The organism is Spirosoma sp. KCTC 42546 (genome assembly GCF_006965485.1).
Lineage (GTDB): Bacteria > Bacteroidota > Bacteroidia > Cytophagales > Spirosomataceae > Spirosoma.
On the sequence record NZ_CP041360.1, the window covers coordinates 4,685,242 to 5,146,614 of the forward strand.

Annotated in this window: 401 protein-coding genes, 3 tRNA genes and 2 pseudogenes (2 of these 406 cut by a window edge); 171 read left to right on the forward strand and 235 right to left on the reverse strand. The window is 47.1% G+C overall.

Features of this window, described 5'->3' with window-relative positions; translation table 11 throughout:
* The 9 genes from EXU85_RS19195 to EXU85_RS19235 all read left to right on the forward strand — a co-directional run.
* A protein-coding gene (locus tag EXU85_RS19195) for a RagB/SusD family nutrient uptake outer membrane protein (protein WP_142773636.1) crosses the window boundary here: on the forward strand, window positions 1-891 show its 3' portion. The gene continues 525 nt to the left of window position 1, outside the view; the window shows 891 of its 1,416 coding nt (coding positions 526-1,416); its start codon lies off the left edge, out of view; it ends in the stop codon at window positions 889-891.
* 183 nt (window positions 892-1,074) lie between these two features.
* Complete coding sequence (locus tag EXU85_RS19200; RefSeq protein ID WP_142773637.1) at window positions 1,075-2,481, forward strand: glycoside hydrolase family 140 protein; 1,407 nt, start codon at window positions 1,075-1,077, stop codon at window positions 2,479-2,481.
* On the forward strand, window positions 2,478-3,380 hold the full coding sequence (locus EXU85_RS19205; protein ID WP_142773638.1) for a glycoside hydrolase family 43 protein: 903 nt from the start codon (window positions 2,478-2,480) through the stop codon (window positions 3,378-3,380). Before EXU85_RS19200 ends, EXU85_RS19205 begins: the two co-directional genes overlap by 4 nt.
* A gap of 54 nt (window positions 3,381-3,434) precedes the next feature.
* The gene (locus tag EXU85_RS19210) at window positions 3,435-6,227 is read left to right on the forward strand and encodes a glycoside hydrolase family 2 TIM barrel-domain containing protein (RefSeq protein WP_142773639.1); all 2,793 of its coding nucleotides are present in this window, start codon (window positions 3,435-3,437) and stop codon (window positions 6,225-6,227) included.
* A gap of 164 nt (window positions 6,228-6,391) precedes the next feature.
* A complete protein-coding gene (locus EXU85_RS19215; protein WP_142773640.1) occupies window positions 6,392-8,902 on the forward strand; it encodes an L-rhamnose mutarotase in 2,511 nt (836 codons plus the stop codon).
* Between the two features lie 96 nt (window positions 8,903-8,998).
* Complete coding sequence (locus tag EXU85_RS19220) at window positions 8,999-10,090, forward strand: Gfo/Idh/MocA family protein (RefSeq protein ID WP_246859156.1); 1,092 nt, start codon at window positions 8,999-9,001, stop codon at window positions 10,088-10,090.
* A gap of 99 nt (window positions 10,091-10,189) precedes the next feature.
* Window positions 10,190-11,773: a sodium/solute symporter gene (locus tag EXU85_RS19225; RefSeq protein WP_142773642.1), complete on the forward strand. Its 1,584-nt coding sequence runs from the start codon at window positions 10,190-10,192 to the stop codon at window positions 11,771-11,773.
* Between the two features lie 88 nt (window positions 11,774-11,861).
* Complete coding sequence (locus tag EXU85_RS19230; protein WP_142773643.1) at window positions 11,862-14,702, forward strand: glycoside hydrolase N-terminal domain-containing protein; 2,841 nt, start codon at window positions 11,862-11,864, stop codon at window positions 14,700-14,702.
* Window positions 14,699-15,757 carry a DNA glycosylase AlkZ-like family protein gene (locus EXU85_RS19235; protein WP_142773644.1) on the forward strand — a complete coding sequence of 353 codons (1,059 nt, stop codon included), beginning with the start codon at window positions 14,699-14,701 and terminating at the stop codon, window positions 15,755-15,757. The genes EXU85_RS19230 and EXU85_RS19235 overlap by 4 nt, the downstream gene beginning before the upstream one ends.
* Window positions 15,758-15,813: 56 nt before the next feature.
* On the opposite strand, the gene EXU85_RS19240 is transcribed toward EXU85_RS19235, so the two are convergent.
* The 3 genes from EXU85_RS19240 to EXU85_RS19250 all read right to left on the reverse strand — a co-directional run bounded on the left by EXU85_RS19240 (window position 15,814) and on the right by EXU85_RS19250 (window position 17,431).
* Entirely contained in the window at window positions 15,814-16,158 is a 345-nt protein-coding gene (locus EXU85_RS19240) for a hypothetical protein (RefSeq protein ID WP_142773645.1), read from the reverse strand.
* Window positions 16,159-16,191: 33 nt separating this feature from the next.
* Entirely contained in the window at window positions 16,192-16,560 is a 369-nt protein-coding gene (locus tag EXU85_RS19245; RefSeq protein ID WP_142773646.1) for a hypothetical protein, read from the reverse strand.
* Window positions 16,561-16,636: 76 nt separating this feature from the next.
* Window positions 16,637-17,431 carry an NIPSNAP family protein gene (locus tag EXU85_RS19250; protein WP_142773647.1) on the reverse strand — a complete coding sequence of 265 codons (795 nt, stop codon included), beginning with the start codon at window positions 17,429-17,431 and terminating at the stop codon, window positions 16,637-16,639.
* Window positions 17,432-17,620: 189 nt separating this feature from the next.
* On the opposite strand from EXU85_RS19250, the gene EXU85_RS19255 reads away from it, so the two are divergent.
* From EXU85_RS19255 to EXU85_RS19285, 7 genes are all read left to right on the forward strand, one after another.
* Window positions 17,621-18,064 (forward strand): MarR family winged helix-turn-helix transcriptional regulator, encoded by a 444-nt coding sequence (locus tag EXU85_RS19255; protein ID WP_142773648.1) that lies wholly within the window; start codon window positions 17,621-17,623, stop codon window positions 18,062-18,064.
* Between the two features lie 53 nt (window positions 18,065-18,117).
* Window positions 18,118-18,426 (forward strand): hypothetical protein, encoded by a 309-nt coding sequence (locus tag EXU85_RS19260; protein ID WP_142773649.1) that lies wholly within the window; start codon window positions 18,118-18,120, stop codon window positions 18,424-18,426.
* 41 nt (window positions 18,427-18,467) lie between these two features.
* On the forward strand, window positions 18,468-19,733 hold the full coding sequence (locus tag EXU85_RS19265) for an MFS transporter (protein ID WP_142773650.1): 1,266 nt from the start codon (window positions 18,468-18,470) through the stop codon (window positions 19,731-19,733).
* A 266-nt stretch (window positions 19,734-19,999) separates the two neighbouring features.
* On the forward strand, window positions 20,000-20,209 hold the full coding sequence (locus tag EXU85_RS19270) for a YtxH domain-containing protein (protein ID WP_142773651.1): 210 nt from the start codon (window positions 20,000-20,002) through the stop codon (window positions 20,207-20,209).
* Between the two features lie 352 nt (window positions 20,210-20,561).
* Window positions 20,562-20,975 (forward strand): DoxX family protein, encoded by a 414-nt coding sequence (locus tag EXU85_RS19275; RefSeq protein ID WP_142773652.1) that lies wholly within the window; start codon window positions 20,562-20,564, stop codon window positions 20,973-20,975.
* Window positions 20,976-21,146: 171 nt separating this feature from the next.
* Window positions 21,147-22,049: an AraC family transcriptional regulator gene (locus EXU85_RS19280; RefSeq protein ID WP_142773653.1), complete on the forward strand. Its 903-nt coding sequence runs from the start codon at window positions 21,147-21,149 to the stop codon at window positions 22,047-22,049.
* 82 nt (window positions 22,050-22,131) lie between these two features.
* On the forward strand, window positions 22,132-22,992 hold the full coding sequence (locus EXU85_RS19285; protein ID WP_142773654.1) for an oxidoreductase: 861 nt from the start codon (window positions 22,132-22,134) through the stop codon (window positions 22,990-22,992).
* 153 nt (window positions 22,993-23,145) lie between these two features.
* Here EXU85_RS19285 and EXU85_RS19290 read toward each other — a convergent pair whose 3' ends face one another.
* The 3 genes from EXU85_RS19290 to EXU85_RS19300 all read right to left on the reverse strand — a co-directional run bounded on the left by EXU85_RS19290 (window position 23,146) and on the right by EXU85_RS19300 (window position 28,929).
* Entirely contained in the window at window positions 23,146-24,921 is a 1,776-nt protein-coding gene (locus tag EXU85_RS19290) for a RagB/SusD family nutrient uptake outer membrane protein (RefSeq protein ID WP_142773655.1), read from the reverse strand.
* 16 nt (window positions 24,922-24,937) lie between these two features.
* A complete protein-coding gene (locus EXU85_RS19295) occupies window positions 24,938-28,153 on the reverse strand; it encodes a TonB-dependent receptor (protein WP_168207824.1) in 3,216 nt (1,071 codons plus the stop codon).
* Window positions 28,154-28,260: 107 nt separating this feature from the next.
* Complete coding sequence (locus tag EXU85_RS19300) at window positions 28,261-28,929, reverse strand: DUF3826 domain-containing protein (protein WP_142773657.1); 669 nt, start codon at window positions 28,927-28,929, stop codon at window positions 28,261-28,263.
* A 408-nt stretch (window positions 28,930-29,337) separates the two neighbouring features.
* Between EXU85_RS19300 and EXU85_RS19305 the strand changes: the two genes are divergently transcribed.
* Window positions 29,338-30,225, forward strand: coding sequence for an AraC family transcriptional regulator (locus EXU85_RS19305; protein ID WP_142773658.1), 888 nt, complete (start codon window positions 29,338-29,340; stop codon window positions 30,223-30,225).
* An 85-nt stretch (window positions 30,226-30,310) separates the two neighbouring features.
* On the opposite strand, the gene EXU85_RS19310 is transcribed toward EXU85_RS19305, so the two are convergent.
* The 17 genes and pseudogenes from EXU85_RS19310 to EXU85_RS19390 all read right to left on the reverse strand — a co-directional run bounded on the left by EXU85_RS19310 (window position 30,311) and on the right by EXU85_RS19390 (window position 55,416).
* Entirely contained in the window at window positions 30,311-31,240 is a 930-nt protein-coding gene (locus EXU85_RS19310) for a dihydrodipicolinate synthase family protein (protein ID WP_142773659.1), read from the reverse strand.
* Between the two features lie 87 nt (window positions 31,241-31,327).
* Window positions 31,328-32,917, reverse strand: a complete 1,590-nt coding sequence (locus EXU85_RS19315) for a sodium:solute symporter (protein WP_142773660.1) — start codon at window positions 32,915-32,917, stop codon at window positions 31,328-31,330.
* A gap of 36 nt (window positions 32,918-32,953) precedes the next feature.
* The gene (locus tag EXU85_RS19320; protein WP_142773661.1) at window positions 32,954-34,507 is read right to left on the reverse strand and encodes a glycosyl hydrolase family 65 protein; all 1,554 of its coding nucleotides are present in this window, start codon (window positions 34,505-34,507) and stop codon (window positions 32,954-32,956) included.
* A 91-nt stretch (window positions 34,508-34,598) separates the two neighbouring features.
* Window positions 34,599-37,094: a beta-galactosidase GalB gene (gene galB / locus EXU85_RS19325; protein ID WP_246859157.1), complete on the reverse strand. Its 2,496-nt coding sequence runs from the start codon at window positions 37,092-37,094 to the stop codon at window positions 34,599-34,601.
* Between the two features lie 176 nt (window positions 37,095-37,270).
* Entirely contained in the window at window positions 37,271-38,386 is a 1,116-nt protein-coding gene (locus EXU85_RS19330) for a glycosylase (RefSeq protein WP_142773663.1), read from the reverse strand.
* A gap of 199 nt (window positions 38,387-38,585) precedes the next feature.
* Window positions 38,586-38,762, reverse strand: a pseudogene (locus tag EXU85_RS36200) (AAA family ATPase); the annotation flags it as partial.
* A gap of 60 nt (window positions 38,763-38,822) precedes the next feature.
* The gene (locus tag EXU85_RS19340; protein WP_142773664.1) at window positions 38,823-40,412 is read right to left on the reverse strand and encodes a sodium:solute symporter; all 1,590 of its coding nucleotides are present in this window, start codon (window positions 40,410-40,412) and stop codon (window positions 38,823-38,825) included.
* Window positions 40,413-40,511: 99 nt separating this feature from the next.
* Entirely contained in the window at window positions 40,512-41,699 is a 1,188-nt protein-coding gene (locus EXU85_RS19345; protein ID WP_142773665.1) for a four-carbon acid sugar kinase family protein, read from the reverse strand.
* 53 nt (window positions 41,700-41,752) lie between these two features.
* Window positions 41,753-42,811, reverse strand: a complete 1,059-nt coding sequence (gene pdxA / locus EXU85_RS19350) for a 4-hydroxythreonine-4-phosphate dehydrogenase PdxA (protein WP_142773666.1) — start codon at window positions 42,809-42,811, stop codon at window positions 41,753-41,755.
* A gap of 30 nt (window positions 42,812-42,841) precedes the next feature.
* Window positions 42,842-43,756 (reverse strand): dihydrodipicolinate synthase family protein, encoded by a 915-nt coding sequence (locus EXU85_RS19355; protein WP_210422386.1) that lies wholly within the window; start codon window positions 43,754-43,756, stop codon window positions 42,842-42,844.
* A gap of 8 nt (window positions 43,757-43,764) precedes the next feature.
* Window positions 43,765-44,913, reverse strand: a complete 1,149-nt coding sequence (locus EXU85_RS19360; RefSeq protein ID WP_142773668.1) for an iron-containing alcohol dehydrogenase — start codon at window positions 44,911-44,913, stop codon at window positions 43,765-43,767.
* Between the two features lie 95 nt (window positions 44,914-45,008).
* Window positions 45,009-46,139, reverse strand: a complete 1,131-nt coding sequence (locus tag EXU85_RS19365) for an exo-alpha-sialidase (protein WP_142773669.1) — start codon at window positions 46,137-46,139, stop codon at window positions 45,009-45,011.
* A 75-nt stretch (window positions 46,140-46,214) separates the two neighbouring features.
* Window positions 46,215-46,919 (reverse strand): DUF3826 domain-containing protein, encoded by a 705-nt coding sequence (locus EXU85_RS19370; protein ID WP_142773670.1) that lies wholly within the window; start codon window positions 46,917-46,919, stop codon window positions 46,215-46,217.
* The gene (locus EXU85_RS19375) at window positions 46,916-48,433 is read right to left on the reverse strand and encodes a sialate O-acetylesterase (RefSeq protein WP_142773671.1); all 1,518 of its coding nucleotides are present in this window, start codon (window positions 48,431-48,433) and stop codon (window positions 46,916-46,918) included. The genes EXU85_RS19370 and EXU85_RS19375 overlap by 4 nt, the downstream gene beginning before the upstream one ends.
* 231 nt (window positions 48,434-48,664) lie before the next feature.
* The gene (locus EXU85_RS19380; RefSeq protein WP_246859159.1) at window positions 48,665-50,605 is read right to left on the reverse strand and encodes an exo-alpha-sialidase; all 1,941 of its coding nucleotides are present in this window, start codon (window positions 50,603-50,605) and stop codon (window positions 48,665-48,667) included.
* Window positions 50,602-53,748, reverse strand: a complete 3,147-nt coding sequence (locus tag EXU85_RS19385; RefSeq protein ID WP_142773672.1) for a DUF6298 domain-containing protein — start codon at window positions 53,746-53,748, stop codon at window positions 50,602-50,604. The genes EXU85_RS19380 and EXU85_RS19385 overlap by 4 nt, the downstream gene beginning before the upstream one ends.
* A 24-nt stretch (window positions 53,749-53,772) precedes the next feature.
* Complete coding sequence (locus tag EXU85_RS19390; protein ID WP_142773673.1) at window positions 53,773-55,416, reverse strand: polysaccharide lyase family 1 protein; 1,644 nt, start codon at window positions 55,414-55,416, stop codon at window positions 53,773-53,775.
* A gap of 412 nt (window positions 55,417-55,828) precedes the next feature.
* Between EXU85_RS19390 and EXU85_RS19395 the strand changes: the two genes are divergently transcribed.
* Entirely contained in the window at window positions 55,829-56,977 is a 1,149-nt protein-coding gene (locus EXU85_RS19395; RefSeq protein ID WP_142773674.1) for an aldose epimerase family protein, read from the forward strand.
* A gap of 99 nt (window positions 56,978-57,076) precedes the next feature.
* Here EXU85_RS19395 and mtgA read toward each other — a convergent pair whose 3' ends face one another.
* The 3 genes from mtgA to EXU85_RS19410 form a co-directional block, all read right to left on the reverse strand.
* The gene (mtgA, locus tag EXU85_RS19400) at window positions 57,077-57,940 is read right to left on the reverse strand and encodes a monofunctional biosynthetic peptidoglycan transglycosylase (protein ID WP_210422387.1); all 864 of its coding nucleotides are present in this window, start codon (window positions 57,938-57,940) and stop codon (window positions 57,077-57,079) included.
* 106 nt (window positions 57,941-58,046) lie between these two features.
* Window positions 58,047-59,183, reverse strand: a complete 1,137-nt coding sequence (hemW, locus tag EXU85_RS19405; protein WP_142773675.1) for a radical SAM family heme chaperone HemW — start codon at window positions 59,181-59,183, stop codon at window positions 58,047-58,049.
* Window positions 59,184-59,338: 155 nt separating this feature from the next.
* Window positions 59,339-59,791 carry a GNAT family N-acetyltransferase gene (locus EXU85_RS19410; protein WP_142773676.1) on the reverse strand — a complete coding sequence of 151 codons (453 nt, stop codon included), beginning with the start codon at window positions 59,789-59,791 and terminating at the stop codon, window positions 59,339-59,341.
* A 52-nt stretch (window positions 59,792-59,843) separates the two neighbouring features.
* Here EXU85_RS19410 and EXU85_RS19415 point away from each other — a divergent pair, with 52 nt between their 5' ends.
* On the forward strand, window positions 59,844-61,205 hold the full coding sequence (locus tag EXU85_RS19415) for a hypothetical protein (protein ID WP_142773677.1): 1,362 nt from the start codon (window positions 59,844-59,846) through the stop codon (window positions 61,203-61,205).
* A gap of 335 nt (window positions 61,206-61,540) precedes the next feature.
* Here the strand turns inward: EXU85_RS19415 and EXU85_RS19420 are convergent, their stop codons facing one another.
* The 4 genes from EXU85_RS19420 to EXU85_RS19435 are packed head-to-tail and all read right to left on the reverse strand — an operon-like array spanning window position 61,541 to window position 63,643.
* Window positions 61,541-62,386: a PhzF family phenazine biosynthesis protein gene (locus EXU85_RS19420; RefSeq protein ID WP_142773678.1), complete on the reverse strand. Its 846-nt coding sequence runs from the start codon at window positions 62,384-62,386 to the stop codon at window positions 61,541-61,543.
* A 35-nt stretch (window positions 62,387-62,421) separates the two neighbouring features.
* Entirely contained in the window at window positions 62,422-63,087 is a 666-nt protein-coding gene (locus EXU85_RS19425) for an HAD-IA family hydrolase (RefSeq protein ID WP_246859162.1), read from the reverse strand.
* Between the two features lie 56 nt (window positions 63,088-63,143).
* On the reverse strand, window positions 63,144-63,338 hold the full coding sequence (locus tag EXU85_RS19430; RefSeq protein WP_142773680.1) for a hypothetical protein: 195 nt from the start codon (window positions 63,336-63,338) through the stop codon (window positions 63,144-63,146).
* A 17-nt stretch (window positions 63,339-63,355) separates the two neighbouring features.
* Complete coding sequence (locus tag EXU85_RS19435; RefSeq protein WP_142773681.1) at window positions 63,356-63,643, reverse strand: YciI family protein; 288 nt, start codon at window positions 63,641-63,643, stop codon at window positions 63,356-63,358.
* Window positions 63,644-63,748: 105 nt separating this feature from the next.
* Here EXU85_RS19435 and EXU85_RS19440 point away from each other — a divergent pair, with 105 nt between their 5' ends.
* Window positions 63,749-66,232: a prolyl oligopeptidase family serine peptidase gene (locus EXU85_RS19440; protein ID WP_142773682.1), complete on the forward strand. Its 2,484-nt coding sequence runs from the start codon at window positions 63,749-63,751 to the stop codon at window positions 66,230-66,232.
* Between the two features lie 44 nt (window positions 66,233-66,276).
* Here EXU85_RS19440 and EXU85_RS19445 read toward each other — a convergent pair whose 3' ends face one another.
* Window positions 66,277-68,625, reverse strand: a complete 2,349-nt coding sequence (locus tag EXU85_RS19445; protein ID WP_142773683.1) for a T9SS type A sorting domain-containing protein — start codon at window positions 68,623-68,625, stop codon at window positions 66,277-66,279.
* A gap of 175 nt (window positions 68,626-68,800) precedes the next feature.
* A complete protein-coding gene (locus EXU85_RS19450; protein ID WP_246859163.1) occupies window positions 68,801-69,331 on the reverse strand; it encodes a hypothetical protein in 531 nt (176 codons plus the stop codon).
* A 406-nt stretch (window positions 69,332-69,737) separates the two neighbouring features.
* On the opposite strand from EXU85_RS19450, the gene EXU85_RS19455 reads away from it, so the two are divergent.
* The 6 genes from EXU85_RS19455 (at window position 69,738) to EXU85_RS19480 (ending at window position 75,794) form a co-directional block, all read left to right on the forward strand.
* Complete coding sequence (locus EXU85_RS19455; protein ID WP_142773684.1) at window positions 69,738-70,472, forward strand: peptidase; 735 nt, start codon at window positions 69,738-69,740, stop codon at window positions 70,470-70,472.
* Between the two features lie 88 nt (window positions 70,473-70,560).
* The gene (locus tag EXU85_RS19460; protein WP_142773685.1) at window positions 70,561-71,391 is read left to right on the forward strand and encodes a transglutaminase family protein; all 831 of its coding nucleotides are present in this window, start codon (window positions 70,561-70,563) and stop codon (window positions 71,389-71,391) included.
* 130 nt (window positions 71,392-71,521) lie between these two features.
* Window positions 71,522-72,934, forward strand: a complete 1,413-nt coding sequence (glmM, locus tag EXU85_RS19465; RefSeq protein ID WP_142776769.1) for a phosphoglucosamine mutase — start codon at window positions 71,522-71,524, stop codon at window positions 72,932-72,934.
* 250 nt (window positions 72,935-73,184) lie between these two features.
* Window positions 73,185-73,547, forward strand: coding sequence for a YtxH domain-containing protein (locus tag EXU85_RS19470; RefSeq protein WP_142773686.1), 363 nt, complete (start codon window positions 73,185-73,187; stop codon window positions 73,545-73,547).
* Window positions 73,548-73,780: 233 nt separating this feature from the next.
* Entirely contained in the window at window positions 73,781-74,146 is a 366-nt protein-coding gene (locus EXU85_RS19475; protein WP_142773687.1) for a hypothetical protein, read from the forward strand.
* Between the two features lie 28 nt (window positions 74,147-74,174).
* Window positions 74,175-75,794, forward strand: a complete 1,620-nt coding sequence (locus tag EXU85_RS19480; protein ID WP_142773688.1) for an FAD-binding protein — start codon at window positions 74,175-74,177, stop codon at window positions 75,792-75,794.
* Window positions 75,795-75,907: 113 nt separating this feature from the next.
* On the opposite strand, the gene EXU85_RS19485 is transcribed toward EXU85_RS19480, so the two are convergent.
* Both EXU85_RS19485 and guaA read right to left on the reverse strand, forming a co-directional pair.
* Window positions 75,908-76,456 (reverse strand): DUF2911 domain-containing protein, encoded by a 549-nt coding sequence (locus tag EXU85_RS19485; protein WP_210422388.1) that lies wholly within the window; start codon window positions 76,454-76,456, stop codon window positions 75,908-75,910.
* 210 nt (window positions 76,457-76,666) lie between these two features.
* Window positions 76,667-78,199 (reverse strand): glutamine-hydrolyzing GMP synthase, encoded by a 1,533-nt coding sequence (gene guaA, locus EXU85_RS19490; RefSeq protein WP_142773689.1) that lies wholly within the window; start codon window positions 78,197-78,199, stop codon window positions 76,667-76,669.
* A gap of 347 nt (window positions 78,200-78,546) precedes the next feature.
* Between guaA and EXU85_RS19495 the strand changes: the two genes are divergently transcribed.
* The 3 genes from EXU85_RS19495 (at window position 78,547) to EXU85_RS19505 (ending at window position 80,990) form a co-directional block, all read left to right on the forward strand.
* Window positions 78,547-79,533 carry a hypothetical protein gene (locus tag EXU85_RS19495; protein ID WP_168207825.1) on the forward strand — a complete coding sequence of 329 codons (987 nt, stop codon included), beginning with the start codon at window positions 78,547-78,549 and terminating at the stop codon, window positions 79,531-79,533.
* A gap of 148 nt (window positions 79,534-79,681) precedes the next feature.
* Window positions 79,682-80,215, forward strand: coding sequence for a hypothetical protein (locus EXU85_RS19500; protein ID WP_142773691.1), 534 nt, complete (start codon window positions 79,682-79,684; stop codon window positions 80,213-80,215).
* Window positions 80,216-80,618: 403 nt separating this feature from the next.
* A complete protein-coding gene (locus tag EXU85_RS19505) occupies window positions 80,619-80,990 on the forward strand; it encodes a hypothetical protein (protein WP_142773692.1) in 372 nt (123 codons plus the stop codon).
* A 63-nt stretch (window positions 80,991-81,053) separates the two neighbouring features.
* Here EXU85_RS19505 and EXU85_RS19510 read toward each other — a convergent pair whose 3' ends face one another.
* Window positions 81,054-82,220 carry an exo-beta-N-acetylmuramidase NamZ domain-containing protein gene (locus EXU85_RS19510; RefSeq protein WP_142773693.1) on the reverse strand — a complete coding sequence of 389 codons (1,167 nt, stop codon included), beginning with the start codon at window positions 82,218-82,220 and terminating at the stop codon, window positions 81,054-81,056.
* Between the two features lie 17 nt (window positions 82,221-82,237).
* Window positions 82,238-84,457, reverse strand: coding sequence for an ATP-binding protein (locus EXU85_RS19515; RefSeq protein WP_246859164.1), 2,220 nt, complete (start codon window positions 84,455-84,457; stop codon window positions 82,238-82,240).
* A gap of 162 nt (window positions 84,458-84,619) precedes the next feature.
* Here EXU85_RS19515 and EXU85_RS19520 point away from each other — a divergent pair, with 162 nt between their 5' ends.
* Window positions 84,620-85,846 carry an FtsX-like permease family protein gene (locus tag EXU85_RS19520; protein WP_142773694.1) on the forward strand — a complete coding sequence of 409 codons (1,227 nt, stop codon included), beginning with the start codon at window positions 84,620-84,622 and terminating at the stop codon, window positions 85,844-85,846.
* 22 nt (window positions 85,847-85,868) lie between these two features.
* Here EXU85_RS19520 and EXU85_RS19525 read toward each other — a convergent pair whose 3' ends face one another.
* Window positions 85,869-86,702, reverse strand: a complete 834-nt coding sequence (locus tag EXU85_RS19525; protein ID WP_142773695.1) for an SdiA-regulated domain-containing protein — start codon at window positions 86,700-86,702, stop codon at window positions 85,869-85,871.
* A 233-nt stretch (window positions 86,703-86,935) separates the two neighbouring features.
* Between EXU85_RS19525 and EXU85_RS19530 the strand changes: the two genes are divergently transcribed.
* The gene (locus tag EXU85_RS19530) at window positions 86,936-87,697 is read left to right on the forward strand and encodes a TssN family type VI secretion system protein (protein WP_142773696.1); all 762 of its coding nucleotides are present in this window, start codon (window positions 86,936-86,938) and stop codon (window positions 87,695-87,697) included.
* A gap of 302 nt (window positions 87,698-87,999) precedes the next feature.
* Here EXU85_RS19530 and EXU85_RS19535 read toward each other — a convergent pair whose 3' ends face one another.
* From EXU85_RS19535 to EXU85_RS19625, 19 genes are all read right to left on the reverse strand, one after another.
* Window positions 88,000-89,796: a type VI secretion system Vgr family protein gene (locus EXU85_RS19535; RefSeq protein ID WP_142773697.1), complete on the reverse strand. Its 1,797-nt coding sequence runs from the start codon at window positions 89,794-89,796 to the stop codon at window positions 88,000-88,002.
* A 3-nt stretch (window positions 89,797-89,799) separates the two neighbouring features.
* Complete coding sequence (gene tssD, locus EXU85_RS19540) at window positions 89,800-90,306, reverse strand: type VI secretion system tube protein TssD (RefSeq protein ID WP_142773698.1); 507 nt, start codon at window positions 90,304-90,306, stop codon at window positions 89,800-89,802.
* An 18-nt stretch (window positions 90,307-90,324) separates the two neighbouring features.
* Window positions 90,325-90,696 (reverse strand): type VI secretion system tube protein TssD, encoded by a 372-nt coding sequence (gene tssD, locus EXU85_RS19545; protein WP_142773699.1) that lies wholly within the window; start codon window positions 90,694-90,696, stop codon window positions 90,325-90,327.
* 3 nt (window positions 90,697-90,699) lie between these two features.
* Window positions 90,700-91,203 carry a type VI secretion system tube protein TssD gene (gene tssD, locus EXU85_RS19550; protein WP_142773700.1) on the reverse strand — a complete coding sequence of 168 codons (504 nt, stop codon included), beginning with the start codon at window positions 91,201-91,203 and terminating at the stop codon, window positions 90,700-90,702.
* 25 nt (window positions 91,204-91,228) lie between these two features.
* Complete coding sequence (gene tssD / locus EXU85_RS19555) at window positions 91,229-91,600, reverse strand: type VI secretion system tube protein TssD (protein ID WP_142773701.1); 372 nt, start codon at window positions 91,598-91,600, stop codon at window positions 91,229-91,231.
* A gap of 18 nt (window positions 91,601-91,618) precedes the next feature.
* Window positions 91,619-92,170 carry a type VI secretion system tube protein TssD gene (gene tssD / locus EXU85_RS19560; RefSeq protein ID WP_142773702.1) on the reverse strand — a complete coding sequence of 184 codons (552 nt, stop codon included), beginning with the start codon at window positions 92,168-92,170 and terminating at the stop codon, window positions 91,619-91,621.
* 32 nt (window positions 92,171-92,202) lie between these two features.
* Entirely contained in the window at window positions 92,203-92,604 is a 402-nt protein-coding gene (gene tssD / locus EXU85_RS19565) for a type VI secretion system tube protein TssD (RefSeq protein ID WP_142773703.1), read from the reverse strand.
* A gap of 57 nt (window positions 92,605-92,661) precedes the next feature.
* The gene (tssD, locus tag EXU85_RS19570) at window positions 92,662-93,219 is read right to left on the reverse strand and encodes a type VI secretion system tube protein TssD (protein WP_142773704.1); all 558 of its coding nucleotides are present in this window, start codon (window positions 93,217-93,219) and stop codon (window positions 92,662-92,664) included.
* A gap of 29 nt (window positions 93,220-93,248) precedes the next feature.
* Window positions 93,249-93,623, reverse strand: coding sequence for a type VI secretion system tube protein TssD (gene tssD, locus EXU85_RS19575; protein WP_142773705.1), 375 nt, complete (start codon window positions 93,621-93,623; stop codon window positions 93,249-93,251).
* A gap of 40 nt (window positions 93,624-93,663) precedes the next feature.
* A complete protein-coding gene (locus EXU85_RS19580; RefSeq protein WP_142773706.1) occupies window positions 93,664-95,025 on the reverse strand; it encodes a DUF5458 family protein in 1,362 nt (453 codons plus the stop codon).
* A 108-nt stretch (window positions 95,026-95,133) separates the two neighbouring features.
* The gene (locus EXU85_RS19585; protein WP_142773707.1) at window positions 95,134-95,580 is read right to left on the reverse strand and encodes a hypothetical protein; all 447 of its coding nucleotides are present in this window, start codon (window positions 95,578-95,580) and stop codon (window positions 95,134-95,136) included.
* Between the two features lie 35 nt (window positions 95,581-95,615).
* Window positions 95,616-95,918, reverse strand: a complete 303-nt coding sequence (locus tag EXU85_RS19590) for a PAAR domain-containing protein (RefSeq protein ID WP_142773708.1) — start codon at window positions 95,916-95,918, stop codon at window positions 95,616-95,618.
* Between the two features lie 81 nt (window positions 95,919-95,999).
* The gene (locus EXU85_RS19595) at window positions 96,000-98,549 is read right to left on the reverse strand and encodes an ATP-dependent Clp protease ATP-binding subunit (protein WP_142773709.1); all 2,550 of its coding nucleotides are present in this window, start codon (window positions 98,547-98,549) and stop codon (window positions 96,000-96,002) included.
* 149 nt (window positions 98,550-98,698) lie between these two features.
* Complete coding sequence (locus EXU85_RS19600; protein ID WP_142773710.1) at window positions 98,699-99,619, reverse strand: hypothetical protein; 921 nt, start codon at window positions 99,617-99,619, stop codon at window positions 98,699-98,701.
* 103 nt (window positions 99,620-99,722) lie between these two features.
* Window positions 99,723-100,880, reverse strand: coding sequence for a hypothetical protein (locus EXU85_RS19605; protein ID WP_142773711.1), 1,158 nt, complete (start codon window positions 100,878-100,880; stop codon window positions 99,723-99,725).
* Window positions 100,881-100,980: 100 nt separating this feature from the next.
* On the reverse strand, window positions 100,981-101,916 hold the full coding sequence (locus tag EXU85_RS19610) for a hypothetical protein (protein WP_142773712.1): 936 nt from the start codon (window positions 101,914-101,916) through the stop codon (window positions 100,981-100,983).
* Window positions 101,917-101,953: 37 nt separating this feature from the next.
* Window positions 101,954-103,807, reverse strand: coding sequence for a type VI secretion system baseplate subunit TssF (locus EXU85_RS19615; protein ID WP_142773713.1), 1,854 nt, complete (start codon window positions 103,805-103,807; stop codon window positions 101,954-101,956).
* Window positions 103,808-103,877: 70 nt separating this feature from the next.
* The gene (locus EXU85_RS19620) at window positions 103,878-104,309 is read right to left on the reverse strand and encodes a GPW/gp25 family protein (RefSeq protein ID WP_142773714.1); all 432 of its coding nucleotides are present in this window, start codon (window positions 104,307-104,309) and stop codon (window positions 103,878-103,880) included.
* 11 nt (window positions 104,310-104,320) lie between these two features.
* Window positions 104,321-105,229, reverse strand: a complete 909-nt coding sequence (locus EXU85_RS19625) for a hypothetical protein (protein ID WP_142773715.1) — start codon at window positions 105,227-105,229, stop codon at window positions 104,321-104,323.
* Between the two features lie 464 nt (window positions 105,230-105,693).
* On the opposite strand from EXU85_RS19625, the gene EXU85_RS19630 reads away from it, so the two are divergent.
* Window positions 105,694-106,638, forward strand: coding sequence for a hypothetical protein (locus tag EXU85_RS19630; RefSeq protein ID WP_142773716.1), 945 nt, complete (start codon window positions 105,694-105,696; stop codon window positions 106,636-106,638).
* A gap of 84 nt (window positions 106,639-106,722) precedes the next feature.
* On the opposite strand, the gene EXU85_RS19635 is transcribed toward EXU85_RS19630, so the two are convergent.
* From EXU85_RS19635 to EXU85_RS19650, 4 genes are all read right to left on the reverse strand, one after another.
* A complete protein-coding gene (locus EXU85_RS19635) occupies window positions 106,723-108,057 on the reverse strand; it encodes an MFS transporter (protein WP_142773717.1) in 1,335 nt (444 codons plus the stop codon).
* Window positions 108,058-108,157: 100 nt separating this feature from the next.
* Window positions 108,158-108,943: an SDR family NAD(P)-dependent oxidoreductase gene (locus EXU85_RS19640; RefSeq protein WP_142773718.1), complete on the reverse strand. Its 786-nt coding sequence runs from the start codon at window positions 108,941-108,943 to the stop codon at window positions 108,158-108,160.
* Window positions 108,944-109,005: 62 nt separating this feature from the next.
* Window positions 109,006-110,064 carry a sugar phosphate isomerase/epimerase gene (locus EXU85_RS19645; RefSeq protein ID WP_142773719.1) on the reverse strand — a complete coding sequence of 353 codons (1,059 nt, stop codon included), beginning with the start codon at window positions 110,062-110,064 and terminating at the stop codon, window positions 109,006-109,008.
* Window positions 110,065-110,227: 163 nt separating this feature from the next.
* A complete protein-coding gene (locus EXU85_RS19650; RefSeq protein ID WP_142773720.1) occupies window positions 110,228-112,798 on the reverse strand; it encodes a c-type cytochrome in 2,571 nt (856 codons plus the stop codon).
* 276 nt (window positions 112,799-113,074) lie between these two features.
* Between EXU85_RS19650 and EXU85_RS19655 the strand changes: the two genes are divergently transcribed.
* Window positions 113,075-114,574 (forward strand): DUF952 domain-containing protein, encoded by a 1,500-nt coding sequence (locus EXU85_RS19655; RefSeq protein ID WP_142773721.1) that lies wholly within the window; start codon window positions 113,075-113,077, stop codon window positions 114,572-114,574.
* 109 nt (window positions 114,575-114,683) lie between these two features.
* On the forward strand, window positions 114,684-115,265 hold the full coding sequence (locus EXU85_RS19660; protein ID WP_142773722.1) for a Uma2 family endonuclease: 582 nt from the start codon (window positions 114,684-114,686) through the stop codon (window positions 115,263-115,265).
* Window position 115,266: 1 nt separating this feature from the next.
* On the opposite strand, the gene EXU85_RS19665 is transcribed toward EXU85_RS19660, so the two are convergent.
* The 3 genes from EXU85_RS19665 to EXU85_RS19675 form a co-directional block, all read right to left on the reverse strand.
* On the reverse strand, window positions 115,267-115,650 hold the full coding sequence (locus tag EXU85_RS19665; RefSeq protein ID WP_142773723.1) for a VOC family protein: 384 nt from the start codon (window positions 115,648-115,650) through the stop codon (window positions 115,267-115,269).
* A 111-nt stretch (window positions 115,651-115,761) separates the two neighbouring features.
* Window positions 115,762-116,169, reverse strand: coding sequence for an AraC family transcriptional regulator (locus tag EXU85_RS19670; RefSeq protein WP_142773724.1), 408 nt, complete (start codon window positions 116,167-116,169; stop codon window positions 115,762-115,764).
* 184 nt (window positions 116,170-116,353) lie between these two features.
* Window positions 116,354-118,126, reverse strand: coding sequence for an ABC transporter ATP-binding protein (locus EXU85_RS19675; RefSeq protein WP_142773725.1), 1,773 nt, complete (start codon window positions 118,124-118,126; stop codon window positions 116,354-116,356).
* Between the two features lie 216 nt (window positions 118,127-118,342).
* On the opposite strand from EXU85_RS19675, the gene EXU85_RS19680 reads away from it, so the two are divergent.
* Entirely contained in the window at window positions 118,343-118,882 is a 540-nt protein-coding gene (locus EXU85_RS19680) for a hypothetical protein (RefSeq protein WP_142773726.1), read from the forward strand.
* Window positions 118,883-118,954: 72 nt separating this feature from the next.
* On the opposite strand, the gene EXU85_RS19685 is transcribed toward EXU85_RS19680, so the two are convergent.
* From EXU85_RS19685 to pdxH, 5 genes are all read right to left on the reverse strand, one after another.
* The gene (locus EXU85_RS19685; protein WP_142773727.1) at window positions 118,955-119,536 is read right to left on the reverse strand and encodes a Uma2 family endonuclease; all 582 of its coding nucleotides are present in this window, start codon (window positions 119,534-119,536) and stop codon (window positions 118,955-118,957) included.
* 90 nt (window positions 119,537-119,626) lie between these two features.
* Window positions 119,627-121,522 carry an acetate--CoA ligase gene (gene acs / locus EXU85_RS19690; protein WP_142773728.1) on the reverse strand — a complete coding sequence of 632 codons (1,896 nt, stop codon included), beginning with the start codon at window positions 121,520-121,522 and terminating at the stop codon, window positions 119,627-119,629.
* Window positions 121,523-121,647: 125 nt separating this feature from the next.
* Window positions 121,648-121,869 carry a DUF6814 family protein gene (locus EXU85_RS19695; protein ID WP_142773729.1) on the reverse strand — a complete coding sequence of 74 codons (222 nt, stop codon included), beginning with the start codon at window positions 121,867-121,869 and terminating at the stop codon, window positions 121,648-121,650.
* 91 nt (window positions 121,870-121,960) lie between these two features.
* Window positions 121,961-123,529 (reverse strand): MFS transporter, encoded by a 1,569-nt coding sequence (locus tag EXU85_RS19700; RefSeq protein WP_142773730.1) that lies wholly within the window; start codon window positions 123,527-123,529, stop codon window positions 121,961-121,963.
* 165 nt (window positions 123,530-123,694) lie between these two features.
* Window positions 123,695-124,336, reverse strand: a complete 642-nt coding sequence (gene pdxH / locus EXU85_RS19705; RefSeq protein ID WP_142773731.1) for a pyridoxamine 5'-phosphate oxidase — start codon at window positions 124,334-124,336, stop codon at window positions 123,695-123,697.
* An 83-nt stretch (window positions 124,337-124,419) separates the two neighbouring features.
* Between pdxH and EXU85_RS19710 the strand changes: the two genes are divergently transcribed.
* From EXU85_RS19710 to EXU85_RS19725, 4 genes are all read left to right on the forward strand, one after another.
* The gene (locus EXU85_RS19710; RefSeq protein ID WP_142773732.1) at window positions 124,420-126,813 is read left to right on the forward strand and encodes a DUF349 domain-containing protein; all 2,394 of its coding nucleotides are present in this window, start codon (window positions 124,420-124,422) and stop codon (window positions 126,811-126,813) included.
* 144 nt (window positions 126,814-126,957) lie between these two features.
* A tRNA-Thr gene (locus EXU85_RS19715) sits at window positions 126,958-127,041 on the forward strand.
* Window positions 127,042-127,202: 161 nt separating this feature from the next.
* Window positions 127,203-127,556, forward strand: a complete 354-nt coding sequence (locus tag EXU85_RS19720; RefSeq protein ID WP_142770642.1) for a transposase family protein — start codon at window positions 127,203-127,205, stop codon at window positions 127,554-127,556.
* A 19-nt stretch (window positions 127,557-127,575) separates the two neighbouring features.
* Window positions 127,576-128,529: a transposase gene (locus EXU85_RS19725; protein ID WP_142773733.1), complete on the forward strand. Its 954-nt coding sequence runs from the start codon at window positions 127,576-127,578 to the stop codon at window positions 128,527-128,529.
* Window positions 128,530-129,128: 599 nt separating this feature from the next.
* Here EXU85_RS19725 and EXU85_RS35400 read toward each other — a convergent pair.
* The 8 genes and pseudogenes from EXU85_RS35400 to EXU85_RS19760 all read right to left on the reverse strand — a co-directional run bounded on the left by EXU85_RS35400 (window position 129,129) and on the right by EXU85_RS19760 (window position 137,880).
* Window positions 129,129-129,458 carry a phage antirepressor KilAC domain-containing protein gene (locus tag EXU85_RS35400; RefSeq protein ID WP_168207826.1) on the reverse strand — a complete coding sequence of 110 codons (330 nt, stop codon included), beginning with the start codon at window positions 129,456-129,458 and terminating at the stop codon, window positions 129,129-129,131.
* Window positions 129,459-129,644: 186 nt separating this feature from the next.
* Window positions 129,645-129,782: pseudogene (locus EXU85_RS36205) on the reverse strand (hypothetical protein); the annotation flags it as partial.
* Window positions 129,783-129,985: 203 nt separating this feature from the next.
* Window positions 129,986-131,440, reverse strand: a complete 1,455-nt coding sequence (locus EXU85_RS19735; RefSeq protein ID WP_142773734.1) for a class I SAM-dependent DNA methyltransferase — start codon at window positions 131,438-131,440, stop codon at window positions 129,986-129,988.
* Window positions 131,441-131,461: 21 nt separating this feature from the next.
* Window positions 131,462-132,208: a zeta toxin family protein gene (locus tag EXU85_RS19740; RefSeq protein WP_142773735.1), complete on the reverse strand. Its 747-nt coding sequence runs from the start codon at window positions 132,206-132,208 to the stop codon at window positions 131,462-131,464.
* Window positions 132,205-132,438, reverse strand: coding sequence for a hypothetical protein (locus EXU85_RS19745; RefSeq protein WP_142773736.1), 234 nt, complete (start codon window positions 132,436-132,438; stop codon window positions 132,205-132,207). The genes EXU85_RS19740 and EXU85_RS19745 overlap by 4 nt, the downstream gene beginning before the upstream one ends.
* A 14-nt stretch (window positions 132,439-132,452) precedes the next feature.
* Window positions 132,453-133,811, reverse strand: a complete 1,359-nt coding sequence (locus EXU85_RS19750; protein WP_142773737.1) for an McrC family protein — start codon at window positions 133,809-133,811, stop codon at window positions 132,453-132,455.
* 2 nt (window positions 133,812-133,813) lie between these two features.
* The gene (locus tag EXU85_RS36065) at window positions 133,814-136,507 is read right to left on the reverse strand and encodes an AAA family ATPase (RefSeq protein ID WP_142773738.1); all 2,694 of its coding nucleotides are present in this window, start codon (window positions 136,505-136,507) and stop codon (window positions 133,814-133,816) included.
* 26 nt (window positions 136,508-136,533) lie between these two features.
* The gene (locus EXU85_RS19760) at window positions 136,534-137,880 is read right to left on the reverse strand and encodes a restriction endonuclease subunit S (protein WP_142773739.1); all 1,347 of its coding nucleotides are present in this window, start codon (window positions 137,878-137,880) and stop codon (window positions 136,534-136,536) included.
* Window positions 137,881-138,079: 199 nt separating this feature from the next.
* Here EXU85_RS19760 and EXU85_RS19765 point away from each other — a divergent pair, with 199 nt between their 5' ends.
* Both EXU85_RS19765 and EXU85_RS19770 read left to right on the forward strand, forming a co-directional pair.
* The gene (locus tag EXU85_RS19765; protein WP_142773740.1) at window positions 138,080-138,676 is read left to right on the forward strand and encodes a Panacea domain-containing protein; all 597 of its coding nucleotides are present in this window, start codon (window positions 138,080-138,082) and stop codon (window positions 138,674-138,676) included.
* Window positions 138,677-139,186 (forward strand): hypothetical protein, encoded by a 510-nt coding sequence (locus tag EXU85_RS19770; protein WP_210422389.1) that lies wholly within the window; start codon window positions 138,677-138,679, stop codon window positions 139,184-139,186.
* Here EXU85_RS19770 and EXU85_RS19775 read toward each other — a convergent pair.
* Together EXU85_RS19775 and EXU85_RS19780 are read right to left on the reverse strand one after the other, a co-directional pair.
* The gene (locus tag EXU85_RS19775) at window positions 139,175-141,931 is read right to left on the reverse strand and encodes a DEAD/DEAH box helicase family protein (RefSeq protein WP_142773742.1); all 2,757 of its coding nucleotides are present in this window, start codon (window positions 141,929-141,931) and stop codon (window positions 139,175-139,177) included. The genes EXU85_RS19770 and EXU85_RS19775 overlap by 12 nt on opposite strands.
* A gap of 773 nt (window positions 141,932-142,704) precedes the next feature.
* The gene (locus tag EXU85_RS19780) at window positions 142,705-143,337 is read right to left on the reverse strand and encodes a hypothetical protein (protein ID WP_142773743.1); all 633 of its coding nucleotides are present in this window, start codon (window positions 143,335-143,337) and stop codon (window positions 142,705-142,707) included.
* Between the two features lie 264 nt (window positions 143,338-143,601).
* On the opposite strand from EXU85_RS19780, the gene EXU85_RS19785 reads away from it, so the two are divergent.
* Window positions 143,602-144,243, forward strand: coding sequence for a DUF4291 domain-containing protein (locus EXU85_RS19785; protein WP_142773744.1), 642 nt, complete (start codon window positions 143,602-143,604; stop codon window positions 144,241-144,243).
* 14 nt (window positions 144,244-144,257) lie between these two features.
* Here EXU85_RS19785 and EXU85_RS19790 read toward each other — a convergent pair whose 3' ends face one another.
* Window positions 144,258-145,001, reverse strand: coding sequence for an IS982 family transposase (locus EXU85_RS19790; RefSeq protein ID WP_142770562.1), 744 nt, complete (start codon window positions 144,999-145,001; stop codon window positions 144,258-144,260).
* Between the two features lie 320 nt (window positions 145,002-145,321).
* Window positions 145,322-145,489 carry a hypothetical protein gene (locus tag EXU85_RS19795; protein WP_246859165.1) on the reverse strand — a complete coding sequence of 56 codons (168 nt, stop codon included), beginning with the start codon at window positions 145,487-145,489 and terminating at the stop codon, window positions 145,322-145,324.
* A gap of 946 nt (window positions 145,490-146,435) precedes the next feature.
* Between EXU85_RS19795 and EXU85_RS19800 the strand changes: the two genes are divergently transcribed.
* The 3 genes from EXU85_RS19800 (at window position 146,436) to EXU85_RS19810 (ending at window position 149,921) form a co-directional block, all read left to right on the forward strand.
* The gene (locus EXU85_RS19800) at window positions 146,436-146,627 is read left to right on the forward strand and encodes a Kazal-type serine protease inhibitor domain-containing protein (RefSeq protein WP_246859640.1); all 192 of its coding nucleotides are present in this window, start codon (window positions 146,436-146,438) and stop codon (window positions 146,625-146,627) included.
* A 450-nt stretch (window positions 146,628-147,077) separates the two neighbouring features.
* Window positions 147,078-149,168 (forward strand): tetratricopeptide repeat protein, encoded by a 2,091-nt coding sequence (locus EXU85_RS19805; protein ID WP_142773746.1) that lies wholly within the window; start codon window positions 147,078-147,080, stop codon window positions 149,166-149,168.
* 396 nt (window positions 149,169-149,564) lie between these two features.
* The gene (locus tag EXU85_RS19810) at window positions 149,565-149,921 is read left to right on the forward strand and encodes a LytTR family DNA-binding domain-containing protein (RefSeq protein WP_142773747.1); all 357 of its coding nucleotides are present in this window, start codon (window positions 149,565-149,567) and stop codon (window positions 149,919-149,921) included.
* 55 nt (window positions 149,922-149,976) lie between these two features.
* Here the strand turns inward: EXU85_RS19810 and EXU85_RS19815 are convergent, their stop codons facing one another.
* The 3 genes from EXU85_RS19815 to EXU85_RS19825 form a co-directional block, all read right to left on the reverse strand.
* Window positions 149,977-150,810 (reverse strand): SPFH domain-containing protein, encoded by an 834-nt coding sequence (locus tag EXU85_RS19815; RefSeq protein ID WP_142773748.1) that lies wholly within the window; start codon window positions 150,808-150,810, stop codon window positions 149,977-149,979.
* Window positions 150,807-150,998 carry a hypothetical protein gene (locus tag EXU85_RS19820; RefSeq protein WP_142773749.1) on the reverse strand — a complete coding sequence of 64 codons (192 nt, stop codon included), beginning with the start codon at window positions 150,996-150,998 and terminating at the stop codon, window positions 150,807-150,809. Before EXU85_RS19820 ends, EXU85_RS19815 begins: the two co-directional genes overlap by 4 nt.
* Window positions 150,999-151,205: 207 nt before the next feature.
* Complete coding sequence (locus EXU85_RS19825; RefSeq protein WP_142773750.1) at window positions 151,206-151,430, reverse strand: hypothetical protein; 225 nt, start codon at window positions 151,428-151,430, stop codon at window positions 151,206-151,208.
* A 660-nt stretch (window positions 151,431-152,090) separates the two neighbouring features.
* Between EXU85_RS19825 and EXU85_RS19835 the strand changes: the two genes are divergently transcribed.
* Window positions 152,091-152,534 carry a response regulator gene (locus tag EXU85_RS19835; protein ID WP_168207827.1) on the forward strand — a complete coding sequence of 148 codons (444 nt, stop codon included), beginning with the start codon at window positions 152,091-152,093 and terminating at the stop codon, window positions 152,532-152,534.
* Here the strand turns inward: EXU85_RS19835 and EXU85_RS19840 are convergent.
* From EXU85_RS19840 to EXU85_RS19855, 4 genes are all read right to left on the reverse strand, one after another.
* The gene (locus EXU85_RS19840; protein ID WP_142773752.1) at window positions 152,503-152,907 is read right to left on the reverse strand and encodes a hypothetical protein; all 405 of its coding nucleotides are present in this window, start codon (window positions 152,905-152,907) and stop codon (window positions 152,503-152,505) included. The two genes, EXU85_RS19835 and EXU85_RS19840, sit on opposite strands and share 32 nt — an antisense overlap.
* A gap of 812 nt (window positions 152,908-153,719) precedes the next feature.
* Window positions 153,720-154,079 (reverse strand): hypothetical protein, encoded by a 360-nt coding sequence (locus tag EXU85_RS19845; protein WP_142773753.1) that lies wholly within the window; start codon window positions 154,077-154,079, stop codon window positions 153,720-153,722.
* Window positions 154,080-154,413: 334 nt separating this feature from the next.
* Window positions 154,414-154,584 carry a hypothetical protein gene (locus tag EXU85_RS36210; protein WP_142773754.1) on the reverse strand — a complete coding sequence of 57 codons (171 nt, stop codon included), beginning with the start codon at window positions 154,582-154,584 and terminating at the stop codon, window positions 154,414-154,416.
* A 524-nt stretch (window positions 154,585-155,108) separates the two neighbouring features.
* Entirely contained in the window at window positions 155,109-155,357 is a 249-nt protein-coding gene (locus EXU85_RS19855) for a hypothetical protein (RefSeq protein WP_168207828.1), read from the reverse strand.
* 505 nt (window positions 155,358-155,862) lie between these two features.
* On the opposite strand from EXU85_RS19855, the gene EXU85_RS36000 reads away from it, so the two are divergent.
* From EXU85_RS36000 to EXU85_RS19865, 3 genes are all read left to right on the forward strand, one after another.
* Window positions 155,863-155,994 carry a hypothetical protein gene (locus EXU85_RS36000; protein WP_256365991.1) on the forward strand — a complete coding sequence of 44 codons (132 nt, stop codon included), beginning with the start codon at window positions 155,863-155,865 and terminating at the stop codon, window positions 155,992-155,994.
* Between the two features lie 297 nt (window positions 155,995-156,291).
* Window positions 156,292-156,672, forward strand: a complete 381-nt coding sequence (locus EXU85_RS19860; protein WP_210422390.1) for a hypothetical protein — start codon at window positions 156,292-156,294, stop codon at window positions 156,670-156,672.
* A gap of 773 nt (window positions 156,673-157,445) precedes the next feature.
* Entirely contained in the window at window positions 157,446-161,372 is a 3,927-nt protein-coding gene (locus tag EXU85_RS19865; protein WP_142773756.1) for a PAS domain S-box protein, read from the forward strand.
* A gap of 109 nt (window positions 161,373-161,481) precedes the next feature.
* Here the strand turns inward: EXU85_RS19865 and EXU85_RS19870 are convergent, their stop codons facing one another.
* The 3 genes from EXU85_RS19870 to EXU85_RS19880 form a co-directional block, all read right to left on the reverse strand.
* Window positions 161,482-161,970: a DsrE family protein gene (locus EXU85_RS19870; RefSeq protein ID WP_246859166.1), complete on the reverse strand. Its 489-nt coding sequence runs from the start codon at window positions 161,968-161,970 to the stop codon at window positions 161,482-161,484.
* Entirely contained in the window at window positions 161,957-162,130 is a 174-nt protein-coding gene (locus tag EXU85_RS19875; RefSeq protein WP_142773757.1) for a DUF1059 domain-containing protein, read from the reverse strand. The genes EXU85_RS19870 and EXU85_RS19875 overlap by 14 nt, the downstream gene beginning before the upstream one ends.
* 136 nt (window positions 162,131-162,266) lie before the next feature.
* Window positions 162,267-163,754 (reverse strand): capsule assembly Wzi family protein, encoded by a 1,488-nt coding sequence (locus EXU85_RS19880; protein ID WP_142773758.1) that lies wholly within the window; start codon window positions 163,752-163,754, stop codon window positions 162,267-162,269.
* Window positions 163,755-164,146: 392 nt separating this feature from the next.
* Between EXU85_RS19880 and EXU85_RS19885 the strand changes: the two genes are divergently transcribed.
* Entirely contained in the window at window positions 164,147-167,122 is a 2,976-nt protein-coding gene (locus tag EXU85_RS19885; protein ID WP_142773759.1) for a DUF2723 domain-containing protein, read from the forward strand.
* A 189-nt stretch (window positions 167,123-167,311) separates the two neighbouring features.
* Here the strand turns inward: EXU85_RS19885 and EXU85_RS19890 are convergent, their stop codons facing one another.
* Window positions 167,312-169,552 (reverse strand): hypothetical protein, encoded by a 2,241-nt coding sequence (locus tag EXU85_RS19890; protein WP_246859167.1) that lies wholly within the window; start codon window positions 169,550-169,552, stop codon window positions 167,312-167,314.
* Window positions 169,553-170,043: 491 nt separating this feature from the next.
* Between EXU85_RS19890 and EXU85_RS19895 the strand changes: the two genes are divergently transcribed.
* The 4 genes from EXU85_RS19895 (at window position 170,044) to EXU85_RS19910 (ending at window position 175,889) form a co-directional block, all read left to right on the forward strand.
* Entirely contained in the window at window positions 170,044-171,981 is a 1,938-nt protein-coding gene (locus EXU85_RS19895) for a hypothetical protein (protein WP_142773760.1), read from the forward strand.
* Between the two features lie 290 nt (window positions 171,982-172,271).
* A complete protein-coding gene (locus EXU85_RS19900; protein WP_142773761.1) occupies window positions 172,272-172,883 on the forward strand; it encodes a CBM35 domain-containing protein in 612 nt (203 codons plus the stop codon).
* 252 nt (window positions 172,884-173,135) lie between these two features.
* The gene (locus EXU85_RS19905; protein WP_142773762.1) at window positions 173,136-175,460 is read left to right on the forward strand and encodes an ATP-binding protein; all 2,325 of its coding nucleotides are present in this window, start codon (window positions 173,136-173,138) and stop codon (window positions 175,458-175,460) included.
* A gap of 210 nt (window positions 175,461-175,670) precedes the next feature.
* Window positions 175,671-175,889, forward strand: a complete 219-nt coding sequence (locus EXU85_RS19910) for a hypothetical protein (protein ID WP_142773763.1) — start codon at window positions 175,671-175,673, stop codon at window positions 175,887-175,889.
* Between the two features lie 143 nt (window positions 175,890-176,032).
* On the opposite strand, the gene EXU85_RS19915 is transcribed toward EXU85_RS19910, so the two are convergent.
* Window positions 176,033-176,911 (reverse strand): N-acetylmuramoyl-L-alanine amidase-like domain-containing protein, encoded by an 879-nt coding sequence (locus tag EXU85_RS19915; RefSeq protein ID WP_142773764.1) that lies wholly within the window; start codon window positions 176,909-176,911, stop codon window positions 176,033-176,035.
* Window positions 176,912-176,974: 63 nt separating this feature from the next.
* Window positions 176,975-178,696 (reverse strand): alpha-amylase family glycosyl hydrolase, encoded by a 1,722-nt coding sequence (locus EXU85_RS19920; RefSeq protein ID WP_142773765.1) that lies wholly within the window; start codon window positions 178,694-178,696, stop codon window positions 176,975-176,977.
* Between the two features lie 130 nt (window positions 178,697-178,826).
* On the opposite strand from EXU85_RS19920, the gene EXU85_RS19925 reads away from it, so the two are divergent.
* The 6 genes from EXU85_RS19925 to EXU85_RS19950 all read left to right on the forward strand — a co-directional run bounded on the left by EXU85_RS19925 (window position 178,827) and on the right by EXU85_RS19950 (window position 185,189).
* Window positions 178,827-180,701, forward strand: coding sequence for a glycoside hydrolase family 13 protein (locus tag EXU85_RS19925; protein WP_142773766.1), 1,875 nt, complete (start codon window positions 178,827-178,829; stop codon window positions 180,699-180,701).
* Between the two features lie 82 nt (window positions 180,702-180,783).
* The gene (locus tag EXU85_RS19930) at window positions 180,784-182,382 is read left to right on the forward strand and encodes an ATP-binding protein (RefSeq protein WP_142773767.1); all 1,599 of its coding nucleotides are present in this window, start codon (window positions 180,784-180,786) and stop codon (window positions 182,380-182,382) included.
* Window positions 182,383-182,674: 292 nt separating this feature from the next.
* Window positions 182,675-183,406: a DUF4386 domain-containing protein gene (locus tag EXU85_RS19935; RefSeq protein WP_142773768.1), complete on the forward strand. Its 732-nt coding sequence runs from the start codon at window positions 182,675-182,677 to the stop codon at window positions 183,404-183,406.
* 48 nt (window positions 183,407-183,454) lie between these two features.
* Complete coding sequence (locus tag EXU85_RS19940) at window positions 183,455-183,862, forward strand: hypothetical protein (RefSeq protein WP_142773769.1); 408 nt, start codon at window positions 183,455-183,457, stop codon at window positions 183,860-183,862.
* 95 nt (window positions 183,863-183,957) lie between these two features.
* Window positions 183,958-184,614 (forward strand): beta-phosphoglucomutase, encoded by a 657-nt coding sequence (gene pgmB, locus EXU85_RS19945; RefSeq protein WP_142773770.1) that lies wholly within the window; start codon window positions 183,958-183,960, stop codon window positions 184,612-184,614.
* A 92-nt stretch (window positions 184,615-184,706) separates the two neighbouring features.
* A complete protein-coding gene (locus EXU85_RS19950; RefSeq protein WP_142773771.1) occupies window positions 184,707-185,189 on the forward strand; it encodes an OmpA family protein in 483 nt (160 codons plus the stop codon).
* Between the two features lie 27 nt (window positions 185,190-185,216).
* On the opposite strand, the gene EXU85_RS19955 is transcribed toward EXU85_RS19950, so the two are convergent.
* From EXU85_RS19955 to EXU85_RS19970, 4 genes are all read right to left on the reverse strand, one after another.
* Window positions 185,217-185,993: a DUF2490 domain-containing protein gene (locus EXU85_RS19955; RefSeq protein ID WP_142773772.1), complete on the reverse strand. Its 777-nt coding sequence runs from the start codon at window positions 185,991-185,993 to the stop codon at window positions 185,217-185,219.
* An 80-nt stretch (window positions 185,994-186,073) separates the two neighbouring features.
* Entirely contained in the window at window positions 186,074-188,608 is a 2,535-nt protein-coding gene (locus tag EXU85_RS19960; RefSeq protein WP_142773773.1) for a DUF5686 and carboxypeptidase-like regulatory domain-containing protein, read from the reverse strand.
* A gap of 298 nt (window positions 188,609-188,906) precedes the next feature.
* Complete coding sequence (locus EXU85_RS19965) at window positions 188,907-189,623, reverse strand: DUF4405 domain-containing protein (protein ID WP_142773774.1); 717 nt, start codon at window positions 189,621-189,623, stop codon at window positions 188,907-188,909.
* Between the two features lie 190 nt (window positions 189,624-189,813).
* Window positions 189,814-192,630, reverse strand: a complete 2,817-nt coding sequence (locus EXU85_RS19970) for a TonB-dependent receptor domain-containing protein (protein ID WP_142773775.1) — start codon at window positions 192,628-192,630, stop codon at window positions 189,814-189,816.
* A gap of 404 nt (window positions 192,631-193,034) precedes the next feature.
* On the opposite strand from EXU85_RS19970, the gene EXU85_RS19975 reads away from it, so the two are divergent.
* Window positions 193,035-194,498, forward strand: coding sequence for a glycosyltransferase family 39 protein (locus EXU85_RS19975; RefSeq protein ID WP_142773776.1), 1,464 nt, complete (start codon window positions 193,035-193,037; stop codon window positions 194,496-194,498).
* Window positions 194,499-194,526: 28 nt separating this feature from the next.
* The gene (locus EXU85_RS19980; protein WP_142773777.1) at window positions 194,527-195,210 is read left to right on the forward strand and encodes a glycosyltransferase family 2 protein; all 684 of its coding nucleotides are present in this window, start codon (window positions 194,527-194,529) and stop codon (window positions 195,208-195,210) included.
* 142 nt (window positions 195,211-195,352) lie between these two features.
* Here the strand turns inward: EXU85_RS19980 and EXU85_RS19985 are convergent, their stop codons facing one another.
* Window positions 195,353-196,276 (reverse strand): RluA family pseudouridine synthase, encoded by a 924-nt coding sequence (locus EXU85_RS19985; RefSeq protein WP_142773778.1) that lies wholly within the window; start codon window positions 196,274-196,276, stop codon window positions 195,353-195,355.
* A gap of 191 nt (window positions 196,277-196,467) precedes the next feature.
* Here EXU85_RS19985 and EXU85_RS19990 point away from each other — a divergent pair, with 191 nt between their 5' ends.
* Both EXU85_RS19990 and EXU85_RS35415 read left to right on the forward strand, forming a co-directional pair.
* Entirely contained in the window at window positions 196,468-196,899 is a 432-nt protein-coding gene (locus EXU85_RS19990) for a hypothetical protein (RefSeq protein ID WP_142773779.1), read from the forward strand.
* Between the two features lie 167 nt (window positions 196,900-197,066).
* Complete coding sequence (locus EXU85_RS35415; protein WP_168207829.1) at window positions 197,067-197,243, forward strand: hypothetical protein; 177 nt, start codon at window positions 197,067-197,069, stop codon at window positions 197,241-197,243.
* 215 nt (window positions 197,244-197,458) lie between these two features.
* On the opposite strand, the gene EXU85_RS19995 is transcribed toward EXU85_RS35415, so the two are convergent.
* From EXU85_RS19995 to EXU85_RS20060, 14 genes are all read right to left on the reverse strand, one after another.
* On the reverse strand, window positions 197,459-197,803 hold the full coding sequence (locus EXU85_RS19995) for a carboxymuconolactone decarboxylase family protein (protein WP_142773780.1): 345 nt from the start codon (window positions 197,801-197,803) through the stop codon (window positions 197,459-197,461).
* A 224-nt stretch (window positions 197,804-198,027) separates the two neighbouring features.
* Entirely contained in the window at window positions 198,028-198,258 is a 231-nt protein-coding gene (locus EXU85_RS20000) for a hypothetical protein (protein ID WP_371731927.1), read from the reverse strand.
* 111 nt (window positions 198,259-198,369) lie between these two features.
* Window positions 198,370-199,701: a lipopolysaccharide assembly protein LapB gene (locus tag EXU85_RS20005; RefSeq protein ID WP_142773782.1), complete on the reverse strand. Its 1,332-nt coding sequence runs from the start codon at window positions 199,699-199,701 to the stop codon at window positions 198,370-198,372.
* 402 nt (window positions 199,702-200,103) lie between these two features.
* Complete coding sequence (locus tag EXU85_RS20010) at window positions 200,104-200,451, reverse strand: PIN domain-containing protein (RefSeq protein ID WP_246859169.1); 348 nt, start codon at window positions 200,449-200,451, stop codon at window positions 200,104-200,106.
* Window positions 200,452-200,516: 65 nt separating this feature from the next.
* Entirely contained in the window at window positions 200,517-200,723 is a 207-nt protein-coding gene (locus tag EXU85_RS20015; RefSeq protein WP_246859171.1) for a hypothetical protein, read from the reverse strand.
* Between the two features lie 504 nt (window positions 200,724-201,227).
* Complete coding sequence (locus EXU85_RS20020; protein WP_142773785.1) at window positions 201,228-202,004, reverse strand: LytTR family DNA-binding domain-containing protein; 777 nt, start codon at window positions 202,002-202,004, stop codon at window positions 201,228-201,230.
* Between the two features lie 98 nt (window positions 202,005-202,102).
* A complete protein-coding gene (locus tag EXU85_RS20025; RefSeq protein WP_142773786.1) occupies window positions 202,103-203,239 on the reverse strand; it encodes a sensor histidine kinase in 1,137 nt (378 codons plus the stop codon).
* A gap of 129 nt (window positions 203,240-203,368) precedes the next feature.
* Window positions 203,369-204,124: an SDR family NAD(P)-dependent oxidoreductase gene (locus tag EXU85_RS20030; RefSeq protein ID WP_142773787.1), complete on the reverse strand. Its 756-nt coding sequence runs from the start codon at window positions 204,122-204,124 to the stop codon at window positions 203,369-203,371.
* A gap of 47 nt (window positions 204,125-204,171) precedes the next feature.
* Window positions 204,172-205,329, reverse strand: coding sequence for a DUF1624 domain-containing protein (locus tag EXU85_RS20035; protein ID WP_142773788.1), 1,158 nt, complete (start codon window positions 205,327-205,329; stop codon window positions 204,172-204,174).
* 51 nt (window positions 205,330-205,380) lie between these two features.
* On the reverse strand, window positions 205,381-206,283 hold the full coding sequence (locus EXU85_RS20040) for a DUF1080 domain-containing protein (protein ID WP_142773789.1): 903 nt from the start codon (window positions 206,281-206,283) through the stop codon (window positions 205,381-205,383).
* Window positions 206,284-206,392: 109 nt separating this feature from the next.
* On the reverse strand, window positions 206,393-207,358 hold the full coding sequence (locus EXU85_RS20045; RefSeq protein WP_142773790.1) for a kelch-like protein: 966 nt from the start codon (window positions 207,356-207,358) through the stop codon (window positions 206,393-206,395).
* A gap of 60 nt (window positions 207,359-207,418) precedes the next feature.
* Entirely contained in the window at window positions 207,419-207,571 is a 153-nt protein-coding gene (locus EXU85_RS20050) for a hypothetical protein (RefSeq protein ID WP_210422391.1), read from the reverse strand.
* 110 nt (window positions 207,572-207,681) lie between these two features.
* Complete coding sequence (locus tag EXU85_RS20055; RefSeq protein ID WP_142773791.1) at window positions 207,682-208,095, reverse strand: EamA family transporter; 414 nt, start codon at window positions 208,093-208,095, stop codon at window positions 207,682-207,684.
* Window positions 208,096-208,169: 74 nt separating this feature from the next.
* On the reverse strand, window positions 208,170-208,631 hold the full coding sequence (locus EXU85_RS20060; RefSeq protein ID WP_142773792.1) for an Lrp/AsnC family transcriptional regulator: 462 nt from the start codon (window positions 208,629-208,631) through the stop codon (window positions 208,170-208,172).
* Window positions 208,632-208,805: 174 nt separating this feature from the next.
* Here EXU85_RS20060 and ald point away from each other — a divergent pair, with 174 nt between their 5' ends.
* Together ald and EXU85_RS20070 are read left to right on the forward strand one after the other, a co-directional pair.
* The gene (ald, locus tag EXU85_RS20065) at window positions 208,806-209,939 is read left to right on the forward strand and encodes an alanine dehydrogenase (protein WP_142773793.1); all 1,134 of its coding nucleotides are present in this window, start codon (window positions 208,806-208,808) and stop codon (window positions 209,937-209,939) included.
* A gap of 110 nt (window positions 209,940-210,049) precedes the next feature.
* Entirely contained in the window at window positions 210,050-210,532 is a 483-nt protein-coding gene (locus EXU85_RS20070; protein ID WP_142773794.1) for a group II truncated hemoglobin, read from the forward strand.
* Between the two features lie 11 nt (window positions 210,533-210,543).
* Here EXU85_RS20070 and EXU85_RS20075 read toward each other — a convergent pair whose 3' ends face one another.
* The gene (locus EXU85_RS20075) at window positions 210,544-212,043 is read right to left on the reverse strand and encodes a hypothetical protein (RefSeq protein WP_142773795.1); all 1,500 of its coding nucleotides are present in this window, start codon (window positions 212,041-212,043) and stop codon (window positions 210,544-210,546) included.
* Window positions 212,044-212,208: 165 nt separating this feature from the next.
* Here EXU85_RS20075 and EXU85_RS20080 point away from each other — a divergent pair, with 165 nt between their 5' ends.
* Entirely contained in the window at window positions 212,209-213,591 is a 1,383-nt protein-coding gene (locus EXU85_RS20080; protein ID WP_142773796.1) for a glycosyltransferase, read from the forward strand.
* A gap of 21 nt (window positions 213,592-213,612) precedes the next feature.
* Here EXU85_RS20080 and EXU85_RS20085 read toward each other — a convergent pair whose 3' ends face one another.
* From EXU85_RS20085 to EXU85_RS20105, 5 genes are all read right to left on the reverse strand, one after another.
* Window positions 213,613-213,900 (reverse strand): hypothetical protein, encoded by a 288-nt coding sequence (locus EXU85_RS20085; RefSeq protein ID WP_142773797.1) that lies wholly within the window; start codon window positions 213,898-213,900, stop codon window positions 213,613-213,615.
* An 88-nt stretch (window positions 213,901-213,988) separates the two neighbouring features.
* Window positions 213,989-214,786, reverse strand: a complete 798-nt coding sequence (locus EXU85_RS20090; RefSeq protein WP_142773798.1) for a DUF3298 and DUF4163 domain-containing protein — start codon at window positions 214,784-214,786, stop codon at window positions 213,989-213,991.
* A gap of 85 nt (window positions 214,787-214,871) precedes the next feature.
* On the reverse strand, window positions 214,872-215,606 hold the full coding sequence (locus EXU85_RS20095) for a LytTR family DNA-binding domain-containing protein (RefSeq protein ID WP_142773799.1): 735 nt from the start codon (window positions 215,604-215,606) through the stop codon (window positions 214,872-214,874).
* A gap of 70 nt (window positions 215,607-215,676) precedes the next feature.
* A complete protein-coding gene (locus tag EXU85_RS20100; RefSeq protein WP_142773800.1) occupies window positions 215,677-216,798 on the reverse strand; it encodes a sensor histidine kinase in 1,122 nt (373 codons plus the stop codon).
* A 145-nt stretch (window positions 216,799-216,943) separates the two neighbouring features.
* Window positions 216,944-217,582: a histidine phosphatase family protein gene (locus tag EXU85_RS20105; protein WP_142773801.1), complete on the reverse strand. Its 639-nt coding sequence runs from the start codon at window positions 217,580-217,582 to the stop codon at window positions 216,944-216,946.
* Between the two features lie 155 nt (window positions 217,583-217,737).
* On the opposite strand from EXU85_RS20105, the gene EXU85_RS20110 reads away from it, so the two are divergent.
* The 4 genes from EXU85_RS20110 (at window position 217,738) to EXU85_RS20125 (ending at window position 222,106) form a co-directional block, all read left to right on the forward strand.
* Window positions 217,738-218,154, forward strand: coding sequence for a hotdog fold thioesterase (locus tag EXU85_RS20110; protein ID WP_142773802.1), 417 nt, complete (start codon window positions 217,738-217,740; stop codon window positions 218,152-218,154).
* 262 nt (window positions 218,155-218,416) lie between these two features.
* A complete protein-coding gene (locus tag EXU85_RS20115; protein WP_142773803.1) occupies window positions 218,417-220,684 on the forward strand; it encodes an NADP-dependent malic enzyme in 2,268 nt (755 codons plus the stop codon).
* A 95-nt stretch (window positions 220,685-220,779) separates the two neighbouring features.
* Window positions 220,780-221,760, forward strand: coding sequence for a tryptophan--tRNA ligase (gene trpS, locus EXU85_RS20120; protein ID WP_142773804.1), 981 nt, complete (start codon window positions 220,780-220,782; stop codon window positions 221,758-221,760).
* Between the two features lie 112 nt (window positions 221,761-221,872).
* Window positions 221,873-222,106, forward strand: a complete 234-nt coding sequence (locus tag EXU85_RS20125) for a response regulator transcription factor (RefSeq protein ID WP_142773805.1) — start codon at window positions 221,873-221,875, stop codon at window positions 222,104-222,106.
* A gap of 40 nt (window positions 222,107-222,146) precedes the next feature.
* Here the strand turns inward: EXU85_RS20125 and EXU85_RS20130 are convergent, their stop codons facing one another.
* From EXU85_RS20130 to EXU85_RS20145, 4 genes are all read right to left on the reverse strand, one after another.
* Complete coding sequence (locus EXU85_RS20130; RefSeq protein WP_142773806.1) at window positions 222,147-223,232, reverse strand: hypothetical protein; 1,086 nt, start codon at window positions 223,230-223,232, stop codon at window positions 222,147-222,149.
* Complete coding sequence (locus EXU85_RS20135; RefSeq protein WP_210422392.1) at window positions 223,229-224,893, reverse strand: heme peroxidase family protein; 1,665 nt, start codon at window positions 224,891-224,893, stop codon at window positions 223,229-223,231. Before EXU85_RS20135 ends, EXU85_RS20130 begins: the two co-directional genes overlap by 4 nt.
* A 294-nt stretch (window positions 224,894-225,187) precedes the next feature.
* Window positions 225,188-225,460 (reverse strand): hypothetical protein, encoded by a 273-nt coding sequence (locus tag EXU85_RS20140; RefSeq protein WP_142773807.1) that lies wholly within the window; start codon window positions 225,458-225,460, stop codon window positions 225,188-225,190.
* 1 nt (window position 225,461) lies between these two features.
* Complete coding sequence (locus tag EXU85_RS20145) at window positions 225,462-226,094, reverse strand: hypothetical protein (protein ID WP_142773808.1); 633 nt, start codon at window positions 226,092-226,094, stop codon at window positions 225,462-225,464.
* A gap of 216 nt (window positions 226,095-226,310) precedes the next feature.
* Between EXU85_RS20145 and deoC the strand changes: the two genes are divergently transcribed.
* The 4 genes from deoC (at window position 226,311) to EXU85_RS20165 (ending at window position 229,748) form a co-directional block, all read left to right on the forward strand.
* Complete coding sequence (deoC, locus tag EXU85_RS20150) at window positions 226,311-227,078, forward strand: deoxyribose-phosphate aldolase (RefSeq protein WP_142773809.1); 768 nt, start codon at window positions 226,311-226,313, stop codon at window positions 227,076-227,078.
* 81 nt (window positions 227,079-227,159) lie between these two features.
* On the forward strand, window positions 227,160-228,074 hold the full coding sequence (locus EXU85_RS20155; RefSeq protein WP_142773810.1) for a sugar phosphate isomerase/epimerase: 915 nt from the start codon (window positions 227,160-227,162) through the stop codon (window positions 228,072-228,074).
* A 1-nt stretch (window position 228,075) separates the two neighbouring features.
* The gene (locus EXU85_RS20160; RefSeq protein WP_142773811.1) at window positions 228,076-228,669 is read left to right on the forward strand and encodes a phosphatase PAP2 family protein; all 594 of its coding nucleotides are present in this window, start codon (window positions 228,076-228,078) and stop codon (window positions 228,667-228,669) included.
* An 80-nt stretch (window positions 228,670-228,749) separates the two neighbouring features.
* On the forward strand, window positions 228,750-229,748 hold the full coding sequence (locus EXU85_RS20165; RefSeq protein ID WP_142773812.1) for a helix-hairpin-helix domain-containing protein: 999 nt from the start codon (window positions 228,750-228,752) through the stop codon (window positions 229,746-229,748).
* A 125-nt stretch (window positions 229,749-229,873) separates the two neighbouring features.
* Here EXU85_RS20165 and rlmD read toward each other — a convergent pair whose 3' ends face one another.
* The gene (rlmD, locus tag EXU85_RS20170) at window positions 229,874-231,322 is read right to left on the reverse strand and encodes a 23S rRNA (uracil(1939)-C(5))-methyltransferase RlmD (protein WP_142773813.1); all 1,449 of its coding nucleotides are present in this window, start codon (window positions 231,320-231,322) and stop codon (window positions 229,874-229,876) included.
* 72 nt (window positions 231,323-231,394) lie between these two features.
* Between rlmD and EXU85_RS20175 the strand changes: the two genes are divergently transcribed.
* Together EXU85_RS20175 and EXU85_RS20180 are read left to right on the forward strand one after the other, a co-directional pair.
* Window positions 231,395-233,641, forward strand: a complete 2,247-nt coding sequence (locus EXU85_RS20175) for a gliding motility-associated C-terminal domain-containing protein (protein WP_142773814.1) — start codon at window positions 231,395-231,397, stop codon at window positions 233,639-233,641.
* 142 nt (window positions 233,642-233,783) lie between these two features.
* A complete protein-coding gene (locus EXU85_RS20180) occupies window positions 233,784-234,593 on the forward strand; it encodes an SDR family oxidoreductase (RefSeq protein WP_142773815.1) in 810 nt (269 codons plus the stop codon).
* A gap of 85 nt (window positions 234,594-234,678) precedes the next feature.
* On the opposite strand, the gene EXU85_RS20185 is transcribed toward EXU85_RS20180, so the two are convergent.
* Window positions 234,679-235,422, reverse strand: a complete 744-nt coding sequence (locus EXU85_RS20185) for a hypothetical protein (protein WP_142773816.1) — start codon at window positions 235,420-235,422, stop codon at window positions 234,679-234,681.
* Window positions 235,423-235,476: 54 nt separating this feature from the next.
* On the opposite strand from EXU85_RS20185, the gene EXU85_RS20190 reads away from it, so the two are divergent.
* A tRNA-Lys gene (locus EXU85_RS20190) sits at window positions 235,477-235,549 on the forward strand.
* A gap of 78 nt (window positions 235,550-235,627) precedes the next feature.
* Here the strand turns inward: EXU85_RS20190 and EXU85_RS20195 are convergent.
* The gene (locus tag EXU85_RS20195; protein ID WP_142773817.1) at window positions 235,628-236,038 is read right to left on the reverse strand and encodes a DUF3127 domain-containing protein; all 411 of its coding nucleotides are present in this window, start codon (window positions 236,036-236,038) and stop codon (window positions 235,628-235,630) included.
* Window positions 236,039-236,189: 151 nt separating this feature from the next.
* Between EXU85_RS20195 and EXU85_RS20200 the strand changes: the two genes are divergently transcribed.
* Together EXU85_RS20200 and EXU85_RS20205 are read left to right on the forward strand one after the other, a co-directional pair.
* Window positions 236,190-236,271, forward strand: a tRNA-Leu gene (locus EXU85_RS20200).
* Between the two features lie 94 nt (window positions 236,272-236,365).
* Window positions 236,366-236,629 carry a hypothetical protein gene (locus tag EXU85_RS20205; protein WP_142773818.1) on the forward strand — a complete coding sequence of 88 codons (264 nt, stop codon included), beginning with the start codon at window positions 236,366-236,368 and terminating at the stop codon, window positions 236,627-236,629.
* A 79-nt stretch (window positions 236,630-236,708) separates the two neighbouring features.
* Here the strand turns inward: EXU85_RS20205 and EXU85_RS20210 are convergent, their stop codons facing one another.
* From EXU85_RS20210 to EXU85_RS20245, 8 genes are all read right to left on the reverse strand, one after another.
* Window positions 236,709-237,353: a hypothetical protein gene (locus EXU85_RS20210; RefSeq protein ID WP_142773819.1), complete on the reverse strand. Its 645-nt coding sequence runs from the start codon at window positions 237,351-237,353 to the stop codon at window positions 236,709-236,711.
* Window positions 237,325-241,434 (reverse strand): hypothetical protein, encoded by a 4,110-nt coding sequence (locus tag EXU85_RS20215; RefSeq protein ID WP_142773820.1) that lies wholly within the window; start codon window positions 241,432-241,434, stop codon window positions 237,325-237,327. Before EXU85_RS20215 ends, EXU85_RS20210 begins: the two co-directional genes overlap by 29 nt.
* Window positions 241,431-241,736, reverse strand: a complete 306-nt coding sequence (locus EXU85_RS20220) for a hypothetical protein (RefSeq protein WP_142773821.1) — start codon at window positions 241,734-241,736, stop codon at window positions 241,431-241,433. Before EXU85_RS20220 ends, EXU85_RS20215 begins: the two co-directional genes overlap by 4 nt.
* A 5-nt stretch (window positions 241,737-241,741) precedes the next feature.
* Window positions 241,742-243,301: a hypothetical protein gene (locus EXU85_RS20225; protein ID WP_142773822.1), complete on the reverse strand. Its 1,560-nt coding sequence runs from the start codon at window positions 243,299-243,301 to the stop codon at window positions 241,742-241,744.
* Window positions 243,298-245,184 carry a phage tail protein gene (locus EXU85_RS20230; RefSeq protein WP_142773823.1) on the reverse strand — a complete coding sequence of 629 codons (1,887 nt, stop codon included), beginning with the start codon at window positions 245,182-245,184 and terminating at the stop codon, window positions 243,298-243,300. Before EXU85_RS20230 ends, EXU85_RS20225 begins: the two co-directional genes overlap by 4 nt.
* Entirely contained in the window at window positions 245,166-245,819 is a 654-nt protein-coding gene (locus EXU85_RS20235) for a hypothetical protein (protein WP_142773824.1), read from the reverse strand. Before EXU85_RS20235 ends, EXU85_RS20230 begins: the two co-directional genes overlap by 19 nt.
* Window positions 245,820-245,890: 71 nt before the next feature.
* Window positions 245,891-250,081 carry a tape measure protein gene (locus EXU85_RS20240; RefSeq protein WP_168207830.1) on the reverse strand — a complete coding sequence of 1,397 codons (4,191 nt, stop codon included), beginning with the start codon at window positions 250,079-250,081 and terminating at the stop codon, window positions 245,891-245,893.
* A gap of 288 nt (window positions 250,082-250,369) precedes the next feature.
* Complete coding sequence (locus tag EXU85_RS20245; protein ID WP_142773826.1) at window positions 250,370-250,963, reverse strand: hypothetical protein; 594 nt, start codon at window positions 250,961-250,963, stop codon at window positions 250,370-250,372.
* A 157-nt stretch (window positions 250,964-251,120) separates the two neighbouring features.
* On the opposite strand from EXU85_RS20245, the gene EXU85_RS35420 reads away from it, so the two are divergent.
* From EXU85_RS35420 to EXU85_RS20265, 4 genes are all read left to right on the forward strand, one after another.
* Window positions 251,121-251,297: a hypothetical protein gene (locus EXU85_RS35420; protein WP_168207831.1), complete on the forward strand. Its 177-nt coding sequence runs from the start codon at window positions 251,121-251,123 to the stop codon at window positions 251,295-251,297.
* Window positions 251,298-251,433: 136 nt separating this feature from the next.
* The gene (locus EXU85_RS20250; protein WP_142773827.1) at window positions 251,434-252,147 is read left to right on the forward strand and encodes a response regulator; all 714 of its coding nucleotides are present in this window, start codon (window positions 251,434-251,436) and stop codon (window positions 252,145-252,147) included.
* A gap of 37 nt (window positions 252,148-252,184) precedes the next feature.
* Window positions 252,185-252,694: a hypothetical protein gene (locus EXU85_RS20255; RefSeq protein WP_142773828.1), complete on the forward strand. Its 510-nt coding sequence runs from the start codon at window positions 252,185-252,187 to the stop codon at window positions 252,692-252,694.
* A gap of 299 nt (window positions 252,695-252,993) precedes the next feature.
* Window positions 252,994-253,260: a hypothetical protein gene (locus EXU85_RS20265; RefSeq protein WP_142773830.1), complete on the forward strand. Its 267-nt coding sequence runs from the start codon at window positions 252,994-252,996 to the stop codon at window positions 253,258-253,260.
* Between the two features lie 486 nt (window positions 253,261-253,746).
* On the opposite strand, the gene EXU85_RS20270 is transcribed toward EXU85_RS20265, so the two are convergent.
* The 6 genes from EXU85_RS20270 to EXU85_RS36215 all read right to left on the reverse strand — a co-directional run bounded on the left by EXU85_RS20270 (window position 253,747) and on the right by EXU85_RS36215 (window position 257,398).
* Window positions 253,747-255,147, reverse strand: a complete 1,401-nt coding sequence (locus EXU85_RS20270; RefSeq protein ID WP_142773831.1) for a helix-turn-helix domain-containing protein — start codon at window positions 255,145-255,147, stop codon at window positions 253,747-253,749.
* Window positions 255,140-255,469, reverse strand: coding sequence for an HNH endonuclease (locus EXU85_RS20275; RefSeq protein WP_142773832.1), 330 nt, complete (start codon window positions 255,467-255,469; stop codon window positions 255,140-255,142). The genes EXU85_RS20270 and EXU85_RS20275 overlap by 8 nt, the downstream gene beginning before the upstream one ends.
* A gap of 26 nt (window positions 255,470-255,495) precedes the next feature.
* Window positions 255,496-256,245 carry an antA/AntB antirepressor family protein gene (locus EXU85_RS20280; protein ID WP_142773833.1) on the reverse strand — a complete coding sequence of 250 codons (750 nt, stop codon included), beginning with the start codon at window positions 256,243-256,245 and terminating at the stop codon, window positions 255,496-255,498.
* Window positions 256,245-256,592 carry a hypothetical protein gene (locus EXU85_RS20285; RefSeq protein WP_142773834.1) on the reverse strand — a complete coding sequence of 116 codons (348 nt, stop codon included), beginning with the start codon at window positions 256,590-256,592 and terminating at the stop codon, window positions 256,245-256,247. The genes EXU85_RS20280 and EXU85_RS20285 overlap by 1 nt, the downstream gene beginning before the upstream one ends.
* Entirely contained in the window at window positions 256,585-256,929 is a 345-nt protein-coding gene (locus tag EXU85_RS20290) for a hypothetical protein (RefSeq protein ID WP_142773835.1), read from the reverse strand. The genes EXU85_RS20285 and EXU85_RS20290 overlap by 8 nt, the downstream gene beginning before the upstream one ends.
* Before the next feature lie 262 nt (window positions 256,930-257,191).
* Window positions 257,192-257,398 (reverse strand): helix-turn-helix domain-containing protein, encoded by a 207-nt coding sequence (locus EXU85_RS36215; RefSeq protein WP_142773836.1) that lies wholly within the window; start codon window positions 257,396-257,398, stop codon window positions 257,192-257,194.
* A 633-nt stretch (window positions 257,399-258,031) separates the two neighbouring features.
* Between EXU85_RS36215 and EXU85_RS20300 the strand changes: the two genes are divergently transcribed.
* On the forward strand, window positions 258,032-259,279 hold the full coding sequence (locus EXU85_RS20300) for a putative phage abortive infection protein (protein ID WP_142773837.1): 1,248 nt from the start codon (window positions 258,032-258,034) through the stop codon (window positions 259,277-259,279).
* An 18-nt stretch (window positions 259,280-259,297) separates the two neighbouring features.
* On the opposite strand, the gene EXU85_RS20305 is transcribed toward EXU85_RS20300, so the two are convergent.
* On the reverse strand, window positions 259,298-260,122 hold the full coding sequence (locus tag EXU85_RS20305; RefSeq protein ID WP_142773838.1) for a hypothetical protein: 825 nt from the start codon (window positions 260,120-260,122) through the stop codon (window positions 259,298-259,300).
* A 414-nt stretch (window positions 260,123-260,536) separates the two neighbouring features.
* Here EXU85_RS20305 and EXU85_RS20310 point away from each other — a divergent pair, with 414 nt between their 5' ends.
* The 5 genes from EXU85_RS20310 (at window position 260,537) to EXU85_RS20330 (ending at window position 268,925) form a co-directional block, all read left to right on the forward strand.
* The gene (locus tag EXU85_RS20310; RefSeq protein ID WP_142773839.1) at window positions 260,537-260,791 is read left to right on the forward strand and encodes a hypothetical protein; all 255 of its coding nucleotides are present in this window, start codon (window positions 260,537-260,539) and stop codon (window positions 260,789-260,791) included.
* Between the two features lie 333 nt (window positions 260,792-261,124).
* A complete protein-coding gene (locus EXU85_RS20315; RefSeq protein ID WP_142773840.1) occupies window positions 261,125-261,991 on the forward strand; it encodes an ABC transporter substrate-binding protein in 867 nt (288 codons plus the stop codon).
* Window positions 261,992-262,378: 387 nt separating this feature from the next.
* The gene (locus tag EXU85_RS20320) at window positions 262,379-264,883 is read left to right on the forward strand and encodes a triacylglycerol lipase (protein ID WP_142773841.1); all 2,505 of its coding nucleotides are present in this window, start codon (window positions 262,379-262,381) and stop codon (window positions 264,881-264,883) included.
* Between the two features lie 722 nt (window positions 264,884-265,605).
* Complete coding sequence (locus tag EXU85_RS20325) at window positions 265,606-266,571, forward strand: hypothetical protein (RefSeq protein ID WP_142773842.1); 966 nt, start codon at window positions 265,606-265,608, stop codon at window positions 266,569-266,571.
* Between the two features lie 47 nt (window positions 266,572-266,618).
* Window positions 266,619-268,925: a hypothetical protein gene (locus tag EXU85_RS20330; RefSeq protein ID WP_142773843.1), complete on the forward strand. Its 2,307-nt coding sequence runs from the start codon at window positions 266,619-266,621 to the stop codon at window positions 268,923-268,925.
* Window positions 268,926-269,144: 219 nt separating this feature from the next.
* Here the strand turns inward: EXU85_RS20330 and EXU85_RS20335 are convergent, their stop codons facing one another.
* From EXU85_RS20335 to EXU85_RS20390, 13 genes are all read right to left on the reverse strand, one after another.
* Entirely contained in the window at window positions 269,145-269,429 is a 285-nt protein-coding gene (locus EXU85_RS20335) for a hypothetical protein (RefSeq protein ID WP_142773844.1), read from the reverse strand.
* Window positions 269,426-269,557: a hypothetical protein gene (locus EXU85_RS36005; RefSeq protein ID WP_256365993.1), complete on the reverse strand. Its 132-nt coding sequence runs from the start codon at window positions 269,555-269,557 to the stop codon at window positions 269,426-269,428. Before EXU85_RS36005 ends, EXU85_RS20335 begins: the two co-directional genes overlap by 4 nt.
* An 86-nt stretch (window positions 269,558-269,643) precedes the next feature.
* On the reverse strand, window positions 269,644-270,171 hold the full coding sequence (locus tag EXU85_RS20340; RefSeq protein ID WP_142773845.1) for a hypothetical protein: 528 nt from the start codon (window positions 270,169-270,171) through the stop codon (window positions 269,644-269,646).
* 34 nt (window positions 270,172-270,205) lie between these two features.
* A complete protein-coding gene (locus tag EXU85_RS20345) occupies window positions 270,206-272,563 on the reverse strand; it encodes an SGNH/GDSL hydrolase family protein (protein WP_142773846.1) in 2,358 nt (785 codons plus the stop codon).
* A gap of 86 nt (window positions 272,564-272,649) precedes the next feature.
* Entirely contained in the window at window positions 272,650-273,150 is a 501-nt protein-coding gene (locus EXU85_RS20350; RefSeq protein WP_142773847.1) for a hypothetical protein, read from the reverse strand.
* 23 nt (window positions 273,151-273,173) lie between these two features.
* Window positions 273,174-273,581: a hypothetical protein gene (locus EXU85_RS20355; RefSeq protein ID WP_142773848.1), complete on the reverse strand. Its 408-nt coding sequence runs from the start codon at window positions 273,579-273,581 to the stop codon at window positions 273,174-273,176.
* On the reverse strand, window positions 273,578-274,060 hold the full coding sequence (locus tag EXU85_RS20360; protein WP_142773849.1) for a hypothetical protein: 483 nt from the start codon (window positions 274,058-274,060) through the stop codon (window positions 273,578-273,580). Before EXU85_RS20360 ends, EXU85_RS20355 begins: the two co-directional genes overlap by 4 nt.
* On the reverse strand, window positions 274,060-274,392 hold the full coding sequence (locus EXU85_RS20365; RefSeq protein ID WP_142773850.1) for a hypothetical protein: 333 nt from the start codon (window positions 274,390-274,392) through the stop codon (window positions 274,060-274,062). The genes EXU85_RS20360 and EXU85_RS20365 overlap by 1 nt, the downstream gene beginning before the upstream one ends.
* Complete coding sequence (locus tag EXU85_RS20370; protein WP_142773851.1) at window positions 274,386-274,715, reverse strand: DUF6706 family protein; 330 nt, start codon at window positions 274,713-274,715, stop codon at window positions 274,386-274,388. The genes EXU85_RS20365 and EXU85_RS20370 overlap by 7 nt, the downstream gene beginning before the upstream one ends.
* 15 nt (window positions 274,716-274,730) lie before the next feature.
* Window positions 274,731-275,039 (reverse strand): hypothetical protein, encoded by a 309-nt coding sequence (locus EXU85_RS20375; RefSeq protein WP_142773852.1) that lies wholly within the window; start codon window positions 275,037-275,039, stop codon window positions 274,731-274,733.
* Window positions 275,040-275,045: 6 nt separating this feature from the next.
* On the reverse strand, window positions 275,046-276,128 hold the full coding sequence (locus EXU85_RS20380; RefSeq protein WP_142773853.1) for a major capsid protein: 1,083 nt from the start codon (window positions 276,126-276,128) through the stop codon (window positions 275,046-275,048).
* A gap of 3 nt (window positions 276,129-276,131) precedes the next feature.
* Window positions 276,132-276,527, reverse strand: a complete 396-nt coding sequence (locus EXU85_RS20385) for a hypothetical protein (protein WP_142773854.1) — start codon at window positions 276,525-276,527, stop codon at window positions 276,132-276,134.
* A 4-nt stretch (window positions 276,528-276,531) separates the two neighbouring features.
* Window positions 276,532-277,158, reverse strand: a complete 627-nt coding sequence (locus tag EXU85_RS20390) for a hypothetical protein (RefSeq protein ID WP_142773855.1) — start codon at window positions 277,156-277,158, stop codon at window positions 276,532-276,534.
* A gap of 291 nt (window positions 277,159-277,449) precedes the next feature.
* On the opposite strand from EXU85_RS20390, the gene EXU85_RS20395 reads away from it, so the two are divergent.
* The 9 genes from EXU85_RS20395 to EXU85_RS20435 all read left to right on the forward strand — a co-directional run bounded on the left by EXU85_RS20395 (window position 277,450) and on the right by EXU85_RS20435 (window position 285,553).
* Window positions 277,450-277,734 (forward strand): hypothetical protein, encoded by a 285-nt coding sequence (locus EXU85_RS20395; protein WP_142773856.1) that lies wholly within the window; start codon window positions 277,450-277,452, stop codon window positions 277,732-277,734.
* Window positions 277,731-278,336: a hypothetical protein gene (locus EXU85_RS20400; protein ID WP_142773857.1), complete on the forward strand. Its 606-nt coding sequence runs from the start codon at window positions 277,731-277,733 to the stop codon at window positions 278,334-278,336. The genes EXU85_RS20395 and EXU85_RS20400 overlap by 4 nt, the downstream gene beginning before the upstream one ends.
* A gap of 66 nt (window positions 278,337-278,402) precedes the next feature.
* Entirely contained in the window at window positions 278,403-278,783 is a 381-nt protein-coding gene (locus EXU85_RS20405) for a hypothetical protein (protein WP_142773858.1), read from the forward strand.
* Window positions 278,780-279,538, forward strand: a complete 759-nt coding sequence (locus EXU85_RS20410) for a DUF3450 domain-containing protein (protein ID WP_142773859.1) — start codon at window positions 278,780-278,782, stop codon at window positions 279,536-279,538. Before EXU85_RS20405 ends, EXU85_RS20410 begins: the two co-directional genes overlap by 4 nt.
* 12 nt (window positions 279,539-279,550) lie before the next feature.
* Window positions 279,551-280,033, forward strand: coding sequence for a D-Ala-D-Ala carboxypeptidase family metallohydrolase (locus EXU85_RS20415; RefSeq protein ID WP_168207832.1), 483 nt, complete (start codon window positions 279,551-279,553; stop codon window positions 280,031-280,033).
* Window positions 280,034-280,057: 24 nt separating this feature from the next.
* Window positions 280,058-280,750 (forward strand): terminase small subunit, encoded by a 693-nt coding sequence (locus EXU85_RS20420; protein ID WP_142773861.1) that lies wholly within the window; start codon window positions 280,058-280,060, stop codon window positions 280,748-280,750.
* Window positions 280,747-282,303, forward strand: coding sequence for a hypothetical protein (locus tag EXU85_RS20425; RefSeq protein ID WP_142773862.1), 1,557 nt, complete (start codon window positions 280,747-280,749; stop codon window positions 282,301-282,303). The genes EXU85_RS20420 and EXU85_RS20425 overlap by 4 nt, the downstream gene beginning before the upstream one ends.
* Before the next feature lie 11 nt (window positions 282,304-282,314).
* On the forward strand, window positions 282,315-283,763 hold the full coding sequence (locus tag EXU85_RS20430; protein ID WP_142773863.1) for a phage portal protein: 1,449 nt from the start codon (window positions 282,315-282,317) through the stop codon (window positions 283,761-283,763).
* Window positions 283,763-285,553 (forward strand): hypothetical protein, encoded by a 1,791-nt coding sequence (locus EXU85_RS20435; RefSeq protein ID WP_142773864.1) that lies wholly within the window; start codon window positions 283,763-283,765, stop codon window positions 285,551-285,553. The genes EXU85_RS20430 and EXU85_RS20435 overlap by 1 nt, the downstream gene beginning before the upstream one ends.
* Here the strand turns inward: EXU85_RS20435 and EXU85_RS20440 are convergent.
* The 10 genes from EXU85_RS20440 to EXU85_RS20485 all read right to left on the reverse strand — a co-directional run bounded on the left by EXU85_RS20440 (window position 285,531) and on the right by EXU85_RS20485 (window position 290,808).
* Entirely contained in the window at window positions 285,531-285,818 is a 288-nt protein-coding gene (locus EXU85_RS20440; RefSeq protein WP_142773865.1) for a hypothetical protein, read from the reverse strand. The genes EXU85_RS20435 and EXU85_RS20440 overlap by 23 nt on opposite strands.
* Window positions 285,802-286,158, reverse strand: coding sequence for a hypothetical protein (locus tag EXU85_RS20445; RefSeq protein WP_142773866.1), 357 nt, complete (start codon window positions 286,156-286,158; stop codon window positions 285,802-285,804). Before EXU85_RS20445 ends, EXU85_RS20440 begins: the two co-directional genes overlap by 17 nt.
* A 4-nt stretch (window positions 286,159-286,162) precedes the next feature.
* A complete protein-coding gene (locus EXU85_RS20450) occupies window positions 286,163-286,360 on the reverse strand; it encodes a hypothetical protein (RefSeq protein ID WP_142773867.1) in 198 nt (65 codons plus the stop codon).
* Window positions 286,353-286,709 (reverse strand): hypothetical protein, encoded by a 357-nt coding sequence (locus EXU85_RS20455; RefSeq protein WP_142773868.1) that lies wholly within the window; start codon window positions 286,707-286,709, stop codon window positions 286,353-286,355. The genes EXU85_RS20450 and EXU85_RS20455 overlap by 8 nt, the downstream gene beginning before the upstream one ends.
* Window positions 286,710-286,722: 13 nt before the next feature.
* The gene (locus EXU85_RS20460) at window positions 286,723-286,956 is read right to left on the reverse strand and encodes a hypothetical protein (RefSeq protein ID WP_142773869.1); all 234 of its coding nucleotides are present in this window, start codon (window positions 286,954-286,956) and stop codon (window positions 286,723-286,725) included.
* A complete protein-coding gene (locus EXU85_RS20465; protein WP_142773870.1) occupies window positions 286,956-287,147 on the reverse strand; it encodes a hypothetical protein in 192 nt (63 codons plus the stop codon). Before EXU85_RS20465 ends, EXU85_RS20460 begins: the two co-directional genes overlap by 1 nt.
* A 93-nt stretch (window positions 287,148-287,240) precedes the next feature.
* Window positions 287,241-287,429 (reverse strand): hypothetical protein, encoded by a 189-nt coding sequence (locus EXU85_RS20470; RefSeq protein WP_142773871.1) that lies wholly within the window; start codon window positions 287,427-287,429, stop codon window positions 287,241-287,243.
* A complete protein-coding gene (locus EXU85_RS20475) occupies window positions 287,426-288,709 on the reverse strand; it encodes a Y-family DNA polymerase (protein WP_142773872.1) in 1,284 nt (427 codons plus the stop codon). Before EXU85_RS20475 ends, EXU85_RS20470 begins: the two co-directional genes overlap by 4 nt.
* A 2-nt stretch (window positions 288,710-288,711) precedes the next feature.
* Window positions 288,712-289,158, reverse strand: a complete 447-nt coding sequence (locus EXU85_RS20480) for a LexA family transcriptional regulator (RefSeq protein WP_142773873.1) — start codon at window positions 289,156-289,158, stop codon at window positions 288,712-288,714.
* 294 nt (window positions 289,159-289,452) lie between these two features.
* Complete coding sequence (locus tag EXU85_RS20485; RefSeq protein ID WP_142773874.1) at window positions 289,453-290,808, reverse strand: tyrosine-type recombinase/integrase; 1,356 nt, start codon at window positions 290,806-290,808, stop codon at window positions 289,453-289,455.
* Between the two features lie 444 nt (window positions 290,809-291,252).
* Here EXU85_RS20485 and EXU85_RS20490 point away from each other — a divergent pair, with 444 nt between their 5' ends.
* The gene (locus tag EXU85_RS20490; protein WP_142773875.1) at window positions 291,253-291,552 is read left to right on the forward strand and encodes a hypothetical protein; all 300 of its coding nucleotides are present in this window, start codon (window positions 291,253-291,255) and stop codon (window positions 291,550-291,552) included.
* A 143-nt stretch (window positions 291,553-291,695) separates the two neighbouring features.
* Here the strand turns inward: EXU85_RS20490 and EXU85_RS20495 are convergent, their stop codons facing one another.
* Window positions 291,696-291,881 carry a hypothetical protein gene (locus EXU85_RS20495; RefSeq protein WP_142773876.1) on the reverse strand — a complete coding sequence of 62 codons (186 nt, stop codon included), beginning with the start codon at window positions 291,879-291,881 and terminating at the stop codon, window positions 291,696-291,698.
* 139 nt (window positions 291,882-292,020) lie between these two features.
* On the opposite strand from EXU85_RS20495, the gene EXU85_RS36070 reads away from it, so the two are divergent.
* Window positions 292,021-292,338, forward strand: coding sequence for a PKD domain-containing protein (locus tag EXU85_RS36070; protein ID WP_142773877.1), 318 nt, complete (start codon window positions 292,021-292,023; stop codon window positions 292,336-292,338).
* Between the two features lie 68 nt (window positions 292,339-292,406).
* Here EXU85_RS36070 and EXU85_RS35425 read toward each other — a convergent pair whose 3' ends face one another.
* Genes EXU85_RS35425 through EXU85_RS20510 form a run of 4 tightly spaced genes read right to left on the reverse strand, consistent with a single transcriptional unit; the run spans window position 292,407 to window position 293,361 of the window.
* A complete protein-coding gene (locus EXU85_RS35425) occupies window positions 292,407-292,583 on the reverse strand; it encodes a hypothetical protein (protein WP_168207833.1) in 177 nt (58 codons plus the stop codon).
* Window positions 292,584-292,973 (reverse strand): hypothetical protein, encoded by a 390-nt coding sequence (locus tag EXU85_RS20505; protein WP_142773878.1) that lies wholly within the window; start codon window positions 292,971-292,973, stop codon window positions 292,584-292,586.
* Window positions 292,970-293,146 carry a hypothetical protein gene (locus tag EXU85_RS35430; RefSeq protein WP_168207834.1) on the reverse strand — a complete coding sequence of 59 codons (177 nt, stop codon included), beginning with the start codon at window positions 293,144-293,146 and terminating at the stop codon, window positions 292,970-292,972. The genes EXU85_RS20505 and EXU85_RS35430 overlap by 4 nt, the downstream gene beginning before the upstream one ends.
* Window positions 293,143-293,361 carry a hypothetical protein gene (locus EXU85_RS20510; protein WP_142773879.1) on the reverse strand — a complete coding sequence of 73 codons (219 nt, stop codon included), beginning with the start codon at window positions 293,359-293,361 and terminating at the stop codon, window positions 293,143-293,145. Before EXU85_RS20510 ends, EXU85_RS35430 begins: the two co-directional genes overlap by 4 nt.
* A gap of 95 nt (window positions 293,362-293,456) precedes the next feature.
* On the opposite strand from EXU85_RS20510, the gene EXU85_RS20515 reads away from it, so the two are divergent.
* Window positions 293,457-293,840: a hypothetical protein gene (locus EXU85_RS20515; protein ID WP_142773880.1), complete on the forward strand. Its 384-nt coding sequence runs from the start codon at window positions 293,457-293,459 to the stop codon at window positions 293,838-293,840.
* Window positions 293,841-293,890: 50 nt separating this feature from the next.
* Here the strand turns inward: EXU85_RS20515 and EXU85_RS20520 are convergent, their stop codons facing one another.
* From EXU85_RS20520 to EXU85_RS20590, 16 genes are all read right to left on the reverse strand, one after another.
* Window positions 293,891-295,768, reverse strand: coding sequence for a DNA cytosine methyltransferase (locus tag EXU85_RS20520; RefSeq protein WP_142773881.1), 1,878 nt, complete (start codon window positions 295,766-295,768; stop codon window positions 293,891-293,893).
* Window positions 295,696-296,163 carry a hypothetical protein gene (locus EXU85_RS20525; RefSeq protein WP_142773882.1) on the reverse strand — a complete coding sequence of 156 codons (468 nt, stop codon included), beginning with the start codon at window positions 296,161-296,163 and terminating at the stop codon, window positions 295,696-295,698. The genes EXU85_RS20520 and EXU85_RS20525 overlap by 73 nt, the downstream gene beginning before the upstream one ends.
* Entirely contained in the window at window positions 296,160-298,688 is a 2,529-nt protein-coding gene (locus EXU85_RS20530) for a DNA methyltransferase (protein WP_142773883.1), read from the reverse strand. The genes EXU85_RS20525 and EXU85_RS20530 overlap by 4 nt, the downstream gene beginning before the upstream one ends.
* A gap of 77 nt (window positions 298,689-298,765) precedes the next feature.
* Window positions 298,766-299,572 carry a hypothetical protein gene (locus tag EXU85_RS20535; RefSeq protein ID WP_168207835.1) on the reverse strand — a complete coding sequence of 269 codons (807 nt, stop codon included), beginning with the start codon at window positions 299,570-299,572 and terminating at the stop codon, window positions 298,766-298,768.
* Window positions 299,538-300,515: a hypothetical protein gene (locus EXU85_RS20540; protein WP_142773885.1), complete on the reverse strand. Its 978-nt coding sequence runs from the start codon at window positions 300,513-300,515 to the stop codon at window positions 299,538-299,540. The genes EXU85_RS20535 and EXU85_RS20540 overlap by 35 nt, the downstream gene beginning before the upstream one ends.
* Before the next feature lie 88 nt (window positions 300,516-300,603).
* Window positions 300,604-301,311 carry a hypothetical protein gene (locus EXU85_RS20545; protein WP_142773886.1) on the reverse strand — a complete coding sequence of 236 codons (708 nt, stop codon included), beginning with the start codon at window positions 301,309-301,311 and terminating at the stop codon, window positions 300,604-300,606.
* Between the two features lie 28 nt (window positions 301,312-301,339).
* Complete coding sequence (locus tag EXU85_RS20550; RefSeq protein WP_142773887.1) at window positions 301,340-301,780, reverse strand: hypothetical protein; 441 nt, start codon at window positions 301,778-301,780, stop codon at window positions 301,340-301,342.
* A 33-nt stretch (window positions 301,781-301,813) separates the two neighbouring features.
* A complete protein-coding gene (locus tag EXU85_RS20555) occupies window positions 301,814-302,614 on the reverse strand; it encodes a hypothetical protein (protein WP_142773888.1) in 801 nt (266 codons plus the stop codon).
* Window positions 302,580-302,732 (reverse strand): hypothetical protein, encoded by a 153-nt coding sequence (locus EXU85_RS35435; RefSeq protein WP_168207836.1) that lies wholly within the window; start codon window positions 302,730-302,732, stop codon window positions 302,580-302,582. Before EXU85_RS35435 ends, EXU85_RS20555 begins: the two co-directional genes overlap by 35 nt.
* Window positions 302,729-302,944, reverse strand: a complete 216-nt coding sequence (locus tag EXU85_RS20560) for a hypothetical protein (protein WP_142773889.1) — start codon at window positions 302,942-302,944, stop codon at window positions 302,729-302,731. The genes EXU85_RS35435 and EXU85_RS20560 overlap by 4 nt, the downstream gene beginning before the upstream one ends.
* Window positions 302,941-303,195, reverse strand: coding sequence for a hypothetical protein (locus tag EXU85_RS20565; protein WP_142773890.1), 255 nt, complete (start codon window positions 303,193-303,195; stop codon window positions 302,941-302,943). Before EXU85_RS20565 ends, EXU85_RS20560 begins: the two co-directional genes overlap by 4 nt.
* A complete protein-coding gene (locus tag EXU85_RS20570) occupies window positions 303,180-303,416 on the reverse strand; it encodes a hypothetical protein (RefSeq protein WP_142773891.1) in 237 nt (78 codons plus the stop codon). The genes EXU85_RS20565 and EXU85_RS20570 overlap by 16 nt, the downstream gene beginning before the upstream one ends.
* A 211-nt stretch (window positions 303,417-303,627) precedes the next feature.
* On the reverse strand, window positions 303,628-303,903 hold the full coding sequence (locus EXU85_RS20575; protein WP_142773892.1) for a helix-turn-helix domain-containing protein: 276 nt from the start codon (window positions 303,901-303,903) through the stop codon (window positions 303,628-303,630).
* Window positions 303,900-304,091, reverse strand: coding sequence for a hypothetical protein (locus tag EXU85_RS20580; RefSeq protein WP_142773893.1), 192 nt, complete (start codon window positions 304,089-304,091; stop codon window positions 303,900-303,902). The genes EXU85_RS20575 and EXU85_RS20580 overlap by 4 nt, the downstream gene beginning before the upstream one ends.
* Window positions 304,092-304,107: 16 nt before the next feature.
* On the reverse strand, window positions 304,108-304,890 hold the full coding sequence (locus EXU85_RS20585) for a phage antirepressor KilAC domain-containing protein (protein WP_142773894.1): 783 nt from the start codon (window positions 304,888-304,890) through the stop codon (window positions 304,108-304,110).
* Window positions 304,891-304,893: 3 nt separating this feature from the next.
* Entirely contained in the window at window positions 304,894-305,136 is a 243-nt protein-coding gene (locus EXU85_RS20590; protein WP_142773895.1) for a hypothetical protein, read from the reverse strand.
* 121 nt (window positions 305,137-305,257) lie between these two features.
* On the opposite strand from EXU85_RS20590, the gene EXU85_RS20595 reads away from it, so the two are divergent.
* The 9 genes from EXU85_RS20595 to EXU85_RS20635 all read left to right on the forward strand — a co-directional run bounded on the left by EXU85_RS20595 (window position 305,258) and on the right by EXU85_RS20635 (window position 311,645).
* A complete protein-coding gene (locus tag EXU85_RS20595; protein WP_142773896.1) occupies window positions 305,258-305,953 on the forward strand; it encodes a S24 family peptidase in 696 nt (231 codons plus the stop codon).
* Window positions 305,954-306,028: 75 nt separating this feature from the next.
* On the forward strand, window positions 306,029-306,778 hold the full coding sequence (locus tag EXU85_RS20600) for a hypothetical protein (RefSeq protein ID WP_142773897.1): 750 nt from the start codon (window positions 306,029-306,031) through the stop codon (window positions 306,776-306,778).
* A gap of 98 nt (window positions 306,779-306,876) precedes the next feature.
* Complete coding sequence (locus tag EXU85_RS20605; protein ID WP_142773898.1) at window positions 306,877-307,632, forward strand: hypothetical protein; 756 nt, start codon at window positions 306,877-306,879, stop codon at window positions 307,630-307,632.
* Between the two features lie 47 nt (window positions 307,633-307,679).
* Complete coding sequence (locus tag EXU85_RS20610; RefSeq protein ID WP_142773899.1) at window positions 307,680-308,468, forward strand: hypothetical protein; 789 nt, start codon at window positions 307,680-307,682, stop codon at window positions 308,466-308,468.
* 278 nt (window positions 308,469-308,746) lie between these two features.
* Window positions 308,747-308,995 (forward strand): hypothetical protein, encoded by a 249-nt coding sequence (locus tag EXU85_RS20615; protein WP_142773900.1) that lies wholly within the window; start codon window positions 308,747-308,749, stop codon window positions 308,993-308,995.
* 214 nt (window positions 308,996-309,209) lie between these two features.
* The gene (locus tag EXU85_RS20620) at window positions 309,210-309,434 is read left to right on the forward strand and encodes a hypothetical protein (RefSeq protein ID WP_142773901.1); all 225 of its coding nucleotides are present in this window, start codon (window positions 309,210-309,212) and stop codon (window positions 309,432-309,434) included.
* 134 nt (window positions 309,435-309,568) lie between these two features.
* A complete protein-coding gene (locus EXU85_RS20625) occupies window positions 309,569-309,760 on the forward strand; it encodes a hypothetical protein (RefSeq protein ID WP_142773902.1) in 192 nt (63 codons plus the stop codon).
* 281 nt (window positions 309,761-310,041) lie between these two features.
* Window positions 310,042-311,082 carry a hypothetical protein gene (locus EXU85_RS20630; protein WP_142773903.1) on the forward strand — a complete coding sequence of 347 codons (1,041 nt, stop codon included), beginning with the start codon at window positions 310,042-310,044 and terminating at the stop codon, window positions 311,080-311,082.
* 44 nt (window positions 311,083-311,126) lie between these two features.
* Complete coding sequence (locus tag EXU85_RS20635) at window positions 311,127-311,645, forward strand: hypothetical protein (RefSeq protein WP_142773904.1); 519 nt, start codon at window positions 311,127-311,129, stop codon at window positions 311,643-311,645.
* 96 nt (window positions 311,646-311,741) lie between these two features.
* On the opposite strand, the gene EXU85_RS20640 is transcribed toward EXU85_RS20635, so the two are convergent.
* From EXU85_RS20640 to EXU85_RS20660, 4 genes are all read right to left on the reverse strand, one after another.
* Window positions 311,742-312,299 (reverse strand): hypothetical protein, encoded by a 558-nt coding sequence (locus EXU85_RS20640; RefSeq protein ID WP_142773905.1) that lies wholly within the window; start codon window positions 312,297-312,299, stop codon window positions 311,742-311,744.
* A gap of 91 nt (window positions 312,300-312,390) precedes the next feature.
* Entirely contained in the window at window positions 312,391-313,716 is a 1,326-nt protein-coding gene (locus tag EXU85_RS20645) for a site-specific integrase (RefSeq protein WP_142773906.1), read from the reverse strand.
* 318 nt (window positions 313,717-314,034) lie between these two features.
* A complete protein-coding gene (locus EXU85_RS20650) occupies window positions 314,035-314,430 on the reverse strand; it encodes a VOC family protein (protein ID WP_142773907.1) in 396 nt (131 codons plus the stop codon).
* Window positions 314,431-317,061: 2,631 nt separating this feature from the next.
* On the reverse strand, window positions 317,062-317,349 hold the full coding sequence (locus EXU85_RS20660; protein WP_168207838.1) for a hypothetical protein: 288 nt from the start codon (window positions 317,347-317,349) through the stop codon (window positions 317,062-317,064).
* Window positions 317,350-318,056: 707 nt separating this feature from the next.
* Between EXU85_RS20660 and EXU85_RS20665 the strand changes: the two genes are divergently transcribed.
* Together EXU85_RS20665 and EXU85_RS20670 are read left to right on the forward strand one after the other, a co-directional pair.
* Window positions 318,057-320,939, forward strand: coding sequence for a PAS domain S-box protein (locus EXU85_RS20665; RefSeq protein ID WP_142773910.1), 2,883 nt, complete (start codon window positions 318,057-318,059; stop codon window positions 320,937-320,939).
* A 154-nt stretch (window positions 320,940-321,093) separates the two neighbouring features.
* Window positions 321,094-321,501, forward strand: coding sequence for a VanZ family protein (locus EXU85_RS20670; protein WP_142773911.1), 408 nt, complete (start codon window positions 321,094-321,096; stop codon window positions 321,499-321,501).
* 187 nt (window positions 321,502-321,688) lie between these two features.
* Here the strand turns inward: EXU85_RS20670 and EXU85_RS20675 are convergent, their stop codons facing one another.
* Entirely contained in the window at window positions 321,689-322,048 is a 360-nt protein-coding gene (locus tag EXU85_RS20675) for a hypothetical protein (RefSeq protein ID WP_142773912.1), read from the reverse strand.
* A 529-nt stretch (window positions 322,049-322,577) separates the two neighbouring features.
* Here EXU85_RS20675 and EXU85_RS20680 point away from each other — a divergent pair.
* Window positions 322,578-326,561 (forward strand): ATP-binding protein, encoded by a 3,984-nt coding sequence (locus EXU85_RS20680; protein ID WP_142773913.1) that lies wholly within the window; start codon window positions 322,578-322,580, stop codon window positions 326,559-326,561.
* 100 nt (window positions 326,562-326,661) lie between these two features.
* Here EXU85_RS20680 and solA read toward each other — a convergent pair whose 3' ends face one another.
* Window positions 326,662-327,822: an N-methyl-L-tryptophan oxidase gene (gene solA, locus EXU85_RS20685; RefSeq protein WP_142773914.1), complete on the reverse strand. Its 1,161-nt coding sequence runs from the start codon at window positions 327,820-327,822 to the stop codon at window positions 326,662-326,664.
* Window positions 327,823-328,071: 249 nt separating this feature from the next.
* Here solA and EXU85_RS20690 point away from each other — a divergent pair, with 249 nt between their 5' ends.
* Window positions 328,072-330,510 carry a PAS domain-containing sensor histidine kinase gene (locus EXU85_RS20690; RefSeq protein ID WP_142773915.1) on the forward strand — a complete coding sequence of 813 codons (2,439 nt, stop codon included), beginning with the start codon at window positions 328,072-328,074 and terminating at the stop codon, window positions 330,508-330,510.
* A 133-nt stretch (window positions 330,511-330,643) separates the two neighbouring features.
* Window positions 330,644-331,081, forward strand: coding sequence for a response regulator (locus EXU85_RS20695; RefSeq protein ID WP_142773916.1), 438 nt, complete (start codon window positions 330,644-330,646; stop codon window positions 331,079-331,081).
* A 62-nt stretch (window positions 331,082-331,143) separates the two neighbouring features.
* Here EXU85_RS20695 and EXU85_RS20700 read toward each other — a convergent pair whose 3' ends face one another.
* Window positions 331,144-331,353 carry a hypothetical protein gene (locus tag EXU85_RS20700; RefSeq protein WP_168207839.1) on the reverse strand — a complete coding sequence of 70 codons (210 nt, stop codon included), beginning with the start codon at window positions 331,351-331,353 and terminating at the stop codon, window positions 331,144-331,146.
* Window positions 331,354-331,685: 332 nt separating this feature from the next.
* On the opposite strand from EXU85_RS20700, the gene EXU85_RS20705 reads away from it, so the two are divergent.
* From EXU85_RS20705 to EXU85_RS20715, 3 genes are all read left to right on the forward strand, one after another.
* Window positions 331,686-332,288: a TetR/AcrR family transcriptional regulator gene (locus tag EXU85_RS20705; protein ID WP_142773918.1), complete on the forward strand. Its 603-nt coding sequence runs from the start codon at window positions 331,686-331,688 to the stop codon at window positions 332,286-332,288.
* A 141-nt stretch (window positions 332,289-332,429) separates the two neighbouring features.
* Window positions 332,430-332,963, forward strand: coding sequence for a YceI family protein (locus EXU85_RS20710; RefSeq protein WP_142773919.1), 534 nt, complete (start codon window positions 332,430-332,432; stop codon window positions 332,961-332,963).
* A gap of 12 nt (window positions 332,964-332,975) precedes the next feature.
* Entirely contained in the window at window positions 332,976-333,680 is a 705-nt protein-coding gene (locus EXU85_RS20715) for a DsbA family protein (RefSeq protein WP_142773920.1), read from the forward strand.
* A gap of 86 nt (window positions 333,681-333,766) precedes the next feature.
* Here EXU85_RS20715 and EXU85_RS20720 read toward each other — a convergent pair whose 3' ends face one another.
* Window positions 333,767-334,444: an outer membrane beta-barrel protein gene (locus tag EXU85_RS20720; protein WP_142773921.1), complete on the reverse strand. Its 678-nt coding sequence runs from the start codon at window positions 334,442-334,444 to the stop codon at window positions 333,767-333,769.
* 280 nt (window positions 334,445-334,724) lie between these two features.
* On the opposite strand from EXU85_RS20720, the gene EXU85_RS20725 reads away from it, so the two are divergent.
* The 7 genes from EXU85_RS20725 to EXU85_RS20755 all read left to right on the forward strand — a co-directional run bounded on the left by EXU85_RS20725 (window position 334,725) and on the right by EXU85_RS20755 (window position 347,729).
* On the forward strand, window positions 334,725-337,907 hold the full coding sequence (locus EXU85_RS20725; protein ID WP_142773922.1) for a SusC/RagA family TonB-linked outer membrane protein: 3,183 nt from the start codon (window positions 334,725-334,727) through the stop codon (window positions 337,905-337,907).
* 23 nt (window positions 337,908-337,930) lie between these two features.
* A complete protein-coding gene (locus EXU85_RS20730; RefSeq protein WP_142773923.1) occupies window positions 337,931-339,394 on the forward strand; it encodes a SusD/RagB family nutrient-binding outer membrane lipoprotein in 1,464 nt (487 codons plus the stop codon).
* A gap of 28 nt (window positions 339,395-339,422) precedes the next feature.
* Window positions 339,423-339,938: a hypothetical protein gene (locus tag EXU85_RS20735; RefSeq protein WP_142773924.1), complete on the forward strand. Its 516-nt coding sequence runs from the start codon at window positions 339,423-339,425 to the stop codon at window positions 339,936-339,938.
* A gap of 943 nt (window positions 339,939-340,881) precedes the next feature.
* A complete protein-coding gene (locus EXU85_RS20740; RefSeq protein WP_142773925.1) occupies window positions 340,882-341,286 on the forward strand; it encodes a hypothetical protein in 405 nt (134 codons plus the stop codon).
* A gap of 85 nt (window positions 341,287-341,371) precedes the next feature.
* Window positions 341,372-342,601, forward strand: coding sequence for a helix-turn-helix transcriptional regulator (locus tag EXU85_RS20745; RefSeq protein ID WP_142773926.1), 1,230 nt, complete (start codon window positions 341,372-341,374; stop codon window positions 342,599-342,601).
* 377 nt (window positions 342,602-342,978) lie between these two features.
* On the forward strand, window positions 342,979-346,032 hold the full coding sequence (locus EXU85_RS20750; protein WP_142773927.1) for a TonB-dependent receptor: 3,054 nt from the start codon (window positions 342,979-342,981) through the stop codon (window positions 346,030-346,032).
* Between the two features lie 11 nt (window positions 346,033-346,043).
* Complete coding sequence (locus EXU85_RS20755; protein WP_142773928.1) at window positions 346,044-347,729, forward strand: RagB/SusD family nutrient uptake outer membrane protein; 1,686 nt, start codon at window positions 346,044-346,046, stop codon at window positions 347,727-347,729.
* Window positions 347,730-347,746: 17 nt separating this feature from the next.
* Here the strand turns inward: EXU85_RS20755 and EXU85_RS20760 are convergent, their stop codons facing one another.
* From EXU85_RS20760 to EXU85_RS20770, 3 genes are all read right to left on the reverse strand, one after another.
* Window positions 347,747-348,580 carry an IS982 family transposase gene (locus tag EXU85_RS20760; RefSeq protein WP_142773929.1) on the reverse strand — a complete coding sequence of 278 codons (834 nt, stop codon included), beginning with the start codon at window positions 348,578-348,580 and terminating at the stop codon, window positions 347,747-347,749.
* A gap of 220 nt (window positions 348,581-348,800) precedes the next feature.
* Entirely contained in the window at window positions 348,801-349,163 is a 363-nt protein-coding gene (locus tag EXU85_RS20765) for a hypothetical protein (RefSeq protein WP_142773930.1), read from the reverse strand.
* Between the two features lie 649 nt (window positions 349,164-349,812).
* Window positions 349,813-350,451 carry a deoxynucleoside kinase gene (locus tag EXU85_RS20770; protein WP_142773931.1) on the reverse strand — a complete coding sequence of 213 codons (639 nt, stop codon included), beginning with the start codon at window positions 350,449-350,451 and terminating at the stop codon, window positions 349,813-349,815.
* 178 nt (window positions 350,452-350,629) lie between these two features.
* Between EXU85_RS20770 and EXU85_RS20775 the strand changes: the two genes are divergently transcribed.
* A complete protein-coding gene (locus EXU85_RS20775) occupies window positions 350,630-351,607 on the forward strand; it encodes a rhodanese-related sulfurtransferase (protein WP_142773932.1) in 978 nt (325 codons plus the stop codon).
* A gap of 86 nt (window positions 351,608-351,693) precedes the next feature.
* On the opposite strand, the gene EXU85_RS20780 is transcribed toward EXU85_RS20775, so the two are convergent.
* From EXU85_RS20780 to EXU85_RS20835, 12 genes are all read right to left on the reverse strand, one after another.
* Complete coding sequence (locus EXU85_RS20780; RefSeq protein WP_142773933.1) at window positions 351,694-352,653, reverse strand: D-2-hydroxyacid dehydrogenase; 960 nt, start codon at window positions 352,651-352,653, stop codon at window positions 351,694-351,696.
* A 203-nt stretch (window positions 352,654-352,856) separates the two neighbouring features.
* Window positions 352,857-353,768 carry a sugar phosphate isomerase/epimerase gene (locus tag EXU85_RS20785; protein WP_142773934.1) on the reverse strand — a complete coding sequence of 304 codons (912 nt, stop codon included), beginning with the start codon at window positions 353,766-353,768 and terminating at the stop codon, window positions 352,857-352,859.
* A 19-nt stretch (window positions 353,769-353,787) separates the two neighbouring features.
* Window positions 353,788-355,557 (reverse strand): L-lactate permease, encoded by a 1,770-nt coding sequence (locus EXU85_RS20790; protein WP_142773935.1) that lies wholly within the window; start codon window positions 355,555-355,557, stop codon window positions 353,788-353,790.
* A gap of 60 nt (window positions 355,558-355,617) precedes the next feature.
* Complete coding sequence (locus EXU85_RS20795) at window positions 355,618-356,832, reverse strand: IS4 family transposase (protein ID WP_142773936.1); 1,215 nt, start codon at window positions 356,830-356,832, stop codon at window positions 355,618-355,620.
* Between the two features lie 159 nt (window positions 356,833-356,991).
* Window positions 356,992-359,169, reverse strand: coding sequence for an alpha-amylase family protein (locus EXU85_RS20800; protein ID WP_142773937.1), 2,178 nt, complete (start codon window positions 359,167-359,169; stop codon window positions 356,992-356,994).
* Window positions 359,170-359,280: 111 nt separating this feature from the next.
* Window positions 359,281-361,464 carry a hypothetical protein gene (locus tag EXU85_RS20805; RefSeq protein WP_142773938.1) on the reverse strand — a complete coding sequence of 728 codons (2,184 nt, stop codon included), beginning with the start codon at window positions 361,462-361,464 and terminating at the stop codon, window positions 359,281-359,283.
* 215 nt (window positions 361,465-361,679) lie between these two features.
* Entirely contained in the window at window positions 361,680-363,389 is a 1,710-nt protein-coding gene (locus EXU85_RS20810; RefSeq protein WP_142773939.1) for a GMC oxidoreductase, read from the reverse strand.
* Between the two features lie 148 nt (window positions 363,390-363,537).
* Entirely contained in the window at window positions 363,538-364,098 is a 561-nt protein-coding gene (locus EXU85_RS20815) for a gluconate 2-dehydrogenase subunit 3 family protein (protein WP_142773940.1), read from the reverse strand.
* Between the two features lie 142 nt (window positions 364,099-364,240).
* Window positions 364,241-365,692 carry a RagB/SusD family nutrient uptake outer membrane protein gene (locus EXU85_RS20820; protein ID WP_142773941.1) on the reverse strand — a complete coding sequence of 484 codons (1,452 nt, stop codon included), beginning with the start codon at window positions 365,690-365,692 and terminating at the stop codon, window positions 364,241-364,243.
* A gap of 154 nt (window positions 365,693-365,846) precedes the next feature.
* The gene (locus EXU85_RS20825) at window positions 365,847-369,305 is read right to left on the reverse strand and encodes a TonB-dependent receptor (protein ID WP_142773942.1); all 3,459 of its coding nucleotides are present in this window, start codon (window positions 369,303-369,305) and stop codon (window positions 365,847-365,849) included.
* Window positions 369,306-369,552: 247 nt separating this feature from the next.
* The gene (locus EXU85_RS20830; protein ID WP_142773943.1) at window positions 369,553-370,683 is read right to left on the reverse strand and encodes a FecR family protein; all 1,131 of its coding nucleotides are present in this window, start codon (window positions 370,681-370,683) and stop codon (window positions 369,553-369,555) included.
* Between the two features lie 115 nt (window positions 370,684-370,798).
* Window positions 370,799-371,416, reverse strand: coding sequence for an RNA polymerase sigma factor (locus EXU85_RS20835; RefSeq protein WP_142773944.1), 618 nt, complete (start codon window positions 371,414-371,416; stop codon window positions 370,799-370,801).
* 373 nt (window positions 371,417-371,789) lie between these two features.
* Here EXU85_RS20835 and EXU85_RS36220 point away from each other — a divergent pair, with 373 nt between their 5' ends.
* Window positions 371,790-372,050: a DUF2442 domain-containing protein gene (locus EXU85_RS36220; RefSeq protein WP_142773945.1), complete on the forward strand. Its 261-nt coding sequence runs from the start codon at window positions 371,790-371,792 to the stop codon at window positions 372,048-372,050.
* A 94-nt stretch (window positions 372,051-372,144) separates the two neighbouring features.
* Here EXU85_RS36220 and EXU85_RS20845 read toward each other — a convergent pair whose 3' ends face one another.
* The 4 genes from EXU85_RS20845 to EXU85_RS20860 form a co-directional block, all read right to left on the reverse strand.
* Complete coding sequence (locus tag EXU85_RS20845) at window positions 372,145-373,404, reverse strand: threonine synthase (protein ID WP_246859173.1); 1,260 nt, start codon at window positions 373,402-373,404, stop codon at window positions 372,145-372,147.
* A 3-nt stretch (window positions 373,405-373,407) separates the two neighbouring features.
* The gene (locus EXU85_RS20850) at window positions 373,408-374,313 is read right to left on the reverse strand and encodes a LysR family transcriptional regulator (RefSeq protein ID WP_142773946.1); all 906 of its coding nucleotides are present in this window, start codon (window positions 374,311-374,313) and stop codon (window positions 373,408-373,410) included.
* 136 nt (window positions 374,314-374,449) lie between these two features.
* Complete coding sequence (locus EXU85_RS20855; RefSeq protein ID WP_142773947.1) at window positions 374,450-375,592, reverse strand: esterase; 1,143 nt, start codon at window positions 375,590-375,592, stop codon at window positions 374,450-374,452.
* A gap of 270 nt (window positions 375,593-375,862) precedes the next feature.
* Window positions 375,863-376,822: a phytanoyl-CoA dioxygenase family protein gene (locus EXU85_RS20860; protein ID WP_210422498.1), complete on the reverse strand. Its 960-nt coding sequence runs from the start codon at window positions 376,820-376,822 to the stop codon at window positions 375,863-375,865.
* Window positions 376,823-377,105: 283 nt separating this feature from the next.
* Between EXU85_RS20860 and EXU85_RS20865 the strand changes: the two genes are divergently transcribed.
* The 3 genes from EXU85_RS20865 (at window position 377,106) to EXU85_RS20875 (ending at window position 380,472) form a co-directional block, all read left to right on the forward strand.
* Window positions 377,106-377,951, forward strand: a complete 846-nt coding sequence (locus tag EXU85_RS20865; protein WP_142773949.1) for an AraC family transcriptional regulator — start codon at window positions 377,106-377,108, stop codon at window positions 377,949-377,951.
* 102 nt (window positions 377,952-378,053) lie between these two features.
* Window positions 378,054-378,830: a 5'/3'-nucleotidase SurE gene (gene surE, locus EXU85_RS20870; RefSeq protein ID WP_142773950.1), complete on the forward strand. Its 777-nt coding sequence runs from the start codon at window positions 378,054-378,056 to the stop codon at window positions 378,828-378,830.
* A gap of 100 nt (window positions 378,831-378,930) precedes the next feature.
* Window positions 378,931-380,472 carry a GH3 auxin-responsive promoter family protein gene (locus tag EXU85_RS20875; protein WP_142773951.1) on the forward strand — a complete coding sequence of 514 codons (1,542 nt, stop codon included), beginning with the start codon at window positions 378,931-378,933 and terminating at the stop codon, window positions 380,470-380,472.
* A gap of 84 nt (window positions 380,473-380,556) precedes the next feature.
* On the opposite strand, the gene EXU85_RS20880 is transcribed toward EXU85_RS20875, so the two are convergent.
* A complete protein-coding gene (locus EXU85_RS20880) occupies window positions 380,557-381,195 on the reverse strand; it encodes a LysE family translocator (protein WP_142773952.1) in 639 nt (212 codons plus the stop codon).
* 110 nt (window positions 381,196-381,305) lie between these two features.
* Window positions 381,306-381,854, reverse strand: coding sequence for an NUDIX hydrolase (locus EXU85_RS20885; protein WP_142773953.1), 549 nt, complete (start codon window positions 381,852-381,854; stop codon window positions 381,306-381,308).
* A 130-nt stretch (window positions 381,855-381,984) separates the two neighbouring features.
* Between EXU85_RS20885 and EXU85_RS20890 the strand changes: the two genes are divergently transcribed.
* Together EXU85_RS20890 and EXU85_RS20895 are read left to right on the forward strand one after the other, a co-directional pair.
* A complete protein-coding gene (locus EXU85_RS20890) occupies window positions 381,985-383,547 on the forward strand; it encodes a M20/M25/M40 family metallo-hydrolase (RefSeq protein WP_142773954.1) in 1,563 nt (520 codons plus the stop codon).
* Window positions 383,548-383,732: 185 nt separating this feature from the next.
* On the forward strand, window positions 383,733-384,563 hold the full coding sequence (locus tag EXU85_RS20895) for an alpha/beta hydrolase (RefSeq protein WP_142773955.1): 831 nt from the start codon (window positions 383,733-383,735) through the stop codon (window positions 384,561-384,563).
* A gap of 158 nt (window positions 384,564-384,721) precedes the next feature.
* Here the strand turns inward: EXU85_RS20895 and EXU85_RS20900 are convergent, their stop codons facing one another.
* Entirely contained in the window at window positions 384,722-385,711 is a 990-nt protein-coding gene (locus EXU85_RS20900) for an amidohydrolase family protein (RefSeq protein WP_142773956.1), read from the reverse strand.
* Between the two features lie 382 nt (window positions 385,712-386,093).
* On the opposite strand from EXU85_RS20900, the gene EXU85_RS20905 reads away from it, so the two are divergent.
* Genes EXU85_RS20905 through EXU85_RS20920 form a run of 4 tightly spaced genes read left to right on the forward strand, consistent with a single transcriptional unit; the run spans window position 386,094 to window position 388,330 of the window.
* Window positions 386,094-386,372 (forward strand): type II toxin-antitoxin system RelE/ParE family toxin, encoded by a 279-nt coding sequence (locus EXU85_RS20905; RefSeq protein ID WP_142773957.1) that lies wholly within the window; start codon window positions 386,094-386,096, stop codon window positions 386,370-386,372.
* Between the two features lie 13 nt (window positions 386,373-386,385).
* Window positions 386,386-386,715: a HigA family addiction module antitoxin gene (locus EXU85_RS20910; RefSeq protein WP_142773958.1), complete on the forward strand. Its 330-nt coding sequence runs from the start codon at window positions 386,386-386,388 to the stop codon at window positions 386,713-386,715.
* Window positions 386,716-386,732: 17 nt separating this feature from the next.
* Window positions 386,733-387,857 (forward strand): DUF262 domain-containing protein, encoded by a 1,125-nt coding sequence (locus tag EXU85_RS20915; RefSeq protein WP_142773959.1) that lies wholly within the window; start codon window positions 386,733-386,735, stop codon window positions 387,855-387,857.
* The gene (locus EXU85_RS20920) at window positions 387,851-388,330 is read left to right on the forward strand and encodes a HEPN domain-containing protein (protein ID WP_142773960.1); all 480 of its coding nucleotides are present in this window, start codon (window positions 387,851-387,853) and stop codon (window positions 388,328-388,330) included. Before EXU85_RS20915 ends, EXU85_RS20920 begins: the two co-directional genes overlap by 7 nt.
* Before the next feature lie 180 nt (window positions 388,331-388,510).
* Here EXU85_RS20920 and EXU85_RS20925 read toward each other — a convergent pair whose 3' ends face one another.
* A complete protein-coding gene (locus EXU85_RS20925) occupies window positions 388,511-392,362 on the reverse strand; it encodes a PVC-type heme-binding CxxCH protein (RefSeq protein ID WP_142773961.1) in 3,852 nt (1,283 codons plus the stop codon).
* 183 nt (window positions 392,363-392,545) lie between these two features.
* Here EXU85_RS20925 and EXU85_RS20930 point away from each other — a divergent pair, with 183 nt between their 5' ends.
* Window positions 392,546-393,553: a cation diffusion facilitator family transporter gene (locus EXU85_RS20930; RefSeq protein ID WP_142773962.1), complete on the forward strand. Its 1,008-nt coding sequence runs from the start codon at window positions 392,546-392,548 to the stop codon at window positions 393,551-393,553.
* On the opposite strand, the gene EXU85_RS20935 is transcribed toward EXU85_RS20930, so the two are convergent.
* The 5 genes from EXU85_RS20935 to EXU85_RS20955 form a co-directional block, all read right to left on the reverse strand.
* Entirely contained in the window at window positions 393,550-394,221 is a 672-nt protein-coding gene (locus EXU85_RS20935) for a Uma2 family endonuclease (protein ID WP_142773963.1), read from the reverse strand. The two genes, EXU85_RS20930 and EXU85_RS20935, sit on opposite strands and share 4 nt — an antisense overlap.
* A gap of 69 nt (window positions 394,222-394,290) precedes the next feature.
* Entirely contained in the window at window positions 394,291-396,666 is a 2,376-nt protein-coding gene (locus EXU85_RS20940; RefSeq protein WP_142773964.1) for a TonB-dependent receptor, read from the reverse strand.
* Between the two features lie 24 nt (window positions 396,667-396,690).
* Complete coding sequence (locus EXU85_RS20945) at window positions 396,691-397,719, reverse strand: DUF4249 domain-containing protein (RefSeq protein ID WP_142773965.1); 1,029 nt, start codon at window positions 397,717-397,719, stop codon at window positions 396,691-396,693.
* Window positions 397,720-397,836: 117 nt separating this feature from the next.
* Window positions 397,837-398,901 carry a DUF4249 domain-containing protein gene (locus tag EXU85_RS20950; RefSeq protein ID WP_246859174.1) on the reverse strand — a complete coding sequence of 355 codons (1,065 nt, stop codon included), beginning with the start codon at window positions 398,899-398,901 and terminating at the stop codon, window positions 397,837-397,839.
* Window positions 398,898-400,208 carry a hypothetical protein gene (locus tag EXU85_RS20955; RefSeq protein WP_142773966.1) on the reverse strand — a complete coding sequence of 437 codons (1,311 nt, stop codon included), beginning with the start codon at window positions 400,206-400,208 and terminating at the stop codon, window positions 398,898-398,900. The genes EXU85_RS20950 and EXU85_RS20955 overlap by 4 nt, the downstream gene beginning before the upstream one ends.
* A 481-nt stretch (window positions 400,209-400,689) precedes the next feature.
* Between EXU85_RS20955 and EXU85_RS20960 the strand changes: the two genes are divergently transcribed.
* The 4 genes from EXU85_RS20960 (at window position 400,690) to EXU85_RS20975 (ending at window position 405,715) form a co-directional block, all read left to right on the forward strand.
* Entirely contained in the window at window positions 400,690-401,736 is a 1,047-nt protein-coding gene (locus tag EXU85_RS20960; protein ID WP_142773967.1) for a YheT family hydrolase, read from the forward strand.
* Between the two features lie 38 nt (window positions 401,737-401,774).
* Window positions 401,775-403,694 (forward strand): phosphoglycerate dehydrogenase, encoded by a 1,920-nt coding sequence (gene serA / locus EXU85_RS20965; RefSeq protein ID WP_142773968.1) that lies wholly within the window; start codon window positions 401,775-401,777, stop codon window positions 403,692-403,694.
* A 97-nt stretch (window positions 403,695-403,791) separates the two neighbouring features.
* Window positions 403,792-404,865 carry an aminotransferase class V-fold PLP-dependent enzyme gene (locus EXU85_RS20970; protein ID WP_142773969.1) on the forward strand — a complete coding sequence of 358 codons (1,074 nt, stop codon included), beginning with the start codon at window positions 403,792-403,794 and terminating at the stop codon, window positions 404,863-404,865.
* Window positions 404,866-405,019: 154 nt separating this feature from the next.
* Window positions 405,020-405,715 (forward strand): hypothetical protein, encoded by a 696-nt coding sequence (locus EXU85_RS20975; RefSeq protein ID WP_142773970.1) that lies wholly within the window; start codon window positions 405,020-405,022, stop codon window positions 405,713-405,715.
* A 46-nt stretch (window positions 405,716-405,761) separates the two neighbouring features.
* Here the strand turns inward: EXU85_RS20975 and EXU85_RS20980 are convergent, their stop codons facing one another.
* A complete protein-coding gene (locus EXU85_RS20980; RefSeq protein ID WP_142773971.1) occupies window positions 405,762-406,268 on the reverse strand; it encodes a DinB family protein in 507 nt (168 codons plus the stop codon).
* Window positions 406,269-406,369: 101 nt separating this feature from the next.
* On the opposite strand from EXU85_RS20980, the gene EXU85_RS20985 reads away from it, so the two are divergent.
* From EXU85_RS20985 to EXU85_RS20995, 3 genes are all read left to right on the forward strand, one after another.
* The gene (locus EXU85_RS20985; protein WP_142773972.1) at window positions 406,370-406,825 is read left to right on the forward strand and encodes a DUF4920 domain-containing protein; all 456 of its coding nucleotides are present in this window, start codon (window positions 406,370-406,372) and stop codon (window positions 406,823-406,825) included.
* A 74-nt stretch (window positions 406,826-406,899) separates the two neighbouring features.
* Window positions 406,900-407,319, forward strand: coding sequence for a hypothetical protein (locus EXU85_RS20990; protein ID WP_246859175.1), 420 nt, complete (start codon window positions 406,900-406,902; stop codon window positions 407,317-407,319).
* Between the two features lie 79 nt (window positions 407,320-407,398).
* Window positions 407,399-408,676, forward strand: a complete 1,278-nt coding sequence (locus tag EXU85_RS20995) for an amidohydrolase family protein (RefSeq protein WP_142773974.1) — start codon at window positions 407,399-407,401, stop codon at window positions 408,674-408,676.
* A 65-nt stretch (window positions 408,677-408,741) separates the two neighbouring features.
* On the opposite strand, the gene EXU85_RS21000 is transcribed toward EXU85_RS20995, so the two are convergent.
* On the reverse strand, window positions 408,742-409,653 hold the full coding sequence (locus EXU85_RS21000; protein ID WP_142773975.1) for an alpha/beta fold hydrolase: 912 nt from the start codon (window positions 409,651-409,653) through the stop codon (window positions 408,742-408,744).
* A gap of 9 nt (window positions 409,654-409,662) precedes the next feature.
* Window positions 409,663-411,075, reverse strand: coding sequence for a glucuronate isomerase (gene uxaC / locus EXU85_RS21005; RefSeq protein ID WP_142773976.1), 1,413 nt, complete (start codon window positions 411,073-411,075; stop codon window positions 409,663-409,665).
* Window positions 411,076-411,295: 220 nt separating this feature from the next.
* Between uxaC (EXU85_RS21005) and EXU85_RS21010 the strand changes: the two genes are divergently transcribed.
* The 4 genes from EXU85_RS21010 (at window position 411,296) to EXU85_RS21025 (ending at window position 416,307) form a co-directional block, all read left to right on the forward strand.
* Window positions 411,296-412,657 (forward strand): MFS transporter, encoded by a 1,362-nt coding sequence (locus EXU85_RS21010; RefSeq protein ID WP_142773977.1) that lies wholly within the window; start codon window positions 411,296-411,298, stop codon window positions 412,655-412,657.
* A 24-nt stretch (window positions 412,658-412,681) separates the two neighbouring features.
* A complete protein-coding gene (locus EXU85_RS21015; protein WP_142773978.1) occupies window positions 412,682-413,674 on the forward strand; it encodes a sugar kinase in 993 nt (330 codons plus the stop codon).
* Between the two features lie 179 nt (window positions 413,675-413,853).
* Window positions 413,854-415,392 (forward strand): tagaturonate reductase, encoded by a 1,539-nt coding sequence (locus EXU85_RS21020; protein WP_246859176.1) that lies wholly within the window; start codon window positions 413,854-413,856, stop codon window positions 415,390-415,392.
* A 168-nt stretch (window positions 415,393-415,560) separates the two neighbouring features.
* Window positions 415,561-416,307 carry a hypothetical protein gene (locus tag EXU85_RS21025; protein WP_142773979.1) on the forward strand — a complete coding sequence of 249 codons (747 nt, stop codon included), beginning with the start codon at window positions 415,561-415,563 and terminating at the stop codon, window positions 416,305-416,307.
* Window positions 416,308-416,372: 65 nt separating this feature from the next.
* On the opposite strand, the gene EXU85_RS21030 is transcribed toward EXU85_RS21025, so the two are convergent.
* The gene (locus EXU85_RS21030) at window positions 416,373-416,762 is read right to left on the reverse strand and encodes an HIT family protein (RefSeq protein WP_142773980.1); all 390 of its coding nucleotides are present in this window, start codon (window positions 416,760-416,762) and stop codon (window positions 416,373-416,375) included.
* Window positions 416,763-416,843: 81 nt separating this feature from the next.
* Window positions 416,844-417,317, reverse strand: coding sequence for a transcription elongation factor GreA (greA, locus tag EXU85_RS21035; RefSeq protein ID WP_142773981.1), 474 nt, complete (start codon window positions 417,315-417,317; stop codon window positions 416,844-416,846).
* Between the two features lie 311 nt (window positions 417,318-417,628).
* Here greA and fmt point away from each other — a divergent pair, with 311 nt between their 5' ends.
* The 5 genes from fmt (at window position 417,629) to EXU85_RS21060 (ending at window position 422,806) form a co-directional block, all read left to right on the forward strand.
* Window positions 417,629-418,552, forward strand: coding sequence for a methionyl-tRNA formyltransferase (fmt, locus tag EXU85_RS21040; RefSeq protein WP_246859177.1), 924 nt, complete (start codon window positions 417,629-417,631; stop codon window positions 418,550-418,552).
* Window positions 418,553-418,580: 28 nt separating this feature from the next.
* A complete protein-coding gene (locus tag EXU85_RS21045; protein WP_142773983.1) occupies window positions 418,581-420,281 on the forward strand; it encodes an AAA family ATPase in 1,701 nt (566 codons plus the stop codon).
* Between the two features lie 5 nt (window positions 420,282-420,286).
* The gene (locus EXU85_RS21050) at window positions 420,287-421,165 is read left to right on the forward strand and encodes an HNH endonuclease (protein ID WP_142773984.1); all 879 of its coding nucleotides are present in this window, start codon (window positions 420,287-420,289) and stop codon (window positions 421,163-421,165) included.
* A gap of 44 nt (window positions 421,166-421,209) precedes the next feature.
* Window positions 421,210-422,205 (forward strand): polysaccharide deacetylase family protein, encoded by a 996-nt coding sequence (locus EXU85_RS21055; protein ID WP_142773985.1) that lies wholly within the window; start codon window positions 421,210-421,212, stop codon window positions 422,203-422,205.
* Between the two features lie 100 nt (window positions 422,206-422,305).
* Window positions 422,306-422,806 (forward strand): dihydrofolate reductase, encoded by a 501-nt coding sequence (locus EXU85_RS21060; RefSeq protein WP_142773986.1) that lies wholly within the window; start codon window positions 422,306-422,308, stop codon window positions 422,804-422,806.
* Between the two features lie 114 nt (window positions 422,807-422,920).
* On the opposite strand, the gene EXU85_RS21065 is transcribed toward EXU85_RS21060, so the two are convergent.
* The 7 genes from EXU85_RS21065 to EXU85_RS21095 form a co-directional block, all read right to left on the reverse strand.
* Window positions 422,921-425,020, reverse strand: coding sequence for a beta-galactosidase (locus tag EXU85_RS21065; RefSeq protein ID WP_210422393.1), 2,100 nt, complete (start codon window positions 425,018-425,020; stop codon window positions 422,921-422,923).
* A 12-nt stretch (window positions 425,021-425,032) separates the two neighbouring features.
* On the reverse strand, window positions 425,033-425,962 hold the full coding sequence (locus EXU85_RS21070) for a sugar phosphate isomerase/epimerase (protein WP_142773987.1): 930 nt from the start codon (window positions 425,960-425,962) through the stop codon (window positions 425,033-425,035).
* A gap of 183 nt (window positions 425,963-426,145) precedes the next feature.
* Window positions 426,146-428,485, reverse strand: a complete 2,340-nt coding sequence (locus tag EXU85_RS21075; protein ID WP_142773988.1) for a glycoside hydrolase family 3 N-terminal domain-containing protein — start codon at window positions 428,483-428,485, stop codon at window positions 426,146-426,148.
* Window positions 428,486-428,721: 236 nt separating this feature from the next.
* Window positions 428,722-430,263 (reverse strand): carboxylesterase/lipase family protein, encoded by a 1,542-nt coding sequence (locus EXU85_RS21080; protein WP_142773989.1) that lies wholly within the window; start codon window positions 430,261-430,263, stop codon window positions 428,722-428,724.
* 141 nt (window positions 430,264-430,404) lie between these two features.
* Complete coding sequence (locus EXU85_RS21085; protein ID WP_142773990.1) at window positions 430,405-431,280, reverse strand: alpha/beta hydrolase family protein; 876 nt, start codon at window positions 431,278-431,280, stop codon at window positions 430,405-430,407.
* A 96-nt stretch (window positions 431,281-431,376) separates the two neighbouring features.
* Entirely contained in the window at window positions 431,377-432,477 is a 1,101-nt protein-coding gene (locus EXU85_RS21090) for an esterase (RefSeq protein ID WP_371732051.1), read from the reverse strand.
* Between the two features lie 205 nt (window positions 432,478-432,682).
* Complete coding sequence (locus EXU85_RS21095) at window positions 432,683-433,867, reverse strand: esterase (RefSeq protein WP_142773992.1); 1,185 nt, start codon at window positions 433,865-433,867, stop codon at window positions 432,683-432,685.
* Window positions 433,868-434,402: 535 nt separating this feature from the next.
* On the opposite strand from EXU85_RS21095, the gene EXU85_RS21100 reads away from it, so the two are divergent.
* The 3 genes from EXU85_RS21100 to EXU85_RS21110 all read left to right on the forward strand — a co-directional run bounded on the left by EXU85_RS21100 (window position 434,403) and on the right by EXU85_RS21110 (window position 438,179).
* Window positions 434,403-436,082, forward strand: coding sequence for a glycoside hydrolase family 28 protein (locus EXU85_RS21100; RefSeq protein WP_142773993.1), 1,680 nt, complete (start codon window positions 434,403-434,405; stop codon window positions 436,080-436,082).
* 1,034 nt (window positions 436,083-437,116) lie between these two features.
* Window positions 437,117-437,680, forward strand: coding sequence for a M23 family metallopeptidase (locus EXU85_RS21105; RefSeq protein WP_246859178.1), 564 nt, complete (start codon window positions 437,117-437,119; stop codon window positions 437,678-437,680).
* A gap of 196 nt (window positions 437,681-437,876) precedes the next feature.
* Window positions 437,877-438,179 (forward strand): DUF1330 domain-containing protein, encoded by a 303-nt coding sequence (locus EXU85_RS21110; protein WP_142773994.1) that lies wholly within the window; start codon window positions 437,877-437,879, stop codon window positions 438,177-438,179.
* Window positions 438,180-438,197: 18 nt separating this feature from the next.
* On the opposite strand, the gene EXU85_RS21115 is transcribed toward EXU85_RS21110, so the two are convergent.
* Window positions 438,198-439,226 (reverse strand): LacI family DNA-binding transcriptional regulator, encoded by a 1,029-nt coding sequence (locus EXU85_RS21115; RefSeq protein WP_142773995.1) that lies wholly within the window; start codon window positions 439,224-439,226, stop codon window positions 438,198-438,200.
* 279 nt (window positions 439,227-439,505) lie between these two features.
* On the opposite strand from EXU85_RS21115, the gene EXU85_RS21120 reads away from it, so the two are divergent.
* From EXU85_RS21120 to fbp, 7 genes are all read left to right on the forward strand, one after another.
* Window positions 439,506-441,035 (forward strand): tagaturonate reductase, encoded by a 1,530-nt coding sequence (locus EXU85_RS21120; protein WP_142773996.1) that lies wholly within the window; start codon window positions 439,506-439,508, stop codon window positions 441,033-441,035.
* A 131-nt stretch (window positions 441,036-441,166) separates the two neighbouring features.
* A complete protein-coding gene (locus EXU85_RS21125) occupies window positions 441,167-442,822 on the forward strand; it encodes a UxaA family hydrolase (protein WP_142773997.1) in 1,656 nt (551 codons plus the stop codon).
* 86 nt (window positions 442,823-442,908) lie between these two features.
* A complete protein-coding gene (gene uxaC / locus EXU85_RS21130; protein ID WP_142773998.1) occupies window positions 442,909-444,339 on the forward strand; it encodes a glucuronate isomerase in 1,431 nt (476 codons plus the stop codon).
* Between the two features lie 334 nt (window positions 444,340-444,673).
* Entirely contained in the window at window positions 444,674-445,705 is a 1,032-nt protein-coding gene (locus EXU85_RS21135; protein WP_142776782.1) for a sugar kinase, read from the forward strand.
* 91 nt (window positions 445,706-445,796) lie between these two features.
* Entirely contained in the window at window positions 445,797-446,465 is a 669-nt protein-coding gene (locus tag EXU85_RS21140; RefSeq protein WP_142773999.1) for a bifunctional 4-hydroxy-2-oxoglutarate aldolase/2-dehydro-3-deoxy-phosphogluconate aldolase, read from the forward strand.
* A complete protein-coding gene (locus tag EXU85_RS21145; RefSeq protein WP_142774000.1) occupies window positions 446,462-447,781 on the forward strand; it encodes an MFS transporter in 1,320 nt (439 codons plus the stop codon). Before EXU85_RS21140 ends, EXU85_RS21145 begins: the two co-directional genes overlap by 4 nt.
* Window positions 447,782-447,957: 176 nt before the next feature.
* A complete protein-coding gene (gene fbp / locus EXU85_RS21150; protein WP_142774001.1) occupies window positions 447,958-448,974 on the forward strand; it encodes a class 1 fructose-bisphosphatase in 1,017 nt (338 codons plus the stop codon).
* Between the two features lie 88 nt (window positions 448,975-449,062).
* Here fbp and EXU85_RS21155 read toward each other — a convergent pair whose 3' ends face one another.
* Window positions 449,063-449,617: a hypothetical protein gene (locus EXU85_RS21155; RefSeq protein ID WP_142774002.1), complete on the reverse strand. Its 555-nt coding sequence runs from the start codon at window positions 449,615-449,617 to the stop codon at window positions 449,063-449,065.
* Window positions 449,614-449,820, reverse strand: a complete 207-nt coding sequence (locus tag EXU85_RS21160; protein WP_142774003.1) for a hypothetical protein — start codon at window positions 449,818-449,820, stop codon at window positions 449,614-449,616. Before EXU85_RS21160 ends, EXU85_RS21155 begins: the two co-directional genes overlap by 4 nt.
* 205 nt (window positions 449,821-450,025) lie before the next feature.
* Here EXU85_RS21160 and EXU85_RS21165 point away from each other — a divergent pair, with 205 nt between their 5' ends.
* From EXU85_RS21165 to EXU85_RS21195, 7 genes are all read left to right on the forward strand, one after another.
* A complete protein-coding gene (locus EXU85_RS21165; RefSeq protein ID WP_210422394.1) occupies window positions 450,026-452,107 on the forward strand; it encodes a glycoside hydrolase family 97 protein in 2,082 nt (693 codons plus the stop codon).
* 71 nt (window positions 452,108-452,178) lie between these two features.
* Entirely contained in the window at window positions 452,179-452,763 is a 585-nt protein-coding gene (locus tag EXU85_RS21170) for a hypothetical protein (protein WP_142774004.1), read from the forward strand.
* A gap of 187 nt (window positions 452,764-452,950) precedes the next feature.
* Window positions 452,951-454,324 carry a polysaccharide lyase family 1 protein gene (locus tag EXU85_RS21175; RefSeq protein WP_168207840.1) on the forward strand — a complete coding sequence of 458 codons (1,374 nt, stop codon included), beginning with the start codon at window positions 452,951-452,953 and terminating at the stop codon, window positions 454,322-454,324.
* Between the two features lie 535 nt (window positions 454,325-454,859).
* The gene (locus tag EXU85_RS21180) at window positions 454,860-455,438 is read left to right on the forward strand and encodes an RNA polymerase sigma factor (protein WP_142774005.1); all 579 of its coding nucleotides are present in this window, start codon (window positions 454,860-454,862) and stop codon (window positions 455,436-455,438) included.
* Window positions 455,439-455,802: 364 nt separating this feature from the next.
* Window positions 455,803-456,825, forward strand: coding sequence for a FecR family protein (locus tag EXU85_RS21185; RefSeq protein WP_142774006.1), 1,023 nt, complete (start codon window positions 455,803-455,805; stop codon window positions 456,823-456,825).
* A 305-nt stretch (window positions 456,826-457,130) separates the two neighbouring features.
* Window positions 457,131-460,448 carry a TonB-dependent receptor gene (locus EXU85_RS21190; RefSeq protein WP_246859179.1) on the forward strand — a complete coding sequence of 1,106 codons (3,318 nt, stop codon included), beginning with the start codon at window positions 457,131-457,133 and terminating at the stop codon, window positions 460,446-460,448.
* 21 nt (window positions 460,449-460,469) lie between these two features.
* Window positions 460,470-461,373: the 5' portion of a RagB/SusD family nutrient uptake outer membrane protein gene (locus EXU85_RS21195; RefSeq protein WP_142774007.1), read on the forward strand. Its footprint extends 740 nt past the window's final position; 904 of the gene's 1,644 nt are visible here — the first part of the coding sequence; the start codon lies at window positions 460,470-460,472; the stop codon falls past the right edge of the window.

Here is a 461,373-nt window from a genome sequence, read left to right on the forward strand (position 1 = left end):
CGCTCTCCCCAGTCTGCGGTTTATGATCAGATCAAAAAAGACCTCACCGCAGCTATTGATAAACTTCCGCTGGCATCAGCCGTGACGATTCCAGGCCGGGTATCGAAAGGAGCGGCCCAAACACTACTTGGCAAAGTATACCTAGCCCTCGGCGATAAAACGTCGGCGGCTACGGTCTTGAAGGAAGTGGTGAACAGCAATCAGTATTCGTTGATCCCGACCTTTGCCGGTTTATGGGGGCCAACGGTTAAAAACACGAAAGAGTCCATTTTCGAGATTCAGTACCTAGGTGGTAGCGCTTCAGCACCGTTCAGCCGGTATTACCAGACCTACTATCCCGTTACGGCTGGCTTAGGCTTCATCGGTACGGGCATGAATCAGATCACCGACGATCTATACAACGAATACGAAGCGGGCGATCCGCGTCGGGATATAACGATTGCCCTTGGCTACACGAGCGGCACGACCTTCACTCCCCAGAAATTCCCTACCAAATGGACGAATACGGGAGCTACGATTGTCAATGGCGTTTCGCTGGCCAACAACAACTTCATGGTCCTGCGCTATGCCGATGTGTTGCTGATGCTCTCAGAAGTCACCGGCGATGCCAGTTACCTGAACCAGGTACGGACACGGGCGGGTTTACCGAAGTTCGGCGATGCGACCTACCCATCAGCCAAATATGCAACGCTCGACCTGGCCATCGAACACGAACGACGTATGGAATTGGCCATTGAGTTTCAGCGCTGGTTCGATTTGAAACGGACGAATCGGGCCGTCCCTGTCCTGGGCGCAAAAGGAAAAGCCATTACCCAAACCAAGCTGCTGCTGCCCATCCCGCAAATTGTACGCTTGCAGAACGAAGCGATTGTCCAGAATCCGGGGTATTGATTGGTTGCAGGTTTACGGTTTTAGGTATATGGTTTACGGTAGGCTGGCGCGTCAATAATTTCGTGCGTCAGCCTACCGTAAACCATATACCTAAAACCATAAACTATTTATGATTGCTAAAATCATACAGAGCGCCGAAAAAATCATACACATTCTCAGCACAGAAAAATTCATTCTTTGTACATGCTAAACCTGATACGTAAACGACTACTTCTCTTCGCTTTTTTATCTAGTGCCATCATTGCTTGTAAAACGAATGAAAACGTATCAGATCCCAACAAGCTTGCGGTATCGGAGAACAGTCGATTTCTGGCCATTGGCGACAACAAACCGTTTTTCTGGCTGGGCGATACGGGTTGGTTGCTTTTCGGGAAGTTGACGCGGGAAGAAGCTGAAACCTATCTGGAGAACCGGAAGCAAAAAGGCTTTAACGTCATTCAGGTGATGGTGTTGCACACACTCGATGTCACAAATGCTTATGGTGATTCGGCCCTGATTTCTAAAAATGTAGCCACTCCCCTGCTCACAAAAGGGACCTCGTTCAGCGATTCAACTGAATACGATTTCTGGGATCACGTTGATTTTGTGGTTGACAAAGCAGCCGAAAAAGGAATCTACATGGCGCTGGTTCCGGTTTGGGGTAACAATGTAAAAAAGGGAGGAGTCAATCAGCAGCAGGGAAAAACATACGCGGAATTCCTGGCCAATCGCTACAAAAACCGGCCGAATATTATCTGGCTCGATGGCGGAGACATTAAAGGCAGTGACTCGCTGGAGGTCTGGAAAACCATTGGCAGCACGATCAATAAGATCGATTCAACGCATTTAATTACGTTTCACCCGCGCGGCCGATCATCGTCATCGGAGTGGTTTCACAACGAAAACTGGCTGGATTTCAACATGGTGCAGTCGGGCCATAAGACCTATGCTCAGGATACGGCGGCCAAAGAAACCCTGCATTATGGCGAAGATAACTGGCGGTATATCCAAGCTGATTTAGCGCTTAAGCCCACCAAGCCAACCATCGACGGCGAACCGTCATACGAGGGCATTCCGCACGGATTACACGATGTGAATCTGCCCCGCTGGACGGCCGACGATGTGCGCAGATACGGATACTGGTCGGTGCTGGCGGGTGCATTTGGGTATACCTACGGGCATAATTCAGTGATGCAGATGTACAAAAAGGGCGACAAAAAAACGTCCTTCGGCCCGATTGAAACCTGGGACAAAGCCATCGACGCCCCTGGTGCCGGACAGATGATTCACCTGAAAAATCTACTATTAGCCTATTCCTTTTTCGACCGCGTCCCCGACCAGTCGCTGATTGCGAATCAGGACAAACAGTATGATTATTTAGTAGCCAGCCGGGGAGCCGATTACGCGCTCATTTACACCTACACCGGCCGGAACATAAAGCTGAACATGGGCAAACTTCCGGGTGATAGCGTAACTGCATCCTGGTTCAACCCGCGTGATGGCAAAACGACCGCTATTGGGGATGTTGCCAATAAAGGCATTCAGGAATTCAACCCACCCGCCGAACCGAAAGCCGGTAATGACTGGGTACTAGTCCTTCAGAAAAAATGAACCGACTTATCTGCGCCTTTATCGTTTTACTCGCTTTCAGTTCCTGCTCGAAGTCGGTGTATCTATTCAGCTCGTTCCATGAACCCGCTAACGAGGGGCTTCGGCTGTTGTATAGCTACGACGGTTACAACTGGACAGACCTGAATCGCACCTTTTTGAAACCCGAAATCGGCAATCAGAAGGTGATGCGCGATCCGTCTATTGCACAAGGAAAAGATGGTACATTTCATCTGGTCTGGACAAGCAGTTGGAAGGACGACAAAGGCTTCGGCTACGCCAGTTCCAACGATCTGATTCACTGGTCGGAGGAACGGTTTTTACCGGTGATGGAACACGAACCCACAACTGTAAATGTCTGGGCTCCCGAGCTGTTTTACGACAACGAAGCTGACCAGTTTGTGATCATCTGGGCCTCCACCATTCCGGGCCGATTCGAGCGGGGAATCGAGGATGAAAAGAACAACCATCGGATGTACTACACGACCACCAAAGACTTCAAAACCTTCTCCCCCACTAAACTCTTTCTCGACCCCAAATTCAGTGTCATCGACACCGTAATTGTAAAGCGTAAATCCGCTGATTATGTGCTGGTTCTGAAAGACAACACGCGTCCGGAGCGGAATCTAAAAGTAGCCTTTGGAACTAACGCAACCGGCCCTTACACCAATGTGTCGGAACCCTTCACAACGAAATTCACCGAAGGCCCGTCGGTCGCCAAGGTAGGCAACGATTGGCTGATCTATTTCGACTCGTACCAGGACAAAAAATACGGTGCCGTAAAGACCCACGATTTCAAAACCTTCACCGATGTTTCGGCCCAAACGGCAATCCCGGAAGGCCATAAACATGGGACGATTTTTAAGGTGAAGAAGAGGGTTTTGAAGGGGTTGTTGAAATAGTACTAAGTTGTTGTCATTCCGACCGTAGGGAGGAATCTCAAGCCTGACTTAAAAATGAAATACGGTCTTTTAATAGCTCTCCTTCTTTCCCTAACTCAGCTCACGTTAGCCCAGCAAACGGAAAAACGCTACCTGTCGGGCACGGGGAACTCCACTACTGAAAACTGGCAATTCTATTGCACGGCTGGGCAGAATTCGGGGAAGTGGACAACCATTCCAGTACCGTCGAACTGGGAGTTGCAGGGGTTTGGCAAATACAATTACGGTTTCGCCAAAGATAGCTCGCGGGGGAAAGAGCAGGGATTATACAAATATGAATTTCAGGTACCAGCATCCTGGAAAGGCAAACACATCAACCTTGTGTTTGAAGGAGCCATGACCGACACCGAAGTCAAGATAAACGGCAAGTCGGCGGGGCAAATCCACCAGGGTTCATACTACGCATTCAAGTACGACATTTCGAATTTATTGACCTATGGATCAGGCAATTTACTGGAAGCTACGGTATCGAAACACTCGTCAAATCAGTCCGTAAATGAAGCCGAACGAAAAGGTGATTTCTGGATTTTTGGTGGCATTTTCCGGCCCGTTTATCTGGAAGCCCTCCCCGCCGAACACATCGCCAACGTAGCGATCGATGCTAAAGCGAACGGCACGTTTACCGCCCAACTTCAGCTCAACACAAGCGGTAAAACAACAGATATTTCGGCTCAGATCTATACAATTTCAGGCCACAAAGTAGGTACGCCGTTTCGGGTAAAAACTGGCACCGGAAGCCAATTAGCAACACTTACAAAATCCATATCAAATCCACTTCTGTGGACCTCCGAAACGCCGAATCGGTACAAAGTAACATTCAGCCTAACCCAGAACGGGAAGCTGATTCACACGCTGACGAAGTCATTTGGTTTCCGAACGGTGGAGGTAAAGCAACGGGATGGCATTTACGTGAACGGCACGAAAATCAAGCTCAAGGGTGTCAACCGGCATTCATTCTGGCCATCGTCGGGTCGGGCGTTAAGTAAGAAGCTGAGTATCCTGGATGTGAACCTGATGAAGGACATGAACATGAACGCCGTTCGGATGTCTCACTATCCCCCCGACGATCATTTTCTGGACGTTTGCGATTCACTGGGCCTGTTCGTGTTCGATGAATTAGCGGGTTGGCACGGTCACTACGATACGCCAACCGGCACCAAATTACTCAAAGAGCTTATTACGCACGATGTCAATCACCCATCGGTTATTTTCTGGATCAACGGGAATGAAGGTGGTCACAATTACGAACTCGACCCGTTGTTCGCCCAACTGGATATTCAGAAACGGCACGTGATCCATGCCTGGGAAGATTTCGGCGGCTTCGATACCCAACATTATCGGGAGTACAACTACGGCATTGGCAACTACAACCACGGCCATTCCATAACCCTACCGACTGAATTTCTGCATGGCATGTACGATGGCGGCCACGGGGCAGGCCTGGACGATTATTGGGAAGCTATGTGGCACGATCCACTGGCGGCTGGTGGTTTCCTCTGGGATTTTGCGGATCAGGGCGTGGTTCGTACCGACCGAAATGAGGGCAAAGGCCCCCTTGATACAGACGGCAATCGGGGTGCTGATGGCATTGTCGGTCCGTATCGGGAAAAAGAAGGCAGTTTTTTTACGATTAAAGAAGTATGGTCGCCCATCAAACTGGCGCACCGGGAAATCACCCCGGCCTTCGACGGTAGTTTCCCGATTGAGAATCGCCATTACTTCACGAACGTAAACCAGTGTTCGTTTAGCGGAAAGTTGGTCAAGGTCTCCGGTCCGTACGATGCATCGAAACCACTAGAAAAGGCATTTTCGATTGTGGCACCCAATCTGAAGCCCTTCGAAAAAGGGGCCCTAAAAGCCAATCTGCCTACCGATTGGGCGAACTACGATTTCCTATACATCACCGCCATCGACCCACACAAACGCGAGCTGTTTACCTGGAGTTTCCCCATTTCTCTACCGAACAAAGTAGCAGCCTCGCTCATCAGCAAGGAAGGTACCGGCACCGTCACGATGACTGAAACCGATTCACTCTATACCGTTTCGGCAAACGGCATTCAACTGACATTCAGCAGACGAACCGGGTTATTGAAACAAGTGGCCAACAGCGCTGGAAAAATCCCGTTCACCAACGGCCCCATTTTGCAGGAAGGCGTGAATAACTTCAAAAACTTCACCGAACATAGCGACGGCAAAAGCGTCATCATCGAATCGACCTTCGACCGAAAATCAAGCTACAACACCTTGCAATGGACCATTTACCCGTCGGGCTGGGTCAAAATGCGGGTGCGGTATTTCCCGGATGGCTATTTCACGATGATGGACGGGGTCAATTTTTCGTTCCCGGAATCGGAGATGAAAGCGGTGAACTGGATGGGGAAAGGCCCGTATCGCGTCTGGAAAAACCGGATGAAAGGAGGAGCGTTAGGCGTCTGGAACAAAGCGTATAACAACTCAGAAACAGGCGAAGCGCCGTTTATTTACCCCGAATTCAAAGGCTATCACGCCAATATGTACTGGTGCCGATTTGAAACATCGGGTCAACCTTTTACCGTAGCCACGGAAAACGAAGACGTCTTCTTCCGGCTATTCACCCCCGCCTGGAAAACCGACCAATGGCACAATTACGAACCAACGTTCCCATCGGGCGATATTTCGTTCATGCAGGGAATCAGCAGTATCGGCACAAAAACACAACGCAACGAAACCACAGGACCAATGGGCATGAAACACATTTTTTACGACTACGAAAAAGAACCCGCCCGCGCCAAAGAATTGACGTTGTACTTTGATTTTTCGGGTAAATGAACTTCGTTTTTGCAGTAGTGATGTCAGGTTCTAAACCTGACATTGTGCGGTTTCTCAAAACCGCGTGAACAAGCCAAAGTCGGTTTTGAGAAACCTCCCAGTATCGGGTTGAAGAACCGCTCGGGCGGCCCCGCCGACACCACGCTCCAACTTTAGAAATTAACATGAACCGACTCCTAGCCATCTTACTCCTGACCCTCCTACCCTCGCTCCTCTTCGCGCAGCAGGCCGAAATCTGGGTGGCACCAGATGGGTCGGATATGAATGCGGGGTCGAAGGAAAAACCGGTGGCTAGTTTGCAGATGGCGCTGCGTAAGGTCCGCGAACTGCGTCGGCTAGCCGATCCGAGTATAGCTACAGGCGCTCATATCTATCTAAAAAATGGGCTTTATGCGTTAAATGAGCCTGTTTTTATTCGCCCGGAAGATTCAGGAACACCAGCAGCCCCAACGGTAATCGAAGCCGCTCCGACGGAAAAACCCATTTTAAGTGGGGGTATTTCTATTTCTGGCTGGCAAAAAGTAAAAGGCACCATTCCTGGTTTACCCAAAGAAGCCGTCGGAAACGTCTGGATGGCCGATGCGCCGAACGTGGGCGGGCGGCTTCTGGAATTTCGGCAATTATGGGTGAATGGCACTAAAGCAACGCGCGCTAAAGACACGCCTTATCCGTTGATGAATCGCATTTTATCGTGGAATAAACAGGAACAAATCTGCTGGATTCCAGCGCCTAAAGTCGGTGATTTATCGAAAGCAGTTGGTTTGGAAATGCTCATCCATCAATGGTGGGCGATTGCCAATCTTCGCATTAAACGCATTGAGGTGCAAGGAGATAGCGCCAAATTGTGGTTCCATCAACCCGAAAGTCGCATTCAATCCGAGCATCCGTGGCCTTCGCCCTGGCTTTCGAAAGAAACCGGCAACTCTGCCTTCTACCTGACAAACGCCATTCAACTCCTGAACCAGCCCGGCGAATGGTTTCTGGATACCAAAGCGAAAAAAATCTACTACATCCCCCGTCCGAACGAGAATCTGGCAACGGCTCAGGTGATTGCCCCAAACCTCGAAACGCTGGTACGCATGACAGGAACGGTTGATCATCTGGTAGCAAACGTGATGTTCAAAGGCATATCATTCCAGCATTCGGGCTGGTTGCGGCCGTCGCAGCAGGGGCATGTGCCGCATCAGGCGGGCCTGTATATGCTGGATGCGTATAAGTTGAAAATTCCGGGTACGCCCGATAAAAAGTCACTGGAAAATCAGGCCTGGGTCGGTCGTCCGGCAGCGGCTGTGGACGTTTCCTTTGCCAATCATACGGGCTTCGAAAACTGCCGGTTTGAGCACCTGGCAGCAACCGGACTCGATTATCACAAAGGCGTTCACGACAATGTCATCCGGGGCAATCTGTTCACCGACATTGGTGGCACGGGCATTCAGGCAGGTGTTTTTGCCGACGAAGCCACTGAAATTCACTTACCCTACAACCCAACCGATGAACGGGAAGTCTGCAGCAACCTGACCATCAGCAACAACCTGATTACCAACGTAACCAACGAAGACTGGGGCTGCGTGGCCATTGGAGCGGGGTATGTTAGAGGCATTACCATCGAGCATAATGAGATAAACGAGGTAGGCTATAGCGGTATCAGTATGGGCTGGGGATGGACCAAAACCATCAACGCGATGCGGAACAATAAAGTGGTGGCGAACAAGATTCACCACTTCGCCAAACACATGTACGATGCAGCCGCCATCTATACCCTGTCGGCGCAACCGGGTTCAATTATTGCAGAGAATTATATCGATAGTGTCTACAAAGCACCTTATGCGCATCTGCCTGCCCACTGGTTTTATCTGTATACCGATGAAGGCTCGTCGTATTTCACGATCAAAGACAACTGGACGCCCTCCGAAAAATTCCTCCAAAACGCCAACGGCCCGAACAACGTCTGGTCGCATAACGGCCCTCAGGTAGCGGATAGCATTAAAGCAAAAGCAGGTCTCCAGACACCGTATCAATACCTGCTGAACAACAAAGTCAGACCCGACGCACGCTGGGGCATTAATAAAGAAAATCCGGTTATTGTCGAGCTGGTTGCCGATGCGAAACAACCTATTGATATACAGCGAATAAAGGAGGTAATGATTCGCTCTAAAGTCAATCCAGAAGCGCTCTATCAATGGGAAAATCATTATGTCATTTTCGATAGAGTACAGGACGTGTTCGTGCTGAGTGAGCGCTTGAAAGGAGCTTTCCCAACGGCGAAAGTCAAGACCTATTACGATTTATTCTACGAATTCAACCGGAACAACTGCGCCACCGGGCCGGTAGCTGGGGAATGGGATCACACGATACTCACCGCCAATCTGGTGGCTGACCCGAAGTTACAAAATGAATATCTGGCCTACCATGCCACGCAGTTCGAGAAATGGCCGGAAGTGGCGAAAGGATTCTGTAATGCCAATTTCCAGCAGCTGCTTCTATTCCGAAACGGGCGGCAACTCATGCTGGTCATTAGCGTTCCCAAAGGCGAAAGCCTAGACAAACTCAATCCCAAAACCACCGAAAACAATCCCCGCGTCGATGAGTGGAATACCCGAATGAAAACGTATCAGGAAGGGATTCCGGGGACGAATCCGGGGGAAGTGTGGAGTGACTTTCAAAGAGTTAGATGATTTTTTAAACACAGAGGAACAGAAAACACAGAGATGTTAATTGGCACCTTTCTATCTTTTGTTTTTCTGTGTTCTCTGTGCCTCTGTGTTTAAAAAATGTTAATCCTCAAATTCAAGTATACCATGTTACGATTAGGCATTCTAGGATTAGGCGAAGGGCGCAGTACGATGTCAGCGGCACTGTCGAGCCCGAATTATGAGTTGGTGAAAGTTTGCGATCAGAAAATCGAACTGTGCCAACAACGAGCCAAAGAGTTTGATTTTCAACACTATACGGCCAACTACCAGGATTTGCTCGATGATCCAACCCTTGACGTCATCGCGATTTATACGCCCGATAAATTCCACGCGGAGCATACCAAACAGGCCATGCTTCACGGCAAGCATGTGGTGTGTACAAAGCCATTTATCGATGATTTATCGAAGGCAAAAGAACTCATCGACATCAGCGAACAAACTGGTAAAAAGGTATTTGTTGGGCAGAGTTCGCGCTTTTTTGAGCCGATGAAAAAGCAACGCGCCGATTTTAACGCGGGGCTAATCGGTGAACTGATCACCATTGAAGGCTATTATCACGCCGACCATCGCTGGTTCCTGGACAAAGGCTGGTCGTTGGAAAATGCGTTCAAATGGTTGTACGGTGGACTCAGTCACCCGGTCGATTTTATTCGCTGGTATCTGCCCAACATTGAGGAGGTGATGGGCTACGGCATGCTCAGCGCCAACGGTCGGAAGGGCGGCCTGAAAAACGTGGATACCATGCACTTCATTTTCAAAGCCACCGACGGACGGATCGCCCGGGTGAGTGGTGCCTACACTGGCCCCGTTCAACCCAACGTTCGCGACTCCGAAATGAGCTGTATTCTGCGCGGCACCGAAGGATGCAGCCAGGCCGATTACATGGATTTACGCTACGCCATCACGACCAGCACGGGCGAGGAAATCGTACAAACCTGGGAGCACAAACTGAAGCATTACTTCCGGTTTGAAGGCAAAAGCCATCATGCGGGCGAGTACCAGAACTACCTCGACTATTTCGCCACCTGCCTCGAATCCGGCCAAACGGCGTACCCGGATATACGAGAAGGCATCGGCACCGTGGCCCTGCTTCAGTCGATGGACAAGTCTCTGCAAACCGGCCAGCCCGTGAAGGTGCAGGATGTGCTGAGAGAGTATGGGTTGTCATAAATTAATGAATAATGGATAATGAACAATGTAAAATGGAAATGCAAGCCCCTCATTATCAATCATACATTATCCATTATCCATTATCCATTCACCTAGTATATGAACAACATCACTGATCGCTTAACCGCCTTAGACTACGGTATCGTTTTAGCTTACCTGGTCATTCTAGCCATCATCGGCTATAGGGCGAGTAAGCCGCAAAAAGGCCACACTGATGAAACCCTGTTTCTGGCAAATAAATCGCTGGGCTGGGCGAGCATTGGGTTCAATATGTGGGGGACTAACGTAGGGCCATCCATGTTGCTGGCGTTTGCGAGCATCGGGTATAGCACGGGTATTGTGGCCATCAATTTCGATTGGTACGCGTTCGTATTTCTGTTCCTGCTGGCCATTGTTTTCGCGCCCAAGTACTTAGCCGCCAACGTATCAACTATGCCCGAGTTCATGGGGCAACGTTATGGTGAATCTACCCAAACTATTCTGGCGTGGTACGCGCTGATTAAAATCCTGATTTCATGGTTATCGCTGGGGTTGTTTGCGGGTGGCTTTCTGGTTCGGCAGATTTTGGGCATTCCCATGTGGCAATCGGTTATTGTACTGGTGCTATTTGCGGGCCTGTTTGCGTACACGGGCGGATTGAAAGCCATTGCCCGCGTGAATGTGTTCCAGATGATTCTGCTGATCGGCGTCTCACTAACACTCACGATTTTAGGCATCAATAAAGTGGGTGGCCTGGAAGCCGTTTATCAGAAAGCGCCCGCTGGCTACTGGAATCTGATTCACTCCGCCAGCGATACCAAGTACCCCTGGCCCGCTATTCTGCTAGGGTATCCCGTGGCCGCTATTGCCTTTTTCTGTACGGATCAAAGTATGGTACAATCGGTGCTGGGCGCTCGAAATCTGGAACAGGGCCAATTGGGCGTCAATTTCATCGGCTGGCTCAAGATCCTGTCGCTGCCGCTCTTTATTCTGCCGGGCATTCTTTGCTTTATTCTGTTTCCGAACCTCAACGACCCCGCCGAAGCCTATATGACGATGGTTACGAACCTGTTTCCGCCGGGTATGAATGGGCTGGTGATTGTGGTACTGATTGCGGTTTTGGTGGGTACGATTGGCTCGTCGTTAAACTCGTTGAGTACGGTATTCACGATGGATGTCTACGCCCGAAAAATCAACCCAAACGCCAGCAATCAGCAACTGATTAAAGTAGGTCGAATGACAGTTGTGGTAGGCTGTTTATTCGCGATTTTGATGGCGTTGGCCATTGACAGCATCAAAGGACTCAACCTGTTCGATGTATTCCAGTCAGTGCTGGGGTTCATTGCCCCGCCGTTGTCTGTTGTTTTTCTACTGACTGTTTTCTGGAAACGTACTACCCGAACAGCCGTAAATACCGTTTTGTCAGCAGGCTCGGCATTCAGTCTGGGCGTGGGCATTCTATATTTATGGGTTCTACCTCCCGACGAATATCCTTTTTGGCCGCACTATCTGTTGTTATCATTCGCCATTTTTGCGGTATTGTTGATCAAGGCGATTCTTATTTCAGTACTCGATAAAAATCCGTCTATTTACACACCCGTTACGTCTACAACTACCGCCATTCTGAAACCTACCCAACGGGTCTGGATAGCCTGGATTGCGCTGATTGTCATAATGGTGGGATTGTATCTTGTATTTTATTAAGTAGCCTGGACGGCCACGTCCGGGTGTAATCGAACTTGATTTTACCCGGACGTGGCCGTCCAGGCTACAGTGGCTTATGAAAAACAGTATGCGCCTACACCTTTCTCTTTTAATAAGCTGTCTAACCCTGTCAACGCAAGCGCAACCTCCTGTTCCGCCGTCGCTTGTTCTGTGGTACAAACAACCTGCGAATCAGTGGGTAGAAGCGCTCCCCATTGGCAATGGCCGATTGGGCGGCATGGTATTCGGAGGTATTCTGGAGGATCATATTCAGTTCAACGAAGCAACCCTCTGGACAGGTGGGCCGCGTGAATATCAGCGGGAAGGTGCAGCCCAATTCTTGCCCCAGATTCGGCAATTATTGGCTGATGGCAAACAGGCAGAAGCCGAAAAGCTAGCTCAGGAGCAATTCATGGGCAAGCAGAGCCATGAATCAGATTATACCCAGAAAAAAGATGCCTGGTTTGCCAGCGTTCGCGATGTAATAAACAAAAAACCGAGCCCTGCATCGGCTGAATTTGATGATCAGGCCTGGAAAACAATGTCGGTTCCAACGGCTGATGGCTGGGAAAAATCTGGCCTTGAAGGCCTGGATGGGGCCGTCTGGTTTCGTACCTCGTTTGAATTACCCGCAGCCTGGGCGGGCAAGGACGTTATACTGGATATGGGTAGAATCCGCGACCAGGATTTTACGTACCTGAACGGCGAACTTATTGGTACAGCCGAAGGCATCGCCAAAAACCGACGTTATACCATTCCGGCGGCAAAACTGCGCGTCGGCAAGAATCAACTGGCCATTCAGGTCATTAACCTCTTCGATAAAGGCGGATTTATCGGCGTCAAAACCAACCCGCCAACCTTTGTCGTTTATCCGGTAGGCCAGCAACCAACGGACGGCGTTCCACTAACCAACCCATTCAAGTATTGGATTCAGGACGATGCGCCCCCTGCCGTCCCCCGCTATCAGGCTGATTATCAACCCTTCGGTGATCTCTGGCTACGATTTAAAGAACACGGGCTAGCCATGAACTATCGCTTCGAACTGGATCTAACAAAGGCACTCTCCCGCGTTTCGTACACGGCCGATGGGGTACGATTTACCCGCGAATACCTCGCCAGCTCACCCGACCAGGCGATTGCCGTTCACCTGACGGCCAGTAAGCCAGGTCAAATCAGTTTCGAGACAACCCTGACCAGCCTGCATAAAGGCAGCTCCGTTCGGCGCATTGATAATCAGACGATTGCCTTGTCGGTGCAAGTACGAAACGGCGCATTAAAAGGCGAAAGTCTGCTGCATATTCAGACGCAGAAAGGCCAGATAAGCGTGTCGGACGGGAAGCTCATTGTTTCGGGAGCGGATGAAGCGACGCTCTATCTAACCGCAGGCACCAATTTCAAAAACTACAAAGACGTTTCCGGTGATCCGGCCATGATAAGCCAGCGACCCTTGCAAGCCCTACGCACAAAACGCTTCGAAACCGTTAAAGCGGCTCATATACGGGAATACCAGGCTTATTTCAATACCTTGACAATCGATCTGGGCGGCTCGCCCAATGAGGGACTTCCTAGCGATGAACGACTGCAACAATTTGAGAAATCGTACGATCCATCGTTAGCGGCCTTATACCTCCAGTATGGTCGGTATTTATTGATCTCGAGTTCAAGGCCAGGCAATCAACCGGCCAATTTACAAGGTATCTGGAACGATCTGCTCACGCCCCCCTGGGGCAGTAAGTACACGACCAATATCAATCTGGAAATGAACTACTGGCCCGCCGAAATGCTGAATCTGTCGGCCTGCCACGAACCGTTGTTAGCCGCCATCGAAGAAATGGCCGAATCAGGCCGGAAGACGGCCAAAGCGCACTATAATACCCGAGGCTGGGTGCTGCACCACAACACCGATCTCTGGCGGGGAACGGCACCTATCAACGCATCGAATCATGGTATCTGGGTGAGTGGGGGTGCCTGGGTATCGCATCACCTCTGGGAGCATTACCGGTATACGCAGGATCGGACTTTCCTCCAAAAACGGGGGTATCCGCTGATGAAAGATGCCGCCCGCTTCTTCGTCGATTTTCTCATTAAAGACCCAAAAACCGGCTGGCTCATCAGTACGCCCTCCAATTCGCCTGAACACGGTGGTCTGGTGGCTGGTCCGACGATGGATCACCAGATTATCCGCGATCTGTTCAAAAACTGCATTGCTGCCAGTGAAATCCTGGGTACCGATGCCGCTTTCCGGGATACGCTGAAGACCATGTACACCCAGATTGCACCGAATCAGATTGGCAAACGTGGCCAGTTACAGGAATGGTTACAGGATGTTGACGATCCAAAGGATACCCACCGGCACGTATCGCACCTCTGGGGCGTTCATCCCGGCACCGACATTACCTGGGACAGCACGCCCGATCTGATGAAAGCCGCCCGCCAATCGCTGCTGGAGCGTGGCGATGAAGGAACCGGCTGGAGTCTGGCCTGGAAAATCAATTTCTGGGCGCGATTCCACGATGGTAATCATGCTTATAACATGCTCAAACTCCTCTTCCGGCCCGCTATTTCGCCGGAAGGCATTACGGGTGGCGGCTCCTACCCCAACCTCTTCGATGCGCACCCACCCTTTCAAATCGACGGCAATTTTGGTGGGGCCAGTGGTATAGCCGAAATGTTGGTACAAAGTCAGGGTAAAACCATTGACCTACTCCCCGCGCTTCCCTCCTCCTTACCAACGGGCTACATCAACGGCATCTGTGCTCAGGGTGGTTTCGTACTTAACATCCGCTGGCAAAATGGCCATTTGAGTGGCATTGACATTACCTCCAAAGCCGGTCAACCCTGCATTCTCCGCTATGGCGATAAACAAGTAAGTCTGACAACTGAATCGGGAAAAACTTATAAGCTAAATGGGGAGTTGAAAGTAATATGAACTTGACGAGAATAGACTTACGGCATCAGGCCATCTCAGCATCGCTATTCAAACCTACTTCATTAAGTCAGGCAGTTGAGCAGCTTGGATTTGTTCAGGCTGACCCGATCCGGTCACCGGCACGGGCTCAGGATCTTATCCTACGTCATCGGGTGGAAAATTATCGGGTAGGCGATCTTGAACAAAATTATTCGTCTATTCTGTTAGAAGAGGATTTTCTGTACGCCTATGGCTTTATGCCACTCTCAACCTGGCAGTTGCTCCATCCGAGGCACGAACGTGAGCTCAGTTCAGATGAACAACGCGTACTCGCTATTGTCGCTAGTCAAAAACGTATTCACCCGCGCGAACTGGAAGCGCACCTCGGTGCAGGACGTGAGCGTAATGATTGGGGCGGTTTCTCAAAAACAACGACCCGAACCCTGCAATCGCTCCACTATCACGGGGCCTTGCGGGTGGCAGAACGGGCCAATGGTATTCGGTTATATGCGTTGGCCAACCGGCAGCATGAGCCGATGGAGCCATCGGAACGCTTGCGTCAGCTCGTCTTGTTGATTGCAAACCTACTGGGTCCGCTATCGGATCGTAGTCTGCGCGCTGTTGTGCAGCATCTGTCCCGTGGCGCACCAACCCTGGAAGGAAGGCAGTCCAGTGTAAAAAAGCTGATCGAATCTGGCGAGCTTGCCTATGCTGTTGTTGATTCTATTCGGTATGTCTGGCCTGGTTGGTGGGCAATTGACAACCGACCCAATGAAACCGTTCGCTTTCTGGCTCCTTTCGATCCACTGAGTTGGGATCGCGCACGATTTGAGCATTTCTGGGACTGGTTGTACCGGTTTGAGGCTTATACCCCTCCTGCCAAACGGCAACTTGGGTATTATGCCATGCCGATGCTCTGGCGAGACGACATCATCGGGTGGGTTAACATCTCGAATCAGAACGGAAACTTTTTCGTTGAGCCTGGGTTCAAAAAAGACGTATCAAATGACCAGGACTTTGACCGGGAGTACGAAGCGGAAGTGGAGCGATTTCGCCTTTTTCTTCAAAAGCGATAGATCCTAACAGATTGATTCTAAGTGGTACAACTAGTGTAAAAGCAAGCCCCGGTGGCTTATTTGATAACCTGGCCTTCGCATTCAAAAGGGAACGTTAGCACTGTGTCTTTTTTGTGAATATAAAACACCAGCTCGTTCTTCCGTTTAACAACCGTATCCCCAATATCAATGTGATCCTCAAATAAAGGATACCAACTCCCCAGGTCAGCATATTTGACTTGACCACCCTTGTTTACATTCCTGCCCGTTATACTAAACCACTTACCGGTAAAGTCTCGTGCTTCTACTTTGATAGCACATTCTCTGGCCCGGTAGTTTTCTGCATCCAGTTCACAACGACTTCCTCCGCAGCCTGAATTCAATCCGATAAGTACAAAGGCGAAGACGATTTGCTTCATCATTCTTATTGATTAGTGGCAATCAGGAGAAAGTAGCTAGTTAATTGATGACAGATAAAGATAATAGATCTCCTCTCCGCCAAAAAGAGGTTTAATGTTTCCTAAGGTACTTCGGTATTCTCCGCTAAACTGCACCTGTTTCCCAACAACCTGATAGTCAGACGGAAGATTACAGACCAGTCCTGTCCATTGACTATCTATAGTCCCGGGAAGATGATAATTGACGGTGTACATAGCTACATCCTGCCGATACCCGACCATACCTTTGAGGCTTTTGGCCTGATGGGTAACGGGGTTAGACTCAAAACAAGCTGGGTTAGCCGATGGTGGTATAGGCAAGTTATCTTTTTGGCAAGATACCCCTACTCCTATCAGTAGTAAAATCAGAAGCACACTTCGTTCCATAATGCCCGTTGTTCATATTGATAAGTAGAGCTTTACTCGTGTTCGAAGGTTGCAATCGCTAAAAAATTAGTCTGTACTATACCTGGGAGAAAGCCGCGGGAATCAGGAACATTCGGGTGATATTGGACACAATTCGGGCATCGGTAAACTCGGGCACGGAGCTGATCTTTTTCCATTCCGGATCACTGCCAAAGGTTTTCCAGTTCTGGTCGTGCTCCTCCATGTTGTCGAAGGTTAACATATAGGTCAGATTGGGGCGCATGGGGCCAATCAGCGTTTCACCGAAAAATACAGGAGTCAGGCCTACCCGTTTGAAAATAGCGATTTCGCCCCCCTGATTAAACATCTCGATTTTCTTCTTTCCTGCCGTCTCGTTATGGCTTTCATAGCGACGTAACTCAAAAATGCGCGACTTTTTTTCGGGCACTTCCAACCTGGGCATTAAGGCAAAGGCTTTTAGTAAGGAACTTTCAATACGTTCGTAGGCAGGCGCGGTGGCTTCGGCTGTTAAATAATCGGTTCCGGCTTGCTGGTAAGCGGTATCGTTGGCCAGTTTATCGGGCATTGAAAAATAATCGTCCAGCGCGTTGAAGGGGATAACGGCAACCAGTTTCGTAAATCCCTGCGGAAGATATTCGGTGAATACACCAATGTTTTTGCTACCTAACCGATTAAGCGCCGGAATGAGGGCATTCTGAAAATAGGTTTCGACCGCTTTTCGCTGTCTGGCATTTTTCAGGCTATAAATCCGCAATTCATAAAACTCCGGGCTTGCATTTTGCTGAGCATCGGAAGCAGCTATAGCCGCGCTTACTGGAGAAATAACGGCACTTGTGAGTAAGGATGCCTTTACGAACTTACGTCTTTTCATCAGGAGTATTTTTGGCAATTGCAGTGCCGACCGTCCCGGTCGGGTGTCTTATAAGCGTTTCTTTCCCGACCGTCCCGGTCGGCACTACAATAAAAGCAGGAACACCCTCTATTCTATCTTACTTTTTTCTAACAAACCCTGAACTAGTTCTATATTTGTAAAGTTACTTAACAAGTTTACTTTATAAATATGCCCTCGCCACCCCAACATGATCAGGAGCTATCAACCGAGCTACGAACGGTTGTGACCCGGCTTATTAAAAAGCTACGCACCCAGTCGCCGACTCATGCAAAACTTTCGCTTACCGAACGGTCTGTTATTAAGCTGCTCGATAAGCAGAAAGAAATGCTGCCCAACGAAATTGCTAAAATGGAAAAGGTGACGACACAGTCGATGTCGCAGATTCTGAATCATCTGTTGGCGCTTGGCTACATTACCCGGAACCCCTCAAAAATCGATAAGCGAAAAGTTCTAATCTCACTATCGGAAACAGGTGAGGCCATTTTACATGCTGTCAGAAATGAGGTAGATGAGTGGTTGACTAAAGCCATACAGGAAACTTGCTCTACCGAAGACAAAGCAATCCTTCGTCAGGCACTGGTCCCCTTAAGCAAGCTATTGGAAGTCGACTGAATCGCGTAAGTATCTGACGTTAAAATTCTTACACACAACTTACTCATCGAATCATGAAATGGTATCAGTATGTAGCTGCATTTTTTGCCGGTGCTTTCCTGGCTAATGTAGTGCCTCATTATGTGAACGGCGTTTCTGGCGATCCGTTTCCGAGTCCGTTTGCCAATCCCCCCGGCAAGGGTCTGTCTTCGCCAATGATCAATGTTTTGTGGGCCTGTTTCAACCTGTTTATCGGCTATATACTGCTTCGGGTAAGTAAGGCTTCTCCTCAGCACAAGCTGTTGATGTTCCTGCTGTTTTTAGGCTTTACAGCTCTCTCACTAATGGCAAGTAGTTCATTCATGGACAAGATGAAGCCCTGATTTTCAGTCAATTTCAAAGAACAGTATTCAACACTCGCGTTATGACCGTAACTACATTCAATGCGTTTAAAAGTCGCAATTACAGGCTGTTCTTTGCCGGGCAATCCATTTCCCTGCTCGGCACCTGGATGCAAAAAACGGCGGTAAGCTGGGTGATCTATTCGCAGACCCATTCCAAGCTCATGCTGGGCGTTAGTGTGTTTGCCACCCTATTTCCGTCGGCTTTATTGACACCCGTTGGCGGTGTTTTTTCAGACCGATATAATCGGTATCGGGTTCTGTTGCTCACGCAGGTTTTATCCATGGTACAGGCAATCCTGCTTACCACGGTTGTGTTCTTCAAGAACTATGCGGTTTGGGAGATCATTCTACTAAGCGTCATCTTAGGCTTGATCAATGCGTTCGATGTACCCGCCCGTCAGTCGCTGGTGTATGAGCTGGTCGACGACAAAAAAGACTTACCCAATGCAGTGGCGTTGAATTCTTCGATGGTCAATTTATCCAAGTTGATTGGCCCAGCCATTGCCGGTATTGCCATCGAAAAATTAGGCGAAGTGGTCTGTTTCGGTTTGAATGCCATCAGCTTTATTGCGGTAATTAGCTCGCTCCTGCTCATGAAACTGCCAACCTACGTCCCCAGGCTACATACAAAGAATATTCTGGGGGAGTTGGCCGAGGGGTTCGCCTATGTAAAAGAAACATCATCCATACGGTTTATTATTATCATGCTGGCACTGGTTAGCTTACTGGTCTTGCCCTTCACCAGCCTGATGCCTGTTTATGCAAAGGATGTGTTTCGTGGTACAGCGTCAACCTTTGGTCTGCTCGACAGTGCCATTGGACTTGGGGCATTTATCGGAGCCATTTTTCTGGCTTCCCTAAAACCCGGGGGCAACCTGAGCAAAATACTGGCCATTAATACCTTTGTTTTTGGGGCAGGGCTCATCTTATTTTCGTACACGCCCTGGTATCCACTGGCACTGTTCTTTCTCGTGATTGGCGCGTTCGGGATGATGTCGCAGATTACGATCAGCAATACCTTGCTTCAAACCCAGGCGGCTCCTGCCATGCGGGGTCGGGTCATTAGCATGTTCGTTATGGTGTATGCCAGTGCCTTACCGATTGGTAGTCTGATTGTTGGAACCCTATCAGAACACATTGGCGTACAGGCTACTGTACTGGGAGAAGGCATTCTGGCACTTGGGATTGGTGTGCTACACCTTCGCCATCTGCACACAAACAAACCCAGGCAAACAGTATCCACTTTGCCTGAACAACTGGCTCCCGAAGTGGCTCCACCTGTCTGACACAGTGGCCAGCACTCACGAAAATAGCATCGGCATTTTAGGGCACTGAACGGTATTTTCAGGCTAACTGACCGAATCTGTTTTTAGTCTTCCAGAGAAATTCCCATTTTTGGGTACTAAATCCTCTTTCAGGGTTTACTAATTTCTAAACTGTAGGCACAACTAATGCTTTAGCTGCGTTTAAACCGTCTGGAGTTCTTTTTTCCATGGCTGGTAGTAGGTTTCAAAAACCAGTCAGTAACCATTCATCATTAATTTAGCTAACTATGAAAAATTACATCAAAGGAGTTCTGTCCGGCATTGCGGCAGGGTTACTAATTGGCTACATGACGGCCCCTAATTCCGGCAAGAAAACGCGTAAAAAAATTGTCAAAGCACTTGATAAACAGGCCAAAGAATTGACCAGCAGCCTAAGTGAGCAGTGGGATAAGACAATTGCAAAGGCCGAGGAAGTTGTTGGCAGCGTAAAAGGATAAGCCCCAACTTACAAACGCCCAGTTTATGTAGAAATCACGATAACGATGAAGCCCTGACCTGCGATCAGGGCTTCATCGTTATCGTGATTTCTACATACAACCTCCCCTACCAATTCTCAGCTAAATCCAATTTAGCAAGATTTTTTTAGTCAGGAATTGATCAGGGAATGGGTTAAGTCCAGCCGAAAATTCGGGAGAGAAGTAAGCCCGGAAAAATGTCGCAATTCACCCCAAAAATGCCGTTTACCCCCCCTATCGAAGTGGTTGATGGGCAGTAAATTTGTCAAGTAAGTCAGCCAAACAACAACTACACATGACACAACTCAAATCTAAAAATTCAACTTCTCCAGCCATGAAAAAGACAAAAATCACGTATTGGGTACTAACGGGTCTGTTCGCATTTGTTATGGCGGGTTCGGCTATTCCCAATATTATGGTCAACCCAATGTCGGTGCAAGGTTTTACTGAGATGGGGTACCCTACGTACATCATTCCATTTCTGGGCTGGGCCAAGCTATTGGGTGCAATTGCCATTCTGGTTCCGGGTTTTCCTCGCCTTAAAGAGTGGGCCTATGCCGGGCTTATATTCGATCTGCTGGGTGCTACGTATTCCGTCGCAAATAGTGGTAAAGCTGTCAGCCAGTGGGCGCCTATCTTTATTTTTGTGGCGCTGGGCTTTAGCTCGTATATTTTCTATCATAAGAAATTGAAAGCAACAGCTACAGCCTCATCAGAAACTGCTCCGATACAAGAAGTGCTCTCCTAGTTTTGTGTTAAAATATAGTAACCACAGAGGCACAGAGAACACAGAGAAATAAGTCATACTATAGTTATTTCTCTGTGTTCTCTGTGCCTCTGTGGTTACTAATACCTTTCGTCTGTAAGACAGATTATAGTTCTGCGCCAAACAATGATTTGAATTCCGTAATTTTGCCACATGAAAAAGACGGAATCTCTCGAAGAGTTTTATAAGAAGAAGTTCAACTGGCTGCCCGATAACCTGCAACGGGGTATTGGCCACTTTAATGTATTTCGACTCGAGGATTGCCTGGGTTTAGGCGTTCCCGGCGTGCAATACAGCCGTCGGGACTTTTATAAGATCAGCCTGATCCGGGGAGAAAACGTATACCACTATGCCGATAAAAGTATTCAGATCAACGGCACGACTCTCATGTTTTTCAACCCACAGGTACCCTATACCTGGGAGTCATTATCTGACGATAAAACCGGCTTCTTCTGCATTTTTACCGAAGCGTTCTTCACCGAAAAAATCAGGGGGAGCCTGAGTGAGTTGCCAATGTTCATGGCAGGGAGCAAACCAGCCTATATTCTAAATGCTACTCAGGATGAACACGTTAGCACGTTATTTCTGAAAATGATCGACGAAATTGGCTCTGATTATCAATATAAGTATGACTTGCTTCGCAATTATGTAACGGAATTGATTCATTACGCACTGAAGATGCAACCTTCGGAAACACTGCACCAGCATCTGGACGCCAAATCACGGATCACAGCCGTTTTTACCGAGTTACTGGAACGTCAGTTCCCAATCGAATCGCCTGCACAACGGTTTAAGATGCGTTCAGCCAGTGATTTTGCCAATCAGTTATCCATCCACGTCAACCACCTGAACCGATCTATTCGGGAAACGACCGGCAAAACGACCACGGATTACATTGCCGAACGACTGGCCAGCGAAGCGAAAGCGTTATTGAAACATACTGACTGGACTATAGCCGAAATCAGCTACAGTCTTGGTTTTGACGAGCCAGCTCATTTCAATCACTTTTTCAAGAAACAGATCCACCTGACACCCTCCGCTTATCGAAATGTTTGAATTTGGCAAGTATTGGTTTGGATGCCGCAATGTACTGTCCTGGTAAGCCCACTACTTTTGTTCCCGTTAAACGAGCAAAATTATGGATACCAAAAACGTATGGTTTATAACAGGAGCGTCAAAAGGATTAGGGCTTTCACTGGTCAAACAACTACTACAACAGGGTTACAACGTTGCGGCAACCTCCCGAAACATCGAAGATCTGAGTCGGGCTGTCGGTCAGGCAGACAACCACTTCCTGCCACTATCGGTTGATCTGAAAACTGAAGCAAGTGTTGAAGCAGCCATAAACGCTACTATTGCACAGTTCGGGCGTATTGATGTGGTGGTGAATAATGCGGGCTATGGCTTACTAGGCAGTATTGAAGAGTTAACCGATCAGGAAGCCCGCGAAAATTTCGATGTCAATGTATTTGGCTCCCTGAACGTGGTCCGTTCTGCGATGCCCCATCTGAGAGAACAACAGTCGGGACATATCATTAATATATCGTCCATCGGCGGCTTCACAGGTAACTTTCCGGGATTTGGGATCTACTGTGCAACCAAGTTTGCCGTAGAAGGCTTTTCGGAATCGCTGGCGGCCGAAGCCAAAGCGTTTGGCATCAATGTGACAATTGTTTCACCCGGTTATTTCCGAACGGACTTTTTGGCCGCCAGTTCCCTCGGCGTTCCCAGTCGCCAGATTGACGCATACGAAGCGGTACGGGCAAGCCAGCAGGCGCACCAAACTCAGATCAACGGCAACCAACCCGGCGATCCTGAAAAGGCAGTTGCAGCGCTGATCCGGATTGCATCAGAACAAAACCCTCCGCTGCACTTATTCCTTGGCCAGGATGCGTATGACATGGCGTACACGAAAATAAATGCCGTTAAGAATGAGCTGGAAAATTGGAAAGCTATGACCGTTTCGACTGGTTTTGACGCAGAAAGTGTCATCGCTTAAACGCTGATGGCAACTTTCAGCATGGTAATTTGTCTCACCCTGGCATGATCCTGTTTAGAGACGAATAAAGTTTAACCACAGAGGCACAGAGTACACAGAGTTTAAAAGGATAAATTATCTCTGTGTCTCTGTGGTTAAACTTTATCCAATTTCTTATTTCAATGGGTCAAAGGCACCACCCCAGGTATTGTTCTGTATTAGTTTGGGGTTGTTGTCAATTGCCGTTTGCGGAATAGCAAAGAAATAATACTCTGGTTTCCAGGCAATATCATACTTCGTATCCAATTGCTTGAAGGCAAGGGTGAAGTAGTCCGTATACGCCTTATCCAGACTAACATTGTCGCGGGTGGTGGCAAAATCGGCGGGAACACCCGTCGTTTTCAGATTGATCGTTACACCGGTTCTGCGTTTACCATTCAATGTTTTTTCGATCAGTTTCCAACGACGCAGATCCCAGAACCGTTTACCTTCAAAGGCGAATTCCAGTTGACGTTCGTACAGAATCGCATCAAATAGTTCAGCCCGGCTCATGTTGGCCTGTAGTCCGTAGAGTCCATCTGTACCAGCTTCAATACCTGCCCGTTTACGAATGGCTTTCAGTTGCGTGTAGGCTTCGTCCAGTTGGTTAATACCAACGGCACTTTCAGCCAGATTCAGCAGTACTTCGGCAAACCGAATTTCAATCCAATCGGTACCCGAATACTGGACATCCCCTGCCGAAACAGATGGATTTATCGCTTTGCGCGTATAAAAGCCCGTGTTGCTCGCTTTCGATTCAACGGTTTTTCCGCCTACGAAATACGTCCATACTTTATTGGCAGTGTTTCCATTGAGCGGCCAGGTTGCGCCATTATAAGCAATAGTTTTGTCGAAACGAGGATCACGGTTTTTATAGAACAACTGATCGGTATAGGTGTATTTGGTCGACTCACCTACTTTTTTTCCGTCCAGCATCGGGAAGGCTTTCACCATTTCCCACGATGGCTGATTTGAACCACCGGCTGTTCCGGCATACGACGGGCGGGTGCTATTGTCATAGCCGTTGTTTTTCCTCAACTGATCGCCTGTTGCCGTGTTATACCCGGTGATGAAAACCGCTTCGGGGTTATTGACTTCCTGGAACCATAGTTGATCGAACGACGCGTGCAGTCCAAATCCATTGGCCGTCAATACATCATAAGCCTGTTTATTGGCGTTATAAGATGCCTGCCATTTTGCCTGATCGTCGGATGGATTAAACTGAGGACTTGCCGCATACAACAGGACTCGTCCCTTCAACGCAGCCGCAGTCCCTTTCGTAATCCGTCCCCAATCACTGGAAGCAGCCCAACGGCCTGGTACCGATGCAATCGTTGAATCAAGATCACTGACAATCTGGGCAAAACATTCGGCGGTCGTATTTCGTGGCAGAAAGTCAAGTTGTTTGGCTTCGACACCAACAGCTGCCAGGGGCGACAAAACCAGCGGTACCCCTCCGTATAAACGTACCAGATCGAAATACCGCCAGGCCCGGAAAAACTGCGCCTGAGCCCGAAGTTTGTTCTTGGTAAACTGAGGTAAGGTTCCAGCGTTTACATCGCTCAAAAACGTGTTGATGACCCGAATCTTGCCATAGTTGTTGGTTGCATCGAGTTTAGTACCGAAATCACCAATTTCATTGATCAGCAAGGAGCCCTGTAACAACTTACTATCGGCATACGACTCATCAGACAGGCCGCTTAAACCCGTTGGTTCCGGTCCTAACGAGCCAATGGGAACTGGCAGGTTCTGATCGTAAATGTAATCGAGGTTCATCTGGGTCAGCGTCGAATCTTTAAAGATCAGCGCCCCGCTGGTTGAACTCAGATCGGTTTTATCGAGCACCTCCATGCAGCCCGTCAGGGCAAGCGATGAGCAGAAGGCGACAAGGAATTTATAGGAGAGTTTCATAGTATCTGAGGGAATTTTACAAACCAAGGTTTAAGCCCAGCGAGAATGAACGAAGTACAGGATAGGTGTTGTAATTACCCGAATAGGATTTGTAATTGTACGGATTGTACAGGTTCAGGGGGTTGGTGGCAACCAGATAAACGCGTACCGTACTTAACCCTGCTTTCCCTGCCAAACGAGCGGGCAATCCGTAGGAAATATTGAGGTTACGAACCGATGCCTGTGTCGCGCTTCTATACCAGAATTCGGAATCGACGGTGTAGGTATCTTTGTAATAAGGACTTGGGTAAGCAGCATTCGGGTTTTCGGGCGTCCAGTGATCCGACCAGAATACAGGCCGGTTTGCTGTGGGGGTGGCCTGTGAACGAGCATCCCCTTCCACCAGCGCCTGCCCGCCGAACGCACCACCAATCACAGCGGCAACTGAGAAACTTCGGTAAGACGCACTGAAATTGAACCCAAATCCGAAGTGATTGCTGGCCTTTTTGTTCAGATAATCCAGATCGTCGGTCGTAATTTTCCCATCAGGACCGGTATATTGTCCCGATGCATCTTTAGGTCCTCTTACATCCTGGTAAAACAGCATACCTGGTTTTGGGGCAGCCCCGAAGAGCGTATAGCCGGGATTTTTCTCCAGATAAGTATCTACATCCTGCTGCGTTCTGAACATACCCAGATAATGGTAACCCAGTACGCCAACGTCCGTTGATCGCCCGGTTGGGTCTAAATAGGTTCCAAGAACACCCTTGTTCACGTCCACCAGAATTTGTTTGTTATCGCTCCAGCTCAGGAACGTGTTAACTTTATAGGACCAGTCGCTACCAATTTTATCGTTCCATCCGAGGGAGATCTCTGTTCCAAATCCATCTACACTGGCAAAGTTTTCCGAAGGCAGCGTAGCACCAACCAGCAGCGGAACGGACGATGTCAGGGACGTCAGCATGTTGTACCGATGATCGTAGAACGCATCCATCGTGAACGACAGTCGGCTTTTCAGGAATTGCGCATCCAGCCCGATGTTGTACTTCGTGTTGTTGTCCCAGCGAGCCTGACGGTTAGCCATAGCATTGTTAGGTGATACGATCAATGGACGGTCTGAGTTACCACCGAACACCGCTCCTTTACCCGTCTGGATCGAATAGCTGGTCAGCCAGTTATAGGGTTTGGTAGCATCTCCTCCCATAAAGCCCAGCGAACCGCGCAGTTTCAGGTAGTCAATTCCGCGAACATTGTTTTTAAAGAATGGCTCCTCAGAAATCACCCAACCCGCCGAGAACGAGGGGAACAGACCCCAGCGATATTCAGGAGCGAAGTTGGTAGAGGCATCGTAGCGTATCGCACTCTCGAACAGATACTTACCCGCATAATTGTAATTGATACGACCTGCGTACGACAGAAAACCCGTTTCCGACTCAGTCTCAGATGTGGTCTGGGTGCCAATGGCGTAGCGCATATTATCCAGGCCACCAATAATTACCCCTTCGGCCATGGCCGCTACGTTGTCGGTATGCGTTTCGGCCTGCTCGAAGAAGGCGATGGCTGAAATCTGGTGTTTCCCGAACTGACGATCATAATTCAGGTAGCCGTTAAACTGGTACGTATCAATGTAACCTGGATTGATCCTGACCCGATCCCCATTGTTCAGGGACGTTGTTTTGATCACATCGCCACCGTAAATATGCTTGTGGTCGCCCAGCATCGAGAAGCTGTACACGTTGTATTTCGTACCGTACTGTTTCCCAAAGCTGTTATCGAAGGTGCGGCTGTACAGGACTCTGGCTTTCAGCCCTTTGATACCCGGAATAGTATACTCCACATTGGCCGTTACGTTCAGGCCCGTTGTTTTGGTCTGGGTGTAGTTATTGGAATTCTGAACCTCGAAAAAGTTAAAGGCATCAATTGTATTCGTGTTGCTGGAATTCGAGAGCAGAACCGGCAGCCCGTTCACGTAAGGCGGATTGAACTGAGAGGTGTAGAGCAGACTTTTCATGTCGTTCTCTGCATTTTCGCCCCCTTGCTTCAGGTAGTACATGCGTTTGTTGCCAATGTAGCTGCTCAAGGACAAAGCGGCTTTTAGTCCCCGGGTCACCTGCATATCGGCACTGGCGCGGAATGTCCACTTCCCAGTATTGATGTTATCGAAGTTGGCATTCTGAGCATTGTACGAAGCCCCCGCGAAATACGTAGCCTTATCGTTACCACCACTCACATTCAGGGCATGCCGTTGAACGGTTGACGGCTGCCAGGCCTGACGTAGCCAGTTGGTATTATGATCGTTAAAATAAGCCAGTTCATCGGGGGTGTAAATGAGCGGGTCAGTTGGCAGTTTACCAGCCGCATAGTTCATGTCGTTCAGGTACGTAGCCTGTTGAACACCGTTCATCATGGTCGGCAGCGTAGCATCGGAAACACCCGTCGAGCCGCTGTAGCTGAATTTAGGCGCTCCCGCTTTCCCACGTTTTGTTTGCACCACCACTACGCCCTGATTAGAGCGAGCCCCATAAATGGCAGCGGCAGCATCTTTCAAAACCGAAATAGCGTCTACTTCCGATACGTCGAGCGCATTGAAATCGTCGGCTGACCGAACCACGTTGTCAATAACATACAACGGTTGCAGGGTTCCGCCATCTTTCGATAAAATGATCGGATTACGAATGGTAATGGTTGCATTTTCGCCAGGTCGGCTGGTACCTCCCGAAACACCGACACCAGGCAATTGACCCGCCAACACCGCCGACAGGTTATTAACGGGCAGGTCCTGAACGGCTTTCATATCAACCGTGGCGACAGCGCCGGTCAGGCTTGCTTTTTTCTGGGTACCGTAGCCAACGACGACCACTTCGCCCAGGGCAGCGGCATCCTCTTCCAGTTGAACGGTGAGGGCAGTTCGTCCACCAACCGGAACTTCCTGCGTTTTAAACCCGATGTAGCTGAAGATCAAGGTCTCACCTCCGGTTGGCAGATTAAGCCGAAACATTCCTTTTATGTCCGTAACCGTTCCGGTTTTCGTTCCTTTTAATAAGACGTTTACCCCTGGTAGCGGCTCGCCTTTGGCATCCTTAACCGTGCCGGTAATATTTTCCAGCGGGGCTTTCCGGGCAGAAGCCGTTCCAGAAAAAGGAGTTCCCTTCTCTGCGTAACAGACCTCCTCCGTAACCCCGCCCAGGAGAAGCGCGCAGACCAGCTTTATAGCACTGGTGAGCAGTTTTTGTGTTCGTAAAGGCGATACCATGCGTGTGTGATTAAGGATACGTTGTTTTAAAATGATGTTTATTGCAGGTAGGATTCTGTGGGTTCTTCTTGTGATGTCAGATGAAAGTATCCGACACCACGAATGCTTCATTCCTTTGATTTTCCGGCTTCTTTCTCCCGGGCAATCCGTTCTTCCCATTCTTTGCTCGCCTTTTTCATGTCGATTCCGGCAGCCGACAGGTAGTTATTGATCCGTCCTTTATACTTGCCAAATTGGGCATGTTTTTTCTCCGATGTGCCTTCGTCCATGGCCCGCTCACGCGCTTCTGTCAGATAGGCGAGAATCTGTGCTTTTTGGGTGTCCGTTAAATCCGGCAACATAGCCTGATACCCTTTGTATGTAATGGGCAATACCCCGTACGTCATCCCATCTTTTACCATGTCTACTTGCTGAGCCGTTAAATCATGGGAAAGCACCGCTAGATACTCACGATGTAAAGCCGTCAATTTCTGGCTGGCATCCGCTTCAATAGCTTCTTTCCGGGTTTGCTCTGTGATACCTGCCAGGGCTTCTTTCCGGCTTTCATGGATGGTATTCAGGCTTCGATACTGTTGTGCAATTTCTGTTTTTACACGCTCGGCAACTTGCGGATCTGTAAGGCCAAGGGTAGCTACAATCCTGGCCGCGCGCTCGTTGATCACTCGTGTATAAGCCGCTTCTTTACTTTCTATTGTCTGATCTTGCCCTAATGCAGTAAGCGCAACTAGCAGGGTCAGGAGACTGCTTACTAAGAGATTTTTTAGCCTATAGATCATCTCTAAAATTGATTAAAAACGTTCATTTCTACGGTAAGGGGGCAGGTTTTGGCGTAACGTTCAGGGTAGGCAAAAACCGTCATTAAGTGGGCATTAAAAGCAGACAAAAGCAGGAATAAACAATACTTTTCTATAACATGATACAAAAATATAGTACATTTTAGGGCAATAACTGCATTTTTTTGTCAATTTATTATAGGAAATTATCATAGAATAAATATGACTTATCTACGATATTTCGTTTAGGTTTGTAGTGTGATTACCTGAGCACATTTCTGGCTCTAACCGGAGAAGATATACTTGACCTGAAGCAGACAATTAGTCAGTAGGCTAGCTACCAGTCATGCTTATATAGTACAAGACCTTCGGCGTACCTGCTGACTCTATTGGATACATTTGCCAATTGCCATGAAACCACTATTTCGAAAAGTAACTGCCAATCTGGAGAGTTCATATACGGTTCGACACAACGTCTTACCTCATTTTAAGAACATCTGGCATTACCATCCTGAACTTGAGTTGCACTATATTCTCAAAGGTGAAGGGGTTCGGTTTATTGGGGATAAGATCAGTAATTTCTCGCCCGGCGAAATCGTGTTGGTCGGCGAAAATTTACCGCATACCTGGCGTAGTAATGAGGAATATTTCCACAATGATCCAGACCTCAATATTGAAGTCATAGTTATTCAATTTCTGCCCGACTGTCTGGGTGAGTATCTATTGAAATTGCCCGAAGCTTATTTAATTCCAAAGCTGTATGAACGGGCAAAGAGTGGTATGGTCATAACGGGCCAAACAAACGAGAAACTAGCCGAACTCATGCATCGGGCCGTTGATGCCACAAACCTCGACAAGCTGATTATTCTATTGTCTATACTGAAGATACTCTCCGAAACGAATGAGTACGAGATGATTGTGAACGGGCGGGCGGTATTTTACCAATCCAACGAAACCGATACGCTCCGCCTGAACAACGTGTGCAGTTATACACTGGAGAATTACAAGAAGGATATTACCCTGGAAGAAATATCGGCCATCAGCAATCTGAGCGTTACCTCGTTTTGCCGGTATTTTAAATTAATGACAAATAAGACGTACTACGATTTCCTGATCGAAATCCGTATTAGTCATGCCTGCCGGGCACTCATAGAAGATAAAACACCCACCGAAATTATCTGTTTCGACTGCGGGTTCAATAACGTATCGAACTTTTACCGTCACTTCAAAAAAGTAACAGGCTTAACTCCGCTTGAGTACAAACGGCAATATTTGAAAAAGGGGAAGGTGCTGGCCTAGTTTTTTGAACACAGAGGCACAGAAAACACAGAGAAAAATAATAAATAAGCCTCTCTGTGCTCTCTGTGCCTCTGTGTTCAACCCATCAAACCACACTCAACTCCAGCTCATTCTGCAATTGGGTGTAGTCTTCATACAATCCCTCTACCTGTTTGGCAATGTCTGGCGTAAACGTACCTACACTCCGACGCGTAAAGGTGGTCATGTCGAAGCCGCGTAGCTGTAGGAAGTATTTTGAAACGATGGGATAGACGTTATGCATCACATCCATTTTGTCGATCAGGAACTGCTGTACTTTAGCCACTTCTTCCTGTAAATCGGCGTTGTCGTAATTCCGGCAAAGCCAGACGATCAACTCAGGAAAGTAATTCCCCTGAATACAGGAAAGTCCTGCCGATCCTGCTTTTAGTGACTCAACCGCGTGAGCCATGTAGGCATCATATAAGCCAAATCCTGGGCGGGAAGCCAGTCGCAGTTTCTCTTTAATCTGCTGAAGATCAAGGCAGGTATCTTTATGATAAATAACCCGGCCTGTATCGACAAATAACTTTAGCTGATCGGGTGAAATCAGACGTTTATAGGGAACAGGACATTCGTAAAACCCAACCGGAATTGTTTCGGTCTGATCCAGCAAGTGTAAAACCCGCTCGTTGAAGACCGCATCCGAATCGGCTTCATCGGCCAGCAAGCCCGTAATCAGAATGACGGCCTGGGTACCTGTGTTGTTTACCTTTTTAACAAATTCAGCCTGCTGCTCAATTGGCCCACCAAATGTGCCTGTAGCCACCACGGGAACCGCGCCATTTACCACCTTGATAACGTGCTCGATGATCTGAAGCCGTTCCTGTTCGCTCAATTCGAACATTTCGCTCGACAGACAATTGGCAAACATACCCGCGGCACCAGCCTGGAGGTAAAACTCGGTGAGCCGGGTCAGGGCATCAAAATCAATGGCACCCGTTGTGGTAAACGGCGTAAGCATCACCGGAATAAATCCCTTTTCTACTGTTTTCATATTGACTAAGTAATGGGTAATGTAAAATGCATAATGACTACTAATCAGATCATTACACATTTTACATTATTCATTATCCATTTTACATTATTCATTTACAATTACTTCTTTTCTGACTTGCTCCAACGAGCGGCCTTTCAATTTTGTCAGGATCAATCCCACCAGAAAAATGGTGAGCGTACCGATCACAATAATCATGTTGCTATGCAGCGGATTGCGTAGATAACTGAATTGATCGGGGAGATTACTGGAGAATGTCATCCAGACAATGACCAGCACACCAATGCAGGTGGCGGTTAGCGCTTCATGGCTGTTGGTACGTCGGCTGATCAGGCCAAGCAAAAATAATCCGAGCATACCAGCCGCAAAAATACCGGAGAGTGTCCACCAGGTATCCAGAATACTTTTCACCCCAATCATAGCCAGTCCGGTTCCTAATCCTAATAAACCAACCACTACGGTAGTCAGGTGAAGAAGGCGCAATAACTTTTTGTCCGATATATCGGCGTTGATATACCGTTTGTAGATGTCTTCCGTAAATACGGTAGCCGATGCATTCATACCCGAACTGATGGTGCTCATAGCTGCCGACAGTATGGCCGAAATGATCAATCCCATCAGCCCTGCCGGTACTTTAGTCACCATAAAATGAGGCATCACTTTATCGCCGTAATCAGCGGGTTGAAGCGTGGCCATGAGTTGGGTCACTTCGGCCGCCGAAGCCGTTGTGGGCAAACGATCCATCGCTACTTTTTGCTTGATGGCTTCAATAAACTCAGGATGGACCTGATAATACGCGAACAGGCATGAGCCGATCACAAAGAACATGAGTGAAGCAGGAACATAGAGCCAAACGCACAACCAGAGCGATTTCGAGGCCTCTTTTGCCGATGAAGTCGTATGATACCGCTGAATGTAATTCTGGTCCATCCCAAAATTATTTAGGTTGATAAAGAACCCATACAACAGCACCACCCAAAACGACGATTGCGTAAAATCGGGTGCGTAACTCCCCAGGCTAAACTTATCGTGGCTAACACCAATGTCGACAATTTTAGAAACGCCACCCGGCATCGACTGAACAATCAGGTACAGAATCAGCAGAGCCCCAAAGGTTTTGATAACAGCCTGCACCACTTCGGTCCAGATCACGGCCTCCATCCCACCCATAACGGTATAGATGATGATACAAACACCCATTACGATCATGATCATCTGCATAGAATAACCCGTAAGTGCCTGTAAACTAATGGCTATCCCCAAAAAAATTGACCCCATTCGGGCTAACTGCGTCAGTAGAAAACAAACAACGGCGTAGGTTCTGGCCCAGGGACCAAAGCGGTGTTCGAGGTGGGTATAGGCGGAGATTTCGCCGGTTTGCCGGTAGAAGGGCACAAAAAAACGCGATGCCATATAAGCCGCTAGCGGCATAGACAGGCTAAATACAAAGGAATTCCAGTTGCCGCCAAACGCTTTCCCCGGCACACCCAGAAAGGTGTTGCTGCTCAGGAAGGTAGCATAGATCGACATTCCTAACGCCCAACCCGGAATCTGGCCGGACGCTTTAGTGAACTGGTCGGTATTCTTGTTTTTTCGGGAAAAGTAAACGCCAACCAGCACCATCGCCACGAGGTAAGCAGCAATGACAGCCAGGTCGAATAAGGGTAGGTTCTTCATGTAGCAGGAATAGGGTAAAGGGTCAATCGGGGAAGTTTATAGCCGAGTTGTCAATGGGCCAAGCGTCTTCCCTTTACTTACTTGTTTTCCATCAGAAAAGACTATGAAGCCCTTGCCTTTGCCGTAATGTTTTCCGGTTTTATCGTATAAAATGGTCAGTATCTTTCCATGGTACAGCACATTATCGAGGCAAAACCACTCCCATTTGGTTTCGGGTATCAACGGATGAATTTCCAGTACGTTATCGGCACGCGGCTTCAGGCCTACTAAATCGCTGATGATTAAGTCAGCAAAGCCCGAATGGTTGTAAAATTTACTTCTTGGATTATCCCCCTTCAGCCATTCGCCCGTTTTTTCATCCTGATATTCCCCCAGGTAAATTTTGCCGTTCATGGTGTGCGACCGGGCGTATTTCAGCAACTCATCATAAAATACCGACTTCGTCATCTGCCCCTGATTCCTGTAGTTCGTGAGCAGATTCGACAGTCCTTTCAGGGTTTGTGTGGTGGCAAATGGCCAGACGGGACCATCCCATTCACACCCGTGCCCCGACCCATGAGTGCGGAAAAGCGGATGCCGACGTTCGGCGGTGGTAATGCCCCAGGGAGCCTTGAATCCGGTAGTGTCGGTAAGCTGATTCCACTGACGGGCATAGGCTGGCTTATCGTCGGGCAGGTTAAAATACCAGGGAATAAATCCGATGGCTTCGCGGGCATTTGAGAAACCGCCTTTTTCCAGCTTCACTTCAAAAAAGTTGGCGGATTCATCCCATAAGCTATCCAGCGTTAGCTTTTTTAGTTCGGCCGCCTGCTGTTGGTATCGGCGCTGGAGGGTGTCATTTTGGGCAAGTTCGGCCATGGTGGCCAGAGCTTTGGCATTGCCGTACATGTAGCTATTGATGGAAGGACGTCGGTTTTTCTCTTTTCGCGATCCACTGATCGACTCTTCCATGGCGTCTTTCACATCAAATTGCCAAAACAAGCCGCTGGGTAGCTGCTTTTCCTGCTGCCATTTCCGGTAATCAGCATCTAAAGCCTGGAGGTTCTTTTGGATAAACGGCTTATCCAGATTGACCAGGTATCGATTATACACCGCATCGTCGACCCAGCTACTGAACCCATGAAACCGCTGCGCTACATGCTTTGGGTCGATGTACAGCCAGAACGAAATATAGTCGTTAATGTACTGCGGATTATGCAGCCATCGGCCTTCGTAAATATGATGTCCCAGGGCACTGCTGATGGCATTGTACTTCCCGGCATGATTTACGTTGGTGATGAACTCGGTGAAGACGTAACCTTCCGGCGTTTCTTTTAAATGCTTCCGAAACGCCCACCAGCGGTAATAGTACACCTCCTGTACTACCGAATCTGGACAATCGAATAGCGGAATATTCTTTGCAAGCCAGTCAAACGACTGGTCATTTGGCACATAGTTTTTTACGGCTTCTTCGTCAATGGAATTAAAGTACGAAACGTAATTTTTGAGCTTATCCGTTGTCAGTACCTTACCCGACTGCCCGACACAAACCGTCGTTTGTAACAAACAGATAATCAGAAGTATGCCGGATGGTTTCTTTATACCATTCATGATTCATTATCTTTTAGTGAGGCCAGGTTCTAAAATCCGACACCACATGCAGTGCAAAAGGTGGCGTTAACGTCATAAAAAACTACCCCTATTATTTACTAACCAACTCAACTTCTGCTTCCTGCAACCCTTCTGCCCTAGCCTTTACAGTTACCTTTCCTGCTTTTTCGGTTGACTGAATAATAGCCAGACACTTTCCGTTGTAGGCTTTTCGGTAGCTAGCTTTGAACGGTTCAAGACTGGCCTGGTAACCATTATCAACACCAGCAATCGTGCCCTCTCCTACTATAGCAAACGTAATTAGATGGTTAGCATCTGGCACGAGATTCCCTTGCTCATCCACTATGTTAACCGTAATGAACGACAGGTCTTTGCCATCGGCTTTGAGTGTATTCCGATCCGCAATCACTTGGATTTTAGCAGCTTTGCCAGCCGTCGAAATCGTTCGAGTTAATACGGGTTTACCGTCTTTTCGGGAGACGGCTTTCAGGGTACCGGGTTCGTACGGAACGCGCCACATGACATGCAAGTCATCCCCGTTTTTTTTTCGAATACCTAATGAGTTGTCATTGAGAAAAAGCTCGACCTCATCGGCCTGATTATAGTAGGCCCATACATCAACCGTTTTCCCTTTTTGCCAATTCCAGTGCGGGAAAATATGCAGGACCGGCTTGTCTGTCCACTCGGTCTGGTACAGATAATAACTATCTTTAGGGAAACCAGCCAGGTCAAGAATGCCGAAATAGGAACTGCGTGCAGGCCAGGGATAGGGATGCGGCTCACCTAAATAATCGAAGCCAGTCCAGACGAAAAGTCCCGCCATGTGCGGCAGTTTTTTGATGGCTTTCCAGGTTTGTTCATGTGTGGAACCCCAGTAAGCAGCTTCGTTATCATAGGCCGAAGCAGTCCAGTCGGGGTTACCATCCGTGAATTTGGCGGGACCGCCTTTGCCCCACATGCGTATGGAGTCGGAAGGCATATCATAGTGCCCGCGTGTTTGCAGGGACGAACCTGTTTCGGAGGCAAGAACGGCCTGATTCGGGAACGTTTTGGGGAATTCGGCGTAGGCTTCGTGTTTATAATTGAACCCTAAAAGATCTAAGGCACCTGAGCGATAAATAAAGTTTTTATCGGGTATATTCTCCGTCAGCGCCGACGTAACAGGCCGGGTTGTATCCAGTTTTTTAACAATTCCGGCTAGCTCTTTCGTGATCGTAAGCCCTGTTGAATCAAACTGTTCCCGAATTTCGTTACCAATACTCCACATGAAAATAGACGGGTGATTTCGGTCGCGACGGACCATATCTTCGAGGTCGGTCTTATGCCAGGCATCCCAGTTAAGGCCATAATCCTGCTTCGATTTCTTTTTCTTCCACATATCGAAGGCTTCGTCCATAACAATGAAGCCCATCTCGTCGCACAAGTCCAGGAATTCGGGGGCGGGTGGATTATGCGCAGTGCGGATGGCATTGCAGCCCATGGCCTTCAGGAGTTCAAGCTGCCGCTGTATGGCCCGTCGGTTTACAGCAGCACCTAAGGCACCCAGATCGTGGTGAAGGCAAACGCCCAGAATTTTTGTGGGTTGCCCATTCACTGAAAAACCGGTTGCCGGATCAAATCTGAAGTAACGAATACCCAGGGGTGTTTGGTAGCTATCCACCAGTCTATTTTGCTGATAAACCCGGGTGATAACGGTGTATAAATAGGGCTTGTTGACTGACCAAAGCGTTGGATTCAGGAGATCAATCTGTTGGGCAACCGTAGTGAGTGTATCAATGAGTTGAACAGACGTTCTCGTTTGCGTAGCTACCTCTTTCCCCGAAGCATCCAGAATAACGCTGGTGATGTTAACTGATTGTGGCGTTCCACCTGAGTTCCAGCCACTGGAATGCCGGCCAACCACGTTACGGATGCTAACCTGCACTAAAACCTGCGCTTTTTGGTTTGTGACAGTGGGCGTCGAAACAAACGTACCCCACTGATCTACGGCTATGGTTGAGGTCGTTACCAGTCGCACATTCCGATAAATGCCTGAGCCTGTGTACCAGCGAGAATTGGGTTGCGCTGCGTTATCGACCCGGACAGCCAGAACGTTTTTCTCACTACCGAATTTCAAATACGTACTTAGTTCGTACCGAAACGAGCTGTAGCCATAGGGCCGAATGCCCAGTGAGTGTCCGTTTATCCAGACTTCGCTATTCCGATAAACCCCATCGAATTCAATAAAGATAACCTTGTTTTTTGATGAAGCAGGTACAGCAAACGTTTTTCGGTACCAGCCAATCCCCGTAGGCAGGGCACCTTCCTGGGTTGTACTCAGGTGATGTTCGCTGAACTGCCCTTCAATACTCCAGTCGTGCGGTAAGGTTAGATCTCGCCAGTTTGAGTCGTCAAACGCTACATCTTTCGCCTTAGCATTATCGCCCAGATAAAACTGCCAGCCCTTGTTGAAATCCAGGATAGTCCGTGGCTCGTTTTGGGCAAAAACTGGGTAGGTTAACAGGGTTAATAGTAAATATAGAAGGCTGACGTGATGTTGGTTACTTATAATCGACAGGTGAGGTTTCTTAAAACCTCGTGTCGTCAAAACCTGGTTAAACACCCCTAAATCCCCTGAAGGGGACTTTATCAAAGAGTAAGCACAGTCCCCTTCAGGGGATTTAGGGGTATTTAACCAGGTTATAAGCGATAGGTTTTGAGAAACCTCTCGCGTAAGATGTAAGCATCTGACTTCACGCCCATCCCTAAGTAGCCCTGCGTTCCTCATGGTTTCTTTGTGGCAGGTGCGGCTACAAAACGCTTCGTACTCTTCCCTAAATCGACCGATGTGGCCACGGCGATACCGCGCTGATCGGCTTTGTTAACTGCGCAATAAAAGTGATATACAACGCCTTTATGCTTCAGAACGAACGATTTATGAGCGTATAAATCGTCATACGATTCTGAGGGCTCAATCAGGTTGGCTCCCGTCCAGTCGGTCCAGTTGACTAAATCTGTTGAAGCAGCAAAGCGGTTAAAGGCCCCTTTCCGATCTTCCCAGAAGGCCCCGAAATAGAACATTACATACAGATCGTCTATTTTCTGAATCACGGCGTCGCCAGTAATACCTGCCGAGTGCATCAAAACGGGCGCTTTCCGGTACCGCTGCCAATGCAGCATATCGTCCGACACGGCCATGCCTATCCGTTCGAACCAGCGCGTTTTATTCACGCCCGTTGTATCGCCGTTGGCGTTGTAATACATCACAAAAGGATGGCCCGTCAGTAGGTTGAGGTCCTGAATGACTGAGCTTTTAAACAGTTTACGATTTTCCCACCAGCGCACGTCGGCGTCTTTGGCGGTCAGCACGGGCGTTGATGCACGCTTCCATTCGTGCACGATTGTCGGATCTTTTGCGGTATAGGCAATCCCGATTGACAAATCACCTGCTTCGTACCCTTGGGCTGCTCCACCGATATAGGACATCCAGTAGTTCCCCTTGTACTTGTTCAGGCCGTAGCGCCCATCCCACTCGTAATCCTGTAAGGCATTATAGGCCGCTTTTTGATTCCCATCCCACTGAGTAGTATCCGAGAATGACATGATCCGGCCCATCGTTTTCCAGTTGAGCAGATCGTTACTCGTAGCCAGCCAGGTCTCGTACCCCCTTCCGCCATAAATCAGGTACGTCATGTACCACTTTTTTCCCTTCCGAAAGACCGTTGGGCAGTCCATCTTCAACGAGTTATCGGCGGGTGTCATAATCAACCCATACTTAAAAGGCGTTTTGACTTCCTCATAAATTCGCTGCATCTGTGCATCCGAAATGCGGGATGATTGGGCAAACCCGGATAGTGGTAACAGGCAAACGAGTACAATTCGGGAAAAGTGGCAGGTCATTACGCAAGTCAATTTGGGCAACAGGCGACTAAGAGTACAAATCTATCCAAGATAAAGCCTATGCTTATCTATTATTTTCACTAAAGATTGTATGATGTTAGCGTGCTATCAAACTCCCAATAAGACACAAAATACCCAACAAGGCTATATATCAACTTTCACTGATGTGAAAGGACTAAAGACAAATCCATTTAGGCACTCAAAAGAGGGTTTTAGCATCTGTTTTCAGAAAATCGGGCCAGGGAATGCCTCTATTCCCAACGAGAAGGACCTTGTCTGCTCCAACTTTTCGCTGAAAAGCCTCCATACCTTTGGCGCTCTGGGTACGTCCACTTTTCACGTCAAGACCAATCAGTTTCCCTTTGCGCTCAATGACAAAATCGACCTCATCATTTCCATCCCGCCAGTAGTAAAGGTTTAGATCACCTAAGCGAGCTTAAACTGGAAGCTTTGGGGAAGATGACGATTCTAAGGATACTTCTTTCGACGTGTTTCGCCAGCCACTATACAGAAGATTCGTATCCAGTTTAGGCTTGGGGAAAAACAGGCTCGCTACGTAACCAACGCCAATAACGACCAGATGGCTATAGACGCCCAGCATCAGTTTATGATGCGTGAAGTTGTAATCCCCCATATCCAGCAATAGTTTCTTGTTGGCCCCATATCCAATCTGGGTCGAGGTTAGAAAGGCGTAGGCGGTAAACAGAATGCACACGAGAATGGCAATATTGACCCCCTGTCTGTTGGCGCGTGCACTGAAAATGCCCAGCAAAAAAATACCGACAATCCCCCCCGAAAAAATGGCGTACAGGGTAAATACAATACCTAAAACGCCCTCATTACCCGCCTGCAAATAGATGGCCCCAATCAGAATAGCGATAAGGCCCGAAATCACAACAATCGCTTTACTCACCGTCAGGTATTCTTTATCCGTACGGGCAGGGCGAGCTTTTTTATAGAAATCTTCCAGACCAACTGCTGCCAGCGAATTCAGGTCGGCACTAAGGCTACAGATAGCCGCCGAAATCATAGCTGCCAGAATAAATCCCACTACGCCCGTCGGGAATTTCGTCATGATGAAATACGGAAAAACGGCATCGGGCCGCATCCCCTGGGGCAAGGGCTGTTGCTTGTAATAGACGTATAGGGCGGTGCCGATAAACATAAACAGCGCCCAAACGGGCACCGTTAGTGAGATACCCAAAATAGAGGCTTTGATGGCTGCTTTGTCGGTTTTAGCGGTCAGGTAACGCTGGACAACCGTTTGGTCAGTGCCATATTTTTGAATGGCATAGAACATGCCGTTGATGACCATTACAACGAAAGTAAGCTTTGTAAAATCGAGGTCGTAGGGTCCAAAACCCGTCCGCCCATTCGCCGAGGCAATGGTAATAACTTCCGAAAATCCACCCCGAACGGAGTAAAGAATAACCACTACACAGAGAATACCACTGGCAAACAGCATAAATCCCTGAAAAACATCCAGCCAGATAACCGCTTCAATCCCACCCAGTAAATTCACCGCAATGATGATGAGACCGACCAGAACAATGATATAAAACGTATCGCCCCCTGTCATGTTGGTGAGCGCCACCGACAGTAGAAAAAAGACCGTACCCATGGAGGAAAACTGCCGGAGAACGAAGGCCGTAGAACTGTAATAGCGGGCAAATGAACCAAAGCGTTTTTCGAAATATTCGTAGGTACTCAGCCCGATCACTTTGCGATACAGAGGCACGATAAACCAGATGGTTCCGAGCAACACGATAGGGACCATTAGCCCCTGTACCAGTAAGATCCAGTTCGACGAATAGCCTTCGCTTGGGTAGCCCAGAAACGTGACGCTACTAATCAGCGTAGCCAGCAAAGACATACCAATTGCCCAGGCGGGTACTCGCCCCCTGGCCGCGAAATACGTTTCTGTTGTCCGTTGGTTTTTGGCGTACCGTAACCCAAAGTACAAATTGATAATCAGCACCAGGCCGATGATCAGGTAGTCGAGGATGCTTAAGGTTGGGATTGACATTAGATTACCATTAAGTAGTCATTTTATTGTCATTGGTAGTCATTTCATTGGCATTGATTGTCATTGGTGATAGCAACTATCAATGACCACTAATGACAGTCAATGACTACCTAATGACCACAATGCCGGTGGCCAGTGATAGCTTCCCGGTTTTACAGTAATATATAATTCTTCTGGGCGGCATCCCGCTGGGCGGAATTCCGCTGTTTTAATAGCTCTGGTTCGAACGACTCCAGGGGCCAGCTCCTGAACAGGCTCAAGCCGCGTGATACCGATTTCCCGAAGGACAGACGCAGCCGTTGAGCCTCCTTCAATGATCAGTTCGTGAACTGTAACCTGATTCAACACCTCCTTCACTACCATTGCCATTACGGTTCGCAAGTGAAGTGCCATACCCGTTTTACCCTCCGTGGAATCAGGATCAATAGCGAGGATCACCTGCTTTTTTCGTTGCAAATAACCTGCAATTTCGGTTGCCCAATTGGCAAGTGCAACAGACATTAAACCACCCACATTCGTTAGCTGGCTCGGCATATAACTCACGGCATGTCCAGCTTCTTTCGCACTTTTCACTAACTCAACCCGATCGCCAAAACTGCTTCCGCAGACGTAAAGGCGGCATTCATTCAGGATAACTAGCTCATCAATAGGTTTTTTTGGCAATTGTAGTGAATCCAGAATCGCGGTAAAGAACCCTGACCCGCCAATCGGTAAAGTCTGTTTATCAAGGTGATTTACCCAGTTGTGCAAATCAGCCTGTTTTTCAACTTCACCAATGATAATACCCTCATTTGGCAATGTAGACAGAGCCGCCAGTACCTGTAAACCAGTAGCCCCACTAAACCGTTTTTGTATAGCTGACTCCGTTATTGGAAACTCTGGGTCTTCGGCAAAATGAGTTGTATGAATTCGTTCGCCATGAATGTAGTAATGCCCGTCAACAAGAGTTCTGCCCAGTGCCGGATTTGCCGGAACGATCAGGGCTTTTGTCAAACCAAGAACCACCAATTGCGCGTGTACTTCCGCAATAATATGCCCACGTAGTACCGAATCGACCTTTTTGTAAATCAGGTCCGGCTGCATGGCACCTAAAGCCTCACTAACGTCGGTCATTTCCTGTACAGCTTCTGATTCAGAAACTGACCGGGCATCGGTAGCAATAACGATTAATTCGGCACGTGACTGCGAATTGACAGACATCGCAAGTTCAACGGTAAGTCCGTAGGTTAGGCCAATGCCCGCTAATTCGGCCGCTCCCGTTAAATCGTCTGCAATGACAGCTATCATAGGTTAATGAGCGAAAGAGTGAATGAGTGAATAACTCGCGTCATCTCGCTCTTTCACTCATTCACTCTTTCGCTCATTACAGAATTTTTCGCCAATCGCACCGCCGATTCAATGGCCAGTACCATTGCATCGGGACTGGCAACGCCCTTTCCAGCAATTTCAAAGGCCGTTCCATGATCGACGGACGTGCGGATAATGGGCAGGCCCATAGTGATATTTACCCCCTTGACACTATCCATCTGCTTTTTATCGGCATTCCATTTGAAACCGGTCAGCTTGAATGGAATATGGCCCTGATCGTGATACATAGCCACTACGCCCCCATAGTAGCCTGTAGCCGCCTTGGAAAACAGCGTATCGGCAGGAACGGGACCTTCCACATCATAGCCCCGACGTCTGGCTTCTTCAACGGCGGGTAAGATTTCCTCGTCGTCTTCTGTGCCAAACAGGCCCGAATCGCCAGCGTGGGGATTCAGGCCAGCTATTCCAATTTTCAGATTGGTTTCACCCAGCGAAATCAGGCCGTTGTAGAGTAGTTCGGTTACGTCAAGAATCCGATCTTTTTTTACCAGATCGCAGGCTTGCCGAAGCGATACGTGCGTGGATACGTGAATCACTTTCATCTGATCCTCCACCAGAAGCATGCCGTATTTCTTTGTATTCGTATACTGCGCATAAATTTCGGTATGCCCCGCAAAATGGTGGCCCGCTTCATTAATAGATTTTTTGTTGATCGGCCCTGTAACGGTTGCATCCACCTCATCGGCCAGAGCCAGATCAATAACGGTTTTCACCGAAGCAAAAGCAGCTTCTCCGGCCATTGCCGATATTTCGCCGAATTGCAGCGTAGCCAGGTCAACGTTGGCCAGATCGTACACGTCAATCGTACCCAACTGGAAGTTCGCATCCTGAACCGCTTTGATCGGGTGAATGACTGCGCGCAGACCCAATCGGGTTGCAATGTCCTGAAATACACCGGCATCGCCAACTAATAACGGATTACAAATCTCGTAAATGGCTGGATTCAACAGTGCCTTAACGGCTATTTCGGGGCCAATACTCGCGGGATCACCCATGGTGATTCCTACGATTGGTTTGTGTTCAGTGTTCATATTGTTACGCGGACAGTCTGCTTTACTAACTCAAAGCTGTATTTCTTCTTTTTCCACCAACTCAGCCAGGGCAATTTTCAAGTCGGTTTCTTCACTGGTCGATAGTGCCTGCAGAGGTGGCATCATGGTCGTTCCGCAGAGGTTGTATTCCTGCATCAGCACTTTAAGCGCCCAGAGGGACTCGCCCAACGTACGGCCGGCCTGATACAGATGCCCAAAGACATCCGATTGACTTTGATAACCGTAGGCTTTGTCTTCATCGCCTTCCTGAACCGCTTTCAGCATGTCGCGGTAAATAGCTGGCAGCAGATTCCCGGTACTCGGTACCAGCCCATCGCTACCCCGCAACAACGCATCGGCCGAGCGGGCTGCCCACCCCATAAAATGGCTGAAATCAGGTCGGTTGGCCCACAGGGCAAGGGCTTCGTGCAATCGTTCGGTGCTGCGCTCTGAGTCTTTAATTCCCACAATGTTAGGGTGAAAGCTCAGCTCATCGACAATCGGCAACGGAATCGACATTCGGGTGGTGGCGAAAATGTTGTAGATAATCAGCGGGCCATTCAGTTGATCGGCCAACTGCTCGAAATACTGCTTCATCTGGCTCTCCGACAGTGCATAGTACGAGGGAAGCGTTGCCGCTACGGCATCGACACCTACATCAAAGCAGTAATTGGCAAACTCAACCGACTCTTCCAGGCAGTTCGACGAAATCCCGGCGTATAATATTGTATCCGCCGATTTTAATCGGACGGCTTCCAGCACATATGCCTTTTTCAATGAAGTGGGCAAGGAAGACGATTCGCCCGTTGTTCCCAGTACAAAGGGCATAGCGTTACTGGCCTGTAAATTGGCAATCATCTTCTCGACAGCCGCTCTATCTAATTGATACCCTTCGGTGAGGGGTGTAACCAGCGGAACCACAACACCCTGGTATTTCTTTTTCATACTCATAGCTAATAAGCGGCTGTATAAATAGCGATAGCATCTTCGCGGGTTATTTCCCGCGAGTTATTTTTCAATAAACGGGTTATTTTCAGGGCATCATCAGCCATCTGAGGAATCACATCTTTGGGAATATTCACGTCTCGTAAACGGGCTGGAATACCACATTCCCGAATCAGGTATTTTAGTTTCCGGACACCCTTTGCCGCCGTTTCGGCATCATCCTTACCTCGTTCACAACCGAGTGCAATGGCTACCTGCGCATACCGACTAACAGCTGCGGGGATGTTAAACTCCATGACATACGGTAGCAGTAACGCATTAGACAGTCCATGCGCCAGATGAAACAGGCTACCCAACGGATACGAAAGTGCGTGTACGCCAGCCGTATTCACTGGACCCAGGCAAAAACCGCCCAGCAAACTCCCCATCGCAACGTGCGTTCGAGCTTCTTCGTTGGTACCATCCTGAACAGCCTGAACAATGTTGGCAGCAATGAGTCGCATACCCTCAACCGCATACATGTCGATGAAGGGTTGCGCAAATTTGTTGGTGTAGGCTTCCAGACAGTGCGTCAGCGCATCAATCCCGGTAGCTGCCGTAATCGCTGCCGGTACACTGATGGTCAGTAACGGGTCGACATACACGATGTCGGGCACCAAAAATGGACTGATAATACCTTTCTTCTGATGATCAGCCCCATCCACCAAGATGGCGTTTGGCGATACCTCGCTGCCGGTTCCAGATGTGGCTGGTACACAGATTAGTTTTCTGCGTCGGCTGGTTAGATTGCCAATGCCGAGCATGTCGCTCAGGGTTTGGTCATTTTCCAGTTGAGCGGCCACTAATTTGGCGATATCCAGTACGCTTCCTCCACCAATACCCAGCACCACATCAGGATTGAAGGGCGAAACGGTTTGCATCAGCTTGTCAAAATCCGCAAACGAGGGTTCCTGGACAATACTAGTGTCAACCTGAACGGCTATGCGGTTCGATTCCAGCGTATCCAGCAGGCTTTTAAGCTGTTCCAAAAGAGGGCTTATCGTTACGATCAGCACCTTTTGTGGGGCTATCTGTATGATTTCATTGGCCAAATTTCCAAGGGAGCCTTTGCCAAAAACCAGTTTGCCGGGAAAGTGTATTGTTAATTCCTGTGTCATTGTTTTCCGGGTTTTTGTCATTCCGACTTTAGGAGGAATTTCAAGCTTAATAAATAGAGACTTGAGATTCCCCCTAAGGTCGGAATGACAAAAAATCAATCCTTCGTAATTTCCTTTGCAACAGGTGCCGAATAACCAGCCAATGCAGGCCATACCCCATTTTCAATTGGCTTTAATTTCAATTTTTGGGGATCAATAACCGCGTGCTTGATCTTCTGCCGACGCCAGGTATAGATCACATGTATCAGTCCATCACTCGTTTGAATTATGGATGGATACGAGTACTGACTGATGGGAGAATCTTCCAGAATCATGGCTGCCGACCAGTTTTTGCCGTCTGTTGAAACGGCTAAATTCAGGGGTGTCCTTGGCCCTTTTGCCAATTCACCCGGTGGCAGTACATGGTTGTATACCAGTACCTGCCGACCGTCTTTCAGCGTTACCGCATCGGTTCCAGAGTTGTTATTGGGCAAGGTTGTTTTGGTCAATGGCGACCAAGTTTCTCCGTTGTCCGTTGACCAGGATTCCTCAATAGCGCGGTCTCTGCTGCGGGCCAGAATCTGAAGTTTGCCGTTTCCATACGTCAGCACACTGGGTTGAATGGCATTCAGCGTTCGGCCATCATTGATGGGACCGATTTTACGCCATGTTTTCCCAAAGTCGGGTGTTAGTTCAAAATGCAGTTTCCAGCCATCTCCTTCAGTACTGGAGGGGCAAATTAGATTGCCATTCGACAGCAATACTGGCTTGTTTTTTACCGGGCCAATATAACCTTCGGGTAATGCCTTCGCGGCCGACCAGCTACGCCCGCCATCCGGCGATGTTTTCAACCAGCCTTTCCACTTAGACGGGCTGGGGCCAATCTTGTAGAACAGCATCAGATCCCCTTTTGGAATCTGGTACAGAACCGGGTTCCAGCAGGCGTACCGAAGGGTATCGTTGATGATCCCATCCGCTACATTCTGCGGAGCCAGCCACTTCCCATTCTCCTGCCGACTCACCCAAATACAGACATCCGGATTCCGTTCCTTCGTGCCCCCAAACCAGGCCGATACCAGGCCTTTCGGTGTTTCTGCAATGGTGGCTGCGTGGCTTTCGGGAAAGGGCGGATTCTCAACCACAAATTCATCCACTACCAACCCGGATTGCCATTTAGCCAATTGGGCATAGGTCGTGTTGATTAGGGTCAGGCTTGCGAAAAGGGTTATGTATAAAAGCTTTATCATCGTTGGGTTAGTCGTTTCTTTTTGAATCCTACTTGCTTCGTTTTCGCTTGACTTTGCCAAGCGAAAACGGCATGATCAATTTGTTGCCTGCTTCTTATCAGCTGCTTTTTTGGCTTTGATGGCTGCGGTGTAGGCATTGTACATTTCCCGCCAGTTTCGGCCGTTGGCATTCAGATACTGCTCCGATTTGGTTTTGTATATCTCAAAAATGACCGAGATCTCTTTCATGCTTTTGTAGTCGATGGCCTGTTCACGAGCCTGTTCCAGAAAACCCAGAATGGTTTCTTCCTCCTGAGCAGTTAGGTTCGGTACAATGGCTTTATAACCCGCCATCGTGAATGCCACTTTCCCAATTGTGTATTTGTCGAGCACGGCATCGACCTGTTTCTTATCGAGGTCTTTCTGTAGCCCAGTCATCAGATCCTGGTGAACGGTTTTAGGAATGGCCGAATCAGCAATAACTTGCCGATCAAGGTCAGACAATGGTTTCCCCGTTACAGGGTTTATGCCCGCCGGAACCGTACTGGCTGGATGCTCATTGTGCCAATCACGGGTAGTTTTCAGATGGGTAGCCACAACGTCGGTCAGGCGTTTTTCTTTGGCAGGATCGTTCAGATTCAGTGATGCAATCCAGTCCGCTGCTTTCTTTTCCAGCTCGGCATCAGCTTTGGCTTTTTCGTCAACTTCGGTGGTCTGTTTAGCAGGCTGTTCCTGACAGAAAGCAGGAGATGCAAACAGGACAGCGGCCACAACTATACAGCGGTTAATGGTCTTTTTCATAGCGATTTTGAGGTTGAACTTCGTATAGCTGAGCGGCCAAACGGCGTTGATTCGCCAGCTTTGCCAGTTTCGGCGAGTTGCTTTTTTAATGGGTTATCCGTCCGGAAGGGCCGGGCGGGCAAGCCTTCCTGATTGACCAGATTCGGTTGGGCCGCTTCGTCCCAGGCAAAACGAACCGCCACCGGACGTTGTACACCAGGCGCTGATACGAGTATGTGTTTTCCATCAATGCTGGCCTGGGCCGGTACAAAAACCCTATCAGCACCGGCAATTGTAAAGTCGGTGAGTAGCTGCCCATCTTTGCTGACTAAACCCGTTCCGATTTGTGAGAAGTGCAATTCAATGGCCCGCCCTCTGACCTTCATTTTTTCGTAAACCGGCCCTTCAGAAACAACTGGTTTTTCATAATCAGCGGCCAAGGCGAGTAGTGCCAGCCGACGGCCAATTTCCCATTTGAACGGCGGGTGAATGTCAGACAAGTCGTCGGCCAGATCAGTCGTTGTAATCATGCCCGTTCGGGGGAGGCTCAAAACGGCCTCCTGAGCTTCCCGAAATGCAGGCAGTGTTTCTTTCGTCAGCGCAACTTTCCCTTTCGATTCTGAATACCGGAACGGCACTAGCTGAGTGTAATAAACCGACAGTTTCGGGTCATTCCAGGCGCTTCGCCAGCTTGTAATGAGCGTTTTGAGTTTGTGCGAATACGTTATCGTTTCGTTCAAAAAACAGTTCGACTCACCCTGATACCATAGAAAGCCTTTCAGCGCAAACGGTGCCAGCGGTCGAATCATGGGTTCATAGAATTTTCCCGGCTCACCATCAACTTTTTGATTACTATAATACGCATCCTCCCGAAAAGCTGCTTCCGAAATCCAGGGTTCAATCCGACTCCCTGGTATGGCCGATGAGATGACACCGATCGGTACATTCAAGCTTTTATAGAGTTCTTTCGCGAAAAAATAAGCTGGAGCCGAAAATGAGCGCAAGGCCGAATCCTGCGCCACGTTCCATCCCCGATGCAGCGAATCCGGCTTACTCAATTCCTTTCGGTTGACCAAAAAGATGCGTATCTGCGGATTGTTGGCATACTCCAATTCATCGACCGGACTATGATCATTAATGAATTGAGTGGCCAGCGACCGCTTCACTTTGCTGTTCTTCCGCATCGTGTATTCCATATTCGACTGGCCTGAACACAACCAGACTTCGCCCACCAGAATGTTTTGCAGTCGAATAGTATTGGTGCCCGAAATAACCAGTTCCAAGGGGATTGCTGAGGCTTTGAACGGCTTTAGAGTTACACTCCACTTGCCTGTTCCATCAGCGTATGTCGTCTGATTTTGTCCAGCAAACTGAACGCTCACTGTTTCCCCTACCGACGCTTTACCCCAGATAACCACTGGTTTACCCTGTTGCAGAACCATGTTATGCCCTAAAATTCGGGGCAACACAATCTCTGCTTTCAATTGGAGTGAAAGCAGAAGTAAGGTGATAGCGAACAGGTTATGCTTATTCATTAACTGTTATAGTTTCGCGTTTAACTACCCCAACCCGCTTCAGGGCAGGGCTGTTAAGTGCTGGTCTATTTACCCCCCAACCCCCTGAAGGGGGAGCAAATCCACTTCGAAGTACTCCCCCTTCAGGGGGTTGGGGGGTAAATAGACCAAGCGTTTAAAAAGTTAGTTTCACTAGCCTAAATTAAGAACTTAACAGCCCTGCCCTGAAGCGGGTTGGGGGTAGTTTAACTATTACTCCACTCGACTTGGTACGCTACTCGTTTTAAATGACTTGATCACAAAAACGGCTTCATCATCCTGCTCGCCCGGTTTTGGCAAATCGTAGCTCTGATCCGTAGGGGTATCGGCATCTGGAAAGCGACGGACACCACCCGTGCGGAAAACCACCCGACGGAACGATGCCACAGGCGCAAAAAAGAGTCGATTACCTTTGGATTGTCCGTTCACATAAGTAACGAACATTCGCTTGTCGCGGTCCAGCTCAATCCGAATGTCGTATTGTTTACCAGCCTCGTATTTCTGGATACCCGAATCCCGATAGCCCACTTTGGCTTTCAGCAGACTGTCGGCATCGAACAACAGTCGAACAGCCGGGCTGCCCTTTGCATCCTGAAATTCAATTTGCAAAACGCCCTTATTGGCCTGCTGTGGTACGATTGAGAACTCGACGGTTAGCTTCTTCGAATCGGGAATTACCCGCTCTGCTTTGGCAAAATCGAATTTGTCTTTGTCGCGGAGCACCAATGCTTTGGCACCGGAAATCGTTTCTAGTTGAGCCGTAGCCTGAATTGGACTGTATATATTCCAGTAGTTTAGTTCTTCACCCGCCGGGAGTTGGGCAAATACCTCGTTCGGATGTGTTTTCACCTCGTCGGTTATTGGAACCGGAATACTAGCTACCCAAATGTCTTCCTTGTTCACGCTGTAGGTGACCCACAGGTTGCCATCGGGTGGTGTACCGTTACCCTCTTCAATACCCCGGACGTATTGCGGTCCATAAGATTTGTAGGCACCCCCGTAGCGCATGGAGGTGATTTCCCCATTAACCAGTAATAGATTAGTGTAATTGAGTCCGTCTTTGCCGGTTGAAACAGCTAGCGGCCAGCGAAACTCGGAGGGATTATACACCGTAGCGTATTGCCCATCCGAGGTTTTTTGTCCCCAGATTTTAGCATTGCTATTAACAAAACCCAGTGCCCGAAGCGGATTGTACAACCAGGTTTTCCCCTCGTCTTTACTGATCGTAGTAAGGGCATGTTTCCACAAACCGACCACTCGGTTATCGGGAAGATGGTAATAGCTGAATGCTTTCACATCCTTTTTGAGTGAAATTAGCGGGTCGTTCCGGTCCGCTTCTTCCACCCATTGCTGCATCATGAGCGGATTGGCCAGCAATTCATCGCAAGCCTCTACGAAGCCTTTATCTTTCGAACTGGTGTAGAAGGGGTACGTCGACTTCGATCTATCCCAAGTTGCGTTATTCCGGATAAAGTAAATCGGCCCATACTTGCCATCTGGATAGATTTCGCGCACCACGCGCCCAATGCCGTTCCCATCGTTTGGGTCGTCTTTGGGGCCCATCACGATGCCGTAAAAAGCTAGTGTCAGGAGCCGCTTGTTCTTTGCCACGAAAAAGCCCATTCGCTGGTGCATAACCGCGTACAGGTCCTTCGCCACTTCCGGCCTACCTACTTTCTTCCAGCCATCAGGAATTTTGTAGGGGGGGAAAATGATGGTTGGCTTGGACCAAGTGCAACCATCTTTCGAAGTTGCCAGCAAGGTTTGGCCGGGTGGCACATGTTCGCCAACGGGATTACTCAGGTATTGCAGGTAGAACGTATTATTCCAGTACGCCAGCATGGGCGCGTGGTTGTACGTCCAGCTAGAACCGCCCGCCAGTTCGGGATGCTCGCGGTTTGCCCGAACGACCTGGATGTTATGCACACCCACCGCCAGACTTAACTGTCCGTGATGATAATCGACATTGGAGAGTGTCTGGCCGCTATAACGGACGGTATCCTGCGCGTAGGTTTGGGTGAAGCAGTTGAAGAGTAGTAGTATGAAAACCCCTAAATCCCCTAAAGGGGACTTTGTCCACATGCGAGCTAAGTCCCCTTTAGGGGATTTAGGGGTAAAGCCACTAATGAGAAATTGCTTTATGTCCACGCTCATAATCCTTTATTCTTTTTCACCCAGATCACTTCCGTACTTTCTGGCTGCTTGTTGAGGCTAACTACGTTTCCTCCTTTCACCACCTCGTTCGATTTTATAATCTGCCCCGTTTTCGGGTTTACGTAACTAACCGAATAGGAACCCGTTACTTTGCTTAAATCAAGTTGAACGGGTGCCGTTGATTCGCTGTAAATAATATAGCCTGTCTTTTCATCGCCCATGGCCCATTGACGGGTAGGTTTCTGAGGCAAATCCAGCGGTTGCATCTGGCCAGCATCGGCCAAAAATTGAGGGTCTCTAACCGCTGGAATACTGGGCATTGATCCACCCGCCATCAGCACTGCCCAACCCATTGAGTCGAAACTGTCGGCGGCATAGAGTACGGCTTTATCTGAATACTTTTGGCGGTATTCGCTCACCGCCCGATAGACCTGCTCAAACGATGTCTTCTTAGGTGCAACCAGCCGGGCATGTTGGCGGGGAGCCAGATTTTGTCCACCAGCAGGCGCATAGGCCGAACCATTAGCCTGATAATGCCAGAACCGAATGTCGATCAGATTAATAACCGAAGCCCGTTTGGCATCGGCCAGAATCGCATCCTGAACATCTTTGGTCGTACTTAAGCCAATAAGCACCTTTTTGCCGGTTTCCTTTTCCCATTCGCTTATGGTGTCAATCCAGAACTGGACAAAATGCAAGGGCCCGGTAAACTCCGCGCCAATGAGTTGAATGACGCCCGTGTTAGTTGTGAAATTCGTTAGGCACTTGCGGATGTAGGCCCGATGCAAGGCCCGTCGGATCGGGTGCGACACATCGTAAAACTGCTCCGCCATGAAAATCCGTTTATCACCAGCGTAGGGTACAGGCTCAGGAAAGCCTGTATTGTTGATGTTGTTGACAGGACGCCAGGGAAAATCGGCATAGTGGGCACCCGCTTCGATGATGTTGTGCTGGAAATAATTCTCGTGAATGAGGGTCAATCCTTTCTGGTCGGCGAGGTCAGCAAATTGCTTCAACCGATTCCAGTACCAGTTGTTGTATTTTGTCAGATCGTATTTGCTGAGGCCGTCCCAGGCTGTTTCTTTGCCGCTTCGGGCGAAGGGGAGTTCATAAAAGGGTGGCCATACTTCGCCATCCATCCGACGAATCCGTTCATGGTCATCCCGCCGACGCTCGTACCAGAGTCCGTAGTTATGGTCAATGGCCTGTATATTCCTGACGGTCAACGAATCGGTTAGTTCGTCCAGATTATCGGTCAGCCCTTGCCCCGTCATGCCCGGCACAAAACGGGTGATGTGCGGCTTGACATTGTTCAACCCATAGGGCCGGGCGCTGCCGTTCCACCAGGGCACTTCCTGGCGACGACCGCTCACAAGCGTACTACCCCGAACCAGCTTGCCGTGCTGAATCTGCATCGGCGCAGATTTTGGTAGGGTTAGTTCTTTCGGCAAGCCAATTGTCTCAATCGACTTTGCCGTTGTGGTTGTTGGAATGGCTTGGCGTGATGAAGCCGCCGTGATAAAATCGTATAATGTTGGCGCTGGATGAACGGATTGCCTGGTTAAGGCTGCGGCTACCTCAACTTTCGGGCTACTTGACGCTTCGGATTCAACGGGTAATAGAATAGTTCTACCTGTGATGTTGTCACCTAATCGGTCCTTTAGTTGGGCGTAATACAAGCTTCGAGGCTGAATATGCTCGTTGGACATATCCCAATACCCATCCCCGGCAAACTGTGCCCAGGTACCAAACGCCCAGTTTTGTGCGGTTGGTGGCCGATAATTTTCAACACGGGCAGCGGTACATTGCCAGAAAACACTGTTGGCAGCGCTCCAGCCAGCCCCTTGCCCATCCTGGCCGAGATTGGTAAAACGTAACGCATTCCCGTCAATATTGACGATATCAAACAATATGCCCGACGCCCAGCTATCAATGGCACCACTAAAACTAAAGGGTAGATGCGATTCGCACTGCACAAAGGCATTCGGACCGGCACTGCAATAGCCAACGGCAAAATCATGGTAGCCAAATTCAGCATACAATCGTTGACAAAGCACCTGCTGCCCCCGAACCAGGAACGTAGTACGGCGCTCCCCACCAATTTCGGAGATCGGCTCCAGTGATTGGCAATCCTCAATCGTAACACGTTTTGCCGTTTCCTGGACATTTACCGCCGAACCCGCAAAATGGGTAAAAACCACTTGTCGCACCCAGGCATCCTGAACGTTTTCGAGGACAATGGCCATCCAGCGATGATCTTCATCTTTCGGATTGGCTTTATCGTACGACGATTCCAGTTTCAGATTTTCAACCCCAGATTGAGTAATTCGCCCAGACCAGGTATACTTAGCAATGGTGCCCCCACCGTAAGTAGAATCCAGAGCGGTTGTCAACGGGGCATCCAGCGTGAGTTCGGTGCCGTTCACGGCTGTAACCTGCCGATCCCACATAATGTCGCGTTGGCCGGGTTTCCAACCCAGTGACGAGACACCTCCACCAAACTGGTCGGTTCCCAGTTTCTGAATCCATTCTTTGGTCGACGGCCTGCGTATCTGAACAAAATCACCAGCTTTTAAGTCTGTTGATTTCGCCACATGAATCTTCAGAGCATTGACAGGTATGTACCCATCGGCAATCGAACTACCAGAAGCCAGATGTCGGTCGTTTTTCCCAGAGATTGTAATCAGATTGTCGCGACTAAAACCCGTTCCGAGAAGGGTTGTTGCCTGTATTCCACTGCCCCGTAGTACAACGCCCGAAGCGTCTAGTTTCAAACTTCCCGCTACTTCATACACGCCCTTTTCGAGCAGAACGGCTCCCCGAAACCCATCATTATTGATCGGCAACGAGGCCACATAGTCAATGGCCGCCTGAATTCGACGGGTAGCATCCCCCTTCCGAGCGGGTACAACAATCTTGATGGCCACGTTCGGAATGGCTTGTTCGCCCGCTTTATAACCGCAATATGAAAAATCAGGAATACGGTTACCCAATTCGTCTGGGGTGTAGATTAAATGCCCCTCCTGACCAAGCGCTACGGGTTGCTTTTTAATCGGCTTATTCCCCTGCGCGCATACCGCACCAATACGTCCAATGGCGATCAGCAGACAAAGCAGGAGAATAAACCGGTTGGGTTTGAGCATGGTTTCAGGCAGAATTTTTGACTACTACGTTCTCGGTCTTACCTGTTGAACGGGAACAACACTGTTCAGGTACTCCTCAATATTGGTATACCCATCCTTATTTTTATCCTGACTGGCATCCGAGGCATCCTTGGGGTTGAGGCCATTTTTCGCTTCCCAGGCGTCCGGCATACCATCTTTATCGGAATCAACGTAAGGGGTGCCTTTGTAGTCAGGATAACCACCAACCTGGCTAGGATCGGTAATGATGCCATTTTTATACGAATCAATGGGTAGCCGACGATGCTTAAACTGGGTTTCAGGTAATTTCACACCTTCTTTGTAAGCAATCTTTCCGGTACGTACCTGCTCTACGACGCGTGCATCGACAGGATCACGCTTAGGCAAGGTAGCGCCTGCGTTGGCCAATACATAGTCATACGCCTGTTGCGCCGACAGTATAGTGAGTTTAGGCATTGGAAGCGGCTCTTTCCATTTAATGCTGGCCGTATATTGACCCGCATTGGGCATCTCTTCCACCTGAACACCCCCATCCCAGTTATCTTTCGTCACCTTGTCATGTCCTTCCACAATGTTGCCATTGACGTAAGCACGCCCATACTCCCGATGATCCAATTTACTACGTCCCGATTCAGGTTTTAGAATCCGGTAGCCAATTGGTGAATCTTTTGGCGTTTGAGGACCCGGCTTATAATAGTTATTGATGATGTTGTACATCGCGGTGTAGTCGCCACCATCCGTTGACCGATGCACCCAGTTGAAGATTACGTTGTTCGTGAAATTGAAGATTCCGTTCCAGCCGATTGATGGGTTCCGGCCCGCGTTATCGGCCCAGAGGTTGCGCATGAACGTACAATTTTCGCCCCCTAGTGTGCTACCAAAGGCGTGATTCCAGGTATCCAGGGCTTCGGAGAAAATCGAATTCTGAATCGTGATATTGACCGTTGGGAGCTTCTCTTCCAGCGGTTTGCCCGTGCTATCGTTATACATATGGCGGTACATCGACATATTTTCGTCCAGCCCCCAGCTTGCCGACACGTGGTCGATCATAATATTACCAATCGGGTTACCCCCAATGGAATCGTCGCGACGGCCTACGTTGGTTTCGCCCCGACGGAAACGCATATAGCGAACAATCACATCGTGCGTATTGATCCAGACCGATTCACCCGCTACACAAACACCATCGCCCGGTGCTGTCTGACCGGCAATCGTAATATAAGGCGCTCGGATAATCAAGGGCGTTTTCAGGCGAATAATTCCGGCAACATTAAAAACAATGGTACGGGCTCCTCCCTGCTCACAAGCATCACGCAAGGTGCCGGGCCCGCGATCGTCCAGACTGGTTACAACAATCACCTTACCACCCCGACCACCAAATGTATAGGCACCGCCCCCCTCAGCACCGGGGAAAGCCGGGATATGAGCTTGTGGCAGATCAACGGGGCGAGCAGCCCAGGGTACATAGGGTTTTCCTTCCTGTGCTTCTTTTTTAATGATTGGTAAGGCTTTTAACCATGCAATGTCCGACTGTCGTCGGGATTCGTTCAGTAGGTCATCACTTTCCTTCTGTACATCCGCCGGAATAGTCGGGTACTGGGCAAAAACAGTCTGCTGACCTAGTACTAGGGCCGCAAAAAGTAAAATGGAACTACTAAGTTTTTTCATTGGACAGGGTTTCTGTTGAGTGAATGCTGTATCGACTCATTTAAGGCAGTTTGATCTTCCGCTGGCAGCTTCTGCTCAGATCGTATATTAACATCAAAATAAGGCTAAAAAATAGGGCAATATCTATATCATTTTTTCGGCAATGTATAGGATATTATCATCGGCTATTAAAACAAGTGCCCACAGTTGGAAAAGGACATAGAATTGACTGCTCAACGACTTAAACGAAGCCACTTATCAAAAATCAGTAACCACAAACAGGGAGAATAATGAGTCAACTACTCTGTGTACTCTGTGCCTCTGTGGTTAATAACGTAAGATTCATGATTGCCAGTTGGGGTAAAATAGGAGCTTCATGGCCTTATTGGAGTTTATAGGGCCATTATCTCCCTTATCTAAATTGGTTCACCGTATGAAACTCCTTATCATTACCTTATCTGGACTGTTTTTTTTAACTAGTATGATGCATAAATCTGATACCGACGAATCAGCCACTGAGCCCAAAGCAGGTATTGAAAAAACACACTATGGAACATTCCCCGATGGCCGCGTAGCCGATCTGTTTACGCTTCGGAATGCCAAAGGGATGGTCGTAAAAATCACGAACTACGGTGGCTATATCGTTTCCTTTACGGCTCCAGACAAGGCTGGTAAACAGGAAGATATAGTACTGAACGTGCCTACCTTCGACGATTATGTAAAAGGAACACCCAGTTTAGGCCCCATTATCGGGCGTTTTGGCAACCGGATTGCCAACGGAAAATTTACGATCGATGGGAAAGAATACACGCTGGCGCAGAATAATAATGGTAACCACATTCACGGCGGCCCAATAGGTTTCGACAAGCAACTATGGACAGCCACGCCCAAAGACGGTAATGAACCGGCAGTCGTGTTAACGTATTTATCGAAAGATGGTGACCAGGGCTTTCCCGGCAATTTAACCGTAGAGGTAACCTACACACTTCAAAAAGATAACGCGCTTCGCATCGACTACAAAGCCACAACCGATAAGCCGACCATAATCAACCTGACCAATCATACCTATTTCAATTTGAGTGGGATGAAGCAGGACGTCATGAACCATGTTTTGATGGTAAATGCCAATAAGTACCTGGCAACCGATCCCAAACAGATTCCAACCGGCGAACTAGTCTCCGTTGCTGGCACTCCATTCGATTTTACGAAACCAACGGCCATCGGTACCCACATTAACGACACTACCGATACGCAAATTCGGTATGGCAAAGGCTACGACCACTGTTGGGTATTTACCAATCCGGCGAAGACACTGAAATTAGGCGCTACAGTGTATGAACCGACCACTGGCCGTTTTATGGAAATGTACACGACCGAACCAGCTGTACAGGTTTACACGGCCAATAACCTGAATGGCAAGCTGATGAATAAGGATGGCGTGGCGCTGAGTAAGCGGTTTGGCGTTTGCCTGGAAACCCAGCACTTCCCGGATTCGCCGAACCACCCGGATTTTCCGACTACCGTACTACGCCCCAATGAGACGTATAAAAGCACAACGGTGTATAAGCTTTCAGTGAAGTAAATAGAACGCTGATTCGTATGATTAGTATGATTTACGCGGATAAAATCTCCCATAAATCCGCGTAAATCTTAACAATCATAAAAATCAGCGTTCTATTGTTCACAAATTCCGAATGTATTTCTGTCCGCCCAGGTAGCGCATTTGCCGGGCAATTTGAGTAGTTCGGCGTTGTATGTAATTCGATGGGTTTTTAATTGAAAACTGGCGTGGGTTTGGGAGTACTGCCGCTATCCGGGCAGCCTCATTCCGTGAGAGGGAAGCCGCCGAATGCCCATAATAGCGCTGTGCAGCCGCTTCGACCCCAAAGGTCATTGGGCCGGTTTCAGCAACGTTCAGGTATACTTCCAGGATGCGCTTTTTGCCCCAGATCAACTCAATCAGCATGGTGAAGTAGACTTCCAACCCCTTACGGACGTAACTGTGTCCACTCCAGAGAAAGACGTTTTTAGCTACCTGCTGCGAAATAGTGCTGGCCCCCCGTGATCGTTTACCAATCTGATTTTCTTTGATGGCATCCTGAATTTCGTCGAAATCAAACCCCCAGTGCGTTGGAAATGCCTGATCTTCTGAAGCTACAACAGCAAGGGCTGCTTCTTTGCTGATGTTATCGTAAGAGCGCCATTTTTTGTATACGTGACCGCTCTCCTCCGTCCCGATGGTATCGACCCATCGCGAGACTACTAAAGGCGTTACTAAAACGGGGACGTATTTCAGCACGATTACATATACGAGAGAACCAAAAAATAGCCAGAGGAAGGCTTTCACACAAAAGCCATAAACGCTTTCCAGCAAAGGTTGCTCACGCATAAACCGCCGAACTTTTTGAAAGCGCGACGGCTCTGGTCGGCTGGAAGTGCGGCCTCCAACCTTAGATTCCCGCTGGGTAAACGCCTGTGGTGCTTTTGGGCGTGGTTGCTGAGGGGGACTCGTACGAAATGTGTTGACTGGGCGCTGCGGATTCATAGGTGTAGGAGCATTCCGCGAAAATAATAGTAAGGTCGATGTAAACCCGCTTTTTAGCTAAAATCCCCGAAAAAAGCGGGGCCCTACGGTACAACACGCTCGTTTCCTACTCCACAAACAAGGTTGCAGCGACACGATCGGCAAACAGTTTACCTGCATTGGTCAAACGCAGACGGTCGCCTTCGCGGATGAGCCAGCCCGATGCGTACATCGCTGCGAGGTCTGAGGCCTGCTGGTTCTCAAAATCAGTTCTCAGCAACCCGTTCAGTTCGGTCAGTGAACATCCCCACTGTGTCCGTAACCCCGTCAGCAAATAGTCGTTTACCTGGTCAGCAATCGTTAATTCCTCTACTTCAGCGGGTAGTTTCCCCTGCCGAATATCTGCGATATAACGTACATTATTGGCAATATTGTATTGCCGCGAATGACCATTATACGAGTGGGCACTTGGGCCAATCCCGAGGTAGGGTTTTCGTTGCCAGTACGCGGTGTTATGACGGGCGTATTGAACTGTTTGATCCTGTCCGCTTCGGGCAAAATTCGAGATTTCGTAATGGGCATAGCCCGCTTGTGTTAACGCCTGCGTTAGCTCCTCAAACTGCTCGGCGGCTATCGCTTCATCGGCGGGCGGTAGCTTTCCTTTCTGCTGCCACCGGCCAAAAGCGGTGTCGGGTTCAATGGTCAGTGCGTAAGCGGAGAGGTGCGGTACGTCCAGCGCACGGATTTTCTGCAAATCGAGTTGCCAGCGAGATTGGTCACGGTTGGGGATCCCGTAAATCAGATCGACGCTCAAATTCTCAAAACCTGCCTCCCGTGCCAGCCTGACACAGTTTTCGGCTTCGGTTGCCGTATGCGCCCGGTTCATCCAGTGGAGCGTCGCTTCATCGAAAGTTTGGATTCCGATACTCAGGCGGTTCACGTACTGGCGCAGCATCCGCAATTTCTCGGCACTCAGATCATCCGGATTGGCTTCGAGGGTAATTTCAGCCGAAGGAGATACCGTAAAATAGGTATGAATGGTCTCAAAAATCTGCGCTAACTCAGCCTCGGTTAACAGGGAGGGTGTCCCCCCACCGAAGTAAATTGTCTCCAGATTTGGCGTAGGTAGGTATAAATGCTGCATCCGTATTTCGGTACAGAGCGCATCCACCAAAGCCGATTTCTGCCCCATGTTCGTACTAAAATGGAAGTCGCAGTAATGGCAGGCCTGCTTGCAGAATGGTATATGTATATAAAGGTGCATTTGCCCTATTGACAACAAAGTGGGGAGATAGGTTTAATGGGGAGAAGAAAAGGGAGGAAGGAGGAGAGGGAGGAAAGGGAAAAAGTAAGTGTTTCGGAAACGCGTCTATCACCTATTCCCTTTCGTCCCTCTCCTCCTTCCTCCCTTTCCTCCCTCTATAACTTTTTCTCCAGAACAATCATGAGTCCATACGTACCCTGCACAGTACCAATAATATCGAAACCAAAGCGGAGGTTGAGGATCAGCATGGAACGCCACTGGTTGTAGGTCTGTGTTCGAATAGTATGATACTTATTCTGACGACACCAGTCATGCTGTTGGCGCATCAGTTCAGATGCGATGCCCTGCCCTCTGTAGTCTGGATGAACGCCACCCAGCCAACTGTAAAAATGACCTGGCTTTCGTTCATAGCCAAGTTTACAGCCCACAACGTGTTCGTTTTCAACAGCCAGTACCAGTTGTAACTCCATACGCTCTTGTTGATAGGTAAGATCGGCAAGTAAGGAATCGCGGGATTGATTGCCGAATAGCATGACCAGTTGATCAATTAGAGCAGTAAATTTAGGTTCGGGGGGCAATCCGTCAATCATTTCATAGCGAACATCCATGCAGTAAAAATACAGGGAAAACCACTATTTTGCAGTTCAACCTTCCTATAGCATGGACCTCCCTGAACCATTTTTACCAGAAACGCCACCCACTGAGACAGCAAATGAGCCCCATCAACTTAGCGATCTCACCAGTCAAAGCTGGAATCTGGAGTTGCTTATTTCGGGCGCAGCCTTATTTGCAACGCTGAGTCTGCCCGATTTCCTGGATAGTCTGCTCGCCTATTATCGCTATAACCTCATGACGGATACAGATTTTATTCATGAAGCCTTACCGACGCAGACGATGGCATTAATAAAGGGGGGATCTTACTTTTTATTTGGTGCATTTCTGGCCCATTTTATCATGCGGGCCTTTTGGGCCGGACTCGTAGGCCTGCTGGCGGTTTATCCAGATGGTATACGATACGATCAGATCTATAACCTAAGTCAGTACGCCCGGAAACGGTTTGCCCAGGAGATGGGCTCACTACAGGATTATATCATTCGACTAGATCGTCGGTGTAATATAATTTTCGCCCTGGCATTTAGCCTGGTTCTGTTCTTGCTAGTCATAGCTACTTCTTATATTCTATTTATTCTTCTGGAAACTATTCTACAGGTTCTCCTGCCTCCCTCCCTATATAACACGGTCCGAGAACTGGTGGCCTGGATTTTGGGTATTGTACTCACTGTAATTAGCCTTACAGCTACCATATTGAATTTGCCCAAGTTTCGTGATAACCCAAGGTTTGCGCCAATAACGTTCCAGTATACAAAGGCATTTTCATTGAAGCCCATCCAGTATATTGCCTACACATTCTTTAGTCAAATTCCGAAACAGGTAATAAAACGGCGATTGATTGGGATTTTAACGATCTTTTTTCTTGCTGAATTTTCATTTATGGTAATAGATCTGGTGCAAGGCCTGGGGGCATCTGATGTACTGGACAGCCGCTCCTTTATGATCCTGCGTGCACCCACTAAAACCGCAAATGCCAATTCATTCGACAATTTACGTAACCCCGGCGAATTGGTGGATAAAGTGAGTATTCAGGCCGATGTAATCCGGGAACCCTATCTGCGGCTGTTTGTGAGCTATCCAAAATTATTGGATGCAGAATTAAGCAAGCGATTTCAGGAGCCCAACTGGCCAGTGAGTCTTTCCCGACAAGAACGACGCGAAAAACGGGCCAGTTGGTACCTGAGCGTATTTGAAACGTATTTCGGGGTATACCTGAATGACTCACTCTACAAAGCGCCGGGCTTTCTGTTTACCCAACACGTTGATACCGGCCAGCGCGGGCTGACAACCGTGTTAATAACGGCAAATCTTAAAACAGGCCGAAATATGCTTAAGCTAACCGTTCCCGATTCAACCAATAAGCCAACGCCTTACTGCCAGATACCCTTCTGGTATGTTCCCGAAAATTAATCGATCAATCAGGGCATTTCTTGCAGCGTTTACCCTTCTTATATTTTTTGCAGCACTTCTTCAACACACACTCATTGCCCAAAAACGGACTAGATTGATGAAGTGGTCTACTGTCATTAGTTGACACAAAGCCGTCTGAAACGAGAAAATCAGAATTCATTGATACCTGTTGTTTTGTATAACAAAGGTAGCTTGTTTAGATTAATTACAAATTATTGAATCAACTAATTCTCATCTATAAATTCAAAGTCTTTTCCTTAAAACCATTCTGTAATAGTTCCCGTGGCATCAGATGCTTACATCTGATGCCACGGCAGGCAGCTATTTCTGTCAAGTTAAAGTCTCACCTCCCCAATTAAATACAGTTGTACTTGGCCCGAAATATCAACGCGGGGCGGATTGGTGCCGTCGTCGTTGAGCTTGCAGCGAAGGTAGCCACCCCGTTTAGAAAGTTGCCGGGCAGTTAATTCCGTTTTGCCCAGTTTCTCAGCCCAGTAGGGAATGAGCGTTGTATGAGCCGACCCCGTAACCGGATCTTCATCAATGCCTGTTTGTGGCCCAAAAAATCGGGACACAAAGTCAACCGACTCCTGGTCCCCTGTATTATTACCCGGTGCGGTAACGATAATACCCCGTGCCGGTACAGTGCTCATTTCCCGGAAATCTGGATCTAAGGCTTCAATCTGCGCCTGCGTTTCATACACGAGCATGAAATCTGTTTTTCCTTTATAAATAGCCAGGGGTTTTTCGCCCACACTAGCCACTAAAGCAGGAGGTTGCAAATTGGATTTGTGTACTGTGTCGGCGGGAAAATCGAGGGTCAACCAACCGTTTTCGCCCCGGCAAACTTTTAATAAACCACTGCGTGAATTAAAAAAAATCTCGTCGTTAGGAATAGCCGTCTCTTCACCCTCCGGCTTATTTTCCAGATAAAACACCACATGACCAGTAGCTAAGGTCGCATGGCCACATAAGTCAACTTCAATAGTTGGCGTAAACCAGCGAATGTGATAGGTAGCATCTCCCTCGGTTTTTACATAGAAAGCTGTTTCAGCCAGGTTATTTTCTGAGGCTATCAGCTGCATCTGTTCGTCCGGTAGCCATTCTGTTAGGGGAACAACAGCAGCTGGATTTCCGGCAAACAATCGATCGGTAAACGCATCGAGTTGATAAATACGCATGAGAGTTAAGGGTGTGCCAAGGCACTGTTAGGAAGTTAGGACTCGTATTCTGTTGCTTGTAAAGTATCAATCAGGGCCGCTGAGAATTCGGAAAGAGAAGGCAGGATGCAATCGGCAATCGAAAATTTAGGATCATTGTACTCAAAAGCGCCAGGTACAGCCACCGTTCGCATACCGGCGTCATAGGCTGATCGGAGCCCGCTACCTGAATCCTCAAATGCCAGACAATTAGCAGGCAGTACGCCTAGTTTACGAGCCGTACCCAGGTACACATCCGGGGCTGGCTTATTCCGGGCTTCCAGCGTTGCCGAATGCCAGAGTGTCAGCGACTTGCGGATACCGAGTCGATCAATAACGACCTCAATTAAGCTCATGGGCGAAGCGGAGGCAATGGCCGTTGGGATACCCCGATCACCAAAAAAGGCAATAGCCTCCAGCGCGCCCGGCATTGGTTCGGCCAAATGGGCAATTCGCTCGTGAACCCCGTGCGTAATAGCATCGGCAAGTTCCTGGACAGTACGACCCGGCGACTCCGGATCGATCCAGGGAGCGCGCGCGAACCAATAACGAACTACATCCAGAATTGGCATTCCGGTGGTTTGTTTACATTCATCATCGGTCAGAAATAGGCCAACCGTTGCAAATACCTCCCGCTCCATAGCCCGCCAATGGGGTTCTGAGTCCACAAGGAGGCCATCCATATCAAATATTGCTGCGTGTATCAAGTTTGTATTCAATTGGTTTTTGAATTCCCGACTCAACGGGCATGCTCAGTCTGTTTCACGGTGGGCACGTCATTGACTTCAAGGGTGTCATCGTCGACAACAGTTGTATCGACGGTAGCTGTGGCTGTTTTCGTTTTATTAGCGTCTCCGCATGAGGAAAGTGAAACCAGAAAAATCAGTAAGCAAGCACCTGCGAGATACCTGAAGCGTACAGTAGTATCACTCATTTCTGTATGGTTCAATGTCATACACTGGCCTGGCGGAAAGGTTTCACGTCAATAGTATTCCATACGCCCTGCACAATATACGGGTCGTTTTTGAGATACTCATTTAATTGATCTTCGGTTTCCATCGTCAACAGGAGCATGGACCCAATCATTTTCCCATCCGGATCAAGCAAGGCTCCTCCCAGCACAAACTGGCCTTTGGCTTTTAACTCACTTACATAGGCAAAGTGCGCAGGCCGGGCAGCCATGCGTCGGTCAAGAGCATCAGAGTCGGTATGGTCGTATGCGTGGATGATATACTGCATGAATCTGGTCAATGATTTAATTAGTGTTTCTATTCCGAAAAGTAAGCGTTTCGGCCTTTTCTTCCTAATTTAAGGCTTTTCCTGTATACAACCACTTCTTCCTCTATGAACTACATTTCCTGCTGGCCGCTGGCTTTGCTTGCCACCTCGGCGTTTGCCCAGCCTGCTCCGAAACCCACTGGCACAACCACTCGGTCCCAACTCACCGTCGAAACTATTATGCAGGACCAAAAAGTATGGGTCGGCACATCGCCATCTAACCCGTTTTGGTCCGACGATTCTCAAACCCTTTATTTTAGCTGGAACCCCGAAAAAGCAAAGGGGGATTCACTCTATAAGGTAAGCTTTTCAGTACCGGCAAAAGGAAAAGTAGCGGCCCCTTCGAAGCCGGTAAAAGTGACACCCCTAGAGCGTAGAGCACTGCCCACGGCTCCCATTGCGGCCTACAACAAAACGTATACCAAACGGCTCTTTGATCGGCAGGGTGACTTATTCCTGATTGATGTAAAATCCGGTAAAATCCGACAACTCACGAATACAGTGGAGGTTGAGGCTGACCCTGTTTTTTCGGGCGATGAACAACAGGTTGTATTCCGGCGAAGTGGCGCTGGGGCTAATCTATTCAGTATTGATCTTCAATCGGGCGAACTTACCCAACTGACCGACTTTCGGGCGGGTGCCAAGAAACCTGATCCGAAACTGAGTGACGAAGAAAAATTTCTGAAGCAGGATCAGTTACGCTTGTCCATAATACTGAAAGAACGGAAGGATAAGAAGGATGAAGGCGAGCGTATTAGCAAAGCCGATCGACCTAAACGCCCAAAGGAGATTTATCTTGATGACAAGCAACTGCTCAATCCACAAGTCAGCCCCGATGGCCGCTTCATCACCTATCGGCTGAGTAAAAGTGCGCCCAATTCCAAAACCACGCAGGTACCAAATTATGTGACGGAGTCGGGTTATACCGAAGAGATTGCGGCTCGTACCAAAGTTGGCTCACCAGCAGCTGCACAGGAGTTTTTTGTGTACGATACCGTTAAAGACACCGTCCGGGCTGTGAGTACCAAAAGTATTCCGGGCATTTCTGATCAACCGGCCTATCTAAAATCGGTGGCCAGTGCAAAGCCGGATACATCAAAAAAAACGCGTCCGGTTGTTATCAATGGTCCCATCTGGTCTGACGATGGTAAGTTGTGCGTTGTTGTGGTGCGATCACTCGACAATAAGGATCGCTGGATTATGCGCTTTGAGCCTGAAACCCTGAAGCTTTCCTCCCTCGATCGGCAACACGATGATGCCTGGGTTGGCGGACCCGGTATTAACTGGCAGGGTATGGGTACAGCCTCGGGCAATATGAATTTTCTGGCCGATAATCAGACACTCTGGTTCCAGTCGGAAGCCGATGGCTACTCGCACATCTATACCGTTAATGTACTGACTGGCGAAAAGAAACAACTGACTTCGGGGAAATTTGAGGTACAACAGGTGCAACTGTCAAGAGATAAAACCCATTTTTTCATTCAAACGAATGAAGTCCATCCTGGCGAGCAGCATTTTTACCGGATGGCCGTTACAGGTGGAGAACGCGTTCGCCTGACGAATATGACCGGTGCTAACGATGTGACCCTAGCGCCCAACGAAACGCGAATGGCCATTCGTTACTCGTCCAGCAATCAGCCGTGGGAACTGTATGTGGCAGACATTAACCAACCATTCTTAGTTGCCAGCAAGAAGTCTTCTCCTCAGTCTGTATCCTCACAGACCGCCAGCCTGACCCCACTTAAACTCACCGATTCTCAAACCGAAAACTTCAGGAGTTACCCCTGGCGAGAGCCCACGATGGTCACGATTCCGGCCCGCGACGGTCAACTAATTTATGCCCGCCTGTACAAGCCGGAACGACCTTCGGGTAAATCCGTCGTGTTTGTACATGGTGCGGGCTATTTGCAGAATGCTCACAAATGGTGGAGTTCATATACCCGTGAGTACATGTTCAATAACCTGTTGGTCGATAAAGGGTATACGGTACTTGACATCGACTACCGCGCCAGTGCAGGGTATGGTCGAGATTGGCGTACGGGGATCTATCGCTACATGGGCGGCAAGGATTTAGAGGATCATGTGGATGCGGCTAAGTGGCTTGTGCAAACCCAGGGTGTCGATGAAAAACGGATTGGTATTTACGGTGGCTCTTACGGCGGATTCATTACGTTGATGGCATTATTCACCACGCCTGATGTCTTCAAAGCCGGCGCTGCCCTTCGCCCCGTTACCGACTGGGCTGCCTATAACCACCCCTACACGGCCAACATTCTGAACGAACCTCAACTGGACTCATTATCTTACCGTCGTTCATCGCCGATCTACTTTGCGGAAGGGTTAAAGAATTATCTGCTCATCTGCCACGGTATGGTCGATGTAAACGTTCATTTCCAGGACACCGTCCGGTTGATTCAACGCCTTATCGAACTTAAGAAAGACAATTGGGAGCTTGCCGCCTATCCAATGGAAGATCACGGTTTTGTGGAACCATCCAGTTGGACGGATGAATACAAGCGAATCTTGAAACTGTTTGAGGAACGGTTGTAAGATGTAAGATGTATTGCTGTTGCGCCAGCCACATCTTACATCCCTCATTCCACTGCCACCCGCAACACGGACTGGCGCGATTCGGCGGTTAATTTTAGCAGGTAGGTTCCTGTTGAAATGCCTTCTATTGGCCATTCTGCCTGTTTTTTACCGATGAATGCGGGTAGTTGATAGGTTCTTACGACTCGGCCCGATGCATCCAGTAAGTAAAGCTGCACAGCAGACCGTTCAGGTTGTTCGATCTCCACCCGTAATCGGTCTACGATCGGGTTCGGTACAACCCGCGCCGACAATAATGCAATAGGTTCGGAAAGGGCAGTAAGGATAAAATTTATCGCGTCCGACGGAGGAGACGGACAACCATTTATGGTTACTATCGCATAATATTGGCCGCTGGCAAACGGTACTAACGTAGCCCCCGTTGCATTCGGAACCGCCGTTGCAGAACTGGTACCTGTGCTAACATACCATTGAATTCCAGCCGTTTGATTAACCGTTAAAGTGCTATTGGCAACCTGACTAACAGTCGGTTTGGGTGGTGTAGGATTGGTAGCAGTCAGCGATACAAACACGGTAGATGTAGTGCACCGATTGCTATCCCGAACACTCACAGTGTAAGTACCTTCACTAAGAGCAGCCTGGGAAGCGACAAAGGGTTTAAGCGTATCCTTGCGTTCAGTTTGCCAGAAATAGGTGAATGGTTTGGCCCCGCCAGCTACCTGAACTGTTGCCTGACCATCCTTGCCACCTGCGCAGGAAACATTTTTGATGGCACCAACGGATAGTGTAAGTGCATTCTTATCCGTCACGATAGCTACCGTAGAGTCAGCACATCCCCCATCATCCAGTACACGCAGGCGATATGTATTGGGGGTTAATTTGGTAATCTGATTCGTTGTCTGGGCCGCTTGCCCGATAACCTGGAATTGCAGCCCTGTGCCTGTACCACCTGTAGTTGTCAAACTGACTGCTCCTGTCGGGCATGAACAGCAGGTAGCCGGAATAGCTGTTGCCTGGGCTTTTATTGGATCAACTTTCCCGATTGTTACAGAAGCAAGGCTTGTGCACCCGTTGGCATCCATTCCGATCACAGTATAATTACCAACACCTAGTCCACTAAGTAGGCTGCTACTTTGGGGTGTTGCCCCAGCCGTAATCTGATAGGTTACAGCTCCCGTGCCACCCGTAGGGGTCATGATGATAGCTCCACTGGTCGGACTAAGGCAACCAACGGGCTTTGAGGTTGCTGTTAGCGTAAGAGCAGCCGGTTGCCCAACCGTTGTGGTTTGTTTACCTGTACAGCCTAGCCCATCCTTCACTGTAATCTCGTAGGTGTTGGCAGCCAGGCCAGTAAACTGAGCTCCTGTCTGAAATGGCCCAGTCCCAAGTTGGTATTGATAAGTTCCCGTTCCACCCGTAGCGCTAACCGATACGCTTCCATCTGACGTACCGACGCACCGGGTTGGTGCGGGCGTTAATTTAATGGCAAAGGGAGCTGGTTGCCCAATATTTACCGATTGAAAAACGACACAATTATTTTTGTCTGACACCATGACGGTGTACGTGGTGTTGGCAACCAGATTAATAAATGTACCGCTGGTCTGAGGGCTTGCCAGATTAAGGATTGAGTAACGAAAATCACCTACACCACCTATAGCCGAAGCAATCAACGCACCATCGCCCCCTCCAACACATTTGGTACCAATAACCGTTGTACTAACTATGATCTCCGGCGGCTGTTTTAGCTCGACATTCGTTTGAACAGTACACCCTTTTGTATCTTTTACAGTCATTAAATAAGTCCCCGCCTTCAGATTGCCAAAAACATTAAGCGCTTTAAACGGCTCATTCCCAATCTGGTACTGCAATGCCCCCACCCCTCCAGTGCTATTCATGTATATTACGCCATCGTTTCCAGCATTACATAACGGAGATTGCGTGTCGGGTGTGACTAATATAGGACTATAAACCTGAACCGTAGCCGCGGCAGTTGTTGTCGTTATGGTTGTAACGATACCTGTAGAGCTGGTAGTCGTGGAGCTGGTAGCCGTGGAACTGACAGCAGAAGTACTGGTTACTTCGCAGATTGCGGTGTAAGTTGTGGTTTGTTTTGGTGTAACGGCAATTACATTTCCCGTCTGCGTTGTAGACCACCGAAGAGCCCCTGTAGTTGGGCAACCAGAAGCGGTAAGCGTTACACTTGTTCCTGAACAAACAGTTGCAGTAGTGGCTGCCGAACTCACCGTTAGCGTTAGATCGGCAGGTGCAGCAAGAGTACCAGGATCAGCAGCCCAGGTGGTCACTAGAAAACCCATCAACCCGACTAACGTAAAGCCAAGCTTCTTACCAGTATTTACTAAAAACCAGTACTGAAAATGTAAATAATTGTTCATACTTAGGTGGTCATAGCTAACAAACAAAGATAGTCTGATCAAGTACGAAACCTAAGCCGCTAGCCAAGTATTATAGCTTGGCAGCACACAATTTATCGTGTGGAACGTTAAATAGAAGTAGCGGGCTGAACGGGTTATTTAGCAACAAATAAGTCCAATTAAGCGGGCGGGCGTATTAGTAGAAAAGGCCCCAATCGTCCGGAGCATCGTTATCTTTATCAAAGCCATTAACCCATTCAACAAACAGTAGTCGAAATTGCTCGATCTCCTCACGAAGTACGTTCAAATAGGCCGTAGCGGCTAGCTTCTCCGCTTTACAATACGAGGTTTGAGCAAGCAGTTCACGGGCGTGCATTTTTATAATCACGGCATTTTCCATCCGCAGGGTATATAAATCTCCCCCTTCTGCCCCAACAATCTTGGGAGCTAACATCATGGCATTCGCCAGCATCTGCTCATGCATCATGAGCACATCTTCTTCCTTATTGATGGTTTCGACAATAGCCTGTGTCAGCTCCATCAATTCATTCGCTTTCCGCAGGATGGGCAAATTTTTGATGCGTCGATTTTCTGCCTCCATTTCGGCACGGGCTTCTTCGGGGTCATAGTCCTCGTCAAAGCCATCCCAATCCAGAAAGCTATCGTCGTCGTCTTCGTCGTCAAAGTTCATCGCAAAACGGGCAGAGGGAATGATCACCTTCTGCATGCCAAAGTAACACAAACCTTTCCCAAAAACAAACCTTTCGTACCCAAAAAGCCATTCATGGTATCCAAAATAGTTCTACGATTTCAAACGCGGGACTCAACCTGTTCAATGGGGTTTGCTAACGAAGTCGGCAGTAGGGATTCACCTTCATCAAGCCTCCACTAACAGCAATAACTAGGAACGATCCAGCTAAAATTAAACGACCATACGATCACGCAATACGTACAGTTGAGGCCATTATCTTACAAAAAACAAGTATAGCCACACAGCATTTTTAGAGAAAAGAGTTTGGCAAAACGAACAAAAACGGGGGTAACCTGTATATTTGTCTGGTTTAGTACCCAGAGTAGATACTCCCGGAGTGGATACTCCCAGAGTGGACACTTCGGATTTCCCACTGTATCGAATGACATATTGTTTAGGCGTTAAAGTTGCATCGGGCCTGGTTGCCATCGCCGACAGACGGTTGACTTCCGGCTCAGAAGTATCGTCGAATCGGAAAATTTCGGTTCATGAAGTCGAGAATCACTCGCTGTTTATCATGACCTCGGGCCTTCGCTCAGTTCGCGATAAAGCCATCACGTATTTCAGTGAAGTGCTTACCGAACAGGATCGATCCTTTAATAAGCTCTACAAAGCGGTCAACGCGTTTGGGGAACAGGTAAAACGGGTCGCTCAGGAAGATAAGTCGTCGATCATTGCCAATGGGTTAAATTTTAACCTGAATGCCATTGTTGGCGGTCAGTTAGAAGACGATGACGAACATAAGTTATACATGCTCTACCCGGAGGGCAATTGGGTTGAAGTAGATCAGGGATCTCCGTTCAAAATCATCGGCAACTCTGGCTACGGAAAGCCGCTGTTATTCAGAAACTTATCGTACGAATCCAGCTTACAGGATGCGCTCAAAATTGGCTTCCTTGCCTTTGATGCTACGCGCGTCAGTGCCAACGATGTCGATTATCCGTTAGATGTGGTCATCTACCCGAAAAACAGTTTTCACATGACCGAATATCGTCTTGAAAAAGAAGATATGGATGAAGTATCGCACCAGTGGAGTGCTCTATTGAGCAACTCCGTCCGAAAACTACCCTCCTACTGGATGGACCCTATTTTCGAGAAAGTCCGTTCGGCTAAGTAATTAGTGGGATAGGTGAAGTAGGTGAAATGAGTGGCCTAACCTCTGCACCTACTTCACCTATTCCACTTACCTCACTTTACCTACTACCATGCATCTCCATGTTCGGCACGCATCTGAATACACGTACGATCTGCCGGTGGCACTAGGGCCGCAAACGCTCTACCTTTACCCGCGAATGTATCCCTATCAGCGGTTGCTGACCTACGATTTGGTGATCGATCCAACACCAGCTCGGATTGTACGGAATATTGATGTGGAAGGTAATGTACAACAGCTGGTTTACTTTAGCCATCCTACGTCGTATCTGAAGGTGCAGGTAGAAATGGAGCTGGCTTCGGATGAGTTTAACTCCTTTGATTTCGTTCTGTTTCCCTTCGAAACCCAGCAGGTTCCTTTCCGGTATCCGAAAGCGGTAGAAGAATTGCTCTACCCCTATTTAGAGCGGGTGGGAATTTCAGAACGTGTTGAACGATGGGCACGCCAGTTAGCCACAGAAGCCGGTTGGCAAACTACAGCCTTTCTGATGGCCTTAAACCAAACGATTCGAAAATTTACCTACGAAATCCGTGAGCATGGCGCACCGTTCCCACCTGAACAAACGTTAACGTTACAAAAGGGATCCTGTCGGGACTATACAACTCTGTTTATGGCAGCCTGCCGGAGTTTAGGCATTGCTGCCCGTTTTGTAAGTGGTTATTTATTTGGTAATCCACAACAGGAACATCAATTGCATGCCTGGGCTGAAGTGTATTTACCCGGAGCAGGTTGGCGAGGTTTTGACCCGACAGAAGGATCAGTTGTCGTGAACCGGCATATTTTTTTGACCTCAACGGCTAAGCCTGAGTTGGCTGCACCTATCAGTGGTACGTTTACGGGTCAGGCTAATTCCAGCTTACGCTCAGAATTGGTGTTTGTGTGAACTAAGTGAATAAGTAAGTAATTGCCGTACGTGTATGGCTGACGTACCGGCTACGTATCGACTTACTCTAACTTACCCACTTACTGATTATATTTACAGCTTTAACCAAAAACATTATCCAACCCATCAAGTGGCATTAATTAAGTCTATTTCCGGGATTCGAGGAACGATTGGGGGGCGCAGCGGAGACGGGCTGACGCCTTTAGATGTAGTCAAGTTTACCGCTGCCTTTGGGCAATGGCTTCGAAAACGCAGCCCAGAACGACAAACGGTTGTTATTGGACGCGACGGACGCCTGTCAGGCGAAATGGTATCCAAACTAGTAGCCGCAACTTTACAGGGCCTTGGTTTAACCGTGGTTGATCTGGGCTTGTCGACCACACCAACCGTTGAACTGGCAGTACCGGGAGAAGGAGCCGCAGGGGGAATTATCCTGACCGCCAGTCATAACCCAATTCAATGGAATGCCCTCAAACTACTCAATGAAACGGGCGAGTTTATTTCAGCACAGGACGGAGCCGATGTACTGGCGATTGCCGAAGACGAATCGTTCGACTTTGCCGAAGTACGCAAATTAGGTCAGTACCGCACTGATTCAACCTGGTTACAGAAACATATCGACCTGATTCTGGCCTTGCCTTTGGTGGATCGGGAAGCCATTGCCGGACGAAATTTCCGGCTTGTTGTCGATGCGGTTAACTCAACCGGTGGTATAGCCGTACCTATGTTGCTTGAAGCCCTTGGTGTAGAACGCATTACGAAACTTCATTGCGAGCCAACCGGTAATTTTGCGCACAACCCCGAGCCGCTACCCGAAAACCTCCGTGACATTATTAAAGAGATGAACAAAGGCAACGCCGATCTTGGTATTGTCGTAGATCCGGATGTAGATCGGCTGGCACTGATCTGTGAAGATGGGTCTCCTTTCGGGGAAGAATATACGCTGGTAGCTGTGGCCGATTACGTTCTGAAAAATAACCCTGCCGGAAGCGCCAAAACGAATAATACGGTATCGAACATGTCGAGTACGGTTGCCTTACGGGATGTGACCCAGAAATATGGTGGTCAGCATTCCGCATCTGCCGTGGGCGAAGTTCATGTGGTTGAGATGATGAAAGCCAAAGATGCTGTTATTGGTGGCGAAGGCAACGGGGGTATTATTTATCCAGAACTGCACTACGGCCGCGATGCATTGGTTGGTATTGCCTTATTTCTGACGCACCTGGCTAAGTCGGGCAAGTCGGCCTCTATGCTGCGTCGGACCTACCCCAACTATTATATTTCGAAAAATAAGATCGAACTCACAGCGAATATCAATGTCGATGCGGTGCTGGATCGGATACAGGCCAAATACGCCCGTAATCCAATCAATACCATTGATGGGGTAAAAATCGAGTTCGACAAAGAGTGGGTACACTTACGGAAGTCAAATACGGAGCCAATTATCCGGATCTATTCGGAATCGGATACGCTGGCAACAGCCGATTACCTAGCCGGAAAAATCATCGACGATATTCGTGAAGTGATTGCCGAGAACCGATAAACGTTCTTATAGCTATAATTTCCTAATCAAGCCACTACTGATGTAGTGGCTTTTTTGTTAAACTACGCCCACCCACAGCCCCTAATTTGTAGAATAATATCCTCAGAAATTACTGATCGACTTATTTGATTAGCATTCAAACTACCAACAAATTACTGATAATCAGCATCATGATTACTTTCCTTACGATATGGCATGTTTTTTAAGCTAGTATTGGCAATCCCAGAACGAATTCAAAACAGACACGATCATGAGCTTTTTAAGAGGAGTACTAGCAGGTTTGGCCATTGGTTATTTAACAGCACCCCGTAGTGGTAAAGATACCCGTGATAAATTGACAAAGGGTGCCAATGATTTACAGAATCAGTGGGAAGAGGGGGTTAACCAGGTAAAATCGCAGATTGACCGGCTAACTGGAAAGGCTGAAGACAAGGCTGATCAATATGCTGGAAAAGCTGAGCAGATATTCGATAAATATAAGAATGACACGCAGGCTGCTGTTAGCGAGAAACAGGATCGCGCGAAAACCGCGTATAACAGTACCGTTAATAATGCAGCAGATGCGGCCAAGTCTGGCATCAACCATGCCGAAGACGCACTGAAGCTGAACTAAGCACGGATCAGTAAGCGGGGACGTACAGAAATTCCATTTCTATTCGCCCATTAATTGTGTGAGCCAGGCTTCTGGCAGGGGTTTTATACGCCATATCTCTAAGATATGGCGTATAAAACCCCTGCCAGAAGCCTGGCTCTTTTTATTGTATATACCGTTCCCTCAATGAGTTAGCTTTCCTATTAATTATTAATATACATTTCTTGCGATTATTCATCCTACCCATTTCAATTATGAACCTACACGTACCCACCTCCAGGCTAATAGGCCACCCTCGCCCATGGGCAACTCTATTTTTGGTCGTTATTACGTACGCATTGGCTGGCTGCATTACAACCCGTGTGGCAACCGAACCAGATTGTGACACCCCTGAAGGGGTAACATATTCCCAGAAAACGGTAACGGCTTACTTCTGGGGATTCAAACAGCCAACCGATCTCAAGCCCCCCTGCGATCCACGCTTTAATCACCTGAATGGGGTTACGGTAAAATCCACATTCGCACATTATTTGCTGTCGACCGTTACCCTCGGTATCGTTAATAAACAGCAGGTGCGGTGGTGTTGTGCTCCATACGTACCCCGACGTGACTCACTCTGACCATCTTCCCACCTAAACACAAATTCCCATGAATCTGCCTAATGGACTAGAGCTTTTAGCAGTCAATGAACTGACGAACAAGCATCAAAACTTTACCCAGCCGCTAACGCCTAATGCGTCGTTCAAGCTGAGGATTCCAACCGTACCCGCTGATTTGCGGGGGGCCTATCGCCAGACTACAGCTAATTTTCAGTGGTTAATCCGTCATGCGATCGACAATGGGCAACGCATGCGGGCTATTGGAAAAAACTGGTCGTTCGCAAAAGTAGGGGTTACAAACGGCGGTATGGTTGATGCCAATGCGCTGACAACAACATTCGGGCTTCGTGCAGCCTCTGTCGATCCTGCTTATCTAGCCAGTGGAAAATCGGCCAGTAATCTGTTTTTTACAGAATGCGGCCTAACAATCCATATTATTGAGCAGATGCTCGAAGAAAGTAAGAAATCTGTACGAGCCTCTGGGGCCAGTAATGGGCAAACCATTGCCGGAGCCGTTTCTACCGGTACGCATGGAGCTGCCTTTACCTTTGGAGCCGTGCAGGATACCGTTGTTGGCATTCACCTGATCTGCGGGCCTGATCGACATGTCTGGCTTGAACGAGCGTCTAATCCAATCACTAAATCTAATTTTACCGATAACCTGGGTATTTCGGAAGTTATACGCGACGATGACCTGTTCAATGCTACGCTGGTTAGTTTTGGGTCGTTCGGATTTATTCACGGCCTGCTTCTGGAAGTTGAGAATCTATTCTGGCTGAAATCCTACAGCGTCGATACAACTCCGTATAACGACGCTCTGAAAAAAGCCATGACCGATTGCGATTTCTCGGGGATTGCCAATCAGTTTACGCCCCCACTGCCAGCCAGCTCCTCAACCGCCGAGCCCTACCATTTCCAACTAATGGTTAATCCACATCAGATTGACTTAACTGGCGCGGATACGACTAAGGGAGCATTTGTCAGGATACTTGTCAAACACACGACTAAACCAGATCAGGCAGTAGCCCCTCCACCTAAACCTGAGTTTATTTACGGAGACGATACACTAGGCCTGATGCAAACTGTATTAGATGCCCTTCGACCAAGTGTGCTGGTACCCTTCCTGGTCAATAAACTTTATCCGGCAGCTAAAGAACAAACCAATGGCTGGGTAGGTACGATGATGGAGTTTTTCGCACCAACGGATATTCGGGGCAAGGCTTCCAGTGCGGCTATTGGCATGGATTCCAGAGATAGCCCACGGGTTCTCGAAAAAATAATCGAACTAAACGCCCAGTCAGCCTTTCCGGGAGTTTTAGGGCTTCGATGGGTAAAAAAGACGTCGGCAATTTTAGGGTTTACGCGCTTTCCAATAACCTGTGTGCTGGAGCTTGATGGGATTGACTCCGCATTGACAAATCAGTTTCTAGAGCGTGTCTGGAACGCGCTGGATGTAGCCGGTATTCCGTACACCATGCACTGGGGTAAAGTCAACTTTGGCCTGAACCCCAGCCGTCTCCGGCAAATGTACTCCGACGCAGCTGTTGACACCTGGCTCAAGGCTCGTCATCAACTTTTAGATGCACAGACGCGTGCTGTTTTTACAAATGAATTCATGGAAAAATGCGGGCTGGATAAGGAGGTAATTCTGGAGAGTCCGATTGTGTAGATAAGGTTTTAACACAGAGATCACGGAGTAAAAAAAGAGACACACAGAGAAAAATATAGCTCCGTGTGTCTCTTTTCTTGCTCCGTGATCTCTGTGTTAAAACCTTAAAGCGCCTACTTAATGGCAATAGGCACTTCAACGTTCTCCCATTTCAAGACAACAGCCTTGCCGGTTACATCATAGACAAGCTTCTCATTCATCGAAGACGATTTAGACGGCTTTGCAGAGACGGTCAGTACATCGTTCGCTGGGTCGCGATTGGCTTCTCCCCCCCGCTTGATACCCCACTGACCGGTTTGTGAATTAAAGATGAATTTCCACTCCTTCTGATCAGGGATGGCAAATAGGCTATACTTTCCGGCAGGTAATGCTTTGCCTTCTACTTTAATTTCTTTATCAGTCTCAAAAATAGTCGCTTCATTAGCGCCCGCCCGCCATACTTTTCCATAGGGGGCCAGCGTACCACTTGGGTCCCAAACCTGCCGTCCTTTTACCGATGGGCTACTGTAATTAATGGTAATCGTTGCCCCATTGATTTTCCCGCTGGCCATAGCTGGCGGGCTAGGTCGGCTTGCTTTGTCACCCTGTGCCATGCTCATCATCGTCATGAATACACCGGCCAGTGTCAGCGCAACGGTCCGGTTCATTTGTGTAGTTTTCATAGTAATCAAAAAAAGTTAGGCATTAGTGGCTAAAAATAGACATTTGATTTTAAAACCTTGACTATCATTTGAGTTTATTTACTCAGTGTTCTTCACCTGTTCAGGAGCGTATAAAAACAAAACGCCCGGCACAGAAATCAGCACCGGGCATTTTGCAAAAATCGTACCGCACCAGCGGCCTGAATCGTAATTCGAAAACCAACAATCTGTTTACTCCCACTCAATCGTAGCGGGTGGTTTCGAGGAGATATCATACACAACCCGGTTAACCCCCTTCACCCGATTAATAATCTCGTTAGAAACATCGGCCAGGAACTCATAGGGCAAATGCGCCCAGTCGGCAGTCATACCATCCACACTTGTTACGGCACGGAGCGCCACTACCCGCTCATAAGTACGTTCATCGCCCATGACACCAACCGACTGAACGGGCAACAGCATAGCGCCCGCCTGCCAGACTTTATCGTATAAGCCTTCGCGTTTCAGACCGTCAATAAACAAGGCGTCGACCTGTTGCAGAATATCCACTTTTTCGGGCGTGATGTCGCCCAGAATACGAATGGCCAATCCTGGTCCAGGGAACGGATGGCGACCCAAAATAGCCTCGGGCAGCCCTAAACTCCGACCGACCAGCCGGACTTCGTCTTTGAAAAGGGTATTCAGTGGCTCTACGATTTTCAACTTCATGAAATCAGGTAAGCCACCCACGTTATGGTGCGATTTGATGGTGGCAGATGGGCCTTTTACCGACACCGACTCGATAACGTCGGGATAGATAGTTCCCTGTCCGAGCCACGATACGCCCTCAATCAAGTGCGCTTCATGATCGAACACATCGATGAAGGTTTTACCGATGGCTTTTCGCTTAGCTTCAGGATCGGTCAGGCCAGCGAGCGCGGTATAGAATTGCTCCTTGGCATCAACGCCTTTCACATTCAGTCCCAGCGTTTTGTAGGACTCCAGTACGCCCGAAAACTCATCTTTCCGAAGGACACCGTTATCCACAAAAATGCAGTACAGGTTTTTGCCAATAGCGTGGTGAATGAGTACAGCCGCTACCGATGAATCGACACCACCCGATAACCCAAGTACCACTTTATCGTTGCCAATTTTCTGCTTTAGCTGTGCCACAGTCGTTTCCACGAACGACTCGGCGGTCCAGTCTTGGGCACAGCCGCAAATATCAACAACGAAATTATGGAGCACGGTTTTCCCTTGTAGCGAGTGCGTTACTTCGGGGTGAAACTGTATCCCGTACGTTTGCTCCCCTTCAATCTGAAAAGCAGCTACCCGAACGGTATCCGTCGAGGCAATAATCCTGAAATTCTCGGGAACGCTCGTAATGGTATCGGCATGCGACATCCAGACTTGCGAATGCTGATCGATATCTTTCAAGAGCGGATTTTCGCTGTTAACGGTGCCCAGTTTAGCCCGGCCATATTCGCGTATGGACGATGCTTTCACTTCGCCCCCGCTGGTATATGCCAGCAGTTGCGCCCCGTAGCATACGCCCAGAATAGGTAGTTTATGCCGAAAAGCAGCCAAATGCACATCAGGAGCATCCGCATCACGAACGGACGATGGGCTACCCGAAAGAATGATGCCTTTTATATCGGGCGTAATTGTAGGGAGGTGATTATACGGATGGATTTCGCAATAAACGTTTAGTTCGCGTACCCGGCGGGCTATGAGTTGGGTATACTGCGAACCGAAATCCAGAATCAGAATTTGTTCGGTGGCCATGTATAGGTCTCTAAAATGCAAAGTTAGGGCATTTTTCGATACGCAAAAGCTGCAACGCAGAGATACACGGAGAAGTGGCCCGTTAGTTTTATAGAAAAGTGAAGAATAGGCACTAGCACATACGACACGTAACCGTATATTTTCAGGTAATATAAACCTGGTTATTTGTGCGCAAAGCTAGACAAAACGAGTATCAGCGGGCAATGTAAAGGGCTTTTATTCACTAAAGCCATCAACACACAATCCCAACAAAACACAAATAAATAGCGGCAATGTTCAACTAAACACAAAAATACGACAAAACTTTCGTATATTTATGTGTTACCTGTAATGTAATGTGACACACTATGCCTGAATTTCAAATACCACCACCCTTAAATTCAAAAGATCTGGAAAATCTCCTCGTCGACATGTTTAATGAAATCCATTCCACCTCTTCATTCAAAAGTTTTGGCAAAAACGGACATAAACAAAAAGGCCTTGACATCATTTCTTTAGAAAAGAACATAGTAATCCAAAGCAAGCTAAAAGACTTGACAAGAAAAGCAATACTAATAAAAAGAGAACTGCTAAACGATATAGAGGAAACTGTAAACCTTATTTTGAAGGAGCAACCAAAAATAAACTTTGACGTTTTATACATTGCAACAACATATAGCGAACATCCAGACTTTGACGAATATTGTGAAACCATAAAAGAAGACACAAAACTTGATTTTGATATTATCTTTTGGGGTTGGGAAACTATACAACGAAAATTAATTGCATTGCCGAAGACATTATCCTCACATTTTTCAAATTTTATCATACATCCACAATCTTCGAAGGAAATTAAAATTCTTTCTAGATTAGACATGAAACGAAAAATTGAAAATGATTTTGGTGACTGGCTTAATTATTCGTTTGAAAACCGTAAAAGAAATTCAAAAATGATTATTCATTCAATAGACGACACAAAATATCCAGAACATGAACTTAATCAGGAAGGAAAATACCAATGGTTTGGAGCTGAAATTAGAAGTCGCAGTCATAAAGGATTAGAGTTTACTACTGCGATAGAAGAAATATATGTTGACAAGGATTATTTTTGGACTGACGAATTGCAAAAAAATTACGAAGATTTTTTAAAGATTAAAGTAGCAAGAGTAAGTGTTATAGATTATGAAGATATAGTCGATTATGATTTAAGAGGAGATGAACATTATATTAAGCCTCACTTCTTTTGCAAGTTTAAACATAATGGTACTCCCTTTATTGAACAGTATTATATGACATTGAACAATAAAGACGTTCCATATTATTTTGACATCACCACGAAGAAACGCTACAGCTAACATGGGTTTTATGCAATTTGAACTTGACAAACTAAACTTCATCAAAATATTTTCAATCAGCAGCGGCCCGGGTAGACGGAATACTAATTACCAACCTGTATAAAGCCCTGTTCGTTGTGTGCTATTTTGGGACGACCATAAGCTGACAATGATAAACAACAATTTAGACATAAAAATATTAGATATTCATTGGATAAAAGATATTGACGACCCGACAGACCTTTGTGCTCACGGGCACGTTTTTGTGAAAATTGGTAACGAAGTGGTTGCAGATAAAGATAGTCTAGATGTAACTCTAAGTTCAACCGCTTTGTATTTAATGCGGACACTTAAAGACAACTACAAAAAGGACGACTACGCAAGTCAGTTGCTGCCTTGTTGTGGGCATTTTTTTATGGCAGACGAAGAAAATGACTTTGTTGCAATATGTGGTTGTCCAAGTGGTATTGATTGGACAATTATTCACACGGACGACAATAAAATCAAACACATTTCTGACAATGGACAAGAAGCAATTGTTGACAAAGAAGCATACAAAAAAATAGTTTTGGACTTCGCAGACCAAGTTGAGAATTTTTATAAGACAAGTTTGCCAAAGACAATTCCAACAGACGATTTTGATAAAAAAGGTTACTTAAAATTCTGGAAAGAATGGCGGCAATTACGAGAAGAATGGGAATAAAAACAGCACATGACATTGCATTGGCGTTATATACCGTTTTAAACCAGCAATCTAAAGATTCATAATCGTCTTAAGCGCTCTAGCATAAGAGTAAAATCAATTTACTTATCAGCCAAAAACTAAAGAATAAACAGCTTCGTCTGTTAAATTCCATAGACATATCGAAAAGGGAGGTAGCTAATTTAATTAGATCCCGTAGAACTTGTTGAAACTTTCTAAAACTAGTTGAAACTGGCTAGATTTTTTATCATTTCAACGCAGGAGAAATCATAAGCTCGACTTAGTAGGAAATTTGAGATTTCTCCTGCGTCGAAATGATAAAAAGCAAACGATTAGGGCCTATATAACGTTTAAACAGGTTCAAAGATTTATAGCCCATCACCGTAAAAAAGACTTACTCAAAATGGAAAAATCAAAATCAATTGCGGGGATTGTTGGGCCAACATTATTGGTTATGGTCTTGTCGGAGTTGAAACTATGGAACCCAACTCTTTACGATACACAAATTGTTCCGCTAGTTTATCTTTCAGGGGTGCTGCTTTTCATAGCAGGAGTGGCCATTGTTCGTAGTCATAACAGTTGGGTGTTAGGGTGGCAAATGAGCCTAACGATTATTGGCTGGTTAGCTATAGCTCTTGGCCTTGTACGAATGTTTTTCCCTCAACAGTATAGGGCACAGTTCAAAAATGATAACTCTGCGCTTTTCGTAGAACTAGTCCTAATTCTTACCGGAATTGTATTGACCTACAAGGCCTATTTCCCAGCAAAAAAATAGGCTCTGAAAAGGAAACTCCAGTTGCAATCAGTACAACACAGTATTGAACGCACTAAAAGAAAACTACGGATATAGCAGATACTTCTTTCGCATGAGTTTATACGCATCCAGCGCGGGTTGCCAGCTTTGCCGAATCTTGGCCTCCGAAACACCCGCCAGTAATTGAAGCCGCAGTTGATCGGTACCCGCCAGCCGGTCGATGCCGTTGTTGGCCAGGAAAAACTTGCTCTTATCGGAAGCCCGATTGAAGAAATCAAAGAAGTAATCCAGCATTAACCCCTGTTTCTGGATAGGTGCCGCTGTCAGATCCAGGCCATAACAAAGCTGCCCTTCCAGGGGAGGATTCACGGCACCGGGTTTATCAACGGGCGTAAATGTATAAGGCCCGTACTTTGTATACGGCGAGCCAATGACCTGAAACTGTTTGTCGGTACCACGGCCAACACTCACGACGGTTCCTTCAAAGAAACAAAGGGATGGGTATAACAAAACGGCCTGCTGATTCGGTAAGTTGGGCGACGGTGGTATCGGCAAGGTATAGGGTGTTTGGTGTGTATAATTCTTGAGCGGCACCACCGTTAACGGGCAGGTTTTCGACCCAGCCAGCCACTTTTCGCCGTTAATCATCCGGGCTAATTCGCCAATGGTTAGTCCATAGACAACCGGAATTGGGTTCAGGCCTACAAACGATTTAAACTTTGTCTCCAGAACCGGACCATCCACGTAATGGCCGTTGGGGTTCGGTCGGTCGAGTACGATCATGGGTTTATTGGCTTCAGCACAGGCTTCCATCACATACTGCATGGTGCTGGTATAGGTATAGAATCGGGCACCCACATCCTGAATATCAAAGACGATTACATCCAGGGAGTCCATCTGTTTCGGACTTGGTTTGTAGTCTTTGCCGTACAGCGACGTGATCATAATGCCGGTGCGCGGGTCTCGTACACTGCTGATTTTTTCGCCATCAGTCGCCTGCCCCCGGAATCCATGTTCAGGAGCAAAAATGGTTTTGATGGTAATGCCCCGTGTGAGCAGGCTGTCGACCAGATGGGAGCGCCCCACCCGCGATGTATGATTGACGACCATGCCAACCCGTTTTCCCTGTAGGGCGGGCAGATAAAGATTCATCTGGTCGGCACCGGTCTGTATAGGCTGGCTAAAGGCATTAGGTAGCAGACTATAGATTGAAATCAGTACAATGACAAGGACCTGCTTGAGATGGTTCATAGTTGATACGTGAAGGTTCACTCGGATTTCTGAGAAATTGGTAGTCGAATCAGGAACGTTGCACCTTCGCCAGCTGTGCTTTCAAGGATAAATTCTCCCCCGTGCCCTTTCGTAATACTATCATAGCTGAGCGAAAGCCCAAGACCCGTGCCCTGCCCGGTTGGTTTGGTGGTAAAAAACGGCTGAAAAACCTTTCGTTGAATCGATTCAGGAATACCCATTCCGTTATCACTCACCCGTATTTCTACAAACTTCCCCATAGTTCGTGTGCTGACTGTAACAGTAGGCTGATACGACTCCCCCAGTTCTCTGCTCCTGCTCTCCCGTTCATTAACCGCATAGAATGCATTATTGAATAGATTGAGCAGCACCCGACCAATATCCTGCGCTACCAGGGTTACTTTAGTAACGGTCGGATCGAACTGGGTAATCAGGTGAGCATTGAAATTTTTATCCTTTGCTCGTACTCCATGATACGATAATCGAAGGTACTCGTCGGCCAATGCGTTCAGATCAGTAGGTTCTCGCTGGCCGGTGCTCACTCGGCTATGATCCAGCATAGACCGAACAATGGAGGATGCCCGGCCGCCGTGGTGGCTGATTTTTTGCAGATTTTGCTCCAGGTCATCTAATAGTTCAGCTTCCAGTTCCACATCCCGACTGGCCTGCGCTCGCTCCTGCTTTAGCTCCTGAACCAATTCTCCGGACACATCGGCAAAGTTATTCACGAAGTTAAGCGGGTTTTGAATTTCATGAGCAATACCAGCCGTCAATTCGCCCAAGCTGGCCATTTTTTCGCGCTGAATAAGCTGTTGCTGTGTTTCCCGAAGTTCGGTTAGTGACTGAGTTAGTTCGGCGGTTCGCTCGGTTACCTGCCGCTCAAGAGTTTGGTTCTGCTGGGTCAGGATGCTTTCTTTTTCCTGAGAAAGTTGAGCGACTTCCGTTAATCGATCTTCCAGATTACGATTCGTCTGTGCATACTCGCGGGCCAGAATAACCGCGAAACTGATGGGCAAGGTTAGAAAGAACAGTAAATTTGTTACTGCACCAACATACACACTGTAAGCAGGATACTGAGTTGCAACCAGCCAGCCAATTAGTCCACCTACGATCAAGATAAACATCAACACCAGGATGCTGGTCAGCATAAAACGGGCGTTGAGCCGTTTAGAGCGTATAGCAGCAATACTGATCCGAATACCATCGGCAAACAGGGCTACAATTGAACTGACGGAGATAATATTAATGCCTACGGATACTGTAAATACAGACCCGATTCGTGAAATGAGCAATAGGGCGACCACAATTCCAAAAAACCACGAAACAGGCTGGCCCAGATAAACATAATACGTAACCAGCAACAATATCATAAATAGAGCAATCGATAGGCCCTGGCTCAAAAACATCCATTCGAGAACCGAAGCATTCGTCATTAGGCCCAACAATTCAATCACTATGATACAACCACCGCCTAATAGCATTGTGAGCCCAAAAAACAGATTTATCCATTGCCGTCGGTACCTGTAGTACATAAAATGGATTATCCCAAGCATGAAAAAGATACCAATAATCAGGTAGTTACCAAGTGTTTGCAGGTAAATACGGCTGATTGTCAGGGAGGCTAGTTTATCAGCCGGAAAAAGTATGGCCCCGAAGACTGACCGGTTGAAATACATGAACTTAGGCATATACCAGGGCGGACGATGCTGCGACAGTCGAACAGCCAGCACATGACGACCTGCTGATCGTACAGGCAGCATAAAGGCATCCCGGGATGTTGGACTGTAGGCTTCCTGATCCCGAAAATTTGATCCAACCTTACCCAGACGCTGAAACAGCACGCCATCTACATACAGCTCCGTGGCTCCTATCTGATTGATTACAAGTGCCAATGGAGTTTGAGCCACTGTGGAGTCCAGAGTAAACGTCAGCCTTAGCCAGCCTTGTGGCTTTTTTTGTACATCAGCTAAGCGCTGTATGCTGCGTGCTGGCCGGATGGTATCCCACCGGCTGTCGTCAAAAGTAGGGCTCGCCCAGGCCGGATTATCGCCAGAATGCCAGCGCCAATCCGAGTAAATCGTCAATCCATCATGTGGCAGGCTATCTATTCGCCTAACCGATTGGGCGTAAACCGAGAGGTTAGTTAATAGCCCTAACCCCAATATCAAATAAATAAGGGATAATTTGAACCAACAAACCGATAAACCCCCTCGTTGTGTAAGCGATACAGCCATCATTGACAAATTGCGTTCTGTAAAACTCTTACTTTTACAAACCAGAACAAAACTGGTTTACGGTTTTCAGTTTATGGTTTTCGGTGGCTGACCCGAAAGCTTCCCATACGCCAGCCCGCTGGAAACTATAAACTGAAAACAGAATACTATAAACCAATACTTATTTTGAACGTCCCTGTTTTTCTGGCCCGCAAGGTCCGCCACGCGCCCGAGGGCAGCTTTTCTGCCACTGTTACCCGAATTGGCATTGCCAGTATCGCTCTCGGCTTAGCCATTCTGATCGTAGCCTTTGCGGTGCTGTTTGGATTCAAAGACACGATTCAGCAGAAGATATTTCTGTTTGGGGCGCATTTGCAGGTGAGCAAGTTCACAAACAACGTGTCGTACGAAGAACCTGCCCTTTCCCTTCGTACGAATCTATACCGCGACAGTACCCAACTTCCGGGTATCCGGCATATTCAGGCAATTGCCCTAAAAGCTGGTATTCTGAAAACCAGCGATGAGTTAACCGGCGTTGTGTTAAAAGGAGTAGGCAAAGATTATGACTGGAGTATGTTTCAGGGCTCGCTGGTGGCGGGTAAGGTGCCTGTTGTGGGAGCCGATACGGGATTTGGGTCAACCCAACTATTGCTAAGTCAGTACATGGCCAACCAGTTACAGGTCAAAGTAGGTCAAAGTGTGCCGCTGTACTTTCTGGGCAATCCGCCCAGGGCGCGTAAAATGACGGTGGTAGGCATCTATGAAACAGGACTGGAAGAAGTGGACAAAACCATTGCGCTGGGCGACATTCGGCTTATTCAACGACTCAACCATTGGGGACCCGATTCTGTAGGGAGCTACGAAATTTTCATTAAGGATTTTGCCAGGTTAGAGCCTACCGCCCGCAGCCTTACGAATGTGCTGGATCCCGATATGCGGCTCACCCGCGTAACTGATCAATATCGCCCATTATTCGACTGGATGCTACTTCTCGACCGTAATATGGTCATCCTGTTAAGTCTGATTGCGTTCGTTGCGTCCTTTAATATGGTATCGGTACTACTGGTGCTGATGATGGAACGAACACCCATGATCGGCCTATTGAAAGCCCTTGGTGGACCCAATGCCCTCATTCGGCGTATGTTTGTATTCGTTGGATTCGATATGGTGATTTGGGGACTGGTAATCGGCAATGCAATAGGGCTTGGCATTTGTTTCATTCAGGACAAGTTCAAACTGATTCCCCTCGATCCCAAAAACTACTTCATGAACTACGTTCCCATCGTCTGGGACTGGCCAACCATTCTGGCCCTGAACGGGGCTACCGTTTTACTGATCGCCCTCGTCTTGTGGATTCCAACGATTATTATTAATCGAATTCAACCCGTGAAGGCGCTGGCGTTTAAGAAGTAGCTGGTATCAATGATATCTGAACCTACTTGTGATAGGCAAATTTCAAAATAGATCCCTTCTTTCCGGCACCCTCGCTGGCAATAAACAAATCACCATTGGGGGCGAAACAAATACCCTCAGGCTGGCGAAATAGTTTAGGATCGAGAGATTCGGAATAGATGATTTTTGCCCTGCGGCTGGTGATCAGCAGACGTTTGCCAGCCGAGGTTAGTATGTACCACTCACCAGTTATTGGGTGAACGGCAATACCCGAAGGCTTGTAGGTTTTGGGGTCGATGCCGGCGGCTTTGAGTTGCTCATCATTCAGACTCATGTCTTTGAAAACGGCCCTGTTTAGCAAGTCGAACGAGTACACCGCTTTGTCACTCGATCCTTCGCCGTTTTTGACTGCAATCAAGAGTCGTTTGGTTTTGGGGTCGTAGCCAAGCCCTTCCACTTCCGTATTTTTAGGCAGGTCGGTTTTGGTTCGGCCAATTTTTGTCGATTCGGGCGCGAAGCGGAATAGATTCCCATTGCTTTCCAGTACATACACTTCATCATTGACGTATTCGATCCCCTCAAAATCACCGTAGCCGCCAAAGCCAAAGTCCTTCGTTACTTTACCTTTCTTTGTATCAAAAACATGCACAACGGCCTCCTCGTCCTGAACGCAAAGCAGTTTGTCTCCTTTGTAGTATGTTAACCCCGATATTTCGGTCAGTTCTTTAGGCAGGGTATAGGTTTCGGCAGGTTTACTTAACTGATAGGGCAGTTTAAAGGGAGCATCGAGCGTTCCGGCTTCGGGTTTCTCATTCTGTTTCGACGATGGCCCACAGCCTGCAAGAGTGAGCATAACGCCCAGAAAAAAACGATTCATAAAACGAAGGGGATTTCCCCTAAAAGTAGACGTTGGTGTCGGTTTATCGTGCAAACCCGACGATATTTCTTAGTTTACTATCTCTAAAATCAGTGGGACATTAATAGGGATTAGTGTTTGAATGACCAGTTTTATTGTCCCTTCGTTGACTTTTTGATGTGTTCTTTTAATTTTTCGACCATATTGCAATACGAACGAATTCGACTACCAACGATCAATAATTTTTACCAATAATGCCCAATTTATCCTTTGCAAAACGAGTTCCGGGGCTTCTGTATGGCATTGTGGTCGGTCTGCTGCTGGGCGCGGCAGGTTTTGCGGGCACACTCGACAGCACTAACTTTCAATCGTATTACTTACTTGCCCAATTACTGGCACTGGGTATCGGCATACTCCATCTTTGGCTCAGCCCGCGCTTTGTTCCCGCCCTGTTCGCTTCGTTCGGCTGGGGGTTCCTGGGTACGCTCTTTGTGCTCCTGCTAGGCATTGTATTTACCCTGATTATTTACCAGCAAACAGGCTATTTAGCCGACCGTTGGCCTTTTGTAACCAGCCTGATACCGTTCCTAATTCCCTTTTTAGTGGTGCAGGCTTACCGCTACTATCGTGAAATACCACCCGCCAATTACCGGAAATGGTACTACCCCATCAATGGCGACATGCCCGATGTTGATCTGCTGGATTTATCAAAGATTTTAGTGATTCAGTTCGAGTTCCTGAAGACGCCGAATGACCCGAATTTTACAAATTTTAAGGCGAAAGCACCCGTTGCCATGAACCTGGGGGATCTGTTTCTGGTGTTTATCAATGACTACAACGAACGCACACCAGCCAGCCCAATTCACTACGCCGACCCATCCGGCCGCCCCTTCGGCTGGGTATTCACCAAAAAATCGGCCTGGTGGCAGCGCCCCGTTTATCTGGACCCAGCACTCGATTTCAATCAAAACAGTTTAGCCGACAACGCTACCATTGTTGCCATGCGGGCGGAGTAAAGCCAATAGAATAGTAAATCCGCACAATAACAGGAAGATGATCGCTATTTTGAATTGATCAGATCAAATCCTCAAAGATGTATTGCTCATCATACGGTACCTCAAATTTCCTCAAAAAGTTGAGATACTCTTCCCGAAACGTCTGTTTTCGGTGGTGTTTAGCCTGATTTTGGATATACCTGTACATAGTATCAATTTATATCGGTTATCCCTAACGGGATTACTAGGTATATCGGCTGCGTTATGCCCCACCACTAACGCAACTGATATACCCATCACTTCAGTGATGGGGTAACCGATGATTAATTCAACATAATCACGCCCCCTTTCACTTCCACCAAGGCATCACCTTTGAGCGAGGTTTGTGCGCCCTGGAGCGAGAGTTGACCGTTCGCCTTGACTTCGGCGGTAGCGTCGGCTTCGGCTTTGATTTGGGCACCTTTAAGTTCGACGCTGGCTGTTCCTTCAATTTTTACGCCGTTAGTGGCTTTTAGCTCGATGTTATTTTGAGCTGCGAGTTTGATATCATTCGTAGCGTTCACCTCAATATCTTTCCCCGAAATTTTAATATTACCCTGAGTTTCAATGGTAATCTGGCCATTGTCGGCGAAGGATAACAGGACGCGTGTATCGGATTTATTGACGTTGGTCAGTTCTATTTTTTGCTCGCCGTCTTTATCGTATAGGCTAATCTTGTTGCCACCTCTGGTCTGTATAGCCTTCTGAACATTGTCGCGCTGGGTATAATCGACACTGTTATTCTTAGGGTATAGGCTGGTCATAATGAAGGGGTATTCGGCCAGGTTTGACTCATAACCGATCATGACCTGTGCATCCACTTCAGGAATAAACAGCATACCCTCACCATCGCCCGTGTAGGGATGCCCCACCCGTAGCCAGTCGGATTCCTTATCGTTGCCAGGCCACATAAATTCAACTTTCACACGGCCTAGCTTTTCTGGGTCTTCATTATCAACAACTCGGGCCAGTTCAGGTTTGCCAGTAGGTAGTTTAAATGATGGGTTGGGTGGCGGGTAAGTCACCGAATCCGGCACGGCCCGGAACGTATTGGAGTAATTTCCACTGCTATCCAGCGAATGGGATACGTGGGTAACCCGGTAACTTCCGAAGTTTTCTTCTGACGTACCCCGTTCGGTAATGCGAGAGCCTTTTACGGAGATGACCGTCCCGACCGACACGTCCGGATTTTCACCAAATCCCTGAAAATCAACGAGACGACTGGCTTCCATTGCCTTTTGTGTCTTGGCAACTTCATCCAGTTCGCTCTGGCCATACACGAGCTTGGGCAAGGGCAATTGTGACTCCTGGCTGAACATTTTCTCCGATTCATCCAGCGTAAAATCGCCCCACTGGCCCAGCCCACTCACCTGCTGGTTGTCCGAGTGACTTTCATAGGTCTCATCGGCCATGTAATCGTAGCGACTATAGAGAAATTTGGCAGGCATAACCCGAAGGCTCATGGCAAAGGTTTGCATGCCATCTACTTTGAAGTCAACCTTATGGTCATCGGGTTTGCCGAATACCAGTTGCTGCCCATCGTAGAAACACCATTCGCCATATTCGGCAGCCAGCCGCGCCAGAAACTCGAAGTTCGTCTCGTCGTATTGGACTACGTATTTTAAGGATTCAGACGACTTGGCATCAACTGACCGCTTGAGTAAGTTATTGGGATAGGGATTTAGTACCTGATTGACTATATCGCCCAAACTATATTGCAGAAACGTTCGGCGTAGTTTACTGTCTTCCAGCAGGATAGTAAGTCCATACCCTTTGAGCAGGAACACATTCGACATGTCGCTGGTATTTTTCAGCGCCAGCTCAGTTACAATGCCTTTAAACTTAAAGTCGAAGGAGCCTTCTTCGAGTAGTGGATCAAACGAGAACTGAATGGTTTTGCCAACAACGTTTCGGTGTGACTCATGAAAAAACAGTTCATTGGCGTCTTCCAGATCTTCAAATGGCACCGACAGTTCAAACGTATGGTGGCCGAATAAGTCCTGTTCGATAGACAAGCCTGAAACATTTTTCAGTTCTTTGCCTCCTTCAAGCTCTACGTGTGTTACGACCTGCTTGGCCATTGATTAAGTATTTTGATGGTCAATACCATCGAGTTTGATTTTTGCTGCTGATAAGCGCAACAGGATACAGTTGCCTATTCGGGTTCGTTCAGCAAAATTCAGGATAGTTTTTGTGGCGGAAAACAACCGATCAAGATATAGATTCTTTTCCGTCAAATCGAAGGTAAATACGTCATTACTTACATCAAGAATAGCCGCTATATCCGTCAGGTTTTCAGACGACATTAACTCAAAATAAAAGAGTGCATAGGCATCTTCGAATTCAAGTTTCTGGAGAGCCGATTGCTGATCAATTCGATCAAAGACAATTTCGCCGTTTTTTTTGGCCGTTGAGCTCGTTGCCCAGCTTCCAAACAACTCTTCATCAGTACTATCTAAGATCAATGTGATTGAACCACCCCGCACCCCGGATGTTACTTTACCCCGTTCATTTTTTTGCTTCAAAACATGAGAACACTGCAATACATTGAACGATTTTCCTTCGACAGTTAAGGTAGCTTTGAATGACATCTGGTCTGGAGTTAAGCGTTATACGTTCAACGTTGCTTTATTAAAGGTAACTTCATTTCCAATTATATAAATGACCGTATTTAGGTAGTCAATATCTGAGAAAAACTCATCTTTGTAGAGTGCACAGTAGGCCTTCTTGAATTCAATCTCTTTGTACGATGCTTCTTCATCAATTCGGTTCAGTGTAACCTTACCGTCTTTTTGCATGTGCGGATCAATCATCCAATTTTTGATCGTGCTGTCTTCCATCGCATCTAAGGCGATAAGCATTCCCCATTCAGGGCGGGAGGAGGGTACTCCCCGCTTATCTTCATCCCGTATCACGCGCAATAACATCCAATTGATATCGTAGTCCGTTCCGTCTACACTAAGTTTTCCTTCGTACGCCATTGGTTAGATATTTTGGTGGTCAATACCGTCGAGTTTAATTTTTGCGGCAGAAAGTCGTAGCAGAATGCAATTGCTGACGCGTGTCCGTTCCGCAAATTTGACCAGTACCCTTCTGTTTACGATGAGTCGTCGCTCATTTTCAGCTTCGGTTGTTGCATCTAAGACAAAGTAATCTTCCATAGCGGCTAAAACGCTATCGGCATTAATATGGCTGGATGACATAAATTCGAAGTACTGCGTCATGTAGGCTTCCTGAAATTCCAGTTTTTGTAAAGAAGATTTCTGGTCGATACGATCAAAAACAATCTCTCCATCTTTTTTAACCGTAGGGCCAGTTGCCCAGTTGCCTAACAGGTCATCGTCGCTGCTTTCTATAATGACGATAATCCGGCCACCTAGCACCCCTGATGTAGCTTTACCCTTCTTATACTTTTGATCCATAAGATGGGTGCATTGCAGTACATTGAATTCTTTACCTTCAACGGTTAATGTAGCCTTAAAGGACATCTGGTTTAAGGGTTAAAAAATAAAACTATACCTGAAGTGTGGCGTTATTGATCGTGACCTCACTACCCGTAATATTAATGATTGTGTTGAGGTAGTCTGTATCAGCAAAAAATTCATCAAAATAATTGACGCAGATGGCCTGTTTAAATTCGATTTCTTTATATGAAGCGTCTTCGTCAATCCGATTCAGAATAATCTTACCATCTTTTTGCATGTGCGGATCAATCATCCAGCTTTTAATGGTGCTGTCGTCCATGGCATCTAAACTGATTACTATGCTCCATTCAGGACGAGAGGCCGGTATGCCTTTCTTGTCCTCATTACGAGCAATCTGCATCAGCATCCAATTGATATCGTAGTCCGTTCCATCTACGCTGAGTTTTCCTTCGTAAGCCATAAGAGTATGAATACAAGGTTATTCGAGTTTACCGTTCCACTTATTTTCGAACTGGGTGTCCTGTATTTTCAGTTTTTCGCACGACATGGTGATGAAGAGGCAATACGGGTTGTTGGTCCGTTCCTGGAACTTTCGTACCCGATTCCACATATTTTGCATCAGAGTATTATCCTTCCGCCCCAACCGGAATCCTTTATACTGAAAGTCGATCACATCATCACTCAAATCTTCGCCAGAACTAACTCGCTTGTAACTTACATTTGGGTTACCTACATTTTCATAATAGCTTTCGGAGACATCGGTCACAAAGCCATTCTCAAACTCATAGGTTAGCATAACTGAGTTCTGATCATCGCGGTAGGTTTTAATGGTACCGCCCTCAAAGCGGGTTTTATCAACCAGCCACTCAAAAAACAGATCCGTCCCTCCTTCCATAATCAGGTAAAAATCACCTAACATCACCCCGGAAGCAGGCTTACCCTGATCGTCACGGGCCTGCTTAAACGCTACAGAGAATTCAAGGACTGGAATATCTTCACCGGAAACACTTAAAATTGCTTTATGAGCCATAATAGTCGTTCGTTAAAATTCGGATTAAAACATCATTCTAAGTCCCACTCATGCTCCAGGGTAGCATTACCGTTGGTTACTTCTTTTCCTGTAAAGAAAAGGTTGGTTGTCTGATAGGATGCATCGCCGGCAAACATTTCCAGCATGCCAACGCAGAAGGTGCCTTTATACGTCCATTCCTTCAGTTTGGTTTCGCCCTCTCCTTCTTCGTCCGATTTATAAAAGGTGACCGTAACGTCCTTTTGCATCGTGTCGTCAAACATCCATTCGGTAAACGTAAATTGCTCCTGCACATCAATTGAGGCAAAGAACAGCCAATTAGTACCCGAAGACGGTTTTCCTTTCGAGTCTCGACTGCGCGAAGCGGTAAAAAATAGTCGGCGCAGGGGTAATACGGTACCATCCACAGCTAGTTCAGCATGATAAGAGGCCATCAGCAAAAAAGATTAAAATGTGAATAAACAGTTTATATCAGTCAAGTAGCCAATAACTTACCGTCCCCACTGATTCTTGTGGTCCACATCGCGAATCGTGATTTGCATGCAGGACATTGAAATCATCAGCACGTAGGATATACCTGTTCGTTTTTGAAACGCTCGGGTTTTTGCAATCGAATTCCCTAGTATGTGTGCACCAATATCTGACTCTCCACTATCCCGCTGGAACGCGACGGCTTTTGTCCATAGCTCAAAGTCTTCACCGGAACTTTCAATATCACTGACGGTATTGAAGGAGTTTTGCATGTCCGCATCATAGTAATAATTTTCCAGTATCGAATCGAGAAAACCCTGCACGAACGAATACTCAACAAAAGGAGAATCGGTCTGATCGGCTTTGAAGGTTTTCAACACACCACTTTCCATCCGGGTCGGGTCGCTGATCCACTCGAAGAAGGTGTCATTCCCCCCCCGTATGAGCATAAAGAAATCACCAAAAAAAACGCCTGAAGCTGGTCGCCCCTGATTAGTAGTCTGTTGATAAAGCGTCACTTTAAATTCAAGCACATTGAAGTCTCGTCCGCAGACGGATAAGATTGCTTTGTTTGCCATAGTGATAAAGGAGTTAGATTGACTAAACGTTAGGTCATCCAGTTATTGGTTATGGTGGCATTTCCATTATCAACGGTCGTTCCAGATATGATAAGCTGAGTCTCCATCACACCGGCATCAGCCACAAAATTTTCCTGAAATCCAACGCAGTACGCTTTGGCAAACTGCCATTCTTTTTTAGTGTCACCGCCTTCGTAGAATTTGATCGATACGTCTTTCTTCTTATTCTCGTCTACCATCCATTCGGTAAAAAGCGACTCGTCCGTAGTATCCATGTTGATATTTACAGTCCAGGCAGATTCCGAGATCGGGCGACCATTTTTATCTGACTTGCGAGCCACATAGAAGTTGACTCGATTCAGAATAAATTCCATATCGTCAATCTTTAGAGTAACTACGTACATAACTTTAAGAGTAAAGAGTAAACAAACACTTAATCACACACTACTGCTGGTCATAATCAGCTTTCCATTCAGCCGAATCAGGATCATCACCTTTCTGTCCATCTAGTTTGAGCAGGAACGTTTTGGCGGGGAAATACGGCACCATGTGGATGTCGAGCAGAATCCGGTCTTTCTGTTTAGGGTCTCGCTCGAAGCGCAGCAGTTTGAACTTTTCAATGAGTTTACCTGGCCCCGTTACACTATCCAGAAACTTCACAATCTGCTTCTGGATATCCATGCGCGTGTTGGTATTGAAATTCTCAAACGCCCGCCGGTTCAGGAAATCAATCAGCACCTTGGTGATATAGTCGAAAACGCGCACGACGGAATAGGTCTGTAAACCAACATTGTCGCCGTTGAAGAGCGTTTTGGCCGAAAAGGGCATCACCTTACCATACTCATTCACCATAGGGATTAGGCCCATTTTCTCCAGCGCCGAGATTTCGCTTTTTTTCAGCGGAAATCGCACGCCATCAGCTTCGTTCAACGCCCCGTGCTTTCGCCCAGCCGACACCTGCGACATAACCGTGGCATAGAGCTTTCCGGCTAAGGCACCTGCTCCGGGTACGTAGAGATCTTCTTCCTCGCCAACATCCTGATGTTTCCCCCGTCCGGCAAGCCAGTTACAGGTCATCATTACATTAGAGAGGTAGGCATCTCCGCCCGTCAGATCGGCCGATTCAAAAAGATCGATAACATCATCGGGCGCATCCAGATGTTGAAAGTCGGTTACCAGCATAACCTTGTTCTTATGCGCAATCTGCGCCCACTTATCCACGACTTTTTTCGAGCCCAGATAGCCGGGCAATACCAGCAGGGAGTAGCTGTCGCGTAAATCAAGCCGGTCAAACGTCCGGGCAAATTCTTCAGCCACTGCATCAATAAAGGTTGTATTGTCGAGGTCGGTGAGTTGCTCCGGCTCGGCATTCATGATGTTGACGTTTTTGGCTTTATCCTGATCGGTATTGGCGTAAAAACTCGCCACTGATCGATAGGACTGCTCCAGACCACGGTTGGCCTCAAACGCCCGACGCAGATTTTCATTCAACAGCGTCTGAGCCGCTTCAGCTTTACTCTGTGCCGTTTCGGCCAGTTCGGCCACGGTATCGGCGCTACTTAATAGATCAAGCATCAGATGCAGTCGCTTGGCCAAATCGGCACGCTCCTGCTTCTTGGCCTCTTCAGTCAGAAAGATTTTTTTGCGGGCTTTTTTCTCAGGGTTCAAATTTTGAACGCCATCCAGAGTAGTTTCCAGAATGGAAAAGCCTCCGTATTTAGCTAGTTTGGTACAGCTCTCATCGAGTGACAGGGTCGATACTGCTGTCTTTTCGCCTAGTTTTACTGGTTTATCCTGTGCTTCCATGTAGTTTTTTAGGGTTTCAGGTTCGAAGTTTGCCGTTCGAAGTTGGTTGACGCACGATGATACTCGTAGCAGCTAACTTCAAACTGCGAACGACAAACGTCAAACTAATTATTGGGCTTCTTCCAGTTCACGAATCATGGCCTGAATGGCCGCCATATAGGCCGCTTTGCCATCGGGATTTTCGAGCATTGCTTTCAGGATTTTGTTCGACTTGAGTTGGCGGACGTATTTCTGAAAATCCTCAAACGTCATGTTCAGTTGTTGTAAATATTCACTCTGGGCAATGATCCCTTTCTTGCCAAAATCAGCCAGTGAGTTAAATCGCAGGGTTTCGCTAATGGTGCTGCCTTCTTCGGTATCAAATTCAACTTCCTGTTCCGGCTTGAAATGGGCGAATACCTCACCTACTGTTTTTAGACCTTCTACCACTTCCGGACGGAACGAGGGGTCGGCAGTCAGTTTCTCAATCAAGAGGGTTTTGTTCTGGGGAATGTCAACGATACTCTCGCTAACGTTGAGCTTGCGCTCCTGTCCACCAATTCCGTAGTCAAACATAGTTTACGCAGTTAGGTAAAAAATTAGAAATCAATTCATCCACCAATCATAACCGTTGGGCAGCCAGCCACTATACTGCCGCCATGCGCAGTCATATCGCCCATTCGGGCGGCTGGTTTGCCGCCAATGAGAACTGTAGCCGAGCCTTTTACAATCACATCGGGTGGACCTACGCAGGTACACATATCGCCCATAACTGCGGCCGGTTGGCCACCGATGAGCACTGTTGGCATACCCGGCCCCATGATTGGCCCACCTACGTGTGGAATAGGAACTACGGCGGGTGTTTGCATAGGACAAACATGCATGTCCATTAAGCGAGCGGCTGGTTGTGGCATAGTCTGTTAGTTGTCAAGTGTTGTTAAGAGTTGTCATAGATAGTCAAGTATTGTTTGCGTACGCAGGGGATAGAGCTCCAACTAGCCTGATAATACCGGATTCATTTCTGGCACTTGTGATAAGGGTGTTTCCTCATGCGTTATGGCCCATTGTAAGTCGTCTCCCTGAAGCCCGACCTGAATGGCCGATCCTTTGGTTACCTCGCCCGCAATGATCATCCTCGAAATGGGTCGCCGAAGCTGGTTTCGAATGACACCCTTTAGTTGCCGGGCACCGTACTGAGGAGTGAAGCCCGACAAGGCCAGGTGCCTACGAGCTTCAGTCGTCAAGTCGAGCGTAATTCCCTGCTTGGTGAGCTGATCAGTCAGTCCACGCAGATGCAGACTGAAAATCCGAACCGCATTCTCTTCGGAGATTGGTGCGAAGGGTACAATCTCGGTCAGGCGGGCCAGAAACTCGGGCCGAAAATTCCGGCTCATCGACTCCATTAATTCGTTGGTCGTCGGAATCTGCCCCTCACCGAAACGCTGGATAACTAACTGACTACCAATGTTTGATGTAAACAGAACAACAGCATCGGAGAAGTCGCCTTCTTTTCCAAGACGGTCGTGTAAGCGGCCCTCATCAAGAATTTGGAGGAAGATATCGAATACCGATGGATGCGCCTTTTCGATCTCATCGAACAGCACCACCGAGTACGGTTTTTCCCGGATTTTATTCACCAGCAAACCACCTTCTTCATAGCCAACATAGCCCGGAGGAGCACCATAAAGCAGAGCCGCCGAATGCTCTTCCTTGAACTCCGACATATCGAACCGAATCAGAAACGACTCGTCGTTGAACAGGAAATCGGCCAGCGACTTTGCCAGTTCGGTTTTTCCGGTGCCGGTTGGCCCCAGCAGGAAGAACGAACCAATGGGCTGACCCGCTTTCGTCAGCCCTGAGCGAGCTTCCAGAATGGCATCGGCTACAGCTTTTACGGCATGATCCTGACCAATCACCCGCTTTTTCAGTACCTCATCCATCGCCAGCAGTTTATCACGCTCCTGGCTCTGGATTTTGCCAAGCGGAATACCCGTTTTGTGCGAAATCACAGCCGCCACGTCGTGTCGATCGACACTCGTTTTGGCCGTAGCCATCATCTCCGTCAGGCGGCTCAGGGTTTGTCGGATATGGTCGGATAAGGTTGGAGCCGTTTCAAACGGATCAGTTACAGCTTCCTCATCGGTTGCAGCATCCGCTGTCAGATTTGCCAGTAAGATCGGGCTGATTTTATTTTCCAGTTCCTGATGCAGATAGCGTAGGTCGCGCAGGGAATCTGTCCCTTCACTATTGACGATCAACGCGTCGAGCTGTTCCGTCAGTTGAGCCACTTCGGCAGGTGTTCGTTCGCTAATCATCCGCACTGCCGAGAGCGTACGGTCGAGCAGGTCAACGGCGGCATCGGGCAACCGCCGATTGCGGCTATATCGCTTGGCCAGGGTTACCGCTTCAGCCACGGCATCGGTGCCTACACTGAGCTGGTGGTGTTTTTCGTAGAAAGGAACCAAACGCTGAATCATCCGAATGGCGGTCTCCACGTTCGGTTCCTCCACACGCAGTACATCGAATCGACGACTGAAAGCCTCATCCGTTTCAATGTATTTTCGGTATTCATCGAGGGTTGTGGCACCAATAACCGTCAGATTCCCCTTGGCCAGTTCGGGTTTAAGCAGGTTCGCTACGCCCGTTCCCAGCGGACCCCGGCTATCCAGCAGTTGATGAATTTCATCGATAAACAGAATGATCTTCGTATCCTGTTTCAGTTCTTTCAGGATGCTTTTCAGCCGGTCCTCCACCTCCCCTTTGTAGGAAGCTCCTGCTACCAGCGCACCCAGATCAAGTTCGAGCAACCGGGCGTTTTGCAGGTGATTGGGTACTTGTCCTGCCACTATATTTAAGGCAAAACCATCGGCAAGAGCTGTTTTGCCAACCCCAGGTTCGCCTACCAGAATAACGTTGGGTTTTGTTCGCCGACCTAAGGTTTCCGTCATCATGCGTACTTCCCGGTCACGGCCAATAATTGGATCTAACCGGCCTTCGGCAGCCATGGCTGTTTTATCCACGCAATAGCGAAGGAGCGCTTGCCCCGGTGTTGCCGATACTGATGAACTGGATTTCTGTTGACCAGTCTCTTTGCTATCGGGCGCTACGGCAGTTTGTACATCGGCATCCGCTAAAGCCGCCTGCATCAGTTCGGCCTGAGTGATGGGCAAGCTGCGTAGCTGCTCAGCCGTAAACGCTACACCGGGTTTCAACAGAGCAGCCAGTACACAAACGGGATCTGTCTGCGCTTTACCCAGTTGCATGGCTACCAGATCGGCCAGTTCCATAGCGGTTTTCACCTGCTCATCGCCCGGTGGATTAGGGGATAATCGGCTCGATTTCGGGCTGGCTTCCAGTCGAACCTCCGCCCATTCGCGCAGGTAAGGCACATCCTGACCAATAACCGCCAGCCACGAAGCCATTCCGACCTCATTATGCAACAGACCCATGAGCAAATGCGCCGGAGCGAATAGTTCGTTCTGGTACTCTTTTGAGAGGGCCTGGGCAATCTGTATGGCCCGTTTTACGCTTTCCGTGTACGCCATCAGAATAAGGGATTTAGTGCTTTGTCATTGATGGTTATTCGGTTGTCATTGATTGTCATTAATAGTTATTCGGTAGTCAATTTTGGGTTGCATTGATTTTTACAAGGAATGACAACCAATGCCCAACAATGACAATCAATGACACTATTTTAGTCAGAGCCTAACCGGCGCAGTTTATCATTGATTGCCGTAATACGTTGCTTGGCGTCGGGACGGGTATTTTTCTCGAGTGTTTCCATCGCAAACTCATAAAGCGGTCGTCGCCAGAGGGGTGGGCGGTTGGTGGCATCAGCTTTTTTCTCGCAACGGTCTACAATGTCCATTTCAACATCTGCCCGGGAAACACCAGCCGATACCGGAGCGGGTGCCGGAATCGTAGCCCCAGCTGCTTTTAGTTGCGCCGTCAGTTCATTAATCCGATTTTGGGCGGCTACCATTTTACCCGTGCATTCCTGAAACTGTGCCAGGTAGTTGGGCCCTCCTCCACCCGACGGAGCAGGCGCAGCTGCGGCTGGTGCGGCTGTTTTAGCTGCCAGAATTTTCAGCATTTCATTTTCCTGGCGAGCCTGGGTGAGCGCTGCCGTTAGTTTATCGACCTGGCTTGCGTCGATGCCCTTTTTCTCGAGCAGGTCGCGCAGATAGGTGATGCTATTACGATAGGTCAATACGGCATCGTATGCGCCAATGATGCCATATGACAGTTGTTTGTTAAGAGGCTGCAATTGTGCCGTGTCGGCTTTAAGCCCATTCACTTGCTGCTGAAGACCACTTTCCAGACCTGAGAGTTGGTTTTTTATGCTTCCCTTTTCTATATCCGTTGCTTTAAGGTAAGCCTGATCGGTGGTTTGAATGGTTTTAAGATCCGCGCTTACCCCATCCATCCGTTTCATCAGCTTTTGGGTTTGTTCGTTCAGGGTTTCGTTAAGCCGGGCATTTTCCTGCTTTAATACGTAGTTTGGTGCGCTGAACAGCAGGTAGACTGCCAACAAAGGCACACTCAGCGAAAGACAATAAACGCCCAAAAATCGACTGAAAGCCTGCTGCCGTTCGGGTTTGTTAAGCGGTTCCATAGGTTAGTGGAGGAGATTAGTAAGTATCGATCAATGCTACCTTATTTTCCGACAGGTACGGACGACCTCTTAGTAAGCGGTGCCTAACTCTTATTCAATGGCCCTATCCTAGTGGACTCCAGCGCGAACGGGGTTTTTCGGGCGGGGTTTCCTTTACCTCATGCTCGATGATAAATACGTTTTGCCCCTTGCGCTTGCCAATGAAATCCAACTGAGCCAGTTTGTAAAAAACGTTCGTTAGTGTACGGTAAAATGTGTCTACTGCCGTGAGCAAGGTTGTTAATTCGGTATGCTCATAGGGCAGTTGAAGGGTGGCATTTAGTTGTGCTTCCAGCGCCCCCGGTGTCAGATCGGCCCACTCACTGATGTAGCCAATGAACTCTTCCCGTTCACGGCCGCTCAGCATGGTCATGACCACTCGTACCGCCTGAATGGGTCGCAGTAAGGTTTCGGCCATTTGAACCGGCGGCTCGTAGGGTATAATCCAGCTATAGCGGGTACTGATGTCGCCCAGAATGAAGGCTACCCGTTCGGCCATTAGTAAGGTGCTGGTTTGTAGTGCATTTTTGGGATCCCGCTCCTTGGTACGCTGCAAAATTTTATAGGCGTTGGTTTCCAGCGATTCAAGGTGTTTCCCAAACTGCTGATGCCATTGCTGAAGTCGGGGCAGGCTATACACCGATGTGCAGGCAGGTAGGTAATCGATATCCTGCTGCACTTCGCCATTGCCGTACCGAACCCGCCCAACAATCAGTTGGTAGTTGAGTTCGTCAGGACGTACCTGCGTCGATGGTACCACATCCAGCCGATAATCAGGTCGGGTGTGGGGATGACGTGGGGGCGTTTCCGTCAGAATAGGTTCGCCGGTTGGGATGCGATTGAACGGATTGACCGTCAGAACCACGTCGAAGGTTTGCGGTTTTCCCGTTTGCAGGCCGTATGTTTCAGCCAACGATGCAAAGGAGGTTGTACAGGTGAGTGAATCGGCGGGGCTATAGTAATCAATGCGGCCACCGTGTGGGCTTATAGCCCGACAACTCCGCAATTGCACCCGAATCTGCTGGTTAAAATCGCACTGAATCTGCATATCAAGCGCATTCTCGGCAGGCAGGATCCCATATCTAAATCGGGATAAACCCAGGGCGTTGCTGTCGCGCAACTGGTCATGCATAAAATTTTCCCATTCGGTAAAATGCCGGCGGGCGATCTTCATGCCATCGACCCAGTTGACAGGTGGGTAAGTAAGTTCAGGTACAGTCATACTAGAGAGGGTTAATTGAATGAATAATGTAGAATGTAGAATGAATAATGTTTCATACTGAAGCTATTCATTCTTTATTATTCATTCTACATTATTCATTCTATACATACGTTGTAAAATCCAATCGTCCAATCGACTCATCGCTGGCAAATAAAAACGAATCCTTTAGTTGCGATGTATCCAGTTCAATGCGCCAGTCAGTATCTAACGGCACAAGATAACCTGCCAGCCACTCAAGTAGCCGTCGACCATTCTGACCAGGCAAGTAACTGGTCACCTGGTCAGAATGGTCGATGTGTATCGTTATGCGTACTATAGGTTCTTCGCTATGTAGCCAGCCATTAAACACCGAATCGGTACCCAGCTCCCACTGACCCAATGCTGGTGTATCGGTCTGTAAAAAAACCATACCTGGCGAATCGACCTGCAGGCTTACCCGCTCCTCGACCAGTTGCTCGAAACAAGCCTTCATGGCGGTCAGGTCTCCTGCCAGTTGGGATACTATGGGCAATAGGTACAGCAGCCGTTTTGTCTGGGTGGGTGTCAGGAAATCAGGTAAATTCCAGAACCAACCCAGCGGGTTATCGATCAAAGACGCATCAGCATCGGATAAGAACGCTTGCTGTCCCTGCTCTATCCGAACACGTTGCCGAAAAAACTCCTGTTCGATGGGCAGAAAAAACCGCCGGGCCGCCTGCTCACGCTGACGCTGTATGGCCATTTCGCGCAGTACGCTTTCTTTCGTCGATGATGCGTCGTTTGCTGTTGGTTGATGAAAAACTCCCTCCGGCAACAGGTCATAAAGACCAGTCCGGTTCAGGTCAATCTGTAACCACCGTTTCGACTGATGCTGGGCTTCAATCCACTCAGTCCGGCTAATGTCCCGACCAAATGCCCGTTTAAAGGCACCAACCGGATTAATGATCACGTCGTCGAGCGAAACACCGTCGTCGAGCATCTCTGCCAATACAACTTCTGCCCGCAGGTCAACCGGCAGGTGATTCAGACGTTCGGCGTAGTCGGCTGAGGGCTCCATGTTATGGCTTATTTTTATGGGTTACTGTTTTTGTAAGCTATCCAATTACCACCTGATACGGTAAGGCCGAAACCGATTGTGACTCCAGTCTATTCTGTATTAGTTTAATCTGCTGTTCCCAGTCTGCTGGTGAGTACGTACTTCTTGCCGACGGTTCCAGACTCACTTTGATACACCGCTGAAACCCGTTTGTGGGCTGTGGGTCTATCCGAAAAGCCCGCTCCACCCGCACCGACTGAAGGTGATGCCCTAGCTCGGCCTGACACACAACCCGTACATCCTCCAGCGTAACAATACGATTCCGGGTCAACAGGGCCCGTTTGTACTGCGTAATTTTTTCAGACTCCTTTAGCCGTTCGCGCCCACCAATGGTAGTTGTCATAAGAAAACCGGAATCCTTACGAACCGAACTATCCGCATAAGGACTTAGTCGGCTCCCAACCGGCACCCGATTAGCCGCTTCCCCATCGCACGTCCAGTACTCAATAAATACGGTATCACCGGGCTGTTTCGGTTTGATAATCAGGTAAGGGATGGAATCTCGTTTACGCGTTTTCTGATCTACTTTTGCTTCCAGTCGGGCCAGTGCCTGATTTAATTCCCGAATGACCGATGTTAGAAAATCTTCTCCCAGGGCGGCAAAGGAGGCACTTTCATCCCGCAATAAATCCTGCAAATTGGTCAGCGACTGGCGGGCATCCCGGTCGTCAAATCGGCTGACTCCATACTGCACAGTATAAGTATCAGCCGCTAAGTCCGACAGGTTTCCGAGTGGAATGGATGTTAACTGGCGATTCTGATTGGTGCGGACGTCCCGCATCGCCAAAAAGCATCGGTCAGTTTCCAGCGGAATGATATTGAGATTTTGCTGAAGCCGATAGGTAATCCGGTGAAGCCGTCGATTAACGACCGGGAAACAGTTCAGCCCTACAATCATTCCAGCCAGGGCCTGCACACTTACTGTATGGGGCAATCGTAGCTCGATCCACCAAAGCGGCTCACGAAGAGCCCGTAACTCCCGTTCAGGAAACCATTGCCCGATTGGTGTCGGATACGCCTGCTGTTGCATACCAGCTGATTTAAATGCAGGAGCCGTTTCAACTGTTACAAAATGACGCTCAAATGTCGATACTGCCTGTTTCTCAACCTTGAACATGCTATTGAACTCATTTTCAAAAAGAAAATCCGACGTTTTTGGCACCGTTCGGCTGGGAAATCCTTCACGGACCCGAAGTTCCTGACCGGACAACCACCACGAACCACCTCTAAGGGCAGGCTGATACGTAACCCGATCCGTTTCCGACGCCCAATCAATAAAGAACGATACCCCTTCCAGCGAGGTGATTCCCTCGGCCAGCTCTAGTCCCAGCCAAAGGGATTGGTACGGCAAAATTGCGGGTGCGCCCTGGCGTTGAGCGACGGGGGTTTTCTGCGTAGGTTCGTCTACCCGGTATACTGTTTCGGTGGTAGCCACGTATCGGATAGCCCCATCGACAATTGGATAGGCTTCGACAGGAGAGAAAAAAGCTTCCAGCGCATTGGTTGAATCCGTGCGCGATACTCCTGCCCGTTTGAAACATAATTGCGTTGTTGTTGCTACAGTGGCCCTGGGTTCAACCGATCGAACCTGCGCGATACCAAAGGCTGGCCTGGCTACATCTGGCTCCGGGTGGAGAAGCTGCGCCAGACGGTCCAGCAGCCGGGTTTGGGTATTGCCAATGGCCACCGATACCCGCTCAAACTCAACCGAACAGGCCTCGATCAACAGCGCCACCAACGGGTCGAAACTATCCAGGTCGGTCTCTGCGTAGCCCCACAATTCAGCCGCCCGGCGTAGCATCCTGGCCTTCACGCGCTCACGGGCAAAGCCTTCAGAAACAAGATCCGTCATATGGGTTTGAGGTTTACAGTTTTTGGTTTACGGTGGGCTGACCCATTCGTGAACCAAAAACTATACTTAATTATTCAGTAGAAAGTGGAGCCAGAAACAAGCTACGTTGAAACGAAAACTGTTCATTTGTACGTACCAACAATCCGTCGATCCAGACACTAAGTCGCCGTTTTACCCGTCGGTTGGTTCGATCGAGTTGAATTTCCTGATCCGTCAGATCAACACGCACCCGCACTTGCCTAAGTCGTTTTTCATGCTCAAGCACGGAGGCCTCTATCGACTGGCGTATATCTTCCTTCCATCGGCTGTTCGATAGATTGGAGAAATCTTCATCCCACAAACTACAGCCAAACGATTCATCGAACCTCGATTCGTTAAAGTGCGAGGTCAGCATCAGGTAGAGATTTTGGGCAATGGATTGTGGTAATGAGCACGTTGGGTGCGGCTTGTGCGCGACTACTTCATCCAGGCGCAGCGGCAAAGCGTAATAGGGCTGTGGCATACCATACTTTGTTAAAACCGGAATAATAAGCCCACCCCTACCCCCACACTGTTCATAGCAACATTGTAAATAGCTGACTGATAGGGGGAATTATTTGTGTAGTCGCCTTCACTCTTATACTGGGTAACGGTAGTCGTTGTGGTCACTTTCCCACTACTGGTACTAACGTTCGTATTTGTTACCTCTTTCGGCTGGAACGATTGGTTATAGGCAACTACCTCCGCAAACCCACGCAGGCTTTGACTTAGCCGGAACTGAATGCCTAAAGCAGCCTGATAGCCAATGGACAGCGAGTTTTTGGTAAAATCACTGGTGTATACATTAGCAGTGCTTACGCCCACATTAGGCTTGTTCAGGCTAGTTTGCACCGTTTTATAATCAAGCACGATACCACCAACAATGCCCAGCCTATTGTAGATATAATACGAGGGCCGTGATAAGGCTTTGAAGGTAATATTGGGCGTTATCGATAGTACTCTGAACGTTGTTGTGGTTGTGCTCGTGTATAGATAATTGCTTCCCTGGTAGATATTATCGGTAGTAAGCGTAGGCCCAAACAGCATATCGGCATCTATGCCAATGTTTATAAAATCGCTGACGATTGTGCCAATACCGATGCCTGCCCGAGGACCCGCCCCTAATCCTTTAGCGCTCGTTTTAAACGAGGTAACGGCCCCCGTCGAACTTGATGAGGTACTGGAATTCACTTGCGACCCTGGCGTCAGTAATCCATAAAATCCATAAATCTTTATGTAGAATGGTGATTCAACAGCGGCTTTCGTTCTGAGAGGAGCTTTCTTAGTCGCCCCTGGCTCAGTTGACGTAGTGATGGTATTTAAAGCAATTGCGGGCTGTGCTTGTGCAGTTGTAATACTCGCGGCCAGCAGAAAAAATAGAGTTAGGTAGCGATGAGTAGTCATTTGATTTATTAGTTATCGAGGATATAACAACATACAAGTAACGGCACCGGCAACCCGACAACTATCAGTTGCTTGAGTTCCGTAAACGACAAAGTAAAACGTTAAACAAACGGCGTCATAGCGTATAACTACGCTACTCAACGGGCATAAATCCGGGTTTTCACCACAGGCTTATGTTTAAACGGAGATAAGTTCGGCAGGTGGGCTTCCCGTTAACTAAATCAGGCGGCAGCAGTATCAAATAAAAAGACAAATTACTGATTTACAAGAGCAAAGGGACGCTTTTAACCGTATGTATCTCGTCCTCGTAAGACGCATATACATCTAATTTTACTTTCAAACTATAAACTGTAAACAAGCATGATTTTCGTAGGTCTTTGCAACCGTTTACATACTGGCTCGTCAATTGACTTTCTTATTCAATTAACTTTAGCTAATCGGTACTCTTACATTGGCTCTTATCCATGCTTAAACAATTTTTTACGTCTATTGGCCGTATTTATAATTTCCTGCTATCACTGATTGTCGCCGGTATTTTGGGTGTTGTCACCTGGTTTTGCTGGGGACTTTATCAGGACTCGCGACTCCAAAGTCAATTTGTGAGAGAAGGTAAATTAATTTCCGTAACGGTTGATGAGGCTAATCAGAAGCAACGTTCCTGGCGAGATATACTAAGCAACTCCACCTACCTTACGTTTTCCTATCAGGGTAAAACCTATACCACCCGATTTGTTATGGATGGCAAGTTTGTGGGGTCCGGCGATCGGGTTCAATTACTCTATCATCCCGGCTATGACAGGTTTCGCCAACCAGATAGTGAAGTTAAGTTTGATCAATCGAAACGAAAATCACGGTTGATTGACTGGACTAGTGTTCGTGATTTCAGCAACGAAAACAAGCTGTTACTCCTGTGCATCGTGCTCACAACCGCGGCCTTTTTTATGATCACGGGCGTTATCGTCACGCTTATTCCGGTGACCTTTCTACAGGATATAGCCCGGTTCATTCTTGTAACGGAGTTATTCGTTGCCTCCGTTTTCTTTACCTACGATACCTGGAGGTATTATCAATATTATCAGCACATCAAAACAAGCGGGCAAGAGGTTACGGTTAAGGTGCTGGAAACAGATAGGCGCGCAAAGTACCGAAATTCAAAATCTAGCAGCTGGCGTGAGTATGTCTATCAAGCAACCATCCGGCACCAGCAACAGGAGCGGGTAATTCCAATTAGTGAAGATGATTATGACCACCTTAAGCCTAATGACCCCTTAAAAGCGTATTACGATGAATCGGTCAATGACTTTATGTCGGTCAATTATTCACTGGACTACGAGCAGGTTTTGGTGCCTTTATTTTTCTGGCTCATCTCATTTATACTGATACGCCCCTTCTTCGTGCGCAAGAAGTAGGGGTTTAAACACAGAGCCACAGAGAGCACAGAGTAAAAGATTATTGCTTTGTGTTCTCTGTGGCTCTGTGTTTAAACCCCTTTGTTATGATACTAGTTTTCCTTCGTTAATATCGGCCTGAATTGGGGACTCGATTCGCTCAATTTTACCGACAAGGAAAATATACGAGCAGGCACCAATAAATTCGATTGTACCAATGAAGACCAGAGCAGGCTTAAAACTCCCGCCCTGTATCAGATAGCCAATCCCAATTGGCACAACAATAGATGCCAGGTTGCCCATAAAATTGAATACACCACTCGTTAAGCCAATCAGATGTTTAGGAGAGAGAGTCGATACAAATATCCAGGAAATGAGGGCCATGCCGATCCCGAAAAAGGCGAATGACAGGAAAAAGATAACCAATGTATTATTGTCCGTGTAGTTAGCGCCAACAATACTTAACGATAGAATAAACCCAATAATAATGGGTGCTTTTCGGGCCAGGCTCACCGATTTCCCCTGACTGATTAGCCAATCGGATAGGAAGCCGGATAGTAATAAACCTGCACAGGCCGCCAGAAATGGTATTGACCCCAGATAGCCCGATTTGATAAAGCTTAAATGTCGATATTCCACCAAATAGGTTGGAAACCAGGTAAGAAAAAACCAGAGCGTAGCGTTGACACAAAACTGCCCGATATAAACACCCCATAGTGTACGGCTCGAAAAAATCAGTTTTATATTGGACCATTGCCAGATAGTAGCCTGGCCCTTGGTTTGATCTTTAGCTCTGAACAAACCTCCTCCCTCTTCAATATAATCCAGTTCAGCCTTATTTACATTCGCGCTATCGAGCGGGTCCCGATAGAACAGGTACCAGATAATTCCCCAAACCAGGCCAAGCAGACCTGTGCCGATAAACAATCCTCTCCAACCTGCATACACCTGAACCATGGCCAAAATTGGACTCAGAAAAGCCAGGCCAATAAACTGCCCGGACACATACATGGCAATGGCCGACGCTCGCTCATTATTGGGGAACCATTGAGTGACCACCCGGTTATTGATAGGATACGAAGGAGCTTCCAGCGTGCCGGTCGCCAGCCGAAGAAAGAACAGACTGGCAATACCCCGAACAAGCACGTGCGCCAGAGTAACGATTGACCAGGTAATCAAACAGAACGCATACAAGATACGAGGCCCAAACCGATCGGCAATTAATCCGCCGGGAATCTGCAAAGCCGCATACGCCCAGCCAAAAGCGGATAGAATATAGCCCATCTCTATTTTTGACAGGTTCAGATCCTTACCCAGGGCCGACGCAGCAACCCCAATATTGGTGCGGTCCAGATAACTAATCGCTACGTTAACGAATACGAGTGCCAGCATTCCGTATCGTACCCGGGTTGCTTTAGCTTTGCCGCTTAACTGTTCCATTTTTTGGTTTAGGGGGTTTAGGTATTCGGTTTACGGTGGGCTGGTGCGTCAGCCTTTTGTTGCGCCAGCCCACCGTAAACCGAATACCGTAAATCGTAAATTATCTGGCTGTCCAGCCGCCATCAACGGTTAGCATCGAACCAACCATGTAGCTTCCGGCATCACTGGCCAGGAATATGGCGGCTCCCTGAATTTCGCGCAAATGGCCCCAGCGGCCTAAAGCCGTTGCGCCCACCACAAACTTTTTACCTTCTTCGGTGTCGGCAATGGGCAGGTTCATCTCGGTCAGGAACGGACCTGGGCAAATGGCATTGACGTTGATATTAAACGGAGCCAGTTCCAGCGCCAAGGCACGCGTCATCTGAACAACAGCCCCTTTGCTGGCGGTATAAGGTGTTCGATTGGATAGTCCCACCAACCCAAGGGTACTAGCCAGGTTGATAATACTCCCTCGTCCGGCTTTTTTCATAAGTGGCGTTACAGCCCTGCAACACAGCCAGGTACCCGTTACATTCACCTCCATCACCTTAGTAAAATCGTCTGGTGTTAGCTCATCAATGGGCCCTCGAATGTTTATCCCGGCACTGTTGATGAGAATATCGATCTGGCCAAACGTATCCATTGCCTGTTGAGCCATTGCTTCCGTTTGCTCCTGATTGGCAATGTCGGCACTAAAGGAAATGGCTGTAATACCAAAATCCTCGCTTAGTTCCTGCGCGGCTTTTGCCCCTTCCTCCGCATTACGGTTAACCAGCATCACATTGGCACCTGCCGAAGCCAGCCCGGCGGCCATCGCTAAACCTAACCCTTTTGAGCCACCGGTAATGATGGCCGATTTTCCACTCAGATTGAATTGACTAATTCCTGGAAGTATTTCTTTACTCATGTTTTGGATTGGTGTTTCCCGCAGAAATAAACTGTGCTTTAGCTATCACTGCGCGAACCTATTTAGTTGAGTCCTAATGTATCCTTACTGTATTTGATGCAGGCAATTATATTGTCGTTTTCCAGCGCCAATTTACCATCTGGGCTTAGCTGATTAACTCTGGGTAGTCCGCCGGGATATTTATGTTCCCGCACCATCCTTAGCATTCGGGCAAGATCGGAGCCGGGTACGGAGCCCATCGTTTCCCAATAGGCATTGGTCAAACAGGGTATTTCCAGTGGGTCGCGCGTGATCATTTCCAGGCTGAACGTACCAGATGGATTGCTCTTCTGGCAGATTTCAACCATCTTTTTCAGGTCCAGAATACCCTTTCCCATAGGCACTTCTGATAGCAGAAATCCATTGGGGTATTCCTCCAACGCCATGTCTTTAACATGCGTACTGAACACGTAAGGAGCTAACGTCTGCACAACCTCCATAGGATCTTCCAGTAGCGCCATGCTATTGCCAAAATCGAGAGTTACGCCAATCCATTCGCTATTGACCTGTTTCAGGAGATTTACCAGGTCAGGTGCGCGCCAGTCTTTATGGTTTTCGACGCCCAATTTGACTTTGTACTTGCGCAGAACGGGCTCGGCCAATTGCAACGAAGCCAGAGCGTTTTTTTTCAACTCGTCGAAGGCCGCGGGAGAATGGTAGGTTTCATACCGTCGGCCACTCGAACAAACGGTTCGTAGCACATGCGCTCCAGCTTCTCGTGCATTGATCACGTCCTGCTCAAATTTTGGAACGTCCTCGGTTTTTTTGGGTAAACCAATCGACCCTTCCAGATAGAGGCCTAACTTCTCACGCTTCTCGCGTACCTTTTTGGCGAAATCGGCTGACCAGCCATTGACAATCACCTGAACACCACCTGCTCCGAGCTGACTACAGTGGTCCAACAGTTCAAGGGCGTTGGTGAAAGCCGGATACTTCTGGCTTTCCACTTTTGAGTTCCACCGCATCCAGTAGGAGTGTACCACAATGCCCATCCGCTTATCGGCAAAGAATTCCGGGACTGTAGGAAAGGATAACGCCATGGCCCCAACGGAGGCTTTCTGCATAAAATCTCGTCTATCCATTTTGGTAAAGGTCAAGTATTGTCATTGATGGTCAGGCGTGGTCATTGGTTGTCAAGAATTGTCATTCGTCGTCAGCCATTGTCGTGCGTTTTTCGATAAACTCACCTGCCACGCTCAGCAATACATGACTACGAATGACAATTCTTGACAATCAATGACTTTTTTATTTCGCACTGGCGGCTTGTGTCTCCAGAATATATTTATTCAACTCTTTAGCCGTCCAGGGCACTACACGTCCCTGGGCTAAAACGCGGGTCATACCCACCGTCCGTTTGCCAATCGGGCCCGCGTTGTTTCCCCATTCGTTTCGGATATACATCAGGATAGACGTGATCGACGCGTCGTCCATGGTGGAGTGAGAGGGCATAACCGGGAGTATTTCGGGGGCATCGTAGACTCGCTTGTTTATTTCGACAGGCCCTTCCATCCCGTGAAGCAGGACTAATGCCAGTCTTTTTTCGTCGCCCAACACCCAGTCTGATCCAATTAAAGGCGGGCCAAATCGAGAGAGTCCAGCTCCATCCGTACCATGACAACCCGAACAGGTATTCAGGTAAAGCTGTCTGCCAGAGGCAAATAGTTTTTGCTCCTCGTCATTTAGCAGACTCTTTTTCACTGAGCTGCTTTTTGCCGCTACGTGCCCTGGCCATTCAAACATCGTTTCCAGGGATGCCAGTCGGGATGGATCAATTTTGGCACTGGATTTGGCTAACAAGTTGGGAGCAGCAGCAAGTTTTATCGGCTTCATTTTGCTGCTCCCCGCAATAGACATGCTGGTCAGTATGGCTTTCTCCTGCCAGCCAAACGATTCTTTATGACTGTCTAAAAGCGTTAACAGCGCCGTCAACTCGGCAGGGTTTCGCTTTCGAACAATGGAGGTCGTCAGCATCTCCAGAAAAATTTCTTTCGCAGGTTCATGCGTCTGCCATTGTGGGGATTTAACCAGACGCTGTAATAAGGCAAACTCCTGATCCTGAAGGCTACTCATGGCTGCATCCCGAATCAGAGCCGATTCGCCATATCGCCCGACAATGTTCGCCATGAGTTGCTGGGCAATGGGTTGGTCGAGCACACCAGCCGTAAAGGTCATCTGTAAGATAAGCTCAATGGGCGCGTTTTCACATCTGCTTAGTAGTTGCTCGCCCAATTTAGCCCGAACGGTTTTATCTGTTTTCGCGAACGGCTCGAGTAGCCGAAGTGCCGTTGAACTAACAAGCGCGTTCTGATCCGCAACCAAGCCAGCCAGTACATCGGGTTTACTGAGTTTTAGTCCATCCAGCGTCCATAAAGCATGGAAACGTCCCTGGGGCTGATCACCTTTCAACGCCAGATTTGTTAAAGCCGGGCCAACTTTCTTATCATTCTTATCAATTAATAAATGCTGGGCCATATCCCGATGCCAACCGTCGGGGTTCGACAATTCAGCGACAAGTTCATCCGGTGATTCATCCGACAGTTTCTTCGTCTTTGGGGCTTTCCAGTTTTGCGGAACAATGCGCCAGATACGTCCCCGATTGACTGGTTTATCTAGTTCACGGGCAAGTGTCTGCTCCTTCAGGTAGGGTGTTACATACGCCTTATGCTGGATAAGTCCACGATACATATCAGCGATATAAAGGGCTCCATCCGGCCCAGAAGCCATATGAACGGGTCGAAACCGCTCATCCGTCGACGCCAGGAATTCGGTGCCAGGGTGCGGGTCATGCGCTGTAATCAGCAGCCCTTTTTCTTCCACCACATTGCGTTTAATGAGATTACCGGCGGGTTCGCAGACGAACGCATTGCCATAATAGGCCGCAGGCAGGGCTGTTCCCCGGTAGGCAAGTGGCGAGCAAGCGGCCGTAAATTCCAGCAAGTGCCCTTCTTTATCCAGCGTTCCAGGTATATACCCCCGGTTCACCGCCGGATTAGGTCGGATCGGGTACACCCGACGGTCAATGGTCAGTCCGTAGTCGATACCAGTCGTTGGTTTGTGGTTTTTGTTTCGGGACAGGTAATTGGGTGCCACCAGATCGGCATGAAGCTGGGACCAGTTATAGTTATAAAACAACCGGCCTTTGTCATCATAGCTGATTCCCCATTGTCCACGAAATTCGGTACTGTCCTTTTGCCACTGGGTCGCGCCAGGCTTTCCGTCCATCAGCTTATACCGAAGACGTGATTTCGCGCTGTAGTACCAGTTATCCAACCCACGCCAGAGACCATTGGGTGCATGTTCGGGTAGCCCACTAGCCGCATAGGTTGGATCAACAACGGTTTTTGTATCCGCTTTCAGATCACCATTCAGGTCTTTCGTAAGCCATAAGGCTCCGTTTTCAGCAATCAGTACTCCTCCTGGCACAAAGGCCATAGCTCGGGGCATAACCAGACTATCGAGGTAAATCTTGCTGACATCCATCTGGCCATCGCCATTCGTATCTTCGAGCACCGAAACGCGCCCAACGGGTTTGTCTTCACCGTCGCCGTTGATATCGGCCATGAAACCACGCATTTCAACCACCCAGAGTCGGCCATGTTCATCGAAGGTGATGGCAACCGGGTCCTGAACCATTGGCTCAGACGCAACAAGTTGAATAGAAAGGCCCGGTTCAAGCTGAAACGTGGCCTGTTCTTGGGCTGGCGTTTTTACTGGCGAGGGGCCCTCTTTCAGCCTAGTTCGTACGTTCGTTTTAAAGCTGAGCAGACACAACAGGCCAGCACTAATCAAGCTAATGTAATAAGCGGGCTTAACCATGAGGCAGAAATTGGCATTATAGGATGATAAAGCATTATTAAGAAGATACTACTTACATTCCATATCGATATTGGACGCTTTTGCAAAACTTAATTGGTCTCTGAGACGGGTTGTTGAATGGCGTTGTTTATACGTGTTTCGGGAAACTTTACCTTCATTCAAAAGCCAGCGAAAACTATATGTGTATTTTGACCGTAGTTTTACTGATTTACTTGTTCTAAGATTCTGGTAGATCCTATTTTGAAAGAGTATTCCTATGAAATCCGGCATGCGCCTATGAGTCAACGCACTACTGTTATCCCTATTTTTCTGTTTGCGCTCCTGCAGGTGGTGACGATCAGCGTGGCTAGTGCATCAGAAACACTTTATTATATTGTCAGGAAAGCGGATTGGCTTGCCCAGTCGACAAAGAGTAGTTACCACCCTGCGATCTTTTCCAGCGACGGCTTTATTCCTCTTTTAACACCCGAACAGGTGATTCCGACAGCTCGTGCTCTTTATAAGGCTCAGAACGATTTGCTTCTAGTGAAACTCGCGGTGTCGGCTGCTGACCCTCGCTTGAAATGGGATCGTGTTCCCGGCATCAACGTCTCACTCCCGCACTACTATGGCGATCTTTCGCGAACATTGGTGAAGAAGGTATATCCCTTTCTACCCAATAAGGATGGGAACTTCAACTTGCCCAGAGAGCCTTTCCTGAAACGACTCAGCGCTAAGTTAATCCCTAACAGCCTTGTCAATAAATTTCTCAGTTACCAGGAATGGCAGAACCCTGAGCGGTTTCATAAACTTCAGATCCGGAATTTCCAGCGGCCTAAAGTCCAGCTTCAGTGGTGGTATTTCGATTTTTTCCTTCAGGATGGCAGCTCTGTCGTGATGGCGTTCATTCCTCAACACTGGTGGGAGGAACCGGGATCAGGCCAAGAGAAAAATTCAGTGTTTACGATCTCACTCAAAACCAAAGCCGGTGTTGTAAAACGGTTTACAACCACGGTTCCTCAGTCGAAACTGAAAACCTCAGCCAACCACCTGGAAATTCCATCCCATTTAGTGATTCGGGCAATTGGCGACTCTGATAATAACCAGTTCTTAATTCAGGTAAATTTCCCGGAAGTAACCGGTACGTTTACAATTACACCCACGCAACCTCCATTTGCCGCTTTCCCAACGGGTGTAATGCCTGGATTCCTGCACACTGTACTAACCGGAGCACCTGTAAATTCACCAGGCTTTAGCTATGTTTCCCAGATTCCTAACAGTACCGTTTCTGGATCACTTTCTTGGGGCGACTTTCAATCCCAACTTTCAGGGCAGGCATATCATGAACAAGGCAGGCTGGACGATACGCCTGCACGTCAGGGAGGAAGCTGGACCTGGTATCACTTTGCGGGCGATGGCTGGAATATTTTCGGGACCCCAGGTAGCTATATATACCTTCAGCAGGGCGATCAGATTATACGATCCGGCTTCCACCTGATTAGCAAGGAATACACCCTGACAAACAGAACCTATGCCAGCCCCGATCATACCAAACTGCTAACGGGTGGAGAGATTTCCTTTCATCATGACAACCTCACATTTCGGCTGATAATGAGCCCTGCTGAGGCCGAAACCCTGGTTTGCTTTCCCTCCCCTAACCCGAGCCAGGTTTGGGGAACGGTTGGGGGGACAGCCACGCTTTCGATTTCGGATGGGGCAGCAACGAACGTAATTGAAGGCCACATGTTTCTGGAGAGTTGCTCGTGGGAAACCTATACGGAAACCCTAAAGAAGTGAAATCTCTTTTTTAGAGCCCCGACGAAGTAAACAAAAGAGCAAAAATCATCTATTTTGTTTGCTTGGTCTGATTCAGTAAATTTGTCAATAGCAGTAAACGCTTACTTCGATGCAATTGCCCCTACACATACCCCAAATCGATCACTTCACCGATGAGGAATTAGTCCGGTTCTGCCTGGCCAATCCTGAACTGAACATTGAGCGTGATGAGAACGGGATTTTGTACATTAACATGTCTCCAACCCACCTTCTGACGAGTTCTAACAACAGTGAACTAAATACCGAATTCGGTATTTGGAACCGTAAAACCAAAGCTGGCAAAGTAATTGATTCAAGCGGTGGCTTCTTCCTAAAAGATAAGTCGATGAAAGCCCCTGACGTAGCCTGGATTCGGCGGGAACGATGGGGTGCGTTAAGCAAAAAAGAGAAACACTCATTTCCATACCTGGCTCCTGACTTTGTCCTGGAACTAGCCAGTGACTCTGACAATCTGCACGCTGTTAAAGCAAAAATGGAAAAATGGATTTTGAATGGAGTCCGATTGGCATGGCTTGTTTCTCCCGATGAAAAACTAACCTACATCTACCGTCCGAACCAATCTACAGAAACAAAACTCTTCACCGAAAAACTTTCCGGTGAAGAGGTACTGGTAGGTTTTGAAACGGTGCTGGCGGAGATTTTAGAAGAGTAATTTATACCTGCACAAGCTGAATATTATTTCCGCAGGTATCATCAAATACAGCCAGAGTTACCGGGCTCATCCTTGTCGGCTTCATACTGAATACCACGCCAAGTTTTATTAACCGTTCATAGTCAAGCTGGACATCGTCTACATTGAACGCAGTCAATGGAATTCCGGCGTCGAACAAGGCTTTTTGGTAGACTCTGGCGGGCTCGAAAGCCATAGGTTCAAGGAGTAACTCGACACCGTCTCTCTCCTCGCCTGATACAACGGTCAGCCATTTATGTTCACCCAGTGGAACCTCTGTTTTTTTCACAAAACCCAGTACCTCCGTATAAAACGCAAGGGCCTTTTCTTGATCATCCACCAATAGGCTCGTTACCTTAATCTTCATCCTTTTTCAATTTTTCTTGTGCGAAATCATTGCTGGCTGGCGCTCATGTAGCCTTACCAACCGAGACAGCAAAGATCAGAACGAAATTAAATAGACACTTCTCGAAAATTGCTATTTCGTTCTATCAATACGATTACGATTGGATACAGCCTTCTCGATAAATGCAGTAGGCGTTGAACCCGTCATCTTTTTAAAAAGCCCTGTAAATGAACTTGTGCTCTCAAAGCCGACTGCAAAACAGACGTCCTGAACGGGTTTATCGGCCCGTAAAAGCTGTTTCGCTTTGTCAATCCGGACGGTTGTCAGGTATTGATATGGGGTTTGACCGTACATGTTTTTAAAGAGTCGGATGAAATGGAATTTTGAGAACGACGCTTCCTGAGCAATAGCATCAAGATTTAAACTACGCTCCAATTGGCTGTCCATAAACAGCTTTGCCCGAATTATCTGGTTGCACAAATCCTCGTTTGCGTAGAGTTCATCTCTTATTTTCAGGACCTGCTGATGGTAGAAAGTCATGTTTGATAAACGCGTTATTAGCTGATTTCTTTGTCTACACTACCAATTACACAAAACCCGCCAGACCTCATGCCCAGCGGGTTTGTGTAGTTTGAGAAACAAGTTTATTGCGCTACTGGCATCAACCGAAACATACAGATGACCATCGGGATTTAACTTGACGTTGCGAAGGCAATCAATGTTCTTAAACAGCCACCAGATCTTTACGCTCTCCAATTTGTTGCCGCCACATGGCATAATAAAGGCCTTTTTGTGCTAATAACTCGCTATGACGCCCCTGCTCAACCACATGGCCCTGTTCCAGTACAAAAATCCGGTCGGCGTGTAGAATGGTGCTCAGCCGGTGCGCGATCAGGATCGTGATGTGTCGGCGCGAACCCGATAAGTCGCGAACGGTTCGACCAATTTCTTCTTCGGTCAGTGAGTCAAGTGCCGATGTTGCTTCGTCGAACACCAGTAAAGCAGGTTTCCGTAGTAGCGCACGGGCAATACTCAGTCGTTGTTTTTCGCCCCCGGACACTTTTACCCCACCTTCGCCAATAACCGTATCGAGCCCTAGCGGAGCTCGGGAAAGCAGCGAGTCGGCAGCTGCCTGATGTAAAGCTGTCAGGCATTCTTCATCGGTGGCATTTGGTGCTACGAAGCGAAGGTTTTCGCGGATGGTTCCGGCAAAAAGCTGGGTATCCTGCGTCACAAAGCCGATTTGCTCGCGTAACTCGTCCAGGTTTACCTCGGAGCCGGGAATACCGTTGTACAAAATCTGGCCACTCAGCGGTTTGTACAAACCAACCAGTAGCTTCACAAGTGTCGTTTTCCCTGAACCACTGGGGCCAACAAAGGCTACGGTCTCTCCAACCTCCGCGTCGAAGGAAATGCCATCCAGAGCGGGTTTATCAGCAGTGAGGTGTTTAAAATGAACGTCCTCAAAGGCAAGTGTTTTGAGGGTCTTAACGGGTTGAGGATGGACGGGTTGCACATCGCGGGGCGTATCCAGGATTTGCTGGAAATTAGCCAGCGAGGCTTCCGTTTCGCGATAGACATTGATAATGTTACCCAGTTCCTGCAAGGGACCGAAAATAGCGAACGAATAGATGAACAAGGAGAAAAACTCACCCACGGTAATCTTACCCTGCACCACCAGAAATAGCATAAGCAACATGATGGCATTGCGGAGCAAGTTCACAAACGTTCCCTGAATGAAGGAAAGCGACCGGATGTACCGTACTTTTTTGAGTTCAAGCTTCAGGATTTTTCCGGTCGTGGCATTGAGCCGTTCGGTTTCCTGTTGGGCCAAACCAAGACTTTTTACTAACTCAATGTTGCGCAGGCTTTCGGTCGTAGAACCCGCCAGCGCAGTAGTTTCGGCTACAATCGTTTTCTGAACGGTCTTGATTTTTTTGCTCAGCAGCGAACTCACGAAACCCAGCAGCGGGATAGTCAGGAAATAAGCGGGTGCAATAGGCCAGTACACCGTAGCAGCATACCACATCACGAAAACAATGCCCACAACCGATGTAAATAGTACATTCACAAACGATTGAATTAGCTTTTCAACATCAGTTCGAACTTTCTGTAACTTCCCTAATGTCTCGCCCGATCGCTGATCTTCAAATACCTGGTAGGGGAGGTCGAGCGAATGACGGAGGCCATCGGTATAGAGTTGTGCGCCCAGCCGTTGGGTAATCACGTTTACGTAATAATCCTGGAAGTTTTTGGCGATGCGACTCACCATTGCCACGCCCAGTGCCTGCAAAATCAGGAGCCCAGCCCCGTTTTTCAGGAAACCCCAGAACCCTAACGGCCGGAGTGTGCCGCCCGGTTTAACGACGTACTGATCAATGATTTTGCGGAAGATATACGGATCGAGCAGCGAGAAAATCTGATTGATTGCTGCTAATAAGAGCGCAAGAGCCAAGAGGCCCCAATAACGCCGTAAATAACTGTAAAGTAGTTGCATAAATGAGTTGGTGGTAGAGCAAGACGTTAATGAACCGGGCGTACATACTACCGGACTGCCTTCATGAATGAAACACAAAAAGGAGCATTTTAGGTCATCTAAATGGTGATTTAACCGCAAAGAGCGCAAAGATTTCGCAAAGGACGCGAAGCAATATTTCTTTGCAATCTTTGCGATACCTTTGCGCTCTTTGCGGTTAAGCCACCCCTTTATTTCATGAAAAACACCTTTCTACTCCTTTTTGCTCTCGGTCTATTAACGGCTTGTGGTGGAAACTCTGAAAAGAAACAGGACGCCACTGTCCAATCTACCACCACCACTACAGATTCCACGGCGGCACCAGCCCCCAAACCCAAGAACTGCCAATCGGTTATTGACGCTGATAAATTAGGCAAAGCGGATGTGTATCAGGAGTCGGGCAAATCGCTAAAAGTCACGTTGACACTCGATCAGGACACCAGTTCCACACAGGCGTCCACGGGATGCTATTTCGACAATGCCATTACCGTGCTGGCCACAAAAAAATCAGGAAGTCAACAATTTAAGCGGACGTTACTTAAAGACGATCTACTCTACTTTACCAAAAGCGACGACGCCATCAAGCAGTCCATCCTGCAAAAAGTCATCTACAAACCCACCTTCAACGGCCAGCGTTACATCACGCTGACTATGCATCTACTGAACCCAGACAGCAAAAAGACGATGGATTATACCCTGTTCATGAACTACTTCGGGGAGATTGTGAAAGTGAAGTGAGGAGGGACTGTACAAGCTTCAGCAAACGGTTTAGGAGGTAAACGCTTATTATCTCAGCACCTATTTATTCGATCAACGTCGAAACAATTCTGTCACAGTCATCTGCAACTCAGGCAAAGCAGGGGCTGCGCTTAACACATCGTTGTCGGTACAAATGGTAACCGTTTTGGGTGAGGTATAAACGTATACTGTATAATCATCCGGGAAAACAAGCCAGACATTCTGTACACCCGCTTGAAAATACCCATGTAGTTTTTTTATGTACTTCCGGGCATCGTCATTTTCTGAAACAATTTCAGCTACAAAGCTGGGCATTACAGGATCGCGTTTTTTTGATGCGGCAATTTGTTCACTTGTGTAGAAAGAGAGATCAGGTCGGCGCATTTGTTTTTCTGAAACCCAAACCTCAATTTCCGGTATCAGTTCTGCATCATTCTGATAAGCTATCGTTTGGGCAAAACGTCGTGTTATACGCTGAATTATTGCCATTTCCTCTTGTCTCATGCCAGTGGTGGGCTCAAGTACGCCGTTGCTGAATTCATAGACGTAATTATCGTCAGACTCCCAGCCTAGAAAATCCGCCTTTGTCATGATAATGCCGGCGTACTTTGGAATCCCATAGCGCTCATTGCGTACTTCGACTATAGTTGCCATGTTTGTGCGTCTTTTGATCAAAGATAAAAAAAAAACACCGGACGTCTCCGCCCGGCGTAACCGAAAACTGTAAACCGAAAACCGTATACCTTAAATCGCTCCCGCTTTAATTTCATCAACCACCGCCGGATCAAGCAACGTAGAAGTATCCCCCAGATTACTAACATCACCCTCCGCAATTTTACGCAGAATTCGGCGCATGATTTTGCCGGAGCGCGTTTTGGGTAAGCCCGTTACGAACTGGATTTTGTCGGGCTTGGCGATGGGGCCGATCACTCGGGTTACGGTCGCCAGAATGTCGCGCTTGGTTAGTTCGGCATCATGACCATCGGGTTGCTGATCCGTGATGACGTATGCATAAATGCCCTGACCTTTGATGTCGTGTGGGTAACCGACTACGGCGCTCTCCACCACGCCGGTGTGCATGTTGATCGCGTTTTCGACTTCGGCTGTGCCAATGCGGTGGCCTGAAACATTCAACACATCATCAACACGACCGGTGATTCGGTAATAGCCATCTTCGTCACGCAGGCAACCATCACCCGTAAAATACAGTCCCGGATAAGTCGCGAAGTACGTTTGGCGACAGCGTTCGTGGTCACCGTAGGTGGTACGCAGAATGCCTGGCCAGGGGAACTTCATGCAGAGATTACCACTCACGCCATTCCCTTCAATTTCCTTCCCGTTTTCATCCACCAGAATTGGCTGAACGCCCGGTAAGGGAAGTGTAGCAAAGGTTGGTTTGGTTTTGGTAATGCCCGCCAGGGGCGAAATCAGGATGCCACCGGTTTCAGTTTGCCACCAGGTATCGACAATCGGGCAGCGATTTTTGCCGATGTTATCATCATACCAATGCCAGGCTTCTTCATTGATCGGTTCACCGACCGAGCCAAGTACCTGCAAACTACTCAGGTCATGATTCTCCACTTTGTCCAGACCAAAACCCATCAACGACCGAATGGCCGTTGGTGCCGTGTAGAGAATATTGACGTTATGTTTGTCCGTGATGTCCCAGAATCGACCACAATCAGGATAGGTGGGTACCCCTTCAAAAATCACCGAAGTCGCGCCAGATGCCAGCGGGCCGTATACAATATAACTGTGTCCGGTAATCCAGCCAATGTCGGCGGTGCAGAAAAAAACCTGGCCGGGTTCATATTGAAATACATTCTGGAAGGTATAAGTAGCATAAACCATGTAACCTCCGCAGGTATGTACAACGCCTTTTGGCTTGCCCGTTGAGCCGGATGTGTACAGAATGAACAGCATATCTTCGGCGTCCATTTCTTCGGCAGGGCAATCGGCAGTCACCTGCTTCAGCTCCTGCTCCCACCAGATGTCGCGACCTTTCAGCATCGATACGGGTGTGCGGGTGCGCGTCATAACGATTACTTTCTGAACGCTTGGGCAACCAATCAGGGCATCGTCTACAGTACTTTTGAGCGGTATTTCTTTATTTCCCCGGTAAGAACCATCAGCCGTAACGACCACTTTGCATTGCGCATCATTGATCCGGTCTGCAATGCTTTGCGCCGAAAAACCACCAAATACCACCGAGTGAACAGCCCCTATACGAGCGCAGGCAAGCACAGCAATAGCCAGTTCGGGCACCATCGGCATGTAAATACACACTCGGTCACCCTTCACAACGCCATTGCGTTTCAGCACATTGGCAAACCGGCACACCTGATCGTGCAGCATCCGGTAGGTAAGTGTAACACCTGCTTCGTTTGGGTCGTTGGGTTCCCAGATAATAGCTGGCTGATCACCTCGTTCGGCCAGGTGTCGGTCGAGGCAGTTTTCAGTAATGTTAAGTTTGCCGCCAATGAACCACTTTATATTGGGTTCGTTGAAGTTCCATTGCAGGGTTTTGGTCCAGGGTTTGCGCCACTGAAAGTTCTGAGCAATTTCGGCCCAGAACTCCTCGGGGTCTTCAACACTTTTCTGATAAGCAGCCTGGTACTCGTCAAAGGTTCGGATACGCATAATCAATGAGTGATTGAGCGAATGAGTTAATGAATGAATTGTGAATGAACAATTCGCCGTAGCGGGAATTGCGCACGAATAAATTTAGGGTGGCAAATCTATTGACTCATTCACGGAATCGCTCACTATTCATCAGATTTATATTCCCCATCGAGGGCATATTTACCAAACAGGATCAATCCGCCTACTATGATAGGCACCAGAACGCATAGTACAACCCAGCCAAAAACGCGATCTTCGAGTTTGTCGCTACCGATTTTGATCAGGCTATCGGTAACTCGGTCGTAACCCACATAGATTCCGATCAGTATCCAAACGACGCCAAGATATTTTTTAAGTGACTCCATATTGTTAATGTATAATGTACATTGAAAAATGTAGAATGTGACGGGGCTAAGCTATTTTCAATTATTTATTCTTCATTATCCACTTATAAAATCAATCTTCCGGAGTGGTAGAGCGCTTATTACTCAAATACACCAACCCAATCACAAAACAAACACCGGCTACCAGAATCGGGTACCAGAGTCCTTCCAGATAAGGTTTCGCCACAGAACCCGGTACCGTTTCATTGGCTTTGGTAGCCGTCGCAACCAGGGCTGTTGCAATGAATGGGGTTAGTCCCCCAAAAATACCGTTGCCAATATGGTACGGTAAGGACATGGAGGTGTAGCGGATTCGGGTTGGAAATAACTCAACCAGAAACGCAGCCACAGGGCCATATACCATCGTGACATACACGACCTGTACAAATATCAGGAGTACCATCAGCCAGAAACTAGCTCGGGGTAATGTGACAGATTTTGTCAGTTCTGGCTTGCCCGGTTGACCTTTGGGTGTTGCCGTAACGGTTTTTTCGATGTCTTTCGCAATTAACCCATCTTCATAAAAATGAGTTGTCGTCATAGTCACCAATGTGCCTCCATTGTCCAGCTTTGCCAGCTTTCGGTCAATCGTTTGGGCATCAACGAACTCCTGTCTCTGCGTTAAGTCTGCCAGACTGTATAGCTTATCATAAATTGGACGATACGTCAGAATACCCAGTGCCATACCGGCCAGCATAATCGGCTTACGGCCAATTCGATCCGACCATCCACCGAAAACAATAAAAAAGGGCGTTGCTGCCAGTAACGCAATCGCGACGATCATATTCGACTGCACAAACTCAATGTTGCAGGCTTTCTGGATAAACGACAGCGCATAAAACTGACCGGTATACCAGATAACCCCCTGACCCGCCGTGGCTCCAAACAAGGCTAGCAACACCATTTTTAGGTTTTGTTTCTTGCCAAAACTCTCGGCCAGCGGATTTTTTGAGAGCGTACCTTCCGTTTTTAGTTTGGAAAACAAAGGCGATTCGGCCATACGTAGTCGAATGACAATGGATACGCCCACCAGCACAATCGACAATAGAAACGGCACCCGCCAGCCCCAGTCCGAAAATTTATCGACGCCCAATGATTCCCGCGTGAGCATAATCACGCCTAGCGACACAAAAAGCCCTAGCGTAGCCGTTGTCTGAATAAAGCTTGTATAATAGCCCCGCCGACCCTCTGGCGCGTACTCTGCCACATAGGTAGCCGCTCCGCCATATTCGCCCCCAAGTGCTAATCCCTGAATTAATCGAAGCAACAGAACCAGCAAGGGTGCCCAGAAACCAATAGTAGCGTAGCCAGGAATGAGCCCGATAGCGAAGGTTGATCCCCCCATCAGCACCAGCGTTACTAAAAAGGTGTATTTCCTGCCCACTAAATCCCCCAGCCGTCCAAACACCAGAGCACCGAATGGGCGGACAATAAAGCCTGCGGCAAAGGTCGCCAGTGTTGAAAGAAGAGCAGCAGTAGGATTATCTTTTGGAAAGAACTGCGATGAAAGAATGGCGGCTAAACTACCGAAGATATAAAAATCGTACCACTCAATGAGCGTTCCGACCGAAGAAGCCGAGATAACACTAAATAAGGTACGTTTATCAACGGACGGTTTTGTTTTGGCTCGTTTGGAGGCCATAAATAAAGAGGGAGAAAGGTTTTAGGACTAAAGAAGTAGCTGCAGGGTATTTACCTTGTCTTGTCTTAACACGGAAAAAAACAAAGGCTGAACAAAGAACACTACGTATTTTATTACCTCTATTTTCTCCGTAGTATCTCTATTGCCTCCGTGTCAAAAAAAATATTACGGTGCCAGCCGCTCAATTTTCCAATTGCCCCCCTCCTTTCGATAGCGAATCCGGTCGTGCAAACGGCTAGGGCGTCCCTGCCAGAATTCAATGGCATCCGGCATCACCCGAAAACCACCCCAATGAGCTGGTCGAGGAACAGGCTGATTGGCAAACTGAGCTTCAAGCGCACGCTGGCGACTCTCTAATACCTCGCGGCTGTCAATCACATTACTTTGATGCGATACCCACGCGCCAATCTGACTACCACGCGGGCGGCTACTAAAATAATTATCTGACTCTTCGGCACTTACCCGCACTACCTGCCCTTCAATACGTATCTGCCGTTCGAGTTCAGGATAAAAAAAAGTAAGTGTAGCAAACGGATGTTGCGTAAGTTCGCGACCTTTTCGGCTTTCGTAATTAGTATAGAAAACAAACCCGTCATTCGATACATCTTTCAGGAGCACAATTCGCCCATCGGGACGACCTTCCGCTGTAACGGTGCTGACATGCATAGCATTGGGTTCTGGAACTCCAGCCTGCAAGACTGCATTGAACCATTGCTGGAACTGTTCAATTGGATCAGATAGAACGTCGGCAGCGTCTAAACCGCTTAATGTGTACTCATTTCGTAAATCACTGATGGCTGATGACATTCTGTAAGCTTGTTTAAAGGCTGTACTACAAGAAAATTCGCATTTTATCGTATTTTTGCAAAAGTAATCGGTACGTTCCCAACATGGCAAACCAAGAACAGGAAATTAACCAGCAACCAGAAACCACTAATCAGGCTACTGGAACGCTGGCAGTGCATATTCCCGAAGATACCACAACACCCGCTGTGGTCACCCCTGATGCATCCATCGAGGGTAGTGAGGCTACGCCAGAATTGGCCGAAGCCGAACCAGCATTGACTGCCGAAACGCAGCCTGATGCAGTGGGTGATCCTACTATAACAACGCCCTCAACGGATACGCCTGTCGACAGTAGTGAATCTATCGTTTCTCCGGACAACAGTACCGAGGCAGCTGAGGTTGCCCCGACTGATACGGCTGTGCCCGTAGCTGAAACCCCAGAAGTTGAAGCGAGTGCTGAGCCATCTCCTGAAACACCCAGCGAGCCAACGGCAGTCAGTACGCCTGTACAGGAGCCGGTTGCCGAAACTGACGATACCTCTGTTACTGAGGAAGCGACAGTTGAGGCCCCTGCTGTAGAAGCGACTGCGCCCGAATCCCCGGTTTCACCAGAAATCAGTGAGGAAATTTCAGCACAGTATGCCGACGTGTCAGATGTTGACGATGACGCGTCGAGTCACTCTGCCGTTGATTATAGCCAGTTTACTAAGTCGGATTTTGTTAATCTGCTCGAGACACAAATGGCGGCCATTAGTACGGCCTCTGTTACCCCCGGCGATTTTAAGAAAGCGGATCTGGTGTTGAAGGAGGTTAAGCCGTTGTTCGATCAGATGAAGCGGGCGGAGCGGGAAGCAGCCCTACAGGCTTATGTGGCTGAAACAGGTGCTGAAGAAGGTTTTGAGTACAAATATGATGATGCTGTTTCCCGGTTCGATGAGCTGTATAAGCTGATCAAGAGCCAGAAAAATACATACTTCCAGAATTTAGATAAGGCTAAGGAAACCAACTTCGCATCGAAAACGGAGTTGCTGACCCGCCTGCGTGAACTGGTTGAAACCGATGAAAACAACGCCGGTGATCCTAAAGTAAGCTGGAACGAGTTCAAGAAAATTCAGGACGATTGGAAATCGGCCGGAAACATGAACTCGCCCCACAACGCTACCCTTTGGGCAACTTACCATGCGTTGGTTGATCGGTATTACAGCAATCGTAATATCTACTTTGAATTAAAAGAGCTTGACCGCAAACGCAATACCAGCCTAAAAACGGAGGTTATTGAAAAGGTCGAGGCAATGGCGAAAGCATCGGAGGAAACGCCCGTAACCCGGCAAACCATTGATGAGGCCAATGCGTTATTTGAAGAATATAAGCACATTGGTCCTGCCCCAAAAGCAGAACAGGAAGTGCTTTGGGGTCGGATGAAAGCCGCTCTGGATGTTCTGTACGATAAACGTCGTGGACAGACAAACGAGCAACGGAAAGAGTCGGCCCAATTGTATGAAGAGAAATCAGCGATCTATGAAGAACTAGTACCCATTACCTCGTTTGCGTCGAACAGTATTAATGACTGGAACGACAAAACCAAGGCGGTGATGGCCCTTCAGGATCGTTGGAATGCCATTAAAGGCCCGATGCCCCGCGAGGAAGGCAAGGAACTCAGCAAAAAATTCTGGGCTGCGTTAAAGACATTCTTCCATAATAAAGGCGAATTTTTCCGCCAGTTGGAAAGCAAGCGGGAAGAAAATCTGCGGGCTAAAGTCCAACTCTGCGAGCAGGTTGAAGGAATTCTGGCTGCCGGAGAAGAGTCGCCCGAGATTACGCAGACCGTCATTGAGCTACAGCGTCAATGGAAGAATATCGGTCAGGTTCCTGAGAAGCAGAAGAATACTATTTTCGACCGGTTCAAAGCCGCTTGTGATGCGTTCTTCAATAAAAAACGCTCGAAAAATCAGGAAACCGAACGCGAGTTTGAAGGCAACCTTACACAAAAAATTGCCCTCATCGAACGGATCGAAGCCGCGGCCAACGCCAACGCCGACTTGTCTCAGTTGAATGAGTTCAAGAAGGAATGGAACGCCATTGGCTTTGTCCCGAAAAAGGACATGCAGTCGACGCAGAAGCGTTATATCAACGCAGTAAATGCACTGGTTGGCGCAACAGGCAAGATTCCGGCCAAAGATAAGGAACGGATTATGCTTCAGAGTGAAGCCGAAGCAACCCGTCCTGGTGGTTCCCGGAACAGCGGTGGTGGCGGTGGACGCGATCGCGATCGGGATTTCAATCGGGGTGGTGGCGACACTGGCAACAAACGCGAGAGCGATATCCGTCGGCGCATTACGGCCATCGAAAACGACATTGCGACCTATCGGAATAATATTGAGTTCTTCGCCCGGTCGAAGAATGCCGATAAACTTCGTGCGGATATCGATAAGAAAATTGCTGAAGCTGAAAAGCAATTAGACGACCTTCGGCATCAGTTGCGCGTAGCTCAGGCATAAGGTAGAGATCGTTTGACAACTAAAAAGAGTGGTCTGGTTATAAATCTGGCCACTCTTTTTAGTTTTTTTCTAGAACTAGTTTGCACAAAAGTCTCTAATTCCTTACTTTTGCATCACGATTCGGAAACGAGTCGATTGATTGTTGCCAGTGTCGGATAGCGGTCGATTCCGCCTGATTTGTAATCAGGATGCGCAAGCGCGTCGGGGGTTCGAATCCCTCCACTGGCTCACTGATAATCAGCCACTTAACAGAAATGTTGAGTGGCTTTTTTTATGAGGTTGCAAAACAAGTTGCAAAACATATTTATAGATTGACTTTGGATCAGTTCCAAAAGTTGTGGAGGGCATTGTATTTTTTTAGGTTTGTGAATTAATCAAATCTAGTTGTTTTGGAGAGTTTCTTGCCCATCGTTCAGTTTCTGTTGCCTGAGTTCATCCTACAAAATTTTGAATTGACCTCCATCGACCGCCCTGAGGGAGTCTTTCATGTTCATATCGAAGAGAAAAATGCCGATGAGACGGACCCTCAACGGAAGAATCTGCTCTCCAAAGGCTTTTTCCCCACTATCACCGTCCAGGACTTTCCCATCCGGGGCCACCAGGTATTCCTGCATATCAAACGCCGTCGCTGGCTCAATACCCAAACCGGCAAAGTCGTCTATCGAGACTGGACTCAGGTAGCAGATGGAACGCGGATGACCAGTGAGTTTTCCGCTTTTTTAAAACAAATCAGTCGATACTAACCCGACTAATATCAACTCCATTGGCGGCTTTTATGGGGTTGGTGGCAAAATTCTATTACGCCAATACCGTGATTATCAGAGTGGATTTGCCAATTGGCAACAAAAGCAACATGCCAAAGACTGGTTGCTTTATCCCCAAAACCTGGGTACGCATTTGTCGCTAGATGAAACGAGTCTTTCACAAGGGGAACTCTATACGATTCTGACCAATAAAGCCGCTAGAGGAGGCAAGGGCAGTATCGTAGCCATTGTGGCGGGTACTAAAGCCGAGACGGTGATTGAGATATTGCGTAAGTTATCTGAAAACCAGCGCAAAAAGGTAAAGGAAATTACCCTGGATATGGCAGGCAATATGGCCCTAATCGCTAAAAAATGTTTCCCTAAGGCTATCCAAGTGACCGACCGTTTCCATGTGCAACAACTGGCTCTGGAGGCCGTCCAGACTATGCGAGTTGAGTACCGCTGGCAAGCCTTGGAGGCTGAAAATGAGGCTCTTGAGCAGGCTACGTTTAACCAGATCGACTATCAACCAGAGTTACTTACCAATGGGGATACAGTGAAACAATTGCTGGCTCGCAGCCGCTATGTGCTTTATAAAAAGGCGACTGATTGGACGATCAGCCAGCACGAGCGGGCCAGTCTGCTTTTTGATCGATATCCAGACCTGAAGCGAGCTTATGAGTTGAGTCAGTCCCTAAGTCACCTCTTTGAGCAGACGACCGATAAACTTTACGGCTTAGCTCGCTTGGCAAAATGGCATGAGAAGGTCCGCCAAACTGGCTTGAAGGCTTTCAACACGGAGGCTCGTTCGATTCAAAACCACTACGAAACAATTTTGAATTATTTTGACAATCGCAGTACGAATGCCTCGGCGGAGTCCTTCAATGCTAAGATCAAGGCATTTCGGGCTCAGTTCCGTGGGGTTCGCAACGTGGAATTCTTCTTATATCGGCTGACTCAATTATATGCTTAATCCAAGTTGATCCACAACTTTTGTACTTGATCCTGTTAGGCTAGGCATAGGCATCTATATGATCGCCAATATGTATAAGGCCGATAGTTGAATATCTTCTCCTAATAATCGATATCGTTATCCTTATTTCTGGGCGGTTGTCCAGATCGGGATAGTGCTGCAGAATCTCGTTTGACTGCCCGTAAGATTCTTCCGGTTTCAGGGTCTCATTTAGTAACCTTATACCAGGTATCTCCCATCAATATCTCGTCGTCTGGATTTTACCTTGATTTCTCCCGGTCTGCCAGCCAAAGTTACACGGCCTACTAGTAAAGTAATATTATCCCTAAAATGAAGAAGTCTGCTAAATACTGCCTGGTTCAGCAGAGAAAGCGGTCGCCGACCTGCCCAATTGTGTTGATAAAGAGTATATACGTCCAGAATAATCAGGGACAGATTGTCCGTCTAGATCTCCAAGAATCTTCCCATGAGGATCGTCAGTTGGTTACTTCCAGACGGTTAGTCGATGTCGGTACCAAAAGGTCGGGGTGAGGTTATAGCTTCTGCTCATAGCCAGTTAAGGTTCAATGGGAAATGGGGCTACCCGGAGCTTCAGACGGTTAGTATGCTAAAACGGGAACGATCCTTTGGACGCCTTTAGGAGTAACCATCGTTTGTAGCTCAATATACTCGACTCCTTCATTATCCTTGTATACATGTTTAACGACCTTAAAATACCCGTTGTCGATATACTGCTGATAGGGTACGTTACCCTTAGTCAAAATCCGCCCATCCCGTAGCAGTTTGAATAGATTGTTACGACCGATTCTGGGATAGTTGAGTACCTTGGCTGCTTCCTCGATCGTCAAAAGATCGGGACTGCTGGCTACTCTATCGTAAAACTCAGCCTTAGGGGCGAGTTCTATAATCTTCGCTTCCTGTTCGGCCAACTGCTTCTGCTGATCCTCGATCTGGAACTGCTGGTGAGCCGCCAGTAATAGAGCTACCCCAAGTGTTTTGGGGATATTGAAAACGGGTGTCGGGACTTCCGGTTTCAGTTCAACTTTTCCTTCCTGAAGTATTTCGGTTAGTTGTTTATCACACCAGATCTCAAAGTCGACCGATAACCATGACGCAAGTCGAAGGATTAATTTTTCATATATCCAAGTCCCACCCCCGTTCTCAGGGCTTCCCCTTTTTGCTATAACTATGTGATCATCAGATATGCGGGATTTTCCCGTATTTGCCTGTAGGGCATTTATATATCGATCGATTGCTGGTAATCGTTGCCATTCATAGACCTGCTTACCGAAGACTTTTGTCCGGACTTAATAGGTCCTGGTTATCGACTATCACACAATTAAGTTATCAGGCCATGGAATTAACGGATAGTTATAGCCGATAACTTGATCTAGTTAACACTCCGGAAAGCCCGACTTAGCCAATGACTTAAAGGACCTACCGGAGTGTTTAACTATTATTTAGCCTGTAACTGGCTGACAATCTGTCGAAAACATCCCAGAGCAGCTTCCAGGTTTTCTACGATATCAAGGGCTAGTAGGTCAGGGTCAGGGAGGTTATCCAGATCGCCTAGGGAGTCGTCTTTCAGCCAGAAGATGTCCAGACTGGTTTTATCCCGACCTATAATCTCTTCGTAGGAGAAGCTCCGGAAACGCTCAGTTTCCTGCCGGTTATGGCGGTTTCCAGGCTGGTAGGCTTCAATAAATCCCTGTAAATGGTCCAGCCGGAGGGGATTGGTCTTGAGGGTATGTTTTACGTTTGTCCGGTAGTCGTATATCCAGACGGCTTTGGTCCAGGGGTCTTTGCTGGCCGGTTTGTTATCAAAGAACAGGACGTTAGCCTTTACGCCCTGCGCATAGAAAATTCCGGTAGGCAGCCGAAGGATGGTATGAAGGTCTGTACTCTGGAGGAGTCGTTTACGAACCGTCTCCCCTGCCCCACCTTCAAACAGGACGTTATCAGGTAAGACGACGGCGGCCTTCCCATCGATCTTCAGTAAGGCCCGAATATGCTGTAGGAAGTTAAGCTGTTTGTTCGAGGTAGTGGCCCAGAAGTCCTGACGTTGGTAGGTCAAAGCCTCGCGTTCCTGATCCCCGTCTTCATTGGTAACGGTTATCGAACTCTTCTTCCCAAAGGGTGGATTGGCCAAGACGTAATCAAATCGCTGGGTAGGCAGGCTAATTAAGCTGTCGTTCCGCTCGATTGGTGGCTCACTGTTTAGGTCCCCGATGTTGTGGAGGAACAGGTTCATCAAACAGAGACGGGCGGTATTCGGAACAATCTCCCAGCCCCGAAATGTCTCGTATTTCAGGAATTTCAGTTGCTCCCGGTCCAGTTCCTGTTTAGCCAGGTAATCATAAGCGGCCAGAAAGAAACCACCCGTTCCGCAGCTTGGATCGGCAATGGTTTTCAAAGGCTCCGGCTGGACACAATCGACCATGGCCCGAATTAACGGGCGAGGGGTAAAGTACTGGCCAGCCCCGGATTTGGTATCCTCGGCATTCTTCTCCAGGAGCCCTTCGTATATATCCCCCTTGACGTCGGTATCCAGACCGATCCAGGTCTCTTCGTTAATCAACCGGACTAGTTTATAGAGTTTGGCCGGGTCCTGGATCTTGTTTTGGGCCTTAAAGAAAATCTGACCGATCATCCCCTGCTGTTTCCCCAGTTCAGTCAGGATATGGACGTAATGAACCTCTAGTTCAGCGCCATTCTTATCGGTTAAGGTATCCCAATTATATTCACTGGGAATATGGGTATCCCGAAAATAGGGCGGCTTGCTATATTCGTCGGCCATTTTCAGGAACAGAAGGTAGGTAAGCTGTTCGAGGTAATCACCATAGCCCATGCCGTCGTCGCGGAGGGTATTACAGAAGTTCCAGACTTTCTGGACCAGGGCGTTTGTACTCATTACGTAATAAGGGAAATCAGTTTATTCGTTTAATGGGCTGATTTTATCAAGGATATTGGCTGTAAACCACTCCGGAACGTCCTCTGACTGTAGTTCAAGTTCTACTCCACCAGTGACTTCGGCAAGCCAGACCCGTTCGGTTCCCGAGTTATCAAAGATATAGGCCCGGTCGGTTAGCCGAATGGCGTCGAGTAATAAGTCTAATGACCGGTAATACCGTTCGACAATCTTGTCTGGTGGTACGCTATGACCACCGGTCAGGATTCGGTAGCTCACCCGTTCGACATTAATTTGGGGATCGTCGGTGGCAATGTAGTAGAGATAGGTTCTGAAACCGGCATCCTTAGCCCGACGAAACACATCTAGCTTGTCGGAGGAAGACATAACCGTTTCGAAGGTAAACGATTGCCCAGTCTGAATTAACGCGGTTCGTAACCAGTCGGTCAGAATAGACGCTACATAGGAGTTGATGGACAATTGACTAAAATCAGCTGTATCTTCCTGGATTTGGATCGTCTTAAATTCGGTTGATAGATCAGCTCGAATGGCTAATGGATGCCCTGTAAAAAAGAATTGAAAAGTAGCTGCTTCCGGCGTTGGTAAGGAAAATCGGCTAAATTTAAAAAAGGGATGCTGACGGAGTTCGCCTTCCAGTTCATCGGGATTCAGGTAATGACCCAGTAAGTCGAGAGAAACTACTTCTTTAATCGTACTTTTTCCGGAACCGTTTGGCCCGGCAAATACCCGCATACGACTTGCTCCCTTCATGAAAGACGGAAATGACGGGACGTAACACGCCGAGTCTTTATGGCCCGAAGAATGGATTGTTCTTCAACTCCCTCAGGGGTTATCTGAACCCGAACAAGTTCATCGCCAATCACAACAGTAACCGGATGGCCAGAGGCAACAGCCCGCTCATAGGCCTGACGGGTAGCCTTTCCAGCCAGTTCAGGGATTTGCTGTTCCCGGCGGTCGATTTCCTGATCAGATAGTTTCATAGTCAAATCTACGCTTATTTTGACAAGGAGTCAACCTCGGCTGTTGGCCACGGCAGGAAAGCGTCTCTGAGTTGGGCTACTAGGTTAGATAACATTTCCTGTTTCGTCTCCCCGGTAACGGTTAGGTCTTCTGCTCGTATGTGAATCGTATTCTCCTTCATTAGTTCAGAGGAAATATGAAACGTTTTAGGCTCGGTCGGCTGCTGCCCAAACGGTAACGGGTAGAGTAGCAGAACCCGGTTGGTCGTACGGCGGAGGGCGTAACTGACCATCTGGTATAGGTCCGTCTGACTAACTCCGGCCTTTCTGTCCCCCAGCTCATACTTCCTGACCTTGTATTTGGTATCGACCACCAAATGACTCCCTAGTTTATCCGTTATCAACAGGTCGTTTCTGATCTGAAAAACCTGCTGATCGGTCAGCCAGCCGGTAGCCTGGGTACGGATAGTCTCCAATTGGCTTCCGACTTCCGTTTTGACTACGCCCGCAACAAAGTCCTCGTAAACCATATCCATCGGAACCAGAAAACAGAAATGTCGCTGTTGGGCGTTCTGCCGATTCAGGTACTGATGGTTCAGGAAGAACCGACACATATCCAGACAGGATTCGTATCCTTGGAAAAATCGATTTAGCTGAATCGTATCACAGTCCTGTACTGTACAGGGAATTTCGTCCACCTCATCCAGAACAAAGAGTATTCGTTCCAGATCCTGGCGAGTTTCAACCTGTCGACAGAGTTCGACTAACCGACGGGTCACGTATTTAATAACCTGGTTCAGCTTGTTGTTGAACAGGAAAGGTTCGTGGTCACAGACCAGCTGATGCCAATTCCCCCGGCTCAAACTGGTCGTGATATATGCCTGTGTATTTAGCCGCCCCCGAACATAAGACATGGTTTCGGTCAGCTCCTCGTACTGGTGATAGGGCTGTGATCCGATCAGTTGGTAGGTAAACTGAGCGAAATACCGAATCAGTGCTTCCGGGAAGTTAGCGACAGGTTCTGATCCCGTTAACAGATCGGCAAAGGGGAATTTCACCCGATGACCATAGTCAAGCCACCAGCCTAAATGGCGGAAGGCAGTATCGGCCTGTCCACTACTAAATAATTTAGGTAGGATCTGGATCGTTTGACCTTCGAACTGGATAAAGCCTACATAGTGACCAGCCCTCATCTTTATTTTCCCCTCGCTAAACTCGAATCGTAAAAAAGGCTGACGTGCTGGGGCAGGTTGCTCCGGGTCTTCTTCATAAAATAGTGTACGGCTTTTCCAGACCGAGTCCAGGTAGTTTTCCAGTTCCTGAATACGATTGATCAAGGAGGTTGGTACCGATCTGGTATGGTGTTCGATCAGCTCGATAGGTTCATCCCACATAGCTAGCTGACGATCAACTGGTCGGTTATTTCATCCTGTACCGCTTTAACGCCCGCTTTGTCCAGAATCCCAATGACAGTTTTGGCATTCCCGTTAAAATACTCCATCAGGAGCGGGATAACACGGTTGTTAAAAACTCCGTTTAGCTGGTCCTGGGTCTTACCGATAAAATAAGCGTGGCCAATCAGGAAATCGGCGGATTTATGTTGAGCCCGGATAGACCGGTTCAGGTTGTTCAGCATTATTTCTAAATCGGGTTCCAGCAGGTGGGCTTCGGGCTTTTTATAGATAAACTCAAACCGGCGACGGAGGGCTATATCCAGTAACGCCAGGGACTTATCGGCCGTATTCATGGTTCCGATCAGGTACAGATTAGGCGGAACTGAAAATAGCTCGCCCGATGGTAAGGTTACAGTCAGTTCATTATCCCCTCCAAGCCGTTTGTCATCTTCCAGTAGGGTAATTAGCTCCCCGAATACCCGAGACATATTGGCCCGGTTGATCTCGTCAATGATCAGAACGTAGTTTTTAAGTTCAATCGGTTCTGAAGTCGAGTCATAGGAACCCAACTCTTGTATACCTTTTATAATTGCCTCATAATATGGACCTTCCTCGTCAATAGATTTAATACCTCTATACATCTCACCAAGAGTTATAATAGAAATAAGTTGACGCGTTTTTCTTTCAGGAACTTTTATCCATAGGGCCTTATATTTATCCTGATAATCTGCTATTCGGAATTTTCCCCCATTACTACTTTTGAGGTCCATTTCATTACCAGCTCTAACAGCTTTTATATACTCATTAAATGCCTTTTCAAACGCCCTTAGGCTGATTTTCGGCCTTGTTGGTAAGCTGTCTTCGTAGTTAGCTCGGGCCAGTTTAGCCATCTTATAAAAGATACCCTCCCGCTGTTCGAACTGAAGATTCCCCGCTGTTACATCCGGCTTCAGCCCCATCACGAAATCCTCGTAGGTATAGTTCTGGTGGAAGGTAACGAACTCGATCTGGCCCTCTTTCCGAAGCTGGTCGAACCGGGCTTTAGTAGTCTTACGGTCGTCTTTCTCCTTACCATCTATAATGTCCACCGCCAGATTTATAGTTTCATAGGTTTTCCCCGTACCTGGAGGGCCATAGAGGATAATGTTTTTAGGGTATCGAGCATCCATTTTTGGACTGGGCATGATGGCTTCTGGTTGAATAATATTAAGTAGCCCGTGTTTCTCGAAAACCTGTCGGTACTGGGGATACGGTTTAACGTACTCCTGGATAATTTGGGGGCCAAATAGGATTGGAGAAAAAGTATCACTTTGAAATAGTCTCTTAATACCTGGAAACTGATTTTCGGTATATAACCACTCCTTATCTGCAAGCCAGTCTACTGCTCGAAAATGTCTGTTATGGATTGTATCGTCTCGGTATTGATAGGGGCCAGTTATAAGGCCAATACCAACAACTTTGTTCTGCCCCCAGTTGGCAATTATTACATCACCGATGGATGAATCCCTGAACATCATCATGTTCAACGTCTCATTTGGGGTATTATCTGATTTACCAGTATAATTGTCGAGATCAGCTAACGTATTGTACTGATCAAGAGGGCCGATATCGTAGTTCGATGAATAGATGGCCATGATCCTTTCCTCAACATCGTTCCACAAACCAGCTGTTTGACTTCCAGGGGAGTACTTCCAGAACCGTCGGCCCGCTATCGGAATTACTGACCGGGCCAAACGTTCAATAGTCTCAAACTGCTCCTGGGTGGCGGTAAAATTAGTCCCTTGGTTCCCGCCTTTAAAATCAGCGAAGGCTGGCAATCCCTGAATGTCTGCTTTGGTAACGGGCTGATTCCATAGGTTTAGAAGTACCTTTATTTTTACTCGTTGGGCCGATTCACCCGCAAATCCGGTTAACTGGTAAGGCTGTTCGCCAACTTCATCTAAGCCGGTGTATACTTCCGACACTACTTCGGCTAGGGCATAACACCCAGCTTCCGTGCCTGTTACCCATAAAATGACGTTATCGCCGACTTTAACTTGTTGGGAATGGGCTGTCACTCGCCATGTTCGAAGGGCATTATCTTCTAGCGACTTCACAATCCGAAATTGGGACGGACTCCCCAGAAAAACCCAGTAGTTTACATCGGCTACGGTTTCTGCGACTACTGGCTGGCTGGCAACTTTAATGGACTCCTCCAGTTCTTGTTTAGGAACATGAAATGTGTCGTACGAGCCGGACTCACGAATGATGTTTTCAATAATCACTCTATGTTCGTCCAGGAAAGTACTTATATTGACCTTCCAGTCAGGGTCTGTATAGTAGTGTTCGTATCGATAGCCTCTAATTTTTCGAAACTTATCCGGCCCAATTTGCTGAATTATCTGATCGTATATTTCCCGTTGAGCCATTAAATGTGGGTCATCGAATACAATCATCAGGCGGCAATAGTTGATTAGGTTGGTAGCCGAATCATAGCCGAGACAGAGCGTAACGCTTCGGGTCTTGTTATTATTACTAACCGGGAGGTATAAGCCGATGGAGATATAATGATCGTCTCCTGAAAACAGATAGACGTTTCTGGGTCTGCCAGCTTTGTTTTTCTGCCGGAGCAAATAGGTCAACTCAGCTTCCGGGTGTTCGCTCCGGTAGGTTTCCAGGAAATCGAAGACTGCCCGGTGGTAATCGGTAATGGCCATTAACGTGATGTGGATTTAGGACTCGATTAAAACAAACTCAGCTGATCGCCTGACGATCCGGCGTTCCGGCCCTCATAGACCGGAAATAGCTCCGGAATGGCTTCCAACTCCTCTAACTTTAGTTTATCAACAGACGTAGTAATCAGCTTACCTTCAAAGGCCTGTTTCAGGATACTCTGTCGTAGATTCTCAGCCCGAACCAGTTCCTGACGGATCGTGGCTTCCATCGCATCAGCCTCCGATAACCGAGCTTCGATTTCCGATACGATTTGGGTTTGGGTAGTGAGGCCAGGGAAAGGCATTTCCAGATTCTTAAGTTGGGAAGTATTGATCCTAGGTCGAGTTGCTCCATGAACATCAAGGGTTACGGTTTTATGGACTCGTTCGGTACTTAGTGAGTAAACCAAGAATTTACGATTCACCTGGTTTTCATCTGTCCGGATACAGAAACAATCAGCTTTGTTAATAGCCTTGTACTTAAGTTGTGGAATAAGAGTAGCTCTGACATTCTCTCCGACGAAAGACGAAAAGACAATATCTCCATCGAAGATCTCATGTTTCTCAAGAGACGTAAATTTATCTTCCGAAATGAAAGTTTCTTTCTCACCAATGAACTCCATTCGGCCAACATTTTCTAGGCGAATAACCTGATAACCTGGTTGAGGAATATAGTCACTTGTTTTAAGGTTTGAACCAAACGGCCCGTCAAAGACTCGTTTTACTACATCTCCTAGCTTCACCCGTTCCCAATCCGGGTTATTCAGGTAATGATGGAGAACCGCCTGACGATACGTTTTCAGTCGGGCGAGGGCCGTTTTTAGCTCCTGTACTCCGGCATCCAATTCGGAAAATAACTCCTCGATCTTAGCTACAATCTGATGCTGGACGGGGAGAGGGGGGAGAAATATCTCGACTCCTTTGACATCCTGTTGATTAATACTAGCTTGGTTCACTGCCTGTTTGGCATTTTTCCGTATCTCCTTTAAGCCTGATGGACTTGTTAGAAAGTGAACTACATATTGGGTATGGGCAATCTGTGAATCTAGGGCAAACCGCATGATATTACTTTCAAATACGGTTTCTTCTGTTAAACCTTTTATGTTGGCACATTTCCCTATATGGGTCATGCTATTTACCCGGTTAACCAGTATGTCTCCTTGATTAAGTTTGTATAAGGCTAATTCCTCTGGTTCAATTTGAACTCGACGGAACGATTCTTGTGGATTTAATATGCCATCATAAAAATTATCAATCCTAACGATTCGGTTTCCTGAGCCGTAAAAAGTTTGGGATTTATATAATCCATTTTGTGGCCCTGACATTATCACTTCCCCCAACTTCTTCCTAACCCAACCTTCCGGCAACTGTGACATGATTTTTATTCGGTAATGGATAGGCAAGATACAGAATCGGTGGAGAGTTAACGAGGGACGAGGGCTTACCAAGCCATAGGAAATTCGGGTAGATTTTCGAAGGCTCTTTCTTTCTAAACTGTAAATCAGATGCTTAGCGAAAACATAGCATGATTATTGTTGTTATATTACGTATATTTGTATCCCATTTTCCTGTTACATGACGAAAAGCCAACCCTATACACAAGCCGATTTGGCCAAACTCGGTAACGTCCTTATTTACCTGGTCGATAGGTTGGGCCCGATTTCTAAAACCAAGGCCCTCAAACTGATTTACCTAGTACAGGAGGTTTCGGTAAAAACTTACGGCTTACCCTTTTTCAATATGCCTTTTCTGGTATGGCGGTTAGGTCCCGTAGCCGAAGACGTTTTCGTTGATCTGTCGGCCGAAGAACCCGTTTTACTAGCAAACTATATTCAGCGTCAGGAAGAAGACTGTAAGACGTTTATCCATGCCTCCCAACCTTTTTCGGATGACGAGTTTTCGGATAACGAAATGGAAATTCTGGCGCTGGTGGCCAAAACCTATGGTTCACTCTCCGCCGAACGGCTGGTCGAAGTAATCCACCGTCCCCATTCGCTCTGGTACCAAACGGCCCGAGAGAACGGCGTTTTAGACTACCTCGAACAGGGACGAATGACAACGACCAATTTCGAAATTGATTTCGGTCGTTTACTGGACGACATGCCCGAACGAAAACGAATGTACACCGGTCAACTGGACTATCTGGAACAAAGCCGAGCGTTAAAAGTATAAGTGAATCCCTATAGCCCCTGCTCGGGGCTACTTTTTTACTACGTATCCACCGTGTTTATCGAAGGCTCACTGCTGTATTTCGACCCGTTTTATTTTAAAAGTGGGAATACAGCCAAACCCAAGTACTTTTTAGTTCTAAAGGTAACAGCCAATCAAACTATTCTGGCATCGCTCCCATCCAGTCAGGATTACGTTCCGTCTTACCAGCCAATTGCCCACGGCTGTATTGAACTGGCAGAGGCTAATTTTAGCTGTTACGTATTTATAGCCAATCAGCCGGTTCTGACCGACGGCTGGGCATTTCCTAAAAACACCTTCTTATACGGGCAGCAAATAGACGAGTACCCGATTGAGACGCTTGCTGACATCTATCCAGTGGAAGGTGTTGACTATCAGATTATCGGACAACTGACTACTGATGAGTTTATCCGGGTCAAACGTTGCTTTACCCAGTCGGCCACGGTCAAACGGAAATACAAACGAATATTGGCTGAGGGTCTAGGCGGCTAGCTGCTCATTCAGTTCATCAATCAACGGGAACGTCCGATCTCCGAACAGGTTCCAGAGTTTACCCAGACCGCCATGTTCCACAAAGGGGGATAGATCAAAATCGTCCCGGTCGAGGTGGATGGATCGGGCAATGGTATCCTTCATCATCCGCAACCATTCTATCTGTTCTTCGGTGAATTTCAACGCTCCGGCCTGTTGGCGGAACACCCAGTTCTGGAAATTCCGGTTCACCGCCTGATCGTAGCTGGTTAGTACGGTATCAATCTCCAGCACTCTCCGGATCAGCGATACCAGGGCGATCAGCTCATGTTTAGGTTGCGACCCATTTACCTTGTCCAATACCTCGTAGGCTTTCCAGACCGTAAACGGAGACAGATCGGGCCGATCCGTTTTAAGCTTCTCCCCTACTTCCTGAATCATCCGGTAGGTAAGCTCCCGGCGTCGGTTCGGCTGGTTGTAGAAGATCTGAAGGGCAGTAATCTCGTCCCGATGTTCGTAGAGATAGACTTTAAAATCAGTGACAATCGTCCCCGCTTTTTCGGCCATCGAGGCATCCCAGCCAACAGAAATAACCGTATCCAGATTTACGCCATCAATCAACTGGTCGTGATCCCGACGAATAGATTCAATCAGGTTTCGGTAGTTGGGATCATCAAATACAGCTATAGCCTCCCGGATCAGTTCCTCTCGGGCATCGTCCAGGATAGCAGGGGTTACTGCTTCTCCAGTAACTTCCAGAAGGAGTCGTGCCCGTTCCTCCAGTTTATCGGGGTTATAGGCATCCAGTAACTCATTGACAACCCGGTTAATGGTTTTACCACCAGCGGCCGCTGTCAGTTGATTCCGTTCTGCCGGACTCAGTTGTTTTTCCAGACGAGTAAGCCGGTTCGCCAGTGAGGTCAGGGTATCTTCTGAGGTATCGCCCCCAACCGCTACATTCCAGAGCAGATTCTTCAGGGAAACCCCCGGTTTACGTTCGAGCGGCCGACTATCTGTTTTTAAGGACTTACTAACCCCTACTGCATCGACCAGGACAAAGTGGGTTTTATTCCCTACCGCCGAGGGGGTTACTTTCCGAAGATCGTCGCCCGGCATGGTACGGGTGCCCCGGCCTTTCATCTGCTCGAAGTACGACCGCGACTTTACATCCCGCATGAACAGAAGGCATTCGATAGCCTTGACATCGGTACCGGTAGCAATCATGTCCACGGTTACGGCGATCCGGGGATAATAAGCCGTTCGGAACTGCTGAAGAACTTCCGATGGTTTTTCGCCCCCATTCTTACCCACGCTATAGGTTACTTTCCGGCAGAACTCATTGCCCTCTCCGAATACCTCCCGGACAGTTTTAATAATATCGTCGGCGTGGAAATCGCTCTTGGCAAAGATCAGGGTTTTAGGGACCTCTGCCCGGTGAGGGAAAATCTCGGGTAGTTTATCGTGGAAGGTTCGAACAACGGTACGTATCTGATCCGGGTTTACCACATCCCGGTCAAGAGCCGTACCAGAATAGGTAATCTCTTCATCCAGTTGCTCCCACCGTTTTTTACGGGTTTGTCGCTCCCGTTTATCGACCCACTCGCCGGCCTTTACGACCGCTCCATGTTTAGTGATGTGGGTTTCGATTGAATACACGTCAAAGGGTACGTTAACCCCATCAGCTACCGCCCGTTCGTAGGTATACTCGCTGACTACATTCCGGTTAAAGAAGCCAAAGGTTCGGTTGTCGGGTGTGGCCGTTAAACCAATCAGGAAGGCGTCAAAGTAATCAAGCACCTGCTTCCACTCGTTATAAATGGAGCGATGGCATTCGTCGATGATCACGAAATCAAAAGCCTCAATCGGAATACGGGCGTTATAGACTACTTCACGGGAAACCGGCGTAACCACCCGTTCATTCAGCGACTCCTCCTCGGCTGTTTCATCAATCTCCTCCCCCCGCAGAGACGAGTACATCCGCTGAATGGTACTGATACAGACCTGGGCCGACGGATCGACAAAGGAGGACCGGAGCCGCTGTACGTTATAGAGTTCGTTAAATTTCCGGGGGTCATCATTGGGAGAAAATGCCTGGAATTCCTGTTCAGCCTGCTCACCCAGGTTTCGGGTATCGACCAGGAACAGTATCCGTCGGGCTTTGGCGTATTTCAACAGCCGGTACGTCGCGGTAATCGCGGTGAAGGTTTTACCGGATCCAGTGGCCATTTGAACCAGCGCCCGGGGCTGATTCTTCCCGAAGGATTTTTCCAGGTTCGTTATAGCTGTTATCTGGCAGTCCCGTAGGTGCAATGTATCCAGATCAGGAAACCCTTGTAGTCGCTGACGTAGGGAGGTGCCCTGTTTTACCCAGTCCCGAAGGGTTTCAGGTCGATGAAACGAAAAGGTTTCTCTTGACCGGGGAGCGGGGTCACTGTTATCAGTAAAATGGGTTTCTGCTCCGGTGGATTCATAAACAAATCGTAAGGGCTGATGGTCTTTCTGCCACTTTAATTTACTGACAGCATAGCGGGCCGACTGTTCCTCTACCGGAGTCAGGATAGCCCCTTCCGGTTTTGCTTCGATAACTCCTACTGGCTTCCGGTCAATAAAAAGTAGATAATCAGCCGGACCGGAATCGGTTGGATACTCCCGAACAGCGACACCCAGGCCAGCCGAAAAATTCAGGGTCTTCACATCCTGTACGAGCCAACCAGCATCGACCAACATTCGGTCAATCTGTTGACGGGCAATCTGTTCCGGGGTCATGGGTGGATACTAGTTTATGGAAGCAAATAAACTATTTTATTGGTAAGTTTCTGTTAACCAACATGATTATATTCTAAGATTTACCTATTTAATAAAGTACCGAATAGTAAAGTAGAGGTCAAATATGTTGACTTAATAAGGTTGCTTTAAACTAAATTCGGTAGAATCGTATAACCTTAGCCATCTTAACCAATTTAGAAAATATGGTTCATTATCCCCTTGAGTCTAACTCTCCTTCCGATCTAGAGAAAATATTAAAATCCTATGACGGCTTAGCTAAGTTAGCCGATACTGCTCATTCTGACACTCATAGACTGGCAGCTCATTTACACAATAAAGAGGAGCAGGATAATCTTCGGTCTGAGCTAATCCGCACGATTTCAAAGGCTCCTATTCTACCATTATATAGTGCAGTTAATAGCGTTATTAAAGACCAAAAATCTTGGGTTTAGGATCTTCCAAAATAACTTTTCTAGTAATACAAAGTGAAAACTGCCACATTAATTTTCAGGGGTTTATAAACTTCGGAAACCGTCCGGTCAGCCGGAGCTGTCAAAAGAACGTGGCCAACAAAATACAGCATAACCGCAGTTGATAACGTATACTTGTAACATATAGCAAGGGTAGCTTTAATAAATTGCTTTAATTCCGAATTTCTCTCATAAAGCTACACTATCCCCTTTACGGTAGCGCAGGGTTGCGCCATTCTCCACTAACCGGTTCCAGCAGGGGCAAAAGAAATAGAGGAGTATCATGTAATATTACGTTAAGGCTTAGAAGGGATAACAAACACCATTAGAATAGGTAGCGGTATAGAATCGCTGGTATAACTCACAGACTTGCTGCTTCAAATAGGCGGAATTAGTAGGGTGGTTCTGCTCAACATGGAAATTAGTAAACACCAGGGACTGTCTGCCCCGGTCCACTACCCAGGTCAGGATGAGTGATGAGGCCCCTATTGGTACGGGCATGTACAAGCCCAACGTTAACAAGCCCACTCCAGCTCCTTTTAGACTCTGTTGCCTGTAATTAGTTTTTGTTCGATAAAAGCCTTGTTGGTAGGAAATAATCAACTGATCAACGCCATTTACTTGCATCAGTGAATCCAGGCTCCTTGAAATGCGGCACGAATCTACGATTTGCTGTCGCCTGGGCTTCGACTTCGTACTATTCAGTTTGGTATTGATAGCAAAAATCTCCTGATATATCTTTCGATACGTAGCGGTATCAGTCGTAACTTCTTTGGCCGCAAGATGATGACTCAGGGCCTCTTGAGTCGACTCGAGTAATTTTTTCTTGGCCTTTTGGGAAGTCAGTGAGTCGAAAGTCACTTTATTAGCTTCTTTAATGACCCCGATATAGCAATTGGGCGTGAGTATACCAATGGTTAAATTTCTGCTCTTCACCCCTGGATCAGGGTATATATACCGGTAGGATTTACAACTTGACAAGCAAATAAAAATAGCGGTAAACCAATAAATGGGTGAGAAAGGTGTTTTCATGAAGAAGCGTCTATTTCTGCTTATTATTGCAGCTAAACTACTGCAAAAACAGTCCTGGCAAAATTAGTGCATAGCACCCGGCCAGTCTACCTCAGGAGGCTACTAATGTAAATAGGTCAAACACCCGAGCGGAAAAGGTCTATGTGTTGCCTACTATTTCTGGAACAAATGACTTTAAAAACAATTCCGTATCTAAACTATGAAACTGATTTGCCACAAGCTGCCCAGCTTGTTTTAGGTCAGCTTCGGGGGCAAAACATAATCGTATATCAGGCATTCAATCCACAGATTGTTGATTACGCTGTTGCTCATCAACGATTTGGAGGCCCAGCTTATTCATTTTCGCGAATGGCATGGATTAAGCCTAACTTCCTTTGGATGATGTACAGGTCAGGTTGGGCCAAGAAGGAGAATCAAGAGAAGATCGTAGCGATTGAAATCAGCCTAGAGAATTTTGAAACCTTATTGAAGCAAGCCGTCCATTCTTCTTTTCAGCCAGCTATTTACTCTACACGAGAGCATTGGAAAACTAGTTTGATCGAGTCTGAAGTTAGGTTGCAATGGGATCCAGATCACAATCCGACAGGCAGGAAATTAGAAAGACGAGCCATTCAATTAGGTCTGAAAGGCGATACGCTAAAGCTATTCGCAACGGATTGGATTGTGTCTATTGAGGATATTACCGAATTCGTCCTTGACCAAGGCCGCTTTGTTGAAAAGGGCGCAATGGAAAAATTAACCGTAATAAAAGAACAGGTAATTCCCATTTCAAACCCACATTTGACTGCCAAACTGAAGCTAACTAATTAACCCAAGTTGTGTGGTTAAAAGAAAAACAAGAGGTGGTGGGACAATATAAAGCCTACTACTTTAAGTAAAAAGCCATTAGCCGTTACCGCATGAATGCGCCGAGGCCAGCGATCCACTAACTGACTAATATCGGTTTCCACGTGCCGTCGCGCCTGCTGGCGCAGCCAGTTGGTGCAGTAATCATTGTCAGCCTGATGGGAATTACTGCGCCGAATGGGCTCAAAGGCTATCCCAGCCGCTTGGGCTAACAAGTCCTCCTGGATGTAGTGGTTATAGGCTTTATCACCGTAAACGGTGCTACAGACCGGTAAGTCAAAACCCAACAACTCGAAGGCAATTTGATCATGGTTACTGCCTGGTGTGAAGTCAAACTCTACGATCCGCCCATCAGCGGCCGTGACCAAATGCACTTTATAACCGTAGAAATATTCCCGTTTACTGGCGTTATAGCCTCGAAAAGCCGCTCCTTGCACCAGTCGGCAACGACTAATGCGAATGTTTTTACAGACCGGCAGGGGACAAGAATCAATGGCAAAGTGGGTATTCTCGGCCTTGGCCCAGCTACTTAGCAACGCAACGAGTTCAGCTAGCCGGTCTTGCAGCCTGTAGAGTCGCCGGTTAAATTGAGAGCGGCTGAGTTTGTGGGTGATGTTGCGAGCACGCTTCATCGAGCGCATGGCCTGCTGGCAGTTGCCGCCAAAGTCCAGACAAGCGATGACAAACACAAACAAGACCGCACCGGCGGCCCGGCTCGGCATCGATCAGTTTAGGTGGTTGCCCACTGGCAGAAGCGCCCGTGGAGCGACAGTGGTTGCAAGTCTTAAGATAGTCGTCTATCATTGCGTACACGAACACATCGCGTAAGTCGTCGGTGTCGAAGTGGAGCATGGTCAATAGTTTAGGTTTGGCGACTCAAAACTATTCAAACCATGCTTTTTTATTTAATGCAGCTTATTACCACACAACTTGGGTTAATTAATTAAATTTGCCGCTAAGAGCTACTCATGCGTACTATCAATCGGGCTAACGATCAGCTATAAACGCATGCAATGCAACTAATTTTCAGTTTTCGCGAGAATCATGGAGAGACCGTGCCTAGTAAAAACATCTCCCGTTCTTTATATAGGCGCTGGCCACACAGCTGATTTGTGAGCGATTCGGTAGCTTCATAGGTTGCCTCCATCATCTGTTCCTCGCAATCAAACTCCTGCCATTTCTGTTCGATTACGTTAACAAAGCCCTTCATAGTACAAAATGTCAGACAGAAATCTACCAGCTCATGAGTCGTATACATAGTACTGTCCCTTGGAAGTCATATAAGGTGGTTACTCCCCTGTCTGGGCCAGACACGATGTATACTATATAAACAATTCGGTCTTTATAAGTGGCTTGCTGAACAGACAAATTCTGGTTCTTAGTGGCTACTGTGTCTGCTACAATTGCCTTTAACCAAGACAATTCTTCTAAGGGCTTGGTTACAGTACAGGAGGGAGGAATATCATCAACCATTGAGGATGGATGACAGGCCGCTAATAGCCAGCTACAGACTAGAAAGTTTAGGTAAAAAATGAAGCTTTTTATAAACGAGTACCTTTGCACTTATTGATTCTACCCCCAGCCAATACGTTGTTCCAACGTTTTTAGACTTTAACATAAAGCTTTTTTTTACTAACGATTCCAACTTTTAAAGGTTGAAAATGGTCTAGGCTGAAAACCACTTCTTATGAGACCTGGCCTATGTATATTATTAGTTGTGTTGGCAGGATGCCATAAGGAACCGGGTTTATCTGTTGAACCTAGCCAACTTGTAGGCACATGGAATAGCCTTTCAACTTCTGTGTTACCTACTGAAAAACCTATTACTCGCTGGACGTTTACAACAGAATATCTATACATAGTAGGTGATACAGTAAACGCTTGTCAGCCGGTTGATGGTAATACGAATTATAATCATCCTTATAAATATAAGATTGAAGATAATACGCTGGTTATGCGGTATGTGGGGTTCACGACTGGCCTAGTCCCTATACCGGATATTCGTTGGCGTATTAGCTCCATCACGACAAGCGAAGTCGTGTTAGATAAACCACGCCTAGTACTTGAGACGTGCCCGTAAGATTTGTTGCAACTTCATAGGTTAATCGTTTACCCTAAATTCAGCATTTATGAAGCGTTTCTGCTTTCTGTTTTGGATGCTAGTTTCGTTTCCCGGCTGTAGCAAAAAAGTCGAACCAGATTGCATTGAAAAGCCAAGAGACTCGTCAGGGTGTTATACCAATTTTGATCCTGTTTGTGGATGTAATGGGAAGACGTATAGCAATGCGTGTGAAGCAAAAGCACATGGTATTGAATCCTACACAACGGGAGAATGCAAAAAGCAGTAAGAAGGGCTAACCATATTGCCACTTAGTCAACAGAAATTCCAACCCTTGAGATGGTCCTGAAATTCCGGACACGATACTTTTTTAACTTCGTGCCAAATGGCCAAACATTCAACCGCCAAGGCAGACCGTTCCCAAACAGAAGTTTGCTCTTCCTAAGATGCCTTTGCAGCATGTGCTATTGCTATCCTTCTTTGGGCCCCTATCATGGCTTTTTCATATCTAAAACCAGAAACAACACCAACAAAAACGATTGGAGTTATGGGTGCCCAGCGATTATGTCGAATCAGAAAAATAAATTCCATATAGCCGTCATTTAAGCCACAAAAAAACTTGCAGAGGTTAGCCGGATAAAGCAAGATACTGCTATAGACTATCTACCAATTTCTACCAACTTTATCCTATATTAAAGGCATAAAAAAAAATTGTGCCTTTATTATAGGCAACCTATCCATGCTTCAATCCCATGTACTTCGTATACGCTCGCTATTGAACCGTATCGTCAGGAAAAGCGCGCTCCTCATCTTACTTGGTGTATGTCTTCAGGTTCAGGGGCAAAAAATTGATTCATTACAAAAACAACTCGCACGAACTCGTCTGGATACGAATCGTGTACATACCTTATATGAACTGAGCTATGCTTACTGGCTTGGCGGTGATGATTCGCTAGCCATCTTCTACGGTATACAATCGGCTCAGTTGGCTAAACGTCTTGGCTTTTTACAGGGCGAGGGAAAAGCCCGGTTACGTCTTGTTCGTATTGAGGCCGACCGATTAGTTGATGTGCAGGGAGCGTTTGCCCAACTGGATACGGTCCGGCTGATTTCTATTAAACTGAAAGACAGACACATGGAGGCCGAGTCTTATATTCGAAAAGCACAGCTTCTGGAAGGCAACCTAACGAGGCAAAAAGAAACTATGCCCCTTTTAGACAAAGCCAATGCTATTTTTATTGATCTGAATGATAAACCATGGCAGGGGACAGTCTTTAATGAAAAGGCTCAGATTTTTGCCCGTAGCGGACAATTCAGCAAGTCAGTTGAACTGTATTTAAAAGCCCGGCAGCTTCAGGAGGAAGCAAATGACTTGGCAGGACTACGTTCCACTCTTCCAAATCTTGGTGTAGTTTATTCTGCGTTGGGTTTGTATACCGAAGCATTAAAAATATTTGATGAGGCCGCTATTGTAGCCAAAAAACGTAACGATAAACTACTTGAGGCATTTTTGCTAAATCAGCGGGCGGATATTTTCGAAAAAGAGGGTAAGTACAGCGCTGCCTTAACGGCATTGTCCGAGGCCGAAACGATCAACAAAGCCATTCATGCAGTCTATAGCCTACCAAAGGTATACGCACGTATGGGTAAGGTATATATTAAGCGTAAAGACTACGAAAACGCGCTAAAATTCACCCAACTGGGTGATAAACTGTATCGGGATGCTGTCGATCTGGGTGATTTTGTGGACCACATGGTTCAGCTGAACTACGGAAAAATTTATCTGGCAAAAAAACAATACAATCGGGTGCTATCATACGCAGCAAAAGGATTGGCATTTGCGGAAGAATCAGATCCGCCCTTGCTGGCCGAAGCCGCAGAATATCATTGGTTACTAGCCCAATCGTATGAGGCTACTAACCGCACCGATAAGGCATTGTTCCATTATAAAAAATTCAAAATGGCTTCGGATTCACTACTTAATAAAGAATCCCTGCAAAAAGCCACAGCCTCCGCAATGAATTATGAATTCGATAAGCAACGGCAACAGACTAAATTAAGCCTACAAACGCTCAAGAACGATAAGCTTACTCAGGCGCGTAATTTTCTGGTTGGCTTATCGGCACTGGCCATTTTACTCGCGGGAATAATTTTCTGGTCCAATCGGAAGCTAACGGCAAAAAATCATGAACTGACTGTCAAAAATCGGGAAATTGAGGAGGCTCTTTTTAAAGGCCAGTCTATAGAACGAAAACGGGTTGCCTCAGAACTGCACGATAATCTGAATACCAAACTGGCGGCATTACGCTGGCGCATGGAAGCTTGGGATGTATCAGACTATAACGAGGAAGACCGTAAATTCTACGCCGGTTTAATTCAGATGCTCGAAGATGTGTATTCGGATGTTCGACAGATTTCCCATAACCTGCTACCCACAGAATTGCAAACACAGGGATTGGCTTCTGCTTTACAAACCTTAACGGATAAACTCAATTTTAACCCACACATGCAATTCAGTCTGGACAAAAGTGGCTTAAAAAAGCGCCCGGACTCTAAAATAGAATTTGAGTTATACCATGTAGTGTTGGAATTGATTAATAATAGTATCAAACATTCTCAGGCAGACCAGGTAGTGCTAAGTCTGACTCAAAATGCAAGAAAAATCCTTTTGTCGGTGAGTGATAATGGGGTAGGATTTACAATTGACCCGCAAGCCAACGGAATAGGCATGCGGAATATCCTTGCCCGAGTCGATACACTTGAGGGTACATGCAGGATCGAAAGCTCGCCCGGACATGGAACCCGGGTTGAGATTGAAGTCCCAGCCTAAATCCAGCGAATAAGCCTACTCCATCCTCCCCAGTGTAGGTAGTTTACGACGAGTCGACATGGACAGGATAAAGGCGAAACGCTAGTTCAATACACTACGTTAACCTACAAACTTCGGTTGTCCACTATCCAATTCAGGTTTTTCACAACATTTAGCCCACCCACTTCCGGCAGCACTGTACCTTGCAGTGGAATTATCCAACCTACCTCTTTTTTAAAGGCAAAAGCCCCAACCAAATCAGGAAGGGGCTTTTTGCATAAGTTGGGTAAGTACTCTTACGCATTAAGATGGGAACACCATTTCTTAGATGAAAGAGCCTTACTAAGGTCGAAAAAAAACGCCGAGTCCATCAGAATCAGTGTTTTTATATTTCCATCCACTTAAGTTATCTACAGTATGAAGCGGTTAGCTGCTGCACAACTTCAACATAACTTTGATCCAGCTCAGGTTCTCTATTTAATTGGTGATGTCAATTACTCTATGGTTCACCTGGTTAGTGGTAAGGCTATTTTATCCAGCAGAACACTAAAGTGGTATAGTGATCGGTGGCCTCATTTTATTCGTATTCACAAAGCCCACCTTATCAATCCCGATCAGGTTCATAGCTGTGTGGTGATTTCTTCAACGATAGCGCACCTAATTATGAACGACGGCGCTCGTCTTCCAATAGGTCGACGTCGAATTAGAGAGGTTATTGATCAATTAAGCAGTGATCTTCCAAAAAATTCCATAGTTGGCTATTACGCTGAATAAGCCTGACCAATTAGACAGATTCAGAGTAATAGGCAGGCCCTTTTGGCTGATCAATTTATTTAATGGGTAGCTGAATCATTGTTGACGTACCACTCCCAAGCTGAGTAGTAGGCAGTTGGCCGTTCCACTTCTTTATCCACTCCTGTTGCACCAGCAAAGGCGTTAACGTCTTTTGTTTCAGTTCATTGGCTCTGGCTTCCGCTTCTGCTTCAATAATTTTTGCGCGGGCAATCCCACTCGCTTTTGTCACAGCGATTTCGGCACTTGCTTTTTCTGCTGCCACCTGGTTATTCAAACGCAGGGCATTTTGTACAGCCGTATTCTTGGCATCAATCATAGCCTGTAATGATTCAGGTGGGGTCAGGTTTGAGGTAATGTTCTCGAATGAGAATCCATCGTCGGTCAATGATTTACGAAGTTTAGCCTCGACCTGTTCTTCAAAACCAACCCGGTTATTGACTAATGAATCGGGAGTAAACGTATTAGCTACATCACGGTAGGAGTTATATACAATTGTCCTCAGGATATTATTTTCAATGTCGGGAAGCTCCTTTCGATACTTTCGATATACGTTAGCACCTTGACCTTTAACCAGATGATAGTTTAATGTGGGGTCAATTTTGAACAGGGTACCTCCTTTGGCGCTAACAGTAAATGGGTCAAAATCTTTGGTCTGGGTAAACGTAGGATATTGTTCGATGAATGAAGTAAGCGGATTATAAAATATCCAGCCTGTTACATTTTCAATATCAGATGCCCCCCGGTCGGAGCCTATTTTGCTGACTTTAATACCTTCGTGACTGGCATCCACAGTGGTGCAACTTTTACTTAGTAAGAGTACTGCCAACAGGGCCACAACAGAATAGATTACAATCCGTAGTTTGCTCATTTTACGTTAAAGGGATTTTTAGTGAATGCTCTTGTCTTTAGAGAGACTACGATTACCCCAACCAGGAAGAAAAGTCCGGCAATATTGAGGTACGTGTTTTTCTGGTTAAGTAATGTAAAGCCAGCATCAACAGCGAGCATGAACAGTACTGCCCAGGCCAGAATAAGGAAAACTCGTTGAATACTCATCGATTAAGGAAATTGATTTTCTGCTGGCTAAGGTAATTACGGCCGTAGTTGTCAGGTAATTATTTTGTTTAAATGGACAAAATGGGCGTTTTTACTACCTTTTGTCTGTATGGGCTAATTCGTGTGGTAGTAATGATCCTTGTTCGTACACATCTATTTATTGTCAAACAGGCTCTCAACAAGGGGATTTGACACGATATGGACAGGTCATTTCGTCAACCCATTCGATCCATCTACATCGGTGGATTTGTCTGCAATTTTTCTAACATTTTCCGGCGATACAATTTTGACCATACCACTACCGTCCAGCTTAACTTTAAGCCTACCGCTGGAGGTCCAGTGAATTACGGTGGCCATGTAAAGACCCCGAAAGAATCCTTTCACGGTCTTTTCGACACTAACGCGGTCACCTGGGGAAATGACAGAATTCATAGGTGGTGGAGTTTTTGAATAGATCGCTCAATCAGACTCCTCAGTAAACACTTTACGAATCTGGTATACGCAGGCCATAAAGAGCATGATATTGATAAACAGGCCGAAATAATGACTTTTCGGATCATCTCGATACGTGGTCACTACATAGCAAATTGCCATCATACAGCCTACCCAAAAAATCACCTGAGCCCACTTCCATAAAGTCATTGTAATGTAATGATTAGTTGTTGAACATCGGGTTCCCCTGCTTTCTACTAAAGGCAGTACACAGAACTGTTTAATTACTGGCTAGTTCAGCGGATATCGCCTATTCCAGGCACTTTTGCAGGTGTCCTGCTCATACATCAAGGCGTACAAACTATCAGCAGGGCATTTTTTCTCTAGTACTAGTAAGGCCAACAAAGTAGTATGTGCCTTCACTTTCTAAATTCTCTAAAGGAAACTATTATCATTTCCCTGTCGTGCATTGCAGGCAAAAAATAGCTGATTCATCAGAAAAAATTACACGTAGCTCTTTTAGCTATATCCTCATAATGAATACCTTACATTAATAATCTTGCAAATAAGACATAAAACTTTAATTTATCAGGGAGGTTCTGGGGTGGCTTTTGTTATGTTTGAAAAGATAATTTATTCATATCTAGTTACTCCCAGTCTATGACATTGCCATCTCTACCTAAGAGCCTCTCGGATAAGTTAGTGTATTTGGTAGACGATGACGAGGAAGATGCTTTCCTCTTTGAGATGGCTATCCACGAAGTCATACCCTATTGCCGATTACGTATTTTCTATAATGGCCTAATTATGCTGGAAGTTATGGCCGACCCAGCCGCTAAACCTAATCTCATTTTTCTGGATATACAAATGCCTTATCCTGATGGATTAGAAGTATTGATGAATCTAAAAATCAATCGACAATGGGCTGATATTCCGGTTATTATGCTAACTGGAATTGAAGATGATGATAAAATCTCATTAGCCTATCAGCTCGGAGCACAATCAGTTATTAATAAGCCCGAGACTCACAGTCAACTTCTGGATATTGTCATAAATATTCGGGAATATTGGTTTAAGACCGTGCGCCTTCCTGGTCAGGCATAAACGGAATTACATGTTGTTCTAAATGCTGAAGTGATTGTAAATAGTCCTTAAGATCTTGTTCTGTTGCGAAGAGCTTAGGTTCTTTGATCGGTAATGTCAGCTTCAACGGCATTTTAACCAAATCACTATAAATTCCTATTGGCTTTAGCTCATAAACAGTAGTGGCTACTTTCAATTCGTAAGTGTCCAGTGGTTGATCAATCACGCTCATTTCCTCCAATCGACCATCAAAGAAGATACGTTCTATTTGAGCCTGAAAGTAAGGATAGGTAGGCCCTTTTTTATTTGCAAGGCGTTGGCCATGCTCTTGATTGACAAAAACAATATCCCCTACCTTGAATGGCAATTCAATAGGTGTAAACGTAATAGTCATAGTGGTAAGTTTTAGACAATAATACTGAGGAAATCCCTTGCTTACAACGCCCTAGCCTTAGTTTAACACAAGTGCTCTTTCAGGAAGGGAATCCTGCGTTTTACGCATCAACTCTGATAGCCCTACCTATTTTAATGCCACAAAGGGGATATGGACTGCGTAGTAGATAGTAGCGATTGCGGGCTCTGAATGGAGTCTACATTTGGTGTGGATAGAGTAGAAAGGCTGGCTCTACTAGAGTCAGCCTTTTTTTGTGTTACCTTCTGTAGCTTATACGTCCTATAGACTAAGCAAACGCTCTACCGATTAACCCGGTACTTGTTTGTGTTCGTGTAGTTCATTGAACCTGCCAGACAGGCTCGTGAACCACATATATGGGTATATGGGAAACGCTGACTCTTCTGGAGTCAGCGTTTTTTTGTGGCTATGTAACTTTTGGTAAAATTCTGAGTCTCAAGGATACATTACCCGTACACCCATATATACATTTGTAGCCCCTTCGTAATTGAGGGGGCTACTTGTTTTCGGTCCTATATACATCCAGGGGAATCTTAATTAAATCAGCTCTATAAGCCTATTTGCTGACGCATTCTACAAAGAGGTGAGTTAAAACTCGGTTCCATCAGCAATACTATCTGATTGTCCACTGCCTGCAACGTTATCTGTTAGTACATTGTAAGCTGGCATGGGCAATGATCAATGACACACAGACCCATAAGTATTATACTACACAGCCCACATTTCATCAATTCGTATAAGCAACAAAGCCCGATGGTGGTCGGGCTTTGTTGCTTAATTTAACCTTTCGGCTCTTACTGCATGGCAATCGTACGGCTGGTCTGTTGAACAGGCGTCGACAGATTTACTTGTTTCCGAATGCTGCCTTCACTCGATTTTACTTCCAGCTCATACTCTCCGTCGGCCAGTTGATCAACGTTCATCTTCATAGCATACCTGGCTTCTTTCTTGCCAATAGTTTGCTGATACAGCACCTCATTGTTTTTGTCGCGAAGCAATACTACGACTGGCGTTTCGGTTGATTTTTGGACAGCCACCCGGATTTCATGGTTGATCGTCACATACGCACTGGCATCGAACGAAAGCGTTTTAGGGGTTGTAGGGTTAATCAGGGAAGAAGCACTCAATAAAATAGAGGCTGCTAGTTTGCTCATTGGTAGTAACATGGTAGTAATGCGTTAACTGTTTTAAGATGTTGTTTACTGAGTTAATTTAGTAAGTCCAAAGCTCGTGCCAATTCAGTATATATACTGACAAACAGCAGGTTACCTCCTGTACTGATTTTTAGTAGTGTCCAGAACTGGACAAGCCTTGTTCACTTGCGGACAAAATTAGGGCAAGGCATTACGAACAGAAATCCATATTTGACCAGATGTTGAAATCAGGCAATAAAGCGTATAAAAGGGGAGATAAATGGTAAAACCCGTGAAGCACCAGGCACAGGCTATTGCCGTCGGGAAACCAAACGATCAATGTGCTTATCCCCTATCAATGCCACCGAAGTGCATTGATGTTGTGGCCAATATTCGTACCTTCTGCCAGACCTACTTCATTATCATGCCGGGTATGAATACCGCCCATCAGCCGAGAATCAGCACATTCCAGCGCAGCCGCCCCAAATGAGGTGTAGTGCCGGGCTTCATAGGTTATTGAATACAATCTATAATTCGGAAAATACTGAGCATTATTCGCAGGGCTTGGATTAGCAGGCAGCTCAACTTTTACATAGATTTCACAACGATTCGCGAGGGTATTATCCGTGAATGAAAAACCAGGGCTATATAAGTCGGTTAGAACACTCGCTGTAGCAGCCGATTGAACCGCATGGCCTGAATAAAACGAATAAAGGCATCGGCTACGGCCATACCCTCACGGGCGTAGGTTTCAGCCGCTTTTACTAAATTGACATGGCTATTGCGGATGGCAATCGTAGCCAGATTATAGGAGTGCCCAGGGGGCGAACAGGTTTCCGTTGAATCATCTCCCCATCACATGACAGTGGCCTGGTCGGTTTCAGTGAGGGTGTGTTTCCGGTCGAATTCTTCTTTATACATACTAATTACTGGTTGTATCAGTCAAGTAGACCAAAGGTTTTGGCAATGGCAGTTGACTATTACGCGCTGAGAATGTTCGGTTCTTTCCCCAGGTTGGATGCATCGGAATTTTTGTGTTCGATTGCCCAATCAGAGGAGTACCCATAAGCCAGTACCTACCGGCCGTACATAATCTATGGGGAAATTCTGCTCATATCCCTGATGTCCGCCATCGTTTTTCGACCATTCAAAAATTTTCGCAGCTATAGCTTTACCAAATTGCTCAGAGCGCTCCACAACCTCGGGGCTATTTCGAGCTGCATAATAGGTATGTATTGCTCCTGCCAGAGAATCAACAGGATGCGTTTTTTCGGTATAGGCATAGAGCGCTTTAAGCATATACGCCTGTCCGGCATTAGAGCTAGTTCCCAGCAATACGTCTTCTTAAGGTCAGGTTTGGGTAACGAAAGGGTATCAGACAGCTTACAAATGACTGACCGATAGGTAGGAGAAGCAAACACAACGGTTTCGTACATGGTCAGGCCCAGATAGCCAATGGCTCGGAAACCATAGGTAGGCGTATTCTTCGGGGCTTTTGTCATAACCCGAACGGTCATATCTGCCCAGCTAGTAGCAACTGGCTCAATGACTAAAGCAGAGGTACTAAACTGAGCATATGCTGAATTGCTACAAACACAGAACAAAAATACGTTAACTATACAAATTGCAGTTAAATAGTTCACTAAACTATGAGACCGTTTTAAATACAGGAATTACTTAACAAAAAGTTTGCCTGTTACTAGTAATAATCTACTACCAACAGGTACTCTGTAAAACCAAATGAATTTATTGACATTCCAAGCAATCCCTCCTAACTTGGTAACTAGTCAAACCATTTTTCAAGATGTACCCAACTAAAGAATACGATGCCGAAGGCGATTATTACGGAGTGATTTACAGGGGTAGCCTGATTAAGCCTATTCTGGGAATTATGCTGGCTGTAGGCGTCTGGTGGTTCCTGAGGAGACGTAGATAAACAAATTTTCTTTACTCACAGCATCTCTGGAGGAAATGTTTTTTTTCTTTATTATTGATTTAGTGGTCTTTATGACAATTTTTAGCTACTAAATGCATCATGAGTTTGCTTTATAGAGTTTTAGTTGTTTATTTAACTTTTAGACCGTTTCGTACTATTTAAATCCTTATTGGTTCAAATAATCCGTTTTAGGTAAATCCAACTAAACAATATCTACGTATAGTGACTTTTATGAATATGTACTATTAGATTGGTTGGAATTCAGGTCAGTCATACAATTAATAAAACTCAACCACCATGATCACACAAACAAATGTCAGACTTCTAAAAGAGTACATTAAGACACTCGTGGCCACAGACGTAGAATTCCCTGGAATCTCTCCGCGTAGCTGGGGTAATGAGTTTAGTCGAACAGAACTGACAGCTATTTATTTCACCCTCAAATTTGTCATCAAGTCGGCAAATCCCAAAACACAGGTCCCCCTAATGCTGGCTTTCAAAAACGTACACCACCCTGGCATGAACATGCACTGGTTCTTGTGTGATTTCAGTCCGGAAATCATCCCCCTATTGACTAAACATAACGCATCCGAAATTCAGTATCCATCAACAAAAACTCCCAAAACACCTCAGGGTTTAGATCTGGCTCTGTTAACTTTGGTCAATGAAGCCGCTTAATGCATCAAACTAGTCAACTAATTAGTAGACGCACTAACAGTATTGAAAAACAAAACTACCCGAGTATTTAAATACAAGTACGACTTATAAACTAACATAAAGCAGCCCCTTCTAGTACGATGGGGCTGCTTTGGTGTTTTAGTGGCTTTCGGGAGAAAGTTCTACTGTTCCGGATAGATAGCGAAAAGCATTTTCGGAAACAATATAGATACATATATCAACAAATGAAAACATGGTAATTGCTAGACTAGTTGTTAATAAAAAAACGCTGACCCCACTGAAGTCCGCGTTTCCGATTCTATCCACACCAGCCAAACACCCGCAGGCGAATGGCCCTCAATTCGTTAATTATAGCAGTACAATTACCCAGACAGTTGTGGCAACCAAGACAATGAGTGTGCAAAGTATATAGTTTAAAATGGCTGAATGGTAATTACGGGTATTCATGATATACAAGTTACGGGGGTACGGTTTATTCATTAGATACAGATTGTCAGAATAGGCACAAAATATCTATTAAAAGGTAGTTTATTCAGATTTCTAGAGAAGCGGTTTTCGTCAGAGCGATTGGACAAAATTTCAACTTCGTTAAACCCGCTCAGGAAAAACTAACTCAAACTGCTTCTCAAGGCCACTTATTAAGAATATAGCAGTACGATAAATTAAAAAAAATCAATTTTGAACCCTTTTTTGTTACCAAATAATAAATATCGACAATAACTTAAAAATGAATCCGGTACTTTAAAATCCCGTATACTTAGCTTGTGAAATTTATGTTTTCTCCTCCTAATGAGAGTAAGCGATTAGAAGCGTTACAGCGTTACCAGATTCTGGACACCTTGCCTGATAAAGCATTTGACAGGCTAACAGAACTGGCATCGTTGATTTGTGAAGTACCCATTTCGTTGGTAACGTTGCTCGACGATCAGCGGCAATGGTTCAAGTCTAAGGTAGGAATTGATGTAGATGAAACCAGCCGTGATGTTGCCTTTTGCCGGTATGCAATTTTGGATAGCACCCACTTTGAGGTAGAAGATGCTACACAGGACACTCGCTTCAAGGAAAACCCATTCGTCACATCCGATCCTCACGTCCGATTTTATGCTGGTTATCCCCTGACTGATCCCGATGGTTATGCGTTAGGGACGCTTTGTGTACTTGATAGCTCCCCCAGAAAACTTACCGAAAGCCAGCAAAAAGCGTTACAACTACTGGCCGACATGGCCATTGCCCTCATTGTTGAACACCGACAAAAACAGGAGCTTATTTACTTTGAGAATCTTTTTACGCTCTCCAATGATTTGATCTTTGTAGCCGGTGCCGACGGTTATTTAAAAAAAATGAACCCAGCCTTTCAGCAGGTACTGGGCTGGGATGAATCCTTTTTACTAACAACTCCTTTTTTCGATCTGGTACACCCAGATGAACGGCTGGCTACTGAACAGGAAATCAGCCAATTGGTTACAGGTAACCTGACCATCAATTTCACCCATCGGTTCCGTTGCAAAAATGGAACATACCGCCATCTCCAATGGGTAGCTACGCCCGAGCCTGCCACGGGCTATCTGTTTGCCGTTGCCCGGGATGTTACCGACGAAAAACAGAGGGAGTTTCAACTGTATCAGTCTGAAAATAGATTCCGCTCTTTCTTCGAAAATTCGCAGGGACTCATGTGTATACATGACCTGGAGGGTACACTTATAACTGTGAACGCAGCTGGCGCTCAGGCACTAGGCTATCTGCCCGAAGAACTGATTGGCCGTCGTTTGAGAGATATAGTTCCCCAGGAGCAACATGCAGGGTTCGACGCTTATCTGGAAACCATTCGTAAAACCGGTAGAGCCAGCGGGATTATGCATACGCTCCATAAAAATGGCTCACTTCATATCTGGCTCTTTACCAATATTCTGGAAAATGATCTGAATGGCGATCCATTCATTATCGGAAATGCCATTGATATTACTCGGCGGCATCAATTGGAAGCCGATTTGAAATGGACTAAGCAAATGTTGGAGCAAACCAACGAGGTAGCCAGAATCGGTACATGGGAAGCAGACTTTATCAAAGAAACCATGTACTGGTCGACTGTTACGAAACTGATTCATGAAGTACCCAATGACTTTACGCCACAGCTGGATACAGGCCACACCTTCTTTAGAGGAAAAAACTATGACCTAATTGTCGAGTCTGTCAATCGGGCAATCACCGAAGGGATTCCATTTGATATTGAATTGCAGATCGTTACGGCGGCAGAGCGGGAAGTGTGGGTTCGCGTGCTCGGTACACCTGAATTAAAGGAGGGAGCTTACAAACGGTTGTATGGTACGTTCCAGGATATTGATGAGAAGAAAAAAGCAGAACAGGCCTTAGTCAACGAAAAACTACGACTGGCCGCTTTTGTCGAGCATGCCCCGGCAGCTGTAGCTATGTTCGACCGGAACGTTACCTATCTGGCAGTAAGTAATCGCTGGATGGAGGATTATCATTTAGCAGGGAGTGTTATTGGCTTATCGCATTTTGATGTATTTCCAAATCTATCCGATACCTGGAAAGCCGTCTTTGACCGTTGCATTAACGGAGCCGTAGAGAAAAACGATGAATACGTTAGGCGGCCCGAAGGGTGGGATCACGATCAATACATATGCTGGGAAATCAGACCTTGGTACCAGTTCGATGGGTCGATTGGAGGTATTATGATGTTTACTCAGGATATTACAGAATCCTGTCTGCAACGGGAAGAATTGAAAAAAGCAAAGTTACAGGCGGAACAAGCCAGTGTTGCCAAATCTGAATTTCTGGCTAATATGAGTCATGAAATCAGAACCCCGCTCAATGGGGTAATTGGCTTTACCGACCTGGTTCTTAAAACATCCCTGAATGAAACCCAGCATCAATATCTGTCCATTGTCGATCAATCGGCGAATGCACTGTTAAGCATTATCAATGATATTCTGGACTTTTCTAAAATTGAAGCGGGTAAACTGGAGCTGGCCATTGAGAAAGTAGATGTATACGAAATCAGTAGCCAGGCGGCAGGCATTATTACCTATCAAGCCCAGAATAAAGGACTTGAGATGTTGCTTAATCTACCTGCCGATCTGCCGCGCTTTATTTATATAGATTCCGTTCGCTTAAAACAGATTCTGGTTAACCTGCTTGGGAACGCGGTCAAATTCACCGAGAAAGGAGAAATCGAGCTAAAAATAAAACCACTAACCGACCCTGAACAGGACTGCGTTACCTACCGCTTTGAGGTGAGAGATACCGGGATAGGTATTAAACCGGAGATGCAGGAGCGCATTTTTGACGCTTTTTCTCAGGAAGATGCCTCAACAACGAAAAAGTATGGGGGAACCGGCCTCGGACTAACCATCTCCAACAAATTACTTGGTTTGATGGGCAGCCGTCTGGAGTTAGTCAGTAAGCCAGGAGAAGGTAGCTGTTTTTCATTCGATGTACAACTTAAAACGGAAGTAGGCGACCCCATTAACTGGCAGGATATCAGTCTGATCAAAAACGTATTGATTGTGGATGACAATGAAAACAACCGTCTGATTTTGCGGCAAATGTTTTTATTAAAACAGATTATTGTTGATGAAGCCCGCAATGGATTTGAAGCTCTCCAGTTATTAGCCCAGAATAAGCAATACGATGTGATTATAATGGATTACCACATGCCGTATATGGATGGCTTGGAAACAATTGAGAAAATCAGAGCTAACTTCTCCTCGCCTACCGATACGCAAGCCATTATTCTTCTGCATAGTTCGTCGGATGATGAACGGCTCATCAAAGCGAGTGAGTCATTGTCCATCAACCAGCGCTTGGTGAAGCCAGTTAAAATGACTGAATTGTTCCGCGCCTTATCCCGCCTGGGTCAACAGAACGACCAACCGGTACTCGTGGAGGCAGCTAGTCAGCAGGTCGACGTTGGCAACCAGCCCGTTAAATTGTTGCTGGTTGAGGATAATAAAGTGAATCAGTTGCTGGCTAGAACGTATGTAGGCAAACTAATTCCGAATGCCCAGATTATGGAAGCTTACAATGGTCAGGAAGCAATAGACATGTATAAGCAGTTGCTTCCTGACTTGATCCTGATGGATATTCAAATGCCTGTTATGAATGGGTATGAAGCCACGCAACGTATCCGGGAGCTGGAACAGGGGCGCCGTATTCCAATCATTGCCTTAACGGCAGGTACGGTGAAAGGGGAGCGAGAAAAGTGCCTGGCCGCCGGTATGGATGATTTTGTCACGAAACCCATTGTGGAAGCATCTATGGCTGCGCTGTTTCAGAAATGGCTGGGAACGCTAGCTACAGACACACCCGCTCCTCTTAAAACGCAGGAAGTTCAGGATCACTTTAACCTTGATGTGTTAAAAAATATTGCAGGACAGGATCTTGACTTTATCAGCAGTCTAATGGAAGCCGCTGAAAGTGAGTTAACAAATTCATTGTCTGTTCTGGCAAAAGAGGCAGAAGCCAGCCATCTGGCCGGCTTACAGGCTGCTGGGCACAAGCTTCGTGGAACCGCATTGAGCGCTGGTATGCCTACATTAGCCCAACTGGCCTATAAATTGGAACACCTGGACCATTTTGAGGCTGGTTTAGTGCGTGAATTACTGGATCATACTCAATCGGAAATTAAACTTGTCATTTCTCTGATGGCTGATACGTTGAAAGCGACCGCGGCCATGTAGGTAAATTAAGCAGTATACTATATGACTTCTTCAGAGTCACATGTTTATAGAAAGACCATAGTTGCTATAAACATCTGCCCTTGAAGAAGTCATACAGGTCGGCGCAGCTTCAATACGTAAACATCCGATCACTGTCAGTAGCCAACCGTACCAATATAGTAGGCATAGCAAATTCAGCTGGTTTTCCAGTAATATCGGCATCAGTCAGGCCTCGTGCTTTTGACGACATCCCCGACATATAAAATCGGCCGCCCGCTTTTGAAATGGCGTCAAAGTGGTCGCGGAGTTTACCCGTACCCAAGCCAACCACCTTGTCTAACTCACTGTCTTTAAGTAGTGTAACGGCGTCACCGGCCAAAAACAGCGCGACGGTATGTCCTTCCTCTAAGGCAGTTTTTGCTACCAGAAAACCCAAAGCAGCCTTCGTAGGATTATCTGGACCGCACGTGATATGAATTAAGAATTTCATCTTTTTAGCTGCTGTAGTTGTTGATAGTTGCGCATGGGTTGTTGCACTCATACATACGACCCATAAAAAGGTGAGCAGAAGGCGTTTCGTTAGCATTGTCTGATTGGTGAACTGATTAAGCCGCTTCATGAATCAATGGTTTAATCTGCTCCGCCATTTCTGGTGTAACCAACACCTGATGGACTTCCTGTGCATGTTGCGCAGCTAATTGAAGAACTTCGGTTTCACTTTCGGCCTGAATAATGCCTGGGCAGTCGAACCCAACGTCTTTGCAGCGTAATTCTTTCATAGTAATAGGAGTTTTAGCGAATTGGTACCTTAAAGGTATTACGGCCAAAACAGCTCGAAGAAAAGACTATGTGTACGACGAGGATTGCTTTATATGCGGTGGCTTTGGTCCTATAAGTGGCATACGCAGTGGCAGTTTATTGATGCCAAACCGCCTTCCGAAGCCCAAGGTATCCCCCAACTGTATTGGTATATAGTTGCCCAACATCAGCAGCAACAGATGCGGTAAGGGCCATTCCTCCCAGCCAGGGTAGCGGAACGCCGATCTGGACGATCGATGAAAACTGCCTGGGTGAACCCGGAAAAGAAGCTGTAAATGAACCCATATTTCGGCTGTACGACACTTTGGCTATCAAGCTCATCCGACGCGCGACCGTTGCCCGCATACCTACGTGTGCCATCTGGACGCGATTGTTGTTGACTGTCAAACCAGAAATAGGCTGGTATTCAGGCTTAACATCCTGATTTAACGTAAGGAAGGGCGTACCCAGAATATGACTTTTATACGCCCAGCCCTCCTGGTATTGTCCATTATTAAAATAATTATCATTTCCCGACAGGCCATTCCAGGGTTCAAAGATTGAGCCGCTCTGGTTCAACGTCGATAGAAATTCAAGCAACAAATCATCGATATGAAAACCAGATGAACCATGCCTCAGCGGTCGGATTCGCAGACCAGTGAGGCCATCGGGTGTATTCTTAAAAAACATACCCGACGCATCGTCATAACTATGCTGGTGATAGAGCATTAGCGTAGCCGATGGTAGTCTTACTTCAAATCCAAAATCAATACTACCAACATGATTGCCATATAGATTGGTATAATCAAAGGATGTGATGCGCGGGTTGTTAAGGCCATCTGTCCGAATGGCAAAGAATACATTTGGGAAATCCCGCAATTGTCCGGGAAGTTGCCCATCAACGGCGTAGTGATAATCCAGATAATCGGAATGGCCACCCCATTGAACATTGTGATTAATACCCGCGTAGACTCGCACGGCAGATGCTGGTTTACCAACCCGGAATATGACCGATTTCTGGTGCAGAAATGAATGCTGCATGTAATCGGTATTCGCAAACCAGCCGTGGGCAATAAATGCGTTAATAGCCAACCACTGCCTGCGCCCCAACGGAGCAAATCCTTTTGTACCGAATTGAACTTTAGGAATTGGCAACGCATTCCCCGACCAGGAATAAGAGCCGGACGTAAGGGTTGTATCGACCAGACCGATAACTTCCCTTCTTCGACCAATCACAAGCTGAATTTGTCGATGGGCTAGTTTTACATAGTATTCCGGGACAAGTAGTTGATTTTCTTTCCCCCCGTTACCCACGGCCTCGGCCGCATAACTCAGTACCCAGGCTCGGGCCGGCGTCTTTCGTGCTTTGGGGCCAGTAGTATCCGTTAGTGATACGGAGCCTGTGACGCCAACTCGTAGGCTCCCAATCGGCGAAACGTACGGAACGGTGCCAAATTGATTGGCGCGCAGCCAGAACGGCGTACGTTCTGTAGTAGATACCATACCTGCCACTTCGACATAGGCCTGATAAACACTTCTCTGTTGGGCGTATAAGGGAATACAAACAATACGAATTAGCAGGACAACTAAGGATAACTGTTTCATAGGCAGGAGAATGGCAGGACAACGTAGTCAAATATCTGCTTTTATGATTACATGTTATATCATCACTGATCAGAATAGGCCTTATTCTCTCTTACTAGTTAAACCTTTTTAGTAAACGGCAACTCAAGCCCTATAAATTGAACGTCTACAAGGGCCTACCCTTATCTGATGTCGCAGAACCCTTCATTAGTGTACCAGATGAGGATGCTACATAGCTCTGTTCTGCCACTCGCCCGAAAGCGTAGCGCATGGCGGCCATTAAAATGTTAAATAACTGTAATTCAATCCCTTATTAACATTTCTTAACAGAATACCCAGCACGAGAAAACGTGTTCTACCTGTAGTTTTGGCGCGTTCTTACACAAATACATATCGCTAAAATCTATACGTCTATGTTGTCATTTCAACGACTCAACAACCTGGTTGGCTGGCTCATTTTTGCCGTTGCCCTCCTCACCTACGCCACAACCGTGGAACGAACAGCCAGTTTCTGGGACTGTGGTGAATTTATTGCTTCTTCATTCAAACTCCAGATTCCTCACCCACCCGGCGCACCCTTATTCCTGTTACTGGGTCGAATCTTCTCGATGTTATCACTAGGCGACCTGACGCGCGTAGCCTATTGGGTCAATATGGGATCTGTACTGGCCAGCGCCTTCACCATTCTTTTCCTGTTCTGGACGATTACCTTACTGACCCGAAAGTTGTTGATTAATCGAACTGCCAGCCAATCCGAACAGGCATATACGCTCTCAGATAGTATACTTATTATAGGTACAGGTGCCGTTGGTGCGCTGGCCTATACATTCTCAGACACCTTCTGGTTTTCGGCCGTTGAAGCAGAAGTATACGGTATGTCGTCGTTCTTCACGGCAATTGTGTTGTGGGCGGCCTTTAAATGGGAGCGTATTACGGATGATGCAGCCGCAAACAGATGGCTTATTTTGATCGCTTATCTAATTGGTCTGTCCATCGGCGTTCACTTACTTAATCTGGTCATTGTACCTGTACTGGCGCTTATTTACTACGTTAAAAAGTACCCTCAACCAACTTTTTGGGGTGGTACTGCTGCCCTGGGCATTGGCCTAGTCATACTAGGTGTAATCAATGCGTCGATACCGGGTTTGCCAGGTATGGCTTTCTTTGTTGAACGGCTGTTTGTCAATTCACTCGGGCTTCCCTTTAATTCAGGTGTGATTTTCTTTACAGTGGTTCTTCTGGGAGCACTCGCCTATGGTATCATCTGGTCAATCCGCAACCAGCGAAGCCAGCTCAATACGTCTTTACTCGCTCTGGCGTTCCTGCTCATTGGCTACGCTTCCTACATGCAGGTACTCGTCCGGGCTAACTTTAATCCGCCTATTAATGAAAACAACCCTGATGATGTACTGAACTTTCGGTCTTATCAAAATAGGGAACAATACGGAAGCCGCTCACTGCTCTTTGGTCCGGTGTTTACGGCACGGCCCATTGATCAGAAAAGGGGAGCACCCATGTGGAAAAAACAGGGTGATAAGTACGTCATCTTCGACTATCAACCTGACTATATCTACGCACCCGGTGATGAAATGCTATTTCCGCGCCTATATAGTAGTCAACTTAATCACCCTCAGTTGTACCGCCAGATGCTGGGACTGGCAGAAGGCCAGAAGCCAACCATGGGCGATAACCTCCGGTTTTTGTTTACCTATCAGCTGAACCATATGTGGTGGCGCTACCTGATGTGGAATTTTGCCGGACGAGACAGTGATGAAGAGGGGGCCGGTTATCTGTTACCCTGGTCTGATAATCAGGCTATGCCCGACTTATTAAAAGCCAATAAAGCGCACGACAACTTTTATATGCTCCCTTTCCTGCTCGGGCTTTTGGGTATGCTCTTTCAATATATGCGCCGTCGTCACGACTTTCTGATCATCGGCTTGTTATTTCTGATAACCGGTATTGGCCTGCAAGTTTTCCTCAACTCCCCTCCCTCCGAACCGCGTGAACGTGATTATATATACGTCGGATCGTTCTATTTCTTTGCCATCTGGCTTGGCCTGGGCGTGCTTGGTCTTGTCGAAGCCTTGAGAGCTTTCTTTATCAAGTTTAAATCGGTTACGTTCCGTACAGAATTTGTTCTTGGCGCATGCCTCCTGGTGCCGGTCATGATGTGCGTTAAAAGCTGGGACAATCATAACCGGGATCACCGCTTTCACTCGGTCGACTTTGCGAAGAACATGCTCAATTCGTGCGCACCAAATGCCATCCTTTTTACCGAAGGCGATAACGATACGTTCCCACTCTGGTATGTCCAGGAAGTGGAAAGCTTTCGGCGCGATGTTCGCGTTTGTAATCTGAGTCTGCTCGGTACGGAATGGTACATTCAGCAGATGAAACGCAAGACCTATGAATCGGATGCGGTCCCGATGTCGTTGGAATTCGATCAGTTCAACCGGGGCAAAAACGATATCATACCTTTTTACGAGGTAGATGGGGTGAAGCATGGGATTGATCTAAAACAGTATATCAGTCTGATTAAGACGAGCAACCCAGCCATTCAGGTGCCCCTCACCACAGGAGAGATGACGAATATTTTACCATCCTCTGTTGTGTTTCTACCCATAGATAAAAAAGCGGTGGATCAGGCCAACTTTGTTCCGCCTTCGCTCCGGCCACTCCTGAAAGATACCTTACAGTGGACGCTTGGCAAGAAGGATCTCTTTAAACCTGATCTGATCATGCTCGACATGATTGCCACCAACAACTGGCAACGGCCAATCTATTTTTCGAGTACGCTGGCCAATGATCATTACCTCAACCTGAAAAATTATATGCAACTGGAAGGGTATAGTTACCGCCTGATGCCGGTGGCAATACCAGGCGCCACGGATGGGTACGTCAACACGGAAATTATGTATACCAACATGATGAAGAAAACGTTCTGGCGGGAGTTTGACAACCCAGACGTCTACTACGACGATACCTATAAAGGCCCTCCTGTTATATCAGCTCGACTAGCCTTTTTCCGGCTAGCCGATCAACTGGTTCGGGAAGGGAAAACTGACAAAGCCAGGCAGGTGCTCGATTACTCCCTTAAGGTCATGCCGGATAAGAGCATCCCCTACGACCAGATCTCGTCCAACTACGTCCGGTTTCTGTTTGCGGTGAACGAGTCAAAAAAGGCGCTAACCATTGCCGATACGATGGTCACACGTGCCGACCAGAACCTAAATTTTGCCCGGACTAGTCCGGGGCGATTTGGCAGCCCGAATGCAGACCTTTATGTACTGCAAACCATCGTGGAAGCCTGTAAGGAAGCCAACCAACCAGCAGCAGCGGCCCGCTATGAGGCCATTTTCCAGAAGCATCTAACTACTTTTGGCTGATACGGCTCGCCCCAACACCTACACCAAGTAGGTACAAAAAAGCAGCCCCGACAATTACGACGGGGCTGCTTGCATAGGTTGGTTAGAAAAGGATATGCTACATATCCAATCAACCACAGTACGTAGCTAATCATCAAACCGTTGCGTCATACCAACGAATGAACACTGGCTGACATCGATCGGCGGAATCTACCGTTTATTTTTTATAGCCGGACGAAGTCGATTTTCCAACTGTTGGATGCGTCGGTTTTGTCGATCGAGTTGTTCAGTCTTTTGCCGATCTGCCTTTTTCAGATCAAGCAGATACAGCGTCAGTTCCTCCACTTTCTCCAGTAGCGAACTCGCTAATGTACCCATATCCATGCCGTCACGAACAACCTCATCTGCCGATGGAATACCGGGTAAATGGCCATGCTGACGAATGTAAGTAGCTACTGATTCCAGTGGTCGTAACGAATAATCAGCAACAAAAACTTTATCACTCCATTCATTAGCATTGTTGATGCGCAGTTTATACCGGGCTTTAATCACATCTCCCTGCTCATTAACGGTCAGGAACTGATCAGTTGTGTAGGCGGTAGGGCTACTGGCTGTTAGCTGGGTTAATCGAACCCCACTAGCATCTGGTGTTTCGCCAACAACTTCCAGACGAGCCATTGGCGATGACGTACCAATACCTACGTTGGCGTTGTTACCCAATACCACCGCATTACTTACCCCTACCCTGGCCCCTGATCCAATAGCCGTAGCATGGGTTAAATTCTGAGCCAATACATCGGCCCCCGTACCTAAGAGCATATTGTGCGACCCTTTGTCGAGCAGGCCGGAATTATATCCAAGGTAGACATTGTCATTACCATCCGAACTCGCAGGTCCAGCTCCGTTCCCAATGATCGTGTTGTGGCTACCGGTAGCATTACTACGTCCAGACCCAACACCCATGAATGTATTGCCTTTTCCAGTTGTGGTTGTAGACCCTGCCTGGTAACCAACAAATGTATTGGAATCTGCTACGGCATTATAACCAGCCTGGTAGCCTAAATAAGTACTTTTTTGCCCGGTAAGGTTGGCAAATCCTGCTTTTGAACCCAGCATGACATTGGCATCACTATTGGTATTGAAACCAGCACTATCGCCAATAATAACATTCTTATTGGCCGTTATAATTTTACTGGCCGCCCGAAGCCCAACCGATACATTGCTCGATCCTGTTGTGTTTCTAAGACCATTGGAGGTACCAATAAACGTGTTTCCCGAACCCGTTGTGTTAAATGAGCCTGTATTACCCCCCAAAAAGGCATTACTGCTTCCGGTTGTGTTCTCATAACCTGCAGAGCTGCCAATAAAGGTGTTCGTTGAACCCATTGTGTTAGTATAACCAGCGTTGCTGCCAATAAATGCGTTTTGAGCACCCGTACTATTAGCCTGACCCGCATACGACCCGATAAAGGCATTAAAGCTCCCCGTATTATTTGCCTGACCCGCATTAACACCAACCAGTGTATTCCCAGAGCCTGTCGTGTTTGCATAGCCAGCATTGCTTCCCAAAAACGTACTTCCCGCCCCTGTGGTATTCGCATACCCAGCTGCGTTGCCGACAAACGTATTGGTTGCTCCCGTTGTGTTACTGTAGCCCGCGTTATACCCTAAAAATGCATTCTGATAACCGGTCGTTGTATTATTCCCCGCAAAAGTACCAATGAAGGCATTTTGATAGCCTGTTGAATTCAGGATTCCGGCACTCCCTCCCACAAATGTATTATTGGCCCCGGTAGTAGTTGCTTGTCCGGCTAAACTACCCATAAAGGTATTTCCAGATCCCGTTGTACTGTTATAACCAGCCCGGTACCCTACATACGCATTACTTGAACCAGCCGCGTTAGAATAGCCAGCTTCGCTCCCAATAAAGGTATTATAGTAGCCCGTATTGTTTAAGTAACCCGCATTGTTCCCAATGAAGGCGTTGTTATAGCCAATCGTGTTCGATCGGCCGGCTCCATTGCCAATAAACGCGTTGAAACTAGCTGTAGTGGTCGAAAATCCTGACTCAAACCCAATAAACGTATTCCGATTACCGGTGGTTACTCCCTGCCCAGACAACGAACCCAGGAAGGTATTGTAATTACCTGTAATGCCGGATATACCCGCGTGATGCCCTATAAATGTGTTATCCACCCCCATGGTATTAAACTTACCGGCCCCCTTACCTAAAAAGGTATTCTCATAACCAGAGCTGTTTGATAACCCCGCCTGAAAGCCATAAAAAGAGTTGAAATAGCCAGTTAGTGTACCATTTCCGGCAGAGGGCCCAACAATTGTATTATACGTTCCCGGCGATGATGCATTCGGGGAACTGGTCACGTAATTTGTTTGGGCCAGTAGCAGTTTAGTTGTGCTGAAAAACAGCGCTATGAGTACGATTATACGCATACAAAAAAGATAAAGCTTGCTGAGTAGATATAATTTTAGCTGGGCAAAGAGTTAATAGATATAAACACATCATGTTACCTCAACAGGACAATAGCAAACATCTAGCCAAAATATGTTTTATATTTTCCCGAACATGAACAAATAGAAGTTCATTTAGATGATAATATTAACAATTAACCAAACCAGGCCGTATCCCAGTAAGCATACTGGGTAATTTAGACGACTTACCGAAAAATTCCTGATGAGGCTAAAGCGGCCGAAGAAGTAAACTGGTGTAGTAATATGCGGACAGTACGGCTACGGTCACAAATATTTTGTGCACTATACTACCAAAAAATCAACTTAGGCAGGCTTTTTGTGCATATAATTTCAAATTGGTTGCCTTGCGCAAAAACATACCACCGTCTATTCACCATTTAACACAAAAAGCATAGTTAATCCATGAATCCACCGCTATAGACGTACTTATTTAGTAAACCACTTTATGTCTTATGCCATACGACACCTACGCAACAGCCTCGAATGCTGATTTTACGCTCAATCCAGCAGTTCCACCCGAGACCTACGCAACAGCTTCAAATGCTGATTTTACGCCTAACCCAAATGTAAGTGTACAGATGGTTGTAGCGAATCCTCAATTATTTACCCCAGCTGTAGAGTGGAATAATGGCAAAGCCCGTATTGTGAATACTGTACAGCTAAACATTGGAGGTGGCGAATCAGCCTATTACTTCATTGGTGGAATGCCAGCCCTAACCAGTTTGCCGACTACTTATGATTTTAATCCTGGGGATAGCATATCTATTATACTGGCAATTGCGCAAACGCCGAATGGGCCTTATCACTGGAATAGGAAAGCGTTTGTACAGCTTATGCTGGGTACAGACCCTTTGCCTACGTATCAGCCAGCCCTTCCTTATAGAGTAACTCGCCCACCCTGGCTTGCACCCACCGATATTTGGGTAGCAAGGGGCATGAAAGATGCCCCAACGATGTCATTACCGGATAACCGGATTTTTACCATTGTCAAAAAAAGAACAGATATAACCTCTGAAAGCGTCGTTACACTTAGGCGAGGGGGCGTCCTGGCCGTAATGGATAATGACTCCCCAGCTAATCAGCGCATTAACTGGTCGCATAGTCGGGATCTTGCCGTACCTGGCGCTCCCCCTGCCAATACAGGTGATGGATATGGAGGCCAAAATTTGACAAATAATGACATTATCAAGGCCAGCAATGTAATTCCATGCGCCTTGTTTGAAGCCAATGAGTTTCAGGAGGGCCTTTATGGGGTACCTGACTTTTCTCCTCAGTATTTTCAGTGGTACGCAGCACGTCTGAAAAAATATGCCGACCCCCTGGGAAATCCGTTGGGTTTGCCCTTTCGGGATTTTGGAACCTATGGAGGGAATGGCAACTACAACGGCGACCCCTGGAATTATCAGGTAGAGGGTGGAGGCAATAAAATGCCGAATGATCCGGTATTTAAAACCAAGATCAGTTCTGTTGATGCGGCACGTCAGACCTGTAGTTATTTTTTTCCACTGGCTGGGCTTGAGGCAATGGGCGTAGGTGCTATTATAAAGCACTATTCCGATCAGCCCGATTATGCCAGCCGATATTACAACAAAGCCTTTGCCGCCGAAGTAATGGCCAAAGGTATAAATGACACGCCTGCTGGAATTGCCCCCGCCCAATTAGCGTATTTAGACTGGGGGAAAGTTGAAGGACTGGGTACCGAAAATGGCAGCTTACACAATGGCTACTACTTCACGCGTAACGTAGGCAATCTGGGCACGCTTAAGACTGACAAGCACCCGCAGGTTGATTATGACTGGCAGGTAGGTAATATCTTTGGTATTGCCTTTTGCCGTACCATTGGCTATATCGTTTTTGATGAGCGAAGCCAGTACGATCAGTTTGGAACCAATCCCAATGAAGTGAAGGCCCGAGATCCGGACACGAGCCCGTCTTCATGGCAATGGCAACCAAATGGGGCTGGCGTTCCAGCTCCAATAACGTCAGCAGGCTATCCAACGGAACCCTGTCGCTGGCATGATGCTGGTTTTGAAGCAGCCTATTATTACTCTCAGTGTGGCAGAACGGAGGGGACGTCCTGGCAATATTGTCGATACCAATTCAAACAATCAGGAATTTGGGTAGAGCCCCAAACCGACGGCACCACTATTCTGGAACATGCATCGGCATTTGACGGACCCTATGCAACTGATCCTACTTCCCGACGTGGTCGCCCTGATGCTATGTTCCGAATAAAAGACAATGCGGTGGATGTTTGGGCATTTGATCCTAGCCGAGGCAAAAACAGCTATGAAACCATTATTCTTAACCCAGTACCTAATGTCCAGATTGAAGTAAACCTACAAGGCAGCAAACTGGCCTTATTTAATACAGTCCAGTTTTTCTTCTGAAAGGGCATTTTTCTGGAATACCCACTAACCAAGTTGACTTTACAAGTAACAGTCAATATGAACCTGTTTAAACTTTATTTTTTATATCTCCAATGCGCTTTAGTTTAACCGCAGAGAGCGCTGAGTTTGCTGACTGAATTTCGTTGCGGTCTTTGCGCTTTGCCTTAGCGTTCTTTGCGGTTAATTTGAAAAGTTTAAACAGCTTCTATGTCAATCGAAAATTCATCAAACGGTAGTCAAAAACAATTTAGAGTTCATAACCTCTTTCAGGGTACAAAATCATATCCAGTATGGCACTAGGTACACAGCTTATAAAAATTTATCGCACCAGCGATGGACAGCCGCTTTACCAGGCAACAACCGTTCGAAACACAGAGGTTTATCCCCTGAACAGTGCGGGGCAGGCAGCTTTTGAGGCAGCAGTCAATGCAGGAAGTTTTACGCTAACCGTAGATAATGGGGCTATTATACCAGCAGGAACGCTCCCTCCTTTGCTTAAGCCGGGTGCAGTAAACAGTGTTGCTTTTTCGCAAAAAATACAGGCAGAAGATGCCAACGGAACAGGAATCTCGCCTGGAGCATCAGGAGACAATATTTTACGCGGCCCTTACCGCACAAACAGCGAATATTTACTTTACAACATCACAGGGGCTCCAACTACAGCATCTAATTATAATCTGGCCATACGCTATCAGACAAACACACAGTCATCAGGCGTAGCCAGCATTATCATCAACGGAGGTACGCCGGTCGATTTTTCGTTTGAAGGAACTGATGGTGGCAAACGCACCTACAATGCCGTTATTTCACTGAACGCAGGCAACAATACCATTCGGATCCAGGGGAAGACGGGTACGCCCTTATTTCAGGATTATATTATTGTTTCCCGCCCTGCGAGCTAACAACATAGCTCAACTAAGAAGGTTTTAGTATACATGGGTAGGATGCCTGGTCTTTCGGCTGAGTTCATGCTGTCTACCAGAATCATCAGGGCTATAGTTGGCTTTGAACTTTTAGCAGTTTCCGACTTAAATCTATTAACTGATAAATTTATCAGTTAATAGATACCCTTCTAGCCTTCTTATTTGTTTACGTTGACACTGGTCTAGTATAAATGATATCATTCATTTTAAGGTGGGCTGTCAACCTATTACATGAACGTTTTGAATTCGTTTCATTTTCAAGATTCTGCTCTAGTCTCAGCCCTGCTCAGTTTGTCTAAAAATGGCATTCTGGTACTGGAATACGTTCAGACGCCTGCTCCAACTTTTTTGATTAAACAGGCGAATGAAGTTGTTCAGCAATTAGTGGAGGGGTCTACTGCTTCCCTTACGGGTGCCTACCTGGAGCAACTCCCAGCGCCGTTTAATTCACCCTATCTATCACAGCAACTACAGGCAATAGTAACTGCACCCGACGCAACTGCCAATTTCCAGTTGACGAATCCAGTAACGCCAACGGGTTTATTTCCTATTTATAATTGCCAATTAATACGTATCGATCCGCAGGTATTGGTGCTTTCAATTGAGGTAACCAACTATTCGCCTGACGACATTCATTTTCAGGAGCAGATACTGGAAACCTTACCTACAGGTCTGATTATTTTTCAGGCTGTGCGGGATGATACAGGGGCCATTGCTGATTTTCAGGCTACGTATTGCAATCAGATTGGAGCCACCATTACCCGTCAGAACCGGGCGGATATACTGACTCGCCCGATTAGTAAGCGCTATCAAGACATGCAGGCTTACGAACTCTATCACCAGTATGCAAACGTTGTTACGACAGGTAATCCGCATCATCAGATTCAATATTTACCAAATCACGATACCTGGCTGGATATCAGCGTCGTAAAGTTCGCTGATGGCTTGCTAGTTTCATTTCAGGACGTCAGTCTGGGGCAGAAAACAGCTTCGCTGCTCGAAAGTATACTCATCAGTTCGCCAGCCGCTATTCGTTATTACGAATCCATTCGTGATGAATCCGGCCAGATTATCGACTTCCTCAGCAGCACAGGCAATGAGTTGGCTACGTATAGTTCACTCCGGCCCTTCCAGTCTACAACCGGCAGGCGGTTACTGGATTTGTATCCTTACCTTAAGGGAAACGGGCTTTTTCAACGTTACGTAACCGTGGTAGAAACCGGCGAATCCGACCACTTCGAAACCGCTTATTACATCAATCAATCTACCGTTTGGCTTGACTGTACGGCTGTCCGCCATGGCGCTGGATTCGTACTTACTACGTTAAATATCACCGATCGAAAACAGGCTCAATTATCTCAACAGCGGCAGGCCGATCTGTTAACGGGTGTTCTTACTAGTTCGCCAAATAGCATTCTTGTACTAGAGGCTATTGAGGATCAGCAGGGAAATATTAATGACTTTCTGATTGCGCTGGCTAATCCAGCTACCCTGCACATGCTCCCGGTATTACTGAGTAAAAATTTAACCCACGAAGACCTTATAAGCCATACGATTCGGGAGTTTCTGCCAATTTTGCCAGCCAGCAGAAAACCAGAACCGTTTACTATTCTGGTCGATGTCGTTAAAACCCGGCAACCAATCCGTCGTCAGGTAGATTATCCTGATCGGGGTATATCGTATGAGTATGAGATTACGCCCTTTCAAAACGGCGTCTTGTTGGTTACCACCGATATTACCACCTTACGGGCGTATCAAAAAAAGCTAGAAGAAAACAACGCTGTATTAAGTCGTTCTAACGAGCATCTTCAGCAGTTTGCCTACATTGCCAGCCACGACTTACAGGAACCTCTGCGTAAAATTCAGTCCTTCGGCAATTTACTCCAAAGTCAATATACTGCTCAGTTAGGCGACGGAAGCACTTACCTGGAACGGATGCAGGTAGCCGCCAGCCGAATGTCTACCCTTATCCGTGACTTGCTGCTATTTTCCCGACTCACAACAAAGCAGGATACGCTGGCACCCGTATCGCTTAACCAGGTTATCATCGCAACCCTGACAGATCTGGAATTAGTCATTCAGGAAACCGGAGCCGTGGTGGATGTACAATCATTACCTACTATTCTGGGAGATCGGACACAGCTGGAACAGTTATTCCAAAACTTATTGAGCAATGCACTGAAGTTTCGCCGGACAGATTTATCCGGGACACCGGCTACGCCCCTGATTCAGATCCGTTCACAAGTCATAGCCGCCACAGCACTTCCTCCGTCCGTTCAACCCACCGAACTGGCCGTAGCGTATCACCGCGTGGATGTATCAGACAACGGGATTGGGTTTGATGACAAGTATGTAGACCGCATCTTTCAAGTTTTCCAGCGACTCCATGGCCGAAACGAATTTGATGGCACAGGCATTGGACTCGCCATCTGCGAAAAAGTAGTTGTCAATCATGGCGGAGCTATTACCGCCAGTAGTAAACCCGGCCAGGGTGCTACATTTCATGTGTATTTACCTACTTCAACTACAAATTGGCGATCCACAGCCAATGATTGAAGCCTCTGTGTGCTAAGACATGTTTGTGGGGCTTAAGCAACCGGTTATAGTTGTATACAATGACGATGCATCTTATATAAAGAAAAGGGGGGCAATCAGGCTCTAGTGGATACATGCAATCGCTTTTAGAAGCTTGACAAGCTAAACTCCCTCCCCAGTATAACTATTTCCGGAGGTAGCCTTGTTGCCGTAGATAATACGAAATGGTCAGTGACCAGTGCGACAGATCAGCAAGTCTCGCTAAAGATTAGCAGTGGTGAATTCATTAGCGCTATCGGTCTGTCTATTCTGGGATTTACCATTACGCGCACCACGGCAAATGCAGGCAGCAACTCAAACATCACCGTTAATGTAAATGAGGATGCATCTCAAACATACGACAGTAATATCGTGAATAACATTTACGCCAGAATCATTACCAGTCTGTAGGATACCCCCTGGATTGACATTCAGTTTATGTGTACTGCGGTTAGCGAATTTAGACAACGACCCTACCCAAAGGGTCAGCCGTATCATTGCGGCTGACCCTTTGGGTAGGTTTATAAACTAGTCGAGCAGATTCTTTTAATCGCTTACTGTGCACCAACAGCTAGTGGGGTGGTATTGGTAGATGATCTCAAGCGGGCTACACGAATGCCAGAAAGTCGCTTGTGCCACTGCACATAATCGCTGATGGGGTAAGGTGTAATCACGACTGCCCCCTGATCGGAAGATGCATGTAGGATATGCATTCGCCCATTGGGTTGACGAACAGCCAGGCCCACATGCTTCATATCCAGACCGGGTCGAGCGGCTGTCAGCATCACAATATCACCTTCGCGAAGTTGGTCCTCAGCCTGCCGGATATTCTTCTTTGGAATGAAGGAAAAGGGTTTCTGACTCAGTGATGCTTCGGTTTGGGCCATTTGCTTGAATACAGCAGGGTCATTCAGATGCGGATACTTATAGGTTGCCGTAGTCATATACGAAACAGCCTTGGCCACCGACAAACTCCCCGCAAACTCTCGGGTGACGTCCGTTACAAGCCCTTTTCGTTCATTATCACGAAGCCAGTCCGAGAAGTAGTGTAGCCGACTGGCATAGCCATCAATACGACCGTCCCGGTAGCGCAGTTTGGTTAGATACTTTTTGAACGTTTGCTCAAAAAGCACCTGATTCTGTTTGTCGGCCACATCCTGCCAGGCTAACGAAAGCGCCAGAACCGTTTCTAAATAGGTTGTGCAATCAAGCTCAAGCACATTGACTACCAACTGTTCAGTCGGATTTACATCGAGCGTATGCGGGACATAGGGCCTGCCTATGAACTGCTTTCCGATATTGATAGTCGTTTCAGTAGAGGTTTTACCACCAACAATGGTCAATGAGTGTAAGCTGGTCGACAAAACAAGCTCCTGGGCCTGCCCAGCCAGGGATATCAGCAATAGGGATAATCCAGTAAACAGTCTCAGCATAGGTGGGTATTGGTTTCCGGCTATAGCGTATTGACGAAACTAAGGCCAAAAAGTACCATAAATCTACGATTTAATTTCCAGCACTCGTACGGCTCGGGGCGGCAGATAAACGGATACGCCTGCCAGGCCGACGGTTTCAATCTGGGTATCACTTATAAAAATATCACTGAACTGGTAGGTACCGGTGGGGTCCAGCCCCATCGCGCCAAAAGCAGGGTTCGGAATACTAACGGTTGTTTCGTAGGTTGTAGAATTCGAGAAATTACAGATGATCAGTAGTTTCTGGCGTTCGGTATAACGCAGGTAGCTATAAATCTGGTGGGCATCGTAGCCCGCGCTTTGGCCATTATCATTGGCGTATTGCAAATCGTAGAAATACCCATTCTGAATCGCATCGGAGCCACTGACCAGGTAATTCAATTGCTGGTAAAACAACCGCAACCGTCGTTGATCATCGGTAAGTCCACCGCCATCATAACGCCCCTCATTCACATAGCCTTGCCAGTCGGTCAGGCCCCAGTAATCGAATATGGTTGTTCGCCCATCATCACCGCTGAATCCTTCAACGCCTTCAGCCCGCACCCCTATTTCCTGCCCGAAATACAGCAACATAGGGCCTGTATGCATGGTTGCCAGCAGCGTCATGCCCGGAATAGCTGCCCACGGATCGTTCGTAAAAAAACGGGAAGCGATCCGCTGTTCGTCATGGGTTTCCAAAAACCGGAGCATATGCTGAGCAAAGTCGCCAGACTCCTGTTGCCACACACGCGTAAGATCATAGCAGGAGCCATGGCCTTCCATCAACCGCCGAACGGAATCGTATAACCCAACTTTATCGTACAGGTAATCGAACCCACCCCCGAAAATAAAGGATCGATACAAGCCTGGATCATAGATTTCAGCAATAAAAATCAGGCGCGGGTAGCGCTGCTTAACCTGGCGGATCGCCCATTGCCAGAACTCTACCGGAATTAAATGGGCCATGTCGCATCGGAAGCCGTCAATGCCTTTATCAGACCAGAACAACAGAATATCGAGCATCTGATGCCAGGTTGCCGGAATTGGATCGAACTGGCAGCTTCCATCAAACACATTAAAGCCGTAATTAAGCTTTATCGTTTCGTACCAGTCATTTATATCGGGGGTGGCTGTAATAGACCCGCTACCGGTAACCTTAGCCGGAAACTCATGCAGCTTAGGCTCCTGGCTATATAAGTGGTCCTGCGGACCAACAAAGGTTTGTCCCGGCAAATAATAGAAATTGTTCCCCGACGAAAACCCAACTGTTGTATCGTCATTCTGCCCCAGATCCACAACACCAGGAGGTTTCGCGTCGGACTGGTACTGACGGGCAACATGGTTGGGTACAAAATCGATGATCACCTTCAGACCATTCGCGTGCGTACGCTGCACCAGCGCATCGAATTCGGCCATCCGATCGGGTACACTAACGGCCAGGTCGGGGTTTACATCGTAATAATCTTTGACGGCGTAGGGAGAACCAGCGCGACCTTTCACCACCGCCGGATCATCGGGACGAATGCCGTTGGCCGAGTAATCCGTTTGGGTAGCATGTTCAATAATACCGGTATACCAAATGTGCGATGCTCCAAACTGCCGAATTGATTTCAGAGCCGCGTCATTGATGTCGTTAAATTTCCCGACCCCATTCTCATCACGGCTTCCATTGGTCAGATTTGTGGTGTTCTGATTGCCAAACAGGCGCGTAAAAATCTGGTAGATAATCAGTTTGTCCATCACCGGGACAACAGACGCGGTGTACATAGGTCGGCTTAATTCAGGTTCTGGAAACAAGTCAGGTTTACAGACGCAAAACTATGGCCTTTTTCAACCAAAATCTTGGGTTATTTTTACGTTCTTGTTGCATTATTCTTAGTTCTATTACTGACTACCTATGAAACGACGAACGTTACTGTACTTAATTGCCTTGCTATGGATTTTCAGTCCAGCTCTGGCGCAAAATGCCCTCATTCAACGCGTTAACCCTACCAACTGGTGGGTTGGCCTGAAAAACCCAAATCTACAGCTATTGATGTACGGTCCAAATGCCGGAACACTAGCCTACTCGCTCAACTATCCGGGTGTAAAACTGGTCAAAGTGCATACGGTCGAGAACCCAAACTATGCCTTTCTGGACCTCGTCATCGCTCCCACTGCAAAACCAGGTACGCTTAAACTGATCGGTAAGCGGGGCAATCAGACCTTAACCCAACCGTTTGAGCTGAAAGCCCGTGATACCAGTCCCAAAGGACAGGGCGTTACCTCAGCCGATTTTATTTATCTGGCGATGCCCGATCGCTTTGCCAATGGAGATCAGAGTAACGATAAATTTGCGGATATGGCAGACCCCAATGCCGACCGTGCCAATCCCTTTTACCGGCACGGGGGTGATCTGGCCGGGGCGTCTCAACGTATCAACTACCTGAAAGACCTGGGTGTCACGGCCATCTGGTTTACACCCGTACTCGAAAATAACCAACCCCTCACGAATGAAGGAGGAGTGATGCGCTCGGCTTATCACGGTTATGGCTTCACCGATCACTACGCCATAGACCGCCGATTTGGGGGTAATGACGCCTATAAAGCCTTTGTAAAACAGGCGCATGCCGCAGGGATGAAGGTAGTACAAGATGCTGTGTATAACCACTGCGGCATTAATCACTGGTTTATTAAAGATATGCCCAGCAAAGACTGGCTCCACCAGTGGCCAACCTACACAAATACATCGTATAAGTATCAGCCTGTTACCGATCCCCACGGTGCCCAGAGTGACCGTAAAGTAACGCTCGATGGCTGGTTCGTACCGTTTCTACCTGACCTCAACCAGAGCAATCCCTTTGTGGCTAACTTCCTGATTCAACATGCTATTTGGTCGGTCGAGAACTTTGGCGTCGATGCCTGGCGAATTGATACCTATATGTATAACGACCAGCCATTTATGAACCGCTGTAATCAGGCCCTCCTGACAGAATATCCGAAGATCCATATTTTCGGCGAATCCTGGGTGAATAACGTGGTTGATCAGGCGTATTATACCCGAAACAAAATCGACTTTCCATTTAAGTCAAATCAGCCCGGTGGGCTGGATTTTGTAGTCTATGCCGCTATGACTGATGCCCTGAAGCAAAAATTTAGCTGGGATGATGGCGTGAATCGTTTTTATCAGGCGCTGGCACAGGATGCCGTTTATCAGGACCCATCAAAACTAGTAACCTTCCTGGATAACCACGACACAGATCGGTACCTGTCCGTGATTGGTGACAATTTCGACAACTATAAAATTGGTCTGACCTGGCTGCTGACAACACGCGGAATCCCATCGATGTATTACGGCACCGAGATTCTGATGAAAAATTTCAAGGACCCATCCGATGCCGAAGTACGTCGCGACTTTCCCGGTGGCTTTCCGGGCGACAAGGACAATAAATTCGAGACCGCTGGTCGCACGGACCGCGAAAATGAAGCGTTTCGGTTTGTTCGTGCGTTAGCGACCTACCGGCGCGACAATCCGGTGATGCACACGGGTAAACTCATGCAGTTTCTTCCTCAGGAGGGCACCTACGTCTATTTCCGATACGATGGCACCAAAACCGTTATGGTAGCGACCAACACCAATGAAAAGGAAATTTCCCTCGACACGGCCCGCTTTGCGGAACGGCTGAACGGATTTACGTCTGCTCGAAACATTCTGACGAACCAAACGCTTACCGATTTGAAACTACTGACGTTACCTGCCAAAACAGCCCTTGTGCTGGAATTAGGAAAATAAACGGATGAAGGGTGCGGCTTATATCCAGTCCAACGTTTAAACCTTGGACTGGGTCAGCACTCCAGTACCTTACACGTATTGTATGAATCAGTCGAGCGCATCCAGCCCGTTTAATGAAGAACCGATTCAATCACCAGAAGCCATCCGTCTGGCACTTGCAGCGTATGATGCGTCGCTGAACAGCATTGTTTCGATGGTAGCCATTCGAGATGCTGACGGAACAGTTGTTGACTTTCTGATGCAAACGGCTAATCAGGCGGTGGAACGGAGCTTGTTTGTGTCGCCCAATAAACTTATTGGGAAGCGCATGCTGGACATATTCCCCGGAAATATTGAATCTGGCCTGTTCGACCTTTATAAACGTGTCCTGGAAACAGGAGTGGCCGAGCAAATTACCCTGTATTACAAAGAGGTTGATGGATTAGCAGCCTGGTTTGATATATCGGCCATTCGCTCAGCACCGGAGCATGTGGTTGTAACCTTCATGAATATTACGGCTAGTAAGCAAGCCGAACTAGACGTGAAGCGGCAGGCTGAACTGCTACAAACGGTGCTTGATCACACACAAACGGCAATTTCTCAACACGAAGCGATACGCGATCCTACTGGAACGATCATTGATTTTAAAACGGTTCTCGCCAATCAACAGGCGCTCCGCATGTGGGGCGAATTAGCAGAACCGATCCTGACAAAAACTTTTTTTGAGGTAGCCTCGGATGATCAGCAGCGAGATGATTTCCCCAAATATGTGCGCGTTGTGGAAACAGGTGAGTCAGACTTAAGTGAATTCAACATTGGAAACCAGTGGCTGCTCCGGCTGACAGCTAAATCAGGCGATGGCGTTGTTATCTCGAATATCGACATTTCAGAGAACCGACGGTATCGGCAACAGATCGAAGCTACCAATGCCGAGTTAAAGCGCTCCAACGAAAACCTGCAATCCTTTGCCTACATTGCCAGCCATGACTTACAGGAACCCCTTCGTAAAATCATTGCATTTGGCGATATGCTGAGTGAACGCTATGCGCCCATTCTTGGCACAGAAGGCAACGAAATGCTGGGGCGTATGCAATCGGCGGCCGAGCGAATGTCGGTGCTGATCAGAGATTTGCTTGACTATTCCAAGATATCATCGCAACGTGATGCATTCAGGTCCTTTTCGCTAACTAAGCTGATTGAGGATATTATTGAAGACCTGTGGCATCCTATTCAACAGACAAACGCCCGCATTGACATTGGCATGGGTAACCCACTACCCGACCTGATCGGCGACCGGGCTCAGTTGCGGCAGTTATTCCAGAATCTACTATCCAATGCCCTGAAGTTCCACCAAACCGATTCGGCAGGAAATCCCCACCCCCCATTAATACAAGTAGCGGCCCGGAGACTTTCGATCAAAAACCTTACTGACACGATTAACCAGGAGTTGCAACCGGGCCGACGTTCAGCGAATCAGACCTATTGGGCCATTACTATTGCGGATAATGGTATTGGCTTCGACCAAAAATATGCCGACCAGATTTTTCAGGTATTTCAGCGACTGCACAGTCGCAAACACTTTGGTGGAACAGGAATTGGTCTGGCCGTTGTCAAAAAAGTGATTGAGCAACACGATGGAACGATTCGGGTTGATAGTGAACCCGGCAAAGGGACAACCTTTACGGTTTATTTACCCGCCTAAGTCGATTATCATTCTAATCACCAAAGGCTGTTGCCTCATGGCAGTGATTGGCGCTTGTCCATAAGCGCTATCACGTTTTACCAGCTTCCCCTCTCCTAGTTTAGCCTCACCTTGTTTGGGTTTTACGTTCTCACTAACGATTTAGACATTTGTCCAGTAGGCTCGCCCATACGCCCCCCAACTTTGTATCGTCAATCACAACTCAAAAGGCGATATGAACTTGACTGCACTGACATCAGCCACTCATTTCATTAGTCGGGTAATTCATTCATTTATAATCGCGAGTTTACTCATGGAAACAACCGTTTTTACCACTGACCGACGCATCGGCAAGCTATTAATTCTTGGTGCCGTTCTCGTCTTCATTCCGTATACTATTCTGACCATTATTTTCGATTATCCCCTAATTCTTCGTCAGGATACCGGCTCACTATTAACACGTTTTCAGGCGGGCGGTCCAACGCTCATTGCTGTGTGGTGGGCGTTTGCGGTTATGGGGTTGCCGCTGTTGGAAGCCTATGTGCTTATTGGCCAGCGACTGGAAAACAAATTGTATTTTGTTCGATGGGCTACGCTGTTGGGCGTTGCTTCAGGATTGGTACAGATTATAGGTCTATTACGGTGGACATTCGTAGTTCCGGTACTAGCCAATAACTATATTCACTCAACAGATCCTGCCATTCGGGCGGCCAGTATCGTTGCATTCCAGACAATTCACCAATATGGTGGCGTGGTTTTGGGCGAACATCTGGGTCAGTTGCTGACAATAGCCTGGACAGTACTAATCGCGTCGGCATTTAATCAGCTAAGCCTATTTCCAAAATGGGTAAGTTGGTTTGGCTATGGGACATCAGCAATTTATATACTGGCACAAGGGGATTTGGTTGCAACAGTTATTCCCGGTTTTCCGGTTTGGGACCTGGCGGGTTTAGTAGGAAGCTCACTCTGGTTGCTCTGGCTAATTTGTGTGGGCGTTCAGTTCCTTCAGCTTGGCAACCATGACGTAAGACCAGTGCTTGTGTAATACAACGCTTGTGTCCGTTTCAGGGTCTTGCCAAAAACGCCTTGATTTATGACTAAATTCTCCTTACTTCTTGCTCTATTCGTAGTCCTCTCCGCTTGTCAAAAAGAGACGGTTACACCCGATGACGGTACGCTACCAGGCCGCTTTCGATTGGAAGCCGATCCTCTGCGCTGTTCGCTCCCGACTACCCAACGATTAACTGTTCAATCAACAGGAGCTAGTACCTATCGTTTTGAGTATGACCGCTTTGGTTTGGGCTCCTATCAGCGAACGGGGATTATAGCGATAAAAAGCAGCGCCACGAAGTACGAGCTAACGCTGGATGGCGTGTCCATTGGCCAGTATGCCTTTGAGGAACTGCGTACCCTCAGCGGCACCCAGAAACGGTGGGTTTTGATGGTTAGTCACGAAGCTGGCAAAGCGGATGGACTAGAGTTCATGGGGGTAAAAGAATAGGGCGTTGATTTTGCAATTTTTGGCCTTAGTTTTTTCCGATACCACCAACCAGCGGTTGAATCGACTACTTTTGTCGTTCGTCAACCTGAAACATCATGTCAATAAAAGCGTTTCTGTTCGACCTCGATGGGGTCATTGTCGATACCGCGATTTATCATTATCAAGCCTGGAAACGACTTGCCAACGAATTAGGCTTCGACATTTCGGAAGAATTTAATGAAGGACTTAAAGGCGTCAGCCGTACAGATTCGCTGGATCTGATATTGGCACACGGCGGCCTGACCTTATCGGACGAGAAAAAGGCCGAACTGGCAACTCAGAAAAACCAATGGTACCTCGAACTCGTCAGCCGAATGACGTCCGATGATATTCTGCCGGGAGTGGCTACGTTCTTCTCGCAGGTTCGCAAGGCGGGTCTGAAAACCGCACTTGGCTCAGTGAGCAAAAATGCACCCATGATTCTGGAGCGAATCGGCATGAGTGACGCCTTTGATGCTATCATCGACGGAACGAAAATAAGTAAAGGCAAGCCAGACCCGGAAGTATTTACCAAAGGGGCAGACGAACTTGGCGTTAATCCAGCGGAATGCGTTGTGTTTGAAGATGCTGTTGCGGGTGTAGAAGCGGGCAAACGGGGCGGTATGTTTGTGGTGGGCCTGGGTTCACCGGATGTGCTTACGCTGGCCGATCTGGTTGCTCCTTCACTCGAAGCCTTAACGGTGGACGAGGTTCTGGAAAAGGCGTCGGTGTAGGCTAACCCATTTTTCTGTACCTGATTCAAAAGGAGCTGATTAGGCTCCTTTTTCTATTTCATCTGATTCACCTAAGGCCTAACTTTAAGGCAATGAAGCAGTATGTTCAATCCTATGTAAAGTTGCTGGGCTGTATGTTGATCTTACTCATGTATACGCCTATGGATCTGTTGGCACAGAAGCAGCCCTTGGGCGCGGCTAGTACTGCCCTACCCAACCCAATTTCAGCTGAGCTTTCGTTGAGTATTACCATTCTGTACTTTGATCAAAGTAGCCACGAACTACGGCCTGGCGTTAAAATGGCCCTGGATTCGATAGCCCGGTTATTGGTTAGACAACCAACGTTAATGGCAACTGTAACGGCTTATACCGATAATATAGGTAAGCGAGAGTTGAATATATCGTTATCGAAACACCGGGCGAGAACGGTTGAAAATTATCTTAAGCAGCATGGTGTATTGGCTGATCAGATTACAGCTTCCTGGGAAGGGCCTGACACAAAAGCATCGGTGGATACCCCGGAAGCCGTGAAAACAATAAGCCGACGAGTCGTTGTTCAGCTTTTACCTAGATGAAGGCTTGGAAAGTAGGGCAGCTATGTATTATTTGCCGCTAAAGTCCAGATCATAGTTAACGTTCAGCCGGATTCCGCTATCGAAATCAAAAATGGACTTTTGGGTTAGTGGATCTGGCTCAGCGTGCTGTAAAATACGGCTGAAGTAGTTAAGCTCCAGTTTGAAATTATCCCGTATCTGGTATCCCAGTCCTCCCGAAATTCGGTTCTGGTTAAAAACGTTTCGCTCTACGTTCCGGCCAAAACTAATGAACAGTTCATCGAAGGCATTGAGGTAAAACTCGCCGTCGTCAATCGTTGGCCCAGTGAGTGGGAACGTTGCCGATACCTGATAGCGAATCCGGTTCTGATACTCCCAGCTAGCTAGTTTACGCGGATTTGTGTCGGAAGGTTGCCCAAGCCAACGCTGCTCCAGGCGCAGTCGATGTTCCAATTTTAATCGACCAAGCTGATCGTCAAGTTGAATATCTTCGTAGATACGGTGTTCAGGAACAGGTACGCCCGCATCGGCAGATGGGTAATTGCCATAGGGATACGTGACAAACAGCGTATAGCCACCCGACACCTTTACGCGATCCGTGAGTTTGTAATTCAATCCCAGTCTCGCCAACGACTGCTGCCACGCCCGAATAAGCTCAACCCGACGCCATTGGTATTCAGTATGCAGTTCCCATCGGTTTGCCAGTTTATGATCACCAGTATAGGTGTACCAACCAACCGTATTGTGATCAACGAGCCGGTTCTCCTGGCTAAATCCTCTGGTTATCAATAGGCTAAAAAAGACCAGCCCTATAACTTTCTTCATCCGTAGTGCGGCTCAACCGGTAAAGGGCGTAAGTACCTGAAGGAAGAAGCTTTGTTGGAATAAAATGTTTCGTAATCTTACTAAAACGCCAGCCAGCCAGAGAATTTGATGGCAAAGGGGGTAACGGGCACACCGGTACGGCCGATAGTATCGCGGTAGGTTAGCCGATGAATGGCATCTACGCGGAGCACCTTAAAGATATTGTCGATACCGTAACCCACTTCGATGTAAGGCGTTTGGGTAAGCGAGCTGAAACCCTCCACTGCCTGTCCTGCTGCATTGGTTGCGGGAATCATGGCTAAATTAGACGCAGAAACACTACCGACTAATACCTTCGCGGTGATCAACTCTCGCCATTTAAGCCGACGCAACAAAGGCAACCGATTGACTAACAAGCCATTGAAATTATGTTCAAACTGTACCGTAGCCCAGCGGTCGGAAACGAACTCGAAGTAGTTCATTAAGTTAAAAGCATTTCCTACATAGAACGACGACTCGTTACCCAAAGGCATATACAACAGTGGATAGGGGACCGTAGAGGGGATAATACCAACACCAAGTGTATAATAGGTTCTTCCCAAAACACCCATCCGAAAGGAATGCTTCATACCTAAGGCAATCCGGTGATACGTAAAATCACCATCGAGCACATTTCGTAACCCGAGCGTGTAACGCAGGGTAAAAATAGGCTTGCGAATTGCTCCGGTACTCACCCTTACATTGTCATTCTGGAGGATTACTTCATCTGGAGCAAAACGGGTTTCCGAAATCAACTCCGTTGTTTGATAGGTGCTCCGGATGGTTTGATCGTCATCGTGCACCTGAGGCTGGAAAGCAAATGGGAACAGCGGTTCAAAACTACGGTTTCTGAGGGCCAGCGTCTGCGTAAAACCCCGGCCCATTTCGCGCCGGAAGTAAACCAGATTTTCCTCCTGGAAATAGGGGCGCCGGATGGTGCCGAAGCGAGAGTAAGCCGCAAACAGGGAATTATTGCCAATATTATCGGTCGATACGCCAACCCGCTCCAAATCGTAACTGCGCTTCACGCCAATGACCGTCCAGGGTTTTCGACTCAGAATGTATTCGATATTGGCACTGTATTTTAGCTGTTCATCCGTCGTGCCATAGGCTACGTAGCCGCTCAGGAGCCATTTTTTGCTAAAGCCTGTATTGGTTCGTAAACCGAGTCTAAACCGGTGACCCTCTACCGTATTGCTGGCATAGGAATCTAAAATTGGCCCCAGATCAACGTTCCATTTACCCAATGGCTTATACCCAATTACGCCCAGCTTAATAATTTCGCCAGCTACTTTTATAAATGGCACATTGCGTACCGAATCCACAACATGCATGGCCCGTAATTCATCCGGAGAGAGTGAATTGGGGCGTACACTCTGCCAGAAAGCCGTGTCCGTTTCCTTATAATCATCGGCCAGTTCAATGGCTGGGTCGTAGAAATTGAGTTCTTTCGGTCTGTTCTCGATGATATTACTAGAGAAGGTAAAAAACCGAATTAAAGCACCGGGTGCGCGTGGAGCGGGCTCGTCGGTATCAATTGTCACCTGTGTCTGGATCGGAAACCGAAGACCTGATGCCGTTGTTTCCCAATCCTGCTCAATGTGCAGTTCATCCACGAAATTGATATTGGCGCGTTTATCAACCCGAGCATCAATATGAGCCAGCGCTCTATGAAGCGTATCAATTAGAACCGTTCCGATGAATGCTAAATCAGAAGCCCGTTTCGGGGTAAATTCAATGGCAAAACAAATGGCATTATTGAGGGCAACGGTATCTTTTAACCGGAAGGTATAGACCGTTTCCCACTGGCTACCCAGGGGCGACGGAATGTCTTTCTGAAGAATGTAAAGAGAATTTCGGTAAAAATTGTACTGCTGAAATGATGCGCCCGTTAATTGGGCAATCAGCCCACCATCCGAAACCCCTACCCCGGTCACGTGCGATTTCAGAACGGCTTCTTTGGTTTTCTCGGGACTGGTGCGAGCGTAAAAATTAGAGAACGTTTCTGAAATAAATACGGGCACCGCGGGCTTTCCATTCTCATCAATAATTGCCGGAAGTTTGCCCAATAACCGCCCGATTGGACCAGGACCTTTATTGTTTTTACGTTTCTGGGCGAAATTGTTGATGTACGCTTCAATCTTCGTATAGCTATCGTATTGATAGGCTACGAGTTGTGCGGGGTTATACTGATCTCGCTTACGAACAACTTCACGCATGACCCGATAGGCTGGATCGCCCCCTTTTGCATACACCTTAACTTCCTGGAGTTTCGTGGCTGCAGCTATTAACTGTGCATCAATTGTTTGTGTTGCCTGGGACTGAATTGGGTATGAACCTGTTCGATAGCCTAAACTAAGTACCACTAACGAATCGGACAATTGCCTGATCTGGAGCGAGTAGCGTCCATCAACATCAGATGTTGTACCCGACGTTTTACCTTTCAGGGCTATACTAGCGAACGGAATACCTTCCCCAGTGGCTTTATCGGTTACCCGACCACGAATGGTATAGACTTTTTGCTGGGCAGTTGCCAACAAAGGCCAGCCAGCCAGCAAAAAACTAAACAGAAAAAAAGTTCGTAGTAATCGAGTCATTAAAGCGACGTATAAATTCCTGCCATACTAGTAGGTAAGCAAAAAATAGTCAATAGAGTTTACTATACAGGTAAAAATAGAAGCTCTTTTTACAAAAACTGACAAACGGGCTAATGTCTTGTAAAATAGAAAGATATAATAGCATTAAGGCAACCGAGAAGCCTGCCCTCTGATAATCAGTACGTAAGCTAAATGATTTCCGTTGCAGTATGTCTACTAATTTTAAAAAAAATAGGAACGTAGTATGTATACGTTCCTACCTCATTCCGAATGACAAATCCAGAGTCCATCTATCGTGTTATTGTACAGTTGGATAGGCTCCCTGAGCAGCTACAATTTGCCATTTCCTGTCTTGTTCTTTCAACACGTGCATGTAAACAGTTGGCGAGGTTGCAGTGGTATTTGTTGAGGTACCTCGCACAATAATTAAATGATCATCAAGTGCTTCGGCTTTATCAACTTTAGTTTTAACTACTTCAGCCGCCGTCTTTTTAAGCAGATTCTGCTGCACATCCGACCCACTCAGGAGCGTACCCGCCTGCGTTAGTGTTGTTGTTTTGGTCGGCATAACAACCGCTAATGCCGCAGTGTCGCCTTTACTATAGGCGCTGGCAAAGGCTGTTTCAACGGCATTCGCTATCGAATCAACTTTAGCTTGTGGCATCGATTCTGGCCGGGGCTTGTTACCCCGAAACAGGCTTTTACCTGCATTAGCCAGTTTGTCAAAAACGGGGACATCAAACCCAATGCCGGCTGCAAAAACAACCGCTATAATGGCTGGCAAAAAGAACTCTTTCTGGATACTACCGGTCCGACGGTTTTTGGTATAACCTACCAGCGACGCCCAGTTATTAACAATATGAAATACAGCCGCGACAAAGAACAGTATACCAAACCAGGCATGGGTATGATCAACGATGTGCGACCCCTGGCCGAAATAAATCAACAGACCAGTGGTAGCCAAAACAAGAAAAATTGCTGCAACAAAAAGGCTAACTAAATTTTTAGATTTCATAGGAGAAAAAGAGTGAGTGATTTAGCAAATGTAAAGAGCGGAAACGTCTGGTAAAAAGAAACTCTTACATCAAGCAAAGAGGCCCATCGAACGACAGTACTAATCACCAATTTGATCGTCTAAAAAAAGACGTTGGCCCAGAAGTGAGCCAACGTCTTTTCAATAACGTAAATCAATTTGATTAGTAAGACTATGACCGTGGTCGTCCACCGCGCCCACCGCCACCACCTGCTGGCGCCGACTGTTGCTGTTGTGGCTGGTTATTAGTATCACCGCCCCCATCACCTTTCAAATCATCGTTTTCGATAGACTTCCGGCGTTTTTGTGGTGAATCGAAACTCATTTTGCCAAGCTTGTAGCTAAACGTTAACCGAACCCCCGCATTGTAATAGCTGGTCTCTGTGCTCTGAGTCAAAATTGGCGAGCTTAGCTGAGAACGTTGCGTAAACGGGTGGTTAAAGATGTTTTCAGCGGCTAAGCCTAAGCTGGCTTTTTTGTTGTTAAATTCTTTCCGCATCCCAAGGCTGTAAAAATACATGGCACTCTGCGTCCCCTGTAATTGGACCTGGTTGCCCCGGCCTCCGCCGAAGAGCTGAAAGCCCCAACCGTTGCTGAGCGATAAGCTGCTCATGATTCGGCCACCAATGACCCAGCCTGAGTTTGAGGCAGAATAAATTGGGTTTGCATTGTTGTTGGTCAGGTTCACGTGATAGGCATCGATCCCTCCCCCTAATTGCAGTTTGCGGAACAGAGTTCCATTAGCAAATAGATTCAGACCAACGGCATCCTGACGACCAACGTTCAAATACGTAGTATTGATGACCTGTTGCAAAACTCCGTTAATGGTAGACTGCTGTACATCCCGAACCGCCGTGATTTCGTTATTGGTTCGGCGGGCAAATACGGTTGCGTTCAAGTACAATCCCTTGATGTTGGCACTGGTACCAAACTCGATATTGTCCGTTAATTCAGGCGACAGGTAGATATTCCCCTTCGTGATATTGGTTGGGTTGGACGTGTTAACGTTCGGGTTCAGGAATTGAATACCAGGACGTTGAATCCGACGGTTATACGCCAGTTTAATAATCTTACCCCCCTTCAGGCTTTTCGAAATGTTGATGCTTGGCACCAGATTTCCATAATCAGGAATGGATGAAGCTGCTCCCGCCGATTCATTGCTGAATTTGGCATTAATGTAGGTATACTCATACCGCGCGCCCGCTTTGATCGTGAATTTACTCTTTGTCATATACGTATATGACAGGTAGGTAGCAGCAATGTTCTGGTCGTAGTTTAACGTATTGCCCAGACGGGTGCTGTCGGTAATATAGGGCGCATCAGACCCATTGGCGACAGAATATTGGAACTCACTATTTACCTGCCGAAAAATGCCCTTTCCACCAAATTCAAGAAGTTGATTGGTTTTGATCGGTGTTTGGTAATCTACCTGTATTGTCGATTCCTGATTGTAGCTAGGGTTATCATTTTTCTGCCGGGAAGTTATAGTCTGAAAATCAGTACCTCCTAAAATGTCGGCCACAAAACTATTGGTCCGGTTGTTCCGGCTATACAGCGCCAGCACACTAAGTTCCTGTTGGGGTTTGTATGTTTTGGTATAGGTGACGTTCGCATCTACCGTACCCGACAGGTCTTTGGTCTCCACATTACGATTATTAACAATTGGGAAATAGCTATTGGGCGTATTTATCGTTGTGAGCAGATTATTCTGACTACTTAAACCGTTGCGAGCGCCGTACCGAAGACTGGCCGTGAGCGACGTAGTCTTGTTAATGTCATAATCCCAGCCCAACTGATAGTTGCCAAATATACGTTGATTCAGTGTATTGGCGCTTTGTACGGTGCGGGTAATGCCCGAATAGGTGTTGCTAGCCAGATCATACGTTCTGGTTGTTTGATCGTTGAGAAATCCACCCCGTACGTTATATTCTGCGCGGCCAAATCCGCCCAGTGAAAAGCCCATTTTACCTGTGCGGTAGTTACCATTCACACCCAGATTGGCTCCCCGGTTACCTGCGCCCCCATTGATGTCGAGCGTCAAACCCTGTAGGGTAGTTTTCTTGGTTACGATATTGATAATACCTGCCGAACCTTCAGCATCATATTTAGCCGATGGCGAGGTGATCACCTCAACCGTCTTAATCATATCTGCCGGAATCTGCTTTAGGGCATCAGCAACGCTACTGGCAACAATTGTAGATGGCTTATTATTAATTAATACCCGAACATTGCTACTGCCACGCAGGGTTACATTGCCATCCAGATCCACCGAGAGCATGGGTACTTTACGTAGAATGTCACCCGCATCTCCTCCTTTAGCGGTAAGGTCCTTATCGGCATTGTAAACCATCCGGTCTACTTTTTCTTCAATCATGGCAGCCTGCCCAACCACATTTACTTCATTAAGGGTTCGAACATCGGCTGCGAGTTTAATTGTACCAAGGTTTACAACACTGCCTTTATCAATGGTAATCAGGTTGCTTCGTTTGTCTTTATAACCGATGAACGAATACAGAAGCCGGTACTTACCAGGAGCTAAACGGCCAATGGTAAATTGCCCTTTTGCATCGGCAGTGGTACCGTCAATGGGTTTGTTTGTAGCGATATTTAACAGGGCGATGGTCGCAAATTCAACGGGTTTGTTAGTCGTTGAGTCCATCAGTACGCCACTTACTTTACCATTACCACGGGCAATTGGATCTGCTTCCGACGGGGTAGCCCCTGCTTGAGGGGGTATACCCGTTGGTCCATTGATCATACTGGGTCTAGAGCCAGCCGGAGCGGTGAACGTATCGGGAGTCGTACTGGCAGGTTTGGTCGTTTCAAAGGGGTCTGGTACTGTTGTGGCAGGAACAGTTAAACTGCTGGGTGGAGTGCTCGGTTGTGTCGTTGCCGTTGTACTGCCAGGAGGAGCAGTAGATGGCGTAGCCACTTGGGCAAACGAGGTTGTTGCACTAACGATGAGTAAAGAAAGTAACAGCGTTTTCATGTGATTCGTGATTGATGCGCCAAAGGTGCAGTTACCTGGTTGCTTCAGAAAATCAATCTGGCGGAATGCCCGTTTTTAGGTGTTGAATACAAAAATTAGCCCTGCGAAGAAAAGCTCTGCTGGTTACCACTAGAACTCCTCACAGTCAAAAACGTTTATAGGACAGGCTACTAACCCTACCTGCGCCAGAAGGTAAAGGCGCAAATGAAAGGCGCGTCATTTCAATCAACAACAGGAATTACCTAATTTCGGATAGTACTAACCACTCGTTTGACAGCTGATTTATATGTCTAATAACTGAGCAAACGGTCAATAAAAAGGCTTTCCTGAGCGTGGTGACTAGTTCGTAAACCAGTACATTTGTCGATTAATCCGTAACTTGATTTATGTCGGTAAGGAGTTTTATGACACGATTTCGTTTATTCTTAGTTTTATTCTGCCCTATTTTTTTTCTTTTTGCCTACAATTCTGGCTATGGGTATGATGCCTATGAATACTTAATTCTTGCTCGTACTCTGAACGAAGGTTATAATTTATACGACTTTATTCCTTCCAAATCATACCTCCTCTATTCCTCCACAAACGTTTTACTGAACCTGCTTGGTGGCTATAACCACGTTAGTGTTTCAGCGCTGATAACCTTATTGGCTACAGGTGTACTAGTCTCCTCCTGGCGGGCAGCCCGACTGTTTGGCGAACGAGTGGCTTTCCTGACCGTTGCCCTGACTGCCACCTGCTGTTTTTTCATGGAAATGAATTTCCTGGAGCCTGAAAGCTGGATTGCTATCTTTGGTTTGAATGCGTTTACACTGGCAGTTGGGAATAATGGCAAACCGAACTGGCGTTGGTTTGGCGCGGGCATTTTGCTGGGAATAGCCATGTGTTTCAAAAGCGTAGCCGCTTTCTATGTGGTAGGATTTGGCGCGTTCATCCTGCTTTTATGGCTGACGGGCCGATTAACCTTCTGGCCTATGGTTGGCCGTGGCATGCTGGTACTGGCAGGATTTGTAGCCCCATTACTCTTGTCGATGTTCTATTTCTACACGACGAATCGGTTAGATGCTCACCTGGAGTGGACCTATATTTATCCCTTCGGCGGCTATCCGTCTCATACATTGTTTCTGACTAAGTTTTTAATCAAACTGAGTTGGTTGCTACTCCTGCTCTTGGTGTCATTTTTTGTTGTGTTTCAACAGCCTTATCGAACCATCTATCAGCAGACACCGGCTTTATGGCTGGCGTTATTAGTAGCGAGCTTTTCCTGCGTCACTATGTTAAAAACACAGGCTAGCCATTACTTTTTTCAGGCTGCCGTTTTTTTTGTGATCCACCTTGGCTTCCTTGCCGATCAATGGCTGGCTCAATATGAGGCTCGTCATCAGAAGGTCTCTTACCGGATGGCGTTTTGGGGTGCAGGTGTGGTTGCTCTGCTTCTACTCGTCAGTATATTGTTGTATCGACCTGCTACTGTCCAGCGTTTTTTTACGATCAGGAACTATCAGGACGAAGAGCAAGCTGGTGCTTTTATTCGGGAGCAAGTTGGCCAAGCGGGCCATGTTCTGTTTTTTGACAATGCATTGGCTTTATATTATCTATCTGATCGTGAGCCGAATGTGCCGTTTATTTTTACGGAAATGCAGACAACGCACTACATAAAATCACATCCCGATACATACGGCCGGGCGTTAGCAGATACTAGTCTTAAGCTTGTTATTTTCGGAAATCGGTCCAGCCTGATCGACGACAGTACCGCGCTTCAAGAACCCGCCAACGCATATGCCATCCAACAATTGCGTGCGGGCCTGGAAAAACACTTTGTTAAAGTTCAAAATCCCCACTTCCCATTGCCCTACTGGCGGAGAAAGTAAACCCGTCGTTTTCGCTTATATTTGCTTTATGCTGCTATCTGTTCTGATTCCTGCTTACAATGAGATTAACAATATTGATACCCTCATCGAGAAAGTTCAAGCTGTTCCGTTAACGAAAGAAATAATCATTGTTGACGATGGGTCAACGGATGGCACCCGCGAGCGATTGGCCACCTATAAATCCACGCCAAATATTCAGGTTATTTTACACGAGCATAATCAGGGGAAAGGAGCCGCCATTCGCACTGCCATTCAGCACATGAAGGGCGATATCGCCATTGTTCAGGATGCCGATTTAGAGTATGAACCACAGGATTATCTGGAGTTAGTCAAGCCTATTGTTGAAGGCAAGGAGAAAGTTGTGTACGGATCGCGCTTCCTGAGACCCGAAAATCGCCATTCGTATTATAGTTTCTACGTAGGTGGGCAGGTCGTTACCTTATTGACCAATATTCTTTTCAATCAACGGCTTACCGATGAGCCAACCTGCTATAAAGTATTTGATGCCCATTTTCTGCGGTCTATTCCTCTTGACTGTACCCGCTTTGAGTTTTGCCCTGAAGTAACGGCTAAAGTAGCTAAGCGGGGTATTCGGATTAAAGAACTCCCCATAAGTTATTATCCCCGATCCATTGCCGAAGGCAAAAAGATTTCCTGGATGGATGGCATCGAAGCAATTTGGGTATTGCTCAAATATCGTATTGTGAAGTAATGAATAAGGGTTAAAACACATAGAAACGAAGGCTAGAACAGAGAAAACAAAGGACAAAATACGTGGAGATGCACTATTCGTTTTCTAAAATTAACGTTCTATTCTCTGTTAATTCCTCTGTTTCTCTGTGGTTAAACCCTTTTTATTCCTCATTCCTTTCCTTCAATGCACTCAGAAATATTTTCGGCACGGGCGCATCGAATCGCATGGATTCGCCCGTGATTGGGTGTTCAAATGCAAGCACTTCGGCATGCAGACCTAGTCGCCCAATTGGGTTCGTTGTCGCTCCATACTTGGCGTCGCCAACAACTGGATGGCCAATGTCCTGCATGTGCACCCGAATCTGGTTCTTGCGGCCCGTTTCCAACTCAAGCTCTACCAAGGCGAAACCGTTATTCGCTTTAATCACGTTGTAATTTGTGATCGACAGTTGCCCGTTATCCGGGTTTTGGCTCGAATACACAATCAGGGCCTTGCTTTCGCGTAGAAAGGAGGTTATCGTTCCTGTTGGCGGTTCCGGCACTCCTTCTACCAGCGCGACATACGTCCGCTCCTTGGTGGTAGCATTCCAGGACTCCTGCATCAGGCGCTGAACCTTCTCACTCTTGGCGAACATCATCACACCCGATGTCTCACGGTCGAGTCGGTGAATGATAAATATTTTGTTAGTGGGATTCTCTTTTTTAAGGTAGTCGCTCAGAATACCATACGCTGTCCGATCCCGCTCTTTATTGGTAGCCATAGAAAGCAGACCAGCCTGCTTGTTAATGACAATAATACTTGGGTCTTCGTAGAGAATGGTCAGTCCCCGATATTGAGTTGTTTGGGGTGCCCGGTTGGCGGCAACCGTTACAACCTGCCCCTCCCGAAGCGGGTGATTAAACTGTGTATATACTTTACCGTCAATCAGAATCTGCTTGTTACTGAGTAGCGACTTGATATTATTCCGGTTTTTGTGGGGAAGTTGTTCAATCAAAAACGCCATCAGTTGGGCGGGCTCCGATACAGTGAATTTACTATCGGTACGTTGACCGCGTTGTCGGCGAGGCTTTTCGGTATTATCCATCTGACAAAGGTACGGCTTATGGGTCGAACTACTTTACTTCCCTGGTTACTTAACTTGTTGGGTCATAAACTGTCTGTTGGGGGCCTGCACCTCAACTAATACATTTTCAGTATTCTTAACACGTTTGGAGTAAGATTTTACGCTGGTGTGCAACCAATTCATCTCTCGTTGCATTTTCACGAAAAAAGACCATGAAGACTCTTTCAAACTTATCCCGGTTCATTTTTCTGGCTATTTTATTTTTGTCAGCTACAGGTCCAGATTTATGCGCTCAGAGTGGAATTAATGGCGGGAAGCCACTCATTACCTTTAATACCACAGGTCCTGTCTCCATTAAAACACAGTCTCCCCCTTCTTTCCCAGGTGGGGAAGATAAATTAAATGCCTATGTCCTTACTCAGCTAGAAGAAGCCGAAAGCTCCATTAAAATAGGTCGGAAGACCTGGTTAACGGCTACCCTTGATGGAACGGGTAAAGTCATTGAGCTAATCCCAACCTATGACGCTGATCCAACGTTGAAAAAAGAAGCGGCACGGGTGGGCGCTTCCATGCCCCGGTGGACTCCGGGAACGATTAATGATCAAGGCGTAGAGACAAAATTTCAATTTCTACTTCGGCGCTGAATAATACGTTACAACCTGCAAGAGGTAAGTTCACGATGTTGACTTTCTGCTTGTAATCCCTAGCCAAAATCTGAGCTAGACAACACGTTTGGATTTTATATCTTATCCCACTAGAAATACATTAACTTGTTTTAATTTATTCAAATGGGTATTAAAAATCTATAGGTATGTCTGACAATAATGAACTAGAAGAAACAAGACGGGCAGAACAAAAAGATCTTGAACAGCAGCAGCAAGACCTTTTCCGTGAACTCTCACGAGAGCAAACCGAAGCAGAGAAAGCGCTTGACAGAGAGCAGGAACACCCAACAAAAGGAAAGCCACAAGATGAGAGTGACGATTAACAAGTACACGAAAGATAATGGCGATACAACATATCGCCATTATCTTTCGTCAAGCCCTGTATGGGGCCGCTTGCATCCGGCAGCGGCAGGTAAAGGTTCAGTAAGAGTATAGTTCCAGGGAAAGGGTTATTTTTTATAAAACACTGCCAAACAGCCACATAGCTTATTTCAGTCCGTATCTAAGCAGGCATTTGATACATTAGAAATCGATTTGCTTATTTGCTGGCCGGGCTAGCTTCCTCAAAAAGACGCATCGCCAGCAGGCCAGTTCCCACCGCTCCGCCCGCCCGGAGCGCGGCTGCGATAAAGACCGTTTCGGCAATCTCTTCTCTCGTAGCACCCGCCTGTACGGCATTGTTGATGTGGGATTCAATACAATAGGCACACTGGGTCGTTAAGGCTACAGCCACCGACATTAACTCCCGATACTTAATGGGAATGACCCCATCGGTTCGTTCGGCGGTATGTTTAAGGTTCATGAAGGCAGCTGCCTCTTTGGGAGCCGCATTCAGTAAGGTGTTCGTATACGCACGATCTTTAGGTGTTTGATATTCGGTCATGAGGGTTGATAAAAACGGTTGAACAATAAGTAGCAAAAGAGATAAGAGCCCAAATCCAGCTAGGTGGAGCAGATAAATTTTGCAGTATTTAAGTTGTCGAATGACTGTTCGCCAAACTGAGTATGAAGAATATTATTCTGTCAAATGGCTACTGTATCTGCCGAATAACGAACCGTGTGACAGTCAGCTAATGATTTTGTACTAGTTGAGACACGCAGATCGAATCAACGAACGGTATCCCTATGACTTATTTCTGCTTGGATGCTCTTCAGGTTTTTTGAATATCTGGAGCCCATCAGAGTAGCAAAAATCAGTAAACCAATAGTCAGGAAAAATCCACCTTTATGTGTCGCCGACCAAACAGCAATACCAACTATAAGACCGATAAACACAGCAAATGGAATTTTTTGTGATTGCATTTTCTTCTCTTCTGACACTAATTCGTCATGTGTCATTTTAGAGTAGTCTTTACTTGAAAACATACTAATGATTACGGTAAGAAAAATCTAAAACTTTGGGTACGTTTCTCGCACCCAAATTTGGCCTGTCGCCCGACAATCTACCTATCAAAGGTGAACTACCTGCTGAAAATCCGGCCGCTTTCGTAATCGCTGCCAGCGAGTATCTGTCTGATACGCCTTCGCTGATACCGCTTCTGATTTTTGCGGGGATTTCAACGCCTTTAGCAGACTTACAACGGCCAATGAATCTTTGCCCTGTATGCTGTATAATTCAGCCAGTGAGTCCCAATAGTCGCCAACATGGCCCGCCTGAGAAACGGCTTTGTGCAGGGCTTCTTCTGCTTTCTTATACTTCTTCTGACTCATGTAAGCATACGCCAGGGCGTTGTTCAGGGGTGCATTCAGCGTCTGTTCCATATGGGTTCGCTCTACGAGGCCGGAAAAAGATTTTAAATCATTTTCCCGGGCATAGAACCCAAGTAAATACTGATTGGCTGTCTGAGCCAGATTGTCAGTCTGGTCGGATAGGCCCGGCTCGCTGACTTTACGCATATTCTCGACGAATAACCGTTTGTAGGTTCGGGTGGTCGCGGAATCGGCTTTGGCGTTGTAAATCCGGGTCATATAGATTTCGGCCTGGATGTAATATGTTAATTTATCATTCGGAAACTTCTTTGCCGCACTATCCGACCAGGCCATTGCTTCCTCATAATCCAGGCTATTTAAGGCAACGGCAGCCGAGGTCATGTAGAAATAATAATCGTCCATCAACCCTCGGCGTTTTTTCAGATAACTGTATACCTTATTCACCATGTCGGTATCTTTCTTTACCATATAATAGTAAATCAAGGCTTTTGGCGATCGCACCTTCATAATTTCCATAGCGGCTTTATGAATTAGGTATTGGGCTGGTTCATTTCGTTTGATGGACAATTGCTGTGTAATCTCGTTTGTAACTTGGATCGCTACAGTTTGGGTAGAGTCGCTGAGCGTGACGTAGCCACCGATGCTTTTATCTTTCTTGCCTAAGAGGGCCAGAATAGATTTGGTGACAGCTCTGAGATTAAACCCCTCAACGGTAAGCTCATTTAACAATTCGGTGTTGTCCTCATTGCTGCCACTCATCGAGTTACCACTGGCATACACACCATTCATAATGTTGTCAATCTCATCCAGAATGGCTTGTTTAACAACCTCTCCGCTGTACCCCTGCTCTATCCAGGCGGGAGGCACTTTAAAATCCTGTACGTAGAAAATATTTCTCCTGTACTCTCTTTTGAGGTAAACGCTAAACGCGATAAAGAGGGTAATCCACAACAATTTTACACCAACACCAAACCACTTTTCGAATAATTCGAACCAGGCTAACTGCTGAAGGCGCTTTAAAAAGGCCCCAACTCGCCCTGAGGGTAATTTAATAGTCGTATTTCTCTCCACGGCTTAAATCGGAAAATAATCTTGTGATGAGAAGAATGCTTATAGGCTCAAGTAAACATGAGAGAGCAAGTTGTCGAAAATGACTAACAAAACCTTATTATCTCAAGTGATCTATCTGTAACTTTTATCCAAACCGGCTTTAATGAAGGACACTCAATGAACTGATTTTGGTAGAATTTCAAAGGAGTTCTTATTACCAAGCACCTTTTGAATGTAAGGCCCAAAGCTGCCTAAACAGGAGGTTCAAACTGTCGCCTAAACGCTGACATGCAAGCACTGGCTATTAGTTGCGCCTAACACCAACGGGTGTTGATGGCGACCGTAGGAAGCCTTTACACACATAGAAGGTTGGGCTGTCGAATCTTGACTTCGGGACGAGCGTCCTGTCACCGGAGAGCTGATTTACGCAGATTCAGGGCCGTATTGATGTTTGTACTTAGGACGGCAAAAAGTGATGCCCTCCACAAAATCGAAATCTTTTTTGTTAAAGGTGAACAATTCAACCGGATAGGTTAACGCGGTTGCTGCGATAATCATGTCGGCTATGCCCGGTCGTTTCGCATAATGCTCCCAAGTCAGATTGAGTAGTCGACGCGAGATTTCAGCGTCCAAACCAATCATGTTAAACTTGTTGATAGTTTCGACCGTTTTACGTTTTTCGCTACGTTTCATACCCACATACATTTCCGCTTCTGAAATTACACTCAGAAACTGACGGTCAAAACCAAGCTCATCCAATTCCTGAACCATCAAGGGAACTCCTCGGAAATAGTCAAATAATACGTTAGAATCGCACAGGATTATCTTCTTTTTGGCTATGCTTTCGCCCGGATTGATGCCATAGTACGTTCATCACTATCCCAAATACCACCAAAAGCGGCAGGAGTCTCGCCAGATTTAGCGTTACTCTTGCGCAGAAGTGGAATCATAACTTCGGGTTCTGGCTCAGTTTGAATGCCGTTTTCAATCAACAGCTTTAGAGCTTTGGCGTAGTCCTTATCGTTGACAGTCAGTGTTTTCATTCTATTGTAACGTATAACACAATATTACAACAACCTTGGCATTAATTTAGCCCTCTATTGTAGCTTTTACCCAAGCTTAAATGCTGGGGCGGTTGGCCTGTCGACCGCAACCCGCCTACGCTTGCCAAAGTTGACTAACTCAGGCTTTAGGCTTGTCAACCGCAACCCGGCCAACGAGCCTAAAGCTCACATGTTGAGCCGTGAACCCTGTCGCCGATAACCCGCCTTTGACTCCCATCATGTTTGGTTCACCCAACATACTATTATACGCATATACGCAACATAGCGAAACTATAACTGGCAGGTTATCAGCCATTTTTAGTTCTGCATTATCGTTCACGCAATGAGTGATTTTCTCTAAGTGGCAAGAGCCAACAAGGTCTCTAGTTGGCCTGTTGGCTGTTAGCTCCAGAAGGTATTTTGTAGGAAATTGCTCACCTCAACTATTGTAAATATAAAATACGGCTTAAGATTTACGGTATTTGAGCGGGTCAAAAAATTCATCTACTTCCCCAGCCATTCTTTGAACTCGGTCATACGGTCGCCACTAACGAAGACTTCCTGGCGTGATTTGGGTTGCAAATCCAGCTTAAGTTTACCAGCAGAGAAGGTGTGAATGGTTTGGATGGCGGGCAGCGATATCAAAAACTGGCGGCTGATTCGGAAAAATTGACGGGGATTTAATAGCTGGGTTAGCTTATCTAAACTGTAATCAACAGGTAAGGTCAACCCGTCTTTGGTTACCAAGAAAACGACCTTTTCTTCCAGATAAAAGTAAGCGACATCAGTGGTTTCGATGCTACGAATTTTTGTGCCAACTGTAATCATAAATCGGTCTTTATAATCCGTCTGCTTCGATTTGCCAATCAGGTTAAGCAGGGTTTCAATGTCGTGCGATGAGGATGTATTCTGCCCGAACTGCTTCTTAAGCGCTTTGAATTTTTCGATAGCCGCCACTAGCTCATCATAATTGATGGGTTTCAGCAGATAGTCGATACTATTGACCTTAAACGCCTGAATCATGTACTCGTCATAGGCTGTAGTAAAGATTACTGGCGTAGTAACCTGCGTTTGCTCGAAAATGCGGAAGCCCAGATCATCTTCCAGGTGAATGTCCATAAAGATCAGATCAACAGGCTGGTCTGATTCACTAAACCACGTCACCGCTTCGGCTACTGATGGAATCCGGGCCAGTACTGTAATGGTCGGATCATATTTATGAAGTAAACTTTCGAGCCGTTTGGCCGTCAGGTTTTCGTCTTCGATAATGACTACGTTCATATTCTTAGTAAACTAAGTAAAGTGGGTGGAGTAAGTTAATTCGTGAAGTAAACCGGGTTATATAGCTGATCTTACTACACTTAGTTCACTCAGTCTACTCACGACACTAATAATGGAATCTTCACGACAAAAAGGCCATCGCTTTCGCCAACCCATACAGGCTGATCGGTAAGGAGCGCATACCGTGTAATGATATTTTCCAATCCCACGCCAGTCGAGTTCTCTGACTTAGGGCGAGTTTGCAGATTGTTCTCAACAACCAGACAGTCGGCATCGAGTTTAATATGAACCTTCAGGGGTTCTTTTGCCGACATTCGGTTGTGTTTCACCGCATTTTCCACCAAAAGTTGTAAGGTTAGTGGTGCAATACTGTACCGGGTCTGGTCGGCCTCAGGCACATTAATTAGTACGTCGAACTTATTTTCGAAGCGAATATTCAATAAAAAGCGATACGCCTGAATAAACTCAAGTTCGGTTTTAAGCAAGACTCGCTCATTATCTTTCTGCTCCAGAATATAGCGGTACGCCCGCGATAACTGGTCGATGAATTTTTCGGATAAGTCAGCATCAGCATGAACCAGTGACGACAATATACTCAGGCTATTAAACAGAAAATGCGGGTTTACCTGGCTTTTGAGGGCCGCAAACTGGGCCTGCACGTTCTCTTTTTCCAATCGTTCAGCGCGTACCTGTACATCCTCCAGCCGTCGGTTGGCCCGTCGGTTGGCAGCCAGATAAAAGGCCGATATCATGGACATCACTGTCAGACCGTTATTGACCCGTCTACGCTGTTCACGACTTTTACGCCGATCTTCGGCTGAGCGGGGTGGGCCCTGAGGACGTAATTGCCGGGTTTCCTGTTCCTGATAAAATCCTAATCGTTGGGCCAGCACATCGTCTAAACCATGCCATAGCATGGTAAACCCCATGTTAAATACGAGCGCTAGTGCACTGGCAATCAATAAGGTAGCAATTTGAGCAGGAATCTTGAATTCAATAAAAAAACCATCTCCGAACCGGCTAACGAACCGCTGTTGCAGCCATTCCGTTACGATAATCCAGACGTATAAAAACAGGATTATCAGGATAATTTCGAAGACCCAGAACGGGACGTTACGCCCTGAAAACAGCCATTCAAAGGTCGCACCGTTGACGTACAATCGGATGGGCCAGTAAATAACGAACACGCTCAGGGCGAGTTGCCATTTTTGCGAAGTCGTTAGGTTATAGGACATAGCACGGTACATTAGGTTTACAAACAAAACTACTGATTCCCACTTAGCGACAAAAAAGAAACCGGCGGAATGCCGGTTTAGAGAGCGCGAGTGACGCAATTCGATTTATGAATAGAAGGCTACAATTTTTTAATACGTAGCTCGCCCACCCGATAAATCGAAGATAAAGCCAGTGGTAAAACTAGCCTCTTCCGATACAATCCAGGCAGCCATGGCGGCTACTTCCTCCACGGTACCCAACCGTTTCATGGGTATCTTGGCCGTCATATAGGCTAACTGTTCGGGTGCAGTATTCTCGTTCATAGCCGTTTTGATCACAGCGGGCGCCAAACCGTTCACGGTGATTCCTGTTTCGGCATACTCTTTTCCAATGCCTTTCACAAGTCCAATGACGCCCGCTTTCATTGATGAGTAGCCTGTCATAAATGGATTCCCTTCTTTCCCGGCAATCGAGGCTAAATGCAGAATACGGCCATAATTGCTCTTTTCCATAACCTTAATCCCATACTTTGACATCAAGAAAGCGCCCCGCAAATTAGTATGGTATACCCGGTCATAATCGGCCACCGAATAGTCTGTGATTTTAGTACTGGTTGGCCCTACAATACCCGCCGAATTGACAATAACGTCTAAGCGTCCCAAGGTGTCAACTACGGTTTGAATAGCTTGTTCAACCGAACTTTCATGCGAAATATCGACAACGTGGCCCGTTACTGCGAATCCCTGTTTGGTGAAATCAGCCACAGTCCGTTCGAGTTGAACATGGTTTATATCGAATAAAGCAACTGTAGCTCCTTCAGACGCAATTCGTTTCGCAATTGCTTTACCAATGCCCTCAGCACCGCCTGTTACTATAGCTACCTGATTCGCAAATCGATTTAACATGGTCCCAACCTATTTTACGTTAGTAAAAACTACTGATTATCACCTCCTCATACGTACCGAAGCCAACCTATTTCGGGATGATCGGCTTTATACCGGCCATACCACTTACACGCTGGGTATAACAAAAGCACCAGACCAAACCACACAGCATACACGCCACCCAGTGAGATGCCTGCTCCCTCGGGACGGCCAAAATTCAGCGGTCCAGACGGTATATCGGCAAACGAATATCCCTGTATAAAACTCATGACGAGCATAGATATATGCACCAGGTACCAGTGCAAAATATAGTAGAACATAGGCACTTTGCCATATACCGTCATCCACCGGGTGAAGGTGTTGCTTACTCCATCTATTACCGAAAAAAATACCAGCATCAACCCAAGTGTCGCCAGGTCATACAGAAGTGATGGTGGGTATTTGGTCACGTTCATGAACGAGAGAAAGGTAAACAGTCCGTCTTTCTGAGCAGACCAGGGGGCCGGGTCACCGTAGAGGTTCAGGAAGCGCAGGAGCACAAACAAAACCAATGCCCCCAAACCGATGCGGAATAAGAGTGGTTTTCGATCGTCAATAGGTTTCTCCATCAATGCCCCGCAGGCAAAGCCAACGAGCATAATCCCTAGCCAGGGAATCAATGGATAGCCCACCAAAAGGGCAAACGATGGGCTAACTGAAAAAAAATCGGTTCGGAAAAATAACGCCCAACCCAAACGAGCCGCTGGGTCGGCAAATGTTGGCACGAGTTGCAGAATATTATGACCAAATACGATAACCAACCCGATAATTGTAATCCACTTGACAGGTAATTTCGCAACGAATGAAAGGATAATTAACCCGCCCCCAATAGCGTAGATAACCTGTAGCATGAGGGAATGAAAATGAATATCGAACCAGAAGGCGAAGTTGATAATCGTAAGTTCAAGCAGCAGTAACACCAGCCCTCGCTTCCGCAAAAACTGCCGGGCCGATCCATCATTCCGTTTTCTGAGTGACAGATAGGCTGAGGTGCCCGACAAAAACACAAAGGTCGGTGCGCACAAATGCGTAATCCATCGGGTCAGAAAAATAGCTGGCGTCGTGGTTGCTAGATCAGTAGGGTTTTGGGTTAGTGCGGACGTATGGAGCAGATCTCGAACATGGTCCAGGGCCATGATCACCATCACCAAACCGCGTGTTACGTCAATGGCGGTTACTCGCTTCATTCAAGGTTGTCGTTTAATTTTTTCGTAGATAGACACCATATTTTTTTTCATTTACTGCTTCTTATACCTACACTGCGTATTATCTGATTTTACAAAGTACGACTTATAATTCAGCGCCTTAGGATCAGTGCAACCTTTTAAATCAAGCACTTCTACTTTCTTAAAATCAATAGCATGGCTCTCGGCCTGCAAGGCAATATAACCCTCGCCAAGGGGTGTATTGGCCCGACTAATCCAATAGTCGGCGTTATCGATGTGGGCTATTTTCCAATCGTGTCCTTCATTTACGAAGCCCCCTCCTACTTCAGGTCGCTCGTAAGTGAGTACGGTATCTCCCTCCACGATATGATGAACAATAGAATCGCCTAATACAATAGCTTCGGCGGTTACCCATTGGTCACCATCGTAGGTTTTAGAGTCTGAATCAATGCAATGTTCGGGCTTGAGTTTACCACTCATGTATACCTGCGTACCGGGCGTGCACAGGTTCCCCGTATGACGCGGCCCTTTGCCTAGCCCACCCAGCAATTGCAGTTCAAGCGAAACGGGAAATGTCTGCCCAATTGAACAACTTGCCGCCGATTGCGAGTGCACCATTACGCCACTATTTCGCACATTCCAGGTATCTCCACCGGGCGTTTGGTTGCCCACAAATCGATACGTAAACCGCACCCGATAATATGAATAGGGCTTGTTGTAGTACATGTGCCCGTATTTACCATCGAAGGTTTTGTACTGATCATAGGCAATGCGCAGAATCCCGTTCTCAACCCGAAAGGTGTTTTTGTAATTATCATTCAGGGGTAGACCGGCAATTTTAATGTCCCAATTCTTGAGATCTTTTCCATTGAAAAGCTGCACCCACTCCTGGCGGACTGCTGATTTTTGAGTCTGGGCTGTTGCAGCCGATTGTACGCTCAGGCAAATTAATAGTACACGTAGTAATTGTTTCATTAGGAAGTGAAATTTAAAAATTGGCACGCAGATACAGCGGCTATCGCAGTTTCAGTATCAATTATAGCTGCGGCAATCCGCTGTATCTGCGTCATCGGCGTGCAATTAGCTATTTCATCACTTCAACCGTGTTCAACTCAGGGCCTCCGCCATGATTAGCTGACCCAGCCACGATATAAATTTGTCCTTTGTAGACTACTGCCTGGGTACCATGCCGCCCTTGTTTCAATGTTGGCCCTTTTGTCCACTGATTTGTTTTGGGATCAAGTGCTTCGGCTTCGTTATGTGCCAGAAGTTGTACGGTTTCTCCCCCGATAACCCAAACTTTACCCCCTTGGGTTACGGCTGTACTACCAGCCCGTTGGGTTGGAATATTGGAAGTGGCGGGCAACGTACTCCATTTCCCGGTTTTGAAATCGTAGACGTCCACTTCGGCAATGGTTGTTTCCAGCACTTTGTTGATCCGCGCCGTTGAGTTACGACCACCCGCCAGATACAATTTATCATCGACAACAGCTGCACTAATATGGTCTCGGGTGCGGGGGGCATCGGGTAATCGTTTCCAGGTATTCGTTTTCGGATCATATTCATCCAGCCAGGCCACATGCCCATCGTAATGACCGTCGATAATTCCGCAGGCCATATATATTTTGTTTTTATACACCACTACCCCTGCCGAACCTCGTAGCCGCTCTTTCGGGATTTCTGGCCCCATTCGCCAGGCCCCCTGTTTCGGGCTGTAAATGTATATGTTCGGAATTGGCGTTTCGTGCGGGTATTGCCCCCGAAATGCGCCCATCACATAAAGTTCACCATTGTAGTTGATGGCCTGAAAGTGATTCATTTCCAGCGGGGGCGTAGGTAATGTCTGCCAAAGCAGCGTTTTTAGATTAAGTGCTTCTAAGGGTTTAATACCCCGGCCGCCCACCGCATAGAGGCTGTCGCCAATGAGGGCAGCCGCATTTTCATGACGGGTAGAACAGGTATTTTGAGTGGTTACGGGTTGCCAGCTTTGAGCGTGAGCAGCCAGCGTGGTACTAATCAGAATCAAACAAAACGACGATGACAAGTTCATAAAACACAGGAAGGAATAGATTGTACGTAACTGGTTAGTAAACCGCAATTTCAGCCGATACTACTCTATGGCGCAGGGAAGCGACCCAAGGCCACCGGCTTCAGCAACAGCAATGGCCAGATCGGATGCACCCGCCCCGGCCATTGGCGCCAGTAAAATTGGCAACTCAATACTGAGTAACTGCTGGATACACGTATCAGGCCAGGTGTGCATTGGTTTCATTGGCTAAACATCCAATATTGAAAGTCAAAAATGGGCCATTTTTAACATAGTAGCTACACTTGTTTAGCCTTTAGGGAGCCAAACACAGGTGTTTCATGATGTTATAAAATCAATACCAGTGTACCGGCAATAATCAGAGCTGCCCCTATAGCTGCTTTCCAGGTCAGTACTTCTCCCAGTATAAGGACGGACAGAAGTATCGCGATCGCCACGCTCAGTTTATCGACCGGGGCTACCTGCGACACCTTGCCAAGTTGTAGCGCCTTAAAGTAAAAGATCCAGGACAAGCCGGTTGCTACACCCGATAGAATCAGAAAAATCCAGTTTTGTCGAGTCAAGGCTGGCAGTGATTCAATCCCTCCGCGAAAAAACACAATTCCCCAGGCCACAAACAGGATCACAACGGTACGAATAGCAGTTGCCAAATCCGTATTTACGCCTTTTATGCCAATTTTAGCCAGTATCGCTGTTAGAGCGGCAAAAAGCGCGGAAAGCAATGCATACATCCACCACATAAAATCGTGTTTTACCGCCTGATCAACCTTAGTTATGTCGTGTCAATTTCACCCAGCCTCTGACCACGTTTGACTTACATCGGCACCACCGTCGAATTTTTTATTTCAGACATGACGAAGAAGCTACTGATATGTAAGGTACCAGGAATAACCGAAAGCTGTTCCTGATAGAAATGATTGTAGGTGTCCATATCCCGACTAACGATTTTCAGCAGATAGTCGAACGTGCCCGATACTCGATTACACTCCAGCACTTCCGGCAGTTCACGAACATCTACTTCAAAGGCGGTGAATGAATCCCGGGTTTGACGGTCGAGCGTAACCTGGCAGTATACCATCAGCAGATTGCCGAGTTTTTTCTTGTCAACTATGGTTACGTACCGATCAATGACGCCGTCTCGTTCAAGCCGTTTTATACGCTCATGAACGGGCGTTTTCGAGAGATTAATTTTCTTACCAATCTCCTGAATGGTCAGACGGGCGTTCTGCTGTAATAAGTCCAGAATTTTTCGATCTGTTGTATCAACACTCTCCATAAACGGAATTTTTACGGTATAGCCTCCTAAAAAGGGCTGTCTGTAGAACTATTTCCTACAAATAGACAAATTACGCACTTAGTTTCCTAAAAAAATAAGTAGTACTAGAAAAGAATTACACTGAATTTAACTTTGTACCACTCAAGTAACAACTCCCAAACCACGTTAAGCTTTATGGTTATTGGCGTTCCCAAAGAAATCAAAAACAACGAAAACCGCGTTGCGCTGACACCTGCCGGTGTAACCGAACTCCGCAAACATGGTCATGTTGTTTATATACAGGTTAATGCGGGTGAGGGTAGCGGTTTTGAGGACGAAGAATACATTGCAGCCGGTGCTATTATGCTCCCGACCATCGAAGAGGTGTATGGTATCGCTGAGATGATTATGAAGGTTAAGGAGCCTATCGCTTCGGAGTACGACCTGATCAAAGAAAACCAATTACTGTTTACTTATTTCCACTTTGCCTCGTCGGAAGAATTGACCCGGGCAATGCTGGCCAAAGGTGCCGTTTGCTTAGCCTACGAGACCGTTGAACGCCCCGACCGTAGTTTGCCATTGCTGGTGCCCATGTCGGAAGTTGCCGGACGGATGGCCATTCAGGAAGGCGCTAAATATCTTGAAAAACCACTGAAAGGCCGGGGCATTTTGCTCGGCGGTGTACCAGGCGTAAAACCAGCCAATGTACTCATTTTGGGTGGTGGCATTGTTGGAACACAAGCCGCTAAAATGGCTGCTGGCCTGGGTGCTCACGTAACCATTATGGATGTTAGTCTGGCCCGGCTGCGTTATTTGTCGGACATTATGCCGCCTAACGTACAGACCATGATGTCGAACGAGTATAATATTCGGGAGATGATCAAGGTTTGTGACCTGATTGTTGGTGCCGTGTTGATTCCGGGTGCCAAGGCTCCTCACCTGATCACCCGCGAAATGCTGAAGCAAATGCGGGCTGGTACTGTATTGGTTGATGTGGCTGTTGACCAGGGGGGATGTATTGAAACCTGCCATCCAACTACCCACGAAAATCCAACGTTTATCATTGATGGTGTTGTTCACTATTGTGTGGCCAACATGCCAGGTGCAGTACCTTATACCAGCACGCTTGCCCTGACCAATGCAACCCTTCCCTACGCCTTGCAATTAGCCAACAAAGGATGGCAGCAGGCTTGCCGCGACAATACAGACCTTAAACTAGGCCTGAATGTAGTAGAAGGGAAAGTTGTTTATAAAGGTGTTGCCGATGCATTCGGTTTCGACTTAACCGATGTAAACACGATCCTGACAGAAGAAGAACTAGCTCAATAAGCGAATAACGGTATTACCAATTCATCGACAGACGCAGGTCGCACTTTTCGGAGTGCGGCCTTTTTTTGTTCATTTTGCGTTATCTTACAATTGATTTAACTGATTCAAGAATGGAAGCTCAACCCAGAGGAACCGTGCCAACTTTGTATGAATGGGCCGGTGGTATGGAAAACTTTGAAGCCTGGACGGACTTATTTTACCAGCGCGTTCATCAGGATCCAATCCTGGAACCCGTCTTTCGGGGTATGTCCAGCGATCATGCCCGGCACGTGGCTCATTTTATCGCCGAAGTATTTCGTGGACCAACCCAATATAGCAGCGAGGAAGGTAGCCATTATGAAATGATTCACAAACACCTGGGAAAGCACTTGACTGAGGTTCAGCGCAAACGCTGGATTGAGTTAATTCTGGATACAGCGGATACTGTTGGTCTGCCCGACGATCCGGAGTTTCGCTCGGCTCTGGTTGGCTATCTGGAATGGGGTTCCCGATTGGCGGTCATTAATTCAAAAGAAGAATCAGTTAGTGAGCCAGTAGACGCGCCAATGCCAACCTGGGGTTGGGGAGAAACAGGTGGGCCTTATATTCCATAAGTAGTCCTTTTTTAAGGTATACACTGCTTTACGGTTTCTTCATACGCAGGCGATACATACAAATTGTACCCTTTTAGCCGAAGTACTCGGTAAGGCTGATGCATAGGCAAAGACTTACGAAGTCCCTGCATGTCATCTATAGGGATTAAAGCTATATCGGCAGGGCGATAGTGTTTACCCGTTGGCCAAATTTCATACTGGCGATGAAAGTAGGGTACCAGAAAATCGAAGACGAACACGTTAGCGTCGTGGGGCAGTTTATCAGCCAGACACTGAACAACCGTTATATCGCTGGGCTGAAGGTAAATCGGATTTTTATCACTTGAATAGTACCCTCGGAAGGTACGCAACCAGTCTGTTACCGATGGAAAGTCAGGGCGAGTTAGGTACAGTATAGGGACCTGAACGATAAATAAACCCGCTCCTATCAGCCAACTCGTTGCTGGTTGAATTGGCAAAATCTGATCGGCAAACAAACTGGTGAGTATGGTAAGAAAGGCTACCGAAAATGCCCACAGCAACACAAATCGGGGTGGCCATGTAAGGGATACCAGATAAAATAGGGGCTGATCGTAATAGTGAACACTTTGCACGAAATTAAGCATCGTAAGAACTAGTACCCCAATGCCCCACAACAAAAATAAGCGACCTGTAAAACGATCTCTCAATCGGCTCACCAGCAGCCCCAGCAGTCCAACAATCGGCGATACCAATAGTACAGACTGTCCAAGTAGTACTAGCATCTGACGCCAGAACGCCCTCTCTCCGATATTCCTGCTCAGCAAACTAAGGGCAATTTGCAAACGGGGTTCAGCAAAATTGTTTTTATAGCCTACCCAAATCATACCGACTAAAAAGATAACTACCCAACCGACAGCAATCAACCAAAATCGTCCCTGTAGCAACCAATTCCATAAAGATGCGCCAGGTCGTTTCCGTATCAATTGCAGGCCTTCGTAGGCCAGATGAATCAAAGCCGCTAGTACCGCTCCATCTTCTTTCACCAGTACAATGGCCAGTCCGGCAATAACAGCCCAAAGCTTCCTTTTGCCCAGTAACGCCAGCGCAAACAGTAAGGCAAATGGCAAATAAGTCAATTCGGTATGCCAGCCAATAGTAGGGTGATCATTAAGCCAGAATGAGACTGGGCCTAACAAGATCACCAGAACAACTACATAACGGATCCAGGGAGTTACCTGACGTCGATAAAGATGTTCAGTGACCCCTATATAGCTGATCAGTAACAGACTTACCTGAACAGCAAATAAACCGTATGCACCAAATGCCCGGCATAGCGGCCCCCAAAGTAATACCGTATAATAATTATGGATTTTGTGATGGTAGCCCCAAATATTCTCATACATGAACGGTCGGCCATCCATCCAGCTACGCGACATCTGCACAAAGGCATACATATCATTAAATGTGTAGCCAAGCGCCTGAAAACGTACTACTTTAAGAAAGAAAAATCCAATTAATATAACCCCAACTATATACGTTAAACGATACATATATCTACACAAGACAACTTAAAATATATGCTACCCCTATTCACATCATAAGTAGCAACAAAATCACAATTAAACATACATTAAAATAACTGGTTTTAAATAAATTTACGATTCAGTGCCTCTAACAGGAATCGTCCTCAGCCAACTATTACTGCACAGTAACTTATGAATGGCCCTCAACGCGTACGATGGATTCAACGAAATCAATATTATTATACATGTCTGCTCGATTTTCTAAATCACACGATTCCACAGCAAAGCTCAGTACTGGAGATTGGTTGTGGAACGGGCTATGTCCTTGATAAGCTATTACCCTCTCGGGGTGTTGGAATTGATATTAATCCAGAATTGATTGAGTATGCCCAACAAGCCTATCCACAGTATACATTTCATACCCTGGATGCCAAACAGCTCGACACACTTGAGGACACATTCGATTATATCGTCCTTAGCGATACGATTGGCTCATTCGACGATGTACAACATGTATTTGGCAAATTACATACAGTTTGTCATCCAGGCACACGAATCGTTATTACCTATAAGAATTTCCTCTGGACACCGGCCTTAAATCTGGCAGAAAAGGTAGGACTCAAAATGCCTGAACAGCGCCAGAACTGGCTGGATAAAAGCGACATTACTAATCTATTAGACATAGCTTCTTTAGACGTTGTACGAACGGGTCGAAAAGTACTTATGCCCCGCTATGTTCCACTCTTCTCCTGGTTGATGAACCGCTATGTGGTCAATTTGCCTTTATTTAATCAACTAGGCCTTTTTACGTTTATAGTTGCCCGGAGCATGCACAATTTAAAACCTGCGTCAGAGTATAGTGTAAGCGTGATTGTACCAGCCCGGAACGAAAAAGGGAATATTGAGGATATCGTTCGTCGAACACCACACATGGGACGACATACCGAACTTATTTTTGTAGAAGGCAACTCAACCGACGATACTTGGTCTGAAATCCAGAGAATTACCCAAAAATACGCTCAGGAACGAGATATAAAATGTGTACAACAGGAAGGGAAGGGCAAAGGGGATGCCGTCAGAAAGGGATTTGGCATGGCCACCGGAGACATACTTATGATCCTGGATGCGGATATGACCGTACCCCCAGAAGACCTGCCTAAATTCTTTGAGGCCGTTGCTAACGGGAAGGGCGAATATATTAATGGCACGCGATTGGTGTACCCCATGGAGAAAGAAGCCATGCGAACCCTTAATCTGATTGGCAATAAGTTTTTTTCGATTGCCTTTTCCTGGATACTAAACCAACGTATCAAAGATACACTTTGTGGTACCAAAGTGTTAACAAAAGAGAATTATGAGCGACTTATTGCTAACCGGTCATATTTCGGTGATTTTGATCCCTTCGGCGACTTCGACCTTATTTTTGGGTCCGCAAAGCTTAATCTTAAGTTCGTTGAAATTCCGATTCGTTATCGCGCCCGCACCTACGGAGAAACCAATATTTCCCGTTTTAAACACGGATGGTTACTCATAAAAATGACGTTTTTTGCGCTGAATAAAATCAAATTTATTTGAGCGTATACACAGTGACGGAAGCTACATATTCTGCTCCACTAATGCGGTCCACTCATCGGCCAGGGACCCATCAAAAAACGGACTACCTGCCCGACGATACCAGTAGTTGGCATTGAAACGATCACCTTCTTTACGATGGAGGTACGCATGAAGCCGATCATAGGCCTGTGTACCTTCCCGACTTTGAGCAATGGTATGAGCAGCCTCCCAATCATCCTTGGCATCATACCAAAGTCCCTGTAAAACCGGGTGTAAATTGGACGGTGGCTGTGGCTGCGAGAGCGAAGCCATAAACTGATCGACAGTCATTTTTAGTAGGATTTATCGACTAGTGAATCGGGTAATCAGAATTCAATGAGCGGGGAAACGGTTGCTCTCCCCTACTTGGCCACCTGCTTCAGAGCCAATCATCGCGAAGTATACCATTGAGTTTTTCGTACGGAACAGTTACCTGAATTGGCCCAACGGCATAAGCCGCAATTTCGTAGGGATTATAATAGAAAACCAAGCCATCGCGGCTTGTTCCAACATTGGCAGGCAAAAAGAAATGGCCATCGCGCAAAAAATAGCCCTGTTCTTCTAAATTAGCCTTTGGTAATAAATTTTGCTGCTGCCGAAATTCCTTTTCGAGTACCCCTAGCAAAGCCGTCGTATCGGCAATCATATCATTTAGGGTTAACATCCGGCCTGTTTCCCGGTCGAATGTATAAAAGGACAAGCTGGAATTTGGGTGAGCACCGCCGGTATAGGCATAGGTCTCGATTTTAACCGTGAGTGCTTTGGGACTCGCATGAACCGTATCAGCTTTGGTTTCAAGTTCCCAGCAACCACCCAAACTCCCCATCTCTTTCCGCACAGCTTCATAATCAGTAGCAAACAAGGAAGCCGCTGTAGCCAGATCTGTACGGGCACCCGGATGGCTACCCACTGTAGCACTATCAAGCCAGCCAACTACGCTGTTAACAGCCAATAGACGCAGACTATCGTTAATTTTCCGAGCGCCTTCTGTATCATCTTTCAGCAATACGTAGGATACGTCTACATCAACGCCGGTATTACTCGTCGTATCACAACGGGTTGAACCAGCAAAGGTGTAATGCTGCCGTTCTAAAGCCGGTGGTTCCGAATTCGTTGAGTTACAGGCAGAAAAAAAACCAATTATTCCGAAAAGTAATGTTGCAACAAGGTACTTCATGAAGAGTAAATATGGCAATTACAGGAAATGGGTAGTTAACCAGTTAATGGACAGATTAATAACCATTTACATCGAATTACCGCTACTACAAACTTAGCAAATCTTTAAACCGAATTGCCTGTCGGCGGCTAATTTCAATTTTATCTCCTCCGCGTAAGGTTACGAGCAAGCCCCCGCTAAACCAGGGTTCAATTTTCTCGATCCATTGCAGGTTGATGATGTGTTTTCGGTTAGCCCGGAAAAATGTAGCTGGGTTGAGCCGATCCTCAAGCGCGTTTAGCGACTTAAGTACCAACGGTTTCTGATCATCAAAATAGAGCCGGACATAGTTTCCCATCGACTCAAACAGTCGCACTTTCCCTAATTTCACAAACCAGCATTTTTCACCGTCTTTCACGAAAACCTGATCGTTTTCGCCCAGAATTTTTGACGATAGTCCTCCCGATGTACCCGACGCTTCAGGTACGTGCTGTTCTTCTTCTACCCGATGAATAGCCTCTGATAATCGAGCGAGTTCAACCGGTTTGAGTAGATAATCGAGCGCATTGAATTCGAATGCCTTAATAGCATACTCATCAAAAGCTGTTGTAAAGATAACCTCAGGCGTTTTGCCTTCGATAGACTGCAGTAACTCAAATCCATTTTTGCCCGGCATCTGAATATCCAGAAACAGAAGCTCCGGTTCCAGCTCTTCAATCATGGGTAAAGCCTCATCCGCATTGGCGGCTTCACCTATAATCTGAATTTTTGGAAAGTTTTCGAGCAGCCTACGCAGTTCATTACGGGCTAAACGTTCATCGTCAATAATCAGGGTTTTCATATAAGCTTGAAAAGTAAGTACAGTGCAAGGGAGTAAACTAAAGAGGCTTTTTACTAGTCAATAGTACCCTTCATCGCTCCGGCGACTCGGTCTTAACTTTTTCCCGTCGGAACATACCCTCCGACTGAGCAGGAATGGTTATTTCGGCACACACAGTGGGGCCGTCGTCAGGCGATCCCAGGCTATGGTTTTCATCTTCCTGAAAAATATGAAACTGAGCCTCGGCTCCGTAAAGCAATTCGAGTCGTTGGGCTGTGTTGGCCAGTCCAAAGCCACCCGATGCTTTTTTATCGCCTAGTACACCCGTATTCCGAATAATGATATGCAATTTATCCGGTCCATCGTCACGACTTAGAATACTGGAGCGAACCTCAACAAATCCACCTCCTACAGCGGTTGAAACCCCATGCTTAATCGCATTTTCAACCAGCGTTTGCAGCATCATGGGCGGCACCTGCCAGAAAAGAGTTCGACCATCAAGGTCAATATGCGACCGGAGCCGGTCTTCATAGCGTACTTTTTCAAGGGCTAAATAATCTTCTACCGTTTTGATTTCTTCGCGTAATTCAACCGTTTTTCGTCGATCGGCGAGTAATGAATTCCGAAGCAGGTTCGAGAGCTGGGTGATGCCCTGCTGCGCTTTTGTCGGATTTTCATACACCAATGCCCGGATACTATTCAGAGCATTGAATACAAAGTGCGGGTTCAACTGCGAGCGTAATACTTTAGCCTCTGTTTCGCGGATATTCGTTTTGAGCAGGATCTTCTCTATTTCGGCATTCCGGTTTTCCTCAAAGTAATGATAGGCCGTATAACTCAGCACCCAGGTAAGCATAATTTTACCAAAGTTCATGATGTAGCCGATCACTAACCAGGGTTCATCGACCATATGCTCCGGAACCAGGATTCTATCAACTGGCAGGTTTAACATGGTCATAATCACGGCCATGACAAAAACTGAAAGCAACACCCGAGGGGCCAGACGAAAAAATGGTAAACGCACCCAATTCCAGCGTCGAATCATGAGCCGATACAGGTGCGTTAGGGTTATACCCAGAAATATATTCGTAATGGCTAAGTACAGCGTATCCGGGTCAAAGCCATCCTCCAACAAATAAGCCGTATACTCTACGGCAATGAAGAGCGACCAGCCAAATAGCTGACAAATCCAATATACTTTCTGCTTCGACATTCCCATTTCATTACTCACCTATTACAAGGCAATTAGCGAATATACGATCTTGGGCTCGCAGTTATCGAGTCGCAGTTATCAGTGGATATATACATGGATTATCGGCCGATGTCGGCTGTTAACTGGTAACTGATAAAATCAATGTTCACTGCATAAGCGCCAACGTTAGTAGGTGCGCCGTATCATTAGCCAGCTCAATTGTGAATTGGGCCGACGAGTAGTCATACGAAAGCTTATAAAGGCATAGATTACTGTGTTCAAACTGGTCCATTTTTGCAAGCGGCAAATTCGTGATCCAGCAGAGAAGAATCCGCATAGCCCGTCCATGCATAGCCACCAACACAAGTTCTTCCTCTGGGTGTGAGAGAATGGTATCCATAGCCACTTTCTGCCGATCAGCAACCTGCTCAGGGCTTTCGCCTTTATCGGTGGCCTGATCCGTATGGCCTGACTCCCAGGATTCAATTAAGGCCCGGTAATATTCATTATCTAAATTACCAGGTGCTTTCCCTTCCATAGTGCCCCAGCTAATTTCGTTCAGGCCAGTAAGCTTTTCATAAGGCAAGCCCAGTTCGATAAATGGTTCAACGGTTTGGTAGGTGCGTTTTAGCCCTGAAATATATATTTTAGTGAACGGCACGTGTTGATAGGCCTGGAAAAATGCCTGTGCTTGCGCCTGTCCCATCTCGTTGAGGTCCGAATCGACCCCACTACCTTGTACTATTCCCCGCCGGTTATAGTCGGTTTCGCCGTGGCGAATCAGATAAATTGTTTTTTGTGCCAAGCCTATTCCCCTTGCCAAACGGCATTTTTTTCCAAATTTGAGCCACAAAATTACACAAAACACGGCATTTAGTTAGTTCAAGTTTTAAGTTTCAGGCATACTATTTCATATTGTCGATGATAAATTTGAACCTTTGACCGTTAACCCCAACAGACATGAAAACTGGCTTTGACCTGAATGCGCTTGACTTTATTCATACAGATTCGCTTGGCAAGCATCTAGGCATTGAGTTTACAGAAGCAGGGGAAGGCTATTTGATGGCCCGAATGCCTGTTGACAAACGCACCCAACAGCCCTTTGGTATTTTGCATGGGGGGGCGTCTGTCGTACTGGCAGAAACCCTGGGCAGCGTTGCCTCTTGGATGCTGTTAGATGACCCGAACACCCAGCGGGCCGTCGGCCTTGAAATTAATGCGAATCATTTACGGGCCGTACGGGAAGGCTGGGTGTATGGCCGGTGTACGCCGATCCACACAGGCCGCACCACCCACGTATGGGATATCCGCATCACCGACGAGCAGGGCAAGCTTATATGCATAAGCCGACTCACGGTTGCTGTGATTAAGGGGTAGCTAACTAGCCACTTTTAGTAATTGTTACTAAAAAAAGAGTGATAAATACACCGAGTTCATGATCCAATCTGGATAGGGGCATGCTCTGGCCTTTTTGGCGTACAAAATGAATGAACTAGCTTTTGAAATCAAGTGAAGTAAATCCTGAAAAATCCGTTTCTTATTTAGTACACCTTGCAAAGACGGCTTAATTTAAACCGTTTTCCCGGCCCTTTCCGTACCTTCGCGCTCCCAACGAACTGTCCTCAATAACGTAACCAGTATGCAACAGAAAATCCGGCGCGAAGATGCCCTTGATTACCATTCCAAAGGTCGTCCGGGAAAACTCGAAGTTATTCCTACCAAAGAATACAGCACTCAACGCGATCTTTCTTTAGCCTATTCACCGGGCGTAGCGGAGCCTTGTCTGGCCATCGAAGCCAACCCCGACGATGCGTTTAAGTACACCGCCAAAGGAAATCTCGTGGCGGTTATCAGCAACGGAACTGCTGTACTGGGGCTAGGTAATATTGGCCCCGCAGCCAGTAAGCCCGTTATGGAAGGCAAAGGGCTCCTGTTTAAAATTTATTCCGATATCGATGTATTTGACCTTGAGTTAAACACGACCAATATCGACGAGTTTGTTCGTACGGTCAAGATTCTGGAACCCACTTTTGGCGGAGTTAATCTGGAAGACATTAAAGCCCCGGAATGTTTCGAAATTGAGGAACGGCTCAAGCGGGAAATGAGCATTCCGGTCATGCACGACGACCAGCACGGTACAGCTATCGTCAGTGGAGCCGCCTTACTGAATGCCCTCGAACTGGTCAGTAAGTCGATCGAGACCGCTAAGTTCGTCATTCTGGGTGCCGGAGCAGCCGCCATTTCGTGTGCCCGGCAATATGTTGCATTAGGCGCCAAGCACGAGAACATGGTAATGTTTGATGTGAATGGCCCCCTGCGCGCCGACCGAACAGACCTGAGCGATCTGATGCGTCCCTTTGCCACTACCCGCGATATCAATTCACTGGACGATGCCTTTGTCGACGCCGATGTATTCGTCGGCTTATCGAAGGGAAACATTGTGAGCCAGGATATGATTCGGCTGATGGCCCCGCATGCCATTGTGTTTGCCATGGCCAATCCGACACCCGAAATCAGCTACGATGACGCTATGGCCGCCCGGCCGGACATTATCATGGCCACTGGACGCTCTGATTACCCGAATCAGGTTAATAACGTACTCGGATTCCCCTACATTTTCCGGGGCGCATTGGATGTGCGGGCTACCGAAATCAACGAAGCGATGAAGTTGGCTGCCACCTATGCACTAGCCGACTTAGCGAAAAAACCCGTACCAGATCTGGTTAATCTGGCGTATGGCGAATCGAATATGGTTTTTGGACGAACGTACATTCTTCCAAAACCCGTTGACCCACGGTTGCTATCAACAGTAGCTCCAGCAGTTGCCAAAGCAGCTATGGAATCCGGTGTAGCCCGGCAGCCAATTTCCGACTGGGATGCCTACGAACAGCAACTTGCCCGGCGACTGGGGCAGGACAATCAGATTTCACGGGTTATTCTGACAAAAGCCAAGGCTAATCCGAAACGGGTAGTATTTGCCGATGCGGAGAACCTGAAAGTATTAAAAGCTGCGCAACAGGTTCGGGATGAGGGGATAGCGTTCCCAATTCTACTGGGCGAACGGGCAAAAATCGAACAGCTTATTGAAGAAAACAGTCTTGATCTAGCCAATACACCCATTATTGATCCACGCTCACCCGAGCAGGAGGTATTGGTTCAACGCTTTGGCGACCAGTATTTCGAGAAGCGGAAACGCAAAGGTGTCAATGCGACCGAAGCCCGGAAAATGATGTTTATCCGCAACTACTTCGGTGCGATGATGGTGGAGACCGGTGAAGCCGATGCCTTAATTTCGGGCTTAACCCGCTCCTATCCTGACACAATTCGTCCCGCTCTGCAGATTATTGGCAAAGAACCCGGCGTAAAAAAAGTAGCAGGGATGTATATTCTGCTCACCAAACGTGGCCCCCTATTTTTCTCGGACACCACGGTTAACTTCAACCCGACTGCCGAAGAGATCGTCGAGATAACTGAGTTGACAGCGCAGACCGTTGAGCGATTCAACATTAAGCCACGCATTGCCCTTGTCACCTACTCGAACTTCGGGAGCGCCAAAGGCGATGATGCGGAGAAAATGAACCGCGCCGTTGAAATTCTGCAAAAACGAAATCCAGATCTGATTGTGGACGGCGAAATTCAAGCCCACTTAGCGTTTAATACAGAACTGTTGCAACAAAACCACCCCTTTAGCAAATTAGTTGGTGAAGGGGCAAATACACTTATTTTCCCGAATTTATCTGCCGCTAATATTGCCTATAACCTGATGACAGAAGCGGCTGGGTTCGATGCTATTGGCCCCATTCTGCTTGGCATTCGCAAGCCAGTGTATGTATTGCAGTTAGGTTCATCAGAACGTGAAATCGTTAATATGGTAGCCATCGCGGTGGTAGAAGCACAGGGAAAATAACTACAAAAAGGAGGAAAGGGAGAAGGGGAGAAAAGGGACGAGAGGAATAATACCTTTCCTCCTTCCTCCCTTTCCTTCCCTCCTCCCCCAATATTATGTCACGAATCTTAACAGGTATCCAATCCAGCGGGCGACCGCATTTAGGCAACATCCTGGGGGCTATTAAACCCGCCATTGAGTTATCAAAACACCCTGATAACGAATCGTTTCTGTTCATTGCCGACCTCCATTCGCTCACCACTATTAAAGACGGCCCCATGCGCCGTGAGTTTACAAAGGCCGTGGCTGCTACCTGGCTGGCGTTTGGACTCGATACCCAGAAAAATACGTTCTGGCGGCAATCACGTGTGGCTGAGCACACGGAACTAGCCTGGCATCTGAGTTGCTTCACGCCCTTTCCGATGCTGAACAACGCCACCTCGTTTAAAGAGAAATCGGATCGGTCCTCTTCGGTTGTCAATGCAGGCTTATTTGTCTATCCCGTGTTGCAGGCGGCTGATATTCTGCTCTACGATGCGGAGATCATCCCGGTTGGGAAAGACCAGCGTCAACATATTGAAATGACCCGCGACATCGCCAGCACCTTCAATCACCAATACAACGACGAGGTGTTTGTACTGCCCGAAGCCCGCATCGACGACCGTCTGATGACCATTCCGGGTATTGATGGCGCGAAAATGAGCAAGTCGTATAATAACTACATCGACATTTTCCTGCCTGAAAATGAACTATGGAAAGTCATTAAGAAAATCAAATCGGATTCAACCCCCCTCGAAGAGCCTAAGAATCCTGATACAGACATTACGTTTCAGTTGTATTCATTACTAGCATCTGCCGAGCAAACGGCTGAGATGCGTCAGTTATACGAAGCCGGTAATTACGGCTATGGTATGGCTAAAAAAGCGTTCTACGAACTCATTCTCCAGCAGTTCTCTACTGAGCGGGAACGCTTTACCTATTATACTGTCGAAAACCCGGATGCCCTGGAAGCCGAACTTCGGGCTGGCGAGGAAAAAGCGCGCGCTATAGCAGGCAAAACCATTGCGCGAGTACGGGAGAAATTAGGTTTTAACTAACTGGTAGCCAGAAAACTACCGTTAACTCATTTGATTTGGATGCAGGGCAATTATCTGCTTAATTAACCCCCGTTAATTAAACAAATAATTAACTACCACCTCACGCCATAGAATGAACAATCTGCCCCCTATCCGTAACCTGAATTCCGTTCAGTTGAAACCTCGTGAACGCCATTTTCTTGAATTAGCCTGCTCTGATCTTACCTACGTCCAAATCGCCGATCAGATGTGCGTCAGCCCCCGTACCGTAGATGGTTACCGGGAAGCCTTGTTTGAACGCTTTCATGTAAAAAGCCGCGTTGGGCTAGCCATTTATGCCATACGGGGTGGACTTGTGGCCTTGTAGAATTTGGGGTTAAACGATCATTCATTTAACCCCAAATTAGCTATTTATCAGGATCAGGATTACCAGGTGGTTTACGAGCTGTATTACGGATATTCACCAGTTTAAGCAGTAAATCGAACCAGAACGGGGCGCCAAACGAAAGTGCGGAAGCTGTCAGCAGCCAGCCCAAAAGGGCTAATACAATACTTTGTCCAGGTTGAAGGCTCCACTTGTCACTTTTTGATTTGTCGCTCGGCAGCTTCCATCCAATTGGCAGTTTGAGATCAGTTATGCGGTCTTGAATAAACCGAACATATAGTGTCTGTACCGCAAGACTATCCGTATCGGTCAACCCTGAATTAAGGATGAATGTTAAATGGGTCGTTTTGGAACCCGGCTCGGTTAACGTGGTATCTCTTGCCAGTTTAGCGTCATATTCATGTTCATGCTCATGAAGGTATTCGCCAAACTTGGTATCTTTCTCAAATGATTTTCCACCGTCCTGAGTCGTCTTAATGGCCTCTGCTACCAGTTTGTCGCGAAGTCCACTATCAGTAAAGAGCCTGTTGGTCAGGTAAATGGTATCCACGTTTAGTAGGACTGCTACCAGCACAGCTACAATCCAGACTACGCCCTGTGCATAGCGTTTGAACCAACCCGATACCTGCTCCATATAGCCATTGTACCATTTTTCCAGTTCATCTTTGAATGTCTGAAAATTATTGGATTTAGCCAGAATAGGTCTGATGAGTTCTTTAATCGCCTTATGCCTGTTGTCCGTTTGAAGAAGTACTTCCTTAATTTTTTCAAATGTGTGATCGGTAGGCTTTACTCCCTCGGGTATGGGTACGTCTGACTTAGCCAATATATCAATCAGAACCGTCGAAAAAGAGTCGGCAGAGAGATAATTGACTGGCTTCAGAAAACCCCAGAATTTCTCTTCTTTCACCTCGGTGAGTTTATGATCAAAGAAGTCGTCCGCTAACTTTCCCAGTATTTTCTCCAGCGCTCTTCTAAGCAATTTTGCCCGTTGACCTAGAAAGGTATTGATCAACTCCACCATACCTGACACAAAAATGCTGAATACGAAAAAGATAAAAACGAGGCCAATCGCCACATCGAGCAGGGTGGGTAGATTGATGTTCATGGTATTGGCAACTCAATAAGATCCCCCATTGTGAAGTGGTCAAAAACAGATGTAGCCGTTGCATCGCCAAAATCAGGTTTCCAGTTCGGATTTAAACTCAGGAATGAGTTCGGATCACCATATATTAACCCAATAAGTACTTCAGCTACAATCCGACCACCAACAGGCCCCAAACGAGTAGGCGTCGGATTTTCTTTTTCTTCGGCCTCGCTTTTTCTATTTTTTACCCATTCGTGCCGGGCTTCGGCCAGAATATAAAACCAAAGGGGGGCTTTGTTCCTAAAACTCTCCCCACACGCTCGTATCGTTTTATGATTCTCATTGTCAAGTCCATCAATATTTGCCTTCCCCGCAATCAGGTCGTGGTCTGGAATGGGATCGATGCCCATATAGCGGGCAACATCTTGGCCAGAAGGCAATCCCAATACCATGCCACGCAGCAGATTTCGAAGGGCAAGCATATTGGGTTGTTTTTTGTCGACAGGATCGTTAGTGCCGGGTATCGAGAATTCAGGTAATGCCGCTAAGGGCGACACCAGCGATGTATCTATTTTGTAAGCAGGCTGCACACGTTTCTTATTCCTAAACGAGGGTAACGGAGAGAGTTTATGATCCCTCGTCTCAAAAAACAGTTTCCAGTCAATACCCCACTGCTCAGGAAACTCCCGGAAACCATTAAGCCCATCATCAAGCTTTGGTGCGAAGATCATACGACGGCCCTCTAAGTGGAGAATTTCGGGCTCAATAGCGGGCAAATCCCCCAGGCTCAGCCGATAAACGGGTCTGATCATGCTATGCCCAAAACGATAGACGGCTCCGCTGAATTCAACGGGCATAAATGGAAAATTTTCCCATTTAAAAAAGAGCAGATTCGCTTCAACTTTAAAAATAGATTTTCCCGATTCTGTGTTGATGTGCGGTAGTATTTCTTCAACCAGTTCTCTGCCAACGAGCCGGGGTAAATAATCAAATAAGATTAACCATTGATAATGCCAGCGCACAATCTGCTGAACGTCGGCAAAAGATGCATCAGGATTTTGGTCGACAACAAAATTATGGAAACGCAAAAAAAGCCCCTGCAACTGCGATACAATGACATTTTCGTCGTTCCGTTTATCGCTGATGAGGGCCCGTTGGCGAAAACGGGGAAGATCCTTCGTTAAAATTTTATGAGGATCATTGGCGGTTAAATTTCGATCACCCAATAGAAATTTTTTCCCGTCAGCATCATACATATATGGCTGATCGTCGGGACCGCGACCATACACATTATCTAAATCAAGGGCAGGCGTTCTAAAATCAACTAAACCGCTAGGGTCGTTCATTTTCATCAGGCTGCTCATCGGATCGAACGTAATGTCGTGATCCACAAATTGCCCGAAATAGGTGTACCCAGCGGGAATACCAAAGTTTTCTTCATCGTCAATTTTTTTTTCCGACGTAACCATTGGCTTTTTCGTCTTGGGATCGATTTCCGGCTCTGACGTCATAGCGACAGCCAACTTTCGCAGATCAGCCTCTTTAAATGTTGCGGGTTGCAACGTTCTGAACATGCGCCCAAAACGGCCTTGATGAAGGCGGGAATGTACGGTTGCATTTAAGCCGCGTTCGATTACGCCATGGTGCATACCGGGCCTTTGTACTGGAGATGGTGTAGACATTGGAATAGAAATTAAAGGGATGAAAAGCAGTTATTTATTCAGGAATGGGCGAAGTGCTATTTATCACCTACGCAAATGTAAAATTACTGCTGCCATCTGCACAATGGGAAAAATACCCTTTCTCATAAGAAAAATACCATCACCAAGATCATCACAATTAACACAGTATTGATACTCCCAGGGACAGTATCAGAATGAGTTTATTGATCCATTCTATCAAATAGGCAACCCCCGCCTTTGGAAACTGAATCTTTTCCAAAGGCGGGGGTTGCAGAAATCGAACTAGTCTTATTGTTAAAGCAATTTGGCCGCAATACCGACCAATAGGTCTACCCCTTTCGAGATACTCTGAATCGCAGCGGCTTTCTCTTCATTACTCTTCGTTGCATCTTTAACTTCGCCCACAACTTTGGCAAAGTCTTCCTTCGTGATGGCCGATTCGTTAATAAGTTCCTCTACCTCAGCCATTTTTAGCGTCGTGAGACTAGCAATCTGGGATCGAAATTTCCTATCGGTCTCGTTAAGGGCCGTATCGATCAATTTGTCAATATCTATTTCATCAGGCATCTTAGTTAGGGAGTTTGGGGTTGAATAGCTTCGTTAGATCATCATTTAGCTGCTGAATATTGTCGGAGAGTTTCCCGCCTTTACGAATGAACGTATCGATAGTTCCTTCGATGGCATTGAGGTCAATACGATTACCAGATAAAGATTTAAGCTGGCTGAACGCCTGCTGGCGGCTATCGGAAACCTTCACCGCCGATTCGAGTAATGCCTGTAGGCCAACAGCACCACGCTCATAAATTCGGTAATCTTCATTCAGTCGTTCAATTAAACTAATCCGCTGTGCATCCAGAGCGGTTTGCATCGAATCGCGCCGGGCACTGATTCTAACCATGCTCTTACTAAGCAGAGCGGGAAAGTTATCTTTCACATTAAAATCGGCCGGAAGACTTTTCATCAACGTTGCGGCAAAACTTGGTATATACTCCTTCTCGATAAAGGCATCAATATCTGCACGTTTACGCTGAAACAAATTATTTGTTAGCGCTACATTCAATTGGTGCATGCGCGCTACTTCAGCCCGTAGCTGATCCGATAAAGCCACAGACTGTGAAGGAATACGAGCGCAGGCACTAAATCCAATGGTCAGAACCACCAGCGACCAGGCTAGGAAAGTAGAAAATCGGGGAGGGAACATAGAGTTATTGGGATAGAATTTTTGAAAAGCGGGCAACTTATTTTATCAGGTCTAAAGATTAGAAATATTCTTACCACCTTCAATAACCTTCTCTTTATCGGTAGAATACTTTATAGTCAATGAGCGTCTATCAATAGTTTCCACCCAAGCCGATCTATACAAATACCATGTCCTACATTTGGTGCCTAATTCCTAAACTCCCCCATGACCCTGATTATGAACGCAACCCTAATCCACGACATCGCCAAACTCATTGACCATGCGCTGCTTCACCCAACCCTCACCGATGCTGAACTCCGTGAAGGCATCGAACTGGCCTTGAAATACGATGTGGCCTCGGTTTGTATTAAGCCCTATGCCGTTCGAATGGCAACTGAACGGTTGGCTGGTTCAGATGTGCTGGTAGGAACGGTGATTGGGTTTCCGCATGGTGCGAGTACCACGAGCCTGAAAGTTGCTGAAACGGAGCAGACTTGCCAGGATGGAGCGGTTGAAATTGATATGGTTGTTAATATCGGCAAAGTGCTGGGCGAAGACTGGGACTATGTTGCCGACGAAATCGGTGTGGTTCATAAAACCTGCCAGGTGCATGGAGCCATTCTGAAAGTGATCTTCGAGAATGATTTCCTGCCCGATGATGCGCATAAAATAAAACTCTGCCAGATCTGTACCGAAGTCGGTGCTGAGTTTGTCAAGACATCTACTGGCTTTGGTTTCGTAAAAGGCAGCGATGGCAACTACAACTACGAAGGAGCAACAGAACACGATCTTCAGCTGATGCTCGATCACGTTGGCCCGAACGTTCGGGTAAAAGCCTCCGGCGGTATTCGTACGCTTGATGGTCTGCTACACGTCAAAGAAATGGGTGTCTCGCGACTGGGCACTTCGGCTACGGCAGCCATCATGGAAGAGGCTTACCGGCGGTTTGGCGCAGTTAATGCCAATACGCCAATAGTCCCCATTGCCGAAACAAATGGGTATTGATCAGCATAAGGGATTGTCGGGCAGTTGTCAGTATCTGTCCTGATTTTGTTTATTTTGCACCCTCGAATCAACCCTAAACGTATGCTCAACCTCGGCTTTGTTTCGGCTATTTTGGCTGATTATGACCTGAATGGCGTGTTAAAATTTGCGTCAGAACACAATTTCAAATGCGTCGAATTGATGTGCTGGCCATCCGGCAATGCCGATGTCCGCAGGTATGCAGGCGTCACCCACGTGGATGTCGACAACCTGAATGTAGATCAAATTCATACGCTGACCAAGCTCTATCATATTTCCATTTCGGGCCTAGGCTATTACCCAAATCCACTTGACCCTAACCCGGAGCAGGCCGAATTCTATCGGGAGCATATCAAGAAAATCATACGAGCCGCAGCCAAACTGGGGGTGCCTGTAGTCAATACGTTCATTGGTCGGAATCCATCACTGAGCATTACGGATAACCTGAAATTGTATGCCGATCATTGGCCGGCCATTGTGAAAGTAGCTGAGGAATGTAATGTAAAAATCGGCATCGAAAACTGCCCAATGTGGTTTACAGACGATGAATGGCCAGGGGGCAAAAACCTGGCAACCACGCCCGCCATCTGGGATCGGATGTTCGAGATTATTCCCTCCAGGGCGCTGGGACTTAATTACGATCCCAGTCACCTGATTTGGCAAATGATGGACGAAGTAAAGCCTATTTACAACTATCGCGACCGGCTTCATCATATTCACCTGAAAGATGTGAAACTCTACCCTGATAAACTAAATCGGGTGGGGATCATGGCCAATCCGCTGGAATATCACTCTCCTAAACTACCTGGCCTGGGCGATGTACGTTGGCGTGATTTCTTCGCGGCCCTGACCGATGTTCGCTATCGCGGGCCTGTCTGCATCGAAGTTGAAGATAAAGCTTATGAGGCCCACCCAGATGATGTTCAGACGGCTATTCTGACCGCCCGGAATTACCTGAGTCAGTTTCTGGTGCTGTAACATGATTGATACACTCAATCAGCTCGACATCGAGCTCTTCCTTTGGCTCAATGGTCGTTACATGCCCTGGCTGGACCCGATCATGATTTGGATAACGGAGCGGAACAGCTGGTTTCCGCTCTATGCTCTACTCATTGGCTGGCTGATTTATAAGTACCGAAAACAAGCAATCGGATTCTTACTTACAATTATCGCAGCCGTTGCCATCGGTGATCAGATAGCGTCATCGGTGCTTAAGCCCCTCACCCATCGGTTGCGGCCCTGCCATGAACTTGCAGTGCAAAAACTAATGCATCCAGTAATGGAATGTGGTGGTTTATATGGATTTGTGTCTTCACACGCGGCAACCACATTCGCGTTGGCAACTACACTCTGGCTGTTACTGGGCAAGCGGTACCCCTGGTTGTTATGGGGCTTTTTATGGGCCGCCATCGTATCGTATAGTCGAATTTATGTGGCCGCCCACTATCCACTCGATGTACTGGCAGGCACCGGTGTCGGCGTTTTGTCAGCCCAGTTAGCTGTCTTTATTTTCCGCTGGTGGCTACAGCGTTCTGAGCGCTCTGCTGTTGAGAAAAAGTCATTTGTCGACTAATAATCGCAATGAGTTGCATAAAATAATTTAACAGTTTAGTTTGCGCTAGTTACATACCCATCCGCAACTATCTGTTAGTCATGTTCAATCGGCTCCAATCCCTCATTCGTGATTATTTTGGATTTTCGCACAAGGAGGCTAGAGGCTTCAGCGTACTGATCTTTCTGACGCTCCTTTGCCTACTAATTCCATTCGTTTATCGATTCGTTGCTGACCGAAAACCAATTGATACCTCCCTTGCCGATGCGCGTAAACTCGACAGTCTGGTAGTACTCATGCAGGCCGAAGAGGCTAAACAGCCACAGTTCGGTAGTCGGACGGATAAAGACAAAACCACTGCCGAGCACTTCAGCGAGCCCAAACTCTTCCAATTCGACCCTAACACGATCAGTGTAGCTGGATGGCAGCAATTAGGACTACCGCGCTGGTTAGCGGATCGCATCGATAAGTACCGCGCTAAAGGCGGGCAGTTTCGTAAGAAAGAAGATTTGCTCCGCATTTACGACTTCCCACCCGACCTCTATGATCAACTAGAGCCTTATATCACATTAAAAGAAGCAACACATTCAGAACGGCCGAGTAACGAGACCAGTAAGCCTTATAGCAATGAGCCTTACAAACCGGCCGAACGGCCAGCTTATGCAGAGCGGCCGACCTTTGCAGAACGGCCTGCCAAGCCCATTCCACAACCTTTCGACATTAACACAGCCGATACCTCCCAGTTAATTGCGCTGAAAGGCATTGGCGCTACCCTGGCCGGGCGCATCGTCAAGTTTCGGGATGCACTCGGCGGCTTCGTTTCGACGGAGCAGTTTCGGGATATCTATGGCCTTGACTCCCTTGCGCTCGACGAACTGGTGAAATTCGGCAAAATCCGGTCGACGGTTCACAAACTACCAATTAACACCGCCACGGCTGAGGAGCTGGATCGGCATCCGTTTTTGTCGCGTCGCCAGGCGCAAATCATTGTCAATTATCGTGAGCAACACGGTGCCTATACCTCGGCAGAGTCGCTTAAACCCATTCGGATACTAGATGCTAAAACCATCGAGAAGATTGCCCCGTATCTAGAATTTTGATGTTAGTGAAGTGAGTGGAGTAAGTGTAGTAAGTATAGTAGGAAAAGTAAGGCTACTCGTTTCTCCCTACTACACTTATTCCACTCACTTCACTAACTTCACCTATTACACTTACTCCACTCACTTCACCCTCTTTTCCTCAAGAGTACTACATTCTCTACGTGATGCGTATGCGGAAACATATCGACCGGTTGTACATTGGCTACCGAATAGCCTTCGTCCAGAATACCCAGATCACGGGCCTGAGTAGCCGTGTTGCAACTTACATACACGATTCGATCGGGAGCGGCTTTCAGCAATTGGCGGGTTACGGCCTCGTCCATTCCGGCACGAGGTGGATCCGTAATGACCACCTCTGGTCGACCATGCTGGTCAAAGAAGCTATCGGTCAGAATATCGCGCATATCTCCTGCTACGAAAGTTGCATTTGTGATTCCGTTTACCTGGGCATTGACACGCGCATCTGCTACTGAAGCTTCCACATATTCAACTCCAATTACCTGCCGCGCCCGACGCGCCACAAACAGGGCAATTGTACCCGTACCGGTATACAAGTCATACACTCGTTCGTGGCCCGTTAGTCCGGACCATTCACGGGTGATTTTATACAGGTTGTGGGCCTGCTGCGCATTGGTTTGGTAAAACGATTTGGGGCCAATACGGAACGTGAGTGGCGGCCCATCGGCCTCCCCCATCTGCTCCTCGATGTAGGGTTTTCCAGACCAGTTCATGACTTCCTGATCCTGGTAGCTATCGTTTTTCTTGGTATTCAGAATATAGTTTAGCGACGTAATCTGCGGAAAGTTAGCTTGTAAGTGACCGAGCAAGCCGTTTAACCACTCCGGATTGTCCTGAGCAACCTGCAACGTTACCATAACCTGGTGCGTAGTGTCGGCAGTGCGGATGATGAGCGTTCGTAAATAGCCCGTATGCGTTTTCAGATTATACAACGTCATATCATGCTGAAAAACATAGTCCGAAACCGCCTGCCGGATAGCGTTAGACGGATCGGGCTGGAGGTAGCAATGATGAATAGGCAGCACTTTATCGAACCGACCGGGCACGTGGAAACCCACGGCTCGCTGATCAATCGACTCGCGGGTGCTTACCTCGCGCTGGGTCAGCCATCGGCCTTCGGCGCACGTAAACTCAAGCTTATTGCGATAGTATTGCGTAGGATGAGCAGGCAAAATTGGCCGTATTTCAGGCAATTCTACTTTACCAATGCGCGTCAGATGATCAACCACTTGCTGATGCTTGAAACCCAGTTGCTCACTGTACTGAATATGCTGCCACTTGCAGCCGCCACAGGTACCAAAATGTTCGCAAAATGGCTCAACCCGCACCGGCGACCACTCGTGAACACGTTCGGCAACAGCTTCGCGATACTGCTTTTTGGTATTGGTGATGCGCAGGTCCACAACATCGCCGGGAGCCACACCCGGACCACCGGTCGGGTTTTCAACGAAAATAACGCCCTCGTCGGTACGCACAATGCACTTTCCCTCGGCTGCCACGGCATCAATTCGGACGCTTGCCAACCGTTCGGGGGTTTTATGAGTCTTCCTACGCATAAATTAGTCCTAAAAAACTGCTAATTTAAGCAGCCGTTTTGGGACGGTCTCAATACCGAATCGATTCTACGTATGTTGAAACTGTACCGCACGTTATGGATACCCTTATTTTTAACCAGTTTACTCCTGGTTATGAGCCACTTTGCCCAGGCAACCCATATTGTTGGGGGCGAGTTAGAGCTGCGTTATTTGGGTACGCAGGGATTTTATACCCATCGCATTAACCTGAACTTGTATTTCGATGCCATCAACGGAAATCCCGGTGCCAATGATGCAGTCGTTACCGTTGGCGTTTTTGCGAAACGAACGAACCGATTTATTGGCTATGTTCCACTTACTCGTATCAGTAGCGAGCCCGTAGCTTATACAAGACTTACCTGTGCAGTTGCTAACCTGAGTACGTTGCTGATCCGGTATAGTACAGACCTAACCCTTGATCCCAACATTTTTAATGACCCAGGCGGCTATTATATGTCCTGGGAACGCTGTTGCCGAAACGGGACTATCGTTAATATTACAAACCCTGGCGCAGCCGGCTCCGTATTTTACCTGGAATTCCCGGCCATTTCCAGTGGGCAAACAAACTCATCACCGGTATTTACCGTCCCTAAAGGTGATTACGCCTGTATTGGACAGCCTTTTACACTTGATTTCAGTGCCAAGGATGCCGATGGTGATAGCCTGACTTACACCCTGGTCACGCCCTATAATGGCTTTAGTACAGCAGCTGTGCCTGATCCGGGCGCGTTAAATCAGGCACAACAGCCTGTTTTCTACTCGGGTCCTTATACGTCGATCCAATGGTCTAATGGCATCTCTACCGCGAATGAAATTCCGGGAACCGCCCCTCTGCGTGTCGATTCGCGCTCAGGACTGCTCAGTGTAACCCCTGATCGGGCCGGGCTATTTGTCTTCTCGGTCGAAGTGGGTGAGTATCGGAATAAAAAATTAATTGGCGTTGTTCGGCGTGATTTTCAGGTGCTGGTAGTGGATTGCCCGAAAAATAATCCACCCAAACTGTTGTTCCGCCCCGATGGCCAAAAAACCTTTTATACACAGGGAAGTGTAATTACCATTGCGGAAAAAGACACGAACTGCCTGAGCTTATACATAACTGATATTGACCCTAACCAGCGGATTAGCATTACCAACATGAGCGGATCGCTACCTGGGCTTTTCCTTACCCCAAGCGTTCTGTTTACCCGCTCAACCCGCGATACGTTACAAGCTAACTTTTGTTTCGGGCGATGCGTTGGGGCCGATGGCAAGCCTTTTACGCTGATTATCCGGGCAACAGATGACGGCTGTCCGCAAGGTCTGAGTGATACCATTAGTATTCGCCTGAACATAATTCCCTCCCTGAATCACAAACCTGTTGCCGGCACTGATCTACTGAATAATCAAGGAAAAGTTACGGTTGGCTCATCGCTTACGTTCAATGCCTTTGGGAACGACATCGACAATGACAACGTCACTATTCAGGCCGTTGGCCGCGGATTCACGCTGGCCCAGGCAGGTATGAGTTTCGGTTCAGCATCGGGTTTGGGCAAAGTATCACAGCCTTTTTCGTGGAAGCCCACCTGTGCTCAGGCTACCCAGACCGATTATGTGGTCGACTTTATTGTGACAGACACCCGATGCAACCAGAATTTGCGTGATACGGTCACGGTTAGGCTGGCGGCAATAGGCATCCCAAGCCAGCCACCGAGTGTACGAACCACGCTGGCTCAACCCGTAGTTGAGTTGACCGTTAGTACCGCCGACTCGATTGGCCGAACAATTTTCGATGTGTTGGGAAATGATCCCGACCGGGATACCATCCGACTAATCGGTACAGGACGGGGTTTCGACGTAAAAGCAGCGGGTATGAATTTTACGGATAAGTCAGGTCTGCCAACCCTTCAATCAGCCTTTACCTGGAAGCCCACCTGCGAGTTGATGGCTGGGAAATCGGAAGCTACGTTTATTGTTGATTTTGTCGTTGATGACCGCTCCTGCCAGCCAAACCATACGGATGTAACTACGGTTACGTTTCATGTCAAAAACCCATCGGTGAACGCCGACGTAAAGGTTCCGAATATATTTACTCCAAATGGCGACGGGTATAATGATTATTTTGCAGTGAAAGATCTGCCTGAAAACTCCTGTGAAGAACAATTCAAGCGAATAGACATTACGAACCGCTGGGGAGCTACGATCTTCTCATCAACCGATCCAAAATTCCGATGGTACGGCAACGACTCTCCAGTTGGTACTTACTACTACCTTCTCCTAACAACCAAACGAACCTTTAAGGGAACAGTAACGCTGGTGAGGTAGTGGAGTAGGTGGAGTGAGTGAAGTAGTCATGTAAAATGCGAAAATCCTATAACTACCGCCTTTACTTACTGCACTTACTCAAACTACTTCTCTACTTCACCTACTCCACCAATCTCCGAATCACGTACCTTTGTTCTTCCTTATGAAAGATAAAATTGTACTCATTACCGGTGCCTCATCGGGCATTGGCCGAGCATTAGCGTTTGCATTCGGGCGCGAAGGAGCCAACATAGTGATCTGTAGCCGTACGGCACAAGCCCTTCAAACCGTTAGCGATGAACTTCGCCAGGCAGGAATTAATCTACTTTCGGTAACAGCTGATGTAAGCAGTGAAGCTGATGTCAAGCAACTCATCGAACAGACTATTTCGCACTTCGGTCGGTTAGATATACTCATCAATAATGCGGGTATTAGTATGCGTTCCATGCTGATTGACACCGATCCGGCTGTTATTCAGAAAGTGATGGATATCAACTTTATGGGAACGGTATATGCCACCCGCTACGCCCTACCTTACATTCAGGCAACCAAGGGCTCTATTGTTGGCATTTCATCAATTGCCGGGTACCGGGGCCTACCCGTTCGGAGTGGCTATTCAGCCTCCAAGTTTGCTATGAACGGGTTTCTGGAAGCAGTTCGGACTGAATTGCTGCATACTGGTGTTCATGTACTGACTGCCTGCCCTGGTTTTACGGCCTCCAACATTCGTGTATCGGCTCTTGATGCACATGGTCAGGCAAAAGGTGAAACCATGCGTGATGAAACAAGTATGATGAGTGCCGAGGAATGCGCCGACCACATACTCAGAGCCGTAAAAAATCGAAAGCGAGAACTCGTCCTGACAACACAGGGAAAATTTACCGTCTTCATGAATAAATGGCTGCCTGGCCTGATGGACAAACTGGTTTACAATACATTGGCCAAGGAGAAGGACTCACCATTAAAAAAATAGTGAACTAAGTGCAGTAGTGGGTGTGGTGGTTACAGGGTTTTCACATTCACACTACTCACTTCACTCATTCCACCTACTCCACTTACTAAATTATCCACACGTTATCCCGACGGATAAAGTACAGTTCGTTGTGCCAGAGGACGCGTAAATAGATATCTTTTGTACCCAGAATATTGACTTTGTGCCCTCTCCCTATCACGTCAACAATGGGGGCTGCTGCGGATGGATCGGTGCGTAACAAGACACGGTCATGACTGGTAATACCCGATTGCACTCCTTCGGGTAGGTTCGTGAAGATCAACAGTAACAGCAGATAGACGAATATAATCCATTTTTGCCGTCCTGGAATTGCCTCTTTCTGAAGTACTTTAAGCATTAGTACGCTAAAAACATAACCCGCAGGAATCAGGAGGAAAAGCAGGAAATAGATACCGTATTTGCGATAGAAGAGGTAAAAATAATTTAGATCATCCGTTTCATAACCGCTCAGATTATTCGCCCGGGCAATGTCGCTCATTCGACGCAATACGGCATCGTCAGGATGTCTGTCAAAATAAACATCCAGGTAATAAAGTAGCCGGGGCACATCATTTTGCTGTTCGTAGGCGCTGGCTAACTTCAATAACATAGGATCTGTAGCCGAATGTCCTTCGGCTAAGGCCATCTCATATAAATGCGCTGCATTTGCCTGATCGCCAGAGGCAAACAGGGAATCGGCTCGTCGGAGCGAGTCAGATGAGATCGTCTGCGCCAGCGCGCCCACCGAACAAAAACAAAAAAATAGGCTTATTTTAAGGGGAATGGCTTGCAATGAACGAAATAAGGCCATAATTTTGCACCACAATTAAGAACAGCCCCTTTCATGAGGGTTCACAGTTCAACCGATTTGGTAGCTCAGCTGGTAGAGCAATACACTTTTAATGTATGGGTCCTGGGTTCGAATCCCAGCCGAATCACAAAGAAGGTGTAATAAGTAAAATGAGTGTAGCGGGTTTACCTACTACACTCATTTTACTTATTACACCTTCTTTTCATTAGAAGGGCAAATCATTACTTTCTTCATCAAAGGCTGCATTAAACGACATAGCAGCCGGTTGACTCTGCGGAGCTGGCCGTGACTGCGGTTGTTGAGTCGCAGCAGGGCGAGCGGGTGCCGAGCCAGCATCTCCTTCAGCTAGTTCAATACGGAAGGCTCGCAATTCAGTATACCAACGATCATTATATTCGCGGGATTCAGCACTAAATGTAGCTTTTAATGTGTCGCCACTAGCATACTGTTTTAGGTCTGCTACTTTATCACCCCAAGCCGTCAGGCATACTTTTTTTGGGTATGATGCATCAAGGGTTTCGATAACGAATTCCTGCTTACTCCAAGGGCCTTTCTGGCTTTGCCCCGATACTTCAGGCAGAACTTTTATGAGTTTTCCGACTAATTCCAGTGCCATAAAAATTGGACTTTTAAACGTGATTTAGAAGGATAAAAGTACGAAATTTTGGCCACTTATGAGCCACTTTCCGCTAAAAAAGGAAAAGTTTCATAGTTCTGTTTGGCAAAAGAAAACAAGAATCTTATCTTTGCACCCGCATCGCAGAAATGGCCACGTGGTGAAACTGGTAGACACGCCATCTTGAGGGGGTGGTGCTGCAAGGCATGGGAGTTCGAGTCTCCCCGTGGTCACAAGGCAAAAACAACAATGCACTGAACTTCAATAAGTTACAGTGCATTTTTTGTTCCTCCACTGAAACATGACTGAAACCCACCTGCCTCACTCATGCAAAATCCCGAATCACAGCTAATAAATAAACGATTTTTTCAGGCCATCGACGAGCTGGTCAGTCGGCGGGTGTTGCGCGGAAAAATCAGCTTTGCCACTAAGTACGAGCTAAACCCCGGCAACTTCTACCAGCTGCGCAAGAAACCGGTGAACGAGTTTCAGTTGTGCTATTTGACGTGGCTGGTGAGAGATTTTGGGGTTAGTTCCCAGTGGCTGCTGACTGGGGAGGGGGAAATGTTCTCCAGGCGATTTAAGCAATAAAAAAACGATAACCTCAATATGGGCTACCGTTTCTGAACCTTCCTCTTTTTATAACCAATAAACAACTACTCTTCAGATTTTAACTCGTGGCGTCACGGGTAATTTCAATCCAGTCCTGTGCCCACTGTGTACCACTGACCCACTTAAAATCAATGGTGTTCATGCCTGATTGCAGGGTGATATCATTGGACAGGGTTGCCGTTTTGCGGGTACCGTCATTACCCGTCATCGTAAAGTTGACCCAGCTACCCCCGTTAATTCGGTAGGCACCAATTCCCCCTTCAGACGTATTGGTCTGGTAGCGATGAACGAATTTAAAACCCGAAAGCGTCGCGCCCAGCGTGTTATTGACGTTATTATACGTCAGGTTGCCCGAACTATCGGTGATCGTACCCCGTACATTCTCATCACCAGGCGCATTGGTGTAGGAACCCGCCCCGGTGGCAAGTTCGGCCTGCATGTGCCCCGTCGAAAAGGCCGGATAGGTCGTAGCCGGCGCATCGGGCATCTCCAGTGGGGGCACGGTATTGGCTTCAATGACGGCCCCGTTGGAAACGGTTATGGGGTGCGGATAGGTGCCTGACTTGATCGCATCGGCCATCGCCGTTCTGCCTTCCAGCGTTTTGGGATAGATCTCGATATCCCGGTCCGTTTTGCCATCGTATAGGAACAGTCCCGTCAAATGGCTTTTAATGTTAACTTTTTGCAGCGCGACGTTTGGCATAATGGGGTTGGTTTGATGGTTTCTGAATGCGAATGCCCAATGTTTTCTTTCGGTGTCGGCCCGTGCCCAGCGCCAGGCCCAGTAACAACAGGGGTAATCCATTCTGCGTTGGTCCCGACGGATTGCCCGATATCCATTCGATCTGGATCCGCTCACCCACCGAGGATGGATTCGTAGACAGACAGGGGTTACTGATGGTGAATTGCAGTTCATTGATAATGCCTTTCCATTCCGTCTTACTTGTCATGTTCCACTCAGCGGTGTGCCATTCGCCATCGGCCTCCAGATTCTGGGTCACCATGTAGTCACAGCTTACGTTATGGCCATCGGGATAGATCTGGGTAAAGGTGGCGGGTAAGGGATTGGGCGAAAAGTCAGCCTGCCGCGCCCGTCGCCATTTGAGGGTGATGGCTGGGTTGCTCCGATTATAGGTCACATACCGATAGCGCATGTACACTTTCTTATAATTTACCGCATCCCATGCCCCCACGGGTGAGCAGATCCGGCCGCCATCCTGCCAGGTCACATCCCAGTTACTACGCGCGGACTGATAACCCCCATCGGTCGCGTTGAACAGGCTCCACAGCTGCCGACCCGCCTGATTGAAGCGGTATTCAGGGGTGAGTGAGCGCCGGTTCTTGGTCAGATCGTAGGCCGCTTTCCGAACTTCGGCCAGCGTACCAATGACGTAGACTACCGAAAACTTGAAATCGATATTTTTATCCAGCATCAACTGCGGCTGCCAGGACATATAGGACCGGCCAAACCCCTCTCCATCGGCATAGTTGAACAGGCCGTCGTACTGACCGATCTTAATGCTGGGCGTGGGCAGGATGATGCCAATGCCCCGACCTGTGTTATCATCCCCGCAAAACAGCCAGTTTTCCGTTACGAAATGAGATCCCTGGGTTTGTCCCGAATTTTCGGGCAACACAATCGAGCGGGACGGTGCGCCCGTATACGGGGCATCGCCATCGTACCAGTGCCATCTGCCCAGGCTCCCGTTGGCATGACCGGCGGGCAATTCCTGAAAGCGTGGGTATTGCTGAAAATTATCCCCCCCGTTACTCGAATTTCGATCCAGTTTCAGCCGGTACCAAACGCGGGTCATATTGCCCGTCTGATTCACCCACTTCTCCAGAATATCGCCCAGTTTGGTGCTTTGCCCTGTCGTTTCGTGGGTATTGGGGCCGTTCCACTGAGCCATATCATTCTTGGTATAGTCGATGGTCTTACCCCCCACCGTTCCCCGGCCGTAGGCCAGCAGGGCTGAGCTCTGGGCGTTGATATCACCAATCTCCAGCGGGTTATCACCAATCTGCATGGAAAACCCATTGTAGGTCCAGGGGGCAGGGTTTCGATACCAAGCCGCCTGAAAACTCGACCCCAGATCAATGGTATTATTCTGGCGGCCCTCCTCATCCTTGCGGCCCGGAATGTAGCGCGGATTAGCGACCTGGTTGCGGCCAATGGTCTTATCCCATATACCCTGAATACCCCCCGCCAGCCCGTTACTGCCGTACGAGCCGGTTTTCAAGTTCAGGACCAGTTTCACCGTGTCCGACTCCTGCGCAACCGTATAGCTGCCCGGAATGCTGGTGGAGGCTAATGGCTCATACGAAAAATCACCCGCCAGATTTTCCGCTATCGAATTGCCGATCACGGCCGTGGTAGAGCCCGTACAGCCCGATACGGTGATGGTAGCTACGGCCGTTTTAGGCGAACAGCCCGTTTTAGTGCTGGTTACCGTATAAGCATAGGGTCCGTTGGTGGTAGGCGCTACGGCAGTGACCGATTGACCCAGCGCCGAAAAGCCCGACCGTGCCCAGCTAAAGCCAAGACCCGTGGCGGCTGATCCCGAAACGGTGGAGGCTAATGTAAATGAATTACCACAACTAACGCTTAGACTCGTAGCCGAAAGGGTATAGTTACACGACACGCCCGTACTGGCCACCATGGACAGTTCGGATTTGACCACCGCCGGGGGCGTCGGATGTGAGGAAATAATGGCCTCCCGGTAATCCCCCCGCCAGGTGATGGTTTCGGATAGCAGGCTCTTGAACTGAAAATACAGATCTTTTGGCAACAGACCGACGGCCGCATCGGGCAGGCGGAACCATTCCACCCCCGCTTTTCTGCCCTTGATGCGAAACTCGTAGCCGGGCGTTACGGGGCCTGCGCCCTTATTGACCCAGAACGTCACGTCGGTGTAGCGATCGACATCCTGACAGGGCCACCACCAGTAGAGCCAAAGGGCCGGATGGCCATCTTTGACCGCAATGCCCCCCACGATAATGGGCTTTCGATAAAACTGATCTTCGGGGGCCGGATTGCCATTGTTAAAGGTGCCCTGATTCTTGATCCAGAGCTTGGGTTGCACCATTTGCCAGGGCGTGTCGAATATCCAGTCGAGCAATTTGGCCCGGTGGAATCCCTTCGTGTACATCTCCACACTGGCCAGCGATTTGCCGCCCATATTGGCCCCCAGTGGCGCTTTGGGCCGCGTTTCAGACCACCCCCTGAGGTAATCCGAAAACAGATACATGCCGATGGCATCGGCTTCGGTCCAGTCGGGATTCAGGGGCCGGGCATTCAGCTGGGAAAATTGGGCTTCGGTGGTACCAGTAGAGGCCGGCGAAATGCCCGATTCGCTTTCCGCATCAATTCGAAACTGACGAATGAAGCGGGCCGCGCCAAACCCGGTCAACCGATCAGTTGACAGCGGCAAGTGTTTGCTACCCGCCCGAAAGAACCAGTTCGTATAATAACGGGCGAAAATGCCATAAAACTTAAGCTGGCTTTTGTAGGCATCCTCATTATAGAGGACCGTCGACTGGCCCGTAATGGTCGTATTGCGCACATCGGTTCGCCAGATCAGCCCGCCCGACGTGTTTTTCTTATATGTGCCATTGGGGTTTTTCTCAAATAAACTCTGCTCATCCCAGGTATGCTGAATGTAGGAGCCCACGCCCGCAAAGGCTTTGCCATCGCGGAACAGGGCCGCCAGATCGGTCGATGCGCCCAGGGGTACTGTTTGCGAACTACCCCGAAAGACCTCATCGACTGTATTCCAGGACATGTACCGGGGATAGCCCGTTGCGCCATCGATATTGTCAAAATTCGAGGGGTTGACATTGGTAATGTTGGCATGGTCCGACAGACCCGACTTCATGCCCGGCCCATTGACTTCCGACAACCGGATCAGTTCCTTGGTGATCCAGCCGACCTGATTGTACCACTGCTGGTAGTAGGAAATGCCGTTGTTACGCTCCTTGAATACCTCATGATTGACGCTGAAGTAATCCACCCCACCGCCTTTCCAGTCGGCCTGCTGAAAGGTCTGGTACCAGTACTGGGCGTAGAGTTTGCAGGTTTCCTCATCGTCGATGAAGAGGTGTTGCCCCTCGAAATTGCCACTCCCGATGCCTGCCCAGTCGAGTAGTTTTTGCTTTCTGGGATCGCTATTGGATAAGGACTGTGCCGCATTATAGGCAGCCTGATAGTTGGCCATTTCCAGCGCCCGCTTGAACTGGGTGGGATAGGTATCCCCATCGTTCCAGTGCGCCGATTCGGACGTTCGGTTCCAGCCCCGGCTCATCAGGGTATTATCATTCATATCCGAAAACAGGGTCCCCGGATAAATAATGATCTTACTGGCATGCGCCGTAAAGGGGGGAAACCGGTTATACAGCGCCGTCCCAAGGGCCGTCTGGGGAGCCATCGGGTAGTAATTTCCCAGTAGCCTCGGCACATTTCGAACGCTGTCAGTCAGCACCGGGGCCGGGGCCGAAACGACCGGATGCGACTGGTAATCGGTACGCGTGTCGTAAAAATTATGGGTGTACTTACCCACAATGGACCCCAGTGAGGGATAGGGCGTAATGGGCAACGTACCGGTATTGACGGCCGTTAGAAACCCAATATCGCCCGCCTGGGTAAAGGGGTAGATTCGCTTATCGCGAAGGACCGTCTTTTTAACAACGGCCCCGTTGACCGTCGTGTTAACGGGCTGAAAGACCAGGTTTTGCGACTGGGCCAGATAGGAGCCCAGCAGGAGCCAGAGAAGAACTAGTTTTTTCATGAATTTAAGGAATCGTTGGGTTGACCGGGTTCGGTATCTCCGCCCTCAATAACGGGCTGACTAGGATCAAGTGAGAAGTTGCCTAGGGTCGAGCCGCCACCACCCGCGCAATCGCGCAGCTTCCAGCCACTAAACCCGGTAGCCAGTACGGGCCGGGTGGTGGTAACAGCGGCTTTTTTTTGCTCGTAGGTATACGTGTTGAACAGTGCCAGCGATTCATCACAGCTGAGCGCTTCGCCGTCGTAGGCCCAAATGACAACCGAGCCGTCGGGCTGGGTAAATTCTTTCGTTGCTTGTAGCATAGCGATTAGGGGGCTAAGGTTATTGCGTCATACCAGGGGCCAAAGCAGCCCTTCGATCCGTTGAAGCCGCCGGACAGTACCGGATAGCCTGCTTTGCGTGGCTGATCTTCCCATACCATCGTCCAGGCGTCGGGTTCGGCTTGCAGGGCATTCCAGATCTTAGCGGAGAGTTTCGCCGTTGAACTGCCCGTTTCTTCGTACTTGAGTCGCAGGTAGTACCAGGTGTTCAGGCTGGTCGCAAACGAAGCGGTCGGGCCAATCCCTACCCCGTTATGTACAAACTGGATGGTTACGGCATCTTTCAGGCCGAAGTAATAGCCGTCACTAGCTGCTGACCCGTAGCGCAGACCAAGCCCCAGCCGGGAATCAGTGGTAAACGCCGTTGGTTTCAGCAGACAAAGCGCCTGATCAGCATTCAGCGAATTCTGGGAGCCGCCCGTAGTAAACTGGAGCATCCGCTGGTCAGCCGAACTGGCCGTATTGGTCTGGCAGAGTTGCCCGGTGGACCAGCTCCACGTTCCCGCGCTACCGATGAAAGCATAGCCATCCGAGGGGCCTCCCTCTTCGGTAAAGAAATTAAAGCTGAAGTCGTTGGAGTGGGTTGCCCAGCTGGTATCGGCTAGCTGTCGGGCCTGCGCCCGGTTGATGGTCAGTTTGTGAATGTCCCAGATGGACTGGAAGGCCGAATCGGTATCACTGACCCAGATGTTGAGCACCTGATCGGATACACCAGATGCAACACTAATCCGGCGCAGGCCCGTACCCGCATCAAAACCGAAACTTACGCCCGTGGGCAAAGCCGCCACCGTCGTGGTTGCCAGATCCACAACCTGACGAACGATCAGCGATTGCGAATCACCCGGATCGGAAAACAGATCCGCGTTCAGATCGTAGTGCTGATCCCCCGATGCCGTAATGAGCTGATCGGCCTGATGGTGATTGACCGTCGGCACCGGGTTATCGGCTTCCCCTTCCCAGTCGGCGTCCAGAATTTCCACATCAATACTATCCCCGTCGGTGCCTTCCCAGTCGGCGTCCAGAATCTCCACGTCGATGCTGTCAACGGTTACCACGGGAATAGCCTCATAATCCACCGGATTGATGAATACCAATGTGGGTTCGGGTGTTACGACCGTATCGCAGGTGGCCATGAAGTCGCAAATGATCTTTTTGTAAGCCGGATTGGCCATGGCCTTGGTAAATAGAGTGACTAAGGCCAGGCCCACTTCGGTGTCGGTGGCGGCCGCAATGAGTTCGAATAGCGAACCAGTTCCAATGTCTACCTGCCCTCCGGGACTACCCGAAACGACCCGGTTCGATTCGGTAATCTCAAACGGAGCGACCAATACTTTCCCCAATGAGCCGGGCTCATTGTCTGGAATCAAAGCATTGCGGGCGTAGAGCCAGTAGAGAATCCCGGTTCGAAAATCACCGCCATCGGGGTCCATATTAAAAATCAGCTCCGCCGACCACTCGACCCAGGGTGTGAACAGGCCGTTCCGTTCGATTCGGTATTCCCAATCAGGCCCCGTGGCCGTGCCGGTGGGTACAAAGGAATAAATCATAATAGAATTTTATGGCCCACGGCCTGTAGTTTCGCAATCAGTTGCTGCTTCAAATTGTCGGGCGTACCCTGAAATACATTTACCTCCAGCTTATGGCGTACCAGCTGATCATTGATCAGGGCCGTGTAACCCGGCGGCAGGGGCTGAATGCCCAGTGTGTAATTAGTCGCATGCGCCAGCGGTCGAAGCTGATTCTTGATGCTCTGATCGAGTTGCGCCTTGATTTGCTCCGGGGTCAGGGGCTTGGCGGCCACCGGATCGGTGAGCCCATTGCCATTCAGCACCTTGACCACATCTTTCTGATGCGCCAGAATCCTAGCCAGTAAAGGCACTTTGGGCGCATCGCCCAGGGTGAGCGTATACTTATAAGGCCGGATGACGTCGCGCGTAAAACCGATGATTCTTATATATCGATCAATAGCCAGTTCCGTATCGACCAGGCGTATCTGATCGCCCACGGCAAAGAAACTGGGCGGATTGTCGATTGGAACGGGTCCCGTATCCCCGGCTAGTTTCTGTAAATACATCTCGTCGATGGTGAGGCTGTATTCCACGGAAGGCGTACTATTTTCACGAAGCCACTGCATGCCCGCAGCGAGAAGTTGAGCCTCAGCCGCCTGTACATACTCATTCGGCATGATGATATCCGTCAGTACGTAGGTATCCCCAGCGGCAATCCGAAACGGTGAGCTTTCCACCGGATCCGGGAACACCTGCCCCCGTTCATCGGTGAAGGATTTGATCGTAAAGGTCTTGGTACCTGCATCGAATTTGACCAGTTCAAAATCATAGCCCGCCAGACTACCCGTCTGAAAATGAACCTTCACTGACAGGCCCGGTACCAGATACTGATAATGGGGTATCTGTTGGCTATTCACCACATCATACCGGTCGATGGCGTGAGGGTTGAAGGGAATACTGGGGTCCGTGAAGGTTAACTGACCCGTTGCAGCCCCTACGGTACCGGTGCGGTGCGGGTAGATTTCCTCGAATACCTGCGTTCCTTCGATCAGCCCAAACGCGTTCACCGCATCCAGATTCTGAATGTAGGAATCGTTCAGCGAGGAGGTACCCGAACCGGCGAACGGAAGTTGCAGCCGGGTAGCAAACCCCCGGTAGCCACTGGGCAGGTTTTTCGAACTACCAAATATGTATGCACGGGTAACAAACGGTGTCTGAGAAACCGACCGGCGGCTTAGTTCATATAAACCCTTCCCCTGTCCATATTGAACTGTAAAATCCAGTACCTGCCCGGCCGGTTTGATGTGCAAAACCCGGTTGGGCGCATCGTTGGGCCGATATTCGATACTAAACTCCGTGCCCCATTCGGTGCATAAGCGTTGCAGCACCGACAGACAGTTCTCATTCTCGAAGGTGAGGTTTTTGGTCACCGTATCATCCCCATCAATGGGAGTGCCGACCGTGCCATTTTCATCCACTTCACCGGGTACCTGCACCGTGCCCAGCCCCCAGGCACCGCCGAATACGCGGGCCAGATTGGACATGAGGATGGTGGCGAAAAACTGAAGATTGCCCGTTAGTGAGAAACTAGACGACAGGCCATTGCCGTTCACCGCCGTATCAAAGAAAATAACCCGAAGCAGATGGTACTGTGGCCCCTCCAGTGACAAGTCGTATTCGAACTGATCCTCACCCAGTCGCTTCCAGGCAGGCAGTTGATTGACCGTGTACAGCTGACCATACACCGCTACCGTATCCCCAATGGAGATGCTAATGGGCGCATTGGACGTGGCCGTCAGGTTCACCGTATCTACGTTGAGCAGTTCGATCTTCTGTTCCCCCTTGGCGATGCCGCGTAAGGGAGATAGGCTAATCAGGGGATACTGGGGCCCGCCCGGTTTTATCAGTACAATCGGGACCATAACACAGTCAGGTTAGCTTTTGAGTGTTCAGTCAGCCGTTCCAACTCGCCGGCGATGATCAAATAATACGGTACGCCCGACGATCCGCCATAGGTATGGGAATAGCTCTGGTTAGCGCCAACGGCTTCTGTTACACTGCCATCCCCCCAGTGGAGTTTGATCGGCGTAACAACGGACAGCGTGATCGTAGCGGTCGTACCCCCTGTACCAATCAGGACGTATTTGACCGGCTGGGGTTCGATCAGAATGAGCGTAAACTCGCCGATCATCACCCCATCCCGCCATTCTTTCTTAATCGTTACACCCGCTTTACAATACACCTCAAAAACCAATGGCTTTCCCGTCACCGGCGTAAACTGAAGCCGCTGGGTACCGGATTTGACCAGTTCCGTGAGCAGGGCGTTTTGCTGGGTCAGGAAGTTATCGGCCGAACTAGCGACCATCCAGCAAGTCAGACGAATCTCTCTGGCCTCGTAGCGGGGGCGTGACAGATCCACTACCTGCCCATGGGCATCAGGCCAGTCGACCGCAAAGGGCTCTTTCAGGCTCAACCCATCGACAACGCCCTCCGAACTGGCCACTTTAATGCCCAGCTGGGAGAACAAAACGCCGTTGATCGAATAGTTTAAATTCATCTGTTTACTAGCTAACTACTTCCATTACAAGTAGGTGAAGGATGCAAAACGAACGCCCTTCACCTGTATTTTTATAAAATACCCTTTGCCCGAAGGCCGTCATTCAGCCCATTGATCGTCCCGTTCATCTTATCAAGTAGTTCATTGGTCTTTTCCAGCCGGGCCGTGTTGGTATCGATTCGGTTGAGGGCCAGTAACTGCTGGTTCATGGTCGCATTGACCGATGCCTGACCAATCCGAATGGCGTTGATCTGACCCGCCAGCACAGATGCCGTTTCCTCCGTTACGCCTTTGATAGCGCCCGACAAAGCCGTTCCCTGGCTGGCTTTTGAGCCGGTTGACTTAAAAATATCCAGCCCGTATTGCTTGGCCGCATCCTGCGCGGAGGCTAACCCATCGTTGAATAGCTTCGTCAACTCATCGGCTTTACCAAAGAACCTTCCAAAATCATCCACCCAGTTATTATCCCCGTTAGGGCCTACACTGGCTTCGAGTTCTGCTTGTAACTGATCAAACTGTTTGGAGAAAACCTGATTAAAGATTAACTGAGACAACAGGTTATCCAGAATCTTCGAGACTGAATCCCCAAAGGCCTGCGCAGATGAAGTGCCGTCTTCAAAGGCCCCGACCAGCGCATCACGCAAATCACTACCCAGTGAACCGGCCAAAGTGCTGATTACTTGGGTTATTTTTTGGTGAGCCTCATCAATTTGTTTTTGCCACTCTATTGTGGTTTGAACGAGGGCTTTTGTGCTGTCGTCAAGTAAATTATTGTCTATAAGACTCTGAGCAAGGGAGACATTGAGTTCGTCTACTCCATCTTTCGACTTCTGAATCAGGTTAGGGTACAAAGCCAATAGGCTTCCAAACTCATCTGCCTTTTTGGTTGCCCCGCCAAATAGTGAGGTAATTCCACCCACAATTCCACCCACCAAGCCACCTATTACGGCTGTGACAGGGGCCGCAATACCACCAACAAGCGCACCGATAGCGGCACCCGTTGCGGCTCCTGAACTAATCAATTCGAGTGCTGATTTACTATCAAGGACATCCTTTAGCCCCTCTTTCGCCCTCCCCTGTTGCAGTTTTTTAAGTGACTCCTGAAATTTTAGTTGTGCATCATTGTATTGATTGATGTCATCTTTCAACTCGCCAATGCTATCCTGAACAAAGGCATTTCCTTTGCTTTTTGTCTGCAATCCCAATTGCTCATTAAGGAGTAGATTATACTGCTGTTGTTGATTGATGAGCGATTGATAGTAATCCGTTTCGGCTTTCTTTCGCTTTTCGGCTGCACTAGTGATAGCTGAAAAAATGCCGACCACCCCCTGAATGATTGTTCCGTATAGCTGGGATTTGTCAGCACCCGTTTTAAGTGCCTTGTTAACCAAATCCATGTTAGAGGCTAGGTTAACAAGTATGTTACCTACCTCGCCAGCCGAACCACCAACCTGTGAAAGCGCCTGACCAAATTGCCCGATATAGGACGAATACTGGCCAATGATTTTCTGCAAGCCCGTTCCGCCAGCCTGATTATTTAATTCGTTAAGGTGAGCTAGAGCCTCCCTGTATAGCTCATTTTCAGTGCCAATGGTTGATTTTATTTTGTCAACTAGTTTTTGCTGCCTTTCTATCTCAATCTTTTGGCGTTTTTCACCCTCAGCTAAAATTGCCTTAGTCGTGTTTTTGTATTCGTCGGTTTGTTCGATTTGACGACGCTGGAAGTCTTCAAGTGCCTGCTTTTCGTCTGCATTAATAGCATCTAAGCCCTCCTTATACTCCTGACCTCGATTGTTAACGTAACGCTTATCCAGCTCAGAACGTAATTGGTCATATTGTTTTTTAATAGCCAATTGCTGCTGTTCCGAACCTGCATAATTGACCAGAAACTGATTGAGCTGGTCTTTTAATTGCTGTTGGGTCTGGACAATTTCAGTGGCCACTAGCCGCCGAATCTCAAAATCCTCTTTAGAGATTGGTTTTTTATCAAATAGCTCACTTTGTTTCTGATTGAGAATAACAAGGTAATCGGAAAGGCTACCCGCTTCCTGCTGAGCTTTTTGTAGTCCCTCGTTAAAGGCATCAAGTGCCGTTTTTTTACCAACTATGTTACTACGTTGATCAAGCAAGGTACCTAGATTGCCCGTCTGACCGGGTGTTAGCCCTGCATTATCCCGTTCGTTTTCAAGGTTTGCAATTTGAGTGTTTAGGTAATCTAAATAGGATTGACCCGATACGATCAGACCCGCAAACTGTCTGTCGGAAGCCTCTTTTCCGTACGCTTCGACCCACTGTGTATAAAGCTCGTATTGCTTTTGCTTTTCGGCTAATTCTTCGTCAAAGGATTTTACGGCCAGTTTTTTCCTAACTTCTTCTGCCTGCTGATCAGCCGCCAGTTTTTTGGCATTTAACTCATTGAGTTTAGCAATATCGGTTTTTGGAGTCTTCTGAATGAGTTCATCCATTTTCTTGCTGATGGACTCATAATACGAGATACTACCAAAGGGGCCGACCTTGTCAGCGTCTTTTTCGCTTTTGGTTTTTTCACCCGTCAACCGACGACGCTGCGCTTCAAGTGTATTGATTTGCCGCTGTATGGTCGCATTTTTGGCATCAGAATTTTCTAGACTTAACTGCTCTTTGTGGGCCGATATGGCCTCATCTAATTGCTTAATGGTTACCGCCCGAACGGCTTGCTTCGTGGTTTCAGCCTTAACGGTAGCATTGGCCGTTTCATCCAGAGCCTGTTGTTCTAACTTTAACTGCTCGCGGTAATCCTGCTCTTGTTTAGCTTTGTCAGCATTGAGTTTTCTATTCTGTTCGGTAATTGCTTTTGCTGCATCAAAAGTACCTTCACTGCCCGCCTGACTAAGGTAAAGCATTGCTTTGTCTACAAAGCCAATTTCATTCTTACCAGCTTTGGCTTGAGATTCCCGCTGAAAGGATTCCGTAAACTTTCGGTCAAGTTCCTGTTGTTCGTATTTTCGCTTCAGTGCATCGACATACTCATTGATAGACTTCGTGCCAGCCTGCGTTTTAATGCTATCCAGGGTTAAAGCGCTGAGGTGTTCAGGGGAAAGGGCGATTAAGTCCCTGAGTGCCTTATTGCGGGCATCTCGACTTAATTTTTCATTGTTAATCGTGGTTTTTAACTGTTCGATTTTTGCCCGCTCTGTATCCGTCTGAGCATTTGCACTTTCTCTGGCTTCCCGCAAATCCTGTTCTATCTGTTGGGTAGCCGTTAGCTCCTTTTTATAGACAATAATGGCCGTTGTCAGGGCTATAATAGCCGTAGCCGCCAACACCCAGGGATTAGCAGAGGTGGCCAGATTAAAGGCAATCTGAGCATCTTTGGCACTGCGTATCGTTGTGGCCAGACTTAGCCACGCCTGAACGTTTCCCGCAATATTAGCCGCGGCCTGAACAATAGCTGTAAGGGCTATGGCACTTTTATAGGCCCCATAGGTTGCGATTAATATCTTTAAGGGACCTAAGATTTGCTCATAACTTTCAACTATATCAGTTGCGCCAGAAATAATACTCACCAAAAGGTCTTGATTATCCTTGCCAATCTGATTTAGCATGCCTTTCCAGGCATCAGCCAAATTAGAGGTTAATCCCGTCAGCGATTTGGCCTGTTCGGCCATTAAGCCGCCAAAATTGAGCTTGCCTGTGCCATCCACAAGACTTGTGATCGCCTGCTCAACTTCTTTGAAGCCTATTTTGCCAGAAGCGACCATTTGCCTTATGTCACTTTCATTTACCTTTAGTAAACGAGATAATTCTGGAGTCAGATTTATACCCCTCTCTATCAGTTTGTTAAGGTCATCTTGCTGCGCTATTCCCTGCGTTTTAATCTGGCCGTATGCCGCAACTAACTCAAGCAAATTTGAACCAGTGCCAGCCGCAATATCTCCCAATGTGGTGAGCGTAGGTATGATACTCTGCACACTGAACCCGTAGGCCAACATTAACTTTTGAGCTTTGGCTATCTCATCAAGTTCAAAAGGGGTTTTGGCGGCAAATTCAATACCTTGCTTTAAAAATGCATCGGCTTTTGATTTGCTACCTAACAAAACTGTGTAAGCGACCTCTAAAGCCTGAACCTCTCCCCGAACTCGAATTAATTGTTGAGGCAATTCCGACAAGCCAGCGAAAGCAAATGCACCCGCGGCCAACCGGCCCAAGTTTTTGAAAGAATCATCAATTTTCCCAGTCTCCCGAACGGCGGTAGTGGACAACCCCAATATTCTTCTTTCCATTAGGTCCAAGCGGTTCATAAACTGAGAATCGTTTATGATCGCATCGAAGGACAGGGCACCCGAATTGGAGGTCATTGTGAGATAGTTGGGCTTATAAACTGCTTACAATATAAGTAGTTTATAAGCCAACTTTAATAGCCAAATTCTTTTATATTTCTCAGTTTAGAGCAAAATGAATCAAGTAATGAAGCAAGTTTTGAAGCAAAAAAATACCCTTCAAATAACTAGTAGACAGCTATTTGAAGGGCACGATAAATGATCTAACGGTTATTGATATACGCAATCTATTTACAAATGTGATAGCAAAGCAAGTTGAGTGGGCCGAAACATGACAACATCATAAACAAGGGGGCTTAGATTGGGATCTGCCTGAACCTTTTGCCTTCTAACCTCAACCTCAACCCCACCCTTAATCCATACATCTGAAACACTACGGGTGGACATGTACTCCTGCCCAAAATGCTTTGTGAGGTATTTACTTAAAATTAATGAACCGGCTGGCGTAGCACTTGTAGTTCCATGTGCAAGTAGTTTCAAGGCCACCAACTTATTCTGGTCAAACAAGGGTATAAATAAGGCATCTACGCTACCTGGTAAAGAGTCTGACTTAATTTCCAGAGCATAATCAGCTTTGCTATACCTAAATAAAGTTTTATTAGCCACCAATCGACTAAAATTATAATCATAGTCCTGCTTACTCATACCAAATCTAAAGCCCAAGATGATGTTGTTATCAACTTTCGCCTTAAGGTTTTCCCTTCTGACACTATCAATTTGTTCGCCAGAAAAGGCAAATGATTTGGTTGACTCGGATTCAGTTTTTTTTGAGCAACCCCATAACAAGGAGAGGCTAAATAGTAACAAAACAAGGCGTACCTTCATAGGTCTAGGGAATTTATTTCCAGTCCCCAATATAGATGAAGGTTTGTAGTTACGCAACGTGAAAATTACATGTAGCTACATAAAATATTGCTTCTAGGTAAAGGAAGGGATTAACATATCATTTTAGTGTTGTGGGTAGGTCTTAACCAATTGCCTCTTGAAAGGAGGAATTTTTGAGATTAAGACACGAGCCGCTTACTGGCTATCTACCATTTTCGTACTTTACTTCCCAAAGTACGAAAATGGCCCCTTGACTCCTCTCCTACTCGTATTGGGCATTGTGGTTGTGGAAGCCGACAAACTAGTGATGAACTTACTGCTACGGAACGATTAAATTTAAAAACCAATATTTATTGATATTTTTTATGTAAGTTGCTTACCTCTTAGGTAATCACTTCACTCTGAGGCTCCTTCTCCGCCCCCTGCATTCTAAGCTGTCGGTCAAGCTACTTCATTACTAACCCTAGTAAATGACACGGCATGCCAACGAATGGTCTGGTTCGAACCAACAGACTTTCTCCCGCTTTTATGATACCTACGCCCCTAAGCTATGGGGCCTTATTCTACGCGCCAAGCTGCCTACTTCGCGGTCCGAACGTATTCTAAGCAGCACCTTCAAGAAGGCTTGGCCACAGCTTAGCCAGCAGACATCAACTAGTGCGTCTACGTTCACCTGGCTGCTCACCTTAGCTTACGGCGAGGGATTGCCGCCTATTCAACCAGCGGAACTCATGAAAAACGACAATCGTTCATCGCAACCTGTATACGTTCTACTGGCAGGCTGTTGCCCCGACGATCAAGCCCTGCTCGCCCAGAGTTTGAAAACCAGTATGCCTCAGATCGAAATTGGCTTTATTCCAACAGTCAATCAGACATTACAGCATTTGCAAAACACGTCGCTTGAATCCAGGAAATTTCCTCGGCTACTGCTATTGAATGTAGAGAGAGCTGATGGCCAGTCCAATTGGCCGATTTTACAACAGATCAAAGTCAGTTATCGTCAATTACCCATTGTGCTTATTAGTACGGATCAACAAGGTGAACTAGCGCTACAAGCCTATGACCTGGGTGTTAATTCATTTTTGGTCAAGTCGTTAGACTTGGATGAATGGCAAAAGAAACTGGATGCGCTTGCCGATTACTGGCTTTCCATTGTTACCTTACCTAATCAACAAAAAAGCTAGAGCGATTTAAAGGCCTGTCTTCCTACTTACTTGAGCTATGGTATTTTTCTTAACGACGATGGATCAACAGGGGGCGTCTCGCGAGTTCTCCCTGATGGGTGACTTAGAGGTAGCCTGTAAACTCTTTGATCATATCGCCAAAAAAGGCCATATCCTGCTTAAAGCTAGCGTGGTAGATGGCGACCGATCTAGTGATATTCCCCTTGAATCATTTTATGGACCAGCTAGCTGGCCCGTTATCGAAGCCCTTGAACGGGAATGGAGCAACATCTTGAGTAAGCCTATTAACATTCGATCTGTTTGTGCCCGCAAACTTCCTGATATGATTTCTCGGCGAGTGGAGAGGCATCAAGCGTGCATTTTTCAGTTAGAGCAAGCTGTTGTCCTAGCCGAGCAACGGCTTCAACGCGTTTCTGCCACCATTCTGCGCGAACCCCACCGGGGTCGGATGCTGCATCAACTTGAAGGGGTTCTAAATCGCCACCAGCAAAACCTAGTTACCGAGCGAGCGAGCCTATCCAAATTCCTGGATCAAGCGACTCACTAAACAATCTATTAGTTATGGAGAAAGACGTGACACTATTCTGGCAAGTGTATAAACAAACAGCTAGTATCGAAACATGCATAGCGGAGCTAAAGCGAAAGGGCTTTAGTCAACTGGCTACCATCAAGGTATTATTGGTAGTATCTGCTATAAGCCTGGTAGACGCGGATAAACTAGTCTCCAATTCACTGGCTTGGAGCAACTGAAATTGGGGTAGTAAAACCCCGCTCGCTAAGTTTCAACTCATTGGTCAAACCCTTACAAGTGGTCATATGTATTAGGACTATATAACCTGATGGACTATGATCTTCTTCATAACTACCCTCGATCGACAAGGTGATTACCGGCATTTTCACTTTGACCTGCCCGAATTAGAAACCGGCCTTGAGGTGTTGAATAGAATTGTTGCCAAAGGGGAAGTTTTAGTCAACGTGACTTTGATCGACGGTAGCAGCATCATCCACCTGCCTATAGCTGCTTTTGATGGCCAGCCTTGCCAAGCAGCTATTCATGCGTTAGAGCTGGATTGGCGTGAACTTCTCAACAGTACAATTGACAAAAAGGGTTAGTTCTACCCAGCATGTTAGCATGAATACGGCCATTCTGCCGTTTCGTACTTTTCTTCTTAAAGTACGAAAATAGGCATGCTTTTAGGCTTCCAAACCCCCTTGAAACTTCCTATTTGGACGTTTTGCAATGGATTTATTTTCGTACTATTCTAGGAAGTACGAAAGCGGGCTGTGTCGCTTTAAACGCCCGTTTTTACGAGACGGCCTGTCTAAGCTGAAAATGATATTTATAGAAGTTACTTAAGATCTCAAATTGCCATCTCGCGAAACAACGTTTCCTTTTTACTATCACACTTGAGTTTGTGAGTAATTGGAAACTTTTTTCTATACTACTAATGCTGGTGTTGACTCTACCATTAATGCACTACATTAAAATGTAGAATAAGTGTTACCTAAGCGGGCCTAAATCATGTAGCTACATCAAATATTGCCGTTGGGTAAAGAAATAGGCCGACATCGTTTTAGGGGATTGTCGGCCTGTTTCTGTTAATCAACATATTGCCATTTAAAACCAGCATGAGTGGTTTTTGGTCGATAGTCTTTTATTGCGGAGTCGTAAGCCTTGCCTCTGCAAGCACACTGCACACTACCAATACAAATACCTAACTCTTCTTTTATATCCTCTATTCGCTCCCACACCTTTATGACTTCACTAGACAATGGATCTATTTGGGCAATCTTTTTGCGCCATTTTTCATTTATGCCTTTATTTAGAGCCATTCGCCTTTCGGGTGTTATTGGCCTGCCAAGTTTGGCGCGATGTTCGGGCGAAAGGGTTTTGCCTATGTGAGATTCTGAAATTTTTCGCCTTGTCGCATCGGATGCCCTTCGCCCCCTATTTGGGTTTTCATTGTGAGCATAAAAATGTTTTAATTTGGCCCTCATAACTTCTACTTGTTCGGCACTCCTTTTGACGCCCCTGCACGAACTGGCAACCTTAGCGATATTGTAGCCTTTTTTAGGGTCATAGCATTGGTAAAAATCCATCCAATACTGTTCGCGTTCATCCAACCTAGAAAGGTCTTCTACTCGCTCCAAAACTTCAAGATGAAAATTACCGATGCCATACTTTTTTAAGGCATTGGGGAATAATCCTTTATTTCTTGATTCTCGGTGTCGGTAATATCGTTGGTAAATATCCTGAGCCTGACCAACGTAAATTTTTCCATTAATCTTATTAGTAAACTTATAGATGCCCGCAAAACTACATTCGGGCAAATCTTGCGGGTCATAGTTAGGATTAAATAGTTGTCCTGCTGGTACTTCCTTTTTCGGCCAAACTTGCCGAATCTCAACACCATTCTTTCTAATAGCATCCCGAACAGTATTGGCTGATACCCCTAAACGCTTGGCTATTTGTTCGGAAGATTCGCCATTTTCATAATCAATGGCTACTTGTGCTTGCTGTTCCTCGGAAAGGCGGTAAAGGCTACGCTTTTCAATTCCCGACTCTCGAATAAGCTTAGATACAATTACATTACTAAATCCAATCTCTCTGCCAATTTCGTAACTGTTTTTCCCATCAACGTAAGCATCCAAGATGTATTTTTTTTGTTCATCGGTAAGGTGCTTACGAGTGACGACGTAGCCCGCTTCATTCATTATATTCGTAACGGTTCCCGTACACACATCAAACGCTTTGCTAATCTCAAGGCTGGAATTTCCATCCAAGTAGGCGGCAACTATTTGTTGCTTAATTTCCGGGGTAAGTATGGCCTTTTTCTTATTATACTTTTGTCTGGTAATACCAACCTCATTAACTATTCGGTTGACAATTCCGCTACTCATTTTAAATAATGCCGCAACCGACTTAATTGTGCCACCGGCTAGGTAAGCATTAATGATTGAATCATTTGACACATTAGCTTTGGTGCATTGATTAGCCATTTTTCCTCTTCTTTTCCTTCTTTAATTTACGAAAACTCTTCGGGTAACTCTCTGTCTGCTCATGGCAGGAATGGCATAGGGTATGGCCGTTGTCGGGACACCATAAAGCCAAGCAACTAATAGCATCCTCCACCGTACCAAGGCCGTTCATCCTGACAAGGGTAGACAACTCCATCAGGTGATGAGCCTCAATCACTCGCTTACGCCCGTTACGCTTGCCACATTGTTGACATTGAAAATGGTCACGCAAAAACACACTTCGTTTCCAGGCTTCGTACTGAGGCAATTTGCGAATGAGTTTAACCAAGCCCGTAACACTCATACGGGCTTGGTTTTTTGTCTCACTTTTCATTCCTCCACGTACTTGAGTTCCGCCATTATTAAGCCGTGGATTTTGTCTAAATGCCCATAGCGCTCAATGGCATCCAGCATGGATTCTCCACTCAAGCGGATCAAGCGGTATACGTTAATACTCCACACCTCGTTAAGCCGCTTATACAGGTAATTGTAGGTTTCTCCCTGTTCGGCTCCATGATACCCACAGTACTCGTTTACCCGATGCTTCACCGCTTGCCGCAAATCCGAAGCAGGTCGTTTGGGGGGATTGGTCAGCGAAGGGGTACGTTTTAGGTGAGGAGGAATAACCGATGGGCGAATTAGGCCCGAACTCCCTTTTATACTTTCCACCTCCGCCCGTAGTTGAGCCAGTAGATTGCCCTGCTCCACCAACGCATGGGCCTGTTGCAGTAAAACCTGTTCCACTGACAGTAAAACCGGAGAAAGCTGTTGTTGGGCTTTCCGTTCACACTCCAAGAAGTACCGTCGGATTTCCTCCCCTTTATCGGTTCGGGCAAGCATGGACAGGCGTTTGGCAAAATCCACTGTCAAATGGAAATCCTTTGTCGCATTACCGCTCGACACTAGGTCGAACCCCTCCCAGTCTTCACCCTCTTTGCCGTAGGGATTATTAATGATGTTCTTTTTCGACCAGCGCGACCATTGCGAAGGGTCGAACCCTAAGAAGTCATACAACTCTCGAGCGGAGGCTACCACCGACGAACCTTGTTCGTTGTTGGTAATTCGGATGAGGTCGTTCATCACTTAGCCTTAGGGTCTTTTCGGTAGTTGCTGATAAAACTTTTCGTCCGATCTTCCACGGAAAAAATACTGACTTGTGGGTTAGAGGCAAGGTAATTGGCCTCAACAAGTTGAGCGGCTAACTCAAAAAGCGCATTCTGAATTTCCTGATAGGACTCTACCTCTTGCAGGTGACCCGACGCGGCTTCGTCGTCACCCTTTCCAAAGGCCAGCAATAGGGCGCGAATGGAATTATTCTTACTTAACTCCAAGGCCCAATAAATACGGGTAGCCTCGGAATCTTGCTCGGGGTCGGTCGCAAAGGAAACGTTTAAGGTGCCTATAAACTCTGCTGTTGGCTTAGTCATGACTCACCTCCTTTTTAGGCTTAAAAGCAGTGGTGTAGCCTGAATTGGTATTGAAGAACTCAAATTCCTCTTTTAGCTTATTAACATCATTAAGATGAGAAACAAAATCGCGTATCTCATACCGATACTGATTTAGGTCCACATTTTCACTACCTACCCAGTGCGAAAACATTTCGACCTGTAGACCTTCGCTTGAAGGAGTATCCCGAAAGTTCCACATTCGATACAACAGATCGAATAAGCCACTGAGGGTCTCTTCGTCACTGGCTATTTTTTGAAGGAAAGCCTTTTGCCAATCATCCGGCATAGAAAGGGTTTTGGCCGCATTTTGGGCCATTTGTGGAGGGGTGTTTGCATTCCTTCCCCTACCCACGTAACTTTGTTCCGTGTTACACATAACTCGAAAGGTTAAATTGTTGCACATTGCCCCTTTGCTGAGTCTGCCAAGATTTGCAGCATTGGGGTTTTTATTAACTATCAATTCATTGCATACTGTCCAGCGGGCAACCCTATAGGTATTATATCGCCTTTTCTGCATCACATTAACATAACAAATATATCAATTGTCAACATATATATCAACAATAAGAATAAAAAAATTATTGATAGCGTACAATTAGGCCCAATCCTAAAACCTCCCCGATTTTTTGCAAAGTCACAATAGTTATATTCTGACTACCACTTTCATATCTACTATATGCAGATTTGGAGATACCTAATTTATCAGCCATTTCTTGTTGGGTCATTCCCTTGGCCTTCCTAGCCTCCCGTATCAACTGCCCTACCTGCTCTGTGATCTCTGACATAACCCCTTTATCAAAATCTTATTTCGTATAAAGGTAAGCAGTAGACGTTTATCTACAGTAAAGTGAAAGTTTCTTTCATATAAATGAACTCCTCGCTTTACCAAGTGGCAACATTTGATGTAGCTACATGTTTTAGCCCCACTTGGGTAACTACTATCAATAGGTAATCACTCTATCTATTTGCCTTTAGAAAGGAAAGTACGATCCACCAAACTATGAAGCTGCTTGAAGCAATTTTTCATTACACAAAAGACCATCATTTGGAGCTAATAGGTCTACTAGTAGTCTATTTTTCTCTTATTGTCACCATTTAGTAGTATTTAGGCCAAAGAAAGCCCGAAGAGAAAGACAAGAGGTTCAATAATTATCATAGGCTTCTAAAAGAGCCTATCGGCGAAAACCCAAATCAAACAATGTATTTATCCAGGCAAGTAGCCATTGTATTTGAACCTAGAAATTACCCCGAATACAACGGAGTTAAAGAACGAATACTCATTGAGCTTCTTCAAACTTAGTCAGTTTCCTCGCAGTCTGAGAGGCTATTAATAGAAATTCAGTTTACATTAGAATATATCAAAAGCGGACTTTAAGAGTACTAACGTTAATATAAATTAATAGACTATCAAGAAAAAAATGAATTATAACTTGGTTAGAAATATAGCATGGGGATTATTAGGCTTTGGCATTTCCATATTTATCTATTTTGTTGTGTCATCAAAAATTGACAATCTTCAAATATGGAGTAGCAATAAAATAGATTTTGGTATAACAGGGCAGTTTGGCGATTTTATTGGTGGTGTTGTAGGAACCCTATTTTCACTATCAGGGACTTTACTGATTTTCTTAACATTTCAAGAACAAAAAGAGCAAAATTATAAGGAGTCAATTCGAAACAATATTGACGGATTCGAGTCAACTTTTTTTGAGTTAATAAAATTGCACAGAGAAAATATCAACGAATTGAGTTATACAAGATATGATGAGATTGATACTATAAATGGCGAATTAAGCTCAATGCGAACTGCAACAAGCAGGAAAGTGTTTAAAATGATATTTCAGCAATTTATTGAATGTTTTAATGAAATAAAAAACTACCCAATTAATGATATTGATAGCGAAATATTAACAAAACCTTATAAAGAAAAACTGAAAAAAATTATAGCCAAAGTCAATCCTGATATTAATTTGCACGAAATGGCTTATATTGACATAGCCTATTCCATAATTTATTATGGAATAGGCTCAGAAGGAGAATCTATTTTAAAAAGTAATTTTTCAAATAGATATGAAAAGGGCTATATAAATAACTTATTAAACTATATTAAATTAAAGCCTAGGCAGGAGAATAAGCAGCTTTTTGGCGAATGGGTTAAGCTAAAGGTCTTAAAAGACGTAGAATTTAAAAATAAGTTAGCAGAATATATTAAAACTGATAATATGAGTTTATTGTCAACTAATGCCTCGGAAACTAAGGATGTGCCTTCACTATTAAATAACAACTATATAAAATATTATGGAGGTCATCAACATAGATTAGGTCATTATTTTAGGCATTTATTTCAAAGCTATAAATATTTAAACACGTCCACAGTTTTGAGTGAAAAACAAAAGTACTTTTATGGGAAAATGCTTAGAGCCCAATTATCTACATACGAACAAGCCTTATTGTTTATAAACAGTATTTCAAGTTTAGGAATGAAGTGGGAATTTACCCCAGATACCTCAGATTTATCTGTACCCAATCCCAAACCTAATGAAAATATCGTTAGAACCGACTTAATTACTACTTACCATTTAATAAAAAACTTGCCCGGCACTCATATTGAAAATTTTGTCTATAAAACTTACTACCCAAATGTTAAATACGAAACTGAGGAATAAATTCTATAAAGAGAATATTTACTTAATCAATTTTTCAGGTGGTGACAATAATGTTGCAGTATTATATCCAAAATGGAGGGTGTTAAATAACATAACGAGCACAAGTAAACAAATACCAAAGAAAAGAATACGATCAAATATATTAGAATCTTTGCTACGAACACCATAATAAAATAGTACAGATATAGAGATAGCAGTTACTAAAAAAATAATATCACCATATTCTAGTTTTCTTTCCGGCTCAAATACCTTTTGAAACCCTTTGGGTGCTCCTTTTATTCTAGTATCTATATACCAATTACCGTTTACTTTGCCAGTATAAATAATAGAAAATGTTGCCCCATCATCAGCTTCTAATCCCTCATCCCCTTCAATCTGTAAATCAACTTGATCAAATTTACCTTTTACCTGATCTGGGTGAAATGTCTGCGAAAATTTCAATTCAGGACGTGTGGTTGCAATCATCTTGGCCTCTAAAATCCTAATAGGAACTGAGCATTTTATGGATATTGGTTTATCCCGAGAAAATGCTGACTTATCTAAGTATTCATTGCCCGCATTCCAAAGAACAACTGTAGCGGCCCTAACATTCTGAACCTCAACCGAATCATAGTAGACTTTGATTTTTGAATTTTGTCGACTTTCAGTTACTACCACATCGGATATAACTCTATACACAGGTTTAGCTACCTTCTCTGACTGATAAGCCTGATAAAGTCCATATATACCAAGTACTGTACCAAGTATGGTCAACCATCCCATAAGTGTAGGGTTGGTCAAAGGGTTGAACTTTGGTTTAGAGGATACTGGTAGTTGTCCCTGTTGAGGTAAGTCTTCGTCCATTTAGTGTGAGATAATTTGCTGTACTAAGAACGACAAACTCCCTTATCATCGCAAATGTATTCCCGACTACCGGCAAGATTTGCTGTATATACATGATTTAAACCGGTTGGTGCAACTACCCATTGTTCAAATAATCGTCCAAAATGTTTTCACTATGATCTCTTAAACAAAACTATTCTGGTATTGTGATGCAGATCAAGAGGCAACCGCAGAAACTACGACTAGTGGCACAAAAACTACAACACCTTAAAAATCAACCAATTACTAAAGTTGCTCACAAAAATACTAATGATTTTTCTGCGAATACGCGTTTCAAGCTTGACAACTCCTTGACAAGGCGCTACCTTTATTTAACAATCCATTTGCCCTCACTACAGACGGAGCGCACACAATCTTTTAAAGACGTGTACTCCTATGAGCCGGACAAGAACCCCCCAATCGGGCAACCGCAAGCCCTCCACCCCTACTTGGCTGGATAAGTTCGAACACCTTTCCCGAATCCTATACCGTTACTGGCGCTGGCATCTTCAGTTTGCAGCTATTATTCTTTGTGGTATTTTCTTGAAGCCTGAAGTGGCCACTATTTTGATTCCGGCCATTACGTTACTCGGTGGAGCATCGACGATTAAGGAACTCAGGAGGGGGTATAGGACTAAGCCGGATGAGTAGATGAGGTAATTGCAAAATAAATATACACAACTGAATATGTTCATTGACTCAATAAAGGGTATTTTTCCCGTAGGAAGTGAAGGAAATAAAGGGTTATTTGCCTTTTTGAGTAAAGCTTTATATGACTAAGCTAATTCTCATAGTTTTTGGACTGTTCTTTATTTTGCTACTTGATAAGTAATAATTTGTTAGATAACGGGGCAAATAAATGACATATAGTCAATAAGAGTTCCTAACCATCAATTTGCCTTGTGACAAGGTTTTTGGGATAAAAAAACAACTATTCACAAAGAATATTTTGTAACTAATTACAATATATAATATAGCAATCATATGGATATTGCAACGTTTGTTGGTATAGTAGGTGTCGCAATAGCAGTATTAGCATGGCTTAAGCCCAAAAGTCCAATTTTAACAACCCCGAAAACTCCAGTTAATTCTGTCCATGTAGATATTTTAACACATGTAAAGGAGACTAAAATATTACGTGTAGGTTACTGCCACTATCCTCCCTTTTGCTATTCCACCGTAGATGATGTTGAAAAACATGACGGCCTATATATCAATCTTCTTCGGGCATTTTGTCAAACTCAAGGTATCGAAGCTCAATTTGAACAGATACGTTTTTCATCCTCTATAGACTATTTACTCGCCGATAAAGCTGATATTTTGTTATCAATTTTTCAAACTCCGAAACGTAGCCGAAGTGTAGATTTTACCGCTTTCTTACATACGGTGTCTGTATCTGGTATAGTACGCAAAACAGAGAATAGAATCACCTCACAGTCAGATTTATTACAGTATCCCCTCACCTTTGTCGTCTGTAGAGGTGAGATTGGGCATGAACTTTTAGAGACGTCTATAAAGATCAGTCCGAGTAAAGTTACTGTAATAGATACAAGCAACATCGCTGATATCGTTGCCTTTGTTGCGGCTAAAAAGGCAGATATAGCTATTGCAGATAGCTTATCTTGCCAGCATGCATTAGATGCAAGAGGAGCAGAAGGTCCTCTTCTTAAGCCAGTTCTGCGAAGGCGCCCATTATATCTTTGCCAAAATGGGATAATGTTACCCTTAAACCAAGAAAAACTCTCAGATTGGCTGGATAAAGGACTTAAATCGCAATTAAAATTACCAGAGTTCCAAATAATGGAAAATGATTTACTTGAAAAGTATAATGGGATAATATCAAAGATTTAATTTTCAAAATGAGTTGGACGCAGTTGCTCCCTTTAGGAAAGTTAATTAGTGAGCGAAAGTCATTATACCCTCTTATAAATTTCAGCAAAAAGTTAAATGTAGATCAAGACTGAGTACTATTATAACTGTAAAGCCAATTTGAGCCTAATTTTTTGAAGCATAAAAAGGGTATTTTTTTCGAAGGGTTTTTCGATTAATAATCTTCTTTGTAGCTTGGGCAAAGCTACAAAGAAGATTTATCTAAACCTTAAAACTTGAATACCCCTATCAGTTCCATACATAAGTATGTGTAATCATAAAATAATTAATACTTTAGGACAAAAGGAAAAATAAGACAGGTAATACATAAGTTCCTTGCTCAAAAATAAAGACACTAGTCTAAACTTTATGAAGACAAAATACTTTTTCTTCTCGGTATCAATATTAATGTTATTTGCTTTCATCATACCTAGAAAGGCTACTGCGCAAAACGAAATACATGAATATGTAGAAACATCTGACTTGGAACTATGTGAAGGAGATATTTTTACCGTTTTCAATCAACAATTCATACAAGCCAAAGCTAAGGTTCTATTTAAAAAAGGATATTGTGGGTCATATGGTGTGCGTCAGTATAGTTACCCTAATGATGCAGAATTTACATATAATACTGAAAATTTGATTGAAGTAAATGGTTATTACTATAAGGACTCCTACAATATTGACGAAAGAAAAATAAATTATATAAAGTATGTAGCTAAGCAATCGACCCAAATAATAGTGCAAAATGTTTCTAATATAGAATATGAATTTGAGGAAAAAACTTGTGATGCTCCAGATTTAATTCGGATTACATATAAATACATTTACAATATTCATGTCTCTCCAAAGAAAGCTCCTCAATTATCATATAATAAAATCATTGTACAGAATAATGAAGAGTTAATAAAGCTATCGGTAAATGGATGTAATACTCAATACCCTTATGTGCAGAAATTTATCTCTACTAATGAAAATCCCAATCCTCCTAAGTCAAATCAAGGAGGTGGCACGTTAATTAGTAGCTTTGAGGCTCCTTTTGCATTAGATAAATCTACAACATTTTATGTAAGATGCAAGAATGATTTTTGTGTTAGTGACTGGTCTAACCCTGTGCATATTGACGTTCTCCCAACGGTTCAACATTTTCACCAACTCCCTCAAAAACCTTTATTTCAAACCCGAATAAAACTTGCCCAAGGAAGTAGTTTTAAGGTCTGTGCGGACGGTTCGCAGGCTTCTGTGTTTACTGTTTCACGAGGGGGGTATGATTACAGTCAGGCAGTCATTAAAATACCCCTCGCAGATGTTACTACAGCCGGAAGCTTTTCTATTATTCAACGAAACCGGGATAGTCTGGTTGTTAGCTATAAGCACCCGGATTATATACAAACAACAGGTATATCAATCACCCTTGTTGCAGGAGTGTATGCCACCCCAACCAGCACAACGGCCTTGTCTACGTTTGACATTACTGTTTACCATGCTCCGGTGGTGATGGTTCACGGATTTGAATCAGATGCTTCTGGTTTCAAAAAAATGGAAGATAAGTTAAGTATATCGGGTTGGCCGAGCTTCCTGTTACTTCGAGCTGATTATGGGCCTACCAGTAGGAAACATTTTGCCGTTAATAAACAAGTGGTACCCCAAGGTATCAACATCCTACTGGGTCAGCTTCGCCATATGGGGATAGCTGCTGGCAAAATGGATGTTATCGGCCATAGTATGGGGGGGCTATTAATTCGGCAGTATTCACAAAGTACTGAGTATGAAAATGATATTCACAAGGTTGTCACGCTAAACACACCACATTCTGGATCGCAATTCGCAAACATAAGTAAAGACTTGTCGCTTAATCCCTTAAATGCTTTCCGTGACTTATTTGCTCTTGGAGTTAACGCATGGGTCGATGATGGGGCCGTAACGGATTTAGCAGTTGGGAGTGATGCGATTAATAGTTTGAATCAAAGTGATAATCGAGTACGTCATCTTTTGCCAATTCATACAATTGTTACTACTTACCCTTATGTATATAAGTCACCTAGTGACCGAGAAGGTAATTTTTTGCTAAATAATTTTGTAATGGTATTAGGTGATTTGTTTAGTTTGAACCTTAATAATACATATGGTGAATCAACTCATGATTTAGTGGTAACCCTAAGTAGTCAACAAGGAGGACTTTCTGGCTCCTGTGTTGATTTAATTACAAATCAGATTCATTTAGGATCAATGGAAAATGATCAAGTCATCACCAAATTCATGTTTTTACTACAACAGCCTAGCACTTCCCTTAATTTCTGTCAGAATGGCTTTTCTCCTCCTACTCTTACATACACAAAGGTATTTTTAGCCCCTAAAGTAAATATTCAGTCCGCCAGAACAGCCTTGGCTTCCATAAAAATTAATTTACCAAATCAAGGTAAAATAGTAAAAGGAGGTAGTTCTGTTCAACTACAGGCAACTGGAAGTGGCTTATCAAGTCTATGGCTTTTTGTTAGTTATTCGCCCGACTCTACTTACAATGGATTTAAGAACGGTAATACAGCCAATTTTACGTTTACAATAGATAAGAATATTGGAAAGCGATTAGTAGTTGCAATTGGTAAAACATCCACTGGGGAATTCGTTGCTGATTCAACCTACTTCTACGTCAGTAATAATTTCTGCGAATCCCTTCAATCAGGTAATTGGACAGCCTCCTCTACCTGGTCATGTGGCCATGAGCCAACCATAGCTGATATAGTAACGATCAATTCCAGTCATATTATTACCGTATCGACTAGCACCGCCCAAACCCAAAGAATTGTTTTTAACGGTGGAACAATCAAGTATACACTTTCTGGAAATAAAATTTATTTAAAAATGTATGAATAACTAATGCTCAAAGTGGATCTTATTTTGGAAAGTCCACCAATAAGTATGGATTTATGTTCTCATTTATAGGCTTTTAATAAAACAAGTGCTAGCTACCATTTACCAACGTAATACTCTAAAAAGCGGACTTCACAAGTACAAAGTTTTTCTCCTCTTCAGGCGAACAAATTGATAGCGTTAGAAGGGAAAACCTTAAGGCAAAAGTTGATAGCACTATTATTTTGGGCTTTAAGTTCGGCATGAGTAAGCAGGACTACGATTATAACTTTAGTCGGCTTATAGCCAATAAAACCTTATCTCATTACAGTAAAACCGAATACGACTTAGATATTGAAGCAGACTCACTACCTACCTTTGTAAGTGGCCTATTTACCCCCATATTTAATAAAAAATGAATTAGTTGCACTAAAGATGTTAGCACATGGAACGACTAGCGCCACACCTGTAGGCTCAATAGTTTTGAGTAAATACCTTTCCAAGCATTTTGGGCAAAAGTACTTGTCCGCTCGAAGTATTTCTGATATATGGATAAAGGGAGGGGTTGAGGTAAAAAGAGAAAAGGTTCAGACTGATCCGAACCTAAGCTCTCTTACTTATGATGTAGTTATGTTTCGGCCAACTCAACTTGCTTTGTTGGCGCATCTCTAATTTTCTCCTCCTAATACCTGGCATAAAGGAAGGCATAGCAAAGTGTTTATAGTTTAACAAAGATTCAACAAAAGATGGAGGAAAATCAAAAGAAAAGTCTCAATATCCGTTCTTTACCTGGTGTTATTGTTAAATTAGATAAAACAAAATTTTATTTATTAGAACAGACAAGTCAGAGCGAAGCATATGCCATAGAAGAACTTTCACAAGCCGACATTGATAAAATCAATTTTAGCAACAATGTAATGCTTGAGTACATGTACTTTAAAAGAAAAAAACTAGAAATAAAATTAAACTATGATGAATTCCTAGAAATTAACAAAACATATAATGAGCAAATGGCAAAAATTGAGCCAGCTATATTTGACATAAACTATGATAGTGAAATAAGCTTTATAAATACAAATAGAATCTTTACCAATTATATTAATTCATGTAGAATTTTTATTGATCATTTAGATGGAAAATTGAATCACAAATATGGAAAAGAGTCTTTCGAGTACAAGACTTTTAAGCAAGCTAAAAGTTATTGTTACGATAATTATTTCTCATATAAATTCTTTTATCATTTAAGGAACTATGCTGAACATGTTGACTTCCCGATACATGATGTAATTGTTGAACACAGTAGTGATGAAAAAGGTAGTGACAAAGAAATTGAAACTTCATTTAATTTATTCTTTAATAGAGATGAGTTATTGAAATGTCCTAATATTTTTAAAAAAATTGGAAATGAGTTAAAAGTTAAGGAAGAGCAAATTCCTGTTTTGCCATTAGTTGAAGAATATGAGGCCACTATTGAAATTATCCTTGATAGCCTTTTAATAGCAGAAAGAAATTTTTACATAAACAATATGAACGAATTAAAAAATATTTTTGATAGACGAAAAATGGGAGGCACGCTTTATTTACTTAATATTTATGAAGATGAAGAAAAGCAACTTAAAATGAACTTTCCAGGATTGCGTTTTGATGTTGTCAAGTTTATGATTGCGGATTATAAAGACTTGGATCCGCGCTATGGTTTTAGTGAGAAATAACAATAAAAAACGATACTTTACAAATTTGAAATAATTGAAATAATTTTATGGCTATAAACACTATAGTTGATGAGGTTAAAAAAAATGCACCAAAAGGCCTAAGCGAAGAAGAGTATTGCAAATGGCTTTCAGACTATTTGAATTCAAAGCTCAATAAACATAATTACTGTAGAGAGTATATTGAAGAAAATACCAAAAAGAGTGCAACAGCTATAAGTTTCTTGATAGATTTATCCAATAAGCTAGCTAATGAATTAGAAAATAATGGTCAGCATTGGATGGCACTATTGAAAATTCGCTCAAATAGGTTTAAGTTTATAAATTATAATAAAGGTGAATTTTTATATTTTGACTTTAGCTATCTAGCTAATATTTACAATGAGATTAATTATTTACATGAATCAATTTATAAAATATTAAAGGAAATTGATAGGTATAATATAATCTACATACTAGATGATATTAATTATATTGTATCAATAGAAAGTGAAATAGAGTTGCAGAAAAAAAATAAACTAAAACTCTTAAGTTATAAGCTTATTAACATTAGAAAATCAATTAGTAAAAATATAAAATCTTTAATATATCGACCTAAAATCATATTACTAATTATAGCCTTTGTTGTTCCTGTAATCATATACTTTAATCCTTTTCATATTATAGTTAAGGCAGACTCACAACAAACTATTACATTATCTTTACTAGGCGCAATCACTTCGTTTCTAGGTTTTTTGGTCGTTTTCCTGCAAATATCCTATGAAAATCAAAAGAAGCTATATGGTCAGTATGTCAAAAAACTATTGTTCAATGAAACATGGCAGGATTTAATATTAATTTTTACAATTACAGCTGGATGCTGTCTATTATCATCATTATTAAAAGATGACGACTTTTTTCATGTCGGAGATATTGCCTTCAATGTAGCTATATTGGGTTTTATACTTTTTTTTATTTTCCTAATCCCGGGAACGAAAAAAATTCTCAACAATTCCTTTTCTATTACCGAATTAAAAAGACTTGTTAATAGGATCGACTTAGAAGCAGTTCAGCAACATGTACAAACTGTTAGCCGAGCCAATTTTTTTGAAAGTGCATTAAATATTTATGAGCATAATCCGATAGCCATTCTTAATGATATAATAAAAAATAGTTTAATTAATAAAGAATATCGAATAGTTAATTTATTAATAAATGAAATTACTAATCGCTATGAATTCCTATTAGATGGGATAAAAAATAAATCATTTTTCGATGAATCGTTAACTTGGAAAACTCATACTTATAAAGAAACTATTGAGTCATTTATAGAATTTAGTCATTTTGTATATAATAATTGTTTAAAGGAAAGTTCAGATAATTACGCATCTATGATTGTTAGTAGCCAAAGAAGCCTTGTAGTTAAAATGGCAATTCTTGGCGTTAAAATGGAAGAGATAAGGCCTTTATTAAATACTATTCGTGAATTTGTTGAAACATTTGCTAATCAATCAAAATATAAATTAACAATTGATGGTCTTGATGAATATTATTATTGTTTATATGAGATTATTAATCATAACACGCCCAAAGAGGAAGATTTGTCCTATTCAGAAGGTAGTAGAAAGTTGATATATGATGACAAAAATTACGACAATTATAATGCAGAGCTGGAATGGCATATCATAAGAGAAGCTATAGTAAGAAATTATGAAGATTTGATAAAATATTGTATTGAAAGATTGCCCAGTAATGACAAAAATTTGACAATAAAGATAATAGAAATCTATAAGAGATCATTAAATTTCATATTGCCTGAAAAGTCAAATCTCGATGAACGTAGAATTTTTGAGCTTTTGCACTCATATTGTGCATTTGTTTCTGAACTTTATAAAGAATTATTAAATAGTATTAGTAATAATGAAAAAATATGGTCCGAACCTTTTTTCTCTTTTGAAGTAATAGACCTTTTGAAGAAAAATAAAAATTATTCATTCATCATGGCAAACTACTGGCTTTGGTGGATGGAATTTAAAATTAATGAAAAAAAGCTAAAATTAATTTTTTTTGACGAAATCAAGGAATTCATTTTTTCAATTCTGAGGGAAAATATTTCCATTGAAGTAACTTCAGAATATTTAATTGCGTGCATTAATCTATATAATTTAATTTTTGAAAACTATAAAAATGACACTTTTAAGCCTTATTCAAATATAATTGAGAGCTCTTTAAATCAACTCGAAAGTATTGAGAACAAATTAAATGAAAACCCTGATATTTACAACAAAGTCATTTTAGCTGTAAATAATGCAAAAACTTTATATGAACCACAAAAAGTTAAATCAATGAAGGCTGTTAAGAAACCTAAAAATAATTAATTTTAGATAGACATAATTCTCTAAAAGTTTCAGTATGCCTATCCCCCCCCTTCTACCTCCTCACTATCCGCCAAACCGTAGACCTCGCCTTAATCCCAAACTTTCTCATCACTTCCTGCTCAACCGCCGTTTTCATCACTCCCGGCTTCACCACTAAGGCGCTATAACAGGCCCGTATTTTCTCCCAACGCTTTTCCCGTTTCCTTCGCTGAGGTGTTTTCATTTCACTAGAGTGGTTAAGTTTTTAAACATTCTCTCCAACAACTGCTGGAATTCACCCCGAACTTTGAGAATCTGGGCGGGTAGCTGAGTAAGGGCCGTAAACGAGAAGTACCCGGCTGCCAGTTGGCCTAACCGGGTAAACTGGGCATCGAGCTTATTGGTCTCCCGAACGGTGGTATTGGACAGGCCCAGCACCCGGCGCTCCATAGCGTCGAGTTGAGACTTCCAGTTCACATCGTTGATACTCGCATCGAACGCCAGTGGCCCGCCCAGGTTATTCATACTTGTAGATTCTTCAAGATTTCGTTAGCCGCTTCCGCCGTCAGGGGCACCGCTTTTTCCTCTTTTTTTGCCTCCTCCTCATCCGTACTGGATTCATAGCCCGGTGCGTCGATCAGAATTCGCTGCACGATTTGCCACCGTATCCCCCAGTGCAGATAGTGCCAACTCCAGTGGTAATGGGCGCAAATGGCTCCCCTGGAACCATAGGGACTTTTCAGGCCTCTGGTACTGCCGGATTTTTTGGATCCTTTGGCTTTTCCTCTATCCGAATCGGATCCGTCGTCCGGTTTGTCGACAGGAATCGAATAGAGTTGATAAAATCCCCCATGTTGGATAATTCTAAAATCAAAGAGGTGAATTTCCAGAGGGTTTTGGGGTTCACCCGCCACAGAAAGTAACTGGCCAGAAGCGGGGTAAACAGCTTGATTTTCCAATAAGAATTTAAGACCGATATGGCCACAATGCGGGCGCAGATGGGTGCATACCGGGCCAGCTTGCGGGATTCGCCCATCGGATCCTGACTGAGCACCGTTTCGTTCAGATTCATCTGGATGTATTCTTTTGAAAGCCAATCCAATGTGCCCAGATAGGGCTGATTTATCGTGAACGTGCGTTCGGGCTTTCCCCAAAAGCGCAACAAACTACGCTTGGGTGTGCCGAACTGGATACCCTGTTCAATCAGGGTATCCAGTTCGCGGTTTTCGGCGGCTAGGGGATCAAAAGAGGATTTAGTATCGGTCATAAATTTTAGTTATCAAGCATCGTTATCGGTTTGACTAGCGGCACCGAATAGAGACTACGCAAAAATTGCCAGCTGTCCCACTGGCCACCACCGCCTTTATGTACACGCCCGCTGCCAGCCCTGAAATTCCGCTTGGCCAGTTGGTTGCATCGGGCGTAAATGTTCCAAATTTTTGAAACTGATTGAAGTGGATGCGGCCCAGCAGATAGTCAGAACTGGAACTGATTGGCCCCAGAAAATAGCCCCCTGACTGATTGTTGGTGACGTACAGATCGACGTCCATTGCCTGCGAACTGGTTTCCCGGTAGGCCGTAACGGCGCTAAATGTCATTACCTGCGTGGAGATCGGAGCCGGTGCACCTCCTGTAGCTCCAACGGTCAGCGGAAGTGCCCCATTTAGATTGATCTGCATGGTTAGCGCATCAGCCTGAGTCGTCGCTAACCAGGTAAGATTATCTACATACAGCAGACATAAGCCCGTTCCTAGTGTGGTGTAATCGACCCCGGTTTTAGCGAACCGAAAGGGATAACTGCCTGCGCCGTTGGGATAACTTTTAGAAAACGTGGCCGTTACGGTAAAGCTGACGCCTGTTGCAAAATTGTAAATCTTGAAGCCCGTTAAGCGGCTGACTTCCCCCACTTTTGAGGCTCCCCCATTCAGCATGGCATCTTCGTAGCGAGTCAGGTTACTGAGTGGCCCCCGTCCTGTTGATCGGGTCACTGAGCCGAACACGCCCCCCAGAGCATCATTATTGATGTCGAAAAAACCATTACCCACGCTCACCACATTGACCAGCGTTGTATAATAGGCAGACAATGCCGCTGCCGGTGGTGTGCGCACTGCTGTTGTGAACGGCAAACCGGGACGAAAAAACCGTGAAATGCCCTGGGCGATTCGCTGACTGCCGATATTGGTTGGGTGTAGGACATCACCCTGAAAGTTACCCTGCCCTTCGGGTTCGAGAAACGTCTGCCAGTCGTCAACCCGATAGGCACCCAGGAACTTATGCGTGTCGAATACCTTCACCCGACTATTCCGGTTCATCCATTCGAGGTAGATGGTGCGGATGTTGGCCGATTTCTGAGCGGCATCATTGGCATCGACGTTGTTGGTGTACGTGAGCGGTTCAGTGCCAAACGCAATCGGTGGCGGCATATCCAGGATGATATCGGCCTTGGTATTAGCCAAAAGGAAATTCACGCACAACGCCAGATTGGCCCTTGCCGTGGCGGTGGCGTTCGTATTGAGTCGAAAGTCGTTAGTCCCAAGCGAGAACTCAATCGCCTGGGGATTGGCGTTGACGGCCTGCCACAAATTGGGGACCGTGTTATTGTTGGCGTAATCGACGGGCGCTGCATTCTGATCACCAGACGTAATACTAGCCGCCCATAAGGAAAGGGGCGAACCATTACTGGCCAGGTTGTAAGAAGTCCAGCCTTCGAATATACCACCCTTCGCCAACCAGTCATTCTCGTAAGCGTTTCGCCAGGGCGATTGGCCCATTTTCCTCGAATCGCCAATATGCACCAACACCGACCCACGTGGATAACTATAGGCGTTGGTATTTGACCCGGCAGTGCTGTAAGCCGCTGCCTGATCCGCACTAGCCTGAGCAGCCGTTTTATAGCCTAGGGCCGTACTGGCCGATCCAGCCGCTTCGCCTGCCTTTGTGGTGGCGATATTCGCCTGCTGACTGGCCGTAGTAGCTGAACCAGCAGCCGCAGCTTTATCTTGCGCAACCTGAACGGCTTTCTGATTCACATCAACCTGCTGGGTGTCGATGTTGAATTTTATCGAGTCAATAGCTGATTTAACACCATCAACGTGTGCTGTATCATCCGCTACCTGTTCAGATTTCGCCGTAATGGTGGTCTGAACTAAATCGAAGGTGCCCAATAAGTCATTTTTTGCCTGTTCAGCATCAGCCGCAAAGCCCTGAGCTTCATCTCGAAACGTTTCTGTCTGATCTCTGTATTCAGCCGTGAGAAAATCCCCTGTATAGGGAACGGCTACGGTAACATCGGCAGCGGTATAGATCAGAACTTCCCCAGAATCAACAGGAGCAGAAAGACTCAGCCGTGCCCGATCCTTATTGGTAACAATACTACCTGCCCAGACAACGCGCCCATCGAACAGAATCTCCTGATAGCCCTCAACGGGAAGTAAACTGGTCTGGGCATATTCATGCCGAATTTTTCGACCAACCAGGTTAGCTGTAGGCTGTTGCTCATCCGGAAGTGGATCCGTCGTACTTGAATCCTTATAGGCTACTGTCGTAACCAGTGTGGGTAGAACATAGTCAACGGGCAGTGTATATTCCCGCCAGAAGGAATTTCCCCGAAAGATGGAATAATTAAGTGGAGCGATCTGGTCAGCGAGGGTATTGTCCATGAGGCAAAGAGGGATGAGGTACTTGCAAAATCAGGCAGCAAAACACCGGCGAGCGGGGTCTTACTGCCTGATGCTGGAAAGGGAGATTACTGCGTGAACTGGATGGGCCCCACACCTGATTTGGTGGGTTGCAGCGCCGTCACCGTGATGTCAAGCACGAACAACGTGTCACGCGTCAATTCGCCGTTCAGTTTCGCCGTCAGCTGTCCACGTGGGATCGTAATGGCCTTGAAACCGTCCGAAGGAATGATCTTGATCGTTTGCTCGATAGCGACCACCGAAGCGGGCATATTCCAGACGCGGGCAGGTGACGTACCCGACGCCGTTCCGCCAAACACAGCAATCATGGTATCCACATCAGGGTTAGCCAGTGACCATGTAAGAGTAATAGCGCCCGGTGTTGATTTGGTGTATACGGCCGCATCCACCTCCTCCACTTTAAATTCGGTAACTGTGGCATCGGCCTGATTGAGCTTAGCCGTTTTCTCCAGCGTGTAGCCCAGTGAGGTCAGGCTGGTACCTGGCCCACCATCACCAGCGATCGCACCGACCGTAATACTGGTAATACCAATTGTGTATAGTGCCATTGTAAAAACTTGATTTAAATGCGTTAGGGGAAAAATTGAAACTCAATCCGAAAATTGAGATAGGTTTGGCCCGTGTCGGGCTCCTCAAAGACATCCGTTGGCCCTAGCCAAAACCGGTACTGCTGGCAGTTGAATTCGGTTAGCAGTGGCACGGCCAGTTCGGCTAATACCTTTAATCTGGCCGTATCGACGATGCGTAGCTCAGTCCCTGCCACCGTTTCCAGCAGGTCTGGCACATAGATGTTGACATTGCCCGCTCCCCGTTGCAACTGATCACCCGAAACGGGGAGTGAATTGACCACCACATCCTCCAGTACTGAGCCCGTTGGCCGCTTTTGCTTGTAAACAGATCCGGTAATGGCTGTTTTCAAACTCGAAGCGAACAAGAGCTTATAGAGAATCGTCAGGATGTCCAGTGGTGTTTTCTTCATCGTTTCTCGAACTCTACCTTTAACTGACGAAGGATTGTTGGCACCACAGATTCAGCTAATTGTTCCGCTGAGGTCAGCACATCCAGCCCACGGCTTTCAACGGAGGCTGCATAGTTCATACCAGCGACTACAATCAGGGCGTAACCACTATCATAGCCAGCAGCCAGTTGATTCGCCAGATCTTCACCCGTCCGAACCCCGGAAAACGAGCCTTTCGAAGCTTTCTTACCCGAACCTTTGACCGTTGCCGATCGCGTAAACCCCGATTTGATCACCTTGCCATTGTGGACAATTACGTAGCCGATACTGTTTCTGAGATTGCCCGTCTGATCGATATAGGTGTTGGTACTTCTGGCCAGATTCACGCAAAGCTCCCCGACGTAGGAAAGATTGAATAGAATTACGTCGTGAAACTGTGGCGGTATTTTCTGGAAATACGCATGCACCTGGGCATCAGACATCCGCCGGTTGATGGGCATCAGACAAAGAGTTGACAGTGTAATTGCCCCCGAACGAACTGCTTAGCCGTACCGAATACGCGCACCATGGACCCGCTGCTAATTACTTTGATCGAACAACCCGGCTTAATATCCGGACAGGACAGAGGTAGCTGAACCAGAAAGTCATACACATGGGTCGTCTGATCTTCCAGCGTAATGGACTGCCCTTTTCCGTTCATTTCGTCCCGGCAGGCGCTGATCATCTCAAAGACCGCCGAAGCGGATCCGGTGAAATCACCATCCTGATTCGGAACGGCGTTTGCGCCAACTGGACGAACCCACAACTGATACGGATACTGCTTAACTACCATAGGAATGAGGCATCAGAAACCGTTGGTGCTGCCTCAGCCAGTTCATTGACAAAGCCATTCCGGGCGCACAGCTGATTGTAGTAGGTTTTTACACCCTCTACATTGCGCTTCAATGACAAGCCGCCTTCGGTCACATCATCACGGGGTAACAGTTCAGGAATAGCGTAGACGATGGCCTGTTCTGCCTGTATAAGCGTGGTTTTGCTTAGAACGGTGTTATCGTCCGCATCCACTCGCATCAGGAGCACATCCATTTTTACCTTGGAGAGTTCGTAACCGTACTGTCCAAGTGTATCCGTTACATATTCCCGAACTGTTGCCATGGTATCTGTGTCCGGTTAGACTTGATCTTCTGGATTTCCAGAACCTCCAGTTTCGCCCGAGTTCTCGCCGGTACCACCCGTTTTAGGAGCCGAAGCAGGCGTAGCTGGTTTAGCAGGCGTAGCCGGCTTGATTGGTGTTTTTGGCTTTTCAACCTCTTTCACCTCTTCGACGTGACCGTTTGTGACCAGTTTCGCCAGCCGGTCGGCGTCAAAGTGGGACACATCATCACCGACTTCGTGAACCATGTTGAAATCAGCGATGTCGCGAAACTCCTTAACCACCTTGTGGGTCGGCTTTTCTGACTTCTCTTGTTGCTTTGCCATGACGGATTAAGACTGAACAGTCGTTGAATCGAGCAAATAGATTTGATCGACGTTGGAGATAACCGGAACCACACGCGCCTGGGAGGAGGTGAACTCCGCCAATGGATCGTTCTTCCGATACTTCGATACCAGTATGAAGTTGCCCGCTTTCTGATACGTCACGTTCGTCACGGGATGACCTTCTTCTGCTAGTTTGGCATACACAAGCGTACCTACCTGGGTCGAGGTTAGGAATACAGCCGCGCCGGTTGCCCAGGGCTTCACCGCCGTTTGGGTACCGTTCTTTTCGTAGCGAACCGAACGCTCGACGATCTGGAAGGTAAAGCCGTAGCGATCCGAGACAAACGAATTCATCTGGCTAAGCGACGGAGCCGGAATAGCCGAACCCACAAAACTCTGCGAGAAGGCGAAGAGCTGTTTTGCCTGCGTGGTGTTGACCAGGTTATTGAACGCTGACCGGTCCAGCATGCAGACCGTGATGGTATTACCATCCGCACTGGCTTTATCCAGAATGCGTTGGATATCATCGAACGGGGTTGCCGTCGAAGCCGACGACCACAATACAGCCACACCGAACTTATTGGCGCTTGCGTACCCATAATCAATCCGAATACCTGTACCCACGTTCTCCGTGTCTTCAATCAGGGTAACCCCCGTTGACAGACCCCGCAGAAACATTTCTTCGCAGCGCTCGTATACGCCGGTAATGACCTTCGGGGTATCGGCAAACAGCTTGGCCACAATCTGCTGATCAGATGCACCCGTAGCCACCAGCGTATCCAGATCGGTTAGTTGCCGCTCGTTGAGTTGCAACTTCATACCCAGCTTAGGAATGTCTCCGTTGGCCTTGCTGATCGAGTCACGCTTTTTGAGCGGTAACGACGAATCCATCGCCACCACATCCGCCATAATCGCGGTGTTAGCCGTGTTGATGGCCTCCCATTTGCCGGTTACTGACAGATCTTCCCGAAGCATGCTCCGGTGCAGGTACGTCAGTGGGTTGTTGGTACCGTTGAGCGTTTCAACGATCCGAATGGTAATGCCGGGGAGGTATTTGGCAACCCATTGAAGAAATAACGATGTCTCCATGATTTAGTCAGCGCGGAAAAGAATTTGGGGAAGTGCCGTTTTCACAGCTGACAGAATGCTGGTCATATCGAAGGGCGTAGCCGATGGATTGACCGTACCCCGTACCAGAATAGCCGCGAAGGGCTTTGCGGTGCGGACCGTAGCGACCAGAATACCCGCGTAGGTATGGCTGGCAGGGAGCGATGCGTAGGCAGTCGCCCCGCCGTTGAGCGGCATGGGCTTATAATTGCCCGTGCTCGTCTCCTGAATGAGAACGTGGCCCGCCTGAATGACTTCGGGCGTGAACCCGGACACATCAAGCGTACGTCCCCCTTCAATGGTTTCCAGATTCACCTTGATAACGATCGACTCGTTACCGGTTAAAATCTGGCTCCCAGAATTGGACAGGTTTGCGTACATGTAATTAAACTAAGTTTGGCATGACAGCATCAAGCTCCTCCTTGGAGGCTTGTTTGGTTGTAGTGCCCTTTGGCGTAATGGGCGGCCTTGTCTGACTTAGGCCGTTGTTGGCTTCAGTCTGAACAAATTCCGCTGCGTCCGTTTCGACCTCCTCCAAATACGCATTGAACTCCTCATCGTCTTTGAACTGCATCCGATTAAAGGCTTTCAGTGTCGTATTCTTAAAAGCATCTGTAGCGTCCTTCAGCTTAGCTTCCAGTTGCGACTTGCGGGTGTCAACCGTCTTCCCATTTTCGATGGCTTCCAGCCGCGTCAGCAGTTTAGGGACTGTTTCGGCAAATGGCTTAAACCAGGAGGGTACCTCAGCATTATCTGAGTCGTTGGTTTCGGTTTTGCTGTCTGGCTTTTTGTCGTCTGCTGGCTTCTGATCCTTGTTACCAAGTCCCCGAATCCGGTCATCCTGTTTGGCAATTTCCGCGAACGGAAATATGTCGTTTAGCTCTTCCAGCTTCCCCTCAATTTCAGACTCCTCAGTTACTTTCAGTTTGTCCGCAATGGCGTCCAACCGGGCTTTCGAGAGATTTATTTTTGGATATTTCTCTTTCAGCTTGGCAATGATTTGGTCCTTCATGTGAAAATGGCAAGTCTATTTTATAGATCGCAAATATATCTAAACTACTTATATTGCAAGCAGTTTAGCACAAATCTATTGCCTTATAATTTACTTATATTCAGATAGTTACAGCTAAAATGTATGAGATTTTACGCGAGAATACCCACGATTATCCGGCCAATTATGGCAACAGGAAACAGTCCGTAAGTAGCTGATTGTGAAGGGCTCCAAAAACAGGATGAAAGCAAGAATAGAAGCAAGATTGAAAGCAGAAATGAAAGCAAAAACAGAAGCAAAAACGAAAGCAAGATGAACGATCTATCAACCCAGTTTTTTACCCAGCTCTTTCAGCGTCTGGAGAAGAAAACGCCCAAGTTTTTTAACATTCTGACCGTAGTGCTGGGCGTATTGGCAACATTAGCGGCCAGCGAAGAGGCCTACGAAAAGACGCTGGAGGTCGTACCACCCTGGCTAACGTATGTCGGCTACGGCTTAAAAGTAGCCTTCTTTTTATCGGGCATCATCACCGCACAGGCAGCCATCAAGGGACCTACACCTCCGCTGGGAGATGATCAACTGCCGAAAAAGTCATGATCGGAAAATGGATAATCGGGGCCATACTGGCCATCGCCATTGGGTACCTGCTGTTTACCTACGTTCCCGGCTTTCGATTCTGGGAAAAGCAACGCGCTGAGGAGTTGGCCAATCGGGATAAGCTGGAACTTCTGGCCGATGCCAATGTGAAGCTGATCCGGGAATTTGCCGACTTCAAAGCGAAGATCGAACGGGACAAACAGCGCAGTGATGACCGTCAGGCATCGGTCCTGCCCAACATCAAAGTGGATGTTTCGGGACTCTCAGCCATCGCCCAGCGTCAGGCCAATCTGGAAAACCTCATCCGGTCAAACCTGCTGACTCCTGCCGATACCAGTAAAGTAACGCCTGTGGTCGCCTACAACGAGCCTGCCAATAAGGCCATTACCATTAAACTTCGCCTGTTCGATAGTCTGCAAACGAGGGCCATGTACATTGACCGGGCGTATTCCTCTTTAAATCAGGCGTTCCGCTTTCGGGGGGATTCGATGCGAAAGGCGCGGGACTGGATTGATGAGGAGGTACGGATCAATCTATTGAAGGGTTGGTTCACCGGCAAGAATAAGCTACGCGAAGCCCACATCAGGAAACGGCCATTCTAGCCTAACCCGCTCCTACTATCCAACTACGCTCAGCTAATACCCCACTCAATTACCGTGAAAGCGTTCATGAAAAGTTTAGTACTAACCGCTTGGGTGTCGATCATCTATTTACTCGACACGGTGGGGAATTTATTAGCTCCATTATCGGGCACGGTGGACTGGCAAATGGTCGGCTGGGCATTCGCCGGATCAACCAGCTTTGTCGTCTACGAAGCGATTCAAACCAAACCTCCGCAGCGCAAAGGCTGGCACCGGGTTGCCATGATCAGTCTGGGCATGCTCATTTCGCTGGGCTTCAACAGCTGGGTGACTGACCGACTGGGCATTCCACCCATACCCTGCACGATTCTACTGGGTATGGCGGGCTATAAACTCTACGGATGGCTCCAGAAGAAAGCTGATAAGCCCGAAAAGGCAATCAAAGATTTAACCGACTTAAAACCATGATCCCTTTCGCACTTGGACAGATCGGACTAGGCCTGACGGCCGTATTTGGCATTTCCATTGCCCACATCACCAACCAGTTCCGCGTTCGACCGCCCTGGTACGTCACGGTCCTGATCTGGCTGGTATCGGTTATGGCCGTGTTTGCTCTATCGGATCCGCTGGTATTTCCCCGGATTGATTATTTACCCCTGGTCGCCTACCTGTTTCGGTTTGTGGTGGGACTCTTTGCGCTGGCCTTCTTTGTTCGGCTTCGCTTCAGTCGGGGCAGACCCTTGCCCAAGACAGTGGTTTCTAGGCTCAATCACCTCATCACTTACGGCTGTGCAGCTATTGTTGTCATTGTACTGGGCTACTGGCAGTACGGGGACCGGCTGGACTCGAACCATAAGTTCAGTAGCCTGCAACGGGAAGTCAGAACCAATCAGCGCATGATGGTCCGGGATACCCAACAGACGGCCAACCTGCAACGCACCATCGACCGGCAAAACCTTCAGATGGTAGCTTATCAGGCACAGATCAAGAATCTGAATGATCAACTGGCGGGCTCCAATGTTCAGCTTAGGCAACTAACCAATGTAGTCGCTACACTGAGCCGCTACATCAAGCTCATCGGTCGTCAACAATCAACGCTCCATCAGGACATCGGCGATATCAAATCCGCGCAGGGGCCACAGAAACTACCGCCACCTGCCCCCAAAGTATGGGCTTTGCCACCCGACCGGGTGCAACCTTTTGGACCTAAACGAAAGCCTTAATCCTGCATGATCATGCCGCCAACCCAGTTCTATGATTTCGGCCACTGGCTAACCTTCAACGAGTCGGTCAAATCCGCTACGGCCATTCGTAAAGGGATTGCCAATATACCAACGCCGTTGATTTATGCCAACATGGTGAAGGTCTACAAAGACTTTTACGAGCCCCTTTGTGAGCAATTTGGCAAACTACCGGTATCGTCGTTTTACCGGTCCCCTGCTCTGAATGCGGCCATTGGTGGAGCATCCAAATCAGCCCACATGTACGGCTGCGCCATCGACATTGATTGTGATAGTTTACCGCTGGTCACCAATCTGCAAGTATTCAACTGGGCGCGGGCTCACCTCAAGTTCGATCAGCTGATTCTGGAGAATCCTGATGCGCATAACAATCCCGCCTGGGTGCATGTGGCCCATAACCGCGATGGCCAGCCGGATCGTAATCAGGTGCTGAAAATGATCTGGGTGAAGGGCAAACAAATTTATCAGGCTATTTGAAAAAAGTAAGGTAAAGTAAGGTCTATGACGGACATCCAGAGACGATTTGTCGAAGAATATACGAAAGATTGCAAGGGGGCAGCGGCAGCGATTCGGGCAGGGTATAGCAAAGCCACAGCCAAACAAACTGCGTGGGAACTCAAGCAAGATCCAGAGATTCAGGTGGCAATCAAAGAACGATTAGCGCTACTCACCATGACCGCTGATGAGGCTACCAAGCACATCAGTGACATTGCGGGTACACGGCTAAATCAGTTCATGGTGATCAAAAAGGTTCTTCGCCGGGAAATGGTTCGCAAGCCCCTGAAGGCGATCATTAAAGAACTTGAAGCCAAGATAGCCTTTGAAGAGGAGTATGCACACCTGGCCGACCTCGACAAAAAAGAGCAGATAAAACACAAAGCCATTCAGAAAGAGCGGGAACGGGATCTGATCCGATTAAAGCTTGAACTCAAGGAAAAGCCCAAGGCCTACCGGGACGTCGAGGGCGAACCTCAGTGGGTGGAACGGGCCGAACTGGACCTGGTAGCGCTGGCCAAAGCCGAAGAGGAGGGCAACATCTTTGAGTTATCGTTCACCGAGTTTGGCCCCAAAGTAAAAATGTATTCCGCAGCGGATGCCATGGAAACGATTCTAAAACTTAATGGCAAGCTGATCAATCGGCACGATCATACCAATAACGGCAAATCCTTTGGGGATTATTTAATGGAATCATGAGTAACGCGCAGGCCATCGACGAGAAAGCACGGCAACGGGTCCAGCACTGGAAACAGGATTGGTGCAAGTTTGCGCGTGAGGCCCTGGGCGTGAACCTCGACAAAGAACAGGAAGCCATCCTTTCCTCCGTTCAGTTCAACCCCCGTACCAGCGTGGCCAGTGGCACGGCACGGGGCAAAGACTTCGTAACGGCCGTGGCCGCGATCTGCTTCATGTACCTCACTCCCCGCTGGAATGCCAAACGGGAACTGATTGCCAACACCAAAGTGGCGCTGACGGCTCCCACCGATCGACAGGTGAAAAACATCATGATGCCCGAAATATCCCGACTCTACAACCGGGCGAAACGAAACGGCATTCACCTCCCCGGTCGCCTGAATGTCTATGATATTCGCACCGATTACGAGGAATGGTTTCTGACGGGCTTCAAGGCCTCTGAGCATGATCATGAAGCCTGGTCGGGTTTCCACGCGGTCAATACCATGTTTGCCATTACGGAGGCTTCCGGTATTTCGGATGATACATTCGGCGCTATTGAAGGGAATTTGCAGGGTAATTCGAGAATCCTCCTCGTATTCAACCCAAACCAGACAACGGGCTATGCGGCTAAATCGCAGAAAGGCGAACGTTGGAGCAAGTTCCGGCTGTCTTCACTGACAGCACCCAACGTTGTCGAAAAACGGCAGGTCATTCCCGGTCAGGTCGATTACGAATGGATCAAGGATAAGCTCGAAAACTGGTGTGAGAAAATCCGGCCCGATGAGGTCGATGAAGCACAGGACGATTTCGAGTTTGAAGGCCAGTGGTACCGGCCGGAAGATATTTTCCGGATCAAGGTACTGGGCAAATTCCCCAAAGTGGGCGAAGATAGCCTCATCCCTGAGCAGTGGATTGAACTGGCTCAGGAGCGGTGGAAAAAATACCACCGGACTTTCCGGGTCGATCAATATCCTGAACCTCTACGAAGAGGTGTTGATGTGGCGGGTATGGGCAGGGATTCGACTGTCGAATGTGATCGTTACGGCAACATTGTGAAGTCATTCCACAAGTCGAATTCAGGAGGTCGGGCCGATCACATGCAGATTGCTGGTCGAACCGTATCTATGTTTCAATCTGATCCACGATCAACGGCCTACATCGATACGATTGGCGAAGGCGCTGGCGTGTATTCGAGACTGGATGAATTGGGCTATCAGCACCGGGCTTTCTCCTGCAAGTTTTCTGAAGCTGCCAAGGATGAGTACGGCGAATACCTGACGGATATCACCGGTCAGCGCAAATTCGCCAACCTACGGGCTTACCTCTTCTGGGCCGTTCGGGACTGGCTCAATCCAAAGAATAACCAGAATGCCATGCTACCGCCCGGTGACAGCTTCAAGGAAGAGGCTACCGAAATTAAATACAAATGGCTATCCACGGGCCTCATCATTATGGAAGATAAGGAGGAAATCAAGAAACGATTAGGCCGCTCCATAGATGAGTTCGATGCCCTTGCCAATACGTTTTACCCATTTAAGCCATTCGTTGCTCAGGATTTGACTGGATATTTTTAATAAAACAGACTATGAATTTAACCGAATTACGTACAGCCCTAGCCGTTGTTTCCGGTCAAGCTCTCGACATTCCGAAGGTAATCGAGATCCTTAAAGCCAAACAGACGCCGTTGGATATAAAGGATTTTATTAAGCAGTACAGTCCATCCGGTCACAAGGCACTTGACCCTGTCTATCGAAAAGATAAGATAATCAAAAAGCCCACTGGTGAAATAAAAGATGGAGTAGAGGTAGTAACCTCCGATACCGTCAAGGTTAACCGGCAGGTGTTCCCCCTGCAAAAGCTGATCGTCGAGCGGGCTGTATCCTTTCTGTTTGGCAATCCGGTCAAAATCAATAGTGAGGGCAAAACCGATAAAGAAAAAAAGGTAGTAGCTGCACTGACCCGGATCCTGTATGACAATAAGATCAATTCGTTCAACCGGCGGATTGCCCGTGAGATGTTCCGCTCCACGCAGGTAGCCGAGTGCTGGTTTCCGGTAGAAGGGTCCGAAACCCATAGTGACTACGGATTTGATACCAAATTCAAAATGCGGGTCACGGCCTTTAATCCGTGGGATGGCAATGAATTCTATCCACTCTATGATGAAACCGGGGATTTGATTGCCTTCAGTCGACTGTTTGTTCGAATGAACGATGAGGGCCAAAAGGTAACCCATTTTGAGACGTACACGGCTGAGGAGAAGATTGCCTTTAAGCAGGAAGGTGGCACCTGGGAACAGACCGAGCGTACGGTGAATGTCATCAAGAAAATCCCCGTCATTTATGGCCATCAGGAACAGGTTGAATGGCAGGATGTGCAGTGGTCGATTGAGCGGCTGGAATACCTGCTTTCCAATTTTGCCGATACCAATGATTACCATGCTGCGCCCAAAATCTTTATCGAAGGCAAAATTGCCGGGTTTGGCCAGAAGGGTGAACCAGGACAGATTTTACAGGGGGAAAAAGACAGTAAAGCCTATTACCTCAGCTGGAACCATGCCACGGATGCGGTAAAGCTGGAGATCGAAACACTGCTTCGATTTATATTTTCCTTTACCCAAACACCTGATATCAGCTTTGATAGCGTGAAAGGATTACGGGAAATTTCGGGCGAAGCCTTGAAAATGCTCTTTCTGGATGCTCACCTGAAAGTTCAGAACAAGCGGGAGGTATTTGATGAATACCTGCAACGGCGGATCAATATCATTAAATCCTTCATTGCCTACATGAGTATTGACCTGAAAAAGGAAGCCTCCACATTGGCAATTGAGCCGGAAATTCAGCCGTTTATCATCAACGATGAAAAAGCTATGATTGAGAACCTAATGACGGCCACAGGTAACCAGCCCATCCTTTCCCAGAAAACAGCGATTGCCAAATCAGGCCTTGTTGATGATGTTGAGGCTGAATATAAATTGATTCAGGAAGAGGAAACACGGGCCAAATCATTCGATATCCTAAACCCAATAGGTGCCTGATGAGTAGTCGTAAATTCTCCATCACCGACTGGAACAACCGGCACTTCAAACAGGTCGAAGACTATGCCCGGCGCATCGACCTCATCTACCTGACGGCCGTGCAGGAGGCTGTTCAGATTGCCCAATCGGTCGAGGAGAATCCGGATAAGCAATTCTCGTTCGATGATTACCCCCGCACCAAAGATAGGATTGATAGCCTCATCCAGCGCATGGCCCTGAACATGATCCTGACCATCGACACCGGCATGGTGGCCGAATGGGGACTGGCCAACGATCAGAATGACGCCCTGATCGAATCGGTTTTCTCCTCAACTCCTCAACCCCGGCAGAAAACTGAACCGGTTACCCCACCGGCCCGCTATCTGGATCGAAATGAAGAGGCATTGAAGGCTTTCCGAATTCAGAAGGTGGGCGGCATGACGCTATCAGATCGGGTGTGGAACTACACCAGTCAGTTCAAAGGCGAACTGGAGATGGCCATTGACGTGGGACTGGGGCAAGGTCGTTCGGCGGCTCAGCTGAGCATGGACATCCGCAAATACCTCAACAAACCCGACCGGCTGTTTCGAAAAGTCCGTGACAAGCGAGGTAATCTGGGACTTTCGAAGGTAGCCAAAAACTACCATCCGGGTCAGGGCATCTACCGATCGTCTTACAAAAATGCGATGCGCTTAACCCGTACAGAAATCAATTCTGCCTACCGGGAGGCTGATCACCTCAGGTACCAACAACTCGACTTTGTTGTCGGTATTGAAGTACGAAGGTCAAACCACGTATTCAGTTGTGATGTGTGTGAATCGCTTAAAGGGCGATATCCGAAGACGTTCAAATTCAAAGGCTGGCACCAACAATGTCGATGCCATGCTATCTCCATTCTGGCCACACCAGAGGAGTTGCAGAAACTGACGGGCATGATCCTGAACGGTGAGGATCCATCTACGTTACGCAGCGTGAATGAAATCACGGATTTACCCGAAGGATTTACCAGGTGGGTTAGCGACAATCAGGATCGGTTGAACCGGGCCAAACAGGTACCCTACTTTATCTCCGATAACTTTAAAAACCGGGATTTATCAAAAGCGACGTTCACGAGAGTTCTGCCCAAAGCAGACCCAAAAGCCATTGACCTATCGAAGTTCATTGCGGGGGATGTGCCCACCAATAAGGAACTAAAAGCGGTGATCATGGAGTTTGCCCGGACGCATCCCGAGAATTTCCGGAGTGGTCTGGAATCGGTCAGCATCCTGCATTCCAAATCGTATCTGTTGCAGCATAGCCAGTTGTATACTCCCTACACCAATCAATGGAAGGGTCAATCGACAATATCCATCAGTACCCATAGTTTTAGCCTGGGTGGTAGTACCTTCAATCCAGCGGAGGAATTGCGGGGAGCCTTTGGCGCCATGAAAGCCCAAACGCCACTTACCTTCAATCAGGAATATGCGGTGGAAGGGTTGTGGCACGAAATCTTACACGCCAAGAGCAAAACCCCACCGCGTAAGCTGAATAAGTATGCCCTTCAGGATATGGAAACGCTGAATCAGTTTACGGCCCGTCACACCTACGATGAGTTTCTGAAACCCTTTGGTGTGAAGCCAATTCACAAAACCGATATTCTGGATAAGGGATATGGCTACAGCAACTGGGTAACTAATATTCGCTCTACCATCGCCAAGCGTGGACTCAGTGAGCAGCAGGTCGTTTCTGATTTATTGCCCATTCTGCTGGGCGATTATGCAGCCATCAGCAAAGGAATGGCCGACTACTTTAAGAAGCATCCTCTTCGATAACATAATCGAATCCCAGCCGGTATTGCTGGGCTAGTTCGGGTACCTGACTCCAGTACTGTTCGGTTTTGGCGGCATCACCCCGAAAGTCGTACAATAAGCCTAGGTCAAATAATGCACCCTCGGCGCTAATCGTAGCCTGGTAACCCTGCGCAGTCAACGGATCCGGAAATTCCAGACCGTGGCGAAGGCTCAGCGAAAAGCTGGCCAGAAAGCCTAACTCGTCGATTTCGTCGGGCGTGAGGTTGTGATCAAATACGGTTTCCATATTCACTAAGTGATTTGTTTCGCCTAAATCGTCTACTATCTTCCTCTAATTCAACAATACCTGTTACACAACACTCCTGAAAAATAGCTTCCAGAATGACCACTTCCCGCTCATCAAAATAGCCACCCTGTGGATTCTCCCAAATCACATTGGACACATCCCTGTTTTGTCCATTATCATCCAGCTGACGAAGCTGTTTCGATTGGAGACGTTTCAATCGGTACTTTCCAACCTGCATGATGCAACGTGTTACCGGGCCTAAATCATCTAGTTCAACCAGCTTAACGTGCGGGCGTAGCTGGGTGATTGGACTTGCGAGGAGGTCAAATACAGTTTCCATACAACTATCCTTTTAAGGGTACACCCAATAACACCTTATGCGAACATTCACCTAACAGGTAATCCACGGCGAGTACTGCAATGGCTCTGCCCTGCTGTGTCCTGAGTTTATCAATCCCATCGTAATTCTCCCGGCCTTCCACCAGAATGTTCACCGCTTCGGTGTAGCCTTCATGCACAGCCCGGTTTATGGGCTTATCCATGGCAGGCTGTTTGAGCCGCTTTTGCAGATCCTGAATCGTGTTTCTGATCTGGGTTTCCGTGGGTTTTATCGCTGCTTCCATCTGGAATAATTATTGTGATATTGATATAATCCATAAAAGGATCCTGCTTAATGAGTTTATGGCGAATACCAGTCGCATCAAGTTCCGACCTTAATTCGGCAATTCGGCGAGGTGTATCTTCGACACCATACAACACAATTTCACTCTTCGATTCATCATAATGCCCTAACTTATAGCCACCTGCCTGTTTGGGGTCCAAATATTGTTCATCCAAATCAAGTACCTTCTCAAGTAGACGCGAGAAGGGTTTTATCGCTGTATCGTCCATACTATAAAGTTACCTAATTATCGTGACTGGGATAGCCCACAAACGTAGCCTGGTGATTGTAGTCTATGATCATAATCATGTACTTCAAATCTTCTAACGTGGTGATCATCGGACTAAATCCGTGAAAGTGAAACGTGCCCGTATCGGCTTGCAATCGACCCGTCACGCCCTTATAAACGTAGCGTTGGGGACGGTTGAAGAGTTCAGTAAAGCCCAAGTCAAGCAGGGCCGTATGCGTAATGGACATTAAAGATTACCCTTAGTTTTTTGCTCCAGTTCATGCACGATAATGGCCAGCTTTAACCACCGAGGGAACTGCTCAGAATTGACAACCATATTCACACTCTTGGGTGTATTGCCAATCATAAAGGCAACATCGGAATCGGTCCACCCATAGTATTTCTTCATTTTAGCGTATCGTTCCTTCCAGGTCAGCATCGTAAGCAAATGTAGTAATCCTTTCCCAAATACCAATATATATTGGTATTTATTTTGCTATTTTGGGGTAAAAATATTCCTAGCTCCTATTTCCTATCCATCCGCCACTTTCTTCACCTGATCCGGCGATACATTCTTTACCTCCCCCTTTCCATCGAGCTTGACTGAGATGCGCCCGGATTCGGTCCACCTTAGCACCGTTCCTTTCTGGGTGCCCCGGTAGTAGCCCTGCACCCGGATTTCCACACTGACCCGATCACCGGGTGAAATGACTGGCTTCATCGTACGGTCAGGATTTCTTTCCAATCAGTTGTATAACGTTTCGACAGGTATTCCTGCTTCATGGGCCAATCCGGATTGTAGAGTTGGGAACCAAGCCGCAGTTTGTCCTGTCCAAAGCGACGGTTAAGTTTATCAACGACCGCAGCCAGTTTGATCATCCGCTCATCGGGACCATCAATAAAAATGCCCCGTTGTCGGTAATCACTGGGTACCAGATTGGTCAGGATAATGCCTACTTTCTGGAAGTTATAGCCATATTGGAAGATGGCCTTCAGCGACGCCTGGGCATAGCGGTTCAGCTCCGCCGTCGAACTGGTCGGATGAGGAAGCTCTACAGTTCGTGAATTGTAATACTGCCTGGCGGGCAATCCATTACCGGGCGTTTTTCGATAGCGATCCGTATGCAGAAAGACGGTGATAGTACCACAGAGCGAATCCTGACGGCGCAGTTTCTCACCCGCGCGGGTGAGATGAGCGGTCAGTGCATCGGCAATCGTTTCCAGATCAGGAATTAATTTGCCAAAACTGGGAGCGGCACAGATGGCTTTTTTGGGCGGTGGATTCACTTCGAGCAGCTTGCAGGGAAAGCCCCGCAGTTCATGCACCAGGCGAAGCCCGTTGACGGTCATGATCTTATTGATCCATTCGTCATTCACATCCCGAAGCTGGGCCGCCGTCGAGACACCATGCGATTTTAACGCTCTGGCATAGCGGTAACCAACACCCCACAGATCATCAATGGCGTACCCAGCCAGAGCCTCACTAATTTCCTCCTCGCCTGACAACACGCATACACCATGTAGTTCCGGGCGTTTCTTGGCGATGCGGTTAGCCACCTTGGCGAGTGTTTTGGTGGGGCCAAAGCCGATGCAAACCGGAATGCGGAGCCACTGTTTGACTGTATCCCGAATGGATTGACCCAGGCCTGTATACGATGGATAGATACTATCATAGCCGTCGATTTGCAGGAAGGCTTCGTCGATTGAATACACCTCGACGTCCTCTACGAACCGGGCCAGTGTGCTCATTAGCCGGGCTGACATATCGCCATACAGGGTGTAGTTACTACTGAATACCTGAATATCATGCTGCTCCCGCAGGTCAGCCGTCTGGAAATAGGGAGTGCCCATCTTAATGCCCAGCGCCTTGGCTTCGTTACTTCGGGCCACTACGCACCCATCCCGGTTCGAGAGCACAATCACGGGCTTGCCTTCCAGGGCCGGATTGAAGCTACGCTCACAACTCACGTACATATTGTTGGCATCGACCAGGGCGAACATGGCTAGAACTTTTGCAGGTTGAACGTAACGACTCCCAGTACACTAAAATTCTCCCCTGGGTGTACGTAGATGGGTAAGTACCGGGGATTGGAGGACTCCAAGACAATTAGCTTATCGACATACCGAATCCGCTTGACGGCGTGGCCCCCGTCGTACCAGACAATGACGATCTTGCCATCGGCGGGCGGGCGGGAACAATCCACAATCAGCACATCGCCCGGCTCGATGCGGTCACCCGTCATCGAATCCCCCGTGACCCTGACGAAGTAGGTCGCTTCGGCATTGGTAATGCAGAGGTCATTCAGATCACAGACCTTCTCGATGTAATTCTCAGCGGGACTTGGAAAACCACCTTGTACCAGACTGGAAAAAAAGGGAATCAAGTATCTGGATGAAGCTGTTGCCTTCACCATATCCCCTTCCTCAATATGGTCTATGTGGTCTATCATAGCGGTGTCAAAAATCAATCAACCGCTATATTATACTTTTGTTATATATGTTGCAAATCAAATACAATAAACTGTCTATTTAGTTATCGACGAACTAGGACTTCCTAACACAAAAAATGCTGACCCCATCAGAATCAGCATTTCTAGTATTCACCCTCCCTAGAGTGAAGTATTGATGAGTGACCACTATCGGTCAGGCTTTTAGCATTTATAGGTTACTTTTTGGAGAAAGTACCTTTTTGACGAAGAGTTGGTAAAAGGTAACAACTTTTGTCTCGCAGCTAGACTACACTATTAGTCCTGATGGTCGCCAAATATAGCTTGCATGGGATTAATTAAATCCGGTTCCTGAAGATCCTTGGTGTAGATTTCGGTAGTCTTGAATCGGCTGTGGCCCAGCATCATCTGGATATCATACATGGTTAGTTTTCCCCCTTGCTGCATCATTCGACGGGCCCGATCCGCAAAACTATGCCGGGCATTGTGCATCGTCAGCTTATCCGCTAAACCCGCTGCCTGCTTAAGCGGCCTCAGGCTCAGATTCACCTTGCGGTTCCAGTGGACGATGGTGTTGTAGAGTTTTCGCTTGATGGCAAAGGAAGCGGCCTTGTAGTCATCATAAGTGAGAAGTTTGGCATACACCCCCTGGTTATCCATGTAGGGTAGTAAGTAGTCGGTCGAACCAGCATCTGCCCTCCACCAGAGCTGAAGTAATTGACGAGCTTCCTCGAAAATGGGCATGTGGACCAGGTGTCCTGTTTTTAACATGCGGTAACGCAACTGGGTTGGATGCCCCTCAGCATCCAGCGTAAAATGAGCATAGCGTAACTGGATCACATCCGAAAAACGCATCCCCGCAAACAGGTGAGCCAGCATCCAGATCTGGAAAGCCTCCGTAGGGGTGATGCGCCAGTGCCGACTGGTGACCCGTAAGTCCGCCACCTGTTCGATCGTTGTTTCATGGAGTTTAGCCCGTTGCGTTTTAACTTCTTTCAATCGGATCACATCCGTCCAGGGGGAGAGAAGAAACGCCTGCTTGGGGGAAATGCCCGTTTTAATCAGAATGGCCTGGTGGAGCACATGCATCCGATCCAGCATCGTGTTGATGGTTAAGCCTACTCGCCGCCCCCCGTATTCCTTCTCAGACCTAACCAGATAGTCCTGATACTGCCGAACCAGGACGGGGGTAACCGAGGCTAGGAGTAAGTCGGCCACGGCCCAGGTGCGGAATATATTCGCTGCGCTACGCTTATTGACATAGGTAGAATAGGCCTGATCCTGGGCATCGACCAATACTTTATCGATCCACTCGAAGTACAACTCGGGAATACCCGCCCGAAAGCGTTCGGCCAGCAGCAGGGGCGAGAAGATGGCGGTGGGTTCGGCGGCCTGCCACTTTTCCACCTGATCTTCGACTCGATTGTGTTCGTTTTTGATCCGGGTGTTGAGTCGATCTTTATCGGGGTGTTTAATGACCCACTGCCCCCAGGTCTTTTTGGGGTTCCAGCAGGTAGCGGGGGTATCTATTTTCACCTGCGTGAGCACCCGTCCCGGCTTTTGGCCTTTCATGTGCAGGCGTATACTAACTGTCGAGCGCCCTGTTTTGTCGGGCTTTGGCGACAATTCGATATGGTAAGTAAGTCGTGACATACTGGGCGTATTAGGTTAAGTAGATAAATGGATTCATCTCTGTGTTGGTATAAGTTGAGGGCGTTAAAAAAATAGGGCGGGCTATTCTTAATTTATTTCCTGCGCTCTCGAAGGTAGACAGTACATGGGTATACCCAGCTAGTATCGTTACTTCCCATCGGCGGTGTTCTTTGTAGTAAAAAAGCCAGCCCCAACGAGACTGGCTTTTGAGACCTCCGTAACTTAATGCTATTGCTGCTAAGACGAATTACTGGCAAAGCGTCACATAAAAAATGCCGACTCGAATTGAATCGGCATTTCCAATATATCCATACCGCCATATCCGTAAAAAGGACATGATTGTATGTAAATAAGAAAATTAAATAACGATTATACTGAAGGTAATCATTGGGCATAGCCTTGGCTTTCCCCGTACATTTGTTGGTAGAACAGTATCTCAACGCCATGAGCCTTCCAAGGTGGCCAGCTAATTCGCCCATAGCGAAACTGATGCTGGCAGAAGATAAATTACTCCGCCTGACACCCGAAGCAGAAACTGAAGCGGTCGTTCAACGCTATACCGAGTTTCGGGAATTACTCTGGAATGTAGTAGAATCGTCTCCTGATCCGGCTCCCTTTACGCAGGCCTGGAATATGATCAACCTGTATGCAAAGGTGGACCTGCTGGATTTTGAGCAGGGCAATAGCGGGGCACTGGCCAGAATGCAGGCGAAGGTAAAGGAAGCAATTCAACTGTTACCTTAACAATACTATTTTCTATAAGCTTTTGGGCCGGTCGCTTACTATATGGGCGCCTTACCAATACACTTGGTTATTAGTTTACACGTGAATGTATTTGTAGTGAATAATCAGGACAGCCCATATCAACTTGATGTGGGCTGTTTTCTTTACTTATCCACTTTCCGAAGCAGTCGACCAATAACCGTAGCAACTCGCCCCGAATCGAACTGAACTAGCATACTCCCGTTTCGACCCCGTATGCACTTGTCATTGTCTTGCAGCACCGCCGTGCAGAGTTGACCCTTCAATTCAGGATCGGTCATGCGGTCCCCTACGTAGGTGTAGCGTTTCATCAAAAAATTATTGCTGATAGGTTTACATTCAACTGAATATAAACCTATCAAATAGTGATTTTCCTAAATACTTTATCTATTTTGCCGACAACATTTAGCCTTATAGGCATCAACCACACCCTTAATCAATCCCGTTGCCATGAAATCTTTATTCACAATTCTGATAATCCTGTGTGCCACTATAGGTTGCTCTAAAAAGGATACTGTCACGGCAAGACCATCTGTTTCCTTTTCGTATGACTATGTTAGCATAAGCAATTCGCCAGGTGCAGTGAAATTTTACAATAGCTCGGTTAATGCCACTTCATACTCTTGGGATTTTGGGGATGGGCAGACTTCGACCGAAAAAGAACCTGTAAATGTTTACAAAAAAGCAGGGACATATACCGTCAAATTAACTGCCAAGGGACCAGGTGGCGACAATAGTTATTCACAACCTGTAGCCGCCATACTATAGGACTTTCTTTTCAAACAGGTTGCACAAGTTTCTCCCATTTGTGGTGACCCATAAAAGTCTAAGCGATCTTATGGCCTAAGTGCAGTATAGCGCCAGCCCTGAAAGCCAGTCTGTGGAACGGGTGTAATCGGGTGCCAGTTAGCCAACACGAACACAAAGGGGACTTTACTGCCAGCATGATAAGGCCAGTCTTTTGTAGCGCCTACATGTTGGGTATTGATCGGTTTCGTTTGCCATGATTTCACTTAAATGGATAGTATTGGGATTGGCAAAACACCTTCAGGGAAAATCCAGAACCAGTAGATGTTGAACCTATCAATCAGTTGGCTTACGGCTGGATAATACTCAACTGCGGTGACCTCCCCACCAAAGATTTCATTTTTGATTTGTTGCATCTCTGACCAGTGTTTCAGTATTGAGGTATTATCGTGCTTTTGCACCATTACCCGAATCGCAGGACCGTGGCTCGTTGGCGAGTCGTCATAGACCATCACCGTGTACCGTGTGTTCCGATAAGCTCTGGTCATACCATCAGGCACATAAGTAGCCTGCGTCAAATCAATCTGTTCAAAGGCAGTAACTGGCTTTTTGAATTCTTTGAGTGCCGCTTTTTGGCGATGTTTATCTTTATTCATTTGGGCTTCTGTCTTAATAATCGTCTCCGTACTTTCTGTGCTGCCTGCAAATCAACCAGGCTGATATGACTCTGCCGTCGCATCGTGGGGCTTTTCTCCAGTTGCTCAATACCGATCTGAATCAGGTAGGCGGCAACGGAGTGGCCATCGGGTTTAGGTTTGGGCTTTCTCATGAAGTCTTTTTCTGGAAAATGAAGAAATCAGCTCTCCACAAATGGGCCTCATGCGGATGGCAAATGATTGGACTAGGCGGGTTGAACACATTGTTTCGAACCTGAGCCCGAACGGGACATTTGAAGTGATCCGATACATAGGACGGCGCATCCGGCTTTATGCCGATGATGGTGACGTACCATTTGCCGACGTCAACGGTTTTTTGCTTTCTCATGATCTATACGATTGAGAATAAGATGGATACAGAACAGGTACGTTTAATATATTTTGAGCCATTTTTTTGACAGTTGGGGATTAGGAAGGCTATCTATGCGAAAACGCACCAACCTCATGATCTCAGAAAGTAGTCCATCACACCTGCTGAAAGAATACATCCAATTCCTTAGTTACAACCGGGCAATATTTCCCGGCATTAAGCCACGGCCATGGGGCCAGGATTTTAGCCGATCTGAACTGGACTTGATTCAACTCGAGTTGAGCAGGTTGGTTGATCGGGCCAATGACAAAACCGATCAACTCCTGATTCGAACCTTTAATCGGCTAGGCCAACCGGGCTTTCATTTACACTGGTTTGTCATTCAGTTTCAAGCTGACATTGTTCGGTTGCTGACCCCATCTATTGACCTATCTACTTTGTATGATCCAGTTTTGGCAGCGGTGTCACTTACGATTGAACAGGTCGAATACTTATAGCTCCATCAGTTCAATTTCCGCCAGTTTGTCCGTGGTGATGGTGACGTTGTTCATAGCAATGAAGCGACACAACGGGCCACTAACAGTTCCATCGTTGGGGGTGGGTTGGCGTTACCGATCTGCTTTTGCTTCTCAGACTTATTACCCAGTATGGCATAGTTGACTGGAAAACCCTGCGCTCTGGCCGTTTCGGCAGGTTGCAGCATACGGAAATAGCAATCGTCAATCTCAGGCTTTCCATCAATCAGGGCAATGCTATCTTTCGTTGGTACGGTCGAACAAACCTCAAACGCATGATTCGCCTGCGGCTGGCCATGGTAGGGCATCATGATCAGGCTACTGTGCCCGGTTGTCATGACCGTTTCCATCGGCTCGTTACTGGACTTGGCGCGGGCCGTCCCATGAATGGGCACAATGAACGACATGGAATTGGGCTGGCCGGTGATCGTAGCCAGGGGCGCATTTGGATCACGCGCGGGCGTCGTTTTCCGATTCGTAACAATGAATGAACCCGGTGGCGCAATCAGTATTTCCTGATTGGCCGTTGTCTGGGTGTGGATTACATCGGTAAGTGCCTTCGCTGGCGAACAATCGCGATTGGCCAGTAAAAAGGGCTGAGGGCTTACCATGGCCAGACTTTCCTGTGTGGTCTGGGTAACCATCGGCTCATCCATACCCCGCATGGTTGGATTCTTGGCCTTGGTATGGGCCATATTGAACAGAAAGGGTGCAAACAGATAACTACTGTAGCCCGTGGACTGAGCGTTCAATGGATCCGTTTCAGCTCCCCGAATTCGGGCCGATGCACTACCCGACTGATTGCGCTGGTCGATGATGGTTGGCCGGATACCGTATTTATCCAGACCGTACTGAATTCGCTTCTGGGTGTTAGGGCTAAGCGGTTGCATGCCCCGACTGGCCCGATCACCAATCCGAATCATGGGAATACTTAAATCCAGCGCGTTCAGTGCAGCATAGTAAAAGGGAAGAACGGGCGTAGCACAAACCGAACACCGGTAGGTGTACTGCGTTTTGTATTTGCCTGACCGACGGCCGGGTTTCCACGTCTGAATGGCCTCCACCGTTCCGCAGCGTGGGCAGGGAGCTTTGGGCCGAATATCCAGATCAGGTTTGCGATTGCCCTTTTTCCAGAATACGATATAAATCCGATCCCGGCTCTGGGGGGCAAACCCATTGATGTCTTCGCCATGGGCAAACATGGCATTCAGGTACACGCACTCATGCAGGTAACCCAGTGCATGCATGGCCTTGAGCCACGGATCGAACATGACCCACATGCGAACATCGACCACATTCTCCGTAATCACAAACTCGTATTTGTGGATTTCGGCAAAGCGGGGAACGTCCCACATGGTAGCCCGCGAACGTACCGCCGAGGCATCGAACGCCTTATCCTGAAAGATGTCCTGCTGGTGTAGATTCTTGCGCTTTTGTCCCTTGGCCAGTGAATGATTGGTGCATTCGGGCGAAGCAATCAGGCCCGTCGTTTTCTGATACCGGGCCGGATGGGTTTCGGAAATATCGGCACAATCATGATGCGTGTCGGGGTGGTTGGTATTGTGGCTTTCAATGGCCAGCTTCCAGTGATTCAGCGCGTACTGAATGTGGGTACCGGCAACGTTGCGGGCTCCCTCGCTGGACCCGCCACAGCCACAGAACATGTCGGTTAATGTAATCATACTCGTAGTATTTTGAAGGTGAATAGAACTGTGAAGAATCCCGCCCAGATAGGTATATACATTAATGAATAGGTTAAATTTTAGGTCTGCCGGGTCGGGATTCTTAACGTGGGGAGTATGCGGATCCGGTGGCCCGCGCAGGCGAATGAAGCTGCTCATCGACGTTTCGCTTTTGAGGTCCTGGGCTTGGGTGGACAGGCAAAACAGGACTGAATAGGCCGTTGCCATATGTTTACACCATCCTCTACGCCAATGTATTTCCAGCCAAATCCAATCATTCGATTGTCATGATGTTCCTGCTTTTCCAGTGTCGGATTAAGCCGGTACCCACAGGTTTGACAAACACAAACTACCCAGATGTTTCCAGTCGGTTTAGCCTGAAATTTACCACAGGCATGATACCTCGAATTGTGGTCTGTCTTTGGACTGGAACTCACATCCCACAGTTCACATTTGGAATACTTACTGGCGAACACCCGGAAAAACTGATGCTGACAGCTGATGCACTTGGTAGCGTCAGGTCCCTCGCCATACACCCGGATCATGGGGTTAGTTTTTGGCTTTTGGAGTTTGGGGAATTTAACGGGCAGGCCCTGTTCTTCCCCAAATAGGTTGGTGTTCATGCGGGTAAGAGGTCAAACAGGGTAGGCACCTGACGCTTGTATTCCGATTCACGGTGGTAGGCTACGTTGCACCGGAAATAATCCGGATTGAGCTCACAGGAGCGACTCCGCCGGTTCAACAGAATCGCCCGGTTGCCTACCGTACCCAGCCCGCCAAAGGGATCATACACCACATCGCCTTCATTGCTCCAGCGGGTAATGGCCCGGTCTACGATGTCGATCTGAAAGGGACAGATGTGTTGCTCCTCCCGATGCTGGGACTGGCGGCTATTGAGCGTGTGCATCCGAACCACATCATCCCACACCCCACCCGTACGGGCCGCTACGCGCAGGCTCTCGAACGTAGCGGGCAGTTTACCCCGGCGGTCCATTTCGTTAGCCGATTCGACGTGAGCGGCATACTCATAGACGGTCGTTTTAGATCGCTCCATGAATACGGAAGCAATTTTGTCGACCTGCCAGGCGGCTATCTCTTCGGGCGTGAGCAACGTGTTGCCCGAAGAGTTCCATTTGGCGCGGGCGTCGATCTGCCAGCGGCCACGGGTATAGACTTCCTTGGATTTGACAACCGGCTCATCGGCATAGGCTTTGCTGGTATCGCTGGGAAGTTTGCGAAACAACAGCAGGTATTCAGGCGAACCCACCCCCATTTTCGACCCATCTTTACACTGCTCTGTCCAGCCCAGCCGGTAGGTGCCGTTATTTTCGCGCACCACATCGGTTTCAATGGTGATCATGCCAATAAACTCAAAGCCATGTTTCATAAAGTGAAACGTAGTCTTCATGTGAAAGGGGTTCACCGTGGGCATACCCGTTCCCGTTACCGAACCAAACAGGATCCGGTCTTTAACGTGAACAGCCGCTATTCGGCCGGGCTTTAGGACCCGAAGCAGATTGGGCGTCAGAAAATCCATCTGGGCAAAGAAATGATCATCGTTATTGGTGTGTCCCAGATCATTATAGGAGGGCGTGTATTCGTAATGATTGGAAAAGGGAATGCTGGTCAGAATCAGCCCCACACTGTTTTCTTCCATGCTGGCCGTCTCCAGAATGCAATCGTTATGCACCACACTGAATAGGTCCCCCCTCACCTCCTCCCGTTCCACCCCCATGGAGCGGTTCAATTCCCCCAGCATGGCCGTCTGGGATAAACCAAACTCCTTGACAATGCCTGTCATGGTCGCTACCAGCTCATCGTGGCGTTGCCATTTGGCTTCGAATTCCCGCCGAACGTGCTCCTCGGCATCGGTATAGATAAAATGGACGTGACAGTCGTGGGTCTGGCCATAGCGCTGGATACGATGGACAGCCTGAATGATGTCATTAAATTTGTAGGTGATCCCCAGAAAGATGGCACTGTAACAGTGTTTCTGAAAGTTGCAGCCCTGTCCGGCAATTGAGGGTTTGGTAGCCAGGATTCGATAATTCCCGTGTTTGAAGTCGATGAGTAGCTTTTCTTTCAGGGCTTCATCCTGGGAGCCATAGACAGACTTAAAACTAGTCCAGCCCAGCAGACCCGCCGTTTCTTCCAGCTTTTCGCGCTCCTTTTCCAGATCATGCCAGATCACCCAACTGGTATCATCCGCTTCCCCATCGACAATGCCGGTAGCCCGCAGTATCCTCGCATCCATACTATCCCGTTTTTCCTTAGCAGAGGACCGCAGATCAATGGCCTCATCCCGAACCAGCTTTAACTGGCCATCGCGGTCGACTGCGCTTTCTTCGTTGGGTAACTTGACCAGGTGCCAGTGCCGGTGCAGCTTAGCTAAGGCAAAGCCCTCATCGGAATAGCCCAGATCGGACGGTTTGGTAATGAACAACGCCCACGAGGAGACCCATAGCCAGAATTCACGCTCTTTATGGGGATGGATCGTCAGGTTGTTGGCCTTGGTCGAATCGCGTTTAAAAAAGCGGGTCAGGGCCTGCCCGGTATCCATCACCCCTAAAAATCCGGCGTAATGAATCAGTTCTTTGTATTTGTTGGGTGAAGGGGTTGCCGTGCAGACGTACCGGAACTGAACGCGTTGAAATTTGGCCAAAAACTCCTGATAGGTTTTCGAGCCGTACGAGCGCAGCACGCTGGCCTCATCCAGACTGGCAAACACGAAATAATCCGGCCGGATATCCCCATCCCGTACCCGTTCGTAGTTGGTGATGATGATGCGGGTTTGAGCGGCTTCCACTTCGGCCTGGGTTCGGCAGTAGGTCAGCGAAGTCGACAGCATGTCAGCGGCTTCGTAGAACTCCTGCTTGACGGCCAGCGGGCAAACGATAAGGGCTTTGCCTTCGTTTTTGGCCAGACACAGCATGGCCAGTTGCAGCTGAATGATGGTCTTGCCCAGTCCGAAATGCGCAAAGATTGCCCGGCGGCCACCCTCGGCTCCCCACTGAATGGCATCGGCCTGATAGGGGAAACAAATGGGGTGAATCTCTGACCGGCTGACCGAAAAACCCGCTTTTGGCGTCGGTACCATTTTGCCCGACAGAAAGCCCTGATACTCTTTTAGAAACTGATAATTGCTCATGTGGGTGACAGTTTAGAATGAGCGCTCCCAAAGCGGGCGTTGGCCGCTGAAAAGGGGCTAGCATGTGAGAATTGAGGTTATTGAGGGGTATTGGTTACGCCCTCGTTTTTGTAGTCCCGATACTCTTGATCCAGTTGAGTGGCACGTCGGTTGATCTCAGCAGTGGCGATGTCATAAACCTCTTCCAGATTCTGAGCCTTAGCCCGTTTTTTTACATCGATAAGGTCTTCAAAGGCAATCGTCTGGGCATTCTCTCCGATGAATTTGGTATAAGTCGCATCACTTTTATAGGGACCGTAGTCGATAACTGGTGTTTTCAATAGCTTGCCTTTTAACGTCAGTTTCCTGATCTTCTCAAGCTGCTGTTTGGCCTCCACGTTATCAGTCGCCGTTGACAACACAGTTAGCAGATCATTACCTGATTTAGCCTGCTGAGCCTTAAGCTTCACTTTAGAATCGGCTAACCAGTCTGCTTTCTCTTCGAGGTATTTCCGAAAAAAATCACTGATAACTGTGCCATCCACCCGGTTAAATATGGGACCATACCGGCCAGCCTTGACGCGTTTCAGACACAGGATGAGGTCTTTAATGGTCTCATTGGAAAAGGTTTCAGTCCAGATGTTGGCGTACTCAAGCAACTGACGGGCTCCCATTTGCAGGGTCGTGTTAAGGCCATCATTAAACAGCTTCAAAATCGCACAAACCAGCTTGGCAACGGTTTGCTCACCATGCACCTGCGTTACCTGGGCAACGGTCGAGGCTGTTGCGGCCACCTCGAGGGTCAGGTTCTTTTGCAGCGTCAGCAGGTTGATGTAGACTGAATCCGTTAGCTCCTTTTGCCGACTAATCTCAATTGGCGTAAAGCTGGCCAGCGAGGTCATCAAGCTCACTTCCGGTTTGGGCGAGGCTTTGGTGACTGCCTGCCCTCCGGTTGTTTGTAGATTTCGATTGTCGTTGCTCATCAGCTTGAAGTCTAAAAAGTTGGTCTTTAATCCAGCGCAGGCAGTGTCTAAGCACGTCGGGATAGCTTCGGGTAGTCAGGTTTTTAAACGCCCACTGTTCCGAAACAAACAGGGCAATCCATTCCAGGGCCGCTTCCCCCCTCAGCTGATGGTGTTTGCTGAGGTGTTCCAATACCCGCCGTTCCGATTGAAGCTGATTGGTGAACCGCTCCAGTTCGGCGGAATCCTCCGGACTCAATTCCGAAGGGGAAGGGGCCCGCGCAACGGGGTTGGGGTTGTTTTCATCGTCTGGGTTTTCATGAACAACCTCTTCGGCCTCCACCTCCAAAACATCGCCCTCACCCGCGTTTTTTTTATGAGCGTTTACAACTGGGTTTACAATTGCATTTACAACTGTATCCTTATATATAGCCGAATTACCATTTTGAGAATCCGAATTATCATTTTGGTAGCCCGAATTATCATTTTGAGAACTCCATTTACCATTCTGAGAATCCGAATTATCATTTTGGTAAATGGGGATTTTCAGCCAGTCCATCAGTCGTTTTCCGCGTCCATACCAGCGAGTCTGGTCAATGTTTTTCTCGTTTAAGCGGGCCGATTTTAGCCAGCCATCTGCTTCGAGTTGTTCGAGCCACCGGTACACAGACGATCCTTTCATGTAAGGGTATATCTTGATCAATTCCGGCACTGTCGTGTAGGTCCAATACTCTCCCTGCCGAAAATGAAGACTACTTTTTCGCTTCTCATTTTCGGAAATCCAGAACTCGAAATAGCCGACCAGAATCGCCTTTTCAACTACCTTTAACGCGCAGGCCAGATGATAGTCGAAGGAATGGTTGTTGTTCTCTTTTTTTGGCTCCATCCTTCTTTACTTTTCCCCGTTAACTACTTACATTATAAGTAGTTAACGGGCTTATTTTTAGCGAACGATCCAGTATATACGCTACTTACTATTGTTCGATAATGGCGATGTCCGGTGCCAGTGCCTGAATCTCCTTCAGGACCTGATCAATCTCCGAATCCCGCATCTGTTCCACCAGATCATTGGCCGTGGGCGAAACCAGCGTACAGGTAAAATCATCGGGGTTGATGTAGACCTCCACCTCGAAGGTGTGCTTCCGGGTACCCTTGAAAACGGGCATCACCAGGTTAAACGCATCGGGCAGGTTACTGGTAACGATCTGAGCCCGAAGGTCCCGCACATTGCCCTTGTTGTCATTGTGCTTTTCGATCTCCTTGGCCACATGGGCCTGAAACTTCTGAAGGTCGGTCACCAGTTGCATGGCGATGGACTGATTCTCAAACGCCGTCCGGTTCATCTTGAACAGTTGAGCCATCTGCACATTGGTCAGGTATTTGCCCGAATTGACGCCAAATAACAAAAACATCGGATGGTATTCGAGTTTGCCGTGAATAACTTCGCCAAAATCATCCTTTTCGTGGACGTCGAGCGTAATCGTTAACGCATTCCGATCCACTTCGATGTGGGACAGGTTTTGCGTAATGAGGTCCAGTTTCTTTTCCAGCCAGCGCAGCGGACTGTCCAGAATACCAGATAGTTCGACCTGAATGGGTTCATGCAAATCCAGTGCTTTGCCCTGCCGGATGATAAGTTCATTCTCGTCATTAATGACGCTTACATGGAGTTCCTGATTCATTGTAGGAGATTGATTAAACGATGATTACTTAGTCGTTAGTGCCGGTTTTTAACCCCTCGGCGCGGGTAACAGCGAACACGGTCTGCTGATTTTCACCGGGTCGCATGGGCCGGGAGCTAACCAGCTTCCCATCGGCATTGTAGTAGCCCACCAGCTTGGCATCCGCATCGAAGAACATGTAACAGGATTCGGTGACCTGTTCGGCTTTGTTGCGAAGAAATAGCAAGGTGAGACCGGCTTTCCCTTTTAGCTCCTTGAGCGTCAGGTTAATGGCATCATTGGCCTTTTTCTTTTCGGCTTCCAGTTTGGCAATCTGAATGCTGACATCGGTGTAGGAATCCTTGAGTTGATTCAGCTCCTCCGATTCGTAGGGCTTGAGGTATTCCATCTCCTCCACCCGGTCGCAGTTGTCGGACAGATACCGCTTCCGATCTTCGGGTGGTAAATCGGCAAATAATTGGTTTTGCATAAACTTGATTTGATTTAGGTACGCTCGTAAAGATTAGCTGGCCAGTACATCATCGGCCAAAAAGAAGTGTTGATTTAAGCTGCTGAACTCCACTCCCTGAGAGCGGCCGAATTCGCATAACTCTTTGAACAGATCGTCCAGTTGCGCACTGGTCAGAAAGGTAAACGTGTTCATCTCCTCCGCCTGGGCATCCCACTGAACAGCATCTGTGGCACTGAGCGTCTTAAGTTTCTCTTTCCAGTCCATCAGCTTTTTAGCGTCGGCGGTGAGGGCCGTTTTGCCGCCTGGGCGTCTGGTAGTCGCTATCTGATCAGCCGTAACCACCTTCTGACCCGATTGCTCGACAATCGCTTTGACATGATCCTGCTTGGTCAGCGGCACATCGTAGCGCAGATAGAACTTATGACCGAACAGCGCCGGGAAATACTGCTGCACACCCCGGCACAAGGTCAATTCGTATAACTCCTGTTTGGTCAGGGGTGGTACCCTTGATTCCAGTTCAGCGCGGGTTAACTTGAGTTGCCCCGCTATTTTGCCCCCGTAGAAAAAGTTAAGCTCACAGCTATCTTCCTCTTTGTGAATCACTTTGACTTCACAGTTGTCGGTTCGGGCAATGACCCGCTCAATCAGGATGGGCATCTCCACAATGACGCGTTTATTATCCACCGTTATCCCGCTCAGACTTTCGGTGATGGTCAGACTCAACAGGCTGCCAAACAGAATTTTGGTATAAAACTGCTCAGGACTAGCCGATCCAAACGAACCGGATCCGGCCAGATTGTGGGCCACAATAGCAAGCTCAGCGTGTGTACTTGGCGTGAGTAAAGGGTGCATGATTGTGATGAGGTTTTAAGAGCACGATGCCGTGCAGATGGAGATAGGCTTTAACGCAGACAAACAGGGTAAACACCAGCAACGTAGGGCCAACGTATTCAGTTAAGAGCCGTTTCATGGGTGCCTGAGATGATATATAACTAGGAGCACCCCAATGAACCCAATTAAAAAGATAGCTGACCAGGTAAAGCTTGACACTGGATCAACGGCACGTTTGGGCTTCGATTCGTCCTTGTGCAGAATCTGGGCTAACACTTTACGCTGTTGTTTGAGTTGAGGACCAATCAGATGCTTGGACATGGCGGGTCGTTTGAGAAGGGTTGGATTCATTGGACAGGATCGCGAAAGGTTTGGTCGGACATAAAGGTTAGCTTGAGCTTTTTGGCCCGTTCGTTGATTAGCCAGCGGGCCAGCGCCATCTGGTTGTTTTCCCAGAATCGGTGAATCGTACCACCCGCTTTGCCAACCTTCAGATCCCTGACCAGCACATTTAGCTGATCGGCGTTTCGGCAGGCGTTCACGGCTGCTTTCCAGTCGGCGATGGTGGGGTATTTCAGAGGTGGGGCTACGCTTGTAGGCATGGTTCCAGTTCGGCTAATTGACTTGTAAGCTGATCCACTTGCTGATTCTCCCAGACATTGACCAGGTTAATCAGGTTATCGACAACACCCGCCGTGGGTACATTCGTATTATAGGCGGCTACACTTTTAATTGAGCTACGAAGCTCAAAGGCCACATTTTTAACACCTTCAGCTTCTTGCCGTAGTAGGTTGGCCTGTTCGGATTGTACTTGATTTTCCATTACCTTTGTGTTGTTATAGATTACTGCACTGACCCGACCACCTTGGCCGGGTTTTGTCTTTTAAGAGAATAGCTCCTATGGGTTAGGGCTTGCAAACGTCTTTCGATGTGGGATAGATGAAGACCGGAGCGAGTTGCCCCGGCCTTACATAATCCTATCCACACCATTTGTAGGGTTTCCCCCACAACTATCCCCTCTCGGGAAAGTATCGTTAGCGCACTACCTGACGCCGGTGCCGGGCCAGAAACCCATCCAGTTCGGAGCGAAGCAGCCACACCCGGCTCCCGTATTCGGAGGGGGTCAATTCCCCTTTTTTTACGTACTGATGCAGGGTGGAGCGGGCCACCCGCAGATAACTGGCGGCTTCGTCCAGCGTAAAGGGATCGTTGCCTTTGGCCGCTTTGCGCTGGTTTTTCAGTTCCAGCCGGGTCGCTTCCAGGGTGGCCTGAAGGGTGGCCAGTAGCTCAGATTCGACGGAAATTTTCATGTGGCTTGCTGGCGTGATGAAACGCCCCGGTTGATTCGATACACAGTAGATGGACTGAGGTGGTATTTCTTGGCCAGCGCATCGACGGCCGCTATCTTCATCGCTCCTGAGGTAGAGAACTCCATCAGCTCGGCGCGAATCTGCTCGTTACGCTTGTCTTTTTTTCGTTTGGTCGGGCTTTTGAGCATAGGACATACCTCGGGTTTAGGCGATTCCGGAATGTTGACCCGCGTACACCACCGCTTTGGGGCTGGTTAACCGGCCGCTGAGTTTGCTGTGAATGAACTGACGCCCCGTTTCGGTCCACACCAGATAATGCTTGCTCTTTGGGTTCCCCTGTCTGTCGGTATAGGGGTGTGTTCGCAGATGGGCATACCCCTTATCGGCATGTACCAAATAGAGAATCCAGGTACCCCGCAGTTTTCGCTGAATACGCAATGCATGAAGCTTTTTGTTAAGCGACACTGCCGACATGCCCAGTTCGGCGGCAATTGTAGTCGTTGTGATTTCGGTTGTGCTAGACAATACCGCATCAGCATAGTCGGCTTTGGGCTTGAGCGATTCGACCTGTAGTTGAAGCTGTTCCTTTTGTTCAACCTCAACCAAAAGAGCTTGCAGTGCCTCTTTATAGGTCTGCGGCAAAGCCACTTGCTTTTTACCCTTCAATACCTCAGCCACTCGCTCATCACACCAGATTTCAAAATCAACGTCTAACCATTGGGCAAGCTTTAGAATCAGCTTTTCGTGAATCCAAACCTGAGAACCACCGCCTACACCACCTAACCGACTGATACTTAACGGAACCGTTATTTCCGGTTTCGATCGTAATGCATTTAGGTAGCGAACAGTCGCAGCGAGTGAACTCCAATCGTTAATTCTTCGATTGAAAGGCTTGCACATAGCTGACGCATTGGCGTAAATCTGACCGTCAATTAGCTCGAAATCGACGTCGAATCCATTGTATTGGAAGATTTGAAGCTGACTCATGGCCTAATTCTGAAAATAAGTGGCTACGCGTTTCTCAAACCAAGCCAATTCTGTATCCGACACACGGGTGAACCCACCACATCGCGCCCGAAAAGCCTCTGGGGAAACGCCATATCGCTTGCAGAAGGCTCTTTGCACTTCTTTTTGCTCTGCCGAATTCAACCGACCATACTCGTATTTAAACGCTTGTGTATTTTTCGCAAAGCCTTCGTTTGTGACTCCTTGCGAAGTGGTTGCATTTTCCATAGATTTGTTTGCTATCGTTCGTTAGCGTTAGCAAATATTGCGACTTTTCGCATAAATCGCAAATAATTTCGCAATAATTTTTGCGAAATACTGCATTTTATCCATAAATACTTGACTGTCAATGATGATTGACTCTGTAGCTATTCAGCGTTTGTATAAAAAGAAAGGGTATAAACAGGAGACTTTTGCGGCTAAAATTGGTATTAGTCCAAGAAAATTCTTTGATATTCTAAAAAAAGGAGAAGTGAAAAAGGAGGCAGACCTTCAGGCGATGGCAGATGCGCTTGAGGTTGATGTTAACATGATAAGATCAAAATTGGGTGATCAAGAGCCTGGTATATTCACAGAAGGTAATGTTGGCTCAGTAAGACCTAATCTTAATGAGTATTACAAGCCAGTTAAATTACTATCCGCACGCGCCCAGATGGGTATGCCCTTAATGACTCATGAAACCTTTAATTTAAATTGGTTAGAGGAGACCTATCCGGTTTTTATGCCAACGATTGCAATCAGCGAGAAGCATCTCGTAATTGAAGTTGTGGGCGATTCGATGGTTCCTGAAATAAAAGACAGAGCTTTAGTCTTAGCCGAAGCGGTAAATACTAATGATATTAAATACCAGTCTGGAGCGGTTTATGCAGTCTTGTATGCAGGTAATCATTTTGTTGTTAAGCGAATAAAATCAAATGACTTAAATGTAAATAGTACAATTACACTTTGGTCAGACAATGAACGCTATGGTAATATAATAATCCACGGAGAGGATATTATACATATGTGGAAGGTAATTGAGAAAGTGAAGGAGCCTGTTAGGTAATGAAAAAGTGATTTAACACATAAGTTAATGCGGCTTCCCGATACTGAAATTCTTAGTCTTCTTAATCACAGTTATATGGACGCCGTTCAGGCTGTGATGAAAAGCCATAATTTAGATTTGGAGCAAGCCAAAAAATATGTAAATGATTTATCAAAACGAGACGAAACTAAGCAAGACGAACGAGTTGATATAACTTTACTAAAACAGTACGAAAAAGAGGGCTACATTGATAAAAATTCATTAGCAAAACTTAAGCAGGCCATTTTGAATGAGAAATCCTATGCCTATATAAGCCATGCGGATTTTGTTCGAATGGAGGATAAGCGGATTTATTTTGGGCAAACTGGACAAATAAAGCCTGACCCTATTCCTAGTAACTATAATCCCAGCCCAAAGGAAAAACCCAAAAGTGCTGGCGGTCCAAAACCTATAGCGATTATAATTTCAGGTATTGCAATAGCCGTAGTTTTATTTTTTATATTCTTTGGAAATTATGAGAATAAAACATCAAAATTTATTCCAAGAGAAGATTCAAAATATATTGATTCTATCAAGAATATAGTAGATCAAAGAAAAAAGAGCGAAGTATATAATAGCTATTCTCTTAAGGAAGATATTAGAAGCGCTGTCAGTTCGGCTGGTATCGTATTTATAGATATAAGCTTAGAAGATAAAAACTGCCTTTGGGTTTATGTGATTAATAATGGAAATAACATGGATGGATTGGCGTCGATCTTGTGTTCAACAGCTAAAAGAAATGATTATAAGTGCGTATCAATTTATGATTCTAAATTAAATAGGTTAGGCAGGTCTTTTTGTAATTAGCCTCCCTCGAAAAAACCTTATCGACTTCTTGCGATTTTTTCAACCAGGAATACCCTAAACTCCACACCCTATGAAACAATTCTTTAGCTGATCAAATTATGAAAATTCAGCATAAGCAATCTGATGAAATCAGAGAACTAGATCGACATAGCTGGGAGACGAACCCTGAGTATCAGAGCAGGCGTAATTTTTGGAAAGTATTGGATGAAGGGGATCCCGTGCGGGTTTTCTGGACCGAAGACAACGGGGAAGTGAGAGACTTAGGGTTGATGGATCGGGATCATGCTAAAAACATGATTAAAATTAACGCCAAACAATGCCATTATGAGGAACTAACCCCCGAAGAAAATCCGGCAAAGAAAAATGAATCAGAATTAATAGATAAAATTCTTGAGGAAGGTCAGAATAACTATCTATCAACCGACAGAAGTACTCCAGATGATTACGAAAAAGCTTTCCAGAAAGCAAGGAGACTTGGTTTACTTCAAGCCGCTAGTAAAAATTCCTTCGAATTATCAAAGGAAGGTGAAAGAGCCTATGAATTAGGCGGAGTAGAAAACTGGAAAAAGGAAAAGGAGGACGAGAAAAAACGTCACTCAATCCATATAAGTGGCGGAAACGCAGTTATTGGCAATAACAATTCGGGCAATAGTCAGGGACGAGACTTTTTGAATAGCCAGTCGCCAACTTTTATAACAAGCAAACACCCTAGTGCTATACCCGAAAATAATCCTATAAAGAAGTCTGACCATTCCATATGGGATAAAATTAAGTATATATCTGGCATTGCGGCTGCTTTAGCTGCATTAATAGGGTTATTGGTTGCTATAGCCAAGGCGGTGGGCTACTTATAAATTCAGTAATGGTTACTAATTAATCTTCAACCTAAATCCCACACCCAATGAAACAACTGGTTACCTTCCTCTTTTTACTACCCCTTCTGGTAAGCGCCCAAAATCCGCTATCATCCCCCCTGCCAGCGGAAGAAATATATAGGTTTAAGGAACCTGTAAATATGCCTGTCTTGGAAGATGCGGTACTTCGTAACTATACAACTATTAATGCCAACATAATCGCCAAGATTCCCAAAGGGACACTAATTGAGCTAAGGGGAAAGGATAGTGGATATTACCGGGCAGTCTATAAGGATATGCCCGGCTTTATTCATTTTGTCTATATAGACGGAGATTACAAGACCTTCAAATCGAAAAACTATCCCCGCGTCCCTGCCTCTCAATTTGTAAGTTATGAAGATGAGGCAAACAACCTTGTTCAATATGGGAAAGTGAAGTTGGAGTCTGACTTAAAATTAGAGCCATCTATGAGCTCCAAGACGATTTATACGATCCCTGAAGGCTCAGTCTTAAAGATAACTCATCATAATAGCTCTTATTGGGCTGCTGAAATAAATGGTAACAAGGGCTATTTGGGAAAAACCTATGTCATTGCGACTGGCAAGACGCCAGAGGAGGTTGAGAAAATTGCTGCGCCAGCTGGGGAATCAGAACAAACGGTAGAGCAAGTACTAGTAGAGACAAATCAATATCTGAAGTCTAGTAATTCAAAAAAGACCTCACTTCGACGAGTAAGCACTTCATCAAATTACTATATCCGAGGCCCACGAGGGGGATGCTATTACCTGACTGCGAGTGGCCGAAAGCAGTACGTTGATCGAAGTCTTTGTAATTAACCAAATGGACCGGCAATCCTTGCTAAAGCAAAAACTAATTCTGTAGTCATTACTCACGGCAAACCTGATGGAAGTTCAATTTATTCAGGCCTCTGAAGATGTGGACTGGGCAGTACTCGACAGTTATTATTTGTCAGGCAGGGCCTTTGCGGCTGAACATATAGAGATTATAAATCAACTCGAGCGGCTTAAGCCGTGAGTATACAGTTCCTTCTTTCTTAACTTAACTCTCCCTATAAAGTCAATGCATTCATCCCCTTTTTCCAAATCATACACCCATGAGCCTGTTTATTTTTTTCGCCATAGTGCTGGGCATTATAGCCTTTCAGATTATCTCAGCACAACGTGATTATGCCAGAAAGCAAGCTAAGCTAGCCGCTGAAGAAACCCCATCCCCTGATCCAGCTTCCGAATCAGAGCCGATTACCAGTAAACTGGTAGCTGGCCAGTATACTATTACCCCTCTGGAGTCGCTGGCTCCTGGGTTAAAACCTAAACACCCCAGAAAAACTAAACCCCTTACTTAAATATGAACCGTTTTTCCCAAAACCGTCCCCTCATCATTTTGGCTATTCTTATCGCAATAGCGGTTGTGTATACCCTAGTTGCACACGATTGGTTATGGGGACTGTAATGGATGATTCGTTGTCTGAAAGGCCTTGTTTCTCTGTTAATGGAATTTTATACCATCAATAAAGGATAGTTGCCTCCCTCGAAAAAACTAGCTACTTCGGTTTACGCATGACCCAGGCAGAACGGTTTATACTCGCTTATTATAAGTCCGCCTTGACGGATATTATGGCCAATCGGAATCTGGAAAAACATCGGACTCAGATTACGAACCTGATTGGTTTTCTAACAAAAAAGATTGAGCTGGCGAAAGAAGAGCACGATAAACCAATTGGATTTGACGACCTCAAGAATGAGTTTTATTACCTGCTGTATGAGATTTCGGAACGAACGTAGAATGCAGTTCTCTGAGCATTGTTGCCAATAAGCCCGCCTGTTTCTCGGAGAGATTCGTTAGGGCTTCTGATCATGTGATTGACTTTTCCATATAAAGACATTTGTCTGCAACTAATAGACATTATTACAAATTAATGGAACGCAAAACCCTGCTCAAGCAAAAGCTGAATCTGGAATACCTACTCACGGCCAATCTGAAGGAGGTTCAGTTCCTTCAGGCTTCGGAGGATGTCGACTGGGCAACACTCGACAGGTGCTATCTATCGGGTAGGGCGCTGGCGGCTGCGCACATGGAGGTGGTGAACGAGCTGGCGCGGATGAAGTAGGATGAGTTACCAACTCATAGATTTAGGATTAGTAACACCGGACGATTTTTTAGCCTAAATAGTCAATGATTTTGGTGAATCACAGTTGAGGTACTAATGGGCAATGGACCCATGCTCGCCAAGCGGTTCGTGCTAGTAAATTAGTAAGTCTGATACTTTATGCCTTTACCCTTACATACAGTGAATTATCCAATAAGTACTTTTATTAGGCGGATATTTGGCATTTGACTCAGTAACTAAAACGGTAATCTCATCCACATAACCAAATTAACCTTTAAATAATGGCTATCTATAATTCTTTCAGGATATTAATTAGTGAACAGCCAAGCCTGTTTCAACCAGATAGAGATAAAAAGGAAATCTTTAAAGAAGTATTGAACCGACTTGTTGACATAAAGCGAGAAGAATTTATTTATAAGGGCTCAAGACATATCTGGTTTTATCTATTAGAGCCATCAAGTAACTTGTATATATTTCAATTTGCCAAAGAGGAGAGGTTTAATACACCACGAGAGGTAGACGGCAAAATACAGATAGTGGTGGATATTCGCGTACCTTATATCAACGTAATAATTGACTGGGAACGGCAGATTTTTTTGATCGAAAATAAACCATCTGTATTTCAATCTATGGATTTAATTGTGCAACGGTTAGAGTCATATTTTGAGAGTCAGATAAATGCCAGAACTCATGCAAATTACAAAATAACCCTGAGCGCCATTTCTAGAGATGTCGACTTTTGGAATGAGGTAAATGAGGCAGATAGAATTTATTCTCTTGAGTTGGCCTTTAATCCACCCAACATGTTTGAGGGTCGTCACGAGGCTAGTGAATTAGTTAAAGAAGCATATGGAGCAACTAAATTTTCCAGATTTAAATTAGTATTTATAAGCGATAAGGGCCGACTAAAAGTATTACGAGATAACTTTAAAGACTTTATTAGCCTAATTGCTTCCGGTGGTGGTAGTTATTTACTTAAAATGGTAAGGTCTAAAGGGAAGAAAAAAGAATCAACCCGTGTTAACAGTCGATATTTTGCAAGCCAACAAACTTTGCCAGATGATATAACGCAGCTAAAGGAAGAGGAATTAAATACCAAATTAAGGGTGATTGATAAACAGAATGAAGACAATAAATTAATCGATTCTAGTAAGCCTGCTTCTAATGACGACTCTACACCTTTAATTGGGCCAACTAGTCCCGATGACATGAAAACAACAAAAGCCGTTAAGCTTCCAAGAACGGCTAAGAAGAAAAAAGGTAATGGCCCTAAAAATGATACAAGCGACAATATAGGCAGTACAGATTCTACTGAACAATAGTACACAAGAATGAATTAAATATTACAAAAAATTGTTTATATACTGTGAAATCTTTATTAAAAATATTTAGAACGATAACTATAATAGGGGGAACTCTATGTATATCTTACTTTTTAATAAAGGAAACTTCCATCAATAAAACTAAAATTGTCGAAGGTGAGTTTTTATTTACATTATTAGGGGTTTTGTTAGGTTTTGCTTTTACCTTACTAACCTTTATAATTTCTATGTTAGATAAAATAAAGGAACAAGTAGCAAAAGATGTTAATAAAACTAAAGTTGCTAAAGACAATATTATGAAAAGAATCGGCTTTCTTCATAGTGAATTAAGACAAGATATTTATTTTATATTTATTACATTTATTATAGTAGGAGTATCAATTATTGCAGAAAAAATAAATTTCCCCTTTTCAGAATTTATTAATTCACTAGGAACAACAAAGATTGAGATATTAAATATCTTAAAATTTTCTATATTTCTCCTCAATTTATATGTCATATATGATTTACTTGAAGTTACGTTCTCTGTATCAGAAACTACTAGTATAAGTTCACAACCATAAAATTTTTCATTTCAAGTACTTCAACTATTTTTTGATCCGCTCATCCTCAAAGCTACCCAACTACCTTACTCATCCCCAAACCTTGTTTTTCCCTTTTTAAATAGATGATTTTCTATTTTTTTTGCTTAGAAATTGAGTAAATACACCAACGGCAATAGCGAATAATGATGACAGAATTAACGTATTAGTTTTATCAATATCAGACTTAATGTGGGAAATTTCAGATTCGTTTATCTCATTAAAATGCTCTAAATCTTTTCTTAAAATAGGTATTTCCAATGATTTTTCAATATCCTGATTTAGTAAGTATTCTATTTTTGAAAACCTCTTATTTAGACTATCGTGAGCTTCTTTAATTCTATAATTAGCAAATGCAGTAGCCAACAACTTACTATCTTTTATTTCCTCTAAAGATTTCATTTCAAGCCTTAAATAACGTATATCGTTTCTTGTATCTGATAATTCTTTTTTAACCCCATCAAGGAACTTTTGAGTTCTTGCATTTTCAAGTTGCGTATCGACCAGACGAAAAGATCCAGATGTTAAGGATGCCAGAATAGCAAGTATGGTAATTAAGACACTTAATAGCCCAAATGCTTCCTTTAACGATAAGTTGTTAATCAGACTTTTAATTGTCTCAATTATATGTTTCATAGTATTCTAATTTTTAAAATGCTTTTTATCTATTACAGCCAATGCGTTAAGTACTTCTTGTTCTGCTCACCCTCAAAGCTACCCAAATTCTTTACTCATCCCCAAATATGGCATCCATCGCCGTATCCAGACTCTCCTTATCAAATGAATTCAGATACCGCTGGGTGGTATCCAGCCGCTGATGGCCCAGTGCCTGTCGAATGTCGTCAATCGAGATGTTCTTGGACTCCTTCATTTTACGCCTAGCCTTATCGGCAAAACTATGCCTGGCCGTATGGAACGTTAACCGGTCGGTAATGCCCGCCTTTTTAGCCAGTAGTTTCAATTCTCCATTGATCTGGCTTTGTGCGGAAGATATATCATTAAACAGCCTGACGGCCATCTCCCTGGGCATTTTCTTTTTCTGCTCATGGGTGGCATAGGGGGCGTATCCAGCCTCATCGGATAAGACTCCAAACAGATAACTATCCGGCCCGACTCCATCGCGCCGGAACAGTTCCACGATCTCACGGGCCTTTCGGGTTAGCCGGGTGGACATGAATTCGCCGGTCTTGGACATTTGATACTCCAGGCGCTCAGATCCGGGTTCACCCACGATATTGCTCCAGCGGAGTTGCAGCACATCACGGCTCCTGATGCCCCCCATCTGGTAGGCAAACAAATAGAGCCATTTAGCGCGAAACAGCCAGATACCAGCCTCGTATGTTCTACCGGTTGAATCCCTTCGGTTACTACCCACATCCACCGCTTCGATGGCATCGACCTGGGCATCGGTCAGTTTTAGTCTTGGCGCTGGCTTATCGCCCGGCATATCAAAATGCAGAAACGGATCTTTCGCAATCAGTTCCAGTTTCAGCGCTTCGGACGTCATGCGCTTAATCCGGTTAAAGTACGTATGCTGGGTACCGTTCATTTTGCCCGTTGCCTGCAAATGGCGCTTGAAGCGGTTCAATAAGTCCAGGTTGATGCTACTCAGGGGCACCTCTTTCCCGGCAAACTCGACGAACATACCCAGCCGGGACTTTAGGTTGCGCTGGTAGCCCACGCTATGCGAGGCCGCATCGGCAACCATCTTGTCGGAGAAACTGCCGATGGTCCAGCCGGTATCGGGAAAGGGGTTACGCAGCCGGTCGATCAGGCCTTCACTGGTGATGGGACCTTTTTCGCCTAACTTGTCAATTTCGGCTTCGGTCTTGCGGATCAGTTTCAGCAGTTCCCCGTTGAAGAATTTAAAATCGCTATTTTTGGACGAAATCCATTTACCGCGGGCGGCATGGGGATCGAACTCGGTGGGCAGAACGGCCACAATGGTTTTGATTCGTCTCAGCTTTCGATTGGCCGTCACCCGCAGAAAAATCGTGTAGCGGCCGTCTTTGCCGGGCTTGGAGTTGATCTCGAACTTATAGGTAGCGTTCATGCCCCTAATCTACGATTACTGAAACAAGTGCTGAAACAAATGGGTATTTTTATGTTGTCGTATGGTGTACGATACCGTACGATTTAGGGCTTTACGGGCCAAAACAGGCCATTGCGGGCCGCAGGGGTGTTCTCCCCGTGGTCACATTCAAAAGCGCCCAAATCAGCTTGATTTGGGCGCTTTTTCTTTATTACAAGCGTTTTAATAGCAAGAAAATACCAGCAACTTCCAATTAGTAAGCAAGGCTGAATCAGACTCAAAGTTGCAAAACAGTGCCCTTTCTTAGCCATTTTCCTTTCGAAACAAAGTAGCAATAACCTATATTTCTCCTGGAGACGTGCTGAGGGGCGTGAAAAAGTTTACCAAATTACCATCCGGATCCCTGAACAGTAATGAACGATTCCCCCAGGGCATGGTCGTTGGTTTCTGAATGACCATCTCGCCCAGGATGTCGACTAACTTTCCATATTCGGCATCAACGTCATCAACACGGAATTCAATAATAGCCGAATGGTTGTCAGCGGGCTTGGCTACGTTGTCACCTCCAAACAGCTGTAAGGTTCGTGTGCTAGCAATTGCCAAGGTCGCCGTTGGCGTATGCAACTCAGCGAAATCTTCTGTATAGTGCGTTATTGACCTACCTGTAACCTGCTCATAGAACCGAACAAGCGGTTTGATGTCTGCGGTAATAATCCGAACTGAGGCAAAATTCATAGGGTATCTGCGTTTTTAAATGACACAAAATAATCCACATCCACTGACAGCCCTATGTCAGTAGCTCTATTGCAATTCCTTGGTTCTACCGGATTTCGATTCAGCTTATCGAGCGATTTACCTACATCTTGAGCCAAGCGTAATACTGATTCAGATGGTGCAACAGCCAAGCAACTTCAGTGAGACACTGATAATGGAGTTTTAGAAGTCATGACATGTCATAGTCACTTGGACTCTTTGAATGAATCAGCCACAAAGTAGCCTAGTCAAATTGAATTTGGCAGCAGATAACTACGAAAATAGACTATCACTCCGGCATCCATCTGCTTATTATCTAAAGCTGCGTTCGGATTTGCCCTCTGAACATACAAGCTTTTTGTGGACGCAGTGAAACTCAATCCTCGATATAAAACAAGTTAATTTCGTGTTTTCCTTTCAACAAATCCTCAATTGAGTACTTTTACTTATAGTATACACTAAATTTTTATGGATATTTTAATCCTGACCATGTAAGGCTTTATTAATTTTAGGCGTGAATCGTCAACTTACACAACTATCGCCCCTGCTCACTCTCCTTATTTCGGCGCTCCTAATCGCTGGTGCATACCTTTTCCCCTTTGAGAGTAATTACACACTACTTTGCTTTGTTACTTCATTAGGCTTTTCTTTATTAAGTATTTTCCTAAAACGCAATGCTGTAAAGTACATCCCACTTTTCGTGAGCCTATCAATCTCTTGGCTTTCCGGTCTCAAGCGGGTTAAATAGTAGCTGGGTATTTTTCACCTTTATTCGTTCGTAGTTGCCAGCCGGTAGTTGAAGCCACTAGATAAAAGTTTGCGTATCATTAACTTAGTAATGCATTGACATTTAATGATTTTGTATTATTTTGAACCGAAATATTACTCGTTATGCACTAACATGTTACTTGCAATTGCTTTTCTTTTCGCCCTTGGGCTTGTTGCCCCTAAGCTAGTTACCCAGTCCAGATTTACGCTTAAAGGGCGTTGCCCAGAATGTAAATCGACTGAGCTAAACCGGACGCATAGGCCTCCCCTAGCTAAACCGTTCCCAATGAAACGCTATTCCTGCGACCACTGCCGGCATAAGTTTTACCAGGTTTTCACAATGCCCTAAACAGATAAAGGTTACTAGGAGCAATCAGCGGATATAGTCCCCAACTGGTAATAAACATTGGGGATCAGCTCATCTGTGCCTACATTCATTAGCCTATGAAAGTCCTCCGGCAATCAAGTCAGACTTTCATAGGCTAATTGGTAGCTAACTTATTTCGATTAAGATGCGGTAAGAGCAAGTTCAATATTCTTTCTCTAAATGATAGCTTATTGGTTTCCACGGATTCACCACTTTGTATCCATTGATAGCTGTTTGACAAATTAGGAATACCATCCTCACTATTTACCTAGCCTAAAGGGAATCTCTCACCTGATGCCGAAAAAATCGGTCATGTACTTTTTTAATTGTTCTTCGTTGTGAAGCCTTTTTGTTACTTAAATAAAATAACAGAAAACAATATAACAGTATATTGTTTACACTATTTTCATTAAACACACAAACATTACAAAATGAAATAAGCAGGAGTTTAATGAACGCTATCCTGTTGAATTACAATAGATTCCTGATCAGATTTTAAGAATTTAGTTAAACTATCTTATTGGCTTCACTTTAGGGTAAATCTGGTATAATTTCTAAACAGATAAATTACATTTCTAAGCCAGCTAATTTTATACTAGTAAAAATTTAACCAGAGTTTATTAACGCTTTTAAATCTTATTTTTCCGTTTTTCTTCCTATCAAAAAGTTCATTTTAGGCTTAAAATTTCACAAAATCTACATATCATAGTTATAATTAACTATGATATGTAACGCTCAGTAAATTTCGCATAAGTACATCTTCTAAATGAATAAGTTTGTACTAATCATTCACCGTAACATAACTCATGAAAACGAATTACCTCATCTCAGCTACTTGGTTAGCAGTGCTTCTCATTGCATCCTTCCTCTTCCTGTTTGCCTTAAAAGGCCTTTTTAACCTCATTTTCATCTAGGTTTAACTCCGACAAATTAGTCAGGCGGGCCAGCTACAGCTAGTCGCTTATTCTCCTATTCTACCTTGTATGGAAATCATCTCCGGTTATGGTCGCTATTGTTCTTCGTTGCCAGTAAGTTGTACTGGATCGCTTTGGCAAGGTTATGGAGGTTGGCTATATCGGGTGTGCTCATTTTTACTTGTAGAGCCACCCCGCCGTCAATCTAGGCTAACTCGTTCCGCTTGCCAGGCAGTACCCGTCCATATGGAGTACACTATTCTTAGTTATTATTCCCATTGCAGTATAACTCCCTGCACTCCCATATTGTCAATATGCCCACAGGTAACTTTAGTAACTACTGTAGCCAGACTCCGACCGGCAACCGGTAGAATTCCTTATAGTATGTTTGCTCCATTGAATAGACTGATTGCTACTGTATAGCTGAGCGATCAGTTTCGCTGCTTCACTTTTTTCGTTGCCGGGATTTAAACGAATACAGGTCATGGAGGTCTGTATTCGTTCGTTTTTGCTCTATAAAACAACTAAATAAGGGGGCCTTGAAGCTATTTGCGTACTGGTTAGCTATTTTCCTACATCCTGGTTACTTGTCAATAACCGGATGGCTTCTACCAGTTCTATACGTTTACGAGTGTAATAAACCAGTTCCTGGGCCGCATTGGTGTGCATAGTCCCATCTTCTGACGATGCACCACCTAATGTAAATAACTCAATGGTATCGTACAGTTCGTCAATCAAAGCGTCACACTGACGGATCATATCCTCTAGTTGCTTCCTCTGGTGGCCAACATTCGGGTCGTTTTCATGGCTGGGCTGGCTCATAGTCGTAACTGGAATGCCAGCTTCTCTCATCTGGCTTTATTACTATTTTTGAGGCCCGCCAGAAACAGTTGCAACCAGAGGCTCTATGGCCAACAAAGAGGTCAATGACACGAAGCTACTCCCTACAGCTAATGAATTGATCAACAGTAGGAATAGTATTCAAAAAAGTCAATTAGCAGCTATTGATCATAAAATTTTTCTGTTAATTAAAGGACTCAATTAACAGAAAGGCAGAACGCTATATTATATGAATATCAAATATTATAAACTAAAAAGCAATAATTATTAAAATATAATAGCCATATAACTAAGAAATAGGCAATTATATGTAATTTTGGTAACAAATAACAATACGTATAAGCCCATTCAATTAGCTTACTGGTATTGTCCGGATTTCCTGCTCATGCAGACTTATGCTTCAGCATTGACTTATTGACAAAATGCCAGCAAACATATCAAGTAGAAGTGTACAAATTTGTAGTGTATCTCAGACAAGCTACAAGCGATTGCATCTTATTTTAACAGCTATCAGAAATTATACAGTTAATTAGCACTCTTATTTATATGGATCTTTATAGGTTGCAGAGCTATTACAGCTCAAAAAATCAAAAAAACTTTATCCTAACCCTGAGTACCTTATCTTTCTCTCGATCAACTGGAAAGAGGCAGCCTTGCGCCTAAAACTGCGAAAAACTAAACTTCTGTCGTCTAAAGTTACCACTGGCAATTTGTAACCTATGAACTCACCTCTCCAACGCCGATTTAATCGTCTTAAGCACCAGTTGGCATGCCAGCAAAAGGAGCAACGGCGGATCGAGCGACGGTTGAACATAAAGAAAATACAGCTTGATAAGTCAAAAGAGCAATGTCGCCTGCTCACTGCTACCTTGAACCAGCATCTAGAAAGTAAGTGGGAGCAAGAGCGGCAAAGTGAATACCATTACCGCCAACTTATCGACTCGGTTCGGGATATAATTTTTAAAATTTCACCTGAGGGTTATTTCACCTTCGCAAATTCGATGATGGAGAGCTGTTTCGGCTACGCTCAGTCGGAATTGATAGGTCGGCATTTCGTCCATCTCGTATTACCAGATTATAGAGCCAGATTGATCGCATTCTATCAAACAATGCTTCAAACTGGGCAGCCACACACCTATATTGAGTTCCCGGCCCGAACGAAGGATGGTTCGACAATTTGGATTGGCCAGACGGTTAGTTTGGTTAAAAATGATCAGCAGGTTCTTGAACTGGTGGCCGTTGCGCGGGACATTACCCAACGTAAATTAACCGAAGATTCTTTTCAACTCACCCAGGCTCGCCTGGAGTCACTTATTACAAACCTGCATACGGGTGTGCTGGTGGAAGATGAAAACCGAAAAATCATCCTGACCAATCAGCTCTATTGTGATCAATTTGGCATAAACCGAACACCCGAATCGCTGGTTGGCCAGGCGTACTTATACGTGGCCGTTCCACCCGCCAGTTTGTTCAGGGATGCCGATCAGTTTTTGGATCGGATGAACGAAGTAGTAGATAACCAACTCGCGGTCAGGGATGAGGTGATTCATCTGTCCGACGGGCGAATCATGGAGTGGGATTATATTCCTATCTGGCTGACTGACCACTACCGGGGGCACCTGTGGAAGTATAGAGATATCACTCAGAAGTACCAGTCGGACGAGCGTATCCGCAAGAGCGAAGAAAAGTATCGAACCATCATGAATACGATGGAGCTCGGGTTACTCGAGGTCGACAACAATCAAACGATTTTGCGCGCTTACGAACGCTTCTGCAACATGATGGGCTACACCCAGGAAGAACTGGTGGGCAAAAATGCAGCCGAATTACTTGTCCATCCTGAGTTTAAGCCGGTGATTGACCAGCAGCAAGGGCAACGGGAACGCGGAAACGCGGGTTCTTACGAGTTAGCATTAATTCGTAAGGACGGCACACGGGTATGGGTACTGGTAAGCGGTGTGCCTATCTTTGATGAGCACGGTGTTCTTGTTGGCTCAATGGGTATTCATTACGATTTGAGTGAACGTAAACGGCTTGAAGAGGAATTGGCCCGAGCCCGACAAATAGCAGAGGAGGCACGCCATACTGAAAAGCAGTTTTTGGCTAACATGAGCCACGAAATCCGAACCCCCCTGAATGCGATTCTCGGCTTTTCAAACCTTCTGGAAACGACCTCGCTCACGATCGAACAAAAAGAATTCGCCAGTTTCATCCGGACTGCAGGCAAAAATCTGCTTAATATCGTCAATGATATTCTCGATATTTCCAAGATTGAAGCGGGCATGTTGCCGTTAGAATCGATTCCTTTCAGTATCCCTTCACTAGCGGATTCCATTCGAACTATGCTGCATTCAGCAGCCATCGAAAAAAATCTGTGGCTACTTGTTGAAACAGATCCTACCCTCCCACCGGTTGTATTGGGCGATCCAACCCGACTGACGCAGATTTTAGTAAACTTATTGAATAATGCCATCAAGTTTACCCAGCAGGGTGGTGTTCGGGTTCGAATTGATAAGGTAGCAGAAACAACTGATTCTGTGCGGGTTCGTTTCAGTGTACAGGATACCGGTATTGGCATGGCTGCAGACATCTTACCGTTCATTTTTGAGCGGTTCCGCCAGGCCAGCGACTTTACAACCCGCTATTATGGTGGCACGGGTTTGGGGTTGAACATTGTAAAATCACTCGCGGAAATGCAGGGCGGTTGGGTCAGCGTAGCCAGTACACTCGGGGAGGGTTCTCGGTTTACGCTGGAGATTCCTTATAAAGTGGCATCCATACCAGTTGAACTGATTACGGAGGGGTCGACAATGCCCATTAACCCCGACCTATCCAATCTGCGTATCCTGATCGTAGAGGATAACCTGATGAATCAGAAACTCGCTCTACAAGTCCTGAAACGGCTAGGGTACTCCGCTCAGGTTGCCGAAAATGGTCAGTTGGCGCTCGACCTATTACAGGACGATGAGTTCGATCTGATATTGATGGACATTCAAATGCCGGTCATGGATGGGTACACTACCACCCGTCATATTCGAACAACCTTGAAAAAAGACGTGCCGATTATTGCGATGACAGCACATGCCTTAGCCAGCGAACGAGAGCAGTGCCTACAGGCAGGTATGAACGACTTTCTGCCCAAACCGTTCCAGATTGAGGAATTGCAGCGTATTTTACGGAAATATACCCCCCTCTACTGGTCGGAGGTGGTCTCGTCAAGCAAACCTAAAGTGCTGGCAGAGACTACCCCTAGTTTCTCGGTAGAGGTCTTGTTGAGCGCGTTGGATAACGACCGGGATTTTGCGGCCGAGGTCATGGAGTTGTTTCTGGCCCAAACACCGGGTGAGATTCAGCAAATCCGGCAGAGTCTGGAGCAACATGACTTGCCCACTATTGGCGGGATTATTCATGCACAGAAAGTTGCGTTTCAAATGTTCGGTTTAACCGAGATGGTTCGTTTAAGTCAGACACTCGGAGCTCGTATTGCCGACAAACAACCTGTGAGTGAGGTAAGCCCACTAGTTCATCAGTTTCTGCGAACGCTTGAAGCAGAATTACCTCTTATTCAATCTGTTCTGGAGACATCCTTCAAACTAGATTGACTGGATTGAACTAGTGCCTGGCCAAAATAGATTCCAGTGGATTCTACAGATTCTAAACGGGACAAGTGCTAGTGGTTTGGCAAACTTGATTGAAGTGGGTATTCCTATAAAGCGTGGTAGGATAGCTGAATCCAATGAAAATTATAGCTTAATTATGCGTTTAACTTATTTACTGCTTGGTGTTGGCGTTGCCCTTATTTTGTACTTAAGCTGGCAACCCCATTACGATTTTAAACATATTTGGTTCATACCGAAATGGGTGTCTGACTGGACCGATGTTCATGCCAATGGAAACATACGTACAGCCGTTCCTTTCGTATTTATGGGCATGTTTGCAGGCTTTTTACCCACACCTCGCCCTCGTTCCGTATACCAGTGGTTAATTCTGTGGTTGATTCTGATAGGTATTGTAGCCCTGGCAGAAACAGGCCAGCTTCTTATACCATCCCGTTACTTTAGCTTTGAGGATATTGGATGGGGAGCGGTTGGTGCACTAATTGGGCTGGTTTCCGCATTTACGCTTGTAACCACGCTAAACAAGATTCGTTCGCAAAGTAAATGACTTGCGCGTCGTCAGGAAGCCAGTAAGCATTAGTGCTTTGCAGGCTAGAGTTTATTGATACGTTGGATTCTCGGGGGTGTCGTGCAGTAGAGGCAACTTGATTGATTAGTCGAATACTAGCTGCTAAGAATCCAGAAAACCTCAGCGTGATTACTGCCCTGTTTGCCAATAATTTCACCGCTGGCCTTTAAAGTTCTCTTGTCATTCGCTCGTTATACAAATCAAGCACATTATCACTCTTCACCTTTGTCGCATACGTTAAGTCCATAAGTGCTGCCCACTTACGATCGCCTGTTGCAGCGGCAAATGCTTCAAATCGTAGTTCCGTTAGCAGCCAATTAATTGGACAGTGAATATCATCAGCGAGTGCAATGGCGACTAAGGAGTCATAAACGTCGCGGGCATGGGCTTCACTTGGGGTAGATGCCCATAAACTGGTATAAGCTTCATACACATCCTTTACTTGAGTGGCAGTAGCGCCCCAAAAACCAATGAGGGGCTGGCTAATAGAGGAGAAAACAGTACCCGTTCGTTCGTCAAGCGTCATAAACTGACTTTTTATGAACGTTTACAGCATCAATCATGCCAGCAATTTGACCAATAATGCCATTTAGGTCTTCAATTTCTCATTTTTTGCTCGCATACTGAGTCAATCGACCTAACAAACAGGCTACGCAGTTGACCACTAGCCTAGGTCAGTTATATCAACTTGAGGTTAGTTTTAGGGAAATTGCCTCCAAAGATGAGCTTAACTACCGACGATGCAGATTTCAGTACAACTAATTACCTTACTTCCTAAACCTGTTCAACGTCAAAAACAAGACAGCAGCAAACTATCTTGTTTTTGAATTTAGCTGGTAAGCTAACTTCCTTTAGCGTAATTTCCCCCCGTTCTTATTTACTAGCAACACCCTGCGTTGCCCGTATTCTTCAGGCTTTTACACCTGTAGAAACAAGCATTTCTAGTTAGTTCCCAATACGCATATACATTCCTGATTAGCCAACAACGGAAATTTTTGATGTTCTTACCGTTGGCCTATCTTTAAGCTACCCACCAGATAAAAGAATATGAAACAATGAGCCTGTTCAACAAAAGAAAAAGCTGGGCTATCTTCTGGTGGCCCAGCTTATTAAGTATCTTTTCTATCCCTATTCTCCTTTCTGCTCAACCTGCTACATTCTCCCGCCCCCAAATACTGACCGAAGAAGAAGGATTACCGCAGGCGTTTGTTTCCGATATTTTGCAGGATCAAAAGGGGTTTATCTGGATGGCTACCCGCGATGGGCTATGCCGTTACGATGGTCAACGGTTTAAAGTTTTCCAACCCAACTCCGACGCAAAAACCTCGATCTCATTTCCTGATGTATTATATCTGAAAGCAGATTATAAAGGACGAATCTGGATTCGCAATACCTATAACGAACTTGATTTATTCGATCCGGTACGAGAAACATTCCACAGCCTTTCGCGCCAATCCTTTTATCAACAGGCGTTTAGTCGTGATTCCCTCCAGTTCTTTTGCCCAGATCGGCAAAATCATCTGTGGTTGTACTTCCATTATGCGGGCTTAGTTTCTATTAATCTGAATACCAATCACATCCAGCATTATAAGCATCAGCCTGCTACTAAAAACTCTATTAACAAAGGCGTTATAAAAGCTATAATTGAAGGCCAACGGGGGGCTATGTGGTTTGCAACTACGGTAGGGCTTGATCGGTACGACAGAGTAACAGGGAAATTCACGCACTATCAACATCAGTCAGGAAACCCAAATTCACTCCCCGATAATGAACTAAACAGTTTATACCAAAAGCCAGATGGTAGCCTGGTTATTGTATCCCGATGGCATTTGACACTCATGAATCCAACTACAGGAAAATGCCAGTCATTTCCTCTACCCGTATCGAGTTATTTTGACCATTTTCCTCAATTTGGTACAGATGCCAAAGGCACTGTTTATTTCTACTACTCTACAGGACTATATTGTTTTAACGAAACTTCTGGCATCCAGAAGTTGGCTCGATTTGCGGGTAGTTCACACTACCAAAGCCTGTTAATCGACCGTTCGAATGTGCTTTGGATAGGAACGAACGGGCACGGCGTTCGAAAGTTCGACCTCACGGCGAATCAGTTTCAACGATATCCTTATCGAGCCAATTTCCAAACAGACTTACTAACAAATCAGCTAGGCGCATCGGTAGATCAGTTTCCTGCTTTCAACCGATTTGATCTGGCATATTTCTTTCGATACACATTCGATAAACAAAATCACCTGCTCTTCAACATAGGCAAAGGCTCGCTTTATCAACTTAATCTTCAAACAAAAAAACTGGTCTCACTACCATTCCCACCTGGACAAGATGGTCCTCTGGATGAGCAATCGGTTCCTCTAACGACCTCCCCGCAGGGAACAATTTGGGCCTTATGCAATGCCCATCTGTTCCGGTATTCAGAACCAACCCAGACATGGACACCTGAGTTAGACTTATCCACTATCAATTCAACTATGGTTCAGTTGGTTAGTGATGATCAGTCATTTTGGGTAGGAACCGAATCGAAGGGGCTATTTAGGATCAATAGCAGGACCAATGCCATTCGGCAGTATGCGTACACACCCACCGATACTACTTCGCTTAGTAGTAATATCATCAATTTTCTGTCTGTCGACCGCTTTGATAAAAACATCCTTTGGGTAGGTACCTTCGGCAGTGGACTATGTCGCTTTGATAAACGTACCGGAACGTGTCGGCGGTTCACCACTAAAAATGGGCTGCCCAACAATGTTATTTATTCGGCCATTCCCGACCGGCAGGGAAATCTGTGGGTTGCCACCAATAAGGGAATCTGCCGATTCAATAGACAAACCTTCCAGGTACAGAACTATACTATCGAAGACGGGCTGATGGCCAATGAATTTAATCGGCATCATATTCTGCAATTGCCGGATGACCGAATTATTCTGGGTGGAATAGAAGGGATTACAACGTTTAGTCCTTCTCAGGTCAAAAACGACACGTTTCAACCCAGGGTTGAACTAACGGGCATACAGATTAACAACCGCCAAATTGAACCTGGAAAGGGCTCACCACTGGGCGAATTGCCCATCCATGCCCTTTCTGAACTCTCCTTACTGCATAATCAGAATTACCTGAATTTTGAGTTTGCATCTTTACAGTACAACAAAGAAAAAAAGACCAGGTATCGATACCGCATGGAAGGATTGGATACTGATTGGATCGTTGTCAATCGGCCAATGGCAAGCTATACCGATCTAAAGCCGGGATACTATACCCTGTTTATTAATGCGTCCAATTCGTCCGGGGTCTGGAGTAAACACGTACGAACATTCAGGATCAAGATTCATCCACCCCTATGGGCCACCTGGTGGGCGTATACGATATACGGACTTTTACTCGTAGCCTTACTTTACGGCATATTCCGAACCTATGCTAACCGATTGCAGCTACAACAGTCCGTAATTCTAAAACAGAATGAGGTAGAATTAACGATAAAAGAAGCCCAGCAGCTTAAGAATATCGACGAAATTAAAACCCGTTTTTTCACCAATATAACCCACGAGTTTAAAACCCCACTTACATTAATAATAGCCCCCACACACTACTTGATCAATGAGTTGAGTCAAACTAAATATGCTCGTCAGCTAGCCTCCATTGAGCAAAATGCGAATCAGTTACTACGGCTCATCAATCAGTTACTGGATCTCTCGAAGATCGAAGCCAGCGCTATGGAGGTACATGAATCACGCGGTAATCCAGGAGTATTTATCGGGCAAATTCTCGACTCATTTACTGAGTTGGCTAACCAAAAAGGGGTTGAACTAACCTATCATAATCAGGCAACGAGCGATTATCTATTCGACGCTTCGTTACTCGAACGAATTATATATAATCTGGTATCGAATGCCCTGAAATTTACTCCAACGGGTGGAAACGTAACTGTCCAGCTTAACGCAGCGAACGGTATCACGCTGGTAATTGCCGATAACGGAATTGGCATACCTTCCGAAAAAATAGCGGCTGTTTTCGAGCGTTTTGTTCAGGCAGATACGTCGTCGACCCGTACCCATGAAGGTACGGGCATTGGATTGGCACTGGTGAAAGAACTGGTAGACTTGCAGCAAGGAACAATTCGGATAGACAGCGAAGTGGACTCGTTAACGAACCAACATGGAACCACTATAACCCTTCAGTTGCCTTATCGGAAGGTTGAACCGTTAACAGGTCCTATTGATAAAGCGCTCGATATACCGGAAAGCCGATCAGAAGCGGTACCTATTGTGCTGCTGGTTGAAGACAACCCAGATATGGCCACTCTTATCATTGACTGTCTGCCCACAACTTATCAATTCATATGGGCTAAAAACGGAGTTGTCGGGCTGGCTCAGGCTGTCTCACAACTTCCCGATTTAATAATCAGCGATGTGCTTATGCCGGAAATGGACGGCTACACGCTCTGCCAGACGCTGAAAGCAGATGTCCGGACAAATCATATTCCCCTCATATTGCTGACGGCCAAATCATCTGTCGAAAGTCGATTAGAAGGTTTATCAGTAGGTGCCGATGATTACCTGACCAAACCGTTTTTATTGCCCGAGCTGCAACTACGAATCCGAAACCTGCTGGAAAGACAAAAGCTATTACGGGAGTTGATCCGCAAGAGTTTTATCAAAATTGATCAGGACGACATGCAACTAACGATCGTCGATCCTTTTCTGGCAAAGCTCTACGCATGCATCGACGCTAAATTGGATGATTCAGCTTATGGAGTAGAAGAACTGGCAAATGACATTGGCATGAGTCGCTATACACTGCACCGAAAAACAAAAACGCTCACTACCATGCTGCCCAACGAGCTTATCCGTAACTATCGATTGAAACGCTCACTGTCTTTTCTCCGCAAAGGCAATACAGTAGCCGAAACCGCCGTGCTGGTTGGCTTTGATAGCCCTTCCTATTTTACAAAGTGTTTTCGAAATCACTACAACATAACCCCTAAACAACTGCTGCAACAAGCGGGCACCGAAAACAACATCGAATAAGGTTTGTGTATTCTCATCATTTACGAACGTTGCCGCAACGACTACGATTAGAGGCTTTGTATGATTTTGTAGCTGGTAAGCTAACGCTAAACCCAAAGAATTAGCGATCAAAACTAGCCAATCGAAACGCCTGGATATCAAACATGGTCTGTTCCTGTAGGGCCAATTCCGCTAAAATTTGGCCAACGGCAGCTGAATGCTTAAACCCATGACCCGAACAGGCAGAAGCCAGCAGTACATGGGGATTAGCCGGATGCTGGTCAATGATAAAATCGCCATTGGGCGTCATGGTATATAAACAAACTGCCGACTTAACACAGCCAGGCCCAATTCCTACAAAATTAGGCGCAACAAACCGTTCGTACATCGCGTGTGTCTCGGCCTCACTCACTTCACGATTCACCGACTGGGGCGAAGTAGGCTGAGCATATACTTCTGTTGCTAGTTTAAGCCCACCAGCCGGACCACCAACTGCCGGAAAACCATACACTTCCCGATCGTTCAGAATAAAGACCGGCATCCGGTCGGGCGTATAGTGCTGGTAGTTATCCTGAATGTCGAACCAGTATAGAACCTGTCGGTACACCCGAAGCAAATCAGCAAAAGGTGTATCCCGGAGCGATTCGCTTATCCAGGAACCAGTCGTAAGAATTAACTTCCGGGTCTGATAAGTAGTGTGGTCAGTCCGAACGGTAAGCACTCCGTCCTTCCATTCATAGGATACCATTCGCTCGTTGGTTCGGATGGATGCTCCATTGCGGATGGCCTGATCAAGTTGCACAGAAAGGCAGCGTTCAGGATTCAGAAAGCCAGCTTCCTCTTCATAATAGCCAATATCATCCGGGCCAGTCCTGATTTGAGGAAACTCCTGCCGAAGTATCGCGGTATCCAGAATACGATGAGCGATGCCATAGGTTTTAGCCGCGTCAATTGTTGTTCGGAGCCAACCGGGTTTATGGCGGGTTTGCACATCCGACTGCTCTTTACCAATAAACAGGCCACCTGTAATGGTTAGTAGTTGCTCGCCCGTACGTTGTTCTAACTCTCGCCAGATTTGATAGGATCGCAACGCCAATGGCACAAAATATACACCTTCGCCAATGGCCTGTCGGGTAATTCGGGTTTCCCCATGCGTGGATCCCAACGTATGAGGTGGCCTAAACTGATCAATACCCAGCACGTAGGGTGTCTGTTTAGAAAGCTGGTAAATGGCAGCGCTGCCCATTGCCCCCAACCCAACTACAATCGCATCAAGAATCATAAAGCGTCACCGTCTGTATTTACTGACGAATAAACACCGAATGGTTAATAACCCCAACTCGTCCTCGTTAAAAGAGGAGCTGTGGAACAAAATCAGATGAAAATAAGGAATAAAAGAAGTAGCTACTACGTTTACACCAAACGTTAAATAAGCAAACTTTCAAGTACCGGTTTTCCTTAAACGTAAAACCTTACTTTCTATATCTAGTTATTCACCAAGATAAATTTACTTGTAATCACTGTGTAATCAATGACCGACGAGCAAAAGCCCTTCGATCAGGACATGGCCGCAGAACTTGAGCGGTTACAATTTACTTTACAGGCTGCCGGTATTGGCACCTGGGATCTTAATTCGAGCACTCAACTCGTTCGCTGGAATGATCGTTGTCAGGAATTATTCAACTTCCCGGGTAAAGACACCCTTCCGTTCCAGCAGGTACTGAGTCGAATCCATCCTGATGATCAGGATCGGGTAAACGCGGCCATACAACAGGCACTCACTGCACAGTCGGATGGACTCTATGACGTACTTTTCCGTACCCTCGGAACCGACCACACGCCGTCACGTTGGTTGAATTGCAAGGGCAAAGCCTATATTGATCAAGCAGGAGTGCCTCAGCGACTTTCGGGTATTGCCCAGGATGTAACTCTTCAGATTCAGCAACAAGCGCATTTAGCCACGTCTGAGCAGTTCGATCAATTAGCGAATGAAGCCGCCGGCATTGGCACGTTTCATCTTCATCTGGCAACCGGCTACTTAACGTATAAAGCGTTACTGGCTAAAATCCTGACAGGGCAGGAAACCACCCGCTTTGATCATACAAAACTAACTAGTTTTATACACCCCGATGATCGCTCTATTCGGCAGAAAGCCTTTGCTGATGGGTTACTGACAGGAAAAATTCGATATGAAGTTCGATTTATCTGGCAGGATGACTCCGTTCATTGGATCCGCATGCTTGGCACGTATATTTTTGATGAATCAGGTAATGCCCAGGATGTTATTGGCGTTGTTCAGGACATTACGGATCAGGTTCTTTCCCGGCAACGACTTGAAGACAGCGAAGCCCAAATGCGTAGCCTGATCGAAAGTGCCCCCTTCCCAATTGGGGTTTACGTGGGCCGTCAAATGCAGATCCAGTTTGCCAATCAGTCCATTAAATCGGTCTGGGGAAAGGGCGACGAGGTGGTTGGTAAGTTGTATTCCCAAATCTTACCGGAGTTGGCTAATCAAAACATCTATGACCAACTAGATAGCGTATATTCTACAGGTACTCCTTTCCACGCGAAGAATCAACGGGTAGATATTACTATAGATGGGAAATTACAGCCTTACTATTTCAACTACAGCTTTACACCGCTCTATAACGCGGCTGGCCAGGTATATGGTGTAATGAACACGGCCGCCGAGATAACAGACTTAATTTTGGCCAAGCAACAGGTAGAAAAAACAGAAGCTGCGCTGCTTGGCGCTATTGAGCTGGCTGAACTGGCTACCTGGAGTCTGGACATTGAAACAGGCATATTTAGCTATTCAAAGCGATTTATGGATTGGCTCGGCTTCTCCGAATCGACTAAAAGTATGGATGAAGCCTACAATCCACTGCCCGATGACTATCGTCAGTCTGTTGCGGATGCCATAGCCGCTACTGTTGCGCCAGGCTCATCAGGTTATTACGAGAATGAGCACCCAATTATCAACCGGCTCACCGGGCAGATACGTATTATTCATGCCCAGGCCCAGGTATTTTATGATACGGATGGCAAACCTCTAACGCTCACAGGTACTGCGCAGGACATTACTACGCAACGTCAGTTACAACTCGCACTAGAGCAGCAGGTGCAGGAACGAACTGAAGAACTAGCCGCCACCAATGAAGAGCTTTCGGCAATTAATGAAGAACTGGCAGCTACTAATGAAGAATACGCGGCTACCAACGAAGAGCTAGAGGAAGCCAATCAATTGTTTAGCCGGTCCAATGAGAATTTACAACGATTCGCTTACGTTGCCAGTCATGACTTACAGGAGCCGTTGCGAAAAGTACAACAATTTGGCGATCTGCTGAAAAGCCAGTATGCCAGCCAATTAGGGGATGGCATCGGTTACCTGGAACGGATGCAGGCGGCAGCCAGCCGAATGTCGAACCTGATTAAGGACTTACTGAGTTTTTCCAGAATCTCCACCCGGCAGGAAGTTTCTTCATTAGTATCCCTGAATGGGGTGCTCAGCACCGTTTTGAGTGATCTAGACCTTCGTATACAGGAAACAGGTGCGCTTGTGACCGTTGATTCACTACCAAGAATTCACGGCGACAAATCTCAGCTCGAGCAATTATTTCAGAATCTGCTCAGTAATGCATTGAAGTTTCGCCGAACGGATAGACCCCCTTTAGTTCATGTCCGGGCCCAGCTTATAGCCACAAACGAACTTCCACTTTCTATAAAGCCAACCAGGATCACATCAAATTACCATCGTATTGATGTATCTGACAACGGAATTGGTTTTGATGAAAAATATGTAGATCGTATTTTTCAGGTCTTCCAGCGACTACATAACAAAAGTGAATTTGCGGGAACAGGTATTGGACTGGCCATTTGCGAGAAAGTAGTTGCTAACCATGGTGGTGCCATTACGGCACATAGTAAACTGGGGCAAGGTGCCACCTTTAGTTTGTATTTTCCGATATAAATCCACGGGTAATCGTAAGTTGCACATGTGGACTTTACTGCCTCTTTCAGCCTAACTACAGCGTAAACATGTAGCTCTCAGAACAGTAAAGCCTAAAAATAGTAGTTGAACTTAATTTTGTTTGATTGTTTATATGCCCAATCAGTTTCCAATTTTATTGGTCGATGATGACCCCAATGTAGCCGAGATATTAACTAAGGCTGCCCAATCCAGCTTTGCTGAAGCTTCTTTTATTCATGTAAGTAGTTTCGAAGAAGCGAAACGGTACATTGAAGAATTGGAAGGCAAAGGGCCCAAAATTGTATTACTCGATATTGACTTACAGGACAAGGTTGACGGATTAGACTTTTTGACGCTATTACGCGCCCATCCAAAAGGGCGCATCTTACCGGTAGTAGTACTCTCAGCCAGTAAAACGGCTCAGTTAGTAGAACGGGCTTACTCCTATGGAGCGTCTTCATTTACAGTAAAGCCATTTAGTTACTCAGATTGGAAAACGTATTTGAGTAACTTAAAAACGTACTGGTTCGAGACGGTTACGCTGCTGGATGTCAGGCATTCCAATGACTAATAGGCTGCCTGATCAAAATAGGCTCAAAATCGGAGGACGAATAGCTACTTTCAGAACCAGGCTTAATCATCGTAGCTGGTTTCAGATTCCAGGCCAAATCCAATTTTTTGCAGGCTCTTAATGGCATCCTGGATAAACCCTGTAGCCTCCGTGATCTGACGGGCATCTGGATGACTCCCATCTACATGGCCCACTAAGCTGTTTGTCTTCAGGCGAAGCACTTCCAGCTCAGCAATTAGTTCGCTAAGTACAGACTTCATTTCCGGGTTCATAATTTCCTGTGCTTTTACATTATTTCCCCAAAGATAACTTGGCCAAAGGACTCATAGAAAAAGGATTTTCAGGAATCTTCCAATGCAAAAGAGCAACAGGAGTATGCCCAGAAAGCAATGGGTATAGCCCCAAACTTCACTATCCCGTTCAGCTTCACTTTCATAAACCCTTCCACTTGCTTTATAACTAAACAAGGGGTATGGCCGCTCACTTGATACTACTAGTTTGCCCCATAAAGGCATTATATCCGGATTATCTAAAAGGATAGTAGCTTGAACTTTCTATATGATAGAATAGTTAACACTGTTATAGATACTAACAGCACCCCAAAATGGGAATTCTAGAGCGTAGGCAACGCCAAAAAGTAGAAGTAAAAACCAGCATTTTACAGGCAGCCTGGCAGCTGGTTCTGGAAGAAGGCTGGCAGGCACTCTCTATCCGTAAAATTGCCGACGCCATTGAGTATAGTGTCCCGGTGATCTACAGTCATTTTGAGAACAAGGACGCTATTCTACAGGAATTCACCCGAGAAGGATTCAGCCTACTAACCGAGGAGGTTACACGGCAACGAGACAGCCAGCCAGAAACCAGTCTGCAACTGGAAGCAATTGCAAAAGGATACTGGAGCTTTGCTTTTGCGAATAAAGAGTATTACCAACTCATGTTTGGGTTGGGCATTCCTCAGTGTGAGCAGGTCAATCAGGTTGCTGAAATGAAGCAATTCTCGGATGTGCTGGTTGGGGTGATTCAGGAAGCCATTAGTCAAAGCAAACAGCCGCAGGTCAATGCCTTTCTGAAGTTCCACACGTATTGGTCTATTTTGCACGGATTGGTATCAATTCAGATGATTGACCGAAATGCATCCACGAATCCATGGAGTCAACTTGTGCTTCAGGACGCAATCAGTGGGTTTATCAAAGCACTAAACGGCTAATTTTTTTATCCTTACCCTAACAGTGTTAGTATTTATACCACTATTAAAAAAACTGCTAAACGAGTAATTTCTTTAGTACAAAAACCGAGAAAACAATCAGACAATCAATCAGTTACAAACCTAAATTAATCAATTACAAGTATGGCAACTACAAACTGGGTCGTAGACCCAATGCACTCCGAAGTACAGTTCAAGGTAAAACACCTCGTTATATCCACTGTAACCGGCACATTCCGGAATTTTGAAGGGGGCGCTACCACAGCCCACGACGATTTCGACGATGCCGAAGTTCATTTTTCCCTGGACGTAGCCAGTGTGGATACCAATCAGGAAATGCGGGATAATCACCTGAAGTCAGCTGATTTTTTTGATGCGGATACCTATCCTAAAATTGCCTTCAAATCGACCTCCTTCAAGAAAGTGGACGATGATGAATACGCACTAACAGGCGAATTAACTATGAAAGGAGTTACCAAACCCGTAACCCTGAAGGCAGAATATGGTGGAGCAGCCAACGATATGCACGGCAACAAAAAGCTGGGATTTGAGGTTACCGGTAAGATTAACCGGAAAGAATTCGGCCTGACCCATAATGCGCTCACCGAAACCGGTGGATTGGCTCTCGGCGAAGACATCAAATTGATTGCGAATATTCAGCTGGCTCAGGCTGCTTAACCTAAACGAACAATGGACGTAGAAATCTGGAGTGACGTGATGTGCCCCTTTTGCTACATTGGCAAACGGAAGTTTGAGAACGCACTTAATCAGTTTCCCCATAAAGACCAGGTAAATGTTGTTTGGAAAAGCTTCCAGCTTAACCCGGATATGAAAACAGAACCGGGCAAAAACATTAACCAGTACCTGGCAGATATAAAGGGCTGGAGCCTGGATGAAGCTAAACGCATGAACGACCGGGTTACAGCCATGGCCAGCGAAGTTGGCTTATCGTACGACTTTAACAAAGCCGTTGTGGCAAACTCATGGGATGCGCACCGACTCATCCAACTGGCCAAACAGCACGGCCTGGGCGATGCCGCCGAAGAACGCCTATTCCGGGCGTATTTTACCGAAGGGCGCAATACATCAGACCACGCAACCCTGCTTGAACTGGGCACTGAAATTGGCCTGGATGCCACTGACGTTGAGCAATTGCTCAATAGTAATCAGTTTGCAGAAGCGGTAAGTCGGGATATTTACGAAGCCCAGCAAGTAGGTGCTCGGGGTGTTCCCTTCTTTGTGCTGGATCGCCGGTACGCCGTTTCAGGCGCTCAGCAACCCGAAACGTTCTTAGGTGCCCTCAATAAAGCCTGGTCAGACTGGGAGAAAACCAATCCTGTAGTTGCCTCAGAAGCAGCCGACGGCCCAACCTGTACACCAGGTGAAGCCTGTTAACCCTCTGCTAGTCAATTAATAATGAACAATGGATAATGAATAACGATCTACATTACATTGATTCGTTATTCATTATCCATTGTTCATTAAAAAGTATACAATAGCTGCGTGCTCAGCCCCACAGAATACGCATGATAATACACATACGTTGGGTGTGCTTGCACATTATAACTAAAGCCTGGTTGAACAAGTAACGAGTAATGTTCATTCAGTCGATAAATGACGCCTACGCCCACCCCTGGCGTAATGGTTACGGGCTCACCAAATTTCACCGCCACCTCCTGACCGTTCCCCAAGTCAACATAGCTCTTTGCACGAAACCCCAGTGATGCCCCTACCGAAAAATAGGGAGAGAGCCGTTTGGTCGATGATTGATAATTAATCTGAACGGGTATACTATACGCAAATTCATTCCGATGTGTATTAGTGTAATTAACCGAAATCCTAGTCCCATTCTGAGAAAAATAACCTTTTGCCGACAGACTCTGGCCTGCTGCAATCCCTGCATTTACCGACCATTTTGGCGAAAACGCATAGCGAACTAAGAGTCCAAAGCCATATCCCTTACCGTTCGAAGAGGCAACTAGTTCTGTTGGTGATAGCTGCGTAATTGGATCAGGTATTGGAACAATGCTTTTATAATCGCTATGACTCTGACTATACCCTAAACTTACTGCAAGGGAGAATTTACGTTGGCCAAAAGCAGGGCTTAGTATGCATAGTATACTTAGCCAGACGAAAATAAAGAGAGAGGTGATTTTCATAGGGTTGAGGGTTTCGATTCATACGTTTACGGTGCCCAAATTAACACAAAACCCTGTAGTTTATGTTGCCAACTCCAATTTTTAATCGCCTTCTAATTACGAGCTAAATCTACGTATTAGCTAGTGACTTTCAGGCAATTAACAACGACCTGATGTTTCTACCCAGGCGGTAAAAAGAGTTAATCTTTATCGGGATTACCCAAATTCAGAAATCATCCCCCGTCATTTGGCAAAGTTGCTTTAGTGTCAACTTCTCTATGTATTCTAGCTCTACTCAAACATGAAAAACAGTCTACCAGGTTGTTGGCTACTTATATTCCTTCTTTCGCTACCAGCGATGGCACAGGAGGTAAACATAAGTGGCCGCGTCACCTCATCAGAAGACGGGTTAACCTTACCCGGTGTAAGTGTTCAGATAAAAGGAACAACCCGCGGCACGACAACGGATGCCAATGGAGCCTATAAAATCAGCGTCCCATCCAGCGCTCGACTGATCTTCAGTTTTATTGGTTACACCAGTCAGGAAGTTTCAGTAGGGAGCCAATCCACTATTAATATAGCCCTGGTCAGTGGGGCCCAGAGCCTGGACGAAATCGTGGTAACGGCCCAGGGCATTGAACGCGACAAGCGATCGCTGGGGTATGCTACCCAGGAAGTAGGCGGCAATATTCTGGCTCAACGCTCTGAACCGAACCTCCTGAATGCGCTACAGGGAAAACTTGCGGGGGTTAGCATTACCAGCGCCAGTGGAGCACCGGGGGCCTCAACCAACATCAACATTCGCGGAATTACTTCCTTTACGGGTAGCAACCAGCCACTGATTGTGGTCGATGGAATTATCTTCAGCAATGATGTTAATCTCACACAGAACACCCTCTTTGGTACCCAGCCCTCCAACCGACTAGCCGATATCAACCCGGAAAGCATCGAGTCGGTCAACGTACTGAAAGGCCCCGCAGCGGCCGTGCTCTATGGTTCGAGAGCTTCGGCGGGCGCTATTGTAATTACCACTAAATCGGGGCGGAACCAGAACAACAAGACGGAAGTAACCGTCAATTCATCCTACAACGTCCAGACTATCTATGGCCTTCCCAAATTCCAAAACGACTACGGGCAGGGAGCCAATAACCTGTTTACGGCTAATTCGGCCAACTCATGGGGGCCAGCCTTTGCTGGTGGACCTACCTCGGTTACAAACACACAAGGATTAGTAGTGCCTTATCAGGCTTATCCAAACAACGTCAAAGACTTCTACAAGCAAGGGAGCATCATCCAGAATTCGGTCAATATTGCCTCGGGCGATGCTACCCGAAACTATATTCTTGCTATTGGGAATACCCTTCAAAACGGGGTCATCCAAAACTCGAAGTTTAACCGAACCAATGTCCAGCTTGGGGGGGAATCACGTCTGCAAAATGGCCTGAAGATCAGTGGAACGGGCACTTATGTCCAAACCGTATCGACGGGTATTCCGGGAGGGAATGGTGCCAGTGCTTTCGGCCAGATCACCCGTATTCCCCGCAGTTATAATCTGCCCGGCGAGCCTTATCAGGATGCGAATGGGAAAAGTATTTATTATTCCACGACCAGCAATAATCCGGAATGGAGTGTAAATAACGAGCGGCTCGATAGCCAGGTCGACCGGTTTTTCGGCAATTTCCAGATCAGCTACGACATTACCAAGTGGCTGAACGTAGCCTACCGGGTAACGGGCGACACCTACACAGATCGCCGTAAACTGATCCTGCCAATTGGCGCAGGGCGCTCTCCTTTAGGCGAAATTTCCCAGGACAACTTCTTTCGAAATGAGCTGAACGGGGATTTACTGATTTCGGCGCGTAAAGACAATTTATTTCTGGAAGGTCTGAATGCAAACCTGCTACTGGGCAATAACATCAATCAGCGAAAATCGCAGGAAACGTTAGTCGATGCCGCTTCGCTTACCATTCCAGGTTTCTATAATGTTGGCAATGGCTCTGTCTTTACGGCTAGCGGAGAATTTTCCACCCTTCGCCGACTAGTTGGCTACTATGGTCAGTTATCGCTGAATTACAACAACTATCTATTCCTTGAATTGTCCGGTCGGGCCGATCAGTCTTCTACCCTACCCAAAGCGAGCAATACGTATTTCTATCCTTCAGCCTCGGTTAGTTTTGTTCCTACCGATGCCTTCAAGCTCAACTCAGATGTGCTTTCGTACGCTAAAGTTCGTGCCAGCATTGCCAAGGTAGGTCGTGATGCAGATCCTTACCTGCTGAATTCCGTGTATACAACAGCCGCTTACGGGAACAACACCGCCAGCATTACCTTTCCCTTGCAGGTGAATGGAGGGAGTATTCCCGGCTTTGTTGTGAGCAACCGGATTGGCAACAATAACCTGACACCTGAGTTTGTTACATCCTATGAAGTGGGCATCAACCTGGGATTCTTCAAGAACCGACTGAGTATCGATGCTTCTTACTTCGACTCGCACAGTAGAAATCAAATTTTCAACGTAGCCATTTCCAACTCAACGGGGTATGACACCCGGACAACCAACGTTGGGGAGTTGCGTAATCAGGGCGTTGAACTGGTTCTGAATGCCACACCAATTCGTATTGGTGGCTTTAAATGGGATGCTACCCTGAACTATACGCTTATTCGCAACAAGGTCATTTCAATTGCGCCGGGTGTCAAGTCGTCAAATGTGGGTAGCTCAGCAACGAATCTGGTTGGTTCAGGTGCCAATGCATTCACGGGCATCATCCCGTCTATTTACGAAGGTTATCCGTACGGCGTGGTGGTTGGAACGGCCAATGCACGGGTGCAAAGTACGGATCCAACCGGCCTCTATTATGATCCAACCGGTCAGTATGCAGGTCAGAATGTTATTAACGGAACCTCTGGACAATTCGCGCCAGGCATTTCCAATTCAGTTATCTCGAACCCGCAGCCTAACTACACGGCAGGTTTGACCAACACCTTTTCCTACAAAGGCCTGGCGTTGTCGGTACTAGTTGACACCCGGCAGGGTGGTCAGTTGTACTCCTTCAGCGTGACCGACGCCCGCGCTAACGGCACCCTCTACGCTACAGGTATCGACCGCGATCAGCCCCGCATTTTGCCCGGTGTTATCCAGAATGCCGATGGCACCTTCCGGCCAAATAATATTCAGTTAAGCTCTCAGGTATACTGGAATTTAGCCCTTGGTGGATTGGCTTCGGAAGCAGCTGTATTCGATGCTACGGTGTACCGACTGCGTGAAGTGGCCTTAAACTACACGCTGCCGAAGAGCTTACTGGGTAAAACTCCTTTCGGCTCGATTTCGGTGGGTGTAAGTGGCCGGAATCTATACTTCTACGCGCCCAACTTCCCCGCCGATCCTGAGATCAATACCCAGGGTGCTGGTAACATTCAGGGACTTGACCTCAACGGCCCTCCCAACACGCGCAACTTCGGGGGCAACATCCGACTCACGTTCTAATCACTTTTCCACTCGACTGACTCATGAAATTCATAGATTATAAAAGCTATCTGCTCATCCCTCTTTTTCTGGGATTGGGCGCCTGTAGCCAGTTCCTGGACGTTAACGTAACACCCAACAATCCTACTTCAGTTACCCCAGCGGTATTGTTACCGGGTGCTCAGGCAGGCACGGCGTTTGCCAACGCCAATGAGCTAAATCGCTTTGCCTCCACGTTGGTTCAACAATTGGCCGGAGCCGCTAATAACCCACAGAACTACGATATTTTCCAGACCAACGGGGCGGATATGGAAAACCAGTGGCGCTTTGAGCTCTACGGAGGTGGGCTGGTAAACTATCAGAAATTGATTGAACTGGCAGATGCCAATAACGCGAAAGCTTATTCGGGAATTGCCAAGATCATGAAGGCGTATACCTTCAGCATTGCCACCGACTTTTGGGGCGATGTACCGTATTCCCAGGCTTTACAGGGCGAAACATTTACCGCTCCTCGTCTGGATAAACAGGAGGACATCTACAAGGGAAATGCTACGTTGGGCATTCAGAGTCTGTTCGATCTGGTCCGCGAAGGTATCAGGGATCTCGATGCCACATCGACCGTAAAGCCAGGCGCGGACGACCTTATTTACGGGGGCGATCTGGCCAAATGGAAACGGGCAGGTAACACACTGCTATTGAAATTTGCCATGACCATTAGCCGCAAAGAGTCAGCGCTGGCCACCAGCGTAATCAATGAAGTGCTGACAGGAAATAACTACATAAACACCAATAGTGGCGATATGAATTTTACCTTTGGAGCAAGTGTGGGCAGTCAGGATCCCCGCTATACGTACACCGTTGTGAGCACCTTTAAAGACGATATTATTCTGAGTACGCGTTACCTGAATTTGCTCAACAGCCTGAATGATCCACGCCTGCCGCTCTTCTTTACCAAACCCGCAGCCAACTACGTCACCATCGACAATGGGTTTCGGGGTACACTACCTTCGCCCGTAACGAACTGGTCGCGTTACAATAAATATGTAACGGGCAACAGCGGAGAAGGACCGGTTCGCTTAATTACCAACTTCCAGCGGGCCTTTATTCTGGCCGAAGCCGCCCTCCGGCTGGGTACACCTGGCGATCCACAAGCACTTTACAAAGAAGGCATTACCGCATCCATGACCCTGGCTGGCCTTACCGCCGATCAAATCGCGGCTTACTTCACCGCTAACCCAACCGTGGCTACCCTGGCTGGAACCACGGAAGAGAAAATTGCGCAGGTGATCACCCAGAAATACATCGCCTTTACAGGGAATGGGCTGGAACTCTGGAACGACTATCGCCGGACGGGCTACCCGGTTCTGCAACCCTCCCAGAATGCAGCAGGTATCGATGGAACACGTCCTGTTCGGGCGGTTTACATCAACAACGAAATTCAGCGCAATCCGAATTTCCCCAATCCAGCTCCCCAATCAAACGTTCGCGTTTGGTGGGATGTCGATTAATATTTGTAGACGTCAAACGCTAACTTGAATGAAAAAATATCTTATAAAAGGCTTGTTTCTGGTCTTGTTGGTCGGTAGCAGCTTCTCCTGTAAAGACGATTATATTTATAGCGATCTGGTGCGGGATAATCGTCCGGCAATTCCGGTAACGTTTCCGGGCACAATAACCTACGGATTTAACCCCTTTATTACTACCTCGATTGCAGGCGGTGGCCCTATTGAGTTCACTTTATCGATTCCAGCATCAAGTGGTCGTACAATTAAGGAGATTACCAGGATTGTGGGTGGGGCCACGGGGATCAATGTAGCCACTCTGAATGCGGCCACAGCTACCAGCGCCTACAACGCAGCGCCCATAGCGGGTACCGGCACCACGGCCGTATTTACCACAACGCTGGCAGCTTTCAAGTCAAAGTACCCAACGGTGGCTACGGCACCGGTAGCACTGCCGAACTACACTGAAATCCAGTTTCTGTTTCTGGTCACGTTGGACGATGGCACGCAAATCGTTCCAGAACCGGTTCGGGTACGTATTGTGGCTTAGCAGGCTCGCAAGATTCTAATACCAAACCCGTCATTGTCGATTTTGCCATTTCGGCTTTAGAAGAAATCTTGAGTTTATAGTAATAAAACTCAAGATTTCTTCTAAAGCCGAAATGGCAAAATTTTTTATATATTCATTCCAAAAAATCTAAAACAGGCATTCTATTAATAAATACCTAATCCACTTTAGGTGGCTATAATTTTATAATATCACACCTCTATAAAAAAATAAATTTTTCATAGCAAACTAGCGTATTTTCAAGCTAGTTTTTTTAGTATATAGGCCGCAGAATAACAACCATTACGTTTAGCTCCTTAGCCACTGTGCCTGTGTAGTAAAAAGAATTACACTTCATCGTATAATTCTGTAAATAATAGATAGCTCCCAAATAAAATAATAAAATATATTATTAAGTGAAAAGTATATAACTCAATAAATTATTGCCTTACCTAATTTATCATTTGATCACCTTCATTTTAATCAATATAGACCTTTATCTTTCATAAATAGGCCAATACTAGTCAATTTTCTACCCAACAAATGAGTAGGCTTATTCATCTGGCCAGGCAAACTAATAAACAAAATATTAGCTAATGGCACAAATAATATTTTGGATTGTTTAAATACTTCCCATCCTTCAAGGCAAATATCTAAAAATCAATTAATTAAATAAAAATAATTACTTCACTCGTTATAGATTGCTCTGGTTTTAATAGGCAGTATTTTACATGTAACAACATTCGATTGTGCAAGAAACTTCCAGGCATACTATGTCGGATTAAAGGCACTAAACTCTCCTTTTATACTCGCATTTCTACGTCATTACCGTTCTTGGACTATACTGACCATTTATACAAAAAAACCAAACATCGTATCATTCACTTGTCTTTAGGTCATAAAGCAAAAATTAAACTAGTTATAACCTCTTTTCTACAACACTACTATGAACACCTTTGTCATGCCTCTTTTACTGCTATGCAGCATTAGTTTCTTTACACTCGAAACGCCAGAAAAACCACAGGCAACTAAGAAAGACCACCCTACTAAACTAGCTCATTATCAGGTGGGTGCTTATTTAACTGCCGATGGCAAGAAATTACGCATTAATGTCAATAAAGATCTGGAAGGGCGCGTATCTCTCCAGCTCCTCGACCAACGTGGAAAATTGTATTACGATCAAATCCTGGATACCGGAGAAACAATTGCACGCCTTAGCCTCGATATAACAGATTTAGCCGATGGCGACTACAAACTAAAAATATCCAATGGGCTGGAGATGGAAATTCGTGAGATTAAAATCATGACTAAACAGCCAGCAACATTTACACGCTCTATCACTGTATTGTAGTGTAAGCAAGCTTCACTTGGTAGTGTGCAGCTATGCTGCTCCAACGGATTATTCCAGACTTTACCTTATTGGCTTTACCTTTCTAATGAACAAACCCGACCTCGATCAGTGGACAACAGCTTTTGCGCTCATAGCTTTTTTAGGGCTATTTCTGGCACCTCTGCTCCTAAAACAGGCTGGTCAGCGCAGGCACCAGATTCGCTACGTTGTAGCGATTCTGGTGCTATTTTCAATCGTATTAGTTTATTATGTACTCTATTGGAGTCATTATCTACAGTATTTCCCTGTCCTGAATCGGCTGGCGGAGCTGCTCTTTCTCTCATTTGGGGTATTGTTCTATTTTTATCTTAAAGAATTACTACATCAGCCTATTCCGTTCCGCTCCCGATTGATCCATTTCCTTCCGTTCCTAATTACTTTCAGCGCACATTTTTTCATACTTCTGGTAGACGCTATATTACCAGATTCACTAAGTCAATCTCCTCCCTTTTCTTATTACCGCTATTTCTACAAGGGCCTCCCGTGGCTTGTTCTAGTCCACCTTTCTCTGTACGCTATTGCCATTATCCGGCTCCAGCCATCCTTCCAAACCCTGCAGGAGGTTGCCCGGTGGGCTCGCTGGTTCAGTTTCTGTTATCTAGGCTTTGTGGTGGCTAACTGGTCCTATTATCTGTTGGTTGATATGCCGTTTTTTAACCGGGAATGGGACTATGCTATTTCGCTGAGTATGGCCATTTTTATAGGTCTGGTGGCAGTATTGGCTTATGTACAGCCCCATATTTTTCAGACCAGTCAACTACCGCTTACTGAGTTGAGCACCTTGACTTCGTCGATTTCGACAGCATCAACGGCGAGATCAGGCCCAGTTAGTACCCGCACATCCATTCCAGAGCCAGAGGTCCGGTATCGGCATTCGGGCTTACCGGCACATGTGGCCCGCCAGTTTGCTCAACAGCTTCAGGGACTTATGCGTACCGAGCAGCTTTATCACGACAATGAGTTGCGGTTAGAGACAGTAGCCGACCGGCTCAACATTAGTCGCCACCATCTCTCGCAGGTACTTAACGAACAATTGGGTATGAGCTTCTTTGAGTATATTAATTCTTTACGGGTGAACGAAGCCAGGGAGCTATTACGGCAGGTGCCCCGCCAGCAACTGAACATCATCGAGGTGGCCTACCAGGTCGGTTTCAATAATAAAGTTTCCTTCAATAAAGCGTTTAAGCAGGCAACCGGGCAAACACCAAGTGAATTCCGGCGCTCAATGCAGGACACTCCCAATTACAATTGCTCCAGCCCAGCCGATGAAAATTAGAATCCAGCCTCTGTAAGGAAGTGCCATGCCTCCGTATAGACGGTACCGGCAACTCATGCTAAACACCGATGAACTGATCAAATCATCGGATTTAATAGAAAAATTTACGGCATTCTATACGTAACTAACTATGGAGCAAGAATAGCAATTTGGTCACAGAACAATGTCATTTTGTACTCTTTCAAACCAACCAATCTACTTAACTAACTCAATAATAGCAGATTAAAAACACTATTAGCTGACAAAACCGTGGGTTACGTTTTTCATTATTTTATATATCTAGTATGGATATGTTAATTTATTTTTAATATTTGATCCGCTCAATTGATATCCAGTAGGAAGGTTTGAGCTTTGCACCCTTAATTCATTTTTACACTATGATGCTTTTTTACTCCTCCCCTCCTCCATTTACGCGTAAATGGAGCTTTTTTTTCTGTTTCCTGTTCGCCTTCACCACACTCGCTGTTGAGGGGAAAAGTCCTTCATCGACAATCACGAAAACGACTGAGTCCCGTACCGAAAACCCGTCGGCAGACATAACCATCAGCGGACGGGTTACAGATGCAACAACCAACGAAGCACTCGCTGGCTGTACTGTTGTGCTGAAAGGTAGTCAGAAAGGAACCACCACCGATGCAAACGGAGACTACAAAATTGCCGTACCAAACGGCAATGCAGTTCTGGTATTTGGCTTCATTGGCTTTGTTTCTCAGGACGTTCCGGTGGGCAATCAAACCACCATCAATGTAGCGTTGAAAGCGTCGGCCTCTGAACTGTCTCAAGTCGTCGTTATCGGTTATGGGAGCGCTTCCCAGAAGGATATGACGGGTTCGGTGAAGTCGATTAAAAGCGCCGATTTCAACCGGGGGATCATCAACTCACCCGAACAACTTTTACAGGGAAAGGTAGCCGGGGTCAATGTCACCTCTACCAGTGGTGAACCTGGTGGTAGCCAGAATATTACGATCCGTGGACCTGGCGGTGTTCGAACAGGTAGTACTCCTCTTTTCGTACTGGATGGTATCGCATTAGATAATTCAAGCACGGGTGGAGCAACCAACCCACTGAATTTTTTAAATCCGCAGGATATTGAGTCCATCGATGTGTTGAAAGATGCATCGGCAACAGCTATTTACGGTTCGCGCGGTGCGAATGGCGTTGTACTGATTACAACCAAAAAGGGAAAAGCGGGTTCGTCTAACTTCACGCTTTCATCCAGTTTCGGTATCTCAAATCTGACCCGCGCCTTACCTGTGTTTTCAGCCGATGAATACCGCCAGCAGGTTCCGGCAGTGGGTGGCGTTCTGGAAGATTTCAAAGGATCAACCGACTGGCAGAAGGAGGTAACCCAGACAGCCAAAACCCAGAACCACAACGTATCGTTTGGCGGGGGTGCCAATAAATTAACCTACTACGGTTCTTTCGGGGTTCAAAATCAGGAAGGGATTCTGAAAGGCAGTAAACTTGATCGGTACACAGGTCGTCTTAATGTGTCGCAGAAATTTCTGGACGATCGGCTCACGGTCGACGTTAACCTCAATACGACCTACACCTTAAACAAACGGCCACCAACCGAGGATCTGATCGGTGGCGCTATCTCGACAAACCCTACGATACCCGCCTACGATACCGATGGAACGCCTTTTAAATACCAGGCTGGTACGAATCCGCTCATTACACTGGCACTGAAAAAAGACATTACCACCATCAATCGGACAATTGCCAATTTTTCCCCTTCGTTCAAGATCACCAAAGATCTGGTGTACAAACTGAATCTGGGAATCGACAACTCCAGTGCGGTGCGGGATCTGGAACAGCTGCCCAGCGCAGTACCGTTGATTGATGGAAGATTAGAGTCGATCTACACCACCAATCGGAACATCTTGGTTGAGAACTATTTCACCTACACACTGGCGAAACAGGATCATAACCTAACTGCATTGCTGGGGCATTCGTACCAGAAAATTTTTGTGCAGGAACGGCGCTCCAGCATCAACAAATTCCCGATCTCCCCCATCGATCCTATTTACAACGCCGGTTTAGGTCAGGAACTCACGCTGGCGAACAACAAGCCTAGTGGATTCGCTACAGAAAATGAATTACAATCGTTTTTCTCGCGGGTTAGCTATCATTACAAGGATAAATACCTGATGACAGCCACCGTACGGGCCGATGGATCGTCCAAATTTGGGGCGAACAACAAATACGGAGTCTTTCCTTCCCTCTCGGCTGGCTGGCGGATTTCGGAAGAGGCCTTTATGAAGTCAGGGCCATTCACCGACCTGAAACTTCGGGCAGGATGGGGTCAAACGGGTAATCAGGAGATTCCGGCCAAAATTACCCAGGCCCTGTTTACCTCCCAGGTGTCGGCTTCAGCGAGTTATCCATTAACGGCAACAGGCCCCTACCCGGCTGGAACATCGTATACACGCCTTGCCAACCCCGACATTCAATGGGAAGTGTCTACCCAAACGGATCTTGGTCTGGATTTTTCGCTGTTCAAAGGAGGCTTGTCGGGGTCGGTTGATTATTTCCGAAAAGTCTCCAACAACATCCTGCTGGAAGTTATTCCGTCTGACCCCGTTCAACCTGCGGGCACATTCTGGACCAATGTTCCCGATATGACCATCACCAACCAGGGTGTCGAACTGGATCTGAACTATCGGTATGCCAGCCTGAGTGGTTTCCGGTTCGATGTTGGTGGCAATATTACGTTCATCGACAACGTGGTTAATAACTCCCCGTATACTGTTATCCCTTCCGGCTCTGCCTCTGGTTCTGGCCTGACATCGGCTACCATCAATGGCTATATCAACGGGCAGCCCATCGGGACATTCTTCCTGAAAAACTTTATTGGTCTCGACGACAAGGGGATCAGTAAGTTTCAGGATGTAGATGGCGACGGGATCATAACCGATAAAGACCGTCTGGCCGTTGGAAGCGCCCTGCCAACCAAGCAGTTTAACTTCCACACGAATGTGGCGTACAAAGGATTCGATCTGTCGGTCAATTTCAATGGTGTATCCGGCAACAAGCTATATGACAATACGGCCAATGCGAACTTCTACAAGTTGCGGTTGTCGAAAGGGCTGAACGTCACCCCGGAGGCCATTGCTTTACAGAATGAGTCGATCAACAATTCGGCACCGGTTTCGAGCCGATACCTCAAAACGGGTGCTTTCCTGCGGTTGAATAACCTTTCGTTAGGCTATAACCTCAGCCCTAAACTCATTGGCATGGGCAAGTGGATTTCAGCAATCAGGCTGTCGGCTACGGGTCAGAACTTGTTCGTGATCACGAAATACGACGGTTATGACCCCGAAGTGAACGTAACCGACCGGAACATCAACGGGATTTCGTCCTACGGTATCGATTACCTCAGCTATCCGAAAGCCAAAACGTTTGTATTCGGCCTGAACCTTACTTTTTAATTACAGAAGTCATGAAAAAAATAGTCATTTCGACGCTGGCTCTGGTTAGCGTACTCTTTATATACGGTTGTACCAATCTGGCCGAAAACGTGTTGGACGAAGCCTCGGTTTCCGGTTTGTCCGACCGTCAGGCAGCCGATGGAATAATTGCGCCTGTGTACGCCCGTTTACCCGATATTTTCCTGCATACCAACTACTTCGCTCTTCAGGAAATCTCGACGGATGAAGCGATTCTACCATATCGGGGTGGTACCGATTGGGGTGATAATGGCATTTATTTAGCCCTGCACCAGCATACAACCATCAGTACCGATCCTAACCTGAACAGTACCTGGAACCTGATTTTGCAGGGTGTATCGAGATCCATTACAGCGATCAATACGCTACCGACTCTGAAAGATCCAGTTACGAAAACCTATCTGGCCGAAGCCAGAGGAATGCGCGCCTACTATTCCATGCTGACATTAGATATGTTCGGTTTGGTGTTTGTGAAAGACGATCTGGGGGCTACATCAACCATTCTTCGGGGCGATCAGGCCGTTGAGTACATCAAAGCCGAATTGCTCGCAGTAGAGCCCAACCTGGAAACCACGGTTGGCCCTGGCCGGTTAACCAAAGGGGCCGTTTGGGGACTGCTGGCTCGTTTGTATATGAACGCTGCGGTTTACCGCGACCGGTATGCAACCCAGTTTACGTTCAAGCCAGAGGATATGGATAAGGCCGTTGAATACTGCGACAAGATCATTTCCTCTGGCCAATACACACTGTCGAAGGATTTCTTCTCCATCTTCAACTCCGATAACCACGACAATAAAGAGTTGATCTTTGCGGTCGATCAGCGGGCTGACCTAAATGGTACGAATCGGATGGCCTATTTTTCGATATCGGGCGATCAGTTCCCAATACCAGCTTATCCGGCAGCTAACGGCACCGATGGACCGGGTATTACACCTGATTACTACCAGAGCTGGGCCACGGCTTATGCGCCTAAAGATCCGTCGGTAGATCCTCGTTTTTACAAACAGAATCTGACCATCTACTCCAATCCGGCGGATTCGTGTGTGGCCGAAGCCGACTTTAACATTAACCGGGGCATTCTGCGTGGTCAGCAATATGGTTTGATTCGGCGGAACGGTGTGTTTTTGAAATGTCCGGATGGGAAATATAAAGTAGGCAAGCTGGCTTACGACACTCGCAATAAACCTACGCTGGCCGTTAATTTTACAGAGCAAATTGACTTCTCGGTTGCCGGAAGCAATTACAACACGGGCTATCGGGTTGAAAAATATGAGTTCAGCAAGAAATCGGCCAGTGGCCGGAATTTCGGTGATGCGGATATTGTGATCCTTCGATTAGCCGATATTTACCTGATGCGCGCGGAGGCTAAACTTCGCAAAAGTGGCGATGCGGCCTCTGCTTTAGCCGATGTCAATACGGTCAGAGCTGCGCGAACGGTTACGGCTCCTCCACCAGCCCTCACCACCATGAACCTGGATCTGCTGTTACGGGAACGTGGTTTTGAATTATACTGGGAAGACCTTCGTCGTACTGATCTGATCCGATTTGGCAAATATGAGAGCACGTGGACGGAAAAAACGAACAGTGATCCTAAGAAGCGTATTTTCCCAATCCCGCAAACGGCAATTGATGGGGCCTCTAACCTGCCAGGCTATCTGAAGCAAAACGATAGCTACTAATTAATCTAAGTTGTATGTCACAAGTTTGTTTCGAGGGTATAGGCTATCAAAAACAACACGATTTTAATAAGGAAACCGGCTTCAGTAACGGCATGAATTTTCTTAGGAAATCGCATCGTAATCTGGCTAAAGGCCTGCTCAATCCGTTGGCGAAGTTGCTTTTTGTAAGCAGCTTCCCAAGCTTGATCGGGGCGTTGGCTATTACTTTTTCGTTGTATTCTTAAATTAACCTCCTCACTCTCAGCATACAAATCCTCTTGCTCGTAATCGGTGTAGCCCGAGTCCCCATAGACTTCGCTACCTGCTGGCAACGTCAAATGCATCATCTGAAGCGCCGTCACATCCACATACGAACCCGGCAGAATAAAAAACTGAACCGGTTGCTTGTCGCGGGTGGTGATGAGTTGAACACGAAAGCCAAAAAAGAATCGACGCTTCGACGCAATCTTCCCTCGATATTCCTCCCCTTTGACTAACCGCGATCGGCCAATGCGGATGTTGTCACAAACTGCCACAGGAAACGAATCGATCAGGTATTCTCCGCTCAGATTGAGTGCTTTGAAAAAATCAGCCAGATAGTAGAACAAGGCACTCAGTGTGGTCGCCAGGCGGTGAAGACGACGATTGAACGCCGATTTCTCAAGCATGACAATACCTTGCTTATCAGCCATGTAGAGCATAGCCGAGGCTTGATTGCCACCAAAGAAACGGGCCGATATGATGGCGGTTGTCAACACGATACTGTCGCTAACTTTAGGAGTTGTCTGGGGTTTTACACTCCCCTGATTTTTGCCCACTTCGATGAAATAATCATCCAAAAAGCAATAAATTGCCACTACTTTCTCAGACATAGCTGGTTAGATTTACCTCTGTTTTCGCACTTCAAAGGTAGTCTGGCTTGTGCTATGTCTGTTTTTTTAAGGGGTTTGCCTATCAAATCAATCGCCTTTCATACAACTTAGATTAATTAGTTAAACGTATTAACCACTGAGGCACAGAGAACACGGAGTTAGGATCAGTTATCTCAACTCCGTGTTCTCTGTGCCTCAGTGGTTAAATAATATACTACTTCTATACCTCAAAAGGCAACGCGTACTCTCTGGAAATCACTTTAGATGAGCGCGTCTTCACTTCTACCTTCGCCTTCAGGGGAGAGCCAAGTACCAGATAGTTTTTCACAAACTGGTCCTGATGAACCATCCAGGATTGGTCTTCCAGCAAATACTCATCTACTCCGGTTTTAGACGCCTGATAGGCCCAGCGCTCAACAATCAGGGGTTCATAGTTAATAATATTACCCATGTAATAGACCTGAATACCCGGCTGCGACTGGTTGCCCAGTTCAGTGCAGCTTACTGCTGTGATTGTTAATGAGGACCCATCTTCCAGATCACGAACGGACCATTCGTCGATAACGCTTTTTTCGTTTGCCATTGCCTTGTATGTAGTTCAGTGTTTATTAGCTATTGCTACTTACAAAGCAACGTGGCCTACGGATGCAATCAATGTGGGAGTTGGCAACTGGTAGAAATGACTAAACAAATAGCAGGTTTTATGTCATTTCATGTGGCTATACTTTTAAAGAAACCAGGCAGGACTATAATCTATAAATCAGGCAAACACAATGGCAGTCTGCTACTGAGTAACGTCACCAGTAAAATGGCTAGGCAAGGCAAAAAAGATATAATATTTATAAACCAATAATTACAAGTTTACTTAATTTCATTTTTATATCTTTACCTACCATCATCAACCACCCCTTGCAGCCTTCGTCGTCTTTTATAAGCCTTCTGGCATGTTTCTTTATGATACTGTGTGCCAGCTATGTCTTCTATCTCCTGGATTGCGAAAACCCAATCGTACTCGTAGCAACAGGGGTAATTATTCTACTTTATTGCCTGTATAACAAGCAGTTAAAATAAATTTCTAAATGAACAGGTTTGTGGTTTCGATTCGACAACCAAACTTATTCTCAAAATCAAGCAACGAAATACACGACCATCGCGTACATAGTACATATAAGCTTTATTATGTAATTCAGAAAAGCCGGGCCAGTTGAGTCCGGCTTTTTTTTGACTAAATTTTAATGTTCTTCTCTCGAACCATCTAGCCAGCCGTCGACCTGTCGAATAACTTTAGCGAGATCCAAAGGCTGATTCACATAATCCAATTCATTTACGTCCAGGATTAGCAAAGGGCCGAGGTCATAGGCATCCACAAATTCTTCATAGAGTTGGTTTAAACTAGCCAGGTAGTCATCGCTAATAGCCAGCTCAAACGACCGGCCCCGTTTCTGAATCCGTTCACGAAGTTTAGGCAGGCTGGCCCGGAGATAAATCATCAGATCGGGTGGGCGAACGAGGCTCATCATATTCTCAAAGACCTGGCGATATGTGAAATAATCCCGTTCAGACATGGTTTCGTTCTGATAGAGATTACGGGCAAAAATGGCAGCATCTTCGTAAATAGTCCGGTCCTGCACCAATGTGAGCCCTTGATTTTTTCGCTTGCTGTCCATGATTTTTGTCATCTGCACAAAGCGGCTATTGAGGAAATAGATCTGCAGATTGAATGACCAGCGCGGCATATCTTCGTAGAAATCGGCCAGATAGGGGTTTCCCTCTACAGCCTCATAAAGTACTTCCCAGCCATAGTGAGCAGCCAGCAATTCGGCTAGCGTTGTTTTGCCAGCCCCAATATTTCCTGTAATAGCAATATGCATTGTTTAGTCGATAGTCGTTAGTTGCCAGTTTGCCGGGTAATTTCTGGCCAATAAATGTAGATAGGTCATGCCACCTGACCAACATCAGGGAACTAATCACTGTTTTAATTTAATTTTGTAATTGAGACTGGACACTGAGCTGCATACGTTCGTTCATTCACCCTTTCGCTCTTTGCTAATGAAACCGTACCGCGTTCTTCTTTACTATATTTATTCGCCGATTGAAAACCCGGAGCAATATCGGGAAGAACATCATTTGTTGTGCCTGCGCCTGAACCTACTCGGACGCGTTATTGTGGCCCCTGAAGGGTTGAACGGAACGGTATCGGGCCTAACAGCTGATTGCGAAGCCTACATAGCCGCTCTCCATGCCGATCCTCGTTTTGCTGATACAGAATTTAAGATCGATGAAGCTGACGGGCATACGTTTCAGAAACTGCACGTTCGGGTGAAGGCCGAGATTGTTCACTCTGATCTAGGCGTTGATCCACTCCGGCAAACAGGCATTCATCTCGAACCAGAGGAGTTCAGGCAGCTCAAAAATGACCCCGATGTCGTGCTGGTCGATATGCGATCAAATTACGAACACGAAGTTGGCAAGTTCAAAGGAGCCATTACGTTCGATATGGACAACCTGCGCGAATTACCCGAACACGTGGCCGAAATCGAGCATCTGAAAGGCTCCGGCAAGAAAATCATTACCTATTGCACGGGGGGTATCAAGTGCGAGAAAGCGTCGGCCTATCTCCTTTCGCAAGGCTTCGATAATGTGTATCAGCTTCATGGCGGCATTATAAAATACGGTATGGAAGCCGGTGGCGAGGATTTCGACGGCGAATGCTATGTGTTCGATAACCGCGTAACGGTTCCAGTCAATCATGTCAATCCCGTTATTGTATCAACCTGCTATCGGTGTGGGACGCCCACCAGTCGCATGATTAACTGCGCCAGCCCAGTCTGCAACAACCATATTACGCTTTGCGACGATTGTGGACACGAGCACGCAGGCACTTGCACAGATGCCTGCAAAGAAGACCCAAACCTTCGCCCTTACGACGGCACGGGCTACTACGGCAAACAAACTCAAAGCTACTCCCCTATTCAGGGCTACAAAAGCCGGCAAGGACAGAAGGTGGAAGTAGTCATCAACAATTGACTTAAACACAGAGCCACGGAGAACACAGAGATATAAATTTTCCTCTGTGTTCTCCGTGGCTCTGTGTTTAAGTCAGTTTTTCATCACTATTTGTTCACCACATTGACCGGCTTCCCATCCATAAAGGCAGCAAGATTCTGGACGGTGATGTCCATTAATCGGCCTCTGGCTTCTATGGTTGCCCAGGCGATGTGTGGCGTGATCAGGCAGTTCTTCGCGGTAAATAACGGATTGTCGGCGGCTGGCGGTTCTTTCGACAGTACATCGATACCCGCTCCGGCAATAACACCCGAATTCAACGCATCGGCCAGATCCTGATCGACAACGATAGGCCCTCTCGATGTATTTAGCAGGAAAGCGGAAGGCTTCATCAAGGCCAGATTCTCTTTATTGATAAGCCCCTGTGTTTCTGGTGTTAATGGGCAGTGAATGCTCACCACATCGGACTCTTTCAGCAATTCAGGGATTTCTGCCCAACGGAAATTAGCCCGGTGCGATTGATCGGACTGGTGTCGTTTTGAGCCAATGATGTTCATACCAAAGGCCGTGGCAATGTCGCCCACTTTCTCGCCGATACTGCCAAACCCAATAATCCCGATGGTTTTGCCCGCCAGTTCAACTAATGGAAAATCCCAGAAACACCAGTCAATCGACTTAGCCCATTTGCCATCCCGCACCGCATCGCTATGGTGTTTCACGTGTTGGGTTAATTCGAGCAGCAGGGCAAAGGTTAACTGAACTACCGACGCGGTTCCATAACCAGGCACATTGGCGACAATTATTCCTTTCTGTTTGGCAACATCCGTGTTGATGATATTATACCCAGTGGCCAGAACACCAATAAATTTCAACGCGGGTAGCTGCGTTAGGAGGTCTTCGCCAAGAGGTGTTTTATTCGTAAAAATGACTTCGGCGTCTTTTGCTCGTTCCACCACCAGCTCGGCGGGGGTTCGATCGTACACCGTAACGTCACCTAATTTTTCCAACCCTTCCCAGGATAAATCGCCCGGATTCAAGGTGTACCCATCTAATACGACAATCTTCATTGTTGGTTTTTTCTTGTTATGGAATAAAATTCAATTCCGCACGTACGCATGTTCCTCACGTTCTCGCTTGGCTACGCCGAGTGAGGCCTATTTTTTTTACGGCCTCTGGCCGGAGATGAGTGACAAAAACGGGCCAGAGGCCCTTGAAGGAATAGCACTCACTCGGCGTAGCCAAGCGAGAACAAGGGAATCCACAGGATTAACTACACCCGCGCCCAGGCTTCGTTCAGCGTCCGTTTGGCGTTGGCAATTACGACATCCGGGTCTTCATCACCAAAGGGTTTCACCTCAAAACTGACGATAGGTGGGTTTTCGGTATTCAAATAACCAATATCAAGCAGTACTTTCAGATAATGTGTTACTTCGGGTACGTCGTTTTCGCCATTCGGGAAGCCAAATCTTGGGTGCACATCGCCATAGGCAGGCATGTCCGGGCTTTTGACTACGCAGTTGCCAATGTGGGCGTGTGTGATGTACTCCTTAACGGGCAAAAGCGATTCCTCAATCGTTTCATGGATCAGAGGAATATGGCTCAAATCGACCATTAGGCCAAAATGATCATGCTCTTTCCTAACTTCCTGCACGTAACGTAACGCCAGATCGGCGGGGCCAATCAGGGATTTCTTATCGACATCATAATCAAACACTTCCAGCGAAACGTTCATATCGCCCTTGCTTTTTGCATAGGCGCAGATTTCGTTGGTCGATTTCACGAGCAGGTCAAACGCTTCTTCTTTTCGGGCCTCTTCGTACTTACCGCTCAAAAACGAGTAGCCGGTAGCCCCTAGCTCATAGGCTTCATCGATACCTTCTTTCACATTGGCGAGTGCCCGTTGCCGCCCTTCTTCATTGGTGTCATTCAGGTTAAGACCCGTTGTTAGCAGTCGGGGTTGAGCCGCGTACGCGACTGTCATGTGCGAGGACTCCAGCAGGCTTTTTACATTCCGGCGAACCTCCAGGTCGTTGACGGTCGTAATTTCTATAGCCGTGAAGTACTCATCTAACACAACTTTTTTAATGGTTTCAAACACGGGTCCTTCGCCCTTCATGGTTTCGGGAAATGCCATGAAATGGACCAGACCAACTTTCATGTAGTTACAAAGTGGTGCATTCATATCAATTCAGGTGCAATCGTTAATTAACAAAATCGGGAGTTTGTACTTTCTTTTTGGCTGTTGTTAAAACCGAAATGGCAATTCCGGCTAATAATAGGCCTAGCACAAGTAGATAGATATAGCCTTTCGATAAGTCCGGGACAGTTGCGGCTTTCTTGCTGCCGAGCATTTCGTAAACCGGAATTATCCATTTCACCGCATACGCCTGAGCCAGTACGATGAAGCAAATGAAGATCAGCATGTAGAAACTATGCTTCACTGTAAAGCGAAACAGTTCGGATTCTTTGCCTACCAGATTGCCCGCTGCCGCAGCTACCGCAATGGATTGGGGCGAAATCATTTTACCAACCACGCCACCCGATATATTGGCGGCCACAGTCACCACCGGATCAACTCCGATGGATTGGGCCGTGGCATATTGGAGTTTACTGAACAAGGCATTGGCCGATGTATCGGAGCCGGTAATGAACACACCCAGCCAACCCAGTACGGGCGCAAAAAATGGAAATAAGTAGCCCGTATTCGCCAGCACTTCGGCCAGTGTGAGGGTAATGCCCGAATCATTCAGGATGTAGGCGAATCCTAACACCGCTGCAATCGTCAGGATGGGAAACCGGAGTTGGTTTAGCGTGGCCCCAAATACTTGCGCACCCTCCCGGTAGCTCAAACCAACTAGCGGAATAACCACTAGGGCAGCAATCAAAATGGCCGTTCCGGCGGCAGAGAAGTAGTTGAATTTGAATATTTTAGGCAACAGATTTCCATCTTCTCCCTGAATGGCATTGTGCAGGCCCGGAAATTCAAACTGGGTCATCCCCGCCGAATTTAGGACATCCTTGATGGGTTGTATTCCCCAGGCAATGACCATGATTGTCAGCACAATAAACGGCGACCAGGCTCTGATGAGCTGTCCGTTTGTGTAGCTAATGTCGGTATTGATTGTGGCTGCGGGTTCATTGGCAAAGCGCCAGATCGTCTTCGGTTTCCAGAAGCGCAGGAAAACCATCAGACAGATGATTGAACCAAGTCCGGCAATCACATCGGGCAAAGCTGGCCCCAGAAAATTCGAGGAGAAATACTGTAGAAAGGCGAATGAAATGCCCGATACCAGCACGGCTGGCCATATTTCCCGCGCTTTTTTGAAACCGGCAATAATGCTCACTAGATAAAAGGGCAACATGATCGACAGAATCGGCAATGTCCGACCAACCATCTGTGAAATAGGCAATTCGGGAATACCCGACACTTGCGAAGCTACCGTAATAGGAATGCCAATAGACCCAAAGGCAACGGGTGCCGTATTGGCAATCAGGCAAATACCTGACGCATAGAGCGGATTGAATCCCAGCCCGACCAACATCGCTGCCGTAATAGCCACGGGCGCGCCAAATCCGGCGGTACCTTCCAGAAAAGACCCGAACGAAAAGGCGATCAGCAGCGCCTGCAACCGTCGGTCGGAGGTGATCGATGCCATGAAGTGTTTTATGATCTCGAACTGTCCACTTTTCACGGTGACGTTAAATAGAAAAACGGCCATCGTCACCAGCCAGCAAATGGGGAATAGCCCATACAAGGCCCCGTGAGCCGCCGACAAAAGCGCCAGTTTTATGGGCATGCCATACACAAGAATGGCAATAATCATGGCCAGTCCTGTAGCGATCAAACTGGCCTGATACCCCTTCATTTTCCTGATAATCAGCGCCCAGAATATAAATAAAATCGGCACTGCCGCTACGAGTACGGATAAAGCAATGCTGTTAAATGGATCAATAACTTGTTTCCAAACCATGAGGTATATTCTGTTAATGAATTGATTTTCAATCGACCGTGGCGTCGGGTTCTTAAACCATTATTGTCCGAAATGTTTTTTCAAGGCATCGTCCAGTAAGGTTGGCTCCCCGTGGCATGCTACAATAAGTGTTTTGACCAGATCAGCTTCGAGTTCATAGACAAACAGCAATTTGTTGATCTTGAACCCAGGCCGATCATTAAACCGACCATATAACCCAATCAACATAGCGCCAATGAGCATCACATACGCCATGATTTTGATCCCGTTAAAGGATCGGGACAGAAAATGAGAAAAATTCATCTGCTGCTTGATGAACCGAAAGAATTTCTCGATCTGCCAACGCTGTCGATAAATCTGACTCACCTCCAATGCGCTGAGCGAATCGGGCAGGTTGGTCAAAAACAGCAAAGATTGCTCAGGTTTGTCTTGTAGGTGAGCACTAATCAGGCGAAATGAGTCCGTAAGGAGTCGATTCGAACTCGTATAGAGCTTGATCAACGACTCCTTCTCTAAGACAAGTGTGTCGGTCGAGCTATCTATACGCTGCTCAGCCAGAAGCTGGTAACGACTGTTGGCTTTGATGCGGGTAACAAAAAAACGTTTCTCCTCAGGGGGCTTATTGAACTGCTCAAAGGTGAGTCGATTTTGCAGCCCAGCGTCAAAAACGGCTACATCTTTGGCCGAGAAAGCCAGCGATTCAATGGTTTCTTTGAGGGGTGTTTCATCGCTGGCATGGGTTTGTTGATCATAAAATCGAATCGTTTCGGGCTTTAAGCCATCATAGCCGATACTAAATTTGATATGCTTATAACGATGGGTTTCATCGTTGGCTTTACGGCCCAGTTGAATACCCAGGCCCAAGAGTTTGGCTGAACAAGCCACTAGGGTTGAATCAACCAGATGGAGTTGATAGCCCTGGACGGTGGGTGTGGGCCAGTGCTGGTTGACCAACTTGAGAACTTGCTTAAAAATAGCCTTCAGGTAGCCACAATCGAGTTGAGCCAGCCGGTCGGCTAAGGAGTTTCGTTTGGTGGTAAAGTGAGCATCCACGCCGATTAAGTGGCGAATGCCCACTTTTTCCAGCAGGGCCATAAGTACATTCAGACTCAACTCATTGGTGGTCAGAACGCCATAGAGCAATAACTTAAAAACCAGGGCTCCGCGGAGTTTTTTGACGTGTTTATCGACTTGATAGTCTAGGGCTAATGTTTCCAGCACCTCATCCGGCAAATAGCCTAACAGCGTTTTTACGGGTAATTTGGCGGTGTTCATTGGTTTTTAGACTTAAAACAAATCGACAAGAAAAAACATTTCGGACAATACTGGTTCTTAAACCCGACGTGCGAGGTTTCTCAAAACCTCGTGTACTGATTAGGTTTTGAGAAACCTCATATGTCAGTTTTAAGAAACTGACATCACAGTCCTACTCAGCTACACTAAATCCAACGCAACAATCTCGTGATCGAGAATCTTGGGCACCGTTACGGTTACTTTGTTGCCCTTTAGCTCAAATTTAGGCTTTTGGTCGCTCATCAGTAGTTTCACACCAGTCACTTTTGCACCAGTTGGAACCGCAATACTAACCTGAGCTTCTACGGGTATCAACTCGCGGAAAGGGCCTTTCATCATCATTGGATTGGTCAGGTTTACCAGATGGACAGTCATGGAATTAGCCTGCCGCCAAACCGTGAGATCAATCACGCCCGGCCCCGTTACAGTAGCAATGGGCTCCTCGTCCAGCGCCCAGTTGACCACATTACTTAGCAGTTGACCATGATCGGTACCCATCATTTGCCAGAACGAGCGGTCCAGATCGCCGGGAATATAGGCGACCCGACCTTTGCCAACCTGCCGAAGGTAGAGTTCCCGCGTATCGGTTTCGGCCACGCGTGGGTACACATCCTCCATCGGCAAATCGGGGTAGGTAGGTATCAGCGTGATTGGGCTGGGGAACGTGGTCGTTGGTTTCACATCGACTTTATAAATCGTATTGATAATGCGGGGTGTATCGTCCAGCCCTTTCAGAATCAGTTGCGTCTGGCTGTTTTTGGCATCGTTCCGCAATTGTAAATAACTGTTTCGCAACGGCCCTTCTACTTTCTGGTCGTACGAAACACCGAACAAGCTGGCTAAACCGAAATCAGGCCGTTGTTTACCTTCTTCGTCATACAATGATGTTTCAAAGGTGGAGACAATGCTACCGCCATTAGCTACGAACGCCTGAATCTGTTTGCATTGCGCATCAGAAAGAGCCGCAATATTGGGCAGAATCAACAACTTAAACCGCTTCAAATCCTCGGACGTAAGTAGTCGGTCGTTCACCATATCGAAGGGAATGCGACTCTCGACGAGGGCGTGATACATGCCATCCAGGTGGTCACTGCTTTTCTGCTGCCAGGGTTTGCCACCGTAATTCCGGTCGGTTTGTTCCGAATAGACAACTCCAACGCGCGATAGCGAAGCAGTGTTTCGCAGGTATTTCTCGTTTTTATAGTAGCCTTCGTACAGTTTGGCTACGGCCTCCATCCAGCGTTTGTCGTAGATGTCGCCCCCGAACTTCACGAAGCAGGGACGCATCCCGTTGGCGGTACCTTCAGCTACCCAAATCCGAATTTCGGCGTCGCTCTGTACCGAATCTTTCCAGCGAAATTCCTCTTCGATACCAACGCTAAAAATTCCGATCAGTGGCTTTAGGCCAAGCGTCGACCGGAGCTCTTTGGCTCCTTTCCCATTGGACCAGGGTGCCATCAGACCACGTCGGGCCTGTTGGTCGGCGAAGAAAAGATCGGCTTCTTTGCCGGTCATAACCTTATCCGGAAATCCATTGGGAATGAAACGAGCCGTAGGTTTCTGCTTACGAATGCCCGCGTCCCACACCGACCAAACTTCCCGTAAGCGCTTCATGCGCCAATCGGCCCATTTGCGGTAGGTTGGATCGAGCTTGTCGGCAGTCTTGGGCAATTCCAGGCCAGAGGCTGCTTTGAAGTTACGAGTACAGTGTTCACAATAGCAGATATCATGACCATGCCAGCGGTTCGAGAAAATGCCTTCGGGCTGGAATTTCTCCATAATTTCCTGATTCACCTGCGTCATGAACTCAAAATTATACGGCCCTAAGGCGCAGGTGACCCACAACTCCGGGTTGGCCCAGTGACGGCGCGGCTTTCCGTCGACGGTCACGGCAATCCAGTCGGGGTGTGCCGCATAAACATCCTGCCGGGCGGCATGCGGATCGGTACGGAGCATGATTTTCATGCCCTGCTTTTTGCAGCCTTCCACCAGATACCCCAATGTGTCGGAATTACCCATGAAGTCGCTACGGTGATGCAGAGGAATTTTCGTTGGATAAAAAGCGACGATCCCCCCGGCACTGAGCAAGGCACCATCGGCGTGAATCCGTTTGAAGTAGTTGAGCCAGAAATCCGGATCGTAGTGGCCGGGGTCGCGCTCGACAAAAGCAAGCTGCGCCCACCGCATCGGGCCATCGAGCCAGTACGTTTCAGTTGGAGCCAGTATATTGGCAGATGAACTAGCCAGAGCCGACGGCCCAGACAATGCATAAGCGCTGCCGATGAGGCCGGTGGTTTTAATAAAATCTCTTCGTTCCATAAGTAAAAATTTCAATTAACCACAGAGGCACAGAGAACACAGAGTAATTCTTTCTCGGACTTCGGCCTCTTTACCGCTTTGTGCTCTCTGTGACTCTGTGTTTACTATTTTTTATTCTTTTGCCAGGACAATGTCGCGTTCGACCTGCGGCAGGTAATTGCTCCACAAAAAGCGCTGGGAGTCTTTATAGGCATTCTCTTTCGAGATATAGCCCTCAGTGTAAGGCACTTCGTGATAATGACTGGTCGTAATTTCGCTGACTTTCTGCCAATGACGCAGACACTGATTTAGGTAGGTAATCGCCTTCTGTTGCTGCGTTTTATCCTGCGAAAGTCGGTAGGTTTGAAGCGCCACAGCAGCCCGGAGTTTATCCGCGAAATAGCGGCTTAAGTAGGCCCAGGTTTCCAGATCGGCTAACTCACAAACCAGTGTAGGTGAAGCGCCCGAACGCAGCTGCTGCACTCGCTGGAGAACCGTTTTACAATCCGCATCCAGTAAATCGGCTACCGCAATTGGCGTCATTTTACCAGCGGCTATTTTCTTCTTTGCGACCATCTGACCAACGTAATCTTTGATCGACAAATAAGCCGGATCTAACGTAGAATGGTCGATTAGCTCATTGATGGAAATAAAGCTTGACACCGTATCCTGCACGCCTTTACCAGCCGAAAAGGGAGCCAGGAAACCTTCCGAATACAAGGTGTAATCCCAGGTTGAACCGTAAAAAGACGCCAGTCGCAAGGGCATCTGGCTAGCCGCAGCATACGCTTCGAGCATCGGCTTGCCTGATTTCAATCCATAACGGTTCGTAAAGGCCGCTTCAAACACCGCATCGGGCGTGGCAGGATCATAAAGCAGACGTCCCCAAAGCTGATAAAACAGCCACTGTTTCTCGAAGGCATACGTCCAGGTCTGGTGATTACTGGCCACATGTGAATAATCGTTAGCCGGTGTATAACCCTCAGAACCAACAAAATACCCATTGACGTAAGGAGCCGTATTCTGCGCGATGTGCCGACGAATGAAATCCGGCTGCCCCCAGCGAAGAATGAAAAAATCCTCGTTCCGAATCATCCACTGAATGCGGTAATTCGACGGCATCGGATTCCAGTAGCCATCATCCCGCTTCCCCGAATGCGAATCGTGGGTCAACGCCAGCACGGGTGTCGAGTGCCCGTGCGACCAGTTGAACTTGATCTCGACCAGCGTCGTATCGGGCAAGTGAGCGTTGTTGATCACGCGTCTCATTTCGCCCGGATCGGCCGAGAGTACGGAACGGTGCAGCAACTTAACCGGACGATTAGCCGCTTTGATACCGGCCACTACCGTTTCTTCAATCCAATCCTCGCGGTCTTTGGGCGTCATCTCCGGCAGCGTTGAATTGGTACCACTAAAGTTGCTCATCCAGTCCGCCAGGGTGATGCCGATGCCTGCTAAATCCGGGTATTCGTTGATGATCTGCGTAACCACTTCGCGTGTGTACCGCTTCACCACCGCCGACGTATCGTTCCGCTCTTTTACGCTATACGCCTTCGCAAACTCGGGCGATACGGCAATGTTCCAGTTTACAATATACGGTTCGATTCCCCGCTCTTTCGCCATTCGGAACAGGCTTGTCCAGAAGTACTTCCAGTCGGCCATTTCGTTGGGCGAGAAGCTGTTAGCCTCCGGGAAGTTGGCCGGCTTCACCATGTAGGTGAACGGGTGGACATTCCAGAGCGATAGAACGTTGAAGCGATTTTCAGCCATTTGGTCCAGCATTCGCTGCCAATACGCCAGATCGCGGCATACATCTTTGTGTACGTCCATCGCTGGGCCCAGCCTGTAGGAAGACCAGGGTAAATTCACCTTCAAGGCCCGAACCGTAAAATGTGGATTAACCGCTTTGGGTGTCAGCGTTTTCCAGCTTTTCCCCACCTGAATTTGCTCCGCTACATCCAATACGCCATACATCGCTCCGGCATCATCGACCGCCGTTATCAGCAGGTTATTGTTCTGATAACTAATCCGATAGCCCTCTTTGTGAATGTATAACTCACCTTGAGCTGATTCAACGACAATAAAAATGCCGTTTATAATGGTGCCTAGTGTAATAGGCATTTTCCGAACAGGCTGGCCAGACTCTTTAAGTGCTTTTTCTAAATGACTGACGCCAAACTGAATAGGCTTACTAGCTGTATCGAACGAAATAGTTAGCTGAGGTTTCTGGCTCGTTGCCTGCGCGGAGACGACCCTCGGCAACGTGAGGGAAAGAGCTAGAACGTATAAAAAATGAACAATGTATTGCCTTTGCATTCGAGGTATTAGGTTTGACGAAGTCTCGGAGTACACTCGCCCGTTCACGCTTGGCTTTGCCGAGTGTGGTCTATTTTAAAGGGCCTCTGGCCCGTATCTACAATAAATCAGGCCAGAGGCCCTTTAAAATAGACCACACTCGGCAAAGCCAAGCGTGAACAGGGGGAACCCAACTTGCAAAGGCCAAGCCAGAGCTTGGCCCAGACAACCACAAATCAAAGACTCCGCGCTTTCAATTGATCGACGGCGTGTTTAGCGGCCCGCGCCGTGAGCGCCATATACGTAATGGATGGGTTCACGTTCGAGGCTGAGGTCATGGCCGAACCATCGGTGACGAAGACGTTCTTGCAGGCGTGTACCTGGTTAAACTTATTCAGGACTGACGTTTTCGGATCTTTACCCATGCGGGCCGTGCCCATTTCATGAATACCCAGGCCCATGTGCGCAACGGCGTTGTCATAAGGAACCACGTTTTTGAAACCAGCCGCTTCGAGCATTTCGGCCCCGTCGTTCATGATGTCTTTCCGCATGGCGCGTTCGTTCTCGCCGAAATCTGCATCGAACACCACTTTAGGTAAGCCCCATTTGTCGGTTTGGTCTTCGCTGAGGTAGAACCGGTTATTCGGATCAGGAAGCACTTCGCCGAAGCCGCTCAGGTTAATTTTCCAGGGGCCAGGTTGGGTCATCTTCGCCTTGAAATCAGCACCAAAGCCCGTTTCGGCGGCTCCCCGTGACCAATCGGCCCGCGACGCACCGCCCTGATAACCAAAGCCACGGAGATAGCTGCGTTTGTCGTTCCCCCAGTTTCGGAAACGCGGGATGTACAAGGCATTGGGTCGGGCACCAAAATAATAGTCGTCTTCAAAGCCTTCGATGTCGGCACGAGCGCCCACGCTGAGGTGGTGATCCATGAGATTCCGGCCCAGTTGATCGCTGTCGTTACCTAATCCGGTTGGGAAACGCGACGATTTTGAGTTCATCAGAATGGACGTAGAGCCAATCGTACCCGCGTTCAGGAAAATTACTTTGGCGTAAAACTCCCGAACCTCCATCGTATTCTGGTCAATTACCCGTACGCCTTTTGCCTTCTGCCCCTGACTATCCAGCAAGATCTCTTTCACAATGGCGTTGTGCACAATCGTAAGCCGATTAGTTTGGCGAGCCGCTGGAATGGTAGCAGCCAGCGAACTGAAATACGCGCCGAACGGACAACCTCGCGAACACCGGTTTCGGAACTGACAAGTAGCCCGTCCTAATGCCGTATGCCAGGGTTGAGGCTTCGTCAAATGCGCCACGCGACCAATCGTAATGGGTCGGTTCAGCTTCTGCCCTACCGATTTTTTCAAATGCAATTCGGGGGCTGTCATGGCCATCGGTGGCAGAAACTTACCGTCCGGCAACACGTCGAGTCCCTCTGCCTGACCGCTCACACCCACAAACTTTTCGACGTAATCGTACCAGGGCACAAGATCGTCGTAGCCAATTGGCCATTCAACACCAAGTCCCTGTTTGGCATTGGCGAGGAAATCCTCACGATTCCAGCGGTAGGATTGTTTGCCCCATAACAACGACTTGCCACCCGTATGATAGGCTCGAATCCAGTTGAAGGGCCGTTTCTGGATATACGGGTTCTCGGCGTCGTTGGTGTACAGGTATTGCGTGCCTTCTTTGGCCGAGAAGTACATACTAGCGTAATGCTCTTCGGCCGCGAGGTTGGTTATTTTGCCCCGATGTTCGAACTCCCAGGGGTCTTTCATGGCGGTTTTATAATCCTCAACGTGCTTGAGTTCGTAGCCCCGTTCGAGCATCAATACCTTTAACCCTCGCTCGGTCAGCTCTTTAGCCGCCATGCCGCCGGTCATGCCCGAGCCAACCACAATGGCATCGTATGTTTGTGCCTTATCGGATTTTATATTCAGATTCATGTTTTAGAATAGAGTTTTAAACACAGAGGAACGGAGATTTAACAGAGGATACGGAGTTGAAATGCATATAAGCCGCTGTTTTCAACCATTTTATACCTCTGTTTTCTCAGTGATATTCTCTGTGCCTCTGTGTTTAATTATTTTGCGACTATACCTGATTTCCGTACATAAAATCTTTCTGGCCCGGCTTGATCTTAATGGCCTCGAATCGCCCCGGAATGGGTTGATAATCAAATGATGCTTTAATGCCTGCTTCCGACGTAAAATAGCCAAGTAACGTGACCTCCTTTACGATTTGCCAGAACGACGGGCTGGTGGCGCTGGGCGTAGCACTGGCTTCGACCTGCTTCAATAGGGCCGTCTGCTGATCGGGTTTAAGACCTAAGAAGTTCTTACGCTCCAACTCCTGCACCCCAGCAATAAAGGCATCCTGGGCAGGCTTTTTGTAACAATCGCGAAGTATCACATCCATGAACGCGGGTACACCAACATCAATGGCACCGGGTGTATCGGTTTTGGGAATGATCATGTCCGATACGCGGGCCACGATTTCGCGCTGGCCGTCGTCCAATATAGAATCGGCGGTTTGAGGCCGAGTTTTTTGATCGTCAATTCCCTCCTCCCAACGGCTCATGGCCATCAGGGTTGGTGCCGACAGCGTTCCGCCCATCAACCAGGCCACTCGCGCTACTGCTTCCCGTCTGTTCATTTGTTTATCAATTACGTTTGGCTACAATCTTTTTTTTGACAGGATTTACAGGATGAACAGGATTATCTCCAATAAACCAATCCTGTTCATCCTGTAAATCCTGTCAAAAAATATAATACTAGAAGGCGACAACACCGCTTATCTAATACCCTGGATTTTGCTTGATCTTGTCTTTGTTGACATCAATCTGCGCCTGAGGGACCGGGAAGACCAAATTATTCTCCGTCAGCACGTTGACTAATCGAATCTGATCCTTCTTGCTGTTCAAAAGTGGAATAGCCCGACCCGTACGAACGAGGTCATACCAGCGATGGCATTCAAATGCGAGTTCGACCCGGCGCTCCTGCTCCATTGCTAATCGGAACGATTGCTGATCTGGAATATCGGTAGCAGTTTTCGCTTTCAAACCTGCCCGGGTACGAATCTGATTCAGGTAGGTAAAAGCCTCGCCCGTAGGCTGATAGCCCACTTCGTTTAAGCTCTCGGCATACATCAACAGCACATCGGCATAGCGAATGATCGGGATGTTGTTCCCGTTATCATTATTCGTGGCGGGGGTATCGAAATACTTCTTTACGTAGTTCGCCGTCACGACCTGACCACTGGCGTTTACATATGAGATGGCCATCGAAATATCCCTGCGTACGTCACCTGGCTCATAGGCCTTATACAAATCTTCAGTGGGTTGATTATTCCCATTACCACTGAACGCAATGACCGAATTACCAGAGGATTGTGGCGCAAACAGGTTCGGCCAGGGGTTTCCTTCGGCTGATCCACCCGATTTATACTGCACATCAAACACCGACTCTTTGTGATTCTTATTGCTCACTTTAAACACATCGGCGTAACTGGGCAAAATAGCGTACACATTCAGGTCAATCACCTCTTTCAGCTTGGCAACCGCCTGCGCATATTTCTTCTGGGTCAGGTACACTTTGCCCAGCATGGATTTAGCAGCGCCCTTCGTGGCCCGACCCACATCAACTCCCGTATAGGTTACAGGCAAAGCAGCTTCGGCCTCCGAGAGGTCCTTTTCGATCTGTGCATACACTTCCGTTTTAGGATTACGGGTATACGCGTACCCATCGTCGGGGTTGTTGATCGGCTTGGTCACCAGGGGCACATCGCCGTAGGTTTGTACCAGAATGAAGTAAATCCAGCCCCGCAAAAACTTCACTTCACCAATGTAGCGACTCTTGATGGCTGCGTCCATCGTAATCCCGTCAATTTTATCCAGAATGGTGTTGAATCGCGCAATGGCCGAGTAACAGTCATTCCATCGACCAGAAATGTACGGGTTCGTCGTTTTGATGTAAAAGCGATCAAACTCATCCTGATCGGTGATGGAACCAGAGGCCACGGGTACCGTATTATCCGACGCTATTTCCCCGAATACGTAGCTGTTGCCCGCAATACCATCGGCTTGCAGGGCGGCATAGCTTCCGCTAAGCGCGTTTTTTATATCGTCGCCCGTTTTGTAGAAATTATCGGTCGTGGCATTCGAAATCGGACTTAAATCCAGGAATTGCTGGCGGCACGAACTGATGAAAAATACCACCAGGACGCTCGCAAGGATTCTATATATCTTCATTGTTGAAACTAATTAGAAGGTAATTTAAACACAGAGGCACAGAGTGTTCCACAGAGAATACAGAGGGTTAAAGGAGGTATAAATCAGTGTTTTTCATATAATTAAACGCTGTGTTCTCCGTGAAATCCTCCGTTCCTCTGTGTTTAACTCTGTCTCAAAATCCCACATTGATACCAAACGTATAGGTCCTCGCCAGTGGATACGCGCCGTAGTCGATGCCCGCCGATAAGGGACTTTCGTAGTTGCTCACTTCCGGGTTGTAGTTCAGGTACTTCGTCCAGGTGTACAGATTCTGAGCCGATACGTATAACCGCAGTTGCTGGATCTTGACCTTGTTCAGCAGCTTTGTTGGCAGCCGATACCCCAGATTGACGTTCTGAATCCGCACATAACTGGCATCCTCCACCCAGCGCGACGACACGGCATTGTTGTTACCCGTGCTACGCTCATTGGCCCGTGGTGTGATACCATCGCCCGGATCACTCGCCGACCGCCAGCGATGCAAGGCCGTTGTCATCTGGTTCTGGTTGCCTTCCATATTGTCGAAGTACCGGCGACCGATGTTTAGAATTTTGCCGCCCTGCGTACCCTGAATGGAAATATTCAGATCAAATCCTTTGTAGCTGAACGAGTTGGTAAAGCCGTAAATGAAATCGGGCTGGTTGTTGCCCAAGATAGTACGGTCGGTTGCCGTGATTTTGCCATCGCCATCGATATCAGCGTATTTCACATCGCCCGGCCGGGATGTAACATCGTGTGGGTTGGCATCTAAATCGGCCTGATTCTGAAAAATCCCGAGTTGTTTATAACCGTAAAAACTACCGATGGGCGCTCCGATCTGCGTAATGGTTAAATCGGCCAGACTGCCGCTGGTTGTCCGGATCGGATCGCCGGTTGGGCCGAGTTCCAGCACTTTGTTGCGGTTATACGAGAGATTAATTGTCGTATTCCAGATAAAGCCTTTGGTCATGTTGCGGGTATTGAGCGCAAACTCCATCCCCTTATTTTCCATCTTCCCGATGTTCTTATAGGCCGATGTAAAACCCGTCAGCGAAGGCACATTGACCGACAACAACAGATCTTTGGTAATCCGATGGTAATAATCGACACTCAGGTAAATTCGGTTATTGACCAGACCCACGTCAATACCTGCATCGAACTGCTGATTTTTCTCCCAGCCTAGTTTCGAATTCGCCAGCGAAGACGGCGCTAACCCATTGACCAGGTTATTGTTAAAGCTGTAGTTATCGGGTCGTAACTGGCCTACGTAGGGATAATTATCCGAGAATGCGTTGTTTCCCGACAGCCCGTAACTAACCCGAAGTTTGGTTTCGGAGATGGCCCGTATATTTTTCATAAACGACTCCTCGCTCACGCGCCAGCCCAACGACCCCGCCGGAAACGTACCCCAACGATTATCAGGCCCGAAAATGGACGATCCGTCCCGACGAACCGACAGATTCGCCAAGTACTTGCCCTTGTAACTGTAGTTGGCCCTGGCAAAATACGAGACCGATGCATTGGCTGTTTTGAACGACCAGGCAGTCGTTGTGGAACCACTGGCGCTGGCATTCAACGTCTCGACAACGTCATTGGCGTATGAACTCCCCGAAGCACTGCTCGACTGAAACTTGGTTGACGTAGCTTCCATACCGACCAGAGCCTCAATGTTGTGTACCGAGTTGATGTTTTTGGTATAGCCCACAACCTGGTTGAACAACCAGCTCAAATTCTGATCGGAGTAAACGGTTCCCATAGCCGTAGTCGGTGGCAACAGATTGCTCAGCGGCATTCTCGACGTGCGGTAGGTATTGCGTCGGTTATCGCTGAAGTTTACATTGGCCGATGCCCGGTAATTGAAATTCTTCAGGAATCCATAGTCTGCGTAGATATTTCCGAGCAGGTTTCCCGACAGATAGGGACTGTTATATTCGGTAATATTGGCCAGCGGATTCGTAACGCCCGGCAGGTTATACGGTGCCGCCAGCGCCAGTTGTGATGAATAGGAGCCATCGGCCGCATAAACAGGAGCCATCGGAATAGCTGCCAGTGCTGCCGTAATGATGCCCTGATTAAACCACTGATTTTCAGCCGTAACCTCCTGAACATTTTTGAAAGAAGGGTTCAGGTTCATACCCACTTTCAGCTTTGGCAACAGGTTTACTTCGACATTGGCGCGGAAAATGTACCGATCCAGCGACGATTTCAGAATGATACCGTCCTGCTTCAGGTAACTCCCGCTTACCAGATACCGCGCCTTTTCATTACCGCCCGATACCGAAAGCTGGTAGCTGCTCATCTTGGCCCGGCGAAAGATCAAATCCTGAAAATCGGTGTAGGGCAGATTGGCGACTTTGGCTGGATCGTCATAATTGAACCAATCGAACAAATCACCCCGTGGGTAGCGATAACGCAGGTAACTGGACGGCCGAACGCTGTTTGGATCGGATGCGCTGCCTCCCGGAACATTGTCTAAATAAGCCGTATTGGAGGCTTCCTTGGCAAATTCAGCATATTGCTGCGAGTTCAGCAGGTCTATTTTCTTAGTGATTTCCTGAAAGCCGGTATACACATCCAGGTTCACATTCATACGCCCCGGTTTCCCGCGTTTCGTCGTGACCAGCAGAACGCCATTAGATCCTTTAGACCCGTAAATAGCTGTGGATGAAGCGTCTTTCAGGACGTCGATGCTTTCAATATCAATACTACTGAGCAAGCCGAAAACACCGGAACCAACAATATTTCCGTCGACCACGATCAGGGGCGAGGTTCCCGCACTGATCGAGCCGAAGCCCCTCACTTTAATGGCTGGCGTGCTACCGGGAGCGCCACTGGTTTGTTGAATGACAACCCCCGGAATTTTCCCCTGCAAGGCCGTAGCTACGTTCGATACGGGCATGTCTCGAATTTCGCCCATCGGTACAGATGCGATGGCTGCGGTTACGTCGGCCCGTTTCTGGGTTCCATAACCCACCACAACTACTTCCCCTAAGGCTTTGGTATCGGTGGTTAGGGTAACGGTCAAAATAGACTCGTTCCCGACAGTGACTTCTTTCGGCAAATACCCAACCGAGCTGAATACGAGCGTGGTTTCGGTGTCGGGCAGTTCCAGTTTAAACTGCCCCTGTGCATCGGTCGTCGTGCCTTTCTGCGTTCCTTTTATGACGACGTTTACGCCGGGAAGTGTGACGCCGGTCTGGTCACTCACCGTTCCCGATACCGAACGGGCAACCTGTTCAATTGGCGTTACCAAAGACGCCTGATCGACATCAACGGGAGCCGGTTTAGCCGGACGATCGGGCCGGATGATGATCATGTTGCCACTCACTTCGTAGGCGAGTTGAAGCGGTTTCAGCAGTTTGATCAATACCTGCGAAAGTGGCTCTGATTGGCTTTTAACGGATATTTTACGATCCGACTGGATAATTTGCGAGCTAAACACAAAACGGGCATCAACTTGTTTTTCAATCTGATGCAGTACTTTTTTTACATTCTGACTCTCTACCGAAAGCGTAATTCTCTGGTCGAGAAGCTGCTGGGCTTTCCCATCACGTGCCCACGAAATTCCGGCTAGTGCACAGACCAGAAACCATTGGATGAGGGTTATACGCATGATTCTTAAAAGCCTTTCATCTACAAAGCGTAGTTTTTGCATACATTTGTCATGTTTTGTTGGGTGAGCAAAAAAATTCAACAAAATCCCCCCAACCCATTCATTGTCAGTGAATGGCACGGCTTGTCAGGTCAGAAAATAGGGGGATAATTCGGAGGTCAGCTATGCGTCAACATGGCTGACCTTTTTTAGTGGAGGGCGGTAATCGTAGGCATACGGTAGTGGGGTTAGGTGTTAGGAATAGGAATTATTGGCAACGTTGGCCGCCTGTAATCGTCACCTGATTTCCCTGAATGGCATACTGCGCTTCAAGTGCTTTACAAACGACGGCCAATTTATCGTGAAAGGGTTGCCCAACCAGCGAGGCTGACAGTGAGCATTTACCCAACATGGTTTCATCATAAATGATGTGAACACCATACGCCTTCTCCAGTGTACTAAACACCTCAGCAACAGGCGTCTCGTCAAAATCAAAAGACTGTTTGGCAACCACCTGCGTTTCGGGTTGTGCAAACATACTGCCGGGCATACGAACCAGCCGCTTACTGGCATCCGAGTATTCCGCACCCTGATTTGGTGTCAACACAAGTCCACTTAATTCGGGGCTAGCCGCTTTCTGCCGAACAGACGATGATTCGTCTAAGGCATACACGGCCACGCTACCCGTTTTTACCGCCACTTTTATCGGCTGGCCCGACTCGGGCGCATCGACCATAAAGCTGGTTCCCAAGACTTTAGTCGCAATACCACGGGTATACACCAGAAAGGGTCGGGCTGGATTTTTCACGATTTCAAAAAAAGCTTTCCCCGTTAAATAGACCTCCCGCTGCTGAAACGTATCCGGATAACTCAGGCGGCTACCGGGTTGCAGCACGACCGAACTACCATCGCTGAGCAAAACCGTCAGGGGTTTATCGGTATCATTTCGAGCCTCTTTTAAGGTTATTCCTGCCGGAGTTTCCTTCACAAACTGCTGGTAACTTTCGGGTTGAACCGCCTGCCGTTGGCTATACCAATACGCCCCTAAACCGATGCTGATTACCAGGGCTATCGAAGCCGCCATGCGCAACCAACTCCAGCTGGTGCCAACTGTCCGGGTGAACGGGGCAACCACCTTTTCGTTGCTCTCCTCCCGAACATGCTTCTGTATATATTGGCGCATCATTTCGCTCTGGGCTGCCGTTGGCTGCTGCTGACCGGTTTGCTCCGCGAATACCAGAATGTACTGACGCGCCATCTCCACTGCTGGCTTTTTATCGGGATGTGCCTCCAGAAATTGCTGCCAATAGACATCCTGTGTCTCATCGGGATGCTTTACCCAGCGAATAAAATCCGCGTCTTCCAGGAAGTCTGTCAGTGAATAGGAGGCTTGTTTCATAGCGCCAAGAAAAGAGTACCTACACAAGAAGATATAGAATTATTCCCCTTCATTAAGAAAGAAGCAGCAATAGGTCAATTGACCTCTTTTTTCATGAAGTTTTTTTAAAAATTTTTTACAGGCTACATAATAGCCAGAAAATCAGCAGTGATCCGATGAGCCAGTTGCGATTCTGGCGAAGTGATGTAATGGCCCGGTGGATGAAATTGCGAACCGATTTCTCGTTGACATCCATCAACTGAGCGATTTCGGCAATACTGAATTCGTCGTAGTAATATAATGTTAAGGCTTCTACCTGACGCTTGGGCAACTGGGTAAGCAACTCCTGAATCCGCCGACTGAGCAAGTCTCTGGATTCCTGCTCAATCTGTGTCGTCTCTTCCGTAACGGAGGTTGGCGTTGTATCGTCATCGACAAGTTCCTCAATCCGTTCGCCCGTCTGGTATTTCCCCTGCATCCGATGAATCCGGCGACGCAGGGACCGATAGAGATAAAATTTAATGGAGATGATTTCTTCGGATAACGTGGCCCGCATGCGCCAGACGTCAATAAAAACTTCCTGCACAGCATCTTCAACCAGGGCCGAATCGGAGAAGAGTTTGCTACCGTAGTTGTACAACGTGCGGTGGTAGCGGTCGAAAATAGCCGTAAATGCCGATTCATCCCCTTCGCGAAGACCTCGCCAAAGTTGCTGATCGGTGGAATTGTTCGGGGAAGAATGTAAACTGGCCACTGTTAATTAAGCTACCCTTTACGGCATAAGGCTATAATTGGATAAACTTAATTATAGATACGCAAAATACAATTAGTTTGAATGAAAGAGTTGGTGAACATGTATCAGATGCTTACTGTGGTGTCAGATGCTTACATCTGACACGAGAGGTTTCTCAAAACCTCGTTCTCGCTTGGCTTTGCCGAGTGAGAACGGGGATATGCGAAAACCTGGATTGATCCGCTTATTTTCGCCGAGGATGGCGACCTTTCTGAAAAAGAGCGCCTATTGGCAACAAAATTAGTAGAGAGCAATCGAGAAATCCTGCTTGACTTATATGCAAAAGCAAGGGCGGGCGAAAAAATAAAAGCAATAACCTTTAAGATAAAACAACATGGAAGGCTACGGCGGCACTACACCGGTTATAAAAAAAGTAACATTTCCCAAGCGAGGCAAATTTGAAGTTTCGCTTGAAGATGGACGGTCGATCATGTTGCCTGTTTCACGGTTTCCTTCATTACAAAAGGTTCCGTTAGCACGCCGTAACAAGTATATAATTGGCAATGGGAATACAATCATATGGCATGATTGCGCCGAAGTCTATCATATACAGGATTTCTTTGGCTTCCCTGACGATTATCGTTATAAGGGGTAATTCAAAGATAGTAAATACAAGCCTCTCGTTCTCACGTTAGGTTTTGAGAAACCTTTGGATGTCGGGTTTGGAACCCGACATCACTCAACTCCCATCACCGAACCCACTTTCCTTTCACATTATCCAGATACTTCTGGCCAGAACCTGTGTTTAAAAGCAGAATGTGTTCCTCTGGCTGGAGCCAGCCCTGACGCAGTAATTTCTTCGTGGCTGCCCATATGGCCCCGCCTTCGGGTGCCACGAAAATGCCTTCGTATCGGCAGAGTTCACTGACGCCTTCCAGCATCTCATCTTCAGAAACGGCAATAGCGGTTCCACCGGATTCGCGCAGTACACTTAGCATGAGAGGTTCACCAATAGGGCGTGGAACCGCCAATCCGTTGGCCAGTGTGGGTTTGCCCACATACTGTTTACTGTTTGCCTGTTTCCCCAGATACGTATCGACAACGGGCGAGCAGTTCTCTGCCTGCACAGCCACCATTCGGGGCAAGCGCTGATTTTGGGGCAACCAGCCCAGCATTTTCATTTCGTGAAACGCTTTCCAGATGCCAATCAGACCAGTTCCGCCACCCGTTGGGTACATGATTACATCGGGTAACTGCCAGTTCAACTGCTCGGCAATTTCATAACCCATCGTCTTCTTGCCCTCCAGTCGGTAAGGTTCTTTCAGTGTCGAGACGTCGAAATAAGCGCCGGTCTGGTTCAACTCCTGTACTTTAGCCGCACAGTCATTGATCAGTCCGTCTACTTCAATAAGGGTGGCATTGTAGCCAATGCATTCTTCCTTAAAGGCATCGGGCGTGTGACGCGGCATGACCACCACGGCTTCCAGTCCTGCTCTGGCGCAGTAAGCCGCCATAGCAACACCCGCATTACCAGCGGTGGGAATAATACAGGCCTCTTCGCCATTTTCTTTGGCTTTCGAAACGGCCATGCATAACCCTCTCGCTTTGAATGAACCGGTAGGATTCAGGCCTTCGTCTTTCAGGCTCAGGTGATGCAGATCGTGTCTGTCGGCTAAACGGTTAAGGTTTAGAATCGGCGTGAAGCCTTCGCCAAGCGTGATCTGATTTTCTGGCAGAATAACGGGCAGGAGTTCTTCATAGCGCCAGAGCGACTTACTCCGCATGATCAAATCTGATTTCTGGACGCTTCCCTCCCCAATTACATACTGACAAAGCAGCGGGGCCTGGCAACAAACAGATAAGGTCTGGCGCACAAGCGCATTATGAATGGAGCCGCATTGCGAACAATGTAAATCTCCCAAACGTGATGAAGTGATGGCAATGTTCATGGTTGTATTTTCCCGAAAAGTCCCGGTTAACAACGCATGAAGCAAATAGCGTTTTGGCATGAGTTATTCCACAATGGAATAATGCCGCTTGGTAAAGTGAATAAATGTACTGACTAGTCGGTTGTTTTCGGTGCCTTTCCGCTGGATGAAATAGAAGGTTCGCTGGAGGGTCAGATCACGAATGGGAACTTCAACCAACTCCCCCGCCGTCAGTTCTTTTAGAATGGCTCGCTTCGGCAAAAAAGCCAGACAGGTATCGGCAAGGACAAAGTTTTTCAGGGCTTCAGTACCTCCCAGGCGAATCAGAATTCGCAACGACGACAGATTGATTCCTTTCTTGCTTAGCTCATCCTCAACTACAGCCAATGTTCCCGAGCCATTTTCCCGCACCGCCAGCGGAATAGCAGGCAAGTCGGCTAGTGCAAGCGTGCGATCCCGCAGTGGGCTCTTGGCCGAACAAACGGCCAGAACATCGTCGGTCATAAAGGGCGTGTAGACCAATGTATTAAGCTGCGTCAAGCCCTCAACAATGCCCACATCAATATCGTGGGCCAGTAACGCATTCTGGATCGTGTCTGAATTTCGGTTCAAAACACTGATCTGAATGGTATCGTACCGGTGCAGGTAAGCCGACAGAACAGGTGGCAGAACGTACAAACTAATGGTTGTACTAGCCCCAATGGCCAGTTTAGTGAGCGGGAGAAATTTATCGTTAATCTGCTGAAGTTCCTGGTGCAGTTCATCCTGGAGCTGGCCCGCTTCGAGCAGTTTGGTGTAGAGTGCCTGGCCCGCCAGCGTTAAGCTGATGGTTGTACCATGCCGCTCAAACAGACCCGTTTTGTAAAAATATTCCAGCGATTTAATCTGCTTACTAATCGCCGACTGGCTGAGGAATAACGTTTGACTGGCTTTGGTAAAGCTTAACAAACGAGCCACTTCCATAAAAATCAGGTGGCGGGACGAAAGCATAACGGACTATCTTTTTCGCTGAGATACAACATCAAAGTTAGCCCGTTTTTTCTGACAGGATTACAGGATTAACAGGCTTTAAGACCAGAAAAAAAATCCTGTTAATCCTGTAATCCTGTCAGAAAAACGGACTAACTCATTTAAACAGCAATGGAGCTAAGTCGGTCAGGTTCCTCCGCCACACCATAAACGTATGCCCACCCGGTGTCTCCACGTTTTTAAACTTTACATTTTTTGCCGTCAGAAACTCCTTGAAGTATTTGTTATTCTGATACAGAAAATCATCGACTCCGCAGGAAATCCATAACAGTTTCAGCTGAGAATTTGCCTTCTCATCCAGCTTGGGATACGTCTTTGTAAAGACGTCCATCATGGCTGTCACCTGTTCGGCAGACGGCGTCGTTGTGGCTGGATTTGCCGTGGTGGATGCTGGCGGTCGTGGGCCTCCCATGCCTACGGCACTACTCATGCCGCCTACATACGCAAAGTGATCCAGGTGATTAAGGCCTGTATAAAAAGCCGTTCCCCCTCCCATCGACAGACCAACAATGGCTCGTTGATTTCTGTCTTTGCTTGCGTTATACGTTTTTTCAAGTTGTGGAATGATCTCCTGAATTACTTCGGCAGCGTATTTATCGTTACCTCCATAGCCTAGCGTGTTTACCATAATCATCGGTTTGGCTTTGCCTTCAGCAATCAGGTTGTCCAGAATGATATTGGCCTGCGCATTGACAATCCACGACAAAGCGGTGCCTGTGGCTCCATGTAGTAAGAAAAATACGGGGTACGGTTCTTTACGTTTGGGATCATAGTTGGGCGGCAGATACACATAATAATCCCGATCTTCGCCCATAACAGCCGACCGATATACCTGATGATTGACAGCTCCCCGAGGAACGTCTTTGATTTCCCAGCTTAGTGAAGCGGGCCCAGGCATATGCGCTAAACTCTGACCGTTGCATTGATAACAGGGTTTGGCGACGGGATTGGCGGGGTCTGGAATACGAAGTCCATCGACAACAAAGGCGTAATCATAGACATCTGGCTCAAGCTTTTTGGTAAAACTCCAAACGCCCTGCTCGTCTTTCGTCATCGTTTCCTTTGAAATTCCTTCAATGTCTAGGATAACTTCTTTGGCATTCGGAGCACGAAGCCGGAATGTCAATCCACCTTCTGCGACTTCCGGTGATCGAAGGGGTGGTACTCGTGGCTGAGCCTGAAGCACAAATGCCTGGATCAGCAGACTAAACATAAGAAGCAAACAACGTTGTATTTTCATGCTGGTTTAGATGCATAGGTTATTGAGCTACAAAGCTTCACCCGGCCCCTAAACTACTTTTCGCAGTTATCTCTACTAAGGTTTTAAACTTTCATTTTTTTTACTGGGTCAGAGTACTTTTTGTCATTCCGACGCCAGGAGGAATCTCAAGCTTGACTAATGAGAAGCTTGAGATTCCTCCTGGCGTCGGAATGACAAAAAAAGCAATTCAGTCAATAGAAATTAGAAATTTAAAACAGCTTCATAATCATAAATCCTGCCAGAACTACCTTACTCCCAACTATCTAGCCCCAGCAGTTTTTTACCCAGCGGAGATAGTTCAGCGGTTTGGTAGCGCTCCTTTTCCCAATTGCGGGGATCGCCGGGGAAGGCGTACCCTTCGGGAGCCTGGCGGTCGCGCCAGGACGTAATGCGCCACTGCCGTAGCGCTTCGTTGTCTTCTTCGGCGGGCATCATAGAAATGTACTGCGCCATTCTGACTTTGTCAGTCGATAGATTCGGGCGGATGCCGTGGGGTTGTGTACTGTTGAAAATCAGCAAATCGCCTGCTTCCATTTTCACCTTTACGAAATCGAACCCGGTTGTATCGGGCTTGAAGTGGTCGCGGTCGGCGGGTTGGGTTAGTTTCCAGGTATCGTAGGTGCGGTAGAGTTCAGGGATGCACTGAAAACCGCCCATATTTTCGTCGGTTTGGTCGGCCAGAGCCAGTACACCCTGCACGTTTTGGGGACGGGTTTCGGGGTCGTAATCCCAGTGAATGAACCCCTTGAATTCGTGACCCGGCCGAACGGGGAAATTCAGGTTGGCCCGGTCGATGGTTACCCAGAGTTTCTCGGTACCCCAGATATCGACGAAGGCATCGTATACGCGCGGATACTGGCGGTTGTCCCACTCATACTGGTGATTATACAGCTCGACCATGCCGCTGTTCGTCAACTCCTTCATTTTCATTTCGGCGCGGGCTGGCGCATACCAAGTAGCGGGATCGTTCGGGTCTTTTTCTTCAAATTCCCACAGGAAATTAGCAAGTCGATCGGCCTGTTCTTTCGGCACGGCCTGCTTGATAACGATGTAGCCGTTGTGCTTCCAGAATTGCCAATCTTCTTCGGATAATACGCGTAAAGGCTTTCCAGCAGAACGGTCATTCAGACTGATTTTGCTGCTGGTGGCTGTCGATGGATTTCCCGGAATGTCTTTGTGAGCGTTATCGGGAATCATTGTGGGCTGCATCGTTTCCATATGCGTTAGGATGTTTTGTTGATTTTGTTGTAACAAAGGTAGTCGATGCGGGTAGCCCATTTCCACAACAATGCTGTCCACTTTTTGCACTATATTGCTCTTAGTTTCGTAAATAAGTTTTTTCAGAAGGAATTATGAGCAAATGTGAGTACATTTTTTGTCATGCTGACGATAGGAAGCATCTTAAATTACCCTAACTTATTTAGTAGGATACCGCAAGATGCTTCCTATCGTCAGCATGACAAAAACGCTTCGCTATTGAATCGACTCCTTTATGAAGATTGCCTTAGAACAAATCAGTCCCGACGCCAACAGTTCGTTCCATATTCTGGAAACGCCCCGGCTCAATGATGTTTTCCTGTGGCATTATCATCCTGAATACGAAATCGTGTACATCACCGGTGCCAACGGAACCCGGCACGTGGGCGATCATATCTCGCGCTACGAAGGCAGCGATCTGGTTTTTATTGGCCCGAATATTCCTCACTTGAATTTCGACTATGGCGTAAAAACCGACCATCGAAAAGTGGTGGTGCAGTTAAAGGAAGCTTTTCTGGGTAACTTATTTGGTCAGGCACCGGAGTTTGCAGCCATTGCCCGGTTATTCGAGATGGCCCGTGCGGGTGTTTCGTTTCACGGCGAAACGAAACGGCTGGTTGGCGAGCAACTGGAAGCGTTGCCTACCCTCCCACCCTTTGAGCGGCTTATGGCTTTGCTGTCCATTTTTCAGCAGTTAGCGACTAGTTCCGAGACAACTTCGTTACACGGAAAACCCGTAACGAATGCCTACAATTTAAGCGAACAGCAGCGCCTAAAGAGACTCTATCAGTTCATTGAAGACAACTACCAGCGTAAGTTCGATCTGGCCGAAGCTGCCGCGCTGACCAACCTGACCACCGCGGCTTTCTGTCGTTATGTAAAACGCATGACCCGCCTGACCTTCACGCAGTTTCTGAACCAATATCGCATCAATCAGGCGCAGAAACTACTGCTTCTCGACCATACTGTAACCGAAGCCTGTTTTGCCTGTGGCTTCGAGAGTTTGAGCTATTTCAATAAGATTTTTAGGCGCGTTACGGGCGAAAATCCATTCCAGTTCAAGAAGCGACATCGGAACTGATATGGACTTTCTTCCAACATCTTCGCCCGTATTTGTGTAGTATTGCATAGGAATAGTCGCCACTGATAAATGCGTAGCGGCTAGTGATTATTGATTTAGTTTATGTCTGACAAGAAGCCTTTAATTTTAGTAACAAACGACGACGGTATTACCGCTCATGGCATTCGCACGCTCGTTGAGCTGATGAAACGAATTGGTTCGGTGGTGGTCGTAGCCCCAAACAGTCCGCAGTCGGGCATGGGACATGCCATTACGATTGCCAATCCAATCCGACTTTACCCTTCCGATATTTACGGCGATGTACCCGCCTATGAATGCTCCGGTACGCCCGCCGATTGTGTTAAGTTGGCGAAGCACCATGTGCTGAAAGACCGGGCTCCTGATTTGGTGGTTAGTGGTATTAATCACGGCAGTAATTCGTCCATTAGCATTTTATATTCGGGCACAATGTCGGCAGCTATCGAAGCCGCCATTGAGGGAATTCCTGCGATTGGCTTCTCGCTTGGTGATTTCACGCGCCAACCCGATTTTTCGCATGCACACGAGCATATTCTGAGTATTGCCCGCAACGTACTGGAAAAAGGGATCGAGCGAGGAACGGCACTAAACGTCAACTTCCCGGCCAAAACGGCGGAACCGTTAAAAGGAATCCGTATCTGTCGACAGGCGAATGCCAAATGGCAGGAAGTATTCGACGAACGACGCGACCCACATGGTCGTCGCTATTTTTGGCTGGCAGGCGATTTTGTCAACTTCGACACACACGCCGAAGACACCGACGAGTACGCACTAGCCAATAACTATACATCTGTAGTCCCCTGCCACTATGACCTAACGGCCTACAGCATGATGGACACGTTGACGAACTGGAACTTATAATGAAGAGTGAAGAGTGAAAAATGAAGAATAAGCAAAACACAATCACATAGCTCTTATTCATTATTTTTCACTCTTCACTCTTCACTCTTCATTAACAAACATGGCTCTATTAGGTAGTATGCTCAAAAACGGGATTCGGTTATCGAATGTCGTTCGGCTGCGGCAGTTTAATCCACTACGTCAGCAGCGTAAAGTCTTCCGCAAGCTCATCCGAAAAGCGCAGTTCACAAAATTTGGGGCAGCTTATCATTTCGATGATCTTCTCCGTTCGGTTGAGTTTGGGAGTGAAGGAGAATTCTATCAGAAATACAAGCAGTATGTACCCATCCACGACTACAATAAAATGTTCGACGGTTGGTGGAAACAAACACTGGCAGGCGAACGGAATGTAGCCTGGCCGGGAAAAGTGAAATATTTTGCGCTGAGTTCAGGGACATCAGAGGCCGCTACAAAGTATATCCCCGTTACGAAGTCGATGTCGAAGGCCATTCAGCGGACCAGCATCCGGCAGATTCTGACCCTTGGAAAATACCAGAACCTACCCTCAACACTCTACGAAAAAGGATGCCTCATGCTGGGAGGCAGCACGGATCTGAACGCTCGCGAAGGCCATTACGAAGGCGACCTCAGTGGCATTACGGCCAGCAAAATTCCCCTCTGGTTCGAGCGATTTTATAAACCAGGACGCGACATTGCTCAGGAAAAAGACTGGGCGCTGAAATTAGACGAAATTACGGAACAGGCCGCTGGCTGGGATATTGGCTATGTGGTGGGTGTACCTGCCTGGATCCAGTTGCTGATGGAGAAAATTATTGCCCGCTACAAGGTCAAAACCATTCACGACATCTGGCCAAACCTGATGGTATTCTGTCATGGGGGTGTATCATTTGAACCGTATCGGGCAGGTTTTGAGAAGCTCCTCGCCCATCCCATCACCTATATCGAGACCTATCTGGCCTCAGAGGGATTTATCGCCTATCAGACGCATCCCGACGCAGAAGGCATGCAATTGGTCTTGAACAATGGCTTATTTTTTGAATTCATCCCCTTCAACGAGCGAAATTTCTCAGCCGATGGCGAACTGGTTGATAAGCCTGAAACGCTGATGATCAACGAAGTGGAAGAAGGGAAAGAGTACGCCCTTCTGCTATCTACCTGCTCTGGAGCCTGGCGTTATCTGATTGGCGACACGATCAAGTTCGTTAATAAAAAACGGGCTGAAATCGTCATTACGGGCCGCACGAAGCACTTTTTGAGTTTATGTGGCGAACACCTGTCCGTCGATAACATGAACAAAGCGATTGAAATGGTTTCCGAAGAATTAGGCATTTCAATACGTGAATTTACCGTAGCTGGTGTAACGCACGACACATTATTCGCTCACAACTGGTACATCGGCACCGATGATAAAGTAGATGCCAACGACCTCCGCAATCGAATCGACGCCAGGCTTAAAGAGCTAAACGACGATTACGCCGTGGAGCGTCGGCACGCCCTCAAAGACATCACAGTGACCGTGTTGCCCAACAAAACATTTTACGCCTGGATGGAATCAAGAGGCAAAATGGGCGGCCAGAACAAATTCCCGAGAGTGTTGAAGAAAGGGATGATTAAGGAATGGGAAAGCTTTTTGAAAAAGTGAAGAATGTAGAGTGAAAAGTGAAGAATAATCGCTAGTCTGTAAGATACTATTCTTCACTTTTCACTCTACATTCTTCATTTAAACTTACCAGTTCATCGCTTTCGACAGCGGCTCCAGTAGGCGGGTGTAGGCGATATTAACCGCACCAATGAGGAAGACCACGCCTGTCACCCGATTGAAAATCAGTACAACGCGTGGAGTAAAAAGCCGTTTGAGTCGGTTGGCATAATAGGCCAGTGCGCTTTCGGTGGCGAACACGCCGACCAGGGCAGAAATCATAAAGCCGTATTGCTGTGCATCCGTATAATGAAGGTGCGACCGGATATAGGCCACAATGGCCACCCAGGCCACGAAATTGACCGGATTGAGGGCATTTAGAAAAAATCCCGTTGTGAAATAATAGACAAAATTTCCGAATCGCGTTTTCGGATAGGCTAGCCTGGGGGTTCCTTTCAGAATATTGACTAAACCCATAGCAATTAAGAATACCACCCCAACCGCAGCCATGATATTCTCAAAGCCCTGCACTTTGGGGATGAACGCTGTGCCTAAGAGGGCTGCCAGCACAAACAGGATGTCGCCGGTAATTACGCCAAAGACAATCTTCATTCCCGACCGGAAACCATTATCGACGCTGTTCTGAATCAACGCAAAAAACACAGTCCCGAACGTAAGGCAAAGGGCAACCCCTAATAAAAAACCAAGAAGAATAGGTAAGAACACAAGCAGTTTATAGTTTGATGTTTGCAGTTTGATGTTTGATGTTCTACAGTGCGTTAGTCCTGGCGAGGAATCGCAACTACAAACTACAAACCACAAACTACAAACTGTGTTTAAATTCCCCGCAACCGGGCCACGATCATCAGGCCACTGACGCTGAGCGAATCGGTAATTTGGCTGGTCATCACCATCTCAACCGCTTCGGCTAGGGGGAGTTTCCAGACACGTAAGTCTTCGGTTTCTTCGGGGGCATGTTCGCCCTCGGTTAAGTCCTCGGCAATGTAGAGAAAGCCTTCTTCGTCGGTAGCTGAGTTAGACGTGTGAATACGAGCAATTTTCGTCCATTTCTGCGCTTCTAAGCCCGTTTCTTCTTTTAATTCACGCTTAGCCGAATCAAGCGGATCGGTTCCCAGGGGCGATCCACCTTCTGGAATTTCCCATGAATATTCGTTCAGTGGGTAGCGATACTGACCAACCAGGTAGGTATTGCCCTCAGCATCAATCGGAATAACGCCCACTGCTTTATTTTTGAAACTAACAACGCCATAAATACCGGCTGTACCAGCGGGCGTCACCACATCTTCATGCCGAATAGACAGCCAGGGATTCTCATATTTGACCGACGAATTCAGCGTCTGCCAGGGATTTTCAGTTGTGTTCATGCGAATGAAACCCGTTCAAAAAGCTGCAAAGGTATCACCTTTCGTTTATCACAGCTCGTAAACGCATAATCTTATCCTAACAATCCTAAAATCGGTTATCTTCGGGCTACTTCTCAATCAATCAACTTATATGCATCACAAACTACTGTTAACCAGTCTGTTTCTGGGGAGTTCCCTCCTAAGTTATGGTCAGGACGAGAAACTGGATATGGCTACAATCCAGAAAATCAGGGAGGAAGGTCTAAATCATTCGCAGGTGATGGAAACGGCCTTTTACCTGACCGACGTCAACGGCCCACGACTACAAGGCCCCGGTTTCATCAAAGCGGCCAACTGGGCCAAAACGAAACTAACCAGTTGGGGGCTAAAAAGTGCCCGCCTGGAAGCCTGGGGCGAATGGGGCCAGGGTTGGGGCGTTGAGCATTCGTATCTGGCCATGACTGCCCCTTATTACAAAACCATCATCGCCGTACCCAGAGCCTGGAGTGGCAGCACCAACAAACTACAGGCTGCCGATATTCTCTACATTAGCTCGACTGATACAACGGCGCTGGAAAGCTACCGGAGCAAACTCAAAAACAAAGTCATTCTGTTGGATCAATCGTTCAAGGGTATGCCCTCGTTTAAAGCAGATGCCGATCGCTTTACGGATGAAGACCTACTGAAAATGGCCAACGAAGCGCCACCAAGCCAGCGTTCAGCTAACGACACAACCTTCCGCAGCCGGATCATGGCGATGCGCACCCAGAATGCATTTAATCAGAAAATGCGGAAACTGGCCAAACAGGAAGGCGCCATCGGGATGCTCAATACCACACAGAACAGTAAAGATGGAACGCTGTTCGTCAGTGGCGATTACGCCAATGCCGCCATTGGTGCTACGCCCGATGATCTGGCCGACCTGTCCATCGCCGTTGAGGATTACATGACGCTCTGCCGACTCATGAAAGCGGGCATTCCTGTCAAGCTTGAGCTGGATGTAAAAACGAAATTCTATAAAGACGACACGAAAGGCTATAACGTGCTGGCCGAAATTCCGGGTACAGATCCTGCATTGAAAGACGAAGTGGTTATGCTGGGGGCTCACCTTGATTCCTGGCATGCCGCCACGGGTGCCACCGACAATGCAGCGGGTAGTTCGGTCATGATGGAAGCGGTACGCATCCTGAATACGATCGGGGCTAAACCGAAAAGAACGATCCGAATTGCGCTCTGGAGCGGTGAAGAACAGGGTCTGCACGGTTCCAAAAATTACGTGGCAAACCACTTAGTCGATAAGGCCACCCAAAAACTGACGAAAGAAGGCGAAAACATTGCCGCCTATTTCAACGTCGATAACGGAACGGGAAAAATCCGGGGCATTTATTTGCAAGGCAATCTGGCGGCCGGTCCGATTTTCAGCCAGTGGCTAAAACCATTCAATGACCTGGGTGCCACGACGATAACGCCCGCGAATACGGGCGGAACGGATCACCAATCGTTCGATCGGGTAGGCTTGCCGGGTTTCCAGTTCATTCAGGATCGAATTGAATACAGTACCCGTACGCACCACACCAATATGGACACCTACGATCACCTTCAACCCGATGACCTGAAGCAGGCGGCCACGGTTGTTGCCAGTTTTGTGTATAACGCAGCCATGCGGGATCAGAAAATACCCCGTAAGGCTGTAGCTGCACAGGTAGCGCGGTAATGGCGCGAGTATTTACTCGTGCCTCTAATCTAAGTTTTCAATTCCTTCGGTCGGCTGTTTTTTTGTCATTCCGACCTTAGGAGGAATCTCAACGTTGCGTAATAGTCAAGCTTGAGATTCCTCCTAAGGTCGGAATGACAAAAAAACTAACTTACAACGTACCAAACTATCGGCAAGCGACTTAGATGTATAAAGTACTGTGTCTTACTTTTTCTGTTGGCTTTTGGCTACTAGCAAACCCTTCATTCGGGCAAAATCCACCTTCAACTAAGCCGTTCGTACTCGGCCTCATCGACGCCATTCCCTCCAATGAATTAGGTGAAACCAGAGCGCTGAACATCTACTTACCCGACGGTTATTCGAAAGATTCGATTGGAAAGTACCCGGTTATCTACCTGCTGGACGGGTCAGCCGATGAAGACTTCATTCATATCGCGGGTTTGGTGCAGTTTGCCAATTTCCCGTGGGTTAATCTGTTACCCAAATCAATCGTTGTTGGCATTGCCAACGTTGACCGAAGGCGTGATTTTACGTATCCAACTACTATAGAAAAAGACAAAAAGGAGTATCCCACAACGGGGCAATCGCAACGGTTTATAGCTTTCCTCGAAAAGGAATTGCAACCCTATATCCAGAAAAACTACAGTTCGAATCCGTCAAGAACCATCATTGGGCAATCGTTGGGCGGACTTTTAGCGACCGAGATTCTATTTAAAAAGCCCAGCCTGTTTAACCAGTACATTATTGTCAGCCCAAGCCTGTGGTGGGATAACGAGTCCTTACTGGCGTACCCTCCCGTATTTGCGAAGCCAGATTTTCAACAGAAAACTACAGTATTTGTAGGCGTTGGAAAAGAAGGAAAAATTATGGAGACGGATGCCAATCAATTAGTATACCTATTGAAAAAGTATAGCACGAAACCATTAGAAGTCGGTTTCCACTACTTTGGTGATGAAAACCACGCAACCATTTTTCACCTGGCTGTTTATAAAGCGTTTGAGCGTTTCAAAAAATAACCGCGTGTCTTCATTATAATTAAAATCACTTCAGCTATATACGGTTGTAAGCAAACGCGGTGCTCAGCCTAAGATGCATAAATTCCGTGCGCATTGGCTGAATACAAAACGTCCGAATCGGTGGTTACCGATTCGGACGTTTTGTGTTTTGTGACTTATCAGGGATATTTAAACTTACTGGCATCCAACCGGAAAAAGCGAACGGCATTATTGAACATAATATCCCGTTTCTGATCAAACGATAAGTATTCGGCGTTTTCAATCACGCTGATCGAGGTTTCGAATAACTTGGGCCATACCATAAAATCGGTGCCGTACAGAATCCGTTTGCCAAAGCCAGCCTGCACCAGCCGTTTGAGATAGGCATGAATTTCTGCCTGAGGATAACTCCAGATGAAACCGGCCAGATCGACATACACATAGGCATTGGCCCCCATCAACCCAATCATTTCATCAATCATCGGGTACCCGGCATGCATCACCCATATTTTTATTTTGGGATGACGGGCTAACATGTCTTCCAATAAGAACGGTCTGCCCAATGAAGCCCGGTATTTCCCTCCACTGATGTTAGCCATCCCATTACCCCCAGTTCCCATGTGAATGCCGACCGGAATATTCATTTTTTCGGCAACAGCGAAGTATTCATCCAGCGACATATCGCTCGGCGAAAGCCCCTGGTACTGAGGAGCTACCTCGCCCATCACTTTATAAAAGCCGGTCGACAGGGAATCCGTAAACGCTTTTACAGTCATATCCTTTGGCGAGCTGACCCCAATGCCCGGAATAACCCGGTCTGGCGCGGCTTTTTTCCATTCGTGCAAAATCTGCGCATCGCCATACGCCACGATGGTCATGTTGAGCCGTTCCATCGTTTCCAGTACGGCAGCCGTCATTTCTTTGTCCGATTTGGCGGGTTGTAAGGGATCTACACATTCCGTATTGAGGAAGGCGCGCATCTGTTGGTTAGGGTCACCCCCTGGCATATCGCGTAAGAACCAGGGGCACATTTCAACGGCAAAACCCGGACTCACCTTCATGGCGTGCACATGCACATCAATAATGGGAAGTGGTCTACGGGGAACGGCCTGAGCCATTAAAGTGCCGGACACAGCCAGGCAGCTCACGAGCAGGGCAAAAGTTTTCATAGGCTAAAAACGGGCAAATCGTTAAGAAAAAGGGGTATCTTGACTTTCAAAAGGAAGTATGCTCCTCTTTATGTCAAAAGTACATAAAGAGGTTCGATATAAAAGCGGAAGGCTGTTTTTTTGTCAAATTACTGCATAGATCAACCACCAACATTCCTCATGCGAATCGTTACCTTTGGCGCACTAATCGCTATTTCACAGGATGTCATGCGTACCAGTGAAAACAAACCTAGCGACATATTCAGGTAGCCTACACCCACCGGAGCAACACCAAAACAGTCCCCTAATCTTGACAGGGCAATTTTTTACCGCTTTGCGAAAAATAGCCTAAATTTGTTACTTTTATATTGTAAAGTGTTATTTCTCATGTTACACTGATTCTATGATAGAAAGTATCCAACACAAGGGCTTGCGGCTTTTATTTGAAGATGACAACCCATCGAAGCTGACAGCCCATTTAGTGGAACGGATACGGGAAATTCTATCTCTATTAGAAACGGCCGAAACGGTGGAGCAGATGGATATGCCAGGCTATCGGTTTCACAAGCTAAGCGGAGATCGCAAAGACTATTATTCCGTCAAAGTCAATGCGAATTACCGGATCATTTTTCGCTTTGAGGACGGTAATGCCTACGACGTTGATTTTCTAGATTATCATTAAAAGGAGAGCAATTATGTTAAAACGAAATATGCGACCCGCGCACCCCGGCGCGATTTTAAACGGGATGATTGAAGGATTACGCGAGGAGAGCCAGCAGCCTTATACAATCACAGAAATTGCCGAAGGTTTGGGTGTGAGCCGACGAATGCTATCTATGATTGTAAATCAGAAATCAGGGATTAGCCCTGAAATGGCTGTAAAGCTGTCCGAGGCTTTTGCCACGAATGCAGATCTATGGATGAATTTGCAGAAAAAATATGATCTGTGGCAAGCTGAAAAGAAAGTCAACCGTGGATCGGTCAGACATTTCTTACAAGGCGGTGCAGGATTGCAACCAGCATAAATTTATAACAAAATAAAATGGAAGAAGAAACTAAAATGGTTGATGAACCAATAGAAGTTGACGAACCAATTGAAGACGACATTGATGGTGAAGTCGATGTTGCACCAGTGCAATATTCTATCTCTAGCTATGGTGTCGACTACACGGTAGATGGTCTAGTAAAAAGGTTGAAAAGAGGAGACGTTTTTAATCCCGATTTTCAGAGAGATTATGTATGGACTTTAGCCGAGGCATCAAAACTTATTGAATCCTGCTTGTTAGGCTTGCCTATTCCAGGAGTTTTCCTAGCGAAGGAGACAGGGTCTAATAAATTACTGATCATTGATGGACAACAGCGTTTAAAGACTCTCCAGTTTTTTTATGATGGTTATTTTAATCCAAAAGATGACGAATTGACAAAACGTGTTTTTAACCTAACCAAAGTTCAAGATAAATTTGACGGGTTATCCTATAATAAATTGCTCGAAAATGACCGAATTAAATTAGATGATACAGTTATACATGCAACAATTATTAAGCAGGAAAGCCCCAATGAAGATAATACAAGTATTTATCATGTTTTTGAACGTCTGAATTCTGGTGGAAGAAAACTTTCTCCACAAGAGATTAGGACTGCTGCTTATCATGGTAGTTTGAATGATATGATAAGGTTGTTGAATAATTATCCCTCATGGAGATCATTATATGGAACGAAAAGCACTCGCTTAAAGGATGAAGAGCTTATTCTTAGGTTTTTCGCTGTTTTTTACAATTTTGAAAATTATCAAGCTCCCATGACCGAGTTCTTGACAAAATTTAATAAACGACATGCAAAGGCTCCTCAAGCTTTTATAAATGATTGTTCATTTATATTCAGATCTACATGCGATCTAATTTATAATACACTTGGAAGAGAAGCTTTTCGCCCTTATACCAGAGCTTTTAACGTAGCTGCTTGCGAATCTGTAATGTATGCAGTTGCTAAATTGATAAAAACTGAAACTGAAGATAAAAAAATAAATAAACAAAAATTGAAGAATGCTCATCATGAGCTTTTCAATGATGAAGCATATTTGCAAGCAATTTCTAAAGCAACATCTAATGAAACTTGGTTTAATCAGCGCCACCTAAAAACAAAAGAATATTTTCAGGATGTATGGTGAAAAATTCTATTTTATCGCAACAAGCCCAAAAGATATATGATTTAATAATCGAGTGTGAAAGTAAGTTCGAAGAAGATGATGAACTACGTTCACATATGGCTAAATACATCTGTATACTTTGTTCTGGATTTCTTGAGAATGCAATGTATTTAATCTATACAGATTGGGTTTCTACAAAAAGCCCACATGTACATATAGAAGCCTATGTCCAACATATGCTAAACAAAGTCCAGAACCCTAATTCAGATAAATTTAGGGAGATTGTAAGAGCCTTTAATTTAGAATGGGAACCTGCTCTAAAAGATTTCTTGCAAGAAGAAGAGCGAGCATCAGCAATAAACTATATTATTAAAGATCGCCATAAAATTGCTCATGGAAAAAACTCGGATATTACGCTATTGGGTATTAAAGCACATTTTGATAAGGCTATAGAAGTTGTAGATTTTATTGAAAGCCAACTGGCAATTGTCTAAAATCTCGTTATTTCCTCTGTCTTGTCCCATTATAAAGGAACGTTTATAGTGGGACAAAACCATTTCACTCCCTTCTAAAAAAAGATATTACCTACTATACGACAAGGCCGCAGCAGATTAGGTCTGGAAGCAAAGGCTGATCCTCTGAGCCGGTTTGTCGCTCATAATGGTTATCGAAACTTATTTCTTCCTGACTAGCGTCTTCGCCTGGGTTGTCGTCCGCAGGAACGCGACTAAATCTTTGATCTCGGTTTCGGAAAGCGGGTCCAGCAACCCGGTTGGCATCATGGAGGCCGGACTCACTTCCCTCGATTGAATGTCCGACTTATTCACCACAACGGCATCCTGCCCAATTACCCGCAGGGTTAGTTGCCGCTCGTTTTCTTTCGCTACGTTGCCGACATACGTTCGTCCATCGCGGGTTGTTACCACCACCATCTTGTAATCATCCTGAATCTCGGCACTGGGGTCCAGGATGTTACCGAGCAGATAATCGAGGTTGGCCCGGTTGGAGCCCGTCAGTTCGGGGCCAATAATGCCGCCTTCACCGTACATCTTATGGCAGGGGCCGCAGGTATTCTGAAACACCAGTCGCCCCTTAACCGGGTTAGCAGCGGCAACCGCCTGGTCGGTCAGGAGGTTCCGGTAACGGGCGTAGGCTTTTTCATCGAGTGCTACGTGGTCGATAGGCCCCCAGACTTCCACGAATCCACTGCCCACTACCCTGCGCAATTGGCGTGCTACGTAGGTCGGTACATCACGTTTAGGAATGGTATTTTTGGCGATAGCCTGCGTCAGTTGCCAGCCGTATTTCGGGCGGGAGGCCATCGTTTGAATCGCTTCTGTTTTCTCAGCGGGATTAAAACCAGCATAGCGTTCGAGCAGGAGTTTCCCTAGCGGTTCGTTGTCATAGCTGGCAATAGCCCGGATCGCATCGGGCCGTAAATCAGCGTTATTGAGCAGTTCAGGCAATTCCTTAACCAATTCAGGGCGTTGCTGCAAGGCCAGTGCCTGCAACGCTTTCTTCCGGCTGTCGACGGGCGTTTTGGCGTCTTTTAACAGGGCAAGCGATTTGACAGCCATCTCCGTTCCTCCGAATTGTCCGGCTATTTCCGTGGCCAGTTTAGACGTTGTTCCATCAGTTTTAAGTTTGGCATAGACTATTTTCCAGTTGGCGGGCGCAGTCAGATCATAGCGACCTTCAACGGCATCGCGCATACCTTCCAGCAAGTTCAGTCGATTCTTAGGCAGTTTACCGATGGTCGCTACCAGCGCATCGATTGCCTGGGCATCCACCGCCCGGCGGGCAATAAACTGCGTGACCATCGGAATCTGACTTCGCGTGGCCAAATCGAGGGCGCGGCTGGTGTTTCCGTTCACGAGCGGCTCCATACCAAACCAGATGAGTTTAGGCAGGTTATGATCGCCAGCATCTTCGGCATGTGTCAACAGGCGCTCGGCCAACTCCCAACGTGTATCATATCCAAGCCGCTGCATGGCCGAAGCCAGGTACAGCCGTACAACAGGCGACCGATCCTGCCGGGCCATTGTACTGAACTCGGCCAGCACGTCCGTTGCTGGACTTTGGTCTTCGCATAACAACTGCACCGCCCAGGCCCGAACGTAAGGCTCTTTGTCCGACAAAGCCATTTTCAGTTGTTCGGGGGATAGATTCCCCGTGATATGCAACGCCCACATGGCCCGGAGCCGGAAATCTGAATTGGTCGACTCTTCATTCGCCTGATAGATTGCCCGCAGACTGGCAATTGCTTCGGCATTCAACTTACCTTTTGCCGCTCGCCCCTGCAAAATGATCCTCGCCCGACGTGCGTGCCAATCGCTCGGACTCGTTTGCAGGTTCGCCAACTGTTCATCGGTAAGTTTACTGAGATCGGTGTATCGATCCGGCCAGTTTTTGGCTTGTGAGTTCGTGGGCATAATGCGAAAAATACGGCCCGTCTCCTGATTCAATACGTCGGAGCCACAGATGTCGGCATCATGCCAGTCCAGCGCGTAAAGCCCACCATCGGGGCCTATTTCGAGGCTGAATCCAACCCATTGGGCGTTATTCGCCATCATAAAATCCTCGCCATGATGACCTACAAAACCAGACCCTTTCGGCTTCAGTACGTCGGACAGAATCCCGTGTTCGTGGATATTCGCCATAAAAATTCGGCCATTTTGCTCTTTTGGAAAAGCATCGGACTGGTAAATCCGGGCCCCACCGTGCGCCGAACGGTGGCTATGATCGGCAATGGTTTTAATATCGTTATAGACGTAGGGGTTGAAGTGCTGCCCACCCTGCCGATGGTAAATGCCGCCCGGAATAATATGCCACAGGTGAGGAATCACGCAGGCTGTGATAAAGAGTTGCCCCTTCGCATCAAAGTCGATTCCCCAGGGGTTACTGAACCCATGCGCCACCACCTCGAAACGGTCTTTGGTGGGATGATACCGCCAGACACCCCCGTTGATATCGACCCCTTCGCCCTGTAGAAGATCGTCGGGAAACGGGTCTTTATGCCGGTAGAGTCGTCCTTTTCCGGTTGGTTTCCGCACTTTTGAAGGCGTCGCAAACCCCTGACAGCCATACAGCCAGCCATCGGGCCCCCAGTGCAGGCTATTAAGGGTTTCGTGCCGGTCGCGAATGCCCCAACCCGTCAGCCGAACCTCAATATCGTCAACATCAGCCTTGTCGTCGCCGTTTTTATCGGGAATAAACAACAGGTTAGGCGGTGCCCCCACAAACACCCCGCCCATCCCCACGGCAATAGCCGCCGGAAAGGCGATGCCCTCCATAAACACCTTCCGGCTGTCGGCTACGCCATCGTGGTCGGTATCCTCTAAAATCAAAATCCGGCTGTCGCCCGCATTGGAAAATCCCTTCCCTCGTGATTCATAATCGCGATTTTCAGCAATCCAGAGTCGGCCACGGTCGTCCCAGCAAAACGCCATCGGCTGGGTCATCATCGGCTCCGAGGCCCAGACGTTGACCTGATAGCCCTTCGTTATCGTCATGGCCGCAACCGCTTCCGTCGGAGTCAGGAATTTAGCATCACGGCCTTCGCGCTGGGCAACGGCCCAAAGCGATGCTGTTGTATAGTCCGATTTATTGCCGGTAAATTCCCCAAAAAATTTCGTCAGTTCAACGTCGTTCAGCTTTCCCGTATACACCACCAGTTGGTGCTTCAGAATCTCCCTAGCTCCTTTTTTTATCGTCCAGTCACCTTTGCGTGCTCTTGCTGGCCCTATACCTAATTGCGAATCGACTCGCCAGGGTGTAGGATAGTTACGGTTCTGGGGATGGTCGAAAATGGCGATGTGTACCAGATCGTTACGTCCTTCTACCTGCATTCCCACATCGACCCAGGGGGCAGACTGGCCTTCTGCTTTTTCGTTACGTTGCCGGGCAGCGTTCACCACCTCCCCGTTGATACCCTCTTTCCAGGGCATTCGCAGAAATAACCCACCGTAGTCGTATTTGCCAATGGTAATATCGGTTTGGGCGTCCCCATTCCACTCCAGATCAAGCAGGTATTTGCCGTTCTGTTCCCGCATCGACCAGTTTTGGGTTTCGGTCAGTACGGCCCGGCCCGTGGAATCGAGCAGGTCATACACGGTTTGCCACTTGACCGTTTTCCCCTTGCTCTCGACCACCTTAGCCGACACCCGACGCCAGTAATCGCCCTGCGGATGATGGAAATAATCGCGGCCATTGACGCGGGTAAATCCCCAGTATAAGCCGGTTTGGTGCTTGTGATGACCAGGACTGTATTCGGTTAGAACACCTTTCCCATCTGGTGCGACAATCGGGTGCAGATAAGGCCGAAAATCCGCTTTGGCTACCTGCGTCAGAATAGGCTTTGTTTGCCCAGCGCGATAAACGGCTATCGTTTGAGCAACCTTGTCTTCTTTGATAATCAACGATTTATCAACTATCAACAGATCACCTTCTACCAGTTCGGTAGACGGGCGGAAGGCATACACGAACGAAAGAAAAATAAGTCCCAAAAACAGAAGAGAGATCTTCATAATTGGCGGAGATATAAAAAGTTCAGGAAATAGCCGTAACAAATCAGGCTGGCCGATTTAGTAAAAGAAGCAGTCAACGCCGTCAGCTTTACTCATAAGAACCTAAAGTTAGATTCACCTTCAGCAAGCGATCCCCGTACGAATCGTTACCTTTGCGGCACGTAACACTTTTCATCAAGCTTCATGAGTGCCAGTCAACAAACGAAATACCGCTGGATGGGCATCTCGCTGGGACTGAGCATCGTTCTATTGGTTCTCAAATTCACAGCTTATTTCCTGACGTATTCAACCGCCATTCTTTCCGATGCAGTTGAATCTATCGTCAATGTAATCGCCAGTGGTTTTGCCTTCTACAGCATCTATTTAGCCAGCCAACCCCGCGACCATAATCACCCCTATGGTCATGGTAAAATTGAATTTCTATCCTCAGGATTCGAGGGGGCCATGATTCTGTCGGCGGGATTAGTCATTATCTGGCAGGCTATTTTAAGTTTCTTCGAGCCCAAAACGCTAAGTAATCTCGATTGGGGTTTTGCCCTGGTTGGGGTAACGGCAGCAGCCAATGCGTTTGTGGGCTGGCGGCTCATCCGGTCGGGTCGCGAAACGGATTCGGCCGCCCTAACCGCCGATGGGAAACACTTACTTACCGATACATTCAGCAGTATTGTCGTCATGGTCGGTGTAGCCTTGGTGGCACTAACTGGAAAACACTGGATCGATAGTGCGCTTTCAGTAGGCATTTCGTTCGTGATCATCTACAATGGATTTCAGATTTCGCGCCAGTCCATCGCACGCCTGATGGATGAAACCGACATCCCTACGCTCCACCGGGTAGTCGATTTGCTAAACGCGAATAAAGACCGTAACTGGATTGATGTGCACAACCTCCGCGTTCAGAAATACGGCGCTGATTTGCACATAGATTGCCACCTGACCCTCCCCTATTATTGGGAGCTGCATCAGGTGCATGATGAGGTGCATCATTTTGAAGACACGCTCAAAGAAGGATTTAAGGGCGAAGTTGAAATTTTTGTACATACTGACCCCTGCGAAAAAGAGTGCTGCCACTACTGCCGCGTGGTTGATTGCCCCGTTCGGGCGTTTGCCTTCGTCGATGACATCGAATGGACAGCCGAAAATCTGCCGCTGAATCAGAAGCACTTTGTACCGGTATTGGCCTCTGGGGTTTAAGAAACGTCTTTTGTTAGCAGGTTGCGTAAGGCTCCCATATTTGCCGCCGTGTCGAACAAGGCCCGCACAGGAATAGTAAAGCCTGTAATAGCATGACTGGTTACCGTTTCTTTAATGCCAAACGATCCCATCAGCGCGTATTCTTCTGTATCGGCATCAATACTATATTGCTCAATTGTTCGGCGAAGCGGATCTATGATCCAGTATTCAGCAACACGGTGAGCGGCATAATCGGCAAATTTGGTCTCGCGATCATTCTTTTCGGTACTCTTTGAAAGCACTTCCGCAATAAAATCGGGCGCAGGGTAGTATAATTGATCGTCTGTAATCTGGGAGGCTTTAGCAGGCCCAAAGTAGCAAACGTCGGGTTCGTAGCTGTTGCGGGTTAGCTCAACCAGAGCCTTTTCTGCACGGACATAGCCTAGGTCACGATCATTCACATATACACTTAGCAGTGTCGCCAGAAACAACATTGCGGAATTATGTCGATCCAATGCAGGTGAATGCACAACGATCTCTCCATTGATAAACTCAGCCTTTTTGTCCTCATCAAGCCATTCATAGAACGCCTGTCGTTTCCGGTGTTCATTGTTCAAAATGGCCTGCGCCTGTTGCAAAATAAGCGGAGCCTGGGGCGTATCTAAAATTCGAAACAGCAGGTCGGACATGATCTATTGATGACTGTTTATCAAAGATAACTGGTTACAGTCAGATAATGCGTTATCTACAACTGGTCGCTAATACGTAAAATTCCAGCTTATCGACGGAATAATCGTGCCAAAAACCGATAGCTGATAGCTTTTGGTGGTGGTATTCACGCGCTGAAAATAAATTGAATAGGGGTTTTTATGAGCATAAACGTTGTAAAACGATATTGACCAATTGCTATAGTGCCGTTGCCCCGGCGTTCGCCGACCGTCTTTCGTAAACGACACATCCAGTCGGTGATAATCGGGAATACGGTCGGCATTGCGCTGCGAATAATCGAGCACTTTAGCGCCGTTAAGTCGGTAGGTACCATCAGGATACGTTGTCGGGCGACCGCTGGTGTATATGAAATTCGTACCGAATGTCCAGCCACGACTCCATTTCCACTGGGTAGCAATGGTCAGGTTATGGGGTCGGTCGAAGGTGGACGGATACCACTCGCCCCCATTGATTTGTACACTGGGATACGGGCTGGACACCCGCGCCAGCGTTCGGGAATAGGTATAGGCAATTAAACCCGTTAGTAATCCACGCGTTTTCTGAACACTTACCTCTACGCCATATGCCTTGCCCTGTGCCCGCAACAAGTCTGCATCCAGCGTTGGATTGAGCAACAGCGTAGCGCCATTTCGGTATTCGACCAGATTCTCCAGCGTTTTATGATAGACCTCTATGGAGGTTTCGTACATGTTATCGTTAAAATTGCGGAAGTAGCCCACCGCCAGTTGGTCGGCTACCTGAGGTGGCACCAGGGCATCGCTCACTTTCCAGAAATCGACGGGCGAGATGGCCGTTGTATTCGAAATCAAATGCAGAAACTGCCGGGTTCGGTTGTAGCTTACTTTCAGCGAACTATTGGGGGTTAGGTTCGCCCGTATGGTCAGGCGCGGCTCCCAACCTCCATACTGCGCAACGGCCTGACCGCTGTTATAGCGCAGGGTATCGGTAATGCTCTCCCGAGTGCGGGGTTGCCCTTCGGCATATTGATACGCCACGCCCGGCCCTACGTTCGTAAACTGGGCGTACCGAACCCCCACTTGTACCGACAACACCCGAACCGGCGTCCATTCCTCCGAGATATAGCCCGCCCATTCGCGAGCCTGTTCAGTTGGTAACGTCAGCGAATTGATATTTGAGAAGTCGCCGGTAGGAACAATTGAACCGGGCAGCAAACTATAGCCCGTCATCGATCCGCCAAATTCAAGTCGATGGGTGGGTTTGGGACTATATAACCAGTCGAGCCGGGCGTCGCGCTGGCGGATGGTGGAGCGATAGCGATACGTATTGGCAGCCGTCAGACCATCTAAGAAAAACCGATAGTCACTTTGAGTAGCCGTCAGATTGAAAGACAGTTGTGGATTTAGTCGCTGGCTCCAACGGGCTGTCAGCAAGGTCGATTGCGTAGTATACAGCGTATCCTGCGGAAATTTGAAGGTATCGTAACTTCGATATACTGTTGCGGATACTTGGCTGTCGGCATTGAGTCGATAGGTCAGTCGTCCATTCAGGTCATAGAAAAACGCACGGTCTTTATTTGTAGGTTCGGGAAATAAGCCCAGAATAAACGACGGATACGCAATGCGCCCGCCCGCCAGAAACGTCAGTTTCTTATTCTTCGTAACCGGCCCCTGAACCATCAATCGACTGGTTAACAAGCCCATACCACCATCAACGCGAATACGATCCGTTTCACCGGGTTTGGTGTTCATAATCAGCAGAGACGATAATCGCCCACCATAGGCAGCCGGGATACCCCCTTTATACAACGTTACATCCTGAATCGCGTCTGCATTCAGGTTACTCAACAGGCCCAGCAAATGGCTGGTATTGAACAGCGGGGCACCGTCCAGCAAAACCAGGTTCTGATCTGTACGGCCACCGCGTACATTGAACCCGCCAGCCCCCTCGCCTACCGTACTTACGCCCGGTTGCAGCGTTAAAGCTTTTAGAATATCGACTTCCCCAAATACCACTGGAATATTTCGCAGGTTTTTCATATCCAGCCGCACCACGCTCATCTGTGTTGCCGACACATTGGCATCGGGCGTACGGCCCTTTACATTAACTTCATCCAGTTGGCGGGTGTCTGGATTGAGTGCCACTTCCATCCGTATGTTCCCCCGCTCTATTTCCAGAAACCGGCTACGGGTGTAATAGCCTACGGCAGAAAACGTCAGGTTATACGGCCCGGGCAGCACTTGCATGCTAAAAGCGCCAGTACTATCTGTTGTTGTGCCAGCACCCTGCTTCTTGTCATAGACCGACACGTTGGCCAATGGTTTGTTCGTTACGCCATCCATTACCTGACCGTAAATATGGAAACGGGTCTGGGCGTGGGCAGACCCACAAAGAAACCAGCAACTGACGAAGAGAAGCCAGTACTTAATACGTATACGGTATGTCATAAATAAGTCGATTAAGCGAGTTCATTACCAGTTCGTTGGCGGACCCAGTTGAGACAGCGGGAAATTACCAGGACAGCTTCCGGGTGGAATAAACGCCTTATTCAGCCGATTCAGGAATCTGTCGTACTGAATCGTATCGCCCGGAATAATCAATCGTTGTTTGCTCACGGCCGAGGCTCCAAAGTAACCCAGCGCCAGCACGGTTGTATCAACCTGCTGGTGCACGTTGCCCTCAATAGAAGCCGGTTGCGGATCGAATAGTGAACCGGTTCGGCTGCGTTGTTCCTCAAAATGAGTCCAGTATTGATAAGCCGAGCGGGTTAATGAATACTGCCGAACTTCAACGAATTGTTTCCCAATGGCATACACCGGCGAATTAAATACCAGTCTATGACTGATCCGGTTACCATTGATGAGCGCATCCGACAGCACATTGGTTAGCTCACTGAAATAAGGGGCCCAGCAAGAACAAACACTACAGCTAGAATGCATGGGATCAACGTTAGTCCAGCGAGGTACATAACTGTAGGTCGACCAGCGATAATAGTCTCCCAGAGATGCCGGATCTCGGGTGTCGATAAAAATACCATACAGATCGGGCTGACCGAAACTGCTGTTCTGTCGGCGATATTCCGCATCAACTCGCTCAATGGGTGCCACCGGAGCCAGCAATTCAGGATTCGATATATAAACCGTACCATCGGGCAAAACCACCTTTAATGTGTACCGATGGCCAGCTTGGCCCTGAAAACTGGGGTCGCGTACCCAATAATAGGACGGTTGAAGCAAGTCCTGCTCAAGTTGCACCGTCCGATCACCATTATCGGTAATGGTGACCTCAGCTCCATTGATAATCAACTCTTCCGGGAAGCCCCCTCCCGACGAATACGCTCCCGACAAAGTCAGTTTGATGGGATAAGGGGGCGCTTCGTCGGTAATCAACCCATCCACCACCAGGCGCGGTTTTACCTGCCGAATGGGGAGCTGTACCTCATTCACGCAAGCGGTTAAGATCGTACCACAGAGATACGCAGAGATGGCACAGAGATTCATAAAGACTTTTGTTTGCCGTACAACTAGTTTGTTTAACCCGCCAGTCCAGCTAAAAACCTCAGTGTATCTCCATACCATCGCTGTGTATCTCTGTGTCATAACCTGTTTTCTTTGTATCTACCAACCCACGGGCGGGCCTAATTGAAAGATCGAAAAATTATCCGGGCAATGACCGGGAGGGATAAATACCTTATTGAGTCGGTTCAGGAATTTGTCATATTGAATCGTATCGCCCCGAATAACCAGCCGCTGTCGACTTACCGACGATGCGCCAAAATAGCCCAGCGCCAGCACAGTTGTATCGGCCTGCTGATGCACATTTCCCTCAATAGAAGCCGGTTGCGGGTCGAAGAGGGAGCCCGTTCGGCTACGTTGCTCCTCAAAACGAGTCCAGTATTGGTACGCCAAACGGGTAAGCGAATATTGGCGTACCTCAACGTACTGCTTACCAACCGCATAGACGGGCGAATTGAATACAGACCGATGGCTGATGCGATTCCCATTGATGAGCGCATCCGACAGCACATTGGTTAGCTGACTATAGTAAGGCACCCAGCAAGAGCAAGTATTACAAACGCCACCCACCCCCACGGGGGGTGGGTGCTGAGGATCATAACTTGTCCAGCGGGGTACGTAGCTATACGTCGACCAGCGGTAGTAATCTCCCAACGTGGCTGGGTCACGGGTATCGATCAGAATGTTATACAGGTCGGGCTGACCAAGACTACCATCGGACTGATGAAATTCGGCAGAAACCTGCTCCAGAGGTGCCACTGGAGCCAGTAATTCAGAAGTCGATACATATACAGTCCCATCCGGCATAACCACCTTCAGCGTATACCAATGGCCCGCCTGACCCCGAAATGTAGTGTCCCGAACCCAATAATAAGACGGAAGTAAAGGATCTTGCTCAAGTTGTACGGTTCGGTCGCCGTTATCCCTAATGGTCACAACGGCTCCGTTGATAATCAACTCTTCCGGAAAACCTCCTCCCGACGAGTAGGCTCCCGACAAGGTCAATTTTATTGGATATGGTGGTGCTTCGTCCGTAATCAGCCCATCAACCACCAACCGCGCTTTCACTTGCCGAATGGGAAGTTGAACCTCATTCACGCAGGAGGCTACTAGTAAGACACTTAGAAATGTGAAGATGCTCCGGAGGTTCATATGCTTTTTTCTCATGGCAAGAACTCCCAAAAATCCGTACACCCCACTTGCCGATAACCCTGTGATCCTACAACCGTCTGGCTCTCGTAGCCCCAGCCGAGGTAGGCCCGATTAGGTCCACTCCACACCACCAGATAGCGATTGCCTTCGCCCGGATAGTCGGTCATGTATTGCCATTTATCGGTAGTGGGATCATACTGCCAGATGTCGCGAAGGCCCTGCTGGCTGGTGGCAATGCCCAGCCCAAAATAGCCCTTTCCTTTGACCGAAAAGCCAGCACCGCGTGTTCGCTGAGTACCCGGAAAGTCGGCCTTACGTGTCCATATATCTTTCTGCGAATCGTAGGCAAACAAATGTGGCTGGCTTCCCTGAACCTGATTAACAACGTAACCGACTTCACCAATACTGAACGTAGCCATAACTCCCGGTTTTTCTGGTAAAGGAGCACGAGCTTCCTGATCAAATTGCACATAAATTCCCCGCATGGCCGGTGATCCATTATTAGTCAGGAAAAACGCCCATTCTGTAGTTGTGAAATAAGCAAGCTCACCATCTTCGCCCTGGTAGTAGGGAAATACAGCACTACCGCCACCCGGAAAAACAGCATATTGATCTCGTAGATAGACATACTTACCTGGGAACAAATCATCTGTTTGATAACCCAACCCATAGAAGTACGACCGGTCGATATTATGCCCGTACAAAATATACTCAATCAGACCCCGCCGAACTGTTACCCCAGGTGCATAGGCATCATACCAGGCATTTTGCTCATTTCCAAATACAACGGTTTGCCAGGTTTCGGCATCAACATAGCGCGTAACCCGAACCGAACTACCCGAGCGGTCGGCGGTGTAATCAATGATGGAGCCCGTAAAATCACCACTGTCAAATGGCAAATGTTCCCGTCGCTTCCAGGGGTTGTAGGTCGTATGTGTGTACACCCGCTCCAGGGTCAGGCTGTCTTTCTGATTGTACCGAAAACCCAACTGTAGTTTATAGGTCTGCCCTACCTGCACACCTGTTAGTTTAAATGTAGTTAAGGTAAATGGGTCGTATGCTTTTGTCTCGCCGGTCTCCAATGGCAAAAGCACCCCCGAAGTGGTTTGCGCCGTCAATCGCCAATCCGTCGATTTAATAGCCGACATGAGTTTAATGACTACCTCAGCCGTTGTTGCGCCGGTCGTCTGCACCGATACCAGCGCAGCCTGTGAGGGTAACACAATTTTCGTATTAATGATGGTAGCCGGTCCGGGCGATTTGGGTTGGCAACCGATCAGGCTTAGCAGCACAACAAGGAGCAACCCAATAACTTCTTTCATGAACGCAGAGCGGATAGTTATTATAAACTTACAACTATTTAATTAAACGAATACAGGATAGCGAATCTACATTAAAATGATTGCCAACTGGTTATTTAACGGATCAGTTTTTAAAATGCAGCTCGTTGGCAAAGCTGCTATCAGAAAGCAGCTAAGTAGTCGAATAGCGCTTGAACGCATGCGTAGACGGGTCAAAGTCGATCCGTTAATTCACAACGATTCAGCAAGATACGCTGCTCGCAACAAATCAATCAGCAGAAATCTAAATTAAATTTTATCGAAATAGTTGTATTAATTCTTTTTATTTACCAATTTTGAACCACTTACTGCTTCGGCAGTAGCCAACATTGCTTTTTTCAATTCAGGTTGTATTCAACAGGAAAGGCTGGTCGCCCTACGACCAGCCTTTTTTTATTGGATTTACCAAGCTTCTAACTTCTGGAACTCTTACCTTTGCGGCTTCAATCGCCCGCGTTCGGTAATGCCGCTGATTGCCCCATCAAGTTATAAGCCACCCACCCGTTTGTGGAACGGCCACCTGCAAACCATCATTCCCTCGCTGTTCCGCAAGGTAGCAGTCTCCTACGTCCGCGAACGTATCAAAACCCCCGATGATGATTTTCTGGATTTGGATTGGGCGAATTCAATAAATAGTAAACAATGGATAATGAACAATGCAGAAATTCCTTCTCAGCATTATCCATTATCCATTACACATTATCCATTGGTTATCCTCACCCACGGTCTGGAAGGTAGCTCCACGAGTCCTTATCTGGCCGGAATGGTACGCCATCTAACGCAAAATGGATTCGACTGTCTGGCCTGGCACTATCGGTCCTGTAGCGGTGAGATGAATCGGCAGCAACGGTTTTATCACGTTGGCGAAACTGGTGATTTGCAGCTGGTTATACAACATGCGCTTTCGAAAGGCTATCAAACCATTTATCTGATGGGCTTCAGCGCAGGAGGCAACGTAACGCTCAAATACCTGGGAGAACACGGTACGGCAGCACATCCAGCCATCAAAAAAGCGGTAGTGTTTTCAGTTCCCATGTATTTAATGGGATCGGCACGGCGGCTTGAACAGTGGGACAGTCTGGTTTATAATTACCGATTTAACCGAACGTTAAAACGAAAAGTATTGGAAAAAGCCGCAGTTATGCCGGGTATTTTTCCGACCGAAGCTGTGCGAAAAGTACGCAGCGTTCGGGAGTTCGATAATACGTTTACAGCCCCTATGAACGGTTTTCTGGATGTGGAAGACTATTATACGCGAAGCAGTTCATTGCAGTTTATACCCGCCATTACCATTCCAACACTGATTGTCAATGCAAAAAATGACCCTTTCCTGTCGCCGGAATGTTTCCCGAGCGAGTTGGCAAGGGAACTACCGAACGTGTGGATGGAGTTCCCTGAACAGGGCGGCCACTGTGGCTTCCCGGCAAAAGATGAAGGCATCCAGGGGACGTACTGGTCAGAGAAACGGGCAGTAGCATTTTTAACAGCACCTAACTTGATTTACCAATAAGAAGATCACTAAATCGCTGCGATGGCGATATCCCAATCATGCTCACTAAACAACCGAACGTCGGCACGACCGAACAGACGTATTACATTATTGATTTCGACAGCACCTTCACCAAGGTAGAAGCACTGGACGTACTGGGCGAGATTTCGCTCATCGGTCGCCCAGACCGCGACGATGTACTGAATCAGGTTAAAGCCATTACTGACCGGGGTATGTCGGGCGAAATTTCCTTCACCGAATCGCTCAATCTACGCCTGAATCTTTTAAAGGCCCACCGTGATCAGTTGCCTGCTCTGATCGAAAATCTGATGGGTAAAATATCCGATTCGTTTCAGCGGAACAAGGCGTTCCTGACTGAGAACGCGGATAATATTTACATCGTCTCGAATGGCTTCCGAGAGTTTATCGTCCCCATCGTAACATCGCTGGGTGTTCGGGCCGATCACGTGTTTGCCAATACGTTCGTATTCGATGAAGCGGGTGCAATTGTTGGTTTCGACCCTAAAAATCCACTTTCGGCCAACGATGGCAAATCGCAGGTGATCCGGAATCTGAAACTCGATGGCGAAGTGTACGTTATTGGGGATGGCTATACCGACTATGAAATTCGGGCATCGGGTCTGGCGAACCGGTTTTATGCCTTTACCGAAAATGTAATGCGTCCTCGTGTCGTTGAAAAAGCCGATCACGTAGCCCCTTCTCTCGACGAATTCCTATACCATAATAACCTGAGCCGGAGCCAGTCGTACCCCAAAAGTCGGATTAAAGTGTTGCTGTTGGAAAATGTCCACCCCGTGGCGGTTCAGCTCTTCGAACAGGAAGGCTTTAACGTGGAAATTCGGAAAGGTGCATTGGATGAAGAGGAACTCATTGAAGCCATTCGTGATGTATCGATTCTGGGTATCCGCTCAAAAACGAACGTGACGGCACGCGTTCTTGAACACGCGAATAAGCTGATGACCGTTGGTGCCTTTTGCATCGGCACCAACCAGATCGACCTAGATGCCTGTACCGAAAAAGGCATCGCCGTTTTCAATGCGCCTTACAGTAACACCCGCTCGGTCGTTGAACTAGCTATTGGCGAGATCATTATGCTGATCCGGAGTATTGTGCCCAAGAGTAATTTGATGCACAAGGGTGGCTGGGATAAATCAGCAAAAAATAGTTTTGAAGTTCGTGGGAAGAAACTTGGGCTGGTTGGTTATGGCAACATCGGCACCCAGTTATCGGTCGTCGCCGAAGCCCTTGGCATGGAAGTTTACTTCTACGATATAGTTGATAAACTGGCTCTTGGTAATGCCCGCAAATGCAAATCGCTGGACGAACTGCTGGCCATTGCCGATATTATCAGCCTGCATACCGATGGACGGAAGGAAAACAAAAACCTCATCAGCTACCGGGAGTTTTCGCTGATGAAAAATGGGGTTATCTTCCTAAATCTCTCCCGTGGCCATATTGTTGATATTCCTGCGCTGGTCGATTCCATTGAGCGTGGTAAGGTTGTAGGGGCTGGTATCGATGTTTTCCCGCATGAGCCAAAAACCAACAATGAGGAATTCATGAGTACGCTTCGCCGGTTGCCAAACGTAATCCTGACGCCACACATTGGAGGTAGCACCGAAGAAGCGCAGGCAAACATCGGTAATTTCGTTCCGGGCAAGCTGCTGGAATACATTAACAACGGAAGCACCTACGGCAGCGTTAATTTCCCTGAACTGCAACTACCTATGCTGAAAGGAGCGCACAGACTGTTGCATATTCATACCAACGTACCGGGTATTCTGGCAAAAATGAACTCTATTTTCGCTAAATACCACATCAATATTCATGGTCAGTACCTGAAAACAAACGAGCAGATTGGCTACGTAATTACGGATGTCGCCAAAGAATACGCTGACGAAGTGGTTGAGGAACTGAAAGGGATTGACAACACGATTAAGTTTAGATTGCTTTATTAAAGAGTGAAAGAATGAAAGAGTGGAAGAGCGAAGAAACTCGCCAGCCGGAATGCCGGATCACCACTCTTTCATTCTTTCACTCTTTCACTCTTTAAAAATGAAAAACACCTACTACACGCCCGGCCCCGCCGAACTCTACCCAACCTTCTACCAACACCTTCAACAGGCACTGGATGATCAGATTGGCTCGATTTCGCACCGGAGTAAGCAGTTTCGGGAAATCTATAGATTTACCGACGAGCAGTTACGAACCTTACTGAATATACCCGCCACGCATGGCATTTTCTTTACCGGCTCGGCATCGGAGGTGTGGGAACGTGTCCTGCTGAATTGCGTTGAATTTGAGAGTTTTCACGCCGTAAATGGCTCCTTCTCCCAAAAGTTTTATGACTATGCCAATGCCCTTAACAAGCATACGCATCTGGTCGAAAAACCATTTGGAGAGGGATTTGACGCGGCTGATATTGAGGTACCCGCCTATGCTGAACTGGTTTGCCTGACGCATAACGAAACCTCATCGGGTGTGCAGATGAAACCTACAGAAATCCATAAGCTCAAGCGCAAATACCCCAAGAAGCTGTTTTGCGTGGATATGGTCTCATCCGCCCCCTACCCTGACCTGGATTTCGGTATCATTGATTCAGCGTTTTTCTCGGTACAGAAAGCGTTTGGTATGCCTGCCGGATTAGGCGTCTGGATTGCCAGCCAGGCGTGCCTGGAAAAAGCCGAACGCTTACAAAAAACGGACGACTTCACGATTGGCGCGCATCACACGTTACCAACCCTCTGGAAACATTATAAGGACTTCGAGACGCCGGCAACGCCAAACGTGCTGTACATTTATCTGTTGGGTAAAATTGCGGAAGATTTTAACCGGATTGGCATTGATACGATTCGAAAACAGACCGAAGAAAAGGCCCGGATGATTTATAAATTCCTGGATAGTTCTGACGCCTACGAACCGTTTGTCAAACAGGAACGGCACCGGTCGCAAACGGTCGTTGTAGCCACCACAAAAAAGCCATCGGCCGAAGTCATTGCATCGGCTAAAACGGCCAATATGATTGTGGGTAGCGGCTACGGAAAGTTCAAAGACACGCAAATTAGGATAGCTAATTTCCCCGCCACATCAGTTGAGCAGGTGTCGGCACTGCTTGATCAATTGAAGTAATTCTGAGTCACTCCTCAAGCTGTAGTACAAACGCCTTCTCATAAAATGGGAGGGCGTTTTTTTGTTCACCCGGTCCTGGCAGCGGTAAAACACAAACTTTATGCCTCATTCGTGGTTAATAGGACATTAGTTGCATGCTCTCAACTCAACGACGATGAAAAAAATACTTACGCTCCTATTGGTATCGACAAGCCTATCGATAGTTGGTCTGGCTCAGAACCGATCCGATTCAACCGACCGTTCACAGCCGCTTGTCAACGACCGGACGAAACAGGAACTGCGTCAGAAGGCCACCCAGGCTAGTGACAAGATCGAAGATGAAATCGACAAATCACTTAGTTATCAGGAAACACATCAGTTAAGCTGGTTCGATCCCGGAAACGTATTTGTTGGTGGAGGTATTGGTTTTGGCACAACTAGTGGTCAGGTGTACTTCGACGTCAATACCCGCCTTGGCTATTTTTTCCAGCCGGGTTTTGCGGCTGGTTTACGCTACGACGCAGACCGTCTTGTGGGAAATAAATATCACGCCCGGCAGGTCGGCGCATTTGCCCGGTATTACCCATTTCGTACCCGGATCAGCAGCTTTGTGGGAGCCAGTATCAATAGCGGGCGGGAATTCTCGGAAACGATCCCGCTCGACACCAAATCTAAATACACGAGTGTTGGTCTTGAAATTGGTATGATGGCCTGGATTCTACACCGATTGGGAGCTGAAATTTCGTACGAAAGCAGTTTCTACAATAAAATAGACCCAACCGTTAGCCGGGGTAAAGGAGGACGACTGAAATTCGGCGTTAACTACTACTTCGGCCGTGTTGGAAATCGCGGCCTGAAGCTCGCCCGGTAATCTTGCTATAAAAAAAGGCCAGCAGAAATGATCTGCGGGCCTTTTTTTATACTTCAGGTAATAGCCTCAAGTGGTGTTGCGTATGTATGTCGGTAAAAATTAGCATTTCCTGAACCGTTAGCTTGCCAAGTACGGGGTGGGGTATACAATAGGTGGCTAACTCCTGCTCTGACCAGGTAGTAATTGCCTCCACTAACGCCTGATAAATCCCGGTAAAACGTTCCACTAGTACACTTTTCTCAACCTGCATATCCTCCAGCCGGGGCGACATAGCAACAGGAGCTTTAGCGCCTGTCCCCAGTATTTCTGAATAGGCCGACGCTAGTTCGGTATAGGTTCTTGAGGGCCAATCGGCTTTGCCCCAAGGCAAAAGTACCTCACGCGGGCCCGACATCAGTCGGGCTACAGGTCGGGCTGATAAGTAAAGGTGTTGCATTACCTCAGCCACCGACCACTTTTCATTAACATGCGTGTGAAATTGCTCTTCGGAGAGACTATCTGCCAGGTCAATAAATGCCTGACAGTTGGCAGATAGGTGTTGTTGAATTGTCATAGTTGTGTTTTTAAAGCGCCCTCACGGCAGAAATTACTACTTTTGTCTACGAATGCTTCTCAACCCAAACACAATCAATTTCACCAATCTTCTGAAAACCAATGAAACATCTTCTGTTTTTAAGTTTGTTGCTTGCCGCGTCAACGGGTGTATTTGCCCAGAATGAAGTTAGTTTCCACGGCAAAAAAATTACCGAAAAAGGGGCGATTCCCGCAATTCAGTTAGCTACTAAAATGGCCGACAAAACTGAAATGCCAGCCAAAGTAGAAGGCACCGTTGAGTCGGTCTGTAAGGTAAAAGGTTGCTGGATGAAAGTCAAAACCGGCGATGGGCAAACCATGCGCGTTACGTTTAAAGACTACGGTTTCTTTGTTCCAAAAGACATTGTCGGTAAAACTGTTGTCGTAGAAGGCACCGCCGAAACCACCACCACCCCTGTAGCCGATTTACGTCACTACGCCGAGGATGCGGGCAAGTCGAAAGAAGAAATCGCCAAAATTACCGAGCCTGAAAAAGCGCTGACCTTTGTTGCGGATGGCGTCATTGTGAAAAAATAAGGAAGCGGTTCCAACCATTTTTCTGACAGTAGTATCCTTGTAGGAAACAAATTGCAAGTACTATGTTAGACTCAATGAAACGGCTTTCTGGTTTTCTCATCGTTGGAACTCTTCTCTTTTCAGCCTGTAAATCGTCCGATACGCAACCGTCTGATCTGGTCTCGGTTGGCTTACACCAATCAGCCCGACTAGCTTCGGATGTAGTTGTTCGGGTCGATTCTATTCAGGATAGCCGCTGCCCAACGGGTGCTACCTGCGTCTGGGCTGGGCAAGCAAAAGTAAAGATGCTGCTAGTGAAAGAAACAGATTCCACGAAAGTTAATCTGGTCATTGGAGCAAGCCTTAATCCAGACTCGACAAAGCGCCAGGACTCAACGAATGTTACCCTGAGCAACCAGACCTATAAGGTAATTCTCCGCGACGTTTATCCCTATCCGACCACATCGACCCAGGGCCAACCCCAGGCAGCGGTTGTCCAGGTAACAAAAATATAAGGGTTCTTCAACGTCTTTTCGTATTTTGAGGGCTGTAACCGATGGTTACAGCCTTTTTTGTACCCAACCAACTTCATTTATGAAAAAACTATACCTGCTGGCAAGCTTGTCCTTGCTGGCCTCTCCTCTCTTTGCCCAGCGCACACTCATTCATTGCGGCAATCTCTTCGATGGTGTTGGCAATAGCCTTCAACCCCAAATGACGGTCGTTGTTGAAGGCAACAAGATTACTGCCGTACAAAAAGGATACACAGCACCTGCCGGGCAGGATCGGGTGCTGGACATGAAATCAAAAACCGTTCTGCCTGGACTGATCGATATGCACGTTCATTTGGAAAGCCAGACGCGTCGGGGTGGTGCCATTGACGGCTTTACAAGCAACCCAGCAGATGTTGCCTATCGGGCGGCAGGCTACGCTAAAACTACATTATTAGCAGGCTTCACAACCGTTCGAGACCTGGGTGGATCAGGCGTAAATGTATCACTTCGCAACGCCATCAATGCTGGACTGGTAGAAGGGCCGCGTGTACTTACTGTAGGTAAATCCATTGCCACAACGGGCGGTCACGCCGATCCAACCAACGGTTACCGCAAAGACCTGATGGGCGATCCCGGCCCAACGGAGGGCGTTATCAATGGTCCTGAAGATGCTCGAAAGGCGGTTCGGCAGCGCTACAAGGATGGGTCTGACCTGATCAAAATTACCGCAACGGGTGGTGTACTAAGCAACGCCAAAGATGGCTCGGGACCACAGTTTACGGAAGAAGAAGTAAAAGCGGTTGTTGATGCGGCCAAAGATTACGGTTTTGCGGTAGCTGCCCACGCCCATGGTGCCGAAGGAATGAAACGCGCTATTCGTGCTGGTGTACAGACCATCGAACATGGCACGCTGATGGATGATGAAGCGATTGATCTGTTCAAAAAGCATGGTACGTATTATGTTCCAACAATCATTGCCGGTAAAACCGCGGCTGATTCGGCCCGGCATTTCGGTTACTACCCTGCTCTGGTAACTCCGAAAGCGTTGGCCATCGGCCCAAAAATTCAGGCCACATTTGCCAAAGCCTACAAAGCAGGGGTAAAAATTGCCTTTGGCACCGATGCGGGTGTTTACATTCACGGCTTCAACGCCAAAGAATTTGAATACATGGTTGAAGCAGGAATGCCACCAGTAGAAGCCATTAAAGCAGCCTTGATGACCAACGCAAAACTGCTGGGTATGGATGCGCAAATCGGATCGGTTGAAGCCGGTAAGTTTGCCGACATTATCGCCGTAGACGAAAACCCGATTCAGAATATCAAAACGCTGCAAGCCGTCAAATTTGTCATGAAAGACGGGAAGGTGTATAAGCAATAGAGGGAGAAGGGAGGAAAGGAAAGAAGGAGGAGGGGGAAGATAGGATTATGCAAAAGCCGACCTCCTTATTCCTCTCCTCCCTTTTGTCCCTCTCCTCCTTCCTCCCTTTCCTCCTTCTTCCCCATTATCAACTCATTCACCCGTTTAGCTTCCTCGTGTTGCACCCAATGAGTGGCATTTTCGATAAATTCGACGCGTCCGTTGTCGCAAAGATCAATGCTGAGTTGCGCCATCTCCCGCTTTAGGAATTGATCCCGGACGCCCCAGATTAATAAGGTCGGTACAGTAACCCGTATAGTTGGTTGTCGGGCAGGTGGTTTTTGAAGGGAAGCCCGATACCAGTTGATCATGGCCTTCGCAGCACCTGGCTGCGACCAGGCTGCTGTATAGTGTTTTAGATCAGTATCACTAAATATTCCCCGTCGGCTGCTACGTCGTAGTGTTTGGGTCAGGAAAGCCCAATTGCCCAGGCGAACGACGGCTTCCGGCAGCCAGGGCAACTGAAAGAAACCGATATACCAGCTACGCAGCATTTGCCCTATGTTCCGACTGGCGTACCGCTTCATCACAATCGGGTGCGGGACATTCAGAACAACCAACCGCTCTACGCGTTCCGGGAAAGAAACCGCCGTCCACCAGGCAACAGCCGCGCCCCAGTCGTGACCCACAAGTATAGCGTTGTGCCGACCTGCGGCATCGATTAGTCCAATAACATCTGCCACCAATGAATCAAGGCTATAGGCAGCTATCCCAGTTGGTTTATCACTGATGTTATAGCCCCGCTGATCGGGCGCCCAGACCCGGAAACCGGCTTCTGCTAAGGCATCAATCTGTTTCCGCCAGCCATACCAGAATTCCGGGAACCCATGTAGCAAAATAATAAGTGGCCCATCTATCGGCCCTGCCTGAACGACATGAAGTCGAACGGGGGGCGAACCGGCAGATGGGCCACTTGTGTCAATAAACGTATGCGTCACAGATCGAAGTTAAAAGCCAAAATAGCGTTCGGCGTTGCGATAACAGATATCCTGAACGATCTCACCAACCCAGGCAACGTCGTTAGGTAATTCACCGTTTTCGATTTCGTTACCGAATATATTGCACAAAATCCGCCGGAAATATTCGTGACGGGGAAATGACACGAAACTGCGCGAATCGGTCAACATACCCACAAATGCACTCAGGAGACCCATGTTGGAGAGGGCGTTGATCTGTTTCTCCATCCCATCTTTCTGATCCAGAAACCACCAGCCTGAGCCAAACTGCACTTTACCTCGTATCGACCCATCGTTGAAGTTCCCGATCATGGTGGCTATCACTTCATTATCTGCCGGATTGAGGTTATAAAGAATCGTTTTAGCCAGTTGATTCCGGTCGTCCAGGCCACCCAGAAAACGTGACAACGAGGCTGCTTGCGGAAAATCGCCGATACTATCCCAACCCGTATCAGGGCCAAGCTCACGGAGTCGGCGGAGGTTATTGTTTCGCAGAGCACCCAGGTGAAACTGTTGTGTCCAGCCCTTTTCGTGATCCCACTCAGCAAACTGAACCAGCATGAAGGATTTGAATTTCAGAACGTCAATTGGCAAAATGGCAACTCCCCTATTCAGTTGATCGAATATCCGTTGTACCTCACCTTCGGTGTAGGGTTCGGCATAGATCACCTCCAGGCCATGATCGGACAGGCGACAGCCCATTCCAGCGAAATAATCATGACGCGATTTCAGGGCGTCGAGGTAGCTGGCCAGTGTGTGAATCTCGCGATTGGTCAACTCGGCTAGTTTCTGCACGTATCCCCGAAACACGATAGGATCATCGGCAGCCATCGCTTTATCGGGGCGAAAAGCGGGCAGAATCTTCACATTGAAGCCCTCCTGCACCAGCTGCTTGTGGTGTTCCAGTGAATCCAGTGGATCATCAGTTGTACACACCACCCGAACATTGAAATACCGAAGTAGGCTTCGGGCCGACAAATCCGGCAATTGGTCGTTACAGGTATCGTACACCGACCGGGCGGTCGTGGGATTTAAAACGTCGGTTATCCCAAACGGGCTTTTCAATTCCAGATGTGTCCAGTGATACAACGGGTTTCGAAGTGTATACGGAACGGTTTCCGCCCATTTTTCAAATTTCTCCCAGTCACTTGCATTACCCGTGCAATAGCGTTCGTCGATGCCATGCGTGCGCATAGCCCGCCATTTGTAATGATCGCCATAGAGCCAGAGTTGCGTGATGGTGTCAAACCGTTTGTCGGCCGCAATCTGATCGGGTGGCAGGTGACAATGGTAGTCGATAATGGGCATTTTTCGGGCATAGTCGTGGTAGAGTCGACGGGCCGTTTCGGTTTGCAATAGAAAATCGTCAGATAAAAATGTAGGAGCGGGCGAAAGTGTAGTCATGCTGGCAAAAGCAAAAGCCGGGTCATTTCTCCCGGCTTTTGCTTTTATTTTTACGGTTATGCCATAGCCATCAGGCAATTCAGCAGAACTCCCCTCCCAGCAAACCGAGCCTTAACCCGCGCAATTCGGCCAGTCAACAGATACTGACTCATTTACCAACTGAGTGTTTAGAAAAAAAAGCGTTCTTTGCTGCTTTTCTCCCTAAACACGTAAACTTGTTTTGCAAACGCCAACTACTTCGGGCCGTTTTCGATGGCGGATTGTTGCCTTACTATTTCTGGCAACGACGATAAATTATGTAGATCGGCAGGTGTTATCGTTTACGATGACCGACGATTTATTCCGAAAAGAGATGCTCGATGTAGCGCCTAATACAGTTCTTACCAAAGAAGCCACCGACCGGTTTAAGGTATTGTATGGCGATGTGGATGCTGCCTTTAAATTTGCCTATGCCATTGGTTTTCTGCTGGTTGGCTGGCTCATTGACCGCATTGGCACTCGAAGGGGATTCTCACTGGGTATTATTATCTGGAGTATTGCCGCTGTTCTGACCGCGTTTGTCAACAATATGACCGGGCTTCGATGGGCGCGTGCATTTCTCGGTCTGGGCGAATCGGCCAACTTCCCCTCCTCGGTTAAAACCGTTGCCGACTGGTTTCCTAAAAACGAACGTTCATTTGCGCATGGCCTATTCAATGCCGGCACAAACGTGGGTATCATTCTCACCGCCATTTCTGTACCCTATTTAATTTTGCAATTTGGCTGGCGCAGTTCGTTCCTCGTAACCGGTCTTCTGGGCTTTGGCCTGCTCATTTTATGGTGGTTCACCTACAGTAAACCCGAACGGAGCACCAAACTTACCGCAGAAGAACTGGCCTATATTCGTAGCGACAACGAGAAAGTAGCACCCCGGACGGTATCCTGGGGGCAGTTATTGGGGTATAAACAAACCTGGGCTTTTGCTGTCGGGAAATTAATGGCCGACCCGATCTGGTGGTTCTACATGTCGTGGCTACCCGATTTTTTCAACTCCAACGACGCCCTCGACCAGAAACTCGATCTTAAAAGTTTTGGTGTTCCTTTCCTGATTATTTATGTCGTGTCTGATGCCGGCAGTATCTTTTTCGGCTGGCTCAGTACGCAGTTTATGAAGCGGGGTTGGTCGGCTAACCGCGCACGTAAAACAACCATGCTAATCTGTGCACTCTGTGTTGTTCCTATCTTCTTTGCGGCCCAAACCAGTAGTCTGACGGTTGCCATTGCGCTGATTTCCCTGGCAACCGCGGCTCACCAGGGCTGGGCCGCCAATATGTACACGTTTGCGTCAGACCTTTTTCCGAAAAATGTAGTCGCGTCTGTTAGCGGAATCGGCGGTATGTTTGGGTCGGTAGGCGGTATTTTATTGTCCTTATTGGCAGGCCGGATCATCACCGCTTTCGGGTACAGGCCAATGTTTATTATTGCAAGCTGTTCGTATCTAATTGCATTAGCTATTATTCATTTAGTATTGCCGAAATTAGAGCCCGTCAAGGCCGAAGAATTAGAAAAAAGTGGTCACTGGCTGATGGGGACCCGCTCCTAATTAATCCGTTTCAAGTTCAATCGAATGAAAATTATCACTTTTGGCGAAGTTATGCTCCGGCTTAGTCCGCCGGGTGTTGGGCGGTTTGCTCAGACAGACAACCTGATGATGCACTTTGGAGGTACCGAAGCGAATGTGGCCGTCTCCCTGGCGCAGTTTGGCTTACAGTCCTTCCATGTTACTCGTTTTCCAGATCATGCCCTTGGTCGGTCGGCCGCTGGTTATCTTCGTAAGTATGCTGTTAGTACCCAACACATCCAATACGGCGATGGGCGACTCGGGCTCTATTTCCTGGAAACAGGAGCCGGAAGCCGGGCCAGCCAGATCATTTATGACCGGGTCGATTCCGCTTTTTCACGAATAAAACCGGATGACATTGACTGGGAATCCATTTTACAGGGGGCCGACTGGTTTCACTGGACAGGCATCACCCCTGCCCTCTCACAAGGCGCTGCCGACTGTTTGCTGGCAGGTATTCAAACGGCCAATCGGCTCGGTGTTCCTGTTTCGAGCGACATCGTTTATCGAAGTAATTTGTGGCAGTACGGCCGAAGTCCGCAGGAGATCATGCCTGCCCTTACCGAAGGCTGTACGCTGGTACTGGGCAGCAAAGGGTTGTTTTCTGAGCTTTACGGCGTTGTTGGAAGCACGTTTCAGGAATCAGGGCGTGCGCTGATGAAGCGCTTTCCAAACGTTCGGTACATAACGGATACCAAACGGACCTCTGTTAGTGCATCCCACAATCGGCTGGGGGCTAAGTTATTCGATGGGCAGGATGTGTATAAGTCAAGAGTCTATGATATTCAGCCGATTACCGACCGAATTGGTACAGGCGATGCCTATATGGCGGGCTTAATTTATGGGTTGCTAACGTTCAACGACTTGCAGCGGGCTGTGGAGTTTGGCGCGGCAGCCTCGGCCTTAAAACATACCATTCCGGGCGATGTAAACCTGGCTACCGTTGCCGAAGTAAACACGCTGGCCAATGGCGACAGTTCGGGAAAACTGAAACGGTAAGTAAGTGAGCCAATTTTGATTCTTTAGAGTCTATTACCGCTCAATAGACTCTAAAGAATTCAACGAATCAATAGATTCTAAAAAGCGCCTGATTCGCAAAGTAGTTCGTATTATTGCTGAATTATGAAGAATCCAGCCATAAATTTCCATTTCAGATAACAGTAACGATTATCCAACTGATGACTGCAAAGCAGATTGCCACCCATCCAATCATGGCTAAATTAACCCGTTCGACACACCCCGCACCCGTTTTTCCCGAAAAAATTCTTCAATTTGGTACTGGCGTTCTCCTCCGCGGATTGCCCGACTACCTGGTTCAGAAAGCGAATGCGGAAGGGCGATTTGGGGGGTCTATTGTCGTCGTCAAATCGACGGATAGCCAAACCAATGAATTTTCGGATCAGGATAACCTGTACACCGTGGCAGTTCGTGGACTTCAGCAAGGGCAACCTGTTTCCGAAACCACAATTGTTTCGGCCATTAGCCGAGTACTGGCGGCACAAACGCAATGGAAAGAAATTCTGATGCTGGCCCGGAATCCAAAACTGCAGATCATCATCTCAAATACCACCGAAGTAGGTCTGGATTATGTAGAGGAAAGCATTTTTCAGCATCCTCCGCAGTCGTTTCCGGCTAAATTAACGGCCTTTCTGTACGAACGTTTTCGGAGCGTTGGTGGCTCACGAGCCAAAGGGCTGGTAGTTATCCCAACCGAACTTGTCACGGATAACGGCCTGAAACTCCGCGATGCGGTCGAAAAAATGGCCCAATTCAACGAGCTGGGAAAATTGTTCACCAAATGGCTCAAGTTCCACGTTCGGTTCTGTAACTCACTGGTTGACCGGATTGTAACCCGCCCTACTAAAGAAGCTCAGGAAGCATTACAACAGGAGGCTGGCTACGAAGATGAGCTATTAACCTTTACTGAGCCCTATCACCTCTGGGCCATTGAGGGCGACGATCGTGTGCGGGAAACGTTGAGTTTCGCGGATGCCAGCACCCCACAGATCATTATCGACGAAGACATCAATTTTTACCGGGAGCGTAAGTTGCGGGTGCTTAATGGTACGCACTCCCTGACAATGCCGTTAGGTTATCTGCTTGGCCTGGAAACCGTTGCCGACGAAATGAGCCATCCCGCTATGAGCAAGTTCATCGAATCGCTGATGCTTACCGAGATTGTACCGACCGTACCGGATTATGATATTCCGGGTATGGATAAAGCAGCGGTTGCACAGTTTGCCAACGATGTACTCGATCGTTTCCGTAACCCCAACCTCGACCACTTGCTGTTAAATATTTCGCTTCAGGAAACCGCAAAAATGCAGTCCCGCAATGTAGCAACCATTCAGCGCTATTTTGAGCAGTTCAATGCCGTGCCCAAACACATTGCACTGGGCTTTGCGGCTTATTTGCTGTTCATGAAAGCAGTTCGGGAAGAAAAAGGGCAGTTTTTTGGAGAGATTGCGGTTAACGGTGGCATCCTCACCTACCCCATTCGCGATGATAAGGCTGGTTATTTCTATGGCGACTGGAAGACCGTCAAAAAAGGAGTCCCGTCAACTGTACAGCCTTTTGTAAAAAGCGTACTCTCCGACGTTACAATCTGGCAAACAGATCTGTCGGTATTGCCCGGCTTTGTTGAAGCGGTAGCCCAATACCTAAACGATATGCTAACAGCTGGCGTAGAAAAAACCCTGACAAAAGCGTTCTCCTAGCTTCTCTCTGGGCTACTAGTAGCCCACTCTTTTCTGGTAGTCCACGAAACAAACAGTTCCTGTCAAACATAAGTTGGCAGGAACTGTTTGTTTACTATATCCTATCAAATCATCTAATTTTTACATTTTAGATGAATTAACTACTTATTCATTCGTTCGGCAGCGTTTATGAAAACTCTTTCTTATTGGGCCAGTCGTCATGTATCCCTTGCTATTTTTCTAATTATACTCGGCGAACTAGCGAATGGTGTTAACGGCGTTTTACTAGGTGCTACACTAGTAGGGGAATTCCCGTTGATTTATCTCTATGTATGTATGCTGGTCCTGATCGGCCTGGCAATTTACGTACAGCTTTCTGCAAGGCAGCTACCATCAGCAACCCATTATTGGCTTGGCCGACGGTGGCTGTTCGTCGCCTTTCTGAGTAACTTCCTACTGTTTGGATTATTGGGTGGGATCTGGAATCAACGCGTACAGACACAACAGTCAACGGCAAGCGTCTTCGGTGGTCGACGTATTGTCGTAGCTGGTGATTCGCTGTCACCAGTAGATTCTGTCCGCCGGTCAACTCAGCCGGAAATTAAGGCTACTCCTTCCGACACACCGAAGAGTCCACGTGGGCTCTACATCGTATTGGGTATACTAGGTATAGCTGTCGCCTATGTTGTCACCGGCTTAGCGTGCAATATCGCCTGTGCAGGCAACGGATTTCTGGCATTATTGGCTTTTTATCTAGGTTTGGGAGGTCTGGCAGGTTCCTTTTACTACGTCAGCAAAGCCGTTCAGAAAACACCCAAACGACGACGAGATATGACGGTCGATGAGCGAAAAAGGGATAGTCGTCGGTTCTGGCTGCCCTGGGTCATTCTGATTGGCATTGCGTCGGTACTTCTTCTGGTAGGAGCCACTAAATGAAAAAGCCACTGCAACACGAAATTTAGTCGTGTTGCAGTGGCTTAGGAAGTAGCAAAACTACCTGCTTATAAAAACGCTCGTATCTTCTCAGCCGTCTCAGCCAGTTCAGCCTGAGTCGGTTTTAGTTTATTGTGAAAATTCATATCCGCCATGGAGTTGAGTGGGATTAAATGGACATGTGCATGTGGCACCTCCAATCCAACAACGGCGACTCCGATGCGTATACAGGGAATGGCTTTCTCGATAGCCGGGGCAATCTTTTTAGCAAACGCCATCAGCCCGATATACAGCTCATCATCCAGGTCAAAGATATAATCGACCTCTTTTTTAGGAATGACCAGCGTATGGCCTGTGGCCGTTGGCATCACATCCAGAAAAGCAAGGTAATTGTCCGTTTCGGCAATTTTGTGCGCCGGAATCTCACCAGCAACGATGCGAGAGAAAATGGAAGGCATAATGAATAAATAATGTAAAATGGATAATGAATAATGTAGGATAGCAGCCGTCCCATTATCCATTTTGCATTATCCATTAATTTACCGGGCTATATCAATTACTTCAAATTCCAGTACACCGGCGGGGACTTTGATCTCGGCAACATCACCCACATGTTTGCCTAACAGCCCTTTCCCGATGGGAGAACCTACAGATATCCGACCCGATTTCAGGTCAGCTTCTTCTTCAGAAACCAGCATATAGGTCATTTCGGCACCGTTTTTCTTGTTTTTAATCTTCACTTTCGACAGCACCGAAACTTGCGATACGTCAATCGTTGATTCATCAAGAACCCGAGCGTTAGAGAGAACTTCTTCAAGTTTCGATATTTTCAGTTCATGTAAACCCTGAGCATCTTTTGCCGCATCGTACTCCGCGTTTTCGCTGAGATCTCCCTTATCGCGCGCTTCGGCAATTTGACGGGCAATTGCTGTCCGGCCTTTCGTTTTTAACTCAACCAATTCGGCTTTTAGCCGGTTGAGCCCTTCTTCTGTGTAATATGAAATCTTTGCCATAATATAATAATACGTACTCGTTATTCACATTGGTTTGGTGTGCTCCCTAAAAACAAAAAGAACGGTACACCGACCGTTCTGCAACCAAATTGGTTTTCTTTGCAGACGCGTCAGGGGTGCCGTCGGGTTTCCGAAGCAAACGGTTCAGGATTATAAAAAATTGTTCGTCGCATAGGCTAAGCCATTTTCTGGCCGGTCACATTCTGACGCAGCGCGTTCTAACCAACGTAACTGTGATACAAAAGTAAAAATACTTCACGGCTATATCAACACATAGCCCATTCGCTTCGTAAAAACTGATTTACTGATTCATGCCTACTCCTCTTCGCATTGTATTCATGGGTACGCCCGATTTCGCCGTTGCCAGCTTACATCGGCTGCTGGGCGCGGGTTGCCAGGTTGTTGCAGTCGTTACCGCTCCCGACCGTCCGTCAGGACGCGGATTACAGTTGACGCCCTCACCGGTTAAGAAAGCGGCAGAAGCAGCCAATTTACCCGTTCTTCAACCCGAAAAACTCCGCGATCCGGCATTTCTGGAACAACTCGCCAGTTATCAGGCCGATCTGCAGGTAGTGGTTGCTTTCCGCATGCTGCCTGAGGTAGTCTGGGCTATGCCAACCATAGGCACGTTTAATTTACATGGCTCCTTGTTACCGCAATACCGAGGGGCAGCTCCGATCAACTGGGCCATTATTAACGGTGAAACTGAAACCGGTGTCACGACCTTTTTTATCGAAAAAGAAATCGACACAGGGCAGATGATTTTTCAGGATTACGAGCCGATTTACCCCGACGATAACGCCGGAACGGTGCATGACCGATTGATGGAGCGTGGGGCCAATCTGGTGCTAAAAACCGTGCACGCCATCGAAGATGGTGAGTATCCCCGCACGCCACAGCCCGTTGCCAATGATCTGAAACCAGCACCGAAACTCAGCCGGGAAACAACGGAAATCAACTGGAATCAACCTGCCCACGCCATTCGTAATTTTGTACGCGGCCTATCGCCCTACCCCTCGGCCTGGACGTTGATCAACGGAAAAGTATTCAAACTCTACGATGTCTCGCTAGCCAACGAATCCCCGTTTGCGGCTGAACCGGGAGAAGCCTATACAGATAATAAGAAAACGATTCTGGTTCGGGCGACCGACGGATGGCTACAACTCAACACCCTCCAGGCCGAAGGCAAACGACGTATGACTGCCGAGGAGTTTTTACGAGGGAATAAATTGTGAATTGGGATTGTTGTAAATTGACTGCTCTATGAACGAAGCCATGACACCTGAAGAACTGCTCAAAGCCGAAAACGCCTTTATCCGTCTACACAATCAGGGGGTAATTTTAAAAGAAATTGCAGAGCAGTTGGGAGTTGAAATAGGAGTAATCAAGAAATGGAAAGAAAACTTAGAAGTCGCTATTCAACAGTCTAATAATCCAGAAGGTATAAATGTTACTGTCCAGAATAAAGATGCAAGTGGAGCATATTTATACAAGCATAGCTTAAATTTAACATTCTCTGGCATAGAGAAGCTGAAGTTTGATCTCGTGCGATTAGCAATTAGAGACACAAACGATGACAAGTTTGGACACATTTCACGAAAGGCAGGGGAATACATAGATTTTGTAGAAAACCACCTTAAATCATTCCATTACAAAATAGATGATAATAATGGGGAGGCAACATTTGAGTATCATTTAATTGAAGATAGTAACGATTCAGAAACTATTCAGAAAGCACAAGATCTATTTAGTTTCTACTATGAACATTCAGTAAGGTTTGAAAAACTTGCTGAAAAGTCGATTCTCATAGACAGAGAGACAAAAGATGTATTTTTGAATTATCAAAACGCCTTACCATACAGTTTAAAATCTTTAATTATTAGAGATTTTGAAGGAATTAGCTCTTGTCAAATACAAAATATTCCGATCGATACGCCTTGGCTGTTTATATCTGGAAATAATGGTTACGGTAAAACTACGTTTTTAAGAGCTGTGTCTATTGGATTATTGGGAAGTAAAGAAGACGACCAGATTATTGCTAATGATATAGAGTCAAAAATAGCTGTTGAATATAAAAGTATAGGTCAGAATATAATTAACAACTTGTGGGCGTTAGGTTTTCAACCACTTGAATATTTAGCCTGCTATGGCCCTTCTCGCTTACAGATTCAGTCAAAAATGAGCCAGAACGAAGTCGCGGAGAAAAGCACTACGACCTATGGCTTATTCAATCCTGATGGCATACTACTTAACATTGAAAGTAAGCTTATTGAATGGCATTTGGAGAAGAATGAACGCTTAGAACAGGTTAAAGGCCTATTTAAAGAAGTAATTCCGCATTTAGCCGACATCATTGTACAGAAGAATAAGCAGGACGACTATGAAGTGCTGTATGTAGAGCGGGCTGAACAGGATGAAACAACTACGTTTGATCCTGTTCCATTCAATCAATTGGCAGCTGGTTTTCGGAGTATTATCGGCCTGATTGGCGATTTGTTAATTCGATTTATCCGCAAGCAACCTCACGTTAAGCAATTGGGTGACCTGGCTGGTATTGTGTTAATAGATGAACTAGAAAATCACCTGCATCCGAAATGGCAGTATCAGTTGCCTACATTGTTGTCGAAGGTTTTTCCTAATATCCAGTTTATTGCGGCCACGCATAGTGTAATTCCCATCCTTGGTGCACCAAAGAACTCTGTTTTCCTAAAATTAGACCGTTCTAAAGCGAAGGGCATTACGGTTGAGCGAATAGACATTGATATAGCCAACTTACTGCCCAACTCTATTCTGACCTCACCCATTTTCGACATGGACACGATCCGGCCAATTACGAATGAAGATGTAGGAAAGTTGAGAACAGAAGACACCTATGACGAAGTAGTAGCCAACGACGCAATAGACAAGCAACTTCGCGAACTCGATAACGACCCTTCTCAATATCCCGCTCTTCTTCAGGAATAGGCAGCATGATTCGCGTATATAAAGATTTTGACGATCCTCCTGCGGGACTTGTCAGTGAGTCGTGCCAAGCGCAGCAGCAGAAAGCACTTGCAGAAAAAGCCCAACACAACTTTAGCAGTCATCACTACCGTGACGGCACAATTGGCACTTTACGTAAAATATACAAGTACAAATGCGGCTATTGTGAAACACATGAATCGGCAGGCGCTTCGTTACGGGTAGATCATTACCGGCCCAAAGGCAGGGTGCTAGACGTTCCAATTCATGATGGATATTATTGGCTGGCATACGAATGGAGTAATCTGGTCTTGAGCTGTGAAAAATGTAATAGAAGAAAGTGGGATCACTTCCCAATTCAAGATGAAGCTAGTCGGGTTTCGAAACCTGCGCTAGGCAAAAATGATCTTCCTACTCAGGAATGTTGCCGAGCCGACAGAGAAATTTTACGTGATGAACGCCCGTTATTGTTAAATCCTGAATTAGATGACCCTGACAAGCATTTAATTTTCCTCCCAAATGGAACCGTTCAGGCAAAAACAAAGAATGGTGCAAAATCAATTGAATTGTACTTCTTAGAACGAGATGAACTCATCAAGAACCGTAAAAACATGACTGATGATATATTGGAGAAACTTAAAAAGCATCTTTTAAAATACCTTAAGCGGGAAATTGATGAAGAAACTTACCGCTATGCCATGCAGGATGTCTATGAAGAGGCAGCTATAAATCGGCAGGCGGATAAAGCATATTCTCGTGTGGCTAATGCTTTATTTGATGATTTTGAAACCTTTGTCGCAGCGCAGTTTCCTGCTAGTCAGCAGGTCTACATCAGGCAGAGTTTTCAGCTTTATCAACAGGGAAAATTGTGGCCTGTACCAAACTAGCTACGGCTCTCTAAAATCATATTACCCTAAAACCCCAACCATTCATGAAACGAATTCTTACCTACCTGTTACTCACCACGCTTACCAACTTGTCCGTTAACGCCCAGACCAAAACCTACGCGGAGAAACTTGGCTTTCCGAAAGGCAAAAAAGTCGTTATTCTCCACGTCGATGATGCGGGGATGAGCTACGAATCGAACGTAGGAACGATCAACGCCATCGACAAAGGCATTGCCAACTCAACGAGTGTTATGATGCCTTGTGGATGGGTACCGCAATTTTTCGACTACCTAAAAAAACACCCCAATACCGATTCAGGGGTTCACTTAACGCTGACCTCTGAGTGGGATAACTACCGGTGGACACCCCTGATAGGCTGCAAAAATGCACCGGGTTTGTGCGACGAACAAGGTGCTTTCTGGCATTCGGTAGCGCAGGTCGTACAGCACGCATCGGCTAATGAAGTGGAGGCCGAAATCAGGGCGCAACTGGCTCGGTATCGGGCGTTTGGTATGCAGCCAACGCATATGGATTCGCATATGGGAACCCTGTTCGATCCTAAGTTTGTCATGAGCTATGCCAAGGTGGCGATGGATGAGAAAATTCCGGTTCTGTTTCCAGCAGGTCACGCGTCCCTGATCTTTAAGGTCAATAATGTACCAGAGCCCATGCAGAAACTGGCTCAGCAGGTAGGCAAACAGCTTTGGGATGCAGGGCTGCCCGTTTTAGACGATCTGGACGGCACTAGTTATGGCTGGACGTTACCCACCGGAACGCCTGTTACCGATGCTAACATTCAGAAGTACAAAACCCAGAAATTTATTGAGCTGATCAACTCGGCAAAGCCGGGCCTCACCTACATTATCATGCACTGCACCTCGCCTACACCTACCTTCGACCAGATTAGCGGTTCGGGGCAGACGCGTAAAGGCGATATGCTGGCCATGATGGACCCCGCTCTGAAAGCCTTCATCGAAAAGGAAGGCATCATCGTCACGACCTGGAAAGAGTTGACAGAACGACGGGGAAACGTTAAGTAAATCTAAACGCAAAGGCGCAAAGGATGCGCAAAGAGCGCTAAGTATAACTATAATCTTTGCGACCTTTGCGTTGTCCTTTGCGCCTTTGCGTTTAAAAAACATGAAAATCAGTCTTATCTCTGCCGTTGCTGACAATGGCGTTATTGGCCTCAACAACGATATGCCCTGGCACTTGCCCGACGACTTTGCTTTTTTCAAACGCAAGACCAGTCACCATCCCATAATCATGGGCCGCAAGTCACTGGAAGCGCTTGGGAAACCCTTGCCTAACCGAACCAACATCATAATTACCCGAAACCCCAACTTTACTGCTCAGGGTGTAAGGGTCGTGCATACGCTTGACGATGCGATTGACAAAGCGCGAAAAGCCGATCGGGCCACCGATGAAATTTTCGTCATTGGCGGAGCCGAAATCTACGCCATGGCCCTTCCCATTGCCACAACGCTTTACCTAACCGAAATCCACCAGGCTTTCGAAGGCGATACGTACTTCCCAGAATTCGACAAGAGCGAGTGGCAGGAAGTGAGTCGACGACCGCACTCAGCCGATGAGCGCCATGCAGTGGCTTTCGATTTTGTGGAATATGAACGCGTAAGTTGATTTATTTTTTGTCATTCCGACGAAAGGAGGAATCTCAAGTCTCTTGATAGTCAAGTTTGAGATTCCTCCTTTCGTCGGAATGACAAAAAACCTAGCCGTTACAACAGGATCAGCTTAATTCTCCTCCACGATCTTCACACCCCAGGGCTCCAGCGGTAATACCGCATTTGGCGCGATTGCTCCGTTAGAAAGCAACTCTTTACCCGCCTTGTACGGGTAGGTTAATGAAGCCGGAGCAGCCGAATAATTAAAGTAGTAGTGAATTTGTTTGCCCTGCTGATTGACCCCGGATTTGGTAATGAGCGGGAAAGCCAGTTGCTGATCGGTACCCCATACGCCCGCTTTTTTCACCGCATCTTCCAGTACTTTTTTCAGGATCGCATCGCTGGTGATACAGCCCATATAAGTTGCTACCCCCTTCCCGTACTTATTTTCGGTGATGGCTGCGTATTTACCCCAAACCGGATGATCGTAGTAGGCCAACACGCTGGCTGTGGTGGGTGTGATCAGTTCCATCCAGGTCTTGACGCTATTTTGCTCGTTGCCTACTTTATAAGGATCGCCCTTCAACGAAACCTGCACTGGAATTGTGAATTGACTATAATAAATCCCGCAGGCTTCATTGATAATACCCGGCTGGCGCGTTGACCGAACTTTTACATTTTCGTCGGAGAAACCACTTTTAAAGGTGTAAACAATGTGCCCGCCGTTTTTCACAAAGTTGTTCAGGCGATTCAGCAACGCATCCGAAGCCGCATAAAGAGCCGGAACGATCAGCACTTTGTAGCTTTCCAGATTCGTGCTGGTTGGATCGACGAAATCAACGCCGACGTTCATCTGATACAGCGCGTCATACATGGGCCGCAGCACATCGTTGTACTTTTCTCGGGCACCCCAGCCAAAACTAAAGGCATTGAAGGCCGTTAACGCTTCGTTGCTGAACAGCATCGCTACTGAGTTTGTCTTTTTGAGGTTAACCAGTTTCGAACTGAGCTTCTCGAAATCACGCCCAATGGTTTTGGCTTCGTCGTAGGTAGGATTCGGTTCAAAATCGTGGCTCAACAGTCCTTTCCAGTATGTTTCGGCAGAGTTATGAATGGAATGCCAGTGCCAGTATTCCAGCATGTTAGCACCCGACGCCAGATGGCTGAACGCCTGTAAACGAAGCTGTCCCGGATAAGGAACCCATTGCGGAAAGCCCTGCGCTTCGGTTTCGAGAACCAGGTAATTTTTGCCACGGTTCGACGCATCGACTTTCATAGAACGGGCTAGGTCGCCACCTAATGAAATTTCGATCCCGGTGAGCTTATCCTGCGTTGGATGGTAAATGTCGATTCCGGCAACATCCATTGCCTTAGCTGCCGCGAAATGATCAACATCGGCCTGAATACCATACGAATAGCCCCGCCAATCGAGGTCAAAATTCTGCGTAATAAATTGATCCGGACGTTTGTATTCCCGTACAAGCGCAGTCTGCCAGGCTAGATAATCGGTGACCAGCTTTCGCTGAAACGTCGAGAACTCCGAACTCAAACTGGCGTTGATCGTACCGACTGTCGATGGAAAATCGTCCCAGTTATTGATTCGATTGCTCCAGTAATCCAGCCCATACGCCTTGTTGATAGCGTCCAGTGTTTTGTACTTTTCCTTCATGTACTGAACAAAAGCCTGCTGAACGTTATCTCCTGTCGTATTGTAGTGCTTCGTTTCATTATCGACCTGATACCCAATAATAGCCGGATGCGATTTGACGTGTTCCAGCATCTTCCGAATCACGCGTTCGGCATGAAACCGGAAGTGTGTATTGGTAATATCCATATTCTGGCGAGCACCGTACCGATTAGGTCCCTGTGGCGTAACTGCCAACACATCCGGGTATTTTTTGACCAACCAGGTCGGCACGGCATAGGTAGGCGTTCCAATGATCACCTGGATACCTGCCTTGTGCATCGCGTTCAGTACACGGTCGATGTGCGAATAATCGAACACGCCATCCTGCGGCTCCACTGTGCTCCAGGTTGATTCGGCAATTCGAACGACATTGATACCGGCCTCTTTCATCATCTGGATGTCCTTCTCCAAACGCTCGTAGGGCATGTACTCATCATAATACGCTACGCCAAACAGAAGTTTATCCTGCTTAGGTGTTTGGGCCGATGCCGTGCCAGCGAGAAGACTAAACGCAACAGCAAGGAAATAATAAATTTTGGTCATGTAGGGTATGGCTTACACTAATTTGCTCCCCACCGATTCGAGCAGGGCCTTTGTCCGGCGGATACCTTCCTCCTCGGCCATTCCTTCGCCTTCGAACTCAACACCAATATAGCCTTTGAAACCTGAGTCTTTCACCAGTTTGAGCATACGGTCGTAGTCGATCTTGGTTTCCTGGCCCTGGGCGTTGAACCCGTAACTTTTGGCACTTACCCCACCTTTGGCATAGGGCAACATTTCGGTCACGCCTTTATAGCGGTCGTATAGCTTCTCACAGTTTTTTTCTGAACTACCCCAATCGTGCGATTGACAAAAGTTGCCAAAGTCGGGTAAGAGGCCGCAGTTTGGTTTGCCAACGGCTTTCGCTACGGAGGCCATCCAACTCCCATCCGACGAGTGGCCGCCGTGGTTTTCGGCAACGACATTGATACCCAACGGAGAAACTTTTTCAGCCAGTCGACCCATGCTTTCGATAGCCCGTTTACGGACTTCATCGGCCGAATCTTTGCTTTGCAGATTCACCCGAATTGTTTTGCAGCCTAAATAGTTGGCGGCTTCCGCCCAGGCATAATGTCGGGCAATGGCATCGGCCCGTTTGGCCGCGTCGGCATCCACCAGATTCCCGGCGGTATCGATCATCAGTAGATGGTTCGTAACGCCCTCGTCCTTACTCCGCTTGAGCAGTTCCTGTAGATAAGCCGGTTCGTTCTTCACGAATTGATCGACGTATTCAACCGCCGTGATGCCGAAATCCCGGCGGGCTCGGATTGGGAAATCAAGTGTCGTGGTTTCCTTTTTGAACAACGCCCGATGCAGCGACCACTGAGCCAGGGAGATGCTGAAAAATAAAGGCTTAGGAGCCGCCAGTGAATCTAGGGTCGGCAAGAGTGGCAGTGTAGCAAGAGCACCTAGCTGCCCCAGAAAATGACGCCGGGTTGTATGCATAGTAGTATAGCCTGATTAGGTAGATTACGAAATCGAAATGGGACTTTTCTGTGGTGTCGGTTACTAATAACCGACAGCGTGAGGTTTCTCAAAACCTATTTACTTTCGGTTTTAAGAAACCTCACGCTGTCAGATTTAGGAATCTGACAGCACGCACCAGCACTTAAAAGAGAGGGAACGCACTTATTTCAAGCTCAAAACCGCTTTCTTATACTTCGCAGTTCGGGCATCCTGAATGACGCCTTTCCAGTTCAGACCAAAGCCAAAATCATAGACATGCCCTTCCGAATCGCGGTACGAAGTCATATCACGGGGAACATCTTCGGCCTGGGCCTCTACGGTTTTCATATCGGCGGGAAACTGCATGGGCAGCATCGCAGACGGTTCGTGTGCGCCCGTCAGAATATCCATTAGCGCCTGATCCTGTACGCCAAAATGGGCCAGAATGGCGTTCGATTGACTTTCAAATTCTTTAACAACCGTTGGGTTCGACACCTGTAAGGCAACAATTACGGGCTTGCCTTTCATCATAGCATAAGTTTCGGTGACCATGCTCAGATCTGACGTGTTGATCGTCTTGGCGGTTTTGCCGTTATAGGTCCGGTTCGTGAATTTCTCCAGTGGATCGCCACCCGCAATACTTGGGTCACGGGTACCCTGAGCGGTATAATCGCCGTATTGCAGACTAACGGGAACGTAGCCTGTTCCGCCCGCTTTGGCATCGGGAATGCTGTATCCCCCGCCCGAATCCGGACTTCGCATGAACACCAGCGCATAATCGGCTTCGGCAGGATTATCCGTTACGGTGAAATACTTCTTCACGATGTTCAGACTAACAGGATATTCGAGTTTTTCGGGAATATCCATACCCAGAAAATTACGACCGGCAGGTGTAAATTGCTTAGGAATATAAACCGTTTTGCCTTTAGTCAAGGGTAAGGTTTTGGTTTTGTTTTTCAGCATCACCACCGATTCCAGTTGCGCCTGATAACCCGCCTTCATGAACTCAGCCGTTCCCACCGATTTTTGCGAAACCTGCGGATCTAAGTAGGGGTTTTCAAACAGCCCAACCCGGAAGACATTCCTGAGCAATCGAACGGCCGATTGTTCAAACCTAGCCCGCATGAAGGCTTCGCCGTGCTCTTTAACGCCCATTTTGTAGGCTTCCATAACAGGTCCCGATTCATTGTTGCCACCAAACTGATCGACGCCATTCATCAGGATTTTGTAATGACGTTGCGCAACCGATAGCTTTTCAACACCCCACGATTTACCCGTCAGAAACACATCGACCGCCGTTTCATCAGCTGTAATGAGCCAGTCGGTGCAAACGACACCGTCGTATTTGTATTTGGTACGTAGCAGGTCGTGGATGATGTATTTGTTATAGCTGTTCCCTACGTTTTCGCCGTATTTCTTATCCTGATCGAACGAAATGGTGTAGTACGGCATCACCGCCGAGGCCATGCCGGTTTTACCACTTAGTTTGAAAGCACCGTTCAGAAATGGCAGAAAATGCGTCTGGAAATTCTTGCCCGGATAAACGGCATATTTACCATAGCCATAGTGTGCATCGCGCCCGCCTTCGCCCGAACCACCACCCGGCCAGTGCTTTACCATCGCATTTACGCTATGGTAACCCCAGCCACCCGTAATTTCATTGGCTCCGGTTGAGGTTTGAAAGCCATCTACGTAGGCCCGAGCCATATCTGTAGCCAATTGCGGATCTTCACCAAACGTACCACTCACCCGGTTCCAGCGCGGATCAGTTGCTATATCGATCTGGGGAGATAGGGCTGTAGCAATACCCAAGGAGCGGTATTCGGTGGCGGCTATCTGGCCGAATCGTTGCACAAGTTCAGGCTTGAAGGTAGCCGCTAGCCCCAGCGAACCGGGCCACATGGAAATTGTGCCCCCCGCCCCGGCGTTAAATTCGGCATTTGCACGCGTACCGTGGCGCGGATCGGAACTACTGTTAACTGGAATACCTAATCCTAAGCCCTCGACCAATGCCTGGGCATTATTGTTCCATTCGGCAGCTGCTTCGGGGCTTTGCACCGACGTAATCAGGACGTGCCGCAGGTTATCTTTAGTCAGAAACTCCCGCTGCTGGTCTGATAGATCGGCCACTTTAGCGCCACTTTGGGCGAATATTTTCCCGTTATACGTACCTGCAAATGGCCCGCCAGCCGCTGCCGGAATGGGCTGGTGTTTACTGTACAACATCAACCCGGCAATCTGGTCGATGGACATTTTCGACGCTAAATCTTTGGCCCGCACATCGGCCGATAGCCGCCAGTCTTCGTACTTATCCAGTTTGCCGTTCTTATTCAGGTCTTTAAACGCAAACCCTTTATCGGTTAGCAGTTTAACACCGGAAGTGGTGGCGTAGCCCAAAGTCTGTCCACCTTTATTAGTAACTTTCGTCCAGTTTCCGGATTTGGTTTCGGTCCAGTTTTGGCCTATTGCCATAGATGCAGATAGCAAGCTTAATAGGCCGATATAAGTACTTTTCTTTCTCATAGGTTTAAGTCATTCTTATTTATGGCTCATTTTCAGACAATTAATAAAAAATATTGATTAACCACAGAGACACAGAGAACACAGTGTTTAAAAAGAGATAAAAGCGACAATTTTAAACTCTGTGTTCTCTGTGTCTCTGTGGTTAATCAATTTAGTTAGATCGCTACGCGGCCAAGTCGATTTTTGGAATAAACCTCCTATCAACATCCCGTCGCTAACGCGGCAATAAACCCAACTTACTTCCCAACCCCATAATAAGTCTCCCAAAAAGCCAGTTGGGGCTTCGTTGGGAGTAGGCGATTCTGGATGGTTGTATCCAGAATTAAGACGTTTTCGATGGCAGGCGTATAGGCAACCCACTTAGGCAAATTCTTGCCATTGGGATTACCCGTTTTGGCGAAATTCACCCAGTACGATGACATTGCATCGGCTAGTGATTGATCGACGGGTTCCCAGGGGCGATTGAGTGTATGCAGGTTATTATAGGCGTACACAATCTCGCCCGAGTGAAAGGCCCCAAATTGTGTCTCGGGTGTTGCGGCAGGTAGTTTGCGATTAAAATTATACATATAGACCGGCGCTTTACCTGTTTTTGTCTGCATTTTAGCCCATGTATAATCCTGAATACCAAACGATTCATCCCGACCGCTGGCGATTTGCGACTGAGCTGCTTCCGGGTCAGTTTTTGCCGGGTATACGGCCAGAAAATCGTCGGCTTTATCGGCAAATCGTTTTTTCACCTGCTCCCGAAAAGGCTCTGCTTTGGCGGGAGGCCCAGACACCCGATCCTCCGCATTCCAGCCCACAATGAGCGGCACATCATTCTGGTGGCCTTTCGCATAGATGTCCATTATCGACTCGGGTACTACGTAGCCATCCGTAATGGGTGCACTCAAGCCACCATTCGCTTTCAGAATATCGTCGGCCGATTTAGACCGAAGTTCGCTCAGAGAAGTTGCGCCCAGCGATGTAGCGAACGTAACCCCCTGTTGCTCGGCTCCCTGTAAGGTCAACTTAGGTCGAATAGGACTAGCCACGAAGCTTCCACCACTTTCGGCAATTGCCTTTTGAAAAAGCCCTTTGGTCAGTGGCGAAGCCGTCAGGAAATTAACCGCAAAGGCACCTGCCGACTGTCCGGCAATGGTAACATTAGCAGGATCACCACCCAGCGCGGCTATGTTTTTCTGAACCCAGCGGAGGGCCGCGATCATATCCATCAATGCATAGTTGCCTGACGCATTATGACCTGACTCCTGCGATAATTCGGGGTGCGCCATAAAACCGAAAACACCGAGCCGGTAGTTGATATTGACGAAGACAACTCCTTTTTTGGCCATTGCTTCTCCATCGTAAATGGGGCAGGCCCCTCCCCCACTCCGAAAGCCTCCACCCGGTATAAAGACGATCACGGGTCGTTTTTCGGTAGCGGATTTGGCACCTGTCCAGACATTCAGGTACAAACAATCTTCGCTGATAGGGGCTTCAGGGATCAGAAACTCCGTCGACCAGTACATAAAGGGTGTAGGTTTCCCCTGCATCGGGCTTGGCCCAAATACCTGGCACTTCCGAACTCCGCTCCAGTTTGCAACGGGCTGGGGGGCTTTCCAACGCAGGTTTCCAACAGGAGGGGCCGCAAACGGCACGCCTTTAAAGATGCGGATATCGCCCGTTTTGTTGGCCGTTCCCTCAATCGGGCCATTCTCCGTTTTAACAATCGTTGATTGACTAAAGGCAGAAAAGGAAATTAGGGCCAGGACAAAGAGGAAGGTTCGTTTCATAGAGGATTACCGGCTGTGGTTTCGGGTAGAAGTGACAGACACCACAAGAATAAGGTTTTTAAATCCCCTTCAGGGGATTTAGGGGTTTCAAGACGGTTATTTATAGTTTTATAAGCTCACAACGGGTTGCCTTTCTATCTCTTAAGGTGCTACAACGCCATTGCTTTTCAAAATCTTTTGAAAAAACAGGACATGAAAGGGGAGCGAATTCTCCCAATAATCCCATGTATGACCGCCGGGATGCTCGGTATAATCGTGAGGGGTTTGATTGTACACCAGCCGCCGGTGCAATTCGCGGTTTGGTTCAATCAGGAAATCGTCGACACCACAATCAATGATCAACGGTAAGCCATTGGCTTTCATCTTGTCGGCCATGTTCACTACCGAATTGAGGGCGTACAAATCGGGCGTTGAGCCAACTGGACCCAGAATCCGGGCAAATTGGGGTGCAATCTGTTTGGCAAATTCAGGGGTAATTTTCCAGTGTGTTGCACTTAAATCCAAGGCTCCGCTCATACTGCCTGCCGCACAGTAGAGATCCGGATGGCGGGTAGACAAGTACAAGGCACCATGCCCACCCATACTCAGGCCCGTAATGACCCGCCCTTTCCGGTCGCGAACGGTCCGATAGGTATTATCAATCTTCTCGATAACTTCCTTCGTAATGTAAGTCTCGAAGAGGTTATCTTTCTGAATAGGACTGTCCAGATAGCCACTTAGCGGCTCCCCTTCCGGTGTTACAATAATCAGATTATACTGATCCGATAGATTCTGCAACAGCATCTTGTCGGGCGTTTTGGTCAGCCAATCGCTGAACTTTCCACCGCCCCCATGCAGCAAATACAAAACCGGATATACCGCTTTGCCTTTGGCGTAGGAGTTGGGCAGAATAATCCCCGCCCGCAGGTTCTTTTGCATGGCCGCGGAGGGAATGTCCAGCGAATCAACCTTGGCTGCGAAGGATAAGACGCCTAAGCTTATAAAGTAAATAAAGAGAAAGGAGCGAATTAATTTCATGTAAGCAACTTTTTGTCTGGGCCAAGCTCCGGCTTGGCCCGTTAAACCAATTCTATACGGCCAAGCCGGAGCTTGGCCCAGACAAAATCTAGCTAATCACTTGAACAGCATCGGCGTATATTCATTAAGGTACTGCCGCCAGTTAACCCAGGTATGACCTCCTGATGTTTCTTTGTACTGGTATTTGATGTTGTGTTTATCGAGCATAGCCAGCGTTTTTTTGTTGGCGTCCATCACAAAATCATCTTTACCAATGGCAACCCAGAACAGTTTCTTCCCCTTGTTGAAAGAAGGGTCGTTTAACACCTTCGCGTATTTGGTATCGGCTTCATCGGCAGTTGCGCCAAAGAAACCTGAGCTAAATACACCCACGTAATTGAATAGCTCTGGATGCGTCAGCGTTACATCGAGAGTTTGAAAGCCGCCCATCGACAGACCAGCAATGGCCCGACTTTCGGGGGTAGCTACCGTCCGATACGTTTTCTCTACGGTAGGCATTACGTCTTTCAGTAACTCGCTGGAAAACTGATCCCGCATTTGATTCATGGCCTGCGCATTGGGCATACCCGTTTGTGGAGGTAGCGGCATACTGCCGTTGGGCATCACCACGATCATGGGTTTCGCTTTTCCAGCCGCAATTAGATTGTCCAGAATGAAACCCGACCGACCGATGGTATTCCAGCCCGAGTCGTCATCTCCCCCACCGTGCAGCAAATAAAAGACGGGGTATTTACTCGATCCTTTTTCGTAACCTGGTGGTGTGTACACGTGCATCCGGCGCATCATACCCAATGTGTTCGATGAATACCAAACCTCGCGCACTTCGCCATGGGGTACTGATTTGTTATCCTCAAAAGCAGTCTCCGGGCCAGTCACTGCCATCATGTTTTCTAAACTGCTGATGCCTTGTTTGATAACCGGATTCTTAGGGTCCATCGTCCGAACGCCATCCACCATCAGGGTGTAGGAATAATAATCGGGCTTCAACGGGCCAATCACCACCGCCCACACACCCTGATCATTCTTGGTCAGACTGAGCGGTTTCGGGCTGGACTGGAAGTCGCCCCCTACGGTTACTTCTGTTGCTTTGGGTGCATAAATCTGAATGATCACCCGCTTATCGGCCTGCACTTTAGGCGAATTGAGGGTGTCGTTGGGCGTTGGTGTCCGCTGGGGCATCTGAGCCACAGCCCCCATCGAGATCAGTGTAGTACATAGGGCCAGCGCAAAACTGCGGGCATTTGTCAGGGTTTTCATAAATATCAAAAAAGGTTTGGGTTGATGGCGCGAGGCTCGAGCCTCGTGCCTATTATTCATCGGCCTCTGGCCGGTTTATTAAGATGCTAGCTATCGGCCAGAGGCCGGGGAATAATAGACACGAGGCCAGAGCCTCGCGCCATCGTCATTTCCGCCAGAGGTTTGGCAACAATTTGTAATAGAGTAGATGCCGCCAGGTGCTCCAATCATGTGCGCCTTCACCACCTACATAGTACTCGTGGTTGACGTTATGTTTTTGCAAAGCTTCATGAAGCGCCACCGCCCGTTTGCCAATGGTCTCCACCTCGCCCGTTCCCTGCCCTACCAGCAAATAATCTATTTTCTGATTAGCAGCAGGATCGTTTAACAAGGCAGCGCTTACCTTCTCCGTTTCCAGATCGCCCGCACTCAGCACACCGAAGGAGCTAAACAGATCGAGATTCTTGAGCGCTACTAATTGCGTGTGCCGACCACCCATCGACAAGCCAGCAAACGCACGACCTTTCCGGTCGGCACGGGTACTGTAGGTCTTGTCTACAAAGGGGATGATCTGTTTTTTTAATTCCTCTTCAAACAGGGGAAATGTCTTTTCGGTATGATTTGGATCGCTGCGGTGAACAACCTGATTGTTAGGCATGGCAATCAGCATGGGCACCATTTTACCCTCGGCAATCAGGTTATCGGCAATGAAGTTAGCGCGCCCATCCAGTGCCCAACCCGACGCCAGTTCGCCACTGCCGCCGACCAGATACAGAACCGGGTATTTCTTTTTGGGCGAATAACCAGGGGGCGTGTACACATAGATTTCCCGTTCGCCATTCAGCACGTCGGAATGGTAAATATGCCGGGTTACAGCGCCATGTGGCACGGACCTGGCATCGTAATAAGCCGGTCCATCGCCCTGAACGACCACGTTACTATAGCCCGGCTGGTCGTTGAAACCAGTCAGCGTATTGTTAGGATCAACGACCTGTACGCCGTCGATCACGAACTTGTACACGTAAATATCCGGCTTAACGGGGCCAACGGTTAAGGTCCATAGTCCGTCGTCGCCTTTCTGAAATGGAATAGGCTCTTTTGCCTTTAAGGCCAGCAATATCGGCCCACCCGTAAGCATAACCTGTTTGGCCTCAGGTGCTTTGAGTCGGAAGGTTATGGTATGATCATCGCGGACTTCGGGCGAGATCACGTTCGCCCCAAACGGCAGTAGATTCTGCGTATTTTTCTGGGGATTCCAGTCCAGATTGACATGCGCCTGCTGGCCATTTACCCCTTGGATACCCGCCAGCAACAGCAATGCTAGCAATCCGTTAATTCGATTTTTAACCATCTGTTCACCTTTGTGTCAAAAGTACATAAAGTTCGTATTCATTATAAGTACGGCAAGGATTTTTTGCAGGATTTTGAGATTAAGAAATTGGTATCTCAAGCCTTCCTCTATTTTCAGCTAACCTTAGTTATAGGGGTTTGCGAAATCATACTTTAACCAATCCCAATAGGACTTTTTTACCCCTAAATCTCCTGAAGGGCGGACGGCCGTTGTCCGACTTGCACCGAGACTTACGTTCTCGCTTGGCTTTGCCGAGCGAGTTGTATTTTTAACGGCCTCTGGCCAGAGAAAAGTAAATTGAGTCAAAAACGGGCCAGAGGCCCTGAACTAATAGCGCTCACTCGGCGAAGCCAAGCGAGAACAGTAAGGTTATCTATAAACAAATCCTGACAACGTTCCCGGCAACGATTGCGTAAATAAAGGGCAATCATTTCTTGAAGGAGTACCGACTTTTGGGTCACTTTAGGATAAAATTCAGCATCAGATCGTCTAAAATCGCATCATTGTGCCTAGTCGATTTCTCTCCCGAGCCCCAATGAAAACGCTTACTGGCCTACTCGCACTCATTCTCATTACTGCCTTTCACATGGCTCCTGCCAGCCATGAAGGCAACCTCAGTTTTAATTCAGCAGGAGTTGATTTGCCGAAAATCCTGGCTCCTACATTTCGAAAAGATACCTTACTGATTAGCAAATTTGGTGCGGTAGCCGATGGACTCACACTCAATACGTCGGCCATTAACAAAGCCATTGAGCAATGCAATCGCCGTGGCGGGGGTGTAGTCGTGATACCGCGTGGCCTTTGGTTAACCGGACCAATTTCCCTAAAAAGCAACGTCAATCTGCATCTGGCCGAAGGTGCTTTAGTACAATTCACCGACCAGCGCACCGCCTATCCCTTAGTGAACACGTCCTGGGAAGGCGAAGACGCTGTTCGGAATCAGGCTCCTATTTCGGGCACTGACCTCGACAACATCGCTATTACGGGCAAAGGCATTCTGGACGGGGCTGGCGATGCGTGGCGAATGGTCAAAAAAATCAAACTCACCGACGATCAGTGGAAGAAGCTCGTGGCATCGGGCGGGGTGGTAAACGATAAAAAGGATTTGTGGTATCCCTCAGAACAGTCGTTTAAGGGAGCCACTATGACGGCCGTAAAATCTGGCCAACCCATGGCGTATTACGAAGGCATCAAGGATTTCCTGCGCCCAAATATGCTGAGCCTGACGCGCTGCAAACGTATTTTACTCGAAGGTGTCACCTTTCAGAACTCGCCCGCCTGGTGCCTGCACCCGCTTCTGTGCGAGCATATTACGTTACGTAACGTCACGGTAAAGAACCCCTGGTATGCGCAGAACGGCGATGGCCTTGATCTGGAATCATGCCGGAATGGACTGGTCGAGGCTTGTACGTTTGATGTGGGCGACGATGGCATCTGCATCAAATCAGGGCGTGACGAACAGGGCCGCAAGCGGGGCGTTCCGACCGAAAATATCATTGTGCGGAATTGCCGGGTGTATCATGCCCACGGCGGGTTTGTGATCGGGAGTGAAATGTCGGGCGGGGTGAAAAATCTGTACGTCTCGAACTGTCAGTTTATGGGTACCGATGTAGGGCTACGGTTCAAAACGGCCCGTGGACGCGGTGGCATTGTGGAAAACATCTATGTAGATGGCATCGACATGACCAACATTGCCGGAGAAGCCATTCTGTTCGACATGTATTACGCGGCCAAGGACCCAGTGCCGCAACAGGGCGAATCCACGCCGGGCGAGAACAACGAACTTCCAATAATTCCGGCCCAGCCGCTTTCTGAAGCGACTCCTCAGTTTCGATCATTCCAGATTCGGAATGTCACCTGCAAGGGGGCCGAAACGGGTATTATGGTGCGTGGCTTACCCGAAATGGCGGTGAAGGCTATTCTCATTGAAAACGTAGTTCTGCAAAGTCGGAAAGGCTTTGTCTGCATCGAAGCCGAGAACATCCGCCTGAAAAATGTAACCCTACTGTCGCCAGCCAAAACGCTAATGCAAATCCAGAACAGCCGTAACATCACGCTCGACAACATCCACTACGCCGACAACACCAACCTGCTCATGCACATCTCCGGCGACCGCTCGAACGGCATCAAACTCCTGAACACCAATACCTCGCACGCAAAGAAAACGGCAGAGACAAGCGCCGGTGTCCCAGCGAATGCGTTGAGGATGAACTAGATTCTATCCATACCTCTAGTTGTGACTCAGGGCCTGTAAGCTAGCTTACAGGCCCTGAGTTTTTATAAGGGTGTGTTCTCTATCGAACTATTAGTTGCCTCTCCTCAAAATATATATGGTTAGTTCTTATGGCTAATTTATAGAGATAATAGTAAGTATTTTTTCAAATTTAGTTGCATAAGTCAAATCGATAGCATAAGATTGCAGGCAGTACTAAGGCAAAACCTAGCAGAAGAATCCCATAAAAACCTGAACAAAAAAGTCTTGTGACTGAGGAGGTTAAATTAAAAAACCACATTTACGATGCTAAAGAAGGGATCAAGCGATACGTTACTGAAGTGGTAGCCGAGTAACTATTTGAATGTGGATACGACATCAAATTGATTCAGGAATTACTTAGCTACAATGCCATTCAAACGATCATGCGCTACACCTAAATTAGCAAAATAACTATCGAACCTTAAAAATTTAAAATATTAATCTTTGGGTTAAAAAAATGAGAAAACCCTCATGTTTTCTCATTTTTTTAACCCAATATAGATTCAAAATAAAAATCGAACAAATACTTAATAATGTAAAAGAAAAAATGGCTTTAAGGTTAATTGGCTGCTTAATAGAGGGCAGAAACAAAACATTAATTCCACAGAATAGCCAATTGATATAATTAACAACATAGTGTTGGTCGAATATTTTTTGTAACCCATTTTCATAGCAATATTTCTTCTGTAAGTAAAAACTAAAGAAAGGAAATATCATAAATAGAAATGATAAAAATTTGTACTTCATATATTTTAATTTTGAGTGGTGGTGGCACCCATTAAATAAGAACCTAAATTAGGTAAGTATACATATAAAATAGACAGCATTCAACATCATATTTATAAAAAAAGGGACGAACACAAGTACATTAATAAACATTTGTACCAGCAAACATTATACTATGAGGCAGTGTGATTCACTCGAAATTCACCACTTACTAACTCTAGTCACGGTAGGCGGGCTCCTAATTCCCTATTTTTTTAAATACTTTTCCATTGGTAGAAATTAAAAAAAGTATCCGGGTATTGACAAGTAAGAAAAAGATTGGGCTTTTCAGTTTAGCTTTTTTCGTTGTTTGGCTATTAATTCCACAGAAGTTTTCAATGCCTGTGGACAAAGCCTCGAAGAAAAGTTACAACCCAAAATCATTTTGGTACTACCCATGGGGAAAATCTATAACACACAAAGGCGTCGATATCTTTGCGAAAGAAGGCACAATTGTTCACTCGTCAACGATTGGATTTGTTCTTTACAGCGGACAAATTAATAGAGGAGGAAATGTAGTTTTGGTGTTAGGCCCGAAATGGCGGCTTCACTATTACGCTCACCTGCAGACAATAAAAACGTCAACTTTTTCGTGGGTAAACAGGACTAAAACTATTGGGACAGTTGGAACGAGCGGAAATGCAGTTGGTAAAGAGCCCCATTTGCATTATTCAATAGTAACAATTATTCCATATTTCTGGCGTATTGACAGTAAAAGGCAAGGTTGGAAAAAAATATTTTTCCTTAATCCAATTGACTACTTGGACAACTATTTTAAACGTAAAACTTCATAATAGATATACAACCGTATGAGAAAACTACTACTATGCCAAATCTCTGTCTGTAACAAGTGCTATTCACTGATGGATTAGGCTGTATTTTTTTCTAATTTAGTTTCCCGCTGACAGGAGCCATATCCCAAACCAAAGCTGGCCCCTCTTTGATGTTGAATCCAATAACTAATCACCCAATTCAAATCCCTAAACCCCCATGCTCTACATCACTCAGCTAATTTTCATCAAAGAAGGCCAGGAGCAGGTATTTCAGCAATTTGAAGATATTGCGATTCCGACAATCGCGAAATACAACGGACGGCTCTTGCTGCGCGTACGGCCTACGGAGGACGCGTTCATCGAACAGCAGATTGATAAACCCTACGAAATTCACCTCGTAAAATTTGATGCAGAGCAGGATTTTGAAAACTTTATGCAGGACGACGAACGGAAGAAATTCCTGCACCTTAAAGAGCAGTCCATCAAAGCATCAATCCTGATCAAGGGAACAAAACTATAATACCTACAAGCCACTAAATTAAGCCTTCGTCACCATATCAACCGGCTGCGACGATGCCCGGACAATCATCCGGGTTGGAATCCGAATCATGTTGGGTTGCGCTACTTTTTGCTTGCCTTCAATCAAGTCGATCAATTGTTCGGCGGCTACCTGGCCAATTTCAAGCGCAGGCTGCACAACGGTACTCATGGGGGGGGCCAGCAAATCGGCAACGGCGGTGTTTGTAAAGCCAATCAGCGAAATAGCTTCCGGAATGGCTACGTTACGCTTTTTCAGGGCAGCTAAACAACCCAGCGCCAGCCGGTCACCAGCGGCAAAGAACGCATCGGGGGATTGATTCAGTAAATCATTCACAACGGGGTCCACGTCGTTCTGGTTGAATTCAGAATACCGGATCAGGTTTTCATCGTAGGGCAAGCCATATTTCTCGAGGGCTGCCCGATAGCCTGCCAGCCGCTCCTGGGTAATAGAGATGTAGGACGGAATAGCCAGATGCGCGATGCGCCGTCGGCCCGATTGAATCAGGTGCTCGGTAGCCGCAAAGGCCCCCGTAAAATTATCGGCGGTGACGCAGAGTGAATCCAGCTCTTTTGAAACCCGGTCGAACAGGACAATGGGTAATTTTCGATTCTGCAAGTCACGCAGATGTGCGACATCCGCCGTACCACCCGACAGGGAAATAAGTAACCCATCTACCTTGCGGGCAACCGCCTGCTGCACAATCAACAACTCCCGTTCGTAGGACTCGTGGCTTTGAAAAATGATAACCTGATAGCCCCGGCTATAGGCAATGGCATCGATCCCATTGATCGCCTGGGAAAAATAATTATTGGCAATTTGAGGAACAATAACGCCAATAACCCGGCTACGGTTTTCCTTTAAGCTAAGTGCAATTGGATTAGGCCTATAATTGAACCGTTCGGCGTATTCGACGACCAGACGTTTGGTCTCCGGATTAATTTCATAGCTATCCCGCAACGCCCGCGAGACCGTCGAGGTCGAAAGGTTTAACGCACGCGCAATATCTTTTATCGTAATGGCCTCCAAAACAAAATACTGGTAAAGTACAAAAATTAACTAGTTCCTCGATACGTCAGTGATATAAGGTAAGTAGTGCGATCAACTACTCATTTCTACGTTTTCCAGTAGGATAATCAAAATCCGGCAACGTTCCCGATAACGTTTGCGTGAATAAATATCTTTAAAAGTTTCTAACTAACAAATAGCCTGCTTAACCTTAGGAAGGCAAGTAGCTAAGCACTACTGCCAATGGGTTATTTGTTTTCCATAAAAAAGACAATTTTCGACATAGTTCCATCCGGCCTTATGAATCCCCTATCTATCCAGTCGCTGCCCCTGATTCAATCCAGCACCGATGTCAGTTTACCAATCGATCAGTTCCAGCAGCTACCCGAGCGGGTACTTCAGTTCGGAACGGGTGTTCTGTTACGCGGCCTACCCGATTACCTGATCGACAAAGCGAATCGTCAGGGTATTTTCAACGGACGAATTGTGGTCGTAAAATCGACGGATGGGGGCGATATGTCGGCCTTTGCCCGACAGGATAATTTATATACGCTCTGCATTCGGGGGGTGGAGAACAAAAAGCTTGTTGAAGAAAACGTGATCTGCTCGGCCATCAGCCGGGTCTTGTCGGCGAAACAGCAGTGGGATGAGATTCTACGCGTTGCCGTCAGCCCTGATCTGCAAATCGTCCTATCTAACACGACAGAAGTTGGTATTCAGTTAGTGCAGGACGATATTAAACAGTCTCCGCCGGAGTCATTTCCGGGCAAATTACTGGCCGTATTATACGCTCGCTATCAAGCGTTTAATGGTGATCCCACAAAAGGACTGGTCATCGTTCCAACGGAACTTATTCCAGATAACGGCACCAAATTGAAAGCTATTTTGCTGGAATTATCCAATCAAAACGGACTGGAAGATGACTTTATTAATTGGCTCGAAACGGCTAATACCTGTTGCAATTCGCTGGTTGACCGAATCGTACCCGGCCGCCCAGACCCCGCTACCTATAAAGCGCTCTCTGAACAACTTGGTTATGAAGATGAGCTACTGACCATGTCGGAAGTATACCGACTGTGGGCTATCGAGGGAGACGAACATGTACAAGATGTATTATCGTTTCATAAGGCCGACGAGAATATTTTCATCCGTCCCAACATCGACCAGTTCCGCGAACTGAAGCTTCGTTTGCTCAACGGCACCCATACGCTGAGTTGCGGGCTGGCGTATCTGAGTGGTTTCGAAACGGTTCGGGAAGGCATGGACGATGAGGTGCTATCAGCATTTATCAGTAGCGTAATGCTGGCCGAATTGATTCCGGGAATCCCCTATTCGGTGGATGAAAAAATCGCGCAACGATTTGGTTTTCATGTGCTTGACCGCTTCCGAAATCCATTCATCGAACACCGCTGGATAGCCATCACAATGCAATATTCTGCCAAAATGCAGATGCGTAACATTCCTACGTTACTCCATTATTACAAGCAATTAGGCGTAACACCCCGCTATATTTCTCTCGGCTTTGCGGCTTATCTGCTGTTCATGCGGGCAACCACACAACAGGATGGTGTATGGTATGGCGAACGGGCTGGTGAGGCTTATCCCATTCAGGATGCGCAGGCTGGCTATTTTGCCGATGTATGGGCCCGCCTGACACCCCAGGAATTAACGACAACTGTCCTTCAGAATACAACGCTTTGGGGACATGATCTGAGTCAGTTACCGGGCTTTGCTGATTCGGTAGCTGGTTACCTGACGCAGATGATCGAAAATGGCGTATCAGTAACGTTAGCATCTCAGTTCGACCATATAGAAAGTGTAACAAAATGATTTTTTATTGTCCACAGAGGCACAGAGAACACAGAGAATAGTTGGTTAAAAAGTATAGTGAGTATACCTCTTATACCTCTGTGTTCTCCGTGCCTCTGTGGACAATAAAAAACGTGTTCTAGCCTATTAAAATGAAACAGACCGTTTTAAAAATACATTCTAGTGACTCCGTGCTGGTCGCTCTCATCGATCTGGAACCGGGAGAACGCGTGCAGGACGAAGGCAACTCGATACTGGTGACCGAGGCAATCCCAGCCAAACACAAGCTGGCTATTCATGCGTTTGCGCCCGGCGACTCTATCACGATGTACGGTGTGCTGGTCGGTAAAGCTAAGCATGCGATTCCGGCCGGTGGTCGGCTGACGACGTTCAATGTACAGCACGCGACCAACAGCTACGATCTGCATGCGGCATCGTATCAATGGACACCACCAGCCGTTGATCAATGGAAGAACCAGACGTTCATGGGCTATCATCGTTCCGACGGAAGCGTTGGAACGGCCAATTACTGGCTCGTTATTCCACTGGTATTCTGCGAAAACCGAAACATTCAGGTACTCGAAGAAGCGCTCGTCAATGACCTTGGTTACGGTCGGAAGAAAACCTACCAGCGGCAGGCTCAGGAATTGAAAGCGCTGGTTCAGGCGGGGCGCTCCGTGGAAGAAGTGTTGCAGGCTGATCTGCAAAGCGCAGAACAATCGGTAAGTGGTCAGTTAAAACTATTTCCGAACGTTGATGGCGTGAAGTTCCTGATGCACGATGGTGGTTGCGGAGGCACCCGACAAGATGCCCAGGCGCTCTGCGGGATGCTGGCCGGCTACATCACTCACCCGAACGTGGCTGGCGCTACGGTGCTGAGTCTGGGTTGCCAGAATGCACAGGTGGCCATGTTGCAGGAAGAAATCCAAAAGCGAAATCCGCATTTCGACAAGCCGTTGTTTGTGCTGGAACAACAAACCGTTGGTACTGAAGAATCCCTGATTAGTCAGGCGCTTCGGCAGACATTCGCGGGACTGATGCAAGCCAATTCAGCTGTCCGACAACCCGCTCCACTCAGTAAACTGGTCATAGGATTGGAATGTGGTGGTTCTGATGGATTTTCGGGTATTTCGGCCAACCCAGCTGTGGGCCATGCGTCTGATTTGATGGTTGCGCTGGGAGGCACTGTTATTTTATCGGAATTTCCTGAACTGTGTGGCGTTGAGCAGGAGCTATGCGACCGCGCTGTCGACGCTGAAACCGCCACCCGGTTCCGCGAATTAATGAATATTTACGCCCAACGAGCCAAAGAAGCGGGGTCGGGTTTCGATATGAATCCATCGCCGGGTAATATCCGCGACGGCCTGATTACCGACGCCATGAAATCGGCGGGCGCATCAAAGAAAGGTGGCAGTTCGCCCGTTGTGGCCGTGCTCGATTACCCCGAACCCGTACGCAAGCCGGGGCTAAACTTACTATGTACACCCGGCAATGACGTAGAATCGACGACGGCCGAAGTGGCCTCGGGCGCTACGATCGTTCTGTTCACAACGGGACTCGGTACGCCAACCGGCAATCCAATTGCGCCCGTCATTAAAATTTCGAGCAATACGGCTTTAGCTAACCGGATGCCCGATATTATTGACATCAATACCGGCACGGTCATTGATGGCGACGAAACTATTCAGCAAGCTGGCGAACGAATTCTGGAACACATTATCCGGGTAGCCAATGGTGATCTGGAAATAGCCGCCGTCCGCCACGGTCAGGATGATTTCATTCCCTGGAAACGGGGAGTTTCCTTATAATGAATAATGGACAATGTATAATGTAAATGTCTGTCCATTATACATTGTCCATTCTCCATTATTCATTAGTTTATCGATTTACCCCCATGAAAAAGCCCTTTCTGAATAACGATTTTTTGTTGCAAACCGAAACAGCCCAGCAGTTGTATCACGAGTTTGCCAAGCCTATGCCCATCATCGACTACCACTGCCACCTCCCTCCCGATCAGATTGCGGAGAATAAACAGTTTGAAAACCCGACGCAAATCTGGCTCTACGGCGACCATTACAAGTGGCGGGCCATGCGCTCGAATGGAGTCGATGAAAGCTATTGCACGGGCAATCAGTCTGATTTTGCCAAGTTCCAAAAATGGGCCGAAACTGTACCGTATACCCTTCGCAACCCACTTTACCACTGGACACACCTGGAATTACAACGGTATTTCGGCATCACTGAAACGCTTAACGGCAAAAACGCCCGGCGTATCTACGATGCCTGCACGGAACAGTTACAGTCGCCGGATTTTTCGGTTCGAAATCTGCTTCGTCGGATGAACGTCGAAACTGTTTGTACGACTGACGACCCAGTCGATTCGCTGGAAAATCACCAGAAGCTTGCTAATGAGGGGTTTGAGATTGGGGTTTTGCCAACCTTCCGGCCCGACAAAGCCATGACCGTTGAGGATGCCGGGGTATTCAATCTATATGTTGCCCGTTTAGAAGCGGCCAGCAATATCTCAATTAGCAGCTTCGATGATTTTTTGACTGCCCTTCGCCAGCGGCACGACTATTTTGCGGCTATGGGTTGCAAACTTTCCGATCACGGTCTGGAACAGATTTACGCAGAAGACTATACCGACGCAGAAATCAGCCTCATTTTCGATAAAGTTCGTTCGGGCGATGAGTTGAGCAATTTAGAAGTCCTGAAGTTCAAATCGGCAATGCTGGTTCATCTGGCGGAGATGGATTGGGAAAAGGGCTGGACACAGCAGTTTCACCTCGGAGCGCTTCGGAACAACAACAGCCGGATGCTTCGTCAGCTTGGACCTGATACCGGCTGGGATAGCATCGGCGATTTCGCTCAGGCACGCGCCCTCTCCCGTTTCCTCGACCGGCTCGACACGAACGACAAACTAGCCAAGACGATTCTGTACAATCTTAACCCCAACGATAACGAACTTATCGCGACCATGATTGGTAATTTCAATGATGGATCGGTGGCCGGAAAAGTGCAATTTGGGTCGGGTTGGTGGTTTTTGGACCAAAAAGAGGGTATGGAACGGCAAATCAATGCTCTTTCTAACATGGGCTTGCTGAGTCGTTTTGTGGGCATGCTCACCGATTCGCGCTCGTTCCTGTCCTACCCCCGGCACGAGTATTTCCGCCGGATTTTGTGTAACATGTTCGGCAACGATATTGAAAACGGTGAACTCCCCGACGACATGGATTGGACCGGCCAGGTAGTGCAAAACATCTGCTACGGAAATGCCAAAACCTATTTCGGATTCAGCAATAAGCCAATGTCGTTAACGGTTTGATCACTGATGAGGTGGTGTCTGAGGTGATGTCAGTTTCTCAAAACTGACATCACAGGATCGTTAAACTCTCGTTCGTCTCGTTCTCGCTTGGCTTTGCCGAGTGATGACTATTGTTTCAAGGGCCTCTGGCCCGTTTGATATAATTCACCGGCCAGAGGCCGTTAAAATAATAGCCCCCACTCGGCAAAGCCAAGCGAGAACAGGGGGGTGTAAGTTTTGAGAAACTGACACTGAGCGGTTTTAAGAAACCGCGTTTATTTATTGATATAGTCGGTTTTGAGAAACCGCACTTGTCAGGTTTAAGAACCTGACATCACAAGGATAATTAATGCGTATGACCAAAGTCTGCTGCTTCGGCGAGTTATTATTACGATTTTCTCCAGTCGCTAATGGCGAATGGATTCGGCAAACAGCCATGCCCGTATTTGTAGGTGGGGCCGAACTGAACGTGGCAACCGCATTAGCCAATTGGGACGTACCCGTAAAATACAGCACGGTTCTTCCCGAAAACTCGCTGGCCGACGATATTATCGGGTACGTGTCCGACAAAGGAATTGACCCATCGGGCATTGTTCGGTTCGGGCAACGGGTGGGGAGTTATTATCTGCCCCAGGGAAGCGACCTCAAACATGCGGGCGTCATTTACGACCGGGCTCATTCGGCTTTTTCAGAGTTGGCGGTTGGCAAAGTTGATTGGGACACTGTCCTACAGGATACTAGCTGGCTACATGTCAGCGCCATTAGTCCGGCGTTGAGTGCCGATGTAGCCGCAGCCTGTCAGGAATTAGTAGCTGTAGCTTCGGCTAAAGGCATCACCGTCTCAATCGACCTCAATCACCGGGCGCGGCTGTGGCAATATGGAAAAGCCCCTACCGACATTATGCCGGGTATCGTTGACTATTGCGACGTTGTGATGGGCAACATCTGGGCGGCCAATGCGCTACTAGGAATCCCGGTCGATACGCATATTCATAGCAAAGGGCACCAAACCGACTATCTGGATCATGCCCTGGCAACGTCAGAAGCGATTCAAAAACAGTTTCCGCGCTGTAAAGTCGTGGCCAACACATTCCGGTTCGATACGCCACCCGCTGGTCTTCGGTATTATACAACCCTGTACACGGCTGGTCAACAATACGTTTCTACGGAATTACTGACCGATTCGGTGGTTGACCGGGTGGGCAGTGGCGATTGCTTTATGGCAGGACTAATTTATGGGCTGTATAACCAACATTCACCGCAGGACGTAGTCGATTTTGCTGCTGCCGCTGCTTTTGGTAAGTTGCAGGAACTCGGCGACGCCACAGGTCAAACGGTGGCCGATATAACGAAACGACAACAGAATAGTATGAGGTTTTTGGTTTAAGGTTTACAGTTGGCTGACGCATAAATAGCTAACGCGTCAGCCAGCCGTAAACCTTAAACCAAAAACCTCAAACCACTTAACCAAAAAAAACATGCCCGTATTCTCCCCAAAAGAAATCCTTGACCTGGTTATCAATCACCCGATTGTACCCGTATTCTACCATCCCGACGCCGACCATGCACAAGCTATCGTACAAGCTTGCTACGACGGAGGTCTCCGCGTATTTGAGTTCACGAACCGGGGCGACAAAGCGCTATCTGTTTTTACTCAGTTAGCTGGCTATGTACGAAAAAATTGTCCCGAAATGGCACTGGGTATCGGCACGATCCTAACCGCCGATGATGCCCGAAAATTTATAGCCGCCGGGGCCGATTTCGTGGTTCAGCCCGTAACAACACCCACTGTGGGCGATGTATGCCGCGTTCAGGGCGTCCCCTGGATGCCAGCGGGTTCTACCCTGAACGAAATTTATCAGGCTACCCTGCTGGGTGCTGATCTGGTAAAAGTGTTTCCGGGCAATGTGGTTGGCCCGGGCTTTATTAAAGCCATCAAAGGGCCAATGCCTTCGCTGAAACTCATGGTTACGGGGGGTGTTGAACCAACGAGTGAGAGCCTGAATGCCTGGTTCAAAGCGGGTGTTACAGCCGTGGGCATTGGCTCGCAATTATTCTCCGGCGATAGCGCCGACCCATCAGCTTTACGAGACCGCGTAGCTGCCCTAGTCCAGATTGTTACACCCTACATTCCTCAAGCCGCATGAATAAACCCATGGGAAGCTACCGCTGGACTATTGTAGCCCTGCTGTTCTTTGCGACCACCATCAACTACCTCGACCGGCAGGTGGTTGGCTTATTGAAGCCCGCGCTGGAACAGGAATTCCACTGGTCGGAGCTGGATTTTAGTCGAATTATACAGGTTTTTTCGGCGGCCTACGCCATCGGGTTGCTTGCATTTGGGCGGGTAATTGACCGTATCGGCACCAAAATGGGCTATACGATCTCCATTATTTTCTGGAGTTTGGCCGCTATGGGTCATGCGCTGGCCACCAGCACGTTCGGCTTTATCATTGCCCGTATTGGGCTGGGGCTGGGCGAAGCCGGTAACTTTCCCGCAGCCATTAAAACTGTAGCCGAATGGTTTCCCAAAAAAGAACGGGCCCTGGCAACGGGTATTTTTAACTCAGGAGCCAACATTGGTGCGGTAGTCGCGCCGATCTTAGTACCCTGGATTCTGGGTGTTTACGGCTGGCAAATGGCATTCATCATTACTGGAGCCGTTGGTTTTGTGTGGCTGGTTTTCTGGCATTTTACCTACCAGATACCCGCGAAGCAGGCTAAACTTTCTAAAGCCGAATTCGACTACATTCACAGCGACAACGAAACTACTCCCGACGATGTGGCCGATCACGGCAAACCCGTATCCTGGGCTAAACTGCTCAGTGTTCGTCAGACCTGGGCGTTTGTTTTCGGTAAGATGCTGACCGACCCAATCTGGTGGTTTTTCCTCTTCTGGTTGCAGGATTATTTTGCCACTACGTTCCACCTCGACACAAAAAAGCCAAACCTATATCTGGCGGTTCTGTATACGCTGGTCAGTATTGGTAGCATTGGCGGAGGGTATCTATCATCGGCGCTGATTAGCCGGGGATGGACCGTCTGGCGGGCGCGCAAAACGGCCATGTTCATCTTCGCCTTACTGGTGATACCCGTTATCGCGGTTCGCTTTGGACCGGGTATCTGGGGCGCTGTTGCCCTGATTGGTTTGGCTGGTGCTGCCCACCAGGCCTGGAGCGCCAACATTTTTACAACTGCTTCCGACATGTTTCCGAAACGGGCCGTTAGCTCGGTCGTGGGCATCGGCAGTATGGCCGGTTCAATTGGCGGTATCATTTTCCCGGAGATTGTCGGTCGTATTCTGGATACGTATAAACATGCGGGCGACGCCCAGGGGGGGTATAGTATCATCTTCCTGATGTGTGGATCGGCCTATTTGCTGGCCTGGTTGGTCATGCACCTACTTACCCCAACCATGCAGCCCGTTAATTTAGGAATACCTGAATCAGAGCCAGTTGCTTAACTGTTTGACGTTTGCAGTTCGAGGTTTGATGTTCTGGATTCAACATCAAACCTCGAACTGCAAACGTCAAACCTAAGAATATAATAAACCTATATAAAACGTCCAGATAAGTCTAAACCTATCAAAAACCCCACTTAATCGGTAAACTATCTATTCATATATAACTATCAATACGCATGGACGTGCAACAAATCGACATCACCGCTTCGCATCCGCTGGCACTACCCGTTGGCGTAACGCTCGACCGGTACATTATGCACCGGCAAACCGCCTTTCCTTATGCCACAGGCGAACTTTCACAACTCCTGCGCGACATTGCCTTGGCGGGTAAAATCATCCACCGGGAAGTAAATCGGGCGGGACTGATCGACCTGACAGGCGGCATGGGCATCCAGAATGTGCAGGGCGAAAGCCAGCAAAAACTGGATATGATTGCCAATATTCGGTTCAAACGGGCATTGACCAACGGCGGAGAAGCCTGCGCCATTATTTCGGAAGAAGAGGAAGATATTATTTATACAGGCAACAATCACGGTAAATATGTAGTAGCGATGGACCCGCTCGATGGTTCGTCCAACATCGACGTGAATGTATCGATTGGCACTATTTTCTCCATCTATCGCCGGGTAACCCCTATTGGAAGCGAGCCTACCCTGGCCGATTTCCTACAAGGTGGCCGTCGGCAGGTGGCGGCTGGCTATATTCTCTATGGCTCCTCAACTATCATGGTGTACACCACAGGGCATAGCGTTAATGGATTTACCTACGATGCCTCTCTGGGCGAATACATCCTATCCCACCCCGACATTCATAGCCCCTGTACCGGTCAGATTTACTCCTGCAATGATGGAAATGTAGATGGTTACGAGGACGGGATCAAAGAGTATTTAGCTGCTTGCCGGAAGAACCAGTATTCTGCCCGATATATTGGTTCGTTAGTCGCTGATTTTCACCGCAATCTGCTTAAAGGCGGCATCTATTTGTACCCGCCAACGAAAAAAAGCTCAGATGGTAAACTACGCCTGCTCTATGAGGCTTTCCCCTTAGCGTTTCTGGCCGAAAAATCAGGCTGTTTGGCCACATCGGGTCATCAGGCCATTCTGGATATTAAACCCCACAGCTTGCACCAACGGACACCGTTGTACATCGGTGCGCCTGTAATGGTGGAAAGTTTAATTGACTTATTGAAGTAGTGATCTTCAATCTTGTGGTGTCAGTTTTGAGAAACTGACACCACAAGATTGAAGATCACTATTGGGAAAATTTACCAGTTGAAGGACATTAATTGAGCAGATAACCAGTCAAGTTATTCGTACTAATCCAGGCGGGTAGATTTTCACTATGCTGGCGAGGTTCAGTTATAATCGTATTTTGAACGTCAATTAGCCGGACACTGGAAAATAACTTTTTATGTTGCTCGAAGAGCGGCAATGTACTGGCATACATCTCTTCAATAATTTCCTGTTTCACCTCATGACCACCACTTAAATGCCTAATCTTGGCCCGGTCAATACAAAGAGATAAATTATCAGTGAAGAAAAGTAGTAAATGAACTCGGTTTGAAGGGTCGAATCCCGAAATGGATTTCAAGTACTCGTAGTGAGATGAAAAACCTAAATTTAATTCCAGAGCAAAGTTTTTCTGGACAAATAAGTGATCTCTTACTTTCTGTTGGGTACTCAATGAAGCTAAATCCCGATAATCAGAAAAACCTTGTTTCTTATATTGATAACCAGCCAGATCCTGATCAATAATCGGCGTTTTGCGGGGAATGAAGTTTTTACCACTTGTACTCTTTCCAATTCCGGGTGGGCCTGCGATCACGTAAATGTTCATCGAACCACCATCACATTCCCATCTTTATATTCCGCAACAGTATGACCATCTTCCCGGATATAAACTAACGGCTGATTGATGGAAAATAGATACGTACGGGCATTCTCGGCACACTGTTTCTGCCAGGCAATAAGTTCTTGGTCTGTCATGTTACGAGGATCTTTCTCCATGATGCCTTGCTGATATCTGATTTTATCGGTCATAGCCAAATTCCGTTTACACAAATATAAAGAAAATGGATGCTACTGATTCGTCTACAATGCTATTATTGCTAGTATGTTGGTTTCCTATAGCTTAGCTACTTTGTAAAGACTCTCCCCAGAATAACAAAAAAAACACCGTTTTATCCTGTCTAAAAAACGTATTATCTTGTCGACTCCATAATGCATCATTTTACTAACCGACAGGATGCTAACTTTCAAACATATTCTTACCGCTTTTGGAGCGATTTGTTCCTGCCCGCTGCTGTTCGCCCAACAGACCGTTTCAATTTCTTCGCCCGATAAAGCCATTGTTCTTTCAGTCAGCAATACCCAAACCGGCGCTGTTACCTACAAAGTTTCGTACAAAGGCAAAAAGGTCATCGAGCCGTCGGGGGTTGGGTTTATACTGAGCAAGCCGAAGGTGTCGCTGACCCAGTTTACGATTGCATCGGCCGATTCATCAACCAAAGATGAAACCTGGAAACCGGTTTGGGGCGAGGTTAGTCAGATACGCAATCACTATAAAGAACTGGCACTTACCTTGACAGACAAAGGCATTTCTGGGATTAAAATGCGGGTTCGTTTTCGGGTGTTTAATGATGGCGTCGGTTTCCGGTACGAGTTTCCGCAACAAACGGCCCTTACCCATTTCGTTGTAGCCGATGAAAAAACGCAGTTTGCGCTGTCCGCCGACCATAAAACCTTCTGGCAACCTGGTGATTACGACTCAAATGAATACCTCTATAACACCACCCGACTGAGCGAAGTCGATGCGGTTACGGCGTCGAATAAGGAAAAAGACACGGCCTTAAAATCGCTCATTGGGCCGAATGCGATCCAGACACCTTTGCTCTTTAAAACGGGCGATGGGCTTTACATCAGTATTTACGAAGCGGCTTTGCTCAATTATCCGGTCATGCATCTGCAACTGGATAAGAAGAAATTAATGCTTACCTCGCAATTAGTGCCCGATGCCGTGGGGAACAAAGCGTATTTACAAACGCCCACCCAAACGCCCTGGCGAACGATTATCGTTAGCGACAAAGCTACCGACATACTGGCGTCCAAACTGATTCTGAACCTGAACGAACCCTCCACCATTGCCGACCCATCCTGGATAAAACCGCAGAAATTTGTGGGCATGTGGTGGGAGATGCACATCGGGAAAGCAACCTGGGAAAAAGCGGGTGGTAAACATGGAGCCAATACCCAGAACGTGAAAAAGTACATCGACTTTGCCGCAAAATACGGCTTCGACGGGGTATTGGTGGAGGGCTGGAACGTAGGCTGGGAAGACTGGTTTGGCAACTGGAAAGAGAACGTGTTCGACTTTGTAACTCCCTACCCCGATTATAATCTCGATTCACTAACGGCCTACGCTCAATCGAAAGGTGTTCGGATTATTATGCACCACGAAACGTCCGGTTCCGTCACCAACTACGAGCGCCGGATGGATGCCGCGTTTCAGTATATGGTGAAGGAAGGCATCAATATGGTGAAGACGGGCTACGTGGGCCGGATTATTCCACGCGGTGAACACCACGACGGGCAGTGGATGGTTGGCCATTACGAACGTGTAGCCGAAAAAGCTGCCCAGTACAAGATCATGATCGACTCCCACGAATCGGCCCACCCAACCGGCTTGCACCGCACCTACCCGAACTGGATGGCGAGCGAAGCCGCACGGGGCAGCGAATTCAACAACGCCCCTACCCTCGGCATCACGCCCGAACACACCACGATTCTGCCATTTACCCGAATGCTTGGTGGACCAATGGACTTCACACCAGGTCTATTCCGATTTAAGCTGAATCAGTTCGATAGTACCCGAACAACGCGCGTTCGTACAACGCTGGCGAAACAATTGGCCCTGTACATCACGCTCTACAGTCCACTGCAAATGGCCGCCGATTTGCCGGAAAACTACGAGAAACATCTGGATGCTTTTCAGTTCATTCGGGATGTCCCCGTCGACTGGGACGATACCAAAATTATTGCTGCTGAACCAGGTGATTATCTGATCATTGCCCGAAAAACCAAAGGAAAAGATAGCTGGTTTTTAGGGGCAATTACGGACGAAAATAGCCGGGACATATCCATCGACTTTGACTTTCTGGAGCCTGGCAAACCCTACGAAGCCATCGTTTATCGTGACGCTCTTACTGCCGATTGGCAAGCCAATCCCGAAGCGTACACCATCGAAAAGATACCGGTGAACAGTAAAACGAGGCTGCCCATTCATCTGGCCAAAGGCGGTGGTTGTGCTATTCAGGTGAAGAAACAGTAAAAGCCATAACTATCTTATTCCAACCTCATTAGTCAGTTCAGGGTCTACCAGGCAAATCAACGACAATGGCCATGAAAAACGGAATACAGTTTCTTTGCTTATTGGTTGGTATCTGGGCTTGTTCAAAATCAAACAACGACTCGGCTATCAGTCCGGATGGAGTGGACGGGCCAAAGAATGCCATCGCGCTACTGAATGACGAAGACTGGTATGGGCGTGGAACTGCATCTAAAGTGGTAGCAATTTCAGGAGATACCTGCCGCATAAATCGGTTCAACGTATACATTTCAAATGAGCTACCTTATCCGAAAGGAGCCAGAAAAGCAGCGCCTTACAATTGTATTGGCCCCTGTGACCAAACCCAGTACCTGAGTTTCGAGAAAGTGCCCTTAGCCATTGGAAAATACGATGCGGTCAGGCTAACTAGCTGTACACCTGCTCCAATTACAGGTGTCAGTTACGGGCTAATTATTGGTGGCGATGTGGTTTTTACTGCTTACCGGGCCCAGGGAGCCAATAGCGGCTGGATCGAAGTTACCCGAGCCGATACGGTTGCGAACGTAATTGAAGGAAAGTTTGAGCTAACGCTAACCTCGCAGGAGGCCAAAACGGTTCAATTTCGGAACGGCAGTTTCACCCTCCCCCTACAGAAATAAATCGAACGTTTGTGAGTAGGCTGGTTTCTCTTCGAGATTTGACTTATCAACAGTTGGTGTAGTACAGTTATTTTTCAACGCAAAGGCGCAAAGACTGACGCAACAGACGCAATGAAATACTCTTGGCGTTGGTTGCGTCATTTTGTTGCGACTTTGCGTTAAAAAAATAGCGCATACTGATAAACGAATGAAACTACACAGGTTTAAACTAGGCCAACCTCTTCTTAATATCTATATTCACGTATTGCTTCTTGCGGCTGGCTGCGTCATTCCATTTCGGTCATTCAGCCAGTCCGGATTCTCGAAACCGCTTGCCTTTCCTGGGGCCGAAGGTTTCGGCAAGTACACAACCGGCGGTCGGGGTGGGCAGGTGCTGGTTGTTCGAAACCTGGACGATAGCGGCCCCGGAAGTTTTCGGGAAGCGGTTACAACCCGAGGACCACGCATCGTTGTCTTTGCCGTATCCGGCACGATCGCGCTCCAATCGAAAATCCTCATCCGGCAGGGCAACCTGACCATTGCAGGCCAGTCGGCACCGGGCGATGGCATCTGCTTGAAAAACTACAACCTTAGCATCGAAGCCAACAACGTCATTATCCGCTACCTACGCTTCCGATTGGGTGATGAAGCGAAGCAGCAGGACGACGCCATTACGGGACTTCGGCAGAAGAAAATCATGATCGACCATTGCTCCATGAGTTGGGCAACGGACGAATGTGCGTCGTTTTACGACAACGAGAATTTCACCATGCAGTGGTGCCTGATCTCCGAGAGTTTGAACAAGTCTGTCCACGAAAAAGGCGCGCACGGCTACGGTGGCATCTGGGGTGGTCTGGGTGCTTCGTTTCACCATAACCTGATCGCTCACCAAAACAGCCGAATGCCCCGCTTCTGTGGGTCACGTTACCACAAGCAGCCCCAGCGCGAACTCGTTGATTTCCGAAACAATGTTATTTACAACTGGGGAATCAACAATGTATACGGGGGCGAAAAAGGCAACCACAATCTGGTCAACAACTATTACAAGCGCGGCCCCGCAACACCGCTCAACCTGCAAAGCCGGATTGTAAACCCATCGAAACCCTACGGTCAATTTTACGTATCCGGCAATTTTGTCGTAGGCGATTCAGTGATCAGCCGCAACAATCTCGATGGAGGAATCCAATGCGATGAGCCCGATTCAGCCATTGCCACACAGCCATTTCTGGTCGAAAGCATTGCCGAACAAACCGCACAGCAAGCCTTTGAACAAGTGCTAAACAAAGCCGGAGCCAGTTACCGGCGCGACGCCACCGATGTTCGGATCGCCAATGACGTTCGCGCGGGAACAGCTTCCTTTGGTCTACAGAAAAAAGGAATTATTGACTCCCAAAAAGATGTAGGCGGCTGGGTTACCCTCAAGCAGGAGCCTGCCCCCACCGACACTGACGCCGATGGCATGCCCGACAACTGGGAAACCAACCACGGTCTTGACCCAACTAGTCCGTCGGATGCCAGTCAGTTTAAGCTCGACGAGCACTACACGAATGTTGAGGTTTATCTGAATAGTTTAGTTTTATAGTCGGTGACGCCTGAATAACACGAACGAAGACGTTTGCCCTTTCCAGGCGCTGATGTTCTCGCTTGGCTTCGCCGAGTGAGGACTATTGTTTTAACGGCCTCTGGCCGGTGTTATATGGCAAAAACGGGCCAGAGGCCCTTGAAGGAATAGTCCTCACTCGGCAGAGCCAAGCGAGAACATCAGATAGCTGGAATCCATGCCTCTAGCGAAGCCCCTTTATGTATAAAATACAATATTACTTTTATCTAGTTTATCTCCGAATTCAGTTCTTACGGTCAACACTCATCCAATAATTATAGGAATCACGAGTTAGTTCATAGTTTGGCAACGTTCCCGGTAACGATTGCATAGAAAAAAGCAATAAATTATTTGTTAAGTTTAACTAATAAGAGGAATTTAATAGATGAAAGGTCCGACAACTGATAGATAAGCGTAACAGCTATCCTTCCTAAAATACAATATTCCTTTTAGGTAGAAGTCGTTCTATTAGTTGTCCGAAAAGCCTTCATAAGTTAAAACTCTATACGTTTTTACCGTGAACTATAAATCGCTCCCCGACGAAATGTTGCTACTCTATTTACGGACAGGAGATCAGCAGGCTTTTCGAGAGATTTACCAGCGTTACTGGAAAAAACTGTATGCCATTGCCAGGCATAAGATCCAATCCCTGGATGTAGTTGAAGAACTGGTGCAGGACATTTTCCTCAAATTATGGGAGCGTCGCGACTCGCTACGGGTCGATAAGTTGGATGCCTATCTGGCTACCGCTGTCCGGTATGCGATTATCAATCACGTCAAATCAACACTGGTTCACGAAAAATACGCCGACTATGCCTACGCACATTTTACCGAAGCGTCGTACGCAACCGAAGAACAGCTCGATCTGGCCGAGTTAATGCAGGCCGTTGAACAGCAATTGAACGACCTTCCCGAAAAAACCCGCCAGATATTCCGCCTGAATCGCCTTGAATATCAGTCCGTCAAAGAAATTTCTTCCCAGCTAAAAGTTCCCGAACGAACGGTTGAGTATCACCTGAGTCAGGCCATCAAATCCCTCCGCATCTATCTTCGCGACTACCTGTTAGCCGGCTTTTTGATAGGGTTATTTCTCTGATTTTTGTGGTGTCAGAGGCTTACATCTACAATATTTTCATATCTCTACTGATGTCTAAGGACGTCAACTATTTTTTTGTGATGTCAGATGCTTACATCTGACATGTTAGGTTTCTCAAAACCTACTCTAATTCATTAGGTTTTGAGAAACCTCATAGCATCGGTTAAAAGTAACCGACGCCACAAAACAGTTGGCGCATGTTTCCCCTCAATACGTACCATTCCAAACCCACAAATAAAACTTTATCAAGAATTTGTATCCCCAGCCAGTAATAACAGTATATTTTTCAAAGAATTAATAAGATTGATTGCGGTTAGCTGTACAGCTCACTGACTTAGGTAGTAGAAACCATTGCTACTGCGTCATGAGCCGAAAATCATTCGGATTACTCTTACAGAAATACCTGCGGGGGGAATGTACACCTGAAGAAAAATCATTTGTTGAACACTGGTATGGCTTGCTCGAAACCGAAACGGGCGAATCAAATCAGGCGCTGGATACAAACGAACTGGAGGCCCGTCTCTGGAATCAGATCCAGCGTAAAATGGAGACCGATGAGTCTACCGATCAGGGCCGGGTTATTCCGCTACGCACATACCGCTATCGGTGGATCGGGATTGCAGCAGCGTTGCTCCTGGTTGGTGGCTGGTTTTTCGCTGATTTACTACCGCTACGGTCGCTTACAAGCTCGACTCAAGCCGACTGGGTTGAGCAGGCCAATACGTCAGCAAAACCGTTGGTCGTTCGGCTGGAAGATGGAAGCACCGTTCAGTTAGCCGCTCAGAGTTCCCTACGATATCCTAAACACTTTACCGCTACCGAACGAACCGTTTACCTGACGGGAAATGCTTTTTTTTCGATTCAGAAAATGCCAACCCGCCCGTTTTATGTCCACACGGGCGAGGTCGTCACGAAGGTTTTAGGCACGAGTTTTTTCATCCGAACCGAGGCCAACACTCGTCAGGTACGGGTTGAGGTGGTTACAGGCCGGGTTGCCGTTTATACACAACAGGAAGAGAAGCAACCAGCCACCAATGGCGTAGTGCTGAGCCCCAATCAAGCCGCCACCTTTTTTGCTAAAGAACAGCACTTTGTAACCGGCCTCGTAGATACGCCCAAAGTCATTCCAGCGCCAGAAACGGACCGAAAGCAGGTCTCCTTTCAATTTGATGATGCCCCCCTAGCAACCGTTCTGGCGCAACTCGAACAAGCCTATGGAATCGACATCGAAGTCGAAAATGAGCAGCAGAACAACTGCCCGCTCACAGCCGATCTGACGAATCAACCGCTGTATACGCAGTTAGATATTATTTGTGCAGCCCTGAAATCAACGTACGAAGTCCAGGGTACCACTATTTTAATCAGTGGCAAAGGCTGCGTTGACTAAGTCAATGGATAAAGAATAATGAATAATGTAAAATTAACAATGGTTAATTAAAATCTCCTGATTATCAATCCATTATTCATTATTCATTATTCATTATCCATTATCCATTATCCATTTACAAAAACAAAACCCAAAACCCTATGAACCGATCGTTTCCAAACCCCTGATTTTCTAAAAAACGCTGGTCATGCGATCAACATGAACCAGCGTCAAGTATCCAGACCCCCATCGGGTAGACCGCGAATCATGCTCCGACGGGAAGGATCATTTTGCCGATTGTCCAATCAAACAAAACTCTTAAAGGTATGAAAAAAAGAGAACCTGTACGTACAGGCAACTCGCCCAGCCAGCATGCTCGTTTATTTCTGCGGCTTATGAATTTATCACTCGTTCAACTCGTCCTGATGATTGCCTGTACGAGTCTGTCCATTGCATTCGATGGCAAGGGGCAGGAATTGATGAACCGTCCGGTTACGCTGAAAGTGGAGGGACAACGGCTCCGCTCGGTGCTGACGCAAATCGAAAAACAAACTGCCGCCCGGTTTGTCTATAGCTCAAAAACAATCAACGCCGATCGGCTCGTTACGCTTACGATTACCGATAAGCAATTAAATGACGTTCTGACCGAACTTCTTAAACCACTGAAACTAACCTACCGATTAGTGGGTGGCCAGATCGTGCTGGAGACTGACGATGCTGCCCATACGCTTGTCAGTCCATCTAGCGAAGCGGTTGATCAAACCGTATCGGGCACGGTAACCGACGAAAAAAACGCTGGTCTACCAGGCGTTAGTGTTGTCGTGAAAGGTACCAACCGTGGTTCGACGACCGATGCGAATGGAAAGTATAAACTCACAATACCCGACGGTAACGGGGTGGTACTCACGTTCTCCTTTGTTGGCTACCAGAGTCAGGATGTAGCGGTGGGTAGTCAAACGACGCTCAATGTGTCTATGGTGCCTGATGTAAGCGCCCTGGACGAAGTGGTTGTGATTGGCTATGGTGCCGTTCGTAAAAAAGACCTGACTGGTTCGGTAGTTCAGCTTAAGGGCGAACAACTGAAAGAAATTCCAACATCCAATGTACTGGAAGCAGCACAGGGCAAAATTGCCGGGGCCGACATTACCCGAAGCAGTGGTCAGGCAGGTGCCAAGGTGAACATCACGATTCGTGGCAACCGCTCCATTGGGGGTAATAACTCACCCCTGATTATCGTGGATGGGATTCAGTACAGCAATCTGGAGGATATCAATTCCAATGACATCGAAACAATGGATGTACTGAAAGATGCCTCATCCACCGCCATTTACGGATCACGGGGGTCCAATGGGGTTATTCTGATTACTACCAAAAAAGGCAAAACAGGCAAACCAGACATTTCCTTTAATGCGTACTCGGGTATTTCGCAGGTAACGATGTATCCGAAAGCGATGGATATCACCGCATTCCGGGATTTTAAACGGGAAGCCTGGCGGGCGGGCGGTGTCTGGAAAAGTCCGGCCGATGATGCTGCCATTTTCACCAACGTAGCGGAATACAACGCCTTGCAGAACGGCGTCTGGACCGATTATCAGGATGCTCTCATTCACAATGGCCTGCAACAGGATTATCAGGTTGGCATCCGGGCTGGTACCGACCGCCTGAAATCGTACGTATCGGTCGATTATTACAATGAAAAGGGGATTCTGAAACTGGATGAACTGAAGCGCTACACGGGCCGACTCAATGTCGATTTTACGATTAACGACTGGATGAAAATCGGCCTGCAAAGTCAGCTTACCTATTATAACCAGAGCGTACGGAGAGACCCCTTGAACCAGGCCAATAAAATCAGTCCTCTCGGCTCTCTGTATGATGCCAATGGCAATTTCAATTACATCATGCTGGATGGCCAAACGGCGAACCCACTTTCGGATGAGCAGCCTAATGTCTTCAACAACACGGTATTAACGACTCGTGTCTTAACGAACGGCTATCTGGAATTAACGCCTATTAAAGGGCTGATGATTCGGAGTACGCTGGGCGTTAACCTGGCTTCTGTGCGGGATGGCGCTTATTCGTCGCCGAAATCGATTGATCGCTCACTGTCAGGAAAGTCGCTCGCAACCTATAATACCAGCAGTAGCCGAAGCCTTAACTGGGAAAACGTAGCCACTTATCAGCGCACGTTGGGACAGCATGCTGTAACGCTGACGGGTATTGCCAGTTACCTGAGCAATTCATCCGACAATGCCTCGGCTTCGGGTGTTAACCAGTTGCTGCCGTCGCAGTTGTTTTATTCACTGGGCAGCGCTACCGAGGAAATCAAGATTAATTCAGCCTATTCCCAGAACAACCTGGTGTCGTTTGCCGGTCGGTTGAATTACGCGTTTCGGGATCGGTATTTGCTAACGGTAACGGCTCGGGAAGATGGTTCGTCGAAACTGGCTGTAGGCAACAAATGGACGTTCTTTCCATCGGCAGCTTTTGCGTGGCGCGTTATCGACGAAAAGTTTATGCAGGGTGTTAAGGGACTGAGCGATCTGAAAGTACGGGCTAGTTATGGCGTGGCGGGTAATGATCCTTCAGGGCCTTACGCTACGCAGACAACACTAACCCGGCTCGCCTTCGGTTACGATGAAGTGGCCGCTCCGGCCTACACTTTTTCCCGGAACGTAGGCAATATGGAATTAGGCTGGGAATTATCGTACACCAAAAATGTAGGCCTCGATTTTGGGTTGCTCAATGGCCGGATCAATGCATCCGTTGACTATTACGATACCCGTACGCAGGACCTGCTGCTAGACCGTGGCTTACCACCAACAACGGGCGTAACGACCGTGAAGCAAAACATCGGCAAAACGCGAAATCGCGGTATCGAAGTATCGTTGGGAAGTACCAACATCCGCACCTCCAGCCTGAGCTGGACCAGCAACGTCACCTTTACCAAAAACAAGGAAGAGATTACGGAACTGGTTACGGGCGGCAACGACATTGGCAATGGCTGGTTTATCGGTTCGCCCATCAACGTGTTTTATGATTACGAAAAACTGGGGATCTGGCAGACGTCCGAAGCCGATCTGGCGGCCAAGTTATCGCCAACCCAGTTGCCGGGCGAGATTAAAGTCAGAGATCAGAATAACGACGGTAAGATTGACGCCGTTAATGATCGGATCATCCTGGGAAATCCTCGCCCGAAATGGAGTGGTGGTTTCGATAACACCGTCAAATTCAAAGGCTTCGATCTGAATGTGTTTCTGTACGCGCGTATCGGCCAGATGATTAACTCCGACCGCTCGGCCCGTTTCGACCAGCAGGGTGTTGGCAACAGCACGGCGGGTCTGGATTACTGGACGCCCGAAAATCCAACCAATGCGTATCCACGACCCAACAAAAACGGTGGTCTGAAATACCTGTCGACCCTGGGCTATGTGGATGGTTCTTTCGCCCGGATTCGGAATATCACCCTAGCCTATAATGTACCGGCAAAAGTACTCCCCAAAGCCATCCGTGGGGTGCGGCTCTACGTGACGGGTAAGAACCTGGTCACATTTACCAAGCTAAACTACGACCCGGAGCGGGGTGGTTCCGAAAACTTCCCCCTGACCAAACTCTATGTATTTGGCCTGAACGTCAACCTATAACCCAAAAATTTCGTATCGATCATGAACGCATTTCTTTTAAAAACGGGGTTATTGACATTGTCTCTGCTTACCCTTTTCTCGTGTAACGATGTCCTGGAGGAATATAACCCCAGCGGCCTGACCGCCGAAACGGTATACACCACCCCCGAGGGCTTTGAAACCTTAGTCAACGCGGCCTACACCTATCAGCGCTGGTGGTATGGCAAGGAAGAAGCGCACAACATTGCCGAAACCGGTACCGACATTTGGACCAGTGGATCAGGAGAAACCGACCGTGGGCTTACCCAGTACCTGAATCTTCAGGGAAGTGACACCTACCTGACCACGGAATGGCGTGAGTTCTATGCTGCCATTAATCTATGTAACGGGGGTATAAACCGCATCGATAAAGCGGGGCTGTCGGCTACGTTGCGGCCCATCCGGGAAGGTGAACTTCGGTTTCTGCGTGCCTTCTATTACTGGCATATCGTTGAAACCTGGGGTGGGGTTCACTTCACGACTGAGGAGACCAATGGCATTGTTTCAACGGCCAATCGCACACCCGTTGAAACATTTTACAACCTGATTTTTGAAGATTTGAAAATAGCCGTTGCCAACCTGCCCGTCACTCAGCCGCAATATGGTAAAGTGACCAAAGGAGCCGCTCAGGCGTTTCTGGCCCGGATGTACCTAACACGGGGCATGAACAAAGAAGCCCTGGAAATGGCGCAGGCGGTAATTGCAAGCAATACCTACAAACTGGAAGCTAATTACGCCGATCTCTGGAAGATGAGCAATCTGAAAACCAAAGAGGCTATTTATGTCGTGGATTATTCGGCAAACCTGGCTCTCGATGACCTGGCCAATACGACCTTCAACCCCTACGGACACAGCCGGGGCAGCAACAACGCGCACCTGTTGTACCTCATGAAATACGACGACCGAC

Bases quoted from the DNA above. Each gene is read 5' to 3' on its own strand.
- EXU85_RS19200 (WP_142773637.1), top strand. From the start codon at position 1,075: ATGCTAAACCTGATACGTAAACGACTACTTCTCTTCGCTTTTTTATCT.
- EXU85_RS19205 (WP_142773638.1), top strand. From the start codon at position 2,478: ATGAACCGACTTATCTGCGCCTTTATCGTTTTACTCGCTTTCAGTTCC.
- EXU85_RS19210 (WP_142773639.1), top strand. From the start codon at position 3,435: ATGAAATACGGTCTTTTAATAGCTCTCCTTCTTTCCCTAACTCAGCTC.
- EXU85_RS19215 (WP_142773640.1), top strand. From the start codon at position 6,392: ATGAACCGACTCCTAGCCATCTTACTCCTGACCCTCCTACCCTCGCTC.
- EXU85_RS19220 (WP_246859156.1), top strand. From the start codon at position 8,999: ATGTTAATCCTCAAATTCAAGTATACCATGTTACGATTAGGCATTCTA.
- EXU85_RS19225 (WP_142773642.1), top strand. From the start codon at position 10,190: ATGAACAACATCACTGATCGCTTAACCGCCTTAGACTACGGTATCGTT.
- EXU85_RS19230 (WP_142773643.1), top strand. From the start codon at position 11,862: ATGCGCCTACACCTTTCTCTTTTAATAAGCTGTCTAACCCTGTCAACG.
- EXU85_RS19235 (WP_142773644.1), top strand. From the start codon at position 14,699: ATGAACTTGACGAGAATAGACTTACGGCATCAGGCCATCTCAGCATCG.
- EXU85_RS19240 (WP_142773645.1), bottom strand. From the start codon at position 16,158: ATGATGAAGCAAATCGTCTTCGCCTTTGTACTTATCGGATTGAATTCA.
- EXU85_RS19245 (WP_142773646.1), bottom strand. From the start codon at position 16,560: ATGGAACGAAGTGTGCTTCTGATTTTACTACTGATAGGAGTAGGGGTA.
- EXU85_RS19250 (WP_142773647.1), bottom strand. From the start codon at position 17,431: ATGAAAAGACGTAAGTTCGTAAAGGCATCCTTACTCACAAGTGCCGTT.
- EXU85_RS19255 (WP_142773648.1), top strand. From the start codon at position 17,621: ATGCCCTCGCCACCCCAACATGATCAGGAGCTATCAACCGAGCTACGA.
- EXU85_RS19260 (WP_142773649.1), top strand. From the start codon at position 18,118: ATGAAATGGTATCAGTATGTAGCTGCATTTTTTGCCGGTGCTTTCCTG.
- EXU85_RS19265 (WP_142773650.1), top strand. From the start codon at position 18,468: ATGACCGTAACTACATTCAATGCGTTTAAAAGTCGCAATTACAGGCTG.
- EXU85_RS19270 (WP_142773651.1), top strand. From the start codon at position 20,000: ATGAAAAATTACATCAAAGGAGTTCTGTCCGGCATTGCGGCAGGGTTA.
- EXU85_RS19275 (WP_142773652.1), top strand. From the start codon at position 20,562: ATGAAAAAGACAAAAATCACGTATTGGGTACTAACGGGTCTGTTCGCA.
- EXU85_RS19280 (WP_142773653.1), top strand. From the start codon at position 21,147: ATGAAAAAGACGGAATCTCTCGAAGAGTTTTATAAGAAGAAGTTCAAC.
- EXU85_RS19285 (WP_142773654.1), top strand. From the start codon at position 22,132: ATGGATACCAAAAACGTATGGTTTATAACAGGAGCGTCAAAAGGATTA.
- EXU85_RS19290 (WP_142773655.1), bottom strand. From the start codon at position 24,921: ATGAAACTCTCCTATAAATTCCTTGTCGCCTTCTGCTCATCGCTTGCC.
- EXU85_RS19295 (WP_168207824.1), bottom strand. From the start codon at position 28,153: ATGGTATCGCCTTTACGAACACAAAAACTGCTCACCAGTGCTATAAAG.
- EXU85_RS19300 (WP_142773657.1), bottom strand. From the start codon at position 28,929: ATGATCTATAGGCTAAAAAATCTCTTAGTAAGCAGTCTCCTGACCCTG.
- EXU85_RS19305 (WP_142773658.1), top strand. From the start codon at position 29,338: ATGAAACCACTATTTCGAAAAGTAACTGCCAATCTGGAGAGTTCATAT.
- EXU85_RS19310 (WP_142773659.1), bottom strand. From the start codon at position 31,240: ATGAAAACAGTAGAAAAGGGATTTATTCCGGTGATGCTTACGCCGTTT.
- EXU85_RS19315 (WP_142773660.1), bottom strand. From the start codon at position 32,917: ATGAAGAACCTACCCTTATTCGACCTGGCTGTCATTGCTGCTTACCTC.
- EXU85_RS19320 (WP_142773661.1), bottom strand. From the start codon at position 34,507: ATGAATGGTATAAAGAAACCATCCGGCATACTTCTGATTATCTGTTTG.
- EXU85_RS19330 (WP_142773663.1), bottom strand. From the start codon at position 38,386: ATGACCTGCCACTTTTCCCGAATTGTACTCGTTTGCCTGTTACCACTA.
- EXU85_RS19340 (WP_142773664.1), bottom strand. From the start codon at position 40,412: ATGTCAATCCCAACCTTAAGCATCCTCGACTACCTGATCATCGGCCTG.
- EXU85_RS19345 (WP_142773665.1), bottom strand. From the start codon at position 41,699: ATGATAGCTGTCATTGCAGACGATTTAACGGGAGCGGCCGAATTAGCG.
- pdxA (WP_142773666.1), bottom strand. From the start codon at position 42,811: ATGAACACTGAACACAAACCAATCGTAGGAATCACCATGGGTGATCCC.
- EXU85_RS19355 (WP_210422386.1), bottom strand. From the start codon at position 43,756: ATGAAAAAGAAATACCAGGGTGTTGTGGTTCCGCTGGTTACACCCCTC.
- EXU85_RS19360 (WP_142773668.1), bottom strand. From the start codon at position 44,913: ATGACACAGGAATTAACAATACACTTTCCCGGCAAACTGGTTTTTGGC.
- EXU85_RS19365 (WP_142773669.1), bottom strand. From the start codon at position 46,139: ATGATAAAGCTTTTATACATAACCCTTTTCGCAAGCCTGACCCTAATC.
- EXU85_RS19370 (WP_142773670.1), bottom strand. From the start codon at position 46,919: ATGAAAAAGACCATTAACCGCTGTATAGTTGTGGCCGCTGTCCTGTTT.
- EXU85_RS19375 (WP_142773671.1), bottom strand. From the start codon at position 48,433: ATGAATAAGCATAACCTGTTCGCTATCACCTTACTTCTGCTTTCACTC.
- EXU85_RS19380 (WP_246859159.1), bottom strand. From the start codon at position 50,605: ATGAGCGTGGACATAAAGCAATTTCTCATTAGTGGCTTTACCCCTAAA.
- EXU85_RS19385 (WP_142773672.1), bottom strand. From the start codon at position 53,748: ATGCTCAAACCCAACCGGTTTATTCTCCTGCTTTGTCTGCTGATCGCC.
- EXU85_RS19390 (WP_142773673.1), bottom strand. From the start codon at position 55,416: ATGAAAAAACTTAGTAGTTCCATTTTACTTTTTGCGGCCCTAGTACTA.
- EXU85_RS19395 (WP_142773674.1), top strand. From the start codon at position 55,829: ATGAAACTCCTTATCATTACCTTATCTGGACTGTTTTTTTTAACTAGT.
- mtgA (WP_210422387.1), bottom strand. From the start codon at position 57,940: ATGAATCCGCAGCGCCCAGTCAACACATTTCGTACGAGTCCCCCTCAG.
- hemW (WP_142773675.1), bottom strand. From the start codon at position 59,183: ATGCACCTTTATATACATATACCATTCTGCAAGCAGGCCTGCCATTAC.
- EXU85_RS19410 (WP_142773676.1), bottom strand. From the start codon at position 59,791: ATGGATGTTCGCTATGAAATGATTGACGGATTGCCCCCCGAACCTAAA.
- EXU85_RS19415 (WP_142773677.1), top strand. From the start codon at position 59,844: ATGGACCTCCCTGAACCATTTTTACCAGAAACGCCACCCACTGAGACA.
- EXU85_RS19420 (WP_142773678.1), bottom strand. From the start codon at position 62,386: ATGCGTATTTATCAACTCGATGCGTTTACCGATCGATTGTTTGCCGGA.
- EXU85_RS19425 (WP_246859162.1), bottom strand. From the start codon at position 63,087: ATGGATGGCCTCCTTGTGGACTCAGAACCCCATTGGCGGGCTATGGAG.
- EXU85_RS19430 (WP_142773680.1), bottom strand. From the start codon at position 63,338: ATGAGTGATACTACTGTACGCTTCAGGTATCTCGCAGGTGCTTGCTTA.
- EXU85_RS19435 (WP_142773681.1), bottom strand. From the start codon at position 63,643: ATGCAGTATATCATCCACGCATACGACCATACCGACTCTGATGCTCTT.
- EXU85_RS19440 (WP_142773682.1), top strand. From the start codon at position 63,749: ATGAACTACATTTCCTGCTGGCCGCTGGCTTTGCTTGCCACCTCGGCG.
- EXU85_RS19445 (WP_142773683.1), bottom strand. From the start codon at position 68,625: ATGAACAATTATTTACATTTTCAGTACTGGTTTTTAGTAAATACTGGT.
- EXU85_RS19450 (WP_246859163.1), bottom strand. From the start codon at position 69,331: ATGCAGAAGGTGATCATTCCCTCTGCCCGTTTTGCGATGAACTTTGAC.
- EXU85_RS19455 (WP_142773684.1), top strand. From the start codon at position 69,738: ATGACATATTGTTTAGGCGTTAAAGTTGCATCGGGCCTGGTTGCCATC.
- EXU85_RS19460 (WP_142773685.1), top strand. From the start codon at position 70,561: ATGCATCTCCATGTTCGGCACGCATCTGAATACACGTACGATCTGCCG.
- EXU85_RS19470 (WP_142773686.1), top strand. From the start codon at position 73,185: ATGAGCTTTTTAAGAGGAGTACTAGCAGGTTTGGCCATTGGTTATTTA.
- EXU85_RS19475 (WP_142773687.1), top strand. From the start codon at position 73,781: ATGAACCTACACGTACCCACCTCCAGGCTAATAGGCCACCCTCGCCCA.
- EXU85_RS19480 (WP_142773688.1), top strand. From the start codon at position 74,175: ATGAATCTGCCTAATGGACTAGAGCTTTTAGCAGTCAATGAACTGACG.
- EXU85_RS19485 (WP_210422388.1), bottom strand. From the start codon at position 76,456: ATGAAAACTACACAAATGAACCGGACCGTTGCGCTGACACTGGCCGGT.
- guaA (WP_142773689.1), bottom strand. From the start codon at position 78,199: ATGGCCACCGAACAAATTCTGATTCTGGATTTCGGTTCGCAGTATACC.
- EXU85_RS19495 (WP_168207825.1), top strand. From the start codon at position 78,547: ATGCCTGAATTTCAAATACCACCACCCTTAAATTCAAAAGATCTGGAA.
- EXU85_RS19500 (WP_142773691.1), top strand. From the start codon at position 79,682: ATGATAAACAACAATTTAGACATAAAAATATTAGATATTCATTGGATA.
- EXU85_RS19505 (WP_142773692.1), top strand. From the start codon at position 80,619: ATGGAAAAATCAAAATCAATTGCGGGGATTGTTGGGCCAACATTATTG.
- EXU85_RS19510 (WP_142773693.1), bottom strand. From the start codon at position 82,220: ATGAACCATCTCAAGCAGGTCCTTGTCATTGTACTGATTTCAATCTAT.
- EXU85_RS19515 (WP_246859164.1), bottom strand. From the start codon at position 84,457: ATGATGGCTGTATCGCTTACACAACGAGGGGGTTTATCGGTTTGTTGG.
- EXU85_RS19525 (WP_142773695.1), bottom strand. From the start codon at position 86,702: ATGAATCGTTTTTTTCTGGGCGTTATGCTCACTCTTGCAGGCTGTGGG.
- EXU85_RS19530 (WP_142773696.1), top strand. From the start codon at position 86,936: ATGCCCAATTTATCCTTTGCAAAACGAGTTCCGGGGCTTCTGTATGGC.
- EXU85_RS19535 (WP_142773697.1), bottom strand. From the start codon at position 89,796: ATGGCCAAGCAGGTCGTAACACACGTAGAGCTTGAAGGAGGCAAAGAA.
- tssD (WP_142773698.1), bottom strand. From the start codon at position 90,306: ATGTCATTCAAAGCTACCTTAACTGTCGAAGGAAAATCGTTCAATGTA.
- tssD (WP_142773699.1), bottom strand. From the start codon at position 90,696: ATGGCGTACGAAGGAAAACTTAGTGTAGACGGAACGGACTACGATATC.
- tssD (WP_142773700.1), bottom strand. From the start codon at position 91,203: ATGTCCTTTAAGGCTACATTAACCGTTGAAGGTAAAGAATTCAATGTA.
- tssD (WP_142773701.1), bottom strand. From the start codon at position 91,600: ATGGCTTACGAAGGAAAACTCAGCGTAGATGGAACGGACTACGATATC.
- tssD (WP_142773702.1), bottom strand. From the start codon at position 92,170: ATGGCTCATAAAGCAATTTTAAGTGTTTCCGGTGAAGATATTCCAGTC.
- tssD (WP_142773703.1), bottom strand. From the start codon at position 92,604: ATGGCCTCTTATCATGCTGAACTAGCTGTGGATGGTACCGTATTACCC.
- tssD (WP_142773704.1), bottom strand. From the start codon at position 93,219: ATGGCAAACAAAGCAATCTTATCCGTCTGCGGACGAGACTTCAATGTG.
- tssD (WP_142773705.1), bottom strand. From the start codon at position 93,623: ATGTACGTAGTTACTCTAAAGATTGACGATATGGAATTTATTCTGAAT.
- EXU85_RS19580 (WP_142773706.1), bottom strand. From the start codon at position 95,025: ATGGAAGCACAGGATAAACCAGTAAAACTAGGCGAAAAGACAGCAGTA.
- EXU85_RS19585 (WP_142773707.1), bottom strand. From the start codon at position 95,580: ATGTTTGACTACGGAATTGGTGGACAGGAGCGCAAGCTCAACGTTAGC.
- EXU85_RS19590 (WP_142773708.1), bottom strand. From the start codon at position 95,918: ATGCCACAACCAGCCGCTCGCTTAATGGACATGCATGTTTGTCCTATG.
- EXU85_RS19595 (WP_142773709.1), bottom strand. From the start codon at position 98,549: ATGGCGTACACGGAAAGCGTAAAACGGGCCATACAGATTGCCCAGGCC.
- EXU85_RS19600 (WP_142773710.1), bottom strand. From the start codon at position 99,619: ATGGAACCGCTTAACAAACCCGAACGGCAGCAGGCTTTCAGTCGATTT.
- EXU85_RS19605 (WP_142773711.1), bottom strand. From the start codon at position 100,880: ATGACTGTACCTGAACTTACTTACCCACCTGTCAACTGGGTCGATGGC.
- EXU85_RS19610 (WP_142773712.1), bottom strand. From the start codon at position 101,916: ATGGAGCCCTCAGCCGACTACGCCGAACGTCTGAATCACCTGCCGGTT.
- EXU85_RS19615 (WP_142773713.1), bottom strand. From the start codon at position 103,807: ATGACGGATCTTGTTTCTGAAGGCTTTGCCCGTGAGCGCGTGAAGGCC.
- EXU85_RS19620 (WP_142773714.1), bottom strand. From the start codon at position 104,309: ATGCCACAGCCCTATTACGCTTTGCCGCTGCGCCTGGATGAAGTAGTC.
- EXU85_RS19625 (WP_142773715.1), bottom strand. From the start codon at position 105,229: ATGACTACTCATCGCTACCTAACTCTATTTTTTCTGCTGGCCGCGAGT.
- EXU85_RS19630 (WP_142773716.1), top strand. From the start codon at position 105,694: ATGCTTAAACAATTTTTTACGTCTATTGGCCGTATTTATAATTTCCTG.
- EXU85_RS19635 (WP_142773717.1), bottom strand. From the start codon at position 108,057: ATGGAACAGTTAAGCGGCAAAGCTAAAGCAACCCGGGTACGATACGGA.
- EXU85_RS19640 (WP_142773718.1), bottom strand. From the start codon at position 108,943: ATGAGTAAAGAAATACTTCCAGGAATTAGTCAATTCAATCTGAGTGGA.
- EXU85_RS19645 (WP_142773719.1), bottom strand. From the start codon at position 110,064: ATGGATAGACGAGATTTTATGCAGAAAGCCTCCGTTGGGGCCATGGCG.
- EXU85_RS19650 (WP_142773720.1), bottom strand. From the start codon at position 112,798: ATGGTTAAGCCCGCTTATTACATTAGCTTGATTAGTGCTGGCCTGTTG.
- EXU85_RS19655 (WP_142773721.1), top strand. From the start codon at position 113,075: ATGAGTCAACGCACTACTGTTATCCCTATTTTTCTGTTTGCGCTCCTG.
- EXU85_RS19660 (WP_142773722.1), top strand. From the start codon at position 114,684: ATGCAATTGCCCCTACACATACCCCAAATCGATCACTTCACCGATGAG.
- EXU85_RS19665 (WP_142773723.1), bottom strand. From the start codon at position 115,650: ATGAAGATTAAGGTAACGAGCCTATTGGTGGATGATCAAGAAAAGGCC.
- EXU85_RS19670 (WP_142773724.1), bottom strand. From the start codon at position 116,169: ATGACTTTCTACCATCAGCAGGTCCTGAAAATAAGAGATGAACTCTAC.
- EXU85_RS19675 (WP_142773725.1), bottom strand. From the start codon at position 118,126: ATGCAACTACTTTACAGTTATTTACGGCGTTATTGGGGCCTCTTGGCT.
- EXU85_RS19680 (WP_142773726.1), top strand. From the start codon at position 118,343: ATGAAAAACACCTTTCTACTCCTTTTTGCTCTCGGTCTATTAACGGCT.
- EXU85_RS19685 (WP_142773727.1), bottom strand. From the start codon at position 119,536: ATGGCAACTATAGTCGAAGTACGCAATGAGCGCTATGGGATTCCAAAG.
- acs (WP_142773728.1), bottom strand. From the start codon at position 121,522: ATGCGTATCCGAACCTTTGACGAGTACCAGGCTGCTTATCAGAAAAGT.
- EXU85_RS19695 (WP_142773729.1), bottom strand. From the start codon at position 121,869: ATGGAGTCACTTAAAAAATATCTTGGCGTCGTTTGGATACTGATCGGA.
- EXU85_RS19700 (WP_142773730.1), bottom strand. From the start codon at position 123,529: ATGGCCTCCAAACGAGCCAAAACAAAACCGTCCGTTGATAAACGTACC.
- pdxH (WP_142773731.1), bottom strand. From the start codon at position 124,336: ATGTCATCAGCCATCAGTGATTTACGAAATGAGTACACATTAAGCGGT.
- EXU85_RS19710 (WP_142773732.1), top strand. From the start codon at position 124,420: ATGGCAAACCAAGAACAGGAAATTAACCAGCAACCAGAAACCACTAAT.
- EXU85_RS19735 (WP_142773734.1), bottom strand. From the start codon at position 131,440: ATGAGTACAAACGCCCTGGTCCAGAAAGTCTGGAACTTCTGTAATACC.
- EXU85_RS19740 (WP_142773735.1), bottom strand. From the start codon at position 132,208: ATGAAGGGAGCAAGTCGTATGCGGGTATTTGCCGGGCCAAACGGTTCC.
- EXU85_RS19745 (WP_142773736.1), bottom strand. From the start codon at position 132,438: ATGAAACTATCTGATCAGGAAATCGACCGCCGGGAACAGCAAATCCCT.
- EXU85_RS19750 (WP_142773737.1), bottom strand. From the start codon at position 133,811: ATGTGGGATGAACCTATCGAGCTGATCGAACACCATACCAGATCGGTA.
- EXU85_RS36065 (WP_142773738.1), bottom strand. From the start codon at position 136,507: ATGGCCATTACCGATTACCACCGGGCAGTCTTCGATTTCCTGGAAACC.
- EXU85_RS19760 (WP_142773739.1), bottom strand. From the start codon at position 137,880: ATGTCACAGTTGCCGGAAGGTTGGGTTAGGAAGAAGTTGGGGGAAGTG.
- EXU85_RS19765 (WP_142773740.1), top strand. From the start codon at position 138,080: ATGACGAAAAGCCAACCCTATACACAAGCCGATTTGGCCAAACTCGGT.
- EXU85_RS19775 (WP_142773742.1), bottom strand. From the start codon at position 141,931: ATGACCCCGGAACAGATTGCCCGTCAACAGATTGACCGAATGTTGGTC.
- EXU85_RS19785 (WP_142773744.1), top strand. From the start codon at position 143,602: ATGACTTTAAAAACAATTCCGTATCTAAACTATGAAACTGATTTGCCA.
- EXU85_RS19790 (WP_142770562.1), bottom strand. From the start codon at position 145,001: ATGCCGAGCCGGGCCGCCGGTGCGGTCTTGTTTGTGTTTGTCATCGCT.
- EXU85_RS19795 (WP_246859165.1), bottom strand. From the start codon at position 145,489: ATGAAGGGCTTTGTTAACGTAATCGAACAGAAATGGCAGGAGTTTGAT.
- EXU85_RS19800 (WP_246859640.1), top strand. From the start codon at position 146,436: ATGCTAGTTTCGTTTCCCGGCTGTAGCAAAAAAGTCGAACCAGATTGC.
- EXU85_RS19805 (WP_142773746.1), top strand. From the start codon at position 147,078: ATGCTTCAATCCCATGTACTTCGTATACGCTCGCTATTGAACCGTATC.
- EXU85_RS19810 (WP_142773747.1), top strand. From the start codon at position 149,565: ATGAAGCGGTTAGCTGCTGCACAACTTCAACATAACTTTGATCCAGCT.
- EXU85_RS19815 (WP_142773748.1), bottom strand. From the start codon at position 150,810: ATGAGCAAACTACGGATTGTAATCTATTCTGTTGTGGCCCTGTTGGCA.
- EXU85_RS19820 (WP_142773749.1), bottom strand. From the start codon at position 150,998: ATGAGTATTCAACGAGTTTTCCTTATTCTGGCCTGGGCAGTACTGTTC.
- EXU85_RS19825 (WP_142773750.1), bottom strand. From the start codon at position 151,430: ATGAATTCTGTCATTTCCCCAGGTGACCGCGTTAGTGTCGAAAAGACC.
- EXU85_RS19835 (WP_168207827.1), top strand. From the start codon at position 152,091: ATGACATTGCCATCTCTACCTAAGAGCCTCTCGGATAAGTTAGTGTAT.
- EXU85_RS19840 (WP_142773752.1), bottom strand. From the start codon at position 152,907: ATGACTATTACGTTTACACCTATTGAATTGCCATTCAAGGTAGGGGAT.
- EXU85_RS19845 (WP_142773753.1), bottom strand. From the start codon at position 154,079: ATGAGCAAACTAGCAGCCTCTATTTTATTGAGTGCTTCTTCCCTGATT.
- EXU85_RS19855 (WP_168207828.1), bottom strand. From the start codon at position 155,357: ATGCTTAAAGCGCTCTATGCCTATACCGAAAAAACGCATCCTGTTGAT.
- EXU85_RS36000 (WP_256365991.1), top strand. From the start codon at position 155,863: ATGTACCCAACTAAAGAATACGATGCCGAAGGCGATTATTACGGAGTG.
- EXU85_RS19860 (WP_210422390.1), top strand. From the start codon at position 156,292: ATGATCACACAAACAAATGTCAGACTTCTAAAAGAGTACATTAAGACA.
- EXU85_RS19865 (WP_142773756.1), top strand. From the start codon at position 157,446: ATGTTTTCTCCTCCTAATGAGAGTAAGCGATTAGAAGCGTTACAGCGT.
- EXU85_RS19870 (WP_246859166.1), bottom strand. From the start codon at position 161,970: ATGAAGCGGCTTAATCAGTTCACCAATCAGACAATGCTAACGAAACGC.
- EXU85_RS19875 (WP_142773757.1), bottom strand. From the start codon at position 162,130: ATGAAAGAATTACGCTGCAAAGACGTTGGGTTCGACTGCCCAGGCATT.
- EXU85_RS19880 (WP_142773758.1), bottom strand. From the start codon at position 163,754: ATGAAACAGTTATCCTTAGTTGTCCTGCTAATTCGTATTGTTTGTATT.
- EXU85_RS19885 (WP_142773759.1), top strand. From the start codon at position 164,147: ATGTTGTCATTTCAACGACTCAACAACCTGGTTGGCTGGCTCATTTTT.
- EXU85_RS19890 (WP_246859167.1), bottom strand. From the start codon at position 169,552: ATGCGTATAATCGTACTCATAGCGCTGTTTTTCAGCACAACTAAACTG.
- EXU85_RS19895 (WP_142773760.1), top strand. From the start codon at position 170,044: ATGCCATACGACACCTACGCAACAGCCTCGAATGCTGATTTTACGCTC.
- EXU85_RS19900 (WP_142773761.1), top strand. From the start codon at position 172,272: ATGGCACTAGGTACACAGCTTATAAAAATTTATCGCACCAGCGATGGA.
- EXU85_RS19905 (WP_142773762.1), top strand. From the start codon at position 173,136: ATGAACGTTTTGAATTCGTTTCATTTTCAAGATTCTGCTCTAGTCTCA.
- EXU85_RS19915 (WP_142773764.1), bottom strand. From the start codon at position 176,911: ATGCTGAGACTGTTTACTGGATTATCCCTATTGCTGATATCCCTGGCT.
- EXU85_RS19920 (WP_142773765.1), bottom strand. From the start codon at position 178,696: ATGTACACCGCGTCTGTTGTCCCGGTGATGGACAAACTGATTATCTAC.
- EXU85_RS19925 (WP_142773766.1), top strand. From the start codon at position 178,827: ATGAAACGACGAACGTTACTGTACTTAATTGCCTTGCTATGGATTTTC.
- EXU85_RS19930 (WP_142773767.1), top strand. From the start codon at position 180,784: ATGAATCAGTCGAGCGCATCCAGCCCGTTTAATGAAGAACCGATTCAA.
- EXU85_RS19935 (WP_142773768.1), top strand. From the start codon at position 182,675: ATGGAAACAACCGTTTTTACCACTGACCGACGCATCGGCAAGCTATTA.
- EXU85_RS19940 (WP_142773769.1), top strand. From the start codon at position 183,455: ATGACTAAATTCTCCTTACTTCTTGCTCTATTCGTAGTCCTCTCCGCT.
- pgmB (WP_142773770.1), top strand. From the start codon at position 183,958: ATGTCAATAAAAGCGTTTCTGTTCGACCTCGATGGGGTCATTGTCGAT.
- EXU85_RS19950 (WP_142773771.1), top strand. From the start codon at position 184,707: ATGAAGCAGTATGTTCAATCCTATGTAAAGTTGCTGGGCTGTATGTTG.
- EXU85_RS19955 (WP_142773772.1), bottom strand. From the start codon at position 185,993: ATGAAGAAAGTTATAGGGCTGGTCTTTTTTAGCCTATTGATAACCAGA.
- EXU85_RS19960 (WP_142773773.1), bottom strand. From the start codon at position 188,608: ATGACTCGATTACTACGAACTTTTTTTCTGTTTAGTTTTTTGCTGGCT.
- EXU85_RS19965 (WP_142773774.1), bottom strand. From the start codon at position 189,623: ATGAAATCTAAAAATTTAGTTAGCCTTTTTGTTGCAGCAATTTTTCTT.
- EXU85_RS19970 (WP_142773775.1), bottom strand. From the start codon at position 192,630: ATGAAAACGCTGTTACTTTCTTTACTCATCGTTAGTGCAACAACCTCG.
- EXU85_RS19975 (WP_142773776.1), top strand. From the start codon at position 193,035: ATGACACGATTTCGTTTATTCTTAGTTTTATTCTGCCCTATTTTTTTT.
- EXU85_RS19980 (WP_142773777.1), top strand. From the start codon at position 194,527: ATGCTGCTATCTGTTCTGATTCCTGCTTACAATGAGATTAACAATATT.
- EXU85_RS19985 (WP_142773778.1), bottom strand. From the start codon at position 196,276: ATGGATAATACCGAAAAGCCTCGCCGACAACGCGGTCAACGTACCGAT.
- EXU85_RS19990 (WP_142773779.1), top strand. From the start codon at position 196,468: ATGAAGACTCTTTCAAACTTATCCCGGTTCATTTTTCTGGCTATTTTA.
- EXU85_RS35415 (WP_168207829.1), top strand. From the start codon at position 197,067: ATGTCTGACAATAATGAACTAGAAGAAACAAGACGGGCAGAACAAAAA.
- EXU85_RS19995 (WP_142773780.1), bottom strand. From the start codon at position 197,803: ATGACCGAATATCAAACACCTAAAGATCGTGCGTATACGAACACCTTA.
- EXU85_RS20000 (WP_371731927.1), bottom strand. From the start codon at position 198,258: ATGACACATGACGAATTAGTGTCAGAAGAGAAGAAAATGCAATCACAA.
- EXU85_RS20010 (WP_246859169.1), bottom strand. From the start codon at position 200,451: ATGGTTCAGGAATTGGATGAGCTTGGTTTTGACCGTCAGTTTCTGAGT.
- EXU85_RS20015 (WP_246859171.1), bottom strand. From the start codon at position 200,723: ATGAAAACACTGACTGTCAACGATAAGGACTACGCCAAAGCTCTAAAG.
- EXU85_RS20020 (WP_142773785.1), bottom strand. From the start codon at position 202,004: ATGAACGTAGTCATTATCGAAGACGAAAACCTGACGGCCAAACGGCTC.
- EXU85_RS20025 (WP_142773786.1), bottom strand. From the start codon at position 203,239: ATGTCCTATAACCTAACGACTTCGCAAAAATGGCAACTCGCCCTGAGC.
- EXU85_RS20030 (WP_142773787.1), bottom strand. From the start codon at position 204,124: ATGTTAAATCGATTTGCGAATCAGGTAGCTATAGTAACAGGCGGTGCT.
- EXU85_RS20035 (WP_142773788.1), bottom strand. From the start codon at position 205,329: ATGAAGCGAGTAACCGCCATTGACGTAACACGCGGTTTGGTGATGGTG.
- EXU85_RS20040 (WP_142773789.1), bottom strand. From the start codon at position 206,283: ATGAAACAATTACTACGTGTACTATTAATTTGCCTGAGCGTACAATCG.
- EXU85_RS20045 (WP_142773790.1), bottom strand. From the start codon at position 207,358: ATGAACTTGTCATCGTCGTTTTGTTTGATTCTGATTAGTACCACGCTG.
- EXU85_RS20050 (WP_210422391.1), bottom strand. From the start codon at position 207,571: ATGCACACCTGGCCTGATACGTGTATCCAGCAGTTACTCAGTATTGAG.
- EXU85_RS20055 (WP_142773791.1), bottom strand. From the start codon at position 208,095: ATGTGGTGGATGTATGCATTGCTTTCCGCGCTTTTTGCCGCTCTAACA.
- EXU85_RS20060 (WP_142773792.1), bottom strand. From the start codon at position 208,631: ATGGAGAGTGTTGATACAACAGATCGAAAAATTCTGGACTTATTACAG.
- ald (WP_142773793.1), top strand. From the start codon at position 208,806: ATGGTTATTGGCGTTCCCAAAGAAATCAAAAACAACGAAAACCGCGTT.
- EXU85_RS20070 (WP_142773794.1), top strand. From the start codon at position 210,050: ATGGAAGCTCAACCCAGAGGAACCGTGCCAACTTTGTATGAATGGGCC.
- EXU85_RS20075 (WP_142773795.1), bottom strand. From the start codon at position 212,043: ATGTATCGTTTAACGTATATAGTTGGGGTTATATTAATTGGATTTTTC.
- EXU85_RS20080 (WP_142773796.1), top strand. From the start codon at position 212,209: ATGAATGGCCCTCAACGCGTACGATGGATTCAACGAAATCAATATTAT.
- EXU85_RS20085 (WP_142773797.1), bottom strand. From the start codon at position 213,900: ATGACTGTCGATCAGTTTATGGCTTCGCTCTCGCAGCCACAGCCACCG.
- EXU85_RS20090 (WP_142773798.1), bottom strand. From the start codon at position 214,786: ATGAAGTACCTTGTTGCAACATTACTTTTCGGAATAATTGGTTTTTTT.
- EXU85_RS20095 (WP_142773799.1), bottom strand. From the start codon at position 215,606: ATGAAAACCCTGATTATTGACGATGAACGTTTAGCCCGTAATGAACTG.
- EXU85_RS20100 (WP_142773800.1), bottom strand. From the start codon at position 216,798: ATGTCGAAGCAGAAAGTATATTGGATTTGTCAGCTATTTGGCTGGTCG.
- EXU85_RS20110 (WP_142773802.1), top strand. From the start codon at position 217,738: ATGAAAACTGGCTTTGACCTGAATGCGCTTGACTTTATTCATACAGAT.
- EXU85_RS20115 (WP_142773803.1), top strand. From the start codon at position 218,417: ATGCAACAGAAAATCCGGCGCGAAGATGCCCTTGATTACCATTCCAAA.
- trpS (WP_142773804.1), top strand. From the start codon at position 220,780: ATGTCACGAATCTTAACAGGTATCCAATCCAGCGGGCGACCGCATTTA.
- EXU85_RS20125 (WP_142773805.1), top strand. From the start codon at position 221,873: ATGAACAATCTGCCCCCTATCCGTAACCTGAATTCCGTTCAGTTGAAA.
- EXU85_RS20130 (WP_142773806.1), bottom strand. From the start codon at position 223,232: ATGAACATCAATCTACCCACCCTGCTCGATGTGGCGATTGGCCTCGTT.
- EXU85_RS20135 (WP_210422392.1), bottom strand. From the start codon at position 224,893: ATGTCTACACCATCTCCAGTACAAAGGCCCGGTATGCACCATGGCGTA.
- EXU85_RS20140 (WP_142773807.1), bottom strand. From the start codon at position 225,460: ATGCCTGATGAAATAGATATTGACAAATTGATCGATACGGCCCTTAAC.
- EXU85_RS20145 (WP_142773808.1), bottom strand. From the start codon at position 226,094: ATGTTCCCTCCCCGATTTTCTACTTTCCTAGCCTGGTCGCTGGTGGTT.
- deoC (WP_142773809.1), top strand. From the start codon at position 226,311: ATGAACGCAACCCTAATCCACGACATCGCCAAACTCATTGACCATGCG.
- EXU85_RS20155 (WP_142773810.1), top strand. From the start codon at position 227,160: ATGCTCAACCTCGGCTTTGTTTCGGCTATTTTGGCTGATTATGACCTG.
- EXU85_RS20160 (WP_142773811.1), top strand. From the start codon at position 228,076: ATGATTGATACACTCAATCAGCTCGACATCGAGCTCTTCCTTTGGCTC.
- EXU85_RS20165 (WP_142773812.1), top strand. From the start codon at position 228,750: ATGTTCAATCGGCTCCAATCCCTCATTCGTGATTATTTTGGATTTTCG.
- rlmD (WP_142773813.1), bottom strand. From the start codon at position 231,322: ATGCGTAGGAAGACTCATAAAACCCCCGAACGGTTGGCAAGCGTCCGA.
- EXU85_RS20175 (WP_142773814.1), top strand. From the start codon at position 231,395: ATGTTGAAACTGTACCGCACGTTATGGATACCCTTATTTTTAACCAGT.
- EXU85_RS20180 (WP_142773815.1), top strand. From the start codon at position 233,784: ATGAAAGATAAAATTGTACTCATTACCGGTGCCTCATCGGGCATTGGC.
- EXU85_RS20185 (WP_142773816.1), bottom strand. From the start codon at position 235,422: ATGGCCTTATTTCGTTCATTGCAAGCCATTCCCCTTAAAATAAGCCTA.
- EXU85_RS20195 (WP_142773817.1), bottom strand. From the start codon at position 236,038: ATGGCACTGGAATTAGTCGGAAAACTCATAAAAGTTCTGCCTGAAGTA.
- EXU85_RS20205 (WP_142773818.1), top strand. From the start codon at position 236,366: ATGCAAAATCCCGAATCACAGCTAATAAATAAACGATTTTTTCAGGCC.
- EXU85_RS20210 (WP_142773819.1), bottom strand. From the start codon at position 237,353: ATGCCAAACGTCGCGCTGCAAAAAGTTAACATTAAAAGCCATTTGACG.
- EXU85_RS20215 (WP_142773820.1), bottom strand. From the start codon at position 241,434: ATGAAAAAACTAGTTCTTCTCTGGCTCCTGCTGGGCTCCTATCTGGCC.
- EXU85_RS20220 (WP_142773821.1), bottom strand. From the start codon at position 241,736: ATGCTACAAGCAACGAAAGAATTTACCCAGCCCGACGGCTCGGTTGTC.
- EXU85_RS20225 (WP_142773822.1), bottom strand. From the start codon at position 243,301: ATGATTTATTCCTTTGTACCCACCGGCACGGCCACGGGGCCTGATTGG.
- EXU85_RS20230 (WP_142773823.1), bottom strand. From the start codon at position 245,184: ATGGTCCCGATTGTACTGATAAAACCGGGCGGGCCCCAGTATCCCCTG.
- EXU85_RS20235 (WP_142773824.1), bottom strand. From the start codon at position 245,819: ATGAATTTAAACTATTCGATCAACGGCGTTTTGTTCTCCCAGCTGGGC.
- EXU85_RS20240 (WP_168207830.1), bottom strand. From the start codon at position 250,081: ATGGAAAGAAGAATATTGGGGTTGTCCACTACCGCCGTTCGGGAGACT.
- EXU85_RS20245 (WP_142773826.1), bottom strand. From the start codon at position 250,963: ATGAAGGTACGCCTTGTTTTGTTACTATTTAGCCTCTCCTTGTTATGG.
- EXU85_RS20250 (WP_142773827.1), top strand. From the start codon at position 251,434: ATGACACGGCATGCCAACGAATGGTCTGGTTCGAACCAACAGACTTTC.
- EXU85_RS20255 (WP_142773828.1), top strand. From the start codon at position 252,185: ATGGTATTTTTCTTAACGACGATGGATCAACAGGGGGCGTCTCGCGAG.
- EXU85_RS20265 (WP_142773830.1), top strand. From the start codon at position 252,994: ATGATCTTCTTCATAACTACCCTCGATCGACAAGGTGATTACCGGCAT.
- EXU85_RS20270 (WP_142773831.1), bottom strand. From the start codon at position 255,147: ATGGCTAATCAATGCACCAAAGCTAATGTGTCAAATGATTCAATCATT.
- EXU85_RS20275 (WP_142773832.1), bottom strand. From the start codon at position 255,469: ATGAGTGTTACGGGCTTGGTTAAACTCATTCGCAAATTGCCTCAGTAC.
- EXU85_RS20280 (WP_142773833.1), bottom strand. From the start codon at position 256,245: ATGAACGACCTCATCCGAATTACCAACAACGAACAAGGTTCGTCGGTG.
- EXU85_RS20285 (WP_142773834.1), bottom strand. From the start codon at position 256,592: ATGACTAAGCCAACAGCAGAGTTTATAGGCACCTTAAACGTTTCCTTT.
- EXU85_RS20290 (WP_142773835.1), bottom strand. From the start codon at position 256,929: ATGGCCCAAAATGCGGCCAAAACCCTTTCTATGCCGGATGATTGGCAA.
- EXU85_RS36215 (WP_142773836.1), bottom strand. From the start codon at position 257,398: ATGTCAGAGATCACAGAGCAGGTAGGGCAGTTGATACGGGAGGCTAGG.
- EXU85_RS20300 (WP_142773837.1), top strand. From the start codon at position 258,032: ATGAATTATAACTTGGTTAGAAATATAGCATGGGGATTATTAGGCTTT.
- EXU85_RS20305 (WP_142773838.1), bottom strand. From the start codon at position 260,122: ATGGACGAAGACTTACCTCAACAGGGACAACTACCAGTATCCTCTAAA.
- EXU85_RS20310 (WP_142773839.1), top strand. From the start codon at position 260,537: ATGAGCCGGACAAGAACCCCCCAATCGGGCAACCGCAAGCCCTCCACC.
- EXU85_RS20315 (WP_142773840.1), top strand. From the start codon at position 261,125: ATGGATATTGCAACGTTTGTTGGTATAGTAGGTGTCGCAATAGCAGTA.
- EXU85_RS20320 (WP_142773841.1), top strand. From the start codon at position 262,379: ATGAAGACAAAATACTTTTTCTTCTCGGTATCAATATTAATGTTATTT.
- EXU85_RS20325 (WP_142773842.1), top strand. From the start codon at position 265,606: ATGGAGGAAAATCAAAAGAAAAGTCTCAATATCCGTTCTTTACCTGGT.
- EXU85_RS20330 (WP_142773843.1), top strand. From the start codon at position 266,619: ATGGCTATAAACACTATAGTTGATGAGGTTAAAAAAAATGCACCAAAA.
- EXU85_RS20335 (WP_142773844.1), bottom strand. From the start codon at position 269,429: ATGAATAACCTGGGCGGGCCACTGGCGTTCGATGCGAGTATCAACGAT.
- EXU85_RS20340 (WP_142773845.1), bottom strand. From the start codon at position 270,171: ATGACCGATACTAAATCCTCTTTTGATCCCCTAGCCGCCGAAAACCGC.
- EXU85_RS20345 (WP_142773846.1), bottom strand. From the start codon at position 272,563: ATGGACAATACCCTCGCTGACCAGATCGCTCCACTTAATTATTCCATC.
- EXU85_RS20350 (WP_142773847.1), bottom strand. From the start codon at position 273,150: ATGGCACTATACACAATTGGTATTACCAGTATTACGGTCGGTGCGATC.
- EXU85_RS20355 (WP_142773848.1), bottom strand. From the start codon at position 273,581: ATGAAGAAAACACCACTGGACATCCTGACGATTCTCTATAAGCTCTTG.
- EXU85_RS20360 (WP_142773849.1), bottom strand. From the start codon at position 274,060: ATGCCCATCAACCGGCGGATGTCTGATGCCCAGGTGCATGCGTATTTC.
- EXU85_RS20365 (WP_142773850.1), bottom strand. From the start codon at position 274,392: ATGGTAGTTAAGCAGTATCCGTATCAGTTGTGGGTTCGTCCAGTTGGC.
- EXU85_RS20370 (WP_142773851.1), bottom strand. From the start codon at position 274,715: ATGGCAACAGTTCGGGAATATGTAACGGATACACTTGGACAGTACGGT.
- EXU85_RS20375 (WP_142773852.1), bottom strand. From the start codon at position 275,039: ATGGCAAAGCAACAAGAGAAGTCAGAAAAGCCGACCCACAAGGTGGTT.
- EXU85_RS20380 (WP_142773853.1), bottom strand. From the start codon at position 276,128: ATGGAGACATCGTTATTTCTTCAATGGGTTGCCAAATACCTCCCCGGC.
- EXU85_RS20385 (WP_142773854.1), bottom strand. From the start codon at position 276,527: ATGTACGCAAACCTGTCCAATTCTGGGAGCCAGATTTTAACCGGTAAC.
- EXU85_RS20390 (WP_142773855.1), bottom strand. From the start codon at position 277,158: ATGAAGGACCAAATCATTGCCAAGCTGAAAGAGAAATATCCAAAAATA.
- EXU85_RS20395 (WP_142773856.1), top strand. From the start codon at position 277,450: ATGAACGATCTATCAACCCAGTTTTTTACCCAGCTCTTTCAGCGTCTG.
- EXU85_RS20400 (WP_142773857.1), top strand. From the start codon at position 277,731: ATGATCGGAAAATGGATAATCGGGGCCATACTGGCCATCGCCATTGGG.
- EXU85_RS20405 (WP_142773858.1), top strand. From the start codon at position 278,403: ATGAAAAGTTTAGTACTAACCGCTTGGGTGTCGATCATCTATTTACTC.
- EXU85_RS20410 (WP_142773859.1), top strand. From the start codon at position 278,780: ATGATCCCTTTCGCACTTGGACAGATCGGACTAGGCCTGACGGCCGTA.
- EXU85_RS20415 (WP_168207832.1), top strand. From the start codon at position 279,551: ATGCCGCCAACCCAGTTCTATGATTTCGGCCACTGGCTAACCTTCAAC.
- EXU85_RS20420 (WP_142773861.1), top strand. From the start codon at position 280,058: ATGACGGACATCCAGAGACGATTTGTCGAAGAATATACGAAAGATTGC.
- EXU85_RS20425 (WP_142773862.1), top strand. From the start codon at position 280,747: ATGAGTAACGCGCAGGCCATCGACGAGAAAGCACGGCAACGGGTCCAG.
- EXU85_RS20430 (WP_142773863.1), top strand. From the start codon at position 282,315: ATGAATTTAACCGAATTACGTACAGCCCTAGCCGTTGTTTCCGGTCAA.
- EXU85_RS20435 (WP_142773864.1), top strand. From the start codon at position 283,763: ATGAGTAGTCGTAAATTCTCCATCACCGACTGGAACAACCGGCACTTC.
- EXU85_RS20440 (WP_142773865.1), bottom strand. From the start codon at position 285,818: ATGGAAACCGTATTTGATCACAACCTCACGCCCGACGAAATCGACGAG.
- EXU85_RS20445 (WP_142773866.1), bottom strand. From the start codon at position 286,158: ATGGAAACTGTATTTGACCTCCTCGCAAGTCCAATCACCCAGCTACGC.
- EXU85_RS20450 (WP_142773867.1), bottom strand. From the start codon at position 286,360: ATGGATAAGCCCATAAACCGGGCTGTGCATGAAGGCTACACCGAAGCG.
- EXU85_RS20455 (WP_142773868.1), bottom strand. From the start codon at position 286,709: ATGGACGATACAGCGATAAAACCCTTCTCGCGTCTACTTGAGAAGGTA.
- EXU85_RS20460 (WP_142773869.1), bottom strand. From the start codon at position 286,956: ATGTCCATTACGCATACGGCCCTGCTTGACTTGGGCTTTACTGAACTC.
- EXU85_RS20465 (WP_142773870.1), bottom strand. From the start codon at position 287,147: ATGCTGACCTGGAAGGAACGATACGCTAAAATGAAGAAATACTATGGG.
- EXU85_RS20470 (WP_142773871.1), bottom strand. From the start codon at position 287,429: ATGAAGCCAGTCATTTCACCCGGTGATCGGGTCAGTGTGGAAATCCGG.
- EXU85_RS20475 (WP_142773872.1), bottom strand. From the start codon at position 288,709: ATGTTCGCCCTGGTCGATGCCAACAATATGTACGTGAGTTGTGAGCGT.
- EXU85_RS20480 (WP_142773873.1), bottom strand. From the start codon at position 289,158: ATGATAGACCACATAGACCATATTGAGGAAGGGGATATGGTGAAGGCA.
- EXU85_RS20485 (WP_142773874.1), bottom strand. From the start codon at position 290,808: ATGTCACGACTTACTTACCATATCGAATTGTCGCCAAAGCCCGACAAA.
- EXU85_RS20490 (WP_142773875.1), top strand. From the start codon at position 291,253: ATGAGCCTTCCAAGGTGGCCAGCTAATTCGCCCATAGCGAAACTGATG.
- EXU85_RS20495 (WP_142773876.1), bottom strand. From the start codon at position 291,881: ATGAAACGCTACACCTACGTAGGGGACCGCATGACCGATCCTGAATTG.
- EXU85_RS36070 (WP_142773877.1), top strand. From the start codon at position 292,021: ATGAAATCTTTATTCACAATTCTGATAATCCTGTGTGCCACTATAGGT.
- EXU85_RS20505 (WP_142773878.1), bottom strand. From the start codon at position 292,973: ATGAATAAAGATAAACATCGCCAAAAAGCGGCACTCAAAGAATTCAAA.
- EXU85_RS35430 (WP_168207834.1), bottom strand. From the start codon at position 293,146: ATGAGAAAGCCCAAACCTAAACCCGATGGCCACTCCGTTGCCGCCTAC.
- EXU85_RS20510 (WP_142773879.1), bottom strand. From the start codon at position 293,361: ATGAGAAAGCAAAAAACCGTTGACGTCGGCAAATGGTACGTCACCATC.
- EXU85_RS20515 (WP_142773880.1), top strand. From the start codon at position 293,457: ATGCGAAAACGCACCAACCTCATGATCTCAGAAAGTAGTCCATCACAC.
- EXU85_RS20520 (WP_142773881.1), bottom strand. From the start codon at position 295,768: ATGGCAACGGCCTATTCAGTCCTGTTTTGCCTGTCCACCCAAGCCCAG.
- EXU85_RS20525 (WP_142773882.1), bottom strand. From the start codon at position 296,163: ATGAACACCAACCTATTTGGGGAAGAACAGGGCCTGCCCGTTAAATTC.
- EXU85_RS20530 (WP_142773883.1), bottom strand. From the start codon at position 298,688: ATGAGCAATTATCAGTTTCTAAAAGAGTATCAGGGCTTTCTGTCGGGC.
- EXU85_RS20540 (WP_142773885.1), bottom strand. From the start codon at position 300,515: ATGGAGCCAAAAAAAGAGAACAACAACCATTCCTTCGACTATCATCTG.
- EXU85_RS20545 (WP_142773886.1), bottom strand. From the start codon at position 301,311: ATGAATCAGGAACTCCATGTAAGCGTCATTAATGACGAGAATGAACTT.
- EXU85_RS20550 (WP_142773887.1), bottom strand. From the start codon at position 301,780: ATGCAAAACCAATTATTTGCCGATTTACCACCCGAAGATCGGAAGCGG.
- EXU85_RS20555 (WP_142773888.1), bottom strand. From the start codon at position 302,614: ATGCACCCTTTACTCACGCCAAGTACACACGCTGAGCTTGCTATTGTG.
- EXU85_RS35435 (WP_168207836.1), bottom strand. From the start codon at position 302,732: ATGAAACGGCTCTTAACTGAATACGTTGGCCCTACGTTGCTGGTGTTT.
- EXU85_RS20560 (WP_142773889.1), bottom strand. From the start codon at position 302,944: ATGAATCCAACCCTTCTCAAACGACCCGCCATGTCCAAGCATCTGATT.
- EXU85_RS20565 (WP_142773890.1), bottom strand. From the start codon at position 303,195: ATGCCTACAAGCGTAGCCCCACCTCTGAAATACCCCACCATCGCCGAC.
- EXU85_RS20570 (WP_142773891.1), bottom strand. From the start codon at position 303,416: ATGGAAAATCAAGTACAATCCGAACAGGCCAACCTACTACGGCAAGAA.
- EXU85_RS20575 (WP_142773892.1), bottom strand. From the start codon at position 303,903: ATGAAAATTTCCGTCGAATCTGAGCTACTGGCCACCCTTCAGGCCACC.
- EXU85_RS20580 (WP_142773893.1), bottom strand. From the start codon at position 304,091: ATGCTCAAAAGCCCGACCAAACGAAAAAAAGACAAGCGTAACGAGCAG.
- EXU85_RS20585 (WP_142773894.1), bottom strand. From the start codon at position 304,890: ATGAGTCAGCTTCAAATCTTCCAATACAATGGATTCGACGTCGATTTC.
- EXU85_RS20590 (WP_142773895.1), bottom strand. From the start codon at position 305,136: ATGGAAAATGCAACCACTTCGCAAGGAGTCACAAACGAAGGCTTTGCG.
- EXU85_RS20595 (WP_142773896.1), top strand. From the start codon at position 305,258: ATGATGATTGACTCTGTAGCTATTCAGCGTTTGTATAAAAAGAAAGGG.
- EXU85_RS20600 (WP_142773897.1), top strand. From the start codon at position 306,029: ATGGACGCCGTTCAGGCTGTGATGAAAAGCCATAATTTAGATTTGGAG.
- EXU85_RS20605 (WP_142773898.1), top strand. From the start codon at position 306,877: ATGAAAATTCAGCATAAGCAATCTGATGAAATCAGAGAACTAGATCGA.
- EXU85_RS20610 (WP_142773899.1), top strand. From the start codon at position 307,680: ATGAAACAACTGGTTACCTTCCTCTTTTTACTACCCCTTCTGGTAAGC.
- EXU85_RS20615 (WP_142773900.1), top strand. From the start codon at position 308,747: ATGAGCCTGTTTATTTTTTTCGCCATAGTGCTGGGCATTATAGCCTTT.
- EXU85_RS20620 (WP_142773901.1), top strand. From the start codon at position 309,210: ATGACCCAGGCAGAACGGTTTATACTCGCTTATTATAAGTCCGCCTTG.
- EXU85_RS20625 (WP_142773902.1), top strand. From the start codon at position 309,569: ATGGAACGCAAAACCCTGCTCAAGCAAAAGCTGAATCTGGAATACCTA.
- EXU85_RS20630 (WP_142773903.1), top strand. From the start codon at position 310,042: ATGGCTATCTATAATTCTTTCAGGATATTAATTAGTGAACAGCCAAGC.
- EXU85_RS20640 (WP_142773905.1), bottom strand. From the start codon at position 312,299: ATGAAACATATAATTGAGACAATTAAAAGTCTGATTAACAACTTATCG.
- EXU85_RS20645 (WP_142773906.1), bottom strand. From the start codon at position 313,716: ATGAACGCTACCTATAAGTTCGAGATCAACTCCAAGCCCGGCAAAGAC.
- EXU85_RS20650 (WP_142773907.1), bottom strand. From the start codon at position 314,430: ATGAATTTTGCCTCAGTTCGGATTATTACCGCAGACATCAAACCGCTT.
- EXU85_RS20660 (WP_168207838.1), bottom strand. From the start codon at position 317,349: ATGAGAGAAGCTGGCATTCCAGTTACGACTATGAGCCAGCCCAGCCAT.
- EXU85_RS20665 (WP_142773910.1), top strand. From the start codon at position 318,057: ATGAACTCACCTCTCCAACGCCGATTTAATCGTCTTAAGCACCAGTTG.
- EXU85_RS20670 (WP_142773911.1), top strand. From the start codon at position 321,094: ATGCGTTTAACTTATTTACTGCTTGGTGTTGGCGTTGCCCTTATTTTG.
- EXU85_RS20675 (WP_142773912.1), bottom strand. From the start codon at position 322,048: ATGACGCTTGACGAACGAACGGGTACTGTTTTCTCCTCTATTAGCCAG.
- EXU85_RS20680 (WP_142773913.1), top strand. From the start codon at position 322,578: ATGAGCCTGTTCAACAAAAGAAAAAGCTGGGCTATCTTCTGGTGGCCC.
- solA (WP_142773914.1), bottom strand. From the start codon at position 327,822: ATGATTCTTGATGCGATTGTAGTTGGGTTGGGGGCAATGGGCAGCGCT.
- EXU85_RS20690 (WP_142773915.1), top strand. From the start codon at position 328,072: ATGACCGACGAGCAAAAGCCCTTCGATCAGGACATGGCCGCAGAACTT.
- EXU85_RS20695 (WP_142773916.1), top strand. From the start codon at position 330,644: ATGCCCAATCAGTTTCCAATTTTATTGGTCGATGATGACCCCAATGTA.
- EXU85_RS20700 (WP_168207839.1), bottom strand. From the start codon at position 331,353: ATGAACCCGGAAATGAAGTCTGTACTTAGCGAACTAATTGCTGAGCTG.
- EXU85_RS20705 (WP_142773918.1), top strand. From the start codon at position 331,686: ATGGGAATTCTAGAGCGTAGGCAACGCCAAAAAGTAGAAGTAAAAACC.
- EXU85_RS20710 (WP_142773919.1), top strand. From the start codon at position 332,430: ATGGCAACTACAAACTGGGTCGTAGACCCAATGCACTCCGAAGTACAG.
- EXU85_RS20715 (WP_142773920.1), top strand. From the start codon at position 332,976: ATGGACGTAGAAATCTGGAGTGACGTGATGTGCCCCTTTTGCTACATT.
- EXU85_RS20720 (WP_142773921.1), bottom strand. From the start codon at position 334,444: ATGAAAATCACCTCTCTCTTTATTTTCGTCTGGCTAAGTATACTATGC.
- EXU85_RS20725 (WP_142773922.1), top strand. From the start codon at position 334,725: ATGAAAAACAGTCTACCAGGTTGTTGGCTACTTATATTCCTTCTTTCG.
- EXU85_RS20730 (WP_142773923.1), top strand. From the start codon at position 337,931: ATGAAATTCATAGATTATAAAAGCTATCTGCTCATCCCTCTTTTTCTG.
- EXU85_RS20735 (WP_142773924.1), top strand. From the start codon at position 339,423: ATGAAAAAATATCTTATAAAAGGCTTGTTTCTGGTCTTGTTGGTCGGT.
- EXU85_RS20740 (WP_142773925.1), top strand. From the start codon at position 340,882: ATGAACACCTTTGTCATGCCTCTTTTACTGCTATGCAGCATTAGTTTC.
- EXU85_RS20745 (WP_142773926.1), top strand. From the start codon at position 341,372: ATGAACAAACCCGACCTCGATCAGTGGACAACAGCTTTTGCGCTCATA.
- EXU85_RS20750 (WP_142773927.1), top strand. From the start codon at position 342,979: ATGATGCTTTTTTACTCCTCCCCTCCTCCATTTACGCGTAAATGGAGC.
- EXU85_RS20755 (WP_142773928.1), top strand. From the start codon at position 346,044: ATGAAAAAAATAGTCATTTCGACGCTGGCTCTGGTTAGCGTACTCTTT.
- EXU85_RS20760 (WP_142773929.1), bottom strand. From the start codon at position 348,580: ATGTCTGAGAAAGTAGTGGCAATTTATTGCTTTTTGGATGATTATTTC.
- EXU85_RS20765 (WP_142773930.1), bottom strand. From the start codon at position 349,163: ATGGCAAACGAAAAAAGCGTTATCGACGAATGGTCCGTTCGTGATCTG.
- EXU85_RS20770 (WP_142773931.1), bottom strand. From the start codon at position 350,451: ATGCATATTGCTATTACAGGAAATATTGGGGCTGGCAAAACAACGCTA.
- EXU85_RS20775 (WP_142773932.1), top strand. From the start codon at position 350,630: ATGAAACCGTACCGCGTTCTTCTTTACTATATTTATTCGCCGATTGAA.
- EXU85_RS20780 (WP_142773933.1), bottom strand. From the start codon at position 352,653: ATGAAGATTGTCGTATTAGATGGGTACACCTTGAATCCGGGCGATTTA.
- EXU85_RS20785 (WP_142773934.1), bottom strand. From the start codon at position 353,768: ATGAATGCACCACTTTGTAACTACATGAAAGTTGGTCTGGTCCATTTC.
- EXU85_RS20790 (WP_142773935.1), bottom strand. From the start codon at position 355,557: ATGGTTTGGAAACAAGTTATTGATCCATTTAACAGCATTGCTTTATCC.
- EXU85_RS20795 (WP_142773936.1), bottom strand. From the start codon at position 356,832: ATGAACACCGCCAAATTACCCGTAAAAACGCTGTTAGGCTATTTGCCG.
- EXU85_RS20800 (WP_142773937.1), bottom strand. From the start codon at position 359,169: ATGGAACGAAGAGATTTTATTAAAACCACCGGCCTCATCGGCAGCGCT.
- EXU85_RS20805 (WP_142773938.1), bottom strand. From the start codon at position 361,464: ATGCAAAGGCAATACATTGTTCATTTTTTATACGTTCTAGCTCTTTCC.
- EXU85_RS20810 (WP_142773939.1), bottom strand. From the start codon at position 363,389: ATGAATCTGAATATAAAATCCGATAAGGCACAAACATACGATGCCATT.
- EXU85_RS20815 (WP_142773940.1), bottom strand. From the start codon at position 364,098: ATGAACAGACGGGAAGCAGTAGCGCGAGTGGCCTGGTTGATGGGCGGA.
- EXU85_RS20820 (WP_142773941.1), bottom strand. From the start codon at position 365,692: ATGAAGATATATAGAATCCTTGCGAGCGTCCTGGTGGTATTTTTCATC.
- EXU85_RS20825 (WP_142773942.1), bottom strand. From the start codon at position 369,305: ATGCGTATAACCCTCATCCAATGGTTTCTGGTCTGTGCACTAGCCGGA.
- EXU85_RS20830 (WP_142773943.1), bottom strand. From the start codon at position 370,683: ATGAAACAAGCCTCCTATTCACTGACAGACTTCCTGGAAGACGCGGAT.
- EXU85_RS36220 (WP_142773945.1), top strand. From the start codon at position 371,790: ATGGAAGGCTACGGCGGCACTACACCGGTTATAAAAAAAGTAACATTT.
- EXU85_RS20845 (WP_246859173.1), bottom strand. From the start codon at position 373,404: ATGCCAAAACGCTATTTGCTTCATGCGTTGTTAACCGGGACTTTTCGG.
- EXU85_RS20850 (WP_142773946.1), bottom strand. From the start codon at position 374,313: ATGCTTTCGTCCCGCCACCTGATTTTTATGGAAGTGGCTCGTTTGTTA.
- EXU85_RS20855 (WP_142773947.1), bottom strand. From the start codon at position 375,592: ATGAAAATACAACGTTGTTTGCTTCTTATGTTTAGTCTGCTGATCCAG.
- EXU85_RS20860 (WP_210422498.1), bottom strand. From the start codon at position 376,822: ATGCAGCCCACAATGATTCCCGATAACGCTCACAAAGACATTCCGGGA.
- EXU85_RS20865 (WP_142773949.1), top strand. From the start codon at position 377,106: ATGAAGATTGCCTTAGAACAAATCAGTCCCGACGCCAACAGTTCGTTC.
- surE (WP_142773950.1), top strand. From the start codon at position 378,054: ATGTCTGACAAGAAGCCTTTAATTTTAGTAACAAACGACGACGGTATT.
- EXU85_RS20875 (WP_142773951.1), top strand. From the start codon at position 378,931: ATGGCTCTATTAGGTAGTATGCTCAAAAACGGGATTCGGTTATCGAAT.
- EXU85_RS20885 (WP_142773953.1), bottom strand. From the start codon at position 381,854: ATGAACACAACTGAAAATCCCTGGCAGACGCTGAATTCGTCGGTCAAA.
- EXU85_RS20890 (WP_142773954.1), top strand. From the start codon at position 381,985: ATGCATCACAAACTACTGTTAACCAGTCTGTTTCTGGGGAGTTCCCTC.
- EXU85_RS20895 (WP_142773955.1), top strand. From the start codon at position 383,733: ATGTATAAAGTACTGTGTCTTACTTTTTCTGTTGGCTTTTGGCTACTA.
- EXU85_RS20900 (WP_142773956.1), bottom strand. From the start codon at position 385,711: ATGAAAACTTTTGCCCTGCTCGTGAGCTGCCTGGCTGTGTCCGGCACT.
- EXU85_RS20905 (WP_142773957.1), top strand. From the start codon at position 386,094: ATGATAGAAAGTATCCAACACAAGGGCTTGCGGCTTTTATTTGAAGAT.
- EXU85_RS20910 (WP_142773958.1), top strand. From the start codon at position 386,386: ATGTTAAAACGAAATATGCGACCCGCGCACCCCGGCGCGATTTTAAAC.
- EXU85_RS20915 (WP_142773959.1), top strand. From the start codon at position 386,733: ATGGAAGAAGAAACTAAAATGGTTGATGAACCAATAGAAGTTGACGAA.
- EXU85_RS20920 (WP_142773960.1), top strand. From the start codon at position 387,851: ATGGTGAAAAATTCTATTTTATCGCAACAAGCCCAAAAGATATATGAT.
- EXU85_RS20925 (WP_142773961.1), bottom strand. From the start codon at position 392,362: ATGAAGATCTCTCTTCTGTTTTTGGGACTTATTTTTCTTTCGTTCGTG.
- EXU85_RS20930 (WP_142773962.1), top strand. From the start codon at position 392,546: ATGAGTGCCAGTCAACAAACGAAATACCGCTGGATGGGCATCTCGCTG.
- EXU85_RS20935 (WP_142773963.1), bottom strand. From the start codon at position 394,221: ATGTCCGACCTGCTGTTTCGAATTTTAGATACGCCCCAGGCTCCGCTT.
- EXU85_RS20940 (WP_142773964.1), bottom strand. From the start codon at position 396,666: ATGACATACCGTATACGTATTAAGTACTGGCTTCTCTTCGTCAGTTGC.
- EXU85_RS20945 (WP_142773965.1), bottom strand. From the start codon at position 397,719: ATGAATCTCTGTGCCATCTCTGCGTATCTCTGTGGTACGATCTTAACC.
- EXU85_RS20950 (WP_246859174.1), bottom strand. From the start codon at position 398,901: ATGAGAAAAAAGCATATGAACCTCCGGAGCATCTTCACATTTCTAAGT.
- EXU85_RS20955 (WP_142773966.1), bottom strand. From the start codon at position 400,208: ATGAAAGAAGTTATTGGGTTGCTCCTTGTTGTGCTGCTAAGCCTGATC.
- EXU85_RS20960 (WP_142773967.1), top strand. From the start codon at position 400,690: ATGCCGCTGATTGCCCCATCAAGTTATAAGCCACCCACCCGTTTGTGG.
- serA (WP_142773968.1), top strand. From the start codon at position 401,775: ATGCTCACTAAACAACCGAACGTCGGCACGACCGAACAGACGTATTAC.
- EXU85_RS20970 (WP_142773969.1), top strand. From the start codon at position 403,792: ATGAAAAACACCTACTACACGCCCGGCCCCGCCGAACTCTACCCAACC.
- EXU85_RS20975 (WP_142773970.1), top strand. From the start codon at position 405,020: ATGAAAAAAATACTTACGCTCCTATTGGTATCGACAAGCCTATCGATA.
- EXU85_RS20980 (WP_142773971.1), bottom strand. From the start codon at position 406,268: ATGACAATTCAACAACACCTATCTGCCAACTGTCAGGCATTTATTGAC.
- EXU85_RS20985 (WP_142773972.1), top strand. From the start codon at position 406,370: ATGAAACATCTTCTGTTTTTAAGTTTGTTGCTTGCCGCGTCAACGGGT.
- EXU85_RS20990 (WP_246859175.1), top strand. From the start codon at position 406,900: ATGAAACGGCTTTCTGGTTTTCTCATCGTTGGAACTCTTCTCTTTTCA.
- EXU85_RS20995 (WP_142773974.1), top strand. From the start codon at position 407,399: ATGAAAAAACTATACCTGCTGGCAAGCTTGTCCTTGCTGGCCTCTCCT.
- uxaC (WP_142773976.1), bottom strand. From the start codon at position 411,075: ATGACTACACTTTCGCCCGCTCCTACATTTTTATCTGACGATTTTCTA.
- EXU85_RS21015 (WP_142773978.1), top strand. From the start codon at position 412,682: ATGAAAATTATCACTTTTGGCGAAGTTATGCTCCGGCTTAGTCCGCCG.
- EXU85_RS21020 (WP_246859176.1), top strand. From the start codon at position 413,854: ATGACTGCAAAGCAGATTGCCACCCATCCAATCATGGCTAAATTAACC.
- EXU85_RS21025 (WP_142773979.1), top strand. From the start codon at position 415,561: ATGAAAACTCTTTCTTATTGGGCCAGTCGTCATGTATCCCTTGCTATT.
- EXU85_RS21030 (WP_142773980.1), bottom strand. From the start codon at position 416,762: ATGCCTTCCATTTTCTCTCGCATCGTTGCTGGTGAGATTCCGGCGCAC.
- greA (WP_142773981.1), bottom strand. From the start codon at position 417,317: ATGGCAAAGATTTCATATTACACAGAAGAAGGGCTCAACCGGCTAAAA.
- fmt (WP_246859177.1), top strand. From the start codon at position 417,629: ATGCCTACTCCTCTTCGCATTGTATTCATGGGTACGCCCGATTTCGCC.
- EXU85_RS21045 (WP_142773983.1), top strand. From the start codon at position 418,581: ATGAACGAAGCCATGACACCTGAAGAACTGCTCAAAGCCGAAAACGCC.
- EXU85_RS21050 (WP_142773984.1), top strand. From the start codon at position 420,287: ATGATTCGCGTATATAAAGATTTTGACGATCCTCCTGCGGGACTTGTC.
- EXU85_RS21055 (WP_142773985.1), top strand. From the start codon at position 421,210: ATGAAACGAATTCTTACCTACCTGTTACTCACCACGCTTACCAACTTG.
- EXU85_RS21060 (WP_142773986.1), top strand. From the start codon at position 422,306: ATGAAAATCAGTCTTATCTCTGCCGTTGCTGACAATGGCGTTATTGGC.
- EXU85_RS21065 (WP_210422393.1), bottom strand. From the start codon at position 425,020: ATGACCAAAATTTATTATTTCCTTGCTGTTGCGTTTAGTCTTCTCGCT.
- EXU85_RS21070 (WP_142773987.1), bottom strand. From the start codon at position 425,962: ATGCATACAACCCGGCGTCATTTTCTGGGGCAGCTAGGTGCTCTTGCT.
- EXU85_RS21075 (WP_142773988.1), bottom strand. From the start codon at position 428,485: ATGAGAAAGAAAAGTACTTATATCGGCCTATTAAGCTTGCTATCTGCA.
- EXU85_RS21080 (WP_142773989.1), bottom strand. From the start codon at position 430,263: ATGAAACGAACCTTCCTCTTTGTCCTGGCCCTAATTTCCTTTTCTGCC.
- EXU85_RS21085 (WP_142773990.1), bottom strand. From the start codon at position 431,280: ATGAAATTAATTCGCTCCTTTCTCTTTATTTACTTTATAAGCTTAGGC.
- EXU85_RS21090 (WP_371732051.1), bottom strand. From the start codon at position 432,477: ATGGGGGCTGTGGCTCAGATGCCCCAGCGGACACCAACGCCCAACGAC.
- EXU85_RS21095 (WP_142773992.1), bottom strand. From the start codon at position 433,867: ATGGTTAAAAATCGAATTAACGGATTGCTAGCATTGCTGTTGCTGGCG.
- EXU85_RS21100 (WP_142773993.1), top strand. From the start codon at position 434,403: ATGAAAACGCTTACTGGCCTACTCGCACTCATTCTCATTACTGCCTTT.
- EXU85_RS21110 (WP_142773994.1), top strand. From the start codon at position 437,877: ATGCTCTACATCACTCAGCTAATTTTCATCAAAGAAGGCCAGGAGCAG.
- EXU85_RS21120 (WP_142773996.1), top strand. From the start codon at position 439,506: ATGAATCCCCTATCTATCCAGTCGCTGCCCCTGATTCAATCCAGCACC.
- EXU85_RS21125 (WP_142773997.1), top strand. From the start codon at position 441,167: ATGAAACAGACCGTTTTAAAAATACATTCTAGTGACTCCGTGCTGGTC.
- uxaC (WP_142773998.1), top strand. From the start codon at position 442,909: ATGAAAAAGCCCTTTCTGAATAACGATTTTTTGTTGCAAACCGAAACA.
- EXU85_RS21135 (WP_142776782.1), top strand. From the start codon at position 444,674: ATGACCAAAGTCTGCTGCTTCGGCGAGTTATTATTACGATTTTCTCCA.
- EXU85_RS21140 (WP_142773999.1), top strand. From the start codon at position 445,797: ATGCCCGTATTCTCCCCAAAAGAAATCCTTGACCTGGTTATCAATCAC.
- EXU85_RS21145 (WP_142774000.1), top strand. From the start codon at position 446,462: ATGAATAAACCCATGGGAAGCTACCGCTGGACTATTGTAGCCCTGCTG.
- fbp (WP_142774001.1), top strand. From the start codon at position 447,958: ATGGACGTGCAACAAATCGACATCACCGCTTCGCATCCGCTGGCACTA.
- EXU85_RS21155 (WP_142774002.1), bottom strand. From the start codon at position 449,617: ATGAACATTTACGTGATCGCAGGCCCACCCGGAATTGGAAAGAGTACA.
- EXU85_RS21160 (WP_142774003.1), bottom strand. From the start codon at position 449,820: ATGACCGATAAAATCAGATATCAGCAAGGCATCATGGAGAAAGATCCT.
- EXU85_RS21165 (WP_210422394.1), top strand. From the start codon at position 450,026: ATGCTAACTTTCAAACATATTCTTACCGCTTTTGGAGCGATTTGTTCC.
- EXU85_RS21170 (WP_142774004.1), top strand. From the start codon at position 452,179: ATGAAAAACGGAATACAGTTTCTTTGCTTATTGGTTGGTATCTGGGCT.
- EXU85_RS21175 (WP_168207840.1), top strand. From the start codon at position 452,951: ATGAAACTACACAGGTTTAAACTAGGCCAACCTCTTCTTAATATCTAT.
- EXU85_RS21185 (WP_142774006.1), top strand. From the start codon at position 455,803: ATGAGCCGAAAATCATTCGGATTACTCTTACAGAAATACCTGCGGGGG.
- EXU85_RS21190 (WP_246859179.1), top strand. From the start codon at position 457,131: ATGAAAAAAAGAGAACCTGTACGTACAGGCAACTCGCCCAGCCAGCAT.